At 46.1% G+C, this 461,373-nt stretch carries 350 protein-coding genes and 4 tRNA genes (2 of these 354 running past the window's edge); 193 read left to right on the forward strand and 161 right to left on the reverse strand.

The genetic code is table 11. The features are described from left to right. The 14 genes from ilvD to F3J22_RS27760 all read left to right on the forward strand — a co-directional run. A protein-coding gene (gene ilvD, locus F3J22_RS27695) for a dihydroxy-acid dehydratase (protein WP_167021225.1) crosses the window boundary here: on the forward strand, positions 1–270 show its 3' portion. It extends 1,410 nt beyond the left edge of the window; the window shows 270 of its 1,680 coding nt (coding positions 1,411–1,680); its start codon lies beyond the left edge, outside the window; it ends in the stop codon at positions 268–270. Further along, positions 236–1,987, forward strand: a complete 1,752-nt coding sequence (gene ilvB / locus F3J22_RS27700) for a biosynthetic-type acetolactate synthase large subunit (RefSeq protein WP_167021226.1) — start codon at positions 236–238, stop codon at positions 1,985–1,987. The genes ilvD and ilvB overlap by 35 nt, the downstream gene beginning before the upstream one ends. Positions 1,988–2,035: 48 nt before the next feature. Then, a complete protein-coding gene (gene ilvN, locus F3J22_RS27705) occupies positions 2,036–2,572 on the forward strand; it encodes an acetolactate synthase small subunit (protein ID WP_167021227.1) in 537 nt (178 codons plus the stop codon). Between the two features lie 82 nt (positions 2,573–2,654). Beyond that, positions 2,655–3,701 carry a ketol-acid reductoisomerase gene (ilvC, locus tag F3J22_RS27710; RefSeq protein ID WP_167021228.1) on the forward strand — a complete coding sequence of 349 codons (1,047 nt, stop codon included), beginning with the start codon at positions 2,655–2,657 and terminating at the stop codon, positions 3,699–3,701. 57 nt (positions 3,702–3,758) lie between these two features. Further along, a complete protein-coding gene (gene ilvA, locus F3J22_RS27715) occupies positions 3,759–5,018 on the forward strand; it encodes a threonine ammonia-lyase IlvA (RefSeq protein WP_167021229.1) in 1,260 nt (419 codons plus the stop codon). A 139-nt stretch (positions 5,019–5,157) separates the two neighbouring features. After that, positions 5,158–6,036, forward strand: coding sequence for a hypothetical protein (locus F3J22_RS27720; RefSeq protein ID WP_167021230.1), 879 nt, complete (start codon positions 5,158–5,160; stop codon positions 6,034–6,036). A 62-nt stretch (positions 6,037–6,098) separates the two neighbouring features. Beyond that, entirely contained in the window at positions 6,099–6,899 is an 801-nt protein-coding gene (locus F3J22_RS27725) for an SDR family NAD(P)-dependent oxidoreductase (protein ID WP_167021231.1), read from the forward strand. A 21-nt stretch (positions 6,900–6,920) separates the two neighbouring features. Then, positions 6,921–8,054 carry an FAD-binding oxidoreductase gene (locus F3J22_RS27730; RefSeq protein WP_167021232.1) on the forward strand — a complete coding sequence of 378 codons (1,134 nt, stop codon included), beginning with the start codon at positions 6,921–6,923 and terminating at the stop codon, positions 8,052–8,054. 226 nt (positions 8,055–8,280) lie between these two features. Beyond that, positions 8,281–10,659, forward strand: coding sequence for a glycoside hydrolase N-terminal domain-containing protein (locus tag F3J22_RS27735; RefSeq protein WP_167021233.1), 2,379 nt, complete (start codon positions 8,281–8,283; stop codon positions 10,657–10,659). 200 nt (positions 10,660–10,859) lie between these two features. Further along, positions 10,860–12,539, forward strand: a complete 1,680-nt coding sequence (locus F3J22_RS27740; protein ID WP_167021234.1) for a sodium/sugar symporter — start codon at positions 10,860–10,862, stop codon at positions 12,537–12,539. 89 nt (positions 12,540–12,628) lie between these two features. Further along, positions 12,629–14,137, forward strand: coding sequence for a xylulokinase (locus F3J22_RS27745; RefSeq protein WP_167021235.1), 1,509 nt, complete (start codon positions 12,629–12,631; stop codon positions 14,135–14,137). A gap of 22 nt (positions 14,138–14,159) precedes the next feature. Beyond that, the gene (gene xylA / locus F3J22_RS27750; protein WP_167021236.1) at positions 14,160–15,488 is read left to right on the forward strand and encodes a xylose isomerase; all 1,329 of its coding nucleotides are present in this window, start codon (positions 14,160–14,162) and stop codon (positions 15,486–15,488) included. 39 nt (positions 15,489–15,527) lie between these two features. Next, complete coding sequence (locus F3J22_RS27755; protein WP_167021237.1) at positions 15,528–16,475, forward strand: aldose 1-epimerase; 948 nt, start codon at positions 15,528–15,530, stop codon at positions 16,473–16,475. Positions 16,476–16,704: 229 nt separating this feature from the next. Further along, positions 16,705–17,421, forward strand: a complete 717-nt coding sequence (locus F3J22_RS27760) for a carboxypeptidase-like regulatory domain-containing protein (RefSeq protein ID WP_167021238.1) — start codon at positions 16,705–16,707, stop codon at positions 17,419–17,421. A gap of 113 nt (positions 17,422–17,534) precedes the next feature. On the opposite strand, the gene F3J22_RS27765 is transcribed toward F3J22_RS27760, so the two are convergent. The 7 genes from F3J22_RS27765 to F3J22_RS27795 all read right to left on the reverse strand — a co-directional run bounded on the left by F3J22_RS27765 (position 17,535) and on the right by F3J22_RS27795 (position 28,154). Further along, positions 17,535–19,118 carry a family 16 glycosylhydrolase gene (locus F3J22_RS27765; RefSeq protein WP_167021239.1) on the reverse strand — a complete coding sequence of 528 codons (1,584 nt, stop codon included), beginning with the start codon at positions 19,116–19,118 and terminating at the stop codon, positions 17,535–17,537. A gap of 2 nt (positions 19,119–19,120) precedes the next feature. Next, positions 19,121–20,617 (reverse strand): RagB/SusD family nutrient uptake outer membrane protein, encoded by a 1,497-nt coding sequence (locus F3J22_RS27770; RefSeq protein WP_167021240.1) that lies wholly within the window; start codon positions 20,615–20,617, stop codon positions 19,121–19,123. A gap of 19 nt (positions 20,618–20,636) precedes the next feature. Next, positions 20,637–24,044: a TonB-dependent receptor gene (locus F3J22_RS27775; RefSeq protein WP_167021241.1), complete on the reverse strand. Its 3,408-nt coding sequence runs from the start codon at positions 24,042–24,044 to the stop codon at positions 20,637–20,639. A gap of 335 nt (positions 24,045–24,379) precedes the next feature. Then, positions 24,380–25,492: a FecR family protein gene (locus F3J22_RS27780; protein ID WP_167021242.1), complete on the reverse strand. Its 1,113-nt coding sequence runs from the start codon at positions 25,490–25,492 to the stop codon at positions 24,380–24,382. 92 nt (positions 25,493–25,584) lie between these two features. Further along, positions 25,585–26,154, reverse strand: coding sequence for an RNA polymerase sigma-70 factor (locus tag F3J22_RS27785; RefSeq protein ID WP_167021243.1), 570 nt, complete (start codon positions 26,152–26,154; stop codon positions 25,585–25,587). A 320-nt stretch (positions 26,155–26,474) separates the two neighbouring features. Continuing rightward, positions 26,475–27,569 carry a S1C family serine protease gene (locus tag F3J22_RS27790; RefSeq protein WP_167021244.1) on the reverse strand — a complete coding sequence of 365 codons (1,095 nt, stop codon included), beginning with the start codon at positions 27,567–27,569 and terminating at the stop codon, positions 26,475–26,477. Positions 27,570–27,578: 9 nt separating this feature from the next. Further along, the gene (locus F3J22_RS27795; protein WP_167021245.1) at positions 27,579–28,154 is read right to left on the reverse strand and encodes a sigma-70 family RNA polymerase sigma factor; all 576 of its coding nucleotides are present in this window, start codon (positions 28,152–28,154) and stop codon (positions 27,579–27,581) included. A gap of 131 nt (positions 28,155–28,285) precedes the next feature. Between F3J22_RS27795 and F3J22_RS27800 the strand changes: the two genes are divergently transcribed. The 8 genes from F3J22_RS27800 (at position 28,286) to F3J22_RS27835 (ending at position 36,698) form a co-directional block, all read left to right on the forward strand. Continuing rightward, positions 28,286–28,537 carry a hypothetical protein gene (locus tag F3J22_RS27800; protein ID WP_167021246.1) on the forward strand — a complete coding sequence of 84 codons (252 nt, stop codon included), beginning with the start codon at positions 28,286–28,288 and terminating at the stop codon, positions 28,535–28,537. 781 nt (positions 28,538–29,318) lie between these two features. Further along, a complete protein-coding gene (locus F3J22_RS27805) occupies positions 29,319–30,143 on the forward strand; it encodes a prephenate dehydratase (RefSeq protein WP_167021247.1) in 825 nt (274 codons plus the stop codon). Between the two features lie 14 nt (positions 30,144–30,157). Further along, complete coding sequence (locus F3J22_RS27810; RefSeq protein WP_167021248.1) at positions 30,158–31,324, forward strand: pyridoxal phosphate-dependent aminotransferase; 1,167 nt, start codon at positions 30,158–30,160, stop codon at positions 31,322–31,324. A 6-nt stretch (positions 31,325–31,330) separates the two neighbouring features. After that, positions 31,331–32,173 carry a prephenate dehydrogenase gene (locus tag F3J22_RS27815; protein ID WP_167021249.1) on the forward strand — a complete coding sequence of 281 codons (843 nt, stop codon included), beginning with the start codon at positions 31,331–31,333 and terminating at the stop codon, positions 32,171–32,173. 33 nt (positions 32,174–32,206) lie between these two features. Beyond that, complete coding sequence (locus F3J22_RS27820) at positions 32,207–33,316, forward strand: chorismate mutase (protein WP_240155223.1); 1,110 nt, start codon at positions 32,207–32,209, stop codon at positions 33,314–33,316. A gap of 4 nt (positions 33,317–33,320) precedes the next feature. After that, complete coding sequence (gene aroB / locus F3J22_RS27825) at positions 33,321–34,346, forward strand: 3-dehydroquinate synthase (RefSeq protein ID WP_167021250.1); 1,026 nt, start codon at positions 33,321–33,323, stop codon at positions 34,344–34,346. Positions 34,347–34,385: 39 nt separating this feature from the next. Further along, entirely contained in the window at positions 34,386–35,654 is a 1,269-nt protein-coding gene (aroA, locus tag F3J22_RS27830; protein ID WP_167021251.1) for a 3-phosphoshikimate 1-carboxyvinyltransferase, read from the forward strand. A 42-nt stretch (positions 35,655–35,696) separates the two neighbouring features. Next, positions 35,697–36,698 carry a chorismate synthase gene (locus F3J22_RS27835; RefSeq protein ID WP_167021252.1) on the forward strand — a complete coding sequence of 334 codons (1,002 nt, stop codon included), beginning with the start codon at positions 35,697–35,699 and terminating at the stop codon, positions 36,696–36,698. A 70-nt stretch (positions 36,699–36,768) separates the two neighbouring features. Here F3J22_RS27835 and F3J22_RS27840 read toward each other — a convergent pair whose 3' ends face one another. Continuing rightward, positions 36,769–37,485 (reverse strand): FKBP-type peptidyl-prolyl cis-trans isomerase, encoded by a 717-nt coding sequence (locus F3J22_RS27840; RefSeq protein ID WP_240155224.1) that lies wholly within the window; start codon positions 37,483–37,485, stop codon positions 36,769–36,771. Positions 37,486–37,600: 115 nt separating this feature from the next. On the opposite strand from F3J22_RS27840, the gene F3J22_RS27845 reads away from it, so the two are divergent. Next, a complete protein-coding gene (locus F3J22_RS27845; RefSeq protein WP_167021253.1) occupies positions 37,601–38,803 on the forward strand; it encodes an acyloxyacyl hydrolase in 1,203 nt (400 codons plus the stop codon). A 190-nt stretch (positions 38,804–38,993) separates the two neighbouring features. On the opposite strand, the gene F3J22_RS27850 is transcribed toward F3J22_RS27845, so the two are convergent. The 6 genes from F3J22_RS27850 to F3J22_RS27875 all read right to left on the reverse strand — a co-directional run bounded on the left by F3J22_RS27850 (position 38,994) and on the right by F3J22_RS27875 (position 44,440). Continuing rightward, complete coding sequence (locus F3J22_RS27850) at positions 38,994–40,883, reverse strand: CocE/NonD family hydrolase (protein WP_167021254.1); 1,890 nt, start codon at positions 40,881–40,883, stop codon at positions 38,994–38,996. Between the two features lie 79 nt (positions 40,884–40,962). Next, positions 40,963–41,313, reverse strand: coding sequence for an MmcQ/YjbR family DNA-binding protein (locus tag F3J22_RS27855; protein WP_167021255.1), 351 nt, complete (start codon positions 41,311–41,313; stop codon positions 40,963–40,965). Between the two features lie 79 nt (positions 41,314–41,392). Beyond that, on the reverse strand, positions 41,393–42,280 hold the full coding sequence (locus tag F3J22_RS27860; protein ID WP_167021256.1) for a hypothetical protein: 888 nt from the start codon (positions 42,278–42,280) through the stop codon (positions 41,393–41,395). Positions 42,281–42,576: 296 nt separating this feature from the next. Next, the gene (locus F3J22_RS27865) at positions 42,577–42,765 is read right to left on the reverse strand and encodes a hypothetical protein (protein ID WP_167021257.1); all 189 of its coding nucleotides are present in this window, start codon (positions 42,763–42,765) and stop codon (positions 42,577–42,579) included. A gap of 236 nt (positions 42,766–43,001) precedes the next feature. Next, positions 43,002–43,889: a hypothetical protein gene (locus F3J22_RS27870; RefSeq protein WP_167021258.1), complete on the reverse strand. Its 888-nt coding sequence runs from the start codon at positions 43,887–43,889 to the stop codon at positions 43,002–43,004. 41 nt (positions 43,890–43,930) lie between these two features. After that, positions 43,931–44,440 carry a hypothetical protein gene (locus F3J22_RS27875; protein WP_167021259.1) on the reverse strand — a complete coding sequence of 170 codons (510 nt, stop codon included), beginning with the start codon at positions 44,438–44,440 and terminating at the stop codon, positions 43,931–43,933. A gap of 281 nt (positions 44,441–44,721) precedes the next feature. Here F3J22_RS27875 and F3J22_RS27880 point away from each other — a divergent pair, with 281 nt between their 5' ends. Then, the gene (locus F3J22_RS27880; RefSeq protein ID WP_240155225.1) at positions 44,722–45,975 is read left to right on the forward strand and encodes an ectonucleotide pyrophosphatase/phosphodiesterase; all 1,254 of its coding nucleotides are present in this window, start codon (positions 44,722–44,724) and stop codon (positions 45,973–45,975) included. Positions 45,976–46,054: 79 nt separating this feature from the next. Here the strand turns inward: F3J22_RS27880 and F3J22_RS27885 are convergent, their stop codons facing one another. Beyond that, on the reverse strand, positions 46,055–46,420 hold the full coding sequence (locus tag F3J22_RS27885) for a helix-turn-helix domain-containing protein (protein WP_205195751.1): 366 nt from the start codon (positions 46,418–46,420) through the stop codon (positions 46,055–46,057). A gap of 127 nt (positions 46,421–46,547) precedes the next feature. On the opposite strand from F3J22_RS27885, the gene F3J22_RS27890 reads away from it, so the two are divergent. After that, positions 46,548–47,300, forward strand: coding sequence for an SDR family NAD(P)-dependent oxidoreductase (locus F3J22_RS27890; protein ID WP_167021261.1), 753 nt, complete (start codon positions 46,548–46,550; stop codon positions 47,298–47,300). A gap of 74 nt (positions 47,301–47,374) precedes the next feature. On the opposite strand, the gene gcvP is transcribed toward F3J22_RS27890, so the two are convergent. Beyond that, positions 47,375–50,236 (reverse strand): aminomethyl-transferring glycine dehydrogenase, encoded by a 2,862-nt coding sequence (gene gcvP / locus F3J22_RS27895; RefSeq protein ID WP_167021262.1) that lies wholly within the window; start codon positions 50,234–50,236, stop codon positions 47,375–47,377. Between the two features lie 164 nt (positions 50,237–50,400). Between gcvP and F3J22_RS27900 the strand changes: the two genes are divergently transcribed. Continuing rightward, positions 50,401–50,895, forward strand: a complete 495-nt coding sequence (locus tag F3J22_RS27900; RefSeq protein ID WP_167021263.1) for a YkgJ family cysteine cluster protein — start codon at positions 50,401–50,403, stop codon at positions 50,893–50,895. A gap of 9 nt (positions 50,896–50,904) precedes the next feature. Here F3J22_RS27900 and F3J22_RS27905 read toward each other — a convergent pair whose 3' ends face one another. Further along, positions 50,905–52,161, reverse strand: a complete 1,257-nt coding sequence (locus tag F3J22_RS27905; RefSeq protein ID WP_167021264.1) for an MFS transporter — start codon at positions 52,159–52,161, stop codon at positions 50,905–50,907. A 150-nt stretch (positions 52,162–52,311) separates the two neighbouring features. On the opposite strand from F3J22_RS27905, the gene F3J22_RS27910 reads away from it, so the two are divergent. Both F3J22_RS27910 and F3J22_RS27915 read left to right on the forward strand, forming a co-directional pair. Next, positions 52,312–53,532 carry a sorbosone dehydrogenase family protein gene (locus tag F3J22_RS27910; RefSeq protein WP_205195752.1) on the forward strand — a complete coding sequence of 407 codons (1,221 nt, stop codon included), beginning with the start codon at positions 52,312–52,314 and terminating at the stop codon, positions 53,530–53,532. 174 nt (positions 53,533–53,706) lie between these two features. Continuing rightward, a complete protein-coding gene (locus F3J22_RS27915) occupies positions 53,707–55,824 on the forward strand; it encodes a carboxy terminal-processing peptidase (protein ID WP_167021266.1) in 2,118 nt (705 codons plus the stop codon). Positions 55,825–56,066: 242 nt separating this feature from the next. On the opposite strand, the gene F3J22_RS27920 is transcribed toward F3J22_RS27915, so the two are convergent. After that, positions 56,067–57,677 carry a S41 family peptidase gene (locus tag F3J22_RS27920; protein ID WP_167021267.1) on the reverse strand — a complete coding sequence of 537 codons (1,611 nt, stop codon included), beginning with the start codon at positions 57,675–57,677 and terminating at the stop codon, positions 56,067–56,069. A gap of 156 nt (positions 57,678–57,833) precedes the next feature. Here F3J22_RS27920 and F3J22_RS27925 point away from each other — a divergent pair, with 156 nt between their 5' ends. From F3J22_RS27925 to F3J22_RS27960, 8 genes are all read left to right on the forward strand, one after another. Then, on the forward strand, positions 57,834–58,682 hold the full coding sequence (locus F3J22_RS27925) for an N-acetylglucosamine kinase (protein ID WP_167021268.1): 849 nt from the start codon (positions 57,834–57,836) through the stop codon (positions 58,680–58,682). A 17-nt stretch (positions 58,683–58,699) separates the two neighbouring features. Next, positions 58,700–59,518: an N-acetylmuramic acid 6-phosphate etherase gene (gene murQ / locus F3J22_RS27930; RefSeq protein WP_167021269.1), complete on the forward strand. Its 819-nt coding sequence runs from the start codon at positions 58,700–58,702 to the stop codon at positions 59,516–59,518. 32 nt (positions 59,519–59,550) lie between these two features. Beyond that, positions 59,551–60,114, forward strand: a complete 564-nt coding sequence (locus tag F3J22_RS27935) for a hypothetical protein (RefSeq protein ID WP_167021270.1) — start codon at positions 59,551–59,553, stop codon at positions 60,112–60,114. A 99-nt stretch (positions 60,115–60,213) separates the two neighbouring features. Beyond that, positions 60,214–60,900: a succinate dehydrogenase cytochrome b subunit gene (locus F3J22_RS27940; RefSeq protein ID WP_167021271.1), complete on the forward strand. Its 687-nt coding sequence runs from the start codon at positions 60,214–60,216 to the stop codon at positions 60,898–60,900. Positions 60,901–60,919: 19 nt separating this feature from the next. Continuing rightward, positions 60,920–62,893, forward strand: coding sequence for a fumarate reductase/succinate dehydrogenase flavoprotein subunit (locus F3J22_RS27945; protein ID WP_167021272.1), 1,974 nt, complete (start codon positions 60,920–60,922; stop codon positions 62,891–62,893). Between the two features lie 64 nt (positions 62,894–62,957). After that, positions 62,958–63,722: a succinate dehydrogenase/fumarate reductase iron-sulfur subunit gene (locus F3J22_RS27950; protein WP_167021273.1), complete on the forward strand. Its 765-nt coding sequence runs from the start codon at positions 62,958–62,960 to the stop codon at positions 63,720–63,722. A gap of 138 nt (positions 63,723–63,860) precedes the next feature. Continuing rightward, complete coding sequence (locus F3J22_RS27955) at positions 63,861–65,246, forward strand: Gfo/Idh/MocA family protein (RefSeq protein WP_167021274.1); 1,386 nt, start codon at positions 63,861–63,863, stop codon at positions 65,244–65,246. A 44-nt stretch (positions 65,247–65,290) separates the two neighbouring features. Then, the gene (locus F3J22_RS27960; protein WP_167021275.1) at positions 65,291–67,342 is read left to right on the forward strand and encodes a S9 family peptidase; all 2,052 of its coding nucleotides are present in this window, start codon (positions 65,291–65,293) and stop codon (positions 67,340–67,342) included. Between the two features lie 36 nt (positions 67,343–67,378). Here the strand turns inward: F3J22_RS27960 and murI are convergent, their stop codons facing one another. The 4 genes from murI to F3J22_RS27980 form a co-directional block, all read right to left on the reverse strand. After that, positions 67,379–68,203 carry a glutamate racemase gene (gene murI, locus F3J22_RS27965; RefSeq protein ID WP_240155226.1) on the reverse strand — a complete coding sequence of 275 codons (825 nt, stop codon included), beginning with the start codon at positions 68,201–68,203 and terminating at the stop codon, positions 67,379–67,381. Positions 68,204–68,233: 30 nt separating this feature from the next. Beyond that, a complete protein-coding gene (locus F3J22_RS27970; RefSeq protein ID WP_167021277.1) occupies positions 68,234–68,893 on the reverse strand; it encodes a carbonic anhydrase in 660 nt (219 codons plus the stop codon). A gap of 69 nt (positions 68,894–68,962) precedes the next feature. After that, positions 68,963–69,370 carry a hypothetical protein gene (locus F3J22_RS27975; protein WP_167021278.1) on the reverse strand — a complete coding sequence of 136 codons (408 nt, stop codon included), beginning with the start codon at positions 69,368–69,370 and terminating at the stop codon, positions 68,963–68,965. A 2-nt stretch (positions 69,371–69,372) separates the two neighbouring features. Next, a complete protein-coding gene (locus F3J22_RS27980) occupies positions 69,373–69,798 on the reverse strand; it encodes a hypothetical protein (protein WP_167021279.1) in 426 nt (141 codons plus the stop codon). A 207-nt stretch (positions 69,799–70,005) separates the two neighbouring features. On the opposite strand from F3J22_RS27980, the gene F3J22_RS27985 reads away from it, so the two are divergent. Then, positions 70,006–71,649, forward strand: coding sequence for an ABC-F family ATP-binding cassette domain-containing protein (locus F3J22_RS27985; protein ID WP_167021280.1), 1,644 nt, complete (start codon positions 70,006–70,008; stop codon positions 71,647–71,649). A gap of 100 nt (positions 71,650–71,749) precedes the next feature. On the opposite strand, the gene F3J22_RS27990 is transcribed toward F3J22_RS27985, so the two are convergent. Continuing rightward, positions 71,750–72,145 (reverse strand): response regulator, encoded by a 396-nt coding sequence (locus tag F3J22_RS27990; RefSeq protein ID WP_167021281.1) that lies wholly within the window; start codon positions 72,143–72,145, stop codon positions 71,750–71,752. 437 nt (positions 72,146–72,582) lie between these two features. Next, a complete protein-coding gene (locus F3J22_RS27995) occupies positions 72,583–73,548 on the reverse strand; it encodes a DUF3450 domain-containing protein (protein ID WP_167021282.1) in 966 nt (321 codons plus the stop codon). Positions 73,549–73,649: 101 nt separating this feature from the next. Between F3J22_RS27995 and F3J22_RS28000 the strand changes: the two genes are divergently transcribed. The 3 genes from F3J22_RS28000 (at position 73,650) to F3J22_RS28010 (ending at position 76,110) form a co-directional block, all read left to right on the forward strand. Continuing rightward, positions 73,650–74,375 (forward strand): ribonuclease H-like domain-containing protein, encoded by a 726-nt coding sequence (locus F3J22_RS28000; protein ID WP_167021283.1) that lies wholly within the window; start codon positions 73,650–73,652, stop codon positions 74,373–74,375. 21 nt (positions 74,376–74,396) lie between these two features. After that, complete coding sequence (holA, locus tag F3J22_RS28005) at positions 74,397–75,392, forward strand: DNA polymerase III subunit delta (protein WP_167021284.1); 996 nt, start codon at positions 74,397–74,399, stop codon at positions 75,390–75,392. 124 nt (positions 75,393–75,516) lie between these two features. Continuing rightward, the gene (locus F3J22_RS28010; protein WP_167021285.1) at positions 75,517–76,110 is read left to right on the forward strand and encodes a hypothetical protein; all 594 of its coding nucleotides are present in this window, start codon (positions 75,517–75,519) and stop codon (positions 76,108–76,110) included. A gap of 70 nt (positions 76,111–76,180) precedes the next feature. On the opposite strand, the gene F3J22_RS28015 is transcribed toward F3J22_RS28010, so the two are convergent. Continuing rightward, entirely contained in the window at positions 76,181–77,116 is a 936-nt protein-coding gene (locus F3J22_RS28015; RefSeq protein ID WP_167021286.1) for a bifunctional riboflavin kinase/FAD synthetase, read from the reverse strand. 129 nt (positions 77,117–77,245) lie between these two features. Here F3J22_RS28015 and F3J22_RS30890 point away from each other — a divergent pair, with 129 nt between their 5' ends. Next, on the forward strand, positions 77,246–78,424 hold the full coding sequence (locus tag F3J22_RS30890; RefSeq protein WP_167021287.1) for an AIR synthase related protein: 1,179 nt from the start codon (positions 77,246–77,248) through the stop codon (positions 78,422–78,424). Between the two features lie 100 nt (positions 78,425–78,524). On the opposite strand, the gene F3J22_RS28025 is transcribed toward F3J22_RS30890, so the two are convergent. From F3J22_RS28025 to F3J22_RS28035, 3 genes are all read right to left on the reverse strand, one after another. Beyond that, complete coding sequence (locus F3J22_RS28025; RefSeq protein ID WP_167021288.1) at positions 78,525–80,147, reverse strand: M56 family metallopeptidase; 1,623 nt, start codon at positions 80,145–80,147, stop codon at positions 78,525–78,527. After that, positions 80,144–80,515 (reverse strand): BlaI/MecI/CopY family transcriptional regulator, encoded by a 372-nt coding sequence (locus tag F3J22_RS28030; protein ID WP_167021289.1) that lies wholly within the window; start codon positions 80,513–80,515, stop codon positions 80,144–80,146. Before F3J22_RS28030 ends, F3J22_RS28025 begins: the two co-directional genes overlap by 4 nt. Before the next feature lie 131 nt (positions 80,516–80,646). Continuing rightward, on the reverse strand, positions 80,647–81,363 hold the full coding sequence (locus F3J22_RS28035) for an energy transducer TonB (protein ID WP_167021290.1): 717 nt from the start codon (positions 81,361–81,363) through the stop codon (positions 80,647–80,649). Positions 81,364–81,471: 108 nt separating this feature from the next. Here F3J22_RS28035 and F3J22_RS28040 point away from each other — a divergent pair, with 108 nt between their 5' ends. The 3 genes from F3J22_RS28040 to F3J22_RS28050 all read left to right on the forward strand — a co-directional run bounded on the left by F3J22_RS28040 (position 81,472) and on the right by F3J22_RS28050 (position 85,118). Then, complete coding sequence (locus F3J22_RS28040; protein ID WP_167021291.1) at positions 81,472–82,167, forward strand: cell division ATP-binding protein FtsE; 696 nt, start codon at positions 81,472–81,474, stop codon at positions 82,165–82,167. Between the two features lie 224 nt (positions 82,168–82,391). Continuing rightward, the gene (rpsO, locus tag F3J22_RS28045; protein ID WP_073087248.1) at positions 82,392–82,664 is read left to right on the forward strand and encodes a 30S ribosomal protein S15; all 273 of its coding nucleotides are present in this window, start codon (positions 82,392–82,394) and stop codon (positions 82,662–82,664) included. A 111-nt stretch (positions 82,665–82,775) separates the two neighbouring features. After that, positions 82,776–85,118, forward strand: a complete 2,343-nt coding sequence (locus F3J22_RS28050; protein ID WP_167021292.1) for a polyribonucleotide nucleotidyltransferase — start codon at positions 82,776–82,778, stop codon at positions 85,116–85,118. Positions 85,119–85,226: 108 nt separating this feature from the next. On the opposite strand, the gene F3J22_RS28055 is transcribed toward F3J22_RS28050, so the two are convergent. Further along, the gene (locus F3J22_RS28055) at positions 85,227–85,814 is read right to left on the reverse strand and encodes a hypothetical protein (RefSeq protein ID WP_167021293.1); all 588 of its coding nucleotides are present in this window, start codon (positions 85,812–85,814) and stop codon (positions 85,227–85,229) included. A gap of 107 nt (positions 85,815–85,921) precedes the next feature. Between F3J22_RS28055 and prmA the strand changes: the two genes are divergently transcribed. From prmA to F3J22_RS28070, 3 genes are all read left to right on the forward strand, one after another. Continuing rightward, complete coding sequence (prmA, locus tag F3J22_RS28060) at positions 85,922–86,737, forward strand: 50S ribosomal protein L11 methyltransferase (RefSeq protein ID WP_167021294.1); 816 nt, start codon at positions 85,922–85,924, stop codon at positions 86,735–86,737. 126 nt (positions 86,738–86,863) lie between these two features. Then, on the forward strand, positions 86,864–87,508 hold the full coding sequence (gene plsY, locus F3J22_RS28065; protein WP_205195753.1) for a glycerol-3-phosphate 1-O-acyltransferase PlsY: 645 nt from the start codon (positions 86,864–86,866) through the stop codon (positions 87,506–87,508). 176 nt (positions 87,509–87,684) lie between these two features. Further along, on the forward strand, positions 87,685–88,494 hold the full coding sequence (locus F3J22_RS28070) for a M48 family metallopeptidase (protein WP_167021296.1): 810 nt from the start codon (positions 87,685–87,687) through the stop codon (positions 88,492–88,494). 185 nt (positions 88,495–88,679) lie between these two features. On the opposite strand, the gene F3J22_RS28075 is transcribed toward F3J22_RS28070, so the two are convergent. Both F3J22_RS28075 and F3J22_RS28080 read right to left on the reverse strand, forming a co-directional pair. Next, entirely contained in the window at positions 88,680–89,624 is a 945-nt protein-coding gene (locus tag F3J22_RS28075) for a hydrogen peroxide-inducible genes activator (RefSeq protein WP_167021297.1), read from the reverse strand. A gap of 121 nt (positions 89,625–89,745) precedes the next feature. Further along, positions 89,746–91,074: a hypothetical protein gene (locus F3J22_RS28080; protein ID WP_167021298.1), complete on the reverse strand. Its 1,329-nt coding sequence runs from the start codon at positions 91,072–91,074 to the stop codon at positions 89,746–89,748. A 183-nt stretch (positions 91,075–91,257) separates the two neighbouring features. Between F3J22_RS28080 and F3J22_RS28085 the strand changes: the two genes are divergently transcribed. From F3J22_RS28085 to F3J22_RS28095, 3 genes are read left to right on the forward strand one after another with little or no spacing between them, the layout of a single operon-like run. Then, complete coding sequence (locus F3J22_RS28085; RefSeq protein ID WP_167021299.1) at positions 91,258–91,995, forward strand: glycosyltransferase family 2 protein; 738 nt, start codon at positions 91,258–91,260, stop codon at positions 91,993–91,995. A 17-nt stretch (positions 91,996–92,012) separates the two neighbouring features. Then, entirely contained in the window at positions 92,013–92,810 is a 798-nt protein-coding gene (locus F3J22_RS28090; protein WP_370459478.1) for an O-methyltransferase, read from the forward strand. 47 nt (positions 92,811–92,857) lie between these two features. Then, a complete protein-coding gene (locus F3J22_RS28095) occupies positions 92,858–93,649 on the forward strand; it encodes a PHB depolymerase family esterase (protein ID WP_205195754.1) in 792 nt (263 codons plus the stop codon). Between the two features lie 110 nt (positions 93,650–93,759). Here F3J22_RS28095 and F3J22_RS28100 read toward each other — a convergent pair whose 3' ends face one another. From F3J22_RS28100 to hemA, 16 genes are all read right to left on the reverse strand, one after another. Continuing rightward, on the reverse strand, positions 93,760–95,190 hold the full coding sequence (locus F3J22_RS28100; protein WP_167021300.1) for a TolC family protein: 1,431 nt from the start codon (positions 95,188–95,190) through the stop codon (positions 93,760–93,762). Further along, positions 95,183–98,323 carry an efflux RND transporter permease subunit gene (locus F3J22_RS28105; RefSeq protein WP_167021301.1) on the reverse strand — a complete coding sequence of 1,047 codons (3,141 nt, stop codon included), beginning with the start codon at positions 98,321–98,323 and terminating at the stop codon, positions 95,183–95,185. The genes F3J22_RS28100 and F3J22_RS28105 overlap by 8 nt, the downstream gene beginning before the upstream one ends. Positions 98,324–98,353: 30 nt before the next feature. Then, positions 98,354–99,466 carry an efflux RND transporter periplasmic adaptor subunit gene (locus tag F3J22_RS28110; RefSeq protein ID WP_167021302.1) on the reverse strand — a complete coding sequence of 371 codons (1,113 nt, stop codon included), beginning with the start codon at positions 99,464–99,466 and terminating at the stop codon, positions 98,354–98,356. A 191-nt stretch (positions 99,467–99,657) separates the two neighbouring features. Continuing rightward, positions 99,658–100,077, reverse strand: coding sequence for a hypothetical protein (locus F3J22_RS28115; RefSeq protein ID WP_167021303.1), 420 nt, complete (start codon positions 100,075–100,077; stop codon positions 99,658–99,660). 124 nt (positions 100,078–100,201) lie between these two features. Next, entirely contained in the window at positions 100,202–100,624 is a 423-nt protein-coding gene (locus tag F3J22_RS28120) for a hypothetical protein (protein ID WP_167021304.1), read from the reverse strand. Positions 100,625–100,664: 40 nt separating this feature from the next. Next, positions 100,665–102,272, reverse strand: coding sequence for a RagB/SusD family nutrient uptake outer membrane protein (locus F3J22_RS28125; protein ID WP_167021305.1), 1,608 nt, complete (start codon positions 102,270–102,272; stop codon positions 100,665–100,667). An 11-nt stretch (positions 102,273–102,283) separates the two neighbouring features. Then, a complete protein-coding gene (locus tag F3J22_RS28130) occupies positions 102,284–105,604 on the reverse strand; it encodes a TonB-dependent receptor (protein WP_167021306.1) in 3,321 nt (1,106 codons plus the stop codon). Between the two features lie 174 nt (positions 105,605–105,778). Further along, on the reverse strand, positions 105,779–106,762 hold the full coding sequence (locus tag F3J22_RS28135; RefSeq protein ID WP_167021307.1) for a FecR family protein: 984 nt from the start codon (positions 106,760–106,762) through the stop codon (positions 105,779–105,781). A gap of 66 nt (positions 106,763–106,828) precedes the next feature. After that, positions 106,829–107,398 (reverse strand): RNA polymerase sigma-70 factor, encoded by a 570-nt coding sequence (locus F3J22_RS28140; RefSeq protein WP_167021308.1) that lies wholly within the window; start codon positions 107,396–107,398, stop codon positions 106,829–106,831. Positions 107,399–107,562: 164 nt separating this feature from the next. After that, on the reverse strand, positions 107,563–108,849 hold the full coding sequence (hemL, locus tag F3J22_RS28145) for a glutamate-1-semialdehyde 2,1-aminomutase (protein WP_167021309.1): 1,287 nt from the start codon (positions 108,847–108,849) through the stop codon (positions 107,563–107,565). Between the two features lie 84 nt (positions 108,850–108,933). Then, the gene (gene hemB / locus F3J22_RS28150) at positions 108,934–109,905 is read right to left on the reverse strand and encodes a porphobilinogen synthase (protein WP_205195755.1); all 972 of its coding nucleotides are present in this window, start codon (positions 109,903–109,905) and stop codon (positions 108,934–108,936) included. A 28-nt stretch (positions 109,906–109,933) separates the two neighbouring features. Continuing rightward, a complete protein-coding gene (gene hemF, locus F3J22_RS28155; RefSeq protein ID WP_167021310.1) occupies positions 109,934–110,845 on the reverse strand; it encodes an oxygen-dependent coproporphyrinogen oxidase in 912 nt (303 codons plus the stop codon). Positions 110,846–110,847: 2 nt separating this feature from the next. Continuing rightward, positions 110,848–111,876, reverse strand: a complete 1,029-nt coding sequence (hemE, locus tag F3J22_RS28160) for a uroporphyrinogen decarboxylase (RefSeq protein ID WP_167021311.1) — start codon at positions 111,874–111,876, stop codon at positions 110,848–110,850. Positions 111,877–111,878: 2 nt separating this feature from the next. Then, positions 111,879–112,598, reverse strand: a complete 720-nt coding sequence (locus F3J22_RS28165; RefSeq protein WP_167021312.1) for a uroporphyrinogen-III synthase — start codon at positions 112,596–112,598, stop codon at positions 111,879–111,881. Beyond that, complete coding sequence (gene hemC / locus F3J22_RS28170) at positions 112,588–113,508, reverse strand: hydroxymethylbilane synthase (RefSeq protein WP_167021313.1); 921 nt, start codon at positions 113,506–113,508, stop codon at positions 112,588–112,590. Before hemC ends, F3J22_RS28165 begins: the two co-directional genes overlap by 11 nt. 4 nt (positions 113,509–113,512) lie before the next feature. Beyond that, the gene (gene hemA / locus F3J22_RS28175; RefSeq protein ID WP_167021314.1) at positions 113,513–114,766 is read right to left on the reverse strand and encodes a glutamyl-tRNA reductase; all 1,254 of its coding nucleotides are present in this window, start codon (positions 114,764–114,766) and stop codon (positions 113,513–113,515) included. Positions 114,767–115,092: 326 nt separating this feature from the next. Here hemA and hemH point away from each other — a divergent pair, with 326 nt between their 5' ends. From hemH to F3J22_RS28215, 8 genes are all read left to right on the forward strand, one after another. Then, positions 115,093–116,133, forward strand: a complete 1,041-nt coding sequence (hemH, locus tag F3J22_RS28180; RefSeq protein ID WP_167021315.1) for a ferrochelatase — start codon at positions 115,093–115,095, stop codon at positions 116,131–116,133. Positions 116,134–116,152: 19 nt separating this feature from the next. Further along, positions 116,153–117,499, forward strand: a complete 1,347-nt coding sequence (gene hemG, locus F3J22_RS28185; protein ID WP_167021316.1) for a protoporphyrinogen oxidase — start codon at positions 116,153–116,155, stop codon at positions 117,497–117,499. 63 nt (positions 117,500–117,562) lie between these two features. Next, a complete protein-coding gene (locus tag F3J22_RS28190) occupies positions 117,563–118,693 on the forward strand; it encodes a Re/Si-specific NAD(P)(+) transhydrogenase subunit alpha (RefSeq protein ID WP_167021317.1) in 1,131 nt (376 codons plus the stop codon). Between the two features lie 46 nt (positions 118,694–118,739). Beyond that, positions 118,740–119,057 (forward strand): NAD(P) transhydrogenase subunit alpha, encoded by a 318-nt coding sequence (locus F3J22_RS28195; RefSeq protein ID WP_167021318.1) that lies wholly within the window; start codon positions 118,740–118,742, stop codon positions 119,055–119,057. Positions 119,058–119,069: 12 nt separating this feature from the next. Beyond that, complete coding sequence (locus tag F3J22_RS28200) at positions 119,070–120,614, forward strand: NAD(P)(+) transhydrogenase (Re/Si-specific) subunit beta (protein WP_167021319.1); 1,545 nt, start codon at positions 119,070–119,072, stop codon at positions 120,612–120,614. A gap of 48 nt (positions 120,615–120,662) precedes the next feature. Next, on the forward strand, positions 120,663–122,063 hold the full coding sequence (locus F3J22_RS28205) for an RNA methyltransferase (protein WP_167021320.1): 1,401 nt from the start codon (positions 120,663–120,665) through the stop codon (positions 122,061–122,063). 97 nt (positions 122,064–122,160) lie between these two features. Further along, positions 122,161–123,150 (forward strand): LysM peptidoglycan-binding domain-containing protein, encoded by a 990-nt coding sequence (locus F3J22_RS28210; RefSeq protein ID WP_167021321.1) that lies wholly within the window; start codon positions 122,161–122,163, stop codon positions 123,148–123,150. Between the two features lie 150 nt (positions 123,151–123,300). Further along, the gene (locus F3J22_RS28215) at positions 123,301–124,488 is read left to right on the forward strand and encodes an erythromycin esterase family protein (protein ID WP_167021322.1); all 1,188 of its coding nucleotides are present in this window, start codon (positions 123,301–123,303) and stop codon (positions 124,486–124,488) included. A 56-nt stretch (positions 124,489–124,544) separates the two neighbouring features. Here the strand turns inward: F3J22_RS28215 and fmt are convergent, their stop codons facing one another. Together fmt and F3J22_RS28225 are read right to left on the reverse strand one after the other, a co-directional pair. Then, entirely contained in the window at positions 124,545–125,474 is a 930-nt protein-coding gene (gene fmt, locus F3J22_RS28220; RefSeq protein ID WP_240155227.1) for a methionyl-tRNA formyltransferase, read from the reverse strand. A gap of 153 nt (positions 125,475–125,627) precedes the next feature. Next, positions 125,628–126,800, reverse strand: coding sequence for an exo-beta-N-acetylmuramidase NamZ domain-containing protein (locus F3J22_RS28225; RefSeq protein ID WP_167021323.1), 1,173 nt, complete (start codon positions 126,798–126,800; stop codon positions 125,628–125,630). 103 nt (positions 126,801–126,903) lie between these two features. Here F3J22_RS28225 and F3J22_RS28230 point away from each other — a divergent pair, with 103 nt between their 5' ends. After that, the gene (locus tag F3J22_RS28230) at positions 126,904–127,332 is read left to right on the forward strand and encodes a peptidylprolyl isomerase (protein ID WP_167021324.1); all 429 of its coding nucleotides are present in this window, start codon (positions 126,904–126,906) and stop codon (positions 127,330–127,332) included. 125 nt (positions 127,333–127,457) lie between these two features. On the opposite strand, the gene F3J22_RS30895 is transcribed toward F3J22_RS28230, so the two are convergent. Continuing rightward, positions 127,458–127,667: a cysteine-rich CWC family protein gene (locus F3J22_RS30895; protein WP_167021325.1), complete on the reverse strand. Its 210-nt coding sequence runs from the start codon at positions 127,665–127,667 to the stop codon at positions 127,458–127,460. Positions 127,668–127,773: 106 nt separating this feature from the next. Here F3J22_RS30895 and pepT point away from each other — a divergent pair, with 106 nt between their 5' ends. From pepT to F3J22_RS28250, 3 genes are read left to right on the forward strand one after another with little or no spacing between them, the layout of a single operon-like run. Next, on the forward strand, positions 127,774–129,021 hold the full coding sequence (gene pepT, locus F3J22_RS28240) for a peptidase T (RefSeq protein WP_167021326.1): 1,248 nt from the start codon (positions 127,774–127,776) through the stop codon (positions 129,019–129,021). A gap of 47 nt (positions 129,022–129,068) precedes the next feature. Beyond that, positions 129,069–129,788 carry a MotA/TolQ/ExbB proton channel family protein gene (locus F3J22_RS28245; protein ID WP_167021327.1) on the forward strand — a complete coding sequence of 240 codons (720 nt, stop codon included), beginning with the start codon at positions 129,069–129,071 and terminating at the stop codon, positions 129,786–129,788. An 11-nt stretch (positions 129,789–129,799) separates the two neighbouring features. Continuing rightward, positions 129,800–130,198 carry a biopolymer transporter ExbD gene (locus F3J22_RS28250; RefSeq protein ID WP_167021328.1) on the forward strand — a complete coding sequence of 133 codons (399 nt, stop codon included), beginning with the start codon at positions 129,800–129,802 and terminating at the stop codon, positions 130,196–130,198. Between the two features lie 78 nt (positions 130,199–130,276). On the opposite strand, the gene prmC is transcribed toward F3J22_RS28250, so the two are convergent. Next, entirely contained in the window at positions 130,277–131,137 is an 861-nt protein-coding gene (gene prmC / locus F3J22_RS28255) for a peptide chain release factor N(5)-glutamine methyltransferase (protein ID WP_167021329.1), read from the reverse strand. Between the two features lie 135 nt (positions 131,138–131,272). Here prmC and ribD point away from each other — a divergent pair, with 135 nt between their 5' ends. Beyond that, complete coding sequence (gene ribD / locus F3J22_RS28260) at positions 131,273–132,295, forward strand: bifunctional diaminohydroxyphosphoribosylaminopyrimidine deaminase/5-amino-6-(5-phosphoribosylamino)uracil reductase RibD (RefSeq protein WP_240155228.1); 1,023 nt, start codon at positions 131,273–131,275, stop codon at positions 132,293–132,295. Between the two features lie 45 nt (positions 132,296–132,340). Then, positions 132,341–132,940: a YigZ family protein gene (locus F3J22_RS28265; RefSeq protein WP_167021330.1), complete on the forward strand. Its 600-nt coding sequence runs from the start codon at positions 132,341–132,343 to the stop codon at positions 132,938–132,940. Between the two features lies 1 nt (position 132,941). Here the strand turns inward: F3J22_RS28265 and F3J22_RS28270 are convergent, their stop codons facing one another. The 3 genes from F3J22_RS28270 to F3J22_RS28280 form a co-directional block, all read right to left on the reverse strand. Beyond that, positions 132,942–135,314 (reverse strand): ABC transporter permease, encoded by a 2,373-nt coding sequence (locus F3J22_RS28270; protein WP_167021331.1) that lies wholly within the window; start codon positions 135,312–135,314, stop codon positions 132,942–132,944. Positions 135,315–135,469: 155 nt separating this feature from the next. Continuing rightward, positions 135,470–136,360 (reverse strand): 3-hydroxyacyl-CoA dehydrogenase family protein, encoded by an 891-nt coding sequence (locus tag F3J22_RS28275; RefSeq protein ID WP_167021332.1) that lies wholly within the window; start codon positions 136,358–136,360, stop codon positions 135,470–135,472. 77 nt (positions 136,361–136,437) lie between these two features. Further along, entirely contained in the window at positions 136,438–137,094 is a 657-nt protein-coding gene (locus tag F3J22_RS28280; RefSeq protein ID WP_167021333.1) for a carboxypeptidase-like regulatory domain-containing protein, read from the reverse strand. Positions 137,095–137,231: 137 nt separating this feature from the next. Here F3J22_RS28280 and F3J22_RS28285 point away from each other — a divergent pair, with 137 nt between their 5' ends. From F3J22_RS28285 to pyrF, 3 genes are all read left to right on the forward strand, one after another. After that, positions 137,232–138,329, forward strand: a complete 1,098-nt coding sequence (locus tag F3J22_RS28285) for an Mrp/NBP35 family ATP-binding protein (protein WP_167021334.1) — start codon at positions 137,232–137,234, stop codon at positions 138,327–138,329. 139 nt (positions 138,330–138,468) lie between these two features. Next, the gene (locus tag F3J22_RS28290) at positions 138,469–139,119 is read left to right on the forward strand and encodes an FMN-binding negative transcriptional regulator (protein ID WP_167021335.1); all 651 of its coding nucleotides are present in this window, start codon (positions 138,469–138,471) and stop codon (positions 139,117–139,119) included. A 72-nt stretch (positions 139,120–139,191) separates the two neighbouring features. After that, complete coding sequence (gene pyrF / locus F3J22_RS28295) at positions 139,192–140,016, forward strand: orotidine-5'-phosphate decarboxylase (RefSeq protein ID WP_167021336.1); 825 nt, start codon at positions 139,192–139,194, stop codon at positions 140,014–140,016. Positions 140,017–140,087: 71 nt separating this feature from the next. Here pyrF and F3J22_RS28300 read toward each other — a convergent pair whose 3' ends face one another. Further along, a complete protein-coding gene (locus F3J22_RS28300) occupies positions 140,088–140,534 on the reverse strand; it encodes a YciI family protein (protein WP_167021337.1) in 447 nt (148 codons plus the stop codon). Between the two features lie 123 nt (positions 140,535–140,657). Between F3J22_RS28300 and F3J22_RS28305 the strand changes: the two genes are divergently transcribed. Further along, positions 140,658–141,836 carry an acyl-CoA dehydrogenase family protein gene (locus tag F3J22_RS28305; RefSeq protein WP_167021338.1) on the forward strand — a complete coding sequence of 393 codons (1,179 nt, stop codon included), beginning with the start codon at positions 140,658–140,660 and terminating at the stop codon, positions 141,834–141,836. 76 nt (positions 141,837–141,912) lie between these two features. Beyond that, complete coding sequence (locus tag F3J22_RS28310) at positions 141,913–142,959, forward strand: FAD:protein FMN transferase (protein ID WP_167021339.1); 1,047 nt, start codon at positions 141,913–141,915, stop codon at positions 142,957–142,959. Between the two features lie 91 nt (positions 142,960–143,050). Here the strand turns inward: F3J22_RS28310 and F3J22_RS28315 are convergent, their stop codons facing one another. From F3J22_RS28315 to F3J22_RS28330, 4 genes are all read right to left on the reverse strand, one after another. Then, entirely contained in the window at positions 143,051–143,671 is a 621-nt protein-coding gene (locus tag F3J22_RS28315) for an outer membrane beta-barrel protein (RefSeq protein ID WP_167021340.1), read from the reverse strand. Positions 143,672–143,710: 39 nt separating this feature from the next. Next, positions 143,711–144,346 (reverse strand): DUF4136 domain-containing protein, encoded by a 636-nt coding sequence (locus tag F3J22_RS28320; RefSeq protein WP_167021341.1) that lies wholly within the window; start codon positions 144,344–144,346, stop codon positions 143,711–143,713. Positions 144,347–144,598: 252 nt separating this feature from the next. Beyond that, complete coding sequence (locus F3J22_RS28325; RefSeq protein ID WP_167021342.1) at positions 144,599–145,225, reverse strand: HAD family phosphatase; 627 nt, start codon at positions 145,223–145,225, stop codon at positions 144,599–144,601. A 171-nt stretch (positions 145,226–145,396) separates the two neighbouring features. Next, the gene (locus F3J22_RS28330; protein ID WP_240155229.1) at positions 145,397–146,644 is read right to left on the reverse strand and encodes a DUF2130 domain-containing protein; all 1,248 of its coding nucleotides are present in this window, start codon (positions 146,642–146,644) and stop codon (positions 145,397–145,399) included. A gap of 228 nt (positions 146,645–146,872) precedes the next feature. Between F3J22_RS28330 and F3J22_RS28335 the strand changes: the two genes are divergently transcribed. Together F3J22_RS28335 and F3J22_RS28340 are read left to right on the forward strand one after the other, a co-directional pair. Then, entirely contained in the window at positions 146,873–147,061 is a 189-nt protein-coding gene (locus F3J22_RS28335; RefSeq protein WP_167021344.1) for a type II toxin-antitoxin system HicA family toxin, read from the forward strand. 41 nt (positions 147,062–147,102) lie between these two features. Continuing rightward, positions 147,103–147,492, forward strand: a complete 390-nt coding sequence (locus F3J22_RS28340) for a helix-turn-helix transcriptional regulator (RefSeq protein WP_167021345.1) — start codon at positions 147,103–147,105, stop codon at positions 147,490–147,492. Positions 147,493–147,691: 199 nt separating this feature from the next. Here the strand turns inward: F3J22_RS28340 and F3J22_RS28345 are convergent. Together F3J22_RS28345 and F3J22_RS28350 are read right to left on the reverse strand one after the other, a co-directional pair. Next, positions 147,692–147,778: transfer RNA gene (locus F3J22_RS28345), tRNA-Leu, on the reverse strand. A gap of 76 nt (positions 147,779–147,854) precedes the next feature. Then, positions 147,855–149,003 carry a HAMP domain-containing sensor histidine kinase gene (locus tag F3J22_RS28350; RefSeq protein WP_167021346.1) on the reverse strand — a complete coding sequence of 383 codons (1,149 nt, stop codon included), beginning with the start codon at positions 149,001–149,003 and terminating at the stop codon, positions 147,855–147,857. Positions 149,004–149,121: 118 nt separating this feature from the next. On the opposite strand from F3J22_RS28350, the gene F3J22_RS28355 reads away from it, so the two are divergent. From F3J22_RS28355 to F3J22_RS28380, 6 genes are all read left to right on the forward strand, one after another. After that, a complete protein-coding gene (locus F3J22_RS28355) occupies positions 149,122–150,144 on the forward strand; it encodes a glycosyltransferase family 2 protein (RefSeq protein WP_167021347.1) in 1,023 nt (340 codons plus the stop codon). Between the two features lie 83 nt (positions 150,145–150,227). Then, on the forward strand, positions 150,228–150,440 hold the full coding sequence (locus F3J22_RS28360) for a hypothetical protein (RefSeq protein ID WP_167021348.1): 213 nt from the start codon (positions 150,228–150,230) through the stop codon (positions 150,438–150,440). A 164-nt stretch (positions 150,441–150,604) separates the two neighbouring features. Beyond that, positions 150,605–151,834 carry a PepSY domain-containing protein gene (locus F3J22_RS28365; RefSeq protein ID WP_167021349.1) on the forward strand — a complete coding sequence of 410 codons (1,230 nt, stop codon included), beginning with the start codon at positions 150,605–150,607 and terminating at the stop codon, positions 151,832–151,834. A gap of 214 nt (positions 151,835–152,048) precedes the next feature. Further along, positions 152,049–152,124 (forward strand) — tRNA-Gly (locus F3J22_RS28370). A gap of 53 nt (positions 152,125–152,177) precedes the next feature. Then, positions 152,178–152,253, forward strand: a tRNA-Gly gene (locus F3J22_RS28375). A gap of 54 nt (positions 152,254–152,307) precedes the next feature. Further along, positions 152,308–152,380, forward strand: a tRNA-Gly gene (locus tag F3J22_RS28380). 124 nt (positions 152,381–152,504) lie between these two features. On the opposite strand, the gene F3J22_RS28385 is transcribed toward F3J22_RS28380, so the two are convergent. Both F3J22_RS28385 and F3J22_RS28390 read right to left on the reverse strand, forming a co-directional pair. Continuing rightward, positions 152,505–153,677 (reverse strand): DUF2157 domain-containing protein, encoded by a 1,173-nt coding sequence (locus tag F3J22_RS28385; protein WP_167021350.1) that lies wholly within the window; start codon positions 153,675–153,677, stop codon positions 152,505–152,507. Beyond that, positions 153,664–154,650: a DUF2157 domain-containing protein gene (locus tag F3J22_RS28390; RefSeq protein WP_167021351.1), complete on the reverse strand. Its 987-nt coding sequence runs from the start codon at positions 154,648–154,650 to the stop codon at positions 153,664–153,666. The genes F3J22_RS28385 and F3J22_RS28390 overlap by 14 nt, the downstream gene beginning before the upstream one ends. A gap of 206 nt (positions 154,651–154,856) precedes the next feature. Here F3J22_RS28390 and F3J22_RS28395 point away from each other — a divergent pair, with 206 nt between their 5' ends. Then, positions 154,857–155,150, forward strand: a complete 294-nt coding sequence (locus F3J22_RS28395; RefSeq protein ID WP_167021352.1) for a GNAT family N-acetyltransferase — start codon at positions 154,857–154,859, stop codon at positions 155,148–155,150. A gap of 132 nt (positions 155,151–155,282) precedes the next feature. On the opposite strand, the gene F3J22_RS28400 is transcribed toward F3J22_RS28395, so the two are convergent. After that, positions 155,283–155,780: an OmpH family outer membrane protein gene (locus F3J22_RS28400; protein WP_167021353.1), complete on the reverse strand. Its 498-nt coding sequence runs from the start codon at positions 155,778–155,780 to the stop codon at positions 155,283–155,285. A gap of 262 nt (positions 155,781–156,042) precedes the next feature. Here F3J22_RS28400 and F3J22_RS28405 point away from each other — a divergent pair, with 262 nt between their 5' ends. The 4 genes from F3J22_RS28405 (at position 156,043) to F3J22_RS28420 (ending at position 160,529) form a co-directional block, all read left to right on the forward strand. After that, the gene (locus F3J22_RS28405) at positions 156,043–156,624 is read left to right on the forward strand and encodes an RNA polymerase sigma-70 factor (RefSeq protein ID WP_167021354.1); all 582 of its coding nucleotides are present in this window, start codon (positions 156,043–156,045) and stop codon (positions 156,622–156,624) included. Positions 156,625–156,651: 27 nt separating this feature from the next. Further along, positions 156,652–157,617: a FecR family protein gene (locus tag F3J22_RS28410; protein WP_167021355.1), complete on the forward strand. Its 966-nt coding sequence runs from the start codon at positions 156,652–156,654 to the stop codon at positions 157,615–157,617. Positions 157,618–157,620: 3 nt separating this feature from the next. Next, positions 157,621–159,429 carry an STN and carboxypeptidase regulatory-like domain-containing protein gene (locus F3J22_RS28415; protein WP_167021356.1) on the forward strand — a complete coding sequence of 603 codons (1,809 nt, stop codon included), beginning with the start codon at positions 157,621–157,623 and terminating at the stop codon, positions 159,427–159,429. 71 nt (positions 159,430–159,500) lie between these two features. After that, positions 159,501–160,529 carry a hypothetical protein gene (locus F3J22_RS28420; RefSeq protein WP_167021357.1) on the forward strand — a complete coding sequence of 343 codons (1,029 nt, stop codon included), beginning with the start codon at positions 159,501–159,503 and terminating at the stop codon, positions 160,527–160,529. A gap of 64 nt (positions 160,530–160,593) precedes the next feature. On the opposite strand, the gene F3J22_RS28425 is transcribed toward F3J22_RS28420, so the two are convergent. Next, positions 160,594–161,472, reverse strand: coding sequence for an SMP-30/gluconolactonase/LRE family protein (locus F3J22_RS28425; RefSeq protein ID WP_167021358.1), 879 nt, complete (start codon positions 161,470–161,472; stop codon positions 160,594–160,596). Between the two features lie 62 nt (positions 161,473–161,534). Next, entirely contained in the window at positions 161,535–162,407 is an 873-nt protein-coding gene (locus tag F3J22_RS28430) for a helix-turn-helix transcriptional regulator (protein WP_167021359.1), read from the reverse strand. 99 nt (positions 162,408–162,506) lie between these two features. On the opposite strand from F3J22_RS28430, the gene F3J22_RS28435 reads away from it, so the two are divergent. From F3J22_RS28435 to F3J22_RS28450, 4 genes are all read left to right on the forward strand, one after another. Then, on the forward strand, positions 162,507–162,911 hold the full coding sequence (locus F3J22_RS28435; protein WP_167021360.1) for a hypothetical protein: 405 nt from the start codon (positions 162,507–162,509) through the stop codon (positions 162,909–162,911). Between the two features lie 201 nt (positions 162,912–163,112). Continuing rightward, positions 163,113–165,659, forward strand: a complete 2,547-nt coding sequence (locus F3J22_RS28440; protein WP_167021361.1) for a phosphocholine-specific phospholipase C — start codon at positions 163,113–163,115, stop codon at positions 165,657–165,659. Between the two features lie 108 nt (positions 165,660–165,767). After that, a complete protein-coding gene (locus F3J22_RS28445) occupies positions 165,768–166,109 on the forward strand; it encodes a DUF805 domain-containing protein (RefSeq protein WP_167021362.1) in 342 nt (113 codons plus the stop codon). A gap of 230 nt (positions 166,110–166,339) precedes the next feature. After that, positions 166,340–168,874 carry a DNRLRE domain-containing protein gene (locus F3J22_RS28450; protein WP_167021363.1) on the forward strand — a complete coding sequence of 845 codons (2,535 nt, stop codon included), beginning with the start codon at positions 166,340–166,342 and terminating at the stop codon, positions 168,872–168,874. 66 nt (positions 168,875–168,940) lie between these two features. Here the strand turns inward: F3J22_RS28450 and F3J22_RS28455 are convergent, their stop codons facing one another. Further along, positions 168,941–169,711, reverse strand: coding sequence for a murein L,D-transpeptidase catalytic domain family protein (locus F3J22_RS28455; protein ID WP_370459480.1), 771 nt, complete (start codon positions 169,709–169,711; stop codon positions 168,941–168,943). A 359-nt stretch (positions 169,712–170,070) separates the two neighbouring features. Here F3J22_RS28455 and F3J22_RS28460 point away from each other — a divergent pair, with 359 nt between their 5' ends. Both F3J22_RS28460 and F3J22_RS28465 read left to right on the forward strand, forming a co-directional pair. Further along, positions 170,071–171,765, forward strand: a complete 1,695-nt coding sequence (locus F3J22_RS28460; RefSeq protein WP_167021364.1) for a DUF885 family protein — start codon at positions 170,071–170,073, stop codon at positions 171,763–171,765. A gap of 31 nt (positions 171,766–171,796) precedes the next feature. Next, positions 171,797–172,573 (forward strand): DNA-formamidopyrimidine glycosylase family protein, encoded by a 777-nt coding sequence (locus F3J22_RS28465; protein WP_167021365.1) that lies wholly within the window; start codon positions 171,797–171,799, stop codon positions 172,571–172,573. A 98-nt stretch (positions 172,574–172,671) separates the two neighbouring features. On the opposite strand, the gene F3J22_RS28470 is transcribed toward F3J22_RS28465, so the two are convergent. From F3J22_RS28470 to F3J22_RS28510, 9 genes are all read right to left on the reverse strand, one after another. Then, a complete protein-coding gene (locus tag F3J22_RS28470) occupies positions 172,672–173,511 on the reverse strand; it encodes an SDR family oxidoreductase (protein WP_167021366.1) in 840 nt (279 codons plus the stop codon). A 7-nt stretch (positions 173,512–173,518) separates the two neighbouring features. After that, positions 173,519–174,412, reverse strand: coding sequence for a phytanoyl-CoA dioxygenase family protein (locus F3J22_RS28475; protein WP_167021367.1), 894 nt, complete (start codon positions 174,410–174,412; stop codon positions 173,519–173,521). Between the two features lie 346 nt (positions 174,413–174,758). After that, positions 174,759–175,337, reverse strand: coding sequence for an NTP transferase domain-containing protein (locus F3J22_RS28480; protein WP_167021368.1), 579 nt, complete (start codon positions 175,335–175,337; stop codon positions 174,759–174,761). A 1-nt stretch (position 175,338) separates the two neighbouring features. Further along, positions 175,339–176,490 (reverse strand): XdhC family protein, encoded by a 1,152-nt coding sequence (locus tag F3J22_RS28485; RefSeq protein ID WP_205195756.1) that lies wholly within the window; start codon positions 176,488–176,490, stop codon positions 175,339–175,341. Between the two features lie 34 nt (positions 176,491–176,524). Further along, positions 176,525–178,714: a xanthine dehydrogenase family protein molybdopterin-binding subunit gene (locus F3J22_RS28490; protein WP_167021369.1), complete on the reverse strand. Its 2,190-nt coding sequence runs from the start codon at positions 178,712–178,714 to the stop codon at positions 176,525–176,527. After that, positions 178,711–179,688 carry a xanthine dehydrogenase family protein subunit M gene (locus F3J22_RS28495; RefSeq protein ID WP_167021370.1) on the reverse strand — a complete coding sequence of 326 codons (978 nt, stop codon included), beginning with the start codon at positions 179,686–179,688 and terminating at the stop codon, positions 178,711–178,713. Before F3J22_RS28495 ends, F3J22_RS28490 begins: the two co-directional genes overlap by 4 nt. Further along, complete coding sequence (locus F3J22_RS28500; protein ID WP_167021371.1) at positions 179,685–180,317, reverse strand: (2Fe-2S)-binding protein; 633 nt, start codon at positions 180,315–180,317, stop codon at positions 179,685–179,687. Before F3J22_RS28500 ends, F3J22_RS28495 begins: the two co-directional genes overlap by 4 nt. Before the next feature lie 102 nt (positions 180,318–180,419). Further along, positions 180,420–181,640, reverse strand: a complete 1,221-nt coding sequence (locus F3J22_RS28505) for a tetratricopeptide repeat protein (RefSeq protein ID WP_167021372.1) — start codon at positions 181,638–181,640, stop codon at positions 180,420–180,422. Between the two features lie 135 nt (positions 181,641–181,775). Continuing rightward, positions 181,776–182,750, reverse strand: coding sequence for a sugar phosphate isomerase/epimerase (locus F3J22_RS28510; RefSeq protein WP_167021373.1), 975 nt, complete (start codon positions 182,748–182,750; stop codon positions 181,776–181,778). 171 nt (positions 182,751–182,921) lie between these two features. Between F3J22_RS28510 and F3J22_RS28515 the strand changes: the two genes are divergently transcribed. Both F3J22_RS28515 and lepB read left to right on the forward strand, forming a co-directional pair. Continuing rightward, the gene (locus F3J22_RS28515) at positions 182,922–183,830 is read left to right on the forward strand and encodes a hypothetical protein (RefSeq protein ID WP_167021374.1); all 909 of its coding nucleotides are present in this window, start codon (positions 182,922–182,924) and stop codon (positions 183,828–183,830) included. 96 nt (positions 183,831–183,926) lie between these two features. Then, entirely contained in the window at positions 183,927–185,096 is a 1,170-nt protein-coding gene (gene lepB, locus F3J22_RS28520) for a signal peptidase I (RefSeq protein ID WP_167021375.1), read from the forward strand. A gap of 65 nt (positions 185,097–185,161) precedes the next feature. On the opposite strand, the gene F3J22_RS28525 is transcribed toward lepB, so the two are convergent. The 3 genes from F3J22_RS28525 to F3J22_RS28535 form a co-directional block, all read right to left on the reverse strand. Then, positions 185,162–186,589, reverse strand: a complete 1,428-nt coding sequence (locus F3J22_RS28525; RefSeq protein WP_167021376.1) for an amidohydrolase family protein — start codon at positions 186,587–186,589, stop codon at positions 185,162–185,164. Continuing rightward, positions 186,589–187,773 carry an MFS transporter gene (locus tag F3J22_RS28530; RefSeq protein ID WP_167021377.1) on the reverse strand — a complete coding sequence of 395 codons (1,185 nt, stop codon included), beginning with the start codon at positions 187,771–187,773 and terminating at the stop codon, positions 186,589–186,591. The genes F3J22_RS28525 and F3J22_RS28530 overlap by 1 nt, the downstream gene beginning before the upstream one ends. Positions 187,774–187,851: 78 nt before the next feature. Beyond that, positions 187,852–188,691 (reverse strand): helix-turn-helix domain-containing protein, encoded by an 840-nt coding sequence (locus F3J22_RS28535; protein ID WP_167021378.1) that lies wholly within the window; start codon positions 188,689–188,691, stop codon positions 187,852–187,854. A gap of 66 nt (positions 188,692–188,757) precedes the next feature. Between F3J22_RS28535 and F3J22_RS28540 the strand changes: the two genes are divergently transcribed. The 12 genes from F3J22_RS28540 (at position 188,758) to F3J22_RS28595 (ending at position 204,038) form a co-directional block, all read left to right on the forward strand. Continuing rightward, entirely contained in the window at positions 188,758–189,732 is a 975-nt protein-coding gene (locus F3J22_RS28540) for a YheT family hydrolase (RefSeq protein ID WP_167021379.1), read from the forward strand. Between the two features lie 116 nt (positions 189,733–189,848). Further along, the gene (locus F3J22_RS28545) at positions 189,849–190,439 is read left to right on the forward strand and encodes an RNA polymerase sigma factor (RefSeq protein WP_167021380.1); all 591 of its coding nucleotides are present in this window, start codon (positions 189,849–189,851) and stop codon (positions 190,437–190,439) included. 154 nt (positions 190,440–190,593) lie between these two features. Beyond that, entirely contained in the window at positions 190,594–191,781 is a 1,188-nt protein-coding gene (locus F3J22_RS28550) for a FecR family protein (RefSeq protein ID WP_167021381.1), read from the forward strand. A 338-nt stretch (positions 191,782–192,119) separates the two neighbouring features. After that, the gene (locus F3J22_RS28555; protein ID WP_167021382.1) at positions 192,120–195,482 is read left to right on the forward strand and encodes a TonB-dependent receptor; all 3,363 of its coding nucleotides are present in this window, start codon (positions 192,120–192,122) and stop codon (positions 195,480–195,482) included. A 21-nt stretch (positions 195,483–195,503) separates the two neighbouring features. Further along, entirely contained in the window at positions 195,504–197,039 is a 1,536-nt protein-coding gene (locus F3J22_RS28560) for a RagB/SusD family nutrient uptake outer membrane protein (protein WP_167021383.1), read from the forward strand. Between the two features lie 80 nt (positions 197,040–197,119). Beyond that, positions 197,120–197,965, forward strand: coding sequence for a family 16 glycosylhydrolase (locus F3J22_RS28565; RefSeq protein ID WP_205195757.1), 846 nt, complete (start codon positions 197,120–197,122; stop codon positions 197,963–197,965). A gap of 11 nt (positions 197,966–197,976) precedes the next feature. Then, on the forward strand, positions 197,977–199,398 hold the full coding sequence (locus F3J22_RS28570; RefSeq protein WP_167021384.1) for a glycoside hydrolase family 30 beta sandwich domain-containing protein: 1,422 nt from the start codon (positions 197,977–197,979) through the stop codon (positions 199,396–199,398). An 18-nt stretch (positions 199,399–199,416) separates the two neighbouring features. Next, the gene (locus F3J22_RS28575) at positions 199,417–200,844 is read left to right on the forward strand and encodes a glycoside hydrolase family 30 beta sandwich domain-containing protein (protein ID WP_167021385.1); all 1,428 of its coding nucleotides are present in this window, start codon (positions 199,417–199,419) and stop codon (positions 200,842–200,844) included. 87 nt (positions 200,845–200,931) lie between these two features. Continuing rightward, the gene (locus F3J22_RS28580) at positions 200,932–201,555 is read left to right on the forward strand and encodes a Crp/Fnr family transcriptional regulator (RefSeq protein WP_167021386.1); all 624 of its coding nucleotides are present in this window, start codon (positions 200,932–200,934) and stop codon (positions 201,553–201,555) included. 81 nt (positions 201,556–201,636) lie between these two features. Beyond that, the gene (locus F3J22_RS28585; RefSeq protein ID WP_167021387.1) at positions 201,637–203,049 is read left to right on the forward strand and encodes a rhodanese-like domain-containing protein; all 1,413 of its coding nucleotides are present in this window, start codon (positions 201,637–201,639) and stop codon (positions 203,047–203,049) included. 2 nt (positions 203,050–203,051) lie between these two features. Beyond that, positions 203,052–203,624 (forward strand): YeeE/YedE family protein, encoded by a 573-nt coding sequence (locus tag F3J22_RS28590; RefSeq protein WP_167021388.1) that lies wholly within the window; start codon positions 203,052–203,054, stop codon positions 203,622–203,624. A gap of 9 nt (positions 203,625–203,633) precedes the next feature. Next, positions 203,634–204,038 carry a DUF6691 family protein gene (locus F3J22_RS28595; RefSeq protein WP_167021389.1) on the forward strand — a complete coding sequence of 135 codons (405 nt, stop codon included), beginning with the start codon at positions 203,634–203,636 and terminating at the stop codon, positions 204,036–204,038. Positions 204,039–204,146: 108 nt separating this feature from the next. Here the strand turns inward: F3J22_RS28595 and F3J22_RS28600 are convergent, their stop codons facing one another. Next, a complete protein-coding gene (locus F3J22_RS28600) occupies positions 204,147–206,438 on the reverse strand; it encodes a glycoside hydrolase family 3 protein (protein ID WP_167021390.1) in 2,292 nt (763 codons plus the stop codon). A gap of 50 nt (positions 206,439–206,488) precedes the next feature. Next, positions 206,489–207,451 carry a D-glycerate dehydrogenase gene (locus F3J22_RS28605; protein ID WP_167021391.1) on the reverse strand — a complete coding sequence of 321 codons (963 nt, stop codon included), beginning with the start codon at positions 207,449–207,451 and terminating at the stop codon, positions 206,489–206,491. Positions 207,452–207,610: 159 nt separating this feature from the next. Here F3J22_RS28605 and F3J22_RS28610 point away from each other — a divergent pair, with 159 nt between their 5' ends. From F3J22_RS28610 to F3J22_RS28625, 4 genes are all read left to right on the forward strand, one after another. Beyond that, positions 207,611–209,689 (forward strand): alpha-N-acetylglucosaminidase, encoded by a 2,079-nt coding sequence (locus F3J22_RS28610; protein ID WP_167021392.1) that lies wholly within the window; start codon positions 207,611–207,613, stop codon positions 209,687–209,689. 200 nt (positions 209,690–209,889) lie between these two features. Next, the gene (locus F3J22_RS28615) at positions 209,890–211,380 is read left to right on the forward strand and encodes a glycosyltransferase family 39 protein (protein WP_167021393.1); all 1,491 of its coding nucleotides are present in this window, start codon (positions 209,890–209,892) and stop codon (positions 211,378–211,380) included. Positions 211,381–211,592: 212 nt separating this feature from the next. Next, positions 211,593–212,279: a hypothetical protein gene (locus F3J22_RS28620; protein WP_167021394.1), complete on the forward strand. Its 687-nt coding sequence runs from the start codon at positions 211,593–211,595 to the stop codon at positions 212,277–212,279. Positions 212,280–212,281: 2 nt separating this feature from the next. After that, positions 212,282–212,668, forward strand: a complete 387-nt coding sequence (locus F3J22_RS28625) for a hypothetical protein (protein ID WP_167021395.1) — start codon at positions 212,282–212,284, stop codon at positions 212,666–212,668. A 51-nt stretch (positions 212,669–212,719) separates the two neighbouring features. Here the strand turns inward: F3J22_RS28625 and F3J22_RS28630 are convergent, their stop codons facing one another. Next, positions 212,720–213,766, reverse strand: coding sequence for a response regulator (locus F3J22_RS28630; RefSeq protein ID WP_167021396.1), 1,047 nt, complete (start codon positions 213,764–213,766; stop codon positions 212,720–212,722). 4 nt (positions 213,767–213,770) lie between these two features. After that, positions 213,771–215,405, reverse strand: a complete 1,635-nt coding sequence (locus tag F3J22_RS28635) for an ATP-binding protein (protein WP_167021397.1) — start codon at positions 215,403–215,405, stop codon at positions 213,771–213,773. Positions 215,406–215,477: 72 nt separating this feature from the next. Between F3J22_RS28635 and F3J22_RS28640 the strand changes: the two genes are divergently transcribed. After that, complete coding sequence (locus tag F3J22_RS28640) at positions 215,478–216,146, forward strand: epimerase (protein WP_167021398.1); 669 nt, start codon at positions 215,478–215,480, stop codon at positions 216,144–216,146. Positions 216,147–216,267: 121 nt separating this feature from the next. Here F3J22_RS28640 and F3J22_RS28645 read toward each other — a convergent pair whose 3' ends face one another. From F3J22_RS28645 to F3J22_RS28685, 9 genes are all read right to left on the reverse strand, one after another. Then, positions 216,268–217,191: a PorP/SprF family type IX secretion system membrane protein gene (locus F3J22_RS28645; RefSeq protein WP_167021399.1), complete on the reverse strand. Its 924-nt coding sequence runs from the start codon at positions 217,189–217,191 to the stop codon at positions 216,268–216,270. 378 nt (positions 217,192–217,569) lie between these two features. Further along, positions 217,570–220,122: an outer membrane beta-barrel family protein gene (locus tag F3J22_RS28650; RefSeq protein WP_167021400.1), complete on the reverse strand. Its 2,553-nt coding sequence runs from the start codon at positions 220,120–220,122 to the stop codon at positions 217,570–217,572. A gap of 187 nt (positions 220,123–220,309) precedes the next feature. Next, positions 220,310–221,017 (reverse strand): LytTR family DNA-binding domain-containing protein, encoded by a 708-nt coding sequence (locus F3J22_RS28655; RefSeq protein WP_167021401.1) that lies wholly within the window; start codon positions 221,015–221,017, stop codon positions 220,310–220,312. Further along, positions 221,017–222,051: a sensor histidine kinase gene (locus F3J22_RS28660; protein ID WP_167021402.1), complete on the reverse strand. Its 1,035-nt coding sequence runs from the start codon at positions 222,049–222,051 to the stop codon at positions 221,017–221,019. Before F3J22_RS28660 ends, F3J22_RS28655 begins: the two co-directional genes overlap by 1 nt. A gap of 76 nt (positions 222,052–222,127) precedes the next feature. After that, positions 222,128–223,456 carry an AarF/ABC1/UbiB kinase family protein gene (locus F3J22_RS28665; RefSeq protein ID WP_167021403.1) on the reverse strand — a complete coding sequence of 443 codons (1,329 nt, stop codon included), beginning with the start codon at positions 223,454–223,456 and terminating at the stop codon, positions 222,128–222,130. Between the two features lie 3 nt (positions 223,457–223,459). Then, complete coding sequence (locus F3J22_RS28670; RefSeq protein WP_167021404.1) at positions 223,460–224,086, reverse strand: TetR family transcriptional regulator C-terminal domain-containing protein; 627 nt, start codon at positions 224,084–224,086, stop codon at positions 223,460–223,462. A 119-nt stretch (positions 224,087–224,205) separates the two neighbouring features. Next, entirely contained in the window at positions 224,206–225,363 is a 1,158-nt protein-coding gene (locus tag F3J22_RS28675; protein ID WP_167021405.1) for an MFS transporter, read from the reverse strand. Between the two features lie 84 nt (positions 225,364–225,447). Then, entirely contained in the window at positions 225,448–226,446 is a 999-nt protein-coding gene (locus tag F3J22_RS28680) for an LLM class flavin-dependent oxidoreductase (RefSeq protein WP_167021406.1), read from the reverse strand. A gap of 183 nt (positions 226,447–226,629) precedes the next feature. Further along, positions 226,630–227,184 carry an NADPH-dependent FMN reductase gene (locus F3J22_RS28685; protein ID WP_167021407.1) on the reverse strand — a complete coding sequence of 185 codons (555 nt, stop codon included), beginning with the start codon at positions 227,182–227,184 and terminating at the stop codon, positions 226,630–226,632. 76 nt (positions 227,185–227,260) lie between these two features. Between F3J22_RS28685 and F3J22_RS28690 the strand changes: the two genes are divergently transcribed. Together F3J22_RS28690 and acnA are read left to right on the forward strand one after the other, a co-directional pair. Continuing rightward, on the forward strand, positions 227,261–227,896 hold the full coding sequence (locus F3J22_RS28690; RefSeq protein WP_167021408.1) for a metalloregulator ArsR/SmtB family transcription factor: 636 nt from the start codon (positions 227,261–227,263) through the stop codon (positions 227,894–227,896). Between the two features lie 40 nt (positions 227,897–227,936). Next, complete coding sequence (gene acnA, locus F3J22_RS28695; protein ID WP_167021409.1) at positions 227,937–230,663, forward strand: aconitate hydratase AcnA; 2,727 nt, start codon at positions 227,937–227,939, stop codon at positions 230,661–230,663. A 4-nt stretch (positions 230,664–230,667) separates the two neighbouring features. On the opposite strand, the gene F3J22_RS28700 is transcribed toward acnA, so the two are convergent. Then, positions 230,668–232,908, reverse strand: coding sequence for a cation:proton antiporter (locus F3J22_RS28700; RefSeq protein ID WP_167021410.1), 2,241 nt, complete (start codon positions 232,906–232,908; stop codon positions 230,668–230,670). A 322-nt stretch (positions 232,909–233,230) separates the two neighbouring features. On the opposite strand from F3J22_RS28700, the gene F3J22_RS28705 reads away from it, so the two are divergent. Continuing rightward, positions 233,231–234,142 (forward strand): YihY/virulence factor BrkB family protein, encoded by a 912-nt coding sequence (locus F3J22_RS28705; RefSeq protein WP_167021411.1) that lies wholly within the window; start codon positions 233,231–233,233, stop codon positions 234,140–234,142. Between the two features lie 112 nt (positions 234,143–234,254). Here F3J22_RS28705 and F3J22_RS28710 read toward each other — a convergent pair whose 3' ends face one another. From F3J22_RS28710 to F3J22_RS28735, 6 genes are all read right to left on the reverse strand, one after another. After that, positions 234,255–236,360 carry a type IA DNA topoisomerase gene (locus F3J22_RS28710; RefSeq protein WP_167021412.1) on the reverse strand — a complete coding sequence of 702 codons (2,106 nt, stop codon included), beginning with the start codon at positions 236,358–236,360 and terminating at the stop codon, positions 234,255–234,257. A gap of 89 nt (positions 236,361–236,449) precedes the next feature. After that, a complete protein-coding gene (locus F3J22_RS28715; RefSeq protein WP_240155230.1) occupies positions 236,450–237,811 on the reverse strand; it encodes a polysaccharide lyase 6 family protein in 1,362 nt (453 codons plus the stop codon). A gap of 94 nt (positions 237,812–237,905) precedes the next feature. Beyond that, on the reverse strand, positions 237,906–238,316 hold the full coding sequence (locus F3J22_RS28720; protein ID WP_167021413.1) for a response regulator: 411 nt from the start codon (positions 238,314–238,316) through the stop codon (positions 237,906–237,908). Between the two features lie 406 nt (positions 238,317–238,722). Next, complete coding sequence (locus tag F3J22_RS28725) at positions 238,723–240,387, reverse strand: FAD-dependent oxidoreductase (RefSeq protein WP_167021414.1); 1,665 nt, start codon at positions 240,385–240,387, stop codon at positions 238,723–238,725. Position 240,388: 1 nt separating this feature from the next. Further along, on the reverse strand, positions 240,389–241,789 hold the full coding sequence (locus F3J22_RS28730; protein ID WP_167021415.1) for an ATP-binding protein: 1,401 nt from the start codon (positions 241,787–241,789) through the stop codon (positions 240,389–240,391). Between the two features lie 148 nt (positions 241,790–241,937). Next, positions 241,938–242,762 (reverse strand): universal stress protein, encoded by an 825-nt coding sequence (locus tag F3J22_RS28735; protein ID WP_167021416.1) that lies wholly within the window; start codon positions 242,760–242,762, stop codon positions 241,938–241,940. A gap of 174 nt (positions 242,763–242,936) precedes the next feature. On the opposite strand from F3J22_RS28735, the gene F3J22_RS28740 reads away from it, so the two are divergent. Further along, positions 242,937–243,911 carry an NAD(P)H-quinone oxidoreductase gene (locus F3J22_RS28740; protein ID WP_167021417.1) on the forward strand — a complete coding sequence of 325 codons (975 nt, stop codon included), beginning with the start codon at positions 242,937–242,939 and terminating at the stop codon, positions 243,909–243,911. Between the two features lie 51 nt (positions 243,912–243,962). Here the strand turns inward: F3J22_RS28740 and F3J22_RS28745 are convergent, their stop codons facing one another. Then, complete coding sequence (locus tag F3J22_RS28745) at positions 243,963–244,673, reverse strand: Crp/Fnr family transcriptional regulator (protein WP_167021418.1); 711 nt, start codon at positions 244,671–244,673, stop codon at positions 243,963–243,965. Positions 244,674–244,747: 74 nt separating this feature from the next. Here F3J22_RS28745 and F3J22_RS28750 point away from each other — a divergent pair, with 74 nt between their 5' ends. Both F3J22_RS28750 and F3J22_RS28755 read left to right on the forward strand, forming a co-directional pair. Beyond that, on the forward strand, positions 244,748–245,368 hold the full coding sequence (locus tag F3J22_RS28750; RefSeq protein ID WP_167021419.1) for a class I SAM-dependent methyltransferase: 621 nt from the start codon (positions 244,748–244,750) through the stop codon (positions 245,366–245,368). Between the two features lie 54 nt (positions 245,369–245,422). Beyond that, positions 245,423–245,638 (forward strand): hypothetical protein, encoded by a 216-nt coding sequence (locus F3J22_RS28755; protein ID WP_167021420.1) that lies wholly within the window; start codon positions 245,423–245,425, stop codon positions 245,636–245,638. A 165-nt stretch (positions 245,639–245,803) separates the two neighbouring features. Here the strand turns inward: F3J22_RS28755 and F3J22_RS28760 are convergent, their stop codons facing one another. After that, the gene (locus F3J22_RS28760) at positions 245,804–246,589 is read right to left on the reverse strand and encodes an AraC family transcriptional regulator (RefSeq protein WP_167021421.1); all 786 of its coding nucleotides are present in this window, start codon (positions 246,587–246,589) and stop codon (positions 245,804–245,806) included. Between the two features lie 149 nt (positions 246,590–246,738). On the opposite strand from F3J22_RS28760, the gene F3J22_RS28765 reads away from it, so the two are divergent. From F3J22_RS28765 to F3J22_RS28780, 4 genes are all read left to right on the forward strand, one after another. Further along, positions 246,739–248,076, forward strand: a complete 1,338-nt coding sequence (locus tag F3J22_RS28765; protein WP_167021422.1) for a TolC family protein — start codon at positions 246,739–246,741, stop codon at positions 248,074–248,076. A gap of 4 nt (positions 248,077–248,080) precedes the next feature. After that, entirely contained in the window at positions 248,081–249,145 is a 1,065-nt protein-coding gene (locus F3J22_RS28770; protein ID WP_167021423.1) for an HlyD family secretion protein, read from the forward strand. Beyond that, complete coding sequence (locus F3J22_RS28775) at positions 249,138–250,727, forward strand: beta-carotene 15,15'-monooxygenase (RefSeq protein WP_167021424.1); 1,590 nt, start codon at positions 249,138–249,140, stop codon at positions 250,725–250,727. Before F3J22_RS28770 ends, F3J22_RS28775 begins: the two co-directional genes overlap by 8 nt. Before the next feature lie 135 nt (positions 250,728–250,862). Continuing rightward, positions 250,863–252,125: an acetyl-CoA C-acetyltransferase gene (locus F3J22_RS28780; protein WP_167021425.1), complete on the forward strand. Its 1,263-nt coding sequence runs from the start codon at positions 250,863–250,865 to the stop codon at positions 252,123–252,125. A 50-nt stretch (positions 252,126–252,175) separates the two neighbouring features. On the opposite strand, the gene F3J22_RS28785 is transcribed toward F3J22_RS28780, so the two are convergent. Together F3J22_RS28785 and F3J22_RS28790 are read right to left on the reverse strand one after the other, a co-directional pair. Further along, a complete protein-coding gene (locus F3J22_RS28785; protein ID WP_167021426.1) occupies positions 252,176–252,895 on the reverse strand; it encodes an SDR family oxidoreductase in 720 nt (239 codons plus the stop codon). Positions 252,896–252,975: 80 nt separating this feature from the next. Next, a complete protein-coding gene (locus tag F3J22_RS28790) occupies positions 252,976–253,911 on the reverse strand; it encodes a helix-turn-helix domain-containing protein (protein WP_167021427.1) in 936 nt (311 codons plus the stop codon). A gap of 131 nt (positions 253,912–254,042) precedes the next feature. Between F3J22_RS28790 and F3J22_RS28795 the strand changes: the two genes are divergently transcribed. The 4 genes from F3J22_RS28795 to F3J22_RS28810 are packed head-to-tail and all read left to right on the forward strand — an operon-like array spanning position 254,043 to position 259,718. Further along, a complete protein-coding gene (locus tag F3J22_RS28795; RefSeq protein ID WP_167021428.1) occupies positions 254,043–256,883 on the forward strand; it encodes an endopygalactorunase in 2,841 nt (946 codons plus the stop codon). A 54-nt stretch (positions 256,884–256,937) separates the two neighbouring features. After that, positions 256,938–257,735 (forward strand): HipA family kinase, encoded by a 798-nt coding sequence (locus F3J22_RS28800; protein WP_167021429.1) that lies wholly within the window; start codon positions 256,938–256,940, stop codon positions 257,733–257,735. Then, a complete protein-coding gene (locus tag F3J22_RS28805; protein ID WP_167021430.1) occupies positions 257,713–258,111 on the forward strand; it encodes a DUF3037 domain-containing protein in 399 nt (132 codons plus the stop codon). Before F3J22_RS28800 ends, F3J22_RS28805 begins: the two co-directional genes overlap by 23 nt. Before the next feature lie 23 nt (positions 258,112–258,134). After that, positions 258,135–259,718, forward strand: a complete 1,584-nt coding sequence (locus F3J22_RS28810) for a beta-N-acetylhexosaminidase (protein ID WP_205195759.1) — start codon at positions 258,135–258,137, stop codon at positions 259,716–259,718. Positions 259,719–259,921: 203 nt separating this feature from the next. Here the strand turns inward: F3J22_RS28810 and F3J22_RS28815 are convergent, their stop codons facing one another. From F3J22_RS28815 to F3J22_RS28845, 7 genes are all read right to left on the reverse strand, one after another. Then, the gene (locus F3J22_RS28815; protein WP_167021431.1) at positions 259,922–261,352 is read right to left on the reverse strand and encodes an alpha-L-fucosidase; all 1,431 of its coding nucleotides are present in this window, start codon (positions 261,350–261,352) and stop codon (positions 259,922–259,924) included. An 18-nt stretch (positions 261,353–261,370) separates the two neighbouring features. Continuing rightward, positions 261,371–263,152 carry a RagB/SusD family nutrient uptake outer membrane protein gene (locus F3J22_RS28820; protein WP_167021432.1) on the reverse strand — a complete coding sequence of 594 codons (1,782 nt, stop codon included), beginning with the start codon at positions 263,150–263,152 and terminating at the stop codon, positions 261,371–261,373. Positions 263,153–263,177: 25 nt separating this feature from the next. Next, positions 263,178–266,288: a TonB-dependent receptor gene (locus F3J22_RS28825; protein ID WP_167021433.1), complete on the reverse strand. Its 3,111-nt coding sequence runs from the start codon at positions 266,286–266,288 to the stop codon at positions 263,178–263,180. Between the two features lie 18 nt (positions 266,289–266,306). Beyond that, positions 266,307–267,941: a RagB/SusD family nutrient uptake outer membrane protein gene (locus F3J22_RS28830; protein WP_167021434.1), complete on the reverse strand. Its 1,635-nt coding sequence runs from the start codon at positions 267,939–267,941 to the stop codon at positions 266,307–266,309. 19 nt (positions 267,942–267,960) lie between these two features. Then, positions 267,961–270,771 (reverse strand): SusC/RagA family TonB-linked outer membrane protein, encoded by a 2,811-nt coding sequence (locus F3J22_RS28835; protein ID WP_167021435.1) that lies wholly within the window; start codon positions 270,769–270,771, stop codon positions 267,961–267,963. Positions 270,772–270,804: 33 nt separating this feature from the next. Further along, entirely contained in the window at positions 270,805–271,608 is an 804-nt protein-coding gene (locus tag F3J22_RS28840; RefSeq protein WP_167021436.1) for a CHRD domain-containing protein, read from the reverse strand. A 327-nt stretch (positions 271,609–271,935) separates the two neighbouring features. Next, positions 271,936–276,048, reverse strand: coding sequence for a hybrid sensor histidine kinase/response regulator transcription factor (locus F3J22_RS28845; protein WP_167021437.1), 4,113 nt, complete (start codon positions 276,046–276,048; stop codon positions 271,936–271,938). Between the two features lie 313 nt (positions 276,049–276,361). Here F3J22_RS28845 and F3J22_RS28850 point away from each other — a divergent pair, with 313 nt between their 5' ends. The 7 genes from F3J22_RS28850 (at position 276,362) to F3J22_RS28880 (ending at position 284,994) form a co-directional block, all read left to right on the forward strand. Beyond that, a complete protein-coding gene (locus tag F3J22_RS28850) occupies positions 276,362–276,754 on the forward strand; it encodes a hypothetical protein (RefSeq protein ID WP_167021438.1) in 393 nt (130 codons plus the stop codon). A 76-nt stretch (positions 276,755–276,830) separates the two neighbouring features. After that, a complete protein-coding gene (locus F3J22_RS28855; protein ID WP_167021439.1) occupies positions 276,831–278,417 on the forward strand; it encodes a tetratricopeptide repeat protein in 1,587 nt (528 codons plus the stop codon). A 237-nt stretch (positions 278,418–278,654) separates the two neighbouring features. Then, complete coding sequence (locus F3J22_RS28860; protein ID WP_167021440.1) at positions 278,655–281,414, forward strand: TonB-dependent receptor; 2,760 nt, start codon at positions 278,655–278,657, stop codon at positions 281,412–281,414. Between the two features lie 21 nt (positions 281,415–281,435). Continuing rightward, positions 281,436–282,704: a right-handed parallel beta-helix repeat-containing protein gene (locus tag F3J22_RS28865; RefSeq protein ID WP_167021441.1), complete on the forward strand. Its 1,269-nt coding sequence runs from the start codon at positions 281,436–281,438 to the stop codon at positions 282,702–282,704. Positions 282,705–282,726: 22 nt separating this feature from the next. After that, positions 282,727–283,806, forward strand: a complete 1,080-nt coding sequence (locus F3J22_RS28870; protein WP_167021442.1) for a phytase — start codon at positions 282,727–282,729, stop codon at positions 283,804–283,806. Between the two features lie 153 nt (positions 283,807–283,959). Next, entirely contained in the window at positions 283,960–284,397 is a 438-nt protein-coding gene (locus F3J22_RS28875) for a MarR family winged helix-turn-helix transcriptional regulator (RefSeq protein ID WP_167021443.1), read from the forward strand. A 33-nt stretch (positions 284,398–284,430) separates the two neighbouring features. Beyond that, positions 284,431–284,994, forward strand: coding sequence for a cysteine hydrolase family protein (locus tag F3J22_RS28880; RefSeq protein ID WP_167021444.1), 564 nt, complete (start codon positions 284,431–284,433; stop codon positions 284,992–284,994). Between the two features lie 54 nt (positions 284,995–285,048). On the opposite strand, the gene F3J22_RS28885 is transcribed toward F3J22_RS28880, so the two are convergent. Next, complete coding sequence (locus F3J22_RS28885; RefSeq protein ID WP_167021445.1) at positions 285,049–286,803, reverse strand: ABC transporter ATP-binding protein; 1,755 nt, start codon at positions 286,801–286,803, stop codon at positions 285,049–285,051. A gap of 308 nt (positions 286,804–287,111) precedes the next feature. Then, positions 287,112–288,722 carry an arylsulfatase gene (locus F3J22_RS28890; RefSeq protein ID WP_167021446.1) on the reverse strand — a complete coding sequence of 537 codons (1,611 nt, stop codon included), beginning with the start codon at positions 288,720–288,722 and terminating at the stop codon, positions 287,112–287,114. Between the two features lie 683 nt (positions 288,723–289,405). Here F3J22_RS28890 and F3J22_RS28895 point away from each other — a divergent pair. From F3J22_RS28895 to F3J22_RS28905, 3 genes are read left to right on the forward strand one after another with little or no spacing between them, the layout of a single operon-like run. Next, positions 289,406–300,274 (forward strand): gliding motility-associated C-terminal domain-containing protein, encoded by a 10,869-nt coding sequence (locus F3J22_RS28895; protein WP_167021447.1) that lies wholly within the window; start codon positions 289,406–289,408, stop codon positions 300,272–300,274. A gap of 29 nt (positions 300,275–300,303) precedes the next feature. Then, the gene (locus F3J22_RS28900) at positions 300,304–301,323 is read left to right on the forward strand and encodes a type IX secretion system membrane protein PorP/SprF (RefSeq protein ID WP_167021448.1); all 1,020 of its coding nucleotides are present in this window, start codon (positions 300,304–300,306) and stop codon (positions 301,321–301,323) included. A gap of 29 nt (positions 301,324–301,352) precedes the next feature. After that, positions 301,353–303,332, forward strand: a complete 1,980-nt coding sequence (locus F3J22_RS28905) for an OmpA family protein (RefSeq protein WP_167021449.1) — start codon at positions 301,353–301,355, stop codon at positions 303,330–303,332. 125 nt (positions 303,333–303,457) lie between these two features. On the opposite strand, the gene F3J22_RS28910 is transcribed toward F3J22_RS28905, so the two are convergent. Next, a complete protein-coding gene (locus F3J22_RS28910; RefSeq protein WP_167021450.1) occupies positions 303,458–306,079 on the reverse strand; it encodes an outer membrane beta-barrel protein in 2,622 nt (873 codons plus the stop codon). Positions 306,080–306,244: 165 nt separating this feature from the next. On the opposite strand from F3J22_RS28910, the gene F3J22_RS28915 reads away from it, so the two are divergent. The 8 genes from F3J22_RS28915 to F3J22_RS28950 all read left to right on the forward strand — a co-directional run bounded on the left by F3J22_RS28915 (position 306,245) and on the right by F3J22_RS28950 (position 320,690). Then, positions 306,245–308,764, forward strand: a complete 2,520-nt coding sequence (locus tag F3J22_RS28915; RefSeq protein WP_167021451.1) for a lanthionine synthetase LanC family protein — start codon at positions 306,245–306,247, stop codon at positions 308,762–308,764. 125 nt (positions 308,765–308,889) lie between these two features. Beyond that, entirely contained in the window at positions 308,890–309,144 is a 255-nt protein-coding gene (locus tag F3J22_RS28920) for a hypothetical protein (RefSeq protein WP_167021452.1), read from the forward strand. Positions 309,145–309,351: 207 nt separating this feature from the next. Continuing rightward, positions 309,352–309,609: a hypothetical protein gene (locus F3J22_RS28925; protein ID WP_167021453.1), complete on the forward strand. Its 258-nt coding sequence runs from the start codon at positions 309,352–309,354 to the stop codon at positions 309,607–309,609. Between the two features lie 390 nt (positions 309,610–309,999). After that, positions 310,000–312,663: a S9 family peptidase gene (locus tag F3J22_RS28930; protein WP_167021454.1), complete on the forward strand. Its 2,664-nt coding sequence runs from the start codon at positions 310,000–310,002 to the stop codon at positions 312,661–312,663. 465 nt (positions 312,664–313,128) lie between these two features. Next, the gene (locus tag F3J22_RS28935; protein ID WP_167021455.1) at positions 313,129–316,185 is read left to right on the forward strand and encodes a SusC/RagA family TonB-linked outer membrane protein; all 3,057 of its coding nucleotides are present in this window, start codon (positions 313,129–313,131) and stop codon (positions 316,183–316,185) included. Between the two features lie 151 nt (positions 316,186–316,336). Continuing rightward, the gene (locus tag F3J22_RS28940) at positions 316,337–317,680 is read left to right on the forward strand and encodes a RagB/SusD family nutrient uptake outer membrane protein (protein WP_167021456.1); all 1,344 of its coding nucleotides are present in this window, start codon (positions 316,337–316,339) and stop codon (positions 317,678–317,680) included. A 321-nt stretch (positions 317,681–318,001) separates the two neighbouring features. Then, the gene (locus F3J22_RS28945; RefSeq protein ID WP_167021457.1) at positions 318,002–319,330 is read left to right on the forward strand and encodes a sulfatase-like hydrolase/transferase; all 1,329 of its coding nucleotides are present in this window, start codon (positions 318,002–318,004) and stop codon (positions 319,328–319,330) included. A gap of 199 nt (positions 319,331–319,529) precedes the next feature. After that, positions 319,530–320,690 carry a TlpA disulfide reductase family protein gene (locus F3J22_RS28950; RefSeq protein ID WP_167021458.1) on the forward strand — a complete coding sequence of 387 codons (1,161 nt, stop codon included), beginning with the start codon at positions 319,530–319,532 and terminating at the stop codon, positions 320,688–320,690. Between the two features lie 309 nt (positions 320,691–320,999). Here F3J22_RS28950 and F3J22_RS28955 read toward each other — a convergent pair whose 3' ends face one another. Continuing rightward, positions 321,000–321,704 carry a 2OG-Fe(II) oxygenase gene (locus F3J22_RS28955; RefSeq protein ID WP_167021459.1) on the reverse strand — a complete coding sequence of 235 codons (705 nt, stop codon included), beginning with the start codon at positions 321,702–321,704 and terminating at the stop codon, positions 321,000–321,002. A 75-nt stretch (positions 321,705–321,779) separates the two neighbouring features. Continuing rightward, positions 321,780–322,391: a GNAT family N-acetyltransferase gene (locus F3J22_RS28960; RefSeq protein ID WP_167021460.1), complete on the reverse strand. Its 612-nt coding sequence runs from the start codon at positions 322,389–322,391 to the stop codon at positions 321,780–321,782. 144 nt (positions 322,392–322,535) lie between these two features. Between F3J22_RS28960 and F3J22_RS28965 the strand changes: the two genes are divergently transcribed. From F3J22_RS28965 to F3J22_RS28980, 4 genes are all read left to right on the forward strand, one after another. After that, the gene (locus F3J22_RS28965; RefSeq protein ID WP_167021461.1) at positions 322,536–322,859 is read left to right on the forward strand and encodes a hypothetical protein; all 324 of its coding nucleotides are present in this window, start codon (positions 322,536–322,538) and stop codon (positions 322,857–322,859) included. 89 nt (positions 322,860–322,948) lie between these two features. Beyond that, positions 322,949–327,310, forward strand: a complete 4,362-nt coding sequence (locus tag F3J22_RS28970; RefSeq protein ID WP_167021462.1) for a CusA/CzcA family heavy metal efflux RND transporter — start codon at positions 322,949–322,951, stop codon at positions 327,308–327,310. 13 nt (positions 327,311–327,323) lie between these two features. Next, on the forward strand, positions 327,324–328,469 hold the full coding sequence (locus F3J22_RS28975) for an efflux RND transporter periplasmic adaptor subunit (RefSeq protein ID WP_167021463.1): 1,146 nt from the start codon (positions 327,324–327,326) through the stop codon (positions 328,467–328,469). A gap of 293 nt (positions 328,470–328,762) precedes the next feature. Further along, on the forward strand, positions 328,763–330,277 hold the full coding sequence (locus tag F3J22_RS28980; protein ID WP_167021464.1) for a glycoside hydrolase: 1,515 nt from the start codon (positions 328,763–328,765) through the stop codon (positions 330,275–330,277). 74 nt (positions 330,278–330,351) lie between these two features. Here the strand turns inward: F3J22_RS28980 and F3J22_RS28985 are convergent, their stop codons facing one another. The 3 genes from F3J22_RS28985 to F3J22_RS28995 form a co-directional block, all read right to left on the reverse strand. Then, complete coding sequence (locus F3J22_RS28985) at positions 330,352–332,466, reverse strand: glycoside hydrolase family 97 protein (RefSeq protein ID WP_167021465.1); 2,115 nt, start codon at positions 332,464–332,466, stop codon at positions 330,352–330,354. A gap of 266 nt (positions 332,467–332,732) precedes the next feature. Beyond that, positions 332,733–333,329: a peroxiredoxin gene (locus F3J22_RS28990; protein ID WP_167021466.1), complete on the reverse strand. Its 597-nt coding sequence runs from the start codon at positions 333,327–333,329 to the stop codon at positions 332,733–332,735. A gap of 163 nt (positions 333,330–333,492) precedes the next feature. Next, complete coding sequence (locus F3J22_RS28995; RefSeq protein ID WP_167021467.1) at positions 333,493–334,008, reverse strand: hypothetical protein; 516 nt, start codon at positions 334,006–334,008, stop codon at positions 333,493–333,495. A 377-nt stretch (positions 334,009–334,385) separates the two neighbouring features. Between F3J22_RS28995 and F3J22_RS29000 the strand changes: the two genes are divergently transcribed. Together F3J22_RS29000 and F3J22_RS29005 are read left to right on the forward strand one after the other, a co-directional pair. Next, positions 334,386–335,441 (forward strand): sensor histidine kinase, encoded by a 1,056-nt coding sequence (locus F3J22_RS29000; protein WP_167021468.1) that lies wholly within the window; start codon positions 334,386–334,388, stop codon positions 335,439–335,441. After that, complete coding sequence (locus F3J22_RS29005; protein ID WP_167021469.1) at positions 335,431–336,123, forward strand: LytTR family DNA-binding domain-containing protein; 693 nt, start codon at positions 335,431–335,433, stop codon at positions 336,121–336,123. Before F3J22_RS29000 ends, F3J22_RS29005 begins: the two co-directional genes overlap by 11 nt. Before the next feature lie 142 nt (positions 336,124–336,265). Here the strand turns inward: F3J22_RS29005 and F3J22_RS29010 are convergent, their stop codons facing one another. Continuing rightward, positions 336,266–337,015 (reverse strand): DUF3800 domain-containing protein, encoded by a 750-nt coding sequence (locus tag F3J22_RS29010; protein ID WP_167021470.1) that lies wholly within the window; start codon positions 337,013–337,015, stop codon positions 336,266–336,268. 665 nt (positions 337,016–337,680) lie between these two features. Between F3J22_RS29010 and F3J22_RS29015 the strand changes: the two genes are divergently transcribed. Beyond that, a complete protein-coding gene (locus tag F3J22_RS29015; protein ID WP_167021471.1) occupies positions 337,681–338,367 on the forward strand; it encodes an NUDIX hydrolase in 687 nt (228 codons plus the stop codon). Between the two features lie 6 nt (positions 338,368–338,373). On the opposite strand, the gene F3J22_RS29020 is transcribed toward F3J22_RS29015, so the two are convergent. The 4 genes from F3J22_RS29020 to rhaT all read right to left on the reverse strand — a co-directional run bounded on the left by F3J22_RS29020 (position 338,374) and on the right by rhaT (position 344,394). Further along, a complete protein-coding gene (locus tag F3J22_RS29020; protein WP_167021472.1) occupies positions 338,374–339,723 on the reverse strand; it encodes an FGGY-family carbohydrate kinase in 1,350 nt (449 codons plus the stop codon). An 87-nt stretch (positions 339,724–339,810) separates the two neighbouring features. Next, positions 339,811–341,085: a sugar isomerase gene (locus F3J22_RS29025; RefSeq protein ID WP_167021473.1), complete on the reverse strand. Its 1,275-nt coding sequence runs from the start codon at positions 341,083–341,085 to the stop codon at positions 339,811–339,813. 103 nt (positions 341,086–341,188) lie between these two features. Beyond that, a complete protein-coding gene (locus F3J22_RS29030; RefSeq protein WP_167021474.1) occupies positions 341,189–343,318 on the reverse strand; it encodes a bifunctional aldolase/short-chain dehydrogenase in 2,130 nt (709 codons plus the stop codon). A 20-nt stretch (positions 343,319–343,338) separates the two neighbouring features. Beyond that, entirely contained in the window at positions 343,339–344,394 is a 1,056-nt protein-coding gene (gene rhaT, locus F3J22_RS29035; protein ID WP_167021475.1) for an L-rhamnose/proton symporter RhaT, read from the reverse strand. Between the two features lie 141 nt (positions 344,395–344,535). Here rhaT and F3J22_RS29040 point away from each other — a divergent pair, with 141 nt between their 5' ends. From F3J22_RS29040 to F3J22_RS29085, 10 genes are all read left to right on the forward strand, one after another. After that, positions 344,536–345,570, forward strand: coding sequence for a GntR family transcriptional regulator (locus tag F3J22_RS29040; RefSeq protein ID WP_370459481.1), 1,035 nt, complete (start codon positions 344,536–344,538; stop codon positions 345,568–345,570). Between the two features lie 395 nt (positions 345,571–345,965). Then, the gene (locus tag F3J22_RS29045; RefSeq protein ID WP_167021477.1) at positions 345,966–349,196 is read left to right on the forward strand and encodes a TonB-dependent receptor; all 3,231 of its coding nucleotides are present in this window, start codon (positions 345,966–345,968) and stop codon (positions 349,194–349,196) included. 18 nt (positions 349,197–349,214) lie between these two features. Continuing rightward, on the forward strand, positions 349,215–351,038 hold the full coding sequence (locus F3J22_RS29050; RefSeq protein WP_167021478.1) for a RagB/SusD family nutrient uptake outer membrane protein: 1,824 nt from the start codon (positions 349,215–349,217) through the stop codon (positions 351,036–351,038). Between the two features lie 14 nt (positions 351,039–351,052). Beyond that, positions 351,053–352,645 carry a DUF5123 domain-containing protein gene (locus F3J22_RS29055; protein ID WP_167021479.1) on the forward strand — a complete coding sequence of 531 codons (1,593 nt, stop codon included), beginning with the start codon at positions 351,053–351,055 and terminating at the stop codon, positions 352,643–352,645. A 32-nt stretch (positions 352,646–352,677) separates the two neighbouring features. After that, complete coding sequence (locus tag F3J22_RS29060; protein WP_240155231.1) at positions 352,678–353,994, forward strand: polysaccharide lyase family 1 protein; 1,317 nt, start codon at positions 352,678–352,680, stop codon at positions 353,992–353,994. 130 nt (positions 353,995–354,124) lie between these two features. Further along, positions 354,125–354,724, forward strand: coding sequence for a sigma-70 family RNA polymerase sigma factor (locus tag F3J22_RS29065; protein WP_167021480.1), 600 nt, complete (start codon positions 354,125–354,127; stop codon positions 354,722–354,724). Positions 354,725–354,919: 195 nt separating this feature from the next. After that, a complete protein-coding gene (locus tag F3J22_RS29070; protein ID WP_167021481.1) occupies positions 354,920–356,071 on the forward strand; it encodes a FecR family protein in 1,152 nt (383 codons plus the stop codon). A gap of 207 nt (positions 356,072–356,278) precedes the next feature. Beyond that, entirely contained in the window at positions 356,279–359,809 is a 3,531-nt protein-coding gene (locus F3J22_RS29075) for a SusC/RagA family TonB-linked outer membrane protein (RefSeq protein WP_167021482.1), read from the forward strand. A 12-nt stretch (positions 359,810–359,821) separates the two neighbouring features. Further along, complete coding sequence (locus F3J22_RS29080; RefSeq protein ID WP_167021483.1) at positions 359,822–361,186, forward strand: RagB/SusD family nutrient uptake outer membrane protein; 1,365 nt, start codon at positions 359,822–359,824, stop codon at positions 361,184–361,186. 63 nt (positions 361,187–361,249) lie between these two features. Then, positions 361,250–363,772 carry a zinc-dependent metalloprotease gene (locus F3J22_RS29085; protein WP_167021484.1) on the forward strand — a complete coding sequence of 841 codons (2,523 nt, stop codon included), beginning with the start codon at positions 361,250–361,252 and terminating at the stop codon, positions 363,770–363,772. Positions 363,773–364,036: 264 nt separating this feature from the next. Here the strand turns inward: F3J22_RS29085 and F3J22_RS29090 are convergent, their stop codons facing one another. From F3J22_RS29090 to ppsA, 6 genes are all read right to left on the reverse strand, one after another. Then, positions 364,037–365,950, reverse strand: a complete 1,914-nt coding sequence (locus tag F3J22_RS29090; RefSeq protein WP_167021485.1) for an SPFH domain-containing protein — start codon at positions 365,948–365,950, stop codon at positions 364,037–364,039. Positions 365,951–366,221: 271 nt separating this feature from the next. After that, positions 366,222–366,968, reverse strand: a complete 747-nt coding sequence (locus F3J22_RS29095) for a hypothetical protein (protein ID WP_167021486.1) — start codon at positions 366,966–366,968, stop codon at positions 366,222–366,224. A gap of 180 nt (positions 366,969–367,148) precedes the next feature. Beyond that, the gene (locus F3J22_RS29100) at positions 367,149–368,276 is read right to left on the reverse strand and encodes a histidine decarboxylase (RefSeq protein ID WP_167021487.1); all 1,128 of its coding nucleotides are present in this window, start codon (positions 368,274–368,276) and stop codon (positions 367,149–367,151) included. A gap of 140 nt (positions 368,277–368,416) precedes the next feature. Then, positions 368,417–368,845 (reverse strand): VOC family protein, encoded by a 429-nt coding sequence (locus F3J22_RS29105; RefSeq protein WP_167021488.1) that lies wholly within the window; start codon positions 368,843–368,845, stop codon positions 368,417–368,419. A 68-nt stretch (positions 368,846–368,913) separates the two neighbouring features. After that, positions 368,914–369,678, reverse strand: a complete 765-nt coding sequence (locus F3J22_RS29110; RefSeq protein WP_167021489.1) for a helix-turn-helix domain-containing protein — start codon at positions 369,676–369,678, stop codon at positions 368,914–368,916. A 26-nt stretch (positions 369,679–369,704) separates the two neighbouring features. Further along, positions 369,705–372,137, reverse strand: a complete 2,433-nt coding sequence (ppsA, locus tag F3J22_RS29115) for a phosphoenolpyruvate synthase (protein WP_167021490.1) — start codon at positions 372,135–372,137, stop codon at positions 369,705–369,707. Between the two features lie 183 nt (positions 372,138–372,320). On the opposite strand from ppsA, the gene F3J22_RS29120 reads away from it, so the two are divergent. Beyond that, positions 372,321–372,806 (forward strand): Lrp/AsnC family transcriptional regulator, encoded by a 486-nt coding sequence (locus F3J22_RS29120; RefSeq protein WP_255492098.1) that lies wholly within the window; start codon positions 372,321–372,323, stop codon positions 372,804–372,806. 121 nt (positions 372,807–372,927) lie between these two features. Here F3J22_RS29120 and F3J22_RS29125 read toward each other — a convergent pair whose 3' ends face one another. Then, the gene (locus tag F3J22_RS29125) at positions 372,928–373,554 is read right to left on the reverse strand and encodes a 2,3-diphosphoglycerate-dependent phosphoglycerate mutase (RefSeq protein ID WP_167021492.1); all 627 of its coding nucleotides are present in this window, start codon (positions 373,552–373,554) and stop codon (positions 372,928–372,930) included. Positions 373,555–373,617: 63 nt separating this feature from the next. Further along, complete coding sequence (locus F3J22_RS29130) at positions 373,618–375,084, reverse strand: amino acid permease (RefSeq protein ID WP_167021493.1); 1,467 nt, start codon at positions 375,082–375,084, stop codon at positions 373,618–373,620. Between the two features lie 176 nt (positions 375,085–375,260). On the opposite strand from F3J22_RS29130, the gene F3J22_RS29135 reads away from it, so the two are divergent. Next, positions 375,261–375,860 (forward strand): hypothetical protein, encoded by a 600-nt coding sequence (locus tag F3J22_RS29135; protein ID WP_167021494.1) that lies wholly within the window; start codon positions 375,261–375,263, stop codon positions 375,858–375,860. A gap of 39 nt (positions 375,861–375,899) precedes the next feature. Here F3J22_RS29135 and F3J22_RS29140 read toward each other — a convergent pair whose 3' ends face one another. The 7 genes from F3J22_RS29140 to F3J22_RS29170 form a co-directional block, all read right to left on the reverse strand. Continuing rightward, complete coding sequence (locus F3J22_RS29140) at positions 375,900–377,336, reverse strand: c-type cytochrome domain-containing protein (RefSeq protein WP_167021495.1); 1,437 nt, start codon at positions 377,334–377,336, stop codon at positions 375,900–375,902. A 14-nt stretch (positions 377,337–377,350) separates the two neighbouring features. Further along, the gene (locus F3J22_RS29145) at positions 377,351–378,301 is read right to left on the reverse strand and encodes a sugar phosphate isomerase/epimerase (RefSeq protein ID WP_167021496.1); all 951 of its coding nucleotides are present in this window, start codon (positions 378,299–378,301) and stop codon (positions 377,351–377,353) included. 7 nt (positions 378,302–378,308) lie between these two features. Next, positions 378,309–379,796: a DUF1501 domain-containing protein gene (locus F3J22_RS29150; protein ID WP_167021497.1), complete on the reverse strand. Its 1,488-nt coding sequence runs from the start codon at positions 379,794–379,796 to the stop codon at positions 378,309–378,311. A gap of 11 nt (positions 379,797–379,807) precedes the next feature. Then, positions 379,808–382,534 (reverse strand): DUF1553 domain-containing protein, encoded by a 2,727-nt coding sequence (locus tag F3J22_RS29155; RefSeq protein ID WP_240155232.1) that lies wholly within the window; start codon positions 382,532–382,534, stop codon positions 379,808–379,810. An 80-nt stretch (positions 382,535–382,614) separates the two neighbouring features. Continuing rightward, positions 382,615–383,490, reverse strand: a complete 876-nt coding sequence (locus tag F3J22_RS29160) for an AraC family transcriptional regulator (protein WP_167021498.1) — start codon at positions 383,488–383,490, stop codon at positions 382,615–382,617. Between the two features lie 186 nt (positions 383,491–383,676). Next, positions 383,677–384,315, reverse strand: a complete 639-nt coding sequence (locus tag F3J22_RS29165; protein ID WP_167021499.1) for a peptidylprolyl isomerase — start codon at positions 384,313–384,315, stop codon at positions 383,677–383,679. Between the two features lie 34 nt (positions 384,316–384,349). Beyond that, the gene (locus F3J22_RS29170) at positions 384,350–385,384 is read right to left on the reverse strand and encodes a sulfite exporter TauE/SafE family protein (protein WP_167021500.1); all 1,035 of its coding nucleotides are present in this window, start codon (positions 385,382–385,384) and stop codon (positions 384,350–384,352) included. Between the two features lie 104 nt (positions 385,385–385,488). Here F3J22_RS29170 and F3J22_RS29175 point away from each other — a divergent pair, with 104 nt between their 5' ends. The 10 genes from F3J22_RS29175 (at position 385,489) to F3J22_RS29220 (ending at position 402,608) form a co-directional block, all read left to right on the forward strand. After that, complete coding sequence (locus F3J22_RS29175) at positions 385,489–386,052, forward strand: hypothetical protein (protein ID WP_167021501.1); 564 nt, start codon at positions 385,489–385,491, stop codon at positions 386,050–386,052. A gap of 276 nt (positions 386,053–386,328) precedes the next feature. Next, positions 386,329–386,841 carry an RNA polymerase sigma-70 factor gene (locus F3J22_RS29180; RefSeq protein WP_255492099.1) on the forward strand — a complete coding sequence of 171 codons (513 nt, stop codon included), beginning with the start codon at positions 386,329–386,331 and terminating at the stop codon, positions 386,839–386,841. 78 nt (positions 386,842–386,919) lie between these two features. Beyond that, positions 386,920–388,059, forward strand: coding sequence for a FecR family protein (locus tag F3J22_RS29185; protein WP_167021503.1), 1,140 nt, complete (start codon positions 386,920–386,922; stop codon positions 388,057–388,059). A 127-nt stretch (positions 388,060–388,186) separates the two neighbouring features. Then, complete coding sequence (locus tag F3J22_RS29190; protein WP_167021504.1) at positions 388,187–391,516, forward strand: SusC/RagA family TonB-linked outer membrane protein; 3,330 nt, start codon at positions 388,187–388,189, stop codon at positions 391,514–391,516. A 13-nt stretch (positions 391,517–391,529) separates the two neighbouring features. Continuing rightward, on the forward strand, positions 391,530–392,963 hold the full coding sequence (locus F3J22_RS29195) for a RagB/SusD family nutrient uptake outer membrane protein (protein ID WP_167021505.1): 1,434 nt from the start codon (positions 391,530–391,532) through the stop codon (positions 392,961–392,963). 21 nt (positions 392,964–392,984) lie between these two features. Next, positions 392,985–394,445: a TlpA disulfide reductase family protein gene (locus F3J22_RS29200; protein WP_167021506.1), complete on the forward strand. Its 1,461-nt coding sequence runs from the start codon at positions 392,985–392,987 to the stop codon at positions 394,443–394,445. 803 nt (positions 394,446–395,248) lie between these two features. Then, positions 395,249–397,444, forward strand: coding sequence for a peptidase domain-containing ABC transporter (locus F3J22_RS29205; RefSeq protein ID WP_167021507.1), 2,196 nt, complete (start codon positions 395,249–395,251; stop codon positions 397,442–397,444). 12 nt (positions 397,445–397,456) lie between these two features. Then, positions 397,457–398,797: an HlyD family secretion protein gene (locus tag F3J22_RS29210; protein WP_167021508.1), complete on the forward strand. Its 1,341-nt coding sequence runs from the start codon at positions 397,457–397,459 to the stop codon at positions 398,795–398,797. 314 nt (positions 398,798–399,111) lie between these two features. After that, positions 399,112–400,731 (forward strand): vitamin K epoxide reductase family protein, encoded by a 1,620-nt coding sequence (locus F3J22_RS29215; RefSeq protein ID WP_255492094.1) that lies wholly within the window; start codon positions 399,112–399,114, stop codon positions 400,729–400,731. 536 nt (positions 400,732–401,267) lie between these two features. Beyond that, complete coding sequence (locus F3J22_RS29220) at positions 401,268–402,608, forward strand: hypothetical protein (protein WP_167021510.1); 1,341 nt, start codon at positions 401,268–401,270, stop codon at positions 402,606–402,608. 116 nt (positions 402,609–402,724) lie between these two features. On the opposite strand, the gene F3J22_RS29225 is transcribed toward F3J22_RS29220, so the two are convergent. Further along, the gene (locus tag F3J22_RS29225; protein WP_167021511.1) at positions 402,725–403,258 is read right to left on the reverse strand and encodes a DUF1877 family protein; all 534 of its coding nucleotides are present in this window, start codon (positions 403,256–403,258) and stop codon (positions 402,725–402,727) included. A 154-nt stretch (positions 403,259–403,412) separates the two neighbouring features. After that, positions 403,413–405,080, reverse strand: a complete 1,668-nt coding sequence (locus F3J22_RS29230; RefSeq protein WP_167021512.1) for a lectin — start codon at positions 405,078–405,080, stop codon at positions 403,413–403,415. Positions 405,081–405,335: 255 nt separating this feature from the next. Between F3J22_RS29230 and F3J22_RS29235 the strand changes: the two genes are divergently transcribed. The 3 genes from F3J22_RS29235 (at position 405,336) to F3J22_RS29245 (ending at position 407,225) form a co-directional block, all read left to right on the forward strand. Then, positions 405,336–405,734, forward strand: coding sequence for a hypothetical protein (locus tag F3J22_RS29235; RefSeq protein ID WP_167021513.1), 399 nt, complete (start codon positions 405,336–405,338; stop codon positions 405,732–405,734). Positions 405,735–405,785: 51 nt separating this feature from the next. Continuing rightward, positions 405,786–406,487 (forward strand): hypothetical protein, encoded by a 702-nt coding sequence (locus F3J22_RS29240; RefSeq protein WP_167021514.1) that lies wholly within the window; start codon positions 405,786–405,788, stop codon positions 406,485–406,487. Positions 406,488–406,658: 171 nt separating this feature from the next. Then, entirely contained in the window at positions 406,659–407,225 is a 567-nt protein-coding gene (locus F3J22_RS29245; RefSeq protein ID WP_167021515.1) for a hypothetical protein, read from the forward strand. A 62-nt stretch (positions 407,226–407,287) separates the two neighbouring features. Here the strand turns inward: F3J22_RS29245 and F3J22_RS29250 are convergent, their stop codons facing one another. Next, a complete protein-coding gene (locus F3J22_RS29250) occupies positions 407,288–408,574 on the reverse strand; it encodes a Fic family protein (RefSeq protein ID WP_167021516.1) in 1,287 nt (428 codons plus the stop codon). Between the two features lie 244 nt (positions 408,575–408,818). Here F3J22_RS29250 and F3J22_RS29255 point away from each other — a divergent pair, with 244 nt between their 5' ends. The 5 genes from F3J22_RS29255 to F3J22_RS29275 all read left to right on the forward strand — a co-directional run bounded on the left by F3J22_RS29255 (position 408,819) and on the right by F3J22_RS29275 (position 416,905). Next, positions 408,819–409,406, forward strand: coding sequence for an RNA polymerase sigma factor (locus F3J22_RS29255; protein WP_167021517.1), 588 nt, complete (start codon positions 408,819–408,821; stop codon positions 409,404–409,406). 88 nt (positions 409,407–409,494) lie between these two features. Next, positions 409,495–410,646 carry a FecR family protein gene (locus tag F3J22_RS29260; RefSeq protein ID WP_167021518.1) on the forward strand — a complete coding sequence of 384 codons (1,152 nt, stop codon included), beginning with the start codon at positions 409,495–409,497 and terminating at the stop codon, positions 410,644–410,646. 93 nt (positions 410,647–410,739) lie between these two features. Then, positions 410,740–414,321, forward strand: a complete 3,582-nt coding sequence (locus tag F3J22_RS29265; RefSeq protein WP_167021519.1) for a SusC/RagA family TonB-linked outer membrane protein — start codon at positions 410,740–410,742, stop codon at positions 414,319–414,321. A 10-nt stretch (positions 414,322–414,331) separates the two neighbouring features. Next, on the forward strand, positions 414,332–415,681 hold the full coding sequence (locus F3J22_RS29270; protein WP_167021520.1) for a RagB/SusD family nutrient uptake outer membrane protein: 1,350 nt from the start codon (positions 414,332–414,334) through the stop codon (positions 415,679–415,681). 12 nt (positions 415,682–415,693) lie between these two features. Beyond that, positions 415,694–416,905, forward strand: a complete 1,212-nt coding sequence (locus tag F3J22_RS29275; protein WP_167021521.1) for a TlpA disulfide reductase family protein — start codon at positions 415,694–415,696, stop codon at positions 416,903–416,905. 103 nt (positions 416,906–417,008) lie between these two features. On the opposite strand, the gene chrA is transcribed toward F3J22_RS29275, so the two are convergent. After that, on the reverse strand, positions 417,009–418,346 hold the full coding sequence (chrA, locus tag F3J22_RS29280) for a chromate efflux transporter (RefSeq protein ID WP_167021522.1): 1,338 nt from the start codon (positions 418,344–418,346) through the stop codon (positions 417,009–417,011). A 386-nt stretch (positions 418,347–418,732) separates the two neighbouring features. Between chrA and F3J22_RS29285 the strand changes: the two genes are divergently transcribed. The 12 genes from F3J22_RS29285 to F3J22_RS29340 all read left to right on the forward strand — a co-directional run bounded on the left by F3J22_RS29285 (position 418,733) and on the right by F3J22_RS29340 (position 433,803). Beyond that, on the forward strand, positions 418,733–419,323 hold the full coding sequence (locus F3J22_RS29285; RefSeq protein WP_167021523.1) for an RNA polymerase sigma factor: 591 nt from the start codon (positions 418,733–418,735) through the stop codon (positions 419,321–419,323). A 91-nt stretch (positions 419,324–419,414) separates the two neighbouring features. Beyond that, the gene (locus tag F3J22_RS29290) at positions 419,415–420,584 is read left to right on the forward strand and encodes a FecR family protein (RefSeq protein WP_167021524.1); all 1,170 of its coding nucleotides are present in this window, start codon (positions 419,415–419,417) and stop codon (positions 420,582–420,584) included. Positions 420,585–420,746: 162 nt separating this feature from the next. Then, positions 420,747–424,172 carry a SusC/RagA family TonB-linked outer membrane protein gene (locus F3J22_RS29295; RefSeq protein ID WP_167021525.1) on the forward strand — a complete coding sequence of 1,142 codons (3,426 nt, stop codon included), beginning with the start codon at positions 420,747–420,749 and terminating at the stop codon, positions 424,170–424,172. Positions 424,173–424,183: 11 nt separating this feature from the next. Continuing rightward, positions 424,184–425,656, forward strand: a complete 1,473-nt coding sequence (locus F3J22_RS29300; RefSeq protein WP_167021526.1) for a RagB/SusD family nutrient uptake outer membrane protein — start codon at positions 424,184–424,186, stop codon at positions 425,654–425,656. Between the two features lie 9 nt (positions 425,657–425,665). Next, positions 425,666–426,499 carry a DUF4843 domain-containing protein gene (locus F3J22_RS29305; RefSeq protein WP_167021527.1) on the forward strand — a complete coding sequence of 278 codons (834 nt, stop codon included), beginning with the start codon at positions 425,666–425,668 and terminating at the stop codon, positions 426,497–426,499. Between the two features lie 12 nt (positions 426,500–426,511). Next, complete coding sequence (locus F3J22_RS29310) at positions 426,512–427,930, forward strand: PKD-like family lipoprotein (RefSeq protein ID WP_167021528.1); 1,419 nt, start codon at positions 426,512–426,514, stop codon at positions 427,928–427,930. Between the two features lie 33 nt (positions 427,931–427,963). Continuing rightward, positions 427,964–429,097: a TlpA disulfide reductase family protein gene (locus F3J22_RS29315; protein WP_167021529.1), complete on the forward strand. Its 1,134-nt coding sequence runs from the start codon at positions 427,964–427,966 to the stop codon at positions 429,095–429,097. A 166-nt stretch (positions 429,098–429,263) separates the two neighbouring features. Further along, positions 429,264–429,632, forward strand: a complete 369-nt coding sequence (locus tag F3J22_RS29320; RefSeq protein ID WP_167021530.1) for a glyoxalase superfamily protein — start codon at positions 429,264–429,266, stop codon at positions 429,630–429,632. A gap of 270 nt (positions 429,633–429,902) precedes the next feature. After that, entirely contained in the window at positions 429,903–431,675 is a 1,773-nt protein-coding gene (locus F3J22_RS29325) for an oleate hydratase (protein ID WP_167021531.1), read from the forward strand. A 183-nt stretch (positions 431,676–431,858) separates the two neighbouring features. Beyond that, on the forward strand, positions 431,859–432,140 hold the full coding sequence (locus F3J22_RS29330; RefSeq protein ID WP_167021532.1) for a hypothetical protein: 282 nt from the start codon (positions 431,859–431,861) through the stop codon (positions 432,138–432,140). Continuing rightward, the gene (locus tag F3J22_RS29335) at positions 432,127–432,771 is read left to right on the forward strand and encodes a zeta toxin family protein (RefSeq protein ID WP_167021533.1); all 645 of its coding nucleotides are present in this window, start codon (positions 432,127–432,129) and stop codon (positions 432,769–432,771) included. Before F3J22_RS29330 ends, F3J22_RS29335 begins: the two co-directional genes overlap by 14 nt. Positions 432,772–432,951: 180 nt before the next feature. Further along, entirely contained in the window at positions 432,952–433,803 is an 852-nt protein-coding gene (locus F3J22_RS29340) for a DUF5694 domain-containing protein (RefSeq protein ID WP_167021534.1), read from the forward strand. 188 nt (positions 433,804–433,991) lie between these two features. Here the strand turns inward: F3J22_RS29340 and F3J22_RS29345 are convergent, their stop codons facing one another. From F3J22_RS29345 to F3J22_RS29415, 15 genes are all read right to left on the reverse strand, one after another. Then, positions 433,992–434,771, reverse strand: coding sequence for a PoNe immunity protein domain-containing protein (locus tag F3J22_RS29345; RefSeq protein WP_167021535.1), 780 nt, complete (start codon positions 434,769–434,771; stop codon positions 433,992–433,994). Between the two features lie 21 nt (positions 434,772–434,792). Continuing rightward, positions 434,793–436,169, reverse strand: a complete 1,377-nt coding sequence (locus tag F3J22_RS29350) for a PAAR-like protein (RefSeq protein WP_167021536.1) — start codon at positions 436,167–436,169, stop codon at positions 434,793–434,795. An 11-nt stretch (positions 436,170–436,180) separates the two neighbouring features. Beyond that, the gene (locus F3J22_RS29355; protein ID WP_167021537.1) at positions 436,181–437,071 is read right to left on the reverse strand and encodes a hypothetical protein; all 891 of its coding nucleotides are present in this window, start codon (positions 437,069–437,071) and stop codon (positions 436,181–436,183) included. Beyond that, entirely contained in the window at positions 437,065–438,885 is a 1,821-nt protein-coding gene (locus tag F3J22_RS29360; protein ID WP_167021538.1) for a type VI secretion system Vgr family protein, read from the reverse strand. The genes F3J22_RS29355 and F3J22_RS29360 overlap by 7 nt, the downstream gene beginning before the upstream one ends. A gap of 58 nt (positions 438,886–438,943) precedes the next feature. Then, the gene (locus tag F3J22_RS29365; protein ID WP_167021539.1) at positions 438,944–439,864 is read right to left on the reverse strand and encodes a hypothetical protein; all 921 of its coding nucleotides are present in this window, start codon (positions 439,862–439,864) and stop codon (positions 438,944–438,946) included. An 83-nt stretch (positions 439,865–439,947) separates the two neighbouring features. Then, positions 439,948–440,346 carry a type VI secretion system tube protein TssD gene (gene tssD / locus F3J22_RS29370; RefSeq protein ID WP_167021540.1) on the reverse strand — a complete coding sequence of 133 codons (399 nt, stop codon included), beginning with the start codon at positions 440,344–440,346 and terminating at the stop codon, positions 439,948–439,950. Between the two features lie 107 nt (positions 440,347–440,453). Next, complete coding sequence (gene tssD, locus F3J22_RS29375) at positions 440,454–440,858, reverse strand: type VI secretion system tube protein TssD (RefSeq protein WP_167021541.1); 405 nt, start codon at positions 440,856–440,858, stop codon at positions 440,454–440,456. Between the two features lie 246 nt (positions 440,859–441,104). Then, a complete protein-coding gene (locus F3J22_RS29380) occupies positions 441,105–441,641 on the reverse strand; it encodes an NAD(P)H-dependent oxidoreductase (protein WP_167021542.1) in 537 nt (178 codons plus the stop codon). 53 nt (positions 441,642–441,694) lie between these two features. Continuing rightward, positions 441,695–443,086 carry a DUF5458 family protein gene (locus F3J22_RS29385; protein ID WP_240155233.1) on the reverse strand — a complete coding sequence of 464 codons (1,392 nt, stop codon included), beginning with the start codon at positions 443,084–443,086 and terminating at the stop codon, positions 441,695–441,697. 84 nt (positions 443,087–443,170) lie between these two features. Next, the gene (locus F3J22_RS29390) at positions 443,171–443,617 is read right to left on the reverse strand and encodes a hypothetical protein (protein ID WP_167021543.1); all 447 of its coding nucleotides are present in this window, start codon (positions 443,615–443,617) and stop codon (positions 443,171–443,173) included. Between the two features lie 88 nt (positions 443,618–443,705). Continuing rightward, positions 443,706–446,129, reverse strand: coding sequence for an ATP-dependent Clp protease ATP-binding subunit (locus F3J22_RS29395; RefSeq protein WP_167021544.1), 2,424 nt, complete (start codon positions 446,127–446,129; stop codon positions 443,706–443,708). Beyond that, on the reverse strand, positions 446,126–448,498 hold the full coding sequence (tssR, locus tag F3J22_RS29400) for a type VI secretion system protein TssR domain-containing protein (protein WP_167021545.1): 2,373 nt from the start codon (positions 448,496–448,498) through the stop codon (positions 446,126–446,128). The genes F3J22_RS29395 and tssR overlap by 4 nt, the downstream gene beginning before the upstream one ends. A gap of 26 nt (positions 448,499–448,524) precedes the next feature. Beyond that, a complete protein-coding gene (locus tag F3J22_RS29405; RefSeq protein ID WP_167021546.1) occupies positions 448,525–449,445 on the reverse strand; it encodes a PKD domain-containing protein in 921 nt (306 codons plus the stop codon). Next, positions 449,445–449,939 (reverse strand): type VI secretion system TssO, encoded by a 495-nt coding sequence (tssO, locus tag F3J22_RS29410; RefSeq protein WP_167021547.1) that lies wholly within the window; start codon positions 449,937–449,939, stop codon positions 449,445–449,447. The genes F3J22_RS29405 and tssO overlap by 1 nt, the downstream gene beginning before the upstream one ends. A 12-nt stretch (positions 449,940–449,951) precedes the next feature. Further along, a complete protein-coding gene (locus tag F3J22_RS29415) occupies positions 449,952–450,467 on the reverse strand; it encodes a hypothetical protein (protein ID WP_167021548.1) in 516 nt (171 codons plus the stop codon). A gap of 246 nt (positions 450,468–450,713) precedes the next feature. Here F3J22_RS29415 and F3J22_RS29420 point away from each other — a divergent pair, with 246 nt between their 5' ends. Both F3J22_RS29420 and F3J22_RS29425 read left to right on the forward strand, forming a co-directional pair. Beyond that, on the forward strand, positions 450,714–451,145 hold the full coding sequence (locus tag F3J22_RS29420; RefSeq protein WP_240155234.1) for a GPW/gp25 family protein: 432 nt from the start codon (positions 450,714–450,716) through the stop codon (positions 451,143–451,145). Positions 451,146–451,172: 27 nt separating this feature from the next. Next, positions 451,173–452,984, forward strand: a complete 1,812-nt coding sequence (locus F3J22_RS29425) for a type VI secretion system baseplate subunit TssF (protein ID WP_167021550.1) — start codon at positions 451,173–451,175, stop codon at positions 452,982–452,984. Between the two features lie 2 nt (positions 452,985–452,986). On the opposite strand, the gene F3J22_RS29430 is transcribed toward F3J22_RS29425, so the two are convergent. Further along, a complete protein-coding gene (locus F3J22_RS29430) occupies positions 452,987–454,144 on the reverse strand; it encodes a hypothetical protein (RefSeq protein WP_167021551.1) in 1,158 nt (385 codons plus the stop codon). 17 nt (positions 454,145–454,161) lie between these two features. Next, positions 454,162–455,049: a TssN family type VI secretion system protein gene (locus F3J22_RS29435; protein WP_167021552.1), complete on the reverse strand. Its 888-nt coding sequence runs from the start codon at positions 455,047–455,049 to the stop codon at positions 454,162–454,164. 126 nt (positions 455,050–455,175) lie between these two features. Between F3J22_RS29435 and F3J22_RS29440 the strand changes: the two genes are divergently transcribed. After that, positions 455,176–456,084 carry a type VI secretion system baseplate subunit TssG gene (locus F3J22_RS29440; RefSeq protein ID WP_167021553.1) on the forward strand — a complete coding sequence of 303 codons (909 nt, stop codon included), beginning with the start codon at positions 455,176–455,178 and terminating at the stop codon, positions 456,082–456,084. A gap of 43 nt (positions 456,085–456,127) precedes the next feature. Here F3J22_RS29440 and F3J22_RS29445 read toward each other — a convergent pair whose 3' ends face one another. Further along, positions 456,128–456,961 (reverse strand): tetratricopeptide repeat protein, encoded by an 834-nt coding sequence (locus F3J22_RS29445; RefSeq protein ID WP_167021554.1) that lies wholly within the window; start codon positions 456,959–456,961, stop codon positions 456,128–456,130. A 71-nt stretch (positions 456,962–457,032) separates the two neighbouring features. Further along, on the reverse strand, positions 457,033–457,626 hold the full coding sequence (locus F3J22_RS29450) for an RNA polymerase sigma-70 factor (RefSeq protein WP_167021555.1): 594 nt from the start codon (positions 457,624–457,626) through the stop codon (positions 457,033–457,035). 101 nt (positions 457,627–457,727) lie between these two features. Between F3J22_RS29450 and F3J22_RS29455 the strand changes: the two genes are divergently transcribed. Both F3J22_RS29455 and F3J22_RS29460 read left to right on the forward strand, forming a co-directional pair. Further along, on the forward strand, positions 457,728–458,888 hold the full coding sequence (locus tag F3J22_RS29455) for a FecR family protein (RefSeq protein ID WP_167021556.1): 1,161 nt from the start codon (positions 457,728–457,730) through the stop codon (positions 458,886–458,888). Positions 458,889–458,956: 68 nt separating this feature from the next. Next, a protein-coding gene (locus F3J22_RS29460) for a TonB-dependent receptor (RefSeq protein ID WP_167021557.1) crosses the window boundary here: on the forward strand, positions 458,957–461,373 show its 5' portion. It continues 958 nt past the right edge of the window; only the first 2,417 of its 3,375 coding nucleotides appear in the window; it begins with the start codon at positions 458,957–458,959; its stop codon lies off the right edge, out of view.

Below are 461,373 nucleotides of genomic sequence, written 5' to 3' on the forward strand. Positions count from 1 at the left end.
CGCTTTTCTGGTGGTACCCATGGCTTCGTAGTAGGTCATATCACACCGGAAGCCTTTGAAGGTGGAACAATCGCCCTTGTTGAAGACAACGATATCATTGAAATAGATGCAGTGAACAACTCCATCAATGTAGCGCTGAGTGAAGAAGAACTGGCAGCACGCCGTGCAAAGTGGGTACAGCCTGCACTGAAAGCATCCAACGGTATATTATTTAAGTACGCAAAACTTGTAAAAAATGCAACAGAAGGATGTGTTACCGATGAAGCCTGAGACTGAGGCTGATAAACGGTTAGCCGCTAAACCTGTAATCACCGGCTCTGAAGCGGTTATCCGCTCACTGATAGCTGAAGGAGTAGATACTATCTTCGGTTATCCTGGTGGTGCTATTATGCCAATTTATGACGCGCTGTACGACTTCCAGGATCAGGTGCATCATATACTCGTAAGGCATGAGCAGGGTGCTACGCATGCCGCTCAAGGTTATGCACGCAGCTCCGGCAAGGTAGGCGTAGCTTTCGCTACCTCCGGCCCGGGAGCCACCAACCTGGTAACAGGTCTGGCAGATGCCTATATGGATAGTACGCCAATGGTCTGCATCACCGGACAGGTCGCTGCCGCACTGCTGGGTACTGATGCCTTTCAGGAAACAGACGTGATCGGTATCACCATGCCTATCACTAAATGGAATATACAAGTAACCAGACAGGAAGATATTCCGGGCGCTATCGCCAAAGCATTCTATATCGCACGTAGCGGCCGTCCAGGCCCGGTGCTGGTGGATATCACCAAGAATGCACAGGCAGGTACCTGTGAGTTTGAATATAAAAAATGCGAATTTATCCGTAGCTACCAACCGGTTCCCGAACTCAATCCGGAAGCCGTAACAGCAGCTGCTGCACTGATAAACAGCGCAAAGAAACCATACATCTTCTGCGGACATGGCGTATTGCTCTCCGGTGCAGAAAATGAACTGATTCAGCTGGCAGAAAAAGCACAGATACCTGTAGCTTCAACACTGCTGGGACTTTCAGCCGTTCCTGTAGACCATCCGCTGTATGGAGGATTGTTAGGAATGCATGGAAACTACGCACCTAATATGCTCACCTGCGAATGTGATCTCGTGATCGCTGTAGGTATGCGCTTCGATGATCGTGTAACCGGCGACGTTAGTACATTCGTTAGCCAGGCCAAAGTAATCCACATCGAAATAGATGCGGCTGAAATCGACAAAATCATCAAAGCAGATGTAGCTATTCATGCAGATGCTAAAACTGCACTGGAAGCACTGACACAGCTGGTAATGCCTGCAAGGCACGATGCCTGGCTGGAAGAATTTAAATTCGGTCATGAAAAAGAATACGATAAAGTTCAGAAACGTGAACTCTATCCGGAAGAAGGCCAGATAAAAATGGCAGAAACCGTACGTCTCATCTCTGAAAAAACCAATGGCGAAGCCATTCTGGTAACAGACGTAGGTCAGCACCAGATGATCGCATCCCGCTATTATCGCTTTAAAAATCCAAATACCAACATCACCTCCGGTGGTATGGGTACCATGGGCTTCTCTGTTCCAGCCGCCATGGGCGCTAAAATGGGAGCTCCGGAGAAAACAGTAGTAGCAGTAGTAGGCGATGGTTGTTTCCAGATGACATTACAGGAATTAGGTACCATCTATCAATCACAGATTGGTGTAAAAATGGTGATCCTGAATAACAACTTCCTGGGAATGGTAAGACAGTGGCAGCAACTGTTTTTTGATAAAAGATATTCCTCTACAGAAATGGTCAACCCTGACTTCATCCAGATTGCAAAAGGATTCTTTATCCCTGGAAAGAAAGTCACCGCAAGGGAAGACCTGGCAGCAGCTATCGATGAAATGCTCGCAACCGATGGCGCTTATTTACTGGAAGTAGTAGTGGAACAAGAGGATAACGTGTTCCCTATGGTACCAGCAGGTGCTCCTGTATCTACTATTCGCCTCGAGTAGTACAACAAACGCGACTCGTATTATTTATTGGTAATTCACAACAGGAATATGCAAAAAGAATATACAGTAACGGTATATACGGAGGATCGTATTGGTATCACGAACCGTATAACCATCATATTTACCCGCAGGGGAATCAACATTACCAGCCTTACCACGGCTGAAACGGAGATACCAGGCGTGTATAAATTCGTTATAACGGTAATGTCTACACGCGAAAAACTGGACAAAGTAGTTGGCCAGATAGAACGCCTGATAGAAATACATCGTGCCTTTGTTCATGAAGAAGATGAAGTAGTGTACCAGGAACTGGCACTGTACAAAATCGCTACTAAAAACCTGACTACCGCAGGTGATGTAGAGAAGCTGATCAGAGAAAATAATGCACGTATATTAACAATTACCGCAGACTACTTTGTAATTGAAAAGACAGGTCACCAGCAGGAATTGACGGATTTCATCAAGAAGCTGGAACCATATGGTCTGATAGAATATACAAAGAGCGGGCGCGTAGCGATTGTCAAGTGGAGCCGTCGTTTCCATGAACATCTCAAAGAACTGGACAAAAGCATAGCCAGCTACTAATTTAGATTAAACTTATTCATTCACAATTTCACACCTGGCCCCGACACTATGTCAACGGCCAAAATGCTAAAAAAAACACAACATGGCAACCATCAATTTTGGCGGCGTACTCGAAGAAGTAGTAACCAGAGAAGAATTCCCTATGGAAAAAGCTAGGGAAGTGCTGAAAAACGAAGTGATTGCAGTTATCGGTTACGGTGTACAAGGCCCAGGCCAGGCACTGAACCTGAAAGATAACGGCTTTAACGTAATCGTTGGTCAACGTAAAAACTCTCCAACCTGGGATAAAGCTGTTGCTGACGGCTGGGTTCCTGGTGAAACACTGTTTGACATTGAAGAAGCAGCTACTAAAGGTACTATCATTCAGTTCCTCCTGTCTGATGCTGGTCAGATTTCACTGTGGCCTACACTGAAACAACACCTGACTCCTGGTAAAGCGCTGTACTTCTCTCATGGTTTCGGTATTACTTATAAAGATCAGACTGGTATCATTCCTCCGGCTGATGTAGATGTTATCCTGGTAGCTCCTAAAGGTTCCGGTACTTCTCTGCGTCGCCTGTTCCTGGCTGGTCAGGGTCTGAACTCCAGCTTCGCTATCTTCCAGGATGCAACCGGCCGTGCTAAAGAACGCGTTGTTGCACTGGGTATCGGTGTTGGTTCCGGCTACCTGTTCGAAACAGATTTCAAAAAAGAAGTATTCTCTGACCTCACCGGCGAACGTGGTTCCCTGATGGGTTGTATCCAGGGTATCTTCGCTGCTCAATACGAAACACTCCGCAGAAACGGTCACTCACCTTCTGAAGCATTCAACGAAACTGTTGAAGAGCTGACACAGTCACTGATGCCACTGGTAGCAGAAAACGGTATGGACTGGATGTATGCTAACTGCTCTACTACTGCTCAGCGCGGTGCGCTCGACTGGTGGAAGAAGTTTAAAGATGCTACCCAGCCAGTATTCGACGAACTGTATGCAAGCGTTGCTGCAGGTAAAGAAGCTGCCCGCTCTATCGCTTCCAACAGTACCGCTGATTACCGCGAGAAACTGAACGAAGAACTGAAAGAACTCCGCGAAAGCGAAATGTGGCAGGCAGGTGCAGCAGTACGTAAACTGCGCCCTAACAATGCGTAATATACTTTAACAGGTTGCGGAGTAATCCGCAACCTGTTTTCAAATTTTTCTATTTTTATGTCCACCAATACATCCACGGGCGTCAGCTCACTGAATATACTGGATGCGGCCGTGAAGCTCAAACCTATCGTCAACCGCACTCCGCTTACCTACTCTGCAACCCTCTCCCGCCGTTATAACTGCGACGTATATCTGAAAAGAGAGGATATGCAAATTGTACGATCCTATAAATTGCGTGGGGCATATAACCTGATTAGCAGCCTTCCTGCCGAACTACTGGCAAAAGGTGTTACCTGCGCCAGCGCCGGTAACCATGCACAGGGCTTTGCCTATGCATGTAAAGCAATGAATATTAAAGGCGTGGTTTTCATGCCTATTATCACTCCAAAACAAAAAGTTACACAGGTACGTATGTTCGGTGGCGATAACATCGAAATACGCCTCATCGGTGATACCTTCGACGATTGCTCCGCCGAAGCACAGGCATATACCAAAGCAGAGGGTATGACCTTTATCCCTCCGTTCGATAACGCTAAAATTATCGAAGGACAAGGAACAGTAGCAGTAGAAATCCTCGAAGATCAGTCCAACGTAGATTTCCTGTTTGTACCTGTTGGCGGCGGCGGACTCGCAGCCGGAGTAGGTACTTATTTCCAGACATACAGCCCTAAAACACGCATCATCGGCGTGGAACCTGAAGGCGCTCCTTCCATGCTCCAGGCAATGGAAAACGGTGGCCCCGTTACCCTCGGCGAAATCGAAAGATTCGTAGACGGCGCCGCTGTTAAACGTGTCGGAACCCTCAATTATGAAATTTGTAAAGAAGTACTGGAAAAAATGCACCTCGTCAATGAAGGTAAAGTTTGTTCCACCATTCTGAAATTATATAATGAAGATGCTATCGTAGTAGAACCCGCAGGAGCCTTATCCATCGCAGCACTCGACGACTTCGCCGATGAAATCCGCGGTAAAAAGGTAGTATGCGTGATCAGCGGTAGCAACAACGATATCGACCGTATGCAGGAAATCAAAGAAAGATCACTGCTGTACGAAGGATTGAAACATTACTTTATTGTACGCTTCGCACAACGTCCGGGCGCACTGAAAGAGTTCCTCAATCATATCCTCGGACCTAACGATGATATCACCCGTTTCGAATATATCCAGAAACATAACAAAGAAGCAGGCCCTGCACTGATCGGTATAGAACTGGGTAACAGGGAAGATTACGATCTGCTCATCGCCAACTTCCGTAAATACAATCTCAACTTCACAGAACTTAATAAAGACGATAACCTCTTCGGATATCTCGTCTGATAAATTGCTACATATTTACTGCTAATTGATCATTGGAAGAGCTGCCATCAAGGCGGCTCTTCTGCTTTTGAGATGTCAGGATACAATTGCCGGATCAATGAATGTTTGTTACTTTGAGATGATTAAAATTATCTTTCCTATGTCAACCAATTATTACCATATGCGCGGATATAAAGGCTTTTGGCCCTGGATCAATATTCCGCAGTCCCGGCATGATGAAAAATACGCTGATCAGGCAACCGCGTTATTCGCAGAATTTCTCCGGAACATCCCCTGCAAGAAAAAAACAATGCTAGGTTTTAGGATATTCATTGAACCAGTTATTGATTACGCAAAACAAGCAGATAGCCGCTCAGATTCAGGCTGGACATTGGATTGCCATGTAAAATATGAAGTATATGCCAATGCAAAACCATCTGAAAAACTAAGTCTGGTTATGACTGCGTGTCAACTAATGCTTAAAGCGAAGGCTAATGAGCCCGGCTATACGAAACGTGGTACTGACTATGCAGGTATTGCCCATGAATTAGAAGAGTTTTTACAGGACAGAGGACTGTATTATTCCGATACTTCTTTTTTCTTCAAACCAACGACCAACACCAGATTTACCATTATTTCAATCACTGGTCCACATGCCGAAAGAAAGCAGCTGAAATTTGATCTGCACCAGCTACAGTCTTACCTGACAAATAAACTCGCAGATAAACAATTTGGAACAGGACTTAGAGACATTGATTGCTGGTTTGGAATCTTTAAATACGACGGAGAAGCTACCTCTTATTTTAATGGAGACAAGGACTTGGGCTATAGCGCAAAAAAACATTCTGTTCGCATCACAAGAAACGTAGACTATAATGTTATTATAAAGTTAGATAAAGACCAGTTGTATAAGTATTATAAAGAGATAATTGAAGAAAATCTGCAAATGATAGTTGATTCAAATAAGGTTCCCCGGAAATTCGATTTTCCGGCGCTTCATGAGGAAATCAGCCATCATCTTGATGTTTACACGCCTTAATCGAAATCCTGCACCTTTGCTGGCAAATCCGTAACTTAGATATCATCTCAAAACATCACTTTATGGACCTCCAGTTAAAAGACAAAGTAGCCATCGTTACCGGCGCCAGCAAAGGTATAGGCAACGCCATTGCAGCAGCATTAGCCAAAGAAGGTGCGAAAGTAATTATCACGGCACGCAATGAAGATGAAGTTGAAGATGCAGCCGCAACCATGCGACTCAGTGGTTATGATGTTACCGCCATCGTAGCGGACATGACGAAGCAGGAACACCTGGAGCAACTGGTAGGTGGCACCTTGCATCGCTATGGAAGAATCGATATCCTTGTCAATAATGCCGGTACCATCGATACCTTTGCGCCGGTGGCTGATATCTCCCTCGGACAATGGCGCTATATTTTTGAAGTGAACCTTTTTGGTGTCATTGCCCTGACCAACCTGGTTATACCAGCCATGCTGAAAGAGGGTAGTGGCCGTATTATCAATATCTCCTCCGAAAATGCCGTACAGCCTGATCCGATGATGGCGCACTATAATGCTACCAAAGCCGCGCTGAACAATTATTCCAAAACATTGTCCATGGCCTATGGTAAGCATAATATCCTGGTAAATACCGTATCGCCTGCGTTTATTGGCACACCACTGCTGGATAATATGCTGGAAGGTATTGCCGCAGAAAAACATATTTCTGTTGAGGAGGCTGCCCGTAATTTCTTAAAGGAAAATCGCCCATACCAGGTGCTGGGCCGCCCGGGAACCATGGAAGAATGCGCCGGAATTGTGGCATTTCTGGCCTCCGGACAGGCTTCTTTTATCACTGGCGCCGTATTCAGGGTAGACGGGGGTTCAGTAAGTAATGTTTAATCAAGCGCTAAACTGGAAAGGATGTTAAGTTATTGGGAGAAGCAAAGTTTATTGCAATATGATTACATCATAGTAGGCAGCGGTATCGTCGGCTTATCTGCAGCTATTGCACTGAAAGAGAAGACGGAAAACAGCCGTGTGCTGGTACTGGAAAGAGAAATACTGCCTACCGGTGCCAGCACTAAAAATGCCGGGTTTGCTTGTGTTGGCAGTCTCACGGAAATACTTGCAGACCTTCAAACTATGGATACCAATGCGGTGGTGGATTTGGTGAAGATGCGCTATGAAGGGCTGCAGCTGTTGCGGCAGCGCCTCGGTGATGCAGCCATTGGCTACCGCGAAAACGGCAGCTATGAACTGATATCCTCCCACGAAGAATGGGCGTTGCACAAAATGGAGGATGTCAATACCATACTGGAAAGTTTTTTTCCGCAGAAGGCTTTCACAGTTGCTACTGATAAATTAGCCGATTTCGGGTTTAATCGCACAGCGGTGAAAGCCGTTGTCAGCAATACCTACGAAGGAGAACTGGATACCGGCAAAATGATGCGTGCGTTGATTCACCTCGCGCTGAAGCTGGGTGTAGAAATAAAAACAGGAGCCACTGTTTCCCGCGTGGAAGATTTTCGTAGTAGCGTCAACGTTATTGTGCCGCATCACACCCTGAAAGAAGAACTCGTATTTACAGCACGAAAGCTGATCATTTGTACCAATGCATTCACGCAGTCGCTGCTGGGTATGGATGATCTTACACCTGGCCGTGGACAGGTGCTGATAACCGCTCCGGTGCCTGGTTTGCGCTTCAAGGGAATTTACCATTTTCACGAAGGATATTATTATTTCAGAGAGATTGATGGACGTGTACTGTTTGGAGGCGGCCGTCAGCTGGACTTTAAAGGCGAAACGACCACTGCATTTGAATATAACGACCGCATTCAGCATGAGCTGGAAGCCTTGCTACGCACGGTTATCCTCCCGGATCAGCCGTTCACTATTGAAGACCGCTGGACTGGTATCATGGCTTTCGGGAAAACCAAACAACCGGTGATCAAGCATTACAGCGAAAATATTGTACTCGGTGTAAGAATGGGGGGAATGGGCGTGGCTATTGGTTCTAAGGTAGGTGAGCAATTGGCGGATATGGTGAAAGGGTAGGTGGTCTTTACCGCTAGATAATTTTAACTGAATATCAGTACATTTTACCCTTATTTTGGTATATCGATTTAGCAAAATTTATTATATTGATAATCATCTTTTTATAAAGATTTTTTCCAAAAAATGACGTAATTGTATCACTTTATTGTAATCAATTCACTTTCCCATTGACATCACTTCTGTTTTTTTCTATTTTGGCTGGCAATAAGCCTTTATTTAGCCCAGAATGAAAAAGATATTATTGGTTGCCCTGCTCGTGGCAACACATTCCACGTATGCCCAGCAACCAGCATTAAAACTCTGGTACAGGCAACCAGCCACCAAATGGATGGAAGCACTGCCTGTCGGCAACGGCCGACTAGGCGCCATGGTCTACAGCGACCCTCAGCACGAAATAATCCAGGTGAATGAAGAAAGCCTCTGGGCAGGTGTCAAATACAACGACGCCAACCCCAACAGTCTTCGTACCCTCGACAGCGTCAGACAACTCCTCTTCCAGGGAAAAAGCGCTGAAGCCTCCGCACTCGCCAGGCCTAACATGATCGCGGTAAATGCCGAAAATTCTTCCCAGCTGCTACAGGCTTTCCGTTCCTATCAGACTTTGATGAACGTTCATATCCTGCTGGGAAATAAACCCTTCACCAATTACCGCCGCGAACTGGATCTCACCACTGGTGTCGTATCCAGCACCACTACCATAGATGGTGTTACTTTCAGACAGGAAGTGTTTTCCTCCGCTCCCGGCAATACCATCGCAGTGAAAATCACCGCCAGCAAACCGGCAGCACTCAACGCCACTTTCTATCTCGACAGACCCGATGATAGAAAAAATAACGGCTGTAAAGACTGCTCCGTGAGTATCTGGCAACAAAACAAATTATTACTCTCCGGACAGATAGACGATAAAAATCCGAATCTTGGCCCGGAAGGAAAACATATGAAGTTCGCCGGTGCCATTTCAGTATTCAATGACGGCGGCCAGCTGAAATCCTCCGCGGATAGCCTTATCGTGAGCAAAGCCAGCTCCATCACCTTTTATATAGATGGTGCTACCAACTACGATTTCGCCAACCTCTCCATCAACGACGCTGTTGATCCGGTAAAAAATCTCAGCACCGCCATCGGCAAATACAATAAAAACAGCTTCGGACAACTGAAAGCCGCCGAAATAAAAGATCACTCCACGCTCATGAACAGAGTGAACTTCCAGCTGGCGGATAAATCAGCTGATATTCCAACAGATGAAAGACTGGAAAAAGTCAAGGCAGGCGCCTACGATCCGCACCTGACCACACTCTTATTTCAGTATAGCCGCTACCTGCTGATAGGCAGCTCCCGCGCACCTGGCGTATTACCTGCCAATCTGCAGGGCATCTGGAACGATCATATCAACGCACCATGGCAGGCCGATTTTCATACCAACATCAACCTCCAGATGAACTACTGGCAGGCTGAAACCGGCGACCTCCCGGAAACGGTGCTGCCGATGATCAGCTTCATCGATCATATCCGCGAACAGGGCCGCATCACCGCTAAAAAAATGTACGGCGCACGCGGTTGGGTAATGCACCACGCAACGGATGCCTTCGGGAAAACCGGCCTCCAGAATGAAATGTTCTACGGCACCTTCCCGATGGGTACCACCTGGATGCTGCTACATTTCTGGGACCACTATGACTACAACCGTAACATTAAATTCCTGGCAGATACAGCTTACCCGGCTATGTATGAACATGCACTCTTTATCAAAGACTTCCTGGTACGTAGTCCGGAAGGTTACCTTGTCACCGCTCCCGCCTATTCTCCGGAGAATTCCTATAAGGACCCGGTGACAGGAAAGCCGGAATCGCTGACATATGGCCCTACCATGGATAACCAGATCATCCGCGAGTTCCTGACCCGTTATATCGCGGCTGCAGGTATCCTGCACAAAGACGCTGCCTTTGCAGACAGCCTCCGGCAGGTGATGGCACAGCTGCCACCCACCCGCCTCGGCAAAGATGGCCGTATCCTGGAATGGGTAAAAGAGTATGAAGAAACAGAACCCGGACACAGACACGTCTCTCACCTGTTTGCGCTCTATCCGGGTAGCCAGATCAACGATAGCACCCCGGCATTGCTGGAAGGTGCCCGTAAAACCCTGGAGTACCGCCTGGCACACGGCGGCGGACATACCGGCTGGTCACGCGCCTGGATCATCAATTTTTATGCTCGCCTGAAAGATGGAGAGAAGGTTTATGAAAACGTACAGGCACTGTTTAAGAAATCTATCTATACTAACCTGTTCGATGATCATCCGCCCTTCCAGATCGATGGTAACTTCGGAAGTGCGGCCGGTATAACCGAAGCACTGGTGCAAAGCACCCGCGACGGTCATATTGAGCTGCTGCCGGCATTGCCTGCGGCATGGTCAGAAGGTCGTTTGTCCGGGATAAAAACCCGCGGCGGCTTCCACCTGGATATGAGCTGGAAAGGGCATAAACTGACCAGTGCCACGCTTACTTCTGCCACCGGAGAGCCGGTAACGGTAACGTATAATGGTAAATCTATTACGCTGCAACCCGCGAAAGGACAGACAGTTGCACTGAAAGGTATCATTCAGTAAACGATATGGGTATCAAATGTTGCATTTTTTGTTAAACCATTTTGATATCTGGTCAAAATTTATAGTTTTGATCCCGTTCTTAAAAAAAACCGCAGTGAAAGACTGCGGTTTTTAGTTTTAGTTCGTCGTAAGCGTCATTATTACGCTTTATTTTCGCTAAATTGTTCCGCTATTTTTATTAACAACCACGTTTGAACGCTATGCATCATTCACTTCACCTATTTGACTACCTGGTATTCCTGGTCTATTTCATTATTGTGGCCGGATACGGGTACTACATCTACAAAAAGAAAAAGAAGGCGACAACCGATTCGAAAGACTTTTTCCTTGCTGAAGGTTCCCTCACCTGGTGGGCCATTGGTGCTTCACTGATCGCTTCCAACATCTCTGCGGAACAGTTTATTGGTATGTCCGGTAATGGCTTCAACATCGGGTTGGCAATCTCTACCTACGAGTGGATGGCTGCTGCAACGCTGCTGGTCGTAGCTATTTTCTTCCTGCCCATCTACCTGAAAAACAAGATTTATACCATGCCCCAGTTCCTGGAACGCAGGTATAACCAGAAAGTAGCCACCATCATGGCGGTATTCTGGCTGCTCTTGTATGTAGTCGTAAACCTGACTTCAATCCTCTATCTGGGTGCGTTGGCTATCACTACTATCTCTGGTATTAACTTCTACGTATGTATGGTGTTCCTGGCCATCTTTGCCATCATCATCACGCTGGGAGGTATGAAGGTGATCGGTTATACGGACGTTATCCAGGTATTCTTCCTGATCCTGGGAGGTCTGGCTACTACCTACCTGGCTTTACAGCTGGTTTCTAACCAATTTGGTACTACTGGTGTACTGAACGGTTTCAAACTGATGACAGAACACGCCAGCGACCACTTCCATATGATTATCTCCAAAGATGATCCTAAGAAATACCTCGACCTGCCAGGTCTGAGCGTATTAATCGGCGGTATGTGGATCGTAAACCTGAACTATTGGGGTTGTAACCAGTATATCACACAGCGTGCACTGGGTGCTGATCTGAAAACTGCGCGCAACGGTCTGCTGTTCGCCGGTTTCCTGAAACTCCTGATGCCTATCATCGTGGTACTGCCTGGTATTGCTGCTTTTGTACTCTACAAAGAAGGCCTGTTCCAGACAGAAATGATGAAAGATGGTTCCCTGAACCCTGATAACGCTTATCCTGTACTGTTAAACCTGCTTCCGGTAGGTCTGAAAGGATTGTCGTTTGCAGCGTTGACCGCAGCTGTGGTAGCGTCTCTGGCAGGTAAAGCCAACAGTATTTCTACCATCTTTACTTTAGATATTTATAAGAAGATCTATAATAAAGAAGCAGATGAGAAGAAAATCGTTAGTATAGGTCGTACCGCTGTAATCATTACCATGATTATCGCGATTGTTATCTCTAACTTCCTCGGTATCGACAAAAAAGGCGGCTTCCAGTTCATTCAGGAATACACCGGTTTCGTTTCTCCTGGTGTATTTGCGATGTTCGCACTTGGATTTTTCTGGAAACGTACCACTTCCAGCGCAGCATTATTTGCGATGATTGGTGGTTTATTGTTATCTTTCTTCTTCAAATTCTTACCTGGATTCGCCAACCTGGAATGCCTGCACTCAATAGGCTATTCAGTATTAAACCCGGATTCAGGCGTTTACGAGATTCCATTTATGGATCGTATGGGTATCGTGTTTGTAATTTGCGTGATTGGTATGGTGATTATCACCCTGGCTAATCCTAAAAGTGCAAACAACCCTAAAGGCCTCGCTATCGATGCCGGTATGTTTAAACCATCAATGGGCTTCACTGTCGGTGCTATCCTGATTTTGGGTATCCTGATGGCGCTCTACACAATTTTCTGGTAGTAGTATAACTGAGTATATTTTATCATCCATACAGGTCGCACTTCGGTGCGACCTATGGAGTTCTATTGCCAACTTGAAATTAATAGTATATGTATTTTATAGGCTACGATATCGGATCTTCTTCCATCAAGGCTGCATTACTGAATGCCGATACCGGTAAGGTAATGGCCAGCGCCATCAGTCCTTCAAAAGAAATGGCGATGCAGGTGCTACACGCCGGATGGGCAGAGCAGGACCCTGAAACCTGGTGGAATGAAATTATCAATGCTACTAAACTGCTGAAACAGCAGTACGCCTTCGATCCGGCTTCCGTAAAAGGTATAGGCATCGCTTATCAGATGCACGGATTGGTTTGTGTAGATAAAAACCAGGAAGTATTACGCCCTGCGATCATCTGGTGCGACAGCCGCGCTGTTGAAACCGGTCGCACCGCACTTAACATCCTTGGTGAAAAATACTGTCTGTCACACCTCCTCAATTCACCAGGCAACTTTACCGCTTCAAAACTCCGCTGGGTACAGGAACATGAGCCACATGTGTATGAGCGTATCCATAAAGTGATGCTGCCAGGGGATTTCATCGGAATGAAACTGACAGGTCAGGCCTGCACCACTATCTCCGGCCTTTCTGAAGGTACCTTCTGGGACTTTACGGAACAGACACCGGCAACAGCACTGCTGGAATACTATAATATCAGTCCGGCACTGTTATCCGCTATAGTGCCTACTTTCGGCGACCAGGGCTTTGTTACCGCCGCCGCGGCGGAAGTATTGGGCCTTGCTGCTGGTACACCGGTAACCTACAGGGCCGGCGACCAGCCCAACAACGCCTTTTCACTCAACGTGCTGCAACCTGGTGAAGCTGCAACCACCGCAGGAACTTCCGGCGTGGTATATGCTGTCAGCGATCAGCATTCCTATGATGCGCAAAGCAGGGTGAATACCTTCGTACACGTTAACAATGACACAGATAAACAGACCATCCGCAATGGCGTACTAATGTGCCTCAATGGTACCGGTATTGCCAACAGCTGGCTGAAATCCGTTACCGGCGACCTTACCTACCCGGAAATGAACGACCTGGCCGCCACGGCGCCTATCGGCTCCGCAGGCTTGCAGGTATTTCCTTTCGGAAACGGAGCAGAACGCATCCTCGGTAATATGCGTGTGGGCGCTACCGTTAATCAGCTCGACTTCAACCTCCACAGCCGTGAACATATGCTGCGCGCCGTTCAGGAAGGAATCGTATTTGGTCTGAACTACGGCATGGATATTATGGCCGAAATGGGCCCTGCCATCCACCGGGTACGCGCAGGAAAAGCAAATATGTTCCTGAGTCCTTTATTCAGGGAGGCTTTCGCCAATACTGCCAATGTAGTCATTGAATTATATAATACAGATGGCGCACAGGGTGCCGCCAGAGGAGCCGCAGTAGGAGCAGGGTATTATACCCTCAATGCTGCCTTCCATGGTATGGAATGCCTGTCTGTGATTGAACCAGCGGCCGCACTGCAGGAACAATACCGCAATGCCTATGGCCACTGGCTATATAGTCTTAAACAACGCCTGTCTCTCGGAGAACTGGCCGATATATCTTAACATTTTAAATCCACATACAGTTATGAGTATTACTTTAGGAAACCACGAGTATTTTAAAGGAATTGGGAAGATTAAATACGAAGGACCTCAAACAGATAATCCACTGGCTTACCGCTGGTACGACGAAAACAGAATGATCGCAGGCAAATCCATGAAAGAACTCTTTCGTTTTGCTGTATCATACTGGCATACCTTCTGCGGCACTGGTGGAGATCCTTTCGGTCCTGGTACCAAAGAATTCCCATGGCTGACTGCAACCGATGCTGTACAAAGCGCAAAAGACAAAATGGATGCTGCTTTCGAGTTCATCACCAAAATGGGCCTGCCTTACTACTGCTTCCACGATGTGGACCTGGTAGATGAAGGTAAAAACGTAGCGGAATATGAAGCGCGTATGCAGGCGATCGTTGGCTATGCAAAAGAAAAACAGGCTGCCAGCGGCGTGAAACTCCTATGGGGTACTGCCAATGTGTTCAGTAACCCGCGTTACATGAACGGTGCTTCTACCAACCCTGACTTCTCCGTATTAGCATACGCCGGTGCACAGGTGAAAAACTCCATCGACGCTACTATTGCATTGGGTGGTGAAAACTATGTGTTCTGGGGTGGTCGTGAAGGTTATATGACCCTGCTCAATACCGATATGAAACGCGAACAGGAACACCTGGCACGCTTCCTCGGTATGGCACGCGATTACGCACGTAAACAAGGATTCAAAGGAACCTTCTTTATCGAACCTAAACCTTGCGAGCCTACGAAACACCAGTACGACTATGATAGCGCTACTGTAATCGGCTTCCTGCGTCATTTCGGTCTGGATAAAGATTTTAAACTGAATATCGAAGTAAACCACGCAACCCTGGCTGGTCATACCTTCCAGCACGAACTGCAGGTAGCTGCGGATGCTGGTATGCTGGGTAGCATCGATGCTAACCGCGGTGATGCACAGAATGGTTGGGATACCGACCAATTCCCGAACAGCCTCAATGAGCTGATCGAAAGCATGCTGATCATCCTGGAAGCAGGCGGATTCGCTGGTGGTGGCGTTAACTTCGACGCGAAAACACGTCGTAACTCTACCGACCTGGAAGATATCTTCCACGCGCATATCGGCGGTATCGATACTTTCGCAAGAGCAGCTATCATCGCCGAAAAAGTGCTCGCACAATCACCATACAAACAATTCCGTAAAGATCGTTACGCCAGCTTCGACAGCGGTAAAGGTCAGGAATTCGAAAGTGGTAAACTCACCCTGGAAGACCTGCGTAACTTCGCAGCTGCCAACCCTGAACCTAAATTAATCAGCGGTAAACAGGAATGGCTGGAGAATATTATAAACTACAGTATATAATTTTCTTATTTTACAGGATAATTCAACAAAACAGGAACAATGAGATTTAGCATTCATTCATTTAATGAAGCTGGGTTCGACCTTGTCGCATTAACCGACAGTCTGACCGGCACCACAGTGACAGTAATACCCGCACACGGGGCCTTGCTGCACAGCTTTAAGGTTAAGAAAGGCAACAACGAACTTAATCTTATCGATAGCTATAAAGATCTGGCAGATATGCAACTCGATCTTACCAACAGCTTCAAAAATGTGAAACTAAGTCCATACGCCTGTCGTATAAAAGATGCAAAGTATACCTTCAACGGTAACGATTATACGCTTCAACAAACCGTGGCGCCTGGCAGGGCGATCCACGGTTTGTTGTATAATGCCCCTTTCAAGGTAACTGCCACCGCAGCAGACGACAGCAGCGCCGTGCTTACCCTGGAATATACCTACCAGCAGGAAGATGCCGGATATCCATTCCCGTATCATTGCAAGGCGGCATATACCCTGCTGCCAGGCAACGAGCTGGAGGTGGCCACCACCATCACCAACCAGGGAACCGCTACCATGCCACTGATGGACGGCTGGCATCCTTATTTTACTACCGGTACCTCGGTAGATGAACTGGAACTGACATTCGCCTCCAAAGAAATAGTGGAATTTGATGCGACCCTCATCCCTACCGGCAACGTACTGCCTTATACGGAGTTTGCAAAAGGTAAAAAACTGGCCGGTATTGAACTGGATAACTCCTTTGTCCTTGATTTCGTGCGCCCGCAGCCGTTAGCAACACTATTTGATCCGGTAAAAGATATCCGTATCAGCTTCTTTCCGGGAGAGAATTACCCGATTTTACAGGTTTATATCCCACCACACCGCCGCAGTATCGCCATCGAAAACCTCAGCGGTGCCCCGGATGCCTTCAATAACGGCCTTGGCCTCGTGAAGCTGGACGCTGGTGAGGAGAAAGTATTCAGTACCCGTATTAAAGTAGATTAATAAGTAGGAAATAATGCACCTTTGTCTGGGAAAGACAAAGATTTTCAACATATAAGAGATCCTTCCGCATAAACGTGGAAGGATTTTTGTTTTTTTTAACAGGGCGAACAGTGGAAGACTAATTACGCTTTGTTTATTTTGTACCGGTGTTTTACCTGAACATATAGCGCGTTTGAAATGTTTAAGTTGTAGGAGTGTTCGTCAGGATTTTAATTTTATCAGATAAGATATGAAGCAAATTGCCCGCATTTTCGCGCTGTGTATGGTACTGGCCTGGATAATCCCCCAGTTTGCACAGGCGCAGGTTACAGTAACCGGTACCGTATCCGACACCAACAGACTGGTGCTGCCATATGCCACCGTTACAAACCTTACCACCGGGAAACACTCTATTACAGATCAGGGAGGTTTTTATAAAATCAACGCTTCCAAAGGAGATTTGTTATCGGTGACTTTCGTTGGCTATGTGTCAGATACCGTGGCGGTAACCCAGGCTTCCGGCACACAGGTGATTAATATCCGCATGACGGTTACCAGCAAATTCCTGAAAGGAGTGGATATCTCTTCAAAATTTTCCCCTTATCAGTTGGACTCTATCGCACGGCGCGAACAGTACGGCTACATCCTAGATAATCCAAATAAGCCGCTGGCCGGTGGTAACACCCCCCAGGGAGCCGGAATAGTATTCAGCCCGATTACCCGTTTTTCCAAGAAAGAGCGTCAAAAACGCCAGTTTAAGGAGAATTACGAGAAGATGGAGGAAGATAAATATATCGATAGCCGGTTTACACCAGCATTGGTGAGCAGGGTAACAGGTTTAACCGGAGATTCACTGCAACATTTCATGAGAGACAATTACCCTTCTTATGAAACCATGCGCCAGCTGGAAAATAATAACCTCCTGTACTGGATTACCGACAAGTACAAAGCCTGGTTAAAGAAATAAATCCCAAATCGTTTTCCGGGCAATAGCCCACTGCGTCTCTACTTTGCAGAGACAAAAAAATGAGCCGATCTCTAGACAGTAGAGATCGGCTCGTTTTGCAAATACAAATGCTACTATTTTTTCCTAATAGTAATATCATCTATCACCACCGGACTATTTCCTGTATTGCGGAAGGTGATTTTTACCGTTTTCATATTATTACCAAACTCTTTTCCTGATCTGAACAGCAGCTGTTCCTTACTGAAGGCTCCTTTACCGGAAGTGGTATTGGTTGCTGCCTGCTGTAAATCACCAGTTACAAGTTTCATGTTTTCAACAGTGGCCAGTAACTGACTGTTGCCCTGCTGCCAGTATTCCAGTTTATAAGGCTGGTCATTGTTGAGATATACATATTGTGCTATTTCCTGGCCAGGCTGCAGCAGGAGGGCGTGCCCACCACTGTGCCTGGTAGTGGTAGCCAGCGTGCCGTTGCCTTCCCATGGCAACAGGTTATTGTTGGCTTCAAATCCGGGATTAGGGAGTTCGTTCCCATCTTCCAGCGGCCACTGATAACCACGGATATAATCTACCTCCATACTCACGGAGCCTCCGCCGCCATAGCTGCCGAGGAAAACATTCATAAAGTGATTGGGAGAATATATCTGGTGTTTATCTGTATACTCCTTTATCAGCTTGCCATTGATGTAGTGTTTGATACTGGTCGGCGTCCACAGGATGCCATGGGTTACCCATTTGTCTTTATGTTCAATACCTTCTGCAATATGGGTTGCCAGGTTGTGTACAAATTCGCCGTGGTTATCTACATGACCGTGGAGTACAAACTGTGCATCGAGGTTTTCGAACACATCGATCTCAAATACCTGGCCTTTAGGACGTACACCGGTGGTTCCTTCCAGCGTGGTCCCTTCCTGCAGGTAGTATTTCAGATCTGGTCCGGGAGAATCGAACCAGTAGGCGGTATTCAGCCCCTGCGGCTTCCCGGTAAAACTACGTTTTACGCGTACTTCAAAGTAGCCACCGCGGCTGTTGTCCAACAGGTTCTCATTTTTTCCCCAGTCGTAGGTTTGGATAGATGAAATTTTCCTGCCATTGGGATACCACGCTTTGGCAGGAAGAGAATCATTTGTGAAGATGGTAATAGTATTGCCATTCAGTGTATAGGCTGCTTCGGGAAGTGTGTCGTTGCGCATTTCCGTCAGGTTTTCCTTTTTCAGGAAATCGATGTTGGAATAATACTGGGTATGCCATTTGTTCCTGTCGAGCAACAGGTCGTTGAATTCATCGTGCCAGAAGACTTTCATGCCTTCAGGTACAGCAGCTGAGCTGGCAATATCCAATTGCTTATCTGCATTTGGTTCGATCGTCCATTGACTGGCTGCAGCTACATTGCCGGTGGCTGCCTTGCTATGCTGACTGCCATTCACTGCTTCTACCCATACATTGTACCGGGCGCCAGGTGTTACGTCCTGAATATAATACTGGCTGCTGTTTGCCGGCAAGGTAGCAGCAGGTACTGCAGGTTTCTGACGGGAAGTAGACCAGTACACGTTATACCCAGTTTTACCTGCCTGGTTATTCCAGCTGACTTTTATCCAGCTACGTGTACCTTTCAGTTCCAGCCGGACAGGCGCAGGTAAATCCTGCGCCTGCATCTCAACTGCAGTTAACATCAATGCATATAATAATACTTGCTTCATCACTAGTTATATCCTTCGTTTTGTTTGATTATACCGTTGCTTTGTGTAATAACTGTTCTTGGCAAAGGTAACAACACTTTATAGGCTTCAGCGGTGCTGGAACCATCATTCTGTGCACGTTTGGTGTAAAGGCCCCAGCGGATGAGGTCATCTTTTCTCCAGCCTTCGCCGAACAGTTCAAATAAACGCTCGTCCTGAATTTTAGCGAGGAATGCTGCCTTGGATAATCCTGCCGGCAGATTACCCAGCCCTGCTCTGTTGCGAACAGCGTTAACAGCGTCATAGGCCTCCTGGTCAGGGGCACCAGCGGCTTCGTTGATGCTTTCTGCGAGCATCAGCAGTACATCTGAATAGCGGTAGATCGGGAAATCAATACCCATGTTCTGAGAATTGGCCTTGGATGGATCCGGTGCAAATTTAACCGGAACTGCACCCAGATCACCTGCAAGGCGGGCATTCTTATAAATAACCTTGCCATCAGCTGTTTTCCCTGTAGGGTATGATTCCAGTAATACTTTCAGGCGTTTATCCTGTTTATCGAATTTATCGTAGCTGGTCCATGGCATTTTGTAACCACCCCAGGCTGTCAATGGAATGCCGGTAGAATCCTTATAATCTGAAGGAAGAGCATGTGCCAGCCACATGTTGGAGTACTGGTCACCACCGGAAGAAGAACATACCACTGCAAGTATCATTTCTGAAGAATTTCCGCCTTTGCTGGCAGTATTGAAGTTGTCTTCATAGTTAGGCAGCAGGGAATATCCCAGCTGTTTGATACTCTGGCCGGTAGTAACTGCCTTGCTCCAGTTTTTTTCGTGCATGTAGAGCTTCATCAGGCCGGTAAGTGCAGCCGCCTGTGAGAACCTACCGTAATCCTGACCGGTGAATTTTTTAGGTAAATCCGCAGCCGCTTCCGTGAAATCCTTCTCTATTTGTGCTACCACAATATCTGAAGTAGGGCGGGCAACATAGGGTGCATTCGGATTGGCGGCTATTTTAGCATCTGTGATAATGGTAAAAGGGCCATAGTTGAAGTACAGCATTTCTGCATAGTGTGCTCGTAATGCTTTCAGCTCCGCTATGTACCTTTTTTTCAGGTCTGCATCGATAGCTGACATATTGCTGATGTCATTCAATACAATGGCAATGCGGGAAATATATGGCGTGTAGGCGGTATAGTTATGTGTTACCCAGCTGAAGTCTGGTGTGTAATTGAGATTGCGTAAAGGAATCCAGTCGCCTCCCCATGCGCATACGCCTTCGTCTGTTGTCATCATGGCTTGTGTACGCCAGCCATAAGTGCCGGCATCCCAGCCACCCTGCCAGTCGGATCCGCCTGCCAGTCCGGTATATGCGGCATTTACAGCGGCTACTGCACCATCGGCAGTGGATACCACTGATGAAAGGTCGCCATAGCTTTTATATTGCAGATCTTTTTCACATGCGCTGAAGGTAAGCATCCCTCCCAGCAGAACCAGTTTACTATATATGTTTTTCATTTTTTCTCAGGTTAATTGTTTAGAAGGAAACATTGATGCCAAACAGGTAGCTTTTCACGAGCGGATACAGGTTACTAGGATCCAGCTCCGGATCAAGGCCAGGGTATTTGGTAATGGTGAATGGATTCTGTACGTCAAATGACAGGCGGACAGATGAGAAGAAATGCTGTTTGTCCAATACTTTTGATGGCAGCGAATATCCCAGGGTAATATTGCGGCAACGCAGGAAAGAAGCATTTACCAGCCAGTAGCTACCTTCATTCTGGAACTGCGAATAAGTTCCATCTGTCAGCGAAGTAGGGAAGTCGCCATTAGGGTTTTTAAATGACCAGCGTTCTGAAGATATTGGCATGGCGTTGAAACCAAATGCGCCGGTAGAACCTTCTGTGATTCTGCCGCTCTGATATGGACTCCATTTCTTCTGTACCAGGCCCGACATAAAGATATTCAGGTCAAAGTTTTTGAAAGAGAAAGTGTTGCCGATACCAAAGTTGTATTTAGGATCGCCGTTTGCCAGATAGGTTCTGTCGGCAGCCGTGATCTTGCCATCAGGGCCGGTAAGACTACCATTACCGTCGTAGCCATGAATATCTTTGATGATGAGGCCACCAGGCAGCATGCCAGGCATTTGTGCAGGCGCATTTTTATCTCCCTTATAAATACCTACTGTTTCATACCCGAAAATAGGATTGAACAAAGCTCCTTTTCCCGTTGGTATTTCATATGGCTGCAATACACTGAGTGCCGCTGCTGAACGCTGTACCCAGTAGTTGAGGTAGTGTGCAAAGTTTAACTGGGTAGACCAGGTAAAGCCACCATTGGTATGTGCAATAATGTTTTTTGTATTAAGTGCGATCTCATAACCTGTAGAGCGTGTTTTACCGGCATTGCCATACACGCCGTTGATGATGAATCCTGTCGGATATTGAATGAAAGTAATGAGGTTGCGGATAGTTTTACTATAGTAATCAAATGAACCGCTGATCCTGTTATTAAGAAATCCGAAGTCAATACCACCGTTTAATTCACCGGCAGTTTCCCAGGTCAGATTAGGGTTGGCATCTCTTGTCAATACCAGGCCGGAATTAACATTGCCCATACCAAAGTACGGACTCAGGGCAGTTCCATATAACCTGGTAGCGGCAGCACCGAAACTACTGTTACCTGTTTCACCATAACCGGCACGTACTTTCAGGAAGGAAATTGGTGCAACACTACGCAGGAATGGTTCGTCAGACAATACCCAGCCCGCGGATACACCAGGGAAATAACCCCATTTCTTATTATCTGCAAATACAGAAGATCCATCACGACGGATAGATGCCTGCAACGTAATGTTTCCTTTAAAAGTGTAAATAGCTCTTGCAAAGTAGGAAGCCCACACTGTTTCTGATTTGTTGGAACCTACCTGTGGTTTGATGGCTTGCCCGGATCCCAGATTATAATATTGGGATACGTCAGACAGGAAGCCCTGGTTGGCTGCATTGAAGCCATCCCAGATAGATTTCTGCCAGCTATAGCCAGCTACAGCGCTGATGTTATGTTTCGGAGAAAGTTCTTTATTATATGTCAGGGTATATTCTGCCAGTTGTGACTTCGCGCCTGATTCTGCAATGCTGGCGGAGCCATTTACCTGTGCACCATAGTAGAAAGTGCGTGGCAGATAAGACGAACGTTTTGCAGTTGAATTATCATAGCTGAAACGTGCATTGGCTTTCAGTCCCGGGATAATTGTCCATTCGCCATAGGCGCTGGTTAATACACGGTTGTTGGTGGTCAGGTCAGTAACCGTGCCATAAGATAAAGGATTAGGGATATTAGGATAGTATGGACTTACAGGATAAGAGCCATCAGCAAGCTGCAATGGCTGAACCGGCGCCCAGTAAATAGCAGAGGTAACAATACCGCCATTCTCGTTCTGTCCACCCGTGAAAGTATTGTTGGCAGCAGCGTTCGAAACGATAATATTTGCACCTATCTTGATTTTATCAGATACCACCTGATCAAGGCTTAAACGGCCATTGTAACGCTTGTAATCCGTACCGATGATCACACCTTTCTGATCAAAGTAGTTACCGGAAGCATAATAGGTTGTTTTGCCGTTACCACCTGACATAGAGATATTATGCTGTTGCATATATCCCGAACGGGTGATCGCATCGGTAGCTTTTTCATTGAATAATCTGGCAGAATCAATCTGGACCTGCGAATAGATAGGTACATATGGGTTTACAGAAGATTTATCAACAGTACCATAATATGGCGCAATCTTATTGTCTCTGTACCACATTTCCTCTTTAAACAGATTACGTTGTTCCATGTAATCTGCTGCACCATATACAGGGTACATCTTGTCTACCTGCTGGCCACCATAAGTGCCTGAATATTCGAGTTTAGGTTTGCCGTTGCTGCCTTTTTTGGTAGTGATAAGCACTACACCGGCGCCTGCACGGGCACCATAAATAGACGCCGCACTGGCATCTTTCAGAAATTCTATAGAAGCAATATCATTTGGGTTGATGAAGTTCAATGGAGATTTGTCTACACCGCCTTTACCTTTGTCGTCAGACGGACCATATTTTGCGCCGCTGATGGGCTGGTCAGCAGCATCGTTTACAGGTACACCATCTATTACATAGAGTACACCGGCATTTGCAAAAGAAGGGTTACTTCTGATCTGTACTTTGATGCCGGCACCTGGCTGACCGGTAGCCTGCATTACCTGAACGCCGGCTGCCTTACCTTGAAGCGCTGCCTGAAAGCTGGTAGTAGCGCCAATATTCAGGTCTTTACCTTTTACAGTTGTAACCGCACCGGTAAGCTCTTTCTGTTTAACTGCGCCATATCCAATTACTACCACATCAGTTAGACTGTTGGTAGATTTTTTCATGTTGATATTAAGCGTAGACTGGCCATTGTAGACAATCTCCTGTGGCTCAAAGCCAATAGAGGTAACGAGCAGTATATCACCATTTTTTGCATTCAGGGTGAAGCTACCATCCGCCTTTGTGATGGCGCCTTTCTGGGTGCCTTTGATCACTACGCTTACAAAAGGCAGCGGGTTGCCCTCTTCATCCAGTATCCTGCCGGAAAAGTCGTTGACAGCTATTGCAGCAACAGCAGGTTGTGCAACCGCTTTTTTACGGATCGTAATATCCTTACCCTCGATGGAATAGGTAAGTGGCTGGTGCTCGAAAACCTCATTCAGGGCTTCTGTAAGTGAGGCATCTTTCAGTTCCACATCAACCGGGGTGGCACTGCTGATATGATCTTTTACATAGAAAAAATTATAGCCTGTCTGATTCCTGATTTTATGAATCACGCTGATCAGGGAGGCATTTTTCTCAGATAGTGTTACTTTCTGTGCGCTTGCCTGCGCGCTGAGTGTGACGATTGCTGTCAGTAGCAAAGTAGTAAGTAGACGCATAATTGCAATGACATTTTTGCGCGGACAATAGCTTGCCCTGCATTCGTTTTGAAGGTTCAATTTCATACCGTTTCTGGTGTTGGATTTTAATACTGATTTTGGATAGTTGTTCTGCATTCCTATGAGCAGAGCATTGTGATTACTGTTTAATTCATAAAGCGGTGGATTTGCAGATTATCAATGAAAATGGAGTGTTGTACAGATCCTTGTTCACTGTGATCATTCATTAAAGCTGACTTTTTACTGGTGACTATGTGTTTTATGGCTAGTGTTCACTGTTTTGATACATATCCTGACTAAAGCTGACTCATATTTAATTCAAGCATTTGTTGTTATTAATATTTACTTACGACAATTTTCTTCTGTTCAATACTGAATCTTAACAGGCCTGCCCTTTGTATGGTGTTTAATAACCTGGAAACGCTGTCCTGCCGTGATATGGAGCCTTCCATTTTATTCATGGGAATTTCTCCGTTGTATACAACATCTACATCATACCAGCGGGAAACTTTGCGCATGATTTCGAAGATGTTCTCGTCATTGAATTCGAAGTAGCCATTTTTCCAGGCAATAACGCTGCTGGTTTCAACGGTATTTATCTTCAAAACACCATCCTGTCCGGTTACGGCCTGCTGGCCTGGCTTCAGCACTTTGTCATTTATTTTCACTGCACCCTGTAGCAGTGTGATTTTAGAAGCAGGTTCGTCAGGGTAGTTATTCACATTAAAACTGGTTCCCAGTACGGCGATTTCCTGTGTTCCATTGTGTACAAGGAAAGGCTGGGCAGCATTGGGTGCCACTTCGAAATAGGCTTCTCCGGTGATGGTTACACTCCTGTTTTTCAAACCTTTAAAAGAAGTAGGGAAGGTAAGTGTACTGGAAGCATTGACCCATACCCTGGTGCCATCCGGTAAACCAAGCACATATTGTTCCCCTCTGGCTGTTTGCAGCGTATTGAACTGTGGGGCGGCGTTATTGTCGCCGTTGGTAGCATGATATTCCAGGCTGCCTGCCGCGGTTTTGTTTACATCAGATCCGGCTTCCTCGCTGATTTTGCCATTGGCGCAATCTGCCAGCGCAATCTTTTTTCCATTGGCAAGAATTAGTGTGGCTTTGTTTTTTCCTGCGGGAAGATCTGTTGGAAGATTATTTACGAGAGATTGATTTTTTGTTTGATTTTGCTGGGAGAGATGATGGTAGATATATACACCACCTGTAATTAAACCAGCCACCATGGCTGCTGCTGCCATGGCTTTCCACCTGAAGACGCGTGTGGATTTGGTGATCCCTGCTGCTGAGTGAATATTTTGGAGGATGGCCGATTCCAGTTCATCCAGGTTTTCCGGCTGGAGCTGACGGTGCTGCATATGATCACACCAGGCGGCATAAGCCGCAAGATCCTCATCAGTGGCAGTATTTTCGATGATTCGCAGAAGAATCCCGTTCATTTTTTCATTGTTCATCATATCGCAGACGGAGCTTGCTCCAGATATATAGGGACATGAACGGGAGGTATCCCCCAAAGAGAAAGAAAATTTTTTTAAAGAAAGAAGATGGTAAGCATTCTTTTTCCCAGGTCGGTCCGTAATTTTTTCAATGCAATGGTGAGCTGATTTTCTACTGTTTTCTCGGAGATACCCAGTTGAGAAGCAATTTCCTTGTTGGTAAGGTGATTCAGGCGGCTAAGCCGGAATATTTCCCGGGAGCGGGGTGGGAGGGAGTCTGTAAAGTCGCTGATGACTTGGCGCAGTTCTTTGACGGCGAGGTCGTCGTCCAGCTGGGTAAAAGTGGTATGGGTAGTGGTGTTGGAGAGAATTTCGGCCCTGCGTTTACTGGTTTGTATGGTGCGGGCCAGTTTGTAGCGTACGGCTGCGAGGAGGTAACCTTTGAGGGAGCTCACTTCCAGTGTTTCGCGGTTTTCCCAAATCCAGACGAAGATTTCCTGTATGGCATCATTGCATTCTGCTTCGTTGCGGAGGATATTATAGGCGTATTTGTACAGCAGTTTGAAATAACGGGCATATACCTCATTAAAGGCATGTACCTGTCCTTCCCTGATTAACTGAAGTAAATCCGGGTCACTGATCACTGTATAATCCTGTTGCCTCATAAATACGCCGTTGGTCCAAATTCGGTTTTTTTTATCAATGGTACAATAAAAATAAAACAGGCGTCCTTTTGGGGGACGCCTGTTAGAATATTGATAGTCGTGATTATCAGGTATAAAATTACCGGGTAAACGAAGCTGTTTTTATATTAACAGTGGTGTTTATTAGTGATAAACTTTCATTGGGTAATGAATCTGCTATTACATTGACAATGAAGCTCTTTAATCATAACCTCACCAGCTAATGAATCTGTTATTATCATAACAGTGATGTTTCATCTACCTCAACAGGAGGAAAACTGTTAAATTAACAGGGACGTTTATTAGTTATAAACCTTTACCAGGTAAACGAATTCTTCCACTTTTTTGATCTGGTCTACTCTGTTCAGGCCTTCCAGTTTGCTTTTATGTGCCCATTCTTTTTTGGCCTGTTTGTCTTTAGGCATTTCGTCCAGGAGTCGTTTCAGGTGTGCTGATTTGACTGCAAAGGCGATGCCGTCAGCGGTGGTTTGTTTGCCGGTGATGATACCAACGATATCACCTTTGGCATCCAGGAGGGGGCCGCCGCTGTTGCCCGGGTTAACCGGGATAGATACCTGGTAGGCGGTGGTGTCGCCATTGAAACCTGTTTTGGCGCTGATATAACCTTTGCCGTAAACGATTTCATCTCTGGGGTAACCCATGGTAAATACCTCTTCGCCGAGGGTAATGCTCTGGGGCTTGAGGGTGTATGGCAGTGGCTGGCTTTTGAAGGTGCTGTCAGCAATTTTGAGTACGGCCAGATCACTGGAAATATCTTCAAAGACGCTCACAGCCTTATAGGCTTCACCTTTAGTGTTCTGTACGTAGATAGAGTCGGCCCCGGCTACTACGTGGAGGTTGGTAACGATGTAACCGTTGCCGGAAACAGCGAAGCCGGTACCACCGTAGGTGCCTGGGTTGACAGGTGCTTTATTTTTATTGTTAATATCGTTGATCAGTGCGTTTTGGGAGCGCTGGATATTGTTGAGTACACGTCTTACATCTTCATACTGGGCAACGGATTTGTTGCGGGTAGTATTCTGGATGATGGCGATGGTAGACAGGGAGGTCACCAATGCGATACATGCGGCAGCGGCGAGGTTGGCGATGGTACGGCGGCGGATACGGGATTTTTTTACCGCATCGTTGGCAGCAACCGCTTCCTGGCGGATCTGTGGCATGTCCAGCTGTTGGTGGATGGCATTCATCTGTGCCTGCAGGCTCCTGCGATTACCGAGGTGTTCCAGTTCCTGAAGGAGGAGCTGATGTTCTTCCACCTGGCGGTTAATCTGCGGGTTGGTACGGCGCAGTTCATCAAAAGCAGCCTTTTCCTGCATGCTCATTTCTCCTTCGAGATAACGCTCAATTTCACTGATGAGAAATAAATCTTCTTTCATGGCTGCTCCTTATAATGATGTATTGTATTTATCGAAAAATAGTTTCTTGAGACGCATCAGGCACTTATACTTCTGATTTTTGGCATTTTCCGCGTTGGTATAGCCAAATTTCTCCGCAATTTCCTGCATACTTTTCCTGTACATATAATAATCTTCCAGGATCGTTTTGCACGGCTGACCGATACTTCCCATGGCAGACTCCATTACCCTGAACTGTTCGTCTTTCTCCTGGTGTTCATCCACAATATCTTCTGCCGGGATAATTTCCTCCAATTCGGTGGGCAGGGCATACATACCATGGCTGCTCTGCAGTTTTTTGAGCCAGAGGTGGCGGCAAACAGAATATAAAAATGTTTTCAGCCTGCTGGTAAGGGTAAAGTCACCTTTACAAGCCTTTTCATATAATATGATCACAGCTTCCTGAAAAACATCCTTGGCGTCATCTTCAGATCCATTATACTGATAAATCATCCGCAAAACCGGCGGAAAATTCTCAGAATAGATGATTTCCAATGACTTACCATCATTCTTTGCCAATCCCAGCAACAATTCCCTGTCTTTTGCTATGTCTTGAATCTGCTTCACTCTTTATACAGTTATTTGGCTTTTGGTAACCCAAAGTACCGAAAAAAAAATTTTTAAAATACTGGGTTACCTTTTGGGTGATCCCGGTATAAAGGTTAAATCATTCAAAAAACATCCTAAATTATTGTACAATGAAGAACGTAATCAAATTTGGTTTCTTAGCTCTTGCTTTCGGTGTATTCGCAGTTGCTTGCGGTAACGGTTCTACTGAGCAGAAAGCTGATTCTACTGCAGCTGCTGCTACTCAGACTATCGATTCAGCTGCTAACGCTGCTAATGCTGCAGTTAACGCTGCTGCTGATTCAGCTAAAGCTACTGTTGATTCTGCTGCTTCTGCTGTTAAAGCTGCTGCTGATACCGCTGTTAAAGCTGTTAAAAAATAATTTTGCCTTAAACGCATATTATATAATAAACCGCTCCGGATCCCGGAGCGGTTTTTATTTTTTATATCTAATATATAATTAACATTTGTTATATATCCACAGGCAAAGCCATGATGCTGATAGCTAACCCTTCTATCTTCCAATACATCCTATTAAAAAATGAGCCATAATTGGCTAATTTTTATCCCCTCCAGCTAAATCACGCAACCCCATTGTTATCCTGACAGGCAGATTTTACTGTTATCTCCGAAAAAAGATCATCACCTCATCAAAAATCTATCATCACTCCTTACAATCATCTATTTATATTTTTTTCTGTTTTAAATAAATTTCAATAAACGGTAGTCTTTTTTAAAAAAATCATATTTTTCTTCTTCTGCTATTGGATAATTAGAATCCAGTTGTATTTTTGTTCCACAATCGAAAACAGACAATGACAACACAAACGACTTTTGGATTTTTTGGCTTTTATTATTTCTGGTACCAGGAATAGGGAGGTCGTTTGTAAACTAAAATAAAAGAAACTACAAAAGAGGCCTCCCGGGAAACGGGAGGCCTTTTTGATTATAGCAAAAATTAAAATATGTCAGTTCAATTCTCTACTTACTTTTTTTATTACTTCTCTTACTTCTTTTATGCGAAGAAGACAGGGACTCGTTTGCGATAATCAAACTTTAAAATATAAAGTTCTTCAGCAAAGGGTCCCGAGATCGGGGCCCTTTCTGTTTTAGGTAACTAGTTGCTACAACAACTAAAACACAAAAAAATCAATTATATACACATGAAAATAGCGATTCAGGGTTTTGAAGGTTGTTTCCACCAGGTGGCTGCCCAGTCTTATTTCGGAAAAAATACCGAAATCGAATGCTGCGGCTCTTTCGCCGAACTGGTCAGGAAAGTGAAACAACAACCTGATGTGGACGCAGGGATCATGGCCATCGAAAACTCCATCGCCGGTAGCATCCTCCCTAACTATAGCCTGATCAAAAACTCAGGCCTGCACGTAACCGGAGAAATCTACCTGCAAATCAATCAACACCTGATGGTATTACCAGGACAAACAATGGAGGATATCAGGGAAGTACACTCTCACCCAATGGCGCTGCTACAGTGTATGGACTTCCTCGAAAAATATCCCCATATCAAACTGGTAGAAACGGAAGATACCGCCCTCTCTGCCAAACATGTTCGCCATAAAAAATTAAAATCTACCGCCGCTATCGCCGGTAAACTGGCAGCAGAAATCTTCGAACTCGATATCATCGCTCCTAATATCCATACCAATAAAAATAATTATACCAGGTTCCTGGCAGTATCTAAAACACCGGTGGAAACAGCACCAGACGCTAATAAAGCCTCCGTTTACTTCCAGACAAGTCACGAACGCGGTAGCCTCGCTGAAGTACTTACAAGAATCGCCAACGCCGGTATCAACCTCTCCAAACTGCAGTCTTTCCCCATCCCGGCTAAAGTATGGAACTATTACTTCCACGCAGACATGGAGTTTGATAACCTGGATCACTTCCAGCAGGCATTAAAAGAAATTGAACAACATACCGAACACCTCAAAGTATTAGGTATCTATAAAAAAGGTAAAACGCTTTAATAACTAGTGGTAATATGCAGATACAGGTAGCTAAAAGATTACAAGGAACAGAAGAATACTACTTCTCTAAAAAACTGCGCGAAATCGAAGAGATGAACCAGCAGAGCCCTAAGGTGATTAACCTGGGGATCGGAAGCCCCGACCTGCCTCCTCATCCTTCGGTAGTGGAAGCATTGCACACCAATGCCGCACTCCCCAATACACACGCATACCAGGGCTATAAAGGTATCCCTGCACTGCGTAAGGCTATCGCTGACTGGTATCAACGCTATTATCACGTTACGCTGAATCCGGATACGGAAGTTTTACCACTCATCGGCTCTAAAGAAGGTATCATGCATATCTGCATGACCTATCTCCAGGCAGGTGATGAAGCACTGGTACCTAACCCGGGTTACCCGACCTACCGCTCTGCTGTTAATCTCAGCGGTGCTACTGTTCGCGATTATAACCTGACTGAAGAAAATAACTGGTTGCCGGACCTCGATGCACTGGCTAAGTCAGACCTCAGCAAAGTAAAGCTGATGTGGGTAAACTACCCGAACATGCCTACCGGTGCCAAAGCTACCCGTGAGTTCGCAAAAAAACTCATCGCTTTTGGTAAAGACAATAACATCCTCATCTGTCATGATAATCCGTACAGCTTTATCCTGAATGAAGAGCCTTTAAGTCTGCTCCAGGAAGAAGGCGCTAAAGATGTCGTACTCGAGTTAAACTCGCTCAGTAAATCATCTAACATGGCAGGCTGGCGCGTAGGCATGTTGTGTGGAAAAGCAGAATGGATCAACGAAGTACTCCGTTTCAAATCCAATATGGACTCCGGTATGTTCCAGCCACTGCAAATGGCCGCTGTTAAGGCACTGGAACTTGGTAAAGACTGGTACGACCAGCTCAATGCCATCTACCGTGGCCGCCGTGAAAAAGTATTTGAACTGCTGGACCTCATCGGTTGTACTTATGATAAAGACCAGGTAGGTATGTTCGTATGGGCAAAGATTCCTGCAGGTTATGCAGATGGTTATAAAGTCAGCGACGAAGTACTCTATAAATCACGCGTATTCATTACACCGGGCGGCATCTTCGGATCTAACGGTAACGGATATATCAGAGTGAGCCTTTGTCAGGATGTCAAAGTATTTGACGAAGCGATATCAAGAATTAAATCCACCATTAACAAGTAATAAACGATGATTGCAACAATAATAGGAACAGGTCTTATCGGCGGTTCGCTGGCACTCAGCCTTAAAGAAAAGGGTGTGGCCAGTCATATCATCGGTGTGGATCAGTCGCCGGAGCACCTCGAACGCGCAAAGGAACTGCATATCATCGATGAGGGCGCTTCTCTGGAAGATGCACTCACCCGCTCGGACCTTATTATCCTTGCCATTCCGGTGGATGCGGTGCTGAAAGTACTGCCAACACTGATGGATAAGGTGAAGCCGGGACAGGTAATTATGGACGTAGGTTCTACTAAAAATATCATCTTGCAACTCGTTGCCGGTCATCCAAACAGAGGACGCTTTGTAGCGGCCCATCCGATGGCCGGCACCGAGTATAGCGGACCTGACGCCGCTGTCAGGAACCTGTTTGCCAATAAAACAATGGTATTGTGTGATGTGAAAAACAGTGATGATGATGCACTGGAAGTAGTTGAGAATATGGTAGACCAGTTGCAGATGCGCACCGTATATATGAATGCGGAAGAACATGACCTGCACACGGCATATGTTTCTCATATCTCCCATATCACTTCCTTCGCACTGGCATTAACAGTATTGAAGAAAGAAAAAGAACAGGGCCGCATTTTTGAACTGGCAAGTGGTGGTTTCGAATCTACCGTGCGCCTCGCTAAAAGTTCCCCGGATATGTGGGTGCCTATCTTCAAACATAATCGTAGTAACGTTTTAGATGTACTGGATGAACATATCAATCAGTTACAGCAAATGAAAACATTACTGGAAGAAGAAGATTACGATACCTTCTACAAGCTTATTCAAAAATCAAATAAAATCAGGAAGATCCTGAAATAACAATAATCTAATAAAACGCAGTAACTTAATACTATGGAACAGCATACTACAATGGAGCAGATTCTTGCTAACACCAAATTCTCCGATCCTTCATCGGATAAAAAGCCGTTGATCATTTCCGGCCCTTGCAGTGCAGAAACGGAAGAGCAGGTACTCGCTACCGCACTGAGATTACAGAAAACAGGTAAAGTGGACGTTTTACGTGCAGGTATCTGGAAACCTCGTACCCGCCCGGGTTCTTTCGAAGGTATCGGTACCAAAGGTTTACCCTGGCTGCAAAAAGCTAAAGAACTGACCGGTCTGCCAGTAGCTGTGGAAGTAGCTACCGCTAAACAGGTAGAAGATGCCCTGCACTTCGGTGTGGATATCCTTTGGGTAGGAGCCCGTACTACTGTGAATCCTTTCTCTGTTCAGGAAGTGGCAGATGCACTGAAAGGTGTTGATACAACTGTACTGATCAAAAACCCGATCAACCCTGACCTGGAACTCTGGCTCGGTGCTGTTGAAAGAATCCAGAAAGCTGGTATCAGCAAAGTAGGTCTGATCCACCGCGGTTTCTCCAGCTACGGTAATACTACTTACAGAAATGCTCCAATGTGGCACCTGGCAATCGAACTGAAACGCCGTATGCCTGAACTGCCAATGATCTGCGATCCAAGCCATATCTCCGGTCGTCGTGATATCCTGCAGGAAGTTTCCCAGGAAGCTATCGACCTGGATTACGATGGTCTGATGCTGGAAACTCACATCGATCCGGATAACGCATGGTCTGATGCCAAACAACAGGTAACTCCTGAGAAACTGGCGGAAATCCTCGACGGTATCGTATGGCGTCGTGAACATTCCGATAAGAGCGAATTCAACACTGCACTGGAAAAACTGCGTGCGCAGATCAACCAGGTAGATGATGAGATCATGCTGCTGCTGGGCAACCGTATGAAAATTGCTGAGAAAATCGGTCAATACAAAAAAGAAAACAACATCACCATTCTGCAAACTAACCGTTGGAATGAAATTCTGGAGCGTAACATCGCTAAGGGCGAAAAACTCGGCCTGACAAAAGAATTCATCACCAAATACTTCGACGCTGTTCACCTGGAATCTATCAATCGCCAGAACAGAATAATGAACGAAGAAAAGTAGTAGTATGAAGATACAAACGCACCAATTCAAGCAGCAGGCTACCAGGTACTTCCTGGGCGAAAGCCTGCTGCAACTGGGCAATCATGTGGATATCAACCGCTCCGTGCTGGTGATCGACGAAAACGTTGAACGTCATCATGGAGCGAAACTCCATCAATGGAAAAAAATTGTTATTCCCTCCGGTGAAGATGTGAAAAACATGGCCACTGTTGAGAAAATCATTGATGGACTGATCAGTTACGAGGCCGACCGCAAAACTACACTGGTAGGCATCGGCGGAGGTATGATGACGGATGTTGCCGGCTTCGCAGCCAGCATTTATATGCGCGGCATTCCTTTCGGATTTGTTCCTACAACGTTACTGGCGCAGGTAGATGCAAGCATTGGTGGAAAAAATGGTGTCAGCCACGGCAAACAAAAGAATCTCCTGGGTACCATTACACAACCTGAATTCATCCTCTTCGATTATACGTTACCGTTAACCATGCCTGATGAAGAATGGCATAACGGTTTTGCAGAGATTATCAAATACGCCTGTATCATGGATGCGGAGTTGTTTGATTTTCTCGAAGCAAATAAACAAAAGGCATTAGCCAGAGATGTAGACGTCTTACAATACCTGGTAGAAAAATCGGTGGATGCAAAAACAAAGGTAGTACTGGAAGATGAGTTCGAAACCGGGCCACGCCGCTGGCTGAACTTCGGCCATACCCTCGGACATGCAGTGGAGAAAATTGAGCATATCGCGCATGGCAAAGCTGTTGCTATCGGTATGGTAGCCGCTTCCCGCTTCTCCGAACAACTCATGGGTTTCCCCAATGATCAGACCCTCAGGATCATTAACCTGATCAATGATTACCAGTTGCCTGTTGCATTTACTTCTGATAAAGATGCTGTTTTTGATATCTTCAAACTGGATAAAAAACGGGAGAAAGATGCTATACATTTTGTATTGCTGGAGAAGATAGGAAAAGCAACCACAATGCCTGTTCCTATTGCAGAGCTGAAAGAAATGCTGCAGGGACTATAAATTTTCTAACTAAATAAAACGGCTGTACGAATTTAATATATGCAAGTTACTGTATCACCTGCCAGAATATCCGGAACGGTTACCGCCAATCCATCCAAAAGCGCCATGCAACGCGCTGTGGCTGCAGCACTGCTGGCAAATGGAAAAAGCATTATCCGCAATCCCGGACTGAGCAACGACTGTCTGGCTGCACTGGATGTGGCTGATAAACTGGGTGCCACTATTACCCGTCACGAGGATCATATCACCATAGAAAGTAATGGCGTGCATCCTAAATATGACGAGATCAACTGCGGCGAATCCGGACTCGGTATCCGTATGTTCACGCCCGTTGTTGCGCTGGCATCACAACCGGTAACGATCAACGGACATGGTAGTCTTACTACCCGCCCGATGAATTTCTTCGAAGAAGTATTGCCACAGCTGGATGTAAAAGTCACTTCCCGCGAAGGTAAGCTGCCACTGCATATACAGGGGCCGCTCCGTCCGAAAGATATCACGATAGATGGTAGCCTCAGCTCTCAGTTTCTCACCGGACTCCTGATGGCCTACGGTGCTGCAGCAGAAGATGTAACCATCACGGTACAGGACCTGAAAAGCAAACCATACATTGCATTAACCCTTCAGCTGATGAAGCACTTCGGTGTTGCCGTTCAGCAACAAAATTTTGAAACTTTCCATTTCGGTAAAAAACAACAATATCAAGCAAAGGAATATACCGTGGAAGGTGACTGGAGTGGAGCTGCCTTTTTGCTCGTAGCTGCTGCCGTTGCAGGTAAAGCAGAAGTACATCATCTTAATACTGAATCTGCTCAATCTGATAAAGCTATTCTGGAAGCACTGCAAAAAGCAGGCGCTTACATCATGCCGGGCATGTTTACCATCAACATTGAGAAACATAACCTGAAGGCTTTTGAATTTGATGCTACTGACTGTCCTGATCTGTTCCCGCCGATAGTTGCTCTGGCAGCTAATTGCGATGGTATCACCAAAATAAAAGGTGTGAGTCGCCTGGCGCATAAGGAAAGTGATCGCGGACTTACGCTGCAACAGGAATTTGGTAAAATGGGTATCCGTATTGATCTGAATGGCGATGAAATGCTGGTACATGGTGGTACCGGTATCAAAGGCGCTACCGTCAGCTCATGCAATGATCACCGTATTGCCATGGCCTGCGCAGTAGCAGCATTAACGGCAGATGCTCCGGTCGTAATTGAAAATGCAGAAGCTATTAACAAGTCATATCCTGAATTCTACGATCACCTGAAACTTATCAACGGAAAGGTTGATATTGCAGTGAATGCATAAACGTAGTTTTCATCATCATATTTCATCTTAAATTATCAGTGCGTGAACAGTTTTGGCAGATTATTCAGGGTTAATGTTTTTGGGGAATCCCATGGCGCCAGCGTTGGCGTAAATATCGATGGCGTTCCTGCCGGCATTCCTTTAAAACAGGAAGATTTTCTTCCTGACCTGGAAAGACGTAAAGGTGGCTCCAGAGGAACTACTCCCCGTAAAGAAGAAGACCTGCCGTACCTGAAGTCTGGCGTATTCAACGACCACACTACAGGCGCACCGGTAACTATTCTCTTCGAAAATAATAATACCCGCAGTACGGATTATGAGAAGCTCCGTGAGTTTCCTCGTCCGGGCCATGCCGACTTCGTAGCTACCGAAAAATATGGTGGCTTTGAAGACTATCGCGGTGGTGGTCACTTCAGTGGCCGCCTGACCCTCAACCTCGTAGCCGCAGGTACCATCGCAAAAAAGATACTGGGCGACAGTATCAGCGTAAATGCTGTAATAACAGAAGTGGGTGGTAATCCTGATCCGGAAGCGGGCCTGGAAGCTGCCATTGCAGCGAAAGACTCTGTGGGCGGTATTGTAGAATGCCGTGTGGATGGACTGCCTATCGGCCTTGGTGAGCCATTCTTTGATTCGCTGGAGTCCGCGCTGGCACACGCTGTTTTTGCCATCCCTGCCGTAAAAGGCATCGAATTCGGTGCTGGCTTTGCAGCGGCTAAAATGAAAGGGCTGGAACATAATGACCCGATACTGGATAAAACCGGTAAAACAGCTACCAACAACGCTGGTGGCGTAGTTGGCGGCATCACCAACGGTAACCAGCTCGTTTTTCGTATAGCCGTAAAACCTACGTCCAGTACGCCCAAAGAGCAGCAAACCCTCAATATTAAAAGTGGAGAAGTAGAAACATTCAGCGTGAAAGGCAGGCACGACCTGTGTATCGCCCTGCGTGTACCTGTTGTATTGGAAGCCGTTACAGCCATGGTGCTGGCGGATTTTATGCTGCTGGAACAACGTAGGCCACGCGTGTTCAAACAAGCTTAATACCACCACCAATAAACAAAAAAGACCTGCCAGCAATTGGCAGGTCTTTTTTTGTTTATTGGAAAAGTCCTTATTTAACGATTTCCAACAGCTCCACATCAAAGATGAGGGCACTGCCTGGCTGAATGGTAGGACCCGCCTGACGGTCTCCGTATGCCAGGTCGGCAGGGATGAACAGTCTCCATTTAGAACCAACGGGCATCAGCTGTAAAGCTTCTGTCCAGCCTTTGATAACACCGCTTACCGGGAAGGAAATCGGTTCACCTCTTTCTACAGAACTGTCGAACACAGTACCATCGATTAAAGTACCGTGGTAGTGGGTTTTAACTTTATCCTGCAGGGTAGGTTTTGCACCGTCGCCTTCTTTGATGATCTGGTATTGTAAACCATCAGGTAAGGTCACTATACCTGGTTTTGACTTGTTCTCTGCCAGGAATTTTTCACCAACAGCTTTGTTTTTGGCATATTTCTCTGCCTTCAGCTGTTGTAAGTAATTACTGATACTCATATCTGCTTGATCTTTGGTAAGTAACTGAGGATTCTTTTTCAGCACATCCTGGATGGCTTTACTTAACATCGCTACGTTGAGGTTATCCAGGCCTTGTGCATGAATATTTTCTGCGATGCTCAGGCCAATGCCATAGCTAACGCTGTCTATACGGGTTTTCAGCGGAGTAGCTGCTGGTTTGAGGGCCGGTTTCACCGCAGCTTTTGCTGCCGGTTTTGTCTGGCTGAAACCTTGTACGGATAATAATCCGAGTGCTCCCAGCAAAAGGTATTTTTTCATCATAATGTTGTTTGTAGCCTTTATTGTTTTAAGGGATGTTGACGCAAGTTAAGCAAATATGTGTTCCAACAAAATGATAAGCGCAATTGTTGAATGTTCTGGCATCTATGGTCTTATGAAGCAAATATTCGTTTTTTGTTACCTGCTCCTGATATCAACCATCACTTTCGCGCAGGACACCACAAACCTATGGCAGACAGCCATCAAAGACCCGAACCTGGGCAGCCACAGATACCTGGAGCTTAAACTCCATGCCGGCATTCATATATACGAAGGGAATGGAAATCCGAATTTTCAAAGTGCCCTGGATAACGGCTATAAATCTGCGGAAATACGCCTGGGTTGGCAATCTGCGGGCAAACAAAACTGGCAGCGGGTTTTCAATTGCCCCAGCTACGGCATCGGGTTTTATACGGGAAATATCGGCAACCCCAATGAACTGGGCTATCCCAGTGGCCTGTACGGCTTTTTCTATGCGCCCTTTCACCAAAGGCCCAGACACCATTTTGTAGCGGGGTTATCCCTCGGCGTTACCTACGACCTGGCGCCTTACGATTCCCTGAAGAACCCCTACAACGATGCTATCGGCTCCAAGGTGGCCGTGTATTTTAATGCGGATGTAGGTGGTGTCTGGAAGATCTCTGATATGTTTGATATCGTTTACGGGGTAGATCTCACACATTTTTCCAATGGCCGGATGTTCATGCCCAACCTGGGCCTGAATATGCTGGGCCTGAATGTGGGCTTCCGCTATCACTATAATGCAATCGCCAAAATCGCCAGAACGCAAATTGATAGTACGTATATAGCCCCACGAAGGCCCACTTGTGTCTATACGCCCATCACTCCGGTGCACCATTACCACGAATTATCGGTTTATGGCGCCCTGGGGTTGGTGCAGCTAAGCAGTGACCTTGGCATTAAAGCCCATTACGGCACCGGATCGCTGGTATTGGACTACGACTACCGCTATAGCAATTTCGGGAGCGTAGGGGGCGGAATAGACGGCTTTTACGACGGGAGTTTGGGCTATATCTATAAAGACCGCTACGGTACTGCCAATGCCGGCGATAAAATGCTGATGGGACTGCACGCAGGACACGCTATTCATATCAGCCGGTTTGAACTGGTGACACAGGCGGGCGTTTACCTGGTGCAGCGCGACAACGAAAAAGGGAAATGGTTCCTTCGTATAGGCTTCCGGTATAATATCGCCAAACATGGTTTTGTTCAAATAGGACTCAAAACCCTGAACGGAGGCGCTGCCGACTGGATAGAATGGGGCGGCGGCGGAAGAATGCGGTTTTACGCGAAATAAAAGGCAAAAGATTTCGTAATTCCGGGGGTCAGCCCACTCTCGACCAGTAGAGACGGAACCCACCGAAATGGCATCGAAGATGCCAATTCCAAATAAACAAAACAGCAGCAAGCCCATTAATCATCTGTCTAAATAAAAAACGCGTCTCTATTGAGTAGAAACGCGTTTTTTAAATATTCTATAAAGATGCTTAATTATTTAAAACCGGCAGTATCACACTGGAAGGGTGTTGCGCATCATGATAGATACGGATATTAGCCTTGATAAAGTCTTTCGCATCTGCTTTGTAGATATCCAGGAACTGTTGCGGGTTTCTGTCTACCAGCGGGAACCAGCTGCTCTGTACCTGGATCATGATACGGTGGCCTTTCTTGAAAGTATGAGCCACATCCGGCATCGTGAATTTCACGGCTGCAGGCTGATTAGGAACAAAGGCTTCCGGTTTTTCAAAGCTGTTGCGGAACTTACCACGCATGATCTCTCCACGAACCAGCATCTGATAACCTCCCATTGGGTATGTCGCAGAAGGCACACGACGGTGCTCACTTGGCGCATCTTCTTCGTATTTGAAGTCATTAGGGAATACATCAATCACTTTAACCACAAAGTCGGCATCTGTAGTGCTGGTGCTGGCAATCAGGTCAGCAACCACAGGACCGGCAAGGGTTACGTCGTTGTCCAGTACGGCAGACTCAAATACTGCTACATCAGGGCGACGTCCGGCAAAGCGCTGATCATCTGTCATGTAGTTGATGGTACGGCTATGGTGAACGCCATCAGTATAGGGTACCGGTTTGGCAGGATCACTCAGGTACTCGGTATAGCTGGCCGCAGCTGTAGGCTTGTTGAAAGACAAGCCGCCATCAGGCTGCAGGTAAACAGGCTTTTGCTGCATGGCAGCAGGAGGCCATGCCGGCAGCTTTTTCCAGTTGTTTTCACCGGTGAAGAAGATGGTAGCTTCTGCCAGGTCAGCCTGGCCCTTGCCTTTCAGGTAATAGTTGAAGAAAGGAATTTCCACGTTGTTGGCGTACCATTCAGAGGTATTGGAGCCAAAACGAACATTGCCCAGATGGGTACCATCATTGGAAGCCCACTGACCATGGTACCACGGACCCATCACGATACGGTTATTAGTGCTTTTGCTTTGCTGCTCAATCGCTTTATAGGTATTCCAGGCACCGAAGCAGTCTTCCGCATCAAATAAACCACCTACTTCCAGCATAGCCGGCTTAACGTTGGTCAGGAAATTACGTACGTTACGCGCTTTCCACCAGTCGTCATAGGTAGGATGGGCATACATTTCATGCCAGAAAGGAACGCTGTCGCCGATGATTTTGGCGAAGTTTTTCAGCGGACCTGTTTCCAGGTAGAATTTATAGTTGTCGTGGGTGTAATAGTCGTAACCCGGAGGGCCCACCTGCGTTGGTTTTGGATGCGGATGATCGAAAACGGTATAGAAGGAGAAGCCATCGCTGATAAAGAAGGCACCGTTGTGGTGGAAGTCGTCGCCCATGAACCAGTCGGTAACCGGCGCCTGCGGACTAACCGCCTTCACAGCGGGGTGATTGCTTAAAGCACCCATGGTAGAGTAAAAACCAGGGTAGGAGATACCGAAGATACCCAGGTTACCGTTATTGCCGGCAATGTTCTTTACGAGCCAGTCAACCGTATCATAGGTGTCGCTGGCTTCATCGATATCTTTTTTAGTCTTATTCGGGTTAAAAGGGCGAACGTTTACAAATGTACCTTCACTCATCCAGCAGCCACGAACGTCCTGGATTACCATGATGTAGCCCTCTTTCAGGTACTGCAGATAATGATTGCGGTATAAAGTACGGTAGTTATTCTCGCCATAAGGACCGGCAGAATAAGGCGTGCGGGTCATCAGAAACGGATGTTTCTCCGACTGGTCCTTAGGAATGTAGATAGATGTAAAGAGTTTTACACCATCACGCATAGGGATGTAGACTTCCTTTTTGGTATAGTGTTCGTACATCCAGAGTGAGTCCTGGTTTACGGCTTTGGTGACAACCGGTATCAGGAACAGTACGGCATAGGCCAGTAGCAGCCATTTTCTCATAAACGGTAAATTTGTTTTTGGAATGGCGCAAAATAATGAAAAGCCGCTGCATTCTCCAATCAAAATTGGATGACCGGCTTTATTGGCCCAATTCTTCCCGTACTTTCTTAGGTAAGCCTTTCACAACCAGGTCGTAAGAATTCTTAGTCCACTCCAGGATAAGCTTATTGGAGATATTGGAATGCATACTGACGGTATTCCAGTGCTTTTTATTCATGTGATAACCCGGTGTAACGCCCTCATAGCGTTCACGGAGCTCCACAGCCTCATCAGGATCGCACTTCAGGTTAACAGACTCAAATTCTTCCAGGTCAGTTAAAGCAAACATCTTCCCCATCACTTTATATACAAGTGTAGTTTCTCCAAAGGGAAACTCTTCCGTTACACCTGGGAGGGAGAGGCAATATTCTCTGAATTTCTCTATATCCATAAAAAGCCAGTGGTGAAATTTACTTACAAGGTAAGTAAATTTCACCACTGGCTTTTAGAAGTATGACTGCTAAATATCTTTATTTAACTGCTTCCATTTTATAGGAAAGAGTATAGGGAGATGGATAGTTCGGATCGCCGACGGTCACTATGCTTTCAGAAGAAAGATACCCTGTTACCGGATCAACGGTAGGGGTATAGGTGCTGGAAGATAGCAAAGCACCGTTCTGATAGTAGGATGATTTCAGCAGGTTATTGGCGCCAACAGATCCGCGAGAGCGATTCTGGCCCAAAATAGCTAGTGTCAGGGGACTAACCTTCATTACGCTAAGTAAAGGGCTCTTGGCTGTTCCATAGACATTTAAGGTTTTATATATATTTGTATAATCGAAATTTGAGCCTTTGTTTCCAAACCAGTAGTAATAAGTTTCTTCCATCAGGTTATATCCATCATATTTGCTAGTCCGATACTCTACTTTTTTGGCATCTTTATCATAGGGGTTAATTACAGTATCCTTTGAATACATCTGGACTATATTCAACTTATCATCTACTAAACAAAACAGACTATCCTTACTACCTCCCTCATATTTCCACCGCATGTATAACGTATCGTGTTGATAAGTGTAAGTGTAGACCATATATAATCTCCAGGTTAGTGGAGGGGTTCTGCTTTCTGCGGTATAGACACTATCCCTGACTTGTCTGCCGTTTTCATATGTTATGATAGCATGACTAGGTGGGAATGTATCTGTAACGTTATCATAAGCCACCATATTATAATAATAAAAGTCAGTTACTTTACCTGCATTATCATATATCAGGGTATCCATCAGGATACCATTTTTATAAACAGATAACAGGCGATATTCTTTTTCCACTGTAGGAGGGGGAGAAGTTGTATCATTTTTTTTGCAGGATAACAAAAATAGTAAGCCAACAGTAAATAATAGGTTTATCTGCTTCATAAGTATATTCGATTTTAAAGACGGGTAAATCTAATGTACTTATGGAAGGATATTGATTATTTATATTGGATTATTTTTGAAATTACTATCTGTATTAGGTTTGGTGCGAACGTGACAATATATGCTGCTTGTCTAGTCTAGGTCTAAGCTGCGTTTTATTGGTAATAACATCATCTCTTAATTCCTCTTTACATCCATGAAAACCAATAAACAATCCGGAATCGGATGAATAAATATGCATTGCTATTAAATCTTATAATAAATGAAAACGAAATACTAAATGGCAGGTAAGACCATTATTTCTTTTTGGAGGATTTATTAACTACAGTTTTTTTGGAAGGGGTAACTTTGGGAGGAGCCATCACAACTTTATCTAGTCCCAATTCAGATAAAAATTTGTTAGCTGCTTCAGGAGAAGCGGTGACTTTTTTTCTTTGTTCGACAAGCGCTTTTTTGAGTATTTTATATTGTGCTGCCGTCATCATAAATTTTATGTTTTTTACTATTGCAAAGGTACATCTACACAAAAATATCAACAATAAATCTGCACAAATAAATCTGTCAAAATCGGCTATGCTTCTACAGTATGGCGTTTTCGTAAGCAAATATTTTTTTCGGGTGATAATCGGATTATCATATTAAAAACCCTATGTTTAATATGCCAATTTTCAGCTTCTTAATTTGATAGAAAAAGCAGTAAATAAGGAGAGGAAATGGTATTTTACTGCTGCTTATAATAAAACTGTATCCCGTAATATTTTACAACAGGCTTATCTGCTTCGTCCAGCTCCAGTTTTTCATAGGTTTGTTCCAGTGGTAGCAGGGTGGTAGCGTCGTATTTGTAGCAGCATTGAATAGTGGCATTATTGGTGTTGCTACCATAAGTATCCGTTGTTTTCTGGGTCAACATGTTGTTGGTGGCATTGGAGAAAAGTATGGACGGATGAAACGTTTCACGCGTTATACCAGGATAGTCCTGGCATAACGGTGCAAACGGATTTGGATTCGTATCATATCTGATGTCTGTGATGGTCTGATGATTAACGACAGCATTGCGATCTGCCGGGAAAATATAATAGTCATTCATGATGATACGGGTCAGATTATTATCAATATATTCCAGGTCATCGTACGACACATAACGGTAATTATCGAGGGTAAAAGTATCTGTATTGCCTATGCGTATTGGTTTACCAAATTTGTTTAACTGAAATTGCAGGGTATCACCGGTTACTTCTGTAGAAGCCCTGGTAGATACCGTATATTTTGTAAAGCTGTCATCATTGTAATAAAGAGAATCAATTTCCATCAGCTCATTTTTCCAGTATGCCAGTACTTTTTCTACCTTGTCGGAAGTGCCATAGATGTATTCATGATGTGCATCCCATCTGCCGGTAACGTCGTCATAAAACCAGATGGCGGTCATATGTCCTTTACTATTATAAACGATGCTATCCACCGGTTTTCCATTCACCGTTACTTTATGTAAAAGCAATACCGGCCTGGTAGCAACGGATGATTTAGTTTTTGTGGTAAGGGATTTCATCAGCAATAAGCCTCCGCATATACAAACAGCAAGTATCAATAGCTTTATTCCGATGGTTTTCATAGTAAGGCGTTTCAGAGAATCGTGAGCAGTAAAGAAAAGAATTATTTTTTATTTATGTTGATGATTACCCTGGAATATCTTGCAAAACTGATTTCTACTTCCTGGCCTGCACGATAACCTGCCAGCTCCCCATCCATCCAGTAATACAAACGCTTGCGGCCTTCAGACTTAACAGAGAAATTGGTCTGTGAGTCATTGTTTTCAAGATATACTGCTTCCAACGGCGCCTGTATAAAGCCTTTCTGTAATCGTACCAGATCCTTTTTGATGGCCCAGTAACGGATATCTGTGACCTTAATCAACGCAAAGATCAGTGTAATCACAAAGCCTACCAGCCATATCCAGAACCAGATATTTGTATAGGAAAATAAGGAATGGTCAGCATCTTCTGAAGTGTTACGGCTGTAAAGAATGATTTGAGGAACCACAGAAGCCAGCAGGAGTAATGCGGCACCAATCAGGAAGAATTTAGTCAGTTGCTGTCTGTTCTTTTTTAAAGCTTCCTGCAATAGAAAATTCTCCTCTGTGGTCATAAAGGTGTAGTCGGTCATAATAAAGATGGTTTTTCAGATTGCTAATATATACAAAAACAATTAATTATTAAAATGATATATGTGTTTATGTATTAATTCGTTAGGTAGATGATGAGCAGAATTAGCCTCCGCTATAATTAATTTTGATTTATATATAACAAGATCTTAACACTGATAAAACCAGCATTTTACCACTCCCAATTAACTTTATGGCGGCTGCTGTTTAATTAGGTAAATTGCAGCCCGTTGTAAGTCCATCTGTTATTGTTACCCCCGGATCAATTCTAAAAATTTAAGTATTGAAACGGTTAATTTTAGTTACACTGACATTGATCTGTGCCGCTTTTACACTGCATGCACAAGACACCACACAGCAAATTGTTCCTGGCCGCGTAAACAGCGCTTCCAATCAGACAAGACCTTACGTAATCATGATCTCCATAGACGGATTCAGGTACGACTATGCAGAAAAATATCATGCTGAAAACCTGCTCAGGCTCTCCGGCGCCGGCGTTCGCGCCCTGGCCATGCAGCCCGCTTTCCCTTCACTCACCTTTCCGAATCACTATTCTATCATAACAGGTCTTTATCCTGCCCATCACGGCCTCGTAGATAATACCTTCTATGACCGTAAAAGAAAAGAGACTTATCGTGTAGGCGATACCGTTACTGTGCCAGATGGTTCCTGGTACGGCGGTACTCCGCTATGGGTACTGGCAGAAAAACAAAAAATGGTGAGTGCCAGCTACTTCTGGGTGGGCTCTGAAGCTGCCATCCAGAATATCCGCCCTACCTACTATTTCAAATACCACGAAAAAACATCGAACGACCAGCGTATTCAGCAGGTGGTTAACTGGCTCAAAATGCCGGAAGAAACAAGACCTCACCTCATTACCTTCTACTTCCCTGAAGTAGACCACGCAGGACACAGCTTCGGCCCTGAATCAGAACAGGTTCGTGCGGCCGTACTCCAGGTGGATAGCGCCATCGGTAAAATGGCGGATGCAGTTAGTAAACTCAATCTGCCTGTCAGCTTTGTAATCGTATCCGACCATGGTATGACCAATGTCGATACACAACATACACTGTCATTACCGGATACAAGTATTGTAAAGGCACTTAAAGTTGCGCCAGGTGGTGAAAAAGTATTGCTCTACGGCAACAACGAAGAAGAAATTTCGACTGCCTATAAATTCCTCAAACAAAACGAAAATCACTATACAGCTTACCTGAAACAGGAAACACCGGTGCGCTGGCATTACGGTCAGGAAGATATCTATAACCGTATCGGTGATATCATCCTGGTGGCAGAACCTGGCTATGCTTTCAGCTTTAGCAAAAGGGCGATGCATGTCGGCCATCATGGCTTCGATAACAACCTCACCGACATGAACGCAATCTTCATGGCATGGGGCCCTGCTTTCAAAGAAAATACCCGCATCGCTACCTTCGAAAACGTAAACGTTTATCCACTGGTAGCACGCATCCTCGGACTCGATATTACTCAACCTATCGACGGCAAACTGGAAGTCCTGGAAAGCATCCTGAAATAATAATAGCTGCGTAAATAACTTCGGGGCTTAACTGCAATGCTATTGCAGCTAAGCCCCGAAAATTTTTATAACAAACTCTTTATTCTTCTTTCAATAACAAGCTTTTCTGCTTATTCCCCCATGCACTCAGCAGTGCCAATATAGGTTTCAGTTCAATAGCAGCCTCCGTAAGCGAATACTCTACCCGCACCGGAACTTCTGCAAACGCATGCCGCACAATTAATCCATCCTGCTCCATCGACTTCAGCTGCAATGTCAGCATACGCTCACTCATATATGAAAACTCTTTTTTCAGATCACTGAACCTGGAAGTTCCTTTTGATAATTTATCCAGTAATAACAACTTCCAGCGGCCGCCAAGCATATTTACGGCGAAGGTCATATCGCAATCGATTATACACTTTTCATTTCTGCTATAGGTAGAGTTAACTTTTCTTGTTGCCATAACGAACATGTTTGTGCGTACCACACAATCGGTAGTACCTGTTCCAAAATTACCGGCATCCAACTACTTTTACAAAAGAATTTCTGGCCGGAAGTTTCCCCATTCTTCACACAAAAGGAAGCATTTTATGAATCTGCATTTAAATGGAAAAACGGCAATTGTAACAGGCGCCAGTCAGGGCCTCGGAAAGGCTATCACGAAAGAACTCGCATTGGAAGGTGTGGAAGTACTGGCTGTAGCCAGGGATAAAGCTGCACTGCAGCAGTTAAAAGATGAAATCATCGCCGAAGGCGGAACTATACCACAGTTATTAAGCCAGGATTTTACAGCGCCCGATGGCCCTGAAAAGATCGCTGCTGCTGCATTTGAACACTTTAAAACAATCGATATACTGGTCAACAATGCTGGCCGTAGTCAACCGCTGGACATCATCGGCGACGAAGAAAAATGGCAGGAATCCCTGAACCTCGACTTCATGCACCATCGCCGCTTAACACAGCTGCTGCTGCCACATTTCATGGAGCGCAAACAAGGCACCATCCTCAACCTGGCCAGTACCTTCGAGCTACGCTTTATAAATGCTTCTGCGGTGTTTAAAGCCAGCCTGATCGCCTGGGCTAAACAATTAGCTGCGCAGGTTGCCCCACACGGTATCCGTGTAAACTCCATTCAGCCTGGAATTATTGACAGTGCACAGATTCGCCGCATATTTCCCGGCGAGGAACGTCAGAAATTTGCTGCTGCGGAAATACCTATGGGCGACTTCGGCAAGCCGGAAGATATTGCCAATATGGCCGTTTTCCTCGTTTCTCCACGCGCTTCCTATGTTACAGGTACCGTTGCTGTAGTAGATGGCGGCATGCGCAGGTCTGCATTCTAAACTGACTTAACGAAAAAAGGGCTGTCCCGACTTAGTCGGGACAGCCCTTTTATATTGCTTTTCGTCGTAAAACGTTATGCGTTTACTTCTTCGTAAGCACTAACAGGTTCACAGGTACAGATAAGGTTTCTGTCGCCATGTGTATTGTTGATACGGCTTACGGAAGGCCAGAATTTATTGGCTTTCACATATTCCAGTGGATATGCTGCCTGCTGACGGCTGTATGGACGGGTCCATTCATCAGCAGTGATGATCAACTGTGTATGCGGAGCATTTTTCAGTACGTTGTTCTGTTTGTCTGCCTTGCCTTCTTCTATGGCACGAATTTCTTCGCGGATAGATAACAGTGCATCACAGAAGCGGTCCAGTTCTCCTTTATCTTCACTTTCTGTTGGCTCGATCATGATAGTGCCGGCAACAGGGAAGCTCATGGTAGGAGCGTGGAAGCCATAGTCCATCAGACGTTTTGCAACATCTTCTGCTTCTATACCAGCGGTAGCTTTGAACGGACGCAGGTCTACGATGAACTCGTGGGCACAGGTACCGTTAACACCGGTGTACAGGATATCAAATGCTTTCTCCAGTCTTGCCTTCATATAGTTGGCATTCAGGATAGCGTACATGGATGCATCTTTCACGCCCTGTGCGCCCAGCATACGGATATATGCGTAGGAGATCAGCAGGATGCTGGCAGAACCATAAGGAGCCGCAGATACCGCGTTGGTGAATTCACCTTTGCTGATTTCTACGTGACCAGGCAGGAATGGAGCCAGATGTTTAGCTACACAGATAGGGCCCATGCCAGGACCACCACCACCGTGAGGAATAGCGAAGGTTTTATGCAGGTTCAGGTGACAAACGTCAGCACCGATCAGACCAGGAGCGGTCAGACCTACCTGTGCGTTCATATTGGCACCATCCATGTAAACCTGTCCGCCATGCTGATGGATGATATCACAGATTTCTTTTACTGTTTCTTCATAAACACCGTAGGTAGAAGGATAAGTGATCATAATACCTGCCAGGTTCTGGCTATGCGCTTCTGCTTTAGCTTTCAGGTCAGCTACATCGATGTAGCCATTTTCCAGTGCTTTAACCACTACAACCTTAAAGCCGGCCATTACTGCGGATGCAGGGTTGGTACCGTGTGCAGAGATAGGGATCAGGATCACGTTACGATGACCTTCGCCACGGCTTTCGTGGTAGTCACGGATCGTGAGCAGACCGGCGTATTCGCCCTGAGCACCGCTGTTAGGTTGCAGGCTGCAGGCATCAAAGCCAGTGATCACGCTCAGGTATTTACCCAGCTCATCGATCATCTGCTGGTAACCTGCAGTTTGAGCTAATGGCGCAAATGGATGCATTTTGCTCCAGTGTGCCCAGCTCAAAGGAATCATTTCAGTTGCTGCATTCAGTTTCATGGTGCAGGAACCTAATGAGATCATGGAAGTATTGAGAGAGAGATCTTTATTTTCCAGTGATTTCAGGTAGCGCATCATCAGCGATTCGCTGTGATAGCTGTTGAAAACAGGGTGTGTCAGGTAGTCGGAAGTACGTTCCAGTGTTGCCGGAATGCCAGTACCGCTTGCACTGACTTCTTTAGCGTCTGTGCTGCCTGCGCCGAAGATGCTGAGGATATCATTCACGTCACCAATGGTAGTAGTTTCATCCAGTGAGATGCCTACCGCGCCATTTGCGAAGTAACGGAAGTTGATACCAGCGCCTTCTGCTTTTGCTTTTACGTCAGCGCCACTAACAACGATGGTATCGAAGAAGTTGGCAGCTGCCAGCTGTAAACCTTTTGCAGTCAGTTTGTCTGCCAGGGTTTTAGTCAGTAAGGCTACGCGGGTTGCGATATTTTTCAGTCCTGCAGGGCCATGGTAAACGGCATACATCGCGGCCATATTAGCCAGCAATGCCTGTGCAGTACAGATATTGGAAGTTGCTTTTTCACGTTTGATGTGCTGCTCACGGGTTTGCAGCGCCATACGCAGTGCGCGCTCGCCCTGTGCATCGATACTTACACCAATGATACGGCCAGGAATGCTACGTTTGAATTCATCCTTTACCGTGAAGAATGCTGCGTGAGGACCACCAAAGCCTAACGGAACGCCGAAACGCTGTGCGGAACCCAGTGCTGCATCTGCGCCTAGCTCACCTGGAGAAGTCAGCAGGGTAAGTGCCAGCAGGTCAGTAGCCATGGCAACATATGCACCGGCAGCATGTACGCTGTCGATAAAGCTGCGGTAGTCTTCTGCACCGCCGATGTTGTTTGGATACTGTACGATCGCACCAAAGTAGGTAGCGTCAATCTGGGCAGTTTTGTAATCACCAATCACTACTTCGATGTTCAGCGGAGTAGCACGGGTGTGGATAACGTCGATGGTCTGCGGATAAACGTTGGCATCAACAAAAAACTTAGGCCTGCTCAGGTTGTCATGATCTTTGTTGAGTGCACTGAAGAACATACCCATCGCTTCAGCAGCGGCAGTAGCTTCATCCAGCAAAGATGCATTGGCAATTGGTAAACCGGTCAGGTCACTGATCATCGTCTGGTAGTTCAGTAAGCTCTCCAGACGGCCCTGAGAAATCTCAGCCTGGTAAGGAGTATACTGGGTATACCATCCTGGATTTTCGAAAACATTACGCAGAATCACACTCGGCGTAATCGTGTCGAAATAACCCTGACCAATGTAGTTGCGGTAAACCTGGTTTTTCAGTGAAATTTCTTTCAGTTGGCGGAGATAGTCGCTTTCGCTGATCGCGGCAGGGATAGCCAAAGGCTGCTGCATACGGATAGCGCCAGGTACAGTTTTGTTAATCAGCTCATCCAGACTGCCGGTTCCGATGGTTTCCAGCATCTGACTCTTCTCAGCTTCATTCGGCCCTATGTGACGGTGCACGAATTCATTTTGTTGAATATCAAAAAGATTCATGATGTAAGCAGGTAGTTTGAAATAGAATGCGCAAAGCTATGACGATTTTTAGCAATCGCCAAAACTCCGCTACCAGACTGGGTAAAACAGTGATAAATGGTTAGTTTGGCCCGCCCGCTAATGTCATAGTTTTGTCCATTCATGAATTGATTATCTTTGCAGCGATGAGCAACTTACTTGAAAACTGGGAACAGAAAGCGAAGGATAAACAAAAAGCCAACAAACAGTTCCTCCAGAAACTACAAACCAGGAGAGGTAAAGGAGTGGAAAAACTCCTGCCCGAACTCCACGACGAAGCATTCAGCAAAATCGACTGCCTGGAATGCGCCGGCTGCTGTAAAAGCATCAGCCCACGCTTCAAGGCCCCTGATATTAAACGTATTTCCAAACACCTGGGCATGAAGGAAGCCACCTTCATCGATACCTACCTGCGTATCGATAAAGATGAGGACTATGTAGTAAAATCAAGCCCATGCCCGTTTCTGGGAGAGGATAACTATTGCGGTATCTACGATGTAAGACCCGGCGACTGCCATAACTATCCGTATACAGATAGCTTCGACTTCTTCAAACGCCCGAATATCACCTATGAAAACAGCACGATTTGTCCGGCTGTTTATTATGTTTTAGAGAGATTAAAAACAGAAATGAAGCTCTGACGGCAACCGTCAGGGCTTCAGGTCCAGCTTACGCATGGCTGGGGATATAACATAGGTGGTAACTACCACGCCCAGCGTGATACAACCGCCCAGTACTACTGAGTTTACCAGGCCTACCGCCCTGGCCATAAAGCCGCTTTCGAAGGCGCCCAGCTCATTGGAGGACCCCACAAACATAGAACTTACAGATGCCACCCGGCCGCGCATGTCGTCCGGTGTTTTCAGCTGCAGAATCGTCTGACGGATAACTACGCTCACCCCGTCAAATACACCACTGAACAGTAATGCACCCAGCGACAGGTAAAAGCTGGTGGATACCCCGAAGACGATAATGGTCAGGCCAAAGGCAAATACCGCTGCCAGCAGCTTAATGCCCGGTTTATGATTGAGTGGCTTGTGTGCCAGTATAAACATGGTTATCAGTGAGCCTACAGCCGGCGCAGAACGAAGGATACCATAACCCAGCGAATCTGTATGCAGGATATCTGTTGCAAATACCGGCAACATGGAAATAGCCCCGCCAAACAATACGGCAAACATATCCAGGGCCATGGCGCCCAGCACCACTTTCGTATTCCAGACGAATTTCATACCCTTGGTCAGACTCTCTACAAATCCCTCTCCCTGCGATTTATAAAAAATCGGTTTGGGCTTTATCTGCAGTAAACTGAATAATGGAGCCAGCAAAATGGCCACCACCAATAACATCGACCAATGTACCCCAAAAAGATAGATGAAAAAGCCGCCCAATGCCGGCCCTAATACGCCTCCAATCTGCCAGGCACTGCTACTCCAGGTGGAAGCATTGGCATACAGGGTTTTAGGTACCAGTAAAGATAATAATGTAAAGGTGGACGGACTCGTAAAGGCCCTGACAATACCCCCGACAAATACCAGGGAGTAAATCATATAAAGTACGTAGTGTTTGGGAATACCTTGTACCGCCCTGTCCCAGGTAAGCAGGAATAGTCCGGTGGAAATAAACAGGTAGGCAATGATACATAACAGCAGTAACCCTCTCTTCTCCCGCTTATCTACAATATGACCTGCAAAAGGTGCCAGCAGTACCGCCGGAATCACCTCCGATAAGCCTATCAGTCCCAATGCAAACGGATCTCTGGCCAGTTCGTTAACTTTCCATTCAATGATCGCAAATTGCATGGTCAGCGCAAAAACAATGGTAAATCGAATGACCAGGTAATAGTTGAATTCCGGGAAACGTAGTGAAGCGTATGGGTCGTTTTTTGTAGTTGCCGTCGTGTCCAATCTGTTGAAATTTTAAACGAAGGTAGTATAATTGAACTTTTGTTTTCCCCGATTATTCACCCTATCCGGCCCGAAATATGCCATTCATCATAAGTCTGTGGAATGTTCAGGCCTTTGATTATTTTTATCGTGCTAAAATCCTGCACTCTTATGAAAAAATACTGTTTTGCCAGCCTGGCATTACTTTCTGCACTGAACTCGGTATCATGTCTGGCCGGTGGCCCGGAAACGCCTGCTGAACCACCCGCACGCAAGGCTAAACTGGAACTGGTAACAGATAAGTTTATTTCTCCTGTAAATATGGCCGTGCCCAATGATGGTACTAACCGTTTGTTTTTCTGCCAGAAAGAAGGGAAGGTATGGATTGTGCAGGATGGAAAACTGGTAGCCCAGCCATTTGCTGATGTTAGCGGCGAAATGGTGAAAATCAATGCTGCCTATGATGAAAGAGGCTTACTGGGTATGGCTTTTCACCCTCAGTTTAAAAAGAATCATAAAGTATATATGTACTACAGTGCCCCGGTTCCTAATCCGGTAAAAGGCCTGAACCATAAAAGCAAACTGGTGGAATTTACTGTTTCTGCCACCAATCCGAATGAAGTAGATCCTAAATCGGAGCGTGTACTCATGGAGGTAAACCAGCCTGAATCCAACCACAATGGCGGCCAGCTGGTATTCGGCCCTGATGGCTACCTGTACGTAGGTCTCGGTGATGGCGGTGGCGGTGGGGATAAACACGGCACCATCGGTAATGCTCAGGATCTCGGCACCGTACTGGGTAAAATCCTCCGTATTGATGTGAATGGAACACCATATAAAGTGCCTGCAGATAATCCTTTCGTTAAAACTGCCGGTGCAAAACCGGAGATCTGGGCCTATGGCCTGCGCAACCCATGGCGCTTCTCCTTTGATAAAGCCAATGGCCGCCTGTTTGCCGGCGATGTAGGGCAGGATAAGTATGAAGAAGTTGACATTATCAAAAAAGGTGGTAACTACGGCTGGAGAATTATGGAAGGGTACCACGATTTTAACGTGCCTGCCGGCGCCGACAAATCCAAACTGATTGCACCGATCCACGAATACAACCACGATCTGGGGATTAGCATCACCGGCGGATATATATACCGTGGAAATGATATTCCTTCACTGAAAGGGCTCTACGTTTTTGGCGACTATAACGGAAAAGCCTTTGTACTTGTGCCTAACGGCAATAAATGGGAACGTGCTGATTTACAGTTCTCTAACCGCCCCAACGAAAATATGCAGATCCTCAGCTGGGGACAGGATGCAAAAGGTGAACTGTACGTACTCACCAGTGCCTCCACCAGCAATGGTTTTAAAGGCGCCGTGTACAAACTGGTCAAAGACTGACGAATCTGCCGGCGGTAATCAAACATAAACGCTTATTCGTTCGTTATCCACAGTAAGAATGACGGGCTTTTCAGCCCGGCCAAATTTTTGTTAAAAGAGTAAATTATTCCGCCTGAGGCGGTCGAATTTACTTTATATTTGATTTGACAATATTTTTGTTCAATTGAGATACATATGAGACTGAAAGTGATAATCCCGGTAGTGCTGATTAGCTTGTCCGCTGGAGTACTGGCCTTTACCAAATTAAATCACTACGACGACCCTCCAGGTCGTTACGAAGTGATTATGAGCCTGGTAGGGCAGATGCTGAAAGAAGGACACTACCAACCAAAACCGATTGATGATGCCTTCTCCAAAGAAGTTTTTAATAAATATCTGCGTAGCCTCGATGTCGAGAAGAAATTCTTCCTGGCAAGTGATATCAAATCCCTCCAGCCCCTGTCCACACACGTTGACGATGAGCTGAAAGGTGCCCCACTGGATTGCTTCCGCAATATTAACACCATCATCAAACAACGTATTAATGAAGCTGCCGGTATCTATCCTCAAATCCTGGCCCAGCCATTTGACTTCTCCAAAGAAGAATCAGTAGTGCTGGATGCAGACAAAATCGATTATCCGGTTGATTCTGTTGCCAGGTACGAAGCATGGAGAAAACTGCTGAAATACCGCACACTGGAAAAATTCACCGACCTCCAGGAATCACGTGATAAATCCAAGGTAGATAGCATTAAAAATAAAACAGACCAGCAACTCGAAGCGGATGCTCGTGGAAAAGTAAAATCACTCTACGACCGCTTCTTCGAACGCCTGAAAAACCATCAGGACGATAACGACCGCTTTAGCCTGTATGTAAATGCCATCACTACCACCATGGACCCGCATACCGACTACTTCCCACCTGATGAAAAACGTCAGTTCGAAGAGCAGATGGCTGGTAAGTTCTTTGGTATCGGCGCCGGTCTGAAAGAAGAAGACGGCAAAATTAAAGTGATCAGCATCATTACCGGCAGCCCTAGCTGGAAAGACGGCCGCCTCAAAATCAATGATGTCATCCAGAAAGTTGCCCAGGGCGATAAAGAAGCGGTGGATATCACCGGCTACCCTGTGGAAGACGCTGTGAAACTGATCCGTGGTAATAAAGGAACCACCGTTAAACTGACCGTGAAAAGTGTGGACGGTACCGTAAAGGACATCGCCATCATACGTGACGAGATCGTACAGGAGGAAACTTTCGCTAAGTCCGCAGTGATCAACGGTACACATAAAATTGGTTATATCTACCTGCCGGAATTCTATTCCGATTTCAACGACCGTAACGGTGCCCGTTGTGCAGATGACGTAGCCAAAGAAGTTGCTAAACTGAAAGCCGAAAAGGTAGAAGGTATCATCCTCGACCTGCGCTTCAACGGTGGTGGCTCACTGCCGGAAGTAGTACAGATGGCTGGCCTCTTCATTCCTGAAGGCCCTATCGTACAGGTTCGCTCAAGAGGTGGTCAGGCAGTAGTGCTCCGCGACCGCGATAAAAATGTTCAGTACGATGGCCCGCTGGCTATCATGGTCAACGAATACAGCGCTTCTGCATCTGAAATCCTCGCCGCTGCCATGCAGGATTACAAACGCGCCGTAATTATCGGTAGCAAACAAACCTTCGGTAAAGGTACCGTACAACGCCTCTACACACTGGACGATTTCTATCCTGTGAAAGATGGCCAGAGCCTTGGTGCACTGAAACTGACACAGCAGAAATTCTACCGCGCAAACGGTGGCTCCACCCAGCTCAAAGGCGTAGCTTCTGATATCGTGCTGCCAGATCCTTATTATGAGGTGTCTGAACGTAAAGACAGTGACGCACTGGCATGGGATGAGATTCCTAAATCAGATTATACCATCTGGCATAATCCGGTAAACGCCGAATCACTGAAAAGAAGCAGCGATAAGCGTATGGAAACCAGCCCTGCTTTCAAACTGATGAACGAAAACCTGGCTACCCTCAGAAAAATGGAGAAACAGGATAGTTATTCACTCAACATCGATACCTATAAAAACGAGCAGAAAGTAAATACTGCCGCACTGAAAAGATACGATGCCGTGAATGATAAGGTGAAAGAACTCAACATCACCAGCATGAAGGTAGACCTGGATAAATTAGGTAACGACTCCTCTAAGGTAGCCCGTAATAAAGACTGGTTAAAAGCCAGGACCAAAGACATCTACCTGGATGAAGCTGTTAACGTGATGAATGACCTGATCGTACAGAGCTTACCTAAAATGCAGCGTAAAGCACAATAACGAATTACCAATAAGACATAAAAGAAAAGCGCTTCCAACCGGAAGCGCTTTTCTTTTATGTCTTATTTAGATGATGGCACTATCTCTCTTACACTATCTCCCAGACATTATCTCCCAAATATCATCTTCCCGGATATCATCTTCGGGGTTATCCTCTCTACCAAACAAACAACATAACATAGGCAGAAAAAGAAAATGCCACCGCTTTATCAGCGATGGCATTCGGGTATTTTTAAAGAGATCTATTTTTCTTTATCCGCTTCAACTACTTCCAGTGCTTTCTTTACAGCCGGATCGTTCGCATTGATTGTTTCATAGAAACCTTCTGTTCTGTACAGCTGGCGGGCCATTAAGGCTTTTATTCTGGACTTGATTTCTATTTCTTCGCGGGCAGTCACTTTGTTCAGGCCAGGAACGCTGTCGGTTTTGGCGAAGCTCATAAATTCCTGGTAAATCGCTGGCGTCGTTTCGAAGTTTTTCACGAAGTCCTGCGCATCTTTATATTGCTTGAACATAGCCTGGTGGGTAGTGTAATACCTATAGGCAAAGTTGCTGAAGGTATTATGGGAATACATCGCCATGAGCGTAGTGGAGAAGCGGCTGGTATCAAATGGTATGAAGATATCCGGGGTGATACCACCACCACCATATACACGGCGGCCTGACGCAGTTCTGTAAGGCACGGTATCGGTTATACGAATACTGTCTTTGTTAACCAGTTCGCCGTGGTTAAAGCGGTCGTTGATATCTTCGTCATACGCATCGTGTCCGTTACCGTATGGTTTCTGGATACTGCGGCCGGAAGGAATATAGTACCTGGCAACGGTGAGGCGTAATGCACCGCCATTATCGAGGTCGTACTGTTCCTGAACGAGGCCTTTACCGAAGGTGCGGCGGCCGATGATGGTTCCTCTGTCGTGGTCCTGGATAGCGCCGGCGAGGATTTCGCTGGCAGAAGCAGAGCCTTCATCGGTGAGGATGGCAAGGGCGCCTTTTTCGAACATGCCAGGACGTTTGGTTTTATAGTCTGTTCTTGGGAAGTCTTTTCCTTTGGTATAAACGATCAGTTTACCCTCATCGAGGAATTCGTCGGCGATGCGGGTAGCTGCATCCAGGAATCCGCCCGGGTTCTGGCGAAGGTCGATGACCAGTTTTTTCATGCCGGCATCGTGGAGTTCGCGCATAGACTTCATAAAGTCGTCAAAAGTGGTGGCGGAGAACTTGCTGATTTTGATGTAACCCACGCCAGGAGCGAGCATATAGCTGGCATCGATGCTGGTTACCGGGATCACACCACGTTTGATTTTCACGACAGACTGTTTGGTGCCACGTAAGATGGTGGTACTTACCTCTGAGTCGGCAGGGCCACGCAGCAGTTTACGGATCTTGTCGGTGGTGACGTTATTGCCGGCAATCAGGCTATCGCCTACTTTGAGGATCTTGTCGCCGGTTTGCAGGCCTGCTGCTTCGGATGGGCCGCCACTGATGACAGATACAACGTTTACCGTATCGGCAGTGATATTGAATTCGATACCGATGCCCTGGAAGTTGCCGTCCAGGTCTTCATTTACCTGCTGCAGTTGGGAAGGCGGAATATAGACAGAGTGTGGGTCCAGGTGGAGCAACATTCCTTCTATGGCTTCCTGCTGGAGGTTATCTGTGTTGATGGTATCAACGTATTTGGTTTTTATCAGGTCGAGTACTTCCTGTAATGGGCCGTTCTTGGGTTTGGCAAAAAACACTGTGGTGCCGCCGGTATTCGATCCAGGCATCTTGTGACCTAAGAACATCCCGAGGGCCAGCACTACCGCCATTAAAAAAGGTAAAAAAACATTCAGCTTCCTGTTAGACATATTTTGATTATTATCCCGCTAATTTTATGACCAGTCTTGAACCTAAACTTCAAACCCCGCATTTGTTTTTATGGATGGCTTTTGTTTAAATTGTGACAAAAATAGCATATCGAGTGCAAACTTCTACGATTCTTTAATTTGACTAAATAAACGGACATGCCCGGAAAAATAAAGCTGATAGCAGATAGCGGATCTACCAAGGCCGAATGGGGCCTTCTTGGGGCAGCAGCCCCCGGACCATATAAAACCCAGGGAATTAGTCCGTATTTTCAGACGCTGGATCAGATTAAAGCCATCTTTACCCAGGAATTGATACCTCAGTTGCCAGCTGGCGTACATATAGATGAAATTTATTTTTATGGTACCGGCCTGTCTCAGCAAAAGAATATTGAAGTGGTTAGCGCAGCCCTCAGGGCGGTGTGGCCGGATAGTTATATAGAAGTAGACCATGACCTCATGGGCGCCGCCAGGGCTTTATGTGGCCATGGCGCCGGAATTGCCAGTATCCTGGGCACCGGGTCCAACTCCTGTTTCTATGATGGTACACGTATTAAAAAAAATAACCCTGGATTGGGGTATGTGCTGGGAGATGAGGGAAGTGGTGCTTATCTTGGAAAAAAAGTCCTGCAATATTATTTGTATAATACCTTTGACGAAGAGTTAATAGGTAAATTTGACGAGAAATACAGCACCAATAAGGATGAAATCCTGGAAAATGTATACAGGAAACCCCTGGCAAATCGTTATCTGGCTGGTTTTGCTACTTTCCTCTCCGAGAATAGAGGGCACTTTATGATAGAAAATATCCTGGAGGATGGGCTTAATGACTTCTTTTTTAATCATATTTATAAATACAGGGAAAGCTGGACAACCTCACTGCACTTTACCGGCAGTGTAGCCTGGCATTTCCGCGATATCCTGAAAGAGCTGTGTGATCTGTATGAATTGCCGCTGGGAAGAATACTCCGCACACCAATGGAAGGCCTTATCGAATATCATCATTAAAATATCAAATAAAACATATGGCATTTGTAAAAGTTACTGAACAGGAATCTCACTACCACCACCTGGAAAAAATGAGCATACAGGAATTGCTGACCGATATTAATAAAGAAGATCAGACAGTTCCCCTGGCAGTGGCAAAAGCCATTCCTCAGATAGAGAAGCTGGTTGCTGCAATAGCAGACAAGATGCTGGCAGGTGGCCGCCTCTTTTATATGGGAGCCGGTACCAGCGGCAGGCTGGGTATCGTAGATGCTTCAGAATGCCCGCCTACCTTCGGGGTGCCCCATGGCCTGGTAATCGGTATCATCGCCGGCGGCGACGCTGCCATCCGTAAAGCAGTGGAATTCGCCGAAGATAATAAAGAACAGGGCTGGAAAGACCTGCAGGAATTCGGTATCACCGATAAGGACGTATTAATTGGCATTGCCGCCAGCGGTACCACCCCTTATGTGATCGGTGCCCTGGACAAATGCCGCAGTCACGGTATTACCACCGGCAGTATCAGCTGTAACCCTGAATCTCCGATCTCTGCATCCGCCGACTTCCCGGTAGAAGTAGTGGTAGGTCCTGAATTTGTGACCGGCAGCACCCGTATGAAAAGCGGAACCGCCCAGAAACTGGTCCTCAATATGATCTCCACAGCGGTAATGATCCAGCTGGGAAGAGTAGAAGATAATAAAATGGTGAATATGCAGCTGAGCAATGAAAAGCTGGTAGACAGAGGCGTCCGCATGCTCATGGAACAGCTGTCGCTCACTGATTATGAAGAAGCCCAGAAGCTGCTGCTGAAAGCCGGCAGCGTTAAAAAGGCAGTAGAGGATTTTGCCAAAGCCTGATTTAAACCCGACATTTGACGTAATAACCTGCTATGCACGACATCGAGCCATATTATAACTGGCGGCACCTGTATACAGCAGAAGAGGATGAACTATCCCCCTTCTACGGCCGTGAATACAGTGAATTCGAATATTCGAACACAGTATATAATTATTATGTACACCCTCAGTGGGACGAATTTGGTTCCCGTAACCTGTACCTGAAAGTCTTATTCGTTGATTACCAGTTTAGTTATGCCATAATTGAATTTATCGGGGAATGGAATGATACCCTGGATAATGATATTATGACCCTCAAACGGGAGATCATCGACCTGATGATCGTTGAAGGTATCCGGAAATTTATTTTGATCACCGAAAATGTCATGAACTTTCATTCCTCAGATGACAGTTATTATGAAGAATGGTGGGACGATATCCGGGACGACGGAGGGTGGATCGTAGCCCTCAATATGCCCGTTCAAACCCGCCAGGAGTTTGAGAAAGCGAGGTTATACAATTATGTGCATTTATTGGATGACGACAAGTGGCGAACATATCAGCCCGTACACTTGTTTAACATGATTGACAACGCCATGCTAAGGCGTCTGGAATAGTGTTTACTGATAAATATCATTTGGTTTTAATTTTTCCTGCTTTAAATTTGCCCGACATTTCAACATCTTTTTTATACTAGGAAGCTTAGATTTTTACTTATGAAGTGGTCACAGTTCTTTAATACCTCTATCGGTAAAAAGTTATTGGTAGGTGCTACCGGCTTGTTTCTCTGCAGTTTTGTTCTCGTACATCTGGCAGGAAACTTCCAACTGTTGTACAAAGACGAGGGTAAGGCATTCAACGCTTACGCTCAGTTTATGGGTCACAACAGTCTAATTCAATTCATTGCATGGGGCCTGAAAATTGTGATCTTATTGCACGCTTTCATCGCCATCCAGCTCACATTCTCCAACAGAGCTGCCCGTCCGGTTAAATATGCAGTAAATCCGGGCAACGCTACCTCCTCCTGGTTTTCCCGCCAGATGGCTGTCATGGGTAGCATTCTCTTTATCTTCATTGTGGTTCACCTGGCCCAACTCTGGGGTAAATTCCACTACGGTGAAATGCCTACGAAAACATACGAAGGCATGACCGAACCACTGAAAGACCTGTATGCTGTTACTTATCAGTTATTCGAAAATCCAATTGTAGTGCTGATCTATGTGATCGGTATGATCGGATTGTCTTTCCACCTTATCCATGGTTTTAAAAGTGCCTGCCAGACTTTTGGCTTAAATCATAAAAAATATAACGGGATCATCAATTTCATCGGTGTATGGGTATTTGGTATAGCCATCCCTGTTGGCTTCGCCATCATTCCCGTTTTAATTTATTTTAACAGATAATTTTGTAAAGTAAGGATATATGTTGAACGCAAAAATTCCTGCAGGCCCATTAAATTCAAAGTGGGAAGATTATAAAGGACATTGTAAGCTGGTAAACCCTGCGAATAAACGTAGCCTCGAGGTGATCGTTATTGGTACCGGTTTGGCTGGTGCTTCAGCAGCGGCTTCATTAGGTGAGTTAGGATATAAAGTGAAAGCATTCTGCTTTCAGGATAGCCCACGCCGCGCACACAGTATTGCCGCCCAGGGTGGTATCAATGCTGCTAAAAACTATCAAAATGATGGTGACTCCGTTTACCGTCTCTTCTACGATACCGTAAAAGGTGGTGACTACCGCTCCCGCGAAGCCAACGTTCATCGTCTGGCTGAAGTAAGTGGTAACATCATCGACCAATGCGTGGCACAAGGTGTTCCTTTCGCCCGCGAATATGGTGGACTGCTGTCTAACCGCTCTTTCGGTGGTACACAGGTACAACGTACCTTCTACGCTGCCGGCCAGACAGGTCAACAGCTCCTCCTCGGTGCATACTCTGCACTGGAGCGCCAGGTAGCGCTGGGTAACGTTACCCAGTACTCCCGCCACGAAATGCTGGAAATCGTTAAAATCGATGGTAAAGCACGTGGTATCATCGCCCGTAACCTCATCACCGGTCAGCTGGAGCGTCACTTCGGTCATGCTGTACTGATCTGCTCCGGTGGTTATGGTAACGTTTTCTTCCTCTCTACCAACGCAATGGGTTCCAACGTAACCGCAGCCTGGAAAGCTACCAAAAACGGTGCTTACTTCGCTAACCCTTGCTTTACACAGATTCACCCTACCTGTATCCCGGTTTCCGGCGATCACCAGTCCAAACTGACCCTCATGTCAGAATCACTGCGTAACGATGGTCGTATCTGGGTACCTAAAAAGAAAGACGATAATCGCAAAGCTGCGGATATCCCTGAAGAAGAAAGAGACTATTACCTGGAAAGAAGATATCCTGCCTTCGGTAACCTCGTTCCTCGTGACGTGGCCTCCCGCGCTGCTAAAGAAAGATGCGATGCCGGTTACGGAGTAGGTACTTCCAAACAGGCAGTATACCTCGATTTCGCCGCAGCTATCGACCGCTACGGTAAAATCGAAGCCAATAAAAAACAACTCCACAACCCTTCCAAACAGGAAATCTATGACCTGGGTAAAGCAGTGGTTGTTGAAAAATATGGTAACCTCTTCGATATGTACGCTAAAATCACCGGTGAAGATCCTTATACTTCCCCAATGCGTATCTATCCTGCGGTTCACTACACCATGGGCGGCCTCTGGGTTGACTATGAACTGCAAACTACCGTTGAAGGGCTGTACTCCCTCGGTGAAGCTAACTTCTCCGACCACGGTGCTAACCGCCTCGGTGCTTCTGCACTCATGCAGGGCCTGGCAGATGGTTACTTCGTTATTCCTTACACCATCGGTAACTACCTGGCTGATGAAATCCGCACCAAAGCAATCCCTACGGATCACCCTGCCTTCGCTGATGCTGAAAGCCGCGTAAGAGATACCCTCGCTAAATTCATGTCTATCAAAGGTTCTCACTCTGTTGATCATTTCCATAAAAAACTGGGTAAGATCATGTGGGAAAAATGCGGTATGGCACGTAACGAACAAGGCCTGAAAGAAGCCATCGAAGAAATTAAAGCCCTTCGCGCTGAATTCTGGAAAGATGTTCGTGTACCTGGTGACGTAAATGAATTCAACCCTGAACTCGAAAAAGCTGGCCGCGTTGCCGACTTCCTCGAACTCGGTGAACTCATGTGCATGGATGCCCTGAACCGTCGCGAATCCTGCGGTGGTCACTTCCGTGAAGAATCACAAACAGAAGATGGTGAAGCAAAACGCGATGACGAGAACTTCAGCTATGTAGCAGCATGGGAATACAAAGGCCCTAGCGACTATGTTCTGCACAAAGAACCACTCGTATTCGAAGAAGTTAAACCTTCTCAACGTAGCTATAAATAAGGAATTGGTCATCGCTGCTAACAGCCAGACCAGCAATTAATAAATCTAATAATAGTCCAAGCATATGGAACATTATAACATGAACCTCACATTAAAAGTGTGGAGGCAGAAAAATAAAGATGATCGTGGTGGATTCGAAACTATTCCAGCTAAAAACATTTCTTCTGAAATGTCATTCCTGGAAATGTTCGACGTGGTAAACGAAGAATTGATCAACGAGGGTAAAGAACCAATCGCATTTGACCACGACTGCCGCGAAGGTATCTGTGGTATGTGCTCTATGCACATCAATGGCCGTGCACACGGTCCGTGGGATGGTACTACTACCTGTCAGCTGCATATGCGTGCGTTCAAAGATGGTGATACCATCACCGTTGAACCATGGAGAGCAGGCGCTTTCCCTGTAGTGAAAGACCTGACTGTAGATCGTTCTGCTTTTGATCGTATCATCGAAGCAGGTGGTTACGTTTCTGTAAACACCGGTAACGCTCAGGATGCCAACAATATTCCTATCGAGAAACATAAAGCTGACCTGGCCTTCGCCGCTGCTGCATGTATCGGTTGTGGCGCCTGCGTTGCTGCCTGCAAAAACTCTTCTGCAATGCTCTTCGTATCTGCAAAAGTTTCTCAGCTGGCACTGCTGCCTCAGGGTCAGCCGGAAAAAAGAACACGTGCCCTCAATATGCTGGCACAAATGGACAAGGAAGGATTCGGTAGCTGTACCAACACTGGTGCCTGCGAAGCAGAATGTCCAAAAGAAATCTCTCTCACCAATATCGCCCGCCTCAACCGCGAGTTTATCGCAGCTGGCTTTACTTCTGAGAAATAATCAGGAATTACTAACTGATGCAATATTTAAAAAGACTCCTCTCACTGAGAGGAGTTTTTTTATGCCCGCCATTCATCCTCTAAATTCTTTTGCGGCTATTTTTTTTACTATTATGTGGGAACACGAAATGAAAACCATATGTCAGAACATTCCCGCAGAAAATTTATAAAACATCTCGGCGGCACCGCTGCCTTAATAGGTGCAGGCTCCCTCGCTGCACTCGCCCATGAACAGGATTATACCCATATCCTGCAACCCGAAAAGAGAATCTCCGCCAACGATAAAATCCGCGTAGCATGTGTAGGAATGGGCATTATGGGTTTCGGAGATGTCAACACGGCTATTAAGGTTCCCGGCGTGGAATTCGTTGCCGCTGCTGATCTCTATGAAGGCCACCTTACCCGTGTAAAGGAAGTCTATGGCCCGCAGGTTACCACTGTCCGCGATTACCGCGAACTGCTGCATCGAAAAGACATCGATGCTATTATCGTGGCCACGCCCGATTTCTGGCATGATACGATCTCCATCGCTGCGATGGAAGCTGGAAAGGCCGTATACTGTGAGAAGCCAATGGTACAGCAGATAGCTGAGGGCCATCAGGTTATTGCCACGCAACAGCGTACCAAAGCGGTTTTCCAGGTAGGAAGCCAGCGAGTGAGCAGCGTAGCCCTGGCAGAAGCCCGCAAACGCTATCTGGCCGGCGAAATCGGTCAGCTGAATGTGGTGGAAGCCCGCTACGACAGGCATAATGCCCTCGGTGCCTGGCAGTATTCCATCCCGCCTGATGCCAATCCTAAAACAGTAGATTTTGATACCTACCTGAAAGACACCGCCAAAGTGCCTTTTGATGCGAAGAAATTCTTCCGCTGGAGAAATTATCAGGCCTATGGTACAGGCGCTCCCGGTGATCTCTTCGTACATCTTATCTCCGGATTACACTATATCACCGGCTCTGTTGGCCCTGAACGCGTATATGCCAGCGGTAACCTGGTACAGTGGAAAGATGGCAGAGACGTACCGGACGTGATCATGGCCATATTCGACTATCCTGAAACGGCAACTCATCCCGCATTCCAGATGACACTGCGCGTAAACTTCGCTGACGGCAGCGGTGGTGGTGAATATACCCGCTTCATCGGTACGGATGGCGTACTCGAGTTAGGCGGTAATTCATTCAATATTAAAAAACATAAACTCCCGGAAGCGCCTGGTTATGGCGGATGGGATACCTATAATACTTTCCCGGCGGCTATCCAGAAGGAGTTTGTCACCCAGTACAACAAGCAGTACGGCTCCGCTTCTTCACAGGCCAGAGTGGAAACCTCCAGCTTTGCAGCACCGCAAGGCTACGACGACCGCCTGGATCATTTCCATAACTTCTTTGAAGCGATGCGCACCGGCAAAACGGTGGTAGAGGATGCTACCTTCGGGCTCCGTGCTGCCGGCCCGGCCCTGCTTACCAATGAGAGCTACTTTAGCAAAAAGGTGCTCAACTGGGACCCTGTACAGATGAAAATAGTATAGCCATATTTTCCTTAATTTTATCAGCACAGGACTAAAAATTGTGCATGATGTTACAGGAAAATATAAACCCCCCGATAGCTGAGAAGATTCCAAAAGAACTCACTATTCATGACCATACCCGGATCGACAATTACTATTGGCTGAATGACCGCGAAAACGCAGACGTAATCGCTTATCTGAAAGCTGAAAATACTTATACAGAGGCTGTTCTTGCACCTGAAAAAGGTCTGCGGGAACAGCTTTTTAATGAGATGAAAGGCCGTATCAAAGAAACAGATATGGGCGTTCCCTACCTCAAAAATGGCTATTACTACTATCACCGTTACGAGGAAGGCAAGGAATATACCATCTATTGCCGCAAAAAGGGTAGCCTGGATGCTGCCGAAGAGGTGATCCTGGATGTCAACGAAGTGGCTGCCGGCCATGCCTACTGCCAGGTTACAGCACTTACAGTGAGTCCGGACGGCCGTATGCTGGCCTATGGCATAGATACGGTGAGCCGCCGCCTTTATACCGTGCGCATCAAAAATCTGCAAACAGGAGAAACACTGGAAGATACTATCCTGGATACTGCTCCTTCCTATACCTGGGCCGCTGATAACCTAACGTTGTTCTATACACGAAAAGATACCGTTACCTTACGTGCGGACCGTGTATTGCGCCATACCATTGGCGAATCACAGGATACGGAAGTGTATTTTGAGGCAGATGAAACCTTTGATGTTTATCTGAATAAAACTAAATCCGGCAAATATATCCTCATCACCAGTGAAAGTACTTTAACATCTGAAGTGAGAATACTGACGGCAGCTACTCCTGCAGAGAATTTCAGTATTTTTCATCCACGTACCAAAGATCAGCTGTACAGTGTAGATCATCGGGAAGATAAATTCTATATACTCACCAACTGGGAAGCGCTGAATTTCCGGCTGATGGAATGCCCGCTGGACAATACTTCCAGGGAGGTATGGAAAGAAATTATCCCTAACAGAAGCCATGTATTGCTGGAAGAGCTGGCCCTGTTCACCGACTTCATGGTATTGGCTGAAAGAGAAAATGGTCTTACTCAGATCAGGATCATCAACAGTAAAACCGGTGAAGAGAAATTTCTGCCTTTCTCAGAACCTGCCTATACCGCTTATATCGGCACCAATGGCGAAATGAACAGCCATGAACTGCGCTATGGCTATATGTCTATGGTAACGCCTAATTCTGTGTACGACTACAACATGATTACCGGTTCTACAGAGCTAAAGCGTCAGCAGGAGGTAATGGGTGGCTATGATGCGACGCAGTATTCGTCTGAACGCTTGCTGGCTACGGCGGCCGATGGTACGCAGGTGCCGGTGTCGCTGGTATATAAAAATGGGTTTAAGAAAGATGGAAAACAGCCACTGCTGCTATATGCATACGGTTCTTATGGCCACAGCATGGATGTGTATTTCAACTCCAATATGCTGAGTTTGCTGGACAGAGGCTTTGCCTACGCCATCGCGCATATCAGGGGAGGCCAGGAGATGGGTCGCCAGTGGTATGAAGATGGGAAGATGTTTAAGAAGAAAAACACCTTTACTGATTTTATCGACTGTGCATTACATCTTATCAAAGAAAAATATACTTCTCCTTCCCACTTATATGCCATGGGTGGCAGTGCCGGCGGATTGCTGATGGGCGCCATCGCCAATATGCGGCCAGACCTCTGGAACGGCGTAGTGGCGCAGGTTCCATTCGTAGATGTAGTCACTACCATGCTCGATGAAACTATTCCGTTGACGACCGGAGAATTCGATGAATGGGGAAATCCAAAAAATAAGGACTCCTACGATTATATGTTGTCTTATTCTCCTTACGATCAGGTGGAGGCAAAAGATTATCCGAATATGCTGGTTACTACCGGCCTGCACGATTCGCAGGTACAATATTGGGAGCCGGCAAAATGGGTAGCTAAGTTAAGGGAGTTTAAGTCTGATAAACATTTACTGTTGTTGTATACAGATATGGAGGCTGGCCATGGTGGCGCTTCCGGCAGATTTGAAATGCTAAAGGAAAAAGCACTGGAGTATGCGTTTTTACTGAAGCTGGAAGAAAAGAATTAGTGTAAAAAAGATGCCTTCATTCGAAGGCATCTTTTTTTATAAATGATCTGCGTCAATTTTTGCTGAAGCAACTTTTTGTCCGAAAAATATCTCTGCCATCTGATCGAAGATTCCCGGGTCATCGGTCGTATTAAAACTACGTGTACCCGTTTTCGTGAGTCGTTGTTCCATTTCTGGATGCCGGTGGAGATAGTCTTTCAGACTGCGGGCAACGATTTTGCCCTGTGCCAGCACGGTGATGCCGGCAGGAAGATGTTGCTTGATTTTACGGAGCAATAACGGATAGTGGGTACACGCCAGCACCAGTGTATCGATGTTGTTTGATTGCGAAAGGATTTTGTCCAGGTATTCCTTTACGAAATAATCGGCGCCTTCGTTTTCGTGTTCATTGTTTTCGATGAGTGGTACCCACATGGGGCAGGCTTGCTGAAATACCTTTACATCCGGGAAAAATTTAGCTATTTCAATGGGATAGGATTGCGAAGATACCGTACCGTTGGTAGCCAGTATGGCTACTTCGTTGCTCTGTGTGATGGTGCCTACCATTTCGGTTGTTGGCCGTATCACACCCAGTACGCGTTTGTCTGGCGCGATATGGGGCAGGTCTTTCTGTTGAATGGTCCGCAAAGCCTTGGCGGATGCGGTGTTACAGGCCAGTACTACCAGCGGGCAACCCATATCGAACAGTTTTTTTACACATTGCAACGTATAGGTATGGATGGTATCGAAGCCACGGTTGCCATAAGGCGCGCGGGCATTGTCTCCCAGATAGATATAATCGTACTGTGGTAGTTCCGCAACTATTTCCTTTAAGACGGTCAATCCGCCATATCCTGAATCGAAAACACCTATTGGTCCCATATCATTAGTTATCGCTGTTGCCATTATTGATTACTGCTCTTTCTGCATTAAGCCCTGGCCGGTGAGGTCGTATATACGCTGGATTTCATGGAGTACACCTTCGAAATCTATTTCCAGATCCTTTAGCAGACCGTTTTTCAGATCGTATACCCAGCCATGTACGGTAGGATATCCTTTCTGGGTATACATTTTCTGTACGGCAGCGGTTTTTATGATGTTGATGCACTGCTCCTGTACATTGAGTTCTACCAGTCTGTTGTAGCGGTCATGTTCTACCGGGATGGCGTTCAGTTCGTCCATATGAAGGCGGTAAACATCCCTGATGTTACGTAGCCATGGATTGAGGATGCCGAGGTCCAGTGGTTGCATGGCGGCTTTAACACCACCGCAGTTGTAGTGACCGCATACCACGATATGTTTTACCTCCAGGTGTACTACCGCATAGTTGATAACGGCCATTACATTGAGGTCGGTATTACATACCAGGTTGGCGATGTTACGGTGTACAAACACTTCTCCGGCTTCGAGACCCATGATCTCGTTGGTAGGAACACGGCTGTCGCTACAACCGATGTACAGATATTTAGGTGCCTGGGAATCCGCCATTTTCTCAAAGAAATCGGCTTCAGTGGCTGTTTTGGATGCAACCCACTTTCTGTTGTTCTCAAAAACCTGTTTATAGTCAGTCATAGCGCTGTATTTTGCGCTAAAGATACGGCAGGAATAGGTTTCGAAGTACAGGAAAGAATTAATTGCCTATTACCGCTGGTGGAGCATATTTAACTTGTATTGCTTTATTTCCAGTTCTTCCGCGACCTGATCCAGGAACAGGTTTGGTGCAGTGGCAGGTTTTTCATTTTTACCAAAGATAATCACGAGCAATTCTATTAATCCGAAAAAGCAAAATACAAAGAGCAGGAATCGTATGTTCTTGTCATAGATGGCCTTTATAACTCCTGTTAATCCCAGTATTCTGGTTATAAGCGAGAATAGCCTGTTTGGTGGTGATTGTACAGGTGGCGGGGGAAGAGTGCTGGTATTTATCCGGTCGATGACATAGGCGACATCATCGGTAGAGAGCGCAGATTGCTGAAGGATATCCGGCAGTGGTAATTGTTCGCTGAGTAATCGGTTGACCTTATGTACTTCGGTATAGTAATTTAGCATAATTAAGCCTGTTTGTCAGCTTGTAACTGAGCTGCCAGTTTTGCCATCAGAGAAGACCTTCCGGCTTTGTAGTGACGCTCCTGGTCGTCTTTTGCCGCTTTGTAGGTTAATACGACATAATTTGCCATTCCCAGGAAGCCGCCAAAGAGACAAAATATATCCAGCAATACCAGCCAGTGATCTGACAATAATCTTACTATGCCTATGATAAAAAATATCATGCCTCCCAGTAGGGACAGACTTGCAGCGAGCTGTTGATTGGCACGCGCCGGTGAAAATTGTTTGTTATAATCTTTACAGGCATCGGCAATGACAGCAATTTCCTGTAGACTGAGGTCGTTTACCAACTGTTTTTCTTTAACAGAATCAGGTGTTTCGCCCTGGTCGAGCCAATATATTACCTGTGCAATGGAATGAGCGTAGTTCATGGGTATTATTTGGGCATTATTATCTTAAAGTAAACAATTGCAAAGATAATCACCAAGCATAAAATATATAATTATTAATAAATCTGTAAAATATTTACTGATAATTATTTAAAATATTAACATATCAGAAATGAGGTTATCTAGTGTGTAGTTGGAAACCCGGGTATATATTCGTAACTTTGCGGCTTCAAAATTTACATAGCCAGCATGATCAGTGTTAAAAACGTAACCCTCTCTTTTGGAAAGAGAGTATTGTTTGACGAAGTAAACCTCAATTTCACAAAAGGGAACTGTTATGGTGTGATTGGGGCCAATGGAGCAGGGAAGTCTACTTTCCTGAAGATATTGTCCGGTGAAATCGAACCGAACAAAGGAACCGTGGAAATCACTCCCGGTGAGCGCATGAGCGTTCTGAAGCAGAACCACTTTGAGTTTGATGAAGTTACTGTACTGAATGCAGTATTGATGGGTAATAAGAAGCTGTGGGAAATTGCCAACGAGCGTGATTCCATCTATGCCAAGGAAGATTTTACCGAGGAAGATGGTATGCGTGCGGGTGAGCTCGAAGCGGAATATGGCGAAATGGGCGGTTATACTGCCGAAAGTGACGCCGGCGTATTACTCGGTGATCTGGGTGTAAAAGAAGATTTGCACAATGTTTTAATGAAAGATATAGCAGGTTCCATGAAAGTACGTGTGCTGCTGGCACAGGCACTCTTTGGAAATCCTGATATCCTGCTGCTGGATGAGCCTACGAACGACCTTGACGTGGAAACCATTGGCTGGCTGGAAAACTTCCTGGCCGACTATGAAAACATCGTGATCGTTGTATCCCACGACCGTCACTTCCTGGATGCGGTATGTACGCATGTTGCGGATGTTGACCGTGCTAAAATCCAGATCTTCAGCGGTAACTACTCTTTCTGGTACGAATCATCCCAGCTGATGGCGCGTCAGATCGCTGACAAGAACAAGAAGATGGAAGACAAGAAGAAAGATCTCCTGGACTTCATCGCCCGATTCTCTGCCAACGCTTCTAAAAGTAAACAGGCTACTTCCCGTAAGAAAGCCCTGGAAAAACTCGTTATCGAGGATATCCAGCCTTCTAACCGTAAATACCCTGGTATCATCTTCAAACAGATTCGTGAAGTTGGTAACCAGATCCTCAATATCGAGAAACTGGACAAATCTGTTGACGGCCGTAAGATCTTCACTGACGTTACTTTCTCTGTAAACAAAGGTGATAAGATCGCATTCCTGTCTAAAGACCACCTGGCACTCACTACCTTCTTCCAGATTATTAACGGGGAAGTAGCGGAAGACAGTGGTAAAGTAGAATGGGGTACTACCGTTACCAAAGCATACCTGCCAAACGACAACTCAGAATACTTTACTGATAAGGATGTAAACCTGCTGGACTGGTTACGTCAGTATGTGCCTGCGCACGTTACAGATGTAGATGAGCCTTTCCTGCGTGGATTCCTCGGTAAAATGCTGTTCGGTGGAGATGAGATCATGAAGAAAACTTCCGTACTGAGCGGTGGTGAAAAAGTTCGTTGTATGCTCAGCCGCATGATGCTGCAGGATCCTAACGTGGTTATCCTCGATGAGCCAACCAACCACCTTGATCTGGAATCCATCCAGTCTTTCAACGAAAGCATGACTAACTATAAAGGTATTGTGCTGTTTACCACACATGACCATGCGTACATGCAAACCGTTGCAAACCGTATCATCGAAATCACGCCTAAAGGTATCATCGATCGTATGATGACCTTCGACGAATACCTGGCGGATGAGCGTGTGAAAGCACTGCGTGCAGAAATGTACGGAGAGGCAGTAATGGCATAGTCTTTAAACGTCTTACAATAAGAAACGCCCGCATAGCATTTGCTGTGCGGGCGTTTGTTTTTTCAGAAATTGCGGGTTTTGTGTTGATTTTCCGGAATTTCTAGAGATATTCCTCGATAACTTTCATTTTCATTTTATCCAGCGGCTTGGTAATGTAAGCCATCAGTTCCGGAGTATGTTCCACTTTTTGCAGATCACGAACATCTACAGATGAAGAGCACATAATGATCGGAATGTTATAATTGAGGGAATGTTTCATGCCACGGTAAGCTTCAATGAAATCCCATCCGTTCATCCGGTCCATGTTCATGTCCAGGATGATCAGGGAAGGTAGCGGTGGCTGAGGTACTGATGATAACTGCTCCAGGGCTTCTTCTGCACATAGGAATGATGTTACCACTAAATTGTCGTCCTGTTGTCCCAACATTTTTTTAATGATGAAATGGAATATCTCATCATCGTCAACAACGTACACTATTTTATTGATGTCTTCCATGCTTATGTATTAATTGGGCTTCTGAACAATTCCGGTAATAGCAAGGCGGGCGGTAATTTAAAGCAACACACAACATCAGGGATTATCCTGCAAGCAATAGATTCCATGACTTCAGGGCTTAACATCTATAGCTGAAATCTGTCCTCAATTATTTACTGATATGGGTTAATCCTGACGATTATTTTTTCCTGGTCACTAGCTGCTTTAATGCATTGGTTTCATCAATCCAGTGCTAACTGGCCTCCGGCTATTTCTTTCTGATTATGGATACAAAGAACGTTAATTTAATTTTATTTTTATATATAACTTTTCTCCAATAACTAATTATTAACAAACATGGAAGGCCAAATTTTTCAGGTAATTTGTTGGATATAAACAGAAAAAGCGGAACAACTGTTCCGCTTTTTCGAAATTTCGTGTATCCGTTAACAACTCGTTTAGAATAATCCTCCTTTTCTCAAGGTTACTTTACCAGCACCGATTTTGAAACCGTTGTGATAAATTTCAACTGCATAATCGCCAGGTTTGAAATCAGAGTTCTGTTTCCAATCCATAGATACCGGCAGTTTCTGACCTTGTACGTAAGGAACAGTTTTCTTAACGGTGTAGAGTTTTTCAGTACCATCTTCCAGGGTGAATCTACCTGAACCCAGTGCTTCAACGGCCAGTGGAGAACCATCAGGAGCAGAAATTGCTACATAGATCTCTTTGTCGCCGGTAGGAGCAATTCTGTTATCATCCAGATCAAATTCTACGCGCATTACATCAGCTTTTTTCGCTTTGGTAGTAGCTACTTCTTTGCCGTTATTTTTTACGCGGATAGGTTCCAGTCTGATATTGGAAGCATGTAAAACAGAACCCAGGTCTACTTTCTTACCTAAACTATCTTTTACTGTACTTACAGAATCTCTTTCTTTGCGCGCTACATCTCTTTCGCCAGCCAGTACAATTTTCTCTCCTTCCAGGCGCTCAATTGTTTGCTGATAACCTTCAATGTTGGATTTCAGCTGTTCGATCAGACGGCGTGCTTCAGCCAGTTCAGCTGCAGTAGCATTTTTCTTGGTAAGGATGCTGGAAATCCTGGCTTTCATATCCTGGATCTCTTTATCTTTTGTTTTTACCAGGCTATCCATACGGGTGTTCTGGCTGATCAGGTCATCCAGACGTGCGTTGGCTGCATTATACTCCTGTTGTAACGCGTCGCGGGAAGTTGATATGGAATCGATCTGTGTTTTCTGGGCAGTTACAATTTCGTTAGATTTGTTTTTATCTAAGAACATGTATATCCAGGTGCCTACAAGAGCAGCTATCAGTATACCATAGATTAATACATTCCGACTGCTGCGGGGTTTTTCTGGCCCGGGAGATCCCGGTGCAGGCGTGTTAAAAGTGTTCTCCGTCATAGTTGTTTGTTTTATGTTTATGTGTTATATGGTTAAAAATCGTTATTCAAAAGTAGGCATTAAATTTATTAAATTCTAAAGTTAAAACACCCTTCTAAATAGTGTTACCAAACATTGGACTCGATCAGTTATTGCTCCTGGATATAGAAACAACGCCTGCCACGGCGGCTTTGGAGGAGCTTCCCGGGAATTTGCAGGAGCTCTGGCGGGAGAAAAATACAAAAATTGCGCCAGTTTCAGAAAATGAAGCGGAGGCCTATGCCGATAAAGCGGGGATCTTCGCCGAATTCGGGAGAATCGTTTGTATATCAGTAGGTTTCTTCCACCTGGAAAATGGCAGATATCAGCTCAGGCTAAAATCATTCGCCAGCGAAGATGAAGTAATACTGCTGAATAATTTCTTTGACCTTGTCCTCCGCTTCAAGGAAAAGGTACCCAGCTTCCAGTTTGGTGGCCACAATATCCGCGAATTCGATATTCCGTTTATTTGCCGCCGTTCTGTAATACAACAGTTATCTTTGCCGCAATCATTACAACTGCACGGCATGAAGCCATGGGAAGTTCCGGTAGTGGATACCCTCCATATGTGGCGCTTCGGCGACTTCAAACACTATACTTCCCTGAAACTGCTCACCGCCGTGATGGGCATCGATACTCCCAAAGATGATATCGATGGAAGTATGGTAGGCAAAGTCTTCTGGGAAACCAAAGACCTCGAACGTATCGCCACCTATTGCCAGAAAGACGTGCTGGCAGTAGCCCAGCTGTTGCTGCGCTTCAAACGACTGCCGCTGCTGCTGCCCGAGGATGTGGTGGTTATCAAGTAATGCTAACTGACAGTATCAAACATGGAATATCAGGATATAATTAAAGACTGGAAACAAGGCAAGTTTAAGGCGCTCTACTGGCTGGAAGGCGATGAGGATTTCTTCATCGACCAGGTGGTCAATCATGCCGAACAACATCTGCTGACGGAAGCTGAAAAAGGTTTCAACCTCACTGTGCTGTATGGAAAAGATACCGACTGGAGTACGGTAATCAATACCTGCCGCCGCTATCCCATGTTTGCAGAACGTCAGGTGGTGGTCCTGAAAGAGGCGCAGGCGATGCGCGACCTCCTCAAACTGGAAACCTACATCGATAATCCCCTTTCCACTACTGTATTTGTAGTAGCCCATAAACAGGGAAAAATCGATGGCCGCAGTAAAATGGCCAAGCTGATCAAGGAAAAAGGTGTACTGCTGTCTACCAAAAAACTCTACGATAACCAGCTCCCTGCCTGGGCGGAAGCCTATGTCAGCGGCCGCGGACTATCAATCTCCCAGAAAGCAGCGATTCTCCTCGTAGACCACATCGGCAACGACCTTTCCCGTATCGCCAACGAAATCGATAAACTGCTGGTCAATCTGCCGGAGAAGAAAAAAATCGATGAGAGCGATATCGAAAAATATGTGGGCATCTCCAAAGAATACAATGTATTTGAACTGCAAAATGCCCTCGGACAAAAGAACACATCAAAAGTATATAAGATCATCCAGTACTTCGGTGCCAATCCCAAAGCGGCTCCCATGCAGATGACGCTGCCGGCACTTTATAACTATTTCGCCAAAATGAACCTGGTATTCAGTGTGAAAGGTGGCGAAAAAGAGATTGCTGCTGCACTGGGCGTCCATCCCTTCTTTGTAAAGGATTATATCGCTGCAGCCCGTAACTATGGCCCGGAAGGCACTGAAAGAGCCATATTGCTGCTACAGCATTATAACCTCCGTAGTATTGGTATTAATGATAGTGGGGTAGAAGACGGGGAGTTGCTGAAAGAATTGATGTTTAAGATAATGGCATAGCTTCGCTGCTGTGCTGATATACATATCAACAAAGGAGAGGCTGACAGGTCTCTCTTTTTTTTATACACTACAGATGTATTTTGTTATTAATATATATATTTGCAGATACATACCTTGTTATCCTATGAAAAGTATTCTGCTGTCAATTAGCTTCCTCCTGCTATCTGTACTGACTTATTCCCAGAAAACTGCCACGAAGCCAAAACCAAAGGTTGTCGCGGAACCACAACCTACCTATGTTTCAGAAAACGAACAAAGGGTAGCAGATAGTCATTACAATGGGACCCGGCTTGAAATTTCCGAATTGCTTGTTCAGCCCACCATGGAAATTGACGATGCACCTGGTCTTGAGAAAGGGTTGATTAAATATCACCGCGAATTTATCAAACTCTGTTCCTACACCGGATTCGTACCGTGTATACGTGGTTGCAAATACAGTATGAAAATTGATACCACCGCCAGTTTCATGGGCTTTTCAGCTGCGGGAACTGCTTATACACAGGAATACATTCAACTGTTGTATGAGCATTTCAGACCAACACCCGGAAAGGCAATGTTAAGAGGGCAGAAGGTAGACGTAGCATATAATTTTCCACTTTATATAAAAATTACCGAAACGAAAATTTCGGATGAAAAATCAAAATTCCATGTGAATTATACACTGACGGAAGAGGGTACACCATTCATTTCGCTGGATTTTTTTAATACAGATAAGTAGAAAAAATAAAAAGGAAAAAGCCGTGTCTACTCAGTAGACACGGCTTTTTCCTTTTTAATCCTGCAATTAATTATCTCGCAAGGATCTCCTTTGCCTTCTCCGCATCTGCGGCAATCTGTTTTACCAGGTCGTCGATATTATCGAATTTCTGGTTGGCGCGGATATATTCTTCATAATAGACGGTCAGCGTCTGCCCGTATATCTCTCTGTTAAAATCAAAAATATGAACTTCCAGCCGTAGGTCGGTGCCATTGAAAGTAGGACGGGTGCCTATGCTCATCACCGCCGGAATAGTTACCCAGTGGCGGTTTAAGGATACCTGTACGGCATAGATGCCTTCGGCAGGGATAAGCTTACGCTCATCGGCGAGTTTGAGGTTGGCCGTCGGGAAACCCAACTGACGCCCCATCTTATCGCCATGCACTACGGTGCCGGTCATGAAATAGCGGTAGCCAAGCAGCTGGTTAGCCAGTTGAATATCGCCATCCTGCAGACTTTTACGGATTTTGGTAGAACTTACCGTGAGGTCATGTACCACCTGCTGGGGAATTTCCACCAGCTTAAAACCATATTTGCTTTGCTCTGCTTCCAGCAGTTCCAGTCCGCCTTCGCGGTTATGACCAAAACGATGGTCGTAGCCAATAATGATGGTATGTGGATGGAAACGGGCAATGAGGAAGTCTTCCAGGTAGGCCCGGGCAGAGAGTTCGGAGAATGCCTTGGTAAAAGGAACTACTACCAGGTGGTCTATCCCCTGTTTCTCCAGCAATGCTATCTTTTCAGGAAGTGTGGTTAAGAGCTTTACTGAGCCTGGGTTTGCGCCCAATACCTCACGTGGGTGTGGGTCAAAGGTAACAATGACGGTTTCTCCGTTGCAACTGGCAGCGGCCTGCTCCAGCTGCTGCAGGATAAAACGATGGCCGGAATGAACGCCATCAAAAGTACCTATGGTAACAACCGCATTACGGAATTCTGGTAAGTGATCTAAGTCCCTGTGAACCTGCATATAATTCTATAACAATCAAAAACGCCATGCAAATCTAACACATTCATCGGGCATTCTGCGCGGAATCTGTTACTTTTGCAGCCGGAAGCTATTTCTACTATCTCTAAATTACTAAATCTCTAATTCCAGGTGGATCAGAATATTTACGCCAAACGTGGTGTTTCCGCAGGCAAGGAAGATGTGCACAACGCCATTAAGAACATTGACAAGGGGCTGTTCCCGAAAGCATTCTGTAAAATAGTACCGGATATTTTGGGCGGCGATGAAGCATACTGCAATATCATGCATGCAGACGGAGCCGGAACAAAGTCTTCACTGGCTTATGTGTACTGGAAAGAAACCGGCGACCTCAGCGTATGGAAAGGTATCGCACAGGATGCCATCATCATGAACATGGACGACCTGCTCTGCGTAGGCGCTACGGATAATATTCTGCTTTCTTCCACTATTGGCCGTAACAAACAACTGTTACCGGGAGAAGTAATTGCTGCTATCATCAACGGTACAGAAGATATCCTGGCTGAACTCCGTAACCACGGCATCAGCATCTATTCTACCGGCGGTGAAACTGCTGATGTGGGCGACCTGGTTCGTACCATCATCGTGGATTCTACCGTTACCTGCCGTATGAAACGTGAAGATGTGATCTCCAACGATCGTATTCAGGCAGGAGATGTGGTGGTAGGACTGGCATCTTATGGCCAGGCTTCCTACGAAAGCGGCTATAATGGCGGTATGGGCAGCAATGGCCTGACCAGTGCCCGTCATGACGTGTTTAATAAAGCAATTGCAGAGAAATATGCAGAGAGCTTTGATCCGGGAATTCCATATGAACTGGTTTTCAGCGGTAACAAGTCTTTGACAGATAAAATCGATATTCCTGGCTTCGGACAGGTGGATGCGGGCAAACTGGTATTATCTCCAACCCGTACCTATGCGCCTGTTATCAAGAAAGTGCTGGAGCAGTTCCGCCCGCAGATCCATGGTATGGTACATTGCAGCGGTGGTGCACAAACCAAGGTCCTGCATTTCATCGAAAAACTCCATGTAATTAAGGATAATCTTTTCCCGGTACCTCCGCTGTTTACCCTAATACAGGAGCAGTCAGGCACTTCCTGGAAAGAAATGTACCAGGTATTCAATATGGGACATCGTATGGAATTGTATGTGCCGGAAGCTATTGCCGCAGATATCATTAATATCTCCAAAAGCTTTAATATTGATGCGCAGATTATCGGCAGGGTAGAAGCTGCTGAACAGAAACAAGTAACGGTTAAAGCGCCTGCGGGTACTTTCGTTTATAATTAAGTTGTGTTGTTTTAAAAAAGTCGAAGGCCGTCTCTAAATAGAGGCGGCCTTTTGTTTAGTGTTGTCTACTTGTTATAATTAAACCGACTTAAATCCAGTGTTATTGCTTTAAGGAAAAACGCACAGGCAGGTTAAACTGCACGGCCACGTTTTTGCCTTCATGTTTGCCTGGGATCCAGGCTGGCATGGCCTTAACCATCCGGATAGCTTCTTCTTCCAGGCCACCGCCTTTTTTATTTCCTACTGATTTGATGTCTTTCACTTTCCCCTGAGCATCTACTACAAACTGCAGGAATACCGTTCCGCTGATCTTTTTTTCTATTGCCTCTTTCGGGTATTTGATGTTTTGGGCCATATATTTATTCAGTGCTTCATCTCCACCGGGGAAGGAGGGCGGTGTTTGTACGAACGTGTAAACCTGTTCCTGCTTGCCGGGAAGAGGAGGATCATCCTGGAGAACAAACCTTATTGGCAATGAGGCAGGGGATGGCATTCTGGAACCATGGCCGATAGCGGGATTCCAGTGTGGCATTGCTTTTATTACGCGTATGGCTTCTTCTTCCAGGCCACCACCCAGTTTAGGTTTGTTGGCAATTAATATATTGCTGAGGGAGCCATCCATTTCTACTATAAACGCTACCTCAACAGTACCTTGTATCCCTTTCTCCTGTGCTTCCCGTGGATAGCGGACGTTTTTTGCCAGGAATTGGCTTAGCGCTGCTTCTCCGCCCGGGAAAGATGGCCGTTTCTCAGGTGAAAAAGAAGAATTCTTCGCAGTTTTTTTGCTGCTATCGGTGGACTCTGTATTGCCGGCGGTAGCTTCCGGGGCAGAGGTTACCGATGCAAGGCGGTCGAATGGTGCCGGGTTGGCAGCTGCCACGAAGGCAAAAGAACAGAAAATGAGGGCGGATACAGGTAATACCATGATCCTGCGCAGGTAGCTGAACCTGTCTTTTTGGAATGATGTAAGCATAATAATTCGTCTTTTGATTGGCGGAAAGAGAAAGTCATTACTTATTGTAAATTCCCTGCTCTGAAATACTGATTGTAAAATGGTTTCAGCATAGTCAGCTACTTCTTTGCCGGCAGCATGTTTATCGGCGATAAATTCATGTACCAGCGAAAGTTCTTTACTGGTGAGGAAAAAGAAGGGGTTGACCCAGCCGAGGGCGCTGATGGTATGCATGTAGAGTTTATCCAGCGTATGCTTTTGCCGTACGTGCACGATTTCATGTTGCAGCATTTGCCGGCCTTTCTGGTCGTCCAGTTGTAGCTGGCTGCTCCAGAAAATATAGGAAAGGAAGGAGAAGGGGCTTCCCGGCTTATTCAGGGTGATAAGGGTATAGTCTGCTGTTGCCGTAGCAGTGTTTCTTTTGGCCAGTCTTACGATACGCAGGGAGGTAAACAGCAGCTTTGCCAGCAGGAAAAAGGCTACCAGTGAATAGATGGCGGTGAGTACCTGTGGCAGCGTGAAGGCTGGTTGCCGGCTGGCGATCTTTTCCTGTATCGTTACTACCTGGTAAGTATAGGCATATACGATAGAGGAAGATGTTTCCCTGGGTAGCGGAATTTTCAGCAGGGGAATGATCAGCGATACCAGCGGCAGTAGCAGGAGATAGTACCGGTTCCATTCATGGAAGCGTTTGTTGCGGAGGGCTAACATGTAATATCCGAACAGGAGCCCTGAGCAAAGGATTACTTTAGAGCAATAGGCCAGGATCATTTGGTTGGATTTTGGTTGTCCTTGATTTTTTGGATCAGATTTTCCAGTTCATTTACGCTCATTTCTTTTTCTTTTACGAAGAAGGATACCAGGTTGGAAAAGGAGCCTTCAAAGTAGCCTTTTACCAGGCTGCTGACGGTTTTGTGGCTATATTCTTCTTTGGAGATAAGGGCCGAGTACTGGTGGGCTTTACCGAAGGCTTTAAAGTCGATGTAACCTTTGTCTATGAGAATTTTGATGAGCGTGGAGGCGGTGTTGTAATGCGGCTTTGGTTCCGGCATGGCTTCGATGATATCTTTCACGAATGCCGGCCCTGTTTGCCATAATGCCTGCATGATCTGTTCTTCTGCTTTGGTCAGTGGTTTCATAACTCAATTTCTTTGTTGAAATAAAGCTATAACTAAAAAATTAGTTTACCAACTAAATCTTTAGTTTTTTGACTAAATTTTTAGTTGGAGGGGCTGTGATATAAAAAAAGCAGCCGGCTGGCTGCTTTTTTTTATTCGCTATATTCAATGCTATAGTTAATGGGAAGGCTTATTTGAACACTGACGGGTTTTCCATTCTGGTATCCCGGGTTCCAGGCGGGCATATTCTTTATTATTTCAACAGTCGCTTCTTCTAGTCCGTAGCCGAGAAGGGGGCCAGGAGTGGTAATTTTATCAAGGGTGCCGTCTGCTTTGATAATAAAGCTCACTACAACGGTGCCCTGCGCGCCTGCTTTTTTTGCGGCCTTAGTAAAACGAACCCGTTTGGAAAGGTAGTTATTCAGTGCCTGATCGCCCCCTTTAAAAGATGGAGCGAGGTTATAGGAGATCGTGTCGGTCAGTAATTCAGCAGTCTGGCCTTGTTTGAGTACTACCAGGATAATGGTTTGTGAGTTGGCTGACTGGCCGCCTCTTTTTCCAGGTTCCCAGGCGGGCATTTTTATCATGTATCCGGCCAGTTCCATAATTACGTCCGTTTTACTGGATGGATGAATGGCGGCAAGATGGCCGGTTTGCGGATCGATGTCCATAATCAGTGTCGCCGTATCCGTGGTCGTGATGGGTTTAGATGGGTGATAACTGCTGATATAGGCAGATAACCCGGCAGTGCCTCCAGGAAAGGCCGGCATGGAAACAGTGGTGTCTTTAAGAAATTCGGCGTTGGCAGTAAGGCTGCCAGCGGAAAGGATGGCAACGAAGCTGATGCAGATCCGTACAGACTTGAACATAGGCGTATATAATTAGTTATTAGTAGTAAATATATAAATAATCAGATGAGATATCCCCTAATTGGTTACTTTTGTTAATACCAAGCTAGAACTAAACGAAAATTACTGATGACGCCCGAGCAGCCTATTATACAATTGACCAATGCCAGTATATATCAGGGAAATTCGCTGATATTATCTGATGTAAATATTACCGTGAACAAGGGAGAGTTCGTGTATCTTATCGGGAAAACTGGTACGGGTAAGTCCAGTTTATTGAAGACCTTATATGGTGATTTGCCGTTAAGGGATGGTACCGGACAGGTGGTAGGATTTGATTTGAAGAAGATGGACTGGAAGAAGGTGCCATATCTGCGTCGTAATCTGGGTGTGGTTTTCCAGGATTTTCAGTTATTGACTGATCGGAATGTGCATGATAATCTTAAATTTGCACTTCGTGCTACGGGTTGGCAGGACAACAAACAGATCGAAGATAAGATTGCGGATGTGCTGGATAAGGTCGGTTTGGGTACCAAGGGCTTTAAGATGCCTTATGAGCTGAGTGGCGGGGAGCAGCAGCGTGTGGATATTGCCCGTGCTATGCTGAACTCACCTAAGCTGATACTGGCGGATGAGCCTACCGGTAACCTGGACCCGGAAACATCAGATGGTATTATGCAGCTGTTGTTCCGTATTTGCCGGGAAGGTACTGCCATCGTGATGGCTACGCATGATTATATTGTATTGCAGAAGTTCCCGTCGAGGGTATTACGTACGGAGAATGGTCATGTGACAGACAATGCGGCGGTGAATTTTTCCTCTTAAGCATTTGGAGGCAGGAATGAACGGCAGCAGCTGTTAAAACGACCGGTCAAAAATTTGTAGCAGCAATTTTGATTACTAGAAAATTGAATCAGAATTATTTACGTATCAAATAATTCTGAATTAATTATATATTCCCTGTAAATTGGTAATTCATATTTTTTAAATTACCTTTGCACCGGAAAAATAGCGACAAAAAACATTATTATTACTTATTATTATTAAAGATGTCTTACTTAACTGTTGAAAAGAAAGCCAATATTTTTAAGGAATTTGGTGGAAGCGAGAAAAATACAGGCTCTGTGGAAGCGCAAATTGCACTGCTGACTGAGCGTATCAACAGCATTTCCGGTCACCTGAAACAAAACAAAAAAGATTTCTCTACCCACCGTGGTTTGATGAAAATGGTTGGTCAGAGAAAGCGTTTGCTTTCTTACCTGTCCAAAACTAACCTCTCTGGCTACCGTGCCCTGATTGAGAAGTTAGGTATCAGGAAATAACCATGACTTAATTATAGCGCTATTCCCAACTTTCTGGTTGGGAATAGTTTTTTTGTATGCATACGTTTTGTGTTGTGATCATTGCAACTCACATTTAATCCGCACTTATTTATGAATCTGACACCTATTTCAGTGAAATTCGATATAGGCGACGGTCGTATAGTGACCATCGAAACCGGCAAGTTAGCCCGTCAGGCTGATGGTGCTGTTACGGTGCGTCTGGGTGACTGTATTCTGTTGGCTACCGTAGTGGCTAACAAGGAACCCAAACCTGGACAGTCGTTCTTCCCTCTTACTGTTGACTACCAGGAGAAATTTGCATCCGCCGGCCGTATCCCAGGTTCCTTCTTCAAACGTGAAGGCCGTCTGTCAGACTCCGAGGTACTGATTTCCCGATTAATCGACCGTGCGTTACGCCCACTGTTCCCCGACGATTATTTATGTGAAGTACAGGTTTTAGTAACCCTGGTTTCTTCTGACCCTGAAGTAATGCCTGATGCACTGGCCTGTCTGGCCGCTTCTGCTGCACTGGCTGTTTCTGACGTACCTATTCAGGAAATTATTTCTGAAGTACGTGTTGCACGCATCAACGGACAATATGTAATCAATCCTAACCGTACTGCACTGGCTACTGCTGATATGGACTTCATCATTGGTGCTACTGAAAAGAACATCATGATGGTGGAAGGTGAAAGTAAAGAGTGCCAGGAAGAGGACCTGATTAATGCGATTGAGGCTGCTCACGCTGCTATCAGAGTTCAGGTTAAAGCGCAACAGGAACTGGCAGAACTGAAAGGTATTACCGGTAAGCGTGAATACACCAAACCTCACCAGAACGAAGAACTGAAAGCAAAAGTGATTGCTTTCGCTAAAGATAAAATCTATGAAGTAGCAAAATCTGCGTCTGCCAAGCACGACCGTAGTGATGCCTTCAAAAAAATCGCTACCGAGCTGAAAGAATCTTTGGGTGAACTGCCTGAAGAAGATGCTCCACTGGTTGGCGAATACTTCCATGACCTGGAGAAAGAAGTGATCCGTAACATGATCCTGGATGACCGTATCCGCCTGGATGGCCGCTCCCTGGAGCAGGTTCGTCCGCTGGCTATGGAAACTGATATCCTGCCTTCTCCGCATGGTTCTGCACTGTTTACCCGTGGCGAAACACAGTCCCTGACTACTGTTACCCTGGGTACACCGGAAGATGAACTGCTCATCGAAACTGCAGCTACTTCCAACTACACTAAATTTATCTTACACTATAACTTCCCTCCATTCTCCACCGGTGAAGTGAAACCTATGCGTGGCCCAGGCCGTCGTGAAGTAGGTCACGGTAACCTGGCGATGCGTTCCCTGAAGCAGATGATGCCAGGCAGCGAATACGCCTATACAGTGAGAGTGGTATCAGATATCCTTGAATCCAACGGTTCCTCATCCATGGCTACAGTATGTGCCGGATCACTGGCACTGATGGATGCGGGTGTGCCTTTACCAAAGCACGTTTCCGGTGTGGCTATGGGTCTTATTTCCCGTGCTGCTGATGGTAAATGGGCTGTATTGACCGATATCCTCGGTGATGAAGATCACCTGGGTGATATGGACTTTAAAGTAACCGGTACCCGCGATGGTATCTGCGGTATCCAGATGGATATCAAAGTAGATGGTCTCAGCATGGACGTTATGCGCCAGGCATTAGCCCAGGCAAAAGACGGCAGACTCCATATCGTCAACGCGATGTATGACGTAGTTCCTGCCGCACGTCCTGAACCTAAACCACATGCGCCACGCATGGAGAAAATTGTCATCGATCGTGAATTCATCGGTGCAGTTATCGGACCAGGTGGTAAAATCATTCAGGAAATCCAGCGCGAAACCGGTACTACCATCAACATCGAAGAAGTTGGTGAAACCGGTGAGGTAAGCATCTTCTCTGCACAGAAAGAGGGTCTGGAAAAAGCCCTGAGATGGATCAAAGGCATTGTGGCTGTTCCTGAGGTAGGAGAAGTGTATGAATCAGTGGTGAAATCTATCATGCCTTACGGTGCATTCGTAGAATTCATGCCTGGTAAACAAGGACTGCTGCATATCTCCGAAGTATCCTGGAAACGCCTGGATACAATGGAAGGTGTACTGTCTGAAGGTGAAAAGGTAAAAGTGAAACTGACCGGTACTGATCCTAAGACTGGTAAGTTCAAACTCAGCCGTAAAGTGCTGATGCCTAAACCTGAAGGTTATGTGGAAAGACCTGAGCGTGAAGAGCGTGGTGAAAGAGGTGATCGCGGCGACCGTGGTGATCGTTTTGACCGTGGCGACAGACGCGACAGAGGTCCACGTGACGACAGACGCAATGGCGGTGGCGACAGACGCGATAACAGAGGTCCACGTGAAGATCGTGGCCCGCGCGAAGATCGTAACCAGCCTGAAAAGCCACAGGAACCTTACTTTGATGAACAATAAGTTTTTCAGAGAAAAATAAAAAACGGCCTCTACTGAGTAGAGGCCGTTTTTATTTTAAGGCATTGCTGCCATATCATCTGCCCGGAGGGCGTGAAATAACTCTCTTTATCAGAACCTGCGTGCCAGCTGTTCTTCTGCAGCATAGGTACTTTCCCTGAATATCTGCTTACCGTCGTTGAGGCGGAAAACCCTGAATGAGCGGCCATTTACCGGCTCTACGATTAGCTTATAGCTTGTTACCGGCAGCTTTGGCATGGCAAACTTCTGGATTACCTTTACCTTGGCGGCATTCAGGAGGTCGGCCATGATGCTTTCCAGGTAAGGCAGCAGAATGCCTTCATCTTCATCCCAGATCATATACATTTTAGTAGAAACATACCGGATATCAGTATGGGAAGAGTCTGCCAGGAAGCAAAAGGCTTTCTGGAAATGGGCGGCCATATCAGCTTTGCTGAACTTCACGAAAGTCAGGTGGTTGATGGCGCGGCCGCTGTATTGCTGGCGTGGCAGGGAAGTATCGAGCGTATTCATGTAATCCATTACATCCTGACGATTGATAATGATCGTGGCGTTTTCCCCTTCATATACGATAGAGTCGGTGAATGGCTTTTCCGGAGGAGGTACCTTGATAACGGTTTGTGCCATGGCCGTGCAGGAGACCAGGGCGGCTGATACCAGCAGCAATAATGTTTTCATAGGTTTATGATATGATATTAATAAAAATCAAATATAATATTATTTCATTCTTTTACAACATCTTAATAAGCCAGCGTTAATGTGGGGATTCTTTATATTTGCCGCATATGTCACATTTTGCAATAACAATACCCGTTAGCGGGGATCAGGCAGAGATCCTGATTGCGCAGTTAGCAACTGTAGGATTCGAAGGTTTTGAAGAGCAGGAAACGCAGCTGGTAGCATTTATACCTGAGTCAGATTTTGATGAGCAGGTATTACAGGAAATGCTCGGTACAAATTTAAGCTATACGAAGGAACTGATTCAGCAGCAGAACTGGAATGCTGTCTGGGAGAGTAATTTTGATCCTGTGCTGGTAGATGATTTTTGTGGTATCCGGGCAGATTTCCACCCGGCTTTTGATCCTGCGCCGCAACATGTGATTGAGATAACGCCGAAGATGTCTTTTGGAACGGGGCATCATGCCACCACTTCTTCCATGATCAGGCTGATGCGTGATATTTCCTTTGAAGGCAAGACGGTATTTGATTTTGGTACAGGTACCGGCATTCTGGCGATCCTGGCGGAGAAGCTGGGCGCGAAGGAAGTGGATGCCATCGACTATGATGAATGGGCAGTAAACAATACAAAAGAGAACCTGGAGGCCAATCATACAACTAAAATACAGGTCTGGCAGGCGGATAATCTGGATGCTATTTCAAAAAAATATGATATCTTGCTGGCGAATATCAATTTTAATGTACTGTTGCAATATATGGCAGACATGCGCCGGATATTATCCCCTGGCGGCATCCTTTTGCTAAGTGGTATAATGCCAACCGACGAGACACAGATCGTAGCAGCTGCTACACCGCACGGATTTCACCTACAGCAGAGAATAGAGAAGAACAACTGGCTGGCACTACAGTTTAATGTGCAATAACAATTGAGCATGTGAAAAAATACATATAAAAGTTATTGATTTTCCAACTTTTGTGTTATTCGTATTTCTAATATTCGCTTAATTTTAACACATTATTCGTTATCTTGCAATTCCTAACTTTTCGTGATGACAGAATTTTTATTGCTTGTTTGCGCTTATCTGATAGGTTCTATACCAACCGCCGTGTGGGTAAGTAAAGGCGTGTTTGGTATGGATATCCGTGAGTATGGCAGTGGTAATGCCGGAGCAACCAATACCTTCCGGGTACTGGGTCCGAAGGCGGGTACCTTCGTGATGGTGGTGGATATGCTGAAAGGCGTACTGGCAGTTCGTCTCGCTTACCTGGCACCTTACTATCATGATCCGGAGCACCTGACTCAGCTGGTGAACTTCCAGATCGGACTGGGGCTGACAGCTGTATTAGGTCACATTTTTCCTATCTGGGCAAACTTCCGTGGTGGTAAAGGTATTGCAACGCTCTTTGGGCTGGTACTGGCTATTCAGCCATTGGTAGCATTGTGTTGCGTAGGCGTTTTTCTGATGATTTTATTTCTGACAAGATATGTATCATTAAGCTCTATCATAGCTAGTATCGCTTTCCCGATCCTGATATTGTATATCTTCAATGAACCTGAAATATTCTATCGCATATTTGCTATAGCAGTAGCTTTGATGGTAGTGCTGACGCACCAGAAAAACATCACCAGGCTGCTGAAAGGAAATGAGAGCAAGGTGCCTTTGTTCCGAAACAGGGAGAAAAAGCACCACTAAGCGGCATTTAAAACTATTTTAAATATAAGAGAGCTTATTGAATATGATTCAGTAAGCTCTTTTTTTATTGCCACAGGCTGGGTTGGCGTTGGATTTGCTGTAGCAGAAGAAATAACATAAAACATAAATATTTCTTACGTTTGCAGCGCTTTTCACAAAACTGAATTGACAAACCCATGAAAAAGATCGCACTTTTCTTTACTGTCGCAAGCCTTATGTACGGATGTGGTAAGGCGCCTATAACTGGAAGAAAACAGTTACTGCTGTTCCCCGAAAGTACCATGGAATCCATGGCTTTAACAGAATACCAGACCTTCCTGACCTCCAATAAAGTAGTATCCCAAACTACGAGCAAGGATGCCGATATGGTAAAACGTGTAGGCCAGCGTATAGCCGCAGCTGTTACCAATTACATGAACCAGCAGGGAAATGGGGCTTCAGTTTCCAATTACAAATGGGAATTCAACCTGGTAGATAGTAAAGAAGTGAATGCCTGGTGTATGCCTGGCGGTAAAGTAGTGGTATATACTGGTTTGTTGCCCGTAACCCAGAACGAGACTGCGCTGGCAGTGGTAATGGGGCATGAAATTGCGCATGCCATTGCACAGCATGGAAATGAACGTATGAGCCAGCAGGCGGCACTGCAGGGTATTCAGGTTGCCGGTGCGGTAGCATTGGGTAAGAATCCGGCGGCAGTAAACCTGTTCAACCAGGCTATTGGCGTTGGCGGTAACGTTGGTATTCTGGCGTTCTCCCGTACAGATGAGATGGAGGCGGACCATTTGGGTATTATCTTCATGGCATTGGCGGGTTACAACCCACAGGAAGCGATTCCTTTCTGGCAGCGTATGGCGGCGATGAGTGCCAATACCAGCAAGCCACCTGAGTTTCTGAGCACACACCCCAGCGATGAGCGTCGTATTCAGGCGTTGCAGGGACTGATGCCGGAGGCGATGAAATATTACAAACCGGTAGGTAAATCTTAATAGCACTTTGTGCAGAAGAAAAAGCCAATAGCGGTTGCTATTGGCTTTTTTTATGTAGATTGATAGTAGCGATTTTGTTCACCTGACACCTTCGGTATCAGGTGTTGGAGCCACCCTTCGGGTGGGGAGGTTGCGCTTCGCGCATCGGAATCAGCGCCGCTTATCAGTGTTCCCGTCGCGGGAGATTAATCGTTAACGATCTCTACCACTTTCTTATTCCTTTGCACTTTCATCTTTTCGGGCACATGTGCCAGTATTTCGCCTTTAAATGCCTCAATCAGCGCCTGTTTTATAAAGTGCCTGTGAGTAACCAGGCTGATCTCCCGAACCGGCTCAGGGGTCTTAAAATAGCGAACCATGCTTAGTTGTTTGCTATTCAGGTCCTGGAGGGAAAGTTCAGGCAGGATGGTATAACCTTCGTTGAGGTCTACCATACGTTTCAGCGTTTCGACGCTGCCGGTATTGTATTCCAGGTTTTTGTACTCGCCCATGGTGAATTTATCTTTACAGATATTCAGCACCTGGTTGCGCATACAGTGGCCTTCGTTGAGCAGCCATACTTCCTTGACATCCAGGTCTTCCGCGCGGATGACCTTTTTCTCGAATAGCTGGTGATTACGGGAGGTGTATACTACAAAGGACTCATAGAACAGCGGGTGTTCTTCGAGGTGTGGATTGTGCAGCGGAGTGGCCAGCAGACCGCAGTCGAGCAGTTCCTGTTTCAGTTGCTGCATGATCTGATCTGTAGGATATTCCCAGATTTCCAGTTTCACCTTCGGGTATTTTTTCATGAAACCCGTGAGGATACGTGGTAGGAGGTAGGGTGCGAGGGTAGGAATAATGCCTACTTTCAACGTTCCCTGTACTTCTTTTTTCTGGTCTGCTATGATTTCGCGGATACGCGCATTTTCCTTGAGGATGATTCTTGCCTGTGCGATGACTGCCACGCCTATTTCTGTTGGCACCACAGGCAACTTACTACGGTCGAAAAGTTTGATACCCAGTTCGTCTTCCAGTTTCTGAATCTGCATACTCAGTGTGGGCTGGGTTACAAAGCATTTCTCTGCTGCTACTACAAAACTTCTGTAGGTATCTACCGCAACAATATACTCCAGTTGTACAGTCGTCATTTGCTTTCTTTAATGCGGTAAAGGTATCGATAAAATCTATATAATATCAAAAAGAAATCGGGGATTTAAGGATGTTTTAACCTTAAATCCCCGATACCGGTAATTTTTATCAGGATGACTACTAGAAGATTCTGTAGCGGTACTTGATTTTCTCTGTATTCTGGTAGAGTTCTTTGATATTGATGGAAGCCTGGATTTCTTGTACAGCTTCGGTTTTCAGGTTTCTGAATTCGGCCTGTTTGTTATCGATAATGCTTTTATCGGCGAGGCCGTTATCCTGTGCAATTTTGAGACCGTTGTTCACTTTGGAATAGTAGGAATCCAGGAGTGTGAAGTACTCATTGTACAGGTTTTCGAAACGTTTTGTTTGCAGTACGAGGTCTTCCAGCTGGTTGTTTACTTCTTTCAGGTTTGGATTTTCGCGCAGTAAGGACTCATAGTCGATACGCTTGTTTTTGCCGGTATATTTGGCTTCCAGCTGATTGAAGAAGTCGATGACCTTGTCTTTTTTGAAGTCGAAGAAGTATTCGTTCATGGTTTGGCTCAGCGGCTGATTTCCTTTCTGTGGAGGTGGGAATTTCAGGCTGGTGGCGGTAAACGACAGGTGGTCAAAGAGATTTTCCTGGAGGAGTCCGAGCTGGTCTTTATTGAAGTTAAGGCCATATTCGAACTTCTGGTTGGCATCATTGAGCGCTGTATAGTATACTACGTATTTATTCAGTTCTTTTTCAAATTCCTGCAGATTTTTCTGGCTGATCTGTTTGTTGTTTACGCTCACACTGTGCAGGAAGTTCATCACGGAGTTGGCGATGGCCAGTGGTGGTGTGAGGGAGGTAAAGCTCTGGAAGATAGGACTGTTGATAATGGATTTTGTTGATTCCACTATTTTACTGTTTTTATCTCCTTTATCAGATTTATTCTGGAGGATGATTTTTTCGACCAGGTCAACGATACGATCGCTGAGGGAGAAGCCAAGGGCTTTACTTTCCGGGTTGTTGAGTGATGTAATGAATACATCGAGGTTATTGGTAGTAGTACGTGATTTTAAGTCAATGATTTTTTTATTCAGGAGGTAGTATGTTTCGCTGGCATTGATAACATTCATTTTAATGAGGTTATACTTATCCATGTTGTCCAGCTCTTTACCTTGTAAGAGTGCCTGAATATAGTTAGTGTTTTGTTTATCGCTGTCTGTTATACGCTGGATTTCGTCCAGGATTTTTTTAATTGTTGTGTCAGAAGTTTTAATAGTTGGTGCTACGGTTGATTTTAATTCCGGCTCCTGGGCCTGTACGTTGAAAGATAATAGCAACACAAACAACACCGGGATTAATTTCCACCATTTTTTAGCGTTAGGTTTTTCAGCCAGATTTACTAACGGTAATGCCACGCCGCGCTTTGGACCTAAGCTGTAACCATGCCGCATTTCCGTTGGTAGGTGATTTAACATGCTTCTTTTGCTTTTTGTTAACAAAAATTTAAGAAAATATGATGCCAAAAACATCAAGGAACAAAGATAAATAATTAATAACAGTTAAAATTAAATCATGATGGATGGTTGTTCAATTATATTTTGAATTATCATAAGGTAAGTTACCTTTGCACCCTAAACCTACAAATTATATCCACCTTCATGCTGAATCAGAAAAAGATCGTGGTAGTGTTACCGGCCTACAACGCAGCGCTTACGCTGGAGAAGACATACAGGGAAATCCCTTTTGACATTGTTGATGAAGTTGTATTGGTAGACGACTGCAGCAAGGATAATACGATAGCCGTTGGGCAGGAGCTGGGTATTAAGCATATTATCCGCCATGATGTAAACAAGGGCTATGGTGGTAATCAGAAATCCTGTTACAATAAAGCGCTTGAACTCGGAGGCGATATTGTTGTTATGTTACATCCGGACTACCAGTATACGCCAAAGCTGATTACCGCCATGTGCAGTATCATTGCAAATGATGTTTACCCGGTGGTTTTCGGCAGCCGTATCCTTGGAAAAGGCGCCTTAAAGGGAGGAATGCCGATGTACAAATACGTATTTAATCGTTTCTTAACATTAACCCAGAATATCCTGGTTGGTCAGAAACTGAGTGAATATCATACCGGTTACCGTACTTTTTCAGCCGAAGTATTGAGAAATATCAATTATATGGCTGATAATGACGACTTTGTGTTTGATAATGAGATGATTTCACAGATCTTCATGAAAGGTTATGATATCGCAGAAGTAACCTGTCCTACAAAATACTTCGATGAGGCGAGCAGTATCAACTTTAAGCGCAGCGCCATTTACGGCCTGGGTGTATTAAGGGTATCTCTCCAACATCGACTGCATAAATGGGGCATCATCAAAGGAAAGATTTATTAACGAAATAACCAGATATAGTGAGTTTAGCGCAACAGATCACCGTAGCCCGAAAATATCTCCGGTATTATCTTACCGCAGGTAACAGACATGACGTGCATTCCCCTTTTGTATTTTCGCTGATAGAAGATGTATTGCGGGATAAGCAGGAACGTCCTGAGTTTGGGGAGATTGAACTGTTGCGCAAACAATTACTGGCCAGCGAAGGCACCATCCAGGTAACGGACCTGGGCGCCGGCTCACTGGTATCTAAAGGAAATGAGCGGAAAATTGCGGATATCACCCGCTATGCAGCCAAACAACCTAAGTTCGGGCAGCTGTTTTACCGCCTGATCCAACACCTGCAGCCTAAGAATATTGTAGAACTGGGCACTTCCATGGGGCTCTCTTCCGCCTATATGGCCAAAGGGGACCCTAACGCTACCGTATACACGATAGAAGGATGTCCGAATATTGCAGCGCAGGCTAAAAAGAATTTTGACTCCCTCCATATTAACAACATCCAGCAGCGAATAGGCAATTTTGACACGGTACTACCGGAATTATTGCCTCAGTTAAGTAGTCTGGACTGGATGTATATCGACGGCAACCACCGTAAGGAACCCACCTGGAATTACTTCCTGGAAGCACTGAAATATGTGCACGAAGACACCGTATTGATATTTGATGATATTCACTGGACACCGGACATGGAAGAAGTATGGCACCGGATCCAGGACAACGAACAGGTAACCTGCACCATTGACCTGTTTTTCATTGGATTAGTATTTTTCCGCAAAGACCTTAAGAGCAAACAGCATTTCATTCTTAAATACTAACTTGCAATAACACAGTTCTGATAGTATATTAGGTAAAATTTCCTCTTATGCGCTATCCGTTATTGCTGTGCTTATTCATATTGGTATTGGGTATGAATGTGAAGGCACAAATCCCCGACTCTGTTTACAGTTACGAATCGTATATCCATAAGGGTGATACGCTTCGTTACCGTATGATGACCCCTTTGCATTATGATATTCAGAAACGTTATCCCCTGATCATATTCCTGCATGGAGCAGGCGAGCGTGGCAGTGATAATAAGGCACAGCTGCTGCATGGTGGCGCCTGGCTTGCTACTGATAGTCTGCGCGAAAAATATCCTGCCTATGTTATCTTTCCGCAATGCCCTGCCAACACCACCTGGGCCCCGATGAATATTCAGCGGGATGGCAACAACCAGGTAACAGGTGTGGATTTTCCGATTGATGGCGCCCCCACAAGGCCAACAGCCCTGCTGAAGCCGCTGCTGGACAGTTTGCTGGCCACTGGTAAAATAGATCCTTCCAGGGTATATATCGGTGGTTTATCGCTGGGCGGCATGGGTACTTTCTATATGATCACCAAATACCCGGAAATGTTTGCTGCTGCCTTTCCTATCTGTGGTGCCGGTAATGTAGCCGCTGCAGGTAATTTTGCCGGTAAGGTACCGGTATGGATTTTCCATGGAGATGCTGACCCGGTAGTGCCGGTGCAGGGTTCCAGGGTATATGCGGAGAAGCTGAAAAGTCTGGGTGTGGAATATAAATACACTGAATATCCGGGTGTACAGCATAACAGCTGGGATAATGTGTTTAAGGAGCCAGGTGTGGTGGAATGGCTGTTCCAGCACAAGAAATAATATTAAGTTTTCCGGATTTGGCGATCGCCTTCGGCAATCGGCAAATCCGAAAAAGCAAGGGGTCGGCCATTGGCCGACCCCTTGCTTTTTCGGATATAAACGACAGGAGGCTAATTCCCACCAAGCGCTCTATATAATGTAATCATCCCCTGATAAACATTTCTACGGGTACTGATCAGCGTTAATTCCGCTTCCAGCACGCTTTTCTGGGCAGTGATAACTTCCAGGTAATTGGCGTAGCCGGTGGTAAACAAGAGGTTGGAAGTAGATACTGCTTCTCTTAATACCGCTACTTCTTCTGTTTTTAACTTCCAGGTATCCTGCTCGTTGAGGACTTTATTCATGATGGTGGATACCTCCGAATAGCCGTCAACGATCGTTTGCTGATAGCGGTAAAAGGCTGTCAGGGCGTTGGCCTGGTTTATATTAAACTGTGATTTTAATTGCTGCTGGTTGAATACCGGCATGGTGAGTGCGCCCAGGGCGCCCCAGGCAATACTTGCAGGAGATTTAAACAACAGCTCCGCCTTAAAAGCGTTATAGCCTGCATATGGCGTGATGGTCAGCGAAGGGAAGAAGGCTGCCCTGGCTGCTTTTACATCTGCATTGCCGGCGGCGAGCTCCAGTTCGGCCTGTTGTATATCCGGGCGCTGTAGCAGCAGTGTACCCGGTATACCTGTGCTGATAGCACCGGGAATCAGGCTAACGGTGTCGGTACTACGAACAATGGGCCGTGGTAAACGTCCCAGTAGTGCATTCAGCTGGTTTTCGGTGGCAACGATCTGTTGTTTGACGGTGTTTTCCAGTGCACGCGTGCTGAGGAGCTGTGCTTTAAACTGCTGTACTGCCAGCTCTGTAGCACGGCCACCGGCTTTTTGCACTTCTACGGTGTTAAGGGCAGACAGCTGCAGGTCCGTATTGCGACGGATGATGTTCAGTTCATGGTCCAGCGCTACGAGGTCGTAGTACAGCGTGGCTACGCCGGCAATCACCTGTGTACGCAGCAGGCGTTGTCCTTCCCGGGTAGCCAGGTACCGGGAATAGCTGGCGTCTTTCTGAGCGCGCAGTTTTCCCCACAGGTCTATTTCCCAGGTACTTCTGAAGCCAACGAAGAATTCCGGCGTAGGACTCACCGGTATTTTCTGGTCTTTATCAATATTGGGTGAGAGATTGGTATCATAGTTACCAACACCGTTGAGGGTGTAGTCGCCATATTTATCGGCGCCGGCGCTCACCACAGCGTTGACTTGTGGCAGCCAGGCATTGCGGGCCATCCGTAGCTGCGACTGCGCCACTACCACGCGCTGGCTGGCGGCGAGCAGGTCGAAATTGGCTGCCAGTGCAGTATCTATCAGTGTTTTAAGATTAGCATCTTTAAAAACGGTGGTCAATGCTGCCAGATCGATGGTGTCTGCAGGAGCCGCCGGCAATGTTACCGGCACGGGTGTAGCTACCTGTTTGGGCAGCTTACAGGCACTTACACCTGTAACAAGTGTAAGTGCGTATATGCTATAACGTAAGTATCTCTTTTGATTATTCATTCGTGTAACTGTTTAGTACTTCCTTCTTTTTACGTGTCATGGATGCAAAGAGGACATAGAGTCCGGGAATGACGATCACGCCGAAAATGGTTCCTATCAGCATACCGCCAGCGGCAGCAGTACCGATAGACCTGTTACCCATAGCGCCTGCGCCACTGGCGATACACAGCGGTATCAGACCGGCGATGAACGCGAAGGAGGTCATCAGAATTGGTCTTAACCTGGACACCGCGCCTGTTACGGCCGCATCCAGCACATTCGCGCCATGCTTGTTTTTCAGGATGGCAAATTCTACGATCAGGATAGCGTTTTTACCTAAGAGGCCAATCAGCATGACCAGTGCTACCTGTGCATAGATATTGTTTTCCAGTCCTAATAATTTTAAGGAGAGGAAAGCCCCGAAAATACCGGCGGGTAAAGAGAGGATTACCGGCAATGGTAACAGGAAGCTCTCGTATTGTGCTGCCAGCAGGAGGTATACGAATACAAGGCAGATAATGAAAATGTAAATCGCCTGGTTGCCGGAGAGGATTTGTTCTCTTGTCATCCCGCTCCATTCATACGTATAACCGCGAGGCAGTTCTTTTGCGGCCACTTCCTGTACCGCCTGTATTGCCTGGCTGCTGCTATATCCCGGAGCCGCGTCGCCATTGATCATGGCGGCGGTGTACATATTGTAACGGGTAAGTTGTTCAGGTCCGTATACGCGTTCCAGTTTGATAAAATCCGCGTAGGATACCATCTCCCCACGATCATTCTTCACATGTAATGCCAGCAGGTCTTCCGGTTTTGTCCTGTACCGCGGATCTGCCTGTACCATTACTTTATACATTTGTCCGAAGCGGATGAAGTTAGACGCATAGTAGCTACCCATCAGTGTTTGCAGGTTACTCATGGCATTGTCGATGCTGACACCTTTCTTTGCGGCCATGGCCTGATCTACATGAATCATGTACTGCGGGAAGCTGGCGTCGAAGCTGGTAAACGCGCTACCTATTTCAGGACGGCGTTTGAGCGCATCAATGAATTTATCGGTAATGTCGGCCGTTTCTTTGATATCGTTACCGCCGGTTTTGTCGAGCAGGCGCAGCTCAAAACCGCTACTGTTACCGAATCCGGGTACGGTTGGAGGTGGGAAAAACTCGATGGAGGCATCTGCCACCCCTGCTGTTTCTTTCTGTAATCTTTCTATAATATCCTGTACGGATGCCTTACGGTCTTCCCATGGTTTCAGGTTGACCATGGCCATGCCGTAGGAGGCGCCGGCCACTTCATTTACCAGGCTATATCCCGCAAGTGTAGATACAGACTCCACTTCATCAGATTGCGCGGCGATGGCCTGAACCTCGTCGAGCACCTTTTCTGTACGTTCAACAGTAGCACCTGGTGGTGTTGTTACGTTTACGTAGATCATACCCTGATCTTCCGTAGGAATGAAGCCGGAAGGGAGGATGGCGCTCACTCCCCAGGTTGCGATGAAGAAGAAGATCAGGCAGGCGATGGTGATGACGCGGCGGCCAGCCATCTTTTTAATCAGTGAAGCGTATTTATTCTCAGTAGCATTATAACCTTTGTTGAAGCCTGCAAAGAAACGCTGTAACAGGCTTTTCTTCTTCGGTGTGCCATGATTGTGTTTGAGCATGATGGCACAGAGTGCAGGCGTTAACGTTACTGCGTTGATACCGGAAATGACGATGGAAATAGCCAGTGTAAGCGAGAATTGCCGGTAGAAAACGCCCACCGGACCAGAGAGAAACGCCACCGGAATAAATACCGCCGACATCACCAGTGTGATGGCTACCAGTGCGCCGCTGATCTCTTTCATCGCCTCCAGTGTGGCTTCCATTGGTGGCAGATGTTCTTCGCTCATCTTCACGTGTACTGCTTCTACCACTACAATGGCATTATCTACCACAATACCAATGGCCAGAACAAGGGCAAATAAGGTGAGCAGGTTAATAGAAAAGCCCATCATCTGCATAAATGCCAATGTGCCGATCAGGGCTACAGGAACGGCTAAAGCCGGTATGAGTGTGGAGCGGAAATCCTGCAGGAAGATAAACACCACGATAAATACCAGGATAAAGGCTTCGAACAACGTACGTACTACTTCGTGGATACTGGCATCTAGGAAGCGGGAAACGTCGTAGTTGAAGTTGAACGTCATGCCGGGAGGAAATGAAGTTTTTTTCATTTCTTCCATTTTGGCTTTTACGTTGTTGATAACATCGCGTGCGTTGGAACCCGGGCGCTGTTTGAGCATGATAGAAGCAGATGGTTTGCCATCGGTTTTGGAAACCATGCTATAGGTGAGTGCGCCGAACTCCACGTCAGATACATCTTTCAGCAGTAATACCGTGCCGTCATTGCCGGCGCGGATGACGATATTTTCATATTCCTTAGGTTCGAAGAATTTCCCGGTGTAGCGTAGAACATATTGCTGCATCAGTGGATTTTTATCGGAGCTTTCGCCGGTTTTTCCGGGAGCCGCTTCGATATTCTGTTTGCGTATTGCCTGCACCACTTCCTCGGAAGAGACGTTGTAAGCCAGCATGCGGTCGGGTTTCAGCCATACACGCATCGCATATTCCTTGGCGCCCATGATTTCCGCGCGGCCAACGCCATCAATACGTTTCAGTTCCTGGAGTACGTTGATATCGGCGAAGTTGTAGATAAACTGTTCGTTTAGTGTGGTGTCTTCACTCATGATGTTGAGGTAGAGCAGCATACTGTTTACCTCTTTTTCGGTGGTAACACCGGCTTTGATAACTTCTTCCGGTAATTCGTCGATGACGGTGGCCACGCGGTTTTGCACGTTTACAGCGGCCTGGTCGGGGTCGGTGCCTACCTGGAAAAACACCTGGATAACGGTGATACCGTCGTTACTGGATACGGACGACATATACGTCATGCCGGGAACCCCGTTGATGGCTCTTTCTACGGGAGTAGCTACGGCTTTGGCACATACTTCGGCGTTGGCGCCGGTATACTTTGCCGTTACAGTTACCGACGGCGGTACGATATCCGGGAATTGGGTAACAGGCAGCGTGAATAGCGCTAAAAGCCCTACCAATGTGATAATAAGAGATATGACCAGTGATAGCACCGGTCGTTTTATGAATGTAGAAAACATGAATTGTCAGTTTCGGTAAAGCAGTGTTGTTTATAAACTCAGTAAGCTGTCCATGGCTACAGATCTTGGTGCGATCTGCATACCATCACGGATATTGCGTACGCCTTCACATACGATCTGTTCGCCGGGCTGAAGGCCGGATTCCACGATGTAGAAGTGTGCAAACCTGGTTTGCGGAACGAAGTTTTTCATCTTTACTGTTCCGCCCTGGTCTACCACGAAGACGTAGTTTTTATCCTGCATTTCAAAGACAGCTTTCTGCGGGATGATGACCGCGCTGTCCATTTCGGAGGTGAGTTTTACTTTACCGCTAGCACCATGTTTCAGCAGTTTGGAAGGGTTGGGGAAAGTAGCGCGGAAGGCAATGGAGCCGGTATTTTCCTCGAATTCACTTTCCATGGTTTCTATCTTTCCGATGTGGTTATAATCCGAACCGTCGGCCAGTACCAGTTGTACTTCGTTGTAGGAGTTGTCTCCTTTGTCTGTCGATTTTTTATATTTTAAATATTCAGTTTCAGAGACGTTGAAGTAGGCGTACACCTCACGTGTATCCGACACGGTGGTGAGGAGTGTACCTTCGGATATCAGGCTACCTTTTTTCAGTGGCAGCCTGTCGATGATACCATCGAAAGGCGCGCGGATACTGGTAAAGGAGAGGCGCATCTCTGCATTGGATACAGCGGAATTGGCCTCTTCAATTTTTGCCTGTGCAGCGGCCAGTTTAGCTTTGGCTACTTCCAGTTCAGAAGCGGCAATTACTTTTTTGTCCGTCAGTAATTTTACTCTTTCCAGTTCCAGTGCGGCAGATTTAGACTCCGCTGTTAAGCTGCTGAGGACAGCTTTCGCCCTGGATAGTTCGGCGCGGTATTCGGCATCGTTGATGCCGAATAGCAGCTGTCCTTTCTTCACTTCCTGTCCTTCATCTACATAAATTTTATCTAAAAACCCATTTACGCGGGCACGGATTTCTACGTTTTGAACTGCCTGTATATCGGCCACATAAGCACGGTGCAACACAGTGTCTTTTGCAATGATCCTGGCTACAGGTAATGATTTGAGGTCTTGTTTCTTTTCAGCTTTGGTGGCACAACCGGCCATGAAAAGGGCGATCAGCGATGTATAAATCCCTGTATATTGACGCATAGCAATAAGTATTTGGCCTCGTTGAGGCATACAGCAAATGATTTTGCTCGCAAAGCGCGCAGAGAGGCACCTTCGGCGCAATTTTTTGCACGCAAAGCAGCATAAGGAGCAAAACAGCAAAGGCCTGCGTTTTGTAACACAGTCTTTGTTGATGAGGATAATAGAGAAATGGGTTAATGAAAATGCTGTAATCAGAAGGGAGTGAACCTGAAAAGGAAAGAATAGTATGCCGGCTTGAGCGGTTTTCCCAGCAGGAAACTGCCTGATTTGATATCGGCGAGATTAATGCTGTATTCCGTGGTATCCGTGTCGAGGTAGGTGACACGATTGGCAATACTGTACTGCTGGTTAGTAGCAGAAAGATAATATTTAGTCTTGCGACGTTTGACTTCATCGTGAACACGGTCCGGAATATCTTCATCGTCGTTGTCCACGGTAATCTGAAGCTGCTCTGCCACATCCTCCACAAAATCTTCACTGGCTTCAATTGCTTGTAATTTTTGCCAGACGGTGAGGGGATGCTTTAAAGAAAACGCCTTTGCATGTACGGCAGTACCCAGCTGTAGCGACAGCAGGATGACAGTACAAATGATATAGCGCAACTTCAACATCTTGCAAAAATAACAGATTAATGAGAATTTCCTTGCTGTAAATTGGTGAACGGTAAATGCAAGCAAGAAAAACGGCATCTCAACTAATTGAGATGCCGTTCATTTTATATAAATGTATTTGTGGTTATGAGCCTTTTATGACCAATGTATATACGTTTACGTTTTTCCCGCTCTGGGATGTTACGGTATATGTTCCCCCATTCGTATAATCGCCCATATGTCCGAGTACTGGTGAGACCTTAGCATATTTGGATTGTGACGACATCACAAATCTCACATTAAGATTTTTAATGTCTGTACCAGGTTTGAGTGTTACAATGATCTGCAACGGATCGTTTGGACTGGCCAGTTTTTCTACGTTCGTAACCGGATCGGTCACGATTTTAGGTACAGATTTACTGGCAGAGACGTCATTTTGTGTGGTATCTGATACGACGATATCCTGTACCAGGGCCTGGTCACTTTTGGCGCCGATAGGCTGCAGGTCAGCCTTTGAGCAAGCATAGGCGCTGATGAAAAGAAAGGCTGCTATAATATATTTATACATATTTTATCTTTTAGGTAGATGATTGAGTAGATGAAACTACTTACCAGTTATCGTTTTGTTTGAGATTACTGTTTTTGATCATTTCAGAAAAAGGAATCGGCATGTAGTACATATAAGGGAGGAATACAGAAGGTTTAGGATCTACCACTACGCGCTCATATTTCCAGCCGTTACCCACTTTGGTGATCTTCATGCCGGTGTATCTTCTGCCATTCAGCACGTTGGCATTATCTGCGATTTTCCATCTTCTCAGGTCCCAGTACCTTTTCATTTCTATGCACAGTTCTACATAACGCTCATTTCTGATGAGATTACGCATAGAATCCTGTGTGATGTCTGTAGTCAGCTGATTGGTGATACCAGCGCGTGTGCGGAGGGTATTCAGTGCATCTAGAACGGTGCCATCAGGGCCGGTGGCCTCGTTGCGGGCTTCTGCATAGTTAAGGAGGATTTCGGCGTAACGGATTTCGATCCAGTTCTGGTCGCTTCCTTTACCTGAACTATAGCCTTTATTGGTTTCATCGACGCCTTTACGCTGATAGTAACCAGTAGTAGTGCAGAAGGATTTACCGATACCATCCGGGTCATCTACGTGCGTGTATTGCGTTCTGCCGCAGTAATCGGAGCCATTGTACACGATAGCGGCATAGAAGCGTTTATCGCGGCCAACATATGGATTATTTGGATCGTAGCCGCTCTGTGCCTGTGATATACCATAGCCATTCGCCATCGGGAAGGCATCTACCAGCTCCTGGAGTGGACAACGTTTAGGACCGATACCATTGGCGAGTGATAATGGTTTTGCCTGTGCATCCCATCCATGCTCTTTGTCAGGCTTGCTGTATTGCACTTCAAAGATTACTTCGCTATTGCTTTTATCCAGCATGATACGACGAACATCACCGTAGAGGGAGTACTGCTTGAGGTCCATCACTGCTTTGGCAGCCTGTGCTGCGTTTTCCCAGCGGGTTTTATCGTTGGTAGTGTTGTACAGCTGGCTGGCGTAGAATAACAATGCTCTTGATTTAAGTGCCAGGGCGGCGCCACGGGTAGCTCTGCCTGTCTGCGTCTGGCCTTTGTCTGGCAGGATAGCAGCTGCTTCATCGCATTCCTTTACGATGAACTGGTAACATTCATCGATGGTATTTCTTTTTACCAGCAGATCATCGTTGATGTCTTGCGGCTCAGTGATGATAGGAACACCGCCGTATCTTTTCACCATATCGAAATAGGTGATGGCGCGGAGGAATTTGGCTTCGCCGAGATATTGCTTTTTCAGTGATTCCTTGATGGTAGATTTAGTAGTAATGCCCTGGATGAATTCATTTGCCTTGCGAACATCTGCGTAAGCCCAATAATCGAAATAGTTGGAGGAAGACGTCCAGGCGCCTGCCAGGATATTGAAAGGGTTACCTGTGCTGGCACCGATGCGGGTTTCATCACAGATGTTATCCTGGATAGGCGGGTTACCATTGTCAAAACCCGGTCTGTTGGCGTAGATATTATTCAGGAAGAGACGGGTAAGATTTTCATCTTTCCAGATAGCATCTGAATCTACCTGGTTAAGACTGTTTTTCTCTAATACTCTTGTACAGGAAGATGCAAAGAGCAGGAGTAGTATTGATGCGATATATATGTTAGACTTCATGGACGATAGCATTAGAAGGTTAAGTTTACACCCAGGTTAAAGCTTTTCTGTTGCGGATAATAAGCTCCTTTGCCGGCAACGGATTCAGGATCGAAGAGTTTGAACTGATCGATGGTAAATACGTTGAGACCGGAAGCGTATACGCGTAAACGTTCGATATTTCTGATCAGGTTTTTAGGGAAGGTGTAGCCTAATTCGAAAGATTTCAGACGTACATATCCTGTTTTTTTCAACCAGAAATCAGAATCTCTGTCGTTGTTGGAGTTGCGGTCCAGGTAAGCTCTTGGGTATTTTGCATTTGGATTATCAGGCGTCCAGTAGTCGAGGAGGTAAGCGAAGCTGTTGGAATTACCACCGTTATCGAACATGTTTCTGCCGGTTTGCTGTAACATGATGTTGCTCATAAAGGCGCCCTGGAAGAGGATGCCGAGGTCTATGTTTTTCCAGTTTCCGCTGAGATATAAGCCCAGTATTACTTTCGGTGTGGTGCCGTTATATGATAAAACAGTGTTGTCATAATCATCGATGATACCGTCGCCGTTCAGGTCTTTATATTTGATATCGCCTGCTTTTGCAACGTTTTTCGTGAACTGAACCGGGTTGCTGTAAACATCTTTATTAGACTGGAACAGGCCATCAGATACGAGTCCGGTTACATAGTCAATTGGTTTCCCTTTACGTTTCAGGTAGAAAGGCGTGTTGTCTGCTTCATCCAGTACGATCACTGTATTGTGCGCGTAGCTACCGTTTGCTTTCACGAAGTAATTGAACTGGCCGATGTTGCCGTTGTGGCTTACAGAAATTTCAAATCCGGTATTGTCAACTACGGCATAGTTTTCATCCGGCAGTGTACGGCCGAAAGTGCCCGGGATAGACAATGTACGCGGACGAAGGATATCGGAAGTACGTTTGTAGAAGTAATCCGCCTCGATACCTAATTTACCTTTGAACAAAGAAGCCTCAATACCTACGTCTGTTGTTTTCGCTTTTTCCCAGGTAACATTAGGGTTAGGATATACGCCATAAACAACGGACTGGTCTACCTTTCCGTCGAATACTGCCGGTTTGTCGAAGCTATAGTACTGGTTATACTGGAAAGCGCCGATACGGTCGTTACCCAGCAAACCATAAGAGCCACGGATTTTCAGGTTATCGATGAAATTAAGTGAGCTGGCATTTTTAAAGAAGTTTTCTTCTGAAATTCTCCAGCCCAGTGATGCAGCCGGGAAGAAGCCAAAGCGTTTGCCAGGAGGGAAGTTTTCGGAGCCATCATAACGGAAAGAAACTTCCGCAATGTATTTCATGTTGTAGTCGTAGTTGATTCTACCAACGTAGCTCAGGCGGCCGGTTTCAGCAGCAGTACCATCATTTGTTTTATCTACGGCGCCACCGGCAGAGAGTTCATCTACCAGGTTGGTAGGGAAGTTCGTTCTGTAGGCAGAGAAGCTGTCGGCGCGGCTGGTGTATTGTTCGTACAATAATAAACCGCCTATGTGGTGCTTGTTAAAATCGCGGGAATAGTTCAGTGCCAGGTTTACGGTAGTACCGCCGTTTTGCTCCAGGCCTTGCGACAACTCTGTTTTGGTCAGGTTTTTACCTACAGTTTTTGTCAGGATAACATTACCATTCGCGTCAAGATCATACATGGTATATGGTACATCAAATTCCTTTTTAACGTTGGTGTTGCGGTTGTAATTCACTCTACCCGTAACATTGAGGCCTTTGGTGATCATGTCCAGTTCATGTTTGAAGCTGAGGGTACCGAAGAAGGTAGCCAGTTCATTACGCATATATCCTTTGCTGTTAATCTCTTCGATCGGGTGTTCGCCGGTCGTATTTTTCGGAGAGCCGTCAGGGTTATACGCGTTAAACACAGGCTTCTCGCGGATTACGTGACTGAAGATGGTCACATCTGTAAATTCAGGGCTGCTATTCTTACCTACTCTTCCATCTACATCTACACTGATAGAAAAACGTTTGTTGATACGTGCGTCTACGTTAGAACGGAAGCTATAGCGTTTATACGAAATATTATCGTACATCCCTTGCTGGTCAAGGTATCCGGCAGAGAAGAAGTATTTGATATTTTCAGAACCACCATCCACCGTGAGGTTATGTTGTGATTGCAGGGAGTTCTTTTTGAAAGAGGCAGCATACCAGTCTGTTCCTACCTTACCACTTTTGAAATCCTGCAATTGTGCGTCTGTATAGAACTGTGGCGCATATTGCGGGTTATTGGGATCTTGTCCGGCGTTGATACGGGCAGCGTTGTTGGTGAGGCCGTATTCATATGCCGACATCAGCTTAGGGTACCTGGTAGGCATCTGCACACCTTCATAACCAGAATAATTGAAACGAGGTTTGCCGGTATGTCCGCGGCGGGTGGTTACCAGGATAACCCCGTTGGCAGCGCGTGCACCATAAACGGCAGCAGCAGCGGCATCTTTCAGGATGGTAACTGTTTCCACCTCGTTAGGGTCCAGCTGATCGAAGGGGCGTACCACACCATCTACCACGATAAGCGCATCGTTATTACCGAAAGTACTTTTACCGCGGATAGATATGCTGGAACCGCTGCCTGGCTTGCCGCTGGCATTGGTGGCGATGAGTCCGGGCATACGGCCTACGAGGGAGTTGGTCAGGTTACTGGAAGGTGTTTGCAGCAGCTCTTTGGTATTGACACTGGCGATGGCGCCGGTAACACTGGCTTTTTTCTGCGTACCATAACCCACCACCACTACTTCGTTGATATTGGTAGTATTTGGAGAGAGGGTGATATTGCCACTGGCAGCAGCTACCTGCACATCCAGTGAATTATATCCCATGAGCTTAAATACGATGATCCCGTTGGCATCTGCCACTTCAAAGTGGTATTCTCCGTTGGCATCGGTGATAGCACCTTTGGTAGTGCCTTTCAGCATAACGGCTACACCAGGGAGTGGGCTGCCATTAGTGTCAGTCACTCTACCCTTTACCGGAAAACTACGTACGGGGGCTTCCGTTAGTTCGTTTTTCATGGGAGAGAGCACGATCATGCCGTTGGAGAGCTCATAGCTGATTCCTTCCGGATTGAGTACGGTATTGAGTAGTGTAGACAAAGTCCATTCCCTGTTGGGGATATTGACCGCTTTATCAACCGGAACGATATCACGGCTGTAGACAAATTTTACCGGAACAGTTTTTTCCAGGGTACTGAGCAGATTGCCCAGGTTCCCGGCACCGGTATTTACAGTCACCGTTTTTTCCAGGACCGTCTGGCCTTTGGTGCTGTTGGCATAAGTAACGCCGGTAAAGAGGATTACCAGGCAGAGTTGACTCAATGTTACTTTCATAACGAAGGGTAGCCTTGAAAGAAATTGTAAATGAAATTTCATAGATTTAACTGTTTCATTTCTCGATTAATGGGACATAAATGGATCCCTTTACCTGTTTTACAGGTAAGTTCTGTTATGCTTAGGGGTGCTGGTACCACCTCTAAGCATTTTTTTTCCATTATGTGTTTGCTGTTACTGTATTGGTTGATGTAGTATTATTTCTTCTCCTTTAATTGAATAGTTGATATTTAGCGCTTTGTGCATCAGTTCAAGAATTGCGGGCAGGTGCATGCCCGAGAAGTCTGCTTTTAACGTGTAATGCGCAATGGTGCTGTCTTTGATGGTGATATGTACCTGAAAGCGTTTGTTAAGTGCCTGGCTGATTTGTCCTATGGTTGCGTTGTTGAAATCCAATTCACATCTTTCCCAGATCTCTGGTGTATTTGCATTGATCGTAGATAAAGCGAGTGGCTGGTTTGCTGCCGGTATGCTGACTTTCTGATGTGGCAGTACGGTGGTGGCCACCGCGGCTGTTTCAATCTTTTTGACGGCTACTTTTCCGGAGAATACCGTTACTTCGGCTTTTCCGGCTTCCTCTTTCATGCTGAAGGAGGTACCTAATACTTCTGTTGTCAGGTGGGCGGTGCTCACCCGGAACGGCAGTTTAGGATTGGCGGCTACATCGAAGAAGGCTTCGCCGGTGAGGCGCAGGCTACGGTTGTTTTCTGCAAAGCCAACGGGCGCAATCAATGTGGCGCCGGGTTTCAGCCATACAATGGAGCCATCGTCCAGTTTATAGGGATGGATGGCAGCAGAGCTGTTTTGCAGAATCTGGTGCACTTCTACGATTGGCGCGGGTTGGTGACTACGGTTGTACTGATGAATTCCCAGGAATAGCAGTATGCTGGCGGCAGCCGTGCCGGCTGTGTAATACAGCCATCTGAAGTGGCGGCGGGCCGGAGCAACAATAGTATTGTGTGCTGTTCTGGTTTCTATCTGCGACAGCATACGTTGCTGCAAAGCGGATCGTTCGCCGTCGGCCAGCGACAGCAGTGGATCTTCCTCATCTTCCCAGGCGGCATACCACTGTAGTATTTCCGCCCTTTCTGTGTCGGTACAGGTATCAGTAAGAAATCGTTGTATCAGTTCCCGTGGTGGAAGCTCATATTTTTTCATAACGTAATTGTCCTGTTAATATAGACAGGTGAAAAAGAGGCATCCCTGAGTGAAGCGGAAAAAAAATTAAAAAAGAAGTGACTGGAGGTTGTCACGCAGCTGAATCTTCAATGTTTTCAAGGCTTTCGTCAGATGACTTTCCACGGTTTTTTCGGAAATCTGCAGTTTTGCTGCTATTTCTTTATTAGGTAGATGCTCTTTGCGACTGAGTTGGTAGACTTCCCTGCACTTTAGCGGGAGTTTTTCAATTTCCTTATCTACCAGGGCAGACAGGTCGTTGGAGTTGATGATAGCCTGTAGTGAATCGTCGCTGTCTGTGGAGAGTGCCTTCAGGTAAGCTTTCCAGCGTTCACGCACTTCATTTTTTTCGAGCTGGTTCAGTACCGCATTACGGATGGCAGTATGAAGATAAGCTTTCAGCGAGAGCTTGATATCGAGTACCAGTCTGTTTATCCAGAGGTTGGTAAAGAGGTCCTGGATGATTTCTTCTGCGATTTCCTTTGATTTGATACGGCGGAAAGCGGCGGTATAGAGCTCTGCCCAGTAGCGGTTATAGATTTCCACGAACGCAGTATTGCTGTCGCTTTTGAGTAAAGTCAGCAGTTCATTATCTGTATATAGATTTACAGTCAGCATGCGGTGGAATTCATTGCAGACAAAATAAGGAAAAATACATTAGCAAGGGCGGGAGGTGAAGAAAATGTCAGTTTGGCTGAATATAGTATAGGTCTGAAAACAAAAAACCGCTTCATACGGTGTATGAAACGGTTTACCACTCAGCACAAGGATTGAATTGTTAACTATTTGATTGCCTGCATCGCGGATTTTGCTGCATCGATGGTAGCGTCGAGATCTTCGGTGGTTAATGCGTTAGACATAAACCAGCTCTCAAACGCAGAAGGAGGCAGGTAAACGCCGCGTTCCAGCATGGCATGGAAGAATCTTTTGAATAATTCGTTGTTGGCTGCGGAAGCAGATTCGAAATCGATGATGGGATATTCAGTGAAGTGTGCGCTAAGCATAGAACCCATGGTGTTGATATGGTGAACTACACCTGCACCGCCAAAGGCTTCACGAAGACCTTTCACGAGGTAGTCAGCTTTTTCCTGCAGTTGTGTATAGATGACCGGATTATCGTTCAGTGTTTTGAGGAGGGTATAACCAGCGATCATGGCGATCGGGTTGCCGCTCAAAGTACCGGCCTGGTAAACCTTTCCGGCAGGGGCCAGGTTTTCCATGATTGCTTTCGGGCCTGCAACAGCACCTACCGGCATACCGCCACCGATGATTTTACCGAAGGTAACGAGATCTGCACGGATGCCCAGTAATTCCTGTGCACCACCGCGAGCCAGGCGGAAGCCTGTCATTACCTCATCAAATATCAGGAGAATATTATTTGCATCGCAGAGCTGACGTAAGCCTTCCAGGAAGCCTGGCTGAGGCAGAATACAGCCCATGTTGCCGGCAACTGGTTCTACAATGATTGCGGCGATTTCATCTGGATTTTCGGCAATCAGCTGCTGAACAGCAGGCAGGTTGTTGTAAGGCGCTGTGAGGGTATCCTGTGCTACCGTGGTGGTTACACCAGGAATAGACTGGATGCCTAACGTGGCTACACCGCTACCTGCGCTTACCAGGAATGCATCTGCATGACCATGGTAGCAACCTACGAATTTGATAAATTTATTTTTACCGGTATAGCCTCTTGCCAGACGTATAGCCGTCATACATGCTTCTGTACCGGAATTCACCATACGGATCATGTCAATGTTAGGAACCATACCAACTATCAGTTCAGCGATCTGGGTTTCCAGTGCTGTAGGCGCGCCAAAGCTGGTAGAGCGGGTGGCGGCTTCCTGAATAGCTTTTACAACAGGTTCGTATGCATGACCAAGGATCATCGGGCCCCATGAGTTGATATAGTCGATATATTTATTACCGTCTGCATCGTACATATAGGCGCCCTGTGCGCGTTCCATAAAGATCGGCGTACCACCTACGCTTTTGAAAGCCCGTACAGGAGAGTTCACGCCACCAGGGATGACTTTCTTCGCCTGTTCAAACAGATTTTCACTTTTATTGTACATGTGGTGATTGAATTTAAAAATTAAATTGAGATGAAACGCGATTAGAATGCAAGTTACTTAAAATCTTACTGCCAGCTCATTAAATTAATGTTGCAGTAGTTTAACTGCATCTTTTGCAAAGTAGGTAGCGATCAGATCGGCACCTGCACGTTTCAGACTGGTTAAGCTTTCAATGATGGCTTTTTCTTCATTGAGCCATCCTCTTTCAGCTGCAGCCTTGATCATGGCATATTCACCGCTCACATGATAAGCACTAACCGGAACGGTAGTACGGTCTTTAATGATACGGATGATATCCATGTAAGCCATGGCAGGTTTAACCATTACAATATCTGCGCCTTCCTCGATGTCCATTAATGTTTCCCTGATAGCTTCACGGGAGTTGGCGTAATCCATCTGGTAGGTTTTTTTATCACCAAAGCCAGGAGCTGAATCCAGGGCATCACGGAAAGGACCATAGAAGCAGGATGCATATTTGGCGCTATACGCCATGATACCTGTTTTGTCGAAACCGTTTGCTTCGAGGATATTACGTATCGCGAGGATGCGGCCGTCCATCATATCACTTGGTGCTACGAAGTCGGCGCCGGCCTGAGCGTGGCTGAGACTCATGCGGGCCAGCACCTCAACGGTAGCATCATTAACTATTTCTGTACCTTCTACGATACCATCATGGCCGTAGGAAGAATATGGGTCCAGCGCAACATCTGTCATGACAACCATTTCAGGTATCGCATTTTTGATGGCGCGGATGGCACGTTGCATCAAACCATTCGGGTTTACAGCTTCAGTACCCTTGTTATCTTTAACGTTGTCCGGTGCTTTTACAAACAGCAATACACTCTTGATGCCCATGCTCCAGAGTTCTTTCGCTTCGCGTACCGTTAAGTCGGTGGAATAGCGGAAATAACCTGGCATAGAGCTAATCTCTTCCTTCACATTCTCTCCTTCGGTAACAAATAACGGCGCGATAAAGTCGCTCGGTGTTAAAATTGTTTCCGCCACCATTGCACGGATGGCAGGAGATGTTCTCAAAATTCTGTTTCTACGGATCATCTTATAAATATTTTAAAATTTTCCAACGTTATTTAATCCAGTCTCTTGGTTTAAGATATTCTACCAGTGCGGCTTCCGGGCTTCCGGGTTCCGGGTGGAAATCATATTCCCAGCGGGCTACCGGCGGAAGGCTCATGAGTATAGATTCTGTACGGCCGTTCGTTTTCAGTCCGAACAGTGTACCGCGGTCATGAATGAGGTTGAACTCAACATAACGTCCACGTCTATACGCCTGCCAGCTTCTATGCGCTTCTGTGTAAGGAATATCTTTTGTTTTCTCTACAATTGGCAGATAAGCTTTCAGGAATGCCTCACCATTTGCTTTACTGAAGCGGAACAGGTCTTCTGCTGATTTTTCTGCATCTGGACGCAGGTAATCGTAGAAGATACCACCTATACCACGTGCTTCATTTTCGCGATGTTTATTGATGAAATATTCATCGCAATGCTTTTTATATTTCGGGTAGAGTTCTGCGCCGAAAGGATCACAGGCCTCTTTGAAAGTTTTGTGGAAATGAGTACCGTCCTGCTCTTCGAGATAGTAGGGAGTGAGGTCTGCACCACCGCCAAACCAGCTGTCTTTCAGGTTTCCGTCCTGATCATACAGTTCGAAATAACGGAAGTTGGCATGTACGGTAGGTACAAAAGGATTGATTGGGTGGATGACAAGCGAGATACCGCAGGCCATGAAGTTGCTGTTGGTAACACCAAACTGCTGGGCCATGGCTTCCGGTAATACGCCATGCACGATAGAAGTGCTGACGCCACCTTTTTCAAATACGTTTCCATCAGCGATTACGCGCGACTTACCACCGCCACCACCAGGGCGTTCCCAGTGGTCTTCGCGGAATTTCGCTTTGCCATCGATCGTTTCGAAGGCCAGGCAGATATCGTCCTGCAGCTGATGTATAAACGCTATGAAATTATCTTTGATGCTCATGACTAGCCGTGTGCTTTAACAGTTTCAACAAATGCTTTCGCATGATCTACCGGTACATTCGGTAAGATACCGTGACCGAGGTTAGCGATGTAACGCTGTCTGCCAAAGCCTTTCAGCATTTCTTTTACCGCTTTTTCAATTTCAGGGATCGGTGCCAGCAGTTTAGCCGGATCGAAGTTACCCTGAAGGGTTATGTTGCTGCCTGCAAACTGGCGTGCCATTTCAGGTTTGATAGCCCAGTCGATACCGAGGCCATGGGCGCCGGTTGCAGCCATGTCTTCCAGTGCAAACCATGCACCTTTGGCAAATACGATGGTAGGACAAACATCTTTCAATGCTGCTACTATCTGACGGATATATTGTAAAGAGAATACTTCAAAATCAGCAGGGCTGAGTAATCCGCCCCATGAGTCGAACACCTGTACCAGGTCGGCACCTGCAGCAACCTGTGCTTTCAGGTAGGCGATGGAAGTATCGGTGATCATCTGCAATAACTGATGAGCAACAGCTGGTTGCTGGTAGCAGAAAGCTTTTGCCTCATCAAAGGTTTTGGAACCTTTACCCTGCACCATGTAGCAAAGGAGTGTCCATGGGGCACCTGCAAAACCGATTAACGGAACGCGGCCGGCGAGGGTTTGTTTGGTCAGTTTGAGCGCATCCATTACGTAGTGTAATCTTTCGTTTACATCTGGTACGCAGAGGCGGGAGAGATCAGCAGCAGTTTTGATCGGCTGAGGTAACAGCGGACCAACTTTTTCTACCAGCTGCACTTCCATACCCATGGCTTGTGGAACTACGAGGATATCAGAGAAGATGATTGCTGCATCAACGCCTACCTGGTCTACAGGCATCACGGTGATTTCAGTTGCCAGTTCCGGATTTTCGCAGCGTTCGAAAAAGGAATATTTATCACGCAGTTTGATATAGTCCGGGAGGTAACGTCCAGCCTGACGCATCATCCAAACGGGTGTGCGGGAAACGGTTTCACCTTTCAGGGCTTTCAGCAGTAAGTCATTCTTCAATGCGCTCATTCTTAGCAATTATTGTTGTTAAAATATGATATTGTAGCTTGTACCATGCTGTTTGCATCAACATCGGTACTGATAATAATTTTATTGTTTGTAACCTGTTCCAGCGCAGTTGCGGTGGTGGTACCGATGGCGAAGCATACGGTATCAGGGGCAATTCTGTTAGCGGAGAAGTAACTGTTAACCGCGCTGGGACTGAAAAAGAAGATGCCATCGTAGTGGCCGTCTATTTTTTCAGGTAGCGGGTTATTTTCATAGATCACGAATTCATTCACCTGAATGCCAGCGTTGGCAAGTGCTGTAGGTAATTCTTTACGGTGGATATTTCCACAAAAGAAGTTGACAGCGTGTATACTTCCCAGTTGTATTATTTCTTTTGCCAGGTCGGCGCCATAAGGTGCCTGGGCAATGATGGCAGATGCCGGAAACTGTAATGCTGCCGTTTGTTTTGTTGTTCCGGAAATACAGCAGATATCATTGCTGATATTTTCTGTACCTAATAATTCCTTCAGGATATTCACTGCATGCTGGCTGGTAAATACCATCGGAATATTATTGTCGAATACCTTGCGGATATTGGCAGTGCCGCTCAGTTCGGGCAGATACACGGGAACGATCTGTATGAACTCTTTTACCTGTATATCAATACCATGACTGGCTGCTGTCTCTATGAGACTGGCAGTGATTGGTCTGGTACATAATATGCGGTAATGATCATTTGACATTTCTTATCTCTGCTACAATTTCAGCGCCGCCTTTGGCCAGTATCTCTTCTGCGGCTTCTTTACCGATGCCGGCAGCATTTTCGATGTTTGCCTGGCGGGAGGTGCTGAGGAATTTGGTTCCATCGAGATTGCAGATTTGGCCCTCGAAGAAAACGGTGTTATCCTGAATATATGCGTAGGCACTGATAGGGGTTGTACAACCACCCATGAGTGTACGAAGAAATTCTCTTTCTATTTGTGTTGCCAGCGCTGTAGGAGCGTGGTTAAACGGTTTGCATGCATCGAGGCAGAACTGGTCATCCTCGCGGCATACGGCTACTACTGCACCTTGTGCGGGTGCCGGCAGCATCCAGTCCAGTTCCACGGAAGTTTCCGGGCGGACGTTGATGCGTTCCAGTCCTGCTGCGGCGAAGATGGCGCCATCCCAGTTTTCAGCGGCGAGTTTCTGGAGGCGTGTATTCACGTTGCCCCTGAGGTTGTGCAGCTGATGTTGCGGGAATTTGCGGAGCCATTGTGCTTTTCTGCGAACACTGCTGGTAGCGATGTTGGCGATGTAGCCCGGCTGTTGTAAGAAATCCGTATTGGTTTTATATACCAGCAGATCTTTTACCGGGCCGCGTTGGAGGATGGCTGCATTCACGATACCGGAAGGCAGTTGCGTAGGTACATCTTTGTAGGAGTGTACCGCAATGTCTATACGGCCGCTAAGTAATGCAATGTCGAGGCTTTTGGTAAAAATACCTTGTACGCCTATTTCGTACAGGGGTGTAACCAGGTCAATATCGCCTTCACTTTTGATGGGCACCAGTTCTGTTTTGTATCCCTGTGCGGTCAACAAATCATTCACCTGATGCGCCTGCCATAGTGCCAGCTGACTTTCTCTTGTACCTATCCTGATAACTTTGTCCATGTGGTTATTCCTGGTTAACTCCTGTCTCGAAAATATCATTGATCATGGCAATGTACTGGTCACTTTTATCTGTTTCCTTGCGTACTTTGCCTGCCATGAGGTTTATCATTTTTTGGATGATACGGCCTGATACCTGTTCAATATCTTCCAGGTTATAGGCAGCACCATTTTTCTGCTGTTGAATTTCACGCATGTGAATTTCGTGCAGTTTATCTTTTACTGCTTTCAGTACTACGGCGTGTTTACGCATTTTGTACCAGTAGAGGAATTCTTCCATGTGCTCATCGATCATAGCGACAGCTTTAGGAACTTCTCCCAGCCTGTTTTGCAGCGTTTCGTCCTGTACTTTGGAGAGTTCATCCACGTTGATCAGCGACACGTGTTCGAGTGCTGCAACAGCAGGATCTACGTTGAAAGGAATAGAAAGGTCTATTACTACTTTCGGTGATGCATCCCGGAGATGATCGGCCATTACCGTTGGGTGTGGCGCGTTGGAGGCAACGAGAATCACATCGGCAGACTGGATCTCAGGCAACATATTTTCATATGGTGCATACTTCAATCCCAGCTGTCCTGCTAATTCCTGGGCTACCAGTAAGGTACGGTTGATGAGTGTGATCTCTTTTACGCCGAGGTATTCGATCATATTTTTGGTGGTGTTACGGCCTATTTTGCCGACACCCAGCAATACGATCTTTTTATCTTTGATGTCAGGAACCTGGCGTTCCAGCAGGCGTATGGTGGCGAAAGCCACGGATACGGTGCCTTTGCTGAGGCCTGTTTCTGTTTTAATCAGTTTAGATACCTGTAAAACACTGTTTACAAGTCTTTCCAGAAAACCACCGAGAGAGCCTTCTGTTTTGGCGAATCTGGCAGCGGTACGGATCTGGCCTACGATTTCGTAGTCGCCCAGAATCTGGCTGTCTAATCCGGTACCTACCTGGTATAAATGCCTGATAGCCTCTTCACCGGATTTGGTGTAAGCCATTTCGAGTAATTGATCACGATCGCCGTTCGTTTGTGCGCACAGCAGATCGATGAATTGCCCCGGGCTGGCAGCAAATCCGTAAATTTCTGTTCTGTTACAAGTGGAGAGTACAAAGAGATCGTCTAATTGCACAGTCCTGGCATGCTCCAGGAGTTGTTGGTATTGGGCCGGGTTGATGGCGTATAATCCCCTGATAGCAGCGTCCGTTTTCTTATAGTTGATGCCAACGATATGAAAATTCGCTATATCTTTTGAATGACTGACCTGCATGTTTTTGTATAAGCTTCCGGGTGCAAAAATACTGGCATACGCTGCAAACAACTGCGTCAGGCTGTCATTAGTGTGTCATTTCTGGCACTGGTAATCAATACGATGAAAAAATGATTTTTATCAGGTTTCTCTCAAAGCCGGTCGAGAAGCACGATACAGCCACTCCCATCTCCCTGAAATTTAACTTTTGCGATTTATTCATTACAAACAGATGACACAATCATCTCCCATCAATAATTTCTATTCCTGCTTTACTATCTTCTATGGCCTCGAGCTGAGTCAATGTCCGATAAACAAACTAAATTTGCTGCAATTTTAAAGAAAGCATGGTTAATAAATCTGAAGTTGGAATTGTACTGATGAACCTGGGCTCGCCGGATTCTACATCCGTACCTGATGTAAAGCGATATCTGATGGAGTTCCTCATGGATAAACGTGTGATCGATTATTCATGGTTGATGCGTAAACTCCTGGTAGGAGGTGTGATTGTTCCCCGCCGCGCGCCTAAATCGGCAGAGGCTTATCAGTCTATCTGGTGGGAGGAAGGTTCTCCGCTTATCGTGTTGACAAAACAACTTCAAAAGGCGGTACAGCATGATATGGAAGTACCTGTGGAGATAGCCATGAGATATGGCAACCCCACTCCCGAAGCTGCCTACGATAAGTTATTACAGGATAATCCTAACCTGAAAGAGGTGATATTGCTCCCGCTGTATCCGCATTATGCCATGTCATCTTACGAAACAGCAGCAGAATACGCGAAAGAAATCTACCGTAAGAAAAAATATAAATTCAAACTCTCTGTTATTCCTCCTTTCTATGATGAGCCGGATTATATCAATGCCATCGCAGAAAGCATGCGTCCTTACCTGCAGCATGAAAATGACTATGATTATGTGCTTTTCAGCTACCATGGCGTGCCGGTAAGGCATATCAAAAAGGGAGATATTACAGGCAAACATTGCTTACAGGTGAATGACTGCTGTCATGTGAAATCGCCTGCACATGAGTTCTGTTATCGTCACCAGGTTACGATTACCGCTGAACTGGTGGCAGAGAAACTCGGCTTACCTAAAGATAAGTGGGGCATTTCCTTCCAGTCGCGCCTGGGTAAGGAAGAATGGATACAGCCTTATACAGCAGCACGTTTCGAGCAGCTGCCACAGGAAGGAAAGAAGAAGTTGCTGGTTGTTTGTCCGGCTTTCGTATCCGACTGCCTGGAAACCCTTGAAGAGATTGCAGTTGAGGGTAAGCATAGTTTTATCAGCAGCGGAGGCGACAGCTTCACCATGATTCCTTGTCTGAACGTACATCCGTTATGGGTAAAGGCTATTGTGAAGTATTGTTCCCAGATTATAGCAGATTAGTTTTATAAAGATTATCCTCATGCCACAGCAACCCGTAATTATAGTTGGAGCCGGTATTTCCGGTTTAAGTATTGCCTATGAACTGCAACAGCGAAACATTCCTTATGTAGTGCTGGAAGCAGGCAATCATGGCGGCGGAACAGTAAAATCCTTACATGTCAACGGATTTGAGCTGGACGCGGGCCCCAATTCTATTGCGGCATCGCCGGAAATGATGGAATATTTACAGCAACTGGGACTAGGCAACGATATCCTGATCGCTTCAGCGGCAGGAAAGAACAGGTTCCTCGTTCGCAACAGGCAACTGCACGCCGTTTCACCACATCCTTTTAAAATTATCGGTTCTAAATTTATTGGCGGGGCCTCCAAATGGAAGCTGTTTACCGAACGTTTCCGTAAATCCACGCCACCAGCGGGAGAAGAAACCGTTACCGCCTTCGTTACCCGCCGCTTCAGCAGCGAAATAGCGGCGTATGTCTTTGAACCGATATTATCTGGTATCTATGCCGGAGATCCCGACAGACTAAGCATTGCAGAGGTGCTGCCTATGCTGCCCCGCTGGGAAAGGGAATATGGCAGTATCACCAAAGGAGTGATGAAAGAAAAAGGCGCCATGGGCGGCCGTAAGATCATCAGCCTCAAAGGTGGTAATGCCACCTTAACGAATACACTTCAACAAAAACTACATACACCGGTACGCTTCAATGCGGCCGTCAATGCCGTACAATCTGCCACAGATGGATACACGGTGTCTTACATCGAAAACGGCATCGCTGGTCAGTTACATGCCAGCCAGGTGATATTCACCAGTCCGGCGTATAGCACCGGCGTCGTGATCAGTAAGCTGGATGCCGCTGTGGCAAAGCTTTTACAGCAGGTAGAATATCCGGAAATGGGTGTGTTGCATGTAGGATATGATGCCAGTGCCATTGCAAACCCGGTAAACGGATTTGGTTTCCTGGTGCCACATGCCGAGCAGCTGCATTTCCTTGGTGTGATTAACAACACCGCTATTTTCCCTACCAAAGCACCTGAAGGAAAGGTGTTGTTTACCATCTTTACGGGCGGAGCCAGGCAGCAACATTACCTGCAGCAATATGATCATGCTGTGCTGCAACAGAAGATACTGAAGGAGCTGGGAGAGTTGCTGGGCATCAGCGCAGCCCCTGTGATGCAGCATTTTGAAGTATGGCCAAAGGCAATTCCACAGCTAAACGTAGGTCATGAAAAACTTCGTGCAGCCGTGACCGGTTTTGAAAAAACGCATCCGGGTATCCATATTGCCGGTAATTACCTGCATGGAGTGGCCGTTCCGGCATTGATAAAATACGCGTCAGAACTGGCTGACACCATCGCTAAAAATTAAACATAGAATTTTTCGCTGGTTTATACCTTTTTTTCTTTAAATTCCATTATAAATTTCCACCAGATGATTCTAGGAATTCTAAAGGAAAAAAACCGGGAAACCCGTGTTTCATTAGTTCCGGAAACAGTGAAACAATTGCAGCAGCTATCGGTAACCGTGTGGGTGGAACAGGGAGCCGGGGCAGGCGCCTTCTATGAAGATGATCTTTACCTCCAGGCTGGCGCACACGTTACTTCTGCAGCCGCTATTCTCGAACAGGCAGACATTATCTGTACCCTGCATCCCCCGCAGGAAGACGCGCTGACGCAAATCCCGCCGGGAAAGGTACTCATAGGAATGTTACAACCCCTGAACAACCTCTCCGCCACTGAGCAATGGGCATCGCGGCAGATCACCACTTTCAGCCTGGATGCCATCCCACGCACTACCCGCGCACAAAGCATGGACGTACTCAGCTCTCAGGCCAATATTGCCGGTTATAAGGCCGTATTGCTGGCTGCGTATAGCTATAGCCGTTATTTCCCCATGTTCATGACTGCCGCCGGCAGTATCGCCCCCGCGAAGGTGCTGATATTAGGTGCAGGCGTGGCCGGATTACAGGCTATTGCCACCGCACGCAGACTGGGAGCTGTGGTAGAAGTATTTGATACCCGCCCGGCTGTGAAGGAAGAAGTGATGAGCCTGGGCGCCAGATTTATAGAGGTAGACGGGGCCGCAGATGCATCTGCAGCGGGTGGTTATGCCGTAGAGCAGACCGCCGAATACCAGCAAAAGCAGCAGCAACGCATTAAAGAAAGTATCGCTAAAGCAGATATCATCATCACCACGGCCCAGATCCCGGGAAAAAAAGCGCCGGTGCTGGTAACAACAGATATGCTCGATAATATGCGTGCCGGCGGTGTGATCGTGGATATGGCAGCAGCTACAGGTGGCAATACTGCCGTCACCCAAAACGAAGCTACCATTGTCTATAAAGGAATCACCATTATCGGCGATTCCAACCTGGCAGCAACCATGCCGGCAGATGCCAGCAAACTATACGCAAAGAACCTGTTTAACTTCCTGAAACTTATACTGACAAAAGAAGGAAACCTGGACCTCAACTTCGCAGATGATATCGTGGCAGGTGCCTGTATCACCCATCAGGGCGAAGTGATCAGCCAGCGTGTGAAAGCCCTCCTGCAGCCAGCCTGATATCTCAGGATTTAAATCATTCAGCACAGCTCTAAACATATCAGCCATGGTACAGGTAATCTCATTTATTCAGCAGCATATTCAGATGATATATGTTGTGATATTGTCCATTTTTCTGGGGATAGAAGTCATTTCCAGGGTGCCTTCCGTATTACATACCCCGTTGATGAGTGGCGCCAATGCCATTCATGGTGTGGTAATCATCGGCGCCATCATCGTGATGGGAAAGGCTGAGCCTGGAAACTACCTTGCCCTGATACTCGGCTTCCTGGCAGTAATCCTGGGTACGGTCAATGTGGTAGGTGGTTTTGTGGTGACAGACCGTATGCTGGAGATGTTTAAAAACAAGAAGGAGAAAAAATAAAACCCTGACCATATGCCTGGCATTTTATCAATCATTTATCTCATCGGCTCTGTTACGTTCATATTAGGGTTGAAGATGTTGAGTAAGCCGGATACCGCCCGCAAAGGTAATCTGGTAGCAGCTTTTGGTATGACACTGGCCATTGTCGGAACGATCTTTCTCTATAAATCAGAAGGCGAACCCCTGCATAATTTCGGCTGGATATTCGCCGCACTGGCCATCGGTAGCGTCATCGGCGTAATGGCCGCAAAGAAAGTGAAGATGACCTCCATGCCTGAAATGGTGAGCATGTTCAACGGCATGGGAGGCGCCTGCGCCGCCCTTATTTCCCTGGTAGAATTCAATCACCTGGTATCGCCACATAAAGCCATACAGGAGATTGCAGCCAATGCAGCCAGTAATATCAGCGACCTGCTGGGTACCAGCGGTAAAGACTTCATGGAGCAGCGCGATCTGCTGCAATCCCTCTTCCACGTGGATTACAGGGGAACGTTGCTCGTTATCCTGCTGGGACTCATCATTGGCACTGTTTCCTTTGCCGGCAGCGTTATCGCCTGGGGTAAACTGAACGGGCGCATTAAAGATTTCGCATTTTCCGGCCAGCATATCGTAAACATGGTTGTGCTGGGCGTGATCTTCATACTGGCGGTGATCCTGGTGTTAGATGTCAACAACACGCTGCCACTATGGGCACACGAAAATGCTTCGGCAACGAAAATGAACATGATGTTCTATGCCATACTGCTACTGGCGTTGGTATATGGCGTATTGTTTGTACTGCCGATAGGTGGTGCTGATATGCCAGTGGTAATTTCCCTGCTCAACTCCTTTACCGGCGTGGCGGCTGCCTGCGGCGGCTTCCTGTACGATAACCCGGTAATGCTCACCGGTGGTATCCTCGTGGGTTCTGCCGGTACTATACTGACTATCCTGATGTGTAAAGCCATGAACCGCAGCCTGAAAAATGTACTGATAGGCTCTTTTGGCGGCGCTAAAACGGGTAGCAGTGGCACTAAGGAACAGGGACAATACAAAGAGATTTCGCTTTCCGATGCTGCCGTGGTACTGGCATACGCCAATAAGGTGATGATAGTACCGGGTTATGGACTAGCGGTAGCACAGGCACAACATGTTTGTCATGAACTGGAGAAGTTGCTGGAAGATAAAGGCGTAGAAGTAAAATACGCCATACATCCTGTGGCCGGCCGTATGCCCGGACACATGAACGTATTGCTCGCAGAAGCAGATGTTTCCTATGATAAACTGCTGGAAATGGAAGATGCCAATGCAGAACTACCAACTACAGATGCCGTGCTGGTGCTGGGCGCCAACGACGTGGTGAACCCTGCCGCCAAAACAGATCCTGGCAGTCCGATATACGGCATGCCTGTGCTGGAAGTGGAATTCGCCAAAACAGTGATCGTTAATAAGCGTAGTATGAAACCCGGCTACGCAGGTATAGAAAATGATCTTTTCTTTCAACCCAAAACAGCTATGCTTTTCGGAGACGCCAAACAGGTATTGCAACAGCTTACAGGCGAAATAAAGCAGGTCTGACTGAACCTGTAACGCAAATGTTTAGTTACTTTTGCGAAAAACAGCAAATTGTCATCATTACCCATCGAACTTATAAACTCATTGGAAGGACTTCCCGGCTTTGACCGGGAGTCTTTCCTGCGTGTGCATGCCGCTGCGGAGAAAATCACTTCTTTACGTCTAAATACGCAGAAATTAATCACCCCTGAAAAGCAGGCACAGGTGCTGCATGCATTATCTGCCAGCGGTACCACCAATGTACCCTGGAGTAGCACGGGTTATTACCTGCCACAGCGTCCTTCGTTTACGATGGACCCATTTTTTCATGCAGGCGCCTATTACGTGCAGGAAGCATCTTCCATGTTCGTAGAGCAGGCATTGCGACAAACGACAGACCTGACGAAATCCTTGCGTGTATTGGATTTGTGCGCTGCTCCGGGAGGGAAATCCACGCTGTTGCAATCGCTGATCAGTGAAGATAGCTTACTGGTGGCCAATGAAGTGATTAAGCCCAGGGCGGCGCTGCTGGCTGATAATATTACCAAGTGGGGAAGTGCAAACGTAGTGGTAACAAACAACGATCCACGTGATTTTGCAAAGCTGCCGGGATATTTTGATGTGATGATGATTGATGCGCCCTGCTCCGGTTCCGGCTTGTTTCGTCGTGACCCCGAACTGGTCACGGAATGGTCCCCTGAAAATGTGGCCCTCTGTAGCCAGCGCCAACAGCGTATTCTGGCGGATGCCTTGCCGTCATTAAAAGAAGGTGGTGTCGTAATTTATTCTACCTGTTCTTTTTCCAGGGCAGAAGATGAAGATATTCTGGACTGGCTGTCAGATCATTTCGAGCTGGAAAATGTTCCCCTGATGCTAAACAGCGACTGGCACATTGTTACAGCTGTGTCGGCTAAACGAAATTGCACAGGTTATCGTTTTTATCCTGATCAGCTGAAAGGAGAAGGATTTTTTATTGCCTGCTTCAGAAAGAGAAGCACAGAGCAGGCGCGGAGGTTTAAGGAGCAGAAAAACACATTCCTCTCTGCAAAGGAAAAAGTAAAATTATCTCCCTGGATATCATCTCCCGAAAAATATGAATACCTGTTACACCAGGATGATGTGTTGATTTTACCACCAATTTTAGCGGGAGATATAGCATTGTTACAGCAACAGTTGTATATTCGCAAGGCAGGCATAAAAGCTGGTCAGCTCGGACCGAAAGAATTGATCCCTGATCATCAGCTGGCTGCCGGCACAGTGGTATCTGCCAACATACCTGCTGTTAATCTGAGCCTGTCAGAAGCTTTGTTATATCTGCGTAAAGAAGATCCGGGAGTTCGTCCGGACGTGAAAGGTTGGGCATTGATGCGTTACGAAGATATGAACCTGGGATGGGCGAAAATCCTGCCTAACAGGATAAATAATTACTATCCGAAAGAACTCCGCATCCTGAAAGAAATATCCGGATTATAACCCATACTACGGAACGTGATTTTTTCGTTTTTTATCAGGATAATTGTGAAGAATTAAGATTAATTTAAATGCCCGAAAAAGTATAAACAGAGTTAGTATGTTAAAATCGATTCTATCAATTGCCTTGTTTGGTTTAAGTGCGGGTGCTTTGAAAGCCCAGGATACTTTACAGGCCATGGGTGCAAGTCCTGATCTGTATGTTAGCCATGTGGTGAAAAAAGGAGAAAACTTCTACAGCCTGAGTCGTGCTTATGGCGTGCCTCCAAAAGAAATTGCAGCTGCAAACAAAATAAATATGGACCAGGGCCTGCAACTGGGACATAACGTACATATTCCGCTGACTGCGGGCAACTTCTCTCAGAAATCCGATGCTGCCGGTACCCCGGTATATCACAAGGTTTCTGAAAAAGAAACGTTGTACCGTGTAAGTGTTAACTTCAACAAAGTACCACTGGATAACATCCGTCAATGGAATAATTTCAGCGGTGACGGACTGAAAAAAGACAGCTACATCATCATCGGATACCTGAAAGCTGGCGCTAATGCAGGCGCTCCTGTTCCGGCACCTAGAAAAGAGAAAGAAGCACCAGCACAGCCAGCTGAAGAAACAGTAGCTGCCAATACACCGCCACCATTACCTGCTCCTAAAAAGGAAGCTGCTAAAAAAGAAGCAGAGCCCCGCCCGGTACAGGAACAGGCTTCAGAACAGGTAGCAGAAGCACCGGTAACAGCCGCTCCTGCACCAGCTCCTGTCAGAGCAGCAGTAGCTACCGGCGAAAGTTTTGAAGAAGTATACAACCAGCAAACCAGCAACGGTAAAAAAACTACCGGCGAAAAAGGCCCTGGTACCTGGTTTAAGAGCAATGCTGTCGGTAAATACTATGCACTGCACAACACTGCACCACGTGGTACTATCATCAAAGTAACCAATCCACTTAACGGTAAAGCCATCTACGCCAAAGTACTGGATGTTATCCCACAGATGAAATCCAATGCGGGCCTGATCGTGAAACTGAGCGACAGCGCGCAGCAGGCATTAGGTAGCGACGAATCGAAGTTCTATTGTGAGCTGAGTTACGAGAAATAATAACAGTTTTCAACATACGAAAAAGGCGGTCTCTACTCTGTAGGGGCCGCTTTTTTTATCAAGATTGTCAAGGAAATCTTAAATCATCACCCCATCTTTCCCGGATCTGCACAATTGATCTATCTTGATCTATAAATATTGTTACTGCAGATGAAATATTTTATCCTCACCATTTTCTCTTTTTTTCCGGCAATCATTTTTGCACAGTCAGCACCACAAATAATACATGCCATATGTCCTGATAGTACTGCGTTTGATGACCTTGCATTTTTGAAAAATGATCTTAAAAATGTAAACATAATTGGACTGGGAGAACAAAGCCATGGTGACGGGGCTACATTTTCTGCTAAAGTCAGGCTGATAAAATATTTGCATGAGGAGCAGGGCTTTGATGTGATGGCCTTTGAAAGCGGTGCCTATGACTGCAAACAGGCAAACGAAGCCATGGAGCAGGGCATCTCGGCTAAAGAAGCGCTGTTTAAGGCCATATTTGGCATCTGGGATTGTAAGGAAGTGGAACAGCTGGCGTCGTATATGGATGCCTGTAGAAAAGCCGGTAAACCCTTACTGTTAATAGGTTTCGACTGTCAGTTTAATGGCGCCTATTCCAGGAATGAATTGCTGAATCAATTGCAAAGCGGCATTGCGGGTGCCAGTGAAAAGGCTGGCAAGCCAATAATTACGGATAGTATTCATTTTTCGGCGGCGATCAGAAAGGTGGTTAAATTTTCAAATTTCTTCAACAAACTCCCGGTGAGTGATACGGCGGTTATTGCCCAAACCTTTGATGCGTGGCGGAATGCATTGTCTGGCGATAGTCTGCAATGGCTGAATTTGATGGCGAATATTCAGATAGATTACAGGCGTAAGTTCGATGGAACGTTTATGCGTGATAGTATGATGGCGCAGAATATGATATTTCAGGAGCAGGTATTAAAAGGGCGTAAAATTATGCTGTGGGCGGCTTCCAAACATCTGGCCTTTAACCTGCAATCTGTATCTGGTAAGTATTTCAATGGCCGTTCTATGGGTGATTATTTAAAGGAAAAATATATAGATAATTATTATGCGATGTTATTTACTTCTTTTGAAGGAAAATCTAAGATTGGATTTTTGAATATTGGCGTGGGAAAGCCTGCTGATAAGGGAATAGAGCAATGGTTTCATGGCTTTCAGCAGCCGTATTTGTATCTGAATTTACACGGGCGGCCAGGCCCGGACGATGCGATGGGAAATAGTAAAGTCTTTGGCCATAAGGCAATGGACATGAATTTAGCTACTATGGCAGATGGATTATTTTATATAGATAAAATGTTGCCGATATCCTCCCGTAAATAAAAAGCCGGGAAAGGCCTGGCTACAGGCATTCCCGGCTATTTATTGCTTTAAATATATTACTGGAATCTATATCCTCTCAGGAACTCTTCCACACTCATTCTCTTCTTGCCTTCCAGCTGAATTTCATCGAGTACAAGGAAACCATCTGCTGCGGCTATTTTCAGGTACGTTTTCTGGTCTGTTTCGAACTCGCCTGGTGCAATAGCAGGTTGTTGGTTCTCTTTATGTGCTTTGTAGATTTTAAGTCCTTTGCCCTGGAAGGTGGTCCAGGCGGCAGGGTAGGGGCTTAATCCACGAACGAGGTTATACACTTCGCCAATAGATTTTTCCCATTTGATCTGGCAGGTTTCCTTGAAAATCTTGGGTGCGTGTTTGATATCGGTAGCAGGAATATCGGCCTGTGGTTTAGGTTGTGTATTCCCTGCTGCGATGGCTTTAACGGTATCCAGCAGGAGCTCGGCTCCTGTTTGCATGAGGGCATCATGCAGTTCGCCGGCGGTTTCATCTTCACGGATCACCACTTCGCGACTATACAATACATCGCCGGTGTCGATTTCATGCTGCAGTTTGAAAGTGGTGACACCACTGACTTTCTCGCCATTGATCACTGCCCAGTTGATAGGGGCGGCGCCGCGGTAATTTGGTAACAGGGAGGCATGTACGTTGATAGTCCCTTCAGCAGGCATATCCCATACGATTTCCGGCAGCATACGGAAAGCCACCACTACCTGGAGGTCGGCTTTCAGCTCGCGTAATTCGGCTATAAAAGCAGGGTTTTTCAGTTTTTCGGGTTGTAAAACCTTCAGGTTGTTAGCTACCGCGTATTTTTTCACGGCGCTTTCCTGTAGCTGTAATCCTCTGCCGGCGGGTTTATCCGGTGCAGTGATAACGCCCACTACATTGAAGCCGTTTTTTACAAGTATATCTAATGAGGCCACGGCGAAATCCGGGGTACCCATGAAAATTATTCTCAGATCTTTAACCATGATGCAAAAGTAAAAAGGTTTTTGCTATCAACCTTCAGTGTGACGTTATAACTATAGGTTATGAGCGCATAAAGGCCCGCACCGTCAGGTGCGGGCCTTTATGCGTTTCTCCCGGGATGCCGGAGGCGTCCCGGGCAATAAAATGCTGCGCAGTTATTCCTCATACAGCAAATACTTCGCACGGATGCGCTTAAACTGCGCCAGGCCGGGCTCCCAGGATTTACGTATATCCGTTTCGCTGAGGCCACTTTTGATTTGTTGCATCAGGATATTATTGCCGGCCAGTTTATTGAAGAAAGGAATAAAGAACCTTGATTTGTCAGGATATTCCTTATAGGCTTCCAGGAGCCATTTGAGCTCCAGTTTACGGCCTTTGGCAGGAATTGTTTCGGGTGCGTTGGAAAGATCGGTGCCATAGCAGAGCGAATCTTTGAGTGGTGGATTTTTAGCGCCAGGCGTGCTGCGTGGTGTAAAAGAGAATCCTTTATCAGGCAGGCTGGGGGCGCCAAAGATCTGGAAAGGCTTGCTGGTGCCGCGTCCGAGGCTGATATTGGTGCCCTCAAAGAAGCAGAGGGATGCATAGAGGTTCACCGCCTTCATATTCGGAATATTGGGTGAAGGGGCCACTGGCAGGGCATAATAGGTATGGTGGGTATAGTTTTTACAAGGAATCACTTTCAGGTCGCACTTTACTTTTTTGCTCAGCCAGCCTTCGCCGTTGAGGAGCCGGGCGTATTCGCCTACTGTCATGCCGTGTACAACAGGGATGGGCTGCATTCCGATGAATGATTTGAAGGCGGTATCAAGGATAGGGCCGTCAACATAGTCGCCATTGGGATTGGGCCTGTCGAGCACCAGCAGTGGCTTATTGTTTTCCGCTGCGGATTCCATGATTTCCTGGAGGGAGGAAATGTAGGTATAGAACCTGGCGCCTACATCCTGGATATCGAAGATGATGACGTCCACGTCCTGGAGATCGGCTTTGGTGGCTTTTCTATGGGCGCCATACAGGGATACGATGGTGAGTCCGGTGGCGGCATCGGTGGAGTTGCCTACTTTTTCACCGGCGTCGGCATTGCCTCTGAAGCCATGCTCCGGGCTGAATATTTTTTGAATTTTTATATGTAGTTTCAACAGGCTGTCGACCAGGTGTGTATTACCTATGGTGGCTGTCTGGTTAACGAGCAGTGCAACCCGCTTGTTTTTCAGCGTAGGCGCCCAGTCGGAGATCTGCGCGGCTCCGGTGATAATGTTGGTGGCATATTGTGCCTGCGCATAGTAGCAGGTTGTGAGGGCCAGGAGAGTAATCAGTAGTATCCGTTTCATACCCGGAATATACGTAAATCGGGCGTCAGGTTATAAAAAAATGGTGATTCCGCGAGCTTTCCTTACCTTGCGCTTAATTATTAAACACAAAACAATTATTATTATGCAAGCTGTTAAAAACGGGGATACAATTAGAGTGCACTACCATGGCCGTTTAACTAACGGTACTACCTTCGATTCTTCTGAAGGAAGAGCACCATTAGAGTTCAAGGTAGGCTCTGGTATGGTTATCAAAGGTTTTGACAATGGTGTGCTGGATATGAAAGTGGGCGACAAAAAAACCATACACATCCCTGTTGATCAGGCATATGGTCAGAAATCTCCTGATTTCATCATCGATTTCCCTAAAGACAACATCCCGTCTGAACTGACTCCTGAAATAGGTATGCAGCTGCAGATGAGCAGTCCTGAAGGACAGGTTATTCCTGTAAGAGTTATTGCTGTTGGTGACACTACTATCACTTTGGATGGTAACCACCCACTGGCTGGCGAAGACCTGATCTTCGATCTGGAACTGGTAGAGATTGTATAATCAGCATATTTTTTTCAGATATAAAAAGGGCGCCTCTGGTGCCCTTTTTCGTTTTATGTTAACGGGGGCAGGGGTAATAAACCCCGGTATATCTTCACGAAAATCATCTGCCGAAGGCTTTATAACTACTGCTGGTGCAAAACAGCAATTTCCGCTTTAATCTCTTTTATACAATCCGGACAAAGGCAGCCTTCAAAGCGCTCACCTATATAAGTCCTTTCCTCACGGGAAAGCACGACCTCCGTACACCAGCATCTGGTGATGTTCCCCACATCGCAGACCAGCGTCTTTCCGCAACGGGGACATATTTCAGTATTCAGATCATTTACAGGCATACCCGAATTTACTGATTTTTAAAAATCACTCCGCTTTTCATTGCGGAACACCGGAAATTACACCTGTGGCAACAGCGCATGACTGATTTTTCCTTAGGTTTGCAATATGTTTACAAATTATAAATATACCGTAGATGAGCGCTTTAAGCGTTACGTACAGATAGATACCCAGTCAGATCCACTGAGCAGCAGCTTCCCAACCACGGAGAAGCAGAAAGACCTGTCCAGGGTACTGGTGAAAGAGTTACTGGAGATGGGCATCACGGATGCTGAACTGGACGAACACGGCTATGTATATGCAACTATACCCGCCAATACCGATAAAAATGTACCGGTGATCTGCTTCTGCAGCCACGTAGATACCTCTCCCGACAGTAGCGGTACCAATGTGAAACCACTGGTTCACCATAACTATGATGGTGGTGATATTCACCTGCCAGACGATAAATCTGTTATCATCCGCGCCAGCGAACATCCTTACCTGGCCAGCAAAAAAGGTGATGATATCATCACTGCCAGCGGCCTCACACTGCTCGGCGCCGACGATAAAGCCGGCGTAGCTGAAATTATGGACGCTGCCAGCTACCTCATGACCCACCCGGAAGTGAAACACGGCGCTATCCGCATCCTCTTCACCCCTGATGAAGAAGTAGGTCGTGGCGTGGAAAAGGTAAACATGCAGAAACTGGCCGCTAACTTCGGTTATACCATGGATGGTGGCGAACTCGGCTCCCTCGAAGATGAAAATTTCTCCGCTGATGGCGCCAAAATCGTTGTCGACGGCGTCAGCGCTCACCCGGGCGCCGCTAAAAATAAACTCATCTCTGCCATCAAAATCGTCAGCGAAATCGTAGATGCGTTACCGAAAGACTCCCTCTCCCCGGAAACTACCGACGACAGAGAAGGATTTATCCACCCGGTTCGTATAAGCGGTACCGTAGAACAGGCCGAAATCGACTTTATTATACGTGATTTTGAAACTTCTGCCCTGGAAATGCACGAAAATTACCTTCGCCGCGTTATGGAGAAAGTACTGGAGCGTTATCCCGGCGCTAAAGGCGTATTACGCGTAAAAGAACAATACCGTAATATGAAAGAAGTCCTGGACAACCACCCCGAAGTAACGGCCTATGCTGCCGAAGCTATCCGCCGCGCAGGCGTACAGCCGCTGAAAATGAGTATCCGCGGCGGTACCGATGGCTCACGCTTATCGTTTATGGGACTGCCTTGCCCGAATATTTTTACCGGCGAAATGGCCCTCCACAGCAAACATGAGTACGTAAGCATCCAGGATATGCAAAAAGCTGTGCAGACAATTGTATATCTGGCACAGGTTTGGGAGGAGAAAGCATAATTCGGAATTATTTTGCTATTTTAACCGTTATAGTATAAAATCACAACATGTTGTTAGGACTTATCACGTTATTACAGGATTCTTTATTACTTCCCAAAGCAGATACCGTAGCGCAAGGCGTGAACGCTGCTGCAGCCGCTGCCGACAAACATATCAGTCTGCTGGAATTGTTGAAGAATGGTGGTGTGCTGATGATTCCCCTGGGTCTTTTGTCATTGATTGCCGTGTATGTTTTTGTGGAAAGATGGATCACAATCTCAAAAGCAGGGAAGATCGACGATAATTTTATGGCCATGATCCGTGACCAGATCACTAATGGCAATATCCAGGCGGCACGCTCGCTCGCCAAAAATACCAATAGTCCTATCGCAAGAATGATCGATAAAGGAATCCAACGTATCGGTAAACCAATCGATGTTATCGAAAAGTCTATGGAAAATGTTGGAAAACTGGAAGTTTACCGCATGGAGAAAAACCTCGTCATCCTCTCTATTGTGGCGGGTATCGCCCCAATGTTCGGGTTTCTCGGTACCATCGCCGGTATGATCCAGACCTTCTTCAATATCTCCATTACTTCCGATATCACACTGGGTACTATCGCCGGTGGTATCTACGTAAAAATGATTACTTCCGCAACTGGTCTGATCATCGGTATTATAGCCTTCATCGGTTATAGCTTCCTCAATGCCCAGATCGATAAAGTAGTTAATAAAATGGAAATGGCTTCTTCTGAATTCACGGATATTCTCCAGGAGCCAACCCGCTAAACTAACGGAAAATGAATCTACGTAGTCGTAACCGTAAACATGTGGAAATGGACAAGTCAGCGTTGAACGATATCCTGTTCATCCTGCTGCTGTTCTTTCTCATCGTTTCCACACTGGCCAATCCAAATGTGATCAAGCTCGCCTTGCCAAAGGCTACCAGTAATACTAAGTCAAAGCAAACAGTGGTAGTAAGTATCAACAGCAATCACGAGTTTTTTGTAGGTACCAACAAAATACCTTTCGAATCTCTCCGGCAAACACTGGTACCTGCGCTTTCACATGAAACCATTGATCCTACAGTGGTGATAAATGCGGAAAAAACTGTTCCTATTGAAGATGTGGTAAGTGTCATGGAAATTGCCCGTTCTATCGGTGCAAAAGTAGTGCTGGCCACCGCTCACAAAGAATAAGCTTAGTTGTATAATATTAAAAAGGCCGTCTCTGATCAGTAGAGACGGCCTTTTGTTTTTTATCTTTATAAAGATGATTTATGCGGCTGGAACAGCTGCTTTTATCATCCTGTCTTTTCCGAAGAAATCCTGTTTTAGTTCGATGTTCTCAAAACCCAGGCCCCGCAATAGTTCCACCACTTCCTGGCCGTATGCCTCGTTGATCTCGAAATACAACAGGCCGCCTTTGTTCAGCTTTTCCATGGCCAGTATGGCGATATGGCGGTAAAACAATAAGGCATCGGTATCGGGTACAAACAGCGCAATGGATGGCTCAAAGCCCCATACCTGCTGCTGCATGTCAGTCTGCTCTTTTTGTGTGATGTACGGAGGATTGCTGACGATAATGTCCTGTTTGTCTAATGTGGCCACCTCATCCGGATTTAAGGCATTTATTACCTTGAAAGTTACGTCCTGCTTTAGTTTGGTAGCATTGCCACGCGCTACTTCCACAGCGGCTTCACTTACGTCCAGTCCGGCAACAATTGCTCCCGGTAAGGCTGATTTTATGGAGATAGGAATGCAGCCGCTTCCGGTGCCAATATCCAGAATATGCAGGCCAGGCTTGTCGCCGGCATCTTTTACGACCCAGTCTGCCAGTTCCTCCGTTTCGGGTCTGGGGATCAGTACAGCCGGACTGACATTGAACTCCAGGCCATAAAACCAGGCGGTCCCTGTGATATATTGAATAGGCTCGAGGCGTTGTAAGGCGGATATGGCAGATTTGAGTGTTTCCAGCTGCGCAGGGGTCAATTGCTGTTCCTTATGGATAATGCGGTCCAGCTTACCAAATCCGGTGATATGTTCCAGTACTATATGCGCTATGTTGGCGGCTTCCCGCTCATCATAGATGTCGCCGACTGCACCGGTAATAAATGTGAAAGCTGATTGTATAGTCAAAAGTGATGATTTAAAAAGATGCTCCAAAAAACAGCAATCAGCGCTGCCGATTCCGTTCCTTCAGCTAAAAACAATATTTTTGCAAACATACTTATATCGCCGGGGATTATGGATAGCACTTTCAATGAATTTTTTATGCGACGCTGCCTGGAGCTGGCAGCAATGGGAGCAGGGAATGCTGCCCCCAATCCAATGGTTGGAGCCGTGCTGGTACACCAGGGACGCATCATCGGAGAAGGTTACCACCAACAATATGGACAGGCCCATGCTGAGGTGAACTGTGTGAACAGTGTGCCGGTAGAAGACCAGCCACTGATACCGTATGCCACCATGTATGTGAGCCTCGAACCCTGTGCACATCACGGGAAAACACCCCCCTGTGCCGACCTGATCGTAACACACAAAATCCCGCACGTAATCATCGGTTGCATTGATACATTTTCTGCCGTAGCCGGAAAAGGTATTGAAAAGCTGAAGAACGCAGGAATAAAGGTGGAAACAGGCGTACTGGAAGCGGAATGCAGGTTTATCAACCGCCGCTTTTTTACGTTCCATGAACAGAAACGCCCCTACGTGATCCTGAAATGGGCGCAAACCCGCAACGGCATGATCGCATCAGATGATTTTAAACCGGTGCGGATCTCTAATAGCTATACAGACAGGCTGGTACATCGCTGGAGAAGTGAAGAAATGAGCATCCTGGTAGGTACCGGTACTGCTATTCATGATAATCCTAAACTCAGCACCAGGCTATGGCCAGGTAAAGACCCGGTAAGACTGGTGATTGATAAGGCACTCAAGGTGCCACACGAATACCACGTATGGGATGGTAGTCAGCCTACTATCTTCATTTCCGGCCGCACCGGCGATTCTGCCGGTAAATCCGAGATCATGCAGCTGGATTTTTATGACGACCTGCTTCCGCAGCTGATGGAGCAGTTGCATCATAAAAACCTGCAAAGCGTACTGGTGGAAGGTGGCCCTTATGTACTGGAGCAGTTTATCGAAACGGGCCTTTGGGACGAATGCCGCATCATCACCGGAAGCGGCGTGCTCACTGCCGGCAAAGCAGCACCTGTATTGTCAAAAGCAACACTCTCATCGTCAGCAATGATAGATACGGACCGTGTGGATATCTATCACCGCAGCCACTCCTGAGGCTATCCGGGCATGTGAATTAATATTGGTTTCTAAATTTTTTGAATGGAGGTTTATTTTACTATTGATAAAACTGCTGTCGCTGAATTTAAAGACAGAGGCAGCAAATTTCTGGCATATGCCTACCCTGTTAAGTCGGCAGATGATGTAAAGGCATGTTTACTGGAGATCAAAAAAGAACATCCCAAAGCAACGCACCATTGTTATGCGTACCGCCTTGGTACCGACGGACTACAATTTCGTGCAAATGATGACGGGGAGCCTTCCGGTACTGCCGGTAAGCCTATCCTTGGCCAGATAGACAGTAAGCAACTCACCGATGTACTGGTGGTTGTGGTGAGATATTATGGCGGTACCTTATTAGGTGTGCCCGGATTGATCAATGCTTATAAAGTGAGTACTGCCATGGTATTGCAGCTGATTCCGGTGATCCAGAAAAATGTGGAAAAGCGCTACCACCTGAGCTTTGACTATACCATCATGAATGAGATAATGACGGTAGTGAAACAGCATAACGTGACCGTCCTGGCGCAGGAAATGCAACTCTTCTGCACGATGGATATTGGTGTACCCAAGAATACAGAAGAGCTGTGTTTATTGAAGCTGAATGATATCAGAGGATTGGAGATCAAGCCGATAAAATAAGCTATTCAGATCGCAGACTTTTCACCGGGTTCATCAGGGCCGCTCTGATAGCCTGATAGCTAATGGTGAACAAGGTTAGCAATAACGCTCCCATTGCCGCGATGAGAAATACGGATATGCCTATATTTACCCGATAGTCAAATTGCTGTAGCCAGCGGTTTACAAAAAAGAATGCCAGCGGAGCAGCCAGTAATGCACTCGCCATTACCAGTATCACAAAGTCTTTCGACAGCATGGCCCAAATCTGTGTAACAGAGGCTCCCAGCGCTTTGCGTATGCCTATTTCCTTGGTACGCTGCTCAGCTGTGAACGCCGCCAGGCCCAGCAATCCGAGGCAGGAGATGAAAATGGCAAAGCAGGTGAAGATCATGGATAAACGCCCGATCAGGACTTCCTGGCGGAATTTAGATTCGTATTCATCGTCTGCAAACTGGTATGCAAACGCACTTTCTGGACTATATCCTGCAAACACTTTTTCAATCTCCTGTATAGCAGTATGCGGATTAACCTTGCCAGCCAAACGAATAATGCCCCAGGTTTTATCAGTAGCATCAGGGATGAACATCGCCGGGTCAGCTTTTGAATAAGGAGAAAGCATGAGCGCATCTTTTACCACTCCCGCTATAAACAAACGACGGTCATTCCAGGTGATAACCTGGTTTACCGGATTGTTCAACCGCAGGCGCTTTACAGCAGCTTCATTCAGTATTACCGACTGGCTGTCAGTGGCGCTGGCGTGGAAATCACGTCCGGCTATTATTTTCATACCGGCTGTCTGGAAATAATTATCATATACATTAAAAACCCCCATTTCAACGGTTTCTCCAGGCAGCTTACCAGGGAAATCATCCAGGTCGTTATGGGCATAAACATCCGTTACAGGGGAGGAAGAGGCAGTAAGATTGGTAACTACACCGGTTTGCAGCAGCTGATTGCGGAAAGCGTCGAAATGATTAGCTATTTCCTTCGGAAGCCTGGTCTGAATGAGCATGTCTTTATCATAGCCGGCAGACCTGTTACGTGCATAGTCTATCTGGTTGTGAATCACGATGGTGGCGATGATCAGGGCGATCGAACAGGTGAATTGCGCAATTACCAATGCTCTCCTGGAATTACTACTGGTTTTGCCTGTCCGCATGCCTTTAAGGATCTTCACCGGCCGGAATGAGGAGAGAATGAAGGCGGGCCTTGCTCCGGCAATGATACTCACTATTACCACTGCCGATATCAGTATTATATACAGCCAGGGTGATGAAAAAGGAATTGGTACCGTAGTGGTAGTGATCCGGTTGAACAGCGGAAGTGCCAGCATAGCCAGCATAAAGGCTATAACAGCGGCTATCAGTGTAGTAACAAAGGATTCTACCAGGAACTGGAAGATCAGGAATTGCTGTTCGGCACCTATTGCCTTACGAATACCTACTTCTTTTGCACGCTTGGAAGAGCGAGCAGTGGAGAGATTAATAAAGTTGATGCAGGCAATCAGTAATACCAGGAGGCCCACGACGCAGGCCGTGCGAATATTATCAATGAGGCCGCCCGCATCTTTACCGTTCTCATATTTACCATACAAATGCCAACGCGATATGGGCTGTAACACTACATCCGAGCGCATGGCATTTTCGGAGGCGGTTTCTGTCTTTTCTATGTCTTTGATCTTGGCGGCAAATTGTTCCAGATTAACGCCAGGCTTCAGTTTGACGAACTCCTGGAAGCCATTGTTGCCATACCCGCTATTTCTGCTATTTCTCACATATTCATATGCCTGCTCCATACGGCGCATCGTCATCAGGTATTTAAACCGAAAGGTTGAATTTTCAGGAAGATCTTTAAGTATACCCGTCACTGTCAGGTTATCGGTATTATCGACGCGAACAACTTTCCCGATGGGGTCATCACTACCGAAAAGGGCTTTGGCAGCGGATTGCGTGAGTATGATGCTGTTGGGGTCTTGAAAAACAGTATTGATATCACCTTGTATAAGTGGATATTGGAAGATGTGCAGGAAATCATCGGCTACATGCGCACCGTCCAGTACTAACTTTTTTTCACCAGCTTTGAGGTTATGAAAACCCATCCAGTCGGTTTCGGCGAGGTATTCAATTTCTGGCATGGCAGACTTGAGCGTGGCTCCCAGTTTCAGGGATACTGCCTTGAAGTTGAGTATTTCCCCATTGCTGTCGAAGTTCCTTCTTACCTGGAATACCCTATCTTGTTCCGGCACCTGGCTATCAAAAGAGGCTTCATGATAGGCCCACAACCCTATGATCAGTGCTACGGCCAGTCCTGTAGCCAGTCCCAGGATATTTATTACGCTAAACCCTTTGTTGTTGCGCATATTACGGTATGCTACTTTAATATAGTTGTTGATCATATGCGATGAATTAAACCCCTGAAGGGATACAGGTGAGCGTACTAACGGGGTGCCAGAGATAAAGGGTGTTGATAACCAACAGGATAAAATAAAAAAGCGAACGACAACTGTCCGTTTTTGGTACAGTTGTCGTTCGCTTTCGAATATAATAATTTTTAACGGGAGAATCGATCGCTTACCACGAGGTCTTTACTACCGGCGGTATACTTATAAAACCCTTCACCGCTTTTGGCTCCCAGGTAACCGGCTGTTACCATGTTTACCAGTAACGGACAAGGAGCATATTTAGGATTACCGAATCCATCATGCAATACGTTGAGGATAGAGAGGCATACATCCAGTCCGATGAAATCGGCCAGCTGTAAAGGTCCCATCGGATGGGCCATTCCCAGTTTCATGACGGTATCAATCTCAGCCACGCCGGCTACACCTTCAAAGAGGGAGTAGATGGCTTCGTTGATCATTGGCATCAGGATACGGTTGGCGATAAAGCCCGGGTAGTCGTTTACTACGCAGGGTACTTTGCCCAGTTTCTCTGAAAGTGCAACGATAGTGGTGGTGACTTCTTTTTCGGTAGCATAGCCATTGATGATCTCAACCAGTTTCATGACTGGTACAGGGTTCATGAAGTGCATGCCTATTACTTTTCCGGGGCGTTTGGTAGCCGCGGCAATTTTTGTAATAGAGATGGAAGAAGTATTGGTAGCCAGTATGGTGCCTGGTTTGGCGTGCTGGTCGAGGTCCTGGAAGATTTTCAGCTTCAGGTTAATATTTTCAGTGGCGGCTTCCACAACGAGGTCTGCATCGCTGACACCGGAAGGTAGGTCGGTGTGGAGGCTGATGTTGGCCAGTGTTTGTGTTTTGACATCTTCTGTGATAGAGCCTTTGGTTACCTGACGATCCAGGTTTTTGGCAATAGTTTGCTGCGCCTTCTGGAGGGCAGCTTCTGAGACATCAACAAGGTTTACTGAAAATCCGTTCTGAGCGAATACATGCGCAATACCATTTCCCATAGTACCGGCGCCTATGACTGCGACTTTTTGCATAACGTACGACATGGTGTATGAATCTGTTTATTCGTTTATCTGGAGCTAATAGCTTAACAAATAAACGAATAAACGGGCTAATTATCGTCTTTGTTCTTGAAATCCCCTCGTTTCCAGGCTTGTATGAATTGTGCCCATGCGAGCGGGTTAAAGATATTCTGCGGAGGTGGCTGGCCGGCGTAGTAAAGTGATGCGGCCTGACGTTTCATGTACATGTTGGTGGCTTCGCGGCCATCTACAGGTGTAACGCGGGCGAGGGCACGTAATCGGCCTGCTTCGGTATTTTTTCGCGCTATTTCGTATGCATCGTCTGGAATATCCATACTGGCAAATGCACGCTCAAATTCTTCCCTGGTAGGATAAGGCCGGATAATAGTGGCCGGGAGATAGGTCGTATCTTCCACCATCAGCTGTATCAGTGAATAGGCATTACCGGGCAGTGTGGCAGGAATGGTATAATTTTTCTTCTTAAAGCCAACGGCACTAAAAGTAAGGGTGTCACCCTTAAAGGCCACAATAGAGAATACACCCTGCCTGTTGGCGATCGTACCTCTGCTTTGGCCTCGTACTATAATACTAACTGCAGGGATAGCCTTCAGACTATCTGCAGTCATAGTAATACCGGAAATCTGAATAATGCTGTCTTTGAATTCCGTTATCTGCGCCTGTAACAGGAAAGGAGATAAAAGGAATACGATAAGTAGTGACAGTCTGTAGGAACTCTTGTGCTGCATTACCGCTCTAAGATATAGAAATTATTTTAAGTATTATGATCATGCTTCCCGACAGTTAGAGAGAAGCAAATCAGAGTTGTAAATTAAGGCCCATTTGGGTTAACTTTGCAGTCTGGAATCTAATTTAACAACAATTTATGATGACGAAAGAGCAGATTTTAAAGGCCCTGAGCAACGTAGAAGAACCTGATTTAGGTAAGGATCTGGTGACGTTGAACATGGTGAAAGATATAGAGATCAATGGCAATAAGGTGAAATTTACGGTTGTACTGACTACTCCTGCCTGTCCTTTGAAAGACCTGATCCGCAACGCCTGTGTGAATGCTATTCACATGCTGGTGAGCAAGGATGCAGAGGTAGAAGTGGTGATGACCGCCAATGTAAGCAGCAAACGTAACAATGGACAGGGCGCCCTTCCTAATGTTAAGAATATTATCGTAGTGGCTTCCGGTAAAGGAGGCGTAGGTAAATCAACCGTGGCAGCAAACCTCGCCCTGGCACTGGGCCGCGATGGTGCCCGTGTAGGCCTGATGGATGCTGACATCTATGGACCTTCCGTGCCTATTATGTTCGGTGTTCGCGGCGAACGCCCGATGATGGTAAGCGTAGACGGTAAAGGCATGATCGAACCTATGGAAAAATGGGGGATTAAATTTATGTCTATCGGCCTCCTCATCGACGAAAGAGAAGCAGTGGTTTGGCGCGGACCTATGGCCAGCAGCGCTTTACGCCAGTTTGTAACCGATGTTCACTGGGGTGAACTGGATTACCTGGTTATCGACATGCCTCCTGGTACCGGTGATATTCACCTGACCCTCGTACAAACCGTTCCTATCACCGGCGCCGTAATCGTTACCACGCCGCAGGATGTGGCACTGGCAGATGCTAAAAAAGGTATCGCTATGTTCCAGGGTAAACAAATCAATGTACCTATCCTCGGACTGGTAGAAAATATGGCATATTTCACGCCTGCTGAACTGCCTGAAAATAAATACTATATCTTCGGAAAACACGGTGGCCGTAAACTGGCAGACGAACTGGAAATTCCTTTCCTGGGCGAAATTCCATTGGTACAGAGCATCCGTGAAGGTGGTGATTACGGCGAGCCTATCATGACACAAGATGATAAAGCCACCCGTAAGGCTTTCCTGGATATCGCTGGTGCTACCGCACGTGCCGTAGCCATGCGTAACGCGAATATCGCACCTACCAAAATTGTAGATATTGTAGTTTAATAACTACCACCAATAAATATTTTCCCGACTGACCGGAAAGGCAACTGCCCGGTCAGTCTGATTTAACCCCAGCAATGCCAACCCGACTATATCTTCCCTTAATTTTTACTGTTTAATATTCACCACATAATCCCGTAATATGTATACCGCAAAAATTAACAGAGAAACAGACTGGAGCAAGATAGCAGCCTTCATGCGTGAATTCAGCTTCGCATTGATCGTGAATACCGACGAGCAGGGTGTACCACATGCTACGCATATCCCTGTTTCCCTGATTGAAAAATCACCAGGCAATTTTGTGCTGCAGGGGCACATTGCCAAAGTAAACCCGCAATGGCAGTACTTTGAAAAAAATGACACCCTGATAGTATTCTCTGCGCCGCATGCCTACGTTTCTGCTTCATGGTATGAGAAAGACAGAATTCCTACCTGGAACTATATGGCTGTTCACATACATGGTAAAACAAGAATATTATCGGAAGATGAACTGAGGAAAAACCTGGAACAATTGGTCGATCATTATGAAGCAGCTTCTAAATGCCCTGTACATATTAATGATATAGATCATAAATATTTTGAAAATAACCTGAAAGCAGTTGTTGGATTTGAAACAACAGTACGAGATATTAATGCAAATTATAAATTGAGTAATAATAAAAATGATAAGGATTTTTGCAGCGTAGTAGATCATCTGAAGGAGAGAGATCATGAATTTGATGCAAGAATAGCCGCTGAAATGGAAGTCAGAAGGCCACAGGCCGGAGATAAAAAGGATTCCGGCATCAAATAGTTATCAGCTGAAAATGAAATATCTTTAATTGGGCTGATTTTGCTTACCTTTGCGCCCCAAATAAAACCGACTATGAATAGACAGGAATTGGTAAATCTGATTAAGGAAAGACAATCTTATCTGTGTGTAGGATTGGACACGGACATGCAAAAGATCCCAAAACACCTGCTATCTCACGCAGATCCGGTGTTTGCCTTTAACAAAGCGATCATTGATGCTACCAAAGATCTGGCGGTTGCCTACAAGATCAATACAGCATTTTATGAAAGTATGGGTATTCGCGGCTGGGAAAGCCTGCAACGTACCGTTGAGTACATTCCTTCCGGTATCTTCACCATTGCAGATGCAAAAAGAGGGGATATCGGCAATACCTCTACGCAATATGCGAAAACATTCTTCGATACCTACAAATTTGATTCTGTTACCGTAGCGCCTTACATGGGCCGCGATAGCGTAGAACCATTCCTGCAGTTTCCTGAGAAATGGGCTATCATGCTGGGTCTTACCTCCAACGAAGGAAGCCAGGACTTTCAGATGCTGAAAACAGACGGGGAATATCTCTTTGAAAAAGTATTGAAAGCAGGTATGCAATGGGGTACGCCAGATAACCTGATGTTTGTGGTAGGTGCTACACAGTCGTCACAACTGGGGCATATCCGTAAACTGGCGCCAGACAACTTCTTCCTCGTACCAGGTGTTGGTGCGCAGGGTGGTAGTCTGGAAGAAATCTCCAGACAGGCGATGAACAAAGATTGTGGCCTGCTCGTGAATGCAAGCCGTGCAATTATCTACGCCGGTAATGGTGAGGATTTTGCCGAAGAAGCAAGAAAAGTAGCGAAGCAATATCAGCTGGAAATGGCGACTTATCTGAGTCAGTCAGCCGCTGGTACACTGTAATTACAGCATACTACAGGACATCTTTATAAATTTTTAAAACGCAGTTTTGCTACACAGCACGACTGCGTTTTTTATTTAAATACACAGCTCTTTTTACTGGTCCACCAGGACCTGATTTCGTAGGTTAGCCTACCTGCTTTTACCGCGGGGTCAGTGTTTACAAGGCGTTCTGCCTCCATACTGTCTTTGCAATCCAGGATATAAAGTCCACGTATGGTACCGGTATCACCGAAGGGGCCGGAGACAATAATTTTTCCTTCTTTGGAGAGTCTGCCTATATTTTTCAGATGCAATTGCTGTAATGCCTGCGCTTCCTGTGCATCAATATCAGGGTGCGGGCCTCTTTTTAAAAATACTATCCAGTATTTTTTCATGTCCGGGCTTTGCCCGTCTGTGTTAAATTTAGCGCTAAGAAACGCCGACAATGCAGGGATAGGGAATGGAGAAGGACGGAAAGAAACGATAACTACGATTAGAAAACATAACAGAAATACAGCGGGTATAACCTTGCTTGCCATGACAATCGAATTTGTTACTAATCTACTAACATATTGTAAGCGAGATTGTTAATGACAAAAATTTAATCCATGTGCTGATATCAGGATAACTCATTATATTGCTGATAGCCAAAATTCACGTTTATGTTGCAAGACCTCTTCCAGTCCCCGGACTATTATGCTGTAGACGACCTGTTAACGGAGGAACACCTGTTGATCCGCGATGCTGTAAGGCAGTGGGTAAAGAAAGAAATTTCCCCGATCATTGAAGATTGCGCCCAGGAAGCTAAATTTCCTGCACAGATAATTCCCGGACTTGGAAACCTGGGATGTTTCGGGCCTACTATCCCGGCAACATATGGTGGTGCAGGTCTTGACTATATCTCTTATGGCCTGATGATGCAGGAGCTGGAACGCGGAGATAGCGGCATACGTTCTACTGCGTCTGTACAGGGCTCATTGGTTATGTATCCTATCTATGCTTTTGGCAGTGAGGCACAGAAGCAGTGGTATCTTCCCAAACTGGCCACTGGTGAGTATATGGGTTGTTTTGGACTTACAGAACCAGATCACGGTTCCAATCCCGCAGGTATGATTACCAATTTCAGGGAAGATGGCGACCATGTGATCCTGAACGGCGCCAAGATGTGGATATCCAATGCACCTTTTGCAGATATTGCGGTGGTGTGGGCGAAAAATGAAGCCGGAAAAATCCAGGGCATCATCGTAGAACGTGGCATGGAAGGCTTTACCACACCGGAAACGAAAGGTAAGTGGAGCCTGAGGGCCAGTGCTACCGGCGAGCTCGTTTTTGATAATGTAAGAGTGCCAAAAGAAAATATTTTACCGGGCGTAACCGGGCTGAAAGGGCCATTGTCCTGCTTATCATCAGCGCGCTTTGGCATTGCCTGGGGCGTAATTGGCGCCGCGATGGACTGTTATGATATTGCTTTGCGCTATGCAAAAGAACGTATTCAGTTTGGTAAGCCAATTGCCGGATTTCAGCTTACGCAGAAGAAATTAGCGGAGATGATCACTGAGATTACCAAGGCCCAGCTGTTGAACTGGAGATTAGGCGTACTGAAAAACCAGGGCAAGGCAACGCCGGCGCAAATTTCCATGGCTAAACGAAATTCCTGTGCCGTGGCTACACAAATAGCCAGAGATGCCCGTCAGATACTGGGAGGAATGGGTATTACCGGCGAATTCCCGGTGATGCGCCATATGATGAACCTGGAAAGTGTTATCACCTACGAGGGTACCCATGAAATACATCTGCTGATCACCGGTATGGATGTTACCGGCCTCGATGCCTTTAAATAATCGGCGGCTTTATTGGATTAGCTCAATTGTCTTTTTATCTTTAGCGCATTCCATGCAGCTGAAGTGAACATCTATTATGAAAAAAATACTATCCCGACTTTCTGTTTTTTTATTGATTTTACTGATTGCCAACGTATGTCGCGTATCTGCTGCCACGGCTGATACTGCCAGGGTGCAATTGATAAGTTGTGAAGGAAAAGCACAGGGCACTTACTATATCGTAAAATATCTTTCGGCAGATACTGCCAGTCTGCAATCCCGTATCGACTCCCTATTTAAGGTCATTGATCATTCTTTATCGCTGTACCAGCCGCATTCGCTGATCAACCAGTTTAATGAAACCGGGAAAGTGAATATGGATGAACATATGCAGCGGGTAGTGGAAAAGGCGCTGTTTGCCAATAAGGCGACGGCCGGGCTTTTTGATATTACCGTGAAGCCACTGGTGTATCTCTGGGGTTTTGGCGTAACTAAACCATCCTTTAAAGGAATACCGCCTGCGGATAGCATAAAGGCGACCATGCCCTATATTGGCAGTCGTTACCTCCGGGTAAAGGGAAATACGCTGTTTGCCCTTAAAAAAGGGGTACAAATCGATTGTAATGGCATCGCGCAGGGCTATACGGTGGATGTTATAGGTAGATTTCTTGATGCGGCTGGTATAAGGGATTACCTGGTAGATGTGGGAGGAGAGTTGTGTGCGCGGGGATATAATGTGCAGCATAAGCGTTGGAGCGTAGGTGTAGAGCGGCCATCACCGGGCGATACCACTTATGAGCCTGTACAGGGCATCGTTCGGCTGGCAGCCGAAGGGATTGCTACCAGTGGTAATTACCGCCGGTTCTTCGATCAGGGAAAGACACGTTTTGCACATACCATCAATCCTTTAACAGGAGAGGCTTTACATAATAACATCATCAGTGTGACTGTACTGGCAAAAGATTGCTTTACAGCAGATGCCTTTGATAACCCGCTGATACTGATGGGAGTGACAGAAGGGTTGCAGTGGCTGGAAAAGCACCCGGAATACGGCCTTGAAGCATTATATATCTATCGTGCCAAAGATGGTACTATACAGGAAGCCTATACGAAGCAATTCGGCTTACGTTTGCTCAACAATTAATTGCGGGATGAATAAAAAAAATCCCGCAGCCTTTATTAGAGACTACGGGAACCATTCTCACATTTTCCTTCTTAGAATATGGATAAAATACTTAGTTGAGGTGGAACTTCAGCCCAATATTCCCTTGTATTGACTGGAAATTGGTGAGGTCGCCCACTTTATAAGGTGCATAATTGTATCTGACATTGGCGTTAAACAACAGGGGAGAAGCTTTGCCGAAAGGCACGTTGATTCCAATTTCAGGGCTTACCAGAAATCTCCAGCTATTGTCGGACTCTACGAATTCTCCCCAGTATTTTTTGTAATCCATATTGGCAACACCGATACCAACGGAAGCGTAGGGGATGACGGCTTTATCAGGTTTGGTAAAGGCCCATCCTATGGTTGCCTGGATAGGAATTACCTGCAGGGTACGTGTTTGTACGGCAGATACATCACCGATTTTATCAGGATATACGGCACGTGGTAAGCGTTCGTAGTAGTCCTGGAATCCTGTTCGGAGTCCTACAGACAACTGGTCATTCAGCATATATTGCAGTCCGGCGCTCCAACCGCGGAAGCTGGTTTTATTAGTATAGTCTTTGAGAGATCCTATTGGCTGCGCGATGGAATAGTTCACATCAATCGATAATGGCGGACGTACCTGTGCAGCAACGGCCTGGGTTGCCAGACAGCCTGCAAAAATCAATATCCAGTTTTTTATCTTTTTCATCTTTCCAATCATTTTAAGGTTCATCGATTTGATACATCATTACTTGTTGGTGAGGTAAGGAGACTGGGCAAAAGAAGCCTGTACCATACTTGGTACATTGCTGGTTGTCCATACGTTTGTACCTCTCCAGAGTGAGTTCCATACAGCGGTCAGCTGATTGTTGGTGCCTGGATTTTTCAAATCGAAAAGGTCGATGGCAGTTTGTCTTTCTCTTACCTGGTACACCTGGTAATAAGGTGGATAGTACCATCCAAAGCCTGGGTAACCCCAGTAGCCAGGATCCCAGTATCCACCCCACCAGCCAGGGTTCCAGCCTGTAGTATAGAAGGTGTTGTCGATACGGGTGAGGTTAATACCAAGGTCTGGTTTAGCATTCTTGCCGACGAGTGTATAGCCTCTTTCCTGCATGGCCGCAGTAACAGAGGCGATCAGCTGTTTGTCGTAATCTGTCAGTGCTTTTTTGGTACTGTCTGAAGTGTTGGTCAGAACAGCAACGGAGTCTACAATGCTGAAGGTGGCGTATGATTTGAAGTTTGTCTGGCTATCGTGGTTCGTAATATAAATCCTGGACTCCTCAGGTGTCATATCCTTCAACGGGTCCTTGCCACAACCACTGAATGACACTATTGCCACGATGGCAGCAATACTGCTGAGTAAATAGATTGTTCTTTTCATAATCCTATCGTATTAATTTCTAATTATGGTTTCTTTTCGATTGCTAAATAGCTAAACGAAACGGGTCAACGGCATTTAATGAATGTCGTGAGAATGGAGTGCCGGCCGGCATACGGTGTATTCGCGTTTCCTTTATTGTTCAACGCTTTAGATAGGGGAAAGTTACAGCAGGTTTAGCGCAGAACTGTTAACGTAATCCTAAAATGAAAAATGGGTTAACAACTGTAGTTGATTACATATTATGTTGAAGTGTTAATTCAGAATTTTTTTATTCATCAGCTCGGATTTCAGCTGTGGTGCATTCAGAAAATGTATGCTTTCTATACCCATATTTTTTGCTGCATTTACATTGCGCAGATTATCATCGATAAAAAGTGCTTCTGCAGCATTTTCCTGGTACCTTTCCAGTAAAAGCTGGAAGAAAGAATGGGCGGGTTTACGTTGTTTTTCTCTTCCTGAAACCACAATACCGTCAAACCATTGTAAAAACTGGTATTGCATTAATGCAAGCGGAAACGTTTCATTAGACCAGTTTGTTAAAGCGTACAGCTTATATTTACCACTGTCTTTTAATTCTTTTAACAGTGCTACGGTATCGCTGATTTCGCCACCCAGCATTTCCTTCCATCTGCCATAATAAGCCCGTATTTGCGCCTCAAATGAAGGGAATTGCTGTATCAGCATTTCAGTCCCATCCAGCAGCGATCTTCCTGCATCCTGTTCTTCATTCCAGTCTGATGTGCATATTTCTTCCAGGAACTGTTCCATTTCATCTTCAGTAGAAAAAATTTTGCGGTAGAGGTAACGTGGATTCCAGTCTATTAGTACTGCGCCGAGATCAAAAATTATAGCCTTATAGGATGACTCCTGATTATGCATAGGTCTTTTAATAAGTATGAAAGATTGACTAAATTAATACTAATTTATATATTAGGATAATTTTAATGAATATTGATACACGGATGACAGTTTTGGCTGACAACCGGTAGCAGGGCCTTACCCGGATACTTTGGAAACGGGAGAGGTTTTATTATTTTTTATTGAAATGTATTAATCGAGAAATTCGTCTGCTGCATCTTCGAGGAGTTTGAGATCTACGGAATCGCTGCCGGCGATGCCTTCGATAGATCCTTTGATATGCGCAGCATTGAGTAATACTTTTTCGAGTTGTTTTTCGCGTGCCTTCCAGATTTTTTCCATGGCATCACGTTCTTTTTGTATAGAGATTTTGAGCGACATGAACCCTTCTCTGATGGCTTTCCACTGTTCGGCAAATTCGCCGCTGGTGAGATAAGCGTAGAGCATATGCATTTTGTCGCCTTTGTTTTCCTGTGTATTGAGTGCGCTGAAAACCTTGATGATACCATCCCTGAGTACATGAGCGAGGGCTTTCACTTCAGCGAAGGTACAGATCCAGATGCCGTCTCGTTCCCCGAATTTGTCCATGCCGCGTGGCATGGTTTGCGTAACAAGGATGGCCACATCGATGCCCTGGCTACGCATATCTGCTTTTAATTTTTCAATCCAGCCTTCGGTAAATTCCTTGGTGCGCTTGCTCTCGTAGATAATGCGGCCACATTCCTGTCCGAAGCGGTTTTTCACGAGCTGAATACAATCTGCCCCGCGAACGCCTTTGCCTACAGGGTTTACTTCATCGAAAGGAAAGCTATGGCGTAACATTTCTTCCAGAACGAGTTCCTGTACTTCTCCCTGTAATTGCATAGAACCTTGTTCGGCTCTGCGTTTCATTTCTTCGGCGAGTTTGCGTTGGTCTTCCAGTTGTTTTTCCAGTTCACGTAAACGTAGCTGGTGCTCGGTGTCTTTAAGTGCGTTACGCTCTGCTTCTTCCTTGCGGATAAGTTCTGAGAGTTCGGCGCGACTCTCCATGAGCTTACGTTCCAGGGATATTTCGAGTTCTGTTTCTTTATTTTTCAGTTCCTGTTCTTTACGCAGGAAGTCCAGTTCTTTCTGGCGTGCGGCACTCAGTTTGGCTTCCTGTTCGAGGTTGGCTTCTCTGAGCATACGTACCTGGTTGTCGAAATCAGCAACGATCGTTTTGCGTAATTCTTCAGAAAGAGACTCGCGCAGCTGTTGTTTTTCCAGTTGCACTCTTTTGGTGATCTCCTCCTCCTGCTGAATGCGTTGGGCTTCGATCTGCTGGCGTTCTGCGGCAATTTTACTTCTTTCAGACAGCAGGGAATTCTTCTCTGACTGAAGAGATTCCAATCTCTTCCGCCATTCGGACTCCATCTTACCACGCATTTCTTTCTCTATATCCGCTGCGAAGGCGTCTTCCATTACAAATTGATGTTTGCAACTCGGACAAGTGATTGCTGTACCCATAATACCAAAAATATATTACGTAAAGATAGGACTTAGAATGTTGGGATGAGCTTTAGTTTATCCTCTTAATGTGGATAATGTTTTTAAGATAAATATTGGTAATAAAAATATTACTTTATTTTTATTTTTTTGTAATAAATATATTACCTTAGTAGGAGTAATTAGTCGTAATAAAAGAAATGTATGACTTGTAATGAATTATGGAGAATCTTAAAAAAAGATGGTTGGTATGTAAAGAGGGAAGGTAAAGGAAGCCATAAAGTTCTCGCGCATCCGGAGAAGGAAGGAGAGATCGTTTTTTCTGATCATGGCAGTGCTGAAATGGGAAGCGGATTGGTGAATAAAATTCTAAAACAGGCGGAATTAAGATAAGTCTTCTGTGTCTAATTATAAAAATTTAAAACAATACTACCATGAAAAGCATCGTGTTTGTAGTAGAAAAAACAACAACCGGATATTCAGCCTATGCAAATGATTTCGATAAATATCCGGTAGGTACAACGGCTGAAAACATCGAACAGTTAAGGAAAAATGTATTAGATGCCACAAATCTTTATTTAAGTGAAATTGGCAAGAAAGTAGTTAAGGAGAATGATATCTCATTGGTATTAGATGTCAGGCAGTTTTTTGAGTTCTACAAAATTATTAACGCCAAAGCATTGGCAGAGCGTATTGGCATGAGTCAATCGTTGTTGTCTCAGTATGCAAATGGAATTAAGAAGCCTTCCGAAAAACAAACAGATAAAATATTGGAAGGGGTAAGGCAGTTGGGGAGAGAGTTGGCAAAGATTGAATTTATTTAAGTAGTTGCCGGGCTGCAATTGCAGTGTTTCTATTAAAAACGAAACCCGATAGCTTGAATTATTTCAGGGGCTATCGGGAATAAGATTTTACAATTCTAATTAAAATCTTTTGATCACCCAAAAACGTTATACAATTTTGTAAACATCCTTAAATGAAAAAAGGCTAAAAAGCGGACCTGCTTTTTAGCCTTTTAAATTTTGGTGCGAAGGAGGAGATTCGAACTCCCAAGCCCTTTCAGGCACTACCACCTCAAAGTAGCGCGTCTACCAATTTCGCCACCTTCGCATCTGGTAGAAGGGAGTGCAAAAGTAAGGGCTTTTTTGAAATAAACAAATTTATTTATTCATTTTTCTAAAAAAGTTTATTTCCGCAACAGAATACGGAAGGTAGTTCCCTTATTTACTTCTGAATTTTTTACTGTCAGGCGGCCTTTGTGATAGTCTTCAATAATACGCTTGGCCAGTGAAAGTCCAAGCCCCCAGCCTCTTTTGCGGGTACTGAAACCTGGTTTGAATATTTTATCGAGATTACTTTTCGGAATTCCCTTGCCGGTATCTGCAACATCAATGGTGATATAGGTTGCATAATTTTCTATTGAGATATCTATTTTTCCTTTCCCTTCCATGGCGTCCAGCGCGTTTTTCAGCAGATTCTCGATTACCCAGTCGAACAGTGGGGGAGAGATCATGGCGGGCAATTCCTGTTCTTTATGATGTACGGATATCTGTACACGTTGCGGGGCACGTCTGCGGATATACGCAGCCATATTCTGGATTTGCAGGATAAGATCTTTTTCTTCCAGACTAGGGACACTGCCTATTTTAGAAAAACGGTCGGTGATGAGCTTGAGGCGGTCCAGGTCTTTACTGAGTTCATTTACAAAAGGTGCATTGGCTTCGTTATCGCGCAGGATTTCCAGCCAGGCTTCTATGGACGACAACGGCGTGCCCAGCTGATGGGCAGTTTCCTTGGCAAGGCCCACCCATACCAGGTTTTGTGTGGCCCTGTTGGTGCTGGACAGTGCAAATAAAACAGCGCCAATAAATAAGGCGACCACCAATAACTGTATGTAAGGATAATATTTTACCTGTTTCAGAATAACAGAATCGCCGTAATAGATATAGTTATAGGTTTTCTCCTGGGCATTTACTTCCATGATAAACGGTGGATGCTGTTTGCCAAAAGTCAGCAGCTGTTCGTGGAGATAAGTTGGGTTCTGGGCAATTTTAGATGTATCTATATTTCGGCTGTCAATGATATTGCCCGCGGCATCTGTCTGGATAAGCGGGATGGTGGTGTTGGTGGTAACAATTTCCGTGGCCAGGTTAATATTGGCATCCGGGCTGGCTTTCAACAGCTCCCGGTATGCTTCTACCCAGGTAGCTACTTTTTTTCTTTCTTCATCCTGGATTTTGGACGACAGGTTACTCACAAACCATATGGTAGCAACGATAATTGCTACTGCTACGGTGACCAGCACAAACTTCCAGCCTAAAAACTGTTTAAACATACTCCTAATTTAAGGCATATTCCGCATCAGCGATTCCACAAATGGTTGCAAATATTAAAATTGATTGTTGCATATTTGCATCGCTTAAAATATTATTCACGCATAAACGTAATAACAGTTGCCCGTATTGCCATCAGTAGCCGTTGTAATTCTAAATTGGAACGGTAAGTCTTTCCTGGAGCAGTTTTTACCATCAGTTTGCCAGTCTACCTACAGTAATTTGCAGCTGATCATTGCGGACAATGCGTCTACGGACGACAGTGTTGCGTTTGTGGAGCAGCATTATCCGCAGATACGGATTATCCGAAACCCTGGCAACGATGGGTTTGCCGGCGGTTATAACGAGGCTTTACAGCATGTGGAAGCGGATATTTATGTTTTGCTGAACCAGGACGTAGAAGTGGAGCCAGGTTGGATAGAACCGGTGGTGGCCCTAATGCAGACCAGCGATCAGATCGCTGCCTGTCAGCCTAAGATGCGTTCCTGGCACCATAAAGATGAGTTTGAATATGCCGGTGCTGCCGGCGGCTGGATGGATATCCTGGGATATACCTTCTGCCGTGGCAGGATATTATATACTACAGAGAAGGACCTGGGCCAGTACGACGATGCACAGGATATTTTCTGGGCAACCGGAGCGGCGCTGTTTATCCGCGCTAAGTGTTTTCATGAGGTAGGCGGCTTCGATGCCGACTTTTTCGCGCATATGGAAGAGGTAGACCTCTGCTGGCGCCTGCAACGTGCCGGTTACAGGATATGCTACTGCCCGGATTCAAAAGTTTACCATGTGGGCGGCGGCAGCCTGCCACAGGGAAATCCCCGTAAACTATACCTGAATTTCAGGAATAACCTGATGATGCTCTGGAAAAACCTTCATACCGAAGATCGCTGGATTGTATTGTCGCAGCGCTTTTTCCTGGACATCCTGGCGGCGATGAAAAGCCTGGCCGCAGGTAAGCCTAAGGACATGAAAGCTATCTGGCGGGCGTATCTCGACTACCGCAAGTGGCGCAAAAACTATGTAAAAAAGGACGATTTGCCGGATGTAAAGCTGATGACGCTGAAAGGGGTTTTCCACGGTATTATGATCTGGAGGTACTACTTCCTGCAACATAAGAAGTTTTCAGAGCTGAAACATTAGGAGCGTTTTCCGGACGATTTTTTAAATATTTACTTTGATTATTATCTTACTTGATGTAAGTTTGCAACGGAAATAAACTGAACATGGAACACAATACAGTAGAAAACACCGTAGAGAATACGAATGACGTAACCCTGGACAGGGTATCAACTTCCCGCTTCATATTTTATGTACAACTGTTTTGCATGGTGGCTTTTATGCTGGGCGGTTGCTATCAGCTCTACAAGCACCATTATCCAGGTAAGCCAGATGTAGTTGTTCCTGAGAACACACTCTACAATCCAAAATATAAATAAGCGAATCGCTTCAACATAATTATCGCCTTAGCCTTCCGGAGTTCCGGGAGGCTTTTTTTATTTTCCCGATATAGGAAATCTATTTCCCGATGTGATTAATGATTGTCTGCGATTAGCGTGATTTTTATACGGATTTTCAAATCAGCTGATTTTCGGAAAAGTATATGTTCAGAAGAAAGGGTAAAAAAGATACTAAACGGGGCAAATCGCCTGTCCGCAAAGTAATAGACTGGCTTCACCTCTGGCTGGGGCTTGCATCAGGTATTATTGTGCTGATAATAGCTGTTACAGGCTGTTTGTATGTATTTCAGAAAGAGATCAACGAGTGGTATTATAAGGATACCATGTTTGTGCAGCCTGCGGCAACCCCTGTTTTACCGCTTACCACCCTCACCTCCAGGGCACAGGAAGCATTGGGTCCGGATATGCCTATTTCAGGAACTACTGCCTTTACCGACCCGGACAGAGCCTGGGAGTTTTATACCTACAAAGGAAATGACACCGCTATCACTTATTTCGGCGCAATAGAATACTACAAAATGGTGTATGTAAATCCTTATACAGGAGTGGTTACCGGTGTAATTGATTTTAAGCACAATTTCTTTGCGATCGTAAAATATATCCATTGGAGTTTATTGCTGAATACGCCTTATGGCCAGCCGATTGTGGGCTGGAGTACCTTTATTTTCGTGATATTGCTGATCACCGGCCTGGTATTGTGGTGGCCGAAAAAATGGAGCAAAGCTACGCGGGACCAGAGTTTTAAGGTAAAGTGGAAAGCTGGTTTCAAGCGGCTCAATTACGACCTTCATAATGTACTCGGATTTTATGCCCTGGCTATTGCGTTGGTGCTGGCATTAACCGGTATGGTATGGGCTTTCAGCTGGTTTGAGGCGACCGTATATGTGGTGGCATCCCGTTCGGTAACACCACCGGCAGCATCTGCAGCCGTTTCTGATACGACGCTGAAAAGCAGTGCAGTACCGAAGGCGCTGGATATTTCCTTTGCTGCGGCCAGGAAGCTATTACCTGGCGCCAGGCGTTTTTATGTTTATGGCGGTGGCGGCGGTACGGCACCCAATACTATAGGCGCGTACTACGGCAAAGAAGTATATTACGGCAATGATGAGCTGAAGTTTGATCAGTATTCAGGTAAGTTACTGGAGCGAAATAATTTTAAAAATAAGAATGCCGGGGAAAAACTGATCCGGATGAATTACGATATTCATGTGGGAGCGATAGGAGGTATCCCTGGAAAAATTATTGCGTTTATTGTGAGTCTGATCTGTGCATCGTTGCCGGTAACGGGCTTCTATGTGTGGTGGAATAAGAAGAAGAAAACGAAGAAAAAGATCGTTTTGACGAATCATTCCAAGCCAATTACATCTTTGTGAAGATAAATCAATAATTTTTTTTACAAGCTCAAACACTGTACTGTGGAGTGTTTGAGCTTGCTTGTTTAAATGGGTGTGAGAAATTTTTTCAAAAAAGATGAAAAAAAAATTTGTGAATTGATCTCGTTTCCTATCTTTGCAATCCCAACGAAAAAAGGGAATACCTGAAACAGTAACAATCAGTTACAATTGTTGGAAAGATCTTAACAGATATGCGGAAGTAGCTCATTTGGTAGAGCACGACCTTGCCAAGGTCGGGGTGGCCGGTTCGAGCCCGGTCTTCCGCTCCAGTTTAGATATTGATCGTAAAAGATCGTTATCGCTTGAATGTTCTTTTTTTTCTGCGGAAGTAGCTCATTTGGTAGAGCACGACCTTGCCAAGGTCGGGGTGGCCGGTTCGAGCCCGGTCTTCCGCTCCAGTTTGATATTGATCTGTAAATGAGATCGATATATATTAAAGTTCTTATTTTCCTGCGGAAGTAGCTCATTTGGTAGAGCACGACCTTGCCAAGGTCGGGGTGGCCGGTTCGAGCCCGGTCTTCCGCTCAAAGCCTGATCAGAATACTGGTCAGGCTTTTTTTATGCCTTTTATTTTCTTTTAGATAGCAAAAAGGGTCCCGGGTGTATATCCCGGGACCCTTTTGTTTTTTATGGTACTGAAAATCAAATCTTAATAAGTGCCGCTCGCACCACCGCCACCGCCGGTGCCACCACCAAAATCCATATTGTTACTTTGGGTGCCTGGCCCGGGGGCATGCATGCCACCCACTACCAACGATTCCACTTTCAATTTGTCAAACATGGAAGGATCTGTAGGCAACGCATCAGTGAAGCCTTCACGAGGTGTGCGGAAATAGCGTAATAAGCCCCATGCGGCGGCTATCAGTATAATACCCAGTATAACACTCCACCAGGGGCCCGGAAGGAAATTCGTATAGGCGTAAATGCTGAATATACTTGCTGCAGTAACGACCATGCCTAAACGTATCAGCAACGAATCTTTCTTTCTGATGCCAATGGCAATAATTGCTACATTAATGATGATACAGGCGCATAGCAGACTCCAGAATTGCGTATGGCTTATCATGCCCGCCAAACCGCTGTCAGAAACGGATATATCGTTTTGTGCAACAAACAGCATTACTGGTACAAAAGGGTTTAAGATGGCATAGCTACAGATAAGTGCAACAAACTCCATCGTCAGTAGTACGTCTTTGTAATACCTTAACTCCTCTTTCTTTGCCAGGTTTCTGAATAATCTGAATAACAGGAAGGAAATAACCGCCATCAATATCAGCGGGAGAAACGGCACATGTATGTTTTCAAAAATGCCCATCAGCATACTTTCGAAAGAAAGAAATGCGGCGGCTGCCGTTATCGTATAGCCGTAACGGAGAGTCAGGAAAAGGAATCCCAGCCCTATTACGGCGCTTTTTCCTACCCAGCCAAGAGTGTGGACCTTCAGGAAAATGCCTGCAATGGCAAATGCCAGAATAGCGGAAAAACACAAGGCACCGTCAACGCCTGTACGATAAAATTTTCGCTGTTGAATCACTATTTCCAGCGCTCCTATCAGCAGCAAGCCGTAAAAAGCGGCAGGGCCGGAGATTGAATCTATGTGGTCTGAAAGTCCGGCGATAACGCCCGCTCCCATAAAAACGGGAATCAGCGTAATGAGGAACAGACCAATATATTCCAGCCATCCGGAAGACTGCAACTTGACAGGGTATTTTTCTTTTATAGCTTTTGCTTCTTCGGGAGTGATGAGGCCGGCTTTAGCCATAGATCGGGCCGACGTTGCAATAGCTTTATTGTCCAGGTCTGATTTACTATACGCCAGCATTTTTAAATTTTTTGTTTTGATTAATTACAAAGGCGATAAGTCCCGCACCCACCAGTACATATAACATCAAAAAGCCTACGAAATCATTGGAGACCTTTTCAAACAGGTAGGTGGTAGTAGTACAAAAGCCGATATAAAAATACAGTATGGTGATCGCAAGGAGATAGCCGGAACGGAGTCTGGACGTGAGTTTATACAGTACAACACTACCGGCAGTCAATATTAAAAACCACAGTAGCATATAGTCGTTCAGTGAAAACATACCCGCGATACAACCTATTCCAAACAGGTGAATGCCAAAGTGGTAGTAGGTGAATGCAAAATGAGGTTTGATATTTTTCCATTTGGAGACGAAGCCCAGCAATAGCATGGATACGCCCAGTATGGTAGTGAGGAAAACGTGATCGTACATGCTTTTCATACCTGTCTCAAAGCCCCTGGCAGAGGGGGCTCCCAGCCATCCTACGGATATGTTCAGCCAGGCGGCCAGTGTGATAATGGCCATGGATAATACACCGATATGATCAAAACGGTAAGCGCTAAAAACCAGTACCAGTAAGGGTATGAAGGTAGCCAGTCCAAGCCGGTTGCCGAAAGTATTATACTGATATTGCAGGTAGCCAATGAAGGTACTGAAGAGAATACAGCCTAACAGCAACGTATAATCGTAGAATATACCCGGGCTCTCTGTTTTCTGCCAGCTGAAGCGGGGAGCATATCTGAAACAATAGCCAAAGCAAACGGCAGTGATAATGGCTAAAATTATCAGGATGCTCTGGTGGCCGATGGTATTGATGTTATCGTACACCAATACGCCTAGTCCGGTGCTTAATAGCAATACGCCGAGGTATAAAAATGTCCTGATTTCCCAATGGACGGAAACCGGCGCCTGGTCTGCGGTTTTGACCTTTTCGAAGGATGTGTCTGATATGAGTCCTTCCTGGTGTAACCGCTCAAATAATTTTATATTCATATGAGGCTGATATAAAGACAGGTTTATAGAAAATTAACACCTATATGTGAAGATCGGGTTATTTCCGGTAAAATCCGTATCTTTGCAGTTGGAAATTTAGATAAATGGTATTTCTATACCGTATACTCTATCTTATTTACTACTTCCCTTTTTATAACACTTCCCATATTCACTAACGAGTAAAAGTGTGATTTAAATATTTTATCATGAAGGATTTTGAGATTATTGACAACAAAGAGGCCCGCCAGTTCGAAGCACATATCTCCGGACTTACGGCTAAAGTAATTTACGAAAGAAATGGTAGTCGCATCTTTTTAACAGGTGCAGAAGTGCCTCCTACTTTGGAAAAACAGGGTGTGATGCCTATGTTGCTGGGAAAGGTAATGGAACAGATTCAGGCGCAGAATATCAGAATGGTGCCTTCCAGTAAGAAAGTAGCAGAATTTGTACGTAGTAATCCTCGTTGGAAAACTTTACTGGCACACGGCTTACATATTTAAACAGCCAAAGGCTGTCAACTATTAGCGGTTAGAGAAGATGTTTTGTCTTTAGAATGGCGTAAGGAGAGCAGAACATCATCTCTACCAGCTAAAAGTCAACAGCCGGCCTGATTATTAGCAGATTAATCCTATTTATTTCAATCCCAGCTTAGCTTTCGCTGCCGGCATCAAATCATCTGCATCATTCGCCACAACTACTACATCGCGGGAGTTATCAATCAACAGTGAATATCCTTTTTCTTTGATCAGTGCTTTTAAAGCTTCTTTAGCCTTGTTTACGATAGGCAGCAATAATTCCTGTTCTCTCGCAGCCAGCTTATCCTCCACTTTATATTTGTATTCCTGGATATTAGCCTGCATTTGTTTCAGCTCAGCTACTTTAATTTCCTGCTGATTCTGCGGCAATTTGCTTCCGGTGCTGTCAAAATCCACCAATTTCTTAGTGTATTCGGCCACCATTATTTGTCCGTCGTTATTTAACTGATCTGCATATTTCTGCAATGAATCAGCAGCTTTCTTAGACTCTGGCATCAGACTCACCAGCTGCTGAAAATTCAGATAAGCAGTTTTCTGGGCGGAGGCCCCTAAACTAAAAAGGCATAACGCCACCAGGCAATAGAGATATCTCATTTTCGGTTGAATAATTTCCAGCAAAATAATTTCCCTTTTGCTAAATATTTACTAATACTTATATAATAGAATGTTAAATTGATGAATTCGCCTTATGTTTTGCTGTTTTTTTAAGTTAATAGATTGATAATCAATATATTTTATCAAGATTAAAAAAAGATTATTCTTTCACGTAGGGGTAAGGAAAAAGAAAGGTGTCGATAGTAAAAGCATTCAATTGGCAGAAGGAATTATCTTTGACGTTAGTTATCAAAACCTGCAGATGGAGTTGAACACCGGTAATACAGCTGTACTGGAACAGGACGGAACGTGCACCTTTGAACAGATTTTTAAGACCCACTATAAGGGTCTGCATGCCTATGCCTGCACAATTCTGAAAGACGATATAATGGCCGAAGAGATGGTACAGAATGTATTCTGTAAGCTTTGGGAGAAATCCGGGGATATCCGTATCCGCGAGTCGGTATCCGGATATCTCTACAGAGCGGTATACCATGAAAGCATCAATTATTTGCGCCACGAAAAGGTAAAGGCCAATCATGCGGCCTTCACGAAATACCGGATGGCACAGCCGGTTTCAGGAAATCAGACCACCAGCAAGGTGCATCTCAGCGAATTACAGCAGAAACTGGAAGTAGCATTAGCTAGTCTGCCGGAGAAATGCCGGACCGTATTTCAGATGAGTCGTTTTGAAGAACTGAAATACCAGGAGATCGCAGATAAGCTGGATATCTCCATAAAAACCGTGGAAAATCAGATGGGGAAAGCATTACGTCTGCTTCGTGCTCATCTGGTAGATTATCTGCCGCTGTTATTGATCATCTTATTAAATCTGCAATCGTAACCAGTGAATAACTTTAACACACATATAATGGATGACCTGTTGGTAAAGCAACTGCTCGGTACCGCTACCGATGATGAGCAACAGCGCATCCTTAACTGGATTGCCGCGAGTCCGGATAACGAAAAATATTATCATCATTTTAAGCTGATATGGGAAGAAAGCCGTCACCTGGCCGCTACCAGCACTGTAGATGAAGATAAGGCCTGGGCCAGGTTCCAGCAACGTGTAGGCGCTACCGTCAACGAAACAAAAGTGGTGGACATCCGGCCTGCAAACACTTCCTGGATGCGCATCGCCGCTACAGTAGCCATATTATGCGTGATGGCGGGCGCTGCATTCCTCTACCTGAATAAAAATTCCAATAATGACCTTGTACGCATTGCCAGCACTAATACTACGCGTATCGATACGCTCCCTGATGGTTCTGTTGTTACGCTTAATAAAAATTCCAGCATATCTTATGCTGCTGATTTTGCTGCTGAGCGGCATATTACTTTAGAAGGGGAAGCCTTCTTCGATATCGCTAAAGATCCTTCAAAGCCTTTCCTGTTAAAGGTCGGAGATGTAGACGTAAAAGTACTCGGCACTTCCTTTAATGTAAAAAAAGATGCTGTAAGCATTGAAGTAATTGTTGAAACCGGCGCGGTGGAAGTAAATAAAAAACATAATGCCGTTAAACTGGAAGCCAATGAAAAGGCAATAGTAGCAAAGGATGCAGACAAACCAGAGAAGATTTCCAACAATAGTACTTTATACAATTATTATCGTACGCATACACTGATATGTAACAGAACGCCTTTACGTGAACTGGCTGATAAACTGGAAGAGATCTACAATATTACCATCATCATTAACCGTCCGGATTTACGTATAGAAGAGATGAATACCGTGATAGATACCAATATGTCTGTTGACAGTACTTTCGATCTGTTACAGGCAACTTCCGGAAAATTCACTTTTATTAATAAAGGCGATACTGTCATATTGAAATAATCTATGCCACCAAATATACTACTACGTCACTGGTTACTGTTTGCTTTACTTTTGCTGTTTTCAGGTAACGTTATCGCACAGTCCATCCTTGATAGAAAAATCGATGTCGATATCCGTAAACGACCGCTGGATGAAGCTTTACAGACCATCGCAAAAAAGGGAAATTTTACTTTTTCATATGTCAGCAATATCATTTCGCAAGATAGTATTGTAAGCATCTCACAAAAAAATGCCAGCATACGCGAGATATTAGACAAACTATTAAACGGTGATTATCAATATAAAGAACATGGTAATTATCTCATCTTACAATATAAACCACCTGGTGTATTTTTTTATGTGAGCGGTGTGGTAACGGATAAGGCCACGGGACAACGGGTGCCCAATGCCAGCGTCTATGAACGACAGCAACTCATATCGACACTTACCAATAATGACGGTTATTTCAGGCTGCGGTTGCGGGATAAATCCCCGGCCGCAGCCATCAGCGTTAGTAAAGACCTGTATTCAGATACCCTCCTGATGTTGAGCTCCGGCGCTGACCAGGAAATTAAAGTGAGCATATCTCCCTATACCCGTACCCTCCAAACAGTAGAAGTAACCGGTCATGCGCATGTAGAAAGGACCTGGTTCGGACGTATGTTTCTGTCGTCCAGACAGAAAGCACAGAGTCTTAATATCTCCCAGTTTTTTGCAGACAAGCCATACCAGGTATCGCTGTTGCCAGGACTCGGTACCCACGGAAGAATGAGCGGGCAGGTGGTGAATAAGCTTTCCCTGAACGTATTGGGCGGCTATACCGCCGGCGTTGATGGTGTAGAAGTAGCAGGAGCTTTCAATATTGTGAAAAATGATGTGCATGATGTACAGGTAGCGGGTTTGGTGAATATCACCGGAGGAAAGATGATCGGCGTACAGGTATCCGGCATGCACAATAATGTGCTGGACTCCATGCGCGGCGTACAGGCGGCAGGTATTTCCAATATTATTTCCGGCAACCAGGATGGCGTGCAGATCAGCGGTGCTGTAGAAAAAGTAAAACAGAACATGACAGGCGTGCAGGTGGCGGGTATCCTGGCATCTACCGGAAAAGAAATGAATGGCGTACAGGTATCCGGTGCTGCTAACTTTACAGGGGATACCATGCATGGCGTGCAGCTGGCCGGGCTCTATAACAGTGCCGGAGAATCCCATGGGGCACAGATCTCCGCTGTTGGGAATGTTACAAAAGGCACCGTGAAAGGCGTGCAGATCAGCTCTATGTTTAACAAAGCCAAACGCCTGGATGGTGTACAGATCGGCTTTGTGAACATCGCTGATACCAGCAATGGCTACAGCATCGGCATCGTAAATATTATCAAAACAGGCTATCACAAAGTGTCGCTGTTTAGCACAGAGCTGCTGCCAGTCAACGTTGCATGGAAAACAGGCAATCAGCGGCTTTATGGTATTATGCTTGGTGGTGTTGACTTTAACAGCCAGCGTTCCTATACATATGGTTATGGTATGGGTACAGAGCGTATGTTACGCAATAAGCATTTCTCTGTATTACTGGAAGCAACGGCGCAGCAATATCATATGGGATATGCCAACGAAAATTCACAGCTGTACCGCTTTTCCACGGCATTTCAATATAGGCCGGGGCGTATGTTTGCCATATATGGCGGCCCTGTTATTTCCATACATAGGAGAGACCAGCCGAATGGAATGGATTACAAAGAGATCCGGCCCGGCGTAAATTATCCTGGTATTAACTTTGGAGATAATGGCAGGATCTGGATCGGATGGCATATCGGATTAACGATCTTCTAAAATAAATTTTTAACGATAGGGGTATGTTTTCATGAGCGTGTCGTAATACAGAACAACATAATTACAACGACATGAAAACATTCTTCTTTGCTGTGCTGCTGGTAGTCGTGACGATTCATTCAAATGCACAAAACACTAAATATGCTCCTGCGCATGTAGGACTCATCTATCCCATCAGCTCCAATGGCAAACACGCTGCCGAATATACGAATGGCTTCTCACTGAATCTGCTGGCTGGTGTATCCAGGTCTGAGACCGGTATTGCCATTGCGGGTTTCTCCAATATCATCAAAGATGAGGCCCATGGTGTAGAAGTAGCGGGATTCTCCAATCATATAGGTCATACTTACAAAGCTGTTACTGTGGCGGGTTTTATGAATATCGTACACAATAAGGCTGATGGTATTCTGGTTGCCGGCTTTGGCAACTATGTGGGTGGTCCGGTGAATGGCTTGCAGGTAGCGGGTTTCTGCAATACTGCCTCTCAGGTACATGGCTTACAGGTGGCAGGTTTCTTCAACCGTGCTACGGATGCCAACATGCAGTTTGCTGGTTTTATGAACATTGCAAAAAAGGTGAAAGGTGTGCAGCTGGCGGGTTTCCTGAATATTGCCGATAGCAGTGATTACCCTATTGGTATCATCAACATCATTAAAAACGGAGAGTATAATATCAGCCTGACGATCGATGAATCAGCTACCACTGTGGCCAGTTTCAAGTCGGGGGGTAAGGCACTGTATGGTATACTGGGTGTGGGTTACAACCTGAAGAGTGCGCAGACACTGTATGCGATGCAGGCAGGTTTAGGCTGGCATTTACCGTTAATGTCGCACCTGCGCTTGAATGTGGAAGGAACTGAAACCGTGATGACTGATTTTAAACGTGGTGTATACTCCAAATATGCAGTGGGTGGATATCTGGCGTACAGACTTGGCAGTAAAGTGGAAGTGTTTGCAGGACCTAACATCAACTTTATGCACATGAAAGATGATGCCGGCAGTGATTTAATTTCTCACTATATCTGGTATAAGGATCGTGGAAATGGTAAGGCGGATGGCATGTTTGCCGGTATGCTGGCAGGTGTACAGGTAAGGATATAGGATTTTTTTATCGTCATATCAGGGAGAACGTCCACGGTCGAAGACCGTGGACGTTCTATTTTGATTAAGGATGCAGTGGCATCGCTATAACAGCGGCATCCAGCATGAGCGGAATAATCAATTTGTTATTATACAGTGCGAAATCTGCCGGGCCATTCAATGGCGCCTGGCTTATTTGCTGTATATCACCGCTTTCAATATCTACCAGTAAAATAACTCCTTTCTTCTCAAAAGAAATCCAGTCGGATACAACCAGTTTACGATTATTGTCTGTTAATGCAAGACCATCGTATAAGCCTTTACGGCTGCCGATGTGAACAAAGGTGAGTGGGGTTTTATGAAGATCAATATAACCGAGATCGCCGTCAAAAGTAGTGAGACTCCCCAATCCGCAAACGTATAGGCGTTGGCGTTTTACATCATAAGCAAGCCCGTTGGCACCCCTGATTTCGCTGGTTAACGGCAGTTCTTCGAAACGGCCGTTGCCGCTGAGGTGTACCACATATATTTTATTGATATCAGTGGAAGACACAAAGAGGGTGCTATCATCTTTGACTACGAGATCATTGAGCAGACTTGTTTTTGTAGCGGCGAAATCCACGCTGAATACCTGTTTGCCGCTATTAATATCAAATCCTTTCACTTTGTCAATATCGGCTACATACAGTGTATGGCCGATGATGGCGGTACCTTTAGGGGCATCCAGTCCGGTAGCAAACGCATGGCCCTGGCCTTGCGGGTCCATTTTCCAGATGATGCCGTTGCCGTCTTTTACTGTTGGTTTACCGCCTTCTCCCAGATCGGTGATGAATAGGCTGGGGCCATAAGGGATTACGCTTTCCGGTGCTTTCAGGAAAGAAGATTTGTTGAGCTGTTGTGCGGAAGTGGCGCTGTATATGATGGTGCATGCAGCCAGCACAAAGGGTTTGAGCATCTGTTTCATAGCCTGTCGTTTTATGGTACAAAGCTATTGATGGAACCCCTTTTGATGATAGCAGAAAACGGTCAAAAAGTAGCAATTCTGGTTCTGCGGGTTGTATTGGGCGTTTCTCCGAAATAGGCTTTGTAGCAGCGTATAAAATAACTGGGTTGCTCAAATCCGCAGGTATCGGATATTTCATTGATGTTGCTGCTGGTGTTTTTAAGGAGATAGTCCGCATGCTTCAGCTTTTCATCGTTGATCCATTTTTTCGGGCTCTCCTTATAGATGCGGGTGAATTCTCTTTTGAAGGTGGAGAGGCTCATACCGCATAGACGGGCATAGTCGTCCAGGCTAAGCGGTTTCAGGAGATTGGCTTTAATGGTCATTTGCAGATGTTCGGAAGGGTTGGCGAACATGTGGTGCAGGTAGGCGATGACCTGGTGGCGGTATTCGCCGGAAAGCAATGTGAGCAGTAGTTCACGCAGCTTTAGTTCCAGCAGGCGCGACGTGTATTCGTTGGGGTGTTCCATAAACTGCAGGATACTGCTTCTTATCTGCAGGATATTATCTGAGCAGGGGATGACCATGGGTACTGGTATGGTCGTATCCGGTATGCCGGATTCCAGGTCTTCCGTGAGGAAGGAGCGCAGCAGTTTATCATCGATGGCCAGCATGAGGCCCTGGAAATCATTTTCAAGGATGTTGGACATGAAGTAGGAGCCGCGTTTCAGTAATGCCAGATGGTTAGGGCCCACAACTAAATCTTCATCTTCAAGGTGGATTTCTTTTCTGCCTTTTATAATAAATAATAATGTATTTTCGGTAATCAAACCTTCTGACCTTCCCGATTGTTCTACTATTTTATAAAATGCAAAAACCGATTTCCCGCTGTAGTGAAGTTTGATATACGGGCTATATTGAATTGGTTTTAAAGCTGTTGGAAACCTAGGTAGCATATTGTTCTGATTTATCCCCCAATGATTATGGCATTGTATTTGGATGTAGTCGCTTAAAGATAAATATTCTTAATTCAATCTTTAATAAACATATCGTATATGAAAAAATGGTTATACTCCTTGCCGCTAGTGCTTGTCCTCTTTACCGCCAGCAGTTGTACTAAGAATTATAATGATATTATTCCCAACACTACAATAGTAGTGGATGCGGCTGCAAACCAATGGATTTTTGATAATACCACTGGTACTTACTATATTTCTATAGACGTAGGAGAACTGACTACCAGCACTACGCAGTCTGATGCCGTAGTAGTGTCAATGTCCAGGAACCAGACATTATTTGAGGCGCTGCCAGAGGTTTATAACAACACGTCCTTTACTTATATCTACAAGGCAGGTACGGTGTTGATTGAAGCGCAGGGCGTGAATGGTGCTGCGATTCAGCTGCCTACTTCTTCTGTAAGATTCAAAATTACGATTATTCCTGCCAATACAACCAGGTAATAGCATACACAGAACGTTTAACCTTTACATATACAGGTCTGCTGCATTATGCGGCAGGCCTTTTTTGTTGATAATCATTGCCGCTTATATAATTAACCCGAACTTAATTGTGCAGTCCGTCATTATTTCCTATTTTCAGCCACCATTGCTGAAACGCCCTGTAAGCGGGGCTCTGCAGTGAACATGAAAACTAAACTGAAAATGGATACTAGAAGAGACTTTATCAGAAAAGCGGCCCTGCTTTCCGGTGCAGCCGGTGTATGGAATGCTATGCCTGGCTCTATTCAGCGCGCTATGGCCATTAATCCTCCTCCAGGCAGCACCTGGCTGGATGCGGAACATGTCGTTATCCTGATGCAGGAAAACAGGTCGTTCGACCATTGTTATGGCTCCCTGCAAGGTGTGCGTGGTTATAACGACCCTCGCGCCATCAACCTGCCAAACAAGAACCTGGTTTGGTTACAATCAAATGAAAAGGGTGAAACCTTTGCACCTTTCAGGCTGGATATCAAGAACACCAAAGCCACCTGGATGAGTAGCCTGCCGCACTCGTGGGCCAACCAGGTAGATGCACGCAATCATGGTAAATACGATAAATGGCTGCTGGTAAAGCAGTCTGGCAATAAAGACTGGGCGCCAATGCCCCTGACCATGGGCTTTTACGACAGGAGAGATATCCCTTTCTATTATGCTATGGCAGATGCCTTCACTGTTTGTGACCAGAATTTCTGTTCTTCCCTGACAGGTACTACCCCTAACCGCCTGTACCTCTGGTCAGGCACCCTTCGTGATTCCCAGAATCCTGCCGCCAAAGCCAATGTATGGAATGAAGATGTAGACTATGGCGCAGAAGCACACTGGAATACTTTCCCTGAACGTATGCAGGACAATGGCATCTCCTGGAAAATATACCAGAACGAAATCAGTGCCGCTAACCTGGAAGGTGAGAAAGACGGACTGCTGGCCAATTTTACAGACAACCCTATAGAATGGTTCGCCGCCTTTAATGTGCGCTATGCAGAAGGCTACCGGAAATATGTACAGACCGCTATTCCCGCCATCACGGAAGAGCTGAAGACTAAAAAGGAAAAGCTGTCAACCTTAACAGCAGATACCGCCGACTATAAAAAATTAGCATCGCAGATAGACAGGGGTGAAAAATATCTCACCCAATTAAAATCAGATGCGGAAAAATATACACCGGAGAATTTTGCGAAGCTCTCCAAACGTGAGCAGGAGCTGCACCAGCGTGCATTTACCGTAAACAGTAATGACCCGCATTACCACGAGCTGGAAACCCTGGAATACAAAGATGGTAGCGAAACCCGCAAGGTTTCAGTGCCCAAAGGTGATATCCTGCATCAGTTCAGGGCAGATGTAAATGGTGGTAAACTGCCTACGGTTTCTTACCTGGTGGCCCCTGGTGAATTCAGCGACCATCCTGGTTCTCCGTGGTATGGCGCCTGGTATGTATCTGAAGTACTGGATATCCTAACGAAGCAGGAAGAAGTGTGGAAGAAGACCATTTTCGTTTTATGTTATGATGAGAATGACGGCTATTTCGACCATGTGCCTCCGTTTACAGCACCACATAAACCTGGTACAGGAAAGGTTTCTGCCGGTATAGATACTGCGTTGGAATATGTATCGCTGGAAGAAGAAAAACAGAAGAAACATGTAGGGAAAGATTCCCTGCGTGAGAGTCCGATAGGCCTGGGATACCGTGTGCCGCTGGTGATCGCATCACCGTGGAGCCGCGGTGGTTATGTGAATTCGGAGATTTGCGACCATACCAGTATTACGCAGCTGCTGGAAAACTTCCTGTCGCATAAAACGGGCAAGACTATACGTGAATCAAATATTTCTTCTTACAGACGTACTATCTGCGGAGATCTCAGCAGTGTATTCCGTCCTTACAACGGGGAGCAGGTGAGTTTGCCGTTTGAAGAGCGTAACGAAGTAATGGAAAGCATTTTCAATGCTAAATTCAAGAAGCTGCCTGATAACTTCAAGGCGCTGACAGCGGAAGAAATTGCGCAAATCAATGCGACACCGCAACAGTCGTCATGGATGCCGCAGCAGGAGAAGGGTACACGTCCTTCCTGTGCATTGCCATATGAACTGTATACGCATGGTAAACTCAGTGCTGATAAGCGTTCCTTTGAGATTAGTTTTGCGGCTGCGAAAGATGTATTCGGAGCTAAAGCGATGGGTGCACCTTTCAACGTATATGCACCAGGAAATTATGTGCAGGCAGATACGCAGCAGATGGGCCCGATGCGCGCCTGGTCCTATGCAGTGAAAGCGGGCGATAAGATCGCTGACAGCTGGCCTTTGCAGGAGTTCGAAGGTGGGGGATACCAACTGCGTTTATACGGCGCCAATGGTTACTATCGCGAGTTTGAAGGTAATGCCAGCGATCCGCAGGTATCACTCGAATGCGGGTACGAAAAACAGAAAGGTATTAAAAGTAAACTGACCGGTAACGTGGCGTTGCAGGTTGTGAATAATGAAAGTCACCCTGTTACGATTACCGCTACTGATATGTCTTATGGTAAAGGCAGTAAAAAGATTACTGTGCCGGCGAAAGGCAAAAGCACGTTGCTGATCGATCTGTCTAAGAATCATGGCTGGTATGATGTGCGTGTATCCGTAGACGGTAGTGCGGCATTTGCGCAGCGTTATGCGGGCCGTGTGGAAACCGGGGCGAATAGTATCAGTGATCCTTTCATGGGAAGGGTAATATAACTTTATAACACATTTACCTGATTATAAATTTATCAAGCATATTTTTCATTATAATGTGTTATGAGGAATGAAAATGATTGTTGTATCTAGCGGGAAATATCCTGTGCTATGTTCAAGAATCCATTTTTATTCAGGGGGCGTATCAGACGCACCGAGTACGGGATTACCGTAATTGCTGTTTTTGGGATCTTTGTAGTCCTTGATTGGCTTGGGATAGCGGATTATGATGTTTCCGTCATCATAACAATTCCGTTATTGTGGGTGTCGTTAGCACAGGTGGTGAAACGTTGTCATGATATCAATAGGTCGGGTTTCTGGATATTCTTTCCGTTTTTTAGCTTCGTTTTGCTATTTATGGATGGTGATCCAAGGAGAAATGATTATGGAGATGATCCGAAAGGAAGAGGCAGCGAAGATTTGCTGCATGATTTTCTGAAGGATGTCAAATAAAATGCGTTATGAACAGGCGTTCCACGAAATGGGACGCCTGTTTGTTTTAAGAGGTATCCGTATTTTTTCTTTTGAATGAATGGCTTATTTATATAATAATAAAATATATGTGTTTGTTGACCAATTATTATGTTTTTATCTAACTAGATAATATCTTCATGTAATCCCTCCTTTTATTCATTGTCGATCATTGCAAAAGTTTTTCTGATTAATTAACCAAAAATTGAACAATGGGAAAACTATCGACCCTTTTGCATTCGATCGCCCTTACCTCAGTGGGCCTACTCAGCGCGCATGTCTCGCGGGCACAATCATTTACCAAAGTCATTACCGCTTCGGAAGACACCTACGTAAACAGCAACACTGCTGACGATGCCAGGAATGCCAACTACGGCAGTTCTACACAGCTTCGCTTCCGTTATTCCCAGTCCGCCAGCACATCTGTCTACAACCTGATTACTTTCCTCAAATTCAGCCTTAAAGACCTGGGCCTGCCTGACGGTACTGTAATTGACTCTGCCAGTTTACAAGGCAGTATTTATTTTTCACAGGCAGGCACCGGCCATATGTGGCATGTGCTGCCGGTAGCCAACAATACCTGGACGGAAACGACTGTTACCTGGAACAACAAACCAGGCATTGGCCCTGATACACTAAGCGTAGTGGCCAAACCAACCACGGCGATTGCCGATAGTACGCCCTATACCGCTGTCTGGAACGGCCTCGGTGCAAGGGTACAATCTTCACTAGCCAGCGACTCACTGGTGTCGTTTGCCGTGTATACCCGGCTGAATACCGCCGCCAATACTTCCATGTATTCCCGGGAATGGACAAATCCCATGCAGCGGCCGCAACTCACCATCTACTACCACCAGGGAACGATTACTCCGCCAGTAGTACGGCAGGTAGAAACAAGGAAGCATAACCTTAACGTGATTTATTTCCTGCCTACTGACGTGGATACCGTGGCAAGCTACCGTCAACGCCTAAACGGTATACTGTTGCAAACGCAGGACTTCTATCGCAAATGGATGAACTACTACGGCTATACGAACGAAACTTTCGGACTGCGTAAAGACAGCGACGGCATGGCGAAGATCACCATCCTGCGTGGGTTGTACGATAAAACAAATTATCCGTATGATGGCGGTGGCACCAAAATCATCCCGGAAGTAAACGCCTATTTTGCCGCACATCCCGAAGAAAAAAGCAGTACGCATACGTTGGTCATCTTACCGGAAGATGGTTATAATCCATTCTATGGATTGGGGAATGGCTGGTGCTTTGCACTGGATAATCCTAATATTGATACCAGCTATTTCGCTACGGGCGGCACTTCTGCGTATATCGGCGGTTTGGTGCATGAGCTGGGACATGGACTGAACTTACCACACGATAAAGAGAAAGTTTCTGAAAAGGCAGATCCGACAAAAGGTACGGCACTCATGGGCAGTGGGAACCAGACCTACGGCCGTGCGGCCACTTTCCTGACTGCCGGCGAATGCGCGATACTGCATACCTGCGAGGTATTCCGTACAGAAGATGCTATCTCCGATCTCTATGGCGGCGGCACCGCATCTTTTGTCAACTTCCATTCGGATTACAGTAATGGCAATATTAATCTCTCCGGAAAATTCACTACAACAAAAACTGTTAGTTCCATTGTGGTATACAATGATCAGGATGATGATGGCGCCAACTATGATCAGCTGGCATGGGTAGCCAGTAAGGTGGGCACAGACAGCTTTAATGTATCTATGCCGGTGGCTGAATTCTGGAAGAAATACAGCACCTATACCTTGCGTATAAAATTTGTGTTTACCAATGGTTCTACCAAAGATATCACCTATGCGTACAGGTTTGAGAATAATATACCGGTGATAGATATCAACTTCGGCCCGGGCAACAGACCTGCAGGTATCAGTCCGGTGGCAGATACGTATATCCGTAACGGTGGTACTGCTGATACGAATTATGGTAATGATTCTTCTTTGTCTGTGAAACCTGATCCCAATGTAGGTTACAAGCGGGAAACCTTCCTGAAATTCAGGCTGGCGGATTATAGCGGCAATCTCTCCAATGTAGATACCGTACGGTTAAGCATGAAGGTGCGTGGTGTAAATACCAATGGCGGACAAACCAGTCTGGTAGCCAAATGGGCCGCAAAATCAAACTGGGATAATACGGATGCCAACAGTCTTACCTGGAATAAATGGGTGGCTGATTCCTCGCATATTGATTCACTGAACGCCGGATTTTATTATGGTGGTAGCTGGATGACCTGGAACCTGAGTAAAGACTCGCTGCTGAGTCATATACGCCATGGTGATTCTTTACTGGTGGTACATATTTATGGCAATTTCAAAGGATCTGATGCAAGTACTTCTGATATTACCTTCTATTCCAATGAATCGGCAAATCTGAGCGACAGGCCGGTGTTATCGCTGATCGAAGGAAGTAGTGCGCTGCAATCTGCTGCCAGCAGTACTTTAATGGCACAGCAACCGGTGATGGCTACCAATAAAGATATGCGTACGGGTGTACTGCAGGTATATCCTAACCCTGTGGCATCTACGTTATATATCAATGCGGGCATCAGCGGCAGCGCTGTGTTGACGAATGCAAATGGTGTATATCTGCGCAGGGTAATGATTAACAAAGGCAGAAACAGTAACGTTGCTGTGGGAGATTTACCGGCAGGTATTTATTATCTGCAAATGGAGAAAGGTGCCTATGCGCCGGTGAAGTTTGTGATCGCTAAATAATGCAACAAAAAAAAGGTCGTCTCTACTCAGTAGAGACGACCTTTTGTATTTAATAAAATGATTTTATTAAGATGCTGTACTGTCTTTAGACAGCATTTTTGTACGCATGGAATAAGTTTTGTCCGGGCTGTAAAGAAACAGTACACTTCCATTACGGATGCGGTCTATCACTTTACGATGGACATTTTCAGGAATAGCGGGACAACCGAGGCTGCGGCCGATATAACCCTGTACTTTCACGAGTGCTTCATTTACATATGCAGCACTGTGCATCACGATACCGCGGGCCATGGCATTATCGTTAATACCAGCTTCTTCACCCTGAAGGCGAAGCGATAACCCGTGTTCTCCCATGTAGGTTTCTCCTGTTAAAAAGAAGCCCAGACTGCTTTTAAAGCTGTTAGGCTGGTTGGAGAACGCATTGGCACTTAAAGTACCAGAGTTTCTGCCGTGAGATACCAATGTGTTGAAGAGTAAAAGTTTGTTTTGAAGATCAATAACAAATAAACGCTTCTGACTGGAGGGTAAAGAGAAATCAATAATTGAAATTACTTTGTCGTTTTTAATCTTTCCTTCACGTTGTAATTTTTCAAATCCCTGCATCGCTTTTTCGTAAGCCTCTTTGGAAAGTCCTGCTGCACTTAATTGTAGTTCATCATATAAACTAACAGATTTTGTAGATTCAATTGCTTCGGAGGAATCAATGATTGGCTTGTTTGTAACGTTGTTGGCTTTGGATTTGTCTATACTGCTAAAGGTGGTAATAAGGAATGCAAAAACACTTACTGTAAATGCAAAAACTAACGGTTTCAGCACCTGCTTCTTGTTCAATTTCACGCCGTAAATTTTTAGAATTATAAAGTTGACTGTTTTGTGGATTCTTAAAAATCACTATTTACGAATTTACCGATTTTATTCGGAGATATGAAGTCTGAAAGCCTCATCAGTCCGCTATTTCCGCCTCTTTTAACAGCGTTTTTACATACACGATTAATATGTATATATTATAATTGTAAAGACAATGTTCGTAAAGTAGCGGACAATTTATGTAAACCCTTGTACAGCGTGATTTATATCTTTGAGTAATCGTTTCGTAAATAGAAAATCAACCAAAGGAAAACGGGCCGGAATTTTTACTGGCCTTGTTATATTTTACATTTATCTTTAATAAGATTCCCTTATTGATCTCATCAGTTATGAAAAAAATACCGCTGTTGCTAGGATTCCTGTTCCTTGCCCACTTTAGTCAGGCAGAGCCGGTGGCCGACCTGATCCAACGAATAGAAGCTGATACAGATGCTTTGGACAGAGTTTATATCTTTCATGATAGTCCGGAGTATTACAACCGTATGCAGGCGTATTATACGGATGCATTGCGTGAATTGAATAAGATACCGTTCCGGACATTGCGTGTGACGGAGCAGGTAGATTACATACTGTTGCAGCGTAACCTTCAACAGGCGCTGGAGAATATTAAGCATAACAATATTGCCTATACGAAAATTCAGCCATTGGTACCTTTTGCAGATGAGCTGATGGATATACAGGTAAAGCGCAGGAGAGGTGATGTGCCGGATGCTGCTAAAATTGCCGTCACGCTGGCGGCCGTGAAGCAGACCGCAGGTAACTTATCTGCGGCACTAAAAAATACAACCACTTACAATGCTGCGGAGTATCATAAAGCATCAGATGTGGTGAGTGGTTTACGGAATGGTCTGAAAAACGTATATGATTTCTATTACAGCTACGATCCGCAATTCACATGGCGTGTGCCGGAGCCATACCGTGGCGCGGATTCTGTGTTGAAAAATTACCAGGAGCAGCTGCTGGTGCAGGCGGACAATGCAGATAAGAGTCTGGATGCCTCCGGTATTAAAGGCATGCCTATAGGCAAGGAGGCGCTTACTGCCCAGTTGCGTTATGAAATGATCCCTTATGGCCCCGAAGAGCTGGTGGCCATTGCCAATAAAGAATTTGAATGGTGTGATGCAGAGATGCTGAAAGTATCAAAGGAAATGGGCTTTGGCAGCGACTGGAAGAAGGCGCTGGCAAAGATCAAGGAAAACTATGTAGCACCCGGCAATCAGCCTGCGTTGATACACCGGCTGGCAGATGAGGCCGTAAAATTTGTAGAAGACCGCCACCTGGTAACGATTCCTGCCCTTACCAAAGAAACCTGGCGCATGTTTATGCTTACCCGTGAACAGCAAAGGTTTGCACCGTTTTTCCTGGGAGGGCCGTCTATATTGATAGCCTACCCGACTATGGATATGGACGAAGAGTCCAAGGAAATGAGCCTGCGGAGTAATAACTATGGTTTTTCACATGCCACAGTATTTCATGAACTGATACCCGGACATAACCTGCAGGGCTATATGAACCAGCGGTACAGGCCATACAGAAGGGAATTCAATACGCCTTTTTCTGTAGAGGGCTGGGCGCTTTACTGGGAAATGTTGCTGTGGGACAAAGGCTTTCATGCTACCCCGGAAGAGAAAGTAGGAGCGTTGTTCTGGCGTATGCACCGATGCGCACGTATTATTTTCAGTTTGAACTATCACCTGGGAAAATGGACACCGCAGCAGTGTATCGACTTTTTGGTGGAGCGTGTAGGACATGAAAGATTCAGTGCTACTTCAGAGGTACGCCGTTCCTTTACCGGCGGCTATGGCCCGTTGTACCAGATCGCCTATATGATGGGAGGCCTGCAGCTGCGCGCATTGCATAAAGAAATAGTGGATGGCGGAAAAATGACCGAACTGGCTTTTCACGATGCGTTTCTGCAGGAAGGTCCTATTCCGGTTGAAATGTTCAGGGCCATTATTACCAACCAGCAACTTCAGCCGGATTATACTACACAATGGCATTTCGCAGATCATCTGTTGAAATGATAATTAGTGTAAATTTATAGAAAGATACATTATGCCTGAATTACCTGATCTGGAAGTATTCCAGCACAACCTTGAAAAAGCGCTGCTGAAGAAAAAGCTGACGGATATATCCGTTCCCGTTACTAAAAACCTGAAGGTGACGGTGGCGGCGTTGAAGAAAGCATTGGTAGGGCAGTCGCTCGTAAAGATTGCCAGGTCAGGTAAGGAGCTGAATTTTTATTTCGGCAAACAGCATGTATTGGGGATGCATATGATGTTACATGGTAAACTGTATTTACTGAAAGACGGGGAAGAACAAAAGTTTACCATTGCGGTATTGCAGTTTTCGGGGGGAGTTTCGCTTGCATTGACGGATTATCAGCGTGCTGCCCACATCACACTGGACCCGCCGGAAAAGACCGCTCCAGATGCACTTTCTAAAGACTTCAATGCAAAATATCTCGAAGATCATCTCTCCGGAAAAAAAATTACTATAAAAAAATACCTGACAGACCAGAAGAACGTATTGGGTATCGGCAATGCCTATGCTGATGAAATACTGTATACTGCGAAGATTTCCCCGTTTTCGGTGGCGGGGAAAATACCACCGGCACAGCTGAATGAATTAGTGAAAGCGGTGCAAAAGGTGCTGAAGGATGCTATTAAGAAGATCAACAAATCGCATCCGGGCATCATTAATGGCGAAGTAAGGGACTTTATGCAGGTACATGTGCCAAAGAAGGAGAAAAGCCCCGGAGGACGCCCTATTGAGCATATAGATAAAGGCGGCCGGACGTATTTCACTGATGAACAGGTACTGTACAATTAAAATTATTATTGGCGGGCATGCATATATTGCATCGCCCGCCAATATGGTATAGTCGGAACAGGGACAAACAGGGCTTTAGCTGAGGTTAACAACCAGGATTATTTTACACCGGCGTCATACAATACATTCTTTGCGGTAACGCCGGCAGGCTGTGTTTCGGGCTTTGGCTCATAGATGTTACCCGCGATTCTCTCCACAAATGCTTTAGGAAAAAACTTGGGCAGCCAGGCATTTAGCTTATTGGTGACACCCGGAATGATTTCCGCCTTTCCTTTAAACAATCCGTTAACGGCAATACTGGCAACGCTTTCAGCGGTCATATTGAAGCGGTCCGCAATTTTGCGGGTAGAAGCGCCCATCTTCGCCCGGTTGACAAAATCGGTGTCTGTACTGCCCGGACTCAATGCACTCACCGATATATTGCTGTGCCGCAGTTCGTGGCGCAGGCTCCTGGTAAAGGAAAGCGCAAACGCTTTGGTGGCGGCATATATGTTCAGATAGGGTACCGACTGGTAGGCGGTAGTGCTCACCACATTGAGCAGGTAAGCCTTTTGAAACTGCCGCAGCACCGGGATGAAAGCATGTGATAAGCCTACCTGTGCACGGATATTTACGTCTATGATGTTAAACTGATTTTCCAATGGTATGCTTTCAAACGGGCCATTGAGGCCATATCCGGCGTTGTTGACCACTACCTGCAGCGACTGGTGGAAAGGATAACTCCATCGGAAAACTTCATGGATAGCATCGGGAGCAGATAAATCCTGTGTAAGCGTGTGTACGTTTACGTGATATAGTGCTGCCAGTTCGGTAGCGGTATCTTCCAGCGTATTGCCGTCGAAATCGACCAGCAACAGGTGGTAATTCTTTGCGGCCAGTTTGGCGGCAATGGCCTTGCCTATTCCTTTTGCGGAGCCTGTCACCAGTGCGTATGACATAATATTTTTATTTAAGTGAGTGATTGATATCGGCCAGCGGCGCTGTCTTGCCTTTGGCCGCTGTCCATTGTGGCCTGCCACCATAGAGGTATTGCTTTACCTGTGCCAGTTTATGATAGAAGGGGGTAGGGCTGGAGGCATGTTTAGGCTGATAGCTGCCGGTAATGATCGGGATGTACATCACCCTTCTCCTGCTGCTTTCGCCTGTCTGCGGCGACTGCTGTACACGGTGCCACAGGCGGCCATCGTGTACAGTCAGGTCACCGGCAGCGATGTTAAAACCTGTCTCATTCTTATCCGGATTATTATCTACGAAGTATTTTTTTCTGAACAGCAATTTGAGAATACTCTGTGTATGCGTTCCCGTTAGTACGCGGAGACCACCGTTTTCAATGGGGCAGTCATCAAGGTGAAGGCCTACATTCAGCATGGGCAGGATGCGTGAGCCGAGGAAGAGATCGCGGGGACTGTCTGTATGCCAGCCCAGTTGTTTGAACTGGCTATCGTTGGCATTCACATAGTGATTCACAACGAGGCCATCTTTTTCATTTTCGCCGATGCGGCCATCATAGGGGCCCAGCAGGCGGGTGAGCGATTGCAGGCGTTCGTCCTGCAGCAGCGTACGTAAGATATTGCTATAATGAGAGGCAAAGGCGATCCGCTGGATCAGTGGTGTTCCATCTACGTCGGTGCCGAATTTCAGCGGAATACCATTTACTTTTTGAATATCATTTCTGAGCAGGAGTTCCTGTACATGTGCTATTTCACGTAAGATAACCGCTATGGTATCTTTATCAATGAAGTTCTTAAACTGGATAACTCCATATTGCTGAAACCATGCGAGATGTTCATCAGTAACCGTCTTTTCCAGGCGGAACACGGGTTGGTTGTTCGTTTTCATGACGAATGTTTTTGTTGGCGTGAACGATGCAGTATAAGCTTGTGGCGGAAATTGGTGGGGTAACCGCAGAGAGGTGGTGGGGGATTAACAACAACAACAGCCAGCAGCAACTGACAGGGTCAACAAGGCCGCGGTATTGCGACTATCTGCTGCGTGTGAATATGTTGTTATTGCTTTCATGGTAATGAAATTTATTAGTCTACCATATTTGTAGACAAATATAGAATAATCTTTCTTACACAAAAAAAATTTTTTCCGGGGAGATAAATGGCAAATGTTGGACTGGTAGTAGTGTGATGATTATATTATACTGGTAATGATTGTTTTAGGTAGATGCTTACAGCGATTATTGCGGAGATGACAGGACTGTTTCATAGTCTGAAAGAGTATCAATATCAATACTTCCTTGTGGGAAATCGACGGTTTTGACCAGTTCCTGATGTGCGGAAAGAATTTTTTTGGCACCTTCATGACTGCCAAGGGCTTGCAGTTCCGGGAAGAAATCCTGCTGGAAGAGGGCAGGTGTGCCGAAGGTGTTATTGTATTTGCATGCTACCATCGGCGCGTTGATGGCGGCCATGCGATGGAGCAGCCGGGCCTCAATAAAAGGCTGGTCGCATACCAGGAGGAAGGCGCTGGTAACGTTGGAGTATAAACGAAGCAGTGCGTTGATACCACAGGCAACGCTGCTGCCCATGCCGCTTTTCCAGTTTTCGTTGACAATGATTTTTACATTTCTGCCGGCGATACTTTGTTGTATGTCGGGAGCATACGCGCCCAGTACCACCAGTACAGGCCCCAGATTACTTTCTATGGCGGTATCTGTAATTTTTTGCAGCAGTGTTTTCTCCTGTAGGAGCAGTAATTGTTTTGGTTTGCCCAGCCGCGATGAATTACCTGCGGCCAGAATAATGATTCCTGTCATTTCAGATTTTTTGACTGATAACTACCTGCGACGCCCTGTTGTGTATAGTTCCATTCTTGTCTCTGAGTGATTGGCCGGTATAGTTTGAATATTGGTTGCTGATAACTTTTTTTATTTCGCTGATGATGCTTAACGCTATTTCTTCTGGTGTGTTTGCGCCTATGTCGAGGCCTGCGGGCCCGTATATGCGTGCCTGTTGTATGTGACTGATACCTTCAGATTCATCGAGCATGCGGCGCAATTTCTTTGCAGGTCCCAGTACGCCTATATACGGTGTAGAGGTCTGTATCAGATTTTTCAGCATGGTGAGGTCGTAGTTATAGTTGTGCGACATCAATATGGCGGCGGTAAAATCGTCTGGCGTGATATGTTGCAGTACATCACTGGCTTTGGTGATGATGATGCGGGCGCCTGGAAAGCGCTGTGATGTGGCATAGGCCGGCCTTCCGTCTATCAGGGTGCAATGCCATCCCAGTACGGTGGCCAGCTGTAAAACTGGCTGTGCATCGTTGCCTGCGCCGCCGATGATCAGTTGTAAGGCGGGTGCGATATAGGAAAACAAGGCAGATAATTCCTGGTCGCCGGTCAGGAAGTTTTTGACGATACTGCTGCGGCTGTGGAGGGCTGTAAGCGAATCGTCCAGCAATGCAGGGTACAGGGAGGTGTTTTCGGGGGTGCCATCAATAAAGGCATCCCTGCGTAATAGCACTGTTCCTGCCTGTGGGCCTTTTCGCTGTTTTTTATTGAATAATGTAATTAGTATGGATTCCTGTCTGTTGGAGGTGATTAGCTTTATGAGCTGAACCGGATTGTTGGGCGACTGTGTATCTACAGGCTCCAGCAGAATATGTATGATGCCGTTGCAACCCAGTCCTACGCCCAGTTGAGCGTCATCTTCATCGGTGGTGTCGTAGGTGACGAGCATGGGTTGCTGTTGCATGATAACCAGCTGGGCTTTGCGGAGGGCGTCGCCTTCCAGGCATCCGCCGGAGATGGCGCCGGTAAGTTCACCATTCTCCGTAACCAGCATACGTGCGCCTGGCTGCCGGTATGCAGAACCTTCCACATGTACGACGGTGGCCAGCGCGGTGCGCAGTCCCTGCTGTGTGGCTTTATCAAACGCCTTTACAATATCTTCCAACTCCTTTATCATACAACAGCAAATTTATTCATCTACCTAAAAAAACTTATGATATAAGCTTATCAGGTGTGATAGGCAGATCTCTTACCCGCTTACCGGTAGCATTGAAAACTGCGTTGGCTACTGCCGCTGCAAAGCCTATCAGTGCTATTTCTCCCATGCCTTTAGCGCCCATGGGATTGATGTAAGGGTCTTTTTTATTTACAAATAATATATCCGTAGGTGGTATATCTGCGTGAACAGGCACATGATAATCACCGAAGTTATTATTGGCATATCGTCCGAACCGATGGTCCATTACAGCCTCTTCTGTCAGGGCCATGCCGATACCGCCGACAACACCGCCAATCATTTGGCTGGTGGCTGTTTTTGCATTAACGATTGTGCCGGAATCAGCAACGGAAACGACGTGTTTGATTCTTACGACACCAGTGCGGGCGTGTACATGCACTTTTGCAAAATGAACAGAATAGGAATACATGGAGTATTTCTTTCGCTCGTCTCCACCGGCCGAAGTAGTGTTGATCTTAACATCCGGTTTACCGGTAACCGTCAGGATATTATGTAAGGCAATCCTGTTGTTGCCGGCAACGATGAAGCCATCTTCAAAGGTGAGTTCTTCTGCTTTGCTGTTTTTGAAAGCCGCAATATTTTCTATGGCGAGCCTGGCCAGTTCTTTTTTTAGGTCCTGGCAGACATCATGTACAGCGGCGCCTACAGTGGCCACGGTAGCGGAACCGCCTTGTTCAGGTGCCTGCGGATATGCAGATTCGCCCAGCTGGAAAGTAATTTTTTCAGGATCCAGACCGATGGCATCAGCAGCTATCTGCACCATGGCAGTAGCGGTGCCGGGGCCTATGTCGCTGGTAGCACTTTGCAGGAGTAAACTACCATCGTTATTGAAAGTAGCGCCTACCGTAGCTTTGCCGCGGTGTGCACCAAAAGTACCCGTGCTGATACCATAGCCCACATACCAGTCGCCCTCTTTTACCGCACCCGGTTGCTGGTGACGGTTATGCCAGCCGATCTTCTCAGCGCCCATCTGGTAGGCTTCTTTGAGGTAATTGCTGGAGAAAGGCAGCTCCCTTTCAGGATCTGTTTCGGTATAATTCAGCACGCGAAAATCGATCGGGTCTATGTTTAGCTGATGGGCCAGTTCATCAACGGCGCATTCCAGCGCAAAAGAGCCGGTAGCTTCACCGGGGCCACGCATCCATATGGGCGTAGCCAGGTTGACAGGCACCAGCTGATATTTAGTATTTACATTCGGGCAGGCATACATGAATTTACTCATGCTGGTAATCGCTTCTGTAAAATCTTCATAAACAGAAGTATTGGCGATGGCTTCGTGCGTAATGCCGGTGAGTTTACCGTCGGCAGTAGCGCCAATGCCTATTTTCTGAATGCTGGTAGGGCGATAGCCTACCATGGTAAACATCTGATCCCTGGTAATGACCAGTTTTACCGGCTTACGCAGTTTACGTGCAGCAATGATCGTTGCGATTTCATGCGGCCATAAATGCAATGCCATACCAAATCCGCCACCCACAAAAGGAGAGTGTATGGTAATGTTTTCTACAGGTATCTGAAAGATGCCTTTCAATGCCTGCTGATTATTTTTTACTGCCTGTGTTTTAGACCAGATGGTGAGTTGATCGGGCGTATCCCATTTGGCTACGATCCCGGCCAGTTCCATTGGGTTGTGGACTTCTACCGGCGTGGTATATGATGCTTCAAGTTTAACGGGGGCCTCTTTCCAGGCGTCTGCCTTTCCACGTACATAATCTTTCATGCGGCTGTTCTGAAAAGCTGCGGAAAGGTTTTTCAGCATATCCGTCTGGTGGGTTTCCTGGTCGTAGGTAACCTGTACCAGCGAGGCTGCGTGCACGGCTCTTTCCATGGTGTCAGCCACTACAATGGCAACGGGCTGGCCGTTGGAGTAGATGCGGTCATCCGCAAAGATGCGCAGTGGCTGTTTTGCAGAAGGGTCTGCCTGTTTATAACCGGGAGCAGGTGGTGTATTGAGGTGTGATACCACATCTACGACACCTGGAGCGCGTAATGCTGCGGTGGCATCAATGGTTTTAATTTTACCGCTGGTGATGGTACTGCATACGAGGCATCCGTGGAGCAGGTCGGGTAGATGATTATCTGCGAAATACCTGGCAGCGCCGGTAACTTTGAGTTTACCATCTACGCGGTCCATTGGTTTGCCTATACTTTTTTCTCTGGTCATACCGCTGCTGCTTTTAAAAGTGCTGTAACAATACTGTTAGGTGCCATCTGCAATTTGAATGCGTTGTATTCATATGCTTTGGCGGATTGCATGGCAACGTTGGCGGCTGCACGAAAAGTTGCTTCTTCCGGTGTTTTACCGATCAGTGCTTTTTCTGCAGCGGTGAGTCGCCATGGTTTATGTGCCACGCCACCCATGGCCAGGCGTGCGTCTTTGATGATATTATTTTCTATTACCAGCGCGGCGGCTACGGATACCAGTGCAAAGGCATAGGAGGCGCGGTCGCGGACTTTCAGGTAATAGACATTTTTTGTAAACGGACTGGCGGGGATATCAACGCCGGTGATCAGTTCCCCTTTATCCAGGTTATTATCTTTTTCCGGTGTATTGCCTGGCAGGCGGTGGAAGTCGCCGAAAGGCATCTTGCGTTCTCCTTTAGGGCCGCTGATATGCACGGTGGCATCGAGAGCGGTGAGTGCTACACACATATCGCTTGGATGCACGGCGATGCATTGATCGCTGGCACCGAAGATGGCATGCATTCTGTTGAAACCGCCGATGGCGCCGCATCCTGAGCCAGGGTTACGTTTGTTGCAGGGCATGGCGGTATCATAAAAATAGGAGCAACGGGTGCGCTGCATCATATTTCCACCTACGGTAGCCATGTTGCGCAACTGCTGTGAAGCGCCTGCCAGCAGGGCTTGCGAGAGCAGCGGATGTAGTTCTTTTACCTGTTTGTCTGCCGCAACGGTGCTGTTAAGTGCCAGGGCGCCTATATGCATGGTGCCGTTGGCGACAGTAATATCTTTCCAGGGCAGACTATTAATATCCACCAGTTTATCGGGTTGCATGACGCCGTTTTTCATCAGGTCGAGCAGGTTGGTGCCGCCGGCGATGAACCGGGCATTATCTTTCAAAACAGCGTCTATGGCTGATCTGGTATTAGTTGCTTTTACGAAGGAAAATGGTTTCATATGTTGTGTCCTCCTTCTTTTACTTCCTGAATAGCGCTGACGATATTATCGTAGGCGCCGCAGCGGCATATATTTCCGCTCATGAATTCGCGGATTTCTTCTTCAGAATTGGCGTGTCCTTCGCGGATGCAGGCGATGCCAGACATGATTTGTCCGGGTGTGCAGTAACCGCATTGAAACCCGTCATGTTTGATGAAAGCCTGCTGCATGGGATGTAGTTCTTCTCCCTGCGCGAGTCCTTCGATGGTAGTAATTTTTTTACCTTCCTGCATAACAGCGAGGGTGAGGCAGGAGTTGATCCTTTTACCATCGGAGTGTACGGTGCAGGCGCCGCATTGGCCGTGGTCGCAGCCTTTTTTGGTACCGGTCAGTGCCAGTTGTTCACGGAGAAGGTCTAGCAGGGTGGTGCGTGGTTCGAGTGACAGCTGGTATGGTTTACCATTGATATGCAGACTCACAGGAACTTTCAGGGAAGTATCCCTGGTAACAGGGTCGTTGTCAGTTGCTTTCAGTACGATGGTAGGAGCCATTGCGAGCGCCATTACAGCAGAGGACTGCTTAATAAATACGCGTCTCGTTTCATGGAATTCGTTCCTTTCAGGTAGTTTTTCTTCGTGGTCTTGTGGCATACACAAGTTAGTTTAGTAGCTGAAAAGGTAGTTAAAAAAAACGGTTATTTCCGCATTTTTTGAGGAGCGGAAATAACCGTGAGTATAGTGTTTGCAGTATGTTTAGATGCGGCTGTCGCGCAGGTGTTCGAGCCACTGCTGTGCGAATTCGTTGGAAGGATCTATCTGCAGTAATTTTTCGAAAGAGGCTTTGGCGTCCTGCATTCTGTCCATATGATAGAACAGTACGGCGCGGTTCAGGTGTACAAAGGCATTGGAAGGTGCCTGTTTCAATGCTTCGTTGTAGCATTCCAGGGCGGGCTCATAATCCTGAAGGAGCATGAGAATGGAGCCTTTGTTCATCAGCAGGTTAGGTTCGCCGGGAGCGAGGGACAGGCCTTTGTCTGCATATTGCAGCGCCAGTGCAAGTTGTTGCTGTACTGCTTCCTGCGCTTCCGATGTACCATTGCCGTTATCTTCCATTTCCTGGATGGTGTGGGTGGCTTTTTCCATAAGGGTTACCACCTGCTGTGAATACCAGGTAGCACTTTTTTCCACTTCCTGGGAGAAAGGGATGGCTTCGAGGTCGATTTCTTCCTCTTCTTCCGGTGCTGACGGCATCCATTCTTTAGCAGGTTCGTACCACCATTCACAGAATGCGCCCAGTTCTCCGCCTTGCGGGATGTCTTCGATGTAGGGCAGTCCTTCTTTCGGCAGGGCATCATTTTTCATGACGATGTCGAAGATGGCTTTCAGGTCGGTGATCTGGATAGGAATACCATCCTGTTCTGCCTGCATGACCATATATGGGAGCAGGAGGTACCACATTCCCAGCAGGTCTTTATTTTGCCCGGCAGCGGCGGCTTCCACTACGGTAAGTGCCAGGTGGAAGAAGCCCATTGGCTCGGGTGCCAGGGCGTCTTTTCCCTTGATGATGCCTGTGCTGGCCATGGTTGCCCATAAGAGAGAACCTGCATCACAGTAGAGGATATATTTTTGGGTAGTATGGTCGTAGTTGGCGTATCCGGCAACCGGGTTGGTGGTAGCATCCCAGGGTTTATCCGGATTAGAGAAGATAAAGCTGAATTTCTGGCTGGCAGCGAGTGTGTCGAAATATGACTGGTAGGTGCTGTAACCAGGATGTTCAGTAATAGAGAAGGTATAAACATAGCGATGTTTAATCAGTATGTCCATTACCCTGAAATGTGTAAAACCTGTATCGAAGCTGTCTTGCAGCTGGTAGAGGTTGAAAAAGAGGCTTCTTAAATCCAGTTTATCGTTCTGGCTGTTATCCAGGCAGAGGATGGATTGTTCTACTAATGATTCTATTTCATGCATCGCCATGTGCTGCGCGTTATTTAGCGCAAAGGTATTGGTTTTTTGCTCGCAAAGTACGCAGAGGATCAGTGTAGTAAAGGATAATGCTAAAAGGGAGATGCCGCCGGCATCTCCCTTTTAGCATTAAAAAATTGACGGTAATTATACCAGCAATGTATTTCTAACGTAGTTATAACTATTGGTAATACTCTGGTAAGGCTCTGTAACGATTTTATCCTGCTCTACATAGAGGTGTTTAACGCCGGCAGCAGGCGCTTTGGCTAAAATACGTTTGTAATCCACCGCACCGGATCCTACATCAGCGAAAGAAGCCATAGACAGTAGTTCCATTGCTTTTTTATCAGCGTTGGCAGGAGATACCAGTGGTTCAGGTTTAGCTTTATCCACGTCTTTCACATGCAGTGCAAAGAAGCGGCCAGGCGCCTGAGCAAAGAGTTTTACCGGATCGAAGCCGGATTTGATTGCCCAGAAGCAGTCCAGTTCAAAGAATACTTTTCCCGGGTCTGTATTTTTGAGCATTACTTCATAACCGGTACCGGTATTGCCTTCGAAAGGTTTGAACTCCCAGAAGTGGTTGTGGTATGCTACCTTCAGACCTGCTTTGTGGCAGTATTCAGCTGCCTTATTGAGTTGTTCTGAAATAAACTTGTAATGGTCTGCCGTTGGCTTTTCATCCCATTGCGGGAAAGGAAGTGCAGGCACCACGAAATACTGTTGTCCGAGCTCCACGGCATATTCTACCTGGGCTTTCAGTTCATCATCTTTCCCGTTGCCTTCGGTGAGGAAGTGGTTTAATCCGTAGTGACCACTCGGAGAGGTGATGTTCAGGCTTTTCAGTAATGACTTCAGTTCCTTAACAGATAAGCCCCAGAACTTACCGGCATCCTGGCCGGCAGAATAACCATAATAGGTTTCTACTTCCTGGTAACCGATTTTGCCGATACGGGTCAAGGTCTCAGTGGCATTTTTATCTAACTGTTCCCGCATGGTAAACAACTGAATACCTATTTTTTTAGGCAGTTTGCTATCTTTTGCAAACGCAGAAAAGCCGCCAGGCAGCATTAATCCGGCAGTGATAAGACCAGCCTGCTGGAGAAAAGATCTTCTTGAGTTCATACTAAAGTATATTGAAATAACGTGGATAATAATCAGCAGACAAATTAGTAAAACGATTTTTATCTCCACAGAAAAAAATATTATTTCTCTATCTGCAATAATTATATAATACTTTACGTATATATTTCCCGTAAACCAAACGTATTAAATCTATCTCCCTAAAACCTGCAAATGAAATTTCTGTCTGTCATTACACTAGGTATGCTACTGCTGACTGCCTGCAGTAAAAGTAACAACAATGCACCTCAGGGGCCGCAACTGATCTTTAAATTCCATTTCGACTCCACACAGGCGCGACTGGGAAATACCGGTAATCCCGTTGCGGTAGCTGCCGGTAATGCCGCCCAGCACCCTGTATTCCGCAGTATGAGTTCCCATTACCTCGAGCTGGCGCCAGCTGCCACTACCTTACTCGGAAAGGGCGCTGTACTATATAAGGCCCCGGAAACTACTGCCGGCGGTGAGAATGCCATCGATTTCGCCCAATCCCATGCAGTGGGAGAGGGGGAAGTATTTTTCGCCATACCATTGAGCCAGGTACAGGCGGGCACCTATGAATGGTTAAGGTTATCGCTCGCCTATCAGAACTATGATGTGAAATACCGTGTGGATACGGTCATCAGCAATATCCCTTTTTCAGGAACCTTTACGGGTACAATAGCCTCCTTTATTGGTTTTAACACCTACCTGCAGCAATATAAAGTAAAAGACCAGCAGGTGACGGTGAATGGCAACAGGAAGCAAGGCTACTGGGCCTTTGAAACTGCCGCTGCCTTGCAGGGAGGAGCGGGAAAAGTGGTGTCCGGACAAGCACCTGCAGGAGCTACTACCGTCGTAAATCCACTGTTTGCCACCTCGCCTGTACCGCAGGGATCCTGCGTGGTTACCGGCCAGTTCGCACCTGGCAAATTACAGATCACCGGAAAGGAACAATCGGATATAGTCGTTACCGTTAGTTTATCTGTTAATAATAGTTTTGAGTGGGTAGATGATAATGGCAATGGTTTATGGGAACCATTGCGTGGTGAAAAAGTGGTGGATATGGGTATCCGCGGTATGATACCGAAGCTAAGTAATTGATTTGTAGCGTGGCCATAGTGGCGCCACTGCGCCGAAAATGCAGTGTGTTTATTCGTTCCCGTTTTGTATATTCATTGCTTCTTAAATACATCCCGGATGAAGTTTTTTTCAGGTCGCAAAAAGACCGGAAAAGAGGAAAAAAAGAAGCAATCAGCATTAAGAGAATGGGTAGATGCCTGCATTTTTGCTGTTATTGCCGGTACTCTTATCCGTACTTTTTTGGTAGAAGCATTTGTTATTCCCTCTCCTTCCATGGAGCAAACATTATTGATCAATGATTATATTTTTGTCAGTAAAATCAGCTACGGCCCGCGAATTCCGAATACCCCGCTAGCCATTCCCTTTACCCAGGCCAGCTTACCTTTCTTTAAATCACTGAAACCTTACAGCACTGCTGTACAATGGCCTTATTACCGCCTGCCGGGATTTGGTAATGTCCAACATAATGATGTAGTGGTATTCAATCTTCCGGTTGGTGATACGGTGCTTAGAGATCCCAGTGGTGGTGATGTTAATTATTACCAGGAATTGCATAAAGAGAATTTTCCTCCGCCTGATATCAGGCCCGTGGATAAACGTGCTACCTGGGTAAAGCGTTGCGTCGGGCTTCCCGGAGATACCCTGCAGATTGACGCGAATATGGTCTGTATAAATGGTGTTGAACAGCCACTGCCGGCATATTCCCAGCATCGGTACCAATTATATAGCAATGAATGTAAGTCGCTGCCAGACTCCTTAAAGAAGGCCTTGCAACTGGATGAAAACTGGAGGGTATTAAATGCAGATTCCAGCTCTTATACGATCAACCTTACGACAGTTGCAGTTAAGAAACTGAAAGGGACCAGGTATGCGATCGAACCTTTACTGCAAAATGAAGGCAATCGTGATTCGCGGCTGTTTCCACAGGATTTCAGTTACCATTGGAACGAGGATTATTTCGGCCCCATTTATATTCCTAAAAAAGGTGCTACCATAGTAATTAATCATGAAAATATCCCACTCTACTACCGGGTTATAGCTACCTACGAAAAAAATAAACTGGATACCACCAATGGCACCATCCGAATTAATGGTGTGCCGGCAACCGCGTATACGTTTAAAATGAATTACTACTTTATGATGGGGGATAACCGGCATTATTCGGAGGATTCCCGCTTCTATGGCTTTGTACCGGAAGATCATATTGTCGGTAAAGCAGTGACGATATGGTTTAGTTTTGGAGAGGGTAGTATCAGGTGGAGAAGATTGTTATCAGGTATTAAATAATCTTATTCTTTATAAAACGAATGAAGGGCGCCGCTGGCGCCCTTCATTCGTTTTATCGGGAAGTATTAATGTATCTCTTTTGCTACTTTTTCTTTTACCTGCTCCAGCAAGCCATCCAGGGCCTTTCTGTCGAACAGTTTGCCTCTTGAAACAACCGCATTTATTTTCTGTGTATTGGTGATATCATCTAACGGGTTGGCATCCAGTAAAACGATGTCAGCAATTTTTCCGGAGGCGAGTGCGCCGTAATTCGTTTTATGAAAATAAGCTGGTGAGTTAATGACAGATGCCTGCAATACCTGCAATGCAGTGAGTTTGCCAAATTCTACCATCAGTGCCAGTTCCTGGTGCAAACCAATTCCCGGATAGTCGTAGGAGTTAAGGTAACCTGCATCGGTGCCTGCCATGATTTTTACGCCGGCACGCTGCAGCAGCGGCAGTATGGCGGTAGATTTGTTATATACTTCTTTTCTCCATGAGATGGCGGCGCTGTCGTCCTGCATGGTGCGTTTTACGCGCCAGTCGTAGGTGCCTTGCAGTCCGGACCCGATATACTGCAGGTAGCTATCCTGTTGATGATTATCTACGTCGAGATAGGCTAGTAGATGCGGCAGTGTAATCGTTGGCGTTATAGCAGTACCTCTGGCGGCCATCATACGATATGTTTTCATGGCGGTGGCCGTATCGAAGTTGGCCATGATATATTTGTTGATTTCCTTGCCTTTCAGTTCGCCGCTGGCGATCATGGCAGAGAGTTTCGCTTCATCTTTCACACCTGCCTTCCATGCATACTGTAAATGCTCTACAGCACTGAGTCCGGCGGCTGTCACCTGGTCCATGGTCAATGAGTAGGGGATGTGCGCACTTACCGGCCATCCTCTTTTACGCGCTTCACGTAAGGCTTCCAGGTACAGGTCATTTTTTAAGGTGTTGTCTGTTACTTTTACAAAATCTACTTTGATCTTCTGTAAAGAATCCAGCGCCTGCTGTAACTCTTTGCTGGTGCCTATTTCAAGATCATTCAGCCAGATAGATTTATAGCCTTCCAGTTTAGGGCCGGAGGTAAAAATGGTAGGGCCATCAAGGACACCATTATTAACTTCGTTTCTCCATTTTATGACAAGGTCGCTGATATCTGCAGAACAGTCGCGGATAGTAGTAATACCGTGGGCGAGATAGAGATTCAAAAAGTTTTTGTTTTCATCTGCCAGCGTATCACCACCGCCGAAGTGCATGTGCATATCCCAGAGGCCGGGCATGGCATATTTCTGGTGGCCGTCAAATTCCTGTGTGGCTGTGTATCCGGACAGCTTACTATCTGCCTTTACAGCAATAATGTCTTTTCCTTTTATGACAATAGCCTGGTCAGGCTTTATTTTGCCGCTGGCAACATCTATCACCTGGACATGGCGGATGATAATATCCGCTTTCGTTTGTGCGTAAACGTTAAAGCCGGCAAACAGGGCAGTAGCGCCGATGATTAATTTTTTCATCATTTCGATTTAATGTTGATGATCAGTGCGGTTAGGATAAATATGGTACCGGTAACACAGACGCCCGTCCAGCCATAGGCGCTCCAGGCTTGTGTTCCAACCAGTGAGCCAATGGATCCGCCGGCAAAGGAACTGGAAATATAAACGGTATTAAGTCTGCTTCTTGCTTCAGGCAGCAGTGCAAATACTTTAGACTGATTAGAGATATGCGTTACCTGCATACCAATATCCAGCAGTATGACACCGATGATCAGCCCGATTATGGAGGTGGCATCATAACCCATGGTAGCGAATGCGAGTACCGCTGCAATTACACCAAGGCGAATGGTGAACTGTGGTCCTTTTCTGTCGGTGGATTTGCCGGCGATAGGAGCAGCCAGGGCGCCGCAGGCGCCTATCAGTCCAAACATACCTACCATATCACTTTTGAAATAGAATGGGGCTCCTTCCAGCAGGAATACCAATGTTGTCCAGAAAACGCTGAACGCGCCGAACATAAGAAAGCCGGTGGCCGCCGCCTGGCGGAGGCCGGGAAACTGGCGTACCAGCGTAAGCAGTGATTGCATCAGTTCCTTGTAGCTACCTGTAAAGGAAGGAGGATCTACCGGCAGCCTGTAGTTCAATACTACCAGTAAGACGATCATGGCGATACCGCCGAAAACGAATACAGCTCTCCATCCCAGCTGAGCGCCGATAAATCCGCTGAGGGTGCGGGACAGCAGGATGCCTATCAGCAATCCGCTCATTACCTTACCTACGATTCTGCCCCTGGATTCGTCAGGGGCCAGTGTTGCCGCCATTGGCAACAGCAGTTGTGGTACTGCAGAGAAAAAGCCGATGAGCAAACTTGCTATCAGCATCATCGCATAACTTTGGCTGGCTGCGGCCATTAACATAAATACAGCAGCACCCGCGATCTTGATCAGGATGAGTTTACGTCTTTCTGTTTTGTCGCCCAGTGGTACGATGAATAATAATCCGAGTGTATAACCTACCTGCGTAATGGTAGCGATAACACCTGCCTGTTTGTTACTTAGCTGAAAACTTTCTGCTATCTGTATCAATAGTGGCTGATTATAGTAGATGTTAGCTACCACTAATCCGCAGGTAAGTGCCATCAATGATACCATTCCGGAGGAAATGGTATCATTGATAGTCATACCTGTTTTCATCACTTGTTTCATGCTAATTAATTTGTACGTGCAAAATTAGCAGGGGGGACGCGTGGAAAATGGTACTGGTTATAACAGTGCGGGTACTTTTTATGACTTGCGGCGGAATTCCAACGGGGTATTGCCGGTGTATTTGCGGAAGAAGCGGGAGAAGTAGGAGCTGTCTTTGAAGCCGAGGGTATAGGCTATTTCGCGGATGTCCATGGTGGTGAGGGTGAGCAGTCTTTTGGCTTCAAGAAGGATGCGCTCCCGGATGTATTCGCCGGCGGTACGGCCGGATTCTCTGCTGCATACCTGGTTGAGATAGCTGGGAGAGATGAGTAATTTATCGGCATAGAATTGCACGGTGCTGTGCTGGAAATAATGTTCTTCGAGCAGGTGCAGGAATTTATTGATGATATGATGTTCGGTACTGGCAGATATTTCCGGGTGGGCTACATTGTACCAGCGTTGGAGCAGCAGCAGGATGGTCTGTAGGCGATGGTACAGCACCTGGCTGGCGAAGGGCTCCTTATTGGCGGCCTCAGTGGTCATTTTAGTAAATTCTTCACTGATCAGCTGGTATTCTTCCTGGCGAAGTTGGAGCAGGGGAAGGGCGGATGGGGTGAAGAAGGGCCATAACGGGCCTTTCTGGGCAAGGAAAGCGGGCGAAAACATTACCTGGTAGCCGCGGGCATCCGGGGAAATATTCCACTGATGAGCCTGTGCGGGTGCAAGAAAAAAAATGGTATTTTTTTCAACAGGGTATTCAATAAAATCTATTGTATGAGAGCCACTGCCGCGCTCGATTAGCAGTAGCATGTAAAAGTCGTGCTTATGTGCGTGCGCAATGACCGGCTCATTGATGGGCGCATGATAGAGGATTTTAAAGTCTTCCTGTTTGTAGGGCAGATCAAATATTTTTTCTATACCAAGTACCGGTAATTTCATAATGTTAAAGGTAGCACAATAGTGTGGTTCATCTTTTGTGTTAAAGTGCCTAATTTTGTAAGGATTATGCCACTAGTACACTCATCAGAATATAAGGCGCCGTTGTTATTGCGTAATCGTCACCTGCTGACGGTATTTCCTACCTTGTTCAGGAAGGTGGCGTTGCCGGCATACAGGCGGGAGCGTATCAACACTTCAGACGGGGATTTCCTGGACCTGGACTTCAGTGAGAAGGGTAACGACCGTATCGTGATCATTTTGCATGGTCTGGAAGGTAGTGCCAGTCGCCATTATGTGTTGGGGATGGTACATATCTTCAATGGTGCCGGGTATGACACGGTATCCATGAACTTCAGGGGCTGCAGTGGAGAGCCTAACCGGAATTTAAGGTTTTACCATAGTGGCGATACCGGTGATCTGGACCAGGTAATTAGTTATGTATCTTCCCTGGGAAGGTACAGGCATATTCACCTGGTAGGTTTTTCATTGGGGGGCAATGTGACGTTGAAGTATGTAGGAGAGCGCGGGGAAACGATCTCCCCCCTGATAAAGTCAGCGGTGGCTATATCTGTGCCCTGTGATCTGACCAGCAGTTCAGTAGAGCTGGCAAAATCGCATAACCGGGTATATATGTCGCGGTTTATCAGGAATCTGGGAGATAAGCTGTCGCAGAAGCAGGCACGGTTTCCCAGGGAGCTGGATATGAGCGGATATGATAAGATCAGGAGTTTCCGGGAGTTTGATGACAGGTATACGGCACCGATTCATGGTTTTAAAGATGCCTTGCAATATTGGTATGTTTCCAGTTCGGTAAGGTACCTGGACAAGGTGAGTATTCCGACATTATTGATAAATGCGGCGGACGATCCTTTTTTAAGTAAAGAGTGTTATCCGTATGAAATTGCGGAGCATCATCCTTATTTTCATATGGAAGTTCCGGAGAAGGGAGGACATGTAGGTTTTGTGAATTTTGGCGTTGATTATTATTGGTCTGAGCGGAGGGCGTTGGTGTTTACGGAGGAAGTATCGGCGAAGGTGTAAAATATACGTTTAAAAACCGCGTCCCTGTTATCCGCAAACGATTGCGAAAATATCTTGTATTTTTAACTCTTTTTTATAATTTACAGGCGGCCTTTAGAATCTATTTCATTTTTATTATGGAGCGAATGCCATCCGAAGAGGAAGTGTTAACCAGAATGCGTGATGGAGATGAATCTGCCTTTTCAGCTATTTATCGGCACTATCACCCTGGTCTGTATGTTTATCTGCTACGTTTTTGCAAGGTTCCTTCCCTGGCGGAAGACCTGGTGCATGACGTGTTTTTAAAGGTATGGGAAATACGGGAACGCATTAACCCTCAACTAACATTCGGTGGTTATCTGTACAGGATAGCCAGAAATCATGTATTAAAGACGATTCACAAATTAGCTGACGACCATGAGCTCAGGGCGCAACTCTTTATGCAGTTGCAGGAGCGCGAGTCGGCCAATGAAGTGGATGTACAATCTAAGGAGTATGAACGTTTATTCCGGGAGGCGCTGGAAGGGCTGACAGAGCAGCGGAAAAATGTTTTTCGTTTATGCCGTCAGGAAGGGAAGACCTATGATGAAGCGGCGGCCATACTGGGCATTTCAAGGAGTGCAGTCAAGAAGCATATGGTATCGAGTATGCGATTTATACAGGATTATATTTACAGGCATGGCGACATTCTGGTGGCCTCCTGTTTACTCGCTTTTCTCCTCTGTTAAAAAAAATTTAAATTTTTTTTTGTTTGGGGGTACCCTCGCCCTTCATTTTCGGATATAGCTAACAGAGAGGTTGTGAAAATAACCTCCGGAGAGAATAGAACAGGAAAACTGATAAAGCGAAAATATCCGCGTTATCCACGTTATAAACACATTTATGCATCACCCAGCAGATTATTACCAGCAATTAATGGCCAGGTACCTGGAAGGTACGTGCACTCCTGAAGAAGCGCAGGAGTTACTGGAATGGCTCGATTCTTCTGAATCGCGTCGTTTGGGTTTGGATATGATGCGGTATGAATTTGAGCGTGCGATGTCGGAGCCCGTATCTGTGCCGGAGGCGATGAGCAGCAGGATAGAGATGAGGTTATTGCAGGAGATCAGTAAAAAGAAGAAAACACCGGTATACCAGTTGCATGGCAGGAAGTGGATAGCAGCGGCAGCAGCGATGGCGGCGGCGATAGTGGCAACGGGGTTATGGGTGAGGCGTCAGCCGCATACGGCACCGAAAGTGGAGGCCGTTGCGATGAAGGTGCAGGATGCAAGGCCGGGAACAGACAAGGCTATCCTGACACTGGCAGATGGATCAAAAGTAACTTTAGATAGCGCAGGAAACCAGGTAATTGTGCAGGGTGGGACACAGGTAAAGCAAAAAAATGGTCAGCTGTTATATGAATCAGCTGGCAATACTACACAGGCTGTAACTTATAATATGCTTGCTGTGCCAAGAGGGGGACAATTCAAGATTGTATTACCTGATGGATCAACAGTCTGGCTTAATTCGGCTTCCAGCTTGCGCTATCCTACTGCATTTACAGGGGCAACCCGCACAGTAGAGATACAGGGGCAGGCCTTTTTTGAGGTAGCACAGAATAGTGACAAGCCATTTATAGTACAGGCAGACAAAACGTCTATCCTGGTGCTGGGAACCGGTTTTGATATTATGTCGTATCCCGATGAGAAAGAGCAGCGTACCACTTTGGTAAGCGGATCAGTGAAAGTAAAAGTAGGGAATACAGAAAAATACCTGAAGCCGGGGCAGCAGGTTGCTCTCGATCACACGACCGGAGTTGCTACTGTACAAGATGCGGATGTACAGGGCGTTATAGCCTGGAAAACCGGCTTCTTTGAATTTGAAAATACAGGATTGTCCGTGATACTCAGGCAACTGGGAAGATGGTATGATCTGGATATAGAAGATAATTTCACTAATAGTACCTGTAGATTAGGAGGTCGTATCAGCCGTAATCTGCCACTATCAGAAATATTACCTATGCTAAAGAGTGCGGGGGCTGATTTCAAAATACATGGAAGAACATTAACCGTAACTGCAGCAGCTAAATAAAATATTAACTAAAACAACAATCAGAGAAAATCGAAAGGACAGCGTATAATTAAAGCCGTTATTCCACGTCGGCTGTACCACGTTCATTTTTAAGTAAAACTGAAAACAAACATTAGAGAAAAAACATGACAACCGAAACTAGCTAACAGTTTCAGGTGTCCAAAAAAAAACCGGAAGTGCTCGCAACACTCCCGGCAGCATTTGGGCAGCTAAACTGAACAGAATCCCTTATCGAATCTTATTCGTCAATTCCCAAACACTACAAAAGTATGCAATTTAACTTTAGTGGTATAGTTTCCGGTGCCCGGAAATTTGTATCTACAAAAACGTTCTGCGTTATGAAATTGACTGCCTTTTTGCTGCTTGCAGCGTGCTTACATATCAGCGCAAAAGGATTGTCGCAGCAGATCACACTCTCCGAAAAGGGTGCTCCTCTGAAAAAAGTACTGAAAGAGGTAGCCCGCCAGGCAGGAATCTCTGTGGTTTATGATGAAACCCAACTGTCGGCAACTTATCCAGTTACTATCTCCGTAAAAAATGTTTCTGTTGAAACCGCGCTGGATAAAGCACTCGCGGGGCAGCCACTGACCTATAAAATGGAAGGCTCCCGCATTACGCTCGTTAAGGAAAATGTTGTGACTGCGGCTGCTGCCGACTCCTCTATCACCGTTACCGGTAGAATACTGGACGAGAAAGGTGAGCCCATCCTCGGTGCTACCGTTCGCGTACAAGGGACCAATATCGGTGCTGCTACCGATGTTACCGGGAAATTTTCCCTCAAAGTTCCCGGCCCTAAATCCCAACTGGCTTTTTCTTTTATCGGTTATACTCAGCAGATATTGCAGGCGTCAACAAGCCCGATGACTGTTAAACTGGCACTTTCTGCCACCTCCCTGACCGAAACAGTAGTAGTAGGTTATGGTGTACAGAAGAAAAGTGTAGTAACAGGTTCTATCTCCTCCATCAAATCCGCTGAATTCGAAAACGCACCGGTAACCCGCGTTGAGCAAGTGCTCCAGGGCCGTACTTCCGGTGTAACCGTAGTATCTGCATCTGGTCAGCCAGGATCCGCTGCTGCTGTACGTATCCGTGGTAATACCAGTATCAATAATAACGATCCGCTGTGGGTAGTGGATGGTATCGTAGTAGATAACGGTGGTATCAGTTACCTGAACCAGTCCGATATCGAAAGCATGGAAGTACTGAAAGATGCGGCTTCAGCTGCTATCTACGGTACACGTGCTGCCAACGGTGTTATCCTTGTAACTACCAAAAAAGGTAAAGAAGGTAAACTGAGAGTGAGCTATAACGGTTACGTAGGTACTTCTGCTCCTGCTAAGAAACTGAAAATGCTGGACGCTACTCAGTACGCTACCCTCATCAACGAAGCTAAAGTAAATGATGGCCAGCCAATTAAATACGCTAATCCTTCTTCATTAGGCAAAGGTACCGACTGGCAGGACCAGATCTTCAACAACTCCGCTATGCGTCAGAGTCATGAGATCAGCCTGAGTGGTGGTAATGATCGTTCTACTTTCTACACTTCCTTTGGTTATATGAAGCAGGAAGGTATCGTAGCTTCTGATATTTCTAATTATCAACGTGCTGCTTACCGTCTGAACTCTACTCATAAAATTGCTAAATGGTTAACTTTCGGTCAGAACCTGGGTTATGCTTATGAGAAAAACGCAGGCCTGGGTAATACTAACTCTGAGTTTGGCGGACCGCTGAGCTCTGCTATCAACCTGGACCCAATCACTCCGGTTATCGTTACTGATCCTGCTATTGCGGGCGCAGCTCCTTATAGCACTAAACCTGTTGTAAGAGATGCAAATGGAAATCCTTATGGTATTTCTAGCACCGTAGTTCAAGAAATAACCAACCCGCTGGCTTATATTCAAACCAGATTGGGTAATTTCAACTGGTCACATAACCTGGTAGGTAATGCTTATCTGGAAGCAGAAATCATCAAAGGACTGAAATTTAGATCCAACTTTGGTGGTAAACTGGCATTCTGGGGATACGACAACTTTACCCCGATTTATTACCTTAACTCTTCTACAGGTAGAGACCAAACTATATTTACCAGAGACCAGAATAATAGCTACGCCTACAACCTGGAAAATACATTAAGCTATACCAAAACTATTAATAAACACGATTTCAGTGTATTATTAGGTCAGGGCGCTTATATGGATAACCATACCGTAAATACGAACGTTGCTTATACTGGTATTGCTGCCACATCTTTTAAAGAAGCTTCTCAAAACTATAAAATACCTCAAACCAGTCGCGCTGGTAGTGGTAGCGATGGTCAGGAACATCATGTGTCCTCATTATTTGCACGTCTGAATTATAACTATGGTGAAAAATATATGTTCACTGGTATTCTTCGTCGTGATGGTTCCAGCAGATTCGGCCCTGCGCATCAATATGGTGTGTTCCCATCCGTATCTGGTGGCTGGGTACCAACAAAAGAAAACTTCTGGCCTGAAAATAAAGTGGTTGACTTCCTGAAGATCCGTGGTGGTTACGGTACTGTAGGTAATGATAATATCGTTGATAATGGTTTCAATCCAACTATCGGTGATGGTAGGAACTATACTTTAGGAACAGGTGGAGCTATCCTGATTGGTAACAGCCCTAATGCTCCTGCCAATAAAGATCTCCACTGGGAAGAAACCCGTCAGGCAAATATTGGATTTGACATGGCCTTCCTGCAACATTTCAATTTTACCTTTGACTGGTTTAACAAAAAAACAGTAGGTATCCTGATGTACCCACGTATCCCTACTTACACTGGTGCTTATGGTAACCCTCCTGCTAACGTGGCTGATAACCAAAACCGCGGTATCGACCTGGAACTGGGCTACCATGGTAAAGTTGGACCGGTGCAGTTGAATGTAAACGGTAATGCATCTTATGTGAAAAATAAAGTGCTCTACCTCGGGCAGGGTATTCAATATATTACTACCAACCAGCAAACATTCCAGAGCTCTACTTACCCTATCACACGTACCATCGTTGGTAATCCACTCAATGCATTCTATGGTTTCAAAACCAATGGTATATTCCAGACACAAGCGGATGTGGATAACTATAAAGATGCAAAAGGAAATAAAATCCAACCTAATGCTAAACCAGGTGACTTCCGTTGGGTAGATACCAATGGTGATGGACAGATCACAGAAGCTGACCGTCAGATCCTGGGTAACCCAATGCCTACCTGGACATATGGTCTGAATCTATCTGCTACCTATAAAAACTTCGACCTGAGCGTATTTGCACAGGGCGCAGGTGGCAACAAAATCTTCCAGGGTCTTCGTCGTCTGGATATCAAAGAAGCTAACTGGCAGACTAAAGCCCTCGGCCGCTGGACAGGTGAAGGAACTTCCAATGATTACCCTCGTATGACCCTGGATGATCCTAACCGTAACTACTCTAATCCTTCTGACTTCTACCTGGAAAAAGGAGACTACGTACGTCTGAAAGTATTACAGATCGGTTACACCCTGTCAAACGGCGTGGTGAAACGTATCGGCGCTCAGCGTATACGCGTTTATGTGACTGGTGAGAACCTGTTCACCATTACTAAATACACTGGATTCGATCCTGAGATCGGTGGAACTGTATCGAGCATTGACCGTGGTATCTATCCACAGGCCCGCTCCTTCATGGCTGGTTTGAATGTTACTTTCTGATAATTAAAAAAACAGAACGAAATGAAAAGGAATTTCTTTAAATATATCATAGCTGCTGCCGGTGGATTCATTATGCTGGCAGCATGCAGCAAAAGTTTTCTGACTGTTGATCCGAAAGGAACACCAAATGAAAATAACTACTATCGTAACCAGACAGAAGTCTTCAACGGACTCGTAGCTGTATACGATGTATTAGGTTGGCAGGGCAACGCCTATATCACTAAAACGGGTATGGCGGATGCTGCATCTGATGACCATTACGCAGGAGGCGGTAGCTCCACGGACGTGTCTGCATTCCAGGTAATGTCTAACTATACCGTTGATCCTGCAACGGGCCCATCAGCCGAATTATGGCAGAAAGGTTATGCGGGCATTTTCCGTGCTAACCTGTTGCTGACCAAAATTCCAAAAGCAACAATGGACGATAATGTGAAAAAGAGATACATCGCAGAATGTAAAGTGATGCGTGCCTATTTCTATTTTGATCTGATCCGTCTGTTCAAAAATATTCCGCTTATCCTGAAGCCACTGGAAACCAGTGAATTCTATAATGTTGTTCAGGCAGACCCTGCGGATGTATGGAAGCAAATCGAACAAGACCTGAAGGATGCCATCGCTGAAACCAACTTGCCAGATGTAGTTTCAGGTGCAGAAGCAGGGCGTATGAACCAGGGTATTGCACACGCTTTACTTGGTAAAGTATATCTGTGGGAACAGAAATACACCGAATCTGCTGCTGAATTCCAACAGGTAAATGGTGCAACACCTGGTGCCAGCAAATATGGATATCAATTACTGCCTAATTTCGCTGATCTGTGGGTCTTTAAAAATAAATTCAACTCAGAATCTATTTTTGAAATAGACTTTTCTACGCTTAGCGGTGGTACCTGGGATTGTACTTCCTGTACAGAAGGAAATGTGTTGAACGTAATGGTCGGACCTCGCGGGTACTCTGCACAAAATGGGGGACCAGACTATTACTCAGGCTGGAGTTTCTTACCTGTAACACAGTCACTCTACGATGCATTGCATTACGATCCTCGCTTTAGCGCTACCATCCTTGATGTGGATAGTCTGAAGAAAAATAAACTTGCTGTTTACGCTGAAGGTTATATGAATACAGGATACTTCCTGGCAAAATTTGCTCCTAAAAATTCAGATAAAACTACCGGTACCGGTAATACAGAACTGAACTTCGGTCAGGACCTGTATGAAATCCGTCTGGCAGATGCTTACCTGATGGAAGCAGAAGCGCTGGTAAGAGGTGGACAAAGCGGCGCTGCCGGCAGCCGTGCATACACCCTGCTGAATGCAGTTCGCGGTCGTGTAAAACTGAACCCGCTGCCAGCTACTATCGATAATATCCTGAATGAAAGAAGACTGGAACTGGCAGGTGAAGGCCATCGTTGGTTTGACCTGATCAGAACTGGCCAGGCTGCTACCGTTCTCGCCAGCAGAGGTTTCAAAGCCGGTAAAAATGAAATCCTTCCTATTCCGTTACAGGAACTGGAAAACACTAAAATTCTCCAGAATAAAGAATATGGTGGTACTAAATAATGTCCCCATCTTCCTATATCTTTAAAAGGAATTACAGGCGAAAGCCTGTAATTCCTTCTCCTTACCTAAATCTTGTAGTGATGAAAATGGTTGCCAGCTTTAGCCTGTCTCTCGTACTGGCTGCGCAGTTATGCCTCGCCAACAGCGATACTACTGCTCCTAAAAAACTCCCCATCCCCGAAGATAAAGGCTGGTCTTTTGAAAAAACGCCCGTTTGGTCGGACGAATTTAACTATACCGGCATGCCTGATTCTTCAAAATGGGGCTATGACATAGGCGGCCGCGGCTGGGGAAATCACGAACTACAATATTATACGAATAACGGTAACGCATATGTTGCCAATGGTGTACTCACTATCTCTGCTAAAAAAGAAGAGAAAGAAGGGATGCACTATACTTCTGCAAGACTGGTCAGCAAAGGTAAAGGCGACTTCCTCTATGGCCGTTTTGAAATAAGGGCCAAACTCCCCCAGGGAAAAGGTACATGGCCCGCTATCTGGATGCTGCCCACAGACTGGGCTTACGGCGGATGGCCGGAATCAGGCGAAATCGATATCATGGAACACGTGGGCTACGACCCCGGACAGGTACATATCACCGCACATACCAAAGCGTACTACTTTAAAATAAATACGCAGAAAACAAGTATTAAAAAGGTTGACAGCATTTATACTGCTTTCCATACCTACAGGCTAGACTGGACTCCCGCCACATTACGTGGGTACATCGATGACCAATTCGTGTTCGAAATGAAAAATGAAGGACAGGGATACCTGGTATGGCCTTTTGATAAAAGATTTCATATGCTGCTTAATGTCGCCGTAGGTGGCGACTGGGGCGGAAAAGAAGGCGTAGATGAAAATATCTTCCCTGCAAATATGCTGGTCGATTATGTGAGAGTGTATAAAATGATCGATAAACCTTAAACCACGTTTTAATGAAGGCAAACAGAAATATCTTCATATATACTTTAACGTTATTACTGGCGGGAACAGCTTCCTTTGCCCAGAATAAAAATAACAAAACTGCGAAATCCAATGTGGAAGCATGGATCAGCAATCCGGACAAATCTGCATTACTGCAAAAACAGGATGCGGTGTCTTTTAATACCACAGATAACGGAAATCCTGTTATCGATGTAGATGCCAGAACTACCTATCAGTCTATTGATGGATTCGGCTTTACCCTCACCGGCGGAAGCGCGGAACATATCAATAAAATGCCCGCAGCCGCACAGGATGCCCTATTAAAAGAACTCTTCCTGACCAACGGTAACGGCATCGGCATCAGCTACCTGCGTATCAGCATCGGTGCTTCTGACCTGAGTTCTTCTGTATTTACCTATGACGATGTACCCGCAGGAGAAACAGATGTTAACCTGCAACATTTTACTATTGAGAAAGAAAAAACAGATCTTCTTCCTGTACTGAAAAAGATATTGGCACTCAATCCGAAAATTAAAATACTGGGTTCTCCATGGACAGCTCCCGTGTGGATGAAGTCTAATCAGAACTCCGTTGGTGGCAGCCTGAAACCGGAATATTACCAGGCCTACGCCAACTATTTCGTGAAATATATACAGGCGATGAAAGCTGCCGGCATCAACATCGATGCAATCACTATTCAGAATGAGCCCCTGCATGGCGGCAACAACCCTAGTATGGTGATGCACGCGGAAGAACAGCGCGATTTCGTGAAGTCTGCACTGGGACCAACTTTCAAAAAGGCAAATCTCAAAACGAAAATTATTCTCTACGATCATAACTGTGATAAGCCGGATTATCCGATGACTGTCCTGGCAGACAAAGACGCTTATCCTTATGTAGATGGATCTGCATTTCACCTGTATGGTGGTAAGATTGACGCGATGTCTACCGTACATGATGCCTATCCAAAGAAGAATTTATACTTCACAGAACAGTGGTCTGATTCCAAAGGCCGCTTCGACCGTGAACTGACAGGAAATATCACCCGCCTGACGATCGGCGCCACCAGAAACTGGAGCCGTAACGTACTGCAGTGGAACCTGACTTCCAATCCTGAGATGACACCGCATACCGACAGAGGTGGCTGTGGTCAGTGCCTGGGGGGCGTTACCATCGATGGTGCCAACATCACCCGCAACTCTTCTTACTATGTGATCGGACATGCTTCTAAATTTGTAGCACCAGGATCTGTAAGAATCGCATCCAACCTGCCGGAACACCTCGACAACGTAGCATTCAAAACACCGTCCGGAAAAAAAGTCCTGATCGTTGTAAATAATAATGACCAGCCTGCACAATTCCAGATCCGTGAAAACGGGAAGCTGGCAGGTGTTCAGTTAAACAGCCATGCTGTAGGTACATATGTCTGGTAATAAAATAACTATTAGCAAATGAAGAAAATCTTTCTGGCGGGCACTTTCCTGATGGCATTCATGGCCAATGGATTTAGTCAGCAAAAAAAAGTTACAGTATATACTACTGCTGAAAATACGCAATTAAGACTGGCACAAACAGCTACCCTCGACTTCAAAGAAATGGGTCAGCCGCTGGAAACACAGCCCTGCGTATTCGTAGACCCTACCGTTACCTTCCAGACTTTCATCGGTATCGGTGGTGCGCTTACAGATGCCTCGGCTGAAACCTTTGCCAAACTGCCTAAAGCAAAACAGGAAGAACTCCTGAAAGCTTACTATAATGTAAATAACGGTATCGGATATACGTTTGCACGCACCAATATCGCGAGCTGCGACTTCTCCAGCGATACCTATGCATATGTTGAAGAGAATGACTCTACGCTGAAAACTTTCAACGTAAAACATGACCTGCAATATAAGATCCCTTTCATTAAAGCCGCTACACAGGCTGCCGGTGGTAAACTGCCACTGTTCGTGAGCCCGTGGAGTCCACCAGCATGGATGAAAGACAATAACAACGTATTAAAAGGTGGTCATCTCCTTCCGCGCTTCTATCAATCATGGGCTAATCACTATGTGAAGTTCATCAACACTTATGAGTCAATGGGTATTCCTGTGTGGGGACTGTCTGTTCAGAATGAACCGATGGCAACACAGAAATGGGAGTCCTGCATCTTTACTGCTGAGCAGGAGAGAGACTTTATTAAGAAAAATTTAGGCCCAACCTTACAGAAGGCTGGCCTGGCGGGCAAAAAACTGATCGCCTGGGACCACAACCGCGATCTGCTGTATCAACGTGCCAGCACTTTACTGCATGATAAAGACGCGGCAAAATATATCTGGGGTATCGGTTACCACTGGTACGAAACCTGGACCGGCAGCGATCAGCAGTTCCAGAACGAAAAGCTGGTAGCACAGGCATTCCCTGATAAGCCACTGGTATTTACAGAAGGCTGCATCGAGAAATTCGACTACAACCGCTTAAATGACTGGGCTATCGGTGAACGCTATGGCTATAGCCTCGTCAACGACTTTAACAGCGGTACTGTGGCCTGGACAGACTGGAACGTACTCCTGGATGAAAACGGTGGTCCAAACCATGTGGGCAACTTCTGTTTTGCACCGGTACATGCCAACCTGAAAACGGGTGAGCTGATTTACACCAATGCTTACTACTATCTGGGGCATTTCTCCAAGTTCATCCGCCCGGGTGCTAAGCGTGTAGTGGCTTCCAGCAGCCGTTCACAGCTACAGACTACTGCCTTCCGCAATGCAGATGGTAAAGTGGTGGTAGAAGTACTGAATACGAGCGATAAGGAAATTTCCTATGCGCTCTGGATCGCCGGAAAAGCAGCAACGACCGTAAGCCAGCCGCATTCCATGAACACATTAATAATTGACTAATAGATAAGGATTCAAATATTTCATAACGAGTAGATGATGATATAAAGCCCGCCGTTTCGTCCGGCGGGCTTTTCGTATATTTGCAGTATGGATGTATTGAATAGTATTACCGCTTTCCAGTCCAGCCCCGAATTACGGGAAAAACTGCATGAATACAGTGATGTCAAGACTTTTAAGGAAGGTGATGTAATCCTCAACGAGCAATCAAATATCAGGGCAATTCCGATCGTTGTCAGTGGCAGTATGCGTGTGATGCGTACCGATGATGATGGGCGGGAAATCCTGTTATATTACATCCGTGCCGGCGAAAGCTGCATCATGTCTTTCCTGGGCGGCCTGCATCAGGAAGAAAGCAAGGTGAAAGCCGTGGTAGAAGAAGATGCAGAGATATACTTTCTGCCGATAGATAAAGTAGGCGTATTCATCAAAGAATACCCGGAATGGTTAGATTATATATTTAGATTATACCATAAGAGGTTCGAAGAATTGCTGGAAGTCGTGAATGCAGTAGCTTTCCGAAAAACAGATGAGCGGTTGTTACAGCTCCTGCAAAAGAAAGCGGCGCTCACCGGCAGTAACAAATTACAGGTGACACATGAACAGCTGGCTAACGAGCTGGGAACAGCCAGAGCGGTAGTTTCCAGGCTCCTGAAACAGCTGGAAGAGAACAAGGTGGTTAAGCTGGGACGTAATAAATTAGAACTTTTATAGTAGACAATATCCTTATGTAACAAAAGTCACCGTAGAAAAAAATATAATATAGGACCTTTGGTATATCAAAAACGATATACTATGCACATTGAACAGATTTACACAGGTTGTTTGGCCCAGGGTGCCTATTATATCAGTTCTGCCGGCGAGGCAGCGATCATAGATCCATTGAGAGATACTACGCCTTACCTCCGCAGAGCTGAAAAAGACGGTGTTAAGATCAAATATATCTTCGAAACACACTTCCATGCCGATTTCGTTTCCGGTCACCTCGACCTGCAAAAGGAAACAGGTGCGCCTATCATATATGGCCCCGGCGCTGACCCGGCATTTGAAGCCATCATCGCTACCGATGGCCAGGAATTTAAAATTGGCGACGTTACCATAAAAGTATTACATACGCCAGGGCATACCCTGGAAAGTGTTACCTATCTCCTGAAAGATGAAGAAGGCAAAGACCACGCGATATTCAGTGGTGATACCCTCTTCCTCGGAGACGTAGGACGCCCTGATCTTGCCCAGAAAATGGACGGGATTACCAAAGAAGACCTGGCAGGGATGCTGTATGATAGTCTTACAAAGAAGATTATGCCGCTGGCAGATGATATTATCGTATATCCTGCTCACGGTGCAGGGTCCGCCTGCGGTAAGAATATGATGAAAGAAACAGTGGATACACTGGGGCATCAGAAAGAGATCAACTATGCATTGAACCAGCCGGACAAGGCGCACTTCATAAAAGCGGTAACAGACGGGCTGCTACCGCCACCGGAATATTTTCCTGCCAATGTACTCATGAACAAACAAGGGTACAAAAGCATGGACGAAGTATTGAAAAAAGGCCTCATGGCATTGTCTCCCGCCGACTTTGAACAGGCCGCCAATGATACGCGTGCGATGATCCTGGATACACGTGATAATGGCGACTTTGCACAGGGATTTGTACCTCGTTCCGTGAATATCGGCCTCCGTGGCGACTTTGCGCCATGGGTGGGCGCCCTGATAGGCGATGTTTCCCAACCGATACTGCTGGTAAGCAATCCGGGTACAGAAACGGAAGTCATCGAACGCCTGAGCCGTGTTGGATTTGATAACGTTATCGGCTATCTGAATGGCAGCTTTGAAGCCTGGAAAAATGCCGGTAAATCCATTGATATCATCAACCGGATTCCTGCAGAACAGTTTGCCGCTGAATTAAAAGACGATACTACGGTCATAGACGTACGAAAAGAGTCGGAGTATAATGCGGAACATGTCAGCGATGCATATAACAAGCCATTAGGTGATATCAGCCACTGGCTGAAAGATCTTGATCACAACAAACATTTTTATATTCACTGTGCCGGTGGCTATCGGAGCATGATAGCAGCCAGCATCCTGCAAATGCACGGATACCGCAACTTCAGCGAAGTGGCCGGAGGATTCAATGCAATTAATAAAACCAACGTACCCGTAACGGACTTCGTTTGCCAATCGAGAGTATTTAAACAATAATAATGGAACAAATCATTTCGTTGATTCGTCAGCCCTGGCCATGGTATGTGGCTGGGCCGCTGATAGGACTTACAGTACCTGTGCTGCTGCTTTTAGGTAACAAATCTTTTGGAATTTCCTCGTCACTGCGACATGTATGTGCCGCCTGTATGCCGGCTAAAATACCGTTCTTCAGCTACGACTGGAAAAAGGAAAAATGGAATTTGTTTTTTGCTTTGGGAATATTACTGGGTGGATTTATCGCCATGACTTTTCTGCGCGAAAGTACGGCCGTAACCGTACATCCCAACCTGGTAAAGGAACTGGCAGGTTATGGCATCCATGACTATTCTTCATTGGTACCCCCCGACCTGTTCTCCTGGCCGTCCCTGCTCAGTGTCCGCGGCCTCATCATGATGGTCGGTGGCGGCTTCCTGGTAGGTTTTGGAACCCGCTATGCCGGCGGATGTACCAGTGGTCATTCCATCATGGGATTGTCCAGCCTGCAATGGCCTTCACTCGTAGCTACCTGTTGCTTCATGGCCGGTGGATTTATCATGGCAAATCTGATACTGCCTACCATCTTATCGCTCTAAACAAAAACTATGTTGAAATATTTACTGGCAGGAACTGCCTTCGGAATAATATTGGTAAAAGCTGAACTCGTGAGCTGGTTTCGTATCCAGGAGATGTTCAGGTTACAATCTTTTCACCTCTATGGCATCATTGGAAGTGCTGTGATAGTAGGAATGATTTCTATCTTAATTATTAAAAAGTTCGGCATCCGAACAATATCAGGTGAAAAAGTAAATATCCCTGATAAGAAGTTTAATAAAGGCCAGATATATGGTGGATTGATATTCGGATTGGGATGGGCATTAACCGGTGCATGTCCGGGCCCGCTGCTGGCGCAGGCTGGCGGGGGTGTCACTGTTATCGCTGTTACATTATTGAGTGCCGTAGCTGGTACCTGGGTGTATGGCAGATTTAGGGAGAAATTGCCGCATTAACACTTTAGGGTTTAAGGGAGCTTTTCTCTGCCGAAGGCAGAGAAAAGCTCCCTTTTCAATTTCAAAGGATGCCGAAGGCATCCTTTGAAATTGAAAAGGGAATCGCTGCTATTTCCCGTATTTAAAACTAACTGTTTGCTTAATATCCGCAGAAGACCCACCTAATAACACTTTATACGCTCCCGGCGCTACTACCCAACTCTTTTTCTCTTCACTATAATACGCCAGGTCGGCGGCATTCAGTGTAAATGTTACCGTTTCTTTTTCGCCAGGTTGAAGGATACGCGTTTTTACAAATCCTTTCAACTCCTGCGTAGGCCTGCCTTCTTTAATGGCCGGTGATTGCAGGTATAATTGCACGACTTCCTTTCCTGCCTTTTTTCCGCTGTTGGTAACGGTGACGGTTACACGCAATGGCGCTGTGAAAACCGGACTGCTCAAGGCAGGCTTTCCATAGGCGAAAGTGGTGTACGATAGTCCATGCCCAAAGGAATAAGACACCGGAATATGATGCGTGGCATAATGCCGGTATCCTATGTAGATGTCTTCCTCGTATTTTACTTCAGAAGGTTTGCCCATCAAAGGATTGCCGGGTGTGGCCTGCGCGCCTGGAAGTTCCTTTCCGGGAAAGTTGGGCGCGGAAGGAACATCCGTATAAGCCATCGGGAAAGTGGCTGCAAGTCTGCCGGAAGGATTGATATTTCCGCTGATGATATCAGCAACACTGCTGCCTGCTTCCTGTCCCGGCTGCCATGCCAGCAGAATAGCATCTGCAGCGTCGCGCCAGCTGGCGGTTTCAATAACGCCGCCAATGTTTAATACTACCACTATCTTTTTGCCTGCCTGATGAAACGCATCGCTGACACGCTTTATCAGGTCCTGCTCATCTTTGTTCAGTTCAAAGTCGCCGGTGATTTTTCTGTCATCGCCTTCACCTGCGTTACGGCCTAAGGTGATTACCGCAATGTCCATGTATTTTGCCAGGCGACCTACCGTTTCCGGGTCGAGGTCCAGCTCCGGTATGCGTGGTGCGGTGCTGAAAAGCCCCGGAGGCCTTGGGTGTTGTTGCCGTTGTTCTGTGATATACTTTTCATATTCGGACTGCAGGCCTGCATCCAGTACATATCCGGATTGCAGCAAGGCCTTGTCCATATCGGTAACATATGCTTTGAATACGTCACCGCTACCGGTTCCGCCGGCAATCATCTTATAGGAGGTATTGCCAAAGAGCGCGATCTTTCCGGGGGCTGCTACAGGAAGCGCATTACTATCATTCTTCAGCAGTACCATGCTTTCCGACGCGGCTTTGCGTACCAACGCTGCGTGGGCGGTAAGATCGGGGTTATCGCTATGCGGCAGATGCTTAAAGGTCCTGGATTGCAGTACCAGCTGTAGTATGCCGGCAATATTTTCGTCCAGCACTTTTTCAGACAAGGCGCCGGATTTTACGGCGGCCACTATTGCATCTGACTGGGCAGCGGTACCAGGCATCAGGAGATTGTTACCTGCCTGCAACTGTTTGACAACGTCTGTGCCACCAAACCAGTCGGACATCACAATGCCTTTGAATTTCCATTCATTGCGGAGTATGCCGGTGAGTAATCCGGGCCACTCCGACGTATATACGCCGTTGATTTTATTGTACGACGACATCACCGTCCATGGCTGTGCGAGCTTCACTGCCAGCTGAAAGCCGCGCAGGTAAATCTCGCGCAATGCCCTGTCGGAAACGATGGTGTTGAGTTGCATGCGGTTAAACTCCTGGTTGTTGGCAACAAAGTGTTTGATGCTGGTGCCAACGCCGGCAGATTGTATGCCTTTCACCATAGCGGCGGCCATATGGCCTGTCAGCAAAGGATCTTCGGAGTAGTATTCGAAATTGCGGCCTCCCAGCGGATTACGCTGGATATTCATGCCCGGCCCCAGCATTACATCTATATTATATTCGAAGGCCTCGTTACCAATAGCTTTGCCTATCTGTGTTACCAGCGCGGTATCCCAGGAGGATGCCAGCAGCGTGGCCACCGGAAAGCCGGTAGCATAGTAGGTATGCGTGGTGTCGCCATGGCGTTGCGGTGATATCCTTACGCCGGCAGGGCCGTCGGTAACGGTGAGAGACGGAATTCCCAGCCGCGGAATGGCATGCGTCCGGCCGGAAGCACCAGGAACGGCCTCTGGCACCTTATCGTCTTCCGGTTTGGAAGGAGGGAGGATGCCTGGGGGAAGTCCTTCGATTTTGAGCCCCATCCCTGTAACCAGACTGGCTTTTTCATCCAGTGTCATGGCTGCAATAACCCGGGGAATGCTCTGTTTGTCTGTCAGTTTTACGTTTTGTGCCATCGCAGTACCTGTTATGCATAACAGCATAGGGATGGACAAGCTGGGGAGTATGTGTTTCATGGCAGGGAACAATATCTGTTCCCTAATATAAACAATCGCTGTCAGATTTTTTAGCCCTTTACCTCATTAGGCAGCTTTTCATTTTTCATGGCTGCTATAATGTTTGTGGCCGCGGTTTTAGCCATTTCATTGCGGGTAGCCACAGTAGCAGAGCCGATATGCGGCAATATAGCCACGGTAGGTAGCTGCAGTAAAGGGTTTTCTGAATGCATTGGCTCCGGATTGGTGACATCCAGCCCGGCCCCGTAAATAACTTTTTGCTGTACAGCGGCCAGCAGTGCGGCTTCGTCGTGGATGGCGCCACGGGCGGTATTAATGAAAATGGCCGAAGGTTTCATTTTGCTGAATGCCAGCGCATCGAAGCGGCCTTTGGTTTCATCTGTCAAGGCGGTGTGTACCGTTAGCACATCACTCTGTTGCAGTAATTCCTCAAAAGAAACGTAGGTGGCGCCCAGTTCTTTTTCCGCCTCCAGGTTCCTGGATCTGTTATTATAGATGATCTTCATGTCGAAGGCTCGCTGGCAGCGCCTTGCTACAATAGTGCCTATGTTGCCAAGGCCCCATACACCCAGCGTTTTGCCTTCCAGGTCGGTACCAAGATGCGCGGTCGGGTCTGAAAATCCCCATTCTCCGTTGATAATACGTTTATGCATGTAAAATGCTTTCCTGGCTACAGCTTGCATCAAGAGGAAAGCTATGTCTGCAGTGGATTTGGCAGGAACGCCCGGTACATTGGTAACGGGGATGCCCAGTTCAGCAGCTGCCGCGATGTCAATATTGTCATAACCGGCAGACATCAGGCTGATGACCTTCAAATGTCTGCATCTCTCCAGGAAATCCCTGGTAACAGGCTTGCCACCCGCATAATACAATGCGTCATAGTCCTGGCAGATGTCCGCCAGTTCTTCAGAAGAGAGGTTTCTTTTCTCTTTCCATTCCGTAACAGTAATGCCCGCACTTTCCATGAGTGCCAATCCTTCAGTTGGTAATACTCTCGTTGCAAAAACCTTCATATTCAATATTTTGGTGGGTGGGGAAAACTCAATCAAAGATAATGCCTCTCCCGGTATACCCAATATTGTATTTATGTGATTGGGGTGATGTCTGCCAGATACCCTGTTATATGATTTTAATTGTTTTTTAGCATCTTTACAACTACTAACAGTGAAACAATGAAATACAGATTATTAGCAATACTGCTGTTGTCTGCAGTAACAGCCCGTGTGTCTGCACAGGATTATCCCGGCGTGAAAACGCTGGCTCAGCGCCGCGTACCCTGGCTGGAAAAGTCACTCGTATTAAACAGGATACCTGCCGACAGCTCCCGCGAAGTATTTGAAATCCAAACCATCGGTAGCAGGCTCCATATCAATGCCTCTTCTTCCAGTGCCGCAGCGGCCGGACTCAACTGGTACCTGAAATACCATTGTCACCGCTCCATGTCGCATATGGGTGATAATCTTGCCCCTGTAAATCCTTTGCCTGCGGTTCCTGCAAAAGAAAAGCATCTAACGGAAATGCCTGTACGATATGCGCTGAATTATTGTACCATCAGTTATACGATGAGCTTTTACAGCTGGGCCGACTGGGAGCATGAGCTGGATTGGATGTCGCTCAACGGCGTAAATACCATGTTGGCTACAGTGGGTACAGAAGCCGTGTGGCAGCGCACTTTGCAACGGATAGGCTATACATCTGAAGCAGCAAGGAGCTTTGTTGCAGGTCCCGGATTCACTGCCTGGTGGCTGATGGGCAACCTGGAAGGCTGGGGAGGCCCGGTGCCACAATCCATCATCGATCAGCAGGAAGCATTGCAGAAAAAGATCCTGGCCCGTATGAAAGAACTGGGCATAGCCCCTGTTATGCAAGGTTTTTATGGCATGGTACCTACTACGCTCAAAGATAAAATGAAGCTGACAGGCGTGGTGCCACAAGGCAAATGGGCAGGTGGTTTTCAGCGCCCTGATTACCTGTTGCCGGCGGATACCGCATTTCAGCGTATGGCAGCTATTTACTACGAAGAAATGAAACGTAGTTATGGTAATGATATCCGTTTCTTCGCCGGTGATCCTTTCCATGAAGGTGGCAATGCGCAGGGCGTAGATGTCCCTGCTGCTGCAAAAGGTGTTCAGCAATCGATGCTGAAAGCATTTCCGGAGGCTACCTGGGTATTACAGGGCTGGCAGGCCAATCCTGGCGCGCAGCTGCTGGCGGGCCTCGATAAATCCAAAGTGCTGGTACAGGAACTTTTCGGTGAAAATACCGCTAACTGGGAGAAACGTAAAGGCTATGAAAGCACGCCTTTCATCTGGTGTACGGTGACCAATTTCGGAGAAAAAATGGGCCTGTACGGAAAGCTGCAACGCTTTGCTGATGAGGTGTACCGTGCTGCCAATAGTCCATATAAGGGCGTATTCCGCGGTGCCGGCATCATGCCGGAAGGTATCCGCAATAACCCTGTTATCTATGACCTGATGATGGAATTACCCTGGCACCAGGAACATGTACAGGTAAAGGATTGGATAAAAACGTATGTACGTGCACGTTATGGTGTGGAAAACAGCGAACTGGAAGCGGCCTGGCAGGGATTGCTGGAAACCTGCTACAGCAGTTTTGCGGCGTACCAGGAAGGGCCAACAGAATCGATCTTTACTGCGCGCCCTGATATGGATGTTAATAAGTCTGTTTCTACCTGGGGTACCAGGAAAAGAAATTATGATACCGCTGTTTTCAGCTTGTCGGTGCAACAGTTTCTCAACGCTGCTGCTAAGCTGAAATCCAATATTACACTGCAAACAGATGCGGTGGATTTTGAAAGACAGCTGATCAGTAATCGCGGTGAACAGGTGTATGCTGATATGATGGCAGCCTGGAAAAATGATGATCAGACTGCATTTAATAAGCAATCCGCATTGTTTCTTTCGCTGATGAACCAGCAGGACAAACTCCTGGGACGCAGCCCTTATTTCAGACTGGATACGTGGGTGAATGCAGCCAGGGCTATGGGTAATACGCCAGCAGAAAAGTCATTGCTGGTACGTAACGCGAAAACACAGATCACCTGGTGGGGGCCTGATAACCCGGATACCGACCTGCATGAATATGCCAACAAGGAATGGAACGGATTAATGAAAACACTATATATCCCACGATGGGAGAAATTTATCGCTGCACTTAAAAGCAGCCCGGGCAAGCCCGTCGGCAGAATCGACTTTTTCAGCATGGAAAAGCGGTGGTCAGAAGAAAGATAACATTGGAATTAAGTAAGGAGTGGTAATTTTACCACTCCTTTCATTTATTGTGCATTCGTTGCTACAAATTTCTACCCGAAAGAAGGAAATTGTTCAACAATAGGAACCGGTATTTGTTGTTATCAGTTTATCTTCGCCAGGGCACGGAATTTGACCCCTTTGCGAACTACTGACACTCACCTTAATACTGCCGGGTAAGCATGAAGACGCCCTTTACTAACCTGATTGGGTATATTAAAACTGATCGCTGGATATTATTATCCATCTGTATAATAGCTGCACTACGTTTCTCTTTTATTGGACTGATGGGACTAATGCCGCAGGATGCCTACTATTATTTTTACGGGCAGCATCTTGCATTATCCTACTTCGATCATCCACCCGCCATCGCCCTCATTATGCGCGGCTTCGGCGAAGTATTCGGACGCCATGCCTGGGTAATCAAGCTGGCTGATACCGTTATCACTTCTCTGACAATCTTCGCTTTCTATCATCTTGCTAAAAAATTCCTGAGCAGACATAAAGCATGGAATGCCTTACTGGCTATTTACTCCACATTGATGGTGACTATTTTATCGCTGGTGACTACACCCGATGTACCATTAATGTTGTGCTGGACAGTTTCGCTGCTATGTTTATATAATGTCATTTTTGAAAAGAGATCATTTTGGTGGATATGGGCAGGACTGGCTATGGGTGCTGCTTTTGATAGTAAGTACACCGCCATTTTTCTTCCCGCCGGAACAATTTTATTCTTACTGTTGTCCAGACCGCACCGGAAGTGGCTAATTTCGCCCTGGTTTTATTTATCGGTGATTATATTTATTGTAGCAATTTCACCGGTGATTATTTGGAATGTGAATAACGATTTTGCATCCTTCAGATTTCAGTCCTCAGAAAGAGCGCATGACATCGCATTAAACTGGCTGGATGTTTTGGGAGTCATAGGACACCAGTCTGCAATTTTATTGCCGGCGCTGTTTTTTGGTTTGCTGTATTATCTCTGGAAACTATTGAGAAAATACGGGCTGAAATGGTGGAAGCTGTCAGACAGGACATTATGGTTGTTATGTTTCTTTTTGCCTGTTTTTCTGGGTTTTCTGGTGATTTCACCAATTTATTGGGTAAAGCTGAACTGGATGATGCCCGGTTATATCACCGCTATCATCTGGATCGGGCCCTGGCTTACGAGAAAGTTTCTGCGCGTTCAGTGGATCATATCATTAATTGTTCACCTGGCGCTGGCAGTAGAAATATTATGCTATCCCGTACCGGTTAAGTCTGACGACACCTGGATGGGATGGGCAGATTTTGGAAAACAGGTAGCTGTAATCCAGTCAAATTATCCTGATGATTTTATTTTTTCGGCAGATGACTATAAAACCAGTGCGATGCTCAACTTTTACCTGGGCAGAATGGTTTATTCTCAGGAGATACTTGGGAGAAGAGCGTTGGAATTTGATTTTATAGGTACTGATCTTGAAAAGTTAAGAGGCAGGAATGCAATTTTTATTAACTCGCTTACTGACGTAACGGATGATGTGGATGAGTTGAAATTTACTGAGGATCTGAAACCGTATTTCAGCAGTATCACACAGTTGCCGCCTGTAATTGTTACGCGCAATGGCCGTGTGGTACGCAAATTCCTGGTATTCCGATGCAGTAATTACCAGCCGCCGCATACATATTGATTGTTGCGATGTGATGATGGTGATCATGAGTTTGACTGACGACAATCATCGAATGTATGTGTTAACATCATTTGTTTTTGATGGATGCTGACTTAGCTTTGCTGTACAGTTAACATCTATCTAAAGTTAAGCGGATCACAGTCTTTACTGGGATCAGTCACCGCTGCTAGCAGCGGTGACCTTTTTACCATCGCAATTAAAGCACATACCATATGTACACCGATTATACGCTTAATTCTATTCAGCAACGTTTTTGCGAGGGTTTCCTTTTATTTCCGTTTAAACAATTGAAGAAGTCGGGACATTACATCTACAAACAGTACAGATCCAATTCCGGCATTAAGCAGGTATTGGATGAGCGCACCACCGCTTTTGATTTTCATTGCTTTTTTGCAAAGCAGTTATCTGATAAAATCACAAAGACAGCCATACCAAACGGTATCGCACTGATGCGCCAGGTAGAACATCTCTTTGAAGGAGCTGGAAAAGATGAACAGGTAGTAGCTGCCATTTATACAGAATTTACAGAGATGCTGACCACCTATTACAGCGAATTGTCTAACTACCAGTCTGTAGTATTACTACGCCAGCAATCAGCCCTGAAGCCTATGCTGAAACGTAGTCCGGACTGCAGTCATGCACATGAAGTATACAATTCTGAATGGTCACGGATGATCAAACAGTTTATTGCCAATGGCAATGAGGTCGTGAAATTTTTGCGCGAAAACCTGGAAGCATACGGTTATCAGCGTTTGCCGGTAAATTGTACCAGGGAAGATGTGGAGGAAGTGATCGTTAGTATTCAATCTTATAACACTATTCAATATCAGTTAATATCTCTGTTGCAGCAATGGCATCAGCGGCAACAGCAACATAACAGACAGGTTTACTTAAACTAGTTATGCACCATTTGGAGAAAAGTATCTATACAAGGGCGGAGCAGGATAGAATGTGTTGTTCGTGGCTGGTGATCGTGGAAGATTTAAGAGCAGAAAATGCATTGTTGATCCGCCTCCTGGCTTCTGTGTTGTCTACCACTGCAACACATGAATTCGTTGAAACTGCAGAAGGCTATCAGTCCAGATTTTTGATCGTGGAAGAGGGTTTGCTTTTGCTGCGCCATGAGATAGGAGAACTTCGCCAATGGGTTAAAAACAAAACAAAGGGACTTGCTGGTAAGTTGGAAAGAATGCAGGACGATATTGATAAAACAGAATTGGATTTTCTTACGCTGAGAGCCAATTTTATTAAGTTTGCAGGTGTGAATACACTGGATGCCAGGTCCTGAAAACAGTGAAACAGTTTAAAAAAATCATTTCCCTTAATTTCATATTGTCCATCAGTTTGCAATATCTGCCAGTTTGCTTCTGTCAGTAATAAGAATATCACCTTCTTTCATTTGTATCAGTGATTCATTCCTGAAGTCACCCAGCGTCCTTATCAGGGACTCTTTCGCTACGCCCGCCATAGCGGCCAGGTTTTCCCTGCTTACATGCAGCGTATAGTCGTTGCCGGTATGATTGAACTTCTTGTCCAGCGTGAGTAATGCTTCTGCTACTTTTTTACGCAGCGAGTTATAGGCCAGCCCGATCAGCTGCTGTTCGCGTTCTGCCGTGTTTCTGGCCAGCAGCTGTACAAACTTGCGCATTACCTGCGGCTGCTGATTGATCAGCAATTCGAAATCCTGCTGCGGAATAGAGATGATCGTGGCATCTTCCATTGCCTCTGCATCTTCCTGGTAAACATTTTCCTCCAGCATGGCAGAATAACCAAAGAAATCCCCTTCTGCATATAATCCCACAATCAACTCTTTGCCTTCCTCATTACGTTTGGAGGTCTTTATTTTTCCCTGGAGGATATAGTAGAGATATTGCGGATGATTCCCTTCTTTATAGATCTGCTGTTTTTTCCGGTAACTGGAGGTAGGGCGATTCGTTTTCAGGGTTTCCAGCAAATCATTTATGCTCAGGTGCTGTAGCAGCTGCCTTGTATTTTCCCCTGGTTCCTGCCTGAACTCTGCACATCGCCGAAGCCTGGATGCTACTGCATTCAGTAGTTCTGTGCCTTCAAAAGGCTTGGTGATATAATCATCCGCACCTTGTTCCATTCCTTTGCGGATCTCACTACGGTCTGTTTTGGCGGTAATGAAAATAAAAGGGGTACGCGACAGGGTTTCATTCTTGTGTAAGAGATGAAGTACGCCAAATCCATCCAGGACAGGCATCATGATATCGCATACGATGAGGTCAGGCTTGTTTTTGAGCGCCATGGCCACACCTTCCTTTCCGTTAGTGGCAGTTAACACCTGGTAATTTGCCAGACCAAGAATTTCGGCCATATTGTCCAGAATTTCCCGGTTGTCTTCAATCAGCAAAATTTTCTCCATAAGCTTATTTTTCAGGAAAAGGTATAATGACTTTAAACTCCGCTCCCTCGCCGGGTTTGCTGTCGCAGGTAATGGTGCCACCCATAATTTCGGTGTACCGTCCTACGATATGCAGGCCCAGTCCGGTGCCTTGTATATTGCCGGCATTACTGCCACGAAAGAAACGCTCAAATAAATGCTGGCGGTCTTCTTCGGCAATGCCAATGCCCTTGTCCCTGACGGTCAGTTGCAGGTAATTATTTAAACATTCGCTACGAACAGCAATGATACCTCCCTCCGGCGAAAATTTAATCGCATTAGATACGAGGTTCATTACAATATGTTTCAACAGGGTTGGATCTAAATATGCAGTGGACGCTCCGTGATGCGCATAGAGAATTTGTTGTGAATTCTTCTGGAGGCCCTGCATCTCACTTATGATGGTTCCTATTAATTTACCGGGCTCAAAGGTACTATTACGAACCTGAATTTTCCCTTCCTCAATTTTACCCACAGAAAGGAAATCATTGAGTATATCGGTTAACATATTAACAGAAGAGACGATCCGCTGTATATGCTTGTCTCTTTTATACTGATCTTCTATACCTCCCTGGTACTGACTGATCAGGTATACAGATGAGAGAATCGTACTGAGCGGTGTCCGGAATTCATGAGAAGCCAATGATACGAATTTTGATTTAAGTTCATTGAGTTCTTTCTCTTTTTCCAGTGCCTGACGGAGTTCTGCCTCTGCTCTCTTTCTCTCTGAAATATCGATAGCAATCCCAACATATCCCGTAATACTGGCGGCAGACCTGATCGCTGAGATAGTCAGTGATACCGGTAGTTTGCTGCCATCACGGCGGATATAGTTCCATTCATATTCATTGGGCAGGTTAAGCCTGGCTTTGATCGTCAGGGTGTCCAGCCCGGGGTCTACCGTTTGCTGCATCTGCAGGGAGAATTCAGCCGCACGTATTTCAAGTTCTGAAGCATCATGAAAAAGCAGGGGAGACTCGATTTCAATCACATCGATGGCCCGGTATCCCAGCTGCTTTTCGGCGGTAGGGTTGAACCACCGGATAAATCCTTCCGGACTGAATACGATGATAATGGCGTCTGCATTGTTCCAGATACTGCTGAGGAAGCTGTTTAGCCGTTGCAACGCATTGTCTTTGGCTTCATCTTCGCGGATACGCAGCCTGAGCTGGTCTATCGTTGTAAGCAGGTTTCTGACATATTCTTCTGTTGATGCAGCGGGCTTTTCCTGCTCTCCGGTATAGGACCTGGAAGAGGGCATATCGGTAAGATACAGGACCGTGTATTTGCCTGTTTCGTTTGAGTAGGATCCCGTACTGACATGAAAGGGAATCCTGCTGCCGTCTTTACAGATGACATAGTCGAGCCTGTTCGCCTGCAGCGAATAAACAAAGGGGTTATTTCCGTTATCTGCGTGCAGCGAGGTTTGTGAGCCTGCATGCAGTAATAGAAAGGTGTCGATTTTTTTGCCGGTAACTTCCGTTTTCTCGTAGCCTAAGCGTTGCAGGAGATAAGGATTTGCAAGTACTATTCTCTCCTGTTCGTCGGCCAAAAGCATTCCTATAGTGGCATGATTAAACAGCACATCCAAACCGATGCTGTGTTCCTTGCTAATTGTCATTTCTACCTGATGATGCGTACATAAATTTAATGATTCCACTTACTTTCTGTATCTTTCCGGCAAGTTATTTTTATGAAAATCAATGCGATCATAACAGGAAGTACTGGTATGGTGGGCGAAGGAATTCTACATGAATGCCTGGAAAACCCGGATGTTGATACTGTTCTGGTCATCAACCGTAAAGCCTGCGGAGTAGTGCATCCCAAACTAAAAGAAATTCTTCATCATAACTTCTTTGATCTCACCGCTATCGTCCCTCAACTGCAAGGTTATAATGCCTGCTATTTCTGCCTGGGAGTATCGTCGGTAGGTATGAAGGAGGAAATATATAATCATCTTACATACGACCTAACCATGTATATGGCAGGGGTGCTGGCCGGAGAAAACCCCGGAATGACCTTCTGCTATATCTCTGGCGCCGGCACAGACAGTTCAGAAAAAGGCCGGGTAATGTGGGCACGGATCAAAGGTAAAACAGAAAATGATCTGCAGAAGTTATCATTTAAAGCTGTCTATAATTTCCGGCCTGGCTACATACAACCCATGAAAGGAACAAAGAATACCCATAGATTCTATTACGCGCTATCATGGCTTTACCCCCTATGGAAATTATTCTTTCGTAACTACGTATGTACGCTGGGAGAGCTCGGTAGGGCCATGATTTTTGTTACACAGCATGGTTACAGAAAGCCGGTGCTGGAAGTAAAAGATGTGGTGGCTATCATGAAGGGCAAATATTAAAACGCTACCAGAAAATATAAAGATGCCGGGCAGCCATTTCTTAAAATTGCGCTGCCCGGTGTACAGTTGCAGGTTTGTTACGCCGCTGAAAATCAGCTTACATAAGCGTATAAATAAGATATCAATTCAGAAAATTCACACGCAGGTTGACTTCCATTGTTCCCTGGGCATAGGTCCGCAGGCCGGCAGTTTGTGTGGTATACAGGAATTGCAGATTCAACAGCTTATTCCAGGAAACACCCGCACCCATAGTGAAATTACCGCTACTATGATAGATGCCGGTAACGTCTGCCCAGTTTTGCAGTAACCCTACCTTTACGCCTGCATCGAAAATAGACTCGCCTCCATAAATATTCCTGTAATAGGCTTTGGGTTCCACATAGGTGATCTGTTCTCCCTGCATAAATTTATACCCCAACCCTACCAGGAACTTCTCCGTACCGGTAGTACGACTCCCGTTTTTATCCGTGGCAAAACTAAATACGTTCGGGATGGAGGCCTGAACAGTCAGGTGCTCGTCCGTATAGGCCATACCGTAGTCGGCTTCGAAATAGTTATCCCGACGGTTATAGGAAGTAAGCGCAGGGTCATTCATGTCGCCGTTAATGTCTTTGGTATTCAGGTGTTTACCGTAAAAAACGGCAGACAGCCCAAAATGAAGTTGCTGTGCATGAGCGCCCAGCGGCAGATGATAGGCATATGTCAGCGCCACCCTGGTATTATTCAACAGGCCAGCTACATCATTGTATACTTGCAAACCAGCGCCTACCCGATGCCCCAAATTACCGTCTGCGGTGAGCAGGCGGGTTTGTGGACTTCCGGGCATATCCGTCCATTGTTTCCGGTAGGCGAGGTTTACGTGCAAGCCGCTATCCAGTCCGGCGAAGGAGGGATTAGCCATATAGGGATTCAGGAAGTATTGGATTCCCAGCGGGTCAGTGACAGCGTTGGAGTTGCCAAGGCTCTGTGCCTGTGCACAGCGACTGCCCGCGAAAACGAGTGCAATGCTGATGGTGAATGTGCTTAGTATTCTGTTGAATTGCATACTGCGATGTTTGTTTGCCGGTAGGAACTACCACAAAACATCCCCCAGGAAACTGGTATTGACACAGTATCAGGCCCGGCAGTTTAGTTGCTCGCGCAGTATAGGGATGCAGGTGTATTCCTTTTGACATGCAAATATAACATAATATAAAATTATTTTATATAGAAAAAGTATTGAATGTAGATAATTTGTTGTTACGGGAGCTATTCCCGTTGTAGATCGCAGCGTATTTTAAGTCGATACCGAAGGTATCGACTTTGGGGTTCCGCCCTGCGGGTGGTAGCGCAGCGCTATGCGTTTAAGAAGACAGACTGTCATTAAAAAGGCCATCTCTAAAAGTAGAGACGGCCTTAACTATAAGTACTGTGTATTTCCTTGTTATTGCATTACTTCAGACATGCCTTGCATACCGGCAGCCATGTTCTTACGTTTGAAGAGGGAAACATCCATCTTTCCAAAACGGTAAGCGAAAGTGGCACGGAACATCTGAGGGTCTCTCAGGCGACTGTACAACTGATTGAAGTAAGGACTCATAGAATATTGGTCTGAATACCTGCTTCTGAAAATATCGTTGACAGCAAGGGTAATGGAAGCTGCATTGTTTTTCAGGAAGCTTTTCTTCAGCGCTGCATCTACACCATAGAAGGCTTTGATATAACCCTGAGAGGCATTCATAGACTGCTGCATTGGCGGTCCGTCCTGGCGCTGGTCTTTATTGACAGGCAGGTTGGTTTTGGACTGGTAGGTACCAGAAAGTTGTAATTCCAGCGCCCATGGCAGCTTAACGTTGTTATTCAGTTTTCCGAACCAGCTCCATAATGCATCCTGGCTTGCGCCTACAGCATTCGTGTTGATTTTGGAATTGTAGATATTCACGTTGGCAGCGAGATTCCACCATTTTGTAATACTGGTAGTAGCAGTCAGCTCGGCACCTGCAGAATAGCTGTTGTTGGCATTGATGTAGGTGTTGATCAGCAGACTGTCGTTGGTAACCGGATTGAACTCTTTCTGAATATAACGGGTAATCAGGTTGTTGGTATACTTATAATAAAGTGTAGCCATGAACGTGCTGTTACCTTTGAAGGTTTTCAGGTAAGAGAGCTCAACAGACTGTGTGAACTCCGGTACCAGTCCGGGATTACCTTTGGTGATATTCAACCTGTCGGTAGAATCCGTATAAGGAATCAGCTGGAAGAAGTTAGGTCTGTTGATACGACGGGTGTAGCTCGCCTGTAACTCCTGACTGTTGTTGAGTTTCTGGGTGAGGAACAGGGAAGGGAACAGACTGGCAGGGTAGTTATTGCTGAATTTCTGTCCTGTATTTTTGATGGTACCGTCGTAGTTACTGCTTTCCATACGTACACCTACCTTGTAGCCGAATTTGCCAATGTTATCGGAAATGCTGGCGTAGGCAGCATATACGTTATCATTGTTTCTGTAGTTAATGCTGGCTGCAGGTAACGGGATGTATTCACCGGTAGTGGCGTCGTACATGAAGTTGTTGGTATGACTGTCTGTCGTTCTTCTTGACCAGCGCAGACCTGTTTCCAGTTTCATGGTTTTGGTCAGCGGGTCTACGAAGTCGGTCTGGGCAGTCAGGAAGCTGATTTTACCACCACCATCGATGCGTTGTGCTTCTGTGCCGGTAATATCTTTACCGGTATAGTAGTTGGTGGTATAGTTAGCATTGTTGGTGGAAGAACCTCCGAAATAATTGACATCTACAGTCAGCTCTTTGCCTTCTTTAGGAAACAGATGCTTCATTCCCAATACCAGCCCGTTGGCATTGAAATTGAATTTTGAATCTGAGTTACGTTGGCTAAAGTTGCTGATAGTGCCTGTTTTGAAGAGGCTGTCTGTATTGATGCCAATTACCTCGTTAGGTTTCATGGCGCCGTGTACTTTTATTCCGGCAACGGAAACAGTGGTACGGTTGGTCATGAAGTAATCCACACCCAGTTTACCAAAGAGGAAACCACCTTTTGTTTTGTTGTAGTTATCCTGATGGATGAAGGAAGGTGTTTCATCACCAAAATTATTTCTGTCTGTAAAGCCGGTGCTTACGCTCTTGTTTTGTGAGCCCATAGCGCTGGCGCTTACATTAAATTTACCCTGACGAAGGTTGAAGTCGGCGCCACCATTGAGGGCACCACGTTTATCCACACCTGCGCGGAGGTTACCATTATAGCCGGTTTTACGGTTTTTCTTCAGCACGAGGTTCAGGATACCTGCGTTACCGCCAGAGGCGTCGTATTTGGCAGAAGGGTTGGTGATTACTTCCACGCTTTCGATAGCATCAGCAGGGATCTGATCAAGTGTGAGGGTTGTTGGGCGGCCATCAATATAGAGTTGAGGGCTGGAATTGCGTACTGTCACGTTTCCGTCGATGTCAACATTCACAGAAGGAACATTTTTCATTACGTCTACGGCGGTACCGCCCGCGCTGGTCAGATTTTTTTCAACGTTAAAAACTTTCTTATCGACATCCAGTTGCATCAGCGGTTTAGTGCCGGCAACGGTTACGCCTTGTAACTGGGCAACATCTGTTTCCAGTTTAATGTTTCCAAGGTCTTTATCGAATGGGGGGAATGTTACAGGACGCTCCACAGCTTTGTAACCGGTACCACTGATCTTCATTTTAAGCTTTGGACGCATAGGGATATCATCCAGGCTAAACTCTCCGTTTGCTTTTGTCAGTGCACCTTTCAGGAGCACATCCTTCATTTTTTTGGTTACTGAATCAAGCTTTGGTTGTAAAATGATCACAGATACATAAGGAACAGGTTTTCCGTCGGCATCAATTACCTTACCATATAAATGTCCGGTCATGCCACCTGGCATCCCGCCACCACGGGGAGCTCCGGCAGGTGGTTGAGCCTGCACGCCAAGCGCTAACATTAACATGGTTACTAACAATAAAATTCTTTGCATAGTAAAAATTATGAGTACGCAAATGTATCTCAGATAATTTTCAGATAAAAGTAAATGCGACGAGTGTACGAAAATTTGCTACGAAATTGGGGTTTGTTGTGATATGTTTTAAAAAAGAAAAAGGGCCGAAGGCCCTCTGTGTGTACTTAATATTTTTGTCACTACTGAGTAGAGACGAGAGAAAAAATCAAAACCCATTCTTCCCCGTCAACGCCTGTAACGAATCCCTGTAAGTGTCTCCCACAGGCAATTCCAGCGTATCCAGGAATACACTGTTTTTGCGAATGGCGGTAATGCAAGCCACCGCTACTATATATGATTTATGTATCCGCATAAACCGGCGGCCGGGCAATTGCTCTTCCATCGACTTAATAGACATACGTGTGATAACAGGTTTATTGCTGCTCTTGAGGTGTATCCGCACATAATCCTTTAATCCTTCCACCCAGATAATATCATCAAAAACAACTTTAAACAAACTATAATCTACATTAACAAATATAAACTCAGGCTCAATAATAGCCCTGGTAACAGTTTTTAGCTGATATAATTCGTGTGCCTTATTACATGCCTTGATGAAACGTTCCAGCGGCACAGGTTTCACCAGGTAGTCCGTTACATCCAGGTTGAAGCCTTCCAGCGCATATTTTTCATAGGCGGTAATGAGTATCACCATGGGCTTGTTGGCCATAGACTGCAAAAATTGCAGCCCGGTAAGTCCGGGCATCTGTATGTCCAGGAAAATAAGGTCCACATGCTGTTGCTGCAATACTTCAATAGCCTCAAATGCATTGTTGCATTTGGCTACCAGCTGCAGGTACGGCACCTTGGTAATATTATCTTCCAGTAAATCCAGGGCTAATGGCTCATCATCAACGGCAATACATTTCAGCATTAATGCAGATTTAATTGTAATAAAACACAAAACCAGCCATCCTGCTTGCGGATGTCCAGTTTGTAGTGCTGGTTATATAACAGGTTCAGCCGGCGGCTTACATTAGACAAGCCTATGCCACTGGTCTTGTCTTTTATCTCCATCGGTATATCGTTGTATTTATTTTTTACCGTGAAAAACAGGTACTTATCCCTGATTTCCAGGTTGATATCAATTTTTGCTTCCATGATAAGGCCCGTTCCGTGCTTAAAGGCGTTCTCCACAAACGGTATCAGCAGCATGGGTTCAATCTCATAACCGGTTTCCGGAACGTCCGTGTTAACGGTAATGGTTACATTCTTCCCGAAACGCTGCTGCTGTAAGTCGATGTAGCTTTGCAGGTACTCCGTTTCCTTTGCCAGTGGCACCTTTTGCTCATCTGTTTCGTACAGCATATAACGCATCAGGGAGGATAACTTTATCAGCGAAGGCTCCAGTGCATCCGATTTTTTGCGGGCCAGCGCCACCATGTTATTCAGTACGTTGAACATGAAGTGCGGACTCACCTGCGAACGCAGGAACGACAGCTCCGTCTGCAGGTTCTCATTTACCTGCTCAGATGCCAGCCTGTCTTCCTTCAAACGATCTTTGATCATCTGAAAAGCAGTACTGGTACTTAAAATAAAAAATGCCGTGATAAAAGTAAAAAAGATGGCAGGCTTTACGTCTATCGTGTGTTCTGGCAGAAATACTACCTCAAAGGTATATCGGATGCTGTAAAGCGCCAACAATACTGTCAGGATGGAGGCGCCGTATTCCAGGTAACGTTTTTTATATACAAAAGAAGGAATATATACCCAGGCATTCAGGTAAAAGAACGCAATCAATGCCAGCTCATATACATATCCGAATATCGTCCAGGCATGGTGATTAGGGTCCTTGTCGTGCTCACTCATGGAGGGTTTGAGCAGGTATGGCAATGAATACAATAATATCCATGCGAACACATGCAGCGCCCTGATAACCCATTTATTCTGATACCATCCTTGTTTCATGGTCGCAAATTATATATTATTCGTACCATACAGGAACGTTTGCGACAAATACCAGAAAATCTACGACGAACACTTATTATGGCTGTTCCCCGTTCACCAGGCGCTGAATTCTCTCCTGACCAGTGACAATATTGGCTTTCAGATCACTGAGTATAGAATATAGCCCGAAATATGTTCTGTTGATATATAAAGAATGGCTGGAGCCTCTGGCTACTTTTGAATCCCGGACTTCTTTCATATTGTACAGCTCGTCCATGTAGGCATAGATCTCGTTGAAATAGGCTTCATCACCGAAATCAAACGTTTCCCGCGTAAACGGTAAGGTCATGAGGTCTATCATATGCTGGAACAACTCCGAGAAGAAGGCTACCTCTTTAGGTGTATCTGTCGGGTGGATCATCTCCAGGTTAATATAAATCTCCTGTCTGCGGGCAGTATCTTTCAATACTTCTTTATCTACCAGCAGGAAATAATTGGTATAAAAATCTTCCGGTATCACCTTTACGCAACCGAAGTCGAAGATGCCTACTGATCCGTCGGGCTGCATCAGGAAGTTGCCCGGGTGCGGATCTGCGTGCACCTGGCGCAGCTTATGTACCTGGAATTGATAGAAGTCCCACAGGGCCTGGCCGATTTTATTACGGATTTCCTGCGTGGGATTTGTTTCCAGGAATTCTTTCAGGTGCAGGCCATTGAGCCAGTCCATGGTAATGATACGGTCAGAAGAGAGCTCCGGGTAATATTTCGGGAAGAGCAGCCCTGGTATATGCGCACAGGCGGCGGAAAGATCGATGGAGCGCTGTAATTCCAGCTTATAGTCGGTTTCTTCCAGCAGCTTGCTTTCTATTTCCGCAAAGTATTTGTCCATATCCACTTCTTTCATGCCGACAATGCGGATGGCAAAGGGTTTTACGATGCGAAGGTCAGATTTAACACTGCTGGCAACGCCTGGGTACTGTATTTTGACGGCCAGCTGTTTACCATCTTTCTCGGCTTTATGTACCTGCCCGATAGAAGCGGCATTGGAGGCATGTAAATCAAATTTATCATACAGCTGAGCAGGTGTTTTGCCCAGCGTTTTCACGAAGGTATTTACTACCAGTGGCCCGGAAAGCGGCGGCGCACTGTATTGAGACATAGCAAACTTATCAGAATAAGCTTTTGGAAGCATACCTCTGTCCATACTCAGCATCTGCGCTACTTTCAGCGCGCTGCCTTTCAGGTTACTCAGCGTATCATAAATATCAGCGGCATTATCCTGGTGCAAGGTTTCTTTGCTGACAGATGGATCCATCAACTTGCGGGTATAATGTTTTATATAGTTGGTGCCTACTTTAAGGCCTGTGGTAACAAACTTCCCGGCCCGCTCTACTTTGCCGGTGGGTATATTTTGCTGTTCTTTCATCACTTACTTCTTCATGAAAATAAATTTCCCGAAATCGAGAATACTATCGAGTGTGTTGGAACCTATTATCTGGAAACTCAGGTTCACGGCCTTTTCAATGGCAGCATCCGTCAGTTCGAAATCTGCGCTGGAATCATCTAACCAGTACTTTAATACAAACATGGCCTGCACCCAGAACCCGTGTACATAATGTTCAGAGATAAATTTCCTTTCTTTTATTTCGGTAGATACATATCCTTCTTTTACCAGCTCACTGATAAAATCATAGAATGCAGCCTTGAACGTAGAAAGTTTGTTCCTGTATATCAGCGGAACATGAAAAATATCTTTCTGTAAGAGAAAATAACTACGGTCTTCTCTCAGCTTGGCTACCCACAGAAAATAAAAGGAGAGTAGCTTCTCCTGGGCATTATACTGATGATAGGTTTCATCCGCCTTCAGCTGTGCAACGGTGTCTTCAAAAACACCCAGCCAGATATCCCTTTCTACTGCCTCCAGTGAGCTATAAAAGCCATAGAAGTCACTTTCAGGCATATCTATCGTTTTGCACAACAGGTATACAGAAACAGGCGCTTTGCCGTTTTCCAGCAGGTATAATTTATAAGCGTTACGGATTTTTTGTTTGTCCATAGATTGGCAATTTTTTGGGTCACGTATAACAAATTTACGTCACTTTGCAATACAAAGTGAATTTTTCCGTAGCTAGAAATGTTAAAGAATCGTATTTTTTTTGAAAGTCTTGTGAATGCTTAATCTTCCTGGATCTTACCTACCATCCACATAATTACCAGGCCACACAAGGTAATGATTGCGAAGGAGATACGCAGACTGGATGCCTGTGCTATGAAACCTACCAATGGTGGGGCCATCAGGAAGCCCAGGTAACCAATGGTGGAAATAGCCGCAATTGTCTGGCCGGAATTGGTGTTTTTGGATTTTCCTGCCAGGCTAAATACGAGTGGTACCACGCAGGCTACACCAAATCCGTTGAAGATAAAGCCGATGATGGCTGTAACCGGGTGGGGGAGCAGGATAGCCAGCATAGAACCGCTGAAAATGAGGCCGCCGCTGTACCGTAGAATATTTTTGATGCCCAGCTTAGTAACCACACGGTCGCCCAACAGGCGGGCGGTAGTCATGGCGGTCATATAAATCCAAAAGGCGATAACTCCCTGTGAAGGCGTACCGTGTACTACGCGCTCGTAGAAAATGGCGCTCCAGTCGTACATGATATTTTCTGTGGCCATGCAGGCGAAGCAGATGAAAGAAAATTTGAGCAGGGATTTGTCGGGGAGAGAAAATGCCGGTTTCTTCTCCAGGCTTACTACGGGTGTATCGGGATATGTTTTCGGATAATAGAGGAATGTAAAGAGTAGCAGCAGTAGGCTGACGCCAAAGAGGTGCCAGCTGGGAGCGATGTTATATTTGATCATCAGTGAGCCCAAACCTGCGCCGGTGGCGCCTGCAATGCTCCAGATCCCGTGAAAGGTAGTGATGATAGGTTGATTGTAAAGTTTCTGTACCTGCACCGATTGCGCGTTCATACTGAGGTTTAGCAGGTTCCTGGCGGAACCGAAGCAGAACATCACCAGCATGAGCTGCCAGAGCGACTGCGTAAAGCCAGGGAAACTCAATACAGTATTGAAGAAGAGCGCGCCGAATATCATGATCTTGCGGCTGCTGAAAGCCCCCAGCAATTTACCGGTGATGGGCATCGTCAGCATGAGTCCTACCGGCATAGCCAGCAGCACCAGACCCAGCTGTGCATCATTGAGGTGCAGCTGCGTTTGCATGGAGGAAATCCTGGATGCCCAGGATGAATATCCTAACCCTGATATAAAGAAGAATACGGAAGTAGCGATCCGGTATTGCCTGGCATTGGTCTCTTGCTGTAAATCTATTAGCATCCTGCGGTTTGGTAATCAGACTGCAAAATTAGGCAGAAAAAATTCCTTTTTGCCGGAGATTTTGCAGTCTGCATATCATTTTACTCAGAACAGACTGGCTACCAGTTCAACAGATTTTTTTGTGGCTTCGAAATCATCGAAGAAAGTAGAAAGAATGATTTCATCTGTATCATAGTTAGCGGCCAGTGCTTCTATTTTAGCCTTCATTTCTTCAGGCGTGCCATAGATCATACGCTGACGGTTATATTTAATACGGGCGATGTGCTGCGGAGAGTATTCATATTGTGTGATCTCCTCGTATGTCGGGTACCTGCCTTTGGATCCTGATTCTATAAACAACATGCGGAAGTCCATTTCTGTCAGCCATCTGTCTATTACGGCCTGATCTTCCGAGCAGAAGCCGAATATGCTGACGTTGACCTGTGGTGCAGGTTGAAGTTCAGAAGGTTTGAAGTGTTGTTTATATTGCTGGATAGCTTCTGCGCCGCCATTCGGGTTAATGAAATGTGCGAAGGAGAGCGCCATCCCGAGGTGCGCTGCAAACTGGCCACTGCCACCGCTGGAGCTGAGTATCCATATTTCTGGAACTGTTTCTGCCTGCGGGATGGCAATGATATTTTCGTGCGGGGAGCCACTTTCCTTGTGGTCGGTCAGCCAGCTGCGTAAATCCAGTAGTTGCTGCATGAAATCCCTGTCGCTGAAAGTGTTGGAGGGATTGAGCAGGGCGGCCGTTTCACGGTCGCCGCCGGGTGCACGGCCAATGCCGAGGTCTATACGGCCAGGGAAGAGCGTTTCCAGCATACGGAAATTCTCTGCCACTTTGAGGGCGCTGTGGTTAGGCAGCATGATGCCACCGGAGCCTACGCGGATGCGTTGTGCTTCACCTGCGAGGTGTGCCAGTAATACTTCCGGGGTGCTGCCGGCAATTTTAGCAAAGTTATGGTGTTCAGATACCCAGAAGCGTGTGTACCCGAGCTGGTCTGCCAGCTTTACCATTTCTGTCGTTCTGTTGATGGCTTCTTTTGCATTGCAGTCTCTCGCAATGATTGATTGGTCCAATATGCCGAGCTTAATCTTCTTCATTTGTGCTGATTTTTGATCTAAACAAATTTACCGATGATTAAGGAAGTATGACCGGTTGAGCTATAGAGTTTAACTATGCCGGCATAGGGTATAACAATATCTTTTGGGGAAAGGGTTAACGTAATGTAGCAATAGCGGCGCCCGATGCCGCTACTACTACTGAATTCCGGTTAGCAGTCTTTATCAGGCGAACTGGAACTTTACGTCTGTTAACAGATTTACGAGTAAGTCAAACTTTTGCTGGTATTCCTTTGAAATGCTATAGTCGGCGGTATTATAAAGATGCCCGCGCACGACCGGAACAGAATAAGGTAATACCCATGCTCTCAATGCTTTTGCTACGGCTTCCATGGTATTGATACCCTGGAGGGCGTGTCCGCCTTCTGCCCAGCATACCATCCCTACCACTTTGTTGGTGAGATAGGCTACCGGTTCTTTGGAACTGATCTCGATCCAGTCGAGACAGTTTTTCATGGCGCCCGTCATGCTGCCATGGTAAAGAGGTGTCAGCCATATATGGAGGTCCGCTTCACGGAATATTTTTGTCATTTCTCTGGCAGATTCCGGGATCTGCTGTAGTGCGGCCGTATCAAAGAAGGGGATGTCCGCTTCAGCCAGGTTGAAAACCGTGGTGGTAGCGCCTTTCTTATGCAGCTGCTCCTGCAGGTAGTTGATGATGGCATAGGACGTGCTCGTCGGTTTCTTCTCTAACGATCCGTTGAATAATAATACTTTCATGATGCCAGTATTAAATTTTTAAAGTGGAACAAAGTTAGTAGTTTTGTGAATAAACCAAATAAATACTTTGTTTATTATGAAAAATAATCTGCCGGAGAATGAGCAGGCGGTGTGGATATTAAAGACGAAGGGGCCTTTGCCGTTGACCACACTGGCTGCATCATTGTCTGTAACCACGGAAGGGGCGCGTTTTCAGCTACAGAAGCTGGCGGCGGAAGGCCTGGTGAAAGCCAGTACCGTGGCCAAGGGCCGTGGCCGCCCGCAGCAGATCTGGTCGCTCACTGAAAAAGGCGAAGCCCGTTTCCCGGATACGCATGCCGACCTGACCGTCCGCCTGATCCAGTCTATCCGCGACACCCTCGGTGAGGCAGCACTGGACGCGGTGATCATCTCACAACAAAAAAACAGCATACGTAAATATAACCACGAATTAAGTCAGTACCATACTTTGGAAGAAAAGGTAAAAGGATTGGCGGAAATCAGGGACAACGAGGGTTATATGGCCGAATACACCAAAGATGAGGAAGGTTATCTGCTGATTGAGAACCATTGTCCCGTTTGTGCAGCAGCTACTACCTGCCAGGGATTCTGTAAGGCCGAACTGGAATCTTTCAGACAAGTATTGGCAAAAGAGGCAAAAGTGACTCGTATTGATCATATTATCTCCGGCGCCCGCCGCTGTGCCTACAGAATTTCTCCGCGAACAATATAGTTGGCTCGGGGGTTGATTAGTAAGGTCAAAATCTTTACTAATGCAATCACGTATCGCCTCATTGACAGACCTGGAAAAAGCAGGAAAAAAAATCTCCCGGTTGCCGTTTTCCATTCGCATCCTCCTGGAAAACGTGATCCGCAACCACGACAAATTTGCTATCACCGACGAACACCTGGACACCCTTGTCAACTGGACCCCTGAACCTGTTGATAAGGAAATTCCGTTTAAGCCTGCACGTGTACTGATGCAGGACTTCACCGGCGTTCCTGCGGTGGTGGACATCGCGTCTATCCGTGCGGAAGTCATCCGCCGCGGAAAAGATGGCAGCAAAATCAACCCACTCATTCCTGTTGACCTGGTCGTGGACCACTCCGTACAGGTCGACTTCTTTGGTACCGACTATGCCTACACGAAAAATGTTGCTTACGAATATGAGCGTAACCAGGAGCGGTACCAGCTGCTGAAATGGGCGCAGCAGGCATTCAATAACTTCACCGTAGTGCCGCCGGGAATGGGTATTTGTCACCAGGTAAACCTGGAATACCTCGCCCATGGCGTCATTGAGCGCGACGGATGGATCTTCCCGGATTCGCTGGTAGGAACCGACTCACATACACCTATGGTAAACGGCATCGGCGTAATCGGATGGGGTGTAGGTGGTATTGAGGCGGAAGCAGCCATCCTGGGCCAGCCGATTTATTTTACATGCCCGCAGGTGGTGGGGCTCAAACTCACCGGCCAGTTGTCTGAAGGGGTAACGGCTACAGATATGGTGCTTGCCATCACGGAATTACTGCGTAAATACGGCGTGGTCAACAAATTCGTGGAAGTATTCGGGGATGGCCTGGATCATCTTAGTGTGCCGGACCGTGCAACGATTTCTAATATGTCGCCGGAATTTGGCTGTACCGTAACCTATTTCCCGATCGATGATCAGACGCTCCGCTATATGCGCCGTACCAACAGGCCGGAAGACGTTATCAAGCGGGTGGAAGATTACTGTAAATCCAATCTGCTGTGGCGTAAGGGAGATGAAAATATCGAGTATTCAGATATTGTTGAGTTGGATCTTTCCCGTGTAGAATCAGCCGTGGCAGGGCCTAAGCGTCCGCAGGACCGTATTCCTGTGCGGGAAGTACACCAGCGTTTTGAAGAGCTGCTGGGTAAGGAGTTTCAGCGTATGTACACGCCTGAAGGCAAGCGCCGTGATACAGCCTGGCTCTCTGAAGGTGGCTCCGGTACTACATTTACCTACGAAATTCAAAAGCCTACAGAAGAAATTGAAGTAGAGAAAGATAGTTTGCAGTCCGTACGTATCAAACTGAAAAACCAGGAATATGTGCTGAGTGATGGTGCGGTGGTGATTGCAGCTATTACCAGCTGTACCAACACTTCCAACCCCAGCGTGATGATAGGAGCGGGGTTGGTGGCTGCCAAGGCAGTGAGTCGTGGCCTGGAAGTGAAGCCGTGGGTGAAAACCAGTCTGGCGCCAGGTTCCAGGGTAGTTACCGAATACCTGAAGCGTAGCGGTTTGCTCACCGATCTGGAGGCATTGCGCTTCCATACGGTAGGTTATGGTTGTACTTCGTGTATTGGTAACAGTGGTCCGCTGCCGCCGCATATAGCAGAAGCCGTGGAAAAGGGGAACCTGGTTGTTTCTTCTGCATTGTCCGGCAACCGTAATTTCGAGGCGAGGGTACATCCGCAGGTGAAGATGAACTTCCTGGCGTCGCCGATGCTGGTGGTGGCCTATGCTTTGGCAGGCCGCATCGATGTAGACCTGCTGACAGAGCCGCTGAGCTACGATCCTAACGGAGAACCGGTGTACCTGCGCGACATCTGGCCTACCCAGCAGGAAATCAACGATATGGTGGAGAAGGCGATGAAGCAGTCTGATTTCGCAGAGGCCTATGGTGTTATCTTCGATGGCGACGATCAGTGGAAAGGCTTGCTGGCGCCTACCGGACAGGATTACCACTGGAGTAAAACGTCGACGTATATACGCGAAGCACCTTTCTTCGACCATTTACCTGATACGCCGGCGCCGGTACAGGATATTGTAAATGCCCGGGTGCTGCTGAAGCTGGGCGATTCCGTAACCACCGATCATATTTCGCCTGCCGGCTCTTTTAAGGCAGATTCTCCCGCAGGTAAATACCTGATAGACCATGGCATAGATCCGCGCCTATTCAATTCCTATGGCTCCCGCAGGGGCAACCATGAAGTAATGATCCGTGGTACTTTTGCCAATGTGCGTATCAAAAACGATTTATCGCCAAAAGAAGGCGGATTTACGACCGTTATTCCTTCGGGCATGGTGATGTCGGTATACGACGCTTCCGTGCAGTATGCGACCCAGAAAGTGCCGCTGATCATACTGGCCGGAAAGGAATATGGCAGCGGATCGAGCCGCGACTGGGCGGCGAAGGGCACCAATCTGCTGGGTGTGAAAGCAGTGATAGCAGAGAGTTACGAGCGTATTCACCGTAGCAACCTGGTAGGGATGGGTGTATTGCCACTGGAATATATCAATGGACAGAATGCAGCGCTGCTCGGACTTTCCGGCACCGAAGCCTTCACCATTACAGGTATAGCAGATAACCTGGAACAGGGAAAATTACTGAATGTAACAGCGGTTCCGGCTGAAGGTAACAACATTTCCTTTAACGTAAGATGCCGCCTGGATAGTGCTATAGAAATAGCGTACTATACCAACGGCGGCATCTTACAGTATGTGTTGAGAGAATTTCTGAAGCGCTCTTAAGCGGCTATCCACGAAATTCCTGGATGCGTTTACGGTCGCCCACGAGCCAAACCACATCTTCCCATTGGAAAACGGTATCAGAGGAGGGATTGAGCATTTTCTCCCCTCCTCTGGCAATACCTACTACCAGGGCCTGTGTATGTTCCCTGATACCGGAATTGCGCAGGGTTTTGCCTGTCAGTCCATTATTTTCATCTACCACAATACTTACCAGCGCAATATTTTCACCATTGCCGGCAGCTTCGTTGGTTTTGTCCTGGTTGACACTCGCGCTGGCCATTTTGTTAAATTCTTCCAACTGGCTTTCATTACCAATCACCGTGATCTTATCGTAAGGGAACAGTTTTTCTGTTCTGGAAGGCGTGAAGATGGTGATATCACCGCGGCGTATCGCACCGATATTGATGCCGTATTTCTCCCTTAACTGCAATTGTTCCAGGGGAATATCTACCAGGGAAGACCATGGGTCTATATCGATCTCAGATACCTGTGCGTCCCATGGAAGGGTAACCAGTTGCTTGGCTTTCTCTGCTTCAGCGGCGGTTTCACGGGCATTGAGGTTGGTGAGGAAGCGGCTTTCTATGCGGTTATAGAATTTCTGGAGCTGACTTCTTACCATCACCAGCACTACCAGCATGGCCAGGATAGTGGCTACCAGGGAAGGCAGGAGCGGGAAGAACTGGTTCATAAAGAAACCTACCAGCAATACGGCTACGATGCTTCGCATCAACTCCGCTACCACCAGCGGTCCGCGGTTGTATTTGGAGTCGAGCCAGAGCGATTTATAGGCAATGCTTTGTATACGTTGCACGACCATGGCCCATATGAACGGCGCCATCGCAACCATTCCCAATACGACGGTGGCTACATTTGCCCAGAACGGATTGGCGATATGTTTCATCAGGAAGGGGCCTACGTAGTATTTACAAAGCAGGATGATGGCCAGCATCACCACGGCGTTGAGGATGATAACGCGAACGTATGAACGTAGTACCTTTTTCCAGTCGCTTTCGCCCTGCAGGGTTTGGGAGCTGGCGGAATAGCGGTTGAGGCCTTCTATCCATTTTTTCGGTAATACTTTCTCCAGCCAGTTATAGAATGGCAGGGAGAATTTGATCATGTATGGTGTGGTAAAGGTGGTAATGGCGGAAGTACCTACTGCTACGGGGAAGAGGAAGTCGCTGGTAACGCCGAGGGTCATACCCAGTGTGGCGATGATGAAGGCGAACTCACCTACCTGCGCCATACTCATACCTACCTGTATGGCCTGTTTTAAAGGCTGACCGGACAAGATAGCTCCCAATGTGGTACTGAAGCATTTTCCGACGATGGTGAGCAGCGTAATCCACAATACCGGCCATTTGTATTCGATGATCATTTCCGGGTTGATCAGCATACCTACGGATACGAAGAAAATGGCGCCGAAGAGATCTTTTACCGGTTGAATGAGGTGTTCTACTTTTTCGGAGGAGGTAGTTTCTGCAATGATGGAGCCCATGATAAAAGCGCCCAGTTCGGCGGAGAACCCTACTTTGGTAGCGAGGATTACCATGCCGAAACACAGTGCTATACTGATGACCAACAGTGTTTCACCGTTGATATATTTTTCCATTTTCTTAAGAAAGGTAGGCAGCAGGAAGATGCCTGCCAGGAACCACAGCGCGAGGAAGAACAGCAGTTTCAGTACGGTGAGTATCATTTCGGTACCCTGGAACTGTTTGCTGACGGCCATGGTAGAGAGGAGTACCATCATGAGGATGACAACGATATCTTCTATGACGAGTACGCCGAAAACTATTTTTGTAAATGGCTTCTTTTTGATACCCAGTTCTTCGAAAGCCCGGATAATAATGGTGGTAGAAGAGCTGGCAAGGAGACCACCGAGAAAAATACTATCCATGAAAGACCATCCCATCCATTGGCCTACGAAGAAACCGGCGACGGTGATACAGGCTATTTCTGTGAATGCCGTGATGGCTGCGGTGCCTCCTACCCGCATTAATTTCTTGAAACTAAATTCGAGGCCGAGGGAAAACAGGAGAAATATCACACCGATTTCGGACCATACTTTGATCCCGGTGGCGTCACCTATTGAAGGAAATAATTTAAAATTAGGACTCACAATGAAGCCCGCAATTATATAACCCAGCACCATAGGTTGTTTTAGCCGCCGGAATAGCAAGGTGATAATCCCAGCGGCGCCTAATATCAAGGCCAGGTCAATAATTAGTTGTGGTACATGCATACAGAAAGATGGTTTAATTACGCGTGAATATTCATAGTGCCAGCACGGAAACGTGCTATCATGTTGGTCAAAGCCCGGTTTCGAGATTCTTTGTTTGCTGGCTAATATAAGTTTTTTTTCCGGGTAAACAGCGTCCGGATGCGGATTTTAATGAATATCTAACGCAGTATTTCTGTTGTATGACAGTGGGAAACCTGCACAGACAGCGCATTTCAGTGCCAACATTCGTATATGCATGCAGGAAGAATTATACATCTTGCCAAATCCTTACTGTATAAGGATTTTACGTACTTTTGCAATTCAGTCGGGCACTACCTGGGATATGATGAAATTGAAAAAAATTATTACCGCTTTTAAAGAAGGATTTAAAACCTTCATGGCTAATGATCCGCTCAGACTGGCGGGGGCAACTGCATTTTTTACCACCTTTGCATTGCCGGCAATATTAGTCATCCTGATACAGTTACTCCGGTGGATTTTCCGGTTACCGCATTCGGGAAAAAGATTATTTGAACACCTGGAAGGCATCATCGGAGTGGAAACAACACGTATGGTAGCGGAAACATTACATGCGATCCGCGGCATCGCACAAAGTGACCTGATCACCATTCTAGGATTTACCTTTTTGCTGTTTGTAGCCACCACCTTATTTAAGGTAATCAGTAGTTCGCTCAATCAGATATGGACCGTACGTATTATTCATAAAGAGAATTTCTGGAATATATTACTCGCAAGGCTGAAAGGCCTGATGGTGATATGTTTCATAGGTGTTATTTTTATAATAGATTTATTTGCCAGTGCTGCGCAGCAATTTATCGGTGAGTTTGTATCCTACTTCATTCCTGCACTGACAGGTTATTTCAATAGTGCGTTGAACTACGCTATTTCGATTGTGCTGGTAACGATGTGGTTTGCATTGGTATTTTACTTCCTGCCGGCAGGAAGGCCTACGCGGAAAATATTATTTACCGGTGCCTTTGTTACCAGTATACTTTTTAATATCGGTAAGCTAATACTCAGGGTAGCATTGAATTACAGCAGCATCAACAATATTTACGGCGCTTCTGCCTCTACAGTATTGCTGCTATTATTCGTATTCTATACAGCTATGATTTTTTACTTCGGTGCCTCCTTTACGCAAGCCTGGGCGCAGGTAAACGGGCAGTCGATTATTCCGCGTAAACACGCTGGTAGTTATCGTTTGATGACTATAGCGAAGGAGGAGCATGAATAGAATTTTCTTTTAGGCGTTTTTTAAACAGCACCCCTCCGGGGTGCTGTTTAAAAAACGCATCGCAAAAAAAGGGCTGCCGGAGGCAGCCCTTTTTTTGCGATGGAAATCGCCGTTATTGCACAATAAGATTAAAACTATTATCAAAGGCAATTTTGCCTTCAGTTTCACTGCCGTCCGGCATTTTTAGACCTTTTATTTTACCTGTTTTTGATTTGGTGATGAGGTCCGCGATTTGTTTGTCAGATAACTTTTTACCATACACTTCAAATGGTACTTTGAAGCCACAAACGTTGAAATTGGCGCAGCCATAGGCGGTGTTGCCTTTTTTCAGCGGATGGGTTTTACACTTGGGACATTGCAGTTCCTGCACGTCAGCGGCGGGCTTTTTAGGAGCCCTTGGCTTTTTCACTTTCTCTTCTTCCGGTGGCGGTGCGGCGGCGATGGTAATGGCTTTATAGGAGTTTGTTTTTACTTCTTTGGTGAGATCTACCACCATTTGTATCAGCTCTCCCTTGAAGGTCTCCAGCGTGTATTCGCCTTTCTCTATCATGCGCAGCTTGCGTTCCCACTGGCCTGTCAGCTCCGGACTTTTAAGGATTTCCGTTTGTATGGTATCGATAAGGTCCATGCCTGTTTGCGTGGCGAAGATATTTTTCTTTTTCTTATCGATGTATTTGCGTTTGAAGAGCGTTTCGATGATGTTGGCGCGGGTAGAAGGACGGCCGATGCCGTTGTCTTTGAGCATATCGCGCATTTCTTCGTTTTCTACCTGTTTTCCGGCGGTTTCCATGGCCCGCAGCAATGTGGCCTCTGTGAAGGCTTTAGGCGGTGTTGTTTTGCCTTTATGGATGCGTGGCTCATGCGGGCCGCTTTCGCCTACGGTAAACTCCGGGATCAGCTTTTCGCCTTCTTCTTCCTCATCTTTCTGGACATCATTGGCATACACTTCTTTCCAGCCTGGTTCCAGTATCTGTTTACCGGTAACTTTAAATTCTACCTGACCCACCTTACCCAGTACGGTAGTGTTGGAGATCTTACATTCCGGATAGAAGGCGGCGATGAAGCGGCGTGCTACGAGGTCGTAGATACGTTTCTCTTCCATGGCTAACCCTTGCGGATATACGCCGGTAGGAATAATCGCATGGTGATCTGTTACCTTTTTATCGTCGAAGACGGTTTTGAGCTTGGGAATAGGCTTTGCCAGCAACGGTGCTATGAGGGCGGCATATGGCGTCATATCTGCCAGAATGCCCGGTATTTTCGGATGGAGATCTTCCGAGAGGTAGGTGGTATCTACGCGTGGGTAGGTAACCAGTTTTTTCTCGTACAGACTCTGAATATATTTCAGTGTATCATCAGCGGAGAAGCCAAAGCGTTTGTTGGCATCTACCTGTAAGGCGGTAAGGTCGTACAGGCGTGGGTTTCCTTCTTTACCATCTTTCTTTTCAAAAGAAGTTACTTCAAAAAGATGTTCTTTCAGATATTCCAGCCCTTTGTTCGCCTTTTCTATATTTTTCAGACGATCGATGGTGGCGGTGAATTCTGTTTCGCGGTAGATGGTTTTCAGTTCCCAGTATTCTTCCGAAACGAAGGCATTGATTTCCTTTTGCCGGGCTACGATCATGGCCAGGGTAGGCGTTTGCACACGACCTATGGAGAGTACCACTTTACCGACACCAAATTTTTTAGTGAACAGGCGGGTGGCGTTCATGCCCAGGAGCCAGTCGCCGATGGCGCGGGCGCTGCCGGCAGCATAGAGGTTGTTGTATAGTTCGCTGTCTTTCAGTTGCTGAAAACCGTTGCGGATCGATTCTTCTGTCAGGGAAGATATCCACAGGCGTTTGATGGGCGCGGTACATTTGGCTTTGAGCAATACCCATCGCTGGATAAGCTCACCTTCCTGGCCGGCATCACCGCAGTTAATGACTTCCTCACAGTTTTGCACCAGTTGTTCAATTACTTTGAACTGCTTTTCTACGCCGCTGTTTTCAATGAGTTTGATGCCGAAGGTGGGCGGGATGATAGGGAGATCTTCCAGTCGCCAGAACTTCCAGTATTCGAAGTAATCATGTGGTTCCTTGAGGGTACAGAAATGCCCGAATGTCCAGGTAACCTGGAATCCGTTTCCTTCGTAATAACCGTCTTTTCTCTGCGAGGCGCCGATGATGGATGCGATGTCGCGGGCAACACTTGGTTTTTCAGCAATACAAACCTTCATACTGTAATTAAAGGGCCGAAGATAAGAAATGCCCTTCATTTTGGGATAGATTGGCAGCAGGAAGCAGTCGCTTTCCTGCTGCCTGCTAATTATTTCGCGTTGGCGCCTACTTGCGTGGAAGTGAGTGCTGTAGCGGAAAATCGGGTTTTACCGTTGCCGATTTCAACCACACTTATTGGGGAATTTCCATTTGTATCTTTTGTTGCCTTGTCCGGATTGGACTTGTTCGTGCCGGTAGTTTTTTTCGATTCCGCAACATGGATGAATACTGCACTCACCCTTGTGCCATTACTGTTATCATCTTCCGGCATGTCGCCTCTGCTGCTTACTTGTGTCAGTTGGTTATTTTGCCACTTTGCTCCGGGGAAAGGTCCCTTGATACTGGCTGCTTCCGGGCAGTCGTATAATTGGTTTTTAATAATAGTAACAGCGGTGGCGCCAAGTCCGTCTTTGCGCTCAGTCATGATGATCGGATGTTTGCAGCAGACCATGATATTGGCTGTTATCAGAATGCTGTCAGGTCTGTCGTGGCAGGTGAGCAGACTGCCTGTGGCTACTTCGCCGTCTCCGTTGCCGATATTGATGCCCATATCGCAATCAGTGAAGTAGTTGTCATGAATCAGGTGATGATCGCCGAAGATGCGTAATCCTGGCGTATTGGTGAAGTAATTACTGTATACCTGGCAGTAGTTGCCATGGCGCAGGGTAAACTGTGCTTTACAGTTTCTTACAGTGTTATATCGTAGAATTACATCGGAAGATTTTACAGAGATGAGCTCATTTTCTCCTGCACATTCTTCGAAGAGATTATATTCCACCACGCTGTTGCTGCCCGACATGCTAAAGCCGCTAAGGCCGAATTGCAGCGCTTCTGCGCCGTTGCCTGTCTGTGGTTTGAAGTCGTAGAAATAGTTATGGTCTATCTGCAGGTTTTCAGCAATCTGGCTTCCCTGGCCTCTTACTGCGATGAAGCGGCCCATGCTGTTTTTGTGCTGGAAGGTGTTGTAACTGATACGATGATTATTGCCTGCGAGGAGGAGATATTCACCGTCGCCGGTTTCTTCGAAGATGTTATGTGTAAACTGGCACCAGGAAGTACCAGGAGCTGTTTTAGTGTGAGAGGCTTTGTGAGCGAATTTAAAATTGCTGATATCTACATACTGCGCGGGTGCTATCAGCTGAAAGCCGCCATTGCCGCTGATAACAGCGCCGCCGGTAGTATTAGCCCGGATGATAATATGATTTTTTTCACTACCGCTGCAGTTAATGGTGATATCGTTGTCGGTGGTATAGTTGCCATCGGCGAGGATGATTTCATCGCCTGGCCGCGCTTTGCTGATGGCCTGTTGTAGGTCGGCCAGCGTGCTTACCTTGATGGTGCCGGCATAGGAAGGGATTTGCGAAAGCATAGCAATTCCCAGTGCAGAAAAAAATACTGCAATGTTTTTCATGCTGTGGATGTTAATAATTAATTGATGGAGCTAAAATAATCATTTATGCAAACGATTGCAAAAAGGATATTGAAATTTAAGCCCGCATTAATATTTAATTATTAAGCATGTGTTTCCACTTGTTTTCTAATACTTTTTTGATGTTTTCGCAGAGATCGGTGAAGGAATTGGGTTTGGTCATAAAGAACTGTGCGCCCAGGTCCATAGAATCTCTGAAATCTTCCTTGAGGGCGGAAGTGGTGAGCATGATAATGCGGGTCAGTTTCAGGTGTGCGATTTTTTTGAGGGCTGTCAGACATTCCTTTCCGTTCATCAATGGCATGTTAAGGTCCAGAAAGATGAAATCAGGTGCGGAAATGGATTTGTCTTTGAGTTTGGAAATAGCTTCGGGACCACTTTCAAAGGTAAGCGCAAGGCTGTCGGGGGCTACTTCCTGGATAGCATCGCGAAACAGTTGCCTGTCATCTGCATCATCATCAATCATTAAAATGGTATGTTTCTGCATGGATTTCTGTTTTTAGTTTCGCCGGGTTATTCTTCCAGGTTTTCCTTTTATAAGTTGTTAGATATGATTTTTTTCGCGCGGTTTAATAAAGATAGACAATACATTCGGTAATATCTATTTTTATTCTCCCTGCCAGCAACTGCAGCAGCCATTTCAGCAGCCGTGACTTTACCGTAATATGCCTGCCGCAGGGCGTCTGAAAGACCCTGCTGCGGCAGGTAAAGCAGCCAGAAATGCGGAAAAAACCTTATCTGCACAAGTACTGATATATGTGATTAATCGCTGCATTATCTACCTATATATCAATCTCTTAAAAAATAAAGAACTATATGTTTCGCCGCCTGATTTTACATTCTTCTGACCCTTGAGAAAATCGATTTTGTTATCAAGAGGAGCAAATCCTCTTTTATTTGACTTCTGCCAGATATTTATGTACAAAACTGATCGCCATAGATCCCTCTCCAACGGCAGCGGCTACACGATTCATAGATCCTGCTCTTACATCACCGGCCGCAAATACACCAGGACAGCTGGTTTCAAGTAAATAAGGATCCCGCGTCTGTTTCCAGATATTACCAAAATGATCGTAACCTTTCAGCTCATTGCCAGTGGCAATGAAACCCTTTCCATCACGGATGATGCTCTCGCTGATCCAGTCTGTGAAAGGCTTTGCGCCGATGAAGATATACAATGCTGCTGCCGGATGCGTAGTGGTTTCATCAGTCTGGAAATGATGTACCGTAATGTTTTCGAGCCTGTCGCTGCCAGTAACTTCCGTTACCTCCGTATTGCCCCATACAGCTATATTAGGCGTTTCATTGATCTGGTCTATCAGGTATGCCGACATAGTGCTACGCAGGTCTTCTTTTCTGACCAGGATATTTACCTGCTTCGCAAACTTGGATAAATACATCGCCGCCTGGCCGGCAGAATTGCCGCCACCTACCACAAACACCTGCTGGTCTTTGCAGGCAGTGGCTTCTGTCATGGCAGCACCATAATACACGCCTGCACCGGTGAAATCGGCCACACCCTTGGTATCCAGGGTACGGTAATCAACACCGGTGGTGATAATCACACTACGGGTGTTGATGGTGGTACCATCTTCCAGTAAAATCTTCTTATAACCATCTACCTGACTGATATTGCTGACAGACTGCGGGGAAATAAATTCTGTTCCTAACCGGGTTACCTGTGCGATGGCACGACGGGTAAGCTCTGCGCCACTCAGGCCAGTAGGGAAGCCGAGGTAATTCTCTATACGTGAACTGGTGCCTGCCTGTCCGCCGGGAGCACGGCGTTCTATGAGTAATGTTTTCAATCCTTCCGATGCGCCATAGACACCGGCTGCCAGTCCTGCCGGCCCTGCACCTATGATCACCACATCATATACATCATGTTTTACCTGTGGATTCAGTCCTGCCTTGCGTGCCACGTCAATGATGCCCGGATCTTTCAGCCAGGAGCCATCTTCAAAACCTACCAACGGCAAATCCTTTACGGTGAAGTTGTTCAGTGTCATCAGCCGGGTGGCTTCCTCAGAAGATTGTACATCCAGCCATTGATAAGGAATCAGGTTGCCTGCCAGGAAATCCTTTACGGTATGGGATTTCAGCGAGAACTGGTAGCCTATAACGCGGATACCTTTGAAGGGTGGTTTATAGTTTAGTTGCCAGTCGTCCAGTAATTCATCGATGACAGGATATAACTTTTCTTCGGGCGGGTCCCAGGGTTTCACGAGATAATAATCCAGCTGTACCTGGTTAATGGCCCTGATGGCGGCTTCTGTGTCGGAGTAGGCCGTCAGCAAAACCCGTTTGGCATCAGGAAAATACTCGCGTGCATAATTGAGGTAACTGACGCCGTCCATATCAGGCATACGCTGATCCGTGAGGAACATGGCAATGGTTTCGTTCCGGTTTTTTAATTCCGTCAGACTGTCCTGCGCTTCTTTCACCGAAGCGGTGCTGATGATGCGGTAATCCTCGCGGTACCTGGCTTTCAGGTCACGTACGATAGCGCGCAATACCTGTGGATCATCATCTATACAAAGTATAATGGGGAGGCTCATATTAGTCATTTATGGGTAAGGAGATATGGAAGGTAGTGCGGCCGGGAGTGGAATGTACGCTGATATGTCCGCGATGGTGGCGGATAATCTGGCAAACAATATCCAGTCCCATCCCGGTACCTTGTCCTATTGCTTTTGTTGTAAAGAACGGATCATAAATTTTATTGATGATATCATCAGGGATGCCGGGACCATCGTCTGTAATGTTTACTGCCAGGCACTTTCCGTCTTTCACTGTGGCAATTTCCAGCGTACCTTTTTCGTGGGCGGCCATGGCATCGATCGCATTGTCGATGATGTTGGTCCATACCTGGTTTAACTCGCCAACAAAGGCTTTCACGGGAGGCAGGCTGGTATCAAAATTTCGTATAACCGTTACGTTAGTTTTGCGCAGTTTATAGTCGAGCAGATTGAGTGTATTCTGGATGCCGCTATGAATATCCGTGAAAGATTTATCCTGTCCCTGGTCCATATGGGTAAAGGCTTTGACGGAATCGACCAGTTTTCCCATGCGGGTAGCTGCTTCTTCAATATCGGTGACCATTTTTTCTGTGATCAGGTTATTGTTGATCCAGTTGAATACGGGTGATAGCGGGCCATCATTCAGCTGTTGCCGGAACTGTTCCAGGTGTTGCATTGTGAAGCCGAAGTCTGTCATATTTTCCGCTATTTCCGGGGCGCAGGTAATCTTGTACTGATCCAGCCAGTCCTGCATTTCATCTACCTTATCATTTCTTTCCATCATGCCCATTGGCGGTGGCGGCCCCTGGCGGATTACTTCAAACAGCAGGTTATTGACTGCATCTACCTGATCGGTGGTAACGTGCATGTTCATTAATTCCTTGAAGGTTTTTGGTTCCAGCTGCAGATGATCTTTGAGTGACCTGGCACCGCGGAGGATGGCGGCAGCAGGATTATTGAGTTCATGTGCAAGGCCGGCAGAGAGCTTTCCCAGCGCCATCATTTTCTCGCTTTGCTGCTGCATACTGGTGAAGTTGCGTACGCGGGAAGTCATGACATGTACCAGGGCCTGTGTCAGTTCAAAATGCTGGTGTATCAGCTCATTGATTTTCTCCATGGGTAAAGTCATGACCTGCATATCTTCCAGCACTTCACAATTGGCGGAGGCTATTTTCATGCGCGAGAAGGGTAGGTAACCGGTAATGCTTTCCGGCTCCACCATGGCTATTTCCATGGCATCCTGGCGCTGACTGATATACATTCTTGCCTTTCCGGCTATGATGAAGTGAGTACCGCTAACGGGATCATCCTGCCTGAAAAAGAAATCGCCGGCAGGATAAATATGTTGTATGCTGTTGTCGATCAGCCACTGTAGCTGTTCTTCGGGAACATCTTTTAGCGGTTCAAAAGATTTTAACAGGGATGATGTTACTGTTTTCATAGTAAGAGAATTATTTTATGTCCGCCTTATAGTTGCCAGCCACGGATTTTGTCCGAACAATCTCCGGCGCCTTCGGCACCGGAGATTGTTCGGGGATATGCGCCCCGCCGCCGGCGGGGCGCATATCCCCGAACATATTTTGCAAGCGTCAGAGCGGTAAAACGAGCAACGGCACTTTGGTATTCCATGCCAGACGTTTGGTCGTGCTTTTCTGGAATAGCGGGATGATGCTATTGTTTTTGCGGTGAATGGTGATAATCATATCCGCTTTTTCTTCCTGTGCAAATTTGTTGATGGTACCAGGGATATCGGAATCGGTAACGTAATGGAATTCAGCATTATACTTGTCGAAGATATCATGTAGTGCAACAATTTCTTCTTTGAGCTCCATGGCATAGCGGTCATTTTTAGCGATATTTATGAGGAGCACCCTTGCCTGCAGGAGGTCCAGGATATTAAGGAGCGCGGTTTTGTCCATTTGCCGGAATATCGGGAGGTCAATACCTATCACCACAGTTTGTGGTATGGTGATGGGGGCTTCGGAAGGGATAAGCAGCAGGGGGTAGTTGATGGAATTGATGGTACGGATGGCGGTGCTGCCGATGAGTACTTTTTCCAGGTTAGACTTGCCTTTCATACCCATGACTGCCATTTGAACATCTTCCTCTTTTCCTGCCTGTTCTACGACTTCATCCAGCGGGAGGTTGCTGGTGAGGGTATTGATGGTAGTACCTTCGCCGGTAATGATGCTGAGTTTCTGTTTCCAGTCGGAGAGGAGTTGGTTGCTTTCTTTTTCCAGGTCGGGGATGCCCATGGCTATTACTGGTTCATTGGCAAGTGCGGTTGGATTCAGAAAGAAACTATTGAGCAGCAAAAGTTGTTGAGTTTTATAGTATTTGGCCAGGAAGCTGGCGTATTCAGCAGCATGAAAGGCTGTGTCAGAAAAGTCGGTTAGTACCAGAATAGTATGCATAATTAGAATTTTACTGTTTATGAAAGAACAATCGAACTGGGTTATGGTTTGTTATATTAAAGTGAGGAGGTGGGGGGCTGTCTGGATAAATACCATAGTTTTTGCTGGTATTTAGCGACAGGAGGAGTCTGATTCACTGATATCTGATTCAACTTACAAAAAAAAAGTAACAACATGAAGGCAATAATTATTTATCAGCCGGGTGCGCCGTCTGTATTGCAGCTGAAGGAGCGCGACAAGCCGCAGGCGGGTCCTGGTGAGGTGTTGATTGCCGTGCATGCGGCAGGTATTAATCGGCCGGACGTAGCACAGCGCAAGGGTAATTATGCACCACCTCCGGGTGCGCCGCTGGATATTCCCGGATTGGAAGTTGCCGGTGTGATTGCGGAAGTGGGCGCAGGTGTTACGCGATGGAAGGAAGGGGACAAAGTATGTGCTTTGCTGGCTGGTGGTGGTTATGCGGAGTATGCCACTGCACCTGAAGGGCAGTGTTTACCTGTTCCTGAAGGCTGGGATTTCATACAGGCGTGTACGTTACCTGAAACGGTTTTCACCGTCTGGCATAATGTATTCCAGCGCGGGCAGCTGAAAGCGGGCGAGCATATGCTGGTGCATGGCGGTAGTAGCGGTATCGGGATGACCGCTATTCAGCTGGCAGTGGCTTTTGGCGCGAAGGCCTATGCCACGGCAGGTACCGATGAAAAATGTGCGGCCTGTGTACAGGCAGGGGCCACCATGTGTGTAAACTATCGTACAGCTGAATTTGAGACCGTGTTGAAGCCCGAGGGGATCGATGTTATTTTAGATATGGTGGGCGGAGATTATATACATAGAAATATACATTTATTGAGAGAAGAAGGTAGATTGATTTTTATTAATGTGATGCGTGGTGCCAAGGATACGCTGGATGCGCTGGCGGTGATGATGAAGCGGCTGACAATTACCGGCAGCACTTTACGTAACCGTGACATTGAATTTAAAAAGCGGCTGGCGATGGAGGTGGAAAAGGAAGTATGGCCGAAGATAGCGGAGGGGAAGTTCAAGGCGGTGATCCACCAGGTATTTCCGCTGGACCAGGCTGCGGCGGCGCATCAGCTGATGGAGAGCAGCGCACATATAGGAAAGATTGTATTGCAGGTAGTATCTTAAACCTGCCGTGGGGGCTGGTTTAAGATACTATGTGGCGCTAAATATATATTATTAGTTTGTGTAATTTGATATTTCTATCAACCTGTTGATATCGAGTACCTGTATTTTTCTTCCCTGGGAATTGACGATGCCGGCTTCTTTGAATTCCTTGAGGAATCGCACGACGTTTTCCTTAGCAGTGCCAACTATACTGGCGAGGTCGGTGCGGGAGATGTTGATCTGGACGGGTTCACCGGCGACGGCATCATCCTTATATTTCTCGCGTAGCACGATAAGTGCGATGGCGAGCCTTTCTTTGACTGATTTCTGGGCAAAAACGCTGATGGTATTGCTAAGTACGGCAAATTCGTGGCTGAGTGCCTTGAGGAGTCGCTGGGTAAGGATGGGCGATCTTTCCATGGCGGCCACAAAATCTTCTTTCGGAATAAAGTGAAGGGTACAGTCTTCCAGTGCCGCGGCTGAGTCGGGATAGCGGTCTTCGCCGAGGATGGCATGGTAACCGATCATTTCGCCGGTATTGGCGACGTAAATAATCTGTTCGCGGCCGTCTCTGTCGGCCTTATATTTTTTTATTTTACCATGTTTAATAAAATAAATACCAGCGGGTATACCTCCTTCTTTGAAGATGATTTCGCCTTTCTCATAAGTCTGTTCCTGCTTGTTGGCGCAGAGTAATCCGTATTCTTCGTCGGGAAGATTACTGAAGATGGATTGCGACTTGAAATTCCATTTATCTATCGGAAAAATGCCAGTTAAGCTCATACACACGATTATCAAAACCTGAAAAATTGATATTTATCAACGCAACAAGTTCATTGCAAAGGTAACTTTGCAGGATGGAATTATCAACAAGCGCTGAGTTGAGTGAGCGATTGGTTAAGCCTAATTGTTTTTTGAATGACGGGGCATTTGACTGGCTTTATCCTGAGCGGATACAACAATTATCGCGGCGTCACTGGACACCGATAGGCGTTGCAAAAAAATCAGCACAATTTCTTGCAAACGAGCCAGGGAAAAGGATTTTGGACATTGGCAGCGGAATCGGAAAATTTTGTCTTGTAGGAGGACATTATAACCCACATGCTACTTTTTATGGTATTGAACAGCGGGAAGAATTACATCAGTTAGCAGAAGATGCCAGAGATATTACAGGAAAATTTAATGTAGAGTTCATACATGGAAATTTTACTCATCTGGACATGGATAACTATGATAATTTTTACTTTTACAACGCTTTTTTCGAGAATCTGGATCACCAGGACAGGATTGATCACCAGATAGCATATTCTCCTAGTTTGTACGTCTACTATTGTAAATATTTCTACAGAGTACTGGATGCGAAACCTTCAGGGACCAGATTAGTGACGTTTCATAGTCTGGGTGATGAGGTACCACCTGCCTACCATCTGGTAGAGTCGTCCATCGATACGTTGTTAAAGTTTTGGATTAAAAAATAATTGATAAGCGATAAATCAAGCATGATGAAAGCAGAAGGAAATATCCCGATGATAATGAGTCAACTTAAAAAGGGTGATAGCTACGCACAAATTGAAGGCATCATTCAAAGCGCTGTAAGTGGCATGGCTGACGGACAGAAACAGGCAACCATGGAAGAATTACAGCACGCATTGGATGAGCTGAACCCACTGGACTGCAACAGTATGGAATGGAATGCCTGCCGTTATGCGCTCATGTACATCCGTACACAGATGGCGGAAGCTGTCTGATTACACTAGAAATCTATTTTATTTTTTTAGGAAGAAGGCCAGGTGCCTTCTTTTTTTTGCCCATCATATGCGCTCCGGGGGATTGCTGGCCGCCTTCGGCGGCCAGCAATCCCCCGGTTTTCCCGACCGCCTCCGGCGGTCGGGAAAACCGGGAAAAAGATGTCATTAGTTTTTGCGAAAATCAGATGGCCTTGAATTGGTAAATTCATGAAAGGCATCACTAAAGGAGCTTATAGACGTATACCCCACGCTATAGGCGATATCGCTGATAGGCTTACTGGTTTTCAGTATCAGCTCTATCGCTTTCACCATGCGCAATGTTTTCAGGTATTGCAGGAAAGATATATGCAATGATGCCTGAAATAACCTGGATAATGACCTTTCACTGACATTAAATTTCCTGCCCACCTCTTCCAGTGTGAGTCTTTCACTGATATTTTTTTCCAGGTAGCGTAGGATGACCTGCATCTGTTCATCGTCTGTGGTAGGGAGGACGATAGGGAGTGCTTTATTATTGAGTTCAGGTAATAATTTTTTAAGGGCCACCAGGAATTCGAAGTTGTCATCTTTGCGCGTAACGTGCCTGCCATCCCATCTTTCGGAGTAGTTGATCATTTGTATGAGCAGCTCGCTTGCCGGGTAAATGCCCAGCTTGCCATAGAAGGGATTGGTGTCGTCGTCGCCGGCGTAGAAATATAAGGACCTTAAAACGGTAGCAGAGTAACCGATGCGTAATATATGTGGCATGCCCTGCGGTACCCAGAAATAATGCCGCGCAGGAACTACATATGTTTTATAGTCGATGGTGATATACGCAATACCTCCTTCAACATAGCTGAGTTGCCCTTTGGTATGGGAATGCAGCGGAATGAGCTTCTCTGATTTTTCATGCATGACAAACACAGAATTCCGTTGTTTGTTGATATCCGGTAATGATGCAATGAGTCCCATAATATGAAATATTTGCGCTGAAATGTACGCCCACAAAGGTAAATATTAATTTGGCCGGAATCATGAAATAATTGACTATTTACCAGAAAAGACAAAATATAACGCGTACTAATTTTGCATCCAGGTTATACACATAGGTATCCCAAATTATGAATCAGAGATTAAGAACCGCGGCCACAGGCGTATTGCTGGCCATATATGCGGTTCCAACTTATGCCCAACAGGCAACTACAGCTGTTAATGACACCCTTCAGATTTCGTTACAGCAGGCATGGCAGAAAGCGGAAGATTACAGCCGCAAAATAGCGATCACTAAAAAGGCTACAGCTATTGCCAGCGAAGAAATTGATGACGCACGCATGGAGCGTTTGCCGGAAGTCGAAGTAATGGGAAGTGCAGAAAAAGCGACCAACATTCCCATCTACGGCAATGGCCCTTTCTCAAAACCCACTTCCCAGCATGAGGTTATACATAGTTTATATAAAGTAGGGGCAGATCTCTATCTCAATATATACAATGGTAACAAACTCAATCTGAAAATAGAAGAAGATAAAATACTACATAAACTCGCGTCAATTCACCAGGCGGAAACAACCAGCCGTATCCGTTACCAAACGGCTGCATTGTATCTGGAACTGCAACAGGCAAGGATTTTCAGAGCATTGATTCTGCAAGACATTGCAGACCAGGAAAAACAATTGGCAGAAATACAAACCTTTCACCGCAACGGTACTGTACTGAAAAGTGATGTATTACGCGTAGAACTGGACCTCTCCAAACGTAAGCTGACACTGGTTAAGATAGAGAATGATATTCTCATCGCCAACCAGAAACTCAATCAGCTGATAGGCGAACCTGATGAAAGAATAGTAGCACCGGCATTGACAGCTATTCCGGAAACGCCTGGTAATTACGCGGATTATGTGAATGAAGCCCTGCACTATTCCTATGCATGGCATACCTCCGCCGAAAATACGGAAGTAAGTAAATTACATGTGCAGCAGGTGAAAGCCAATGTAAGGCCTAAGATCGGCCTCTATGGCGATTTCTACTACGCCAATCCACAAATCTTTCTATACCCTTATAATCCTTCCTGGTATTCGCTGGGCATAAGTGGTATTAAGGTCTCTTTCCCGATTTCATCGCTGTACCATAATACACATAAGCTGGAAGCAGCTAAGCTGGAACTGGAAAAAGAAGAGGAGGCACACAAAGATACAGAAGACCAGGTGCGTCAGCAGGTGAAAGAAGCTTACCTGCGCTATAAGGAATCGCTGGTACAGATAGACGTTGCTAAAACAAACGTGGAGCGGGCTACAGAGAATGCACGCATCATCAAAGTAACCTACTTCAACCAGGCATCGCTGATCACTGACCTGCTCGATGCTGATGTACAGCTGCTGCAATCCAGGTTTGAACTGGCTGCCGCACAGGTGCTCGCACAAAATAAATACTATTTACTCCGCCATATCACAGGTACCCTTTAATAAAATGAAAAAGAATTACATCGCAACAGACAAACTGATCACCCGCATCACTGGCTGGATGGCTGGTATTACCGTACTCGCACTGGCTATCTGGGGAGGGTATACCCTCTGGGAATGTTACCGGTTTGAAATCACCAATGATGCACAGGTACAGGAATATGTAAACCCCGTTATTTCCCGCGCTGGTGGCTTCATCGTAGTAGTTAAGTTCGAAGAAAACCAGGTCGTGAAAAAGGGCGATACCTTGCTGGTAATTGATAGCAGGGAGTATACGCTGCAACAGGATCAAACGGAAGCGGCTATACGTAAATCAGAAGCGCAGCTGGAAGTATTGTCCAGCAATATACATACGTTGCAGCAATCCGCTGCTGCTGCCAATGCACAAATCAGCGGGGCAAAGGCGAAAGTCTGGAAGCAACAGCTGGACTACAACCGCTACGAGCAGATGTACAAAGAAGAAGCTGCTACAAAGCAACAGCTGGAAAATATGCAGGCCGCGCTCGCTGTCAATAACAGTGAGTACAAAACCGCTGAAGAAAATTATGCTACAGCTAATTCCCGCATCGTGGATGCCAGGGCAGAAAAAGAAGTGGTACAGGCAGAGATACTCCGGCTCCGCGCCTTGCTGGACAGGCATAAGCTGGATGTCAGCTATACCGTGATCACGGCGCCTTACGACGGTCGTATGGGCCGCCGCACCGTGGAAGAAGGCCAGATGATAGACGCCGGTGAAACACTGGCCTATATCGTCAATAACGAAACAGATAAGTGGATCGTAGCCAACTATAAAGAAACACAGGTGGCTAATATGGAGATAGGCGACACCGTTAGAATTATTGCAGATGCCTATCCCGGCAGAACATTCAGCGGTACCATCATCAGCTTATCGCCTGCTACCGGTTCCAGCTTTTCCCTGCTGCCTCCTGACAACTCTACCGGCAACTACGTTAAAATTGTACAGCGTATCCCGGTTCGTATACGCGTAGACGGTAGTCGCAAAGAAATTGATAAACTGAAAGTAGGGATGAACGTAAATGTTTATCTTCCCAAACAACAGCATCATGGATAATGGTATTCCCATATTCCGGCAGTGGGCGCCGGAATGGCTGATCAGAGCCACCTTGTTCCTGCTGATACTACCCAGTATCGTGCTGTTCTTCCTGCCCATGACCAATATCAATGCGGCAGCAGGATTTTACGGCAGTGAGCCTGCTGATATCCAATTTTCCGTAGCACTTTTTTATGCCGGCTATGTTGGGTTTTATACACTGGAGCGTCGCTTCTTCGTGTTCATGGCGGCAAAAGAATATTTTATTCTTTTTACATTTTTGCAGATACTCTCCTGTTTTATCTGCTATCATGTGCATGAGCTGTATATATTTTTCCCGGTGCGTTTCATGCAGGGGATGCTGTTTGCCTGTACGGTGAATTTGTCGCTGTCGCTGATGTTTACAAGACTGCGTAGTGAAAGGGCCAGGGAGGTCAGCTTTTCCGTGTTCTTCGGATTCCTGATCTGCGCCATGCCTTTTAATAATTTCGTGACGGCAGACCTGATAGACAGCGCCAATTTCAATGTGGTATATAAAGCGGCCACCTTCGCTTACGGACCATGCCTGTGCCTGTTTTTACTGATGATGAACAATGTAAGGCTGAATGTGCGATTTCCCTTGTATAACCTCGACTGGCAGAGCTTTGCGCTGTACAGTGTAATGCTGGTGCTCTTTGGTTACATCATGATTTACGGGCAGGAATATTACTGGCTGGAAGATGGTCGTATACGCAACAGCGTTATAGCCATCGTGGTGCTGGGTATTATTTATATCATCCGCCAGAAAAAATTAAGAAGACCATATCTGCACTTGCAGGTATTTAAATACCGCAACTTCAGGGTGGGGATACTGGTATTGTTTATTATGTATATCTGCCGGTTTGCTTCTGGTATCACCAACGCCTTTTACACGACTGTACTGCATTTTGATCCGATGCATTTGTCTTATATCAACCTGCTGAATATGGCAGGACTGGTGGTGGGCGTGATTATCGCCTGCTGTATGATATTGCAGCGTATGCATATCAGAACTATCTGGATACCAGGATTCCTGTTGTTACTGGGTTTTCATGTGAGTATGTATTTTTTGTTTGATGTACAGGCAGATGAGTGGAATTATTTTATTCCGTTGTTTGCGCAGGGATTAGGTGTGGGGATGATCATGGTGCCAACGATCGTATATGCTATCTCGTCGGTGCCGGTGGCGATTGGCGGATCAGCCGCTTCTGTCGGGCTACTGACGCGGTATCTTGGATTCTGCGTCAGTATAGGGTTGATCAATTTCTTTGAATTATTTGGGAAGAGCCGCCACTATAATGCCTTTCAGGACCACTTAACCAAAGTAGACCCTATGGTGCGTGCTACACTACATGCCCAGGCGCAGCACCTGCATGCAAAAGGTATGGCTGCAGGACGTGCCGCCAAAGCGGCAGACAAGCTACTGGTGAAAGCAATGAACGAACAGGGACAGATCCGTTTTGCGATGGACTACTACGAGCTGATGAGCTGCCTCATCATCCTGACGCTATTGCTGATCGCATTGTTCCCTTACCTGAACAGGACGGCAATCTATCTGCGGTCGCGGAGATTGAGTCCTGCCTGATAAATTGTTTAATCATACATTTAGTTAATAATCGTCCTTAGCGAGACCGGTCTCTACGTCTGTAGAGACCGTTTTTTTTGTACACGTTTTCAGATACAGCCAATAAAGCTTAACTTTAGTAAAACCCCTGCTATTATGGAAAGAGTAGCCATTATCGGATCACAACGGGTACCGTTTGTTAAGTCCTTCACGCACTATCTCCGTACATCCAATCAGGATATGCTGACGGCCTGTTTGCAGCAGCTGGTAAATAAGTACAGCCTTGCCGGGGAGCGCCTGGGCGACGTGGCGCTGGGGGCTATCATGAACCGCAGTACCGACTGGAATTTTGCGCGTGAATGTGTGCTGGGTAGCGGCCTGGATCCGCATACCCCTGGCTATAATGTAGTGCGTGCCTGTAGCAGCAGTCTGGATGCGGCGGTGCAGCTGGGATTGCGTATTAAGGCCGGCCAGATCAATATTGGTATTGCCGGCGGAAGTGACACCAACAGCGACCTGCCTATTCTTTTCGGTAAACAGTTTAGCTGGAAGATGATTGCCTTACGGCAGGCAAAAACATTTGGTGAAAGGCTGAAGGTGCTGGCTTCTTTCCGGATAAAGGATTTGTCGCCGGTATACCCGAGTATTGTAGAACCCCGTACGGGCCTGTCTATGGGGCAGCATACGGAGCTGATGGTGAAGGAATGGGGAGTTACCCGTGAGCAGCAGGACCAGCTGGCGTACCATAGTCATATGAATGCCGAAAAGGCTTATCAGGCAGGCTTCTTCAATGATCTTGTATTTCCATATAAAGGTGTAACAAAAGATACGATTATCCGGCCGGATACTACTTTGGAGAAGCTGGCAAAACTCAAACCGGCCTTTGATACATCTGGTAAGGGTTCTTTGACAGCGGGTAACAGTACGTTATATTCCGATGGGGCCGCGGCGGTATTGCTGGCGGCTGAATCCTATGCGCAGCAGCGTGGCTGGGAGGCGCTGGCATACCTTGAAGATGCAGAATCCGCTGCGGTGGATTATGTACATGGCGAAGGGCTGCTGATGGCGCCTACCTATGCGGTGGCGCGGCTGTTAAAACGAAATAACCTTACACTACAGGATTTTGACCTGTATGAAATTCATGAAGCCTTTTGCGGGCAGGTATTATGTACACTCAAAGCCTGGGAAGATCCGGCATATTGTAAGAAGCTGGGCTATGATCAGCCGCTGGGAAGTATAGATCGGCGTAAGCTGAATACCTGTGGCGGCAGTGTGGCTATCGGGCATCCGTTTGGCGCTACCGGCGCAAGAATAGTTGGGCAGACGGCCAAAATGTTACAGCAGCGTGGAAGCGGCAGGGCCCTGGTTTCTATTTGTACAGCCGGCGGTATGGGGCTGGTGGCTATTTTACAACGATAAGTATTTATGATAAAAACCTCTCTCTACAGCGTAGAGAGAGGTTTTTTTATTTAGAGGACCAATCCACCGTCACAACGTATAATCGTTCCGGTTATATTGGGATTTCCCATGAGGAAATGAATGGTGTCAGCAACATCTTCCGGTTGTCCGATGCGTTCCAGTGGCGTAATTGATTTATAGTATTCGAATGTTTTCGCTTTCTCTTCAGGAGCGAGGAAGTCCCACCATCCGGTGTCTATCACGCCTGGAGAAACGGCGTTTACGCGTAAGGGTTTTAATTCCTTGGCGATCGTTGGCAGCATTAATTCCAGTGAGCCATTGATGGCTGCGAGCCCGGAGGTGCCTGGCGCCTTGGAAACGGCGGAAACGGCGGTGATCACGGTAACGCTACCACTTTTATTAATGTATGGAATGGCGGCCTGGAAGGTATTGAGCTGAGGCCAGAACTTTCCTTCGAAACCTGTTCTGAGGTCTTCCAGTGGGAGGTTGGCGAAGTCGCCGGCGCCTTTACCACCGCTGAGCGACAGTACGAGGTGATCAAAATTGCCGGTGCTTTTAAAGAAGCCGTCTAATTCCTGACGGTTATTACTATCCAGCGATACGGTGGTGATACCTGGCAACGCTGCTTTGGCGGCTTGCAGTTTATCTTCTGAACGGCCTGTGATGATAACCTGTGCTCCTGCTTCATGGAGCAGACGTGCGGTGGCAAAGCCTACACCTGTTGAACCGCCTGCAATAACTACCTTTTTGTTTTCAAATTTTCCTGGCATAACAATGAATTTTGTAATAGCAAAATTGCGATGAAAGTGCCAGTGATTTATTATCTGCTTAATGCAAACACTTAACTGAATTATGCATTTTTCCGGAATTGCTGTGGTGTTAGCCCGGTTTGCTCTTTAAAGAACCTGGAAAAGCCGGCAGGGTCGCTGAAATCGAGCTGGTAGCTGATGTTTGCGATGGTGTCGTCGGTATAGCGGAGCAGGGCCCTGGATTCCTGAATGAGCATGCTGGTGATGGCGTCGGAGGCGGTGCGGCCGCTGGCTTCCTTGATGGTGCGGTTGAGGTGGTTGGGGGTGACACCCAGCATGGCGGCGTAATCTGCCACCTTTCTTTTGGTAAGGTAATGCTGGCTGACGAGCTTATTAAACCTGGGCACAAGATAAGCTTGCCGGGTATCGTTGGTGATGAGGTGCAGGTTCTGATCTATATAACTTCTCTTTATCTCTAATAACAACAAATAAAAGTACATGGCAATGGCCTTTTCCCTGCCAGGTTTCAGCTGTTGCAGCTCTGCGTTGATCCTGTTCACAAAATCAGCTACCACGGTGATCTGATCTGCTGTCAGCTGGATGAAGAGCTGTCCTTGTACGCTGAAAAAGGGGAATTCCGCCTGGAATTTATCCGGGGGGAGAAAGTCTCCCAGGAAATCTGCTTCGAAGAGGGCATAGTAGCCGAAAGTGTCTGGTTGTATATTACACTTGCTGAATACCTGTCCGGGATAGGTGAAGCTAATCGTGCCGGGGCGATGCCGAAATTCTTCCAGGCCCAGCTTTACATCTACGCCGCCGGCGAGTGTGATGCTCATGCGGTAGAAATCCGATTTTAAGGGCCCTACAGCAGACACAAGTCCTTCGCTGGAATAGAGTTCGAAGCCTTTGACTTTTTTGTCGGCAGGGAGGTTATTATAGCCGAATGAGGAATCATCGGAGGGGGCTCTGTGAAGGTGCCGGAAGTCGTTCAGGGCGTATTGAGGTATTTTTTCCTGGGTAACGGTTTGCTTAGCCATGATATGGAGTAAATCAAGAGTATAAAGATAGTTTATCAGGAGAAATTAAGGGGAAAAAAGTATCAGGATAAGCACACAATACAGTAGAAACTGCGGTTGGGCTGACTTATCTTAGGAAGATTATTCCACCCATGATGATGAAAGCTGTAACTATATCGCTGTTCTGTTTGCTGTCCGTACCCGTTTATGCACAGGAGATCCGGAAAATACCAAATTTATACAGCCTCCAGGAGCGTAATCTATCCCTGGCGGAAGGGAAAACCTACGCATATACCGTTGATACACCAGCAGGACAAGGACTGGTAAATACAGGCCTTGATATTCCTGGTTTACTGCAACAATTGAAGACATATCTGCCAGCATCTGAAGCAAAAGTGAAGAGAGGTGACAGCGTAATAAGTATTGGAAAAATTATACCAGGAGATTTGCTGGTGATAAATGACGGTACCAGTAAATACTCGTATAATCTTGACACGGTGACAGGTGCATTGGCTCCGGAACTTCTCATTGATCACTCAACCCATCAGCTGTATATACCACGGGATATTATCCTTCATTTTAAAGCAGGACAACGTACACCTGATGCCACAGTGGAATTTACTATTCCTGCGGGGATTAAATTTAATAAAGATCTCATCACTGCGGATATCATTGGACGCGGACCTGTTTTGCTGAACAAGCTGGCTACAACTTCTTCAGGACGTAGCGGAAAAGGATATCCATGGCCTTTTATAGGCGAAGCAAATGTTGCTGTTGATACAGATAGTTCTACGCTGATCACCCTTAAGCACCTGGATTTAAGACCAGATAATGGCGCTGATATCATATTGAAAATCCCCGCTGCTATCATCTCCCGGAAAGATAATTATTTATACTCCGTGATATATTGTACATCTGCACCAGTAAAACTTTGGAGTGGAATGTCCTATGCATTGCAGGACGGAGTTGATAATATAACCGACTTTGAACGTATAGCCGAAAGAGATAGTGTTTTCAACACAGGCACAGCGAAATATACGATGGCTGATTTCCGCTGGAGTGGTAAAACAACCGGCACCATTCAGCAGTCGTTGGATAGTGGCCGTACATGGACTAACGCTAAAGCCTATATGAAGCCTGGCGGCGCGTACATCACCGGCTTGCAGAAAGATACATTGTATTATTTCCGGTTAAGAACAGGCAAGCGATATTCCAATACCACAAAGTATTTCACTGGCGCTGTTCCCGTTACTAAATTTCTGGATTCATCTGCTGATCATACAAATGCTATCAATAAGGCTATTGCCTGGCTGCATGAAATCGGCGGTGGTACCTTGTTGTTTCCTGAAGGGGAGTATCATGTAAGGACGGTTCATTTGTTGAGCAATGTTTATTTGTATCTCCAGAGAGGAGCGGTGATAAAGGCTTTAAGAGGTGCTGATGCGCCGGAAACAACCTGGTTTTCTGATAAGGCCTATCGTTCAGGTTTATCACCGCTGGACCATGGCCCCTATGATGATCCGGAGAATTATCTTACCAAACAGGATGTAGGGCATCATTATTTTCATAATGCGATGTTCTTTGCAGAAAGGCAGCAGAACATAAAGATCGTTGGTGAAGGAAGAATTACAGGCGATGGTAATCTTGTTACCGGAGATAAAGTGATGAACAATGCCCCGGATAACCGCGCGGACAAGATGTTTTCATTGAAGTTATGCAAAGATGTGGAAATTGGAGGAGTTGTTTATAATGAACATAGATGTCCTGATTTGTGGTATGATACTATCAGGCAACAGCCTGTATATCTTAATGGCGATACCACAAAAATTAGTGTACTTCATATAGACCAGGCGGGCCATTTTGCATTGCTGGCAACAGGTACGGCTGGCATCTCTGTACATGATACCTATTTTGGTGTGGAAAATCAGAAGAATGCGCGGGATATTTATGATTTCATGGGATGTAACCGTGTAACGGTTACGAATATATTTTCCAGACTCAGTTCAGATGATATTGTAAAGCCGGGGTCTGATTGCTCGCTAGGTTTTACGCGACCTTCAAAGCATTTTCGTGTCAGGAATATCATTGGAGATACCAATTGTAACCTCTTTCAGATAGGGTCAGAAACCGCGGATGATATCAGTGATATTTGTGTAGATAATATTATGGTATTGGGTGCCAATAAAGCTGGCTTTTCTATCTCTACAAACGATGGAGCGCATATACATGATATACATCTGAACTGCGGGCATACCAACCAGGATAGTGGATTCCGTTCACTGATCCGCCGTAGTGCTACACCGTTCTTTATTTCTGTGTCTAACAGGGCACGTATTTTAGGTGCTAACGCTGCTGAATATACGTTTACAGAAAATGATAAAACAAGGAAGGAATTATTGGTGCAAAACGTTAGCATTGGCCGGATATCAGGTATTAGAATAAATAATGTAGATGTAGATGAAGTATATGGCGGCAGCGCTTATGGCAGCGGTGAATGGAAGTCGTACAGTGGTAAGGAGCGTAAAATAACCAGCATTGTTGCCGGTTATAAATTACCTGATAGTGTAGCAATAGATTTGCCTGACGGCAGACGAACAAGTTATATAGAAGATATTGTTTTTAGAAATGTTCACTTTTTGTATAAAGGTGGCAATGCTGCTGCCGATACCGCCCAGTGCCCGCCAGAGTTGGGTGTGGGCCAATACAATGCGGTAGACTTCAAAGTTCAGCCGGCTTATGGCCTCTGGGTAAGGCATGCGAAAAATATTACATTGGAAAAATGCCAGTTTGGTTTTGAACAACCGGATTACCGCTGGCCTGTTTATCTGGACGATACCCACGGTGCTATCCTGAAAAATCTGCGGTTGCAACTGGCGCCTACACAACAGACAGGGGTAAGGCTGCATCTTTCTACAATAACATCCGCAGAAGAGGTTTCACCAACGGGAAATACTGCACCGCAGGACAGTACCGCCGGGCCTATAGTTTTCTGAGAAAAAAGGTCTAATTTTCAGGCTGTTCCGGTAGGGAATGAAAAATAAGTCAGTATGAATGTAACGCAACCGGCGCTCAGGACTGTCAACGTAACCCGCTATATTACGCCATTGCGGGAAGGCGGTTCTATGCCAGCCATCATAGATGCGGATGACGGGTTTATGTATGCACTCAAATTCAGGGGGGCAGGACAGGGAGTTAAATCGCTCATAGCAGAATTAATAGGTGGAGAGATAGCCAGGGCTTTAGGATTGCGGATACCGGAACTGGTATTTGCTAATCTGGATGAGTCTTTCGGCAGAACAGAAGCCGATGAGGAAATACAGGACCTGCTGAAATTCAGCGTGGGACTTAATCTTGGACTACATTACCTTTCCGGATCTATTACCTATGATCCGGCAGTAACCATCATCGATAATAAGCTGGCTTCGCAGATCGTATGGCTGGATGCTTTGCTCACCAATGTGGACCGTACGGCCCGCAATACCAATATGCTGATGTGGCATAATGAGCTTTGGCTGATAGATCATGGCGCCTCTTTATATTTTCATCATTCGTGGCAGAACTGGAAAGACCAGGCAGTGCGGCCTTTTGCGCAGATTGCCAATCATGTGCTGCTGCCGCAGGCTACCGAAATAGCCGCTGCTGACGCAGCGTTCAGGCCTGTACTAACGCCGGAGCGTATACGTGGCATCGTAGACCTGATCCCTGATGTATGGATTACACCTAACGACTGGGAAGAATCGCCAGATGAAGTACGGAACGTGTACTATGAATTTTTGACAACCAGAATTGCCTCATCCGAAATATTTGTAAAAGCAGCACAAGATGCCAGAGAAACACTTGTTTGAATATGAATATGCGATTATTCGCATTGTGCCCAGAGTGGAAAGGGAAGAGTTCCTGAATGTGGGAGTGGTGCTCTATTGCCGGCCGCAACGTTTCCTGAAAACGATGATCACCCTCGATGAAGAGCGGCTGAAATGCTTTGCGCCTGCAACAGATCCTGTGCTGATGAAATCTTACCTCGATGCTTTCGGAGAGATATGTATGGGCAATAAACAGGCAGGCCCTATTGCACAGGGAGATCCTGCTTCCCGTTTCCGATGGCTTACCGCAAACAGAAGTACCATATTGCAGACATCCAGGGTACATCCCGGGCTGACAACCAATCCGGAGGCTACTTTGCGGCACCTGTTCGAGACACTCGTATTGCTGACAGATTAATAGCAACCTAAATCATAAGAACAGTGAAATTAACGAAAACCTTTGCCACACTGCTATTGCTGACTGCGGCTAACGCATATGCACAAACGCAATGCCCGGTAATTCCGAAGCCTGTAGCGGCTACCGTGGCTGCCGGCACTTTTGCGCTGAACAGAAACATCGCCATCACGCCGGCACGCTTTACACAGGCAGCAGCATACCTGCACAACGAATTGCAGCATATAGAAAATATTCCGGCCAGCGGCCAGCATAAAGCTGCGGTCAAATTCGTACAGGCATCCCTGAAAGATAAAAATCCGGAAGCCTACGAACTGACTATTAAGCCCGATGGCATCCAGATACGCGCCAATAGTGAACTGGGCGCATTCAACGGTGCTGTTACCCTGCTGCAACTGGCAAAACATGATGGCGCCGAATTGAAAACATGGACCATCAACGATGCACCGCAATATGCATGGAGAGGAATAATGCTGGACGAATCCAGGCATTTCTTTGGCAAAGAAAAAGTAAAATCACTGATCGACTGGATGGCTTACTATAAGCTAAACCGCCTGCACTGGCATCTGACAGATGAACCAGGCTGGAGAATAGCGGTAAGCCAATATCCAAAACTCACCACCGTTGGTGGTACCGGTAACTATACCAACCCTAATGCGCCAGCAACATATTATACCAAAGCAGATATCAGCGAGATCCTGCAATATGCGAAAGCCCGCGATATTATTGTTTTTCCGGAGATAGATATGCCAGGACATGCCACCGCAGCCAATCATGCCTATCCCGAATTCAGTGGCGGCGGCTCCAAAGGGCATCCTGAATTCACTTTCAATCCCGGTAAAGAAGCCACCTATGCTTACCTGACCAATATCCTGAGAGATATCAACGGTCAGTTTGGTACTAACATGCTGCACCTTGGCGGCGATGAAGTGAGCTATGGCAACGAAAAATGGAGCACCGACAGCAGTATACTGGCGCTGATGCAGCGTGAACACCTCACTACGCCACGTCAGGTAGAGCTGTATTTCATGCAGCGCATGGCCGACAGCGTTTATAAGATGAACGCCAAACTGCTGGCCTGGGACGAAATGGCGGAAGTATCACTGCCCAAAGATAAAACTATCATATTCTGGTGGCGCCATGATAAGCCGAATACCCTGCAAACAGCACTGGATAATGGTTATAGCACCGTTGTATGTCCAAGGCTGCCGCTGTACTTCGACTTCGTGCAGGACAGCACCAATAAGTACGGAAGAAAATGGAGCGGACAATACAACAGCATCGAAAACGTATATAACTTCTCTCCGGATAAATATCTCGCCGCAGGCGCCAATAAATCCCTTATCATGGGTATGCAGGCAAACCTCTGGACAGAAACGGTTTCTTCTCCGGAGCGACTGGATTACCTGTTGTTTCCGCGTATCTGTGCGTTGGCAGAAATCTGCTGGACAAGGCCAGCGGCTAAAAATCAGGAGGATTTTATGGAGCGCTTAAAGCCGCAGCTGGCATTGTTTAAAGCCGCAGGTTTGTATTATTATGATCCTTTTGATCCGAAGTTACATGCGGAGCCGGTGCCGGCGAAGAAAACGGTGAGTGATTATAAGGATTAGGCTGAATTGTATTTTTCCGGTCTTTTTATCGATGCCGAAGGCATCGATAAAAAGACCGGGAGATTTATTGCCGCGCTGCCAGCGCGGCAATAAATCTCCCAAACCCCCACGGCTGGACGAGCAACCCCAACCCCCGAAAATAAGTAAGGCATCAGCAGAAGCTGATGCCTGTTTTAATTGGGGCTAACCGATCATGCATATTCTTAGGTTTTCGCTTTCTGGTAACTACCTTTAGACGATCCTTCGTGATAGTCTACGATAATAACCTGTGGCGAAGTATATAATTTTATTGGCAGATGTACCAGGTATTGATTGGCTGCGATTTCTTCTACGGATAAAGGTTTGCCGGCAGCATCCATGAAGGCGGCTTTATCCAGCACCATACCTTTAGGTGTATTCACTTTCAGTAAACCACTCACCGGCACGTTGAACACCACCATATTCAGCTGAGAAGCGCCTTTCTTCCTGGTATAGTAACCCCAGTCTTCTTTCTGCATACCTGCATAGTCGCAGTCCCAGATAACGTTACCGTATTTCCCCATCCAGTTGCCGATATAACTGGCGATGTCGAGTTCCTGTTTACGGAAGGTACCCTCGCCGGAAGGGCCGAAGTTCAGCAGGAAATTGCCTCCCATAGAAGTGCTGTGTACCAGCATTTCCAGGAGCTCCAGCGGCGATTTTACGTGGCTTATTGTCCAGTCTTTATGGTATCCCCACTGGTTTTCAGGGATGGTCATACAGGCTTCCCAGTCCCATTTGGTAACGGCGATATCTGTAACGGGATTGGGTAAACGACGTTCGTACCCTGATTCGTAGTCGCCCATGAGCTGACCGTTGGAATCTTTGTGACGTTTGCCGTAATCATCAGCACGGAGGCGGCTGTTGACAATAACACCCGGTCTTACTTCTTTCAGCATTTTTTCTACTTCATAGGTCCATTTGCCGTTGAACCTTACACTGCTGTCCCAGGTGCCGTCAAACCAGAAGGCTTTCACCGTAGGGTAGTTCGTGGCCAGCTCTTTCAGCTGGTTGTAGGCAAAAGATAGGTAGCGGCTGAATGCAACGCTGTCTTCCGGTGTTTTGATATCATCGCGCCAGTCGGGATGATGCCAGTCGAGCACGGAATAGTAGAAGTTCACGTCGATGCCTTCTGCGTTATAAGCTTCTATGAGCTGTTTCAGGATATCTTTCTTATAAGGTGTATTGCTGACGTTGAAATCGGTATAGCGGCTAGGCCAGAGGCAGAAGCCTTCGTGGTGCTTGGTGGTGATGGTCATGTATTTCACGCCCATACGTTTGGCCATCTTCGCCCATTCCTTTGCATCAAACTTCACCGGATTGAACTGGTACATCAGCGAATCCCAGGTAGCATCAGGGATATGTGCGCTGGACTTCAGGAATTCAGCGGCATAGTTGTAGGTTTTACCTTTCCATATGCCACCGGGGATGGCATAGAGGCCCCAGTGAATAAATTGGCCGAAACGGTTGCTGCGCCATTTGTTCATGGCGTCGTCGGTTCTTTTTCCGGTGTATTGTGCGCCATACTTTAAGGGTATGGCGCTGGTTTTAGCATCTTGTGCGCCTGCCTGGAACATGGCTCCCAGCAAGGCCACGGTGATCATTAGTTTTTTCATGGTTCTTTTAATTATTTATTACCAACCCGGATTCTGTAACAGGTCACGGCTCTTGTTTACTTCATCAAATGGCAGCGGACAGAAATACATCTTAGGATAGAGGAATACCGCTGAAAGTGCAGTGATCGCCTGATAAGTGAACGTACCATCCTGCTGTTTGGTCACCATCATACCCTGCATCGCCCTGTTTTCCGTTACCTCAGCGGTTTTCCAGCGACGGGTATCATAGTACCAGTGGCCTTCGTATGCAAATTCAACTTCATATTCATTACGGATAACGCCACGCATCGCTTCTTTGGAAAGCCCTGCGTCGAGGCCGTACATGCCATCAGTGCCCGGGAGAATACCGGCACGTTTGCGGATATCTTTTACTATCTGGTATACCTCTGCGGTAGGACCACTGATTTCGTTCATGGCTTCGGCATAACCCATCAGCATTTCTGTATAACGGATCACCGGATATACCCTGTTTTGTGAAGTATAGGCGCCGGTGCTGTCGTTGGCCATTTTACGGGAGTAATAACCTGTTTTTGTTTTGTATTGCTGTAAGCCGTCGGACGTTAATACGCCCTGCCAGGTTTTGTAGATATCTATAGGATCCATTTTTTTGGTACTGTTGTTATAGAGTATCGCCTGGTTATAGATGATGGTATTATAAAAACGCGGATCGCGGTTCGCGTAAGGGAAATTAGGATCATAGCCAGAGCCGGGGGAGCTGGTCGCTTTACCATTGGCCATACCGAAGGCATCTACGAGGTTCTGTGTAGGCGTGCTCCATCCGGAGCCACCACGCGAAATAGGGAACCAGGCGCCTTCCAGTGAAGTACCACCCACCAACATATAAGGCATGATATACTCCACGTTTTTACGTGTCAGGAACATCTTCCACCAGCCATAGCCAGGGCGGGAGCCTGTTGTCTGGATGTCGAAGAGCTGGTAGGTACCCAGGTTCATTACTGCCTTGCAGGCATCTGCTGCCTTGCGCCACAGACTTTCATCATAGGTAGCACTGTAGCTTACCAGCGGCTGTAATGCCGGATCTGTAGTGATAGGATTACCATTGTACAAAGGGCTCGCCGCTGCCACCAGCATACGGGCTTTCAGGGCCAGACACATACCTTTGTTGATACGGCCGTAATCAGCAGGGTTCTGCTGCTCCAGCGGAGGCAGATCAGCCGCCGCTTTATCGCATTCATCAGCGATATAGTCGATGCAGGCTTTGTAGGTATTGCGTTTATAGTCGATAGGTGTACTTAAATCAGAAAAGATGGTATCTCCAACAAGCATCACACCACCGAAATGACGTACCAGCGCGGAATAGAAGTAGGCACGCAGGAAACGCGCTTCACCGGCAGTACGTGTTTGCATGGCAGGCGACAGCGGCGACTGCTTTACCTTTTTCATGTACTGATTGGCAGCACGTATTTTCAGGTAATAGGTTTTGTAGTAGTTGTTGGAGAAATAGTTTTTTGCGGTAGATGCCCCTGTGATAAAGCTCTGCTGCGGATCTCCATAGAAAGAGATAGAGTGCGACGTCATATCTTCCATACAGGCGTAATCGTTACCTACTGCAGATGTTATCAGTGTATACCTGTTGTGGATAAGATCCTGGCCGGTATAGGCGTACATGTCTGTCAGGAAGCTGAGGGTTTTGGCACTATCAGAAAAAACGACCTGCTCGTTCAGACTCTCTGTCTGGCGCTTATCGAGGAAGCTATCTGATTTTTTGCAGGCAACAAACATCGCCAGTGAAGCGATGCCTGTTGCAGTATATTTAGTGAGTTGTTTAATCATCTTCATAAAAATTTATTTTACTAACAAACGGTTATAATCCTACCTGCACACCAAAGTTCCAGATCTTCTGCTGCGGATACTCACCAATAGAAGAGGAGAGCGCAGACTCAGGATCAATGGCCACTGGCAGACTGTTATATACTAATGCCATGTTATAACCGTTGGCATAAACACGCACACTTTTTACAACTTTATGTTTTAAGAGAGATGCTGGTACTGTATATCCGAGCTCGAATTGTTTCCATCTTACATAATCACCTTTTCTGTACCAGTAGGTAGATGTTTGCGGACTACCTTGTCCATCCGCCAGCGCAGGATAGTTAGCATCTGTTGCCCATGGCGTCCATCTGCCCAGGTTGAAAGGAACGGATTGTCTTTCCGGACGGCTATACGCCAGGCTACCACGTTGAATGTTGATCACATAATCAAAGGAGCCCTGGAATAAAGTGCTGAAGTCAATGCCTTTGTAGGAAAGGCCGAAACTCAATCCAGCCGTATATCTTGGCAGGTTCACGCCCATTGCTATTTTGTCATTATCATCGATAACGCCGTCGCCGTTGAGGTCTGCAAATTTCATCGCACCAGGGAAGAGGTTCTGCATTGGTACGCTGGTAACCAGGTGAGGGCTTTTAAATACATCTTCTGCATCTTTATAAAAACCTATGAATTTATAACCGAAGGTTTGTCCGATAGATTTACCGGTAGATGCCAGCCATGGATATTTAGCGATGGGTTCGTCTTTGTAGAGAATTTTATTTTTAGCAAAACTTACCTGACCGCGTGCGAAGTAATTCAGTTTGTGTGAACGGTTGTTGTATTCCACTTCCAGTTCATAGCCTTTATTGCTTACGCGACCCAGGTTCATTGGCGGCAAACCAATACCAATGGCCTGTGGCACTGTTCCACGGGTAGAGAGAATGTCGTAACGGAGGTTGCTGAAATAGTCAGCCACGATACCCAGTTTACCATTAAACATTTTGATGTCTACACCAATATCAGTTTTCTTTTCTTTCTCCCAGGTTACGTTAAGATTACCCAGATCTCCTTCGATAGTGCCACTGTAGCTTGTACTGTTTTCTCCAAAGTTGTAGCCTTTACCGCTGGTATATACCTGCTCATAAAGGTATTTGTAGGAACCGATCTTATCACTACCCACTGAGCCATAGGAACCGCGGATCTTCAATGCATCTATAAAGTGGATGTTGTCTTTGAAGAAGTTTTCTTCGCTAATATTCCAACCCACGCCGATAGCAGGGAAGAAGCCGTATTTTTTGCTGCTGGCAAAACGATCTGACCCGTTATAACCGGTGTTGAAATCCAGCAGGTATTTGAGTTTGTAGTTATAGCCGATACGACCGGTGATACCGCGGAAGTTAGCCGGGATACCTGCGTCTACTCCCAGGGTGGTGGTATTCCAGCTATTATCTGTATTGGTATTCTGATTTAGTAATAATAATCCGCTGAAGTTGTGATCGCCAAAGCTTCTGCCATAATTCAACGAAGCTTGCAGGTTCAGTTTTCTGGCACTACCGCGATAACCACCATTGGCCGATAAGCGGCCCATACGGTATAGGTTGTTTACGTTAGGCTTGTAAGCCTGCGCTATTTCATCGTAGTAATAGGTCAGGATTTCATTGTTGGCACGTGTCAGACTCCTGTTGAAATTATAATCACTGGCAAGAGAAACCAATACGTTAGCAGCAAGACCTTGGGTGATGAAGTCTAATTTGTGTGTGGCCGATGTTACTACGTTAAAGTTATTTTCATAACTGCGCTGATAGCCGGAGTAAGTCAATACCGCCAGCGGGTTCATTTTGGTGCTGGTGGATGTTGTACCACCCAATGTGCCGTTTTCATTGTATACCGGGTAACCAAAGGAAGATAATTCGCCATTCCAGAGATACTGGAAGGTAGTGCCACCACCATTGAAAGCCTTGTCGTTAGGTTCGTTCGTAGTACCGAACCTACCGGATAAGTCTACACGAATATGCAAATCTTTGGTAGGATCGATATCGATATTGGAACGGAAGTTATACCTGTTGTAGAAATAGTTTCCGTTATAACCTTCGCCGGAGGAGAAGTTTTTATAGATACCACCCTGTGTGAGATAGCCCAGGGAGATAAAATATTTGATAAGATCAGAACCGCCGCTGATGTCGAAGTTAGTCCTGTTTTGCAGGCTATAGTCGCGCATGAGCACATCCCACCAGTTTACATATGGGTGCAGGTAAGGAGAGCTGTTATCTTTGTAATAGTCAAGATTATTACCGGAGAAGTACTGCGGGTATTTTACGGCCGGGTCGCGCATGTTGGTGGTTTCATATTCGCGCAACATTTCCAGCGTGGTATAGCCGCTGTTCATCTTCGGAGGCCGGGTAGGTGTTTGTGCACCTGTTTCATTACGCAGCGTGAGCATAGGTTTGCCGGATTTACCACGACGGGTGGTAATCACCATTACACCGTTTGCACCACGGATACCATACACCGCAGTGGTAGAGGCATCTTTGAGGATAGAGATACTTTCGATCTCGTTAGGGTCCAGCTGATTTACCTGGTCGTAGGTGAATTCAATATCATCTACAATAATCAGCGGATTGTTGGCGGAGTTGTTATCGGTAGTATTATAGGAGCTTACACCGCGAATAGAGAAGGCGGCGCCATCTTTACCGGGCTGGCCGCTACGCTGCTGTGTGAAGAGGCCCGGAACCTTACCTGCCAGGGCGTTCTGCAAACTGGCAGAAGGACTTTGCCTGATCTGTGCCCCGGAGATCGCACTCACGGCACCTGTAACGGTAGGTTTCTTAGGTGTTGCATAGCCAATTACCACCACATCTTCCATCCCTTTCACATCGGGAGAGAGAATGATTTTTCCATTGGCCTGTGCAGCAGGTAATTCTTTTTTAAGATAACCAACATAGGAGAAGATGACGATGCCAGCTTTTCCTTTGAGGGTAAGTGTGTATTTCCCCTGCTCATCTGTGGCTACGCCGTTGGAAGGCATGTCCTTCTCAAAGACAGACACGCCTGGCAGTGGCTGCGCACCTTCCGAAACAACCCCGTTGATGGTACGTTGTTGTGCATAGGCCGGTAGTACTGCAAATGCCAGACAGATATATAATAGATGATATAATATTTTTTTCATGTTGAGCGGTGTTAAAGATTACCAATTTGGATTCTGACGCATGTTGGTGTTAGACAGCAATTCCTTGTAAGGAATAGGATAGAGGTACATGCGGTCGGCCTGGAACTTAGTGGTGGCGGCTTCTACAACCTGGTAGGATAAGGTGCCGTCGGTTGCTTTGGTGATCTGGATACCGTGTAGCGGTTGATTGAGTACTGTTTCAGCAATTTTCCAGCGGCGTATATCCCAGAAGCGATGTTCTTCGAAAGCCAGTTCCACACGGCGTTCGTGGCGGATACGCTGGCGCATCTGGTCTTGTGTCAGGCCTGTTGGTAATGTATAGGGATTTAATTTCGCGCGTTTACGGACAGCCTCTATCGCATCGTATACACCTTTCACCGGGCCATAGGCCTCATTGGCAGCTTCGGCATAGTTGAGCAGTATCTCTGAGTAGCGGAAGATAGGGAAGCAGTGGTCCGTGCTGGTATAGCTGCTGGTCGTTCCTGCTGTGCTGAGGAATTTACGCATGTAGTAACCCGTGCGTGTTTCACCGCTGGTGGCTTTACCGAAGCCTTGCGGGCGGTCTATGCCTCCGTCAAATGTTTCCACATTTCTGCTCAGCCAGCTCATGCCGTTATGGAAAACGGTGAGGTAGAAACGTGGGTCTCTGCCGGTGTAAGGTGCAGCAGGATTGTATCCTGAAGTGGCGTCGCTGATCATTTTGCCATTGGCCATTTCAAATTCGTTCACCAGTTCCTGCGTAGGATTTGTTCTGCCCAAATCCCCGCGTTTGGAGCCTATAGGGCCGTTCTGTATCTCTACGGTATAGCCTTGCCCTGTCATAAATGCCAGGATGGTTTCTGAAGTTTTACGTTTCATGTACGGATCATCGAAGGCGGTAGTAAGGGAATAGGTGCCCAGGTTCATTACGTCCTGCGCTGCGTTGGCAGCGGCTATCCACTTGTCGGTGCTATGGTCAGGGTTGTTCAGTTCACTGGCGGCATAGAGTAACACTCTTGCTTTAAGCGCCATGGCTGCACCTTTGGTTGCTCTTCCGAAATAGGCGGTAGCATAGGAAGCAGGCAGGTATTTAACGGCGGTATCTACTTCGGTGGTGATGTATTTAACGCAGTCGGTATAACTGTTACGGGTAAACGCCAGGTCACTTGTCAGGTCAAAAACTTTGTCTCCCACCAAAGGCACGCCACCCCAGCGTTTGATCAGCTCGAAGTAGCTGATGGCACGGATAAACCTGGCTTCGTTTTTCCATTGGTCTTTCAGCCCGGCTGTTTTCAACGGCACCTGGTCTATTTTGGAAAGGAAGAGGTTCACCTTCTGAATAGCGCCGTAGCACTGGTCCCAGCGGTTATCCGGTAAGTTATAGGGGCTCCAGATACCATTGGAGAAGTAGTTGACAATATCGCTGTTACTACTGGGTAATGCATCGTCTGCACCGGCATCGAGGATATTGCTGTTGATGCGGTTGAATCCATTGGGAAGATCGCTGTATACGTTGTAGAGATATTTCTCTGCATAAACGCCCAGGGAATCCAGTTTATCAAACACAAGATCGTCGTTCACAAATTCCAGCGGCTGTTTTTCCACCACATTTTTCTGACAGGCGCTAATACCTATGCAGGCCAGGACAGGAAGTAATAATGTATATTTTTTCATTGCAGAAGTTCATTAAGGATTACAGGCCTAAAGTGATACCACCATTGATGATACGCTGATTGCTGAATGCGTTGTAATAGGATTCAGGATCGATGTCTTTCACCTTTGAAATGGTGATTAGGTTATAGGCGTTGACAAAGAAGCGCAGCTGGTTGATTTTGCTGTGTGTGAATAACAGTTTTTTGAAATCATATCCTATCTCCACATTTTTCAGTCTTACATAATCTGCGTTGCGTTGCCAGAAAGTAGAGATCTGGTTGTTATTCACATTGCTACCCAGTGTCAGTCTCGGGAAGGAGGCATTGACACTATTGTCCGATGTCCATCTGTCGAGGTGCATAGCCTGTGCATTGTTATTGATATTGCTTCCGAAAGGCATGAGGGTAGCAGGATTGAATGCCACCAGGCGGTTCACATTTCCTTGCACGAGTGCCTTGAAATCGAAGCTTTTCCAGGTAAAGCCACCGCTGATGCCGAAATAGATTTCCGGTTTCTGGTTGGAGATGGCGGTCATGTCCAGTACGTTGATGACGCCGTCGCCGTTGAGGTCTTTATATTTAATATCACCTGCAACCGGCGTATAGCCCTGGTAGTTAGCCGTTTTGCTGATATCGGTTTTGCTGTCGTAGAAGCCGTCTGCTACCAGTCCGAAGAGGGAGCCCACCGCTTTGCCGGTACGGTATTGCCATGGGTAAGGGTAGGCAGGATCGCCACTGCTAAGTACTTTGCTGTAGGCGGCAGCGAAAGTTCCGTTGATATAATATTTAAAATTGCTGTGAGATACAGGCGCCCAGTTGATAGCAGCTTCCACACCGCTGTACCTGTTGCTGCCGATGTTCTCTACCGGGTACGGCTGTCCGAAAATGCCGGTGTTTCTGCTCCTGGTTTGCAGCAGGTCGTACAGTTTGTTGCGGTAATAATCTACAGTAACAGATAATTGATCATGCAGGAAGGCGGCTTCCAGGCCGATATCCATTTTCAGACCTTTCTCCCATGTATAATTAATATTACCTACCTGTTTCTTGGCAATACCGCCTATGCCAGAAGGTGTTTCTCCTACGTTATAGCCGGTGGTATCCACGGTATAGTTAGTCATGTACGGATAGTACCCGTCAGGATCTCCCCAGGCTGTCTGTCCAACGCTGGCGCGTAGTTTCAGTCTGCTGATCAGCTGGCTGTTAAAGAAATTTTCATTGCTGATGACCCAGCCCAGACCTGCAGTTGGTAAAAAAGTATACCTATGACCAGGCTGATAGCGGTTGAGCGCACTTTCTGTCATCGATACTTCTGCGAAATAGGTTTTCTTCCAGTCGTAGGAAGCATTGATGCCGAAGTTGGTGTACACGCGGTTTAGCTGGTAAAAGCTGATGATGTTGTTGTCAACGTTATAGGTAGCGAGTACATTCAGCGTATGTTCGTTCCAGCTACGATCGTAACCGGCCATTAAATTGTAGTAGTTTTGGCGGCCTTGTTGCGCGACAAATGCGGTACCTGCACCAACCACCCCGTTCGTAGCATATTGGATATAGGAGCCTGGAGCAGCGCCGGCACTGGTGTCAGGCGAGAAAGTGGCGTAGCTTTTTGACCGGTCTATATATTCACTGTAGGAGTTGTTCATGGACAACTGACCTTTTACCCACAAACCTTTCACGAGATCATCCAGCTTGTATTGCAAAGCCATATCAGCGGCAATGGTTCGTTGTGTGTTGGGGATATATCCGGTGCTTACCGCGCCGGCATAAGGGTTGAATACATATTCATTGGTACTGGCAAACGAACCATTTTTATTATAGATCGGGAATGCATTAGGAGCGGTTGCTGCGATCTGGGCCATCACCCCTTGTGAGAGTACGCCTGGCTGATTGCGGGTTTCCAGCGATCCGAATACGTTCAGCGACAACTCAATATCCTTGTTGAACTGCACGGCGGCATTGGTGCGGATATTATAGCGTTTATAGTCGTTGTTGGTATTATAGCTGTTGTTGGGAGAGGTAACAAAATTGCCCGACTGGGAGAAATGCTCCAATGAGGCAAAATAGTGATAGTTCTTTGCCGTTCCTGCCAGGTCGATGTTATAGCGTTGTTGCTGCGTTTGTTTCTTCACTATTTCGTCCATCCAGTTTACATCCGGCTGGGTGTATGGATCATTGGTGTGGTTCTTCCAGGCGTTGAGCTGGTCGGCGCTGTAACGCGGCGTAGAACCGGGGGTGGTGTTCTGCTGTGCTTCGTTGTAGAGCGTGGCGTAATCGTAGGAGTTGAGGAATTTCGGACGGTACAGCGGGTCCAGTATACCCTTTTGTGCGCCTACGTTCAGTTCAAAGCTCTTGCGGCCTTTGCTTTTGGTGGTGATGAGCAATACGCCATTGGAAGAGCGCTGACCATACATAGCGGTGGCCAGGGCGTCTTTCAGCAGGGTAACGCTTTCTATGTCGGAGGGGTTGAATCCGGTGAAGTCACGCACTACGCCATCGATTACGATGAGTGGCGTTCTGCCTCTGAGGCCGAGTGTGGCGGCATCTGTGCCAGCTAGTCCGGTAGACTGCGCGGTACCGAGTCCGGCGAGGCGTCCTGCCAGTACGTTGGTGATGTTGGCTACGGGCGTGCTGTTGACATCGTTGCTGTAGATCGTGCCTACAGCGGCTACGGTATTGGCTCTGGTAGAAGTTTTATTCCATCCGTAGGTAGGCTGGGCAAACCAGGTGCTGTCTTTTCGGAGGATGCGTGTGATCTGGCTGCTGTCTTGCGCCATACCGGGAGTGGCCGCAGCTGCTGCGGTGATAACGGTGAGGCACCAACGTAGCAGTTGCTTCTTTTTATATATATGCTTCATTATAAATAGGTTTTGGAACAGGAATGCATTTCATTAACGGAGGGTGCCACGCACCAGGCCATTGGGGTACAGGGTAGAGTGAACGTCCACGTATAAAGGGTCCTGTTGCAGTGCGCGCAGCGGCTCCCCGGTGATGGACATGTTCAGCTGCACGCCATAGTCTGCCGGCTTGGAGGCCATCTTCAGCAATGTTGCGCCTGCGCTGGTGTGTATATGCGTTTCCGTTAGTGCATCGCCTGCAGGAAGGTTTTTGACATCGATTGCATAAAAACCGATATTATCTTCCGTAATGCGGATAGAGAAATTTGCGGTGGCGCTGTTGTTAGCCGCAGGAACTACCTGTGCAGCGGTCATCGCCACATCCTTGGAGAAAATGATTTTCTTGTCGAGCTGACCTCTTACCAGTCCGTCCGGTGCAGTTTTGGACTTAATGACCATATAGCCGGATGTTTTGAGCAGACTATCTACCATGGTTTTAGGCATGTCGATGTTGCCGCTCATTTTGGAACCGGTGAAAGTGCCGGTCAGTGAAAGGAGGGTAGTACTGTTGTTTTGTACAGGCCCGCCAACGCGGATGTCTACTCCTTCCGGTACAATTCCTGCGGGGAGGGAATCGAAATAGATGTCATAATAAAGATGGTAGTCGTCGCGGAGGTACAGCAGTGCATAGGCACTGGCTCCATTACCAGGTGTGGCCGGAACGACATTCGTTCCTTTTAGCTGAACATTCCAGAATTTCAGCACAAACTGGTCCGATTTAGGATCTTTTTTACAGCCTACCATCGTGCATGCCGCTAATAGCAGCATGCCGAAAATGAATACGGAATTCAGGCGCATGTTTTTGAATAGTTTAAAATAGTAAGGCAATAGCATGTCCCTTAGTTACCATGATCGTGTAACTAACTGCAGCTTTTCATCGTTCACCAGGAATTATCAAATGTTGATCTCTCTGTTACTTCATGTTTGGTTGATACTTTTTCCTACGAATTAAAGTCGGTTTGCGAGCATTTTATTTGTTGTCTCTGTGCCTGTAAAAATAGGCTCTTCATAGTTTCTCCTACAGGTCATATCCTGCATTTCTACCCGTATTTTGTTTCATTTTATACCCGGTAAAATCATCTTTCTATATATAATTAGATAAAAATATAATGTTTATGTCGATGATTATGTATTAGATGGTTGATTGTTCTTGCCATATTCGCTGGGTAACTGGTTAAATTCCTTTTTAAACCATTTACGGAAATAATCCACGTCAGAAAACCCGGTCATGTAAGCCACTTCGTTTACATTATACTGTTGTGAGCCGAGTAAACGGGCAGCCTGCCGTAAGCGGATACTACGGATAAACTCGATGGTGGTTTGGTTGGTAAGTGCTTTTAATTTCCGGTAAAGGGTGATGCGGCTCATGCTCACCGCTGCGGCCAGGTCTTCCACATTGAGGGTAGGCTCTGCCATATTTTCTTCTATATAGGCGATAACGGTTTTCAGGAAGATATCATCGGGGCCGGTGACCGGAATCTGTTCGGGTGCCATGGCGGCCATGCGGCTATACCGCTCCCGCAGCAATTTCCGGGAATCCAGCAGGTTCTGTACCCTGGCGGTCAGCAGGGAAATGCTGAAAGGCTTCGTGATATAATCATCTGCTCCGGTTTCATAACCCTCCCGGATAAACGAAACGGTAGACCTGGCGGATAATAATATAATAGGTATATGGCTGGTACGGTTGTCGTTCTTCAGCTGATGACAAAGCTCTACGCCATTCATGCCCGGCATCATCACATCGCTGATGATAATGTCCGGCAGGTGACTGGTGGCCAGCTCCAGCCCGGCAATGCCGTCCGCAGCCAGGTGAAGGGTATAACTCCCCCGGAACATATCCGCCAGGTAATGGAGCACATCTTTATTGTCTTCTACGATCAGCATCACCGGGCCATCCCCTTCGGCGCTGCCTTGCTGCGGCGTGCTGTCTTCCCCTTCCGCAGGAGCCTGCAAGCGGAGATTGGTTGTTATCTGTACCATTTCTTCCGGCATAAGATGCTGGTTACTAACGGGAATGCGTATATTAAAAGTAGTGAACCCTGGCTGTTCAGGGGTTGCCTCCCGGCTATCTAACCCGATGCTGCCATGGTGCAGTGTCACCAAACCTTTCACAAAGGCCAGCCCGATGCCGGTACCGCCCATCTGCAGGTTATGGAAGTCGTAATGGTTGAACTGCCCGAAGATCTTTTCAAAATGTGAAGCCGGAATGCCTATTCCGGTATCCGTTACCGTTAGTTTGCACATCGGGCCTTCATAGCCGATCTTTACGGTAACAGCGCCGCCGGCGGGTGTAAACTTCAATGCGTTGGATAGCAGGTTAAACAGGATCTTCTCGAATTTATCTTTATCAAACCATACCGGCATCCGTTCTTCGCTGGTTTCCAGCTTCAGCTGGATATTCCGCCTGGTGGCCAGGTTCTCGAATGCGGCGGTCATCTCTCTGCAAAATGCTACCATATCTGCCTGCTCTGCCTGTAAAGGCATGCCGCCTTCTTCCAGCCGCCTGAAATCGAGGAGCTGGTCCATGAGCCGCATCAGCCGCTCGCCATTCTGACGGATCAGCAGCAGCTGCTGCCTTTCATCTCCATCTGCCTCCGGATTTTGCAGCAATTTCTCTACCGGCGCCATAATTAATGTCAGCGGCGTTTTGATGTCGTGGGAGATATTGGTGAAGAAGTCCATTTTATTTTTGGTCAGCTCCCGTTCTTTCTCGCGGATAACATGCTGCTTCATAATTTCATCGCGCAGCAGGGTGGTGCGGAGGTTATAGTAATAGTACCAGAGCAGCAGCCCGCTGATAATCAGGCCGTAGGAGAGATAAGCATACCAGGTTTTCCAGAAGGGCGGGAGCACGCGTATACGCAGACAGGTAGGAGAGGTACTCCAGACGCCGTCGTTGTTGGCGGCCTTCACTTTAAAGGTGTAATTGCCAGGGTCCAGGTTGGTGAAGGTGGCGGAGGTCTGGTGGCCTACATAATGCCACTTGTTATCGCCATGGAGGCCCTCCATCATATAGGCGAACTGGTTAGACTCCGAACTGATGTAATTCAGGGCCGCAAAATGTAAGGTGAAATAGGCCTGGTCGTGGTTCAGGGTGATTTTGCTGGTATAGGTCACGGATTCTTTCAGTGGTGAATTTTCCGCGCCTACATCTACGGGTATGTTTTTAATTAACATACCCGTCAGCGTTACTTTCGGTGGTACGGTGTTGTTGGACATGGTACGCGGACTAAACCGCATGATGCCATTGATGCCGCCAAACAGGATGTCGCCATTGGCTGTTTTTACAGCGGGGTTCAGGTATTCCGTCGCCCCCGGCCAGTAGCCGATACCGAAATTGGTGACTTTGAGCAGGCCCGGACCTGCGGCCGGGAGGGAGTCCTGGCTGATCTTCATGATGTTATCCTGCCCGCTGACCCAGAGATTCCCGCCGTTATCTTCCACTATCCCGCGGATAATGACATCCGATAAACGCGCTTCTGTATCCGGCATCCGCAAATGGTTCAGGGCCAGATCCATATACATAAGACCGTTGTTATGTGTGCCCACCCATATGGTGCCGTTGCTGTCTTCCTGTATGCAGTGAACATTACTTGTAACGTTGAAAGGGTTCAGCAGGCTGTTGAGCGGCTGAATGAATTTGTCCTGGTTCCTGGGGAGGTAACAAAGTCCTTCGATGGTACCTACCCACAGATTCCCTTTACTGTCCTGCTTCAGGCAGTTGACATCACCATTGATCAGGCTATGCGGGTCATTTTTCTGGTGACAATAATAGGTGACATGTAGATTTTTATCAAGATGGTATACCCCGGATTCGGCGCCCAGCCACCAGCCGTTGTCGCTGCGTTCCATGGCGAATATGGCATGAATCCTTTTGCCTTCCGGGTCCCGGGGCGTTTTCAGGGGCACCCGCGTAAACGTAGCACTGGATATATCAAAAATATATAATCCTTCCAGGCTCCCTACCAGCAGGTGATTATCATCTTTTATCAGTAAAGATTTGATGATATCCTTGTTTACATTTTCGGTAGGAGAAGGTATATGGTAATATTTAAACGTATTATTTTGGGGGTCGTAGTAGTTGATACCTGCGCTGGTCGCTATCCACAGGGCATGTTTTTTATCTTCCTCAATGGCCATGGCGATGCGGCTGTTCATGCCGGTACCATCTTTCATCAGCGAAGAGATATAACTCATATCATTGCCGGGATGTACCTGGCTGATGCCGCCCCAGTAGGTCCCGATCCAAACGGTGCCGGCCTGGTCCTGTATGATGGAGCATACTGAGTTATAGCTCAGTGAAGAAGGATCATATTTATCATTGGTATAATGTGCGATCACTTTCCTGTTGCGGATAATGTACAATCCTTTACGGGTGCCTACCCAGGCGTCGTCGCGGATAAACCGTACGGCTTTTACCATTTCGTTGGCAATGGCATTTTCGCCGCCGCCAGCATGGAAATGCAGGCATTCACCGCTATGGTTGTCGTATACCAGCAGCCCGCTGCCTTGTGTGCCTATCCATATTTCCTGTTCATGCCGGGTGATGGTGTGGATGTTGGATTGGCCATAGGCCTCCTGTTGGGTGATAGCTTCCGGCACTGGCAGCAGTTTTCCGGTGGCTGGCTGGTATTTGAGCAGAAAAGGACCGTAGCCGATCCAGAGGTTGCCATCGGCATCTTCGGCGAGGCCGCGTATCGTGGTATTGTAGGAGTCCTGCGGTAAAGGAATGCGGTTCAGCTGCTCATGCACGGGGTCATATTGATAGAACCTGCTTTTAGCACCTACCCATATACGTTTTTTTGAATCTTTAAAAATTGCTGATACGTCCTGTACATTTATTTCCCCGGAGGCTACACGAAATGTTTCCTTTCTGGTATCATATATATTCAGACCGTTAGCAGTGCCAATGAGAATATTACCGTTGTTGTCTTCGGTCAGACTATAAATAAAATTACTGCTGATACTGTTGGCGCCGGATTTATTATATCTGAAGATTTTTAATTCATCGTCACTATATCGGCACAGGCCATTTTCGGTGCCTATCCATATAAATCCTTTACTGTCCTGCAATATACAGTGGACGGTGCTTTGCGGAAGCCCTTGTGCAAGGCCTATCCGGGTAAAATGTACGGGATTATCCTGTGCATACAGCATTCCACAGGAAAATAGCGGGAGCAACAGCCACAGCAAGGCCCGGAAGGGATTGTTCACCATTCTGAATTTCTCTACACACATTGTAGCTACAATAATTGGTTGACACGTTTCGCGTAATATCAAGGTAGGTTGGATAATCGATATAAATAGCTTTATGGCAAGATATTATCAGTATTGGTTAAAATATTAATCCCGCTGTTATTTGATGGGTAGATGAACAATATATATTCATCGATTAAATTTTTATTAATGAGATAAAATCGCAGTAAAGTGGCGTCGATTTTGATATTGATTAATTAAGGATTTCTTAAGCTACAGAAACAGCGTTTTGAAATTATTTGCACGTATCTTTGCGCGCCCCATTACAACAATTCTAAACCCGAACTATCGAAAAATGGAACCATCAATCACTTTTTTACTGATTGACCCTAATGAGGATCATCGTTTACAATATTATTATGCACTGGATTTATCCGGAAAATCAAAGGCATGTATCTGTCAGCCGGATATGAATGCAGCTTTGAGTTACCTGGAGTCTCATCCTGGTTTCCGCCCGGATTATATTTTTCAGAATACCGCGGCTACTTACCTGGACAGCATGGCGTTTAATACCGCGCTGCAACTGCTGGATGGTCTGAAACATACGACCGTATTACATCAGCATTATAATATTGCCACTGCACGTAATCACAGTTTTCCGCTGATGCCACAGGTATACCTGCTGAAAGAGCAGCTGCTGGCCATGTTTGAAGCGAATGCTGCGGTGCTCGAACTGCAATACCACTAGCCGGTAATGATTTGATAACATACAGGTAACAGTAAAAATATTTCTTTGTGGAATGTTTTACCGATTTAAGTGTTGCATGTATCGTTATTGTAAGTTGTTCCTGGTAACACTGTTGTGTTGTATTTGTGGGGCCGGTCAGAAAATTGCTGCTCAATATAAACCCGATCCTGCCGTTGCTGCGGCCATAGCGCTCAGTCGTCAGTATCCTGATTCCGCATTCGAAAAGTTACGCGTTCTTCAGAGTGGGGCCATTAACAATAAGGATGATCTCCGTACAGGCGTTTGCCTGATGGAGATGGGAAAAATATGTGTAGACCAGGGATATTACCCCAAAGCCCTCGAGTACTATCAGCAGGCCCAGTCTATGCTGGAAGCCGCCGGCGCTATCACGCTGGAAGCGGATAACCTCAACGCGATGGGCGTATTATATTATCATAATATCAATAAGCCCGCTGCGGCACAGGTACACCAGCGTGCATTACAGCTCTATCGCAAAGCCGCTGATACTGCCGGCATCGCCGCTACCTATGGCCATATCGGTCACCTCTTTGAAAAAGCACAGCAACCCGACAGCGCCTTCTACTATAACCGCCTGGCACTCCGTGCCTATGAAAGCATCCGCGATCATAAAGGCATCGCCGGCATATACGAAAACCTGGGAAGTATTTATGAAGACCAGGAAAAGTACGACTCCGCACTCGTATTCTTTAATAAGGCCCTCGCGGTTTATGAGTCCGACAACGACCGGATAGGCAGTATAGAAGTGGTAAATAATATAGGTGACATCTACCGTAAAACCAACCGCCTCATACAAAGTATGCAGTTCAGCCGCCAGGCACTCGCCATGGCAAGGGCTACCAACAATAACTACCAGATCGGCGCCGCCTGCAAGGATATTGCCCTGAACTTCAAACTGCTCGGACAGCACGACAGCGCCTTCGTATACATGGAACAAAGCCGCAAATCCCTGCTGAGCATCTATTCCGAGCAGAACAACCGCCAGATGAGCTTCCTGCGCATCATCTATGATATCAATAAAAAAAATGATGAGATCCTGCGACTGGAAAACAGTCACCGTATCAATATCGTCATCTATTCGGCCCTGGCTGCAGTGGTGCTGTTGCTGGTGGTCGTAAGTCTGCTGATCATCTCCCGCCAGAAATTAAAAATACGCGAGCAAAAGGCTATTTCCGATAAAAACGAACAGGTACAGGAAGCCCAGAAAGACCAGCTGGAGCTCAACAGCAAAAAACTGGCTTCCCATACTTTGCAGGTCATCCAACGTAATCAGTTCATGGATGAATTAAAAGATAGTATCTCCACTATTGTAAAAGATGACAAACGGGATAATAAAAAACAACTGCAGCAGATCCTCCTGAAAATAGAACAGAACCAACACCACGAAAAACAATGGGACGAGTTCAACAGTATTTTCGGACAGGTACACCAGTCATTCTTCGATAAACTCAACGCACTCTCCAACGACCTGACGAGTAACGATATCAAATTGGTTGCCCTCCATAAAATGAATATCAATTCAAAAGATATGGCCACCATCCTGGGCATCTCGCAAGACAGTTTACGTGTTGCCCGCTACCGGGTACGCAAAAAACTAAACCTCCCGGAAGGAGATACCTTAAACACGTTTGCACAGAATTTATAGGACTTAACATTCCGGTAATATTGGCTTAACGTAATGGTAATGGTTATTCGTGTAACGGTTAAATTACTGAAAATCAATCATTTATTTGTTGTTTGTTCACGCTGATAACGCTTTGTTTACGGCCTTGTTAACGGTGATAACGATTTGCTTACGCCTGTTTCTTGAAAAATTTTGCGGCCGATTTCACATTTGCGTCGTGGTTGGGAAACACCCCTGACCAGGCAAAAACAAACTACGATGAAGTCATTGCTACAAATTTTCCTTTGCCTCTTTCTGAGTATCTCCGCAGCATTTGCCGGAGGTATTAAAGGGCATATCTATGATCAGAAAACTGGTGAGCCACTTCCCGGCGTAACCATTTTACTGCAGCCATCCAAACAGGTGGCACTGAGCGGACTGGATGGTTCCTTTACTTTTAAGGATGCACCTGTAGGTCATTATACGCTGGTGATTTCCCACCTTACCTTTAAATCGCTCAGTAAAGAAATAACAGTAGTAGAGAAAGATAATCCCCAGGTCAACATTTACCTGAGTGAAAAAAGCAGCAAAAACCTGAACGAAGTAGTGGTGGCTGCCAGCGGCAAAGGCTCCTCAGAGAATAACGCCCGCAAACTGGAACAGAAAGCGCCTATCGTCATGAACGCTGTTTCCGGTGCTGCCATCGAAGTATCACCAGATCTCACTGTTGCCAACGTTATCCAACGTGTTTCCGGCGTATCCATAGAACGCAGCAGCAACGGGGAAGGACAATATGCCATCCTCCGTGGTATGGACAAACGCTACAACTATACGCTGATCAACGGCGTGAAAATCCCCAGCCCGGATAATAAATACCGCTACGTGCCTTTAGACCTTTTCCCGGCTGATCTGCTGGAAAGGCTCGAAATCTATAAATCCCTGACACCTAACATGGAAGGCGACGCCGTAGGCGGTGCCGTAAACATGGTGATGAAAGACGCTACCCCGGGCTTACAGCTGAACGTCAACCTGGGCGCCGGCTACAGCCAGGGTGTACTCGATAAAGGCTACCTGGGCTTCTCCCCGGATAAAGCAAATGGGCTCTCTCCCTACGAAATCCATGGTAAAGACTATAACGCTACGCCGGCAGATTTCAATAAAGGTACCCTGGACTATAAAGCGAAGAACTTCACCCCTAACACGGTGGCAGGTCTGACACTGGGACAACGTTTCTTCAACAACAAACTGGGTGTATTGCTCGCAGGTAGCTTCCAGAATACCTTCCGCACCACTACCAGCACTTTCTACGGCCATAGCGTAGATAGTACCGATCGCTACGCCGTAGTAACGAGCATGAATAAACGCCAGTATTACGAACAGCAGCAACGTACCGGTTTACACGGAAAAATAGATTATGTTATTAACGAGAATAACAAAATCTCTTTCTACAACGCCTACATGCACCTGAAAAACCTGCAGACACGCGACGGTATCATCACCAGCTTCAGCAGCGACTATAAACCAGAACAGGGCAGTGCAAAGCTGACGTATGAAACCCGTACCCGTCGTATCGATCAGCAGATCTACAACGGTACCCTGCATGGTGATCATAAACTGATCCCTGAAAGATTAAAACTGCAATGGTCTGCAGTGGTGTCCTCAGCAAAAAATGATGCACCCGATAATACCCTTATCGATCTGTATGGTGTACGTACCAACAACGTAGATACCCGCACCAATGTAGACAGAGCGTCCCGCCGTTGGGAAAGAAATACCGACAACGACCTCGCCGGTTACCTGGACCTGACCTATTCTGCCAGGATTGGTGGTAGCAAGGCAGATTTCAGTGCAGGTGGTTTATATCGTGATAAACAACGCAGCAGCTTCTATAATAACTATAGTCTGCGCCCAAGCAATACCCAGGCGCTGTATGGTAAAGACTTCAACAGCTATACAGACATTATCTGGGACGTACAGAACCCGACAGGTGCCGTAGGAAATGCATTGACCTATGATGCTTCTGAGAAAATCGCTGCCGGCTACGGTATGGCGAAATTCAAGTTCGCTGACCTGGAAGTAATCGGTGGTGTACGCGTAGAACATACCAACCAGGGTTATAAAATGTATTTCCCGCAAGGAGAACCTAAGCCGGTGAATAACCAGGAATATACTGATGTATTGCCTTCCCTGAACCTGAAATATGAGCTGGCGCACCATCAGCAGCTGCGTGCAAGCTACTTCCGTTCTATCAACCGTCCTGGATTCTTTGAGATTGTGCCAGGCAAAATTGTACAGGAAGATTATACCGAACGTGGTTATGCCGACCTGAAACACGCCGTGGCAGATAACTTTGACCTGCGTTATGAACTGTTCCCTAAAGCTGGCGATCAGTTCCTCGTAGGGGTTTTCTACAAAACAATTGCTAACCCTATCGAATATACGCTGCAACCTGATGCTACCCGCCCTATGGATGTTTACTATATGCCAGGTAACTTCGGTACAGCACATAACTACGGACTGGAAGCGGATTTCATCCACTTCTTCAGCAAACTCGGTGTGAAAGCAAACTATACTTATACCCACTCTGCCATCACTACCCTGAAAACAAAAAGAATCCGTGACGACAAAGGCAACCAGGTGCCTGTCCAGGTAGAACAAACCAGACCACTGTTTGGCCAGTCTGAACACATTGCTAACCTTTCCATGCTGTACAAAGACATGAAGAAAGGCTGGGAACTGCAGCTGGCAGGTGCTTACACCGGTCCGCGTATCAACACCGTTTCACAATTCGTAGATAATGACCTGTGGCAGAAAGGATTTATACAGATGGACTTCTCTGTAGAAAAACACTTCCTGAAACACTGGACTGTTTACGGTAAAGCGAATAACCTGCTCAATACACCTTCAACTATTTTCATCAAAGGTCATAACGTAAGAAACGACAACATGCCTGGTCAGTCAGCAACATCTAATGAAACGCTGATCCGCAAAGAGTATTACGGTCAGACTTACCTGCTGGGTGTACGTTATAAATTATAATCTTCTTTAAAAATATTGGATATGAATATTAAACAGATTTTCCGACTGGTACTTCTGCTTGCCATGGTGGCCACCGGATGTAAGAAAGCAAATATTTACGTAGATACAACCCCTTCAACAGGTGGTGCAGAAGGACTGAAAGGTGATGTATATGGTATCTGGGCAAAAGGAAGTGTACAGCGTGTGGTTGGCGATATCATTGTGCCTGCCGGTAAAACACTGGTGATTGAAGAAGGTGTAACCGTGATCATGGATACACTGGCAAAACCTGAGTTCATCGTAAACGGTAACCTGTATTCCATGGGTACTGCAGAAAATCCTGTGAAGATCACCATCGAAGAAGGTTACAGAACTGCTGCCAAAAAATTCGGTAAGCAATGGGGGGGGATCCTCGCTTCTCCAACCTGTGCGGAGTTACTGCTGGATAACACCATCCTGGAATATGGCGGCAGTACCACAACAGATGCCTCTTCCTCTGTGAAAATGGGACTGTACAAGGCTATCAGCGGTGAAAACCTGCCTGCACTCTGGTTTAGCAACATCAATGGTAAACTGGTGGTGACCAACAGCATCTTCCGTAATTTCCAGGAAGATTGTACTTATATCGAAGGTGGTAAAATTCTCTTCTCTAATAATAAATTCTATACCACAGGCTTAACCGGTGGTGAAGGGGTAAACATCAAATCCGGTTGTATTGCGGATGTGGCCAATAACCTGTTCTATTCCAACAACACCAATGCCATGAAGTTGTCTAACTCCGGCGACCGTGCTGTGCAAGCACATGTGATCGCGTATAACAATACGATGATCAATACCGGCTGGAGAAGGCCTACAGTAAAGGGTGGCAGCATCTGGCTGGAAGCAACCGTATATGCAGAAGTTTACAACAACCTGTTTGCAAATACGCGCTTCGGTATCAAGCATGATACAAAGAAAACGGAAGACTCCCGTTCTGTAATCAGCAATAACATGTACTATGGCTATGATCAGACAACAGTTACACAGTTCCAGCTTAGCACAGATGTGATTGGCGGTAAAAATGAAATCAGAGGTACAAAGGCCGGTGAAAACGATCCGAAATTCGTGAACTACCCGGTAGAGACACCTACTGCCAATTATGATTTCAATACTGCCTGGGATTTCCGCGTAGCTACAGGTTCTCCTGCTATCGGTGGTGGTACGGCTGCTTTCAGCCCGAACTTCACCGCTGGCCTGGTAATGAACGGTAACACCTATACGTCGCCGGTTCCTTCTACAACAATTGGTGCTTTTGGTGCCGCTGGTAAATAACTTTTAATTTTTATTTAGAGAGATGATCAACACGAATAATAAACTTACCTGGATATCCTGCGGAATATCGCTGCTGTTAGGCGTTGCAGGATGTGCAACTGCTGCAAATACTGATACTGCAAAAGTGATCAAACCAGTCATCATATCGGAGCCTGTTAAAATTGATTCCGACGATCCTGCTATCTGGATCAATCCGAACGATCCGGCAAAGAGCCTGATTGTTGGTACGGATAAAGCAGAAGATGGCGCCTTATATGTATACGATCTGAAAGGAAAAATACAGGGCGACCTGGTACGCCGTGGTATTAAACGTCCCAACAACGTGGATATCGCCTATGGCCTCGTGCTGAACGGAAAACCTACCGATTACTGCGTAGCCACGGAGCGTATCACGCATAAACTGCGTTTCTTTTCCCTGCCGGATATGAAGCCACTGGATAATGGCGGAATTCCTGTGTTTGAAGGTGAAGATGAAAGCAAACAATTCCGTGATCTGATGGGCATTGCAGTATATACCGCCCCTGATGGAAAACAATATGCTGTTGTGGGCAGAAAGAGCGGCCCTACTACAGGCGGCTACCTCTGGCAGTACCTCCTCCAGGACGACGGACAAGGTAATATCAAAGCAACGCTGGTACGCAAGTTTGGCAAGTATAGCGGTAAGAAGGAAATAGAAGCAATCGCCGTAGATAATGAGCTGGGATATATTTATTATTCAGATGAGCAGGTGGGTGTAAGACAGTATTATGCAGATCCTGCCAAAGGTGATGAAGAACTGGCCCTCTTTGCTAAAACCGGTTTTAAAGAAGACCATGAAGGGATCTCTATCTTCAAAACTGCGCCTGGTAAAGGTTATATACTGGTGTCTGATCAGGGTGCCAACCAGTTCCAGATTTTCAGAAGAGAAGGAACGGCAGACAAGCCTTATCAGCATGAGCTGGTGAAAGTGGTGAAAGTGGCTGCAAGTCACAGTGATGGTTCTGAGGTGGTGAATATGCCGCTGGACAGCACCTTCAAACACGGCCTGTTTGTGGTGATGAGCGATGATAAAACTTTCCATTACTATCGCTGGGAAGATATCGCAGGCGAAGATTTAAAATAGCTGTATGTATAAACAAGAACTCCCTGGCAGTACAATGTTATTGCCGGGGAGTTCGTTTTTTATACCGTTCTGTACGTCTAAAATAGTCTGCGTAAAATTTTGTTGTCAGAAAATAGTAAAGTAACTTTACAAAGTTAACGAGATATATACGATATGGTTACCAAAAAAGACCAGGAAATAGCTATGGGAATCCGTCAGCTGGTTTCTGTACTAAGAAAGCGTTTACGCAAGCAGATCAGCAACCCGGAAGACCTTTCTATGGCAGAGCTGAACGTACTGAGTATGCTCATGACCCGGAAAGAACTATTGCCTTCAGAACTGGGCAGCCAGCTGAAAATTTCTTCGCAGTTTATGTCGCAGGTGCTGAAACGCCTCCAGGAACTGGATTATATCTCGCGTAAAACAGCTGCAGAAGACAAAAGAAAATCGCTGATTTCCATTACCAGGACGGGCCAGCAAATGGTGGAACAAACCCGCAAGGAAAGGGATGAGTGGCTGGCAAAAAAAATAGCCACCCTTTATTCCGCACAGGAGAAAGAAACGATTAAATCAGCATTGTCGCTGCTGACAGCGCTGGAAGACGAGCAATAAGCAATATCATTATCTTTTTAAAATATCTGGTACATGGCAAACAAGGCATTACTTATTATGGACGTACAGCGCCGTATTACGGAGATGATTCCGGGTGGCGGGCCAGCACTGTTGCAAAATATTAAACATGCGCAGGAAGCGGCGAGAGCAGCCGGAATCCCGGTTATTTTCGTGAAGATTGGCTTCCGCGAAGGTTATCCTGAAATCAGTCCGGCAAACGTAAGCTTCAGCGGTATAAAGGCGCAGGGCTGGTTTGGCCCCGACGATGAAATGGGCGCCGTACACCCTGACGTAGCGCCATTACCTGGCGAACTCGTCATTGATAAAAAGCGCGTGAGCGCATTTGCCGGCAACGATCTGCAAATGATCCTGGCCAGCAAAGGAATTACAGAGCTGGTGCTGTCAGGTATCGCTACCAGCGGCATCGTACTGAGTACCGTACGCCAGGCTTTCGACCTGGACTTTAAATTAACAGTATTAGCTGACTGCTGTGTAGACAGAAGTGAAGAAGTACATAATATCCTGGTAGGCAAAATTTTCCCTAACCAGGCAACGGTTCAAACCGCAGCGGAATGGGCCGCCAGTTTAAAGGCTTAATTCCACTATTGATAAACTATGATCGGAAAGAGACGTCTTCGCGCGTCTCTTTTTTTATTCGCTGACCAGCCGTCTTTCTCCTACCTGCTGCCGCCACATGGCATAATATAATCCTTTCTGGTCCAGCAATTCCGCATGTGATCCTGTTTCTACAATCTTTCCTTTTTCAAGTACATGAATGGAGTCTGCATGCATAATCGTAGAAAGCCGGTGTGCGATCAATATGGTCATTTGCTCCCTGGTGTCAGAAATCTCCCTGATGGTACGGGTGATATCTTCTTCTGTGAGGGAATCGAGGGCAGAGGTAGCCTCATCGAATATCAGCAGTCGTGGCTGACGTAGCAGTGCACGGGCAATGGATATACGTTGTTTTTCACCGCCGGAAAGTTTCATGCCATTTTCGCCCAGCATGGTATAGATACCTTTGTCTGTTTTGGCGATAAGTGCAGCAGCAGAGGCTTTGCGCAAAGCGTCCATGATATCTGCATCTGTGGCGGAAGGTTTTACGAAGAGCATATTATCGCGGATAGTGCCTGCATAGAGCTGGGTATCCTGTGTTACAAAGCCTATTTGCCGCCGTAACGGATTATAGCGTATATCCGTGCTGTATACATCGTTGAAGTAGATGTTGCCGCTAACAGGAGTGTATAATCCTACGAGCAGCTTTACCAGTGTTGATTTACCGGAACCGGAAGGACCTACGAAGGCAATGGTTTGTCCGGTATGGATATCGAAGGAAATGCCGTCAATGGCGTTGTAACCGGCGGTCTTGTGCCTGAATATCACATCTTCAAAACGTAAACTTTCCAGCGCGCCAATTTCAACAGGGTTCTCCGGACGCCTTTCCACCGGCTTTTTCATCAGCTTATCAAAATTCCGGATGCTGGCATCTACTTCCCTGTACTGAAGTATCATGTTGCCAAGGTCCTGCAGGGGCACGAAGATGGCGGTACTCATAAACTGCATGGCTATCAGCTCGCCGGTGCTCAACACTTTACGGAATATCAGCCATAGCAGGATGAACAGGATAGACTGTTTCAGCAGGTTGAGCGCCGTGCCTTGCAAAAACGACAGGATGCTTACCCTACTGGCTTTATACATTTCCAGGTCATAGATTTTCCGTGTTTGTTCGTTGAGGCGGCGTATCTCCGGAAAGGTAAGTCCAAGACTTTTCACCAGTTCAATATTGCGCAGACTCTCCGTGATAACCCCTGCCTGTGCGTCGGTTTGCCTGTTGATGCTGCGTTGTACGGTTTTTATCTTCCTGGATAATAACCCGGTTATAGAACCTAACACCAGTACACCAATAAGAAAAACCGGTATCAGCAACCAGTTTTTATTGATGCTGTACCATAGCAGAAACCCTGTTCCTACCAGGGAAGAGAATAATACGTTGATAAAGGAATTTGTAAATCTTTCGGCGTCTGTTTTTACTTTTTGTAAGATGCTGAGTGTGGTACCGCTTCTGTTTTCTTCAAATTCCTGGAAGGAGAGCCGGAGTGTTTGTTTGAGTCCATCGTTAAATATTTGCATGCCAAAAGCGGCTACTGTTTTCCTGGTGAGATACTCCTGTAATGATTTGAAAAATTTTGCCACCAATGCCACTACTATGGCTATCCCCAGCCAGTACAGCACGCTGTTCACCAATTCCTTTTCGCTGAGTCCCGTAGGATTGGAAGCATAATTGTCAACGATCTTACCGAAGATGAGTGGGTCAACGAGGTTTAACAATTGTGCCACGCCTGCCAGCAGCAGGGAGATAAAGACCAGCTTACGATGCGGTTTCAGGTATTTCCATAGCGTCTTCATTGCTATAAGTTACTGAATTTCCGCGAGTTTTGGTTCTCGCAAAGCGGTATAATAGGCAAAGCACGCGAGGGAAGGCCTTCGGCCTTCTGGTTCCGCTTCGCGGGGTCGCAAAGCAGCATAAGCAGCAGAGCAGCAAAGGATTGTGTTCTGTTGTTTTTTTAATGCCTATGTTTGCAAAACAACAAAGCATAAATCTTACAACAAAATGTAGGTCTTATGCTGCTTTGCTGCTTTGCGAGAAAAGAAAAAAGGCCGAAGGCCTTCCCTTGCGTGCTTTGCCTTCTATGCACCTTTGCGAACAACAAAAATTATTTCTCAAACAAAGCCGGCTGCTTCAGCTCCGCATAATTCACTACACCGGTACGCTTTGCCCATTCAAAATAGGCGGCGCTGAGTTCATTCACCACCTGCGGATTTTTTGCTGCCAGGTCGTTGGTTTCGCCTCTGTCCTGTTCCAGGTCATAGAGCTCCCAGCGATAGGAAGGAAACGTGGACACCAGTTTCCATTTACCTTTCCTGACGGCGCGGTTGCCGGCACGTTCCCAGAAGATAGGAGCAGCCCTGTTCAGTGGCTGATCTTTGAATAACAATCCTGTCAGACTCTCTCCAGGTAAGCTGTTGGTGTGTACGCCGTTGTACTGCTCCGGATATTTTACGCCGGCAATTTCATAAAAGGTAGGGGCAATGTCTATCAGGTGGGCGCCACCTGCGGCGATGCCGCCAGCTTTGATATGACCCGGAAACCAGGCAATAAACGGAGAGCTGATACCACCTTCGTACATGAAGTTTTTAAACGCACGGAAAGGCGTGTTGGAAACAAAAGACCAGTTTTTTCCCTGCGATTCAAAAGAGCCGGAAGTGCCTACAGGGCCGAGGTTTCTGGCGGCCTTTTTACCGCCATGTGCCACATCTTCTGCTGGTGCTCCATTGTCGGATATGAAGATGATGAGCGTATTATCATCTTTTTTTAATTCTTTTAATTTGGCCAGCACTTTTCCCACATTTTGGTCCATGCGGTCTACCATGGCGGCATAGACTTCCATCTTTTTCTTCCAGAGTTGCTGCTCGTCCCAGGTCAGACTATTCCAGTCGGGAACGTCGGTGTCGCGGGTGGCAATGGTTTGGCCGGCTGGCAATAGCCCCAGTTGCTGCTGGCGAAGTATTCTTTGTTTTTGTAATGAGTCCCAACCAATATCATAGCGGCCTTTGTATTTGTTGATGTCTTCCGGCAAGGCCTGTAATGGCCAGTGTGGCGCATTGAACGCCAGGTACAGGAAGAAGGGCTTGTTGCTGTTGCGGGTTGTTTCCAGGTATTTGATGGCGTGGCCGGCAATTTCATCTGTAAAATAATAGCTGTCGTCAGGTGGGTGCAGGCGTTTGTTATTCTCTTCAATGATCACCGGGTAAGACCTGCCGCCCAATGGGAGATAGTTGGCATTATAATAATTGGCGGCTCCACCGATTAAACCAAAGTATTGATCAAAGCCGCGTTGATTGGGCCAGGCAGTGCTATCGTTGCCAACGTGCCATTTTCCTGCCATCAGTGTTGTATAGCCGCCGTTCCTGAGCACTTCGGCCAGTGTCAGCGATTCCTTGTTCAGGTAGCCCTGGTAGGCCGGCAGTCCCAGGTTGATATCAAAGTAGCCAACACCTGCCTTGTGCTGGTATTGCCCGGTGAGCAGTGATGCCCGTGTAGGCGCACAGATGGAGTTATTATAGAATTCCCGGAGTCTTAACCCTTCGCTGGCAAGCTTGTCGAGGTTAGGGGTATGTATCTCAGAGCCATAGGCACCAAGGTCCGCGTATCCCATATCATCTACGAGGATGAGCACAATATTAGGTTTTTTGTTTTGGGCAGATACATACAGCGACCCGAAAACCAGACTGCATACAGCCATTGCAGTTATAATACGTTTCATATTTTTTTGTTTGGATGAATAGTGCAGATAGTATCGGGGAAACTCCCTTAAAGGGGGTATCCCGACAAATAAAAAGTTAGCAGTATTGAAGTATGTTATAACTCGTAACAGTATACGAAACAGCACCTTGTTTCGCCGCAAATGAGTGCCCCGGAGACGATATGCATCTGTATTTTTTTGAAATGATTAAATGATTGGCAGGTATGCGCCTGTATCCTGCTACATTTTATCGGGTGGTGCTAAAAATGGGGCAGGGGATGGTACAGCGCTTTGTCTGATCAATCAAAAATAATAATATTTTTATTAGTTCACAAATTTTGTAGACTAATGTTGGATTTTTTTATTGAACCATATTTTTTTTCTGGTGTTGTAATTGATGTTGAAAAAGAAGGATGTATGTAGATCATGTGATTTTTCTGAAGACCCTTTTACCTCCTCCTTTTTTTGAAGGTTATCGTTCGTATTTAGTCGCAATACGGCCATCCTGGCGGTATTGAATGCTATTGTTATCCTGGTTTATCCCGCCGCCGTGAGAATACACGCTATCGTTTAGTTATACACTCTATCGTAATACACTCTATCATAATACACTCTATCGTAATACATGCTATCAAAATAGCAATTCATCAGGCCAGCACGTACGCTGCATAATGCACCCTGTGGCCATTTCAAAATTGATGTCTATGATGCAACGCTACTTCCGATCTTTATTATGTGCTGCAATACTCTCTATCGGGCTGTTTTATGTAAATAATGCAGCTGCCCAGTCCTGTACCGGATCCTTAGGAGACCCTATCTTCAAAGAAACTTTCGGTGATGCCGGAACTACGGTAAAGCCTACACTCGGACCGGCTTTGCCTGCGGGTATTACCAACTACACCTATTATAATCCTGCCACGGCAAGCAGGCCGGTTGGGCCTTATCCGGGGCAGTATGCCATCAGTAATACTACCCGGGGTTATAACAATACCTATTTTGTTGACAGGCCCGACCATACAAAGCCCGGTACCGGCTATTGTATGGTGGTTGATGCGGATGCAACGCCTGGTTTGTTTTACCAGCGTACCATCACCGGACTTTGTGCCGGTACCACATTTGAATTTTCCGCATGGATCATGAATATCAACCCGCAGAATGGCGTATCACAGCCCAGTCTGCGATTCCAGATTGTAGATGCAAATAATCCTTCTGTAGAAATAACTTCTATATCCACCGGCCAGGTCCCATTCCAGAACCCGGGCACCTGGGTACGACAGGCGGGCGTTTTCCAGATGCCGTCAACAACCAGTTCCGTGATCCTGCGTATTTACAGTAATACGCCGAGCAGTAACGGTAATGACCTTGCACTGGATGATATTGCCTTCGCTGCCTGTGGCCCGCCAATTACCTTTACCCAGGGCGCCGGCACAGTTTGTAAAGGCGGCAATACATCCGTCACCGTTACCCTGCCTGCAGGTAGCTATTCCAATTATTATTTCCAGCTCCAAAACAGGCTGGTTGGAGCTACCAACTGGAATGATGTAGGTGGTGTGGTGAATAATGGCGCCAACAATTCTTATACGTTCCCGATTACCAATGCGCAGGGTGGTTATGAATATCGTGTAGTTGCTGCCGGTGGTACTGCTGAGATCAATAATGTCAACTGCCGTGTAACTTCCAATGCGCTGCCGTTACAGGTGGTGGATTTCACACCGGTGATCAGCGGGCCTGCTGCAATATGCTATAACACTGGGGCTACACTTACTGCTACCATCAATCCCGTAGGTACCGGTACACCCGCTTCAGGTTTTGTTTATACCTGGGAAAGCAGCCCTAATGGCACCAGCAACTGGACGACCATTGCCGGACAAACAACCGCAACGCTGAATACAGGTAATCTGACTGCTACTACCTATTATCGTGTAACCGCTACCGTTAACGGATGTTCCGGAAGTGGCGCATCACAGGTATACCCTGTAACAGTTTATCCGCAAATTACCGCAACGATAGCCCCGCCTAATCACGTCTGCCAGGGTTCTGCTGCATTTCCGCTGTTCTATGCACTGACCTCCGGTTCAGCCTCCCTGTATTATATCAGCAGTACAGATATGCCAGGATTTACCAATGTTTCCGGAGCTACGTTGGGCGCTTCTCCAATCACGGTCATCATCCCTGCTAACGTGCCAGCTGGAACCTATCATTTTAATATCATCTTCACAAATCCTACTATAGATTGTGCGTCCCCTTCCTATCCGGTGACACTGACCATCGATGGTGCGCCTTCTACCCCTAATGCCGGTAATGATACGACGCTGTGTAACGTGTCTTCCATGAATATGGCCGCCACACCGGCCGCCGTAGGACAAGGTACCTGGTTTGCCGTGTCCGGCCCATCTACGCCTGTGTTTACAGCTGTACATGACCCGCATACACAGGTAACCGGACTGGTGCCAGGTAACTATGTTTTTGCCTGGGATATTCAGAACGGCGTTTGTAATGGTGTCGGCGACCAGATCAATGTTACTATTCTCAACGCACCTACTACCGCTAATGCCGGTCCTGACCAGCTGCAGTACAATTCCGGTGTATTCTTAATGAATGCCAATGCACCATCTTCCGGAACCGGTTCCTGGACTGTAATTGCAGGCAATGCCACACTGTCCAATCCAACCTCGCCAGCTACAAATGCAACGATTGCAGCCAATACAAGTGCTACCCTGGTCTGGACAATAACCAACGGTATATGCCCACCAAGCAGAGATACCGTAGTGATTACCTATACCAGCGCAGCGGATATACAAATTCAGAAAACGATCCAGGAAAGCGGGCCATATATTGCAGGGCAGGACTTTATTTACGAAATAGTCACTACCAATGCAGGCCCTAGTAACGCCACTGCGGTACATATCACCGATCCGCTGCCAGCTACCTTTATCGCAACCAGTGTACAGGTAGCCGTTTCCGGTGGTGCGATCCTTATCTCCAATAATTCATCCTTAACAAATATTGATGTTACGGCAGATATTCCAACAGGCGCCGCACAGGTAAAAGTGGTGGTAGTTGGTAAGCTGTCTTCCGCACTGAATGGCAATATTACCAATACTGCTACGGCTGTATCGCCAAATGTGCCCGACACCAGTGGCGCAACGAGCACTGTAACGGTACCGGTAATACGTCGTCCGTACTTCGACCTGCTGAAAACAGCACCAGCTACCGGTATTGCCGGCGGCCCCATCACGTTTGGGGTAACGGTAAATAATACCGGCCTGGGTGATGCACAGAATGCCACTATCACGGATGTGATATCGCCGATGGTGAGCAACGTAAGCTGGACAGCCGTAGCCACCGGCAAAAATACCATTGTATCCGGCGCCACAGGTACCGGCAATAATATAAGTATGGTGGTAAATGCCCCTGCGGGAGATACCGGTAAGATTTATATTACCATAAACGGTACTATTACCGCAGCGGCCACGGGTACTATCATGAACCAGGCCGTGGCTACTGCATCAGAAGTTGCTGTGGGCAGCTTTACTTCCAATACGACCAATACTGTTATCAACAGCAGCCTGGGTCTGGTGCTGGTTAAATCCCATGCCAACCCGGTAGTGATGGTGTCAGGAAACCAGGTTACCTACCAGATAGGCCTTGTAAATAATGGCCCTAGTAATGCGGTGGGTACGGTGATACTGGATACCATTCCGGCTACCATCCTCAATCCGGTATGGACAGCCACCGCCAATGGTACTTCTACCATTACCGGCGGTGCAACCGGTACCGGTAGTATTGTTAGGGTTACTGCCAATATACCGGCGGGATCTTCCAATAATATAGTCGTTTCCGTTACCGGTACCGTGAACCCGGATTTCAAGGGTACACTGGTGAATACGGTACATGCCATTCCTGCAGAGCCGGGTGTGTCTCCAATTCAGGCACAGGACGTGGCTACTGTTGCCAAAACCGTGAAGGTCGACGTAGTGAAAAATGGCCCTGCCACTGCTACTGCCGGCAGCCAGATATCCTATACACTGGATGTTACCAACGAAGGCCCGTCTAACTCAGATGGCTCCGTAATAACTGACCAGGTGCCTGCTGCACTAACCAATGTATCCTGGACAGCAAGTGTAACCAGCGGTACTGCGAGTATCAGCGCAGGTGCTACCGGTACCGGTAATAATGTGAACATCACCACGCTGATGAATGCCGGATCTTCTATCCGTGTTATTATTAATGGAACGCTGTTGTCTTCTGCCACAGGCTCCATTACCAACCATGCAGTGGTTACGCCTTTAGCGCCTAATACAGTACCGGTTACTTCCAATAATGTAGTAACTACGATCACTAACCAGACAAAACTCAATATCGTAAAAAGTGGTCCTGATACTGCGCAGGCCGGCGGGTTGATTAATTATGCGTTGTTCATTACCAACAGTGGTCCGAGTGATGCCCACGGTCTGACGATCAGCGATGTGGTACCATCACAGGTTACCAATGTAAGATGGACAGCAGGTGCTTCCAATCATGGCGCTATTAATAGCGGCAATACAGGTACCGGCAATAATATTGTTATCAATGCAGATTTACCTGCGGGTAATGCCAATGCCATTGCGGTGGTTATTACGGGAAATGTGGCCCCTGGTTTCAGTGGCGCCATTACCAATAAGGCGGTGGTAACACCTGCAGAAGCAGGTAGCGTGGGGGATTCATCTTCCAAAACAACCTACATAAAACGACTGCCGCAGCTGACGATTACCAAAACAGCAGTAGACCGCGCCGTAGCAGGTGATAGTCTTACCTATACGATTACGGTAGGTAATGTGGGTATTTCTGATGCGGTAGGTGTCAGCATAACAGATACTATTCCTGCGGATATCCTTGGCGCGCACTGGACAGCCACCACCACCGGCAATGCTGTTATCAGCCTGGGTACTACCGGTGTGGGCAGCCTGGTAAATATTTCCGCCAATATTCCTGCGGGCGCCAATAATACGGTGGTGATCACGGTAAAAGGAAAGACAAATCCTGATGTGAGCATGAATGTGGTGAATACTGCCCATGCTACGCCATCAGAGCCGGTACCATCCGTATCTGCCAGCAAAACAGTGATCGTAAGGAAGATGCCTGTACTGACGATTACCAAGTCGGGCCCGGCACAACTGGCCGCTGGCGAAAAAATTGCCTATACGGTTATTGTGACCAATACAGGTCTCTCCAACGCCAGCAACCTGCTGATCAGTGATGCGATTCCTACGCAGGTGCAGAACCCTTCCTGGACAGCCACCGCTACCGGCGCTGCACAGGTACTCTCCGGTGCTACCGGTAGTGGTAATAACTTAAGTGCTGATGTTAATCTGCCTGCGGGTGCCGGCAACAGCATCGTTATCAATATTACCGGCATGGTGGATCCTGCCTTCTCCGGCAGCTTCCTGAATGCGGCGGTAACCATTCCTTCCGAACCGGGCGCAACACCTGTGGCTTCTGATCCGGTGACTACCATCGTTTCACAACAGCCGAATGTCAGGATCACGAAAAGTGGCCCTTCTGTGGCCAATGCCGGTGAAACGGTAACGTATATACTGAACGTCCGTAACCTGGGACCATCCAATACGAAAAATACACTGATCACCGACCAGGTGCCTGCGGGATTGCAGAACCCTACCTGGACAGCCATCGCGGCCGGCAGGGCCACCATCACCTCCGGCGCCAGCGGCACAGGCCAGCTGGTAACAGTGACGGCAGATATCCCTGCAGACAGCAGCGGTGTTCAGATTACCGTGCGTGGTACCTTACCATCCAATACTACTGATACCGTACTTAAAAACGTAGCGGTGGCTGCGCCTGCCGAATCAGGTATACCGCCGGTTCACAGCGATACCATCGTTACGGTTATCAATAAGAAACCGGGACTCCTGATTACCAAATCAGGACCAACAACCGCCATTGCCGGCAGTACATTGTTATATGGCCTGCGTATTACCAACGTAGGTCCCAGTGATGCCAAAGGTGCCATCATCCGTGATACGGTACCTGCTACCGCCACTGTAGTACGCTGGGGAGCTGTGGCCGCCGGTGCTGCCAATATTACTTCCGGCGCCAATGGTACCGGTAACATCATCAATATTGTGGCAGATATCCCTGCGGGTACTACCAATACGGTTATTGTGCTGGTAGAAACAAAAGTACAGCAAGACTATGTCGGCAATATCGTCAACACGGCACATTTATGGCCTGCAGAGCCTGGAGCCGATAGCTCCAGCTCTACTGTAACTACTGCGATTTCACGCAGGGCTACCCTGGAAATCAGGAAGACAGCACCAGCTACCATCGTAGCAGGTAATAATATCCAGTATACGGTAGAAGTGGTCAACCACGGCCCTAGCAGCACGCACGATGTCACTATCAAGGATAATATCCCGGCAGGTATACTCAACGCTACCTGGACCGCCGTTGCCACCAATGGCGCCGTGATTAAATCCGGCAATACCGGCACGGGCAATATATTACTGACAGCGGATATAACTAATGATCCTACGGCAAAAATTACCATCACTATTAGCGGGCAGGTATCTCCGGCATTTACCGGCACCAGCATACAGAATACAGCCAGTGTGCTGAACCCGTCTGATATCGGGCCTTCCGGAGATACGGCGGTGGTGAATACTACCGTTACCCGTGAGGCAGACCTTCGCATTATCAAGTCGGGCGCCGCTAACCAGGCCGCTGGTGAAGCAACAGATTACCAGCTGCAAATCGTGAACCTGGGACCTTCCAATGCTACCGGTGTCACCATTGCAGATATCCTGCCAGCCGGCATCCTCAACGCCACCTGGACGGCTACCGCTACCGGCAATGTCGCCAATATGAGCCCGGCTTCAGGTACCGGTAATGTGAATATTACGGCAGATATCCCTGGCGATGGCAGCAGTGCCGTTACCGTGAATATTTCCGGTATTACTTCACCGGCATCCGTAAATGGTGCTACCATCACCAATACCGCCACCGTGGCATTGCCTGCCGGAAGTGGTGTTACCGATCCTGTGCTCAGCAACAATACCAGTACGGTTTCGGCTACTGTAGATAATGATCCGGTGGTACGTATCGCCAAATCAGGACCTGCCACGGCAGAAGTGGGAGACACCATCCGCTACCGCGTGGTCATCAGCAACGGCGGCTCCGGAAATATTACCGGCGCGTTGATTGAAGATAATGTTCCATCAACGGTGAGTGTATTCAGCTGGACCGCCAGCGGCACCGGTACCGCCGCAGTAACCGGCGCTACTTCCGGTACTACCAATACTGTATCTACCACAGGTGATATCCCTGTAGGTAGTGGAAATACCATTGTATTAATGATTGATGGTGTGGTAACAGAATCGGTAGGTACCCTTATTGTCAATACGGCCGCTGTTACTGCGGGCACGCATAAAGAATCCAGTGTAACCACTACCGTGAATAATTCGGCTGATATACGGGTGCAGAAGAGTGGCCCTGCTACTGCTGCTGCAGGCCAGGGTATCAGCTATACGCTGCAGGTATATAATAATGGCCCGAGAAGTGCCAATCATATCCGTATCCAGGATGTAATCCCTGCGGCGGTGAACAGCGTGACCTGGTCGGCGATTGCCACCGGCAACGCTACCATCATGGGTAGCGCCAGGGTAGACAGCAGTGGCAATGTGATAGACATGCCTGCCACCATTGCTGCCGGATCCGGTAACTATATTACTTTCCAGGTAACCGGTATCATCGATGGTGCTACCACGGTTACGTCCATATTAAATAGCCTGGCTGCTGCCGATTCTGTCAGGGTTGATGTGAACCCGCTGAATAACCTCAGCACCATCACTACTACCATCACTAAGCAAACAAGTGTGACGGTACAGAAGAGCGGCCCTCAGCAGGCGGTGGCTGGTAACACCATTGCCTATACGCTGACAGTAGGTAATAACGGACCTTCCGATGCGATCGGACTGAATATCAGGGATGCCATTCCTGCGGCCATACTGAACCCTAGCTGGACAGTGCTCGTGCAGGGAGGTGCTTCCGTTACCGGGCCATTCTCCGGTACCGGCAATGTGAATACTACAGTTAACATTCCTGGTGGTGCAGATAACCTGGTGGCCGTTGCGGTAACCGGCAGCATCGATCCGAATACGGTCGGAGATATCACCAACGTGGTGCTGGCAGGAAACACGACCATTCCGGATGTTTCCGATACACTGGTAACACATGTATCAAGGTTAACGCGACTGGATATACGCAAAACAGGCCCAGCAACGATCACCGCAGGTGATTATCTCACCTATACCATCAGTGTCACCAATAATGGTCCTTCTGATGCGCTGGGTATGCAGATCACCGATACGATCGATTCCCGCCTGAGCAACGTCACCTGGACAGCTACCGCCACACCGGGAGCCACTGTTTCCAGCGGCAGCAGCGGTACGGGCCCGCATATACTGGTGGGCGGAAATATTACTGCCGCCGGCAATGGTACCATACTCATTACGGTGAATGGCATGGTGGCGCCATCTGCTACCGGTACCATCGTCAACACGGCTACCGTAACACCTGGCGATACCAGCAATAAGCCTGTCGTATCCAATGTGGTGAATACGGTGATTATGAGTCGCCCGGTACTGACCATCCGTAAGAGTGCACCATCCAGCGCCGACGCAGGTGAACTCATCGCCTACCAGCTGGTGGTGAGCAATATTGGTTTGAGTAAGGCGGTGAATGCAGTCATTTCAGATAATATACCTGCTTCCCTGCAACAGGTAACCTGGACTACCCAGACTTTGGATACCGGAGCGGTGATCCACGGCGCTACCAGCGGCAGCGGCAACGCGATATCGCTGACGGCAGACCTCCAGCCTAACAGCAGCCTGGTAGTAAATATTACCGGTAAGGTAGATTCCTCTTTTGCAGGAAATATTGTGAATACGGCTATCGTACAGCCATCAGAGACGGGTGTTACCGGTGATACATCTACCGTAACTACCAACGTAAACCTGAACCCTGGCTTACAGATACTGAAAACAGGACCTTCCGCCATCCTCTCCGGCCAGCAGATTAATTATGTGATCACTGTCACGAACGCCGGTCCAAGTAATGCGACCAATGCCGCGATCAGGGATATCGTGCCGGCAGGTGTGCAGAATGTTAGCTGGACGGTGCAAAGCAACGGCCAGGCTACCTTCCAGGGCAGCAGCACCGGAACGGGTAACGTGAACCTTACTGCCAGCATCCCTCCGGGCGCAGGAAACAGTGTAGTGGTTAACGTGAATGGTACGGTGAGTCCGTCGTTCCGTGATACGCTCACGAACCTGGCAACGGTAACATCGGCAGAAACAGGAAAAATAGATACCTCTATTGTAAAAACAGGTGTAACGGCAAGACCGGTACTGTCTATCCTGAAATCAGGACCAGCAAGTGCGGTAGCAGGTCAGCCAATAGCTTACCGCATCGCCATCACCAATACCAGCATCAGTGATGCCAGTAACTTCAGTGTTGCTGATGTGGTGCCGGCGGCGATTACGAATGTTACCTGGACAGCCACCACTGCGGGAACAGCGGTGATTAGCAGTCCTGCCAGTGGTACCGGCAATAATATTACACTCACCGGCAACATGCCTACCGGCGCTGGCAACTCCATCGTTATCCTTGTCAATGGTATGGTAGGCCCTACTGTTTCCGGTAACATCACCAATACCGCTACGGTTACACCTTCAGAACCTAATACGGTAGCACAGACGTCTACCGTCAATACCGTGGTGGTAATAGATGCAAATCTTACCGTATCCAAAACCGGCCCGGCAAATATGTACCGCGGTGCTACGGCCACCTACGTGATCAATGTCGGTAATACCGGGCAGAGCGCGGCCATCAATACGCTGATAACAGACAGTATTCCTTCTGCACTGACCAATGTAACCTGGACGGCTACACCGAAAGGCACTGCTACTATTTCCGCAGGGGCCACCGGCTCCGGTAATATGGTGAGCGTAACCGCCACCATTCCGGGAGTAGACAGCAGCAGTGTGCAGATCGTAGTTACCGGAACGGTACGCAGCGATGCTGCTGATGGCACGGTGATCAATATCGCATCCGCTAATTTCAACGGCACCGTTAATTCGGCACCGGTGTTTAGCGTGATCGGTAGCCAGGCTGATGTAGCCATTGGTAAATACGGTACACAACAGGTATACGTAGGACAGAAAGTTACCTACGAATTGTTCCTGGCCAACGGCGGCCCATCTGCTGCAAACGGTACTACCGCACAGGACATGCTGCCGGCCATAGGTAATCCTGTTGTGACCAGTGTAAGAACCGCGAATGGCGCTGCCGCTGTAACGACCTCGATTACGAATAATACACTGAATGCAACGGTAGGTACCTTCCCGCCGCAGGCAGCCGTGTTTATTGATATTGAAGGCACCGCCCTGGAACCAGGGGTATTGAATAATACTGCTACTATCACTGCGCCTCCGGGTGTAACGGACCCTGATCTTTCCAACAATATCAGCAATACCGTTGTTACTACAGTGATTCCAAAAGCGGAACTGGATATCACGAAATCGGTAAGCCCTGGTCCTTATTCTGTTGGTCAGCAGGTGACGTATAGCCTGACCGTTAAAAATAATGGTGTAGAAGGTGTCAACCCTGTTGTGGTGACGGATAGCCTTCCTTCACCGGCATTACTGGGTAATATCACTTACAGTAACCCGCCAAGAGGCACCGTATCGGTTAATGGCCAGAACCTGCTCACCTGGAATATCGGTCTGCTCAATGCAGGTGAAAGCATCACCTGGAGTTATACAGGTACTATTACCGGTAAAGGTGATATCCGAAATGTAGCATATGTAACCGGTCCGCCGGAGGTAAGTGTACCAGATACTGCTGTAGTAGATATTAATAGTGGCAGGTATGCAAACCTGAAAGTAGTGAAACAGCTGAATACCGTTACCGGAATTGAAGTGGGTAAGATGTTGGAATTTGTGATCACGGCCGCCAACCAGGGCCCTGATACTGCAACGGGTGTAGTGATGACGGATGAAATCCAACGCATGCTCGGTGATCCTACCGGTATCATCGCCTCCAGAGGAGCCGCTGTATACGATAACAGTACCCGCACCATCACCTGGACCATTCCTTTCATGGCACCAGGTAATGTGGAAACAGTCACCTTCTCGGCACGACTGATCTCCAGCGACACCATTATCAATACCGCTGTTATCTCCGGTAACGAAACAGACCTTGATCCTTCAGATAATACATCTACCGTAACCAAAAATCCAGGTACACCGGATGATGATCTGTTTATACCAAATGTGGTAACGCCTGATGGCGACGGTAAAAACGACAACTTCGTGATACCGGGCATCGACAAATACCCAGGCTCCACACTGCTGATTTATAACAGGTGGGGTAACCAGGTATACCAGAACAAAAACTATAATAATACATGGAATGGTAAAGACCTGAACGAAGGCACGTACTTCTATATTCTGAAGCTGAACAAAGGTGATGTGCACGTACGTGATATCAAAGGCTGGATCTTACTGATACGCTAAAATTACTATTGACATCAAAATAATCTCCTATGAGCATTAGCTTTAAAGCAAAGGTTGGGCTTGTGATACTGACAACATTTTTATCATTGTCTGCTGACCGTTCACTCGCTCAACAAAACCTGCAGTTCAGTCAATATGTATTTAACATGCTGGCAGTTAACCCTGCGTATGCCGGGTATAAGGAAGACCTGTATGCAAATGCCATTTACCGCAAGCAATGGGTCGATTTTCCCGGAGGACCGCAAACAGGCGGCGTTTCCATTGATGGTGCGCTGGCCTCTTCCCGTGATAACCGCGTAGGACTTGGATTACAGGTGATGTACGATAAACTGGGGCCACAGGATGCCACTTCCATTTATGGGATGTATTCCTACCGTATCCCACTCAACGAAGATGGCGACAAGCGTTTATGCCTGGGTATAGGCGCGGGTTTCACGCAGTACGGCATCGACGGTGCCGCCTTACTGTACAACGACCAGAATGACCCCGCCATTCCTACCGGCCATGCTACCACCTGGGTGCCGGATGCCAGGTTCGGGGTATACTATTATACATCCAAATGGTATGTAGGAGCTTCTGTCATGGACCTCTTCTCTTTATATACAGATGGTTCCCGCTATTACTGGAAAGGCTACCAGTATGAGGTGCTGCGCAAAACACAGCACTTATACGTGAATGGAGGTGTCATGTTAGATCTCTCCGAAAACCTGAAATTCAAACCTTCTATCTTAATAAAAGAAGATTTTAAAGGCCCTACCAACGTAGACCTGACCGCTATGTTCCTCATTGCAGACAGGTTATGGGCCGGCGCTTCCTACCGTACCGGTGTGAAACTCTGGAGCAAACCGGCACTGGCCAGTGACCTGGAGCAGCTGGATGCCGTGAGCGCCATGATACAGTTTAATATCACCTCCCAATTTCGCCTGGGTTATGCATATGACCTGACCATCAGTAAAATGGCTTCCTACCAGAGTGGTTCCCATGAAATTTCCATCGGGTACCTCTTCACCGGGAAAAGACCAAGAGTCACCAGCCCCAGATATTTCTAATAATGTGCATGACATCTTAATCAAGATCTATGAGAAGAATTTCAGTTATACTCTTGCTACTAGCTACTGTAGAAACGGCCGCCGCACAGGAACAACAACCTTTGCGGACGCAGGCCGATATACTGTATGATCAGTATGATTATGCACATGCAGCTTCGATGTATAAACGTATAGCAGCCAAGAAAAAAGATAAAACCCCTACCATCATGCTGGTGAAGCTGGCGGACTGCTACCGCCAGATGGATGATTACCCGGATGCAGCACAATGGTACAGCACCCTGCTTACCCGTAGTGATGCCCCGCCGGAATCCCGCCTCTACTACGCCGATGCCTTGAAAAGCATGGGCCGCTATGATGAAGCCAAAGCAGCCTATTCGCAGTATGCACAATCCAATCCCAATGCAAAAGGTGTACAGACAAGAATAGCCGGTTGCGACTCTGCGAAGATCTGGATGCAAAACCCGCTGAACCCCGGCATCTATAATGTTACCCGGCTGAACTCCTCGCATTCCGACTGGGGCGCGGTACGCTATCCGGGTGGTGTGGTGTTTATGTCTGATACCCTGATGAAAGATAAGCTCAAACCAGGCAGTAAATTCAACAGGAACGATTACGGCCGTACGAACAGGCCTTACTATAACCTTTACCTGGCCGATACCTCCGACCATGGCGGTGTTTACCTGGAAGACTTTTCTCCCGCCTTTAATAAATCGCGGTACCACGTAGGGCCGGCGGCTTTCGATAAATCCTTTACCACCGCTTATGTGACGTTTACTTTCCCGGACAAGAAAATGCCCTCTGAAAAATCGAATACCAGGCCAAGGATCAAATATGGTTACAGGCGCCTGGAGTTATATACCTCCCACCGCGATAACGCCAATAAATGGAGCGACCCGCAGCCTTTCCAGTACAACAAGCCGGATGCCTATTCCCTGGGCCATGCAGCCCTGAGTAAAGACGAAAACGTGCTGTATTTCGTGTCGGATATGCCCGGCGGACAAGGAGGCACCGATATCTGGTACAGTGAGAAACAGTCTGATGGCAAATGGGGCACACCAGTTAACTGCGGCCCGGGCATTAATACCCCCGACGATGAAGAGTTTCCGACCATAGGCCCCGATGGTACGCTGTATTTCAGCAGTACAGGCTGGGCAGGTATGGGTGGCTTTGATATGTTCCGCAGTAGCGGCAGTAAAGGCCAGTGGTCTGCACCGCAGAACCTGCGTTATCCGTTTAATTCTGCCGGAGATGATTTTTATTTGAATGATTATGAAGATGGTAGCGGATATTTCGCCTCTAACAGGCCTGGTGGTATGGGTAGCGACGATATCTATTCCTATAATACTTTGCAAATCATTCGTGAACCAATGGTACCTCCGGCATTGGTAATCCCTTTCATAGGTAAGGTATGTCCTCCGTTGCGTGGTGCCTGCATCTATATCTATAACAGGCAGCGCAATATGGGCTGGTGTTTCCTGGGAGATCCTGACAGGGATATTACCCTGACGCTGGAGAAAGAAACGGATTATGTGGTAAGGATCCTGGAGCCGGGGGGAGCAAGAAGAGATTCAGTAGAGTTCAATACACGTGGCATGAGGGACGGAGAAACGCTGAATAAGCTGATCTGTCCTGAAAGGCCACTGAAAGCAGGTACTAAGTTCATCCTGCAGAACCTGAATTATGATTATGATAAATGGAATATAAGGCCGGATGCAGCCCTGGTATTGGATTCTTTGGCAGATATCCTGAGAGCGCATCCACGACTGGTAGTGAGGCTGGTTGCATATACGGATAGCCGTGGTAGTTCGGCCTACAACCTGCAGTTGTCTAAAAAGCGTGCTGCATCAGCGGTGCAGTATTTGATAGCACATGGCATTGCCAAAAGCAGGATCAGCTCCGCCGGCCGTGGCGATACCAATCTGCTGAACCACTGTAAGAAAGGCGTGAAATGCACCGATGCGGAGCATGAGGTAAACAGGAGAACAGAAGTAGAAATTATAAGAGACTAACATGAAATTTTTCCTACGAGTCCAATTCCATTTGCCGTCCGGAGCAGATAAAGATGGCATTATGCTATGAGAAATCTATCAGGCGCATGTTTTGACAGGCATCCGGCATTCCGGGTGCCTGTTTTTTATTTTTTATTGAACCGCCAGCTCAGCCCGATCATAAATGTATTAGGTAATGCCTGGTTGGAAGAATACACCACCGAGCCATTATTGACGGATGCGGAGATGGCATTGCCCTGCCTGAATATATCGTAGGCATCAATATGGCAGGTCAGGCGGTTATCAAAAAAGTATTTGGAGATAGTAGCGGTAGCCAATAATTGATTTTGACTAAGCAGGCTATTGTTACTTGATAAAAACCGGTATTGGATATCTGTATTGAATCTGAGCGAAGGGAGGATGCTAACGCCTGCATTTGCCTGTAAACCATAACTGAAAATATGGATGTTATTGGCATTGGCAGTGTTATAGTTAATACCGGTGAGCCCTATATTATTGTTGAATCTTAAAATGAAATTCTTTGTGGTGGAATATTCTAATCCTCCAGACAAACTGATGGATTTGTTGAAAGATTTTTGTAGTTCATTTTGATAGGAAGAAATGTCATTTACCAGCGAAATGCTGCTATTAGCATTAAATGACAATCGACTGGCCGGAAGTATCCATTTTTTGTCAATGGAGACATTGGTGGAATTCCCTCCATTAATGTTTACAGGTTGCTGGATTCGCCTGCCCAATTCATCAAAATACTGGCTATAGATGATTTTTTTATTGTTGGGGACGATCCCGATGGCTACGTCAATGTAACTGCCATTTTGTTTGTACGTGCTGTAACGCATATTAATGATTGCTTTTTGCATTGCCTGCAAGTTTGGGTTGCCTATGGTCAGTACGCTGGGGTTTGAATAATCAATAATAGTGATCAGCTGATCAGGGTTGGGTAGTAGTAAATCAGTTTGGTATTCAATATTAATAAACCGATAGGGGGTAAATGAGTATTTAGCAGTCAAGGAAGGCTGTGCGGTACGATACCTGGTACTTGTTTCTGTACCCATTACTTCATCTGTAATGAGTTGGTTTCGCCCAAAAAAAAACGAGCTTAAATAGATGCTTACCTTTTCTTTTTCAATATTCAGGTTTAAAAAGGCACCATAATTTGTATTCCTGTATTGATAACCATTTTTTAAACTATCGTTTTCCTGATATTTGGAAGTTAATGAATCGAAATCATAACCGGATCTGCTATTGTTGGATTGTTCATACTGGAGCCGGGGTGATATAAGCAGGGTTATGTCTTTATTGATCTGAGTGCGTAATTCCAGTAAAGGATAATAGGTCGTGTTTTTAAAATTACCTACATATTGGCGATTTGTATTGGATTGATTGGTTGAATCACCACTTGAATAAGTAAGTATAGATTCGTTACTCGAATTATTATTCCCCACCAGGACGTCAAAGCTAAAGTTGGCTGTCAGGGTGGATTTAAGTTTGATAAGATTTTTGCTGAATTGTAACTCATCCCTGAATTTATTACTATAGGTGGTGTTATAGGAGTGACTATTTGAAAAACTATATTTGTTACTGGTAAAATTGTCCACGGTGAAATTTGCTGTAGAGGAGCCATTGTTATTACTGAATTGTAGTTTGTTTTTAAGCGATTTGGTGGAGTCGAGTCTGATTTCAGCAATGGAATTGATAAAATTATTAGTATTGGTATTGGTACTGTAGGAGTTTTGATTGGTGATTAATGTATCTGTGTTGTTCAGAAAGGATTGCTGAGCGGAAATCGTACTAATCTTTGCCGTTGTATTGGTTCTTTGGAAATCCACTGAAAATTTTGATCCGGATTTATTTCTGAAGCTGGATTGTAGTATGAATTGTCCGGATGTTACAGGTGTATTGTTGGCAGGCCTGTTATCCGGATATCCATTCATATTAGAGTAATTGGCTATGATGGAATAAATCGCATTGGGATTGATACTGAAACCAGCCCCTTTGATATTATAGGTATTTCCGGAACCCATGGATAAGGAGGTGGTACCTGATAAGGTTTTTTTTTCTTTGTTTTTGGTGATCAGGTTGAGGACTTTTGTTTTGGGCTTGTTTCCGTTTTCACTGATAAACCTGTCATCTGTACTGATAATTTGTATCTTACTGATCAAATCTGCACTGAGGTTATTAGCAGCGATGCCCGCATTTTTACCGTAAAATAACATGCCATTTAAATTAATTCCCTCAATATCTTCTCCATAATATTTCATTTTTCCATCCGCATCAATGGTGAGGCCAGGTATTTTCCTGAATAAGTCAATCAGGTAAGCATTTTTTTCTAAGGGAATAGATCCGGTGTTAAAAGAGATGGTGTCTTTATTGATACTAACGGCCGGTGGCGTTCCTATTATCTTAACTTCCTGCAGTTTTATTTCATCGTTTTTTAATGCGATGTCACCAATATTGATAGTCCTGGAATTGCCATTTACCGGAACGGTAATGGAAGTTGGTTTAAATCCTATATGTGTAATAGTTAGTTGCAATGTTCCTCTTGCGGTGGTGTTAAAACTGAAAACACCTTTCTTGTCGGTACTGACCGTTGCAATAATACCATCTTTTACTGTTGCCTGGATATTGGCTCCCTGAACCGGTGATTCGTTGGCGCTTTCTATAATCCTTCCGTTAATGTGTACAGTATCAGTGACATGATCCTGCTGAAAAAATAGAAAGGAAAATAGTATCGGTATAATGCTCATGGTTTGTCAACTTTCATTTAATATATGAAAAGAGGCTGCGGCAGATTTTCATGGATAATAAATGTTCTTTTTTTCGGAATTTTTGTTGCACTGCGGTTTCAATACATTTTGTAGTAGCTACCTTAGTAACGTTGACGAACCAAAAAATAGCCGTAGTTACAGTTTATGGTAGATTATACTTATCGTTTAATTAACAACAACATACCATTTATTCAATCGGGCGGAGTAATGAAAATCGGGAATGTAGCCCTTCCGCATGAGTGGGTACTATTTGTATCAGCTGTTATAGAAGATTTTGAGACAGTACTCGACATTATGATAGACCTGTTTCGGAAGCGGAATGATGAGCTAGCGATTGAAATTCCAGGGAATAGTGATGAGTTGATTGGATTATTGAATGGTAACGCCGGATTTGAAAAGCTGGGTAAGGTTTTTTGTATTACGGTATCAAGGGGGGCAGATATTGGTGCTATTGCGGAAGAAGTGGTGTTGACTACAAATGGCATCAGGGGCATAGATATACCGACGGCTGAAAAACTAAGCTCCAATGTCTATGCGGGAATGGATAGGCCGCAAGTTAAACCCATAAAAAAAATATGGCCATTTAAACATATCAGTCCTATTGACAAAAAACGAAAAACTAATATTCCACCTAGGAATATCAAAATTAGAAAGTTGATCAGAGATGGGATTAAAGGGAGAACGTTTATAGGTACTTATCCTACCGGTTTTTTTAGTCGTGAAAGGGTTTTTGTTAAAGAGGGAAAGAAAAATATGTTTTTAGATAACGCTGGTAGGGATGTTTGTGCAAGGTTGGCGTTTGAAGCGGATGTACTACAGGTACTTCATTCAAAAGCCTCGGTTCCGAAAGTGGTGGACACCTTCATGGAGAACGAAAGATTCTACTTATTGCTTGAGCAAATAAACGGGTTGAGTTTTGACGTGGTAATTCGAAATACGTTGAAAAACACGACCTGGTGTTATTTGTCTCATAAAGATCAGTTATATATACTGGAATTGATTGCTGGTATTATTGATAATATAAAACGTATACATGAAGCAGGATATGCTCATCGGGATATATCACCTGTTAATTTTATAGTTGAATATACGGGTGGGATTAAAGTGATCGACTTTGAATTAGCGGTGAATGTGTTGGAGGGATACCCCAATCCAGCTAACTCTGGTTACACACCGGGATACACCGCGCCAGACCGCTACGATATTGGTGATTATTCGGAAGATATATTCAGCCTGGGGGCACTTGTTTTCTTCTCTTTGGTGGGAATTCATCCAATGATTATAGACGCGTTGAACCATGCAGAGTTATATCAACGGGCATTGCACTTGTCTAACGATAGAGAGATCGCAACATTGATAAGCAGTTGTTGTAATCAGGATCGGAATGAGCGGCCGGGTATTGCCGAAGTAGCAATACAACTATCAACAATATTAAAAAAATATAAGTCAAATGCGAACATACCCCAATCGAGTGAAGTCAAGATACCGATATCTTCAAAAGACCTGGCGCAACAATGCAGAAATTTTTATGAATCGAAGCTAAACCTGGAGGAAAATGGAAGATGGTTTGGTCTTGTGGAAACCGGTGACCTGATGTCGAGTTCATTCAGACATGAATTTGTCCTTTATCCCTGGTTGACCATAGGAGTATCCGGTCCATTGCTCCTGGCGTACCGGCTTGCCCGTTCGGGTGAAATGATCATTAACCGCGAGAGTGTGGTTTATAACAGCAACCTGGAGTATATGGTAAATGGAGTGGATCGATGGACAAATAAGTATCCTGGATTTTATGAAGGTACTGCAGGCGTAGGGTTGTGTTTGGCTGATGGGCTAGCTTGCGGTTTGCTGGATGACATGAGATCATTGGTGGTTCCTGCTATGAAAAAGTGCTACTCTTTCCTTCCCACTAATTATAGTTTTGCTACTGGTTTGTCTGGGATGGGATATTCATTGATTTTCTCTTTAAACGCGATAAATGATCCATCTTATAACAGCTTGTTGCAGCAGATTTTAGACGCAGTACTGGCTATACAGGATGAGCATGGCCGTTTAACCATATTTTCTAAGGACGAAGCCAACGATGTCGTCTTTAGTATGGATAATGGAATTGCTGGCATCCTTACCTTCCTGCTGGCTTATTATGCGGTTTATAAAGATGAAAAAGTAAGGTTATCCATTGATAGTATACTATCGTATTATACCCCCATCTTTATTAAAAAAGTCCTAAGCAAAAAGAGGCAGTTTGATCGGGATCAAATCAATACACTTGGTCGGGAGTTGGGTTTTGTGTTGGCATTGCTAATGTATAAAAAAGAGTGCGCTGATCCCCAATATGACGATCTGTTGAATGAAATACTTACAAAGATTCCTGATCACATTATTCTGAATGATTATGGGTTAAGAGGGATGTCTGGTCTTGGTCATTTATATCTGGAGGCCGCAACGGTGTTGGGTGATAAGGTGTGGAAACACAGGGCATCTTGGATTGCAGCTACTCTATTGAGCTTAAGTTCTTTTAAAGTGGATTATAGATTTTGGAAGACGGCATTTATTGTAGATACAACGATGGGTCTAATGAATGGTTCAACTGGTGTCTATAGTTTTTTAATGAGGTATAATTGTAGTAAGGATGAAAGTCGCCAAGGTAGGTGTGCCATATTCTGACAAAAATAAGTTTAAAATTATCCGGATAAGCTACCTGGAAAGTATTTCCTATGGTTTCAGGTAGTGCTATAACATCATAGGAAGTTACATCTTAATTTAGCTTTTTTTACAAAAGCATAATCATTATGAAACAAGCAAAATTCGCTCTCGCATCTCTGGCAGTATTAGCTGTTGCTTCATTTGCAATTGCATCTAAAGCAAAAACTCCTAAAGTTTTCTACAAAGCTTCTACTGATGCTAATAGTTTTTGCAGTGTGAAAACTACTCTGAATCTGACACTTACTACTGCTACAGTACCTGGTCAGTTTACAATTCTTACTCTGTCAACACAATCTGCACAAGCTACTTGCCCTACCATCAGAGTAACAACATCTGCATAAAAGTTTTAAAAAATTTTTATGATTAAGAGAAGCCGCCATTTATGGCGGCTTCTACTTTGGTAAGCCAGTGGTTTTTCGGAGGTAAAATGAAATGATCTCAAAGTTTGGGTAAGGAGAAGTGATCTTTTCTCAAATGTTTTCTGTCTTGGTCATATCATTTTGAGTTGTAAGAACTTTCCTCTTAATTAAGCCTTTAAAAAAATCATTATGAAACAAGCTAAATTCGCTCTCGCAACGCTGTTATTACTTGCTGCTGCTTCCTTTGCAATCGCATCTAAAGCAAAAGGAATTAAGATTTTCTATATGACTTCTATTGATGATGTTAATAATTTTTGTAGAGTGAAAACTCTGCAGCAACTTGAAATCACAACTGCAACCGAACCGGATAAATTCTTTATTACTACTATGGCGACACAACCACTTAATACTACTTGTCCTACCATTAGGGTAACTGACTACGCCTAAGATTTATTTAACTTTTCAAATTTATAGAGGCCAGTGACATTTAGGGAGAGGTTATTACATGATTTAATCGTTTGGGCAAGGTATATCTATTTTTTTCGTAATGTTTTTCTGTCGTATTAACCGTTGCATAACTTTTATATGCGACTAAATTCCTTACTTTTAGAAGGAAATAATGGATGTTGTTGTGGCAGCATCAAGGAGGTGTATGTCTGAATTTATGTTTGTTGAGACTCCTGAATTGTATATTCAGGTGGAAATTGTGTTTAGTGCCATGAGGCAATAAACGTTTTCCCTAAATTCCTCTTATTGGCCAGTTGCAAATTTAAAACGGTATTGTTATGTGTTGTAGATGGCGTCAAAAATATTCATTCATATAAATTTATCGACTTAATGTTCCTAAGAAAGTTTATAATTGTCCTAATTGCGAGTTTAATATTTATTGTCAGAACAACTCATGCGCAAATAGAAACAGCGATAGAAAGTTGGAAGAAAATATCTAGGGTGTATGACTACTCGCCTGATGGGAAATATGTAGTTTATGGTATAGAGATGGAAACTAAATCCGATACGAAGGAAACTGTTTTTGTGAAATCAGTTAAGTCGCCTTGGAAGTATGACTTGAATCATTCGTCGACTAATGTTAAAATTACTGGTGATAGCAAGTATAGTTTAGTGCAGACAGATGATGGGAGGTTGATTTTTGTACAAAATGGAATGCAATATACAGATCGTCAGAAACCAGTTGAATTAACGAATGTTGTTTTATTTTATTTGATTAAATCTTTAGATAAGTACTTAGTAGGTGTCCTGTCAAAGGAGGTAGGGGAATCAATGCATTTTTCTATCTATACACTTAATGGAAAAGTGATACTGGATATACCAGATACTTATTGGGTTTCGTCTTCTAATACAAATAAGATTATTGTTGCCTACTCAAATAGAGGTGGTACTACGCTTAGATGTATAGATGCTAACTTGAAGTCTACGGAGATAAGTATTAATATGAAACCGGGAAACGTTCGACCACTTGGATATGTGCAAAATGATAAAGCCCTTGTTATAAATACGCTGAATAGAGATATAAAGAATGTGTCCAATTTAGGGGTCTTAGATAGCGCTATTGCTATATGGAGATTTGAAGAGAATACGTTTAATGCCGTTAAGTTACATGTTCCAATTGATAGCATGATAATTAGCAATGTGTCAATTGTTGCTGATCAGAATAGTCAATTGAATACTGATAGAGGTATTGTCAAACTTTCTATGACTAAGCTTCCTGTCGAGAAGAAAGATGGTATTGGTGCTAAATTGAAGATATATGGCAGAGGTAATCAAACACAGGTTAGTAAAAATACCAATGCGAAAGATATTTTTATCCTGGCTGATTACCGAAATGGTGTTGGCTATACGATAAGTAATAATGCATTATTACCTTTAAATACAATAGAAAACTCGGTTATTTTTTCTGATTTGTCTGCTCAGGATACACAAAATGATACTGCTGAAAAGGCGCGCTTAGTTTATGCTAATCTTTCATCCGGAGTTGTCTCCGATTCATTGTTTACCAAGCAAAAAATAGCCCAAATGAGAACATTTGGTGATTTGAATGAGTCTCCGAATAAACGCTATAGAATAGGTTATGTTGATTCAATTAAGGCCTATGTGGCTTATGATAGGTGGTTGGAATGCACCAGAGTAATTACGCCTTCAAATGTTGATTGGGGAACCCCATATTTAAATGACTTTAGAAATGTAGTACGAGGGGTTGCCGCCTGGGATCCGGATAGTAATGGGAATATAGTGTGGATATATGATAAGTTTGATATCTGGAGAATAGATATTACGGGGAGGGATGCTGCTCGCTGTATCACAAATGGTTTTGGCCGGAGAAATAAAATTGTATTGACCTTTCAGGCTGCCAACGGAGCTAAGATAGGAGCCAGGATAGCTGATAAGTGGATATTGAATGCTTTCAAAACTGACACGAAAGAGAATGGTTTTGTTGCAGCTGGATTGGATGGCAAAGAACCTCAGATACTTTACCTGGGGCAATGCTTTTTTCAATGTGATGGCAATCTTGCTATTGATGGTGCCCATAATAAGGCTTTTTGGAAAGCGGCTGACAGAAATGAGTATTTAGTGTTCAAAACTGCCCCTAATAGTTCTACTAACATATATTATACATCAGACTTTAAGCATTTTGAGTTAGTGTCAGATGTTTTTCCAGAACAGCAGGAGAATCGCTATGAGACAAAATTGTTAAGTTGGCAAATTAATGACAGTACTACGTCCTATGGTGCATTATTTATTCCTCCCAACCTGGATACGACTAAAAAATATCCTGTAGTGATAAAGATCTATGAGAAACTTGCCGATAATCTGTTCATTAATCAGGAACCAGCTTATCTTGATAACGGTTGTACTTTGAACGTCTTTGATTATTTACATTCCGGTTATGCCGTATTTCTGCCTGATGTTACAGCTAAAGAGGGGGATCCTATGCCGGGGGTGCTGGCTTCTTTTGTGCCAGCATTAAATGCACTTAAAAAAAACAGATGGATTGATCCTGAAAGGATTGGATTACAAGGGTGCAGTTGGGGAGGGACGGAGGTGAACTATATTGTAACTCATTTCGATGGAATTCGGGCTGCAAATGCGGCTTCAGCATTTAGTAATTTTGTTACTAGTTATGGAGAAGTCAGCAATAATGGAATAGGTTTGGCTCCTTATTTTCTTTACGGTCAGGGCCGTATGAGAACTGATCTATGGAAGGGTTTAGATAAGTATATTCAAAATTCCTCCTATTTTCATGTGAAGGATTGTAATACACCATTGCTGATAATGCATACTAAGTACGACGATGTATGCTCTATAGAAACTGCCATTGCTTATTTTAATGCATTGCGATATTTCAAAAAAAACGTATGGCTTATTGAATATCTGGAAGGAAACCATGGGATATTTGGGGAGAAGGCGATCGATTTTAGCTATAGATTAAAGTCCTATTTTAATTATTATTTAAAAGATGAGGCCATGCCCGATTGGATGCAATAAATAGATTGGAAAGCATAAAATAAAATGAAAAGTTGTACTCTTTATCTAAATGTAGATAAAGAGTTTTATTTTATTATTGATCGCCTTATCGAGGCAGAAGTACCGTTTCCTGAATATTTTGTCAATTAATTATTTTACACTTGGCATGCCGATCATGACAAAGTTTTCAGATTCGTTGTGCACTTCGTATTAATTTTACAATGTCCATTACCGTTAGTGTTACTGATAAGATTGCTTGTTTACCTTGATTATTTCTAACTACCTGCTGAATTGAGTCTGATCCAGCATTGATCCAGGATAAAATGCTGCCAGTTAGGTTCCAATAATGGTCCCGTTAATGAACCGTTAACTAAAATAGATTTTTAGTATCCCTATTATTATCATCCCTTCTCATTATATAGATAATGATCCTAATTGGTTTCACCAGCTAGAATTTCCAACATGAGATATATAACTATACTAATATTGGGATGGATCCTGCTTTTCTACTTTTCTCCTGCAGGTGCATCTGTTCATACCTATGATTACAACGTTTACTTAACTATGCATATAGATACAGCCAATAATATGCAAGGAAAAGTAGTAGATTCAAGCGGAGCCCCTATTCCAGGGGCCACAATAATAGTGACAGGGACAAAAAATGGAACCACTACTAATGCACTAGGACAGTTTATATTGAAGAATGTGGCAAATCATACCAGGCTGGAAGTGCGCTGTATGGGGTTTGTAAACAAGGCAGTATTGGCAGAGCCCTATCTTTTGGTTACCCTGGATAAATCTACGAATAACCTGGATGAAGCCGTGGTATTGGCGTATGGTAGAACGTCGAAAAGATTCAATACAGGTAATATTTCATCGATTTCTTCACACGATATTGAAACCCAGCCTGTTAATAATCCATTATTGGCCTTACAGGGAAGGGTGCCGGGCATCTATATTCAACCATCCTCCGGAGTTCCTGGTGATGGAATGAAGGTCCGGATTCAGGGGCAGAATAGTATTATTAAGGGCAGTGATCCTTTTTATGTAGTCGATGGCGTACCCTTTATAGGTAGTAATTTTGTTGCATTTGGTGGTATTTTAGGTGATAACTGGAACCCAACCACTACAGCACCTCCACCAAGCCCGCTAGCATTTATCAATCCGGAGGATATCGCACGAATAGAAGTCCTGAAAGATGCGGATGCTACCAGTATTTATGGATCAAGGGCTGCAAACGGCGCTATTTTGATCACCACTAAAAGTGCTGCTGCCGGAAGAACCGCTGTGGATTTAAGAGCACAGGTGGGTACTGGCCATGTAACTGGGCGTGTCCCGGTACTCAGTACACCGGATTATTTGCAGATGCGGCGGACTGCTTATGAAAATGCCCCTGGTACTGTACCTGATATGATACTTGCTCCTGATTTGTTGTTATGGGATTCGACGGCCAATACAAATTGGCAGAATGTATTGATGGGGAATCAGGCTACCATAACAGATATTGCTGGGTCAGTATCTGGTGGCAAGGACTTAACGCGCTTTTTATTATCCGGTACCTATAGAAAAGAAACTACCGTTTTTCCAGGCGATTTTAATAACACCATGGGAGCGCTTCATTTTAGTATTACCCAAACTTCATCGAATAGTAAGTTCCGCCTGGTTTTCTCTGGGAATGAAGTCTATAATTATTCTAAGCTACCTACTACTAATCTGGTTGGTCCCGCATTGACTATTGCCCCGAATGCCCCCCCCTTATATACCCAAAGTGGTGATATTAATTGGGCGCCAGACCCCAATGGGAACAGCACTTGGATAAACCCATTCAATAATCCGGCAGCATTGCTGTTACAATATACAAGGAGTAATACCATTAATTTGATGAATAACCTGCAGGTGGGATATGAAATTGTAAAAAATCTTAAGATCACATCCTCGCTTGGATTTACTTATTTGACCGGAGATCAGTTTGGATATTTTCCGTTTAAGTCAAATACACCAGAGCTCCAAAAATCTGCTGGGCAATATGCCAGACAGGCTCAGTATGGTAATAATTACATGAAATCCTGGATTTGGGAACCGCAAGCCAGCTATTTATTTAATCATGGAAAATCCAGGATGGAGGCACTTGTTGGCGGCAGCATTCAAAGATCGAATACACAAACTTCTGGTATGCAAGGATACGGTTACGTAAATGATCAGGTGATGGAGAATCCCTTGGCGGCCTCCACCCTTACTTATGGCCCATTTCTTAAATACCTGTATAAATATGCGGCGTTATTTGGCCGCTTAAATTGGAATTATAACGAAACCTATGTCTTGACACTTACTGCACGAAGAGATGCTTCTTCCAGGTTTGGTCCTGGTAACCAAATGCATAATTTTGCATCTGCTGCTGGCGCGTGGATATTTTCAGAAAATACATTCATCAAACGTAATATCGGCTTTTTGAGCTTTGGGAAATTGAAGCTAAGTTATGGTACTACTGGAAATGATCAAATAGGTGATTATCAGTACATTGCCCTTTATACACCTTCTTATGTCTCCCCAATACCTTATCAGGGTATTTCAACTTATCAAATCAGTGGCTTGGCGAACAAAGATTTACAATGGGAGTCAACAAAGAAATTGAATACGGGAATTACCCTTGGGGTTTTCAAGGATCATTTGTTACTGGATGTCAATTATTACAGAAATGAATCATCGAATCAATTACTTTTTTCTCAACAGCCCTCATTTTCTGGTTATGGCGGGATTGCCATGAATTTGCCAGCAACAGTCCGGAATAGTGGATTTGAATTTTTGCTGACCGGTAATAATGTGAAATTAGGAAAGGTGAATTGGACATCTTCATTGAATGCAACCATACCAAAGAATGAATTAGTACGTTTCGCAAACTTTTCTAATTCTGGCTATCAAGGAACTTATATAATAGGAAAGCCAATTACCAGTCAAAAATTATATACCTATGCAGGTGTTGACCCAGCTACCGGCATTTATCAGTTTTATGATAAACAACATAAAATTGTCAGTGATCCAGATACGATGAATGCTTACTATAATACAGTTCCTACCTTTACTGCCGGCTGGAGTAATACATTTTCCTATAAAGGATTTTCCATTGACATGTTTTGGATGTATGTTAAACAGCAAGGGCCAAAAGGTTCCTTATTTGGTTATTTCGGATATGGTCCGTTCAATATGTCAGCCAGATACAAAGACTATTGGAAAAAACCGGGTGATGATGCAACATGGCAAAAGCCACTTGCGAATTTTGATGGGTTTGATGGATTTGGGAATTTAAGTAATTCTACTGGCGGAATTGAAAGTGCTTCTTTTCTGCGGTTAAAGAATATTGCTATCACTTATCAGTTTCAGAAACCAGTGCTGCAACGTTTGCATTTAAGCAACCTGTCTGTTTTTGTTTATGGTCAGAATTTGTTGACATTTTCTCCTTATAGTGGTTCAGATCCTGAGGTTAATAATAATGGAGCTCTACCGCTGTTACGAACGGTTACATTTGGCGTTAAGGTAGGATTATAAGTTCACGCACTTGTCAGACAATAGTATGTTGAATTCAAAACTCGATAAATTCATGATGAAGCATTTCAATTGCCGCAATCGACACATCATTATATTTGGTAGACCGTATATACTATTATGTTTTATAATGGGCCTAAACGCGTGTTCAAAGTTGGTAGATGTTCCTGTGCCGGTTACGAGTATTAGCACAGGGAATGTTTATTCTAACGATGCAAGTACCATCTCAGTTAGTACAGGAATATTGGCAGACCTGGCAAGAGAGAACATAAAAACGGAAGGGAACTTGGCCGCTACCTCCTTTTTCTTAGGCATGCTGTCGGATGAATTAACGTTAGGAATAACATCCAATACAGTATACTCTGCTTACTATTCAAACGCGCTTGGTCAACAGATTGGGGTAGGATATACAACTGGTTGCTATAAATACATATATCGCTGTAATACGATAATTGACGGCATTAATAATTATGGAAAAGACTTAACTCCGGCTGTAAAAAGTCAGGTAATAGGTGAAGCCTTGTTTTTGAGATCGCTGATGTATTATTATTTAATTAATATATATGGGGATGTACCTTATACTACTTCAATTGATTATGCGGTGAATAAGATCATTGCCAAAACTGACAAACAGACGATTCTGAAGAATTTAGTCAGTGATTTGATGTTGGCTAGCCAGGATCTGAATGATAACTTCCTAGACGTATCACTACTTAAAACTACTACAGAGCGGGTTCGGCCAACGAAAAGTGTGGCGAATGCCTTATTGGCAAGAGTATACTTATTGCAAAATGATTGGGTTAATGCAGAGCAAACTGCTACAGCAACAATCAATAACGCTATGTTTTCATTAGTCCCGCTAAAAAGTGTATTTCTAAAGAATAGCAATGAAGCAGTTTGGCAGCTCCAGACCGTCTCTAATTCGTATAACACTGATGAAGGATTTACATTTAATATTCTGACTGTTCCTGACAATAATCATCCTGTTTCGCTTTCTTCCTATGTTGTGAATCTGTTCTCCAATACAGATCAGCGTTTATCAACGTGGATCAGACCAGTTACCAATGGAGGAAAAATATACTACTGCCCTTTTAAATATCAAAGTTATAAAATAGCTGCACCTACAACTGAATATCGAACCGTATTTCGCTTGGGTGAGCAATTTTTGATAAGGGCGGAAGCCAGGGCACAACAGAATAAATTAGATTCCGGGTTGAATGATCTTAATAGAATCCGGCAAAGAGCTGGTCTGCTGCCGGTGGTGATACAATCTAAAGACAGTCTGATTGCCGAAATTTTAACAGAGCGGAGAAGGGAACTATTCACTGAATTTGGCGCCAGGTGGATAGACCTGAAACGAACCAATACCATTGATGCTGTGATGAGTACCGTGACCACTGCTAAGGGAGGCACCTGGAGAAAAGAGGCGGCGGTGTTGCCATTCCCAAATAATGACATAATAAGAGACCCTAACCTGGTCCAAAACCCTGGTTACTAAAAATACGTATATGCTATACAAAGTTTCTGTTTAAAGCAGACCCCAAAATCAGACTGGATAATTGAAACTTGGTCCAGCTGGATCTATCTATCATTTTTAATTGTTCTATACTCAGCTTTCATTTTCAAGGCCAACTGTTCCGTTGATGTCGCCTGGTTTCTAATAATGACTGTTCCCGTAGTCACTATTGGCCAGGCGATTCCTATTTTACCATATTTTGTCGTGTTTTTGATAAAAGCAGGTATTATCTTTGGCTGGTCCCCGCCAAGAAAGGGATATATGCGCATCTTACGCAGCAATCAACATGGTAAAGAGTAAACAATGAAGAAACTAGTTTTAAGTATGCTGCTGGCCACCGGAACCCTCGGTGCCGCCTATGCGCAGCAGCGGCCAAATGTAATTATTGTGCTCACCGATGATATGGGATACAGTGACCTGAGCAGCTTTGGTAATCCGCAGATACAGACACCTTTCCTGGACTCTGTTGCCAGCGTGGGCGTAAAGGCTACGGGCTATATGGTGTCGTCGCCTACCTGTACGCCTTCCAGGGTTTCCCTGATGACAGGACGTTACCCCACCCGGTCGCAGCTGAATTTCCCTATCCCTCCGGGCTATAAGATCGGCTTGCCGGATGAAGATGTCACCATAGCAGAAATGCTCAAAGCAGTGGGCTATAATACGCAAATGATCGGTAAATGGCATATGGGAGATATCCAGCCATATAACCTGCCTACTGCACAAGGCTTCGATCATTACTTCGGTATGCTGTACAGTCACGATTACCGTGCGCCCTATGTACAAACAGATACTACCATCAAAATATTCCGCGACAGAACACCGGTCATCTACAAACCAGAAGATACTTCGCTCACAACGCTCTATACCAATGAGGCCATCCGCTTCGTGGAGCAACAGCGTAAAGACAAACCTTTCTTCCTGTACCTGGCGCACAACATGCCGCACCTGCCGGTAGCTGCCAGCAGCAAGTATGTAGGGCATAGTGCCGGTGGTTTATACGGCGATGTGATTGAAGAGATAGACGGCAACCTTGCCCGCCTGTGGCAGGCGCTGCAAAAGAAAGGGATGCTGGAAAACACCATCTTCATCTTCACCAGTGATAATGGGCCATGGATAGATTTTCCGGACCGTATGGCCAAAGATGGCCACACCAAACCATGGCATGTAGGCAGTCAGAATGTATTCCGGGGACATAAAGGGGATACCTACGAAGGCGGCCACCGCGTACCGTTTATCGTATACTGGAAAAACCATGTTCCTGCCGGTAAAACCATCACCGATGCCTTTACAAGCATGGACATCATGCCTACCTTATCCCGCTGGACAGGCGCGCCTTTGCCTAAAGAGCGCCGCATAGATGGTGAGCCGGTAGACAGCCTCCTGACCGGTAAAATGGCGCATTACAAGCATTCTCCTATCTACTACGTGAACTACGGTGTAGCGGAAGCTATCCGCGTGGGCGACTGGAAATACCGCCGCACGGTAAATAAAACCACCGGCGAAAAGCTAGTGGAGTTATTTAACCTGAGAGAAGACTATAGAGAAGTGACCAACCTCGCGTCCCAGTATCCGGACAGAGTAAAGGAGCTGGCAGACTTATTAGATAAATACGATGGTATGTCGCCGAATTGATTCGTTTCATATGTTTTTTCCCGGAAAGTCCCCATGCCTTCGGCATGGGGACTTTCCTTTATAGGGGATCGCCTAGGGCGGTCCCCTATAAAGGAAAGTATTACGTTTTGCGGTACCAGTGGGAGAATACAATTATATCCGGTAAGCGGAGGTATATAGGGAAATTGTAGATTTGTTTTACCAAACCAACCTTAAAAAAATGAAAAAAACCATCCTTCTTTCCACCGCACTCTGTGCGGGTGTATCCCTGTTCGCACAGGAAAAACCTTACACCGTAAATGGTAAAATGCCTGCTGCCTATAATGGTGGTATCGTTTACATATTCTCCGGTGAAGGGGAGAATACTTCCAGGAAGTACATCGACTCCGCTGTCATTACCAATGGCGCATTTACTTATACCAATACAGCAGAAGAGTCTAAGGCGCTGACTTTCAGCTTTAACAACCACGACAAAGATCATCCGGTGTACGGCCGTCAGTCATTGTTCCTGAGTCCGGGTGATAAAGTATCGATCACACCTGCTGCAAAGCCCGCGGATACTGATTTCTTTGCTGGAAGTAAAGTGACTGGTTCCAAACTGAACAATGACTACGTTGGCTATAAAGCTGCGCTGACACCGGCAACCAAAGTAATCGACTCTTTACGCAAAGTAGGCATGGAGCGCATGAAAATCAATCCGAACGATACTACCGGGCTGCATGCTTTCAGTGATAAGTTTAACCAGGTATGGGAGCAGCAGTCTGACCTGCGCGACAAGTGGATCAAAAGCCATAAAGGCAGTTATGTAGCATTATACATGCTGGGTACACAAACCTCCAGGCGTATTGAAGATGTGAAACCAATTCAGGAAACCTTTGCTGCATTTACGCCTGCCCTGAAAGCTACGGAGCTGGGTAAACGTATCAACGGTGAAATTGAAAAGTCTGCTAAGTTTGCGCCAGGACAGCCAGCACCAGATTTTGCTGCTGAAACACCTGATGGTAAAACGCTGAAATTATCTGACCTGAAAGGTAAATATGTGCTGCTCGATTTCTGGGCCAGCTGGTGTGGTCCTTGCCGTGCAGAAAATCCTAACGTAGTAGCGGCTTATAACAAATTTAAAGATAAAGGCTTTGATGTATTGGGTGTATCACTCGACAGACCTGGTCAGAAAGCTGCATGGGAAGAGGCTATCGCGAAAGATGGCCTGGTATGGCACCATGTAAGTGAGCTGAAATGGTGGAATGGTGATATCTCTAAGATGTATATGGTTTCCGGTATCCCTACCAACTTCCTGTTAGATCCGCAGGGTAATATTGTGGCATCTAACCTGCGTGGGGAGAAGCTTGAGAAAACACTCGAGAAAATTCTGAATAAATAATACTGAATAATAATGCCAGGGCGTGTTGACCGTCCGCCTGCGGCGCTTTTTTTTTCTCGCAAAGCAGCATAAGCAGCAGAGCAGCCAAGGATTGTGTTTTATTGTTTAAGATCATAACTTGATAAAACAACAAAATGTTGGTCTTTGCTGCTCTGCTGCTTATGCTGTTATTAGGTTTGTAAAAAACAAACCTAAGCCTTACAAACAATAAAATGTAGGTCTTTGCTGCTCTGCTGCTTATGCTGCTTTGCGACCCCGCGAAGCGGAACATCAGCGCCGAAGGCGCACCTTTGCGTACTTTGCGAGCAACTACGTCAAAGCATCATGAAAAATAACCCCCAACGAATACCGTTGCCCACTATGCAACGGACTTACCCCATGTTTCATATTCACCCTGTAAAAACCATGGGTACCTTTTACCGGCCGGTAGTTGGTCGCGAAAAGCAGCATAGCGCCTTTGCCGGGCTTTAATACATTGGCTTTGGATTGTGCCCTTGGAATCTGTTCTGTGATAACGAATTCACCCCCTTCATAATCTTCACCGATCTGATCGAGCATAAAAACCATCTGTATCGGAAAAAATATCTCGCCATATAAATCCTGGTGAAGGGTATTAAAACCGCCGGCTTCATATTTTAATATCAGCACGGTGGGCAGCTGTTGTTGTTGCTGGTGGCATATTTCCTTCATTTCCGCATGTGTTTCCGGGTAGTGTACGGATAATTGCAGTTGCTGCATCCAGGTGTTGGCTACAGGGGCAATTTTTTCGTATATACTTTCCCGTAACTGCTGAATGATGGGAGGGAGTGGATAGCTGAAATATTTATATTCTCCTTTACCGAAACGGTAGCGTTCCATATGAATGACTTTCCGGTAATGGGAAGTGATGGTATAGTCGTTTTTCAGCTGCTCACATTCGGCATCGCTTAGCACATCGGGTACGATGACAAAGCCTTGTTGTTGCAGTGTGCGGGTGATTTCCGGCCAGTTGTGTTTGTCAGGATGCAATTGCATAATATATTGAATTGTCCTGCAAAGGTAGATGGGCGGCTATCGGTGGAAAACCCGAATCTTGCGATAGTATTTGATTTATATGATTTGTTTCATCTTAAATTTTTCTTTGGCTAATTTCTCCAGGCCGGTTTTTGTTTCGGGCCATTCTTCTTCGGTGATGCTATAGATGGCGCAGTTGCGGCGGCCGTCGTGGCGTATAACGATATTGCGTAATATACCTTCGAATTTTGCACCGATGTTTTCTATGGCGGTTCTTGACCAGGTATTTTTTTCAGCGGCGGTGAAGCCTACGCGGATGGTTTTTAATTCATCGAAGCAGTAGTTGAGCAGCAACAGTTTGCATTCCTCATTGTAGCCTTTGCCCCAGTAGGGCGGGATGAACCATGTCCAGCCGATTTCCACGGTATGGTGTTCGGAATGGGCGTTGAGGAAGCGGGTGCTGCCGATGACCCTGTTGGTGAGTTTGTCGATGATGATGAAAGGGTAGGCGACTTTCTTTTCCCTGTCTGACAGCGATTGCTGCAGCGATGAGCGAATCTCGCTTTCTGTTCCGCTGATGGGCATAAAGGTCCATATACGTGGGTCCAGGCTGACCTGTACAATGTCTTCAACGTCTTCTTCAGTAACAGGCATTAAAAGCACACGTTGTCCTTCCAGCATGATGGACTCGAGCATCCAGTCGTTCATAAGATGAGGTTTACAATGCAACAAGATATCAAAAATTTTAAAAAAGTGATGGCCTTATTTTTATATCTTTGCGGCCTTGTGAAAAGAGTATTTGCATACATATTATTTTTCATATTTATTCTGCATAATACCACAGTTGATCAATTGTTAAAGCTGCCTTTACTGGTGATTCATTACGAAGAGCACCACCGCTTAAACAACGACCTGACTGTGGGCGACTTCCTGTCTATGCACTATTGCGGCCAGGATGACCATGACGATGATGAAGACAGGGATATGCAATTACCTTTTAAGCGTGTCAATATCCAGGTATTGCAGCAGACCTATATACCACAGGAACGTGTAACCACGCTCCGGCAGCAGCAGGAATCAAATATTGCAGAAAAAACCTATCCGATCCTGAAGGATCATTATCTCCCCGAACCTGCTGTATCTTCTTTATTCCGCCCTCCCAAAGTGACTGCATAGTCATAAACTTTTTAAATAATCATGTAGTTATTCACTTGAGAAACAAGTGAAAGCATGTAATTGTACCATATTGATCTAAGATTTAGGATATGCTAAACAGAATTATTAGCTTTTCTGTAAAGAACAAGCTGATTATTGGCTTGTTTGTAATAGCATTGATAGGTTGGGGAGGGTATGAAGTTACCCGTCTGCCTATTGATGCCGTACCGGATATTACGGATAACCAGGTACAGGTCATTACTGTATCACCTTCTTTGGGCGCCCCTGATGTGGAACGCCTGATTACTTTCCCTATAGAACAGTCTTGCAGTAATATACCCGGACTAAAACAGATCCGGAGCTTTTCGAGATTCGGGTTGTCGCTCGTAACCATTGTATTTAATGATGATGTAGATGTATACTGGGCCAGGGTGCAGATAGGAGAGCGTTTGCAGCAGGTACAGCGCGACATTCCTGCCGGCGTTGGAGCGCCTGAAATGGCGCCGGTTACTACCGGGCTGGGAGAGATCTACCAGTATGTATTACGTCCTAAGCCAGGCTATGAAAGCAAATATGGCCCTATGGAGCTGCGTACCCTGCAGGACTGGGTAGTGCGCCGCCAGCTGCTGGGAACGCCGGGTGTAGCCGATGTAAGCAGCTTCGGTGGCCGCCTGAAGCAATATGAAGTGGCCGTGAAGCCCGACCAGTTAAAGGCCGCCAATGTAACCATCGCCGATGTATTCGACGCCCTGGCCAGGAACAATGAAAATACCGGTGGCGCCTATATTGAAAAGGGCCCTACGGTATTGTATATACGCAGTGAAGGCCTTACCCGCAGCATCGAAGATATCGGGAAAATAGTAGTGAAAACGCTGAATAACGGCATCCCCGTACTCATCAGGGACGTGGCCGACGTGCGCTTCGGCTCCGCTATCCGCTATGGCGCCATGTGTTATAACGACAAAGGAGAAGTAGCCGGCGCCGTGGTCATGATGCTGAAAGGAGATAACTCTTCTGCCGTTATCAAACGCGTAAAAGAAAAAGTCGCGGAAATACAGAAGTCATTACCCGAAGGGGTGGTCATAGAGCCCTTCCTCGACAGGACCAAAATGGTGAATAATGCCATCAGCACCGTAGAAACCAACCTGGTAGAAGGGGCGTTGATCGTGGTGTTTGTACTGGTATTCTTCCTGGGCAACCTACGGGCCGGACTGATCGTATCGAGTGTGATACCGCTGTCGATGCTGTTTGCCATCATATTGATGAACAAATTCGGCGTAGGTGGTAACCTGATGTCGCTGGGCGCCATCGACTTCGGACTGATCGTGGATGGTACGGTGATTATCGTGGAAGCGATCCTGCACCGGTTTACACATTCCAAAATATTCAGTAAGGTGACACAGATAGACCAGGCCACCATGGATAGCGAAGTAAACGCCAGCGCCGGCTCCATGATTAAATCTGCTGTTTTCAGCCAGATCATTATCCTGATCGTATACATCCCGATTTTATCCCTACAGGGCATTGAAGGGAAGATGTTTAAGCCAATGGCCTTAACCGTGGCTTTCGCCATTCTGGGGGCCTTTATACTATCGGTTACCTATGTACCGATGATGAGCGCTTTGTTCCTCAGCAAAAAAATAAGTCATAAGCCTTCCCTGGCAGACAGGATGATGGCATGGCTGGAGCGGAAATACCAGCCATTGCTGGGAAAAGTGATGTATTACCCTAAAACCATTATTGCTACCACATTGGTACTGTTTGGTATCGCTGTAATCATCCTGGGAAGAATGGGGGGAGAATTTATCCCGCAGCTGGAAGAAGGAGATTTTGCTGCAGATACCCGCCTGTTGACAGGTAGTAATCTGAATACCACCATAGAAGCCACACAACAGTGTTCTAAAATCCTGTTGAAGCAGTTTCCGGAAGTGGAAAAAGTAGTGACCAAAATAGGCAGTGCGGAAATTCCTACAGACCCAATGCCGCTGGAAGCCAGTGATATGATGGTCATCCTGAAACCTAAGAAACAATGGACTTCCGCCCATTCCTTCGATGAATTATCGGAGAAGATGACCAAAGCATTATCTGTAGTACCGGGCGTGAGCGTAGGTTTTCAATTTCCGGTGCAGATGCGTTTCAATGAGCTGATGACCGGCGCGAGACAGGATGTTGTTTGTAAGATTTTTGGAGAAGATTTAGATACGCTGGCCCATTATGCAAACAGATTGGGAGAGATTATAAAAACTGTAAATGGCGCCACTAACCTGTACGTAGAAACGGTGACAGGTATGCCGCAGCTGGTCATCACCTATAACCGTGATGCCATGGCCCAATACGGCCTCAATGTGAGCGATATCAACCGCGTGGTAAATACGGCCTTCGCCGGACAAGCGACCGGTCTCGTATACGAAGGGGAAAAACGCTTCGACATGGTCGTTAGGCTGGCAGATGATGTGCGTAAGAACACCAACGATGTACGTAACCTGCTCATTCCCACCAGGCAGGGAACGCAGATACCTTTATCACAGGTAGCCGCGATAGAGGAAACCGAAGGTCCCAACCAGATACAGCGTGAAAACACACACCGCAGGATTATTGTAGGCTTCAACGTGGCCGGCAGGGATGTACAGACCATCGTGAAAGAACTACAGGGAAAAGTAGCTGCAAAGCTGAAACTCCCTAAAGAATATAACATCGTATACGGTGGCTCTTTCGATAACCTGACCGCAGCCAAACAGCGTTTATCCGTGGTAGTGCCGGTGGCACTGCTGCTGATCTTCCTGCTGCTGTATTTCGCTTTTAACTCTGTGAAGCAGGGACTGCTGATTTATACCGCCATTCCGTTGTCGGCCATTGGTGGCATCCTTGCATTGTGGATGCGCGATATGCCTTTTAGTATATCCGCCGGCGTTGGATTTATCGCATTGTTTGGTGTAGCGGTACTGAATGGTATTTTGCTCGTCACGGAGTTTAATCACCTGCGAAAAGAAGGTTGGGATGATCCGCGAAAGATTATTATTCATGGCACTAAAGTCAAGCTGCGTGCAGTGTTGATGACTGCCCTGGTGCCGTCCCTGGGCTTTATCCCGATGGCCATCAGCAAGGGCGCCGGCGCGGAAGTACAGAAGCCGCTGGCAACAGTTGTAATCGGAGGTTTAATTATATCTACCATGCTATCTTTATTTGTATTACCGGTATTCTATATCCTTTTCGATAAAGGGTTCGGATATTTTAAAGGTAAACGTGTAATAACGGTGGTGGCTATACTTATTTTAAGTATACCAGCTACTTTGCACGCGCAGCAAAAGATCGGACTCGATGAGTCGTTGCAGCGTGCCCTGAAAAACAACCTGAATATCCAGGCGTCCAGGCTGGGAGAACAATACTATCAGTCGCTGAAGAAAAGCAGCCTGGATATAGATAAAACCAACGTCGCATTTGAGTACGGCAAGATCAACAGCGCTGCCAACGACAACCGCTTCAGTGTTTCCCAGGGCGTACAGTTTCCGACGGTATATAAACGTCAGCGTTCCCTGAACATGACCAATATTGAACTGAGCAAAACCAATACGCTGCAACGCGAACAGGACGTGAAGGCCATGGTGAAGCAGCTGTATTATGCCATACTGGTGATGCAGCACAGGGAGCAGTTGTTATTGCAGGCAGATAGTATGTATGCTGTTTTTTTACAGAAGGCTTCGCTTCGTTTTAAAGTAGGAGATACGGATATCCTGGAGAAATCCACTGCCGAAAACCAGCGCCAGCAGATCGCCAATCAGCTGACCGCATTACGTACCGATTATGCCGTGGCATTGAACCAGTTCCGTATGCTGTTGAATGAACCGGTGGTGGTAGTACCTGAACAGGACACCATCATCTATCATTTACCACAGCTGCCTGATTCCAGCGCCGTCGCCCATACGCCGCAGATGCAGCTACAGGAGAAACTGGTAACGCGCAGTGAGCAGGAATATAAGCTGGAGAAAAGTAAAATGCTGCCTAACCTGAACCTGGGATATAATAACATGTCTATCATCGGTTACCAGGATGTCAGCGGCCAGAACAAATATTTCGGTAGTGGCGACCGCTTTTCTTCTTTCAGTGTAGGCGTTGGCGTGCCGTTGCTTACCATTGGTCAGCGTAGCCGTATCAAGGCTTCCAACATCATGATGCAGCAGCAGCAACGGGAAATGGATGCCACCCGTATGTTGCTCAGTACCGAATTGCAGAATGCGTTGGAACAATACAACCGCAATACGGAGCTGCTGAAAAGCTATGAACAGGTGACCCTTAAAAATGCAGAACAGATCATCGCAGCGGCCTATAAAAGAATGCTGACAGGTGAAATCGGTTACCTGGACTGGGTGATCCTGATCAACCAGGCACTGGATATGAAAGGAAATTACTTCAATACAATCGAACAGCTGAATAATGCAGCATTTACTGTGGAAAGGCTGAGTGGAACCATTTAATAAACTGATCCCGATGAAAAATACATTGGTTGTAATATATAGTCTGAGTGTACTGTTGCTGGCCTGTAAAAATGGTAAGCAGGAAGCGGCTACACAGGAGAATAAGACTGTTGTGGCAGATACATTGACGAACGAAGTAGAGCTGACAGCAGCGCAAATCAAAAATGGCGGTATCGAAGTAGGTGCTGCCACCATGCAAACGATGCATTCCCTGCTGCGTTTGAATGGTGTAATAGATGTACCACCGCAGAACGTGGTATCTGTTAGTATGCCACTCGGCGGCTACCTGAAAACATTGCCATTGCTGCCGGGAATGCCGGTAAACAGGGGACAGGTGCTGGCCACGCTGGAAGATCCGCAGTACATACAGCTACAGCAGGATTACCTCATGGCTAAAAGTAAACTCCATTACCTGGAGGCCGACTATCAGCGCCAGAAAGAGCTGAACGAGTCTAAAGCCAACAGCGATAAGGTTTTCCAGCAGGCGAAAGCAGAGTACGAAGGACAACGCGTTACTTTAAGCGCCTTGCGAGAAAAGCTGTTGCTGATCAATATCAACCCTGATAAACTGAGCGATGGCAACATCACCCGTACAGCGAATATCTATGCGCCTATCAGTGGTTTTGTTACAAAGGTGAACGGGAATGCCGGCAGGTATGTAAGCCCGACGGATGTACTGTTTGAACTCATCAATCCTGCGGACCTGCACCTGAGTCTGACCGTATTTGAAAAAGATATCGATCATATTGCAGATGGCCAGGCGATTGTATGTTATACTACCAGCAATCCCGGGGAGAAATATACCGGTAAAGTACACCTGGTTACCCGTAATGTAGATGAGAACCGCGCCGGAGAAGTACATTGTCATTTTGATAAGTACGATAAGCGACTGGTACCGGGCATGTTTATGACGGCGGAGATCGAACTGAATAACGTCAATGTACAGGCGGTTCCTGATGATGCCGTAGTAAGATGGCAGAATAAGTACTATGTTTTTGTATCGGATGGTAAGGATAAATTTACTATGCTGCCGGTAGAAACGGGAACTAACTATAACGGTTATACGGAAATAAAAACAGATTTATCTAAGCAGCAACTGGTATTAAAAAATGCATATGCTTTGCTGATGAAGATGAAGAATTCCGGAGAAGAAGATTAATAAAACAGCGCTGCTGTTTAAGAGGCGAAAGCTTCTCCCGCCGCAGGCGGGAGAAGCTTTCGCTTTTTTATAACGAAGCCTCCGGCTTCGTTATAAAAAAGCGAAATAAAACATATAATTAATGAAAGCATAATACTACCGATACTTTTTTATCCAATCTTTTTCACGACCAGGAAACTTCGTCAGACTTCGTTTTAATCATCGTTAATCCTTGGTAAATTCAGATTGCCTGTGATACTGGTCCGCGTTATTGGGGGGCATCGACTTTCGATCTCTAAACCCAAATTTGAATAATGAAAAAAAATCACCTCCACCAGTTCTCTCTGCCCTTACTGGTAGCCCTTTTTGGTGTCAGCTGCTCAAAAAACCTGGCTGACAACTCATTGCAGCAAATCAACGGCATAAAAGCCGGTATCGCCTCCACTACTCCAGGTGTCGACAGCGCTAACATCTCGCTCAACTGGAGTCAGGGTTATCAGCAGATTGATGGCTTTGGCGCTTTTGCTGGCCGTGCCACCCCTTTCTTCCAGTCGCTGAAACGTGATAGCGCCATGGAATCATTATGGGGTAATACCGGCCTGCAGTTAAACATGATCCGCGGCGAAGTGATGTACACTTTTCCGTTTAACAAATCTACCGGCGCAGTAACCGTTAAACCTGCCGGTGTTGATATCGATGTGGATATTAACAGTGCCGCCTATACGTCGCTGACCGACGATCAGAAGGCGCAGATCTCACAGCTGTGGATACTTAAAACAGTGAAGCAACGTTACCAGACACCGATTATGTTTGCCAGTGCCTGGACACCACCCCTCAGCATGAAAACCAATACCGGCAATGTAAGTGGTACCGGTTTTAACAGTCTGAACTACAACACCAGCTCCACCGACTTCGCTAACTACATCGCTGGTTTTGCCAAATCCTATCAGAACGAAGGGGTTAACTTCTATGCAGTATCGCCGAGCAATGAGCCGGAAAACGTTTTCTCCAGCTGGCCTGCCTGCTACTGGACATCCGGACATCTCGGACAATTCGTAAGTAATAACCTGCGTCCTGCATTGAATGCACAGGGACTCAATTCCGTGAAAATCATCTCTTCTGAAAATGCCGCCTGGGGCACTGCCAACAGCTTCCTCAGCAGCATGGACAAAAGCAATGTGGATATCCTCGCAGGTCATGGTTATGTAGAAATCGGACAGGTCATTTTAGGTAACAAGGGATTGAACCAAAGCCCGGCCATCTGGAATTATGCTACCGCCAACAAACCGGTATGGATGACAGAAGCCAGTGATGACAGTGGTAACTACGATGCCTCTATGGCAGAAGGAATGAAGCTGGCAACCAGCATGCATAAATTCTTCGCGGAATGTAACGTGAACGCCTATGTGTATTGGCTGGGTATGCTGGACTTCCAGAATAACGAAGCGCTGGTATGTACCAAAAGCGATGGCAGCCTGGAGTTTCCTAAAACCTACGATGTATTCGGCCAATTCTCCCGTTTTATACATCCGGGTTATTTCCGCTTTGCGGCTACTGTTTCCAACAACAGCAATATCAAAGTTTCGGCTTACAAAAAACCTGCTACCGGTGAATACAGCGTGGTAGTGATTAACACGGGCACTGTACCAGTTAATTTACAACTGGGACTTACCGGGTTCTCCTCTTCTTCTATTACTTCCTATACTACCTCTGCTGCCAGCAGTGCGCATTGGGCACAAGGTACGCCTGTGGCGCCTGGTACCGGTGGTGCATTCAGCGTGCAGGTACCGGCAAGTAGTGTAGTTACATTTACGGGTACATCTATTTAATCTTATACCAACTTTAAAATAAAAAGGGTGCCTCTACTTTTGTAGAGACACCCTTTTCTGTATTGCTGAGGGTATTACTGTGCAGGAGTGATGCTGATAGCATAACCGCCGCCTGGCGCGCAATTCGTAGAGAGTTTGGTTTTGCTGGTAACAGCAACTTTACGGATCGTATATGCCTGCGGGTTAGTTTTATAATGTGCACCTTTTGCATCTGCGTAGATGGTAGCAGTGTACTTTTTACCAGCTTCGAGGAAGTCGAGGCTGATATTGGAAGTACGTGCATTGTCGCCCTGAACGCTGCCTACAAACCAGTTACCGGTACCTTTCGCTTTACGTGCTACCGTGATATACTGGCCTGGTTCTGCTTCCAGGTATTTGCTGTCGTCCCAGTCTACGGCTACATCTTTAATGAACTGGAATGCATCTTTAAAGCGCATGTAGTTCTCAGGAATATCCGCTGCCATCTGCAATGGGCTGTACATGGTAACATACAGTGCCAGCTGGTTGGCGAGGGTGCTGTTTACGTGAGAGTGGTTGTCAGGATTCATTTTGCTGATATCCATTTCGAAGATACCAGGCGTATAGTCCATCGGACCACCGATCAGGCGGGTGAAAGGCAGTACAGTTACGTGATTGGGTTTATTACCGCCGAAGGATTGGTATTCGGTACCTCTGGCAGACTCATTACCGATCATATTAGGGTAGGTACGTGCAATACCGGTAGGGCGAACCGCTTCGTGAGCATTAACCATGATCTGGTAGTCGGCTGCTTTTTCAACGGCATACAGGTAGTGGTTCAGCATCCATTGGCTGTAGTGGTGTTCGCCGCGTGGGAGCATATTGCCAACATAGCCGCTTTTTACTGCATCATAGCCATTTTCTTTCATGAACTTATAGGCAGTATCCATGTGACGTTCGTAGTTCCTTACAGAGCCGGACGTTTCGTGGTGCATGATGATTTTCACGCCTTTGGATTTAGCGTAGGCTTCCAGGCCTTTTACATCAAAGTCAGGATATGGTGTAACGAAGTCAAAAACATAGTCTTTGGAATTGCCGAACCAGTCTTCCCAGCCTACATTCCATCCTTCTACCAGTACCGCGTCGAAGCCGTTTTCAGCAGCGAAGTCGATATATTTTTTCACATTAGCAGTGTTGGCGCCATGTTTACCGTTAGGAACAGCTTTCGCATAGTCGGTAGTGCCGAGCTGAACAGTGGAGAATTGGTCTGTATAAGCCCAGGTGCTTCTGCCAGTGATCATTTCCCACCATACGCCTACGTATTTGGTAGGTTTGATCCAGGAGGTATTGGAAATTTTAGAAGGATCGTTCAGGTTATAGGTCATTTTGCTGGCGAGGATATCGCGGGCATCATCAGAAACGATGATGGTGCGCCATGGCGATTTGCAGGGCGCCTGCAGGTGACCTTTATTGCCTTGTGCATCAGGTGTCAGCCAGGATTGGAACACGAAGTTTTTGTCGTCCAGGTTGAGGTGCATGCAGGAGTAGTCGATGAGTGCCGCCTCATGCAGGTTGATGTAGATGCCATCGGCTGTTTTCATCATTAAAGATGTTTGTACACCGGTAGGAGAGAAGGTGGTCTGGGATACGTTAGGCGTTACCGCTTTAGGCATCAGGCCACGGATTTCACTCAGTTTGGAAGTGGTGTAGTCGTATTCCTGGGTGTCGTAGTCACCAGGGATCCAGAAGGCAGTATGGTCGCCGGTCATGGCAAACTGTGTATGCTCTTCTTTAATGATGAAGTAGGTCAGATTTTTCTGAGCCGGGAATTCGTAACGGAATCCGAGACCGTCGTTGAAGAGGCGGAAGCGGATGATGATTTGTCTGTCGGTGCCTTGTTGCTGAAGGGTTACCGCCATTTCATTGTACTGGTTGCGGATGGATTTCACTTCACCCCATACCGGGTTCCAGGTTTCGTCGAAAGTGGTGTTTTTCGTATCAGTTACGGAAAAGTTATGCAGCAGGGATTGCGCATCGTCTTTAAGTTCCAGTCCGAGTTCGCTCTGTTTGATTACTTCTTTACCTTTGAAAGTCAGCTCATAGGTAGGAGTGCCGTCTTTCAGCAGGGCGAAGTTCATGACAAATTTTTGATCGGGAGATTTAAGCTGCTGTGCTTTTGCAGCGATACAACACACTAGCCACGTGGAAATCAGAAAAATGTACTTCTTCATATGAATACTTGGATATTTTTTCAGCTGGTCATAGGCCTGCAGGCAGGCTTTTTCTAAACCGGCAAACTACTATAAGTTGAATTTTTGGAAGATGTTGTGTGTATAAGAATTAATGGCGTTCGTATAAAAAAAGCCGCTGTCTCTATCAGGAAAAGAGACAGCGGCCAATTATTCAGGTGGTAAACAGCTGGTTATAAGCATTTCGGATAACCTGCTGTTTATTTTATGTAGATGATTTTATATTATTTATGTATGTAGATAATTATTTATTTATATGTAGCCTTTATATCCTGGCTTTGTTGCAGGGCCTTATCAATGGCAGGGATAATTTCAGCTGCGAAATGCATGGCGGAGCCCTTGGGGTCGATACCGCCTCCCATGCTTATCAGCACGATATTGCCACTGGCATCTAAAATAATATTTTTTGGATAACCACCACCAAAGGCAAGTTTGTTGCATGCTGCTTCGGAGATATGTTTGGGGATGAATGAAAGGTTATATTTCTCCTGGAACTGCTGGATGACCGGATTATTTTCAAATGTCAGCGACAGGAGGGTGAAATTTTCAGCAGCATATTTTTTTGTCAGGTTGGCAAGTTCCGGGAATTCCGCAACGCATGGGGCGCACCCGGCAAACCAGAAACTAAGCATACAGGCACCGTGGGGGCGCGCTATACCGGCGGCTTGGAATATGGAATCCGCATTTGTCAGTTCATAATAGTTCTTTCCCTCGGCCGCTTTGAATTGTGCCTGCCTTAATGCCCATGCTGATGTGGCCGGATCGGTATTTTTAGCGGGAGGGTTGGTTTGTGAAAAAGCTGTAGCACTAAGCAATAGCAGCAGTACAAAAGGGATTATTTTCATAAATGGCAGGGATAGGTTTAATAATTCAATTAAAGTTAGCGGCTTATTCAGTGACTATATCAGGAATCTTTTACATGATAAATATTGTGTCCGGCAGGCTGTTATACGAGAAAGGACGCCCTTTACGGGGGCGTCCTCATTGATTTACAGTAATAGAAACATTTTACTTTGCAGGGCTTCCATCGGGGTTATAAAATAGCTTTTTCTGATCAGTACCGTTGCCAATGGTCACCCGGTAGTACGACTTACGGGAGCTTTCATTGACAAGCTGTGTATACTTGTCAGATTCAATTTGATACCCTTTATATTTTTTCCCTATAGCTTTTACGATTTTATCAGGCAGGGGTACGTCGTGCATTTTCACCTGGGAGGCGAGTTTGGCGCCTGTTTTATCGTACAAAGCGTAATAGGTGTTACCGTCTTTTTCGATACTAATGGAATAATAATCGGCATTGTTGCTGCCATCAGAGGAGATCATCCAGTCTTCCTGGGTGAATTGGGCCGGTACCGCGAAGTATTCCTGTATACTGCCATCGGGGTAATCCCTTTCGGCTGCATCTACTACTACAGCGGGAACGGTAGTTTTATCTACCCGGCGGAAATTGAAGTTTTCAACGGTTTGGGAATAACCAACAATAGAAGCAAAGGCCAGCGTGCACATAAATAGTACCTTTTTCATATGTTATCTTTTTAGGTTACGGGCAATGAGTACTAATCATTGTTATGCGCAGGAAGCAATGAGTAATAAGGAACAGGTAAGAGGCACGGATTGTTCAGAAAATCAGAAAGGGAATTTCCGGGTGTACCGTACCTGGAAATAAGGAGAAATTTTTTATATTATTTTTATTTTCAATGAATTGCCGCGTGTCGTTATTCTTTTCGTCTTAAAATGGGATAGCTGACCGGACCTGTTTTTTCGTATAGTGGTGAACGTAAGGCAATTTTGTGTTGCAGAGCATAATATTAATTTGGTGGATTGATCAGCTGGTTTTACCAATTTCAAATATACGGAACCGTGTGCAGGAGTAGCTTTGGAGTCAAATAAAAGTATTTGCAATGAACAGTATTAAAATGAATTTTTTCCGGCCGTTATTAATATGGTTTTACTGGCTGGTGGCTATCATTCCCATATATGCATTTATAGCATGGGCAACACAGTACGTATCCCCTGTCAGGGAGGATAATGTAGATGATTATTTCATAATGCTGCGGAAGGTTTGGGCGCTGGCAGCCATCCATGTAACGCTGTCCAGGCTGGCATATGTTGCCGGTAAATCTGTTTTTCTTACCATTGTCAATAAAGCGCCGCGATGGACAGCAGTGGTGAATGTAGCTATTGCATTGGCAGCACCTTTCCTCGTAGCACTATTAGTAGCCCGCATTTTCTTTCTGGGTGCTTTAATGCTGGGTTATATTGGTATCCTTGGCTACATCCTGATAGTTCCTTTTGCCATATTTGGTGTGGGCATGGGTATCCGTATCAATTGGCGGGAAGCAAAACAGCAATTGCTACAGGCCGAAAAGCTGAATGCCGTCACGCAGATGGAGTTGCTGAAAGCACAGACAAGTCCGCATTTCCTTTTTAATACCATCAACAACATCGATGCGCTCATCCTGAAAGACCCGGAAAAAGCTTCTGTTTACCTGAATAAACTATCCGGGCTATTGCGTTTTATGTTGTATGAATCTGCCACAGACCGTGTGCCACTGGCCACTGAGATCAGGTACATAGCAGAATATATCGGGCTGCAGCAGATACGCTCATTGAACCCGGACTTTGTGCAATTACACACCACAGGGCAAATGGAACAGCTGTCTATCGCCCCGATGATCTTCCTGCCGATAATAGAAAATGCATTTAAACATCTCCCCGGAAAAACATTAACCAATGCGATTGCTATCCATGTAAACATGACGGCTAATGAAATTGAGTTTGTATGCCGTAATATTTACCAGCCCGGAAAGACCGTTGCTACTGAGTCTGGCGGCATTGGTATGCGGCTCATCACACAACGGCTGGATCTCATCTATCCGCAAAAACATGAACTGAAAATCGATAAAGATGATCAGTACTTTACCGTACAGCTTAAAATGAAACTCGATGCAGCTTAATTGTATCATAGTAGAAGATGAGCCACTGGCAGCAGAAAAAACTGCTGCCTTTGTGGCGCGTGTACCTTACCTCCGTTTGCTGGAAGTCTTCAACGACAGTATCTCCGCCTGGCAATACCTGAAAACACAGCAGCCGGATATCGTTTTCCTGGATATTGAAATGGAGGGAATGACGGGCATTGAAATCATCTCCCTACTACAAAAATATCCGCATATCATCATTACTTCTGCCTATGAAAAATATGCCCTGAAAGGTTATGAGCTGAATGTTACGGACTACCTGCTCAAGCCTTTCGACTTCTCCCGTTTCCTGAAAGCGGTAGAAAAGGTAAGCCAGCAATACCAGGATCAGCCTGCGTTTGCGCGGGATTATTTCTTTGTACATACCGGTTACAAAACACAAAAAATCTTTTATAAAGATGTGCTGTATATAGAAGGTATGCGTGATTACCGTTGCGTACATACCTTACAGGATAAAATACTTACCCTGCAAACATTCACCGAATTTGAACAGCTGTTGCCGCCGGGAAAAATCTGCCGTATCCATAAATCCTATATGGTGGCCACAGATAAGGTTACCCATATAGAAAAAGGACAGGTAGGGATAAAAGATAAAATACTACCGGTAAGCGAAACCTACAAGCAGGTGTTTTATAACGCAATTGGTTTTAAGGAAAGATAAATCTTGCAGAATTTTTAATACTTGAAAAGTTATTTATTAAAGCAACATTTTTCGGTGAATTGTTGTATATTTGAATGGAATCTGAACCAGGCAGAGGCTTGTAGTAGGATTCCCCCGGCGGCGTTAGCTGCCTTTTTTTTGCCTATAACTCAACGACCCCGTAGTTATTCTTATTCGTAATTTTTATTAAGGAACATTTCGTTAATCTTTTATAAAAATTATGAGCTGTCTTTTTCTTTACATAAGCATTCGGCTCATACATTTGCCTGGCAAAGTAGGCCGTAACATCATTCATCTGGTGAATCAATGAATGCTTGGAATCTCGTAAAATTGGATCTTCAATTACATAATTCAATTTCATATTTCTGGCTCCCGGTTGATTCATATTTGGAATAGTATTAAAATGCCTCATTTTGCGTACGAGTTTTCGGAGCTTTTCTCCTTCTGTATTGTCTGAGATAACAATTCCCATATCCTTACTACTTCCAACTCCGGGAAAGTTGCCATAAGATAAAGTGTTCTCAAATCGCATGAGTAAAACATTCCAGGCATATTCAAAAATATCCCGGTTTGGGTTCTGCTGCTTATTTATGCTTACCGAAAAAACACTTATGTATGGCTCGTCGTTGACCCAATCAATACACTTATTAAGGATATCTAACCGATCATTTCTTTTAATTCTGACCAATGGCCCAGGTTTATTAATAAATTCACTGCAATGGATTTCTTCGCCTACAAATAGTCCCTTGTTAACCTTAAGAGATCTTCTGAATTTTACCAAACTTTCAAGTGTAGAACGCCATCTGCTTTCATGGATTACTATTGCGGAGAGTACGAAGAAGTTTGTTGGAGAATTGTTTAAGCCACAATCCCCGCTTTCGTCAATATACATCAAGTACATAGATAATGATATGGTATGGAGATTAACTATTTTATGTTCACATATATGTGTCACTATTTTTATTTTAATAACAATGGAGTAATGTAATGTGCAATAATGGGAATAACATTCACAACAAACCTTAAAGTATATACTCACATAGCAAAACGGAGCGTACAGTACAAATTACATGTATTGTAAAGTACTAATTATTTTAGTATTTTAAAAAAATAAAAACCATTAATCTTAAATGTTGCCTGACGACCACAGATAAAATTATTTATAACGCAATTGGTTTTAAGGAAAGATAAATCTTGCAGAATTTTTAAAATAATTGTTATCTTGACATTTAAATAACATGTTTGAGGAGTCAGGGCTTTGTCCTGGATGAAGTAATTGCATTTTAATATTCCGCGTTATAAATGAGTTTCGATGGGTGCAATCCACAAATATTGGGCTGTCTGCACTTGAAAAGTATAGGCATTGGCCGGGTCATACACCTTCACCGGTGAAATAATGCAGTACCAGCTCATCTGCCGCCCGGGGATATCTACCGGTGGCGCATATACCAGCGTAATAAAATACAGCTATTTACAGACAAAAATTCCTTTCTTCCACGTAGTAGTACTAACTTTACGGTAACACGTTATCGGGGATAAATACTATAACTTTATTGCATGAAGAAATATTCGCAGCAAACAAGGATACTGCTTGCAGTTGATTGTATCATATTTGGTTTTGACGGACAGGAATTAAAAGTACTGTTAATTAAACGTGGCTTTGAACCTTTCAAAGGCCAGTGGAGCCTGCTGGGGGGCTTTGTGCAGGCAAATGAAAGCGCCGAAGATGCGGCGGCGCGCCAGCTAAAAGCCCTCAGCGGACTCGATGGGGTTTATATGGAGCAGTTGCATATTTTCAGTGACCCCAACCGCGATACGGTAGAACGCACGGTGTCCGTTGCCTTTACCGCTTTAATTGATATCAAAAAGTATAAAGCACAGATCCACGACGATTTCCATGCAGAATGGTTCCCGCTGAACCAGCATCCGGAGCTGATCTTCGACCATCAGACGATGGTAAACAAAGCGAAAGACCTCTTACGTTATAAGGCTACCCTGCAGCCTATTCTGCTGGAGCTCATGCCGGTGCGCTTTACGTTGACCCAACTGCAATGCCTCTACGAATCGGTATTCGATCAGCAGTTCGACAAAGGTAATTTCAGCCGTAAACTGTTGTCTACCGCCTTGCTGGTGAAACTAACGGACAAGGATAAACTCAATTCCAAGAAAGGAGCTTTCTATTACAGAATAGACAAAAAGAATTATAAACGCGCCATGATGGCGAGTCAGCTACCTGGGATGTAATTTTTTTCAGCTGCGTAATGCCATTTGATTGGTAGGCGAGGCATAGTATTTCAATTCTATAATCCCATTAGGTACAGGCTTGCTGTTCCACGATTTATGAATGGCCATGGCAGCACCCATTGCTGTGGCCTGGGCCATAGAAGCGGCATAAACTTCTATTCCTTCAAACAACAGCGCCAGCAGGTTCATATACACCTGATTTTTACTGAATCCGCCATCTACAAAGATTCTGCGCACCTGGTTATCGTTCATGACCAGTTGGGTAGATTTATATTGTTGTGTTGCCAGGTCATAGATGAGCTGGTGATAGGCAGTGGCGTCATTGGCAAAAAGGTGCAGGTCGCGCTGGGAGAAGTTGCCGGCAGGTAGTAAAGGCAGGGTAGGATCAAAGTCCATATGCCTGTATTTTACAGCTCCCTGGCCGAAATGTGCGGCAATTCTTTTTATCTGCTGTTCATGTTCATAACCGGCAAACAACCGGGAAGCCTTGATGGGATTGCCCTGATAGGTAAGATAGCAGAGGCAGTCCTGCTGCAGTTCTTCGATGGTCAGCGGTGTATTGTTAAAGGGATTGAGGCTGATGCACCAGGTGCCGGTACTTAACAATATAAACGGCTCGTGGAAGCATACCAGGTAAGGGATCAGCGCGGCGGAGCTATCGTGCAGGCCGGCGCCTATATGGTAGCTGCTACCCGGAAACAGCGGTGGTAACACTTCGGCGGCATTCATGACAGGCGCCAGTTTTTCGTATATGCCTTCCTGATGTACCCACTGATGGTACTGTTGTTTGGTAAAATCCCACAGGTTGGTATGGCAACCAATGCTGGTGATATCGCTGCAGGGGATGCCGGTGAGCAGGTAGCTCATGTACTGTGGCAGGTGCAGCGCGTGTCTGGTTGCAGCGAAAATCTCGGGGTGCTGGTATTTCAGCCGGTAAAGTTGCATACCTGAGTTGAGACTACCCAGCACCGGAGACGCGGCTTGTAGCGGAAACGATCCGGTGCCACCATACTGATGGTAGAATTGTTCCTGTAGTTCAGGAGGATATGGTTTCAGATAGTTATAAAGGGGCGTTAATGGATGACCATCATTGTCGATATAGACAAAGCTGGCGCCATAGGTAGAGAAATTGATAGCTTTAACGGCCAGGTTTTTCTTTCTGAACACTTCGCGGAGCGAGTCGAAAACAGAAAGGCGAAGACTTTCCAGGTTTTCGCAGGGATCGCCATCTTCATCGGTGATCTCGTTGAATTTAGCAGTCCTTTCAAAGAGAATGCGATATTGTTCATCAAAGATGAACAGTTTTTTGTTGGTTTTTCCAACGTCGAATATTACTATGACTGGTGTTGGGTTCATGATACATCCAGCGTAATTAGCCATTTGGTTGATAAAAAAGTAAGTTGGGGGCAACAACACAGATGGCTGAAAGCAAGCAAATCAGCCCTACAATCCTGTAGCGACAGATACGCTGCCTCTTTCGCTGATAAGATTTTTCCTTATTTCGGCTGCGCGGTAGCTGGCGAGTGGTTTCAGGGCGCCGCCGTCTCTCAGCCTTGCTTCGGCTACGAGTGGTCTGACGTCTGTTCTGAAGGCCTGCTGCAGCATTTCCTGTGCGCGTACTACGTCATTCATTTTTTGTGCTTCAGCCAGTTGTTTACGATCGATGAGCAATGCCTGTGCGTAAGCGATCATGATGGCCTCCACGGATTGGAGGAGGTCTTCCAGGGGATCTTTTACGTTATGGGAGGCATCTATCATCCATCCGAGATCGGTGGCGTGCTCCATACCGTTAGCGTCCATACCGTCTATCAGTTCATTGAAGATAAGAAAAAGCTGGTAGGGTTTGATGCTGCCTACGGTAAGGTCATCGTCGCCGTATTTGGAGTCGTTGAAGTGGAATCCGCCGAGTTTGCCTTCCATGAGCAGGAGTGAAACGATCTGTTCGATGTTGGCGTTGGGGAGGTGGTGTCCGAGGTCAACGAGTGTATAGGCTTTAGGGCCTAGTTTGTTGGCGTAGAGGAGTGATTGGCCCCAGTCGCCGACGGTGGTGGAATAGAAGTTTGGTTCGAAGGCTTTGTATTCGACGAACATTTTCCAGTTTTCCGGGAGTGCTTTATAAATTTCCTGAAGGCCAGCCAGCGTATGCTGAAAGGCCTTCCTGAAATTCAGCTGGCCGGGAAAGCAGGAGCCGTCCGCGAGCCAGACACTGAGGGATTGGGAGCCTAATTCGATACCGTAGTTAATTACTTCAATATTATGATCAATGGCTTGATTTCTTGTATGGGCTTCTACATGTTGCAGGGAGCCGAATTTGTAGCTGTGTGCTTGTCCAGGCTGGTCCTGGAAGGTATTGGAATTCATTGCATCGAAGGTGATACCCAGTTGTGCTGCCACCGCTTTAAGGTGTGCAGGGTTGGTGGGGATATCCCAGGGGATATGCAGTGAAATGGCGCCGGAAGATCTGTTGAGTGCATGGAGCAGACCGACGTCCATAATTTTTTCTTCCAGGTTACGTGGTTCACCGCCGATGCCGAATCTGGCGAACCTGGTACCGCCGGCGCCGAGTGCCCAGGAGGGTATGGCGATCTGGAAGGCGCGCAGTTTTTCGATGATGGCCTCGGTGTTGGGAATGGTAGAAGCGATATAATTAAAACCTTTCTGGTGAAGGTCCAGCAATGGTTCGTTGAATGCGGCTATCTGGTATTTTTCTAAGTGCATAACGGGCGGTTTTGACTATATAAAATACTGCTTTTTAATGATATTATCGGCATCACAGCGGGCTGTGATGCCGAAATAGTTTTATCAGGATGGATTACAGGTATTACCGTACGAATGCGTTGGCGATGCCGCCGTCTACATTGAGTACGTTACCTGTTGATTTACTGAGCATTCCGCCTACGAATACGAAGCATGCGTTGGCGATATCTTCGGGGAGTATGATTTCATTGAGGAGTGTTCTGCCGGCGTAGTAGGCGGGTAGTTCTTCCACTTTGATACCATAGGCTTTGGCTCTGCCTTCGGCCCATGCACCTTCCCATATTTTGGAATCGGATATAACGGCATCGGGGTTTACCACGTTGACGCGTATACGATCTTTGCCCAGTTCCGCTGCATTGAGTCGGCTGAGGTGTAGCTGAGCCGCCTTTGCTGACCCATATGCAGCGTTGTTTGGACCTGATACCAGGGCGTTTTTGCTGACGATATTGATGATGTCGCCGCCGGTATTTTGTTTCCGCATTATTTGTATTCCGTGCTGAGTCATCAGGAACTGGCCTTTTACGAGTACATCGTAGAGCAGGTCCCAGTCCTGTTCGGTATGGTCTTCAAGGGGTTTGGATATGGAGAGGCCGGCGCAGTTGACGATAATGTCGGCACCTCCGAAGTGGAGGGCTGCGGCCTCAAAGATTTCCCGGATGCTGTTGTTGTCGGTAACATCCAGGACGCCAGCGATGAAGGCGTCTTTTCCGAAGAGGGTTTCAAAAGAGGTTTTAGCGGTTTCGAGTCTGTTGGTATCATTATCGGAGATAATAACGGCAGCTCCTTCAGCTGCGAATTTTTGCGCGATGGCTTTGCCTATACCACCCGCACTGCCGGTGATGATGGCGATGCGTCCGGATAGTGGTTTAGGTTTAGGCATTCGTTGGAGCTTAGCTTCTTCGAGTAACCAGTATTCGATGTCGAAAGCTTCCTGCCTGGGGAGGGCGACATAAGTAGAAATGGCCTCAGCCCCTCGCATCACGTTAATAGCGTTGATATAGAATTCTGCCGCTACTCTCGCCGTTTGTTTGTCTTTGGCAAAGGTGAACATACCTACTCCCGGGTAGAGAATTACGACGGGGTTAGGGTCACGCATTGCCGGACTGTTGTCTCTGGCGCACTGTTGATAGTATGCCGTATACATGTTACGGTAGGCTTCGAACTGTGGTGCCAGTTTTGCATTCAGTGCAGTTGAATCGCGGAGGTTTTCGTCTGGAGCAAGGCGGAGTACCAGCGGACTAATTTTTGTCCGCAGGAAATGGTCCGGGCAACTTGTTCCCATTGGGGCTAACGTGTCGATATCTTTGGAGTTAACAAATTCCAGTACACGGTGATCGTCTGTGAAGTGCCCGATCATTTTCGTGTATCCGGAACAGTAGCCTCTCAGGATGGGTGCTATTGCAGCTGCCTGGCGTAGCCGTTCTGCAGGGGCTAGCGGGGTGGTACGCTGTCCGCCGAATGGAGCAGGGAGGGCATTGATTTTTTCTGCTACATAAGCGGCGCTGCGTTCGATCACCTCCAGGGTGTTGAGGTAGCTGTCGTAGGAGGTGTCGCCCCAGGTAAACAGGCCATGCGATCCCAGGATAATGCCTCTTATACCTGGATTTTCTTCCAGGCACTGACTTAATTTAAGGCCGAGATCAAAGCCGGGGCGCTGCCAGTCAACCCATCCGATGGTGCCGTCAAACAGGGTTTCAGTAATCTTTTTTCCATCTTTGGATGCCGCGATGGCTATCACTGCATCCGGGTGAAGATGATCTATATGTTTGAAGGGAAGGAAAGCATGCAGGGTGGTATCGATACTGGGTGCTTTGGATTGCAGGTCATAAATGCAATGGTTCACCAGTTCCACCATATCATCTTCCTGAGATATCCCTTTATAGCGTGTTTTAAGCTGATGTAGTTTGTTGAGGTACAATCCTGCCAGGCCGCTGCGTTTCAGGGTGCCAAGGTCCCCGCCGGAACCTTTTACATACATCACGGTCGTGTCTTCACCGGTGAGCGGGTCAGGACTGGTTGTTTTGCAGGAGGTGTTGCCACCGCCGTAGTTGGTCAGCCGGAGATCAGCTCCGAGCAGATTGGAGCGATAGATAAGCAAGGCTACTTCATCACCTTCCAGGGACGCTGCTTTTTCGTGGTCCCAGAGATAGCTTACATATTTAAAAGGTGTTACTGTATCGTTGTTAAAGGACATATTGGACATTTATCTGAAAATCAATTATTTAATGAATTGCCATACCCTACCAGCATTACAGAGATAATGATGACGGTGATACCCAGCAGGATGGTACGTAATGTTCTTTTGCTGACACCTTTCCATTCTTTCAATGCAAAGCCCCACATACTGGAAATCAGGATGATAAAGGCCATATGCAGTATCCAGGAGCTGGGCGCATTATCCAGTTTACTTTCTCCCATACCATAGAAGAAGAACTGTAGAAACCAGGTCGTGCCTGCGATGGCGGCAAACAGGTAATTGCTTACCAGTGGTGTTTTGCGGTTGACATAATCTCCAAAGCTCCTGTTACGTGAGTTGAGGATCATACACCATACGAAGTTGGTGGTCAGTCCGCCTAACATTATAACTACAAAAATGACGTTGTTCCTGAATAGCGGATTGGCCTGGTTGGCGACTGCTTCGCGGGCCATCGGCTCACCGGCTGCTATGGCGAAACTCATACAGGCGCTGAGTATACCGGAGATAATCGCTACGGTCAGCCCTTTCTTCAGGTCAAACTCACGGATAGACTCCTGCTGCTGTGCTGCCGGTAAATCTTTCTCTTTATACATACCTGCCCTGCCACAAATCGCTATACCCACTAAGCAGACAGTAACGCCCAGCAATACAAAATGGCCGCTGCCGTGCTGCAACATATTTGAAAAGGTGGCGCCGCCGTCACCAAAAAATTCACGATATACCGGTGGGATCAAAGCACCGAAGGCGGAACAGAATCCCAACGCTACTGCCATACCTAAAGACATGCCCAGGTAACGCATAGATAACCCGAACGTTAATCCGCCTATTCCCCACAAAACACCCAGGATATAAGTCCAGAACAATGTCAGTAAGGAAGTATGCGAAATGATACTCATAAACGATGGCACAGTCAGCCAGGCTGCAAAAAGAGGGATGATCAGCCAGGAAAATATTCCTCCGGTAATCCAGTAGCTTTCCCAGCTCCATCCTTTTACTTTTTTGTAAGGAATGTAAAAACTACCGCTGGCGAACCCTCCTATAAAGTGAAATAAGACGCCTAATATTGCTTGCATAAGTGGAATGTTGCTAAAGTTGTTAGCTTAATACTACCAAAAGTACCGCAAGCCTTCCGGCTAACTGTCATGCACTGTCATGCTCCCAACTGGAAGATTTTCTGTATCTTGTTTTTTTGCAGACATAATTCAACAGCCAAGGTGATTAGACAACATCCGGTATTCAAGTATTTATATATTGATGATTTTTCTGCCACACCAAAATATTTCCAGCTGGCCAATGCTATCATCAAAGCGATTGCAGACGGAAAACTGCAACAGGATGATGTAATGCCCTCCATTAATGAAGTCAGTGCCGCCTTCGACGTGGCCCGCGATACGGTGGAAAAAGCCTATAAACACCTGAAAAGCATCGGTATCCTGGCCTCCGTACCAGGAAAAGGTTACTTTATTAAACATACCAACCTCGGACAACGATTTAAAATCCTCCTGCTATTCAATAAATTAAGTGAGCATAAAAAGATTATCTACGATTCCTTTGCCGCCAGATTAGGAGATAGCGCCAGCATAGACTTCTACGTTTATAACAGCGATTTCAGCCTCTTCCGTAAGCTGCTCTCCCAAAACCTGGACGACTATACGCACATTGTCATCCTCCCGCATTTCCGCGAACGCTGGGACCATGTAGACGACGTGATCAACACCCTCCCGAAAGAAAAACTGGTGCTGCTGGATAAAAATCTCAGCCGCGTTAACGGCAACTTCAGCGCCATCTATGAAAACTTTCAGCAGGATATCGTCAGCGCCCTGCTACAGGCAAAAGAAAGACTACTCCATTATCAGACCCTGAAAATCATCTTCCCCGAAAACAGTTATTACCCGGAAGAGATTATTACAGGATTCACGGAATTTTGCCGCGATAATGGCTTTAATGGTAAAATTGTAGAGCATATCGAGTCAGAAATAATTAATAAAGGAGATGTGTTTATCAATATCAGGGAAAGTGACCTGGTATCCCTGATAGAAAAAATAAATGACCTACATCTCTCCATAGGAAAAGATGTTGGTATCATCTCCTATAATGAAACTCCACTGAAAAAATTTATCCTCAACGGACTTACTACCATCTCTACCGATTTTGTTTTTATGGGAGAAATGGCGGCAAGACAGATTCTTGAAAAAACAACGGATAAGATTGAAGTACCGTTCTATCTCACGCTGAGACCTTCTTTATAAAGATGATGTTTTGTTATAGTGCCCTTTTCTGTAGATGCCTGCGGCATCTACAGAAAAGGGATTCTACGCCTCGCCACAGGCGAAGCGTAGAATCCCGGAATACACCAGCAAGTGCTTTCCGGAGAGAAGGGGCAGGCGGCGGAAATCCATATGCCTCAAATTACTTTTCTGGGAACGATTGCGTAAATAAATCCCCTCAAACTGTTGGACGTGTTAAAATTAGGGAGTAAACTTGTTTACAGAAGCACAAACCTGCTCTTTAGCATAATAGACACCAACTAAAGCACGTTAGCGAACTAAGAGTATATTCAAAACAGCTGAAAAGCTGATTCTATCAACCTAAAATCTTACAGACAGAAAGTTCTCATAGGACATTAAACTTTTTATTTCCACTTATGAAAAGAATTCTTCTTTTAATTGCCATACTGTATGGTAGTGTGACTGGTTTTGCCCAATCCCGGCAGGTAAAGGGTTCCGTCACAAACAAAGATGCAGGCGATGCCTTGCCTGGTGTTACTGTCAGGATAAAAAATACTTCCACAGGTGTAAACACTGATGTGAATGGCCGCTTTGTCATTAACCTGCCTGATGATAAAGGCGCCGAATTACAGTTCTCCTACATCGGTTATACCACAAAAGTAATCCCTGTAAAACCGGGACAGAACATTACGGTTACCCTGGAACCTACCAACAACAACATGAACGAAGTGGTAGTGGTAGGTTACGGAACGGTTACCCGTGGCGAGTTTACAGGAGCTGCATCCAGTATCAACGCCGCTAAGGAACTGAAGGATATCCCCGCAAATACAGTGGCAGAAGCACTTGCCGGCCGCCTCGCCGGTGTGCAGGTAACGACCACGGAAGGTCGCCCGGGCGCAGAAATCCTCGTACGTGTACGCGGCGGCGGATCTATCACACAGGATAACTCCCCGCTCTATATCGTGGATGGTATCCAGGTGGAAAATGCGCTGTCCTTATTATCGCCGCAGGAAATCCAGAGCATCGACGTACTCAAGGATGCTGCGTCCACAGCTATCTACGGTGCACGCGGCGCCAACGGCGTTGTGATCATCACCACCAAAGGTGGTAAAGACATGAAAACACGCGTGAGCTACGATGGCTACTTCGGTAACCGTAACATCGTGAATAAACTGGATGTGCTGCATCCTTACGACTATGTGAAATACCAGTACAAAGTATATAACTACAATACAGATGATGCCACTGCCACTGCTTTCCGTGATAAGTACGGCCGCTGGCAGGACCTCGATATCTATAAATCCATGCCTTTCACCGACTGGCAGAATGAAGTATTTGGCCGCGATGCTCAGAATCTTACCAACAACGTATCCGTTACCGGTGGTAATAAAAATTCCAGCTTCAACCTTACTCTCAATAATGTAAAGGAAGATGGTATCATGCTGAATTCAGGCTACCGTCGTACGATGGCTGCATTCAAGTTTGACCACAATGCATCCGACAAGCTGAAAGTGGGTATCACCGCACGTTATGGCCGTGGGCGTATCGATGGGGTAGGTACTTCCGCTACCGGCTCTCAGGGTACCAACCGACTCCGTAACTCCGTTCGTTACAAACCATTTGTTGCACCTGGTGACCAGGATGTGGTGGATGTATTCGATCCTGAATATGCTAATCTCACCAACCTCACCAGCCCCGTGCTGCTGGCAAATAACGAGTTGAAATATGATTACCGCAATGATGGTAACTTCAGTGGTTATGCCAGCTATGATATCACGCCCAAGCTGACATTTAAAAGTGTTGCCGGTATCACGGTGAACAACGCCCGTGCCAATACCTATAATGGCGCCGTTACCAGCGTGGCCCGCTCCAATGCGAATATGCCGGTAATCAACATCACCACCGGTGAAACCATGACACTGACCAATTCCAATACACTGAACTATAGAAATACTTTCGGAGGAAAACATAATGTGAACCTCCTCGCAGGACAGGAAATCTACCAGACCAACGCGCAGACTTTCAACAGCACCGTGAAATGGATGCCGGTAGATCTTACGCCGGAACAGGCCTTTGCTGGTATTCAGAAAGCCACGCCACCATCCGGCCAGATACAGGACCCTCCAACTACTTCACAGGCTAAGTCGACACTGGCTTCCTTCTTCGCAAGAGCAAACTACTCTTACGACAGCAGGTACATGCTGACGCTGACCAGCCGCTACGATGGCTCTTCCAAATTCAATTACGAAAATGGTTTTGCCTTCTTCCCCTCTGCCGCTGCTGCCTGGAGAATTGCAGAAGAGAACTTCTTTAAAGCTGCCAATATCTCCTGGTTGTCTGACCTGAAAATCCGTGCGAGTCTGGGTACTTCTGGTAATAACCGTATCGATAATGATATGTTCCGTACGGTATATGTTACCAATACTTCCAGCTATGCATTTGAATCGGCGGTAACGCCGGGTGTTGCACCTAATTCCTTAGCCAACCCTGGCCTGAAATGGGAAACTACCGTGGCCCGTAACTTAGGCCTGGATGTAAGTTTCCTGAATAGCAGGATTAACGCAACGGTGGACTTCTATAAAAATAATACCCGCGACCTGTTGTTAAGCGTACAGATACCACCTACCAACGGTTATACTTCGCAGATACAGAACGTAGGTAAAACACAGAATACCGGTGTGGAAGTACAGATCAATGCACAGGTAATTGCGAAAAAGGCATTTAACTGGAATGTCTCCTTTAACGTGGCTACCAATCAGAACAAGATTATCAGCTTAGGTACAGATGCTTCCGGTAATCCGCTGAAATCCTACCAGGTGGCTTCCGGATGGGTAAACAGTCTGAACGACTTTATGGCCGAAGTGGGACAACCTATTGGTCAGTTCTATGGCTATGTTACCGATGGTTACTACACCGTGAATGACTTCGATTATAATGCCGGCACTGGTAAGTATGTACTGAAATCTGATGTACCGAATGATGGTGCGGTGGCTTTAGGTAATAAAGATCCCCAGCCTGGTGACCTGAAACTGAAAAAGCTGACAGACGATAAAAACATGACCATCGGCCTGAACGACAGAAAAGTGCTGGGAAATGCACAGCCTAAGTTCTATGGTGGTATCAATCAGCAGTTCAGCTACAAAGGGTTTGATATGAGCATCTTCATGAACTTCAGCTATGGCAACAAAGTATATAATGCCAATAAGATCGAGTTCACTACCCAGTACCTCTATAAAGACAATAACATGCTGGCCATGATGAAAGATTCCTGGAAATGGTATGATGAAAATGGAGCCAAGGTGACAGATCCGGCGGCATTGACAGCCTTGAACAAAGACACCAAATACTGGACGGCGCCAGGCGGTAACTACTTCCTGCACAGCTTCGCCATTGAAGACGGTTCTTTCCTGCGTATCAGCAACGTAACCCTGGGTTATTCTCTCCCTGATAAATTACTGAAACGCACACACGTATTTAGCCGTTTACGTGTATACGCTACCGTTAACAATCTCTATACATTCACCAAATACAGTGGTTATGACCCAGAGGCCAATACCAGACGCAGCAACCCGCTGACTCCGGGTGTAGACTATGCCGCGTATCCGCGTAGCCGCTTTATGCTGGCAGGTATCAATGCTTCCTTTTAAGAACTAATCACGACCAACATGCGTAAAAACTCTTTATATACAATCCTGCTGGCTGCCGGTATCCTGAGTGCCCCGGCCTGCAAAAAATATCTCACTGTCAACTCACCCTCCAACATCTCACAGGGTGAGGTATTTAGCAGTGTATCCAATACCAACTCAGCAGTGGTAGGTGTGTATGCCATGCTGATCGGCGACAACGGTTATGGTAACCGTATCTCCTGCCTCTTCCCGCAGTCTGGCGATGATTTCAGGACTTCCGGCGACTACAGTGCAGACGACCGCCGAGGTATCAGCTGTTATGGCGCGAGTCCGGGCAACAGCGACCTGATAAACCCTTTCAATCAGCTGTTCAGTGGTATTGAACGTGCCAATGTCTGCATAAAATATATCCCGCTCTCCGCGAAATATACCAGCGGCACGGAGGCAGATAAAGCATCGATGCGCCGTTATTACGGAGAGGCGTTGACGTTAAGGGCACAGTTTTATTTTGAAGCGGTGCGCAACTGGGGAGATTTACCATTGCAGTTTGTTCCTGCCGCTGATCAGGTAGATTTGTACCAGACAAGAATGGATAAGGATACTATCCTGGATCGTATCATCGCCGACCTGGCAGTAGCCGAAACCATGGTGCCATGGCGTACGGAATCGCCGGACCAGAACGTACGCCTGACGAAAGGCGCCGTGAAAGGTCTGCGTGCGAGAATTGCGCTGGCCCGTGGAGGTTACTCCCTGCGTACAGCCACGCATATGATGGAGCGTAGAGATGATTACAAAAAATACTATCAGATTGCCATGGATGAGTGTAAGGATATCATGGACCATCCTGAGCAACATACACTGAATCCCGTATACGAAAATATATTCAAAACAATGCATACGGCTACCCGTATGGACGACGCGCATGAGCTGATCTTCGAAGTGGGCGCCTATGGCGGTAACGCCAGCACCGACAGTAAGCTGGGCTACTACAATGGCTTGCGTCACAACGCCTCTTCCCGTTTTGGTTCAGGTGGTGGCGGTATCAATGCGCTCCCTACCTACTTCTATGAATTTGATTCTATAGGAGATTGCAGAAGAGATGTTACCATCAACTGTTTTGAGATTGACGCCAATAGCCAGAAGATCATGAACACCGCCACCACCATGACAGATGGTAAGTTCAGACGCTCCTGGACAAGCATCACCGGTACTTCACAGAACCTGGCTATCCACTGGCCTATCCTGCGTTTTTCTGATGTGCTGCTGATGTATGCAGAGGCAGACAATGAAATCAACAACGGCCCTTCTGCCGCTGCACAGGATGCCCTGCTGCGCGTTCAGAAACGAGCCTTTGTGGGCTATGAAAGCAGGATACCTGCCATGCCGGCTGATAAGGATGGATTCTTTAAAGCACTGGTACAGGAACGTTTGCTGGAGTTTGGAGGAGAAGGTATCCGCAAGTATGACCTGATACGCTGGAACCTGATCGCCACGAAGTTTGCAGAAACGAAAGCCAAGCTACGCTCCTTTATGGTAGGAGAAGGCCGCTACGCCAATCTGCCGCTGTACGTATATACGAAACCTGCCAATTACAACCTGGTTGCTTCTGTACAGGAAGTGGCTACACTGGATACCTATGGTGGGGTTGTATCGCAAACCCTGTTTCAGCCAGGACTGGGTACCAGCTCGGCACCTACCGGCTATACTTCAAAAGCATGGCGCTTCGCGGTAACGGAAGATTACCTGACCAACGACAGAAAAGGTTACGTGTATTATTTCGAAGCCAACAAAAAAGAACTGTTCCCTATTCCTACTGCGGTGTTGAATACCAACGCTAAACTCGCGCAGAATTACGGTTACTGATAAACTGTTTAATCATGAGTAACAAAATATATCAATATACAATCGGCATACTGCTTTGCGGTCTCCTGGGACTGGTGGCCTGTAACCGTGATAAAGACGTCATGAACCTCTCCCGTATGTTCATGCCCAGCGGCGACATCAAAGTAACCAGCGGCGAAACTTCCGCATTCATCACCTGGAAGGCAGCCATCAATACCACCAAGGCTACCTATACCGTGCAGCTCTCCAAAGACTCTACCTTCGGCTCTTTCGAGAAATCGTTTACAACAGATACCAGTGGTATCACCATCACAGATGATAACCTGGCTGTAAGAACGAAATACTATGTACGTGTGCGCACTAACGGTGCCGACAGTACGAAAAATTCCTACTGGCTCAGAAGTGGCGCCTTCAGTATTACCGGTGAACAATGGCTGCTGACAATCGGTTCTACTGATGTTATCGATACGGCCGCTATTATCAAATGGAAAGGCGGCGCCAATATGGTGAAGCTGGTATTCAGCGCAAAAGGTGCTACCGATATCATCGCTACCATCGATGCAAGTGATAATACCGCCAACCAGAAAGTGGTCAACACACTGGTGCCTTCTTCTACCTATACAGTGGAAGTATATGATAATAACAACAAAAGTAAAGGTATCCTGACCTTCACCACGAAAAACAGGGTGCCATTCAATAACCTCCGTATAGACCTGACAGGCTTTACCGGCAGACCAGGTGTATTAACAGATACTATTCCGACTGTTCCTGCGGGCAGCACCATCATCCTGAAACGGGGAGAGAGCTATAATGTTGCTGCGGAACTGGCCATAGGTAAGTCTTTGACGATCATTGCCGAAAACAGTTTCAATACCACCTTACCTACCATCAACTTCACTTCCAACCTGAACTTTGTTGCAGGTACAAGTATCGATAGTATTGTATTCAAAGATCTGTACCTCAAGGGTGCTTCTTATGGAGCTTCTTACCTGCTTAATGCAGACAAGGCGGCCACTTTGAATAAGCTGAGCTTTGAAGCATGTAAGATAGAGATCATGCGTGGTGTGGTGAGGCTGAAGTCGAGCACGGTAGGTACTACTGTCAATAACACCAGCTTTAATAACTGTATCATCGATAGTATTGCGGATTATGGTGTGGTGAATGGTAATGCCTCGGCAGCTTTCCTGAACGTAAGCATCACCAACAGCACCATTTATAAAGCGCAGAAAGTGGTAGTAGGTGGTTTGCTGAGTAATTCAGTAGTGATCAGCGACTGTACATTCAATGAGGCGCCACTGGGAGGAAGTAAGGCTTACCTGGTCGACTATGCTGCTGCCAATGTAACAAATGGTATTAAGCTGACCAATGTGCTGATGGGAGTGGGAGGTAGTAGCTCAGGTAATGTAACCGTGTTAGGTTACAGGGCAGGAACAGGTACCAGTATATCAGCTTCCAATACCTATTCATTAGGGGATTATGTGACCAGTAGTGCAGCGATTCCGGGTGTGATTGCGTATAGCGGATTATCTACCGCTGTGTTTACAGACCCGGCAAAAGGTAACTTCCTGATCAAAGACGCCATTTTTGCAGGTAGGAGCACATCAGGAGATCCGCGCTGGAGAAAATAGCAGCAAGACATTAATCAGGTATTTATAATAAGATGAGACAATCTTTTTTCTGGCATATGATGATAACGGGGTGTCTGCTGGCTGTTGCCGCCGAAGCGCAGCAGCAGGCCTTTCCCGGAGCCGAAGGATATGGCAAATATACCTCCGGCGGCCGTGGTGGCCGTGTATTGCAGGTAACCAACCTGGACGACAGCGGCCCTGGCAGTTTACGCAGCGCCATTGAAGCAAAAGGCCCGCGTACGGTAGTGTTTACCGTTTCCGGAACAGTAGCGCTGAAATCTCCCTTAAACATAAGGGAAGGAGATCTGACGCTTGCCGGTCAATCCGCTCCCGGCGCTGGTATCTGCGTAAGCAATTACCAGACAGATGTGCAGGCAGATAATGTAATTATCCGGTATATGCGTTTCCGTCTGGGCGATTTATCGAAGCATGAAGCTGATGCGCTGGGTGGCCGCCGCCATAACAAAGTGCTGATCGATCATTGCTCTGTAAGCTGGGCCATCGATGAATGTGCATCTTTCTATTATAACAGCAATTTTACCATGCAATGGTGCCTCATTTATGAAGCGCTGAATGAATCTTTCCATACCAAAGGCGCTCATGGCTACGGTGGTATCTGGGGCGGACAAAAAGCCTCCTTCCATCATAACCTGCTGGCCAGCAATAATAGCCGTAACCCGCGTTTCAGCGGTTCTTCCACTACGCAGAATACCGCTGATGAACTGGTCGACTTCAGAAATAATGTAATTTATAACTGGGGCTTCAACAGCGCTTATGGCGGCGAGAACGGTAAATACAATATGGTAAATAACTACTATAAGCCAGGACCCGCTACCAAATCGGGTGTTCGCAGCAGGATCATCAATCCTTCTGAACCTTATGGTCAGTTTTATGTAAATGGTAATTTCATGGCCGGCGACAGCCGTGTAACCGCCAACAACAGCCAGGGTGTGCAGTGTAAAGACCCGCAGGCGGCCATCGTGGCAACAGCCTTTGACGTGGAAGCCGTGAATACCACCGATGCTGTTACTGCCTATGAGGCGGTGCTGAAAGGCGCCGGCGCCAGCATGTACCGCGATGCACAGGACACGCGCATCATCGCGGAAGTACGGAGCGGAAAATCATCTTCCGGAAAAAATAACAATGGCATTATTGACAGCCAGACGGATGTTGGCGGATGGCCTGAACTGAAATCACTCCCTGCACCTAAAGATGCGGACAGTGATGGCATCCCGGACGAATGGGAGAAAGCACATGGCCTGAATCCCAATGTGGCGGATAATAATGGCCATCAGCTGGACAAAGATTATACTAACCTGGAAGTATATCTGAATTCGCTGGTAAAGTAGATTGAATGCGAGTCTGAGTATAAACAAACGAAAAAATCCGTCTCTACCTGTAGAGACGGATTTTTCATTTAAGACCGGTGCACTAAACATTTTCATATCCATTTATTATTTTTAGCCCAAAATAAGTGCGGTGCCTGCATTAAACGCTATACAAGAGGAAAGGGATATCCTGGCGCGTATTTCCAGGAGCGACGAAGCGGCATTCGGGCAGTTATTTGATCATTACCGCGACCGTGTATACGGTCTGGCATTGAAGCTGACCGAGTCCGAACAGCTGGCCGAAGAAATTGTGCTGGATGTATTTTTAAAGATCTGGCTAAAGAAAGATATGTTACCGGAAATAGAACATTTCACGGCATATCTCTATACGACTACCCGTAACCATGTATTTAGTACGCTTAAGCAGCTTTCTGTCAGAAGAAATGCGGAAGATGCGGTAAGGGTAGAAGAATATCTCCTGCACAGCAGCCAGACGGATTATGCTGTCATGGACAAACAATACCGGGAGATACTGGAACAGGCGGTAAGTCAGCTTTCCCCGCGTCAGCGGGAAGTATACCGGCTGATCAAGGAACAGGGCCTGAAAAGGGAAGAGGCGGCGGCACAGCTGGCGCTTTCCCCGGAAACCGTTAAAAGGCATCTTGCCGAAGCCATGTATGCCATCAGGGTGTATTGCCTTGCCCGACTGGATGTGGTAGCCGTCATTATGATTCTCCAAAGATTGCATTAACCCCTGCGTTGTTATCCTTCCTGTCCCCTGTTATTTTTTCCCGTAGGGAGATGATCTGTATAGTCTGATCTACTGGGAAATGATTGTCATTATAAATTCCGGAAAAAAATTTTGAAAACTACTGACCCAAAGTTTTTTTGGAGCAGTCTCATTAATTGTAGCGGATGTAAATATTGCTATGCCTAAAGATTTCGCATGGAGAGACTGGAATATCTGTTTAATAAATATTTACAGAAAAAACATACAGCGGCAGAGAAGGAAGAACTGTTTGAGCTGATCGCCCGGGCAGAACACGATACTGCGCTGAAATACCTGATAGACGAGGCTTTGCTGCATGCCGACCTGGAAATGGCCATGCCGGCGGCAAAGGCACAGGATATCTATTCCCTGATCGTGCAAACAGCAGCTCCGGTAAAAGTGGTGCCTATGCATCGTGGCCGCTGGAAATACGCTGCAGCAGCGGCGGTACTGCTGGCCATTGTTGGCAGTACTTATTTATTCCGCAGCAGGGAACCTGTGCCGCCGAAAAATACCGGTATGCAATACGCCATGGATGTTGCTGCCGCAAAACAAGGCGCCATACTTACCCTGGCTGATGGCTCACAGGTAACGCTGGACAGCGCCGGCAACGGCCTTATTGCCATGCAGCAGGGAAAGAAAGTAGTCCTGGATAATGGAGAAATAAAATATGATGGTAATGCCAGCGGCGCCACAGTGGCATGGAACCAGATGACAACTCCCCGTGGCCGCCAGTTCAGGCTGGTACTGCCTGATGGAACTAAAGTATGGATGAACGCTGCATCTTCTTTAAAATATCCGACAGAATTCAGCGGCAACGAGCGCCTTGTGGAAGCTAGCGGTGAAGTATACTTCGAAGTGGCGAAAATGGCTGCGCAGCCATTTCGTGTAAAGCTGGCAGATAGCAGCCAGGTACAGGTTTTAGGGACTGCCTTTAACATACATAATTATAAAGAAGAACCAACTACGCGTATAACACTGCTGGAAGGAAGTGTACTGGTGAATAATGCCGGCCAGCGCCAACTGCTTAAACCAGGCCAGCAGGCTACTGTTTCACAAGGTACTATGCAACTGGTGGCTGCCGATACCAGCCAGGTAGTAGCCTGGAAAAACGGCGACTTCGACTTTAACGACATGGACCTGCCATATGTCCTGAATGAGATTTCCAGATGGTATGATGTTGAAATCATCTATGAAGGTAAAATGCCTGTCCGCAAATTTGGCGGTGGCATGCAACGGAATTTAAGCCTGCAGCAGGTATTGAACCTCCTGGAAAAAGCACAGGTGAATTTCAGATTAACGAAAGACAGAAAATTAATCATTATGTAAGGGGACAGCCTGCCAGAAAAAAACCGCTCTACGTGGGGTAGAACGGTTTACAGTAAGGTTATCAATAAAATCGTCTTTAGCGGGACATCATTTACTAATCAACCAAACCAGTACAAAAGTATGAATTTTAATGCTTTTTGTAGCCGGAATGCTATTGCCCTATGCCAACGGGGCCGGAGCCGGTTACTTGTCCAAACACTACGTGTTATGCGATTATCAACCATTATCCTGATCATTGGCTGTCTGCAGCTGAGTGCTAAAACTTATTCACAGACCATCACCTACTCCATCAAAAATGGTACAGTAGAAAAGGTTTTCAACGAAATTAAAAAGCAAACGGGGTACCGTGTGTTTTATGATAAATCTGTTTTTACAGATGATAAAACCATCAACCTCGATGCCAAAGGACAACCTTTGGAAGCAGTCATGAATGAAGTATTGAAAGGTGAAAACCTGGAATATTCTTTCGAAGACAAAACCATCGTCATCAGTCCAAAAACCAGGAGCCTGCTTAATCTGCCGGTGGCGCCACGGGCGGTTACCGGGTCATTGAAAGATGAGCGGGGCCTGCCTATTGCCAATGCCTCCGTGATGTTGTTGCCGCTGCGCCTTACCGCTACTACCAACGAAGCCGGTTACTTTTTTATCAACAATGTTATACCGGGAACGTATACACTGGAAGTATCGCATGTGAGCTTTCAGCGCGTTACACAGCGTATTACCGTAGGTACAAACGCCAACCTGAATGTAAGTATTACCATGCGTGTATCCCGTATGGAACTGGAAGGAGTAAGCATCAGCACTGGTTATCAGAAGATAGATAAATCTGTTACCACTGGTTCGTATGCTGTTGTTACTGCCAGAGACCTGGAGAAAAGTCCTGCCCTGAATATTATGGAACGCCTGGAAGGAACGGTGCCGGGCGTGGTTTTCGACCTGAAAACAAATAAGATCATGGTCAGAACGCCCAATAACTACGGCGGCTATGAACAGCCACTGATCGTTATCGACGGGTTCCCGGCTATTGAAAGCGGACTGGTAGCCAATCCGGGTACAAGTCTTAGCAGAACGTCTCCTGTTTCCAACAATGGTATTCTCAGTGCCTATAACCCGAATGATATTGAAAGCATTACTTTCCTGAAAGATGCGGCAGCATCAGCGATCTGGGGCTCCCGTGCAGCCAATGGCGTTATCGTGATTGAAACAAAGAAAGGTAAGCCGGGACTCGTACAGGCAACATTTTCCTCTACGCTGAGTATTGCCCCTCCGGCAGATCTGGCCGATCGTCACTTTATGAACAGTGCACAATACATCGACCTGGAAAAAGAACTCTTTGGCTATAACTGGTACCAGGACCCCTCCGCTGGCTGGAAGTCTTCCCCTGTTAGTCCGGCTATACAAATGATGTTTGACCAGAAGAATGGTAAAATCACTGCTGATCAGCTGAGCAGCGGCCTTGCCGCACTGGCAAGGAAAAGTAACCTGAAGGAACTGGCAGATAATTTTCTGCAGAATGCCGGCACACAACAATATAATTTCTCCGTATCAGGAGGAAGCGGCAACAGCAATTATTATGTTTCCGGTAACTATAGTAAAGATAAACCAGTGTTTGTGAGAAACAGTGCGGAGTCGTACTTCGTGAATGCTTCCTTCTCCACCAGCATGGCCAATAATAAACTGAACCTGACCACAGGACTCAACCATAATTATTCTACCAGTAATGTCAATGGTATTGCTTTGCAGGCTATTTCGCCCGGACAATACGGACTGCTGCCTTATGAGTCGTTGTATGATGATAATGGTAACAGGGCGCAGAAAGATGTGTATTATACCCGTTCTACGACAGACTCATTGAAAAAACTTGGTTACCTGCCATGGACATATAATGCACTCGATCAGCTGGATGCAGGTTATACTACCTACCGTAAAAATGCTACCCGTATCAATGCGCGTCTGCAAGGGAAAGTTACCAGTTGGTTAAACCTGGAGGCTTCCGGTATGATGCAGCGCTCCAATAATATGACAGATTACCTGCAACGCCAGACAGCGATCGATATGGTTTCGAAAATTAACAGGGGTACCTATATCGATCCTGTTTCTAAAAAAGTGACCTATGGTTATCCTAAAGGCGCTTCTTTATTTACCGCCAATACCGTAGGTGAAGACTGGTCGCTTAGGCTGCAGTTCAATGTCAATAAACGTTTTGGCCAATACCATCAGCTGAGTTTCCTCGGTGGTAATGAGTTCAGACAAAGCAGTGTGCAGGGATATTCCAATACCTACCTGGGTTACGATGAAGTAGCCAGCATTGGTGTAGTATATAATCCTACCACTACCTATAAAGATATGGAAGGGAATCCGCAAACAATAGGTTACAGGGATAATGTGATCAACAGGTCTCAAACCCGTTATCTATCTTATTTCTCCAACCTGAACTATTCCTTCAAAAGCAAGCTGCATTTGAGTGGAAGCCTCCGTTTCGACGACTATACGCAGCTGGGACTGGAAAGAAGAAAACGTGCAAGGCCGTTCTGGTCTACCGGTGCGAAGTGGGACATCATGCAGGAACCATTTGCAAAAAATCTCCGTGTAATAGATGGTTTATCCTTGCGTAGTTCCATCGGTATAGGAGGTAAAGTGCCATCGGGCGGTAATGCCATCAGTATTTACCAGTATTCCGGAATTGATGCCATCACCGGATTACCTAATGGTACCATCGGTGTGCCCGGAAACCCTGACCTGCGCTGGGAAACAACCAGAACATGGAATATGGGGGCTGATGTTTCCCTGTTGAGAAACAGGCTGACTTTCTCCCTGGATGTATATCGTAAATACTCCTTTGATATCATCGGTACCTTCCCGATCAATCCTGCGCTGGGATGGTCATCGTATACCTATAATACTTCTGATATGAAGAGTAATGGTATAGAATTGAATATCTCCGGTTATATCCTCAGGAGTAAGACCTGGACCTGGAATGGCAACTTCAACATCTCCCATACCAATACCCTTGTTACAGATGACCGCTTTGGTACCAAAGGGATGAATACACCGGATGCGATCAATACGCTGACTGGTTATCCTATTGACCGTGTATTTGCCTACAAATGGGCCGGGCTCGATGATAAAGGACAATCGCAGGTATATAACGCCAAAGGCGAATTGATAAACAATACATCTACCTATGTATTTAACATCAACGATTTTGTAATGATGGGACGCAGCATGCCGCCTACTACCGGCGGTATGACACAGAGTGTACGTTATAAACAACTGACGCTGACAGCGCGGTTTGTGTATTACCTGGGCAACGTCATTAAGTACGACCCTATCAATATCATGAGTGTACCAAATGGTTCAGCAGGCGGATATGTAAGTGCTGCCGCCGCACTGGACAACCGCTGGCGTAAACCGGGTGATGAAAAAAATACCAATATCCCGGGTTTGTTTAATATGAATATTAAGTCAAGAGATTTTTATCGTCTGGCAGATTTCAATTTTATACCGGGAGATAATATCCGCTTCCAGCAGCTGTCGCTCAATTACCAGTTTACGCCGGAAGTGCTGCGTCATACGAGGTTCCTGAAGTCGGCTTCGCTGGGAGGTACGGTGAGCAACCTGGGCGTGATATGGAAGAAGAATAAAGTTGGTGTAGATCCGCAGTATATTTTCGATGGATCTTATACCAGTCTGCGTCCGCGCCCGAGTTATACCATGAACCTGAATCTCACCTTCTAATTATTACTGATCATGAAGAAATCTATATATACAAGTGCATTAGCGCTTTTATTACTGGCAGGTAGCGGTTGCAGGAAATTTGTGGAGATAGACCAGCCAGGTACGCGTCCCTTGAAGAATACGGCCGACTTTGATGCATTGCTGAACAGCAGCTATAACATGACTACCACCTTCAGTTATCCGTGGGCAGCCTGCGACGATATTGATGTAACAGATGCAAGTGTGCAGGGGAGAATCACCAATGTAATGAAACAGGCTTATATCTGGGCCGATTATATTGTGGGCGATGATGCCAATGATGGCGACTGGGACCGCATTTACAAGCAGGTATATGTATGTAACCAGATCGTTGATGCGGTGATGACCAGTATAGGCGGTACCGACCAGCAGAAACGCCTGATCCTGGCTAAGGCTAAGATGTTCAGGGCCATGGCCTATATGGACCTTGTCAATGTATATGCAAAGCATTATGATCCGGCTACTGCCGCCACCGATCCTGGTGTGCCACTGGTTTTGCGTGCAGCCGTAGAAGGTGTATCACTGGTGCGTGTACCTGTAAAACAGGTGTATGAACAGATCACCAAAGATTTGCTGGAATCAGTTCCTGATTTGCAGGGCATGGCAGGTACTACTGTAGAAGCCAGTCAGGGCGCCGCTTTTGCGCTGCTGGCCCGCGAAAATCTGTATATGGCCAATTATGCAGATGCAGCCAGGTATGCAGATAGCGCTTTGGCAAGAAACAATAAACTGATAGATCTGGCAGCATACCCGAATGGTGTCGGTTTCCCGGATAAAATGTCGAATCCGGAAATGTACCTCTTCCGTGTAATAGGTTCGTCGAACCTGGTATTTTACCCGATGGCAGCAGATTTGCAGGCATTGTTTGCCACCAATGATCTGCGCTGGTCAATATATACCATAGATGGAAAAGATTTCAGCGTTCCATTTTCAGGGAGAGCCTTCCGGAAGTACCGTCTGACCATAGACGGTGCCTTCTGCGGACTCGATGTACCGGAAGTATTGCTCACAAAAGCAGAAGGACTGGCACGCACCAATCAGCCGCAGGCTGCCATGGACGTCGTGAATACATTGAGAAAGAAAAGATTCCTCGCAGCAGACTATCAGCCGCTTACCGCCGCTGATGCCACCAGTGCCCTTAAAATAGTGCTGGAAGAGAGAAGAAGAGAGCTGATGGGAAGAGGAATACGTTTGTTTGATCAGAAAAGATTAAACAGAGAACCACAATTTGCCAAAACCGTCACCAGGACTTTATTAGGTACGACCTACGTATTGGAGCCTAACAGCAACAAATACGTATTTCCAATTGCATCGAAATATGTCAGCTTAAATCCTGAAATAGTTCAGAATCCAAGATAATACTATGGCGGGGCCGCCAGGTTTTTAGCGGCCCCGTTTTTCCAACTTTTTAATTCAACAATCATGTTAAAACGAAAAATTTCATTTTTCGCACTGGCCTTGTCATGCGCAATGGTCGGCACCAGCAGCAGCAGTTTTGCGCAGGGTAAGAAAAAAGACAATGAAAAGCCGGCAGCTCCGGTAACCGCACCTGCCGCGGATTCTGCAAAGAAAGATGCACCCGTAAAGCTCAAAAAGTACGAAGACGTAATCACCAAAGGTACCACCTCCGTACAGGGTTTTCTGACCGTGCATAAGAAAGAAGATAAATATTATTTTGAGATTCCTTTCAGCTTATTCAAGCGCGAGATCATGGCGGTAAACCGTATCTCCAAAGCCTCTGTAGACATGCGTAACGGCATGTGGGGACTGGCAGGAGATCAGATCGGTGAATCTGTTTATGCCTTCGAAAGAGCCGCAGGGAATAAGCTCTTCCTGCGCCAGCTGTCGTACACAGAATATGTAACCGATTCTACCAGCGAACTGGCTACCGCCATCACCAATAATAACGTACAGGCCATCGTGTCCGCATTCCCGATCGTTGCCTTCAACCACGACAGCACCACTGCCGTTATTGACGTCACCGAATTCCTGAACAGCGACAACAATGTGCTATACTTCGAAAACGCCGCGCTGAAACAGCGTGCCGGCATGGGCGCACAACAAAACGACAGAAGCTACATCGACTACGTACACGCCTACCCGACAAACCTCGAAGTGAAAGCCGTGAAAACCTATGCTGCCGGCATCAATCCCGCACATCCTTTTTATACGGTAGAATTAAACGCTTCCCTGCTACTGCTGCCCGAAAAAAGAATGCAGCCACGTATCATGGATGAAAGAGTAGGTTACTTTACCAGCACCCACAGGGATTTTGAAGCAGAGCCGCAAGGCGTACGCAACACCAGCTATGCACGCAGATGGAGACTGGAACCTAAACCGGAAGATGAACAACGTTACCTGAAAGGCGAATTGGTGGAACCTAAACAGCCAATCGTATTTTATATCGATCCTGCTACCCCTAAGAAATGGGTGCCTTACCTGATCGCCGGTATCAACGACTGGAACAAAGCCTTTGAACATGCAGGCTTCAAAAATGCCATCATCGGTAAAGAAGCACCTACCAAAGAACAGGATAGCACCTGGAGTCTGGACGATGCACGTCATTCTGCCATCATCTACCGCCCTTCAGTGATTCCTAATGCCATGGGACCTAACGTAGCCGACCCGCGTAGTGGTGAAATACTGGAGAGCCATATCTTCTGGTACCACAACGTCATGCAGCTGCTACAGAAATGGTACCTGGTACAATGCGGCGCCACCGATCCGCGTGCTACCAAACCAGTTATCGATGACCAGCTGATGGGTGAACTGATCAGGTTTGTTTCATCCCATGAAGTGGGCCATACGCTTGGTTTACGTCATAACTTTGGCGCCAGCTACAACACACCGGTTGAAAAACTTCGTGATAAAAACTGGCTGAAAGAACACGGTCATACTACTTCTATCATGGACTACGCACGTTTCAACTACGTAGCCCAACCGGAAGATAATGTAGGAACCGAAGGACTCTACCCACGTATCAACGATTATGATAAATGGGCAATTGAATGGGGCTACAGATGGCGCCCTTCCTATAAAAATGAATGGGAAGAGCAGAAAGCATTGTCCAATATCGTTTCAGACTCACTCCTGAAAAATCCGAGACTGACCTTTGGTGGCGAAATGGAGGTCTTTGACCCACGTGCACAAAACGAAGACCTCGGTGATGATGCGATGAAAGCCAGTGAATATGGCATCCGTAACCTGAAGCGCATCGTTCCGCAGCTGGTTACCTGGACGCGCATCCCTGCCGCTGATTACCAGGAGCTGGGAGAAACCTTTAAAGAAGTTTTCGGTCAGTACAGCAGGTATCTTGGACACGTAATGAAAAATGTGGGCGGCATCTACCATGAGCTTAAATTAAGTACAGACGCGGGTCCTGTTTATACCTACGTGGAATACGACAAGCAGAAGAGAGCGGTGAAATTTCTCTCTGATAACCTGTTTACCACCCCTGAATGGTTAAACAACAGGGAAATCTTTACCCGACTGCCTTACTCCTTCGGAGAAGAATTTGGTAAGCTGCAGCAGGATGCGCTGGAAGTGCTCATTACCAGGAGAAGAATGAGTGTGCTGATGAATACGAAATTGGAGTCTAAAGAGAAAGCATATTCCCTGGATGAAATGTTCAGTGACCTCGATCGCTATATTTTCACAGAATTGTATAGCGGTAAGAATGTAGACTTCTACCGCAGGAACTTACAGAAAGCATATGTCAGCAGGCTGATACAGCAGGCATTTGCCCAGGAGAATCCCGGTGAGATTGCCGTTATGTCTTACAAATTCTATATGTCGGATATGCAGGGCATCATGCGTGATGAGCTGAAAAAGCTGCAGCAGTTATGCAAAAAGGCACTGGCTAACCCTGCTACAGACAAGGATACAAAAATCCATTGCCAGGAGCTGGTGGCTAAAATCGATCTCAATTTTAAAAATAAAAACTAATTCAACGGGGTTGCTGGCAGATGGAAACATGTGTCAGCTGTCCCTTTGTTAATCCCATTTCTCATAAGCAAATTAGTAGTGGCTCCGATCTCCATCGGAGCTTTATTTTTTTGCTGCGATGATTAGAAAGGGTGGGATTTGTTTGAAATGTGGGGTTTTGTGCCGGAAAAGCTGATTTTTTAAAAAGAAAACCGGGACAGTCGACACTGTCCCGGTTTGTATTTATGAGTACTGTTCGTTGTATTTTTATATATAACAGAATTATCAATCGTTTTGTTCAGATTTTTTCTTCGCTACTTCTTCGAGTAGTTTCAGACCCAGCAAACCGGAGATAGGACCGTTGGAGCCATCACCGTTGCTGCCACCGATGAGGATATCCGGCATGATGCGGATTTTCTGTTCACCGATAGCTTCCATTACTTTCAGCTGCGTGAAGTTATCGCCACCCATGGCCTCTACTGCCAGTTTATAGGCTTCGGCGCTGGACTGACCAATAGCGAGGATTTTCTCTGCCTCTGCTTTACCGGTGAGGGCGATTTTTTCTGCATCTGCTTTTGCTATCCACTCTGTTTTTTCAGCTTCTGCTTTTGCGAGCAGTCTTACTTTTTCTGCCTCACCGGCTGCCAGCAGTTTCATACGATCACTTTCCGCGTTTGCCTGGAGACGAACACTGTTGGCGTCACCGGTAGCTTTTTTCACGGAGGCATCCGCCAGTCTTTCCGCGATCCAGACACCCTGGTCAGCTTTTACGATCTCTTTCTGCATCTCCGCGATAGCGGTTTCTTTTTCCAGCTTCTGACGGGTTTCCTGTGCCAGTCTTTCTGTATCGTAGGTCACCTTTTGTTCTTCGGCTATTTTACGGTCGGTCAGGGTTTTCATCAGTGTTTCAGGCGGTACGATGTCACCGATCAGGGTATCTACACCGAATACGTTGTATTGGTCCAGTACGCGGCCGATGTGTTCCTTGGCTGATTCCTGTCTTTCCTTACGGCTGGTCAGGAACCCGATTACATCGGAGCCCTGGGCAGAGTTACGGAAGTAGTTACCGATGGTAGGCTCCAGTACCTGTGTTACCAGGTTGCTCATATTTCCGAAGCGTGCAATTACTTTAGGTGCTTCGTTGGTAGGGATATGAATGATCTGTGCAACATCGAGGTTAAAAGTAAAACCATCTTTACTTCTCACGGTGATGGTAGAAAGGTTTTTATCCAGCTGGTGAGCTTCACTGCGTGCGGAAGCCCAGTTAAGTACCAGGTTGGTGGTAGGTACCAGCTCTACTTTCATAATGTAAGGGTTGATAGGGTATTTGCCGGGGCCTAACGGTTCCGCCCATACGCCTTTTTGCCCTTTTGTTACGATGTTACCATGTTTGAATTCGGCGCCGCTGATATCTTCTCCGTCTTTACCTACGAAGGAGATCACCACACCTACGTGTCCGATGGCGATTTCCGTCATTTTCACGAGTTCCAGTCTGGCAAACCATGGGTTGATAAAGTAAGAACCGGCCAGGATGACCTGTTCCTGTAATCCTTTGTAGCCGCCGCCTAGCAGGAAGGCATCTACATCCTGGAAGTTGTTGTGGCTGTCGATCAGTTTACCGGCGATAGAACCGGTTTCGATGGCTTTACCTTCCAGGGTGGTAATGATACCTACTGCGTTTTCCGGTACAGTTACATAATCAGTTATTTCTACTTCAAATAAGAAGGTGTTGATACGATAGGACCCCGGCGTAATAATGGCCGTCTGACGGCCTTTACGGCCACCATTTTTCAAAAATGCGGCAGCATCCTGGAAGGAGTCGCAAGGTACTCTGCGGGCGAGGATGGCGCCTGTTTCCAGCTCTGCACCATCTTTAGATAATACCAGCCCGATTTTGCCGGTCGGGATAATGGTAAATGGCTGATAGGCAACACTGTATTGCCAGAGCCACTTCCAGAAATAGATACCTGGCGCAAGTGTCTGTGCCTGAAAACCGGCTTCACCGTTGGTAGCAATGATACGGCCTTCGGGTAATTCCTGCTTGCCCAGCAGTACCCATTTTTTCGTAACCAGACCGATACGGTCTTCCGGTACGATGACTACGCCAAAGCATATACGAAGAATGACCCTGTAAAAAATGAGGCATAGTATAGGCACGCCAATAACCAGCACCCATGTGAGAATAGATGAATTTTCCATGATAGGGGATATTTAAGAAATGTATTAGAGAGATTTGAATGCGTTGGTATAGGATTTACGAAGACATTTTTTTCGATTTGGTGCAGGTATATCCAAAAGGTATGCCAGAGATAAAGTTACTGTAGTGCAGCCGCATTGCCGGGTTAAAAAAGTGAACATATTTAAGCGGCGTGTAACAGCTGATATAATCGTGTAATCATCTGCGTTATACAGGTTATAAAAAAAGATCTCAGCGTACTGCTGAGATCTTTTTAACTATTATTATCAGTTATTATTGAATTTTATTGATTTCTTCTACTACACCTGCCACCAGGTATTCGTCGAATGGATCATCTGTAGCGTTGATGACTTTTTTGGCAACAGCTTGCGCTTTAGGGTCACCTTGTAACAGTGCCAGGAATTGTTTACGTTTTAAAGGTACTTTCTGCAGGGTGCCGTTTGTTTTCAGGTATAAGGTATTCTTATGCACAAATTCATTGTAGTTTTTACCTGTCTGTACAAATCCTTTATCAACATAATCGGCTCTTTCGTAAACTATCTGTTTATCTACCAACAGGGTATATTTACCGCTGGTAGAAAGTTGTTCTACAAATTTTGAAACGCCTTCGATATTTTCTTTTACAAATACGAGGGAGGTATCACCACTTTGAATATGGAATCCCTGGATATTATCGGTGGTAGGGGTAAATGCGGTGCCGTCACCACTTTTAACGATTACCTGATTTTTCTGTAAATCTATATTTGCCTGGTAGGTAATAGATTTTTTTACTGGTTGATTATCTACAGAGTCTAAAGATAATTTCCCCCATTTCTGGAATAAATAAGGTGATCCGACGGTACCAACCGGTGAAGTAAATGTATTGACTACAAATGTATTAAAACCGCCTGGACGGGTAAATGATTCCACTACATTGTGGATCTGCGTATTGCGGGTAGCACCTGTAGAATCGATACTTTGGGCTGATGCTGAATAGGAGAAAACAACAAACGCTGTGAATAATAATGGCGCAACTTTCATAAGCTAGCTTGTTTTTGATAAAGTTAAAAAGAATTTGCCAAAAATGAAGCGCTGAAAAGCAGTGGGGGCAACCGTTTATGTAAATTTCAGGGAAGTTATCATGTCGGGGTAAAGGATAATTTCCTGCGGCAGCCTGACAGCAAAGGTTTTGACAGTTTGCTGCCGCAGGAATCCTAATTTTTATTGGTACATAGCAAACTCATTCTGTGCCTGTTCCTGGAACTGCGGATTTATCAAGTCCGCAATAAATTCATCGATAATGGCTTTGGTGATACCCGGCATACAGATCAGGTGTGACCAGTCGCCCTGGGTAGCCAGCTGCCATTTATAGCAGATTTTAGGAGAAGGTGTACGGAATACCACTGTTAATGCATGTGGGTTACGCCAGCTGTCGATGCCGGCTGCCTGTAACTGTTCCAGGGCATAGGCGGCAACGTCCATTGCATCTGTAGCTCTTTTGAGCAATCCTTCTCTACCTATCTTATTAATAATATACCAGAGAAATACCGGTGTAACGGCACTTCTGGAACCGGTAATCGTTGTGTCCAGGTTGCCGATATACGGGATGGAACGACCGATACGATCTTTATAGTTTTTCTTTACGATTACTACTCCGCAAGGGATAGGCGAACCGATAAATTTATGGCCGCTCACAGAGATACTGTCGGCGCCGGCAGCAAAGTCAAAGCGGCATTTGTCCAGCAGCGCGAGGTAAGTACCTGCCAGTGCTGCATCGCAATGGATATAGTGCTGGGTAATGGCGTAGGATTTGAGAATTTCCTTGATGCGTCCCACGTCATCTTTGGCCTCTGTCATGGTGGTACCGATATTGGCCACAATGATGGTAGGCTGGTGCCTGTTGAGCTTCACGGTTTCTGCCAGGTCGTCATAATCCATTTCCCCATTCTCCTTACTACGGATCACTATACTGGACATGCCCAGCAGGTGAATATTCTTCTGAATGCTGTAATGGGTAGATTCGGAATAATATACAATACCTTTTGGATACAATTCTCTGGCCAGGTAAAGGCTGTAGAGATTTCCCTCGGTGCCGCCACTGCCTACATATCCCCACCAGTTATCGCGGGGCGCCTTAAACAGGCTGGCGAAAAATGCCAGCACATCCCGCTCAAATTCACGGGAATGCATGTCGCAATGTGAGTCTACAAAAGGATCTCCGATATTGTTAAGATTATATTCCAGCAGAGGATAGAGTTCAGAGTACTCAAAATCAATTCCTGCGGGATACCCGATAAAATGTTTGGACCTTTCCTGAATCGTTTTCAGGTAGTTTTCAAATTTTTCCATTTCCTGCTGATTACTGTTGGCGTATTCACTGCTGCAATCGCTGCGGCAGTCATTTTTAATGGTTGTTGGTTTAGCTTTGTTGTGAATTACTGCTCAAAGATAATTACAAGCCATCTATTCCAACGCGAACAGCAAAAATATTATGCAGGTAATACCACTTCTCCTTTGTCATTCAGCTCCCAGAAAGGATTATAGGCTACCTCAAAGAGATGCCCGTCCGGATCAGCAAAATAGCCGCTATAACCGCCCCAGAATACCTCTTCTGCCGGTTTTATCAGCTGACCCCCGGCTTTGGCTGCCAATGCCAGTACCTCGTCTGTTTCGGCCTTGCTGCGGGTATTGCAGGCCAGACTGATCCCCCTGAACCCAGTACCTGCTGCCGGTAGCTTCGCATCGTCGGCAAGGTCATCCCAGCCAAACAGCGATAATACCAATGCGCCTACCTGGAAAAATGCCACCGCTTCCTGACTGCTGGCAGAACGCTTCCAGCCCAGCCCTTCTTCATAAAATTTAATGGATCGTTGCAGATCTCTTACGCCTAAGGTTATCACATTCAATCTTGGTTCCATGTATAATATTTTGAATAAGCAAGGTAGTGCAGGTACGTATACCGCTGTTTGTAAAAAAACGACAAAGATCAGCGATGCCGGAACTGCTCCGGACTCACGCCGGCAAACTGCCTGAACTCATGTGTCAGGTGCGCATGATCGTAGTAACCCATGTCCAGCGCAAGCGCCAGCAGATGGCCTGTATAACCCTTGCGCAGCAGTTGCTCCAGCCGCATAAAACGTACTATCCTGGAAAAGGTTTTGGCAGAAACACCGGTATGGTCGAGGAACTGTCTTTCGAAATTACGCAGGCCCGTATTGGTTTTATCTGCCAGCATAGCAGTGGTGATGCTGCCGCCTGCATTCCGAATCAGCGAAGTAGCATATAGTATCCTGCTGGTGTTGATATTATTTCCAGGTAGATGTTGTAGGAGTAGATTTTCCAGTGATTTTATTTTTCCGGAGAGATTTTTTTCGGGAGATAATAGTGCGGGGAGCTGCTGCTGCCATTTCGGGGCGATATCCTGCAGGGAGGCATGCTGATCTGTAATCAGTTGTAAAGGTAGTCCGGTAAAGGCTTTCAGGCCGGCGGCATTGAAACGTATGCCTATCAGCAGGCTGCCGGCGGCATGTTCTGTCTCGCTGCTGCTGGTCATGGTACCTACTACAAAAGCCTCCAGGGGTACAGTGCGCGCATGGCTGCCGGTATATATTTCCGTTGTTCCTGCATTGATGATAATATCAGCACAGGTATCCGGCAAGATACGTACCCGGCCACTATGCGCGCTACTGCTCACCCAGTAGGCATCGATATATGGCTGTAACAGCTGATGTGGTGTTATCGTACAATACATCAGCCAATTTAATCATTATCTTCCGATCATGCCGTAACGGCTACTGCTTCCTCTGCTTCATGAATGGCACGGAGGGTTTTGGTAACGGCATCCGGTGTAACGGAGATACTATCAATTCCTAAGCTCACCAGCATTTTGGTGAATTCCGGAAAATCGGAAGGTCCCTGTCCGCAGATACCAACTTTCACACCGAGGCGCTTGGCGGTTTTGATCAGGTGTGCAATCATACGCTGCACGGCGGGGTTCATCTCATTGTAAAGGTGTGCTACAATGGAAGAATCCCTGTCGAGGCCCAGCGTCAGCTGTGTCAGGTCGTTGGAGCCGATGGAAAAACCATCTATATAAGCGGCAAATTCTTCTGCCATAATAATATTGGAAGGCAGTTCTGCCATCAGGTAAACCTGTAATCCATTGTCGCCGCGCTTCAGGCCAAATTCTTCCATGACGGTCAATACCATCTGTAATTCTTCTACTGTTCTGCAGAACGGTATCATTACTACCACATTGGATAAGCCCATTTGTTCCCTTACCTTTTTGATGGCGGCACATTCCAGCCGGAATGCGGGTTTGTAGTCATCTGCATAATAGCGGGAAGCACCTCTCCATCCGATCATCGGATTTTCTTCTTCGGGCTCAAAGTATTTACCACCGAGGAGATTGAAGTATTCATTGCTTTTGAAATCGGAGAAGCGAACGATTACTTTTTCGGGGTAGCTGGCGGCGGCGATTTTGCCAATACCATAGGCCAGCTGGTTGATGAAGTAATCAGCTTCGTCTTTGTGGCCACGGATCAGCTTTGTGATCTGTGCGCTCAGTGCCGGATCGTTTAATTCTTTATGCTTCAGCAACGCCAGCGGGTGTGCTTTGATGTAGTTGTTGATAATGAACTCTTCGCGTGCCAGGCCAACACCTTTGTTGGGCAGGTGTGAGTAGTGGAAGGCCATGGCAGGAGCGCCTACGTTGAGCATCAGTGGCGTATTGACGGCAGGGAGCTGTGAAAGGTCCAGCTGCTCTTCAATAATAGGCAGTATACCTTTATAGATCACGCCTTCGGTGCCTTCTGCGCAGCTGACGGTAATTTCCTGTCCGGCGTTGAGTACATCGGTCGCATTGCCACAGCCTACGATGGCCGGGATACCCATTTCACGGGCTACAATGGCGGCATGGCAGGTACGTCCGCCTTTGTTGGTAACGATTGCTGACGCCATTTTCATGATGGGTTCCCAATCGGGATCGGTCATGTCGGTTACCAATACATCCCCTGGTTTGAAGGACTGGCCAGCGTTTACGCGGTTGTCCAGGGAGTAGAGGATGTTAACGGCGCCGGCGGCGATCTTATCACCTACGGCAATACCGTGGAGGAGTACTTCCTTCGGATCTGCTGTCAGGCCTATGCTGTAGGAGATTACTTTGCTGTGGTCTTTCCTGGAATGTATGGTCTCCGGCCTTGCCTGCACGATGAACAATTCGCCTGTAAGTCCGTCTACGGCCCATTCTATATCCATCGGGCACCACTGGCCTTTTTTCTCTGAATAGTATTTTTCGATGCACTGTACCCAGGTGGCGAGTAGCATGATTTGTTTATCGGTTAAACAAAACGCTTGCTGCTGTTGCTTTTCAACAGGGATGATGCGTGTTCTTTCGTCACTGCTTTCGCCGTAGACCATTTTCTTGTCTTTGGCGCCGGGTTTTTTTTCAATAATGGGTGTAAAGCCGGATTGTATCAATGGTTTGTATACGATGAATTCATCAGGAGAAACGGCGCCCTGTACTACCATTTCGCCGAGTCCCCAGGAACCGTTGATTAGCACTACATCTTTGAAGCCTGATTCGGTATCGAGGGAGAAGGCTACGCCGGAAGCGCCCAGGTCGGAGCGAACCATTTTCTGCACACAAACAGACAGTCCAATACTGAAATGGTCGTAGCCGAAGTTTTCGCGGTAGCTGATGGCGCGGTCGGTAAACAGGGATGCGAAGCAGTTTCTGACTGCATCTATCAGTGCAACGGGACCTCTTACATTCAGGTAGGTTTCCTGCTGACCGGCGAAGCTGGCATCTGGCAGGTCTTCTGCGGTAGCAGACGAACGAACGGCAACGTCTGTCTGGTCCTGCCCGTATTCGCGGGAGAGCTGGTTATAGGCTGCTATGATTTCCGTACTGAGCTCCTGCGGAAAGCGGGTGCTGCTGACCGCCTGCCGTATCCTGGTGCCGGCACGACGAAGCGAGGTGATATCATTGAAATCGATATTGGCGATCTGTTCTTTGATATAATCTTCCAGCCCGCTATGGTGCAGGAAATCGTAATATGCTTTGGTGGTGATGGCAAAGCCGGTAGGGATTTTCACGCCAACCTGGGTCAGGCTGGATATCATTTCACCCAGTGAGGCGGACTTACCGCCTACCAGGGCTATGGAGTCGAGACTAACTTTCTCTAACGGCAGGATGATCTGTTCTTTCATACGCGATTGATGTTTGAAGTGGAAAGGTATCCCCATCGGCCGGACTGGAAGATGATCGTTCGTCCAAACCGAAAACAAAACGGTATTGGCCACTTATAACCGAATATTTTTCAGGATTTGTACCCATATACCTATTTTTGAAGTAAATCAAAGGATTAGCATTACATGGCATTCATTCCCGACATGTTAGATATGTGTATTTTGGACATACTTCAACAGGATGCCCGCACTACCAATAAGGAGATTGCGGCAAAGCTGGGGAAGTCGGTTACTGCCATATTTGAGCGGGTGAAGCGCCTGGAAGCGGAAGGGTACATCCTGGGGTATACTGCTGTGCTCAACAAGCATAAACTGGGTAATGCACTGGTAGCATACACCAGCGTTACGTTGGAAACGCACGGCCACGACCGGCTGTCACTTTTCGAAAAGAGCATGGAAGGATTCCCTGAAGTGATGGAATGTTATAAGATGAGTGGTCAGTTTGATTATTTGCTGAAAGTGGTAGTGGCGGATATGGAAGCCTATGATCAGTTCTATTCAGGACGCCTGTCCAAGTTGGATAATATACGTAAGATCCGCAGCCTGTTTGTTTTAGCGGAGACCAAACATGAGTTTGGGTTGCATCTCAAAATGGATTTTATCAATAAGATTGAGAATCGTACAAAATAATTTTCTTTTATAAAGATGAGTTTTTGCTGGTGTTCTTTTTGAGCATGCCTTCGGCATGCTCAAAAAGAGCGGGGGTTTTTATCCCTGCCTTCGGCAGGGATAAAAACCCCTCGACCCCAGATTAAGGTAGATCAGTGACTGCATAGGCAGCATGAATATTATTGAGCGCGTTGCGATCGAGAATGTAAGTAATAGGTGCGCCGGTAGCAATTTCGCGGGTAATGATTTCTTCCCGGCTCAGATTTTCCAGGAACATGATAAGCGCACGCAGGCTGTTGCCATGTGCTACAATCAATACATTTTCGGCGGCTTCCAGGTGTGGTACGATGGTATGACGGAAGTAGGGGATGACTCTGTCGTAGGTATCTTTGAGGCTTTCACCGCCGGGAGGCCTTACATCAAAGGACCGGCGCCAGATATGTACCTGTTCTTCCCCGTATTTTTTGGCGGTATCAGCTTTGTTGAGGCCTTCCAGGTCGCCATAGGCGCGTTCATTGAGGGCCTTGTCCCGGATGATGGGGATACCGCTTTCGCCGCAGGCTTGTAATACCAGTTCCAGTGTATGTTCTGCCCTGATAAGCACGGAGGTGAAAGCGATATCTATTTCTTCGCCGCGTAACTCGAGCCCCGCAGCGATAGCTTCTTCTTTGCCTTGCTCAGTAAGATCTATATCTTTCCAGCCGGTAAACCTGTTTTCCAGGTTCCATTGTGATTGCCCATGCCTGATGAGGAAGAGTTTTACACTCATGATGCTTAGTATTACTGTTAAGAAAAAATTTCGTTCTGGTAATACACATATTAAGCCATTTTGTTAGGCCTGCTCCGATTTATTTTTCTTCATAACCGCATAACAGATACCTAAGAACAATACCCACACTGGTATCAGGGCTACCTGCACCATCATACCAGTGATCGACATCATCAACAATATACCGGTCAGGAATATTAAACAGATATAGTTAGATACCGGGTAGATAAAAGAAGGAAATTTAGTAGTAAGATTTTCCATTTGTTTTGCCTTTCTGAATTTCAGGTGCACGACGCTGATCATAATCCAGTTGATAATTAAGGCAGAAACAACAAGGGTCATCATTATTTTCAATGCTTTCTGCGGTATCATGATATTAACGATGATACAGATAGCTGCAAAAAGTCCGGATACAAGGATGGCTTTTACCGGTACATGACTTTTATTTACCTGCTGGAGGAATTTAGGTGCATTGCCCTGGTTGGCCAGGCCGTATAACATCCTGCTATTGCTGTATACGCAGCTGTTATAAACGGATAATGCTGCTGTCAGTACGATGAGATTGAGGACATTGGCAATGAGCCTGCTGAAATTAATCGTCATACCAGCCAGGTCAAACTTAAATCCTTCCAACGTATTAAATACGGCCACAAACGGGCTGCTTTTTACGGTAATGCCTCTCCATGGCGACAATGCAAAGAGGATGATGAGCGCGCCAACATAGAATATCAGGATACGATAAATAACCTGGTTGGTAGCCCGCGGAATGGTTTTTTCCGGATTGTCGGCTTCGGCAGCGGTGATACCGATGAGTTCCAATCCACCGAAGGAGAACATAATCATGGCCACCGCCGCTAACAGCCCCTGATAGTTGCCTTCGCTATCCTGCTGGAGCAAGCCTTTAGGGAAAAATCCGCCATCATTCCAGAGATTACGGATAGAAGCCTGTGGCCCGCCGGTACCGCTGACAAGAAGATAGGTACCAAAAACAATTACTGCTACGATCGCCACTACCTTGATGATAGAGAACCAAAACTCTGCTTCTCCGTAAACTTTTACTGAGCTGAGATTCAGGGCGTTAATAGCCACAAAAAAGAAGAGGCTGGACACCCATAGTGGAATTTCCGGCCACCAGAAGTTGACATATTCACCGATAGCGGTTAATTCGGCCATACTTACCAGGATGTATAAAATCCAGTAATTCCAGCCGGAGGCAAAGCCGGGAAAGCCGCCCCAATATTTATAAGCGAAATGGCTGAAGCTGCCCGATACGGGTTCTTCTACCACCATCTCTCCTAATTGACGCATGATAAAAAATGCAATTAATCCTGCAAGTGCATATCCTAATATAACAGAAGGACCAGCCAGTACGGCAGCAGGGCCAATACCCAGGAACAGGCCGGTACCAATAGCGCCACCCAGGGCAATCAGCTGAATATGTCTGTTCTGTAACCCTCTCTTTAAACCTTCAGCACTGGTTGATTTGTCGGCAGCTTTGACGGAAGCAGTAGTAGTATTAGTAGATTTCATTATGTATGACAGGTAATCCTGCAATATGGGCTAAATTCATTAAAAAAGTAAAAATATTATCGCCACGGCAACCCAAAGGCCTGTTAAAGCGTATAAATATTAGTCATGCTCGCCTATTACCGCTACCGGATGGCAGTGTTTTTGTGCCTCTTTTTCTAATCTAATCTGTCATACTTATGGAAAACAAGACAATTATGGCCGCTATGCTTATCAGCTTCGGACTCATGGCATGTCAATCTACCATAAAAAAGACTTCCGATAGTTTGAACGCCCATATCGATACCAGCCAGGCTGTTGCAGATGGCCAGCTGACAACCACAGACGCCAGCAATACGGCCATTTCCGAACTGCCGGAACATGTAGTGGCCGATCATCTGAAAGAGATGTACGCCAATGACCTGAATCAGAACCTGATAGACAGCAGCAGCCGCAAATTTGCGATGGATAAATACGACCTGGACGCTGATGGTAATATGGAAGTATTTGTGGCCCTGACAGGACCTTATTTCTGTGGTTCCGGCGGTTGTACCTTATTGCTGCTGAATAATAATGGTAAGCTCATCGATAAATTTACCGTGTCTGGAACACCGGTGATGATCGGCAACGAAAAAACAAATGGCTGGAGTAACCTGCTGATAGAAAGTGGTGGTAAATATCACCTGCTGAAATATGATGGAAAGGCTTATCCCTCTAATCCAAGCCTGGCGCCGGTAGTGACCAAACCGGATATGGCGCTGAAGAAAGTGCTGGCAGGCCCGGCGAATCATACGTTTTAGCAATAAGGCGTCCCTATGCTGTAGAGACGCCTTATTGTATTATAGTTTCGCAGTTTTATGATATTCGATCGTATCGGAAGCCAGCGCTGGCAGCTGGTATCCGCCGGTATCTATTTTGAGTCCGGGCAGATCATGCTGTAATTGAGATAACATAGATTTATTCACCTGCGTTTCATTCAGATATAATTGTTGCAGATTTTTATTGCCTTTCAATACCCCGATATCCGCGGCACTGCAGTTGTTCTGGCCAATATTTAAGTAACGGAGATCTGTACAGTGGTTGAGTTCCTGCAGTGTTTTCCCCTGAATAGCTGTTTTTCGTATATCCAGTCTGGTTAGATGCGGGAGTTGTCCGATGGCCGACATACCGGCGTCTGTGATGGCCGTCCCGGAAAGGTCGAGCCATATCAGCTGTTCTTTTACAGGTAGTAACAGGGAAATATCCTTATCGGAGAAATTTCCTGCGGTATAGCCGGATACAGCGAGATGATGATCGGCATCACCTACCTGCAATACTTTCAGGCCTTTGTCTGTAAGCGCCTGGATAGCCACTTTGCCAGCCTGGGCTACTTCCCGTTCCGGAACGAATTCCTGTTTGTCTATAGGTGCTGCGGGTTGCATGGCCGCCAGTACCGCCATGATCCGCGGGTTTTTAGGCAGGTCTTTTACCTTTTTGCCGGCAGGTGCGCCGGAGGCAATCCACCAGTGCAGCAGCTCTGTTTCTGCCGGAGACAGCGAAGGCTTGCCTTTTGGCGGCATGCGGTGTTCGTCGGATTCCGGGAGCAGCAGTCTTTTGAAAAGCTCACTTTCTTCCGGCATACTGTCTTTCAGCACGGGGCCGTTTTCACCGCCTTTACGCATCAGTGCCAGCGATTCCAGCTGCAGGCCGCCTTTCAGCTTCTGCTGACTGTGGCAGCTGATACAACGCTCGTTCAGCACAGGTTGCACCAGGTCTTCATAGACCCTGGCATCGCTGATATCTTTATAGGCAGCCACTGCGGGAATATCTCCCTTACTAAAACGCTGTAATACCGGTGGCATGGCCGCGGTAAGATAGTTGTCGCCGTGGGTAAGACTACCCCCGTAATGCCCGGCGGCACTGATCAGTACCAGCAGGAGTACCGCTAAAGGTATCTGTATACGGTTGGCCAGCTTCTTTACTGATTGTACGATACACATGATGCCGCTTATAACGGCAACGGCTATACCAAGATTACGGTGTGTATCCAGCAGATGGTCGTCATAGCCGCCATCCTGTGAAAGGAGGTAGCCGGTCAGGCAGCTGCAAAGGGCTGCCAGGAAGGCTGCCAGGAAAAGAAACGGAATCGTATTGCGGAATCGCTGCCAACGCGGCCAGCGGCTGAGTAACAGCAGCAGCACAGCTATCAGCAGTATGCCTATGGGAAGGTGTACGACAAGTGGATGAATCCTTCCGGTGAAGCTGCTCCAGTTGCCGTTGGTTGCTAATAAAATCATCTCAGAACACTAATTTATTTACCATAACGTTGACGCAGTTGCTGCATCATATACACATTGATACCCCATTGGTCCGATACCGGCTGCCTGGTATAAGGCAATGTCTGCTGGTAATCCGGTGGCCCGAACTCCGTTAAAATAGTGAGTCGCTTACCGTCGGCCTGGTGTCTTTTCACGATTTCATCCCACCAGCTGAAATGCTGTTTCACGGCCGAATCCCATTCAGGCGCCCGTGGATCATTGACCTGTGGCCCTTCGGGATGACCTACACGGGCATGTATATGTGAAGCCCGCGATAAGGCTGCCGCTACGGCTTCCGGCTGATCATGCAGCAGGGTTTCATGCACGTTGCACCAGTGGGAGATATCCAGGGTAAGCCGCAGGTCAGGCTTTGCTGCAATGAACTGTTTGGCGATATGCGCTGCAAACAACATCCGCGAACGGTGCGTTTCGTGGTATACCGGTATGCCCGACTGCTTAGAATAACGGTAGGTCATATCTATCAGCGCGGCATTCTGTTCGAAGGTGAAATAATCTTTCCCGCTATGGCAGTTGATATATAATGGTTTTACAGGATTGTTTCCTGTAGCGGCTTTCAGCGATTGTTCAAACTCAGCGGCATGTTTCGTATAGTCGCTGCTGCTACCTGCGCAGAGGTAACCAATTTCCAGCTGGTGCTTTTTCAGTGCGGCGTACAATTCCTGCTGCACCTTGTTGTCGTGCGACCACCACATTTCTATGCCATCATAACCGGCGGCTTTGGCGGCGGCGCAGAATTCATCCGTGTTGCCGTTGAAACCCCAGTTGGTGCCCATGATAGTGAGCTGATAACCTGCTTTGATACCGCTACTGCGGAAAGGTTGCAGGCCTTCTTCCGGCGTTTGGCCGCTACTTAATTTTGGTAGTAATAATGCACCGCCTAACAAAGACGACTGCTTTAAAAAGTTCCTTCTTTCGTTGTTCATGTGTGGACTAGCTTAATATAGGGGTGATTACTTTTCCTCCGGTATCCGTCAGGCGGAAAGGCCTTCCCTGGAACTGGTAAGTGAGTTTTTCGTGATCAAATCCTAGTTGTTGTAAGATCGTGGCGTGAATATCGTTGATGGCTACCTTGCCTTTAATGGCAGCATAGCCGATTTCGTCCGTTTCGCCATGAGAAGATCCTTTTTTGATACCGGCGCCGGCCATCCACATCGTAAAGGCTTCTACGTGGTGGTCTCTGCCAAGGAAAGGCATTTCTTTACCATCGCGGTTTTCCTGCATAGGGGTACGGCCAAATTCGCCACCCCATACCACCAGCGTTTCATCAAGCAGGCCGCGTTGCTTCAAATCCTGCAGCAGTGCGGTGATCGGGCGGTCTATCTCTCTGCATTTATTTTTAAACCCATAGTCGATGGCAAGGTTTTCATCGGTGCCATGGCTATCCCAGCCCCAATCATAGAGCTGTACGAAGCGTACCCCTTTTTCCACCAGTTTGCGGGCGAGCAGACAGTTATTTGCAAAGGATTCCTTACCAGGTTGCGTGCCGTACATCTGGTGGATATAATCCGGCTCATTGGCAATGCTCATTACATCGGGAACGGCTATCTGCATTTTATAGGCCAGTTCGTATTGTGAAATACGTGCCAGTGTTTCAGGATCGCCGTAAGCGGTATATTCATCTTCGTTAATCTTGTTGATAGCGTCTATTGAGGCTTTGCGCAGATCGCGGTCCATGCCTTCCGGATCGGAGAGGAACAACACCGGGTCTCCTTTGGTACGGCATTGTACGCCCTGGTACACAGAAGGGAGGAAACCGCTGCCCCATACGCTTTTGCCGGCATCGGGTGTTTTACCGCCGGAGGTGAGTACCACAAATCCTGGCAGGTTGCTGTTTTCCGTGCCCAGTCCATAGGTTACCCAGGAACCCAGACTAGGCCTGCCCAGTCTGGCGCTGCCGGTTTGCATCAGCAGCTGTGCCGGGCCGTGGTTAAACTGGTCTGTCTGCACGGCTTTGAGGAAGCTGACTTCATCTGCCATGGCGGTGAAATGTGGCAGGTGGTCAGAGATCCAGGCGCCGGACTGGCCATGTTGCTGGAAGACCGCCTGTGGCCCCAGCATTTTAGGAACGCCACGGATAAACGCGAATTTCTTGCCTTCCAGTAAAGAAGGCGGGCATAGTTGGTTATGTAGTTTCTGCAGGGCAGGTTTATAATCGAAGAGTTCCAGCTGAGAAGGTGCGCCGGCCATGTGCAGGTAAATCACACTTTTGGCACGACCAGGAAAATGAGGCGCTTTGGGCGCCATGGGATCGCCGGCAACAGCTTTCGGTACGCTGCTGTTGTTGCCGCAGCCTGCGAGGAAAGACCCCAGTGCAGCGGCGCCAAGGCCGGTTACACAGTCGAGCAGGAAGTGCCGCCTGGTGGTATAGCGAAGCTGTTGGTTGTTGGCTTCATCAATCAGTTTTTTATATCTGGACATACTACGCAGATTTAAGATTTGATCAGGAATTCATCCAGGTTCATGATAGCGTTGGCTACCACCACCAGGGCTGCTGTTTGTGCACTATCGCCGGAAGGCTTGCCGGTGGCGCCTTCTACCAGTTTTTTTGCAGCTGTTGCGTCTTTGCTGTATTTCTTGAATGCTGTATCATAGAGCGTCATCAGCACTTTCAGTTTATTCTCCGGCAGCTGGCGGAACATGGCCTGCTGGTAACCCCAACGAATACACGTAGCGGCATCGCTGCCTTGCTGTTGCATGCGCAAAGCCAATGCTGCGGCAGTTTCCACGTATACAGGATCGTTGAGCGTAGTGAGTGCCTGCAGTGGCGTGTTGGTACGGATACGTCGTTGCATGCAAACCTCCCTGCTGCTGCCGTCGTAGGTGAGCATGGAAGGGTAAGGGCTGGTACGTTTCTGGTAAACGTATATGGCCCTGCGGTATTGGTTGCCATCATCAGCCTTCTTCCAGTATTCGCCGCTCCATACGCTCTGCCAGATATTATCCGGCTGATAAGGCATGACACTTGGGCCGTGAAGGCTTGGATTCAGCAGTCCGCTTACGGCCAGCGCCTGGTCGCGCACTTCTTCGGCGGTGAGGCGGAAATGCGGGCCTCTGGCCAGGTAGCGGTTAGCAGGATCTTTTTCGATCATTTCCGGTGTGGCAGCGGAGCTTTGTTTATAGGCGGCCGACAGCACTATTTCCCTGATCAGTGGCTTCAGGTGCCATTTATGCTGATGCATGAGTTGGTAAGAAAGATAGTCCAGCATTTCCGGGTGACTAGGCGTAAAGCCCTGTGTGCCGAAGTCTTCCAGGGTTTCCACGATACCGGTGCCGAAGAGCTGTTCCCAGATGCGGTTGACGATCACCCTGGCAGTGAGTGGGTTTTGATCGGCAGTGATCCATTCGGCGAGGCCCAGGCGGTTACGTGGTGCATTTTCAGGGAATGGGTTCAGGGAGTGTGGTACGTCAGGGGTGACGGCTTTTCCTGTCACCATCCAGTTGCCACGTTCGAAGACATGCGTCACGCGGTGCATGGTAGCAGGATTTTCCACCATTACCGGCACATCTTCCGGGTTTTTGTTGATGACGGTCATCATCTCCTCATATGCTTTATCAAATCCCGGTTTTCCTTTACCCGGGAAGTCGTTGCGATAGGCAAACCATTCCACGCTGCATACGCTGGATGCTTTGTCCAGCGAAGGATTGCGGAATACCAGGTACAGGTCGTGGGTGCCGGCAACAGGCGGGATAGGTATGTCTATGGCCTGTCTGCCCTTTGTTGGTTGTATTTTATGAGATATTAATACTTTTCCTTTGAGGCTGTCGAGACGTACTTCCATGGTACCGCCGGTGGTGCTGGTCCAGTAGTTCATGAAGAAGTGGGTGCGGTTGTTGAGTGGCTGCTTCGGAAGCCGGCAGCTGCCACCATCGCGGATGCCGAGGTATTTGGTATCTACGAGGGCGCCGTTGATGTATTGGTCGCAGTCGTGGGCATGTACTTTCGGTTCCAGTACACGGAGGAATTCCTGTACATCTTGCTGGTCGGCGGCGGAGCCGTTGGTAGCTACCCAGCTGTTGATTTCCCTTACCTGGGCCAGGCTAACGCTGTCGTATAAACGCAGTTTAGGATGTTCCATGTGGGTATCTTCATCGCGGGTATCGTTGAGGAAGGCGAGGAGTTTATAGTAGTCTTCGAATCGGAAAGGATCGTAGGGGTGGCTATGGCATTGTACGCAGGCGATGGTTACTCCCTGGAAAACGTCCATGGTGGTGGCTACGCGGTCCATAACGGCAGCGGTGCGGAATTCTTCGTCCTGGGTACCTCCTTCGTCGTTGGTCATGGTATTACGATTGAAGGCCGTGGCGATCATCTGGTTGTTGTCAGGATCGGGGAGGAGGTCACCAGCCAGCTGATGGATGGTAAAGGTATCGTAGGGCATATCTTTATTGAAGGCATCGATGACCCAGTCGCGGTAGCGCCATATTTGTCTGCCGGCGTCGCGTTCATAGCCTTTTGTATCGGAGTACCGGGCGAGGTCGAGCCACATAGAGGCCCATCTTTCGCCGAAGTGCGGCGACTGGAGGAGGGTATCCACCAGTTGTTCGTATGCATTGGCATTGGTAGCGGCAGCGAAGCTGGCGGCCATCTGCGGTGTAGGCGGCAGACCGGTAAGGTCGAGGCATACGCGGCGCAGGAGGGTCATTTTATCGGCTTCGGGAGAGGCGCTGAGGCCTTCGGCTTTTCTTTTTTTCTCAATAAAATAATCTATGGCATGGTTAGGATCTGGTACAGTAGCGGCTTTTGGCGCTACGTATGCCCAGTGTTCGCCCCATTCGGCGCCGGATTTTACCCATCGCGTGAGCAGTCCGATCTCTTCTTTGGTGAGTGGCGTGCCTTTCTGGGGCATCCGCTCTTTAGGATCTTTACAGGTAAGACGGCGGATAAACTCACTTTCTTCAGGATGGAAAGGGATGATGGCTGGTTTGCCGGATTTTGTTTTGCCGAGGGCGTCTTCCCGGAAAAGTACGCTGAAACCGCCACTCTGCTTAACGCCGCCATGACAGCTGATACAGTGTTTATTCAGAATAGGCTTTATTTCAGTACTGAAGTCCGGTTTACGGCCCGACTGGCAGCCCGTAATAACGGCAGCCGACGCGAAAGCAATCGAGATTATCGCTGTGAATCTCTTCGTGGAATAGCACTTCATTCTTTTCATTGTTGACAGGAAATAAAGTTATTACCACTGTCCCGAATGATCCATAGATGAAATCCTGTATTTGATGGATTATATTCTGATTATATTTTCTTTTCCCTGTACTGGTTGGGCGATACGCCCATAATTTTTGTAAATAACCGGGAGAAATAATAGGGATCTTCCATTCCTAGTTTTGCGGCGATTTCCTTAATGCGTAAAGTTGTGAAAAGCAGGTACTGGCAGGCGTCCTGTATTTTCATCTGATTAAAATATTCTATAGGGGAGATGCCGGTATTATTTTTAAACAGGGCGGAGAAGTGCGACTGCGAGAGGTTGACAGCGGCTGCGATCTGTTGCAGCGTGAGCATCTGGTGCAGGTTATTTTTCATGTAGGTGATGGCCAGATCGGTGACGTCGTGCTGTCTGTCGGCTGTAACGGTATGTTCGGGATAGAGGCAGCTGGCGAGGAATGCGGGCAGATACATGTTGGCACCGGTAAGGTTTTCGGGCCTGTTGCCACGTTGCAGCTGGTTGTAGCAAAGGTCGAAGAAGTCGATCCGCTGTGCGGACCATTTCAGGTTGGTTTTGGTATCCTGCCATGTTTTGAGGGCCATTTCCACGAGGCTGTCGGTACTGGTGCCGAGAAAGTGTACCCAGTAGATCGTCCATGGGTCCCTGATATCGGCGCGGTATTCATGGTCGAGGTTACGGGGCAGCAGGAAGCAGTCGCCCGCCCTGATGACGTGGCTGTTGCCGCCTATTGTTACCTGGCCTTTGCCTTCGGTACAATAGATTAATATATGTTGTTCTGCGCCCTGTGGGCGTTTGCGGTGATGAAACCGGGCTTTGGGATAATAACCAATGTCGGTGATATATAATGCGGACATGATAGGATGCTGTTCGCAATGGGCTGTTAGCAGGTTTCGTGGCAGTACGATCATTCGTTGTCCCTGGAACCCTTCTGTCTTCCTGATCATAACGTGTGCTTTGAGACAAAATAATAAAATCCATCAATAATCCGCCTGGTATTCATCGATGGATTTCATTGTTTTGTCGGTAAAGCCGATGGTGTGGGCTTATTGAAATTGGCTGTGGTCGCGGCAATCATCTCCCGTAGGGAAAAATAAAAACAGGTATTAAAATAAATGTCGTTATGACAATTGTTACTTTCTCATGACCTTCACACTGAATGCAACCGGTTGTAATGGAACATCATTTTTATCGGTAGCTACCTGGTTGATTTTTTTCACGACATCCAGTCCTTCCGTGATTTGTCCGAATATCGTGTAATCGCCATCCAGTCGCGGAATACCGCCGATGGTACGATAAACTTCCTTGTGACTTTCAGGAATTTTCCAGCCTTTTTTAGCCTCAATAATTTCGAGTTCCTGGTCGGTATATTTTCTACCTATGACAAAATATATCTGGTCAAAGAAAGATGCTTTTTCCCAGTTATCATCGCGGCCGGCGCCCAATGCACCTGGTTTATGGAAGAGGTCAGGTTTGATTTCTGCCGGAAAGCGGGGAGCACCCAGTTCAGGATGTTGCTTTTCTTTCAGGAGGATACTATCGTCCAGCTCACCGCCCTGTATCACGAAATCCTTGATCACACGGTTAAACAAGGCATTGGTATAGGTACCTTTCTTTATTTCATCGAGAAACATATCTCTGTGCTTAGGCGTTTCATCGTACAGCATGACGGTAAAGCTGCCGTAGCTGGTGGTGAATTTAACACGGACAGATTGTGAAAAGGCTGCCAGACTACATATACAACATGCCGCCAGTAACAATATTTTTTTCATTGACCTTGAAATTAAAGATCCCAAGGTAATGTTTTTAGCGGAAGTCTATTTTATGAATCAGTTGCTGATTGGAAAAATAATAGGCTTCATAGGAGGTTTCGCCAATGGTATACACCGCCTCAATAATGATATTCTGCGTATTGGCAGGCCGGGCGTCCATGACCGTCTTTTGCTGGGTGGCATTGAGTTCAGCGAAGGGAATCACCACTTCAAATTCGAAGCCTTCATCGTAGGTAAATTCGAGTGAGAAATTTTTTCTTTGCCATTGCAGGTTGGCTTCTACGCCTTTTGTGATCAGTTTTGTATTGAGATAGCCTTTGTTGGATGCAAAAAGATTATTGGTGGCACTGGTCAGCATCACCACACCCGACAGTACCATGGTGGCATATCCTATTTTACGGAACAGGTGTTCACTGAGTTTAGGCAGTACAGATTTAGTAGCCCAGGTAGCGATAACCGCGGCGATAGCCACCAGTACCCCTACTTCTACCACCCTGGCGGTAATGAGTCCGAGGTAGGCATATAATATTATTTTGATGAGATGTAGAATGATTTCGTTGGCTGCCCTGGTGGCGATGATTTCTTCCTTGGTGAGTCCGTACCGAAGGTAGAACCTGTTGAAAAGCACGCCCACGGCGCCTGTGATGCCGGAGAGGAATCCTGCTGCGAAGCCGATGGCCGTTAAGGCCATATTATTAGGTGCATGGCCGAAGGATTCATTTTTTGCTTTTTGCAGGAGTGATGGAATATTGCTGAGGAGGAACAGTCCCATCATAATTTCGAGGTATACCGGATTGAGGTACTTGAGCAACCAGGCGCCGAGCCATACGGCAGGGATGGCTGCCGGCACAAAATATCTTACGATATGCCAGTTGATATGTTTTTTAAAAGCGGCAAGTCTGGTGGCAGAGCTGGTGAAAGTACCGATAGACAATGCTGCCGGCACCTGGCTAACAGAGAGCGCTATGCCTAATACCGGTATCAGGATCAGTCCAGCGCCGCCGCCACAGATGGCGCTGAGCAGAAAAGATATTATACTACAGATGAATATGATTATTAATCCCCACATACCATGCTGGTTAAAGTTTCCGTTTATAAAGCAAAGGTATCTTTGGAATCTGGTAGAAATCTGAAGGAAAAAAATTCTAACTTGATCTGCAATAATTACTTACTATGAAATTACACCTGTCAGGACTATGCCTGTGTTTACTCTTTGCTTTGCCAATGCTGGCGCAACAGAAAAAGGAAGAGCTTCATTTCACCAGCAATCAGCGCCAGCTGATCACGGTATATAAGGGAACCATATTCGTGAATGGCAACAAGGCTTACGTATTTAAGGAAGATAAGATCAAATATGCGAGCAAGCGTAACCGGCTGATAGAAGATGGACGTACCGCTTTCCTGTTCCTGGAAGTAACGGATACCCCCAACAAAGACAAATTAATTGTATTTAATATAGATCACTCGCTGGCAGATTCATTGCTGACAGCGATCAGTTCAGATGTAAAGGACTGGGACAGGGATGATAACCTGGAATTTGGCGGCAGTGAGGCGCCGGTGCCTTATGCTGCGGCAGATTCTATGTATTACCTGCCTTCCAGGTGGTATGAGATCAGGAAAGGTAAGATCAGTTATGATGCGGAACTAACAGAAACGGTGGATAAAAAAGTGAATGGGCAGTTTATTGCCGATGCGCCTCAGCGGTTGCTGATACCGAAGAAGAAAGGTAAGAATTAATTGAAAGGCGCCACTGGCGCCTTTTTTTGTTTAAGCACATGCTGTTTGTTTCCGGGTTTCTGCTGCTGCCGGAGGCAGCAGCAGAAACCCGGAAAGTAGCGCCCGCCGCAGGCGGGCGCTACTTTCCGGGGGAGGACATAAGAAATATCATAGATTATAATCGCGTTTTTTTATTTTCGCGGTAGAAAGAGCGATATTTTGAGAATAGATAATACTCATAGTGACCTCGAACTGATTAGTCTTTTAAAGAGGGATGAGACCTATGCTTTTGATCAATTGTACGCAAGACATTGGTCAGCCATGTATAGAGCTGCTTTTTATCTGTTGCGGGATGAAGAAGCCTGCATGGATATTGTGCAGGATATATTTGCGTGGTTATGGGAGAAGCGTCACCAGCTGGATATACAGGCGGTCCCATCTTATTTGCGTACAGCAGTCAGGTTTAAGGTAGCCAACTATATCCGCTCCGGAAAAATCAGGGAATCATTTTATGCTGATCTGTCAGGACTAAATACCGAAACACCTGCCGGTTCCCAGGAATTACTGGAACTCAACGATCTTAAAACCATCATCCGTGAAGCGGTGAATTGTTTGCCGGAGAAATGCCGGGAGATATTCCTGCTGAGTCGCGACGGCCAGTTATCAAACCAACAGATTGCTGACCTGCTGGGGATTTCCATCAAAACTGTGGAGGCCCAGAAGACGATTGCCCTCAAAAGAATCCGTATTGCCGTAGAGCCTCATCTGCTGGCGCTGTTACTATTTCCTGTCCTTACCCATTATCATTGACAGGCCTCTAAAAAAAATTATTGTTATGTTTTAGGGGTCAGGCTTTTTGAGATTGCCTGAGTATATGACCGCATTTACATGACGAAAGAGGAGATCATATCATTAACGGAAAAAGTTGCAGCCGGAACCGCTACAGATGCGGAGCTGATGCAATATAACCGTTTGTTTGACGCCTTTCAGCAAGGCTCCCAATGGGATGAGCAGCTGATGGGCGACGAGGAAGCTATTGGGCAGGCGATCAGGAACCGCCTCCAGCCTATGTTACAGCCGAAGCGGTCTGCAAAGGTTATCCGCTGGCGTAGCTGGGCTGCCGCTGCCAGCGTAGTGATCCTATTGGGAGCAGGCGGATATTTCCTGCAGCAGCGTGCCGCAAAGCCGGCACTGGCGCCGCAGATAGAGCGCTTCAAAAATGATATTCCCGCACCGGCAGGTAACCATGCGGTGCTCACCCTCAGCAACGGACAACAGGTCATGCTCGACAGCGCCGGATTGGGAATGCTGGCGGTTCAGGGAAAAATACAGGTAGCCAAGGGAGCTGATGGCGTCATTATTTATACCGGATCAGACAAAAACATCGGGAACAATACCGTTCAACTGCCTGCAGGTAGCCGCGCATTGGCCATCGTACTCAGCGACGGTACCAAAGCATGGATTGATGCGGGTTCCTCACTGACTTATCCCGTCGCCTTTACCGGCAGTAAACGTAACGTAACCGTTTCCGGACAGGTATATTTTGAAGTAGCACAAAATAGTAACCAGCCTTTTACCGTATTTAACAGCTCAGATAAAACCACCGTAGAAGTATTAGGTACCAGCTTTAATTTAAGAGCATTTGCAACCGATTCCTCCACCAAAGTAACATTGGTTAGCGGCTCCGTAAAAGTAAATACAACTACAGCAACGCATATACTAACACCTGGCCAACAGGCAGTAACCAACAATAAAGGAAATATAAGCATCCACAACAATGTTGATATACCATCAGCACTGGCGTGGAAAGAAGGACTATTCTATTTTAATGGAGCTGACATAGCCACCATCTTGTCAGAAGTAGAGCGATATTATAACGTAGAGGTTGTATATCAAGCAAATGTCAACGATGTTTTTGTTGCAAAAATTCCAAGGGATGTTCCTGTTTCTCAATTGCTGAATTTACTGGAGATGACCAATCTTGTCCATTTCAGGATTGAAGGCCGAAAGATTACAGTGATACAGTAACGTAAGCATGCACCAAATCAAATTACAACCGGTAAAGGCCACCAGACTTTGCCGGCAGGGAAAGTATTGTCCGACATCAGCCGCTATATAAGCGGGATTATTAATCAACTATCAACCAAAAAAAGCTATGCTTGTAAAAAAGCCAGGGAGACGACTCCATTCGCAGCGATCAGGTAAGAAAAAAGTAAGTGCAAAAACGTTCGGTTTATGTCTGCTGTTCTGCTGCTTGCTTGCAGGAGTACAGTCTTTTGCTCAGAAGGTGACCATGAGCCTCAGTGGAGGCAGCATGGAGAAAGCTATCCAGGAAATTGAGAAAAAAACAGGACTTAATTTCGTGTATGGTAAAAACCAGTTGAAACAGGCAGGCCCTGTAACAATTGCAGTAAAAAATGAGGAGTTGGATGCGGTGCTGAAATTATTGTTTAACAACCAGCCACTGAGTTATTCCAGGTCTGGTAATTTTATTGTAATCCGTGCAAAGGAGCCCGAAAATGTGGCTCCAAAGCAGGAAAAAGGTCTCACGGTAACGGGTACTGTAACAGATGAAAAAGGTAATCCTTTGCCATCTGTATCTGTTGTTATTCCAGGTACGCCCTTCGGCGCCATGACGGATGAAAAAGGGCACTATGTGCTGAAAAGTGTACCGGAAAATGCCAGCATAGTATTTTCGTATGTTTCCTTCAACAACGTGACCCTGCCTGTCAATAACAGAAGTGTTATCAATACCTCGATGAGCCAGGTCGTGAAGGCGCTGGATGAAGCGGTGATCATTGGTTACGGTACTACTACCAAACGTTTGAATACAGGATCTGTAAGTTCTATTACGGCCAAAGAAATTTCCACACAGCCGGTATCCAACGTGCTGGCAGCCTTACCTGGCCGTATTCCGGGTGTACAAATCACACAGGCAAACGGTTTGCCTGGTAGCGCTGCAGTAGTGCAGATCCGTGGCCAGGGCTCCATGAACAATGGTAACCTGCCACTGTATATTATCGATGGCGTACCTTTCACCAACTATAGCGGCGGACAACCAGTATCTGACAACATGAACGCATGGGGTACCAGCGGTGCCAACGGTGGTATCAGCCCTTTCAGCATGATCAACCCGGATGATATCGAACGCATGGACATCCTTAAAGATGCCGACGCTACTGCTATCTATGGCGCAAGAGGTGCGAACGGTGTTATTCTCATCACCACCAAGAAAGGTAAAACAGGTAAAACAAGGGTTAACGCCAACGTATATACGGGCTCAGGAAAAGTAGGCCGCTTCATCCCAATGATGAACACGCAGCAGTACCTCGAGCTGAGAAAAGAGGCATTCGCCAACGATGGCCTTACTCCTACTACTGCCTCTGCGCCTGAACTTACACAATGGGACCAGAACGCCAACACCGACTGGCAGAAACTCCTGATTGGCGGTACTGCACGTTCTACGGATGCACAGGCTTCTGTTTCAGGTGGTGATAGCAAAACACATTACCTCCTGAGTGGCGGCTATCATAAAGAAACAACCGTATATCCGGGTAATTTCAATGATATGCGCCTTACCGGCCGACTCACAGCAGATCATACTTCTTCCAACAATAAATTCTATATCAGCACCACGGTTAACTATTCCAATGATAACAGCGTGCTGCCTACCAATGATCTGACACAATACTATAACCTGCCACCAAATATGCCGCTGTATGATAAAGATGGCAACCTGGCATGGGTAACAGGTTTTAACAACCCGCTGGCATTGCTCAACAGGAAGATCTATAATACTACTTCCAATTTTATGGCAAGCGCCAATCTCCGCTATACCATCATTAAAAATCTTAATTTCAAACTGAACGCAGGTTATTCCACCACCGGCCTGGACCAGAACGCAAGAAATCCTGCTTCTTCCTATAACCCGGTGAATAATCCTACCTCTTCTGCGATATTTACTACTAACAAAACACAGAACTATATCGTAGAACCTACGCTGGATTATACCTACGACTGGGGCAAATCTACCCTGAATGCCATGGTGGGTGGTACTTTACAGCGGAGTCTTTCTAATGGTAATTACCTGAATGGTACTAACTACAGCAGCGAAGCATTGCTGGGAACACTCGCAGGCGCCGGTCTGGTAACAGTTTCCAGTAATAACTACTTCGATTATAAATACGCTTCTGCCTATGGCCGTATCAATTATGGCTGGGACAGAAAATACTTATTGAATTTAACTTTCCGCCGTGATGCCAGCTCCAGGTTCGGACCTGATAACGCCATCGCCAATTTTGGCGCACTGGGTGCAGCATGGGTATTTACACAGGAAAACTTCTTTACAGATCATCTGACCTGGTTAGACTATGGTAAAGTGAGAGCCAGCTATGGAACTACCGGTAACGACCAGATTACCAACTATACCTATCTGCCATTATTATCCTCTGCAGGAACCTATCAGAATCAGCTGGCCCTATACCGTGGCGCCCTGCCTAATCCAGGTGTAAAATGGGAAAGCACTAAAAAGCTGGAATTCGGCCTGGAACTGGGTATGCTGAAAGATAATATCAAATTCACCGGTGATTATTACCAGAACAGATCCAGCGACCAGCTGTTGTCTGCCTCACTGGCAACGCAGTCCGGCTATAACAGCTATGTGGTAAATATGCCGGCTTTGGTACAAAACAGTGGTGTTGAACTGGAACTGAATACGCTGAACCTGAAGCGCTATAACTTTGGCTGGAGTACCTCTTTCAACATCACCTTCCCTAAAAACAAACTGGTGAGCTTCCCTGGTATTGAGAACTCTTTTTATGCCAGCAGCTACCTGGTAGGTCAGCCTATTGATGTAGCCAGGAAATATGTTTATACCGGCTATGACCCTAAAACAGGTATTCCGCAGTACCAGGACCTGAACAAAGATGGTGTTATTGATTATAACAATGATCGCAAGGTAATTAATGCAGGTACGCCGTTTTTTGGTGGCATCAGCAATACGTTTAGTTATCGTCAGTGGGATTTCTCTTTCTTCTTCCAGTATAATCACCGGAATGGTGCTACCAATAACATCAACACGCCACTTGGTAACAGCAGAAATAACCAGAATGTCAGTGTAATAGACAGGTGGAGAAAAGCAGATGATGTAGCTGCGTTTCCGGCTGCCACCTCTACTTCCGGCAAACCTATCTATAACGGCTATACGCAATACAGCAGCTCTACCGCCTTATGGGGGGATGCGAGCTACCTGAAGCTGAGATCTGCGAATATCAGCTACAGCTTCCCGCAGGCATGGCTGAAAGCAATGAAGTTCAGCAATTTCAAGGTGTATGCAGAAGCGCAGAACTTATTTACCTGGGCAAAGAACAAATACATATACGATCCTGAGACCAGCGTTTCCGGCGGAGCGCCAGGACTGGGAACCGGCGCCATTGCTATGCCGCCGCTCAGAACTATTGTATTCGGTGTTAATTGTTCATTCTAAAATCTGATTAGTCATGTTATCATTCAAAATAAATAAAAAGGCGATTGCAATTTTGTTGCTGAGTGGCTGTACCTTTTCTTCCTGCAGACGACTGGTAGAAATAGGCCCGCCTGTGAATCAGGTAGGACTTGACCAGGCTTTTTCTTCAGATGCTACTGCTACCAGCGCCATACTGGGTATTTACAATAACAGCAGTGCAAGGTCTATGCTGTTTCCCATGACAGAGATACCAGGTTTATCTTCAGATGAGTTGCAGAATAATATTCCGGCTGCTGCCTACGATGAGTTTGGCAATAGCGCAGTAACGATCACCAATACGTTGGCGGCAAATCTCTGGTACTATTGTTATGCAGTAATTGCGCAGGCGAATGCCATGCATGCCGGTTTGGAAAGAAGCGACAAACTTTCTGCTTCTGTAAAAAATCAATTGCTGGGAGAAGCCAAGGTATGGAGAGCTTTTATGTTCTTCCAGCTGGTCAACAACTTTGGGGATGTACCAATGCCGTTGACAGATGACCCTATTGGTAATGCCACGCTTGCACGTACGCCGGCAGCTACGGTTTGGGTACAGGTGATCAAAGACCTGACTGACGCCACTACGCTGCTCACAGACGCTTATCCAAGTTCGCTGAGAGGAAGAATCAACAGGCAGGTAGCAAACGCGCTGCTGGCAAGAGTATATCTATATACCAAAGATTACAAAAACGCAGAAGCTACTGCGAGCCTTGTGATCGGCTCAGGAATATATAGTCTGAATAAAGACCTCAACAGTGTTTTCACTAATACCAGTAACGAGATTATGTGGCAGCTGGCTACCACTACTGGTTTATCTATTTATACAACCAACCAGGATAACGCCGGCGGGAGCTTTGCTGCGCCTGCCGGTTCAATTCCGGGCGTAACCCTGAAAGACACCATCTACAACACATTTGAAGCTGGTGATCTCCGTAAGACCAACTGGGTAACGCGTACCGCAATTGCAGGCAGTAATTACAATGTTATCTCCAAATACAAACAACGTGTAGTCGCTTCCGGTGCTACCCTTGGAACCGAATATAACGTGATGCTGCGTTATGCAGAGCAGTTCCTGATCCGTGCGGAAGCACGGGCGCAGCAGGGATTGAATGCCACTGCCATCGCCGATCTGGATACTATCCGCGGCAGGGCAGGATTGCCTGTGCTTAACAACGCGCTGGATAAAGCAGGTTTGCTGGCAGCCGTAGAACAGGAACGTAAAGCAGAGCTCTTCGGCGAATGGGGACATCGCTGGTTCGACCTGAAACGTACGCCTAGCCTGGTGAGCCCGACCAGTAAAACACGCGCAGATGATGTGATGAGCGGTATCAGGCCTGCTACCTGGACCAGCACCGATATCCTGTATCCGATACCGGATGCACAACGTGTGGCCAATCCTAAGCTGACCCAGAACCCGGGATATACTAATTAATAGTTAAATCAATTACCAATTATGAAAAGACTAATTCCCATTTTATTATGCGGTGGCCTGCTGACGGCAGGTGCCGCCGGGGCACAGCAGAAAAATAATGCTGACACCCTGCAGCAATACTATCGTAAACTGGCAATGGGCAATGATCAGGACAAAGCCCTGCTGGAAAACAAGATGTATGCATTGCTGAAGACTGCTAAGAAAGAAGATGATTATAGCACTGCTGCCAATATGTTCTTCGCCATGAAGAAAAACAAAATCAGTGATTCTATTTTGGTGGTGGCTAAGAAACGATATCCTGCAGGTGCATTGGTTCGCACCGATTCTGTGCAGACGGTCTATAATGAAAAAGATCCTGTAAAGAAAGAAGCGCTGTATAAAGCCTGGGTTAAAAAATTCCCGCCGGAGAAATTCGGTCCGGACAGGATCGTGTATGACTATGCCCGTAACAGTGTAGCTTCTGAGTATGCAGTGGCAGACAATGTAGCTAAAGCAGTAGAATATGCTAACATGACTGAAACAGATGTATGGAAAGGCGAAGGCTGGGCAGGTGTTGCCAACAGGTTGGCGAAGAATAAGCATTATACAGAAGCAGCTGAACTGATGAAAAAAGCCATTGATCTGTCTTACAGCTATCGTACGGTGAAGAAGGATGCTTATGGTGCTCAGTTTGCCGCAACCGGCTATCCTGGTTACCTGTCATCTTATGTAAATATGCTGTTCGAACAAAAGCAGTATGATTCGGCACTGGTATATATCAAACGTGCAATAGACGCTGAAAATCCGGTACGGCCAGGCGTAAACGAAACCTATGCGAAGATCCTGCTTTATAAAGGTGACTATGCAGAGGCTTTCAGTCGCCTGTCTGCTATTGGCGCTGCCGGTATGCTGAACGGCAACAGTAAGAAAATGCTGGAAGAGGCATATGCCAAAGTGCGTGGCAACGGTGGTTTTGATGCCTATGTTGATTCGCTGAAAGGTGGATTGGATGCTAAGATGCGTGAAGAATTTGCAGCAAAGATCATCAACGAAACAGCACCTGATTTCGTGTTGAAAGATGTGGATGGCAATACCGTTAAGCTGTCGGACCTGAAAGGAAAAACAGTAGTGCTGGACTTCTGGGCTACCTGGTGTGGCCCATGTAAGGCATCTTTCCCTGCTATGAAAAAAGCACAGGAGAAATTTAAGAATGATCCGAATGTGAAGTTTTTATTTGTACATACCTGGGAAAAAGATGATAAAGCCATTGTTAATGCAAAGCAATTTGTGACCAGCAATAACTATCCGTTTGAGGTGCTGATGGATTTGAAAGATCCTGCTACCGGCGTCAATAAAGTGGTGGAAAGCTACAAGGTGACAGGTATTCCAACAAAGTTTGTGATTGACAAAGCTGGGAACATCCGTTTCCGCTTTACAGGTTTCAGTGGTGGCGATGATGCAGCTGTTGCGGAAGTAGCGGCGATGATTTCATTGGCGAAATAATTTTGTTAAGCAATATACGCAATGGTCCGACCATCTCTTCGAGATTGGCGGGTCATTGCGTTATATGCGATTGGGAGGATGAAGTCCCACCATTCGTTGATATTACTCATATGAAATCAATTTTAAAAATGCAGACCCTTTATGTAGGCTTTTTGGGCTTTCGATGTTGAATGCCAGCTATGTAAATTATCAGATGTTAGCAATTAAAGGATGGTCGTTTTCTTCATCCGTTTCAATTTAAATCGGGATAAATATCGATTGTGAAATTGAGTAAAAAATGCTGACAGGATAATTTTTATGAATCCTGTGAAATGTAATTCGCTGCTTGGTTTGCAGCGATATGGACTTCTATTTTTTAAACTTTTTGTACAGATGGAATGATCTTGAAAATACGTTTTATTGCAGCGTTTGTTTTGGATTTTATACTAGGAAATTTTGTCAAAAAAAACTTTGTGATAAAATAGTATTTTAAATATTTAGGTTTAGGTTAACCGTAACCCAGAAGATGTGTGTACAGCAGGTGTTGATATTATGTTTTTGCTTAGAAAGAAATAATTGGCGGTATTTATTTTTACTTATCTGTTCCATGTTTTTATTGCTGGATTTTTTGTTTCTCAGTTTTTAATTTTAATTTTTCCGAACATTATTCGTTTAAATAATATTGTTAACATTTGAATTTATCCGTCGACTTTAGATAGCAGTTTGAATGCCGATGACTGAATGCCCTTATCTTACTGTTGTTAGAGTATACTATCCTTGAACCGTTTTAAAAACTCAATGAAGATTGCTTCAGATTACTACCCATGAGTTTCCCATTTTATCAACAATATGATGTGATGGATTGTGGCCCGACATGTCTGAGAATGATTGCAAAATACTATGGTCGATCAATCAGGCAGGAACAATTAAGGTCATACTGTCAAATTTCAAAAGAAGGAGTTTCTTTATTAGGGATTAGTGAGGCTGCCGAGAGGATTGGCCTTAGGACACTTGCTGCCCGAATTACATTTGATCAGCTGCAACATGAATTGATACTTCCTTGTATAGTGTATTGGAAGCAGTCACATTTCATCGTTGTATATAAGGTTTCTTCCTCCTATATTTTTGTGGCCGATCCTGCACATGGAAAATTAAAACTAAAGCATAGTGAATTTATGGCCGGATGGAGCCCGCATAATATGTCAAATGAGGGCATAGGTGCGGTTTTGGCAATTGAGCCAACACTTGAATTCAAATCTGCAACATACGAAAAGGATAACCAGGATACTCGCATAGGGGTGAGGAAGGGGATAGATTACCTGTTGCAGCATCGCCAAATGTTTTTTCTCCTACTTATCGGATTGTTGCTAATTAGTCTGTTTCAGGTTGTTACACCTTTTTTAGCCCAGGCAATTGTGGACGTAGGTATTGCTACGTCAGATATGAACCTGGTAATGTTGATATTGTTAGGTCAGGCAATGATTCTGGTCGGAATGACCGTCATGGAGTTTTTACGAAGTTGGACATTGTTGCATGTTAGTGGCAGGATTAATCTCACTTTGCTGACGGATTTTTTTGTGAAGTTGATGAAGCTTCCATTGTCCTATTTTGATGTAAAGCAGGTGGGAGATATTTCACAACGGATGAATGATCACCGGAGAATAGAGTCATTTATGTCGGGTACGCTGGTAAGTGCCGTTTTCGCTCTTGTTAACTTTGTTGTATTTACCTTCCTGATCATTTCTTATGATGTTACAATATTTGTGACTTTTCTGATAGGTAACCTGTTATATTTCCTTTGGATATTCATGTTTGCAAAAGTTAGAAAGAAACTGGATTACCAAAAGTTTGATAATGGTGCTGAAGGCCAGAATGCGACGATAGAAATTATTCAGGGAATGCAAGAAATCAGGTTGAATAATTGTGAGAAGACAAAAAGATGGAAGTGGGAGATGATTCAGGCAAGAGCATACCGAATTAATATACGTTCGATGGTTGTTGATCAAATACAACAAGGAGGAGCACTTTTTATTAATCAGGGCCGAAATATTATCACCACTTTTCTTACCGCCAAAGCAGTCATTGATGGTAGACTGACTTTAGGAGGTATGGTAGCTATTCAATATATAATTGGGCAATTGAATAGTCCATTCCAACAAATGATTCAATTAACACAATCACTTCAGTTTGCCAAGATTAGCCTGGACAGAGTAAATGAAATACATGCATTGGTGGATGAAGAGCAGCATGAGTCACTGCTGTCTAATGAACTTCCTTCCCGTTTGGATTTGACAATTAGAAACTTGCATTTTAAATATCCAGGTGCGGGGAATGAAGATGTTCTTCAAAATTTGAATATTCTGATCCCACAAGGTAAAACAACTGCTATCGTTGGCCTTAGCGGAAGTGGTAAAACAACGCTATTAAAGCTACTGTTGAAAATTTATAATCCTACTGCAGGTGACATTAAATTAGGTAATGGCAGACTGTCCGATGTTAACAGTAGTGTCTGGCGCCGGAATTGTGGAGTAGTTATGCAAGATGGTTACATATTTTCTGATACAATTGCCGCCAATATTAGTATATCGGATGAAATGACAGATATGGAAAGAGTGAAACTGGCGGCGCAAACAGCATGCATAGATGAATTTATTGAGTCGCTGCCATTGGGTTATAATACTAAGATCGGAGGTAACGGAAATGGAATAAGTGCCGGGCAGAAGCAAAGGATATTAATAGCAAGGGCTGTTTATAAAAACCCCGCGTTTATTTTTCTTGATGAAGCTACTAATGCATTAGATGCTATTAATGAGGCAAAAATACTTGATAATCTTAAGAACTTTTTTATTGGTAAAACAGTGGTGGTGGTTGCACATAGGTTGAGTACCGTCAAAAATGCAAATCAGATAGTTGTAATGGTGAAAGGTCAGATCATAGAACAAGGGACACATGAAGAACTGACTGCCGCCCACGGGAATTATTATGCGCTCGTAAAAGAACAACTTGCTTTAGGGAATTAAACTTGCTTTCATATGCCTATTCAACCAAGGTCAACAAATATAAATAGTTTTCAAAGTGAAGACGTTCAGGATATTGTAGGAAAGCCGCCAAGAGGACTTTTGCGTTGGGGTATTCTGGGGTTTCTATTTGTTGTGGTACTACTATTTATTACAACGTTGTTTGTTAAGTATGCTGATACCATTCCTGCTGCATTTAAATTGACCAGTTGGAATAGCCCTAAGGCTGTTGTAAGCCGTGTTAGTGGTAGAATTATGCATACAGCCGTAGAGCGAAATCAAATGGTGAAGAAAGGCCAGGTATTGGCCTATATGGAATCTGTAGCTGATCATGAAGAAGTCTTAATGCTATCAAATGAGTTAAATACTATATGGAATTTAGGACAAGACGGAAAGTGGGGGGAGATTTCAATAGAACCTGGAAAGTATAAGAACCTCGGAGAAATCCAGACATCATACAATGCCTTTTACACGGTATACATCAAGGTTCATATGATTCTTGGGGATGGACTGTTTGAAGCCCGCAGAAAATTGCTTTGTCAGGAAATTAGTAGTAACGATGAACTCAGGGAAAGTATTTATCGTCAGCAGCAGTTATATGATACTGAGTACAATGTAGCATTACAGGATCTTAAAATGAAAGAAATGCTATATGAAGATAAAGTTATAGCACCCACCGAATTAAGGATGGAGCAGTCTAAGATGCTGCAACGAAAAATTCCAATGGAAAGCGTATCGTCTTCTTTAATATCGAATACAATAAATAAACTGTCCAAAAAGAAAGAGCTGTTGCAAATGGAGAGTGATCTGGTGCAGTTAAAATATGATTTTATGCAGGCACTGACAACTTTGTCCACAGAAATAGCTACATGGAAGAAGCTCTATCTTTTGGTGGCACCAATTGATGGCAGGATAGTAATGCGTGATCAGGTTCAGGAGAAACAAGAAGTGCTGTCAGGGGACGATATCTTCTATGTTGCTCCTGCATGTTCCAATTATTTTGGAATACTTAAAATGCAACAGGAAAGCTTCGGTAAAATAGCGGTAGGGCAAGCAGTGTTAATCAGATTGTCGAGCTTTCCTTTTCAGGAGTATGGGAAGCTGAAGGGGGTTGTTTCGTCTATAGGTGATATTCCGGATAAAGATGGACAGTTTTCGGTGATAGTTACTTTGCCTCCACATTTAAGAACAGATAGAAATATGGACATTCCTTTTCGGGATGGCTTAATTGCCGACGCAGAAGTGGTGACAAAGACAGAACCCATTTTATATAAATTTCTCTATGCAATGAAAAAGGTATTTGATGCAGGTAAGCTGAGAGAAAAGAAAAAACCGGCTAAAGGTGAAGGGGCATAACTGAGATACGATATGAGGCTGTAGCGATTTGATTTTTTTTAGTGCCTTTGAAAATGAAGGCCATTGCTTGTGGTGTTTTTATGAAGGTAGATGTTGCGCTGATTCTTGAATGGCATATCGGAATCGTGCTGAAATAAGTGTAAGGTGTGGTAGCTGTTTTCCTGCATATTTTTTTATAAACTAAATAAATACCCATCGTTAACTCTTTCTTGCTTTGTTGTTTTAAGTGAGATGAAATGTTGACACAATTAAAATTTGCTTTAAGTAGTCGTTTTAAGTTAATAGACATAACCTTTCAATTAAATTATAGTCAGATGTCCATTTTTTTGCTAAACAAATTGGAGAATCACAACTGTGTGAATGTTACCCGAGCGCTCGCACAATGCTTTAAATTGAATATCACACAGACGTTACTGTCAAATAAATTAGGTGAACATCCGGAGTTTCCGAGTTTACTCAGTATTAGTGATACTTTAATGCATTTAAATGTTGATAATATTACCATTCAGGGTAGACGAGAAGAATTGTTGAAGTACCCGACACCATTTCTGACACAGGTAAATGCCGGAGTAGGTAGTATGTTTACCGTAATCAAAAGCATCACGGATGAAAAGGTGGTGTATTCGGCTTTTACTTCCCAGAAGTGGAAGGAAATTTCGTTGGATGATTTTTTAGAAACGTGGACGCCTGTTGTTACGTTTGTTGAGCCTTTGGATCAAGCTGGGGAAATTAACTATAAGGAAAATAGAAGAACTGAAATTAAGAAGCAGATATTGAACATTGCTCCAATTGCTATATTGATATTTGCTCTTTTGGCAACAATTTCCAATAAGTTTTATACCAATGGAATTTCGGCATGGATAAATGCTTTATTTATGTTGTCGAAATTTGCAGGAACGGCAGTGTCTTTTTTAATTTTGTCGTACGGTCTTAATAAGGAGAATTCAACGCTCCAGAAGTATTGTCAGTCTGGAGAGCATATTAATTGCGAGGCTGTCATGAATTCCGGTGCCGCAAAAATTGGCGGCTTTATTTCAATGGGAGAGGCGGCCTTTTTCTATTTCTGTGGTGGAATGATAATGTTGCTTTTCTCTGGTTTGACTGCTGAGTCCATTGGTATACTGTCTTTATTAAGTCTGACCACCATACCTGTGATAACATTTTCCTTGTACTATCAGTGGAGGGTTATTAAACAATGGTGTTCCTTTTGCTTAGTGATAATTTCTATCCTTGTTATGGAGGTTGTTCTTTCATGTTATTCAGCCTCAACTAATTTGGACTGGAGTAAAGTTAATTGGATTTCATTTTTGTTGTCATTCGCCATTCCTTCCCTTTCATGGCTGCTTGTCAGAGATGTTTTTTTATCGTCACAGCAGTCTGTAGCCACTAAAACAGAGTTGACCCGGTTAAAAACAAATCAAACTGTTTTTGAAAATATGTCGGTTCGCCAGAAATATATTGGCGATACAGCAAAGGGATTGGGCATTCTCCTGGGTAGTAACAACCCACGTCATGTCATAACTAAAGTGTGTAATCCATATTGTCCGCCATGTGCGAAATCCCATTCCGACATTGAAGAATTACTTTCATTGGGAGATGATATTCAGGTACAGATTATTTTTACGGCCTCTAATGATATAACAGATGTAAAAAGATCACCTGCAATACATCTGGTAGCAATCGCGCGTCTAAATGATACGGCCTTACTCAAAGATGCATTACATGATTGGTATTCCAATAAATATACGAGCTATACTGCATTTGCAGCGGTCTATAATATGGTGGATGACCTGGATTCGTATGGGCCTGAGTTAGATAAAATGAAATCGTGGTGTAATGAGATAGAAATCAATTTTACACCTACATTTTTTATAAATGGATATCAACTTCCTGATATCTACACTATTGCTGATGTGAAAAATTTTGTCGTATAAATAGCACAACGATTTTGGTATACTGGTCATTGTAGAAAATACCAGTTTTTTTTAATTTAAAAATGAATAAACTATGCGAAAACTCAGATTAAGTCTTGAGTCCCTGCAAATTCAGGAAGACCGCGTTCTGTCAAGAGAAGAATTGAAGCGGTTAGTAGGAGGATCTACCGCGGAAACCCAATGCGGATCAGAAGGTAAATCTTGTCCAAACGGACAATGTTGTTCTGCATATGGCTATTGCGGAACAGGGCCGGTCTATTGTGCCTGTGATGGTGCTAACGGTAGCGGAAACTGCGCTTACATGGCTCCTGGAGAAGGTAACTGGTCCTTTGGATATTCTGCTGAATGTGCCCAGCAAATCGCCTCGGCACTAGGGGGAGCCTGGTGCTGTTCTAGTTGCTGATAATACAGCTTCATTGAACAGATAGACTAGTTAAAACAATGGCCTGCACAATTTCATGTTCAGGCCATTGTCAGCGTTTATGTTCGATTTTGACCAGCCAACAATTGGCAGTAACTCAATCCTCATTAATATCATGCCTAAGATCATATCTTTCTGGATTATTTTCCTCCTGTATGTACAAGGAGTTGCTCAACCCAAAACAACCATTTTGTTAAAAGTCCGACCTGGAGAATTAATGAACTTCTATTACTATGATTCTTTCCAGGATCAGCATAGGTTGGCTGCAAATGGTGGAATGAAAGACACGCTATATAAGTTCGATTTGAATATTTCTGCAGCAACCATTCTGGTTTACAATATCCGCACGTTTAGCCCTTACATTATTTTTCCCGGAGATTCTATTCTCTTCTCCTACACAGATAAGGTTTTGCTTCCTCATAACCTGAAAAGTATGCAGTATCCGGCTGACCTGGTATTTATGGCCGGATCAATCAATAATGCCTCCGGCTATTTCGGCCCCTATGCAACACAACCCGTAAAACCTGGAATGTCGATATTAGGGCTGGCTGCCAGGCAAAGTAGTATTGAAAAGCGTTTTCTAAACCAGATGGCAGTATTAGACAGCACAGAAGAGCAAGGTAGATTATCAGCAAGGATGAAGGCATATGCGAAAGTGCATATTACTTACCTGAGATATTTGGCTACATATCTGCCCTATATGCTGGAAGGAAAGGCGGAATGTATCAACGGCTTGCCAGTACAGGATTCAATGGTTTTTAAACGGGATAGTTTAATGGAGAATTATTATTATAGAGAGGCTGCTTTTGCTTATTATAAATTTTTATTACACTGCAAAAATATTTCGGCTGCTATTGACCTTGAAAAATACTTTTCGCCCAAAACATTATCCTATATATTATTTGCCGATATGAAAACAGGTAAATCTGCAGGAATTGTTTGGAAGTTATGGCGTAGTACACATCGTGAAGCAGATGTTTATTCCTATTATTTGCAGCGATTACAAGATACTGTTAGTTTCGGTAGAGGGGAGCTGGTTACGAAAAACAGCCCTTCGGATACTATTCCTACTATTCCTAATCGGTTATTGTATATCGACTTTTGGGCTTCCTGGTGTGTGCCGTGTAGAGAAGAAATGAAAAGGTGGGAAGAACATCGGGCAGTATTATCGGGCATGAGAACTATCTATGTATTTATGTCAATAGATAAAAATATTATGGCGTGGGAAAATGCCTCCAGAGAGGATAGGCTGACAGATTATTCTTATAATTACTGGGTAAAAAGTAAAGATTCCTTGTCCATTGCAAGGAAAATTGGTGGGATTAAAACAATCCCGAGATATTGCATTTGCTTTAATGGTGAAATATTGGTTCCTGATGCACCGCGTCCATCTAGTCCGGAACTATTACCCTTATTGAAGCGGCTTGAATCCATCTATTTGAGCGCTGAGCGGTGATAGGGATCTTCCTATGTGAATAGAAAGGTTACTTAACTTTGAATTTATAGTTGCTGCGGTGCAATTGAATTTTATCAGCAGCTTTGCGCCGTGAAGCTTTCCTCCTTTGCGGGCAACTATTCGATAGTACTCAGCAGGTAATATTCATTTTCACTGGCAGAGCGGAAGATATCTTTTAAAGCTTCGAAGTCGGGGATAAGGATGGTGATATGTTCTGTTAACCAGAATTCCGGGTAGATGTGATTTGCATTGAGTTCTTCCGGGCGGTAGCAGTCGAGGATGGCGCTGGCGGAAATTGTTTCCAGCAGGTTGTTTATTTCTGTTACCATGGAAGGAGGGATGAATGGCAGTACATAATCTACTGCGTTGAGCAGGTCGTCGGTAATTTCTTCTACATTAAAATCTACATGGTTGAGGGCGCAGGAGGGGGTGAATATTTCTCTTACCAGGGCCATATGTTCGTTGCCGGTAGCCTTGTTGATCAGGTATTCGAGTGCCATAAAGGTTTTGGGGAAGCTGGTGTCGCTGATGGCAAACTTCCACGGGGGCGTACCTTTCTCACTGGTAGAGAGCCGCAGGAATGCAGATACCTGCAATTTATAGATGGTTGCCGTTTGTGCCATTGAATAGTTGTGTTTGAATAATGACATTAAATTAGGAAATTTTTCCCGCCTGCCATTCAAATAATCCAAACATAGCATCGTGGTAATATTATAAAAAAGACTACCGGGAAATAGAACATGCAGGTAGTATTGCGAAATGCTCCATTTTCCGGTAGTCTGGTTATGTCACCTCCATGGGGGATTATTGGTTGACCCTGAATTTCTCCGTTGCGGTGATGGTGGTACGGGTGCAGGTCATGTTGGCGGTACCGCCTTCGCTGCTGACGTAGGCGCCGTTATTGCCGCGCAGGGAAATGGTGCCATCGCCGTTATCGATCCAGTCGAACTGTTCCCATGGGCCGATGGCTGTTCTGTTACAGTTCATGGCCTGGGTACCGTTTTCGGAGCAAACGTAGTAGCCGCTGTTTTGCAGGGTTACTTTGCCGCTGGTGCCGGGATTGACAACGGTAAACTGTTCCCAGCCCTGTGCTACGGTGCGGTTGGCGTTCATATGCGTGGTGGCATCTTCACTGCTTACATACAGATTGTTGGAGCTTTTCAGTGTGATGACGCTGCCATAGGGCGCCGGGATGCTGGTGCCGCCAACTATAGGCGCTGTAGGGCGTGTAGCCGTTAGTGCTATCTGGCCTTTAAACATTTTGCCACCATCGCCGGTGAGGCGGAGGTAGTAGTCGGAGCTGCAGGCAGTACCATCTTCATCCAGTGTTACAAAGCCGGAACCGGCAGGGATGAGTGAGCTGTTAGGCGCAGTTTTAGCGATCTGGTTGCCCTCGTTGTACTCATCAAACATGGAAATATAGATAGCTTGTGCACCGAGGCGGGTCATGTTATAGAACTGACGCCACATGAAATCGCCGTGCACACGCTGGTGCTCCTGGAGGTCGCCGGGAAGCACACAAGGTTGATAGTCGATGCCATTGCTGTTGCAATAGCTCTGGTCCTGTGTTTGTACGTTGGTATAGAAATTATCTACATCTGATACATTACCGATACGGCCTATCATCCATGGGGAAAGCATGTTGAATGCGTTATAAACAGAGATATAGCCGGCCCTGGAGTCGCTGTTGCCGTCGCGCCAGTGGGTGGGTACACCGCCAATGACGTAGCAGCCCTGGCTTTTGAACCAGTTAATAACGTCCAGGCATACACTGGCAGACCATGGGTGGTTGTCATCATTGAACCCGAAACCCCAGATACATACCACTGGTTTACCATTTTGTTTTGCATAGGCAGATGAGGACGTGTATGCAGACATTTTATTTGTCCAGTCGGCCTTCATTTCTGTTTGCATATTGGTCCAGCCGCTGGCGTCGTACATGATATAAAATTTGCGGCCATATGTTTCTGCGGCTGTTTTCACTTTTGCGGTGATGGCATCGCGTACGGGGCCTTCGCCGCCGGTAGGATTAAAACGCTGTAATGCAGCACAGTCGATATTATTTTGCTGCATCCAGGAAAATTGCGTGTTTACTGTCTGGTCGTTAAAAGAAGAGAACAGGTTGGCGGTGCTGCCGTTGTTCAGATTTGCCCATGCGGTGGGGTAGGTGGTGGTATAGTCGCGTACATCAGGCCATGATTTGATACCATTATTGGAAGAAGAAGGGGAGGCGCCCCAGTTTTGTGTCCAGTGCCACCAGGCGTTGATGGGGGAGCCATCGCCGGTAGCGGCGAACCATCCCTGGTAGCCGACGGTGATTTTGCCTACTACGTCGCCTACAGGAGAGCCTACTGTGGCCAGGCCCGCTTTTTTGTTACCGTTTAATGATTGAAGGGTATTGGCTTCCTGTTTGTTACAGCCGGAAATGATGAATACAAGGGTTACGAATAGCAGTTGAAGCTTGCGTATCATGTTGTGGAATTAATAGATGAATAAATAGTGATACTACCGTGGAGGTGACGGTCTAATCAGCGATAGCCAGGAGGATGTCGGCCAGATGGTTCTTCATTATTCGTGAACCTTAAATTAGTACTTATTTCTTTAGAAATTTTCGAAAATTATCATGTAGGCCGGCAATAACGGAAATGTTAAATGATGGGCATTGGCTGATGGTGCTAACCGGTATCCGCTGGCAAAGGTTAACTTTGTATTATCAATCTGACGTATATGCCTAAGCCAACCTTTTTACACGTGTTGCAGTACCTGCTGCTAAACTGGCTGTTAATGGCAGGTTTACTGATCAACTGGAACCTGGAAGCCTGGGAAGGCTCCCTGCTTCCGGTTTACTTCTATCTGTTTATTCTAATAATTCCGCTGATATTTAACATTTTAACGGTCTCCATACCCTTGTACTATACTTTCCGGCTGCATTTAATGCCAGCGATGGGATTACTGGCGCTTTCCTTTGCATGGATGTATTTTGAGTTCTGTTTTCTACGGGGAAGTAACTGGTTAGATCCCAGAGGTGTCGCATATTTACTGGTATCAGTAGCGGTATATGTATTGATATTCCGTAAATCCCTGGGATATTGCGTCCACCATTACCGGGAAATAAACTGGTGGTAGTCAGTGTATTCGCATCCTAAAAATGCTTAAATTAGGATACAATATACGCCCATGGAAAAATTGTTTAAACCCTTGCTCTCCCTGCTCCTGTTATTGGGAACTTTCCATATGGTATTGGCACAGTCACAACATATCACTATGGCGGGAATAGTGGTAGATGCCGCATCGTTAAAGCCGGTGGCGGGCATGTCTATCTATAACAATGACAGACAGCTGCTGGGGAAAACAGACGAAAACGGGTATTACAAACTGGAGCTCTCCTTTAACCAGTCTGCCGATATAGCTTTCAACTTTAATATGCAGAAAGACGGGTACACCGCTTTCAGCAGCACATTGCACTGGGCAGCCCTGCAAGGTGAACGGAGCACCGTTTTCTATGCGGGTATTCCTACGGTAAGAAGCAGGGAAAAGGTGTTCTCTAAGGAAGTGAATACCTTACCCGGCAACAGCTATGCCGTGGTGAAATCAGGCCTGGAAACCGTCATCGCTTCGCGGACGCTGGATAGGAAGCTGGACAGACAGAAGAACGCCGGTGATAAGGTTTTTGTGGTATTGGATGGTGCTTATTACCTGGTGGGTGGTAATGGCCAGGTTAAAATTCCCGGCGCCGGTACAAGGGTCAGGGTGAATAACGATAAAGTATATACGGCAGCAGACCTCAATAATGTTATTAAACGTGCGGATATTAGTTTTATTAACCCCGTCGAAGGCCGCGGCGATATCATGTACGAGATACATCTGAAAGAAAATTAACCCTATCTCTATAAATTCAACGGTAGCAGGGAATTACCTGCGATTTTTTACTATTCCTGTAATGCTGTGAAGGCTAATTTTGCTGTACGCCCCAACGTACAGGCAAAGGAATGATATGCTCATCTGTCGGATTACCAACTATTGTCCTATTCATCATCAAAAACGAATATTATGAAGTACCTGTTAAGTACCTTCCTGTTGTCGGGTATGCTGCTTTTTTGTCATGCATCACAGGCGCAGATTACGCGGCTCAAAGCGAAGGTTTTTTGTGATCCTCAGCCATTTTTCAAGCCTTATGTTACTGCTGATCCGGCCAAGGGTGATCCGCTGGGTCCTGCTGCGGCAGAAATTACGATCGTGAACCCGGTAAAGGGTTCCTGGAATGTCTGGTTTACGGGAACTAATGGCAGGGAGTACCTGACTAACTATAAATATACGGTGGTGGTAGATGGGAGCCTGATTGTATGGCAGGCGGATATGTTGGTCAGCGATCACTTTGAATCGGTAGCGGGTACGCCAAAGGTAGCGGTACAGCCATTTTCTGAGCACAAAACGGTGGCGGCAAAGATTATCCTGAACCCTTGTACGCTGACTGTAGAAGTGACGGCGGCACCTATTGGAACCAAACGTTATACCTGTACTTTAAGTCCGGCTAATATCCTGTCTGGCTGGAGCAGCGATGGGAGCCTGATAGCGATTACACTGGGCAATCCGGTATATGGTATGCAGCCCAATTGATATTATTTTTTTATAGATAGATGTTGGCAGGTTGTTGTAAATAACAACCTGCCTTTTGTTTTTTAGTCGTTATCCCAGGCGGATTTCCAATTGTTGAAAATAGTTTCATTGGATATTTGCCTGGTTGGGGTTCCGGAAATCATGTCCAGTAATTGTTCTTCAACAATTAGCGTAAAACGCTCCCGATCTGATGGATGTAATTTATCAGTAATGCCTTTGAGTACCTGCTGTGCGCTTGTGCTACCCAGCGTGGTTGTAATGATATGCATGACCGTTTTGTTAATAACTTGCCTGTATTTTGTAAGGAATGGGTCGGGTTTGATGCGTTCTTTTATTTGTGCATATCTTGCCACAGAGCGTTCATATGCCCACATAAATAGTTCTTTAAATAATTGCACTTCGTTCTGCTCATAAATTGCCAGCAGGCCACTGGTGTACAAATCAGTTGGTACCTCCGCAAAGGAGAGTGGAATGAGATTGTGTTTGATAAGTGGAATATTACAGGCAAGCCTGGATACCCGCTTATTGACATCCTGAAATGGCTGGAGATAAGGGAGATGCACCATGATGAAGAATGCCTGCTCAAATGGATGATTGATCTGCCGGGCCTTTTCCAACATCAGATTAAATAATTCTTCAATCAGCTGAGGTATGGCTACAGGCTTATAAACAGAACGGCCGATGCCAACCGGGATATTTCTCAGGCGGCCTACAGCCTTACGGTCGGGCATTAGCTCATACGCCAGATTAGCATGAAGGCCCAGGATATGGTAGGGAGAAAATTCAACATGTTCCGCACCATCAACGATATATTCAATCGCGTCTTTATGGTTGAGGATCATGACCGTATCAATCAGTGATTTGGTGGAATCGCTGTTTTCCGTTTTTATAAGTTTCGCTGTATCAATCAATGAATAGGAGTTTCCTTCCAGCCGGCTGGAGTTCCAGGCAAGATCGATCAGTAAGTTATTGAGAATATTCTTTGCATAGGTGCCGGCAGGTGCGGTTTCCAATCCCGTACTTCCTATTGCAGCGAGCCGTTCAAGTTCTTCTGCAGTTAAATAACTATCTGTATTGGGTCTGTAATTATCCAGGAAGGCGCGGTTATAACCTACCGGCGTTTTCTGGTTTACCGGTCGCTGCACCTGTTCCATTAATGCGCATGCTTCTTCCGATAGTCTTATGCCATAGGCAGAAGTATGGTATGGTGCTGCATCCTCACAAACCAGCCATGGCTGGTCGGCGATAAAAACATACCGGTAGCTCAATGTTTCCTCTTCTGTGAAGGAATCCCATATGGCGGGATATCCGGTTTCCGGGGTCGGTTTTTCAAGTTGATGTGGAGTCATAAAAACAATGTTTGTATGCAAATTATTGCATTTATGCATCCGAAAATCCCTGAACAAAAAGGATTTCTCAAACTGAAAATATATTTATCATTTAGATATTTCCGGAAAATTTATTTAGCTTGGAAGATAATACCAGTAAGCTTTTCACTCGAATATGTTTTTTTAAATTTTTTTTATTAAAACATGAAATCTCTAAAAAGATGTTTTCCCGGGAGATAAATAATTATTTGCTATTTTTAGCCGCATGAAGGATCAGTCGGTACAGGAAGGTATGCTTATTCAGTTGGTGGCACAAAGCGACCAGCAGGCATTTGCTGCACTGGTAAAAATGTACAGAAGCAATATTTTTACAACCGCTTTGCAACTGTTGCATAACCGCCAGTCGGCGGAAGAAGTACTCCAGGATGTATTCCTGAAAGTATGGCTGCAACGCAGCACCCTGACTGAAATCGATAACTTTCCGGCCTGGCTCAATACGGTAGCAAGAAATACCATCTATACGGCTTTTAAACTTTCCCTGAAAGAAAAAGCAATGTCGGCAGCATCGCTGGATGATAGTCTGGATGCCGGCTATAACACCGCTGACCCATTACTCGAAAAAGAATATACCCTACTGCTGCATACCGCCATTTCCCGGCTGCCACAACGACAACAGGAAACCTATCGTTTGATAAAGCTCGAAGGACTTAAAAGAAATGAGGCTGCCGAAGTAATGGGCATTTCTCCTGAAACAGTGAAATATAACCTGGACGAGGCCTCCAGGAAAGTAAGGGCCTACTGCCTGGCACAGCTGCCACTGGGCGTTTTACTCCTCCTTGTGAATATCCGCTAAAATTTTTTTTTCAGTCACCCCCCCAAAGCATATTTTTTAACAGACAATATAAGTAACAGTGCCCGGACGCTGATACGACACCTATATTATGCCATCTAAAACAGACATCTTAATATATAAAATACTAAACAACACCGCTACTGAAGCAGAGCGGGAAGAGCTATCTGACGCTATGCAGCTGCCGGAAGGAGAGGCTGCGGTGAAAGCACAGATCACTGCGCTGTTGCAAGCTCCTAAAGAAATGCAGGATATCTCTGAGGCAGAGATGACTTCGATGTTACAGGCTATCTATGCTGCTGAAGAGCCGGCAGGTAAAAAGAAACAACCAACCATTCTCCGTATAGGCTGGTGGGCAGCAGCCGCCATCATATTGGGTATGCTGGCCATCCTGCCTTACCGGAAACAAACGCTGCCTGTTCCTCCGGCTATCGTACAGGTATCACAGCCCGGCGGCAACAAAGCCGTACTGACGCTGGCCAACGGCCAACAGGTCATACTGGACAGCGCAGGCTCCCGCCAGATTGCACAACAGCAAACAACGCTGGTACAGCAACAGGGCCAACTCATCTATCAACAACAACACAACGAGGCCGCTACAGGCTTCAATACGCTTACAACGCCACGCGGGGGACAATTCAGGGTGATACTTCCCGATGGTACCTCCGTATGGCTCAACGCCGCTTCCAGTCTGCGATACCCGCTGTCCTTCGGAAAAGAACGTGTCGTGGAAGTTAGCGGCGAAGCGTATTTTGAAGTGGCTGCCAATCCAAAAGCGCCATTCAGCGTCAAAACCGCTACAGGACAAACAATTGAAGTCCTGGGGACAGCCTTTAACGTCAGCGCCTATACGGATGAAGTAAGCTCGCAAACAACGCTGATAAGTGGCGCCATTGCCATCACCAGCGGAAACCAGCGCCAGCAGCTGAAACCAGGCCAGGCGGCTAGGGTGTCCGACGGCAATACCACTATCCAGCAATTGCCGGAAGCGGCTATCGCACAGGCTACCGCCTGGAAAAACGGCCTGTTCGACTTTAATAAACTGCCTTTAACAGTAGTGATGAAACAGCTTTCAAGATGGTATAATATAGACGTTTTTTATGAAGGCAAAATACCGGATATCACCTTCTGGGGACGCATGGAAAGAAGTCTTCCCCTACGCGATGTACTGCTGATTTTAGAGAAGTCTGACGTACACTTCAAAATAGAAAACAATGGAACCAGACTGATCGTAACACCGTAAAATTTAAGTGACCGTCATTTATAATAATGGAGGATGGTTAGGCCACCTGTTCTCCCGATATTCTTTTATGTAAATCAACCAAATTCCGCTGCCATGAAGTTTAAAAGAGTCCTGCTCATTTTGCCGCTGGTACTGTTGTTTATAGTTGCCCGTGCCCAGACTGTTTCCATGCAGGTAAACAACGCACCGCTGGAGAAAGTATTTACCGATGTACAAACGCTTACAGGGTATAATATTGTTGCCAACTACGATATTATCAGATCAGCAAAACCTGTTACCATAAAGGCTACCAATATGCCATTGGAGAAATTTATGGCGCAGGTATTAAAAGAACAGCAACTGGATTTTTTTATCAGGAGTAAAACGATTACGGTTATACGTAAATCATCTTCCAATAAAATAACAGATGCAGACAATGCTACTGAGCCCGATCTGGTAACCGGTATTGTAAGGGATACTGCCGGCAATCCGCTGGCAGGTGCTCATATCGCCATTATGGGTAAAAGCTACGTCGCTACTACCAATGAACAGGGTCGCTACCAGATAAAAGCTGCTAAAGGCGAAGTACTGCTGGTGACTTATATCGGCTATAAGCCCATGCAGATGCAGGTGACGGATGAGTCGTCCGTACTCAATGCTACGCTGTTGCCTGTGGTGGCCCAACTGAATGAATATGTGGTAGAGGTAAGCACCGGCTACCAGCAACTGAAGAAAACACAGCTGACAGGCGCCTTCGCCACACTGGACCGTAAGTCGTACCTGCAAAGCGTGCCTCCTTCCGGTAATATCATTGAAAATATGGAAGGCCGCATCGCCGGACTGGTGCTGAAAGTAAACAACAGCAACGTGTACGATGATAACGCATCGCCGTTTACGATCCGCGGTGTATCTACCTTTCAGGCCATCAAAAAACCCTTGATCGTACTCAACGGATATCCGACTGAAATAAATATTGAATCCATCAACCCATATGACGTTGAATCTATCACCGTGCTGAAAGACGCTGCAGCTGCGGCTATATACGGTGTTCGTGCTTCTAATGGTGTGGTGGTCATCAATACCAGGAAAGGTACCAATTCAAAGCCGCAGTTTCACCTGAACGCAGCTTATACCTGGCGCCCCAAGCCAGATTTTAAAAAGCTGAATCTGGCCAGTGGTAAAGATTATGTAGATTTTGAAATGGCTTATGCCACGAAGAAGTTTATTGAACAGGGCATGGATAAGGAATACCTGGATATGACCAACGGTACCTATACCCCTGTTTTCAGTATTGCAGATGACCTGTACTATGGACGTATCAGTCAGTCGAAAGCGGACGAAATGCTGGCGCCGTATATCAACTATGATAATACGGATGATTTTAAACGCCTGTTCATGCAAAACCAGCAGTTGCGTACCATCGACTTCAGTATGAACGGCGGCAATACAGGTAGCAACTATTTTCTCGGTATTAACAGGGTAGATAACCAGCGCAGTGATAAGTTTTCCAATTTCAGCAAAACCGTGCTGAATTACAGAGGAGGTTATGATTTTATGAAGATATTCACGCTGGATGTGCAGGGAATTTATGCCAATACCAACGATGAACGCGTACCTGTACCGGACTATACTTCTTTCCGTCCATACCAGCATTTCAGGGATGCTAACGGTAATGCCCTACCTGCTTATCTCTCTCCATACAACGGCGCCTATTATGGCTTTGATGGTCAGTACGGTACACTCGGTGCAGACCGTAATGCGGCCAATATGGCCATGGGTCTTTACGACTCCTGGTACTATCCTTACCAGGAAATGCTGGAGTCTAAAACGACTAACAAAAGTAATATGCTTCGCCTGCAAGGCAATCTGCGTGCGAAGATCACACCCGCACTGCACCTGGAATTAGGAGGTGTATTTGAAAGAGAATTGTCTACATTGACAGACTATGCTTCTGAAAATGCCTGGACAACAAGGCTGATGCTGAATTACTATGCAGACAGAGATCCGCTGACAGACAAGCCTATATTCCGTTTTCCGCAAGGTGGCGTAAATAAGACAACAGATATGCTCACCACTACCTACACCACCAGGGCACAGCTTACCTATAATAAACAGTTCGGTGGCGTACATGATATCTCGCTGCTGGGTGGTACAGAAATAAGAAGACTCACAACGAGCAGCAGGCTGAATACTACTTTCGGATATGATAATAATACCCTATCCATGAAACCTGCGGATCTGAGCCTGATCGGTAACAGAATGATATTCCCTGCTTATTCCGATGAGCTGGTGCCTATGAGTAGCTTCGCAGATGATTATACTTCCTTCTCGGATTTCTTCAGGGAAACATACTTCGATGACCGCTTTGTTTCCTGGTATGCCAACGGCGCCTATTCCTATAACGACCGTTACAACATGACCGGAAGCATTCGTATAGATCAGTCTAACCTTTTTGGTTCAGATCCTAAATTCCGCTATACGCCGCTATGGTCGGCAGGTTTCAGCTGGAATGCACATAATGAGAATTTCCTGGTAGGCGCCAACTGGTTGCAGGAATTAAGACTGCGTTTGTCTGCCGGCTACAACGGAAATATTATTAAGCTGAGTGGTCCCTATACCATCCTTGGTACAAGCCTGAACAACTATGTGCCTAATCCGGAAATAGGTTATTACGTGACTACGTTGAGGAATAACCAACTGCGTTGGGAGAAAACCATGAATTATAATGTGGGCGTAGATTTTGGCGTGTTAGACAGACGTTTGTCTGGTAGTATAGACTATTACATTAAACGTGGTAAAGATATTTTCTCCAGTATACAGATAGATCCTACAAAAGGATTTAACAACGCGTTGATGAATAACGCCAGCATTGAAAACCGTGGGCTGGATATCAACCTGAATACGGTGAATATTACTGCGGGCAAGTTCAGATGGCAGACGCAGATTACCGGATCTTTCAATAACAGCAAGGTATTGAAGGTGGCTAACATGTTCAACGGCTTCTATGACTTTACCAGGGTGACCTATCCGGAAAACCAGGTGGGTTATCCGATCAGCGCTGTATTTGGACATAACTACCTTGGCCTGAATTCCCAGGGACAACCTACGGTGGCTGGTCCTGATGGTAAGCCGGTTGTATTGTCGTATAACCCTAAACGTGATGTGCCTTTTAGCAGTATGCGTTTTATGGGGGTAAATGACCCGCGTTATGTGCTGGGATTGAATAACCAGTTTACGTACCACGATTTCAGCCTGAATTTCCTCATCATGTATTATGGTGGTAATGTGGCCAGGATAGCGCCTCCTACTATCTATGACGACAGGCCGGTAAACGGCATCCAGGATATGTGGAAGCAACCGGGCGACGAGCAACATACCAATATTCCCGGTTTCCCTCCGGCATATGGCGAACCAGGCTATTTCAGTGTTTTCACCGGATATGGCTATGGTACACAGTTTTTCAGGAAGATGGATTTCCTGGTATTGCGTAATGTGACGCTTACCTGGGACGTAAACGATCAGCTGGCGAAACGGGTTCACCTTAATAAGCCTAAAGTGATTTTCCAGGTGCAGAACCCATACAAATTTGTATTCAGCGGTAATGATGTGGACCCGGAAACCCTGAACTACCTGACAGGTCAGCGCGGCCTGCCTATCGTACCTTCTTACACGCTTTCCTTGAACTTAAACTTCTAATATCAGTTGTATGAGAAAGAAATATTTACCATACCTGCTATCTGTATCCATATTTGCTGCTTCGTGTAGCCATTACCTTGATGTAAAGCCAAAAGGTATTATCATTGCCAGCACCATTAACGATTACGATGCCCTGCTTAACAGTATCGCGGCGATCAATAGCATTGGGCTTGTAAATCCGCTGAATCCAACGGATGATATCACGGATCCTACCCTTAATCCTACCAATCTGGTAGCGGCAAAAGATAATTTTTATTTCTGGCATCCGTATATCAACGGCGCTCCGGAGAAACCGGATATCTGGGTGGATTATTACAATACCATCGCGAATATGAATGTCATCACCGAAGGAGTGCTGGATGCTACCAACGGTACGGAAAAGAAGAAGAAAGAAATCTATGCGGAAGCGCAGGTGGGCCGTGTGTACTGCTACTATCACCTGCTTACCTTCTTTGCACCAGGTTACAATAAAACTACTGCGGGTAAATCTTATGGCGTTCCTTATGTAACCTCTACGGATATAAGTGTGCCTACTCCAGCCAGACCTTTGCTGGACGCCAATATGCAGCAGCTTATCAGCGATCTGAAAAGTGCATTGCCGTACCTGGAAAGTGTAACCGCTAATAACACCAGAGCCAGTAAGTCGGCCGCCTATGGCTTGTTGTCGCGGCTTTACATGTATATGCAGGACTATCCGAATGCGATGGCTTACGCAGATTCAGTAATTGAAACGAATCATTATTATCTCCTGAACTATAATGATTACCTGGGTAAAAAGCTGCCGAATACGACTACCAGTCCGGAAGAAGTATATGCGAGATTTTCCTATGATATCAGTGTGCGTTATTCGGATAACCTGCTGCAACAATACGATACCGTTACAGACCTGCGTATCCGTATGTTCGCGAAGCGTGCCAAAACCGGTGATACCCGCGTGTTGAATTTCGATACATTTATGGACTATACGCCTAACAGGGGCATTACGTATGCGGAAATGCTGCTCAACAAGGCGGAATGTCTGGCCCGACAGGGAGATTACGATGCAGCTATGGATATCGTGAATGCTATGCGTGCCAACAGGTTTAAGCCGGCAGACTTTATTGCATTAACCGCCGGCAATAGCGAAGCAGCGATAAGCCAGATATTGTCGGAGCGCAGAAGAGAGCTGGCCATGAAACTGGTAAGATGGGGAGATATGAAGCGACTGGACCAGGAAGGCCGTATGCCTGCCGTTAATCGTATAGGCGCCGACGGTACAACGGTGATGGCTACACTGCAACCGCATAGTTTACAATATACTTTCCAGATTCCTTTACAGGTACAGGCTTTTAATAAGGATATGCCATTAAATCAACAATAATATTTTAGTAAGATGATAAAACAGCCATTCATACTATTCACGCTTGCCTTGCTGGCAGGCAATGTACAGGCACAGAAACCGTACAGCCTGCAGGGTGATTTTCCTGGTGCGGCAGATGGTACCAAAGTTTATTTGCTGGATGCTTTTGAGTATAAAAAAGCAGTCCTGCAAGATTCAGCCGTTATCAAAGACGGACATTTTCAGCTAAAAGGTAAGGCCCCATGGGGTTTCGGTCGTCAGGTACAATTATTTGTTGAAAAAACACCGGGTGTACCACAAGACAGACGTGTCGTGCGTTTCTTTATGGGGGATGAAGATGTTAAGATAAGCTGTCAGGTAGATAGTTTGCCCGGATCCTATTATGGCAAGGGTGGCAGCATGAATAATGTAGTCATCACCGGTGCCCGGAGCCAGGATGTATATGCCAGCTATAAAGCAGGTGTGCGTGAACTCTCCGAAAAATACAGTGCCCTGAATGCGGCCTATATGAAAGAATATCATCTTCCTGCCATTAATGACACCTTTAATACTGCCAGAGGTATAGAACTGGCAAGAGAGATGAAGGAAACAGATAAGCAGCTGACAGTGAAGAAGATCGCTTTCATCAAAGAAAACCGGTCTTCCGTTGTGGCGGCGTACATGGCATTGGAAGTGATTGCCGGTTCACATAGCAGCCTGACTGCCGCAGAAATCGATGGGATTACTGCCATGCTTTCTCCGAAGCTCGCCACTTCCACTATTGTGAAAGAGCTGAAAAGAACGGTGGCAAATGAAAAAGTTATTGCTAAAGGAGCAAAGTATATCGATATTCCTTTAATAAACAGGCAGGGCAAAACAGTGCAGCTTAGCAGTATGGTAAAGCCAGGACAGTATAATATGCTGGAGTTCTGGGCTTCCTGGTGTGGCCCTTGCAGAGCGGAGATCCCGCATCTGCGTGCGCTGAGTAAAAGTGTAAAATCATCTGATTTCAATATCATCAGTGTCTCTATTGATGAACGTAAAGCAGATTGGGAAAAGGCGATGAACGAAGAAAAGATGGAATGGACACAGCTTTGTGATATGAAAGGCTTTTCCGGCCCGGTGTCGCAGCGTTACAAAGTGGAAGGCATTCCTTTCTCTATCGTTATCGACCCAAATGGTAAGATCGTTGCCAGCGAGATTCGCGGTGCCGTGTTAGACGCCTTAGTGAAGGATTTGCTCGGTGATAAGGTGACTGCCTTTTAAGAAATTATTACAGAGATGTATCAACACGTATAACCGGCGACTGATACCGAAGGTATCAGTCGCTTGGTTCCGCGCTGCGCGCGGAAGGCTGCCCCCGGCGAGGCTACCAGATTGCAAAATAATATCTCCCTACCCCAAATATTATACTCATCAACACCACATACAGAACATTGGTATTATATCTCAATAATAAAAATAATACTAACGCTACCCAACCTACGGAGATATAGTCGATCCCCTGAAAAGACAGCTGTTCCGGAAATATAATACTACGGCCCAGGAAGAAGGTGAGGTTGAGGATAACGCCCACTACTGCTGCTGTTACCAGTGATAGAATGGTTTGAATAAGATGATGATCTTTGTATTTGTCTGCAAAAGGAGCTCCCAGGAAGATAAAGAGGAAGTTAGGCAGAAAAGTAAAATAAGTAGTAGCCAGCAGGCCCAGTACTCCGAAAAGTATGGAATGCTGGAAATGATTATAGGCTGCGATGAAACCCACAAAAGAAAGCACGATGATCAACGGCCCCGGTGTGGTTTCCGCCAGTGCAAAGCCGTCCAGCATCTGTAGCCTGGAGAGCCACAGAAATTTCAGTACCACCAGCTGCGCCACATATGGAATGACTGTATAGGATCCGCCAATGGTGATGCAGGCCGTTTGTGTGAAGAAAAATACCAGTGATGACCAGAAATGGTGGTCATCTCCCCAAAATAATAAAAACAAAAACGGGACACCCCACAACGCCAGAAACGATAATAGCAGCCGCACAATAGCCTTTCCGGACAATAACTTCTCCTGTTGCGTAAGGTTGATGGTATATTCTTTTTCCTGCTCCGTATTAATGGTATTGACGCCACTTTTCGCGATACCGGCTATTTTTGGAAATAGCTTGTCCATGATAACGGAGAGTACGATAATGCCCAGGATAACCAGTGGCATGGCCACGTGCAAAAAATAGGAGAGGGCAAACGTGAGCAATGCTACAATATAATGAATGCTGCTATGCAGGGCTTTCTTGCCTACTTTATAGGTGGCTACCAGGATAATGGCCAGCACACTGGGTTTTAAGCCGTTAAAAATGCTGATAAGCAGAGGCGTGTTGCCATATATTACATAGATGATACTGAGGATGAGGAGGATGAACATGGATGGCAGCACGAACAAAGTGCCGGCGGTAATGCCTCCCTTTTTGCCATGTAGTTTCCAGCCGATGTAGATGGCCAGTTGCTGTGCTTCCGGACCGGGTAATACCATACAGCTGTTTAAAGCCTGCAGAAATTTACTGTTGCTGATCCATTTTCGCTTTTCTACGAGATAGTCGTGCATAATGGAGATATGCCCTGTGGTGCCTCCAAAGCTGATCCAGCCAAGTTTAAACCAGAATTTTAATGCATCGCGGAATGATGGCCTGTCGGGTGTTGTAGTAGTTGTATTATTCGCCATAAGTAGGTCGTAAAGGTATTAAATACCGCCTGGAAGGGAAAGTAAAACAGGGGAAATCTGATAGTTTGATGACCATCTTTTTGATGTACGGTAAATGACTGAAAATGTAGCGGACGGCGCCTTTGATTATAGCGGGATAATTATCAGATTAACATTTTACAGATATCATCGCTGCAAAACATACTTCTTTTCCTGAAAAGTATTTATAGCTTTATGGGGAAATAAAGGTAGTAGTAATAAAAAGAGAGAAAGTTGATTTGTAATGCTTTGAGAAAGCCAACAGTAACCATCGTCTGCCATCATACACCTTTTGCATCTGTGCCTGTTAATAGTGTCGCCGGATTGGCCGGCCGACCGGATTTTCTGACTTGTGAATATCAGGGAACATGGGTAGGGATGAGTTATTAAGTGCCAGCGACGGGGATTTGCTGGCGGCTATGAGCAGGGGTAATACCCTGGCTTTTGACACCCTGTATAACCGGTACTGGAAAGATGTGTATAACATCGCCTACAAGCGCCTCCAGCAGATGGACCTGGCGCAGGACGTGGCACAGGATGTATTTGTCCAGCTCTGGACCCGGGAAAAAAGTACACCTATCGATAATTTAGGCGGCTATTTACGTATAGCCACCCGTAATTGTGTTTTCAAACAAATGGAAAAGTCGGCCAGGCAGCCACTTATCCCGGATCCGGCCTCCTTCCTGGAGGAGCTGAAGGAAACCGGTGGCACCGCCGATGATAATATGCTGTATAAGGAGTTCCTGGCCGCCTTCCAGGCGCTGACGGCTACCCTTCCTGCCCAGCAGCAGCTGATCTTTAATATGCGCTTCCATGAGGGCCGTAGCAGCCAGGAAATCGCAGATGAATTGCAGCTCTCCGTTAAAACAGTACGCAACCAGATGGGAAAGGCACTGTCTAAACTGAGGGAATCGCTCATCCTCCTCCAAATCGCCCTGATCATCGCTGGTTTAAAATAAATACCAGTTATTTACATGTAAATTAAAAATATATGAATAACGGATGGGCGCAAACGAAAAAACAGACTCATACTAAATAGAAACGGAACAGATGGACAACCAAAATAGCGTTTTATTCTCCCTGTTACTTAAAAAATACAGGGAGGGAACTGCCACCGAAGAAGAGAAACGGTTCCTGGAAACATACTATGATCTGTTTGACAATAATGAAGATCTGATAACGGACGAGAACGAAGCAGCATATGCTTCGTTAAAAACAACGCTCCGGGAGAATATAGCTGAAGCGATAGCACACCGGCAGCAGCCACCAAAAATGGCGCTGCACTGGGTTCGCCGTACTGTCGCCGCCGCGGCGGTAATAGCTTTGCTGGGAACTGCTACCTGGTATATCGTCCGCCAGATGCCGGCTCGCCGCCACCAGGTGGCGGATGCGCGTCATACCGTGAAAGAAGTCAGCAAACCTACATTGCAGCTGGCAAACGGCGCTATCATTGAATTGGGCGACAGCACCTCCGGCCAGATAGCCGAGCAGCAAGGTATTGTGATCAGAAAGGCAAAAGATGGCTCACTGGTATACGAAGCCGCAAAGGAAACGCAGCAGGGCGCCAGCGACGCCACATCTGCCAGAGAAAACATACTGACCACGCCCAAAGGGATGAAATACAAAGTAGTCCTCCCGGATGGCTCAGAAGTATGGTTAAACGCCGCCAGTTCCCTGCATTACCCTGCCAGGTTTGCAGCAGATACCAGGACGGTGCAACTCAGCGGGGAAGCATATTTCACCGTGGCAACGGATGCTAAACGTCCGTTCATCGTAACGTCAGGAAACCAAAGCGTACAGGTGCTCGGCACCAGCTTTAATATCAATGCCTACGAGGAAGAGCCAGGTGTTAAAACAACGCTGCTGCAAGGCGCCGTGAAAGTAACCGCCGGTAACCAGTCCTGCACATTGGTGCCAGGCCAGCAGGCAGTGTCCAATGATGCGGAGGCACTGGTGAAACGCAATGCAGATACAGAAAAGGAAACCGCATGGATCAATAATAAGTTCTCTTTCCGCAACGATGATGTGCAGGTGGTAATGCGGCAGATCGCCCGCTGGTATGATGTGGAAATACGGTATAACGGTAATATCCCTACGGATAAATTTGTTGGAGAAATTGCGATGTCCAGTAACCTTCAGGATGTACTGAGAATACTGGAAATTAACGGTCTCCGTTTTGAGGTCAGTGGAAAGGTCATTACCGTCTCTGAAAAAAAATAACAGCTGTTAACAGATAATAAATCAAACCAACCTAAATCTATTTTTTATGTAACTTTTTTTACTGTCAACCAACTGCTAACGCCTTGTAAAATGCTGACTGAATCAGACAAGCACTGTTGTCGCAGCTTGTCCGCTCCTTATATCGACTAAATCTATTTTATAATGAAATGTAGATTTCATCTCCGTCCTTTGTCCATACGGACAAGGGTAAGGAAACGCTTGTGTGTACCTTTTAAACCGGCGGTCTCGTTACTGCTTATCCTCCTGCTGGGATTTAACACTTATGCCTATACGCAGTACGTAAGTATAACGAAACAGAATGTATCACTGGAAAGTGTTTTCTCGGATATTAAAAAACAGACCGGATATACTTTCTTCTACAAAGGAAAGATCAATCCGGGAGAACTCAGGCTCAACGTAGACCTGAAACATGTATCGCTGGAAAACGCCCTGACAGAATGCCTGGCGCAGTTTAAACTGAATTATACAATTGTAGATAAGACAATTGTTATCACTACAGCGAATGCTTCGGTAGCGCCTGTTACTACGGAAGCGGCGCCCATCCAGGTAATCACCGGTAGTGTAACAGATAGTATCAGCCATGATCCAATGGTGGCTGTTACTATCCTTGTTAAAAATAAAGCTGCCCGCGTACTCAGTGCTGATAACGGCACCTGGCGCATTGAAGCGGAATACGGCGATGTGCTGGTGTTCTCCTGTATAGGCTACCGTACCAAAGAAGTAGTGGTAAAAGGTGCGGTGATGAATGTTGTACTGTCGCCCAATACCAGCTCCCTCAGCGATGTGGTGGTTACCGGTTATCAGAATATCAAAAAAGATAACTACACCGGTAACGCCATCGTCGTGAAAGGCGACCAGCTGAAACAACTCAACTCCCAGAATATTCTCAAAGGCCTCGCCTCTTTTGATCCCTCTTTCCGCCTGGCTGAGAACAACCTCGTAGGCTCCGATCCCAATGCTTTGCCCAAGATCAATGTCCGGGGCAGCACGGCATTGCCTGCCGGCAACGGGGAAATACTGGACAGAAACAACCTTTCCAGCTCCTATAATTTGCCGGTATTCATCCTGGATGGCTTTGAGGTAAATCTCCAGAAAGTGGTAGACATGGACATCAACAGGATTGCCAGTGTTACCATCCTGAAAGACGCCGCTGCTACAGCAGTTTACGGTTCCCGCGCTGCCAACGGTGTGATCGTTATCTCCACCAAAGCGCCTACGCCCGGTAAACTCCGTCTCAGCTACAACTTCGAAGTAAAAGGAACAGCGCCGGACCTCTCTGATTACAGCATCCTCAATGCAAAGGATAAGCTGGAATATGAAAGACTCGCAGGACTATACAATAATAACACCAACAGCGCATCTACACAGGATGAACTGGACCAGCTATATTATTCCAAATACAAGAATGTAATCAGTGGCGTTAATACCTACTGGCTTAGCCAGCCGTTGCAGAATACTGTTTCGCAGAAACATTCCCTGTATGCCGAGGGTGGCGATTCCTCTTTTCGCTATGGTATTGACTTGCGCTACCAGACCGATCCCGGCGTGATGAAGAACTCCGGCCGCGACAGGTTTAGCGGCGGCATGAGTTTTACGTATAACCCTACCCGTAGCCTGATCATTAAAAATGAACTCACTGCCACACAGGTAAACGAAAAGAATTCCAATTATGGCAGCTTCAGTACTTATGTGGCCATGAACCCCTACTATCCGATCTATGATGCCAATGGTAAACTGCTGCAGGAAATCGCCAACTGGCGCGTAGATACTCATAAATCAGATACGGCGCAGTATAAAACTATACCGGTATATAATCCTTTGTACGAGGCCTCTCTCAGTAATTTTGACAAAGCAGCATACCTGGAACTGATTGATGTACTGTCGGCCGACTGGCGCATCACACCAGCGTTACGACTGGTTGGTCTGATGAGTATCAACAGTACCAAAAGTACAACCGATAAATTCGTTTCTCCATACAGCAGGGTGTTTATAAACGACACCGGTGATGACCTTAAAAACAGGGGTAGCTATGACTACAGTGCCACAAAGCTTTTCAATATGGATGGAAACGTGCGTTTCGTGTATAACAACCAGTTTGGTGATCATTCGGTAAATGCCGTGCTGGGTGCAAACGTAACATCTTCCAATTCGGATTTTAAAGGCTTCCAGGCGAGAGGTTTCTCCAATGATAGATTTACCAGCATTGCCTTTGCACGTACCTATACACCGAATGCCGCGCCTACAGGAAGGATCACGGACAGCAGATTGCTGGGTTCCTTTTTTAGCGGTAGCTATTCCTATAAAAATAAATACCTGTTTGATGGGGCATTTCGTATGGATGGAAGCTCTGCTTTCGGCGCCAATAAAAGATTTGCGCCTTTCTGGTCAGGAGGTATCGGCTGGAATATCCATAACGAGGAATTCTTTAAAGAAGCCTTCCCGGGTATGTCGCGCCTGAAAATAGCTGCTACCAGTGGTCTTACAGGGTCTGTCGATTTTCCTCCCTTCCTTGCGAGAACTACCTATAACTACAATACTGCCAACTGGTATTCTACCGGTATAGGCGCCACCGTTAACGGCTACGGTAACGAAAACCTCGAATGGCAACGTACGGCGAACTACGAAGTACGTGCTGAACTGGGTTTCCTGAATGACCGCATCATCATCAATCCGGTGTACTATTACAAGCTGACCAAAGGTTTGCTGGCTGATATCAACGTTGCGCCGTCAACAGGGTTCTCTACCTATAAAGCTAACCTGGGCGATATGGCCAATAAAGGCTATGAGCTGTATGTTACTGTCAATGCCTATAAAAGCAGGAACCTGAACGTTAACCTGACTGGTAACCTGGCACATAACACCAATACGATCGTCCGCATATCAGAAGCCCTGAAGGCTTATAATGAGTCAGTAAATAAATACCAGCAAGACCCTGACAATAGCGCGCAAGGTACGCCATTGCTGCGTTTTGCAGAAGGTCAGTCGTACAATACCATATACGGGGTGAAGTCGAAAGGCATTGATCCGCAGAGTGGTAAAGAGATCTTCGAAAAAGCCAACGGTAAACTCACCTATGTTTATGACATCGCTGATACCAGGCCTATTGGTGATTACACACCGAAGGTAGAAGGCTATTTCGGCTCTAATGTGACCTACAAACAGTTTATTGTGAGCTTCTCTTTCCATTACAAATATGGAGGAGATATGTACAACCAGACGCTGGTAGACCGTGTGGAGAATGCAGATCCGCGCTTCAACGTGGATAGCCGTGCCCTCACCATGCGCTGGCTGAAACCCGGTGATATAGCACGTTACAAAAATATTGCTGACCTCACACCTACCTATGCGTCAGACAGGTTTATTCAGAAAGATAACCTGCTGGAACTGCAATCGCTGTACCTGTCGTACGACCTGAAACGTGAACTGCTACGTAGCATTGGATTCCAGGGACTGCGTTGCTCCCTTAGCATGAATGATGTTTTCAGGCTGACAAGCGTTAAACAGGAACGCGGTATCGATTATCCGTTTGCCAGAAGTCTGACCTGTTCTATCCTGGCCACCTTTTAAATAATGCGATCATGAAGAGAATATTTTACCTGATAATAATCGCCCTGCTGATGAATTCCTGTAAGAAGTTCCTGGACGTAAAACCGGAAACGCAGGTAGACAGAGATGTGCTGTTTGCTTCAGAACAGGGATTTAAAGAGGCGCTCAATGGCATATATACCAGTTGCGCCGGTGGCTCCCTCTACGGCGGACAGCTTACCTTTAATATGCTGGATGTGCTGGCGCAGAATTACCAGTTTATTGATGTCACCAACCAGGCTATTGCCAACTTCGACTTCAAAAATACCACGCTGAGGGCCAATTGTAACGAAGTCTGGGGCGCCGCATTTACTGCCATCGCCAATTGTAACTACTTGCTGGAGTCGGTAGATAAGAACCCATCCATGTTTAATACCGGTATGCACGACCTGATCAAGGGAGAGGCGCTGGCATTGCGTGCCTACCTGCATTTCGATATGCTGCGTATGTTTGGGCCGTCATATGTAAGTGGCGCTACCGCTAAGGCAATTCCCTATGTTACCGTAACAGGCACCAATTCTACTCCCTTCTATACGGTAAGCGCCGTTACAGATAGTATCATACGCGATCTTAATCTGGCCAAAGATTTACTGAAAGCCGATCCTATCATAAGTAAAGATTATATCGTGGGGTATCCTGGTATCGACAGTGCTTCGGAAACCAATGCCACCGACCTTTTTATGCAGAACAGGCGTCATAGAATGAACTATTATGCCGTATGTGGAGAACTGGCCCGTGTATATCTCAGCAAAAATGATCTTGCCAATGCAAAACAAAATGCGGAACTGGTCATCAATGCCAATAAATTTCCTTTTGTCAAGCAGAGTGATTTCTTCCGTACCGACCCGCTGCTGCGCGACCGTATCATGTATCCTGAGTTAATAGCAGGGTGGTATGTAGATACAAAGGATGTTTATACTAACCTGCAGACAAAGTTTACCAGTGTAAATCCAATCTACTGTGCTACCGTTCCACAGATAAATGATATCTATGAAGTCGGTGGTCCCGGTGCGGACGATTGGCGCCTGAAGCAATGGTACGTGAATGTTGGTGCCAATAATGGCGGACAAGACAAGGCTACCTTGCAGAAGTATTATAAGAATGCTGCACCACTCACCAACCTGCATCCCCTGATGGCGCCTGCTATCCGTCTCAGCGAAATGTATTATATCGCTGCAGAAGCCACTTTTGATGCCGATAAAAAACAGGCCATTACGTATTTCAGCACCATGCGTGCCAGACGTGGTATTGGTGATGTAGTTGCAGCAGGTATTAACAAAGATGATTTTATCGAATTGCTGATCAGTGAGGCCAGGAAAGAGTTTTATGGAGAGAGTCAGCTGTTTTACATGTACAAACGCCTGAACCATGGCGTGCGTATCAGCGTAACCAACACGAGACCTGCATCCGATAATATTTTCGTACTGCCGCTGCCGGATGATGAAAAAGCTTACAGAAACAATTAATTCAATGTTATGAAAAGAATTGTCATTTTAACAATTATTACAACATTGTTATATAGTTGTAAGAAAGATGATATAGCTACTTATACTGTGTCAAAAGATAATATCTACCTGAACTATAACAATAAAGATAGTGTCATCTATTCATTTGCGTACCATCCGGAACTGGCAAGGGATACAATATGGGTACCGGTAATTGTTTCCGGTAAACAGGTAAATCATGATCGTCGTTTTGCCATTAACGTTATAGACAGCACTACTACTGCCGTAAAAGACAAGCATTACGAGGCATTGAAAACGATGTATATACTGCCGGCAAATGCAGGCAAAGTATCCATACCGCTCATCTTACTCAATACAGATCCTGATCTGGCGAATAAATCGGTGAGCCTGACGATAGAAATCGCGGGTGGCGATGACTTTGCCTCCTTACTTCCTGATGATATCCGTTCCAGGCGTTTTGTATTCTCCAACAGGCTCGAACAACCGGCATGGTGGCCTTACTGGGGGCAATTGGGCAAATACAGCCGTGTGAAACACCAGCTGTTCCTGATTTCTTCCGGTACTACCGACCTGGTGATCCCGGGCTCTTACCCGGACGCATATATGGAGATTCCGCGGGCGCTGTACTATATCTCCAACGCCTCGTACCTGCTGAACTATCCGTTTAACTGGGTGCAGGAGAATCCCAAATCCGGGTATACACTGGAAAAGAGAACAGATGGAACAGGAGATTATGATTTCTATAATCTGGCATCTCCCGATAAAAAATTCTACCTGAAATATTTTCCTGGTGCGAACAAGTATGTATTTATCGATGAAAACGGAAATCAGGTCCTTTACTAATCTGTAAGCTATATGAAAAAAAATCTGCTCTATATATTGGCTGCAGCCGGATTGATGCTATCTGCCGCCTGCAAGAAAGATCTGGGAAACTATAGTTATAACGCACCAACTACGCCTGTTGTGGCCGGATTGGATAGTAGTACCGTTTCCGCCCTCGTAGGTGATACACTGACAGTGCAGCCCAAAGTTACGCTGGAAGGCGGCGACCCGCTCAAAGACCTGACATTCGATTGGGATATCGTCGTAGCCGAAGAGGCCCGCACGGTGCATTATACCGGTTATCCGCTGAAAATTGTGTATAACCTGAAGCCAATGCAGCGAACCGCCAAACTAACGGTAACGGATAACCGTAATGGCATGAAATATTTCTATTCGTTTTATATCAATGGTGGCACACAGTTTTCTGTCGGACAAACTGTTTTAAGTGTGGAAAATGGTGTAACCCGCTTGTCGTTTGTACGTCCTGATGGCACTGTTAACAGCAACTTATATTATGCTTTGCACAATGAGGACCTGCCAGTAAACCCGGTACAGTTATTCGCCAAGCCGCTGGCTTACCAGCCGGGCACGGTGGAAGATTACTGGATCATCTGCAAAGATCCTGCTAAACCCAGCGTAATACTGGATGGTAGTACCATGCTGCGCAAACGCTATTTCGATGAACAGTTTTTCAAAGCGCCGAATCCTTTGGTTACTGAACAATGCGATGGTGCCATGGGCATACCTACCGGCATCTTTAACGGGAAGCTGTATGTCAGCGTTACATCTACAGCGCCTTTTGCACCAGACTTCGGAAAATTCTCCAGCGTCGTTACCGGCAATTATGAACTGTCTACCTGCTATACGCGTACCCCTTCCTGGTTCTTTGGGTTTGATAAATTGTCGCATGGCTTTGTGTCGTTCAATAGCGGTGGTGGCTATATGGGCAGTGATTATAACGTGACTGCCAGCGTATTTGATCCTAAAAACCTGGGCGATGGAACACTGCTGTATATGCAGGCCGTATCCGGAACAACCTACGCTTACTATAAATCTGCTGATGGTAATATCTACGAATATTCGTTTACGTTAGATATGGATAACTACGACCAGCGAACGATCAAGCCATTGGTGAAGCGGGTATTCAAAGGGGCTGCTATTATTCAGCCAGATAGTAAATGGCAGAAGTCTTTGTCAGACGTATTCTACATCTCCTCAAATGATAAAATCTACCGTTATAATCCTATTAATGAAGACCTGCGCCTGCTGGACGCCAATTTCTCCGGAAAGAAAGTAACCATGCTGAAACTCAATAGTGACAACACTTTACTACAGGCAGGTATTGATGGTGCCGTGGCTACGCTGGATGTAAGTGTAGGCAAGAGCGGTAGCATCATCAGTCAGATCGTCGGTATTCCGGGTGCTCCTGTGGATATCGTCAACAGGAAATAATATTAATCAGACATCAAAAAATTATAAATCAGGATGAAAAAATTATTGTTGATATCCGGTTTGCTGGCGCCGGTTTCCCTGCTGGCACAAACAGGCAGCTTTACTGTTACCGGGCATATCGGAACGCTGAATAGTCCGGCCAAAGCCTATATCGACTGGATGGATAACGGCAGTGGCAAGGAAGATAGCGTCGATGTAGTGAACGGGACCTTTCAGTTCAAAGGTAACTCCGGCGGCTATACGTATGCAAGGATGGCGCTGTCGCACGATGGCGGTGGCAAACAGAAAGCGGTGTACACCGGCGATGTGATCTATTTCTATTTTGGAAAGGAGCAGGTAGTAATCACTTCGAAAGATTCATTGGCGAATGCAAAATTCACCGGTTCGAAAGTGTATAATGAATATGTGGCGTACAACAAAGCAATCGGTGGTACGATCATGGAGCTGAACAAGGCCGCCAATGCAGCTTTCTCTCACCTTACTCCGGAGCAGCAAAAAGATACTGCTTTTGTAAATGTGATTGATCGTAACTACCGTAAATCTATGCAGCTGCGCAATGAAAAGCAGCTGGATTTTGCGAAAACGCATCCCAATGCATGGTTCGGGATAGTAGCTTTATCAGAGGCTGCCGGTGGTAAATTAGACCTTCCGAAAGTGGAGCCTATTTTTAATGCGATGAGTACCCCATTAAAGACTTCAGATGTTGGAAAGGAGCTGGAGCAGCGCATTGCAGCGGCTAAAACCATTCATGTAGGGGCTGCTGCACCGGAATTTGTACAGAATGATGTAAACGGAAAACCCGTGAAACTATCAGACATCAAAGGGAAAGCAGTACTGGTAGAGTTCTGGGCCAGCTGGTGCGGACCTTGTCGTGCCGAAAATCCTAATCTGACAAAACAATACGAGCAGTATAAAGATAAAGGCTTTGAAATTATTGCTATCTCCCTGGATGATCATAAAGACAAATGGGAGGAAGCTATTGCACACGACAAACTGCCATGGATACACGTTTCCGATCTCAAAGGCTGGAATAATGCGGTAGGCCGTATGTACGGCATCCGCGCCGTGCCGGCCAACTTCCTGCTGGATGCCGACAGGAAAATAGTAGCCATCAGCCTGAGAGGTGAGGAGCTGAATAAGAAGTTAGCAGAGATTTTCGCGAATTAATACACCTGAAATAGCTGTAGTAGCCCCGTCTCTATTCTGTAGAGACGGGGCTTCACTGTTTCAACTGACACCTTAGGTGTCAGTTGAAACATAAAATTAATACCGATTTAATCGCGATGATCCATCGTTTTCGATATCTTGTACCAACAAAAATCCTCTTCTTCCAATGGCTAATAAAGTAATCCCCGTTCTGCGTATGTTCGACGTCGCCAAAGCAACAGAATTTTATTGCGACTGGCTTGGCTTCAAAATTGACTGGGAACACCGCTTTGAAGAAAATACGCCACTGTATATGCAAATCTCACTCGGCGATATCGTCTTACATTTGTCAGAGCATCATGGTGATAGCGCGCCGGGGGCAAAGGTCCTGATAGCATATGATGGGCTGGCAGCCTATCACAGGGAGCTGATAGATAAAAATTACAAGTACAATAAGCCAGGACTGGAAAAGGACTTCTGGGCTGAATTAACAGTTACGGTACATGATCCTTTTTATAACCAGCTTATTTTTAATGAGCCGAAGAAGGAGAAATAGCAATTTACAGGGAGATAATAACAAGATGAATTATCATATGTTTCTTTTGTGAAATAGATCAAAATATTAATCGATAAGGCACTGCAAGCGCGGTGCCTTTTTATTTGCAGCAGCCATCAAACTTTTACGTTTTCAGTGTGTTAAAGATAATGGTTTCAAGGATTAGCATTCAATGCCCTGTTTGTTACAACGATATAATCAAACCCAAACTATCAGTAGCATTTCCAGTATATCTATCTCTTAACTATTAAAATTATTGGAGGAGAAACTATGTATTACAGCAGCGGAAACTATGAAGCATTCGCCAGGCCGAAGAAGCCTGCCAATGTAGATGCAAAATCGGCTTACCTGGTAGGAGCAGGACTGGCTTCCCTGGCGGCAGCCGTATTCCTGGTGCGTGATGGCCAGATGAAAGGCGACAGGATCACGATCTTAGAAGAGCTGGCTTTGTCTGGCGGTAGCATGGATGGCATCTGGAATGAACAGAAGGGGTATATCATCCGTGGTGGCAGAGAAATGGAAATACACTTCGAAACGATCTGGGATTTGTTCCGGTCTATTCCTTCGCTGGAAACGGAAGGCGTATCTGTACTGGATGAATACTACTGGCTAAATAAAGAAGATCCTGCCTTTTCACATGCGCGTGTAATTGAGAAACGGGGACAACGATTGTCCAACGACGGGAAGTTGACCTTAACCCCAAAGGCTATCGAAGAGCTGATACACCTCGCACTTACCCCGGAAGATAAGCTCCAGGATGTAAAAATAAATGAAGTATTTACGGAAGAATTTTTCCAGTCGAACTTCTGGTTGTATTGGGCAACAATGTTTGCATTTGAGCCATGGGCAAGCGCTATGGAGATGCGTCGGTATATACTTCGCTTTGTGCATCATATTGGTACGCTGTCTAACCTGTCATCACTGCGATTTACAAAATATAATCAGTATGAATCGCTGATATTACCATTGGTGAAGTTCCTGGAGAGCCATGGTGTTAAGTTTCAGTATGGTACTGAAGTGAAAAATATTCAGGTACGTAAAGACGGGGAAAGGAAGATAGCTACCCAAATCGAATATACAAGGGATGGAAAAGCCGGTACTATAGCCCTGACGGAGAATGATCTGGTATTTGTCACAAATGGTTCCATTACCGAAAGCAGTACTTACGGTGATGATAACACGCCAGCTTCCGGCAAGGCCGATATCGGTGGCAGCTGGAAGCTCTGGAAGAACCTGGCAGCGCAGGATCCGGCATTCGGTAAGCCGGAGAAGTTCTGTGAAAACATCCCTGCCGCAAACTGGGTAATCTCTGGCACTATTACCTTCAAAGACGACAGGGTTGTGCCGTATATTGAAGGTATCAGTAAGAAAGACCCGCATAGTGGTTCTATTGTTACCAGTGGCCCCGTGAGTATCAAGGATTCCAACTGGTTATATGGTTATTCTATCAGCCGGCAGCCACATTTTCATACACAGAAAAAGAATGAGTTGATTGTATGGGTATATGGACTGTTTTCAGATAAACCGGGAAATTATGTAAAGAAGAAAATAGCCGAATGTACAGGGATAGAGCTTTGTGAAGAGCTGTTGTATCATTTGGGAGTCCCTGAAAATGAAATCGCTGATATCGCTAAGAACGGCGCCAGTACTATTCCTTGTCATATGCCGTATATCACATCGTACTTTATGCCGCGCGCCTTGGGCGACAGGCCGCTGGTAGTGCCGCAGGGTTCGCAGAACCTGGCATTCATTGGCAACTTCGCTGAAACAGTGCGTGACACGGTGTTTACAACGGAGTATTCAGTACGTACCGCCATGGAGGCGGTGTATACCTTGCTGAATGTCGACAGGGGTGTACCGGAAGTATTTGCATCATCTTTCGATGTCCGTGTGTTGTTAAACACCGTTTACTTCCTCAATGACCATAAAAAATTGGATGAGATCAAAGTGCCATGGATCGTATCAGTACTTGAAAAAATAGGTAGGAAGAAGATCAATGGTACCTATCTGGAAGAGCTGATGAAAGAGGCTAAGTTGTTGTAAGGAGTCATAGTTTTGTTATATGAAGCGCCGTAGCAGCCGTGAGGTTGCGGCGGCGTTTTTATGTAATGTATGTTGCTGAAGTTTATCTGTTATGCAGTGGTTAATCTGGTTGTTTTGAATTGGAAATAAGGTCATTTTTTGCTAATTTTATTGGGATTTATTTTTGTTGATTAAAAACAGTAGATGACAACCATAGAACAAATAATTGCTAAACAAAGAAAGAAGTTTGCCGCAACAACGCATCGGCTTAGAGAGCGGAATTTCGAGAGAAATCTGCCATTTTTGATTTTATCAGAGCACCTTCCTTCAAGTCAGGGCTATTATGAGTTTGCAGACGGCCATATAGAGATTCAAGAGGTATATACTGTCGGCCCAGATATAGCAACCAGATTTATTCGTACATTATCTGATCAAGAGGCAGAAGCAGTTAGAGAATACTATAAGCAAAAAAATGGATTACAATAAACCGACATTGCTTGTTGTATCTGGTCCTAATGGAGCTGGGAAGTCTACTTATATAGCATCAATGTTGCCAGATGAATTTGTTGATGCATTGCCTTTTGATAGGGATCTTACCCGAACAAGATTCAGTAAAGAGTTACATGGTCAATACCTTTCTCCAGAGCAAGTCACCAGTCATGCATCGATGATGATGGAGGAATACCTTTCATCAAAAATTAATACAGCAATTACGAATAGGGATCATTTTGTCCTGGAGACGCCTTTGTCTCATCCCGATTATTGGAGATATATTGATCGTTTTGAAAAGCATGGCTATCAAATTCAATTGAACTATTTCTGTCTTGATGATATTCAGATTTGTAAGCAACGTGTTGGACAAAGAGTAAAAGAAGGAGGACATGCTGTAGATGCCAGGACAATTAAAGGAGTTTATGAACAAAATTTGAAGTTTATAAACGAATATTGGAATGCTTTTAACTGTATTTATATTTATGATAGCACTTGGGATCCTTATTTGCTGGCTGTGATTGATAATGGCGTTACTTATTTCTATAACCACAGAGCGTTAAAAACTAAGTGGTTAATTAATGGAATGCCGACAATTGCCAAATTGATTAAAGATTTTTCGTCATGACATTCGACTACGAGCTTTCCTCGCTGATTCATTGAATATATTTCAAAGTGTTAACCTCACCTAATATCGACATTTTCTCTCCCCCTATGCAACCTTTTTCCCGCTCACTCGTCTTTTAAAGAACATTAAGTTGCCGACTTAATTAATATTTCTTAACTGATTTGTATTCAACTCGTACGCATGAAACGTTATTTATTGACATTAGTGGCCATGCTGTCCCTGGCGACACTGGTACAAGCCCAACAACCCAAAAAAGAAAAAGAAGTCCTGCTGATCGGTGTATTCCATTTTAATAACCCTGGCGCCGATCTGGTTAAAACCAAATCATTCGACGTAATGAGCGATAAAGCGCAGCATGAACTGGAAACGATCACCGATCAGATTAAAAAATTCAAGCCCACCAAAATATTCGTTGAATGGGACTATGATGATCAGCATAGTCTGGATACCTTATACGACCTGTATCTGAAAGACACGTATTTTAAATACGTACAGGATAAATACCCGAAAAGCAATTTCTATAAACAGAATGAGATATTTCAATTGTCGTTCAGAGCAGGTAAGAAAGCCGGACTGAATAAGATTCACGCCATCGATGTAGCCATTGACTGGCCTTATGATAGCGTCATGACAGCAATGAAAAAAGCAGGTCAGACAGATCTACAGGCAGAAATTGATAACGTTATAAAACAGCATGGAGAAAAGGACAATGCTTTAATGCAAAAACTCTCCCTGACCCAGTTGTTACTGGAATATAATACAATGAAGTCCCGTAATGAGAACCTGGGGTTATACCTGACCACCTTCAATAAAGCAGGTGCAGTAAATGATTTTGCAGGTGCTTATTCTACAGCTGCCTGGTACAAACGCAATCTCTACATGTATTCTTTAGTACAGAAGCTGACAGAGCGTAACGATGAGCGTGTAATGGTAGTGCTGGGAGCCGGCCATGCTGCCCTGTTTAAGCACTTCATCGATCTGGATGATAATTACAAGGTTGTAGAGCTGAGTGATGTGCTGAAGAAAAAATAAATACCACAGATAAACGAAAAGAGGTGGTCTCGAAAATTAATCATTGGCGAAAGCCACCGCGCGCAGCGCGGAACCACTCAGCTGATACCGAAGGTATCAGCTGTAAATCAAATGTGGTAAAGTACGATGTTGATTAAAACATGGTTACTAAAATGATAACATATCAGAAGACCTCTTTTCAAAAATTCTTATGATTTACTCCAATGAACCAGGTCATACGGATAATACGGATTGTCTTTGTAGGAGGAGTCATCCAGCCCCATTATTTTAGTGATGGCACCAGCTTCCCAGGACCAGTAGCCCGAATAGGCATGGTCCCGCTTATGGCTGTCGTACCATGGATCACTTCTATGAAGGTCGTACCAGTTTTCCAGGTATTGCTTCATTGCTGCCGCCGCATCTTCTTTGTTCATACGGGTGATAGCCAGCAACGACTGGTATAATTCAGGAGCAAGTAACCCCTCAGGATGAGGGCCTTCTGCTAGTCTGCCGTGGATAATAAACCAGAGAATGGCATCCGGTTGCCAATCGGGATAGTCCGATCCGGCATCAGATTGCGCGATATACTGAACGATTCCCTTAAACTGATCATCAGGAATTTGCAGTAGGTAACCGATTGAAATCATTTCCAGCATATCAGCAGCAGCTGAATCTTCTTCCCATCCTTTGGCATACCAGTCTGCCGCCTGAATGAAGACGCCATAGCATTGATCTATCGGTGTTCCCATGGAATAGAGCGTGGTAAACTTGTTGAGGTAATCGACGCCCAGGGCCCAGTCGTGATATGGAGCGGCTTTTCCTTGTGCGATCATCATTTCCCGGGTTTGAATATCCTGGGCGATCGTTGCATCTCTTTCCTTCAGTGCCGTTTCAAAATATTTTGCATTCTTTAGCTGCGCCCGCTGACCAGCGGGGCGCGCGTCTTCCTGTGTGTTGGATCCGCCAAACAATTTGTTTAAAAAGCCCATTTTAATGATATTATAGAATTATCAGAACCACCCCGCTATCGTTTTTCCCAATCCGCTGCCTAGAATCCCGCCTATGGCGCCTCCTACCAATCCACCGACAACGGTACCTATACCCGGACAAATAGCGGTGCCTATGATGGCGCCTAGTTCAGCGCCTGCCCAGCCACCGGCAATGGCGCCTGCCGCGCCGCCAACGGCTGCCTGTGTTTTTTTACCGAAGTGACCTTCTTCTTCGTAGGTATTGTAGACGTTTAAAACCTCTAATCCGATACCTACTACGATCAATCCCCTTCCGGCAACTTTACCGGCCACACTCAATACCTTGGAGCGTGAAACGGCCTGTGCAGCTTTGAACAGTCCTTCATTTGCACCTGTAGCTAATTTACTATTTCTTACGGCCTGAGAGAAATTTGAATTGGCCAGAGCAGTAATCGGCCGCGAATTTCTGATGGAGGAACGTACGCCATTAATAAGATTTCCTGCACGGCTCGTTTTGATCGACAACGTTTCCTTCTGCCCTCTGGTGGCCTTGAAACCTTTATCATTCATCGTTTCAGAATGCATCTTTCCATCCGGCATGGTCTTGACCATTTCCCGTTGTAAGGTGCCCTGATCATTTGCACGTGCCATAGCGGCCTTGTCAGCCGGGTTGATGCCGCCATTGTCGATATGGTTCTTTGTCCAGCGTTTGCTGGTTTCCCGCCCGTAGGTAGCTGTATTTTCCAGCTTCGCGCCGTTGTATTTGGCATCCGTCAGTTTGTAGGTGCCTTTTTTTTCATAGGCCCCATCAATTCCCGGAGAAGTATTTTTATCAATATCCAGTACCGGATGTTCAGAACGTACATCGCGCCAGCCTTCCTGGCGGTGATATACATTGTCTTTCATTTCCCCGTAATTACCACCTCTTCTGAAGTCATTGGGACTATTATCTCTGACCAGACTAAGTTTCCCATTTTCTACATCGTATATGGTTCCCCGTTGTACATAGTCGAGGGCGCCATCATAGCTGCCAAAAGCCCAGGCGCCAGCGCCAAGGCCGGTGAGGGCATCAGCCCCTATGCTGCCGCTACTGCCGGAGGGTGCATTGAAATCTACCTTTACCTTTCCTCCCTGTTTACATAGCAGGCAGGCATCTTCAAAAACTAATTTATAACCATTGACTTTTACGCCTTTGTTACATTTGTCCCAATAGATGGGGTCTGGCTTACAACTGCCGCCAGATGCGGAACAGCGACCCATCGGCATAATATTTTCCCCAGGCACCATATCCATTTCACTCGCCAGGTTTTCGCCGTAGATTTTGGTATTGTTATGATGGGTCACTTTCAGCCGGGAAGGGGCGCTGCCCTTATCGCAAGTGAGCCAGCTATTATCCGGAATGTATTTTTTTGTTCCCATGATGCCAGTATTTATGCGGCAGGTTCCGCTGCAACATTGAAATTCTTTTTCAGTTCCTCCGCCCTGGCAGCATCAATGCATTCCAGCATATGTGCTGAAGCAACCGTATACCAGTCAGAAACTTTTGTTTCCAGGTACATTTCGCCTGCCAGCGGCCAATGGTATTTATCGTATTGAATTTGTTCTTCCATCAGCACATCCAGCTGTGCATTGATATTAAACACGCCGGTAAGGTCTTTGAGCATGCGTGCAAAATGCTTGCGGTCAAACTGTTGCTCATCCAGTTTGCCTTCATGCGTCAACTGGCAGCTGTATTCACCGATGCCGTATTCTTCCGTCCAGGTGGCATCTACCAATAGCGGAAGGTCTACCTGCCCGAAGAATCCTTTTAACAGCAATGGAGACTGCTGTGTTTCCTTTTGCCCGATGAAGTTATCCAGGAAGAAAAAGCGCCAGGAGCTGTAGCCATTCAACGACTGCAGGAAGCGGGGTTTGTCTTTCAGGAGAGCGCTGGTTTCAGCAATCAGCTCTTCCAGCCCTTCTTTCATTTTTTTATATTTCCTCCGGAGATGATGAACATAGGAGTTTTCCCACTTCTCCCGGATTTCATGCAGGTTGCGTACGTCTTTCAGCTGACTGGAGGTGTCCAGTACCAGTTTCAGGGGCGACTGCAATATTTCCATGTCCATAGCCCATTCATGGATAAGTGCCGTGCCTTCCAGCTGCTGCGCCACCAATTCAAATTCGTATATGCAGCCTTCGGGGTCTTCACCGAGCAGGGTCATACGAACCACCTTCTGCTGAATGAATTCCATCAGCCGGCCACCTACGATGGTGCGGTTGGCGGAGGTGAGGTGGTACAGGGCGGTGTCGCCTGTTTTGTGCATGTATACTTTTAGCATTGATTGATTTCGATTTCGTTAGCAACAAATTCTCCTTTGGCGCCACCATGCGCATGGAATTTCTCAGACGCAGTAAGGGTAATCTCTTTGGAATCCAGTTTATAAACGCCGGCAGCAGAATTGATATTCACGTCTTTGGCGGTGGCAGTCAGGCTGATGTTTTCTGTGTCTGCGGTGCCGCTGATGCTTTTCTTTGCACTGATGGTAACGGTGCCATCGCCGCCGCCCTGTTCCCCGGGCTGTGCGTTAAAAGCTATGCTGTTGCTGGCATTCAAAATGAAGTCGGTAGTGTTGATGGTCATCTTCTGTGGTGCGTTGAGGGTAACGGTGCCATCGCCGTGCATAATCAGCACATTGCCGCTGGGGTCTTTCACGGTAACGCTGCCTTTATTGTCGTCTAAGGTTACCGTTGAGCCGCTACGAGTGGTGAGGCTTTTAACGCCATTGGCAGCGCCACCGCCACTACCGGTTTTGCCGTGGAACACACTGCCGAGCACCAGTGGCCTGGCAGTATTACCTTCCTCAAATGCGACCAGTACCTGGTCTCCTTTTTCAGGAACAAACGTGAATCCGCGGTTCTTGCTCACTTTATCAGAGCTGCCGGCATCGGGAGTGACTACACGTAACCACTCTGAGGTATCGTTGCAGCTGCATTCCCATTTGAATTTTACTTTTACGCGGCCTTGCCCTTTAGGGTCGGCGTTATCTTCCACGATGGCCAGCTGCATGTCTGCAAATGGTTTGTCGTAATCACGTACCGGAATTTTTTCTGCATCGGCGGTAATCCCTTCGAAGGTATGGTAGTAATGGCCCACCCCATCGATGTGATGATAGATAGCGGTAATGAGGAAACGTCCCAGCTGTTGTACGCTGAAGCTCAGTACCTCTTTTACGCTCATGCTTACATCTACGATCTTTCCGATGCCTACCTGCGGGTTATCGCCTGTAGCGGTGATCTGAAGCAGGTCTGCAATGTTGGCTTTGTCTTCATTGTCGACATGCGCATCCATATCTTTTTTGGTGTCGATCCGTACGCTGGTAGGCTGGGAATATACTTTGTTATAGAGTTCATTGGAGGCCGTAACGGCATGTGCCAGGTCGGGCTGGCCTGCTGCTGCAGCTTTGGCTTCTGCCTTAAACAGTTCATCTTCGGCAGGTTTGTAGGCAAACTTGCGGCTTTTCAACGGCGCTACCTGCATGGCATATTGCAGACTGTTTACATCGCGGCCATAAACCAGCTTTACTTCTTCCAGCTTATCGGGCTTTCCGAAATGCAACTTGGCGCCATCATAGAAAAACCACTCATGGTATTCTGCCGACAGGCGGTTGATGAAATCATAATCGCTTTCACGGTACTGGATCATATAGTCTATTGGCTCCTTTCTGGAAGGGTTCAGCGTAAGGTTCAGCTCATTGGAAGGGGCATCTTCTGTCGCTTTCCGTACGATGCCACTGAGGTCTTTGTTGAGATAGGATCCCAGATCAGGCCCGCGGTCAATCAGTATACTCGGGCTGTAACCACTGATGATGAGCGTACCGTGGTAGCCATGGCTCTGCGATAATTCCACGCGTGTCACCTTGCCAACGAATAGCTGCTCTTTGCCAGGCTCACTGCCGAATTGTACGGTAATACTTTTTCCCATGAACCCGCGGGATTTTTCCAGGGAGATCATCCCGGGTGCTCCCTGTTCATCGTGGTTGAAACGCAGCTCAAAATAGTGGTGCGCATTGAAGCGCTGTTCCAGTGTAAACGCCGAAAAATGTAATATCGGCGTACCTTCGATGTTGATTATTACGTTAAGTTTCCCTTCCATAGGTTAACCTGTTTTATTTGTTGAATGTTGGCCTTCGCAGGCCATGTGGTGTAATAGACTAGAATCGTGGTATATAGATCAATCCCCGTTCTTCCATCCGCTTCAATATCACTGCTGATCCTAGTTGAGCAGATACTGCCTCTTTATCAAATTTTCTGTCCTTTACATATTTTCCTTTGGTGTAATGATTGGAGAAAGACCAGAGATATGGTGAGTTGATATTATAATATAAAAAGTAGCCGAAACCGTTATAGGCTTCCAGTTTGCGTAATATAAAAGGCAGCTTCCAGCTGCTTACTTTATCAAATCCCATTAATTTCAGGGCGTCAACAGCACTTTCTTCAAAGGTGAATGGTGGCGGATGTCCTACTTTGGGGCGTCCTACGGGTATTTGTACCGTATAGCCGGTGAGCGGATCGCCGTTATGCAGGTGCTTTTTAAAGCTGAAGGTGCATTCGAGATAATGTACGCAGGCAATAAAATACCAGGGTATGCGACCGTTGGAAACGTAGGTGAAATCACCGCCTAACTGGCACAGATATCCCAGTCCGAAAGGGTTGGACGTTGGTTTGATATCCAGTGAAACAGCTGGCGGCGAGGCCGCGAACTGTTGGAATAATGGTTCCGGCACAGCAGGCGTGGGGTCAGCCAGCTGCTGTACGTTGCCGGGAAAGGCATTAAACAATGGCCGGGTCCTGAATAAGGAAGAGCTGTTGAAAGTTCCCTGTTGTTCCAGCATGCTGCCGGCAGCCACCATCGTAGCGATATCCTCGTACCGGTTGCGGTTGGCTATTACCTTATCGTCGATCACCTTGTCTACTTCAGCTATTTTTTCTTTGGTAATAACGCAGGTATCGAACAGCTGCTGGTACTCCACATCCGTAGGAGTGGAAGGCACCTTCTTTCCTTTGGCTTTTCCTTTTGCCTTTGCTTTCTGCTTAGGCTGTACCGTTGGTGATATGTGTTTCTTTTTCTTCATGTTGGCGCGAACAGTAATACAGGTGTACTGTCTGCCGACAGTACACCATGTGTGGATTAAATGTTGTTCTGCTTAGGAACGCATCAACCTCTGCCCGGCCAATCGTTCACATGTTCTGCATTGCCCAGTTTAAGGGTGCGTGCAGAAATGACAAAGCTCAGTGTCATCGGATGGTTACCTACCACGCTGATACCTTCGTTATATTGGATGATGTAGCTGTCTGTAAAAGTCAGCTCTTTCATTTTGGCATCTTCATCAGTTTTTTTGATGACGATCTTACCGCTGAAGGGTTTGTATTGGTTGTTTACCATTGACTCAATCACAGAAGTATCTTCTGTAGATTCTACTTCAACATGAATAGTACCGCCATAAACGCCGGAAGAAGGACGGCCTTTTGCGTCCACATCGCGGTTTAAGGAAAAGCTGCATTGCAGTACATCATATTCTTTTGAGCCCAGTTGTATTTTTGCGTTAAATGCCATTGTAATCAGTTTAAATAAATCGAAAGTTGTTTGTACGCATGCATGAACCATACAGGTGTAGCTGTAGAGATGATGTTCATACATTAAGATCGGGGAGGAGCGCGCGTTTATGCTTTATCTCTTCCCGGCCAGTCATTGACATGCTCAGCATTGCCGAGTTTCAATTTGCGTGCAGAGATGGTAAAGCGGAGCTTCATAGGATCAGACCCTACAACGTTGAGGCCTTCGGAGTACTTGATGATGTAGGCATCTTCAAAAGTAACTTCCTTCATTTTGGCATCTTCATCTGATTTCTTGATGAGGACTTTACCTGCGATAGGTTTAAACTGATTATTTACCATTGTTTCCACGATAGACGTGTCTTCTGTGGATTCTACTTCCACATCAATGGTTCCGCCATAAACGCCGGACGCCGGGCGGCCCTTGGCGTCTACATCCCTGTTCAGGGAGTAGTTGCAGCTGAGTACGTCGTACTCCTTGCCTGCCATGTTTAATTTTGCATTGAATGCCATAGTGATTAATATTTATAGGTAACAAATAAAAAACAATGGTCTGCCTGGCGCCGAATGGTGCCAGGAATGGGTCGAACAAACCTTATTAAGGTTTCCTGATTAAATCGGTCTTTCTAACAGATACAGTTCATCGTCGGTACAAACAATCTCATCTGATGGTTCCTGTCCTATAGTAAAATTAAATCTTTTCGTATGGTTTGCAGCTTTCGTATAGCCATTTCATCTAGTGTTAACATTCATTGCTTACTACATGAATTTCTCTCCGAAAGCAATCATTTTGGCTATCCATTTTTTCGCATAATCATTTTCCGGGGAGTGCACATATCCGATGGTGCAGGTCCTCACAGGCATGATACGACAGCGTTCCAGTACCGTTCGTTTGATGGCATGGTAGGTAGGCTTCTTGTTCAGCTGCCATTCCTTCCAGCTGGCTTCATCCAGTACGGATACAATGCGTGCAGACTTACCTGCATAGGATTGTCCTGATGGAAACAGTCTGTCGAAAAAGCCGGATAGCCTGGCAGGAATAGAATCATGGTTGACGGTACAGAACAGTACAATATGATTGGCCCATTTTACTTTCTCTGCTGCATCCAGCAGATCAGGCTCCAATGGCGTGATCTGGTTATTGAACTGTTTGTTGGGAAGAAATTTCAGGTCCATGATAGATAACTCCTTTACCATGGCGCCTGCTTTTTCAGCTCCCTGCCGGTAGGCTTTCGCAAACGTGTGATTGATTCCTGTTTTCTCCAAATCCCCGTGCAGCAGTAATAGATTCTTCATACCCTTCTAAAATAGAGCATTCGGCAGAAAAAATCAACTGGCTGCTACCAGGCTTACTTTGGAGTGGCAGCGTATTCTGTATTCCAGGTACGTTGCTCATCTTCTCCTTTATAACCATCCAGCTTTACTACAAAGCTTTTGGCCGGGAAATACGGTGTAATATGAATATCCAGGTGGATACGGTCTTTCTGCACTTCATCCTGTTCAAACCGGATGATCTTAAACCGCTCTATCAGTGCATCAGGGCCCTGAATGCTGTCCAGGAATTTCACGATCTGCGCGCGCAGGTCATGTTCTGTTTTAGAAGTCCAGTTTTCAAATGCACGGCGGTTCAGGAAGTCGAACAATACTTTGGTGATATAATCGAATACACGCACAACGGAATAGGTCTGCAGGCCGATATTATCGCCATTGAAAAGCGTTTTCGCGGAGAAGGCCATCACCTTACCGTACTCATTTACCATGGGTACCAGCCCGATACGCTCCAGCTGGGAGATCTCGCTCTTCTTCAGGTCGAAACGTACCCCGTCAGCTTCGTTGATGGCGCCATGTTTTTTACCGGCAGTAACCTGGCTCATCAAAGTGTAATACATTTTTCCGGCCAGTGAGGCGGAACCGGGAACATGCAGGTCGTCTTCCTCGCCTGCTGATTCTACTTTCCCACGTCCTACAAGCCAGTTACAGGTCATGATCACATTGGAACGATAGGCGTCGGCGCCGGTAAGGTTTGCAGAGCTGAACAGGTCTATCACGTCATCCGGCTGATCAAGGTTGGCGAAATCTGTTACCAGCATCGCTTTATTATTGTGTGCGATCTTCGCCCATCTTTCTATTACCTTATTGGAGCCCATATAGCCGGGAATAACCAGCAAAGAGTAGTTATCGCGAAGGTCAAGGCGATCGTAATTGTGTTTGAGTTCTTCGGCCACATGCTCAATGAAACGAGGGTTGTCGAGGTCTGTGAGCTGCGACATAGCCGCATTGATGATATTCACATTGGTGAGTTTATCACTTTCTGTGTTTTTGTAGAACTGATGTACCGTACGGTAGGCCTGTTCCAGGTCGCGGGTAGCTTCCAGCGCCTGGCCTACATTTTTATGCAGCAGTGCTTCTGATTCATCCGCACGGCGCTGGCATTCCTCTTTGAGGTCAGCTACTGTAGCTTCTTTGCTGAGCAGGTCCTGCCAGAGTTGTATTTTTTTCAGCAGCTCTTTTCTTTCAAGGGCTTTATCCTGGTCAGTAAGGAATATTTTTTTGCGGGCTTTACGCTCGGGGTTGAGGTTCTGCAATCCATCTACTATTGCTTCCAGGAAATCAAATCCACCAACTTTCACCAGTTTCTGCAGACTGTCTTCCAGCGACGCCGGCTGGGATGGGGAAGCGGCATGCTGCATTGCGGGGCGCTCTTGCTGCGTTTCCTGCATTTTTTCGTTTGATGCTGACATGAGTTAAAATTTATTGCCACCAGGCGGTAGCAAGGTTTATTCAGGTAATGCTATGGTTACGTGCTGTCGGGTCCTACTGATGAGCTATATATTCTGCTGCAATTCCCTTGCAAGGTTTTCCAACGCTGCTGCAAAAGCCTGGCGGGTTTCCGGGTTTTCCAGGGTTGCTTTCAGTGTCTTGTTTGTTTTGAGCTGACGTATGATGTTCAGGTACATTTCACTTTCTACGTTGAGGTCACGTAGTTGGTTGCTTTGTAGTATCATACTTTTTACGGAAAAATCGCCCAGGTGTTCAAAGTGTAACTTTTCATGTACAGTAGCTCCGTCTTTCTGCTCGAAATCTACACTGACACCAGGTTTGAAGTGCCTGAATACTTCTTCTACAGTTTTAAGGCCTTCTACAATTTCTGGTTTAATGGGTTCCTGTTCGGTTAACTGCTGAACGAATAATGTCTTGTTCGGTGAGATGTCAACAAACGCTTCTGATGCATCTATTCTTCGTTCGTTTCCGCCGATTTCATAATTGAACATAATCGGTTCTTTTTTTTGATGATAGATAAACAGTGTTATAAATCTAATGATTTTTCTGCTGTACCCGGCAATCCTAACTATTAAATTTTTAAACTTCACTGATCTGCCAAACCAACTCTTCCATTCCATCTTTTAATAGTAATGTTATCTTTTTGCCGGGAGAAACTTCTCCTGAAATGATTTGTCTGGATATGGGCCTCCTTAACTGGTTCCTGATGACACCAGCTATCTGCCGGGCACCGTAACGCGGCGTAAATCCGCTAAGGGCAAGCATCCTCTTTGCATCATCCGTTACCGTTAGTTCGATGTGCTGCTTCTGCAACGCATCGAGCAGACTCTTCATTTGTATATCGAATATCTTTATTACATTTTCCGTGGTAATCGGACTGAAAGGCACTATCTCCGACAGGCGTGCTAAAAATTCAGACCTGAAATGCTTCGTCATCAATTCCATTAATTGATTCGGCTGCGGCATACACGCGTTGTTGAATTGCTCCGTAATCCATTCGCTCCCTATATTGGAGGTAAACAGGATCAGGGCATTGGAGAAGTCGCCTTCTTTTCCTAAGCGATCGTGTATTAGTCCTTCGTCCATGATTTGCAGGAAGATGTCAAATACCGAAGGATGTGCCTTTTCGATCTCATCGAATAATAATACGGTATATGGCTGCTGCCTGATTTTATTCACCAGCAATCCTCCTTCTTCATAACCTACATATCCCGGAGGGGCGCCATATAGCAAAGCTGCTGAATGCTCTTCCTTAAACTCGCTCATGTCAAAACGGATCATGGCCTTTTCGTCGTTAAACAAAAACTCCGCCATGGACTTGGCTAATTCCGTTTTACCCGTTCCCGTTGGCCCCAGTAAAAAAAATGATCCGATGGGCTGTCCTTTTTTGCCTAGTCCGCTGCGTGACTCTAAAATTGCCGCAGAAAGGGCTTTTAAGGCGTGATCCTGGCCTACAACCCGCTGTTTGAGCTGTTGTTCCATGTTCATCAGTTTCTCGCGTTCCTGCGTCTGTATTTTGCCAATAGGTATGCCAGTTTTAAAAGCGATCACCGCAGCAACATCCTGCTTTCCTGTCGCAGTAATTTTTTCCTGCGCCAATACACTTAACTTATCAAGTGTGTCTTTTAGGTAGGAGTACAGACCTTCCTCGTCTTCCGGGGCTTCCGTATCCAGGCGCCCAAGTAGTACCGGGCTGAGTTTTCGTTTGAGGTCAGCAAGGGTATCCCTGGGAGATATCTCCAGGGCAGATCTTAACTGCTCCAGCTCTCTCGCTGAAGTGTCGTTCATCATGCGGATGGCGGCCATCGTCCTGTCCAGCAAATCAAATGCTGCATCCGGAAGGCGTCTGTCTTTCATATAGCGCTTCGCCAGCCGTACACATTCTTCTACAGTTCCCGGCTCCACTTTCAAACCATGATGCGCCTCGTAACGTTCCTGCTGACAGGTCAGCATTTTAGCTGCCATATCAATATCCGGTTCGCCTACCTGCACCACTTCAAACCGCCGGCTGAATGCTTTCTCCGGCTCAATGATTTTCCTGTATTCTTCAATGGTAGTAGCCCCGATAACGGTAACGTCCCCACGGGCCAGCTCGGGCTTCAGCAAATTCCCTGCACCTGATCCTATAGCGCCCTTAGGGTCCAGTAAGGCATGTATCTCGTCAATAAATAAAATAACCTTGCCGTTTTGCTTTAGCTCCGCAATGATCTTCTTCAACCGGTCCTCTATCTCGCCTTTATAGGAAGCACCGGCTATCAGCGCACCTGTATCCAGTTCCAGCACCCGTGCATCTTTCAATGCGCCCGGTACATCGCCCTGTATGATTTGTTGTGAAAGGCCATCAATGAGGGCTGTTTTGCCTACCCCTGCATCACCGGTGATGATCACATTAGGTTTGGTACGGCGGCATAATACCTCCATGACCATACGTAATTCCATGTCGCGGCCAATGATAGGGTCTGTTTTCCCTTCACCCGCCTGGCCAGTACGGTCTATGCAATATTTAGACAACGCCCCGCTGGCTTTCTTTTCTTCATATCCTGCTCCATCGTTTAGTGTATCAGTAACAGGTTGGTCATTCAGGTATACTTCCAGTAAATCCCTTTCCTTTACCGGGAAAGACCGCATCTGTTCCGCAGGAAAACCAATATTAGGTTTGGCAAGTGCGGTAAGTACACATACTGGGGTAATCAGGTCAAGTCCCATCTTTAACCGGACATCATCCGCTTCTTCAAATACCAGCGCTACTTCAGGCGTGCTTTTGATATCTGGATGGAGCTGCCTCGCATTCGGAAATTCATCCATGCGGATTTCTGCCCATTCCTGCAGGTAGCCGGGATCTTTTTCCAATGCAGCCAGTAAAGGCCGCAACCCGGTTTCCTTGTGCATCAGGCCTGCCAGCAAATGCGGCGGACCATAGCTGCCATGATGCCTTTCCTTAGCCAGGGACTCGGCCACATGCACGGCATGTTTCACGGATTCGCTGAGATTGAGCAGGGTCATAACTTCCAGTCGCTTTGAGTGATATAGAAAAATGGTTTGCCATTTGAAATGAAGTAGTCAGCCGTTTGCAATTGCTTTTTAACTACTTCATTACACTTACGTAAATAGGTAATGTATTTCTCAAAATCGTCAGCACTCATCGAATGCTTAATATCATTGACGGAATAGCGGCTAAATGGCTCCAGCTCCTGCGGCATACCGGTTACCTTCTCCAGGTATGTAGGCAGCTTCATGCCGCGTATGGCGGATTTATTATGTAAATCTTTCCACTGACTACGACCATAGGAAATATATTCTCTTACCAGCTTTTTACGGAAGTCTTTACGGTCCTGCTGAAGGTTGTCTCCTGCAAGTCTCGACAGGATATCCGACAGCTGCAAGATTTCATCCTGGCTAAGCAATATCTCATACTGCATCAGCGAATTTTTGGCCACGAGTGGTTCCTTCGTCTCTACGTCGAAATAGTATTTAAACGCATTATGCGGTAGCTGTTCGCCAAGGTTGTCCGGTAATGCAATTTTGCCGGTATTAATGGCGGCCATCACCGGCATATTGATTTTTTCCTTCAATCTGCCGGAGATCATAAATACACTATCCAGTGATTTAATGATCTGTTTATTGTCCGTATAAACCTCTCCCAGGAAACGATTCAGTGCCATCATCATTTCGCGGTTTGTTTTAACCGCACCCCGGCCCGGAAATACGATAGCGCCCGGAATCAGGCTGCCATCAGGGTAATTCAGGTAATAGGAAACCGAATCTGTATAGGCAGTATTGAATTGCTGCGTTACTGCCAGTCCTTCTCCTTTTACCATGCGGAGTTTCTTTTGATCTGCTTCGATCTGAGCGGTTCTTTCCAGTATCTGCCTGGACTGCAATACAAAGTTGTTGAACGAGGGGTCAAATTTATTGTAGACCTGGAATACCAGCATTCTGGCATCTACATCTGAGAGGCCGCGAACCAGCTGATCTTCAGAAGGACCACTTTTGGAAGTATTTCCTGTGCTGCCTGCTACGATAATGATGTTGGTCTGCATGGGGTAACGCTTCAGTATCTTCACGGCTTCCAGCAGTCCTTCGTAGTAAGGCTGGTCGGTAACGGTGCCGCTACAACGCTGTGTGATCCCTGCCTGTTTGTTGATGAAATCCACTACACGGCTGAAATTGTCCGAAGGCTCGAATACATTCATGCCGCGGGCCTGTGAGCAACCATCATTGCCACGGTAGATAACGGCTCCATATCGGTAGTTATAACTGGCATATCCTTTCTTGCCAAATACATCTTCGAAATTCTGAATGGTATTGGTAATGCCCGGTAGAAAATCGCGCATGGCACTGCCGCCATCTACAACAAAAATAACATTGACATGATTGCCGAACCTGCGCAAATGCAGGTAGTTGTTGTAGTCGATGCGGGTCCCTTTGATATTGATAACGGTATTGGAAGATTTATCAAAGACATTTTCTGCAATCGCTGATTTGTAGGGAAGGTGCAGTCCCAGTCCCGGACGTTGTACCACAGGTATGCTACGGAATACCGGATTGCCGGGGTCCAGCAATGGATCGTACTCAAAGTTACCACCGTCGGGAGATACAGGCTTCAGGTGGGTGTTGAAATAGCTGGCTGCTGCGGAATCTTCATCGAAGGAACTGGCATCGCCGGCACCTACATAGAGCCTGCTGCCCCATAGATGTACCACATCAGCAGAAACCCATCCTGAGGTCAGAGATACAGCACTGTCCGCAGTAAGCTGACTGGAATGCCCTACCAGGGCCTTCTTTCCATCTTCCGAAAATTTATAAATATAAATGAGGTCATTTAATTTAAGTTTTTCTGAAGCAGGTGTCTGTAATTCGGGAGAGTTGTATACAATAATGGAATCGTGTGCAAAATAATATTTCGGCTGCATGATAGGGCCGGCGCCGCTGATGATACCAACTGCCTTATAAGGAAAGCGGGTACGCTCATCTACCAAAGCTTTCTGCCACATCAATACTTTACTGCGTGGAATCCAGCCGTAACTGACTGCTTTCCGTTTATCCCCTATACGTGATCCTTTTTTCAGGATCGATGGGTCATATTTTACCAGGCGCAGGTAGCCGCTTTTCTCATCGCTGACAAAAAAGGGCTGCATGAAATTCAGCTTCTTGAAAACAAGTGTACCACCGGGAGTAGTGGTGGTATAGTTACCTTCACTGTCGGAGAATACAATCCATGCGCTGGCATCCGTTTTCCCGGATGGGTCTTTGGTTTGTTGTGTAGGGTACCTAAAATTGGCAGGCATCTTCTCTATGCGTTTGCCCGAATAAAACTGGGCATCCGCACGGATACAAAACAAGGTGGCGATTAACAATACGATGACTCTCATCTGGTTTAAAAAGATATGGTTATAAATTACTTTTCTGTTCTATGCTGCTGCACATTTACCATACTCACACATTTCTTCGGGGACATTGTTAAACCTACTTCATCAATCACAATATTCTTACTGAAGGTAAGTCCGATACAATAGGAGTAGAAATCTGTTTTCTTACTACCTGTTTCATCGGAGGCCTGTGCCGAAGTTTTTTCACCATTGCAGAGATATTTCTTTACAAGATAGTAGTAGTGTGTATTGAAATTCTTTCCGCTGGCAATCGCCTGCAGGTGTAGTTTGAAGTCATTTTTCATGGCTTCCCCGCCTGCGCCGGGATCAATCATTTCAGGATCTTCGAAGGCGGTGATGGTCAGTGTATAAAATACCGGTGCGGCACTTTTATCTGTTTTGAGCATCACATTATATCTGCCTGGTGTGCGATAGGTGTAAAAGGCTGTTTTTCCTTTTGCATCTACGCGGCCTGTTTCTCCGAAGCTCCATTCAAAAATATTGGCGTCTCCTTCTGCCTCCAGTCTTAGCTGTTCGCCTACTGTTCCTGCTGTGGGCCCTGTGATGCGTGTACTGTCTATCGTAATTACCGGTACGGTATCTTTAACGATGACAGCAAACTGCTGCTGCATTTTACCATCAACGGTAAGTCGTACAAGGTAAGTGCCGGCCGTATGGAATTTATAAAATCCGCTTTGTTCCTTTACTTTGCTGCCGTCTCCAAACTCCCACTGCCATTGGCTTGCGCCGGGAGTGTTGTCTGTATATACCAGGTTCTCATTGAGAAAGATTTCATTCTTCAGCAGGTGTGCATTTATTTCACGGTTACTGAATAAAAACCTGATCAGTAGCAGCACAATTGCAAGTGCCAATACGGCTACAATAATATACAAATAGATGCGGCTATTATTCCCTGATTTCAGGGATTTATTTTTCGTTGTACCTTCCACTAGTTCCTGTTTTGATTGATGATTGCCTCCTGTATGCCGCGTTTAGAGAGATTGCAGCGGTCCAGGTCGCTGTTTAGTTTCTCAATATTCCGGTAATTACCACGCAGTTCTTTTTTATCATAAAACATTACTTCCAGCAGCTGTGCTTCCTGAAGAAATGCTTTATAACGCATGTCGTACGATTTACGCTGATAAGCGGCTTTGATACTTCCGATGGCATTCAGGATATCTGATTCGAGGAAAAGTGCCTGCACAGAGGGGTCAAAATCAATAATCTTCTTGTAGGTAGAATCCACTGCCGGCCGCATTTCTGCTGCCACCGACTCAAACTGTTTTTCCGCTGTTATTTTCTGCGCCAGTTTATCTTTCATAGCGCTGTTGCCAACATCGCTGCCGGAAAATAGCAGCCATGTGAGGAGTCCAATGGTAAAGAGACTGAGCACGAGCAGGAATATAAATTGTTCCTGCCGCTCTTTAATGCTAAGATGAGCCATATAATGTAACGTCTAAAATCCGTTTAACTTTTTCATCGCCTTTTTGGTGGAGGTGCCACATGCTTCCAGTTGTTCACGCAAACTCTCCATCTGAAAGCGTGTCTGTGAAAGGGAATCTTTCAAGCTGGCCAGTACCATTACATTGCGGGTCATTTTTCCATACAATTCATAGCTCGGAACAACCTCCAGCTGCCTGCGCTCGTCCAGCAAACCACGGACACGGTTATTGTCCGACTGCACGCCGTTAATCAGCAATGCCTGGTTGCTAAGCTCCTGTGCATCAGCGTTGACATATTGTGTCAGGGATCTGAATTTAAGCAGTACATTATCAAATCTGCTGGTTACTTCCTCGCGGTAATAAGCCAGCTGGTCATAGTTACGTGACTGCTCACCCAGCAATTGCAACTCGTGCCTGCTGGTAAAGAAAAAGCATGCAATGCCAACTAAAACAAACAGTATCAGTATCACGAAATGAATGATAAATTTAAAATAGGCTTTATTCAATTCGTGCAAATTGATCGGTTTCATATGTAATGGTCCCTCTGTTTAGGCTCGGTTCAATAATATGGTTTATCTCCAAATACAGTTACAACAAGGGCGTCAGGGTTAAAATATGCAGGCATTATGTGTTTTTGGTCGGGCTAAAAACGTATCATCTAAAATTCTTATACCACATAATCGCAGTTCGAATATACTTACAAATACCATACTGAAAAATGTTTTTTATTCATTTTTTTTTAGTTTTATGATAAGTTAACATGTTAACCAATGACCATGTCTTATTATAAAAAACCGTTTGATTTCGCCCGCGTATTCTCTGATAAACCGCTGGAAACCTGCGACAATGGCGCGTCTATAGCCCAGCACATCGAACTGATTATCTTCACCCGCTTCGGTGAACACCGCTTCGATCCCGACTTCGGATGTGAAGTATGGGAACTTGATTTTCAACTGATCGTCAATCAATCTATGTGGGAAGATCGTATGTGCCAGTCGCTCGCACAGGCTATAACCCGTCAGGAACAAAGATTGTACAGTGTTGAGTGCGAAATCGGCATCACCGATGTAGAGAAAATTTTTCCACTGCGCCGCATCACAGAAATTAAAAAACGTGTAGACATTATTGTGAGTGGTAAGCTTACCGCCACCGGAGAGAATTATGTTTTTAATACGGCCTTGTTTCTCAGCCCGTTATCTTCAGAATAATACCCTTTCATCTATAGAATATTTTTTATGCAGTATCCATTACATTATAACTCCAGAGATAATATCCGTGCACGCCTGATGCAAACTGCGGCCGACTTTTGGGGAATTCGTTCTACGGCAGACCTCGATCCGTTGGTTCGCCTCCTCATAGAAGCGCTTTCCAGCGAACTATATAACCTGGGCAACGATCTTAAAAATACTGAAAGCCGCCTGCTGAATAAACTGGCCGCCTTATTAACCCCCGACCTGCTCACCGCTGCGTTGCCCGCCCATGCACTCATGCAGGCAATCCCACTGGAAGAAAGCGAACTCCTGCGGGAAGACCGCCACTTCGTCCATAGCCCGCGTAAAGACAGCGGCGCTGCTGAAGTGTTTTTCTCTCCCGCACTACCCGTACGTATATACGATGCCCGCATCGCTTATATGGCAACAGGTTCGCATCTTTATATGAATGATCCTCAAAGGGGAAAAATACTGGTGAGCGCAGGTAAACATCTACCTATACAAACACTCTGGTTAGGACTTCGTATTAACGATAAAATTGCTGACCTGGATAATTTGCCACTGTACTTCAATTGGCCGCATTTCGGATTTGATAACGAGTGGTACCAGCTGCTCGCACTCTGTACAGGAAAGATAAACGGGCAGGAAGTTCAGTTGCAGCAAGGATTTCCGGGAAAGCTGGCAGCACCTGAAAATGAAAATATCCTGCAGCAGACACTCGCCTTTGACGTTATGCGGGTGATTACCAGGGATGTTATACATTATTATGACCCTCATTTTTTGCATTTTTCCATCAGACCACAGGCATTTGAAAAGATGTCGTACCCGGAAGTTTTCCGTTCTTCTTTTGATGAGCGTACGCTAAGTTCATTGCAGGAACAGCTGGTATGGCTGGAAATAAGGTTTCCGCCAGCTATTCAGCTGGATAACGTGGAAGTGTACACGAATGCCGTGCCGGTGATGAACAGGCGCCTGCACCAGGTAACGCACCGTTTTAAAGGTGTCGGAAATATTATCCCGGTGAAACCGGGTACGCAGGAATTCTTTTTAAGTGTACATGAGCTCAGTGATAGTCATGGCAAACAATACTTTCCAGTATCGTACAATAATGGAGAAGCCAGCGGGCAGGACGCCTATTCTGTTCGCCTGGGAGGAGCAGAGCGCTTCGACAGCAGGAATGCGCGGGAAATTATAAATTATTTATTTGAATTACTGAGAGATGAAAGTGCGGCTTTCTCGGCCTATGGATATGATTTTCTCAATGATATTTTAAAGAACCTCCAGCAGAACCTGGCGTTGGTAGAACAGAAGGCACGTAAGTCGCTGCACGCGCTGACGGAATCCACCCGTTACGTCATCGTGAAGCCATCCGGCCCTACAGAAACCATGCATTTGTCTTACTGGACTACCCAGCATGATGTAGCGCATCAGCTGCGTAGTGGCATGCTGCTGACGCAGTTTGAAGGCTCCGGTACGCGGGCAGACTCACTGCTGCTGCTGACGAAGCCGGTAGGCGGCCGACAGGCTGCCGATCGTGGTAACCTGCTACAGGCCTATAAATACGGCCTGATGACCCGCGATCGTATTGTAACGGAAGATGATATACGTAATTTTTGCCGACATGAATTAGGCGGCCGGATTGCAGCAATAAAAATCCAGCGTGGGGTAATGGTATCACCACACCCGAAGGAAGGACTGAAGAAAACAACGGATATTCTCATACAGCCGGCGCAACCCTTCGAAAGAGAAGAATGGGAGTTTACGCAACAGTCGCTGTTGCGTAAACTGGAATCACGCAGTGGCTTACTGGTAACATACAGAGTAATGCTGGCCTGATATTAGTCCAGCAGACTCCAGGAATTGCGCGCCCTCGTTTGCTCGATGGTGCGCTGTTCCGCCACTACTATGTTTTCCCGGCGTTGTCCGATGAATTCCAGGCTGCTCAGTTTATTCCACAGCGCTGATAAGACGGTCATGCAGTCCTGTACCTGTTGCATGGATTGCCGTATGTTATAGTGATCATAGACCAGATCTACTGTTTTGGCAAGAAGGTCCTCGAAATTGCCTGGCGTCACATCTTTCCATTCATAAAAATATTTAAGCATTTCTTCTTTATCACGTGCGCCGGGATAATTCAGCGCGGTATAGAAGATATGTGCCAGATTGGAGAATACGCCTACGAGCACCACCGGCGCCTGCTGGTGTACCATGTTGCGGTAGGAGAAGAATACCTGTGCGATATAATCCAGCATACGCTCACACAACGCTTTTATATTCATGGCGAGGTCTGTCCGTTGATCCCTTGCGGTCACTTTCTCAATAATACGGAAGCTGCTCATCTGGATATCATTCAGTAACATACTCAATTGCTCATAATATTTTATAAGCGCGGGATGACTGATAATAGCCGTGCTGGGCGGTATGAACTGGTCATTGACAGTTACGCGGCCGTTTTTGCGAACGAGCTGTCCGATTACCAGGTGGTGCAGGTCCATATCTGACGCCGTTACCTGTTCTGCAGGCAATACGGAAAGTCTTACGTTATTGAGCACATACGGATGCCGTGGTGGCGTTTCTACAGGGTCTGGCGTGCCGGCGGGTATACGTTCGTAAGGGTTAACGCTGAGAACTACACTATAATAGCTGACCTGGTTTTCTTCCAGTGGCTCTTCTTCTGCAAAGGAGCAGGTATGGACCAGCTGTTCTGTATAGGAATCCGACAGAATGTGTATACGTACACCACCTGCCGTAACGGCATTGCATTGACGCAGGCGTACTTCCACCTGCCGTGTTACACGTTCGCTTATTTCGAAGTCGCTGCTGAGGCGTTGTCCGCGGAATGGAGGCAGCAGTCCGAAATCATAGTTATGCAGAAAGAGTGATGTGGTATCACGTATGGCATCAGTAAAGTGGTCTTCGGTTTCCATGAAGTGGCGGCGGGAGATCTTCATCCCGTCGATCCAGTTGACAGCAGCGTGTTTACGAGGAAATAACATAATAATCTTTTAAATGATCACAAGATGACAACTCTGTCTTCACCGCCCGCTTCCTGTTGCAGGCGGGTTACTCTGCGGGCGAAAATGGTATGCTTTTCATTCACCTGGTTCTGCGCGATAGTTTCAGCCGGGTCGATGAATTGTTTACGGGAGAAGAAACCGGGCTTGAGATAGAAGATCCAGCCATATGCTTCTTCGCCGGCGGCATAGTGAATGCCGTTACGCGGGAACTTAATATTATAGTCGTCGATAAATTTCTTAAACCAGACGCCGAAGCTCATTTCCGGCGGTGCCTTTACCTTTACCTTCAGTGGAGAAGGGTCGTTTACTGCCTTGAAAATCGCTACCTCCAGTACTTTCAGCTTGTCGATGTCCACATCGAACATATCCAGCGGCTGAATACCCGGCGGATAATACCAGACGGTGTATATCTCCGAAGGAATGCTAATCATCGACATATATGTCCACCAGAAGAGCAGTGGTACTATAAACATAATGACAGCGGTAGCAGCAAGCCATCCGTAATCAAGGTCATTGAGGCGGTTGAAAATCAGTTTGTACAGATAGCATCCCAGCAACATACATATGCTGCCTAATAATACTGTCATGCCTTTTTTTGTTTCCAGTGCTTCGGGGTTGTGCCGCGATAGCAGGTAGACAGCGAGGATGCCAAACAATATATAGCTTAACTGCGACAACAGGTATCCCCAGGGCATGAAATACAGTCCCAGTAAGCTGAAGAGGCCGGGAATGGCCAATACGATACTGGTCAGTAACAGGGTTACAATGAGCTTACGACTGCTCATTAAACGATTCTTCTTATTTAAAATGAACATTACGGCCCCCATAATGGCGGCTATTAACGGAAAGAAAATATAACTTACAAAAACAGATTTTACATCCATGGCATTCGATATGGTCAAACGGCGGTTAATCAAAAAATATTTTCACAGGCAAGGGTCAATTTTTTAGGGTTTTGCCTGATTTTTGTGCTAATTTAAGCAACAGAAATTTAAGAGAATAATTATTTTATGGAAGATACCCCATCCGTTGACGTTAACAATTTTCATACCGATTACAAAGCGGCCGTACTGGCGGCGGAGTTAGTAGAAGCAGGATTTGATTTTAACCGTTTATTTATCTGGCCTTCCGGCAGTAACAGGCGCAACTTCGCAAAAGATGTGCTGAGCGTGGAATGGTACGCCCCAGATGGCGGTTACAAGGATTATCTTTGTATTAAGAGTAGTCGTGAAGGTATGTACGATATGTTGCCTGAAGGCGTTTTTCATACTGCGGCCCCATATTCCTCCACAAAAACTACAGAAGAGCTGATCGACCAGATCAAACTACATAAAGAGCAGGAAAAAAATGCCCGCAAATTTTTCATGCCGCTGGAAGCAGAAATTAATCAGTTCCGGGTACTCATTGAACTCTACGAAAATAAGATTGACAAAAAAAATATCTATAACGACCTGGTAGAGATTTTCCGTCCTGGCTGGGAAATATTTGATTTGTTAGACCAGCAACAGGCAAACATCTTCCTGCACCTGATTCCTACGCTCCACGATGCCAAAGGCGACCTTCATAAGCTGGAACAGGTACTCGGACTGATGCTGCAAATGCCGGTACAGGTGAATGCCGCTACAGGGCAGGCCCGCACCGCTGATATTGAAAGCATTCTCGGCGAATCCAGGTTGGGCATCGACTTCGTAACAGGTAATACCTTCCTGGAAGGCGATGATGAGGTGCTGATCCAGGTAGGGCCTGTTTTACCTGCTGATGTGCTTGGCCTCATGCCCGGCGAACGACTGGAGAAGGTAGCACGCTTGCTGGTAAGCTATTTTGTACCTGCAGATGTAGAAGTGCGGTTGCAGATGGAAGTTAAAGAAAGAGAAATGAAGCTGGAAGAGAGTGTGCTGGGGTATACGGCGTTTATATAGCGACGTTATAGCTGTCTGATAGTATCTATCAGACAGCCTGTAATTATTTTTTCTTCTTACTCCATACCTTCTTCGTCTCCTCAAAAAAATCTATTACCTCCTCTTGTGTACAGATATCTGAATAGTCATGCCAATATTCAAAAGCTTCATCACGTGAGCCTGGTGTCATTTCCTGCTCTAAAAATCCGGGAGGTGGCGTATGCCTCTTTTTAACTATTTCTGCAGGCACAAACGGATTTCTCTCTACCGCTTCAGGTAAAAGTTTTTCTGCGTTTTTCTTATCGCCATCTAAGATCGCCAGCAATAACTTACCATAGGTAAATTCTATAGAGTTTTCACCGGGGTAATTTTTCAGCAGATGTTTGGCGCCGGCATAATCTTTCAGTGCGAAGAGGCACTCCAGTTTCAGGTGTCTGGCTCCCTGGTTGTCGTTGGGGTTGAGCTGCAGCATTTCATCAAAAACCTCTATAGCTTTCTCAAACTCTTCATTAAACTGAAGTTCCAGCCCCCAGATGTGACAGGAACGCAGGTACGGCCTGTTATCGCTATTTAAATAGGAGAGCCTGGCGTTCTTTAACTGGAAGTCTTTGGGGAAGCATTCCTTACCTAAGCGGTACCCTTTTTCGGCTACCAGGTAGCTCTCGAATTCCTTTTCCTGGTTCCTGAAAGCCACCGATAAATGGTTATAGGCATCCAGGTGGTAGGGGTGTTCCTTAATGACCTGTTTCAGGATCACCTCCGTGAATACGTCGTTGGTATCCAGCATCCCGACGGCAGCAGTATACTGTTGCAATGTCTGTTCATTGGAGAATTCTTTCGGAAGGATGAATTCCCATTCATTATCCGTGGATTTTACAACTTGTGGTATATGAGCCATAATAATGCTGAAGTATTATTATGCCAAGATAGCGAACTTTAGCAACCTAACCCGCGTGAATAACCGAAAATTTACCGCAGTACGTCTATGCCCCAATAGATGACCAGCCCAACGATGCCCAGTTCCTTTTTCAGGGTATGTAAGGCTTTAACGATGTGCTTCTCAACGGTGCTGACCGAAATCTTCATTTTAGCGGCAATGGCCTGATGGGAGAGGTACTGTACCCTGCTTAGCAAAAAGGCTTCCTTGCACTTTTCAGGCAATTGATTTACCAGCTGATGAATTTGCTCTTCCAGCTTTTTGCTGTCGATGGTAATGCTTGTATTTGTTATCCCCTGACCTTCCATCAGCTCACGGATAGCCATATACTGTTTTTCCTGTACCAGCTTCCGGCGGTAACTATCGATGATGCCATTTTTCAGTAAGGTCTGCAGATATGCATGTAAATAGGTGGTATGTGTGATACGCTCACGGTGGGTGTATAATCTGACAAAAACATCCTGCACTACTTCCAGGGCATCTTCCCTGTTGCCCATACGCTTATAGCTAAAGTTCAGCAGTCGGATAAAATATCTGTCATAAACCTGCTCAAATGCTTGTAGGTTTCCAACCTTTATTAACTGGAATAGTTCACTGTCGGTAGCGTTTGCAATGGATTCCTTCATTTTAAATTGCGGCTGTCAGACAAAATAAAAAAAAAGTTTGAAATGCAATAGCGGTTCCTTTCTTTCTCAACGTTAACTATTATACGTAAATGTTTTTTGGTTTGGAGAATGATGAATTAATAGCCCTTTTTGAGAAATATCTGGCAGGTACTGCTTCCCCGGAAGAGGTACAGCTTGTGGAGGCCTGGTTGGAAGATAAGCAATCTGATGAACCCTTGTTTGAAGAAGAGCAGGGTACAGCAGCGTTGCAGTTTAAAGACGAGGCTAAAGTCACGTTAATGGCTACACTGGAAGGTGCCTCAGCATCGGCTAATACCTCCGGCCGGAAAATATTATACCTGCGATGGATGGCCGCTGCCATGACCACGGGTGTTTTTCTCGCAGTATCGGCCTGGTTCTATAAGCGCCTGCCTGTAAAGCATTCAGCCGAAAACGTCCCTGTTGTGATGGCTACATCAGCAGCGGCGAAGCCTGCCACAGGACTGCTATGCCTGTCCCATGGCCGGAAAATAGCGCTGGATACTGTTGCGGTACATACAGTGATCAGGGATGGTAATGTCAGCATTACCAAAACAGCAGCATATGAAATCGCCTATGCCCTGACAGGTAATACGGATGATACAACCATGCATACACTTAATCTTCCCCAGGCTGCACGCTATACGGTGGTCCTCCAGGATGGAAGTAAGGTATGGTTAAACGCGATGTCGTCCATCACTTTCCCGGCGGCATTTACGAAAGAAGTACGTACGGTGGCTATGAGCGGAGAAGCTTATTTTGAGGTAGCTAAAAAAATGTACCAGGGGAAACGCCAGCCTTTTACGGTACAGGCAGGAAAGGTAAATGTAGCAGTACTGGGCACGCATTTTAATATCAACGCATACAACAATGAAGCAGCTGTAAAAACGACATTGCTGGAAGGCAGTGTAATGGTAAAAGTGAACAATAAAAGTCAGCTGATCAGGCCCGGACAGCAAGCCAGCGCGAGCCACAACGGCAACCTGACAGTCATACAACCAGATCTTGAAACTATTATGGCATGGCAGAAAGGATACCTGCAATTTAATGATACTCCTTTGGATGAAGTATTCCGACAAATAGCACGCTGGTATAATGTAGAAGTGGAATTTAAAGGGAAAATCAACCAGGGCACCTTTCATGCTAAAATCTATCCTGACATGCAATTATCTGACATCCTCAAAGCATTAAAAGCGAATGGTGCACGCTTTAATGTCAGCGGAAATAAAATTATTGTAGAATAAAACCTGGCACGCTAAACCCTTTGCCCGTTATGGCCCATATTCCATTTTGTCAACATTAAAATCGTAGTATGAGATTATTTAAAAGATCGCTTGCGCTCCGGCTGCAAGCCTGGAATCCTATGCTCCTGCTGTTCGGTGTGTTGTTGTGCTGCAGCAGCGATAGCTATGCTAGTCAGAAAGCTCCACGGATAAGCCTGGACGTCACTAATCAGCCGCTGGAAATTATCTTCAGAAAGATGGAAGAGAAATCCGATTACACTTTCTGGTATAAACATGAAGTGCTGAAAAAAGCGGGCCCCGTTACTATCAGGGCTACCAACGAAGATATGTTGGTCCTCCTCGACAGAATCCTGAAAAATCAACCGCTTACCTATAGTGTTGATAAAAATATCATCGCTATTAAAGAGAAAATGAGCGAGAATGTAAATAGCGGCCCTTCTCCGGAGAACATCGTGCAGGCGCCTGTTTCAGGGCAGGTGGTCAGTGAAACAGGAGAACCTGTTATCGGTGTTACCGTGAAGGTGAAGAACGGTACTGCCTATGCTACCACCAATGAAACCGGGCACTTCTCCATTAAGGCTGCTTCCGGAGATATACTGGTGTTTTCTTCTATCGGTTTTCAGACAACAGAAGCCGCCGCCGGAAAGGGAACCGCCATGATGGTGACCATGAAACCCACGCAGGACAAGCTCTCTGAAGTGGTAGTGGTAGGTTATGGTACACAGAAGCGTGCCAATCTCACCGGCGCTGTTGCCACCGTAAGTTTCGACAAGGCCCTGGAAAACAGGCCTATCACCAATCCCAGCCAGGCGCTGGCAGGGAAGGTGTCTGGTGTGTTCGTGAGTCAGAACTCCGGTTCTCCCGGCAGTGATGGTGCTACTATCCGCGTACGCGGCTACGGAACGCTGAATAATACAGACCCGCTGATATTGATTGATGGCATCGAAGGCCGCCTCGCTGAATTGAACCCTGCAGATATCGCCAGCATGACCATCCTCAAAGATGCGGCATCTTCAGCGATCTACGGCTCCAGAGGTGCTAATGGTGTCATACTGGTAACTACAAAGAAAGGTAGCTACAACTCAGATCCTGCCTTGTCTTACAACGGTTACTACGGTTTTCAGCAATTAGGCAGAAAATATGACCGTATCACCAACAGTGTGGAGTTCATGAATATCTGGAACAAAGCAGTGGTAAACAGTGGCGGCGATCCCCTCTTCCCGCAATCGGTGATCGATGCTTTCGCCAGTAATAACGATAAATACCTTTATCCAAATACAGATTTTTATAAAGAGATCTTCCACACATCTCCCATTACTGAACATAATATCTCTGTAAAAGGTGGTTCTGCAAAACAGAATTATTATCTCTCTGCCAACTATCTCTCCCAGGATGGTATTATCAGGAATACAGACAGCAAACGCTATGGACTGAATTTCTCCATGAACAATAAGGTGAAGGACTGGCTGGAAATCGGCGGACGTGTCACCATTACCCGCAAGGAAACCAATAGCCCCTATAGCGGCATCGATCGTGTGTATTATATTTTGTCTAATGGCGGCTATCCGTTTATTGCGCCATATACTGCGGATGGTAAATTTGGCGCCACACAGGCACTGAAGCCTGATGGCTCGCCCATCGTAGATTCCCGGAACCCATTGCCAGACCTGTATAACGGTAAGCAGCTGTATGTAAATAATTTCTTCAGGGGTACCTTGAATGCCACGGCTAATATCACAAAGGACCTTACCTTCAAAACGATGTTCACCGGACAATCCAACAATAACCGGCAGGATAAATATAACCAGATGAACTACGTGTATACGGCTGCCGGACAACAAGGCAAGGTGTTGGATTATCCTTCGCAGATTTCCCCATACAGAGGTAATGATGAAGAATTCTACTGGGTGTATTACAATACCCTGAATTATACGAAGACGATCAACAAAGTACATAATATCGGCGCTATTGTGGGTATGCAGGCTGAATCCTATCAGCTGAAAGATATGTCTGCACAAAAATCAGATCCTCCTAAATCCGGTCTTAATGAAGTAGATGCAGGTACTACAAATGTGCAGGCATCCGGCAATACAACAGAGTGGAGTAATCTCGGTTATTTCGGCAGAATAAATTATAACTATCGTGAGAAATACCTGCTGGAAGGTAACCTGAGGGCAGATGCATCTTCCCGGTTTAAAGATGGTAACCGCTGGGGGTATTTTCCTTCTGTATCTGCCGGATGGGCCATGGAAAAAGAGAATTTTATCAGGAAAATTGCTGCAATCAGTCAGCTGAAATTACGCGCCTCCTGGGGACAACTAGGTAACCAGAACATCGATAATAATTACCCATACATCAGTGCTGTTACACAAAACTACGGCACCAGCTACACGGTAGGCGGACAGTTTGCCCCTGGCGCCGCCATTGTTAACCTGGTAGATCCGAATATCAGTTGGGAAACCACTACCAGCACGGATGTAGGATT

This window comes from Chitinophaga sp. Cy-1792, from assembly GCF_011752935.1.
Taxonomy (GTDB): Bacteria; Bacteroidota; Bacteroidia; order Chitinophagales; family Chitinophagaceae; genus Chitinophaga.

Bases quoted from the DNA above. Each gene is read 5' to 3' on its own strand.
- F3J22_RS28320 (WP_167021341.1), bottom strand. From the start codon at position 144,346: ATGAAAAGAACAATCTATTTACTCAGCAGTATTGCTGCCATCGTGGCA.
- F3J22_RS29350 (WP_167021536.1), bottom strand. From the start codon at position 436,169: ATGGGAACAAAAAAATACATTCCGGATAATAGCTGGCTCACTTGCGAT.
- F3J22_RS27950 (WP_167021273.1), top strand. From the start codon at position 62,958: ATGGAACATTATAACATGAACCTCACATTAAAAGTGTGGAGGCAGAAA.
- F3J22_RS27800 (WP_167021246.1), top strand. From the start codon at position 28,286: ATGAAGAACGTAATCAAATTTGGTTTCTTAGCTCTTGCTTTCGGTGTA.
- F3J22_RS29300 (WP_167021526.1), top strand. From the start codon at position 424,184: ATGAAGAGAATATTTTACCTGATAATAATCGCCCTGCTGATGAATTCC.
- F3J22_RS28715 (WP_240155230.1), bottom strand. From the start codon at position 237,811: ATGAAAAACATTGCAGTATTTTTTTCTGCACTGGGAATTGCTATGCTT.
- F3J22_RS28680 (WP_167021406.1), bottom strand. From the start codon at position 226,446: ATGAAGAAGATTAAGCTCGGCATATTGGACCAATCAATCATTGCGAGA.
- F3J22_RS28875 (WP_167021443.1), top strand. From the start codon at position 283,960: ATGGTTACCAAAAAAGACCAGGAAATAGCTATGGGAATCCGTCAGCTG.
- F3J22_RS28745 (WP_167021418.1), bottom strand. From the start codon at position 244,673: ATGAGCTTAACTGGCATTTTTCCGATAGATAAATGGAATTTCAAGTCG.
- F3J22_RS29225 (WP_167021511.1), bottom strand. From the start codon at position 403,258: ATGTCATTATTCAAACACAACTATTCAATGGCACAAACGGCAACCATC.
- ilvC (WP_167021228.1), top strand. From the start codon at position 2,655: ATGGCAACCATCAATTTTGGCGGCGTACTCGAAGAAGTAGTAACCAGA.
- F3J22_RS28660 (WP_167021402.1), bottom strand. From the start codon at position 222,051: ATGAAACAAGGATGGTATCAGAATAAATGGGTTATCAGGGCGCTGCAT.
- F3J22_RS28800 (WP_167021429.1), top strand. From the start codon at position 256,938: ATGAATGTAACGCAACCGGCGCTCAGGACTGTCAACGTAACCCGCTAT.
- hemL (WP_167021309.1), bottom strand. From the start codon at position 108,849: ATGTACAATAAAAGTGAAAATCTGTTTGAACAGGCGAAGAAAGTCATC.
- F3J22_RS29030 (WP_167021474.1), bottom strand. From the start codon at position 343,318: ATGTCCTTTAACAACGATACAGTAACACCTTTTAAATATGTAAGCTAT.
- F3J22_RS29015 (WP_167021471.1), top strand. From the start codon at position 337,681: ATGAAGAAATATTCGCAGCAAACAAGGATACTGCTTGCAGTTGATTGT.
- F3J22_RS28550 (WP_167021381.1), top strand. From the start codon at position 190,594: ATGCATCACCCAGCAGATTATTACCAGCAATTAATGGCCAGGTACCTG.
- F3J22_RS29160 (WP_167021498.1), bottom strand. From the start codon at position 383,490: ATGATCAGGAAGACAGAAGGGTTCCAGGGACAACGAATGATCGTACTG.
- F3J22_RS27740 (WP_167021234.1), top strand. From the start codon at position 10,860: ATGCATCATTCACTTCACCTATTTGACTACCTGGTATTCCTGGTCTAT.
- F3J22_RS28040 (WP_167021291.1), top strand. From the start codon at position 81,472: ATGACGCCCGAGCAGCCTATTATACAATTGACCAATGCCAGTATATAT.
- F3J22_RS28525 (WP_167021376.1), bottom strand. From the start codon at position 186,589: ATGAAAAAATTAATCATCGGCGCTACTGCCCTGTTTGCCGGCTTTAAC.
- F3J22_RS29020 (WP_167021472.1), bottom strand. From the start codon at position 339,723: ATGAACCCAACACCAGTCATAGTAATATTCGACGTTGGAAAAACCAAC.
- F3J22_RS28365 (WP_167021349.1), top strand. From the start codon at position 150,605: ATGTTCAGAAGAAAGGGTAAAAAAGATACTAAACGGGGCAAATCGCCT.
- F3J22_RS29120 (WP_255492098.1), top strand. From the start codon at position 372,321: ATGTTAGATATGTGTATTTTGGACATACTTCAACAGGATGCCCGCACT.
- prmA (WP_167021294.1), top strand. From the start codon at position 85,922: ATGTCACATTTTGCAATAACAATACCCGTTAGCGGGGATCAGGCAGAG.
- F3J22_RS28410 (WP_167021355.1), top strand. From the start codon at position 156,652: ATGGATGACCTGTTGGTAAAGCAACTGCTCGGTACCGCTACCGATGAT.
- F3J22_RS29315 (WP_167021529.1), top strand. From the start codon at position 427,964: ATGAAAAAATTATTGTTGATATCCGGTTTGCTGGCGCCGGTTTCCCTG.
- F3J22_RS27840 (WP_240155224.1), bottom strand. From the start codon at position 37,485: ATGAAAAAATACCTTTTGCTGGGAGCACTCGGATTATTATCCGTACAA.
- F3J22_RS28130 (WP_167021306.1), bottom strand. From the start codon at position 105,604: ATGAAAGTAACATTGAGTCAACTCTGCCTGGTAATCCTCTTTACCGGC.
- F3J22_RS28625 (WP_167021395.1), top strand. From the start codon at position 212,282: ATGCACCATTTGGAGAAAAGTATCTATACAAGGGCGGAGCAGGATAGA.
- F3J22_RS29390 (WP_167021543.1), bottom strand. From the start codon at position 443,617: ATGTTCAATTATGAAATCGGCGGAAACGAACGAAGAATAGATGCATCA.
- F3J22_RS29275 (WP_167021521.1), top strand. From the start codon at position 415,694: ATGATAAAACAGCCATTCATACTATTCACGCTTGCCTTGCTGGCAGGC.
- F3J22_RS28300 (WP_167021337.1), bottom strand. From the start codon at position 140,534: ATGGCAAGCAAGGTTATACCCGCTGTATTTCTGTTATGTTTTCTAATC.
- F3J22_RS28105 (WP_167021301.1), bottom strand. From the start codon at position 98,323: ATGTTTTCTACATTCATAAAACGACCGGTGCTATCACTGGTCATATCT.
- F3J22_RS28440 (WP_167021361.1), top strand. From the start codon at position 163,113: ATGGATACTAGAAGAGACTTTATCAGAAAAGCGGCCCTGCTTTCCGGT.
- F3J22_RS29025 (WP_167021473.1), bottom strand. From the start codon at position 341,085: ATGCACTTAGAAAAATACCAGATAGCCGCATTCAACGAACCATTGCTG.
- F3J22_RS28595 (WP_167021389.1), top strand. From the start codon at position 203,634: ATGTTGAAATATTTACTGGCAGGAACTGCCTTCGGAATAATATTGGTA.
- F3J22_RS28920 (WP_167021452.1), top strand. From the start codon at position 308,890: ATGAAACAAGCAAAATTCGCTCTCGCATCTCTGGCAGTATTAGCTGTT.
- F3J22_RS27810 (WP_167021248.1), top strand. From the start codon at position 30,158: ATGCAGATACAGGTAGCTAAAAGATTACAAGGAACAGAAGAATACTAC.
- F3J22_RS29085 (WP_167021484.1), top strand. From the start codon at position 361,250: ATGTTAAAACGAAAAATTTCATTTTTCGCACTGGCCTTGTCATGCGCA.
- F3J22_RS28670 (WP_167021404.1), bottom strand. From the start codon at position 224,086: ATGGACAAACAAAAAATCCGTAACGCTTATAAATTATACCTGCTGGAA.
- F3J22_RS28675 (WP_167021405.1), bottom strand. From the start codon at position 225,363: ATGCTAATAGATTTACAGCAAGAGACCAATGCCAGGCAATACCGGATC.
- F3J22_RS29245 (WP_167021515.1), top strand. From the start codon at position 406,659: ATGAAGTACCTGTTAAGTACCTTCCTGTTGTCGGGTATGCTGCTTTTT.
- F3J22_RS29270 (WP_167021520.1), top strand. From the start codon at position 414,332: ATGAGAAAGAAATATTTACCATACCTGCTATCTGTATCCATATTTGCT.
- F3J22_RS29450 (WP_167021555.1), bottom strand. From the start codon at position 457,626: ATGAAGGAATCCATTGCAAACGCTACCGACAGTGAACTATTCCAGTTA.
- F3J22_RS28565 (WP_205195757.1), top strand. From the start codon at position 197,120: ATGAAAATGGTTGCCAGCTTTAGCCTGTCTCTCGTACTGGCTGCGCAG.
- hemC (WP_167021313.1), bottom strand. From the start codon at position 113,508: ATGGACAAAGTTATCAGGATAGGTACAAGAGAAAGTCAGCTGGCACTA.
- F3J22_RS28450 (WP_167021363.1), top strand. From the start codon at position 166,340: ATGGGAAAACTATCGACCCTTTTGCATTCGATCGCCCTTACCTCAGTG.
- F3J22_RS28390 (WP_167021351.1), bottom strand. From the start codon at position 154,650: ATGAATATAAAATTATTTGAGCGGTTACACCAGGAAGGACTCATATCA.
- F3J22_RS28305 (WP_167021338.1), top strand. From the start codon at position 140,658: ATGTTGCAAGACCTCTTCCAGTCCCCGGACTATTATGCTGTAGACGAC.
- F3J22_RS28050 (WP_167021292.1), top strand. From the start codon at position 82,776: ATGAATCTGACACCTATTTCAGTGAAATTCGATATAGGCGACGGTCGT.
- F3J22_RS29235 (WP_167021513.1), top strand. From the start codon at position 405,336: ATGCCTAAGCCAACCTTTTTACACGTGTTGCAGTACCTGCTGCTAAAC.
- F3J22_RS28925 (WP_167021453.1), top strand. From the start codon at position 309,352: ATGAAACAAGCTAAATTCGCTCTCGCAACGCTGTTATTACTTGCTGCT.
- F3J22_RS28685 (WP_167021407.1), bottom strand. From the start codon at position 227,184: ATGAAAGTATTATTATTCAACGGATCGTTAGAGAAGAAACCGACGAGC.
- F3J22_RS28535 (WP_167021378.1), bottom strand. From the start codon at position 188,691: ATGAAATTACCGGTACTTGGTATAGAAAAAATATTTGATCTGCCCTAC.
- F3J22_RS28415 (WP_167021356.1), top strand. From the start codon at position 157,621: ATGCCACCAAATATACTACTACGTCACTGGTTACTGTTTGCTTTACTT.
- F3J22_RS28805 (WP_167021430.1), top strand. From the start codon at position 257,713: ATGCCAGAGAAACACTTGTTTGAATATGAATATGCGATTATTCGCATT.
- F3J22_RS29355 (WP_167021537.1), bottom strand. From the start codon at position 437,071: ATGCTAAAAGTATACATGCACAAAACAGGCGACACCGCCCTGTACCAC.
- F3J22_RS28785 (WP_167021426.1), bottom strand. From the start codon at position 252,895: ATGCCAGGAAAATTTGAAAACAAAAAGGTAGTTATTGCAGGCGGTTCA.
- F3J22_RS29125 (WP_167021492.1), bottom strand. From the start codon at position 373,554: ATGAGTGTAAAACTCTTCCTCATCAGGCATGGGCAATCACAATGGAAC.
- F3J22_RS28735 (WP_167021416.1), bottom strand. From the start codon at position 242,762: ATGCATACTATTCTGGTACTAACCGACTTTTCTGACACAGCCTTTCAT.
- pepT (WP_167021326.1), top strand. From the start codon at position 127,774: ATGTTTACAAATTATAAATATACCGTAGATGAGCGCTTTAAGCGTTAC.
- F3J22_RS29320 (WP_167021530.1), top strand. From the start codon at position 429,264: ATGGCTAATAAAGTAATCCCCGTTCTGCGTATGTTCGACGTCGCCAAA.
- F3J22_RS28360 (WP_167021348.1), top strand. From the start codon at position 150,228: ATGGAACACAATACAGTAGAAAACACCGTAGAGAATACGAATGACGTA.
- F3J22_RS28960 (WP_167021460.1), bottom strand. From the start codon at position 322,391: ATGAACGACTGGATGCTCGAGTCCATCATGCTGGAAGGACAACGTGTG.
- F3J22_RS29075 (WP_167021482.1), top strand. From the start codon at position 356,279: ATGCGATTATCAACCATTATCCTGATCATTGGCTGTCTGCAGCTGAGT.
- F3J22_RS28190 (WP_167021317.1), top strand. From the start codon at position 117,563: ATGATTCTAGGAATTCTAAAGGAAAAAAACCGGGAAACCCGTGTTTCA.
- F3J22_RS28480 (WP_167021368.1), bottom strand. From the start codon at position 175,337: ATGACAGGAATCATTATTCTGGCCGCAGGTAATTCATCGCGGCTGGGC.
- F3J22_RS29095 (WP_167021486.1), bottom strand. From the start codon at position 366,968: ATGAAAGTTGCGCCATTATTATTCACAGCGTTTGTTGTTTTCTCCTAT.
- F3J22_RS29090 (WP_167021485.1), bottom strand. From the start codon at position 365,950: ATGGAAAATTCATCTATTCTCACATGGGTGCTGGTTATTGGCGTGCCT.
- F3J22_RS29260 (WP_167021518.1), top strand. From the start codon at position 409,495: ATGCCATCTAAAACAGACATCTTAATATATAAAATACTAAACAACACC.
- F3J22_RS28815 (WP_167021431.1), bottom strand. From the start codon at position 261,352: ATGAAAAAACTAATGATCACCGTGGCCTTGCTGGGAGCCATGTTCCAG.
- F3J22_RS27875 (WP_167021259.1), bottom strand. From the start codon at position 44,440: ATGACCGACTACACCTTTATGACCACAGAGGAGAATTTTCTATTGCAG.
- F3J22_RS28080 (WP_167021298.1), bottom strand. From the start codon at position 91,074: ATGTTAAATCACCTACCAACGGAAATGCGGCATGGTTACAGCTTAGGT.
- F3J22_RS28700 (WP_167021410.1), bottom strand. From the start codon at position 232,908: ATGCATGTACCACAACTAATTATTGACCTGGCCTTGATATTAGGCGCC.
- F3J22_RS29010 (WP_167021470.1), bottom strand. From the start codon at position 337,015: ATGTATATTGACGAAAGCGGGGATTGTGGCTTAAACAATTCTCCAACA.
- F3J22_RS28825 (WP_167021433.1), bottom strand. From the start codon at position 266,288: ATGAAAAAAATATTATATCATCTATTATATATCTGTCTGGCATTTGCA.
- F3J22_RS29380 (WP_167021542.1), bottom strand. From the start codon at position 441,641: ATGAAGAATCTATTACTGCTGCACGGGGATTTGGAGAAAACAGGAATC.
- F3J22_RS29285 (WP_167021523.1), top strand. From the start codon at position 418,733: ATGGGTAGGGATGAGTTATTAAGTGCCAGCGACGGGGATTTGCTGGCG.
- F3J22_RS27730 (WP_167021232.1), top strand. From the start codon at position 6,921: ATGTTAAGTTATTGGGAGAAGCAAAGTTTATTGCAATATGATTACATC.
- F3J22_RS29385 (WP_240155233.1), bottom strand. From the start codon at position 443,086: ATGTCAGCATCAAACGAAAAAATGCAGGAAACGCAGCAAGAGCGCCCC.
- F3J22_RS29440 (WP_167021553.1), top strand. From the start codon at position 455,176: ATGGAAGATACCCCATCCGTTGACGTTAACAATTTTCATACCGATTAC.
- F3J22_RS28895 (WP_167021447.1), top strand. From the start codon at position 289,406: ATGATGCAACGCTACTTCCGATCTTTATTATGTGCTGCAATACTCTCT.
- F3J22_RS29045 (WP_167021477.1), top strand. From the start codon at position 345,966: ATGAAAAGAATTCTTCTTTTAATTGCCATACTGTATGGTAGTGTGACT.
- plsY (WP_205195753.1), top strand. From the start codon at position 86,864: ATGACAGAATTTTTATTGCTTGTTTGCGCTTATCTGATAGGTTCTATA.
- F3J22_RS27805 (WP_167021247.1), top strand. From the start codon at position 29,319: ATGAAAATAGCGATTCAGGGTTTTGAAGGTTGTTTCCACCAGGTGGCT.
- F3J22_RS28720 (WP_167021413.1), bottom strand. From the start codon at position 238,316: ATGCAGAAACATACCATTTTAATGATTGATGATGATGCAGATGACAGG.
- F3J22_RS28545 (WP_167021380.1), top strand. From the start codon at position 189,849: ATGGAGCGAATGCCATCCGAAGAGGAAGTGTTAACCAGAATGCGTGAT.
- ppsA (WP_167021490.1), bottom strand. From the start codon at position 372,137: ATGAAAGAACAGATCATCCTGCCGTTAGAGAAAGTTAGTCTCGACTCC.
- F3J22_RS28010 (WP_167021285.1), top strand. From the start codon at position 75,517: ATGAAAAGTATTCTGCTGTCAATTAGCTTCCTCCTGCTATCTGTACTG.
- F3J22_RS28245 (WP_167021327.1), top strand. From the start codon at position 129,069: ATGTTGTTAGGACTTATCACGTTATTACAGGATTCTTTATTACTTCCC.
- F3J22_RS28775 (WP_167021424.1), top strand. From the start codon at position 249,138: ATGGATAATGGTATTCCCATATTCCGGCAGTGGGCGCCGGAATGGCTG.
- hemA (WP_167021314.1), bottom strand. From the start codon at position 114,766: ATGCAGGTCAGTCATTCAAAAGATATAGCGAATTTTCATATCGTTGGC.
- F3J22_RS29365 (WP_167021539.1), bottom strand. From the start codon at position 439,864: ATGAAGAAAAAGAAACACATATCACCAACGGTACAGCCTAAGCAGAAA.
- F3J22_RS29100 (WP_167021487.1), bottom strand. From the start codon at position 368,276: ATGGAAAAATTTGAAAACTACCTGAAAACGATTCAGGAAAGGTCCAAA.
- F3J22_RS28975 (WP_167021463.1), top strand. From the start codon at position 327,324: ATGAAAAATACATTGGTTGTAATATATAGTCTGAGTGTACTGTTGCTG.
- F3J22_RS29215 (WP_255492094.1), top strand. From the start codon at position 399,112: ATGTCCATTTTTTTGCTAAACAAATTGGAGAATCACAACTGTGTGAAT.
- F3J22_RS28430 (WP_167021359.1), bottom strand. From the start codon at position 162,407: ATGCTACCTAGGTTTCCAACAGCTTTAAAACCAATTCAATATAGCCCG.
- F3J22_RS29310 (WP_167021528.1), top strand. From the start codon at position 426,512: ATGAAAAAAAATCTGCTCTATATATTGGCTGCAGCCGGATTGATGCTA.
- ilvB (WP_167021226.1), top strand. From the start codon at position 236: ATGCAACAGAAGGATGTGTTACCGATGAAGCCTGAGACTGAGGCTGAT.
- tssR (WP_167021545.1), bottom strand. From the start codon at position 448,498: ATGAGAGTCATCGTATTGTTAATCGCCACCTTGTTTTGTATCCGTGCG.
- F3J22_RS28470 (WP_167021366.1), bottom strand. From the start codon at position 173,511: ATGTCATACGCACTGGTGACAGGCTCCGCAAAAGGAATAGGCAAGGCC.
- F3J22_RS28270 (WP_167021331.1), bottom strand. From the start codon at position 135,314: ATGATCAACAACTATATTAAAGTAGCATACCGTAATATGCGCAACAAC.
- F3J22_RS28395 (WP_167021352.1), top strand. From the start codon at position 154,857: ATGAAGGATTTTGAGATTATTGACAACAAAGAGGCCCGCCAGTTCGAA.
- F3J22_RS28385 (WP_167021350.1), bottom strand. From the start codon at position 153,677: ATGCTGGCGTATAGTAAATCAGACCTGGACAATAAAGCTATTGCAACG.
- F3J22_RS28100 (WP_167021300.1), bottom strand. From the start codon at position 95,190: ATGAATAATCAAAAGAGATACTTACGTTATAGCATATACGCACTTACA.
- F3J22_RS27995 (WP_167021282.1), bottom strand. From the start codon at position 73,548: ATGACGGAGAACACTTTTAACACGCCTGCACCGGGATCTCCCGGGCCA.
- tssD (WP_167021541.1), bottom strand. From the start codon at position 440,858: ATGGCATTCAATGCAAAATTAAACATGGCAGGCAAGGAGTACGACGTA.
- F3J22_RS28650 (WP_167021400.1), bottom strand. From the start codon at position 220,122: ATGCAAAGAATTTTATTGTTAGTAACCATGTTAATGTTAGCGCTTGGC.
- F3J22_RS29055 (WP_167021479.1), top strand. From the start codon at position 351,053: ATGAGTAACAAAATATATCAATATACAATCGGCATACTGCTTTGCGGT.
- F3J22_RS28945 (WP_167021457.1), top strand. From the start codon at position 318,002: ATGAAGAAACTAGTTTTAAGTATGCTGCTGGCCACCGGAACCCTCGGT.
- F3J22_RS28970 (WP_167021462.1), top strand. From the start codon at position 322,949: ATGCTAAACAGAATTATTAGCTTTTCTGTAAAGAACAAGCTGATTATT.
- F3J22_RS28570 (WP_167021384.1), top strand. From the start codon at position 197,977: ATGAAGGCAAACAGAAATATCTTCATATATACTTTAACGTTATTACTG.
- F3J22_RS27760 (WP_167021238.1), top strand. From the start codon at position 16,705: ATGAAGCAAATTGCCCGCATTTTCGCGCTGTGTATGGTACTGGCCTGG.
- F3J22_RS29190 (WP_167021504.1), top strand. From the start codon at position 388,187: ATGCTTGTAAAAAAGCCAGGGAGACGACTCCATTCGCAGCGATCAGGT.
- tssD (WP_167021540.1), bottom strand. From the start codon at position 440,346: ATGGCATTTAACGCAAAAATACAACTGGGCTCAAAAGAATATGATGTA.
- F3J22_RS28540 (WP_167021379.1), top strand. From the start codon at position 188,758: ATGCCACTAGTACACTCATCAGAATATAAGGCGCCGTTGTTATTGCGT.
- F3J22_RS29360 (WP_167021538.1), bottom strand. From the start codon at position 438,885: ATGGAAGGGAAACTTAACGTAATAATCAACATCGAAGGTACGCCGATA.
- aroB (WP_167021250.1), top strand. From the start codon at position 33,321: ATGAAGATACAAACGCACCAATTCAAGCAGCAGGCTACCAGGTACTTC.
- F3J22_RS28290 (WP_167021335.1), top strand. From the start codon at position 138,469: ATGTATACCGCAAAAATTAACAGAGAAACAGACTGGAGCAAGATAGCA.
- F3J22_RS28335 (WP_167021344.1), top strand. From the start codon at position 146,873: ATGACTTGTAATGAATTATGGAGAATCTTAAAAAAAGATGGTTGGTAT.
- F3J22_RS27855 (WP_167021255.1), bottom strand. From the start codon at position 41,313: ATGGATATAGAGAAATTCAGAGAATATTGCCTCTCCCTCCCAGGTGTA.
- F3J22_RS28340 (WP_167021345.1), top strand. From the start codon at position 147,103: ATGAAAAGCATCGTGTTTGTAGTAGAAAAAACAACAACCGGATATTCA.
- F3J22_RS28585 (WP_167021387.1), top strand. From the start codon at position 201,637: ATGCACATTGAACAGATTTACACAGGTTGTTTGGCCCAGGGTGCCTAT.
- F3J22_RS29395 (WP_167021544.1), bottom strand. From the start codon at position 446,129: ATGACCCTGCTCAATCTCAGCGAATCCGTGAAACATGCCGTGCATGTG.
- F3J22_RS28855 (WP_167021439.1), top strand. From the start codon at position 276,831: ATGTATCGTTATTGTAAGTTGTTCCTGGTAACACTGTTGTGTTGTATT.
- F3J22_RS29345 (WP_167021535.1), bottom strand. From the start codon at position 434,771: ATGGGCTTTTTAAACAAATTGTTTGGCGGATCCAACACACAGGAAGAC.
- F3J22_RS27925 (WP_167021268.1), top strand. From the start codon at position 57,834: ATGCCCGGAAAAATAAAGCTGATAGCAGATAGCGGATCTACCAAGGCC.
- F3J22_RS28445 (WP_167021362.1), top strand. From the start codon at position 165,768: ATGTTCAAGAATCCATTTTTATTCAGGGGGCGTATCAGACGCACCGAG.
- F3J22_RS27815 (WP_167021249.1), top strand. From the start codon at position 31,331: ATGATTGCAACAATAATAGGAACAGGTCTTATCGGCGGTTCGCTGGCA.
- F3J22_RS29130 (WP_167021493.1), bottom strand. From the start codon at position 375,084: ATGAAATCTACTAATACTACTACTGCTTCCGTCAAAGCTGCCGACAAA.
- chrA (WP_167021522.1), bottom strand. From the start codon at position 418,346: ATGGCGAATAATACAACTACTACAACACCCGACAGGCCATCATTCCGC.
- F3J22_RS27725 (WP_167021231.1), top strand. From the start codon at position 6,099: ATGGACCTCCAGTTAAAAGACAAAGTAGCCATCGTTACCGGCGCCAGC.
- F3J22_RS27935 (WP_167021270.1), top strand. From the start codon at position 59,551: ATGCACGACATCGAGCCATATTATAACTGGCGGCACCTGTATACAGCA.
- F3J22_RS28070 (WP_167021296.1), top strand. From the start codon at position 87,685: ATGAAAAAGATCGCACTTTTCTTTACTGTCGCAAGCCTTATGTACGGA.
- F3J22_RS28330 (WP_240155229.1), bottom strand. From the start codon at position 146,644: ATGGAAGACGCCTTCGCAGCGGATATAGAGAAAGAAATGCGTGGTAAG.
- F3J22_RS28125 (WP_167021305.1), bottom strand. From the start codon at position 102,272: ATGAAGTCTAACATATATATCGCATCAATACTACTCCTGCTCTTTGCA.
- F3J22_RS28460 (WP_167021364.1), top strand. From the start codon at position 170,071: ATGAAAAAAATACCGCTGTTGCTAGGATTCCTGTTCCTTGCCCACTTT.
- F3J22_RS28325 (WP_167021342.1), bottom strand. From the start codon at position 145,225: ATGCATAATCAGGAGTCATCCTATAAGGCTATAATTTTTGATCTCGGC.
- F3J22_RS28135 (WP_167021307.1), bottom strand. From the start codon at position 106,762: ATGAAAAAATATGAGCTTCCACCACGGGAACTGATACAACGATTTCTT.
- F3J22_RS28515 (WP_167021374.1), top strand. From the start codon at position 182,922: ATGAAATTTCTGTCTGTCATTACACTAGGTATGCTACTGCTGACTGCC.
- F3J22_RS27775 (WP_167021241.1), bottom strand. From the start codon at position 24,044: ATGCGTCTACTTACTACTTTGCTACTGACAGCAATCGTCACACTCAGC.
- F3J22_RS28510 (WP_167021373.1), bottom strand. From the start codon at position 182,750: ATGAACTCAAGAAGATCTTTTCTCCAGCAGGCTGGTCTTATCACTGCC.
- hemF (WP_167021310.1), bottom strand. From the start codon at position 110,845: ATGAGCATCAAAGATAATTTCATAGCGTTTATACATCAGCTGCAGGAC.
- F3J22_RS27735 (WP_167021233.1), top strand. From the start codon at position 8,281: ATGAAAAAGATATTATTGGTTGCCCTGCTCGTGGCAACACATTCCACG.
- F3J22_RS28195 (WP_167021318.1), top strand. From the start codon at position 118,740: ATGGTACAGGTAATCTCATTTATTCAGCAGCATATTCAGATGATATAT.
- F3J22_RS28095 (WP_205195754.1), top strand. From the start codon at position 92,858: ATGCGCTATCCGTTATTGCTGTGCTTATTCATATTGGTATTGGGTATG.
- F3J22_RS28075 (WP_167021297.1), bottom strand. From the start codon at position 89,624: ATGACGACTGTACAACTGGAGTATATTGTTGCGGTAGATACCTACAGA.
- F3J22_RS28085 (WP_167021299.1), top strand. From the start codon at position 91,258: ATGCTGAATCAGAAAAAGATCGTGGTAGTGTTACCGGCCTACAACGCA.
- F3J22_RS29220 (WP_167021510.1), top strand. From the start codon at position 401,268: ATGCCTAAGATCATATCTTTCTGGATTATTTTCCTCCTGTATGTACAA.
- F3J22_RS29060 (WP_240155231.1), top strand. From the start codon at position 352,678: ATGAGACAATCTTTTTTCTGGCATATGATGATAACGGGGTGTCTGCTG.
- F3J22_RS29335 (WP_167021533.1), top strand. From the start codon at position 432,127: ATGGATTACAATAAACCGACATTGCTTGTTGTATCTGGTCCTAATGGA.
- murI (WP_240155226.1), bottom strand. From the start codon at position 68,203: ATGGGACCAATAGGTGTTTTCGATTCAGGATATGGCGGATTGACCGTC.
- F3J22_RS28740 (WP_167021417.1), top strand. From the start codon at position 242,937: ATGAAGGCAATAATTATTTATCAGCCGGGTGCGCCGTCTGTATTGCAG.
- F3J22_RS28265 (WP_167021330.1), top strand. From the start codon at position 132,341: ATGGAGGTTTATTTTACTATTGATAAAACTGCTGTCGCTGAATTTAAA.
- F3J22_RS28870 (WP_167021442.1), top strand. From the start codon at position 282,727: ATGATCAACACGAATAATAAACTTACCTGGATATCCTGCGGAATATCG.
- F3J22_RS29250 (WP_167021516.1), bottom strand. From the start codon at position 408,574: ATGACTCCACATCAACTTGAAAAACCGACCCCGGAAACCGGATATCCC.
- F3J22_RS27745 (WP_167021235.1), top strand. From the start codon at position 12,629: ATGTATTTTATAGGCTACGATATCGGATCTTCTTCCATCAAGGCTGCA.
- F3J22_RS29240 (WP_167021514.1), top strand. From the start codon at position 405,786: ATGGAAAAATTGTTTAAACCCTTGCTCTCCCTGCTCCTGTTATTGGGA.
- ribD (WP_240155228.1), top strand. From the start codon at position 131,273: ATGCGACGCTGCCTGGAGCTGGCAGCAATGGGAGCAGGGAATGCTGCC.
- F3J22_RS28210 (WP_167021321.1), top strand. From the start codon at position 122,161: ATGTTAAAATCGATTCTATCAATTGCCTTGTTTGGTTTAAGTGCGGGT.
- F3J22_RS28845 (WP_167021437.1), bottom strand. From the start codon at position 276,048: ATGTGTGTAGAGAAATTCAGAATGGTGAACAATCCCTTCCGGGCCTTG.
- F3J22_RS28590 (WP_167021388.1), top strand. From the start codon at position 203,052: ATGGAACAAATCATTTCGTTGATTCGTCAGCCCTGGCCATGGTATGTG.
- F3J22_RS28890 (WP_167021446.1), bottom strand. From the start codon at position 288,722: ATGAAACGTATTATAACTGCAATGGCTGTATGCAGTCTGGTTTTCGGG.
- F3J22_RS28655 (WP_167021401.1), bottom strand. From the start codon at position 221,017: ATGCTGAAATGTATTGCCGTTGATGATGAGCCATTAGCCCTGGATTTA.
- F3J22_RS28110 (WP_167021302.1), bottom strand. From the start codon at position 99,466: ATGCGTCAATATACAGGGATTTATACATCGCTGATCGCCCTTTTCATG.
- F3J22_RS28620 (WP_167021394.1), top strand. From the start codon at position 211,593: ATGTACACCGATTATACGCTTAATTCTATTCAGCAACGTTTTTGCGAG.
- F3J22_RS27845 (WP_167021253.1), top strand. From the start codon at position 37,601: ATGAAGCAAATATTCGTTTTTTGTTACCTGCTCCTGATATCAACCATC.
- F3J22_RS28770 (WP_167021423.1), top strand. From the start codon at position 248,081: ATGAAAAAGAATTACATCGCAACAGACAAACTGATCACCCGCATCACT.
- F3J22_RS28555 (WP_167021382.1), top strand. From the start codon at position 192,120: ATGAAATTGACTGCCTTTTTGCTGCTTGCAGCGTGCTTACATATCAGC.
- F3J22_RS27870 (WP_167021258.1), bottom strand. From the start codon at position 43,889: ATGAAAACCATCGGAATAAAGCTATTGATACTTGCTGTTTGTATATGC.
- F3J22_RS29070 (WP_167021481.1), top strand. From the start codon at position 354,920: ATGGAGAGACTGGAATATCTGTTTAATAAATATTTACAGAAAAAACAT.
- F3J22_RS27850 (WP_167021254.1), bottom strand. From the start codon at position 40,883: ATGAGAAAATGGCTGCTACTGGCCTATGCCGTACTGTTCCTGATACCG.
- F3J22_RS27920 (WP_167021267.1), bottom strand. From the start codon at position 57,677: ATGTCTAACAGGAAGCTGAATGTTTTTTTACCTTTTTTAATGGCGGTA.
- F3J22_RS28635 (WP_167021397.1), bottom strand. From the start codon at position 215,405: ATGACAATTAGCAAGGAACACAGCATCGGTTTGGATGTGCTGTTTAAT.
- F3J22_RS29080 (WP_167021483.1), top strand. From the start codon at position 359,822: ATGAAGAAATCTATATATACAAGTGCATTAGCGCTTTTATTACTGGCA.
- ilvN (WP_167021227.1), top strand. From the start codon at position 2,036: ATGCAAAAAGAATATACAGTAACGGTATATACGGAGGATCGTATTGGT.
- F3J22_RS28630 (WP_167021396.1), bottom strand. From the start codon at position 213,766: ATGGAGAAAATTTTGCTGATTGAAGACAACCGGGAAATTCTGGACAAT.
- ilvA (WP_167021229.1), top strand. From the start codon at position 3,759: ATGTCCACCAATACATCCACGGGCGTCAGCTCACTGAATATACTGGAT.
- F3J22_RS29305 (WP_167021527.1), top strand. From the start codon at position 425,666: ATGAAAAGAATTGTCATTTTAACAATTATTACAACATTGTTATATAGT.
- F3J22_RS28485 (WP_205195756.1), bottom strand. From the start codon at position 176,490: ATGATAAAGGAGTTGGAAGATATTGTAAAGGCGTTTGATAAAGCCACA.
- aroA (WP_167021251.1), top strand. From the start codon at position 34,386: ATGCAAGTTACTGTATCACCTGCCAGAATATCCGGAACGGTTACCGCC.
- F3J22_RS28115 (WP_167021303.1), bottom strand. From the start codon at position 100,077: ATGTTGAAGTTGCGCTATATCATTTGTACTGTCATCCTGCTGTCGCTA.
- F3J22_RS29435 (WP_167021552.1), bottom strand. From the start codon at position 455,049: ATGGATGTAAAATCTGTTTTTGTAAGTTATATTTTCTTTCCGTTAATA.
- F3J22_RS28690 (WP_167021408.1), top strand. From the start codon at position 227,261: ATGAAAAATAATCTGCCGGAGAATGAGCAGGCGGTGTGGATATTAAAG.
- F3J22_RS27900 (WP_167021263.1), top strand. From the start codon at position 50,401: ATGAGCAACTTACTTGAAAACTGGGAACAGAAAGCGAAGGATAAACAA.
- F3J22_RS28035 (WP_167021290.1), bottom strand. From the start codon at position 81,363: ATGTTCAAGTCTGTACGGATCTGCATCAGCTTCGTTGCCATCCTTTCC.
- F3J22_RS28505 (WP_167021372.1), bottom strand. From the start codon at position 181,640: ATGGCGATGCATGAAATAGAATCATTAGTAGAACAATCCATCCTCTGC.
- F3J22_RS27915 (WP_167021266.1), top strand. From the start codon at position 53,707: ATGAGACTGAAAGTGATAATCCCGGTAGTGCTGATTAGCTTGTCCGCT.
- F3J22_RS29175 (WP_167021501.1), top strand. From the start codon at position 385,489: ATGAAATTACACCTGTCAGGACTATGCCTGTGTTTACTCTTTGCTTTG.
- F3J22_RS28795 (WP_167021428.1), top strand. From the start codon at position 254,043: ATGATGATGAAAGCTGTAACTATATCGCTGTTCTGTTTGCTGTCCGTA.
- F3J22_RS29415 (WP_167021548.1), bottom strand. From the start codon at position 450,467: ATGAAACCGATCAATTTGCACGAATTGAATAAAGCCTATTTTAAATTT.
- F3J22_RS28705 (WP_167021411.1), top strand. From the start codon at position 233,231: ATGATGAAATTGAAAAAAATTATTACCGCTTTTAAAGAAGGATTTAAA.
- F3J22_RS28580 (WP_167021386.1), top strand. From the start codon at position 200,932: ATGGATGTATTGAATAGTATTACCGCTTTCCAGTCCAGCCCCGAATTA.
- F3J22_RS28910 (WP_167021450.1), bottom strand. From the start codon at position 306,079: ATGAGCATTATACCGATACTATTTTCCTTTCTATTTTTTCAGCAGGAT.
- fmt (WP_240155227.1), bottom strand. From the start codon at position 125,474: ATGGTTAAAGATCTGAGAATAATTTTCATGGGTACCCCGGATTTCGCC.
- F3J22_RS27910 (WP_205195752.1), top strand. From the start codon at position 52,312: ATGAAAAAATACTGTTTTGCCAGCCTGGCATTACTTTCTGCACTGAAC.
- F3J22_RS28605 (WP_167021391.1), bottom strand. From the start codon at position 207,451: ATGAAGGTTTTTGCAACGAGAGTATTACCAACTGAAGGATTGGCACTC.
- F3J22_RS27885 (WP_205195751.1), bottom strand. From the start codon at position 46,420: ATGGCAACAAGAAAAGTTAACTCTACCTATAGCAGAAATGAAAAGTGT.
- F3J22_RS28350 (WP_167021346.1), bottom strand. From the start codon at position 149,003: ATGTTTAAACAGTTTTTAGGCTGGAAGTTTGTGCTGGTCACCGTAGCA.
- pyrF (WP_167021336.1), top strand. From the start codon at position 139,192: ATGAATAGACAGGAATTGGTAAATCTGATTAAGGAAAGACAATCTTAT.
- F3J22_RS28850 (WP_167021438.1), top strand. From the start codon at position 276,362: ATGGAACCATCAATCACTTTTTTACTGATTGACCCTAATGAGGATCAT.
- hemH (WP_167021315.1), top strand. From the start codon at position 115,093: ATGGTTAATAAATCTGAAGTTGGAATTGTACTGATGAACCTGGGCTCG.
- F3J22_RS28465 (WP_167021365.1), top strand. From the start codon at position 171,797: ATGCCTGAATTACCTGATCTGGAAGTATTCCAGCACAACCTTGAAAAA.
- F3J22_RS29105 (WP_167021488.1), bottom strand. From the start codon at position 368,845: ATGGAACCAAGATTGAATGTGATAACCTTAGGCGTAAGAGATCTGCAA.
- hemG (WP_167021316.1), top strand. From the start codon at position 116,153: ATGCCACAGCAACCCGTAATTATAGTTGGAGCCGGTATTTCCGGTTTA.
- F3J22_RS28140 (WP_167021308.1), bottom strand. From the start codon at position 107,398: ATGCTGACTGTAAATCTATATACAGATAATGAACTGCTGACTTTACTC.
- F3J22_RS29140 (WP_167021495.1), bottom strand. From the start codon at position 377,336: ATGATTTTATTAGCAACCAACGGCAACTGGAGCAGCTTCACCGGAAGG.
- F3J22_RS28645 (WP_167021399.1), bottom strand. From the start codon at position 217,191: ATGCAATTCAACAGAATACTAAGCACATTCACCATCAGCATTGCACTC.
- F3J22_RS28500 (WP_167021371.1), bottom strand. From the start codon at position 180,317: ATGCCACAAGACCACGAAGAAAAACTACCTGAAAGGAACGAATTCCAT.
- F3J22_RS28200 (WP_167021319.1), top strand. From the start codon at position 119,070: ATGCCTGGCATTTTATCAATCATTTATCTCATCGGCTCTGTTACGTTC.
- tssO (WP_167021547.1), bottom strand. From the start codon at position 449,939: ATGGCTCATCTTAGCATTAAAGAGCGGCAGGAACAATTTATATTCCTG.
- F3J22_RS28640 (WP_167021398.1), top strand. From the start codon at position 215,478: ATGAAAATCAATGCGATCATAACAGGAAGTACTGGTATGGTGGGCGAA.
- F3J22_RS27980 (WP_167021279.1), bottom strand. From the start codon at position 69,798: ATGAACTACGCTCATTCCATTGCACAGGTAATATATTGGCTCGACCAG.
- F3J22_RS29205 (WP_167021507.1), top strand. From the start codon at position 395,249: ATGAGTTTCCCATTTTATCAACAATATGATGTGATGGATTGTGGCCCG.
- holA (WP_167021284.1), top strand. From the start codon at position 74,397: ATGGAATATCAGGATATAATTAAAGACTGGAAACAAGGCAAGTTTAAG.
- xylA (WP_167021236.1), top strand. From the start codon at position 14,160: ATGAGTATTACTTTAGGAAACCACGAGTATTTTAAAGGAATTGGGAAG.
- F3J22_RS29210 (WP_167021508.1), top strand. From the start codon at position 397,457: ATGCCTATTCAACCAAGGTCAACAAATATAAATAGTTTTCAAAGTGAA.
- gcvP (WP_167021262.1), bottom strand. From the start codon at position 50,236: ATGAATCTTTTTGATATTCAACAAAATGAATTCGTGCACCGTCACATA.
- F3J22_RS27820 (WP_240155223.1), top strand. From the start codon at position 32,207: ATGGAACAGCATACTACAATGGAGCAGATTCTTGCTAACACCAAATTC.
- F3J22_RS27985 (WP_167021280.1), top strand. From the start codon at position 70,006: ATGATCAGTGTTAAAAACGTAACCCTCTCTTTTGGAAAGAGAGTATTG.
- F3J22_RS29135 (WP_167021494.1), top strand. From the start codon at position 375,261: ATGGAAAACAAGACAATTATGGCCGCTATGCTTATCAGCTTCGGACTC.
- F3J22_RS29340 (WP_167021534.1), top strand. From the start codon at position 432,952: ATGAAACGTTATTTATTGACATTAGTGGCCATGCTGTCCCTGGCGACA.
- F3J22_RS28280 (WP_167021333.1), bottom strand. From the start codon at position 137,094: ATGCAGCACAAGAGTTCCTACAGACTGTCACTACTTATCGTATTCCTT.
- F3J22_RS27770 (WP_167021240.1), bottom strand. From the start codon at position 20,617: ATGAAAAACATATATAGTAAACTGGTTCTGCTGGGAGGGATGCTTACC.
- F3J22_RS28990 (WP_167021466.1), bottom strand. From the start codon at position 333,329: ATGAAAATAATCCCTTTTGTACTGCTGCTATTGCTTAGTGCTACAGCT.
- F3J22_RS28710 (WP_167021412.1), bottom strand. From the start codon at position 236,360: ATGAAGGTTTGTATTGCTGAAAAACCAAGTGTTGCCCGCGACATCGCA.
- F3J22_RS29330 (WP_167021532.1), top strand. From the start codon at position 431,859: ATGACAACCATAGAACAAATAATTGCTAAACAAAGAAAGAAGTTTGCC.
- F3J22_RS28765 (WP_167021422.1), top strand. From the start codon at position 246,739: ATGAATCAGAGATTAAGAACCGCGGCCACAGGCGTATTGCTGGCCATA.
- F3J22_RS29230 (WP_167021512.1), bottom strand. From the start codon at position 405,080: ATGATACGCAAGCTTCAACTGCTATTCGTAACCCTTGTATTCATCATT.
- F3J22_RS28830 (WP_167021434.1), bottom strand. From the start codon at position 267,941: ATGAAAAAATATACATTATTACTTCCTGTCCTGGCCTGCATAGGTATT.
- F3J22_RS29255 (WP_167021517.1), top strand. From the start codon at position 408,819: ATGAAGGATCAGTCGGTACAGGAAGGTATGCTTATTCAGTTGGTGGCA.
- F3J22_RS28275 (WP_167021332.1), bottom strand. From the start codon at position 136,360: ATGCAAAAAGTCGCAGTCATAGGCGCCGGTACTATGGGAAATGGTATT.
- F3J22_RS28930 (WP_167021454.1), top strand. From the start codon at position 310,000: ATGTTCCTAAGAAAGTTTATAATTGTCCTAATTGCGAGTTTAATATTT.
- F3J22_RS28905 (WP_167021449.1), top strand. From the start codon at position 301,353: ATGAGAAGAATTTCAGTTATACTCTTGCTACTAGCTACTGTAGAAACG.
- F3J22_RS28900 (WP_167021448.1), top strand. From the start codon at position 300,304: ATGAGCATTAGCTTTAAAGCAAAGGTTGGGCTTGTGATACTGACAACA.
- F3J22_RS29420 (WP_240155234.1), top strand. From the start codon at position 450,714: ATGTCTTATTATAAAAAACCGTTTGATTTCGCCCGCGTATTCTCTGAT.
- F3J22_RS27890 (WP_167021261.1), top strand. From the start codon at position 46,548: ATGAATCTGCATTTAAATGGAAAAACGGCAATTGTAACAGGCGCCAGT.
- F3J22_RS28015 (WP_167021286.1), bottom strand. From the start codon at position 77,116: ATGCAGGTTCACAGGGACTTAGATCACTTACCAGAATTCCGTAATGCG.
- F3J22_RS29445 (WP_167021554.1), bottom strand. From the start codon at position 456,961: ATGGCTCATATACCACAAGTTGTAAAATCCACGGATAATGAATGGGAA.
- F3J22_RS27975 (WP_167021278.1), bottom strand. From the start codon at position 69,370: ATGCTAAATTACTATACCGAAGTACATAAGGTCAACCGATTACTCAGC.
- F3J22_RS28120 (WP_167021304.1), bottom strand. From the start codon at position 100,624: ATGTATAAATATATTATAGCAGCCTTTCTTTTCATCAGCGCCTATGCT.
- F3J22_RS29325 (WP_167021531.1), top strand. From the start codon at position 429,903: ATGTATTACAGCAGCGGAAACTATGAAGCATTCGCCAGGCCGAAGAAG.
- hemE (WP_167021311.1), bottom strand. From the start codon at position 111,876: ATGAGCGCATTGAAGAATGACTTACTGCTGAAAGCCCTGAAAGGTGAA.
- F3J22_RS28030 (WP_167021289.1), bottom strand. From the start codon at position 80,515: ATGAAACCACTGACCAAAGCAGAAGAACAGATCATGCAGGCATTATGG.
- F3J22_RS27720 (WP_167021230.1), top strand. From the start codon at position 5,158: ATGTCAACCAATTATTACCATATGCGCGGATATAAAGGCTTTTGGCCC.
- F3J22_RS28760 (WP_167021421.1), bottom strand. From the start codon at position 246,589: ATGGGACTCATTGCATCATTACCGGATATCAACAAACAACGGAATTCT.
- F3J22_RS27785 (WP_167021243.1), bottom strand. From the start codon at position 26,154: ATGAGGCAACAGGATTATACAGTGATCAGTGACCCGGATTTACTTCAG.
- F3J22_RS27780 (WP_167021242.1), bottom strand. From the start codon at position 25,492: ATGAACGGGATTCTTCTGCGAATCATCGAAAATACTGCCACTGATGAG.
- F3J22_RS28915 (WP_167021451.1), top strand. From the start codon at position 306,245: ATGGTAGATTATACTTATCGTTTAATTAACAACAACATACCATTTATT.
- F3J22_RS28165 (WP_167021312.1), bottom strand. From the start codon at position 112,598: ATGTCAAATGATCATTACCGCATATTATGTACCAGACCAATCACTGCC.
- F3J22_RS28950 (WP_167021458.1), top strand. From the start codon at position 319,530: ATGAAAAAAACCATCCTTCTTTCCACCGCACTCTGTGCGGGTGTATCC.
- F3J22_RS28985 (WP_167021465.1), bottom strand. From the start codon at position 332,466: ATGAAGAAGTACATTTTTCTGATTTCCACGTGGCTAGTGTGTTGTATC.
- F3J22_RS27955 (WP_167021274.1), top strand. From the start codon at position 63,861: ATGTCAGAACATTCCCGCAGAAAATTTATAAAACATCTCGGCGGCACC.
- F3J22_RS28490 (WP_167021369.1), bottom strand. From the start codon at position 178,714: ATGACCAGAGAAAAAAGTATAGGCAAACCAATGGACCGCGTAGATGGT.
- F3J22_RS28575 (WP_167021385.1), top strand. From the start codon at position 199,417: ATGAAGAAAATCTTTCTGGCGGGCACTTTCCTGATGGCATTCATGGCC.
- F3J22_RS28725 (WP_167021414.1), bottom strand. From the start codon at position 240,387: ATGAGCCTCCCCATTATACTTTGTATAGATGATGATCCACAGGTATTG.
- F3J22_RS29195 (WP_167021505.1), top strand. From the start codon at position 391,530: ATGTTATCATTCAAAATAAATAAAAAGGCGATTGCAATTTTGTTGCTG.
- rhaT (WP_167021475.1), bottom strand. From the start codon at position 344,394: ATGCAAGCAATATTAGGCGTCTTATTTCACTTTATAGGAGGGTTCGCC.
- F3J22_RS29170 (WP_167021500.1), bottom strand. From the start codon at position 385,384: ATGTGGGGATTAATAATCATATTCATCTGTAGTATAATATCTTTTCTG.
- F3J22_RS28840 (WP_167021436.1), bottom strand. From the start codon at position 271,608: ATGCGCCTGAATTCCGTATTCATTTTCGGCATGCTGCTATTAGCGGCA.
- F3J22_RS29150 (WP_167021497.1), bottom strand. From the start codon at position 379,796: ATGTCCAGATATAAAAAACTGATTGATGAAGCCAACAACCAACAGCTT.
- rpsO (WP_073087248.1), top strand. From the start codon at position 82,392: ATGTCTTACTTAACTGTTGAAAAGAAAGCCAATATTTTTAAGGAATTT.
- F3J22_RS28310 (WP_167021339.1), top strand. From the start codon at position 141,913: ATGAAAAAAATACTATCCCGACTTTCTGTTTTTTTATTGATTTTACTG.
- F3J22_RS29145 (WP_167021496.1), bottom strand. From the start codon at position 378,301: ATGAACAACGAAAGAAGGAACTTTTTAAAGCAGTCGTCTTTGTTAGGC.
- F3J22_RS28980 (WP_167021464.1), top strand. From the start codon at position 328,763: ATGAAAAAAAATCACCTCCACCAGTTCTCTCTGCCCTTACTGGTAGCC.
- F3J22_RS28435 (WP_167021360.1), top strand. From the start codon at position 162,507: ATGAAAAAATGGTTATACTCCTTGCCGCTAGTGCTTGTCCTCTTTACC.
- F3J22_RS29290 (WP_167021524.1), top strand. From the start codon at position 419,415: ATGGACAACCAAAATAGCGTTTTATTCTCCCTGTTACTTAAAAAATAC.
- F3J22_RS28400 (WP_167021353.1), bottom strand. From the start codon at position 155,780: ATGAGATATCTCTATTGCCTGGTGGCGTTATGCCTTTTTAGTTTAGGG.
- F3J22_RS28405 (WP_167021354.1), top strand. From the start codon at position 156,043: ATGGAGTTGAACACCGGTAATACAGCTGTACTGGAACAGGACGGAACG.
- F3J22_RS28600 (WP_167021390.1), bottom strand. From the start codon at position 206,438: ATGAAACACATACTCCCCAGCTTGTCCATCCCTATGCTGTTATGCATA.
- acnA (WP_167021409.1), top strand. From the start codon at position 227,937: ATGCAATCACGTATCGCCTCATTGACAGACCTGGAAAAAGCAGGAAAA.
- F3J22_RS28250 (WP_167021328.1), top strand. From the start codon at position 129,800: ATGAATCTACGTAGTCGTAACCGTAAACATGTGGAAATGGACAAGTCA.
- F3J22_RS29425 (WP_167021550.1), top strand. From the start codon at position 451,173: ATGCAGTATCCATTACATTATAACTCCAGAGATAATATCCGTGCACGC.
- F3J22_RS29200 (WP_167021506.1), top strand. From the start codon at position 392,985: ATGAAAAGACTAATTCCCATTTTATTATGCGGTGGCCTGCTGACGGCA.
- F3J22_RS29430 (WP_167021551.1), bottom strand. From the start codon at position 454,144: ATGTTATTTCCTCGTAAACACGCTGCTGTCAACTGGATCGACGGGATG.
- F3J22_RS28560 (WP_167021383.1), top strand. From the start codon at position 195,504: ATGAAAAGGAATTTCTTTAAATATATCATAGCTGCTGCCGGTGGATTC.
- F3J22_RS29155 (WP_240155232.1), bottom strand. From the start codon at position 382,534: ATGAAAAGAATGAAGTGCTATTCCACGAAGAGATTCACAGCGATAATC.
- F3J22_RS29050 (WP_167021478.1), top strand. From the start codon at position 349,215: ATGCGTAAAAACTCTTTATATACAATCCTGCTGGCTGCCGGTATCCTG.
- F3J22_RS28315 (WP_167021340.1), bottom strand. From the start codon at position 143,671: ATGAAAAAGATAAAAAACTGGATATTGATTTTTGCAGGCTGTCTGGCA.
- F3J22_RS28730 (WP_167021415.1), bottom strand. From the start codon at position 241,789: ATGAAAACAGTAACATCATCCCTGTTAAAATCTTTTGAACCGCTAAAA.
- F3J22_RS28820 (WP_167021432.1), bottom strand. From the start codon at position 263,152: ATGAAGATGATTAAACAACTCACTAAATATACTGCAACAGGCATCGCT.
- murQ (WP_167021269.1), top strand. From the start codon at position 58,700: ATGGCATTTGTAAAAGTTACTGAACAGGAATCTCACTACCACCACCTG.
- F3J22_RS30895 (WP_167021325.1), bottom strand. From the start codon at position 127,667: ATGCCTGTAAATGATCTGAATACTGAAATATGTCCCCGTTGCGGAAAG.
- lepB (WP_167021375.1), top strand. From the start codon at position 183,927: ATGAAGTTTTTTTCAGGTCGCAAAAAGACCGGAAAAGAGGAAAAAAAG.
- F3J22_RS28835 (WP_167021435.1), bottom strand. From the start codon at position 270,771: ATGAAGCATATATATAAAAAGAAGCAACTGCTACGTTGGTGCCTCACC.
- F3J22_RS27755 (WP_167021237.1), top strand. From the start codon at position 15,528: ATGAGATTTAGCATTCATTCATTTAATGAAGCTGGGTTCGACCTTGTC.
- F3J22_RS27990 (WP_167021281.1), bottom strand. From the start codon at position 72,145: ATGGAAGACATCAATAAAATAGTGTACGTTGTTGACGATGATGAGATA.
- F3J22_RS29185 (WP_167021503.1), top strand. From the start codon at position 386,920: ATGACGAAAGAGGAGATCATATCATTAACGGAAAAAGTTGCAGCCGGA.
- F3J22_RS28860 (WP_167021440.1), top strand. From the start codon at position 278,655: ATGAAGTCATTGCTACAAATTTTCCTTTGCCTCTTTCTGAGTATCTCC.
- F3J22_RS28885 (WP_167021445.1), bottom strand. From the start codon at position 286,803: ATGAAGACGCTATGGAAATACCTGAAACCGCATCGTAAGCTGGTCTTT.
- F3J22_RS29000 (WP_167021468.1), top strand. From the start codon at position 334,386: ATGAACAGTATTAAAATGAATTTTTTCCGGCCGTTATTAATATGGTTT.
- F3J22_RS28285 (WP_167021334.1), top strand. From the start codon at position 137,232: ATGATGACGAAAGAGCAGATTTTAAAGGCCCTGAGCAACGTAGAAGAA.
- F3J22_RS28880 (WP_167021444.1), top strand. From the start codon at position 284,431: ATGGCAAACAAGGCATTACTTATTATGGACGTACAGCGCCGTATTACG.
- F3J22_RS28055 (WP_167021293.1), bottom strand. From the start codon at position 85,814: ATGAAAACATTATTGCTGCTGGTATCAGCCGCCCTGGTCTCCTGCACG.
- F3J22_RS27940 (WP_167021271.1), top strand. From the start codon at position 60,214: ATGAAGTGGTCACAGTTCTTTAATACCTCTATCGGTAAAAAGTTATTG.
- F3J22_RS28425 (WP_167021358.1), bottom strand. From the start codon at position 161,472: ATGAAACAGATGCTCAAACCCTTTGTGCTGGCTGCATGCACCATCATA.
- F3J22_RS28665 (WP_167021403.1), bottom strand. From the start codon at position 223,456: ATGAAAGAACAGCAAAATATACCCACCGGCAAAGTAGAGCGGGCCGGG.
- F3J22_RS28530 (WP_167021377.1), bottom strand. From the start codon at position 187,773: ATGAAACAAGTGATGAAAACAGGTATGACTATCAATGATACCATTTCC.
- F3J22_RS28215 (WP_167021322.1), top strand. From the start codon at position 123,301: ATGAAATATTTTATCCTCACCATTTTCTCTTTTTTTCCGGCAATCATT.
- F3J22_RS28025 (WP_167021288.1), bottom strand. From the start codon at position 80,147: ATGATCCTGGCCTATTGCTCTAAAGTAATCCTTTGCTCAGGGCTCCTG.
- F3J22_RS27790 (WP_167021244.1), bottom strand. From the start codon at position 27,569: ATGAAAGAAGATTTATTTCTCATCAGTGAAATTGAGCGTTATCTCGAA.
- F3J22_RS28615 (WP_167021393.1), top strand. From the start codon at position 209,890: ATGAAGACGCCCTTTACTAACCTGATTGGGTATATTAAAACTGATCGC.
- F3J22_RS27865 (WP_167021257.1), bottom strand. From the start codon at position 42,765: ATGATGACGGCAGCACAATATAAAATACTCAAAAAAGCGCTTGTCGAA.
- F3J22_RS28755 (WP_167021420.1), top strand. From the start codon at position 245,423: ATGAGTCAACTTAAAAAGGGTGATAGCTACGCACAAATTGAAGGCATC.
- F3J22_RS27945 (WP_167021272.1), top strand. From the start codon at position 60,920: ATGTTGAACGCAAAAATTCCTGCAGGCCCATTAAATTCAAAGTGGGAA.
- F3J22_RS28230 (WP_167021324.1), top strand. From the start codon at position 126,904: ATGCAAGCTGTTAAAAACGGGGATACAATTAGAGTGCACTACCATGGC.
- F3J22_RS27960 (WP_167021275.1), top strand. From the start codon at position 65,291: ATGATGTTACAGGAAAATATAAACCCCCCGATAGCTGAGAAGATTCCA.
- F3J22_RS27970 (WP_167021277.1), bottom strand. From the start codon at position 68,893: ATGACTGACTATAAACAGGTTTTTGAGAACAACAGAAAGTGGGTTGCA.
- F3J22_RS28995 (WP_167021467.1), bottom strand. From the start codon at position 334,008: ATGAAAAAGGTACTATTTATGTGCACGCTGGCCTTTGCTTCTATTGTT.
- F3J22_RS29295 (WP_167021525.1), top strand. From the start codon at position 420,747: ATGAAATGTAGATTTCATCTCCGTCCTTTGTCCATACGGACAAGGGTA.
- F3J22_RS29165 (WP_167021499.1), bottom strand. From the start codon at position 384,315: ATGAAAAAAATATTGTTACTGGCGGCATGTTGTATATGTAGTCTGGCA.
- F3J22_RS28780 (WP_167021425.1), top strand. From the start codon at position 250,863: ATGGAAAGAGTAGCCATTATCGGATCACAACGGGTACCGTTTGTTAAG.
- F3J22_RS28225 (WP_167021323.1), bottom strand. From the start codon at position 126,800: ATGAAACGGATACTACTGATTACTCTCCTGGCCCTCACAACCTGCTAC.
- F3J22_RS29005 (WP_167021469.1), top strand. From the start codon at position 335,431: ATGCAGCTTAATTGTATCATAGTAGAAGATGAGCCACTGGCAGCAGAA.
- hemB (WP_205195755.1), bottom strand. From the start codon at position 109,905: ATGATCCGTAGAAACAGAATTTTGAGAACATCTCCTGCCATCCGTGCA.
- F3J22_RS29110 (WP_167021489.1), bottom strand. From the start codon at position 369,678: ATGTATTGTACGATAACACCACATCAGCTGTTACAGCCATATATCGAT.
- F3J22_RS28865 (WP_167021441.1), top strand. From the start codon at position 281,436: ATGAATATTAAACAGATTTTCCGACTGGTACTTCTGCTTGCCATGGTG.
- F3J22_RS28475 (WP_167021367.1), bottom strand. From the start codon at position 174,412: ATGAAAACGAACAACCAACCCGTGTTCCGCCTGGAAAAGACGGTTACT.
- F3J22_RS28750 (WP_167021419.1), top strand. From the start codon at position 244,748: ATGGAATTATCAACAAGCGCTGAGTTGAGTGAGCGATTGGTTAAGCCT.
- F3J22_RS29265 (WP_167021519.1), top strand. From the start codon at position 410,740: ATGAAGTTTAAAAGAGTCCTGCTCATTTTGCCGCTGGTACTGTTGTTT.
- F3J22_RS27765 (WP_167021239.1), bottom strand. From the start codon at position 19,118: ATGAAGCAAGTATTATTATATGCATTGATGTTAACTGCAGTTGAGATG.
- F3J22_RS28790 (WP_167021427.1), bottom strand. From the start codon at position 253,911: ATGGCTAAGCAAACCGTTACCCAGGAAAAAATACCTCAATACGCCCTG.
- F3J22_RS27860 (WP_167021256.1), bottom strand. From the start codon at position 42,280: ATGAAGCAGATAAACCTATTATTTACTGTTGGCTTACTATTTTTGTTA.
- F3J22_RS28495 (WP_167021370.1), bottom strand. From the start codon at position 179,688: ATGAAACCATTTTCCTTCGTAAAAGCAACTAATACCAGATCAGCCATA.
- F3J22_RS28610 (WP_167021392.1), top strand. From the start codon at position 207,611: ATGAAATACAGATTATTAGCAATACTGCTGTTGTCTGCAGTAACAGCC.
- F3J22_RS28955 (WP_167021459.1), bottom strand. From the start codon at position 321,704: ATGCAATTGCATCCTGACAAACACAACTGGCCGGAAATCACCCGCACA.
- F3J22_RS28420 (WP_167021357.1), top strand. From the start codon at position 159,501: ATGAAAACATTCTTCTTTGCTGTGCTGCTGGTAGTCGTGACGATTCAT.